Here is a 452,977-nt window from a genome sequence, read left to right as displayed (position 1 = left end):
ATCACTTTTTTCAAACCATTCTCCCCTCCGTTAACTCTGTGTACTCTGTGGTTCGTTTCACTTAAACTTAACTTTGCGGCTGTTCAGCTTCTGCAGCAGGCCTGGCCGGCCGCTTGGCACGACAATTTCGCGCATGATTTCATCAAAGGACAGCCCCAGGGACTCGCCGGCCAAAACCTCATCGCCGGAAATCGGGCTGATCTTCTCCGCATAGTTGGCGACAATCAGGCCCAGCAGCGCACCGATCAGCGGCACGCCCAGCCAGGGCAGATAAGGAATTCCCCCGCCGCTCAGCTTAAACATCGCCGTCAGCAGTACCGCGCCAACCAGCATTCCGTATTGCCGCTCAGGAGCTGTAAAGGTAACGGCAATCCGCGACACAAGGCCCCGCCAGCCGCTCACCTTTACTTTGCCCTGTTGCGCCAACCGTCTGCGCCGGACAACTGTCATTACCGCCGTATGATCCAATACTAAAAACAGGATCGTAATGATCATTGCGGCCATGCCGGCCAGAATTGCCTTAACTTCATTCAGCAATTGATATACCTCGCCCCGGGTGTTAGGCTCAATTACGCCTAAGGAGCTTGAGTATAAAGAACTGTTGGCATGACCAACCTGCTGCTGAACAATAGGAGCAATCGCCTCAGTACTGATTGTACTGCTGGTCAGAATCTGAATCCGCTGACTGGGGATAACTTGTCCGTCAATAAATTTATCCAGCAGTTTAACCGAACTGTTGATATCCTCATCCTTTAGGTTAGGCGCCGCCGCCGCCAGATATTGCAATTGGGCAGTAATCAGCGGCGCATCAAGATCCTCCAGTTTGGACAGGCGCTCATTTGCAGCAAGCAAATTCGCTTTTGCCCCGTCAATATCGAACGACCGTAAGACTGCCAGGGTGGCGCTGCCGTTTGCGACTACCTCATCAATCGTGCTTTTTGCCTGCCGGGCATCAACGGCGACCCCTTCCAGCGAATTGAGATTGTCCTTTAAACGGTCCAGGCTGCGCTGCGTTCCGGCAACATTGTCAATCGCGCCGGCCGCATCGGGGCTGACCAGCTTTACCACCTGCAGCGTATTCAGCAGATTGCCCATCGCCCGGGACGACGTATCGAGCTGGCTTTGCACCGCACTGGTATCCATATCGGCTAAGCCGCCGGCAGCGGCCTGAATGGCATCGCCGGCCGACTGCATATTCAGCATGGTCTCTTCAATCGCGCTTAAACTGCTGCCATAACTGTCAAGCGTAGTTAAAGCAATCCGGCTCATACTTTTCGTTTCCTGGGCAAAGCCCGGTATCTGTTCGGCCAGTTGGGCCGTTCCGGTTAAAGCCGACTCTAATTGCTGCCGCGGATTGCGGGAGCTGGCAACCCCGGCGTAATCGCCAATGATGTTATTGGTTACTTTATAACCCTGATTGTCAGTCAAAAGCGCGGCATCTCCCTGGGTAATTACCCCTTCCGCACTTCCGTCAGTCCGCACGCCGGTAATTTCCACCAGAATATTCCCCTGCTCCGGACTGCCGCCCTGAGCCGGCCGGCTTGCCGCATTCCCCTGAAAGGCCACAACATCCCCTTTCAGCAATTGGCTGCCTTCAGACGGCTGAATAACAATTTGCGAAGCATAGGCGAGCAAAAAGCGTTTCAATTCCATCATGGTACTAACCATGGAAGTCATATCATCATTTTGCCCGTCAACCGATGCATTTTGCGCATATTCCACATTATACCTGGTTTTGATATCAGCGGCGATTTCCTCGCCCAGCTGAATCGGGTTGGCCGGTTCAGCGCCGGCCGGAAAACTGATTTCCACCACCTGATATTCATTCAGCATGGCTTTAATTTGTTCATTTACGGCTGCCGTTTTATCCAAGGCCGTCATAATAACGCCAACAGACCCGCCGTCCCTAAAAGCAAACAGCACGCCGTCCAGCTTCAGAATACGCTCAATCAGCATATTCTTGGCGCCGTCCGGCACACCGCGAATGGTCAGGCGCGGTTCGGTCATAACGCCCGCGCTCGCCCCGCCGGGAATACTGCCGAAGATCCGGCCTAAATCCTCATACACTTGTTTTGTTTTATATTGTGCAGGCAGCGCAATAAAGAAATTGGTCTTACCGGTCAAGGTCGGACCTTCCTTCAGTTGAGCGCCTTGTAAACTGTCATCAATAATCTTCTGAATTTGCAGTGCTGCATCCGCTTTCTTTTCTTCCCTGACCTGAATCAACAGGTCGTACTCGCCATACTCACCGACAAGACTTGCCAGAGTCTTGGAAAAGTAGGCATTCGCACCATAGGATATTGCCCCGGCCACAATGGAGCCAACGATTACGCTGACTACAAGTAAAGCCAGAATATCCCGGTTAAAAGAATTTTTAATTACACTTCTACTGATTGCTTTCCTCAAGTCAGCTAAGTACTTCATCATTGTCACCTCTTTTCTCAAGGTGTTATTATATCATATAAGTGTATTTTTGTATATACTTTTATAGTAATTTATATATACTTTTACAAGGCTGTCGCAGCAAAGCTCTCGGAAGCCGCCTGTTTTTAGAGCCGTCCCGGCGGCAAAGCAAAGACAAAGAAGCGTGCAGCATAGGGATTGCCCCTATGCTGCCACGCTTCTTTAGAGAGGAATGTTCAATTTTCAGGGCGTTGTTTTCCAACGGTTGTGCAGCCAGAACCACTCGGCCGGCTGGACTCTGATATGCCGTTCAATAATGTGCGTCAGCTGCTGAGTGGTAGCCAGAATGTCCTGCTCACGCTGCCCGGTCACCCGGGGCCAGATGGGTTGCTGTAAAATAACGGTATGAGTGCTATCGGCGTTTTCGGTAATAAACGCCGGAATAATCGGCGCTTCCTTCAAGCGGGCCAGATAAGCAGGCCCGCGCGGCGTCGAGGCCTCCCGGTTAAAGAAGTCAACGAAAACGCCGTCACGGCCTGCGTCCTGATCCATCAGCATACCGATAATTTTTCCTTCCGACAACATTTTAATCATTTCCCGTACGCCTTTCTTATAGGTGACATGCATGCCCACCAGCGCCCGGTAATCGTTGATCAGTCGGTCCATTCCAGCATTGGTCTGCTTTTGCGCCACAGCGCACAGCGGAAAATGATTAAGCGCCAAGGCTGCCCCCAGTAACTCCCAGTTCCCGCTGTGCGCTGTCGCCAGGATTACGCCCCGGCCATAAGAAAGCGCTTCGGTCAGATGGTCTGTGCCAATAAAGTGGATATACCGGTGGACCTCCCGCTTGATTGCCGGAAAGGCCAGCACTTCCAGCAGCATCCGGCCAAACCGCACCGTGCTCTGTTTAACAATAACCCGAGCTTCGCCTGACGAAACCAACAGGCCCTGCCTGACATTTTCGACAGCCATCCTTTTACGTTTGGCCGGCACCAACAGCCAGCAAAGCTCGCCCAGCAGCGTGCCCAGCAGCCTTCTAATCCGCTTTGGCAGTATACAAACAATCGCGCTGCATAATCTGGCAATCCCATATAACATGATTCTACCCCCCTGCACGCTTTACAGCCAATACTCTGCAACCTGCACTGTATCTGACCGTACCGGCAAGGAGTTTAGTAAGTAAAGGTCGCGCCAACATATGTTTTGTCGTGCCGCCAGCCTGCATCAACCTTTAGGCCTGATACCAGGGTCAGCCTGGCCCCGAAGTTCATATCGTGTCCGTCATATTCAGCAATCAGCGATGTTGTCGGGAAAACGCTATTCCCGGTGACAACGCTCACCGGATTAAGAACCTTCTCGATTCCGGCAAAGAAACCGTCATAGCGGCCATTTCCCACCCCGGCGTGGATTCTAAAGCCTAAGGGCAAGCCCTTGCTGGCTACCGCATAAAAAGAACGATCCGTTTCATCTGCCATATCCTCTATCCCTATGGCCAGGCCGGGGGTCATCACCGATTCCGGCAATACCCCGAATTTGGCATTCAGATAGGTTTCATTGGAACGGCGGTCATAGTCAAAAGCGGCAACGCTAAGCTCCAGCTTTGGCGCAATGCCGATGCCAAAGCTGCCGGCATTGCCTTCGTGGAGATTATAGTAGCCCAGGGAAAACTGGCCTTCACGCAATACGTCGGCCGAAGGAGTATTGATTAACCCCGTTGAACCGTTAACTGCAGGGGCGGCGGCAACAGGAGCGGTTACTATAAAAGTCGCGCACACCGCAGCAAGCATAATTTTTTTCATTTATAAAATCCTCCTGTGAAAAGTAAGTCTAACGCAAATCCGCACAATGTTGTTATATTCAGCATGTCTGGCCTGATATCCTGCCGGCGGGCATAGGTAATATCTGTGTAAAAATAACTGAAATGACGAACCGCAGAGTACCTAAACCACGAAAAGAAGGAACGGCCCGCGCCCCCGCTAAAAGGAATTGGGCAACCTTTCGTGCGCCTTGCGTACTTGGCAGTTTTTTGCCTCTTATTGGTTGTTTTTTTCTTCTACCTGCTCCAGGCGTTTTTCCAGGTCGCGGAATTTTTTTAATAAACCTGGTAACTTATGAAGGGCAGCTTCGCCCCGCAGCCATTCCTTGTGCGGCCTGGCTGGAAACCCGGCGTAGAAAGAGCCTGCCGGAACATCGCTGATAATTCCAGACTTGGCTGCAAACACGCAATTATCGCCAATGAGAAGATGCCCGGCGCTGCCGCATTGACCGGCAAAGGTTACATTATTGCCAATCTGAACACTGCCGGCAATACCCGTTTGGGCAACCAAAAAACAGTTCTCCCCAATCACGACATTATGAGCCAAATGCACCAGATTATCAATTTTTGTACCTGCTCTTACAATCGTACTGCCGGTTGTCGCCCGGTCAATGGTGACATTAGCGCCAATTTCGGCGTCATCCTCAATCACCACATTACCTACCTGGGGCACCTTATGATGGCGGCCCTGCATGGTAATGAAACCAAAGCCATCACTGCCGATCACTGCGCCGCTCTGCACGACTACCCGGCTGCCAATCCGGCAGAATTCCCGGATAGCGACATTGGAATGAATCAGCGTGTCAGACCCGACCACCACACCCTGACCGATATAGGTATGAGGATAAATGACCGTGTTGTCGCCGATGACCACATCATCAGCCAAGACGGCATAAGGCAAAATGGCAACATTCTCGCCCAGCTTAACATGATTGCCTACTATAACGCTCTCGTGCACTTCGCGTTTTACCGTTAACGGCGGCGTAAAAAGCTCCAGCAATTTGGTAAAAGCCATCCGGGGATGATCAACCCGGATGGCTGGTTTGGCAAACTTAGTGACGTTGGACGGGATAATGACAGCCGCGGCCCGAGAAGCCAGCGCTTTCTCCAAATGCGGCGCAACGGCGAAAGTAATATCATTGGGGCCGGCATCCTCAATATTGGTCACGCCGGTGATCATCAGATTTTCTTCTCCGCTTATTGTCCCGTCAACCAGCTCAGCAATTTCTTTTAGTGTCTTTTTCAACGGACAACCTCCCGATAACTATTGCAATTTCTGAATGACTTCATCAGTAATATCGGTTCCGCCCTGGGCTACACCATTTTTGTAAAGAATGACACCCATCTTTTTCTCCTGAGCAACCTGATCCAGAACCTGCTTAATGCTGGAATCGATCTGTCCTTCCAGCTCCTGCTTGGTTTTCAAAAATTCACCATAAGCAGTTTCCTGCCGCTTTTGAAATTCCTCAGCACTTAGGCTGGCTTTGTCTTTTTCCAGTTGATCGCTCAGTTCTTTTCCCTTGGTGTTTAACTGATCCTGAAACTGCTTTATTTTGGGACTGTCGGACATTACCTTATTTACATCAAGCACACCGACATTCTGGGTGTTGCTGCTGCAGCCACTGATAAAGATAACGGCGACAAAGGCTACCAGGAAAAGTAAAATCTGCTTTTTACTCAGTTTCATAATTCAATCCCCCAATTCATTTCCAAAATTTAACTATCGTCCAAGTGACCGCACCAGGCAGTCTCCTCATATTATGCACGACTCGGTTATTTCTTAAACTCGGCAATGACGGCCTCAGTAATATCCATTGCACTGACATTGACCTGGACATTGGCGATTACACTGTCAAGCTGACGCTCAGCGGCAATTTTCGCGGCTTTATCACGCACATCCTGCAGGATAAATTCCTCCAGAACCTGAATCTCCTGCCGTTTCATGCCAGCCTGCTGCGCCAACTGGCCAGTCACAGCACCGGGATCCGGAGCCAGGCTATCCAGGGAAGCCTGATTGCGGGCGGCTATTTCAGCACTCGCCGCTGCCGCCTTTTGCGCGAGTTCGGCCTGAAGCTCCTTGGCATAAGCCGCTAATTGCTGCTCAGCCGCGGCCTGCTCCGGAGCCAGCGAGGCGTTCATGCGCTCAGACAGTTCTTTTTCTTTGATCGCAAGTTTTTCGCTGCGTATTTGCTGCAGCTTCTGGACTTCAGCCTGCAGAGCCGTCAGTTCTTCCTGACTTAATTGGACCGTTTTTAGTTTTAACTGCAAATTAAAAATCTGTGGCTGATATTCTTGATCAACCTCACTGCTATATTCTTTCAGCTCAGTTTCCAGCTTACTATGCAAGTCGCCAGCTTTCGCCGCCAGCGTTTGCTGCAGTTCAGCCTGTTTAGCCGCCATTTTCTCTTTAAATTCCTGCTCCAGCGCCGTATTCAGCGCTGCACCGTCCGGCGGCAGCAGCCCGCCGGCCTGCGGTTTGGCCTTGGCGGCGGCTTGCTGCTGCTCAACCTCGGCCTGAGCCACAATGGTATTGAGCTCTTTTTTCAAGGTCAGCAGCTGCTGATATTTCGGATGGACTTCAACCGCCTTATTCAGGTCAATAACGCCAATACCGGCAGGAGCTGCGGTGTCTTGTTGGGCCGTTTTGTTGAAGCAGCCGGTGGCTGCAACCAATACCAGCAAAACCATTAGTGGTATAACAGTGCGTTTAATGGACACCAGACCACCCTTTCTAATAAAGAGCCGAGCCCGGTAACCCCTGACTCGGCTGCCAAAATGTTATTTAGCTGACCTGCTAATAAAATTATTTTCCTGAGAATTTCTTGACCACTTCATCGGTAATATCCTGACCGCCATAGACAACATTGCCCTTGTCCAGGACAATGCTAAGACCTTTGGAATCAGCCACAGCTTTGATGGCTGCGTCAACCTTGTCAAAGACCGGTGCAATCAGTTCCTGTTGCTTTAAGTTTAAACGCTGCTGCAGCTGCAGGTAATAGTCCTGCTGTTCTTTATCATTCATATTGGCCGATTTTTCATCAAAATCTTTTTTGGCCTGAGCAACTTCAGCCTGCATGGCTTCCTGGGCCTTAGCCATGTCCGGGTGCTGCGATACCAGCATCTGGTGATTCACCACACCGACTTTGGAAGTATTGGCCGCAGCCGATGCCTGGGAGGTACCGTACTGGCCAATCGCCACGCCTACTGTACCTAAAATGAATACGGCGGCAACCGCCAGGGTAATCAGTTTTATTTGCTTTTTTTCCAGTTTCAACATCAGTTGATCTCCTTCTCTCTGCCTTAAGCGGCACTCAATTTTATTCTGCTTCATTATATCAAAAGCATTGCTGTTATTCAACAAAGGACTATAAATTGCCTACCAGTCTGAACCAGTTCTCCTTGTCAGTAAACACGTATTCTGCACTGAGAAACTCATGAATCTTATAGCGTACGCCAAACTCACTGTAGTTTTCGGACGGCGTTTGTTCCAGACGCAGCTGCCAGTTGTCGCCAAGCTGCTGATTGAGCCACAAAATCTCCTGTTTATGGTTAAGCTCATACTTAATCCCCACTGTAGTAACCTGACTTAAGCGGCGGCCCCAGCCGGGCATAAACCGCCAGCTGACCGACCGCGGTACAAACTCGGCCTCAAAGAAAGCTTCATCCTTGGAGGATGTATACCGGCCCAAATGGAGCTTGGCGGAAGAACTGTCATGATCCCGCCCGAAATCCAGATAGCCTTCCAGCGCGATATTATATTTCGTTGTTTCCACAGCGACATTGATTTCGGTACTGGTGGCGGCATTGATGGCAGGAACGGCGGTCAGGCTATATCGTTTGACAACAGCCTGACTGGTCACCATATCCTGAACGCGGGCAGTGAAGTAGTCCTTATGCCGCTCGACAAAAGCTACCGGCAAACCGGTCAGAGTATTAGCCGCTTCGCTGATCTTCGGGCGCGCCTGCAGCAGCAGCAGATTGGGTATCGATTGGGATTTGAGCACTACCCGGACATCCTGAACGATCATCCCCTGAGGGATGAGAGCCAGCTTCACCACCGTCCGGGTTCCCGGAATCACTTCCAGGTTGGCTCTAAACTCCGGCAGCTGTGCTGCCAGCAGTTCGCGCACCATCGACTTGGATACACTGCCGGCCCAGTCAACGGCATCAACCGGCAGACCAATTAACACTTCATTGATCCGTTCCTCGATATTCCCGATATCCTGACGAATAATTCCGGCTACCGCCGGCGATACGGGGCCAAAATCAACTTCCAGCGCCACGTCGCTGACCACTTCCCCCCAGGGAGTGACAGTAACGCTGATTGCAGTGGTTTCCCCGGGCGCAATCACTACCTGCTGTACCGAATAGCCTACCAGTATCCGGCCGAAAACCTCCCGGATCAGGTTCTCATAAGAATCCCTTCTGGCTGCGACCTCGGCAATTTTACGACCGGTCAGTACGCTTTCACCAATTGTGCTCACACTGGCCGACATTCGTTTGGCAATCCGCACCGGCGGAGGCTGCGCAGTATTACTGGCGGTTACCTGCACTGTAATGTGATCAATGGTATCATCCGCTGCTGCCGCTGTACCGGGAACAAATAAGAATATTGCCAGCAATAAGCAAGCAAATTGCATGCTTTTTTTTATAATAGCCTGCACCTCCATTCTGCGGTACGCACCGGCGCATGACTTGCCGGCCGGCAAATGAAACACGGGCGAACGCCAGGTACAAAACAGATGCAAAAAACGTTGACACTGCAGCGGGCTATTGGGGGCCCCACTTTATGTCCTTCGCCTGCTTTGCGGGTATCCCAGTCCGGTATTTTTACAGCAAGAGCCAGGCTTCAGCCTGGCTCTGTGGTTCATGATTAGAATTGTCCGCCAAAGCTAAAATGCGTTTTTCCGCCTTCTGAACCCTGCGCGTAATCAATCCTGATCGGGCCAATTGGCGTCGTTACCCTGACGCCGACCCCGGCGCTTGCTTCCAGGTCATCCAATTTATAGCCTTCGCCCTCCCAGGCTTTGCCGATATCAGAGAAAACCACGCCCTGAATCTTCTTGGCAATAGGGAAGCGATATTCAACCGAAGCCGCCAGCATTTTGTTGCCTTTGTACTGGTCATCTTCAAAGCCGCGCAGCGTATCAGCGCCGCCGACCGAGAACTTGCCGCTGTCCGGCATATTGCCGTCGGCATAACCGAGGGTTGCCCGAACCGCTACGACGTGGTCCCGGCCTACCTTAAAGTACTGCCGGTCCTCCAGCGTATATTTATTAAAGTCAAACTCACCGCCGAAGGCCCGTCCGGCAAATTCAGCCGTTACCGATAACCGTTCGCCCTCGGTCGGATTAAAGACATTATCCCTGGTATCCATCACCCGCGCCAGGCTGACGCTGTTGGTGGTGCCGAAATTATCCTCCAGGTACTGGGCATTATAATTCTCATCATAGTTGTCGGCATCCTCATCGGTCTGCGCATAGTCAATCCCGTCGCCGGCCCATTCGACATAGCGGTCGGTACGGTGCTTGAAGGTCACGTAATGACTGATATAGTCGTTCTGGGGACGTCCCAGCGTGACATCCCAGCCGCGGCGCTGCTTATCATAGGTTGAACGCAGCTTGCCGCCCTCATAATAATCACTGTATTCATTGGTCATGTCATAGAGGCTAAAGCTCAGCGAGGTTTGCTTGGCATCCAGCCAGGGGCGGGTATAAGTGAATTCATAATTCTTGTCGCTGGCATCGCCGCCGAATTCCCAGTGAATCTTGACTTTGTCGCCAGTACCTTTGAAATTATTATCACCTAATTCAATGATTCCGACCATCCCGTCGGATTTACTGTAGCCGCCGCCGATGGAGAAGGTGCCGGTTTTTTGCTCCACCACACTGGCCTCCAGCACAACCGCATTGGGTTCCTGCCCGGGATTAAGCTTCATATTGACATCTTCAAAGTATCCCAGGTTGTACACTTTTTGCATACTGCGGCGCGCATCCTTAACGTTAAAGGGCTCGCCGGCCTTAAGCTTCATTTCGCGGGTAATGACTCTTTCCTTCGTTTTTTCATTGCCCTTAATCACAATGCCTTCCAAAACGCCCTCATTGACCGTCAGTGTCAGCACACCGCCGGGGCTCATCGACACATCGCTGACTTTCGCCAGAATAAACCCCTGGTCATGGTAATACTGCTCAATCGCCCGGGCATTTTCATTCAGTGTTTTGGTATTCAGCACTGTCCCCTTGGCAACTCCCAACAGACTTAACAGTTTGTCTGTCGGTACTTTCGTATTGCCTTTGATCACGATATCCTGCAGCGCCGGGTTTTCCATCACGGTATAAACTACTTTTACGCCTTCGGGAACTTCAGTAAAATTAGCTACAACATCAAAGAAATAACCCAGCTCATAAATTGCCTGCATGTCCTGCTTAACGGCATCTGCCGCCAGGGCATCCCCCGGCGTTGTTTTGACAACTGCCATAATATCGCTTTCAGCCACTGTGGCGTTGCCGGTAATATTTACTGCGGTAACGGTTTTACCGCTGAGGTCAGCGGCTAACGCAGGGGCAGCAGCAGATAAAATGGTACAAATACTGAAAATAGCCGCAAGCAACAGATGCCCATAGCGTTGTCGAGTAGTCATGCATTACCTCCTTTATCGATTTATTGACCGCGCAAAGATTTTCCGGCAGCACGCATAAGTTTTTGCATTTCATCAGGCGGCAGCTCCAGCGAGTGATCCACCTTGTCTACAGTCTTACGTTGCTCTTGTTTCGGACCCTGACGGTCGGTTGTTTTTATGCTTGTAGGTTGTACCTGCGTTGTGGCCGGCGCTGGACTTATCACTGCCGGTGCAGGTTCAAGCGGTTCCTGCGCCGGCGGGGTTGCAGCCTTGTCGGACGCACGCCTCACTTCGGCCGTAACGGCCGGAGGAGCAGCTTGCCCATCAGCCATTGGCGGCGACGCCTGCCTGCCCTGAAGAAGATAAAAAGTCCCTCCCAGGCCGCCTGCGGCAACCAGCATCGCCAATCCCAAAGCAATACCGTGACGCATCATCAGATATTTATAGCGCCACTCACCAGCCCGTTTGGCTTCCTGCGCATGCTGAAGTTCAGCTTGCGCCAGCATTAAGTCAAGTTCGGCACGAATATTGCTTTCTTTGTCAAATGATTCTTCCGCCCGCGTAAGCCACTGACGGGCCGAACGCAGATGTCTGGACATACGCTGTTTAAAGTCAGCCATTTTCACCACCCCTACATTATAACCACAATATACACTCATGGGAAGAGGCCAGATTTTGGTCATTCGAATTTAGCCGAATTCAGGCTATTTTAAGCAGTTAAGCGCTGTTTATAACAAATTGCTCCCTAATTGAACTGTTTTTCAGCAAATTTCGCTATCAGCGTACTAAGATAGTACTCCTGCCATAAAATGACGGACGCGATGCGCATCGCGTCCGCCGGCATTGCACTGAATGCCTCGCCGCCAGTTACCAGTTCTGCATGAAGTGGGCCAGCATGCCGCGTATGCGCCGGATACCCTGTTTCTGCAGGCGATAAACATGGGAAATGCTCAAATCCATCGTTTCAGCAAGCTGTTTGGGTTCCTGATCCTCCAGAAACACCCCGTTTAAGACCAGCTTCTCTTTGTCCGGCAGACGGCCCAGAGCGTTTTTTACCTGCTCAACCAGAAAGTTGTGCTCGGCCTGCTGCGCCACCGGCAGAGCATTGTCAATCAGCAAATCGCTTAATGTGCCGCCGGCGCCCTCCTCCGTTGTCAGCGGGCTGTCAATATAGGCCAGATTCCGTTTGCCTTCCCGGTTCAGATAGTTAATCATCCGGCCGCGAATCCGGTGTGACGCATATAAGCAAAACGCTACTCCCCTGGCCGGATCATAGTTTTCCACAGCCTCAATTAAACCGACCGTTCCTTCCTGGATGATATCCATTAAGGTCGCCTCATCCGTCTGCCAGCAAATCGCTGTTTTGAACACCAGGGGTTGATAGCTTTCAATGAGACGGCGGCGGCACTCCAGGCTATCGGTTTGTTTATATTCAAGCCATAGCCGCTGTTCCTCGGCGGGCTCCAGCAGCCGGACTTTATTCAGTTCACTGAGATATTGTTTTAACTGCATATGCATCATCCTTAATTAAAACTTAAACCGGGTTTCAACCCCAATCATCTCACCATCTAATTTATCATAGGAGCCAATCAGGCTCATCCGTCTGGTAAGCTCATACCGGAAACCAATCTTGTTGTTATCGTCATAACCAACACCCATGGTGTAGTTTAGCATAAACCGGTCGGTGAGATATTTGCCTATTTCTATATTGTACACTTCACGGTCACGGACCGTTTCACTGCTGTCCGCATCCAGTGTATCGCGCACCAGCCTGAATTCATCAAGGCCAAAGGCCTTACGGAAAGCGCTCTCCAGTTCAGCGACAAACCGTATTTGCAGTCCGGCGTCCAGCAGGGTCAAAAGCTCATCCCGGCCCAGCCCGGAATCGTCGCCATCCTGTTTATCGAAATAGCGGCTGCGCAGCGTTAAGAGGGAAAGGATTTCCTGTTGGCTCATCGCCGGCTCGGCAGTCAGGCGAAAATCCATTTCGCCAACCGGACCGTTGATGTCCAGAAAAATTCTGGTCCGGTCAAGGCGCGTCTCGGCATTCAGTCTAATAACCGGAGCGAACGAGCCCAACTGGGTAAATTCGGCGCTGGCTTCTTTAATGTTAAAGGGAGTTCTAAGATAACTGACCGTCCCCCTGCTGGCGGTAAGACGTCCGGAAACATCCGGCCGCCTGGTTGTGCCGCCAAATTTGACCCGGCCATCAGCCCATATATCATACATGTAGGGATTATACAGACGGACTTTTTTGCCGGCAATAACCTCCACATCCAGGGCAATATCGGGACTGTCGGCCGTCATCTCCGGCAGGTAGGGGATATCGGCGGTAGCATTCTCAAACACCAGCCGGCCGGCCAGCTTTGGCCGTCTGGGGCCACTGTCAAATGTCAGTTCTCCGTTTAACGGCCCTTTGAAGTATTTGTGCTTTACGCCAAGTTTATCTAATTTGAGGTTAAAATGATAATCATCCAACGTCAGGCCGCTCCATTTGGCGGAGCCGGTAAGACTATACGAGCCGCCCCCCATCAAGCCTTCAAACGTCTTTAAATTCATTTTATCACCGGCAAATTGAATATCAAGACCCACTTTTTGGATTGGATCAGCCAGTGACGTTAACTTCATCACGCCGTCTTTGACCAGAATACTGCCGGTCACCGTAGGTTGAACCAGCGTTCCCCCAATCGCCAATTCACCTTGCGTCCGGCCGACCGCCCAGGCGACTTCTTTGGTTAAGAGCGGCATAATGCTGAGATCGGCTTCATCCAGCCGCACCTTAAGATCCATCTGATCTTTCACCGCACCCTGTTGCCGCCCCTGGGCGGTAAGCGCCGCCACCGGAATAACGCCGTAAGCGCTGGCCCGGTAATTCCCTTTGGACAGCATCAGCTGATTGACGTTAATATTGCCCTGATCCAGCACCAGCAGCCCGTACAGGGAATCGAAGGTGGCGTTTGCCACTCCGCCGCCGGTGATTTCAAGGGATACATTAGCACTGGGGCTGTGGACAGTACCGGTCACCTGCGCGGCAAAATCGAGCTTGCCTTTTGTTTCTATACTGGAATCAAACCAATTGGTAATCAGCCCGGCATCAATATCCCGGCCGCCCACCTCCAGGTTCAGCGGCCCATCCAGGTCGGCGGTGCCGTAGACGGCCAGGATTCCCTGACCCTGCTGCGCCGTAAACTGCTTGACTGTGACAATATTATTGCTTAGCGCAACATCAATTTCAATATGATCCAGCGGATACTTTTTCAGTTGCCCATTGTTCAGCTGCCCGGTCAGGGCGACATTCGGCCTTGCCATATTCCCGCTAATGACAATTTTACCGTTAAGCCGGCCGTCGACGCCCTCCAGCGGGGTGTTAAGAATAGCCAGCAGGGCGGCCAGCTGACCGTTATCCACCTCAACATTGCCATAAATTTCTTCAGAAGAAAGATTTAAGCCCCCGGAGAAGGTAAAGCTTCCATCCCCCTGCCGGAAACCAAACGAAGTAATATCAATCTGATCACCGACAATATTAAGATTGCCGGCTACCTGCTCCAGCGGCTGGGCATTGAACGATAAACGCTCGGCCGACAGCCGGCCGGTAAACACCGGGCTGGTTGGCGTACCGCGCAATTTACCGGTAAAAGTAGCCTGACCGCCTATGGGGTAAGGGGAACGGAGATGCAGCTTGGCAATATCGACATCCTGAGCGGTAATATCCAAATCAAGCTGCTGATCGGGGTCAATCACGCCGCCAATTTTGACTTGCGTATTCAGCGAGTGGATGACAAAATCGCTAATGGTCGTCTGTCCGTTGCTCAGCGCATAGCCGCCTGAACCCCTGGCAATCAGAAAGCCGCGAAAACTGCCTTCAGACAGAACAATATGGCCGCTGGCCGAAATATTATTCAAAGGGCCGGTCAATCTGATATCGTTATCAACATTGCCGGTCAGCTGTTCCCCCGGTATCAGCAGCTTTACCAAATTCTCGGCCCGCGCCTGGCGGGACGAAACCGTCAGATCGACCACCTGAGCCCCGGCAAGGCCGATCGAACCGTCAATCGTATGCCTGGCCGCGCCATCGGTCAGCGCTACATTCTGCAGCACCAGCCGATCGTCAGACAAGCGGACTTTACCGCTGGCTGCGGTAAACGGCTGAGCCAAAACCTGCCCGTTGACTGCGGTAAATTCAGCCTGCAGATCAGGGTGCTCTGCCGTTCCGGCAACCGTACCGCTAAAGGCGGCTGTACCGTCAAGCTGCAGCTCCGGCTGGCGCGCAGCCAATACCTGTAAAGGCAGGCCATTGCCGCGGACGCTAAAGTTCAGGCGTCGATTGACCATGACGCCGCTGGCGGTGGCTGTGCCCTGGCCCAAACCGACATTAACGTAATCAATCGCCAGATCCGGACCATTTTTATAGAAGCTGCCGTTCAGCCCGTTAAAGGCGATTCCCTGATACCGCCCGGCATTCATTGAGGCCGTACCGAAGATAACGGCCCGGTCGATATCCTGATCGCCTACGGCAATAATATCAATATCGGCATAACCGCTCAAGCCGGGAACAAAATCGGCCAGCGCCGCACTGTCCAGCTGGCTGCCCCGGATATGCAGATTAAACTGCTGCGTCTGCAGTTCAACAGTACCCTGCGCGGCGACGCTTCCGCCCAGGAGCTTGCCCCGGAAATCCTCCAGCTGCAACAGTTGATCCGCATAACTTAAATCAATCTCGGCATCTTGTACTGTTTGCTCATACACCCGGGCCTGTTTTAAACTAAAATGACCGCTTACCTTGGGATTGGCAGCCAGGCCGGTAATATCGGCATCAAACGCAATCACGCCCTGGACAGGGAAATCAGCCTTTACCGCGGCCGGATCAAAGGCCGGCGAAGAGGCGGACAGGTTGAGAACCGGTTCAGTCGTAAAGGTGGTAATTTTCCCCCGCAATTTCAGCGGCTGTTCAAATACCTTGACAGTGTTAAACAAATTCAGGTCGTTTTCCGTAAACGTGATCAGACCCTGGATCTCCCGTAACGGAATATCATCAATCCGGATAGCGCCGTCATGAATGCGGGCTTCCCCTGCATAACTGATCCTGCCGTTATTTTGGCTTACTATCGCCTCAATTGCCGTGGCCGTACCCTCACTGAGCTGTATTGAACCATCCGCCGGCAACAGCGCTTGATAGTCCGCCAATGCCAGATGATCGGCTTTAATGGTTAAAGAGCCGTGCTTACCGCCCCAAAAACCACGGATATCGGCAGTAGCGGCTTGATGGGCAAAAGAGAGCTTAATCCCGGTTGCCGACTGCTGTTCCAGATTCAATGACCCGTTAATATTCTGCAGCCGCCATTGTCCGGCAGTGCTGTTGATCGTTGCAGTCCCCTCAATCAGACTGAGTTTAAGCCGCAGGGCTAAATCGCCGCTGGTTGTTGAATCCAGCAGGTCTTCGATATTCCATTGTCCGTCTGGCCGCTGGCTTAAGGTCATTACCGGCCTGACAACGGTGATCGCATTGATTGCGGCAATTGAGGTCTGCCCTTGCAGAATTCGCCACAGACTAATGGCTACATTTACTTCTTCCGCCGATAACAATAACTGATCCTTATGGTCATAGATGGAAATGCCATCAATTATAATTGAATTCAAAGCGCCAATTTTCATGGATCCCACTTGTACATTGGTGCCAATTGCTCCCGCAAGTTCAGAAGATAAGGCACTTGCGGCAGTAGCCATCAACTCTTGGCTTTTGTTCTGCCAGACAGCAGTTAGAGTCGCGGCCAATATTAAGACTGCTGCCATCAGCACTTTGGCCTTATACTTCATCATACGCCTCCCATAGATTTAAGTCTCGCTTATACTTCGACATGGGACCTGCGCCTTCCTGTGAGTATAATTTGGAATATAAGTCTACAGCATGTGCGGAAAAAACTGGTATCCTGGCGAATCAGAAAAAAACCCGCTGCTGCGGGTTGAAAGATTTTGCCGCAATACACATTGTACAACTATCCAGTCTGCCCGATGGTGCAGCGGTTAAAATCAAAACTTAGTTCACTGCTACACCCATCGCTTTATCCAAATCGGCCTTACTGGTATTATAGTCATACATTGCCTGAATATAATTGGTTTTCGCCGTAGCCAGAGCCAGCTGCGCATCCAGGACGTCCAGATTGGTACCCACACCGGCTGCATAGCGGACCTGAGCTATTTTAAAGTCTTCCTCAGCCTTATCAACTGCCACCTGGCTGGTTTCAATCCGTTTTTCCGCCTCTTTCAGGTTCAGAAAAGCCTGACGCACTTCAAGCTGAATGCTGTCCAGCGTCTGCCGAACCTGTTCAGTCGCCTTATTGACGCTGGAATCGGCCTGTTTCACTTTTGCTTTGGTCAGACCGGAATCAAACACACTCCAGCTGGCAGTTACGCCGACCGCCCAGGTGTTATTCTCATCACCGGGGAAACTGCTGTCGCTCCAGCCGGAATTAGCCCCAGCGCTGACGGTGGGACGGTTGCCGCTTTTCGCAATACGGATTTCCTGCTGGGCGCTTTTGACCGCCAGCTGGGCTTGTTCAGCCTCCGGACGGTTGGTTAGGGCATAATCAATGCTATTCGCCAAAGTCAGATCATATTGCTGATATTTCAAATCGTCTTTAATGGACAATTCACTATTCAGCGGCAGGCCGATGACGTTATTTAGACTGGATACCGCCAGATCATAGGTATTCTGAGCCTTAATCAGGTTCTGCTGTTCATTGGCCAATTCAACTTCTGAACGCAGCACATCAGATTTAGCCACCGTACCGACCGCATACTGGGCCTGGACATTTTTCAGGTGGGCGGTCAGATTATCCACCGATTGACGGTTGACCTCAAGCAAATTGCGGGCCTGCAAAACGGCAAAATAACCGTTTGTGGCATCCAGCTTCAACTGCTGCCTGGTTTTTTCCACTTCCAGATCAGACGACTGAAAGCCTAATTTGGCCTGCTCAATCTGCCCTTCCAGATTGCCGCTGGTATAAATAGGCATGCTAAGCGAAACACCGTTGCTGAAGCTGTTGCCAACCCCAATTCCGGCTCCGCTATCCCGGCGCTGGCTGCTATGACTTAAATCGACAGACGGCAGCTTAGCGCTTTTCGCCTGATTGACTGCCCAGGCGGCTGTTTCTTTTTCAGCCTGCACTATTTTTATTGCCGGATTATTATTCAAAGCCATGGCAATGCTGTCCTCCAGCGATAATTCAACCGGGGCAGCAAATACTGCAGTTGTGCTCAATACAAAATAACCACCTGCCAGTAAACTGGCAATACGCTTGTTCCAGACTCTCTTTCCTGCCATTGTATTTCCTCCTCGATGAATGCAAATGAAACTTTGTTGACTATGTAGTCACTTCCATTTCATTATAGTATTTGCTTTTTCCAGTGTCAATAAAAAGCGTGTCGGATTTATGGTATTTAGCTTACTTAAAAATTGCGCCTGATGCCAATATAGGTATTGTTGTCCTCGTCTTTATTCATATTATTGGCCTGAGCCACCACAAATAGATCGGGCGCTAACCGATACTGTGTACGCAGCTTAACCCTTACATCATTAGGGTCATAAACATCCAAAGACAGTTTCAGCTGTTTCCCCAGGCTCGAATCAATGCCAACGCCGGCCTTACTGTCAATGATTCCGGCCCGGCCGGCCAGTTTATCGGTGCCTGTGCCAAACTGAAGATTGGTTTTAGAATCCTGGCCAATATCATTTACGCCGATGACGGCAAAATCCCGCGGTGAAGTATGAAGTCGCACCTCAGCGTTGGTGCTGTAATTGCCGGAGTCGGAATCATATAACATTTCAACGCCGGTCTCGGCCTTGATATCAGTCACTTTCGTCAACATCCGGTCGGCCTTGGCCGAAACTGAACGGGCGTTCTTCAGCGTTTCCTTAATGTTTTCGGCAGTAGCCGGATCGCTTACAATGCCCTCCAGCGCTGCAGCCATGTTTTCCACCCGGACGCTGGTGCTGTGAAGATTGCCAATGGTTTCCCGCAAGTCTCTGGCCGTCTGCCCATTGTTGTCCACCCCGTCAATCATCTTATCCACCCTGGCGGCCACAGACCGGAGACTGGCGGACATTACCTCCAGATTGCTTACCATTGCCTGGATATCGGCCTCATTATTTACCGCCATTCTGGCCATCGCTGCGCTCATAGCATTGAGATTAGCGGTAATTGCCCTGGTGTTGACCACACTTTCTTTGAGTGAAGCCTTAAACGTTTCATCGCCAAAAACTTCATTCAGCGAATTGACCAGCTTCTGCACATCATGCAGTACCTGATCGGCGGTCGCCACCATCTGATCCAGCCCCTGAATATTTTCGCCCCGCACGGTTGCGCCGGGCGCCAGCACGCCTGAAGGCTCCCGGGGCGGTGCAATATCAATATACTTTTCCCCCAGCAACCCATCAGTTCCAATGCTGAATCTGGCTGTTTCCGGAATTTTCGTTCCCGTATGAATCAGCATTGTCACCTGAACGCCGGACGGAATCATCTGTACTGCGTTTACTTTGCCGATATCAACGCCGGCATAACGTACAAGATTTCCTTCCTTCAGACCGTTGACCTGGTTAAATACAGCATGAACCGGATAGCCTTGATCGCGAAAAGCAAAGCCCCCCAAATGAATAATCATATAGGTCAGCAACGCTATTGCCACGATCGTAATTGAGCCAACTTTGGCCTCAGTGCTTAACATCCTGCTTTTAACCTCCTTCGCGCTATTAGACCTGGTTTTTTTTCGCCATGAATAAATTGCTGGACAATAGGATTGTCGGAACCTTTTATCTCTTCAACTGTGCCGATTGCAATTATTTGGCCGCCATAAATCATGGCGATCCGGTCGGCGATGTTAAAAGCGCTGGACATGTGATGGGTAACAACAACCGAGGTAACCCCCATAATCCGTTTGGTGCTGGTAATTAACCGGTCAATCTTGCCGGACATAATGGGGTCGAGTCCGGCTGTCGGCTCATCATACAGCACAATCTGGGGGTTGGCGGCAATCGCCCGGGCTAAGCTTACCCGTTTTTTCATGCCGCCCGACAACTCATTGGGCATGACGTTTTCCTTGCCAAACAAGCCTACCATCCGCAGTTTCCGATTGACCACTCTGGCAATTTCAGCTTCAGTCATAGTGGTGTGCTGACGCAAGCCAAAAGCAACGTTATCGCCGACACTCATTGAGTCGAATAAAGCGGAGTATTGGAACACCATTCCCATCCGCAGTCTGATCCGGTTAAGCTCGTCTTCAGACAAGCCGGCGGTTGCCTGCCCGTCAATCCAAATCTCCCCGCCGGTTGGTTTAATCAGACCGACAATCAGCCTGAGCAGCGTACTTTTGCCTGAACCGCTGGGTCCAATAATGACCATTGTCTCGCCGGCGGCGATCTCCAGATTGATGTTTTCCAAAATTTGTTTCCCCTGATAATTCATGCTGATATTAGAAAGTCTGATCATAGCCCACCTCTTAACGGTATAACAACAGTGATAAAAAGTAATTAGCGGCAAAAATAAGCATGATTGAACTGACAACCGAACCGGTCGTGGCCTTGCCTACACCTTCGGCCCCGCCCGGTGCATTGAGGCCTTTATAACAGCCGACAATTGCAATAATGCCGCCAAACACGGCGGCCTTGACCAAACCGCCGGTAACATCGTTGACTACCGCGAACACCTTAATTGACTGCAGAAAGGTAAACGAGCCAATGCCGGAATATACAGTGGCTACGAGATAGCCGCCAATTGTCCCGATCACATCGGCAAAGACCACCAGCAAAGGCAGCATGACCATACAGGCAATCAGGCGGGGAACAACCAGATAGGCAATCGGGCTGATTGCCATTACCCGCAGGGCGTCGATCTGCTCGGTAACCTTCATTGAACCTATTTCAGCGGTTATCGCCGCTCCCACCCGGCCGGCCACGACCACTCCGGTGAGCACCGGAGCCAATTCGCGGCCCATAGCAATGGCAATGATGCCGCCAACGGACGATTGTGCGCCATATTTGATAAATTCCTGGGCAATTTGCACTGTCATTACCATGCCGGTGAATAAAATGGTCAGCATGACAATCGGCAGGGAATCAGCCCCCAAATGAGACATCTGATGCAAGACATGCCGGGCGTTGGGCCGTCGCCGCCAGAGCGCCGGATCATTCAATAACAGAACGACTCTGCCGCATTTTTCCAGGCCGTGAATGACCCAGCGGCCAACTTTTTCCAGATAAGCTGCAAGCATTGTCCATCTCCTACTCATTATTTTATGAAAGCGGTGTAAATTTAAGATATTCAATATTTTCAGCCTGTTCCCTGCTTTATGGCCGGATTTTATCCTGCCATTATCTGCAAGCAGCGTCTAACCGTCAAATTCACCGAGGCAAAAATTCAGCCCCGGCCGCCGTAAGACCGGGGCTGGGGCTGGTTGGCGCTATACGCACAGTTTAAGGTTGACGATCTACTCGTTCAATTTTTGGATATTCAGTATCACCTGTGTATCGTTATCCACAATGTAATCCGTCGCAAAGCAGGTTTTGGCTTTCTCCTTCGCCAACGCCTGGGCTGCCGGGCTTTCCTCAGCCATAGGCAGCTGCTCCGGCTTAAGCTGCGAACCGGTCAAATTAGATTCGGGGCCGGCTGCTGCAGCGCCAGCCTGCTGTTGTACCTCGCCGGGATTGAATTCCATGATTTCCACAACAAGGTCATTGTTGCGGTCATGCTCCTGGAACTCCTTGAGAACATCGGCGAACGGTTTATTCCGGTCCTGGCCCTGCGTTAAATCAATGCCTTGCTGCTTTAGCAACAGCTGCGTCACCGGAACCAGTCCCCCGCCGCGCACGACCAGCATCAACGGGCCTTCAGGCTGATTCGGCGGCACCACAAAAGGAACCATCCTGGTCGTCGGCTCGCCGCGATAAGGTTTAAGTTTAACTGCCAAGGTGACCGTATCGCCAGGCTTGGCGGATGGGGTTACCGGATGGGCTTCAATAATGGATGCCGTCCGGCGTTCCTCGCTAACCACAATATTTACCTTGACATCCATAATTTCCACCGGATTGTAATTATTGTTGGACAGCAAACTCATGGCCTCAAAAAATTCAGCAACCGTAATCTCGCCAATGCTGGCGGGACTATAAAACATATTCTCTCTTTTGATTACTTCGCCCGGCATATCCCGGGCCATAATTTCGAAGCTGACTTTGGCGGTGCCGGCGCCGGCCCGGTCCATCGTTCTGTCAACGGCATTGAAAACCGCCGAAGCCGATAATGCCGGAGCCAATTGCTCATCATCCACGATCTGTACGGCAAAATCCTTGGTCTGGCCCAGCTGTTCATCGGTTACCTTAATCCGTACCGGCACAACGCTGGGATACTTGTTCAGCTGTCCAGCAATGCCGGCGCTGCGATCCTGATTAATTAACCCCAGTGCCTCACCGGTAGCGCCGACTTTAAAGCCGCTCTCCAAGGCGTCAACTGCGGTAAAAATATACGCATTTGTCAAAAAGTAGCTGGTATTGCCTTTACGTAAAAACGGATGGCCAAAAGCCAGCACTTTGTCATTTTCAACATAGGTAACCGTCCCCAGGGCGCTCAGGCTAAGATCGCCGCGAATTAATTCCAGGCCAACAGCGCTGCCTGGTTCAAGCGGCCCGAAGTCCGTTCCGTCCGGCATACCGCCAACGGCGTAAGGCACCATATTTAATGGTTTAAGTTTATCTGCCAGCATTTTTAAGGCCGGTTCGGTAAAACCAGCCGCCATTACCGGCGTGGCCATGGCCTCAAAATCGGCGCTGATATCGACCTGCTTAAACACCCGGTTGTTTTTGGGATCAGGCGCTTCCCAAAGCTTCAACATATCGCCAATTGGCGTAACCATGCCGATACGATGATCACTGAGCGGCCAGCCGTAAGCAATAGCGCCTGCCAGCTTGCCGTCAATATAGACCGGACTGCCGCTCATTCCCTGGACAATCCCGCCGGTGCGGTCAATTACATCGCCATATGTACGGACAAGAATCAAGTCTCCGGATGGTCCCTTGTTATTCATTATCCCTAATACCTCAACGCCAAATTCTTCAATTTTAGCGCCTGCAATCACAGTCTTGGCAATGCCCTGCATGCCGGGCTTAATCTGATTCACCGGTATAAAACCGGCGGCGGCCGCATTGCCGGCAGCAGCCGGAAACACCAGGAACACGATGAGCAGCGCCAGGAACTGCTTTACTAACTTTGACAAACAGACCATCCTCTCCCTCATTTACGCGTTGTTTCAATTCTTACTACAACAGCGCCGCTGCGAATGCTGTCGCCATTTTTAACCAAAACTTCTTTCACTATACCATCATTGGTAGCCCGCGCCGCCGGCTGACCACCGGTGATTGTGTCAATGCGAACCAGTATGTCGCCTTCCCGTACGGTTGCGCCGGCCGGCACTACCGATGTGACTTTACCTGACAATACTGCTTTCTGGTCAATGAGCGCATTGGCGGAAACCGTCCAAATGCCCAAAGCCGCAACCAGTACAAGTGTGATTACCAATATTGTTTTGCGATGAAGCATAATTAACACCCCCTGCTACCTTTAATTATACAGGATAAATGTCAATTGGCAAGTTTAATCGGCGATTCCGGCATTACGGTCAAGGCGCTGCCAACCCGCCGTTCACGCCGGTCGGAGGGCTTGTTGACAATCTTCCCATTAACTACCATCTCGCTGGAGCCGCCGCCGTCCAGGTTCATAGCCTGGACGGCACCGGCTTCCTGCATAAACAGGGCCAGCTCCAATAAGGAAAAGCCCATACTGCCATATTGGCGGCCATCAACAACCGCCAGCAAGATATGTCCGTCCTCGGTTATGCCCACTGCCGTCCGGGGCGCTCTGCCCCCGGCGACATCAGCGCCGAATTTTTCAATTTTCGTCGACAGATATACACTGTTATTTTTAACCAGCGCAGGCCCCGCGCCCACCACATGCAGGGTTTTATCCCAGACCGGCCCCAGTGTCTGAAAGACCCTGACCGTATCGCCAACCTGCAGCTTCGCCAGCTGATCAGCGGCTGCGCCGTGCGCCGACAGTACAATGCCGTCAGGTTCCAGGGGCGTGTTATTTACATGAATCGAAACGACTTTATCCTGTTTCACCACATACTCCGCCCCATATTGATTGGTATCCGTGGCCGGGCCATAATAGCTATTGTACACGACCAGACTGTCCTGGCCGCGTCTCTGATTGATACCGGCAACAGGAAAATTGGCGCCGTCAGGCAGTACTACGGTTCCCTCGTATTCAACCGGGCCAATGATCGCCTGACCATCCGGCATAATGCCCAAAGCCGTTCTGGCCAAGTCCCCGGTACTTACGATTGTGTGATTGATTTTGGTCAGACCCAGCAGTTCGCCATGTAAGCTGAAATAAGAAGCATTCACCGCGGCGACTGCCTTCGTGCGGTCAGCCATTGATTTTACTGTTTCCAGATTCACGATGGCATCGTTGGATAAAACCGGCTGGATAACCCAGCCGGATTTCGGCTCAATCTCCAGAAGATAAGCGGCAATCGGCCCTTCCGGCCGGCCGCGCAGCAGCGTGGTAAGCTTCACTCCGGGTGCAACCTCTTCCTGGACCTTCTGCTCATACTCCTTCATGACGTCGACAACCAGACGATTGGGTCCGGTTAAAGTAAACGCCTTATACAGTACCGCTCTATTCAGTTCGACAGCAATCTTAAGCCCGTCCGGCGAAGTACCGCCAAAAGTCAGGCGCTTGACCGCGGGATCGGAAAAAGTCATTGCCGGCAACACAGCCTGATCCACTTTGCCGGCAAATTCGATGACCAAAGCCGCCGGGTTCTCCGTCAGCGAAATTTTATAATCAGGCAGCTGATCCAGGTCAAATACCAAACGGACCGTCTGTGCTGTCTGGCTATAGCGGACCTGCTTGACCAGGGCCGCCGGCGCCGCCTCTGTTGCGGACACGGCAATAAGGAAAGTTACAAACAGCGCGAGCAAAATCTTTTTCATTATTTATATCCTCCGTTAAGGCCAAATTGGAAACAGCCTGCACCGCGACCGGCCGGCTGCCTGCGTGTTCCGCCCTATAAAGGCGAAAGCCAGGCTTTAGCGAGCCTGGCTTTTATTTTGCGCTCCGCTGGCTGCCGTTAGCTGACGGTAAAGCATATCAGCCAACCCCATTCCACCAGCTTGAGACATATTCTTAGTGGTTTCACTGTCCAGCATTGACTGCATGATGGCTTCACCTGAAGAATTGCCCGTCAGCCCCGACTTGGGTACAGTATCCCGCATTTTTGAGAGCAACAGATTAAGAAAGACGGCTTCCATATCCCGGCAGACCGCTTTCAGCTTGGCTGTATCCTGATCATCGCCTGCCGCGGCGGCAGCTTTAAGCTGAACGGCAAAATCACCGTCTGCCTGGCCTTGCCCCGAATTGAATTGATTCATCAAAAACTTTGTCCCAATAGAGTTTATTTGCATATGTTCATCACCTGCCGTCAGATAATCTGCAGATCGGCGTGCAGCGCCCCGGCTGCCTTAATCGCCTGCAGGATAGAAATAATATCGCGCGGGGTAGCGCCAACCGCATTCAACGAGTTGACCACATCGCTGACGTTGGCCGTCGCCGGCAATACAATGAGGCTGCCGGCCTCCTCTTCAACATCAAGCTCAGTATTGGTCGTCGTTTCGGTATTGCCGTAAGAGAACGGCGGCGGCTGAGATACGTCTGTTGTTTTGGTTATTTTAATATTCAGCCCGCCCTGAGCCACTGCAACTTCATCAATCGCCACATTGCCGCCCATCACAACCGTACCGGTCCGTTCGTTCACGATTACCCTGGCAATATTGTCGGGAGCCACGGCCAGTTCCTCCACCGCAGCAACAAAACCAACCACATTATTGCGGTACGCTCCCGGTATGCTGATTTCCACCGTACCGGGATCGCGGGCAATGGAAATACCGCCGAAACGATCGTCAATCGCATTACTGATCCTGCTGGCAGTGGTAAAATCAGGTTGATTTAATGACAGCCGGATGGTTCCTTCATTACTGAATTCCATCGGCACATCCTGTTCAACAATAGCGCCGTTCGGCGTAGTGCCTACGGTCGGAAAGTTTTTCTGCTGGCTGCCGCTGCGGCCGCCGGCAGCAAACCCGCCGGTGGACACCGCCCCCTGGGCTACCGCATAAACCTGCCCGTTGGCAGCCCGGAGCGGCGTCTGAATCAAAGTTCCGCCCTGCAGGCTTTTGGCATCACCGATCGAGGATACCGTGATATCAATGGTATCGCCCGGTTTGGCAAACGGCGGCAGTTGAGCGGTAACCACCGCCGCCGCGACATTTTTCATTTTCAGATCAGATATATCCCCAGCGGTTAATACAATACCAAAGGTTTTCAGCATATTGGCAATAGACTGAATGGTTTCCTGTATTTTATTGGAATCCCCGGTTCCAGCCAACCCCACAACCAAGCCATAGCCGACCAGCTGGTTGGAACGAACTCCCTGGACTTTGGCGACATCCTTGACCCGGCTAACGGCGAACGGCGCGGCGGCAACCGGCGCCAGCATGCCGCTGAGCAGCATAAGCACGGTAAAAAGGGCAACTAGATTACGCATAATAGCCTCCACTAAAACAAGAAATTGAATATTTGGGTCAGAATACCCTGACGTTGTTTATTGGCAAGCGGTCCTTTACCGTCAATTCTGAGCTGCGCATCAGCCACATAATTGGATAACACCGTATTGTCGGACATAATATCATACGGACGGACACTGCCGGTTATCGTAATTTTCTGTTCTTCACCATTCTGCTTGATGCTTTGCGTGCCGGAAACAATCAGATCGCCGTTTGGCTTGACCTCAGTAACCTGAACCGTAATTCTGCCGGTTACTTTATTCGTATTGTTAATTGACCCCTGCGCTTTAAAACTGTCACTGCTGCCGGCGCTGGCCTCAGCCAGGAATTTAAAAATTCCCACGCCGGCGTCGGCCCCCACATTCGCCGATTTATTGTTGCTGGCGTTGCCGGTGCGGCTGGCATTGGAAGTTTCATTGATAATAATGGTCAGCGAATCGCCAACCCCCTTGGCTTTAATATCACTGAACAAGCCGGCGGTCGCTGCAGTATCGGTCCAAAGGGAAGCGGCCAGTGCACCGGAAACCGGTCCGGCCATCATCAGCAGCACCAGCATGACGGCCAGTGCGGTTTTTCCCAACTGATTCATTTTGGCATCACTCTCCGTTATATATTATCCACCTGGACGGTTATTGCATCCAGCACTCTGGCGGAAAGAATTTTTTTTGATACAAAATTCTGAACGCGGATCATATCGCCGGCGCCGCCATCCTGCATCGCCTGTCCGGCGGTCTGGACTTCAATCCCGCCCACCCGGGCCAAAATCGTCACATGATTGCCGCGTTTCACCAATACCGGCTTTTCCAGACTGCGGTTGTTTACTATGGCCCCCGGCGTCAAAGAACGCCGGACCATTAAGCCCGCAACCCTGCCGATATCGGTAAAGTAGCCGGGGGACAATTTACTGGTATCCATCCGTTCATAACGTAAATCCTGCGGCAGCAGGATCTGATTCTTGTCAATCAGCTTGTCCGCTACCACCACCGACTGAAAGTACTTAACGTCAAAACTGACGTTCCGCCGGTTGTACAACTGATGATCAAGCATAATATTGATCCTGGCCACCGTCGGCGTAGTGTAACGAACCCCATAAGGCAGATCCACCGTCAGAAAGACGTCGCCCTGCGGCAGCGTGAGATCCGGGGCCGGAACCGCCAGGACAATCGATAAATCCGCCTCATTGAGGGACTGGCCGATCTTGTCTTTAATCGCCTCTATCGCAGCTGCTGTCAGCATGGCGCCGCTAAGCTTCTGCGACCCGGTAGTCACCTTGATTTTCGCCGGAACCTGCCAGACAATATCGCCGTACCTGGCGTCGGCCGAAGCCAGGCGCATTGTTAATAGTTTATCGGTCAGCACTAAGCTGCCGCCGGGCGGCGGGGCGCTGCCCAGAGTAAGCTGCGCCATACGCAGCACTTTATCCGAATCGGCTCCGGAGATTTCAGCAAGCTCGCCCAGAGTAATCAGCGGCCCCCGTACGACGGCTTCCTCGGCAACCGTTACGGTAATCGCCCCGGCCTGCGCCGCCATCGGGAATAGGTATAAACACAGCAGTAAAAAACAACAAAACAGTGCTTTTTTAACCATAGCTCCGCCTAGCGTTTTAAATTATTGGCCTGACTCAGCATGTCATCCGAAGTGGTAATCGCTTTGGAATTGGTCTCATAAGCTCTTTGCGCCACAATCATATTGACCATCTCTTCAACAACCTGAACATTGGACATTTCCAGATATTTCTGCACGAGCGTCCCTGCGCCGTCAGTTCCCGGATTAACAACCACCGGCGCACCGGAAGCCGCGGTTTCCCTGACCAGGTTCCGGCCGATATTCTCCAAACCGGCCGGGTTAATAAAGCGGGCCAGCTCAATCTGGCCGATTTCCTCAGGATCCTGGCCGGGCAGGCTTACCGACACCACACCTTCAGCCGATATGGTAAGATCCAGCGCTTCTTCGGGAACGGCAATCTCAGGATCCAGCGCATAACCTTCCGAAGTGACAAGCCGTCCGTTCTCATCTTTTTTAAAGGAACCGTCCCTGGTATAAGCAATCGTGCCGTCCGGCATGGCAATTTGAAAGAAACCGTCGCCTTCTATCGCAATATCATAAGAATTGCCGGTGCTTTGGAAACTGCCCTGGGTATAGATCTTTTGCGTCGCCACAAGCCGGGTGCCATGACCGATCTGAACGCCTGTCGGCAATTGGTTGTCAGGACCGGTGGTCGTGCCGGCCTGCCGTATGGTCTGATACATTAAGTCCTGAAAATCAGAACGGCTTTTTTTGAAGCCGGTAGTATTCACGTTTGCCAGATTATTGGAAACCACATCAAGATTAGACTGCTGAGCTGTCATGCCTGACGCCGCTGTCCAGAGTGAGCGCATCATAAATTTAGTACCTCCCGAATTTATGGTATTCAACTGTTTCCGTCATTCAACAGTTTAAGGCCTCCTGAGCGGTCCAGCCTTCTATCTATACATCGTACAAAAAGCGAAAAATATTAAGTTAATTTTTAGCGGTTTTTCTAAACCCTGCCAACCTCGTTAACCGCTTTGTCCAAAATTTGATCCTGAGACTGCACCGTCTTGGCATTGGCCTCATAAGTCCGGTAACTGTTGATCAAATTTACCATTTCAGCTACCACGTTTACATTGGCACCTTCTATGTGCCCCTGCAATACCCGCCCGGCCGCAGGCTGTGGCTGAAGGTCAGGCGCAGCGGCATACAGGCTTGAACCTTCCTTGGTCAGTTGCTGTTCGTCGGCAAAGCCCACGAGCTGCAGCTGATCGGCCGGCAGGTCATCAACCAGAATCTGGCCGGTTTCGGTCACTGTCATTGTATTGCCGTTAATCCGGACAGGCCCGTTCTGCCCCAGAACCCGGTTGCCGTCCTGGGTAACGAGATCGCCAACAACGTTTTTGGCAAAAGTGCCGTTGCGCGTATAACGGACTCCGGCCGGAGTTTCAACAGCAAAAAAACCCGGCCCCTCAATCGCCAGATCAAAGTCATTGCCAGTCTGGCGGGTTACACCCTGCGCCTGGATTGTGGCGATTTCATCAATCTGCGTGCCCCGTCCCAGGCTGCCGACAGCCTGGGTGTTGTTGCCGTCGTTGACCCGGTACAGCAGCATTTCGCCAAATTCGGTGTTGACCGCCACATCCTTTTTATAACCCGCAGTATTGACATTTGCCAGATTATTGGCGGTAGCATCCGTCCGGATGGTTTCGGCGATCATGCCGGAAGCTCCGGTATACAGTCCACGAATCATAGTAGGCCTCCTAAAAATTATAGTCGTTGCAGCCCTGCCCCGTGAGGCTCAGGCAATGCTGCTTTTTTTCAAGGTTGTCAGGCTGTCCTCAATATTTTCCAGGGAATCCAGGGCTTTTCCCGTTCCTAAAGCCACACAGGAAAGCGGATCGTCCGCCAGATAGGTGGGAATGCCGGTCTCTTCCTTAATCAGCCGGTCCAGGCCATGCAGCAGGGAACCGCCGCCGGTCATAACAATGCCGCGATCCATAATGTCGGACGACAATTCAGGCGGTGTGTTTTCCAACACCGCTTTAACGCAATGCACGATCAGCGACACCGTCTCATGCAAGGCTTCTCTTGTTTCAGCTGAAGTAATTCGAACAGTTTTCGGCAAACCGGATAACAAATCGCGGCCGCGGATTTCCAGCTTTTCGTCACGGCCGTTCGGATAGGCCGTGCCGATTTTCACTTTAATTTCCTCAGCCGTCCGCTCACCAATCATCATATTGTATTCCTTTTTCACAAACCGGACCAGAGCTTCATCAAATTTGTCGCCGCCAATTCTCAGTGACTCGCTGACAACGATGCCGCCCAGACTGAGCACCGCCACATCAGTGGTGCCGCCGCCAATATCAACAACCATTGCGCCGCAGGGCTCGGAAATTTCCAAGCCGGCGCCCAATGCCGCGGCCAGAGGTTCCTCGATCAGATAAGTTTTTCTGGCGCCGGCCTGAACCGCCGCTTCCAGTACCGCTCTTTTCTCCACGGTAGTCACGCCTGACGGTATGCAAATCATAATCCGCGGCTTAAAAAAGAAACTCTTGCCGGCCACCTTTTCAATAAAGTGGCGCAGCATGCTTTCCGTTGTGTCGTAATCGGCAATTACGCCTTCCCTTAGCGGTCTGATGGCAATAATATTGCCAGGCGTACGTCCCAGCATCCGGCGCGCTTCCTCGCCGATTGCCAGTACCCGGTTGGTATCCCGGTCAATGGCCACAACCGACGGCTCACTCAGCACAATCCCCTTACCTTTTATATAGACCAGAACATTGGCGGTACCTAAATCCACCCCGATATCCATTGACATCCCAAACATCCAGAATCCCCTCTCCCCAACTTCCCCTGCCCTGATTGTCCCATTTTTCAACCCTAAAAAAACGGCTGTCGCCGCTTTTTCGGGTAAGTCCCCAAATCCTATGCAGCTCACTCATAACGTTAAACTTCTTTGCAAAAGCCCATAACAATATTTGGAGTAAAGATTCTACATTTTACAATAAAATCCTTTATTATTCATCATTTTCTTTTGGCTCTTTGTATTTTTTCCGCGTGGCCTCCCCGCCCCGGATATGGCGTTCAGCTTTGTTTTGCTCCAGTACCGTCCTAACCTTTGTTGCCAAACGTTTATTTATCAGCGGCAGCCGCTCAATCATGTCTTTGTGTACGGTGCTTTTACTAACGCCGAAAACTGCAGCCGCCTGCCGTACGGTGTCCTTGCTTTCTAAAATATGATTGCAAATGTCCAATACCCTTTTGCGGATATAATCTTTCATTTTTTTGCTTCCCCCTCGCCCCCGTTTGCTAACATGTATATGCGGACAACAGAGAAAGCATACCATTTAGATTGTCTGGCAAAAGCAGTGGAACTTCAGTGTACGGGCAGGCGGCAATGGCGTTATGCTCCCTTTAGACAATGAAAGCAGGGCCGTTCAGCGATAAACTGACCGGCCCTGCCGCCAATTTTATATGTTTTTACCGGCCTGTTCGCGGCTCAGCTGCTTACTCATATTTCAGCGCATCAATCGGATGCAAGCAAGATGCCTTATGGGCGGGATAGTAGCCAAACCCGATTCCGACGGCCGCCGAGAAGACGAAGGCCAGCAGAATGGAGGCAGCGGTAAATACCGGCGGAGCTTCGGTAAAGGAGGCCAGCATATAGCCGGAAAATACGCCCAGGATAATTCCGAGCAAGCCGCCAAGCATGGACAAGACCGTCGCCTCCAGCAAAAACTGCAGCCGGATGTCTCTCGCCTGAGCGCCGACAGCCATCCGTATTCCGATCTCCCGGGTACGCTCCGATACAGATACCAGCATGATATTCATAATGCCGATACCGCCCACCACGAGGGATATAAACGCGATTGAGCCAAGCAGCATCGACATGATGGCCGTTGTCTTACGCCGCGCCTCCAGAAACTGACTGATATTTCTTACCGCAAAATCATCGGTTTCCCCGGCTTTAATTCTATGCCGTTCGCGCAACAGGGACTCGGTCTCGTTCTGGATAAACTGGAGTGAATTCATGGAAAGGCCTTTGATAAAAATCATGTGGATCCGTCCCGGCGTGTTCCAGCGAACAAGACGGCTTTGGGCGGCAGTTACCGGAACCAGGACGAAATCGTCCCGGTCCTCGCCCATGTTGCTTTGCCCCTTGGCGTCGAACACCCCGGCAACCGTAAACGGCACTCGATTAATCCGGATCATTTTGCCCAGCGGATCTTCATTAAAGAAGATCTTATCAGCAACCGTCTGCCCAATCATCACCACTTTGGCCGCCTGCCGCACATCACTGTCATTTAAGTTCCGGCCCTTGGCAATTGTCCTGTCCTGCACAGTGGCATAGGCCGAACTGCTGCCGGTCAGGCGGGTGCTCCAGTTGGCGTTGCCATAAATCAGCGTAACAGTGGTCTCAATCACAGGAGCGACCGCTTCAATGCCCGATACTTCACGCTCTATCGCATCCGCATCGGCCAAGGTAAGATGACGGGTGTTGCCTCGGGAAGACATGGCCGAACGATCAGGAAATACAATAATAAAATTACTGCCAAATGACGCAATCTGCTCATCAATGCTTTTATTCGCGCCCTGCCCGACGGCAAATGCCGCAATCACGGCCGCTACGCCGATGATGATGCCGAGCGCCGTCAGCATAGACCTCAGCTTGTTTCTATACAGGGCCCGTATAGCGGTTCTGACTATCTCCAGTGTAGAAATCATGGCTGGTTTGACCTTTCATCATTCATAATTCTGCCATCCCTAAAATGAACAAGCCGGTTTGCATAGGCCGCCACATCCAGTTCATGGGTAACCAAAATAATGGTGATGCCCATTTCCCGGTTTAATTTGACAAATAAATTCATAATTTCGTCGCTGGTCTTGGAATCCAGATTTCCCGTCGGTTCATCAGCCATCAGCAGCGGAGCTTTATTCACAATGCCGCGGGCAATCGCTACCCGCTGCTGCTGACCGCCCGACAACTGCGCCGGCTCATGATACAACCGGTTTGACAACCCCATCAGGGCAAGCGCTTCAATCGCTCTTTCGCGCCGTTCCTTTTGCGGTACGCCCGCATATAAGAGCGGCAGTTCCACGTTCTCCAGCGCGCTGGTCTTAGGCAGCAGGTTGAAGCCCTGAAACACAAAGCCGATTTTCCGATTGCGGATTCCGGCCAGCGCCTCGGGAGCGAGGCTGGCTGTGTCTTGTCCATCAAGCCAGTACTCCCCCGAACTCGGTTTATCGAGACACCCCAGCAAATTCATCGTTGTGGACTTTCCTGAGCCTGAAGGACCCATCATCGCCAGGAACTCGCCTTTGGCAACAGACAGGTTAATGCCGTGAAGAATTTCCACCTCTTCCTCATCCAGCTTAAAGCTCTTGCGGATATCTTTCAGCACAACTAATGACATATTACTTACCTTCTTTTTCCACAAGAATGCCTGTAATCACCGCTTCGCCCTCACTCAGGCCTGACAGAATTTCCGTATACTGGCCATCGGTAATCCCTCTCTCCACTTCTTTCTTCACAATATCCTTCTTTTCCAGCGTATAGAGCGCAGGCCCAGACACTGCCGCCACCGTAGGCTGCCCGAAAGAGCGCTGGTCAACTGGAGCCGCCGCATTAAGATCAACCGGTTTAAACCGGAATGCGGCGTTCGGCACCATCAGGATGTTTTCTTTTTGCTGAACAATCAAAGATACGTTGGCCGTCATACCGGGAAGCAATATCCCTTCGTCATTGGCTACGGTGACAATCACCGCATAGCTGACCACATTGTCCTTCGTTTCAGGGGCAAGACGAATCTGCGTTACCTCGCCAAAGAACTTTTCATTTGTGTACGCATCAACGGTAAATTCCGCCTTCTGCCCCTGCTTAATCCCGCCGATATCCGCTTCGTCCACATTGACTTCAACCCTCATCTGCTTTAAATCTCTGGCAATTTTTGCAATGCTGGGCGTTGCGTAGCTTGCCGCAACAGTTTGTCCCTGCTCGACCAGCTTAGCAACAACAACACCGTCAACCGGCGAATAAATCCTGGTATACCCCAGATTAATCTTGGCCCGCGCCAGTGCAGCCTCCGATTGCTTTATCCGCGCTTGGGCAGACGCTACCTGCGCTTGGGCGGTAAGATAAATGCTTTCGTCCAGATCGACTTCGGTTTTTGCAATCATCTCCTGAGCCGCCAGTTTTCTCGTCCGTTCAAGATCTTTACCGGCTTTGGCCAGCAGTGCCCGATAGTTCATCAAATCAGCTTTAGCGGCAAGCAGATTGGCCTCAGCCTGCTCCACCTCGGTTTCGTGCGTGGCTGAGTCAATTTCCGCAATCAGTTGACCCTGTTTTACACTGCTGTTATAATCAATGTAAATTTTTGTAACCGTACCGGAGATTTGTGTTCCCACATCAACTGTCTCGACAGCATCCAGCGACCCGGTCGCCTGGATGACGGAACGGATACTGCCGCGGTGGGCTTCCGCCGTTTTATAGTGTATTTCCTCCCCGCCGCTTCCCGTTGTCAGAACATAGCCGATACCAGCCAAAACGACTGCCAGCCCCAGTACGGTCCGTTTATATCGCAATACTGTTTTAACATCAAAAGTCATTCATCAATCCCCCATCGCTTACTCCTGGCTCAACAATCCGGCAAAGGCCTTAATCAGCTGCCGCTTTGCTCAAAATGAAAGGCAGCAACATTCTCCCGTTGCTCCCTGACAAACGAAACGCGAATAATTTCCCCGCTTGTCAATTGCATAGTATATTACAGATTGATGTAAAAATCAACCAAAATTCTCTAATCAAAATGCTAGTACTAGTACCCTATCAGGTACCAGGCGCATAAAAAAAGTGAGCCGCGGCTCACTTGAGAGGAATTATTTCAGTAAATTCCGGGGATCGATATATTGCTCATCCGCTTTAACCGTAAGGTGCAGATGAGTGTATGGTTCTGCAGCGCAGGCCCCCACAGTGCCAAGCTGGTCACCCTGATTGACGTAACTGCCTTTTTTTAAGCTAACATTCATTGTATCCAGCGATCCGTAGCTGATGGTATATTCCCCGCTGGCAATCACGATGGTCAGCCCGGTTTTATTGTCGGTGTAAATATCGGCAATACGCCCGCCGAGCATGGCCTGGACAAAGGTACCGTCAGCGGCGCTGATATCCAGTCCGGGATGATAACGCCAGTCATGAAAGACCGGATGAAGCTGCCAGCCAAATTCGCGGCTGATCTCCCCCTTGACCGGCCATTGGGGTTTCCGGGGTTTAGCTGCGGCAGGCACTGGCTGTTGCCGCCGGTCGGCCTGCGCTGTTGACTCAACTGGCGGTCTTATCGAATCAGTCCCGGCCGCCGCAGGGTCGGCAATCGGACTGGCAAGGCTTTCCGCTCCCGGCTGCTCTAAGCCGTCCGCATACCCGGCGGGCTGCTCGACAGCCGTTTGCTGTAAGCTGATAACCACCGAAGATAATAACGTCCCGGCGATGATTAATAAACCACAAGCCAGATAAACCGGTTTTGGCTTCACCCATCCGGGAGCTAAGAGTTCCTGAATCTTTTTACGCAAAAAAATAATCGGCCTAAGGTTGCCAGGCATTTTCATCACCTCGCTACCATTATGCCCATTATTACACAGGGTCAGTCATTCGTGTCTTGCGCCGCCTAAACATCCGGTCAAGAACCTGAAATATTTTTAATCGTCACACCGGTATAGTAGTAATGAATGATATCCCGGTAATTCCGGCCCTCTTTGGCCATACCATTAGCGCCATACTGACACATGCCGACGCCATGACCATAACCGGTGGTTTTAACCACAAGCTGATCGCCTTTCAGTTCCGCCGAAAAGTTCGCAGAGCGCAGCTCCAGCTTATCCCGCAGCGCCAAACCGCTGAAGGTTTTGTTGCCGACCCGGATCTGGTCAACCCGGCCCGAGTCCGTATAGCTTAAAATCCGGATACTGCTGTTGTCGCCGCTTTGCCCGGCGGCTACCACACCGGCGTCGGCGCCCAGCCGCTGTTCAATCTCGCTTAAGGCAAACGCTTTGGTTTCGCTATACCTTGGCGAGGCCTGATCCCAGCGGCAGGCCACACTCTGCAGGTAGGGATACTCAAACCCCCAGACTTCTTTAGCGCTCGCCGTCTTCTCCCCGCTGGTTGAATGAAACAAGGAATTGATTGGCTCATCATGATACGTAATGATCTCGCCTCTGGTTGCTTCAACCGCCTGGGTAATTTTCTTCCAATATTGCTCATAAAGGAAAGGGCCCCAGCGCTCTCTCAGTTTATGCTGATCCTGCCAGGCCTGGCTTTGTTTATGATCCGAGCTAACGTCAGCTCCCGGCTTATCCGGTAAGCCGCTGCCGCCAAAGGCAATCATGTTTTTTATCGCGTATGTCCGGGCGGCCAACGCCTGCGCTTTGAGCGCCTCAGGCGCAAATTCAGCCGGCATCTCGGCGGCAACCACGCCTTTTACATATTCCTCCAGACTCATGCTGACAATCCGGTCCTGTTCATGCAGGTAAACATGAATGGCTATGTCCTCTTTTTTCATGCCCTGATTGCTGCTCCTTTCCTTGCCTGTACCGGAAATATCAATACCGACTATCATGATCGGCAGAACTATTACCATGATAATAACCAGCGACACGGCAACCGCCAGTAGTTTCTTCACAACCGCCCCTCCCTATCCTCCGGCTCAGCCATTACCATAATATGCGAAGGAAGGAAAAAGTATGATTATCATAAAACAGGCGGCCTGACGGCCGCCTGTTTAGTGCTAGTACCGTATCAGGCACTAGCTTATTCTGCTGATGTCAGCACCGATACTGCATAATTTATCTACAAGTCCTTCGTACCCACGGTCAATATGATGAATATAGCCAATCTGAGTTTCCCCTTCGGCAACCAGACCGGCCAGCACCATTGCCGCTCCAGCCCGCAAATCGGTTGCTTTAACCGGACACCCCGTAAGGCGGGCTACACCCTCCACCACTGCGCTGCGTCCTTCAATCTTGATATTTGCGCCCATTCGTTTTAGTTCGTCAACATGCATAAACCGGTTTTCAAAAACCGTCTCACTGACGATGCTGGTTCCCTGCGCAATGGTCAGCATCGCCATAAACTGAGCCTGCATATCGGTCGGAAAACCCGGGTAAGGCAAGGTCTTGATATCAACAGCCCGGATTGCGCCATTGCCTTTTACCCGCACGCCATTGATATCCTCCTCAATGTACACACCGGCCTCTTTAAGTTTAGCCGCAACCGGCTTTAAATGTTCAATAAGTGCATTTTCAATATAAACATCGCCATTGGTCATTGCCGCCGCCACCATATACGTACCGGCTTCCACCCGGTCAGGAATAATGGTGTAATCAGAGCCTTTAAGCTCGCGGACCCCTTCAATTTTAATGACGTTTGTTCCTGCACCGCGAATATTCGCGCCCATAACGTTAAGGTAATTCGCCAAATCGACTATTTCCGGTTCATGCGCAGGATTTTCCAGAATCGTTTGACCTTGGGCCATCGACGCAGCCATCATAATATTTTCCGTCGCCCCCACACTGGGAAAATCAAGATAAATCCGGGCGCCGGTTAAACCCTGCGGGGCTTTGGCCTCAATATAACCGTGCCCGATATCAATTTGCGCCCCCAGGGCTTCAAACCCTTTGAGATGTAAATCAATGGGGCGGGTGCCGATCGCACAGCCGCCCGGCAAAGAAATTTTGGCCAGGCCGCGCCTTGCCAGCAACGGCCCCATAATTAAAAATGAGGCTCTCATTTTACGGACAAGCTCATACGGCGCTTCACAGGTACTGATCTGCGTACTGTCAATACTTAGTGTATTCGGGCTATTGGTTGCCACCGGCACTCCCAGATGCTGCAATACTTCAGAAATTGTGCGTACATCTTCCAGATCCGGCACTTCCTCTAAAGTACTGGGGGTTTGTCCCAGCAGAGCGGCGGCAATGATTGGCAGTACTGCATTTTTGGCGCCGCTGATCTTGATTGTTCCGTTTAGTTGTCTGCCGCCATTGATTACTAGCTTTTCCATAAGATCCTCCCAAAACTACTGGCATGTTAACAAAGCTCCAAAAAGCGCTGCAATAAAAACAGACGCCAGACCAGCAAGGCACTAGTGCCTTGGCACAGTTAGATGTTAGTTTTAGACGACATAGATTTTTTCGTCCTGCGAGGCGAAGGAGCCGCACAGATCGAGAATCTGTAAGGCGACGATAAAGAAAACACGGTTTGTACCGAGCGCAGCTCAGCGAAGGCAGAAACCGTTGTTGCCCTTATGCCGTTACGGCCAACGAAGCAGGGCGAAAAAAAGGCGGGTTGTCTAACCTAATATTTGACTGGGTCAAGGTACTAGTGCTACCAACCCTGAATTCTACAATTCCTGACGGCCGATTTTCCGTAATACTGCGTTGTAAGTCAATCGGCATACGCCCGGTATGCCTCATTCCGCCGCCTTGGCTTTCAAAAAATCGTCTCGCCACTTGCAGGCTGGCGCAGTACTAGACAAAAAACGTTTCTTATAAGCTTATTATGTGCAAATACTGCTTGGTTTTAATACTCAATTGTAATCACCGGCGAACCAATTATTACATATGTCCGGTTGTCATAGGGACTGTAACGCATGGCCGCATTCACATTGATCCGGCGGTCGCCAATGTTCAACCCTTTGTCTAGCATGGGACTAAAGCCGGTGAAACTGCTGTACTGAGCACTGGAAGTTGAACTAATCAAATCGGCATTAAGTACCGCAAAAGCATCCCCAAGCCGCTTGTCCCAATCATCCTTCACTAGTTTACCATCAAGCCATCCCACCAGGCAAGTGCTAATCTGCGGGCTTCCAGCAAAAGCAGTGATTATTTTGCTGATTTTAGCGCTTGATTCTGTAGCGGCCTGTGCATCCTGAGTCTTCAGCTCAATATTTACCGCCAAATACACCTCGGCCGGCCGGCCATCGCCAGCCGGCCGCAGCTGTTCGGCAATAACCGCAACCTGGCGGTCACTTGCAACGGCGACCGCCCGGACCGCCTGCTGGCGGCGGCTGACAGCAACGGTCAGTTCATACTCCTCCCCGGTAAAGCCCAATTCCAGCATCGCCTGTTTTGTTATCCCTATCAACTCAGTCTCACCGGTTTGCGCTGCCGGTAATTTGGCCCAGCCGTTCACACTGATTTCACCCAGTTCAGCGCCAGTGGCCTGCATTGCAGCCGCCAGCGGCTGCGTTATTGTCACCGGTACGTTTTCAGCGCGGCCAAGGTTAACGGCCATTAACAGCACCGTGATTAACAATAATTTTTTACCTAAATAGTTCATGATTTACGCCCCTTAATAATGACTGCTCTATTTTCATTCTTGCCATTTTCTAGGGGTGCTATACAATGAAATTTGTGGGTAAATGCTTAACCGGCAAAATACACGATAGACGCAAAAGAGACAAAAAAACAGCGCGAAATTATCGCGCTGAACCATGATTTCGTGAACCCTGCACTGCGGTTCCATCCGTTACGTTTCACTGGCTGCTTTGACGGGACACAGTCAGCCGGAGCATCGCCCGCTGAAGAGCGGCTTCCGCCCGGGCTGCATCAATTTTATGCTTGGCATCTGTTGATCCTTTCAGCCGCGCCTCAGCCCGGGCCTTGGCTTCCTTAGCCCGGTTGATGTCTATTTCCTCCGGCAGTTCGGCGCACGCCGCCAGTACCGTGACTTTTTCCGGCTGGACTTCAATAAAGCCGCTGCTAACGGCGATCGGCAACTCGCCCTCATCATTCAGCAGGCGCAGCGGCCAAATCTGGAGTCCGGCGACTAAAGGCGCATGGCCTGGCAGAATGCCGATATCCCCGGTGGTAGTCCGGGCAATGACCATATCGACATCGGCCGAGTAGACCAGTCGTTCAGGGGAAACAATGTCAAGCCTTATCTTTTTAGCCACTTGTTATTCCCCCTTCATTTTGCGCGCCTTTTCCACCACTTCATCAATTGTTCCGGCCATAAAGAAAGCTGACTCAGGCAGTTCATCATGCTTACCGCTTAAAATCTCTTTAAATCCGCGAATGGTTTCTTTCAACGGCACATACTTGCCGGGGGTTCCGGTAAAAGCCTCGGCGACGAAAAACGGTTGACTTAAAAACCGTTGTATCTTCCGGGCCCTGGTTACAACAATCCGATCCTCATCCGACAGTTCCTCCATGCCCAGGATAGCAATGATATCCTGTAACTCCTTATAGCGCTGCAACACTTCCTGTACGCCGCGCGCCACTTGATAATGCTCCTCGCCAATAATGTTGGGGTCAACAATTCTGGAGGTCGAATCCAGCGGATCAACCGCGGGATAAATACCCAGTTCGGCAATCTGCCGCGACAATACTGTTGTTGCATCCAGATGGGCAAAGGTTGCGGCTGGCGCCGGGTCAGTCAAATCATCGGCCGGAACGTAAACCGCCTGAACTGATGTAATGGAACCTTTTTTGGTTGAAGTGATGCGCTCCTGCAGCGCCCCGACATCGGTCGACAGGGTGGGCTGGTAACCAACAGCCGACGGCATCCGCCCGAGCAGCGCCGAAACTTCCGATCCTGCCTGAATAAAACGGAAGATATTGTCAACAAATAACAAAACATCCTGTCCGCCCACATCACGGAAATATTCCGCCATGGTCAGCCCCGTCAGAGCGACCCGCATCCGCGCGCCTGGCGGTTCGTTCATCTGTCCGTAAACCAGCGCTGTCTTCTCGATAACGCCTGACTCCTTCATTTCCGTCCACAGGTCATTACCCTCGCGCGTCCGCTCGCCAACACCGGCGAAAACCGAAAAGCCGCCATGCTCAGTGGCTATATTGCGGATAAGCTCCATAATCAATACGGTTTTACCAACACCGGCTCCGCCAAACAAACCGATTTTACCGCCCCGCGAATAAGGAGCAATTAAATCAACAACCTTGATCCCGGTTTCCAGGATTTCGGTAGACGTATCCTGATCTTCAAAACTGGGCGCCGGACGATGTATCGGCCAATAATCCTCCCCGTTAACCGGAGTTGCGTTATTGTCCACCGTCTGGCCTAAAACATTAAATATTCGCCCCAGGGTTTCCCGCCCTACCGGAACTTTGATTGGCGAACCGGTATCTGTCGCCTGCATGCCTCTGGTCAGGCCGTCGGTAGAAGACATCGCCACGCACCGGACATTATTATCACCCAAATGCTGCATGACCTCAACTGTCAGCTGAATGGATACTTCTCCTGACTGGCCCTCAATCCGAATGGCATTATAAATGGCCGGAAGCTGTTCCGGGGGGAATTCAATATCTACAACAGGTCCGATAACCTGAACTACTTTGCCTAAGTTCATTTGGTCCCCTCCTTACTTCAAGGCCTCAGCACCGCCCACAATCTCGGTAATTTCACGAGTAATGGTCGCCTGACGCACTTTATTATAGTTCAAAATAAGTTTGGCAATTAACTCTTCGGCATTATCGGTAGCCGCCCCCATAGCCGTCATTCTTGATCCCAGCTCACTGGCCGCAGCCTGCAGCAAAGCCCCATATACCATAGTTTCCAGGTACTTAGGAAGCAACAGGCCTAATACCGCCTCCGGCGATGGCTCAAACAGATAATCGGTCACAGCCGGATCTGTTGACTGACCGATATCCAGCGGGAGAAGTCTGGTGACAGCAGGCTTTAGATGAATGGGCGAAAAGAATTGCGTATACACCAGATAAATTTCGTCGCAATCGCCATTCTGAAAGCGCTGCGCCAAATCGCGGGCAATCACTCTGGCGTTATCATAGGCCGGCTTTTCGCTAAAGCCGGTGTACTCGGCATCAATGGCATAACCCCGGCGCCTGAAATAATCCCTGGTTTTACGGCCAACGGCCATAATGCCGGTTGTATTTTTATCGGTAATCCTTGGTGTCAGCTCTTTAAAGACATTGCTGGCATAAGCCCCGGCCAGGCCCTTGTCCGAACTCAGCACCAAATATACCGTCCGCTTGACCGCGCGCACTTCCAGCAAAGGATGAGCGATCTCTGCGGTATGAGCGGCAACACTGGCCAATACCTGCTGGACTTTTTCCGTATAGGGCTTGCTGGCTGTAGCCTTTTCCTGCGCCCGGCGCAGCCGGGCGGCGGCGACCATTTTCATGGCTTTGGTAATTTGTTGAATACTCTTAACACTTTTAATCCGGCGGCGAATGTCCTGTGCACTAGGCATTTACATCACCTCTCAGCCGCTGATGCTTGATTGTCATAGGAAAGGAAAGTATCTTTAAATTCTTTGATTGCTTTTTTCAGCGCAGCTTCGGTTTCACTGTCCAGCACTTTCTTTTCCCGAATGCTTTTGCCGATTTCGGCATAGTTAGACCGGATAAATTTCAAGTAATCCTGGCCAAATTTTACAATTCGGCCGACTTCAACATCGTCCAGATAGCCGTTGGCGGCAGTATACAAGATCATGACCTGATCTTCAACCGCAATTGGCGAATACTGGGGCTGCTTTAACACCTCAACCGTCCGTTCACCACGATCCAGCAAGGCTTTGGTATCTTTATCCAGATCCGAACCAAACTGGGCAAAAGCCGCCAGTTCGCGATACTGGGCCAAGTCCAGCCGCAGCCGGCCGGCCACTTGTTTCATGGCTTTAATTTGCGCTGAACCACCGACCCGGGACACGGAGAGACCGGCGTTAATGGCCGGGCGAACTCCGGCATAAAAGGCCTCGCTTTCGAGAATGATCTGGCCATCCGTAATCGATATGACGTTGGTGGGAATATAGGCCGAAACATCACCGGCCAGCGTCTCGATAATCGGCAAAGCCGTAATTGATCCGCCGCCCAGCTCGGCCGACAGTTTGGCGGCCCGCTCCAGCAAACGTGAATGCAAGTAAAATACATCCCCGGGATAAGCTTCACGGCCTGGGGGCCGTCTTAACAGCAGCGACATTGCCCGGTAAGCCATCGCATGTTTGGATAAATCGTCATACACACATAAGGCATGACCGCCTTTATACATAAAGTACTCGGCAAGCGCCACACCGGCATAAGGAGCCAAATATTGCAGCGGCGCACTGTCGGAAGCCGAGGCGGCGACAATGATGGTATAATCCATCGCACCGTGGGCTTCCAGGGTTTTAACCACCCGGGCCACAGTTGACGCCTTTTGTCCGATGGCCACATACACGCAAACAACGCCCTGGCCTTTTTGATTGATAATCGTATCAATTGCAATAGCCGTTTTGCCTGTACCCCTGTCGCCGATAATCAGTTCACGCTGGCCGCGGCCGATCGGCACCAGGGCATCAATTGCCTGCAGACCGGTTTGCAGCGGTTCAGCGACCAACTGCCGGTCGGCAATTCCCGGCGCATTATATTCAACAGGGCGGGTTTCACTGGTATCGATCGGGCCTTTGCCGTCAATCGGCTGTCCCATTGCATTGACTACCCGGCCAACCATGGCTTCACCCACCGGCACCTGCATAATGCGGCCGGTCCGCCGGACAGTATCGCCTTCTTTAATCTCAATTTCGCCGCCCAGCAAAACGGCGCCAACATTGTCTTTGTCTAAATTGAGCACCAAACCGAAAACATCATGGGGAAACTCCAGTAATTCACCGGACATTGCTTTTTCCAGTCCATGAATACGGGCAATACCATCGCCAACTTCAATAACAGTGCCAATCTCATCGACATTAAGCTCAATCTTATAATTTTCAATTTGCTGTTTGATAATCGACGTTATTTCCTCTGGCCTGATTTTCATATGTAGCATTTCACCCCACTCTTAGTACCAAACCTTTTTCCCCGGCGGCAGGTAAGCATCAAACTGCCGTCTGTTCCCGCGCCGCCAGGACTGTTTTTAGTGATTGCAGTTGGCGTACCAAACTGGCATCGATTAATTTTCCACCCAATTTGACGATAACGCCACCCAGTATTTGCTCGTCAATAGCCGGTTTCAACACAATCCTGCTGCCGGTAACCTGGCTGAGCTTGTCGGCCAGCAGCCTGCTCTGCTCCGGCGTTAGCGGTTTAACGGTAATCACTTCAGCCACAGTGATGTTACGGGCCTTGTTGGCGATATCCACGTATTGCCGGACAATGGCCGGCAATATGGTTTCCCGGCCCTTATCGATCAGCAAAAGTAAAAAGTTGCTGACAAAGTCAGTCAACTCACCTGCGAATATTTTGGTCATTGTATCCTTCTTGGCCTGCGGTGGAACGAGCGGGTGCTCAAGGAACCCCCGCAGGTCAGGATGAGCGGCAACCGCAGTAGTTACCAGCTCCAGCTGGGCTTGAACCGCATCAAGCATCTTTCGTTGTACGGCCAGCTCATAGATGGCCTGGGCGTAAGTTTGCGCGAGCTGACTTAGCATGGCAGACCACCTATCTTCTCGCTGTCAAGCTCATTAATAAACTCATTTACCAACTTGGCGTTGGCTTTTTCGTCCAGGTTCTGGGCAATAATTTTGGCGGCTGCGGCCACCGCCAGGGAAGCCAGCTCGCCCTTAAATTCCAGCATTGCCTGTTCCCGCTCACGGCCAATTTCTTCCTGCGCTTTTTGCAGCAAACGGCTGCTTTCAGCCTGAGCCTCCCGTAAAATTTCCTCTTTGGTTTGCTCGGCCAGCGTGGTGGCTTTTTCCACAATTGCCTGCGCCTGGGCGCGGGCAGTTGCCAATTGGTTCAGATAGTCCTGTTTTAATTGTTCGGCAGCCAACCGGTCCTGTTCGGCAGTATCCAGACTTGTCTGGATTTTCGACTGACGTTCAGCTAAAATCTTCATTAACGGCTTATAAGCAAACTTGCCTAGAATTGCCACCAGCAGCAGGAAATTTATAATTTGCGCAAAAAGTGTCGCATTTAAATCAATCAAACGAGGCCCCTCCTCTTTCGGCGCGTATCAGGGAAGCGGCTGGCTTGCGGTAAACCGGCGGCCAGTCGCTCAATTACGCAGCATTTACTTAAATGAACGGGTTAGCAAATACCAAAACAATAGCAATAACGGCAGCGATAATCGGAATAGCCTCAATCAAACCGACCGAGATCAGCATGTGCACCAAAATAGTTCCTTTGGCTTCCGGCTGTCTGGCGATCCCTTCAATGGCTTTGGAAGTTACGTTACCGTTGGCGATACTGGCTCCGATGGCAGCCAACCCAATCGCTAACGCTGCACTAATGGCCGATGCTGCAATAATAATTGCTTGTTCCACAATAAAATCCCCCTTTTTTTCTAGAACCAAAAGTTCATAATAACCTATTATCTCCAGTTGCTGGTGATGGGCATCTGTTAATGCTGATCATCCTGCAACGAACTGGAAAGATAAGACATGGAAAGCACCAGAAAAATAAATGCTTGTACAATGCCGACGAATACGCTGAACGCCAGCCAAATCGTCGGTACAAAATAAGGCACCAGCATGCCCAGAATAACCAGCAGAATCTCGCCGGCCAGAATATTGCCGAATAACCGGAAAGACAATGTTACCGGTTTGGCCAGTTCCTCTACAACATTGATAAACACAAATGGAAAATAGGGTTGAAAGTAATGCTTGACATAGTTTACCAGACCTTTATTGGCGATCGACAAACCGTGCGTCAGCAGCACCACCATTAGAGCCAGGCCAAGCGTCGTGTTGAGATCGGCGGTTGGCGAGGTAAATCCCGGAACCAGCCCCAATTCGTTGCTTACCAGGATAAATAAGAATAAGGTAATCAGCAGCGGCGCTAATTTTCGTCCCTTAGGGCCGATCGTTGACTCAATTTGATCAAGCAGCTCAACAACGACCATTTCCATAAAATTCTGCCACCCGCTCGGCACCAGGCTTAACCGGCGGGTTGCGACAACAGCCAGAACAATGATAATTGCCATTGTCAGCCAAGTCATATACAACGTGTCCATATGAAAGGTAAGCCCGGCAAACTCGACGGCCTTATGTACTCCAATGGCATGACCTTCACCATGTCCCATCTGCGCATCCACTCCTTTTTTCCGATATTTCCCCGCCCGGGAGCTTTTTTATGTTCTCAGGCTTTTTACTACAACAATGATATTCTGCGCCAGCATGATAATTTGAAAAGAGAATAGGCCGAGCATCGCCGCCAGGAAATCAATTCCCGGCATTTTCAACACTACAATCACAACCATAACCAGGAAACTTAGCCGAATGAGCCAGCCGGCCCGCATATAGGCAATGATTTTTTCCGGCTGCAGCGCCGCGCTTTGCCTCACTCTAAAACTCAGCAGGGCATAATATCCCAAACTCGCACTCAACCCCAGCAAAAAACCCGGTATCAGGGACTGCCGTCCGGCCAGGCACAACACAGCAATCGCCAGTGCTCCCCAGATGGCCATGCTCAGCATAGTTCGCTTAACTTCGCCCCGGTATTCAGTTAATTCCTGCTGTCTATCCTGTCCCATAACTGTCAGGCTCCCCATTCCGCAGACCAGGCTGGCAAAAAGTCAGGAATACTCCTGCATGATTCTCTTATAGACAGACCACAGGCCGGCTAACATGCCCAGCACAATACCACCCACCGTAAACCAGGGAAATGTAGCAAAATAGCGGTCAAGCCACCGGCCCCCAAATAACCCTACTGCTACTGTCGCCACGATATTCAGGCCGATTGATGCCGCCAGGCCGAAAGCGGCAAAAACCGGATTTTTGTTGTTCCTGCCCATCAGGGTCACCCCGGCCAAGTGAATTTTACGGTAAAATTCCCAGCAATCGCCTGCCCTATCCTCTGCCAGGCCTCGCAGCATAAGGCGGCAATCTTTACCGTCATAAGCATTACGCTAAACTTTAGAATAATTGTAATATTCTAGCATAAATTAACAAGTCCTGCCGTAATGCAGGAACTTATTCAATAACTTTTGTTACAATAATTTAATAATTCCAGCCGCAATTTAATCATTCCGTCCGCTGAAGAAAACATACTGCCGCACAGTAGAGATACTGACAGGGAATATTCCCTTGCCACTATACTCACAGTTTTAAGATTGACGATCTATTAGCAATAAGCCAACAGCAGCAGTCTGAGGTCATTCGCGGCAAAAAGAGCCGGGCCTGCCGGCGCTGAGTCCCTTCCGCCAGAGAATGGCCTGCACAATACGCCTGGATGCACATCCGTCACCGTAAGGATTACAGGCGTTTGCCATTTGTTCATATTCAGCCTGTCCGGTCAACAGCAGCCGGGTCTCGGTGTACACCCGGTCCCGGTCGGTGCCGATCAGTTTCACCGTACCGGCTTCAATTGCTTCAGGCCGTTCTGTTGTGTCCCGTAAAACCAAAACCGGCTTGCCCAAAGCCGGGGCTTCCTCCTGAATTCCGCCGGAATCGGTCAAAACCAAATAAGAACGGGCCAGTAAATTGGCAAAGGGCTGATACTCCAGCGGGTCAATTAGATGAACGCGTTCCAAGCCACCCAGTTCGCTATTCACTACGTCCCGGACCAAAGGATTGCGATGCACCGGAAAAACAACCTCCACATCGGCAAACTCACGGACAATATCACGCAGGGCCTGGTATACATGCCGCATTGGCTCACCCAGATTCTCCCGGCGATGCGTGGTAACCAATATCACTTTACGGTCAGTGTAATTAATACCGGCCAGCAGCGGACAGGTAAACCGGTACTGAGGATCAACCGTCGCCAGCAGAGCATCGATTACGGTATTGCCGGTAACAAAGATATCGGCTGGATCAACGCCCTCCTGCAGCAGATTAGCCTGTGCCGTGCCGGTCGGGGCAAAATGCAGGTCAGTCAGCGAGCCGGTCAGTTTACGGTTCATCTCCTCGGGGTAGGGTGAATACCTATTATGCGTGCGCAGGCCGGCTTCAACGTGACCAACCGCAATCTGGTGATAAAACGCGGTCAAAGCGCCGGCAAACGTCGTTGTTGTATCGCCATGCACCAGCACCATGTCCGGCTTCTCCTGCGCCAGTACGGCATTTAGGCCCTGCATCGCCCGGCAGGTAATATCAAACAGGGTTTGCCCTGTGGCCATTATATCCAGATCATGATCGGGTTTAATCGCAAACAGCTTCAGCACCTGATCCAGCATCTCCCGGTGCTGGGCCGTCACGGCTACAACCGGTTCGATCATGTCCGGATATTTTGCCAGTTGCAGCACTACCGGCGCCATTTTTATCGCTTCAGGACGCGTACCGAAAATGGTCATTATTTTTAGCCGCGACATCGTCATTACCCCTTCCGCCAAAGCACGATGATACTTGATGTTGCTTAACCACAGAGTACACAGAGGGAACGGAATAAGGGATATATCTGCGCGATGGCATCGCGCCTTCCTCCGTGTACTCTGTGTCCTCTGTGGTTAATATTTTACATAAAAATAGGCAGGCGGAGCCTGCCCGGTACACTCAGTGACTTTGCGCTGATTTTGCGGCTTTCAGAACGCCAATTTTGCGGGCGCCAAAGAAAGCAACCGCCACAATAGCCAGAATAATCAGGACGCCCAGTCCTTTGTTCACTTCAGTAAGAGCAATCGCGCTCAGGCCCAGACAGCCGCTGATCACATACATCAGCAAAACCGCCTGCTTTTGGCTGAGGCCCATTTCCAGCAGCCGGTGATGTAAATGTCCCCGGTCAGGCTTAAAAATCGGCTTGCCGCTCATATAACGGCGAATAATTGCAAAGGCAGTATCCATAATTGGCAGGCCCAGCGCAACAATTGGCACAATCAGGGCAATCGTCGCCGCGCTTTTTACCGCGCCAATCACCGATATCGCCGCCAGCATATAGCCGAGAAACATGCTCCCCGTATCGCCCATAAAAATTTTGGCCGGATTAAAGTTATGCTGTAAGAACCCCAGCGCACTGCCGGCCAGAGCGGCTGTTAAGATTGCCACAATCCAAAAATCCTGCTGCAAGGCCACAAGTAAAATAGTCACCGAAGCAATGGTTGATACCCCGGCGGCTAAGCCGTCCAAACCGTCAATAAGATTAACCGTATTCGTTAGCCCCACGACCCACAGGATAGTCAGGGGGATAGATAAGAAGTCAACATATACCATATCGCCAAACGGATTGGTAATCCAGTCAATCCGGATATCAAATAAGATCAAAACAGCGGCGGCGGCAATTTGCCCCAGCAGTTTTACCTTGGCTGACAATTGTTTAAGATCATCAATAATACCCACAATCAGAATTACCGTTCCACCTAATAACAGCCCGAGAATCTCATGATTGACATGCATACTTGCCAGCACCGCCAAAACAAAGCCGGCATAAATTGCCAGACCGCCCATCCTGGGAATGGGTTTGGTATGCACCTTACGGGCATCAGGAGCGTCCATAGCTCCGGTTTTCACGGCTACTGCAATGATTTTGGGGGTCAAGAAATAAGCAACAGCCAAAGCCACCGTAAACGCCACAATATATGTCTGCATAAATTCAGCACCTCACTTCAATGCAACACACCTATTTTACCGCAGTCCGGCCATACTGTCAATCAATGTCAAGCCGGAGGCAGGCCGGGTATCGTGCGGTACTAGGCGCAATAGCCCCTGCTGCGCAGTTTGGCAATATGCTGCTGCGTCAGCATCTTTATATCAACCTGATATTTTTCCGCCAAAATGTACATCATCGTAAAGCAGCACTGCGCAACATCCAGTAATTCCCTGGCGCAGCCGACGAAGGCTGTATCACCCGGCAATGCCTGTTTTTCACCCGATGCACCCGTTTTTTTACCAAGATATTGCGTTATTTCACCAATTTCTTCCTGAATTTTGCACACCGTTGTCAACAAAGTGACGCCATTCAGCTTGAGGCGCGGCAAGGCCAGATATTTAAAATTTCCCGCCGTTTCGATCCGGTAGACCTGGGCTTTATCAAACCAATAGCCTTTATGCTCAAGCTTGGCTAAATGGCCGCTAATGAGTGCATCGGCCTGAATACCGTAAGAATCCTCCATGACAAAGATCATTGTAACGCAGGTTTGGGCCACATCAAGCAGTTCTCCGGAAACCTCACTCAGCAGACTAGGAAAGGCTTGCGCCTCCGGACTGTCTTCATAGGGTAAGAACTGCAGCACTGCTCTGGCCAATTCCCCGGCCTCTTCCATGATCTTCAGCAAAGTGGACGGCAAGGTTGGTGAAAGATTATTCAGTTTTGGCAAATAGATAGCTTCAAACATTAAGATTACCCCGCAATAAAATCATACTGAATAAAGTTTATCATACCATGCCGGTTATTTTCAATTTGCAAATTTAGAGCTTTTCTTACAAATTTATGCTGTTTGTGTAACTATAGAATAAGATCAAACCTTTATAGTAAGAATTCTCATTTATTGATCATTTATACCAAACAGTTGATCAGCATAAAAACAAACATGAGACGGTGGTTGCCACTGGCCGGAAACTGCAGCGGACAGGAATAAAGAAAAAACGTCCCCGGCAAGGGGGACATCATGATAGCGGAAAAAAACGGGTCGCAATTGCCGGCACAATACTAACCAAGCATCGTTAGTTTGTTAAAATTCCGCCAGGAGCTCTCATTGTTGAGCTCCGCTAACAGCGCCTCCACCACCGCGGGATCAAACTGGCTGCCGGTGCAGCGGATAATTTCCGTTAAGACTTCGGGCGGGCTGAAGGATTTCCGGTAAATGCGCGGCGCAATCATAGCGTCAAAAGCATCGGCAACCGCTACAATTCTGGCCCCTAACGGTATGTTCGTCCCGGCCAGACCGTCAGGATAGCCTTTGCCGTCAAACCGCTCGTGATGGTGCCGCACAATACCGGAAATACCGCCAAACCAACTAACTTTACTTACAATATGATACCCAATGACCGGATGCTGCTTGATCATAGAAAACTGTTCATCAGTCAGGCGGCCCGGCTTATTCAGCACCTCATCCGGCACGCCGATTTTACCGATATCATGCAGGTGAGCGCCAATATGGATCAGTTGCTGATCCATTTCAGTAAGACCAATACGCCGGGCAAGCAACAATGCGAGATCGGCTACCCGCTCCGAGTGACCAAGGGTATAAGAACTTTTCGCATCCAAAGCTGCCGCCAATGCGTCTACTAGCTGGTGTAAATCGTCTAACAAAAAGGATTGCGATGACATAGCCCATTTCCTCCCCGTTCTTTGCTGCGATCCAAACGGCATACAGCAGCCGCTTGCGGATCATACACGCAAATAGCATCCCTGCCGCTGTCTTTGGACTGATATAATGCCTGATCCGCGAAATTATAAAATGAGTCCAGTGTGGGAAATGGCGGTCGGGCCAGGCTGCACATTCCAATGGAAACGGTAATTTTAATCTGTTGACGGTCAGTTAAGGCAAAAGCGGCTCCGGCAATGGCCTGCTGAATCTTCCGGGCAGTCCGTTGAGCGCCGTTACCGTCAGTACCGGGCAGCAGCACGGCAAATTCCTCACCGCCAATCCGCGCCACCAAGTCAATTGTTCTCACCACCCGTCGGACAATTGCAGCCAAGTCAACCAATACCCGGTCGCCATTTTGATGACCATACTGATCATTAACCCTTTTAAAATGATCAATATCCAGGATCAAAAGCGAAAGCGGTTCACGGTTTTGCGTCAATGCGAAGAATTCTCGTTCCAGTTCGTGAAAGAACCAGCGGCGATTGGCAATTTTAGTCAAAGGATCGGTCATTGCCATTACCTGCATGTTCTGGCAAGCCTGCTCTAATTCCGTAGTCCGCTGCTTCAGGGAAATCTGGGTTTCAATCAGCTCGTTATTGGCCTGTTCCAGCACTGATTTTTGCCGGGATATCTGTTGCCGGGACTGGTTCAGCTCAGCAATACTCTGTTGCAATTCCTGTTCGCGGCTGGCAATCTGCCGGGCCATCCAATTCATGTCCCGCATCAGCGCAATTATTTCATTTTCATCGTCCCAGTCACTTTGTTCATTCGGCACCGGCAGCACATGCCGGTAATTGCCGTTTTTCACCCTGGCGCAGAACGCCCTTACCATATTCAGTTGATTGCATAATAACCAGCCGCCGGTAAACCAGGGACTGGCTAGACCAAGCAAAATGGCGACGGCTACCGCCGCCGCCATTGCCTGACTATAATATTTGTCATAATAGACAGGCGAATCCCTTGTCATTCCAAAGACCAGGGCCAGCGGAATTAAAGCAATGCAGAGATATGCGATACGCAACTTCGTTTCCAGTTTCATACTGCTTCCCTCCAGCAATCTCTATCAACTGTCTTGCTTCTCCTCTTCCTTGGAACCGCCGTGATCCTTGCCTTTGCCGCAGCAATCGCCGGAAGAGCACTGGCAGCCTTTATCTTTAAAGATCGTTCCCCAGATCAGCCAGCCTAAATAGGCTGCTGCCGCCAAAACAATTGCCGCCAGAACAAAGTTTTCCATAGTTAACCTCCGTTGTGTTAGTAGCCTAACAGAGTGCCAATCTGGTAAATTGCCAGTGAAACGATATAGGCCAGGGCAGTTCCGTAAGCACTGCTGAATATCGCCCATTTCCAGGAGTTTGTTTCGCGTTTGACTACCGCCAGTACCGCCAGGCAAGGTGCGTACAGCAGTACAAAAGCCATCAAAGAGTAGGCAATCAGTGGGCTGAAGTGCGGGTCAGCCATGATGGCATCCTTTAAACTAACCGAAGTTTCGTCTGTTTCACCAAGGCTATAAATCGTCCCCAGTGTGCTCACCAGCACTTCTTTGGCCGTAAATGCCGCAAATAAGCCTACGCCAATCTTCCAGTCAAAGCCTAATGGTCTGATTACCGGCTCAATCCAGTGACCAAATTGTCCGGCATAACTGCCGGCCAGTTTTTCACTGGACTGTTCCCCTTCCAGTGCAGCCAGCTCCTCGTCTTTTTCAGTTTCAAATTCCAGATACTGCTGGGCAAAGGGATAAAGCGCCGCTCCGGTTGCTTCAAATTCCTTCAGCTTGCTTTCTTTATCAGCTTCCAGCGTCGCCAGCAAAACTTCATCCTCGCCGGCTTCTTCCGCCTGCGCGGCGAAATCCTCTTCAACCGCTTTTATATCGTCAATCATTGCCGACAGTTCAGTATTGTCCTCTAGGCTGGCAATGCCCAGCGGAGCCAGAATATCCCTGGCCACATGACCTTCAAAGTGTTCTGCAGCCTGCGCCGAAAGCTGCTCGAAATCCTTGCTGTATTCCACCTCGGCCGGATAATTGGTCAAAAACCATACCACAATGGACACCGCCAGAATGATCGTACCGGCTTTCTTCAAATAGAGATAACCACGTTCCCACATATGGGACAGTATGCTGCGCAGGGTCGGCGTATGGTAAGGCGGCAGTTCCATAACAAACGGCTCAGCCTCGCCTTTAAACAGCGTTTTGCGGAGCGCATAGGCCATAATGACCGCCAATGCTATGCCCAGGACATAAATAGAAAACAATACTGTTCCCGCCGATTCAGCCGGAAAAAAAGCTGCAATCAACAGCGTATACACCGGCAAACGGGCGCCACAGCTCATCAATTGCACAACCAGCAGCGTAACCATCCGGTCATTCTTGTTTTCCAGCGTCCGGGTTCCCATGACGGCAGGCACAGTACAGCCAAAACCGATTAATAACGGAATAAAGGATTTGCCATGCAGGCCGACTGCCCGCATTACCCGATCCATGACAAAAGCCGCTCTGGCCATATAACCGGAGTCTTCCAAAATGGCTATGCCCAAAAACAGCAGCAAAACAAGCGGGAAAAAGGAAAGAACGCCGCCCACGCCGCCAATGATACCATCAACAACCAGCGAACGCAGGTCGCCTTCAGGCATAGTTTGTCCCACCCAGTCGCCGAATGCGCCGATACCGGCTTCCAGCCATTCCTGAGGATAGACGCCAAGCTCAAATACTACATTAAATAATAGCCACATAAGTGCAAAAAATATTGGCAGGCCCAATACTCTGTTAGTGAGAACAGCGTCAATTTTATCGGAAGTGCTGGCAGCTTCGCCCCGTCCGGCAACCACTGCGCTATTGAATACCGCTGCCACGTAGCCATACCGGCGGTTGGCAATCGCCAATTCCGGCTCTTGCTGCGTTGTTTCGGTTAGCTCGCGCCGCAAAACCTCAACTTGTGCAATAACACTCTGACACCCTTCCCGGGCGCCGATACTTTCAATTACATTCCGGTCATTTTCCAGCATCTTAACAGCCAGCCAGCGTTTCGGATATGCCAGGCCCGGTACTGCGGCCAGACTGTCCACAACCTTGGCTACAGCCTGCTCAATTTCAGGCCCGTAATCAACCATAAAGGCGCCGTCATGCTTTTTCTCTCCTAAAGCTACCGCCGCCCTGAGAAGCTCTTCCATCCCCTGCTGCTTATTGCCGACAGTTCGCACTACCGGACAGCCGAGTTTAACGCCAAGAGCCTTATCGTCGATTTTCAGTCCGGCTTTGTCGGCCATATCCGCCATGTTCAGCGCCAGCACCAAAGGTCTTTCCAATTCCAGCAGTTGTACCGCCAGATACAGATTGCGCTCCAGATTGGCGGCATCCAGAATATTTACAATAATATCCGGTTTTTCCTCAATAATAAAATGACGGGCTACAAGCTCATCCAACGCATACGCTGTCAAGCTGTAAGTACCAGGCAAATCGACAATCGTCAGATTCCGTCCCTGATAACGACAGAATCCCTCGCGCCTTTCCACTGTTACGCCTGGATAATTGCCGACATGCTGCCGGGCGCCAGTAAGATTGTTAAAGATCGTTGTCTTGCCTGAATTGGGATTGCCGGCCAAAGCAATAATTAAATTGGGTTCTGACACTATCCTTCACTCTCCCTGCGGTTTTACTACGCCGGCTCAACTTCAATTAAATCGGCTTCAGTTTTACGCAATGACATATTAAACCCTTTTAGTTTAACCTCTATCGGATCACCCAGCGGTGCAAACTTTTGTACATTAATACGGGTTCCACTAATTACACCCATGTCGATAATTCGTCTGGTTATCGCTCCACTGCCGTGAACTTTCTTTACAATACCGTATTCTCCCGGTAATAACTGGCTTAACTTTTTGGACACAAATGAACTCCTCCTCACTTAAAATGATAACTGTTTTCATTGTTTGTATTATAAATGACAGGTTTTCCTCTGTCAAGGTATTCCAGTACATTTCGGGGAAGAACACCCCCTGTTTTTTACATATTTCCCATATCCCCCCTGTGACTTCGCCAGCGCTGTCGTAACCGCAATATTTCAGCGAAAAACCGTTTTTATTGGAGCCTCCCTTAATATATATCTCAATCCGATTGATAAGGAATTTCCTTATCAATCGGATTGCAAAATATCCTAATCAACCAGAGTCCGTTAATGGCAAAGCTTCCATTGATTGGTCATTCACCTTGTCCGCCAACCCCGGTGTAGTGATAATCCGTCCGTCTACGGTGACAAAGATAGCCTCAACACCGGGAAAGCGGCGTAAAACGGCCAGCCCCTGTTCCACGCCGAGAACCTGAAAGGCCGAACTGGGTACCAAACCGGTGCGCCCGTATTTATACACCAGCGTCACACTCGCCACTTCCTGTGGCTGCCGCCCGGTCCTGGGATCCAGAATATGAGCATAGCGTACTCCGTCTTTAATGAAATAGCGCTGATAATCGCCCGAGGTCCCCATGGTATCCCCTTCGGTCAGATCAATTCTGGCAATCAGTCTGTCGCTGTTGCGCGGATCCTGTACGCCAATCCGCCAGGGCGCGCCGCCGGGTTTTTGCCCAATCACCCGGATATCGCCGCCGGCATTGATCAAGGCCGAGCGAATGCCCCGTGCCTGGAGGATGTCTACAGCCTGATTGATGGCATATCCCTTGGCAATACCGCCCAAATCCAGCCGCATACCGGCCTGTGGCAAAAACACCGTATTCTCTGTCCTGTCCACCACCACCCGGCGATAGTCAACCAGTGGCAGAACCTGGTCAATTTCCGCCGTTGTCGGGATGTAGTCGCCTTTATGGCCAATGCCCCACAACCCGGTAAGAGGACCGACCGTAACATCAAAAGCACCGCCGGTCTGCAGGGCTACTTCACCGGCCCGGCTCAGCATGTCCAGCAGAGCCGGATCCACCATGACTTTATCAACTCCGGCCAGCCGGTTGATTTCCGCCGTCTGACTGCCGGGATTAAAATGATCGCTGATGGCCTGCAACCGCTCAAATTCAGCAAAGGCTGCCTGAACTGCTGACTCGGGCTCCGGCCCGTAGACGGTAATTTCAATGACGGTATCCATCAGGAAACGGGTTTCACGATACGGCTGCAGTTGCCCGTTATGTCCGGTAAACCAGCCGAAGCTCAAACTACCTGCCATAACCAGTACAACTGCAAGCAGCCACAGATATTGTTTACGCATAGGTACGCCGCCTCTCATTCCTCCGCCTGCCGGGCCGCGGAATGGACAGCGCGTCCAGGGCGGTTTACAGGCCAGACAAGTTCTTATACAATGATTATGACAAATATATTCCCAAGGAGTCGATCATGGTAAACTCAGGTCTTACCCGCGGTGACAAAGGACTGATTGCGTTTCTGCTGCTGGCTTCACTCAGTTTTATTGTCTATCAGTGGATCTTCCGGCCCCAGCCGCCGGCCAGGCTGGCTGAGGTGCGCATCAACGGCCAGCTTGTTCAGACGCTGCCGCTGCGCGCCGGTTATACCCGTGAATTACGCATCGGTGGTCAAACAGAATATGCGATCATCGAAGCCCGGGATGGCAGGGTGCGCATCCGTCAGGATGATTCACTCCGGCAGATTGGCGTCAAAACCGGCTGGATCAGCCGGCCGCCGCAACAAATTGTTAATCTGCCCTACCGTATTATCGTCACTGTGGTGTCGACAGAACCACCGGAAGTAGACGGCATTGCCCGCTAGTACCTTTTTCGCGCAGTTCCGCCTGTAACTCCTGCTACCGTTCTTCCACCGCCCCTTTGACCGCCGGAGCTCAGTCCGTCAGCCTGAACGCTGAACCGCACGATGGCAGGCGGCTGATAACCAGTGCCGCAGCATATCCCAGCCCAGTCCCGGCCAGCGTCCCGGCCAGCACCAGATACGGCAGGTATCCGTACACCCCTGTGCTGCCCACCAGCAGGGCGGCGACTGTAATTTGCGTAAAGTTATGCATGAGCGCGCCAGCCACGCTGACGCCGACAATCGACAGTACCGGCTGCCAGTGACGGTACGCGTAGAGCATAACCACAGCGCTCGTTAGCCCGGCGCTGAGGCTCATGGCAAAAGCGGGACCAAATCCGCCCCCCAACAACCCTGCCAGACAGGTGCGGGCGATCACTATCGCCAGCACGCCGCGGGCATTAAATACGTCCAGGGCCAGCAAGGTCGCCAGATTCGCCAGGCCCAGCTTCAAGCCGGGCAATACCGGCCAAAACGGCAATCGCAATTCGATCAGCCCCAGAATCAAAGCCACAGTGGTAAACAGCCCCAGCCGCATTAGCTGATGGACATTAGTGGTCATACCATCACTTCCCTTGCCGCCGGCCGCACCGGACAGTCTAGTACCAGCCATTAAACTTACCGCTGGTGCAAGATACCCACGCGGTGGTTTTACTTAAATACTTTTTGTATCCGGTCCAGCGCGAGTTGCTTCAGCGATATGCTGGCGCCGGATTTGGCGTCCACCGGCGAAGCCTGACCGAGCGCTTTATTTACAGCTTCGCGGAACTGCTGGTAGGAAACGGTGGCTCCCGCGATTGCATCAATGGCGTCCACGTCCTGTGTTTCCAGCAGTTTGACGGGATAACTCCCCGAAGCTTTCACTGCCTGCTGGGCTTTTTTATAAAATTCCTGGTTTTCAATTTTTCCGTTGGTTTTGCCATAATCTTCATCTTTCGGCGTACCATCCTTTTTCAGGCTCCGGTAATCAGCCTTGACGATCCGTCCGTTTTCAACAACCAGTGTGACTTCTCCCACTGAGCCCCGCTCATCGGGACCGCTCCTGGCCGTATAGGTTCCGTCCTTATAGCTTATTTCCCCCGCCTGCTTTTTGCTTCCGCCGCAACCGGCCAGCAGGCCGGCAACCAGCAGAACAGAAATCAGGCCGGTTATCCAGTTACGCATGCACAGTCCTCCTTTGTTCAAACAGGCATCCCTGCTGCAAATGCAGGTTTATATCCGCTCTGGCTGCCAGACCGGGATCATGGGTCACCAAAATAAGCCCCGCGCCACTCCCGCAGGTTTCCAGCAAACAGTCCGCTACTTCGGCCGCGATAGCCGGGTCCAGATCATTGGTTGGTTCATCCGCCAGAATCACTTTCGGCTTGAGCAGCAGGGCTCTGGCCAGCGCTACCCGCCGCAGCTGTCCGATGCTTAGTTCCTGCGGCCGGTAATGAAGACGCTCTTCCAGGCCAAAACGGCCCAGTAGTTCCCGCGCCCGCACTTCGGCCGCCTTCCCGGCCCGGGTCAGCCAGGCCGGAACCAGAACATTTTCCAGGGCGGTAAGGGAATGAATCAATCGTGCCCGTTGAAAAACAAAACCAAAACAGGCGGACCGCAACGCTGCCTGACGGCTGGGTTCCAACCCGCCGGCATCACATCCGTCAACGATCACTGCGCCCGAAGTGGCCTGTTGCAGCAGGCCGATAATCGATAATAGTGTGGTTTTACCGCCGCCTGACTGCCCGGTAATCGCCAGAGACTTACCCGGCTCCAGCACCAGCGAAACAGCATCTAAAATCCGCTCCTCACCATAGCTTTTACTGACCTCCCGCACTTCCAGCAAATATTTCACAGCAGCTCCCCCCCTAGCGCAGCTCCCTATTCTTAATCACATTCGCCGCGGGTCATAATCGTACTCGGATCCATCCGGCTGCCTTCATACGCCGGCAGCCACGCGGCCAACGCGCTTAACCCGGTAAAAACTGCGGTTAGCGTTAAACCTAATAACCCCAGTCCCGCCCAGGAAGCCGGAACAAAAGGAAACGCCTGATAAGCGTCTAGCACCGTCAAGCCAATATGATATAGAATCCCGCCAAGCGTTAATCCCGCCGCCGAACCGGCCAAGGCAACCATTACCGCTTCGCCGGTAATCAGCAGCGCAATACTGCGTCCTGACGCGCCAAGCGCCAAATACAGGCCCCACTCAGCCTGCCGTTCCCAGGTCAGCGTGTAAAACCGGGCAAAAAGTTGAAATAGCGATACCAGTCCGGCCAGAACCCCCGCGCCTCCCAGTAATACCCCCAGCACGGCAAACTGATCCTGAATACGTGATTTAACTTCCGCCGCCACAATGGTCTTTACATAGCCAAGCTGCTGAATGCGATCGACAATCCGGTCGATATCGGCGCCCGGCTCAACCTGAGCCAGCACGGCCGATATCCACTGATCCGGCGCGCCATGTTTCTGCCAGGATGATTGCAGGCGCGGATTGGCTGCAGCCACCCGCCGCGCTTCGCCCATACTGACAAACAGGGAATAATCCAGCGTGGTTCCTGTTTCCTCGGCAATGGCGATAATGTCATACCATTTGCCGAGAATGGAAATCTTGTTTTGGGTCCAAGTCGGGATCTTCGCACCGAGTATGACTTCATGATCGTTCATCATTTCCCGCTTAGTTGCTTTGTTCAGCCAGGGTCCGACAATCCAGTCACTGTCCGGCGCATAGCCGATCATCCGGTTTCGGGTACCGATATCATGACAGTCGGCGGACAGTTTCTGGGTAAAAAATTGCGGTGTGGCCCGGACAATACCCGGAACAGCGCGAACAGCATCCAGTGTATCGGCCGGTATGTAGGAATTATCCGCCACCCCGCCAAACAAATAAAAACTGGGATCCAGCCTGGCGCCCCCGTAAATGACGACAAGGTCAGCGCCCATCCGCTGCCGGGAAAGCTCCATGCCCTTATCCACGCCATAATAAATGGCGGACATGCAAAAAAGAATGGCAACTCCGGCGGCAATGGAAAAAATCAGCGCCGCATTCTGTAGTTTCCGATGACAAAGGCTCTTCCAGATAAGGGCAGTCATTTAGTCTTCCTCACGGTATCGCCGGTAATTCAGCCAGACAATCACCGCGCCGCTGACCGCCAGAAAAACCGTTCCCGCCAAGGTAAAAAAGGCGGTTTTCCCGCAGCCGCCGTTGGCGCAAATTCCACTGACCCAAGGTTCCGGCAACAGAGCAAGCACAACGGCTGTCAAGGCCAGCGTGAATCCGGTCATCATCCGGGCCTCCGCCGTTTTCAACACCAGCAAAGCCCCGGCTAGGATAATAGCAATTAAAGTCAGCAGAAACTCAGCCTGATAGGTATAATGACAACGCATCGGGGCGCCGCTGGCGGTAAGGCCGGTGCAAATAGGAATAAACCGGGGCAGTATGAGCAGAAAAAATCCGGTAATTACAGCAACCCAGCTTATTATTTTATGATATTTCATCTGTTTTCTCCCTTCCGGCGCAGCATTCTTTGCCATCGTCCGCAGGGCAGGCAGCCGCCGCAACGACCGGCGACAGCCGTTGCCCGTGCAGGTGGTGGTCCATTCCCGGCATTTGCCGGAAAGGAGCCCGGTTTATTCCCGCAAAAACCGCCACTAATCCTATCAGAAAAAAAACGATTGCAATAAGCATGTATCTTTCCAACCGCATCCGACATCTTCCTCCCTTTTTGTCAATACCCGGCCTGTTTAACGCTCACCGGTAATCCGGCCATGCCCCAGCACGATACAGCGCTCGGCCTGGGCTGCCACTTCCGGGTCGTGAGTCACGGTAATAATCGTATGTCCCTCCCGGTGCAGCGCCTGAAAAATTTCCAATACCAGGTTCTGATTGGCTTCATCCAGGTTGCCGGTCGGTTCGTCAGCCAGAATAAGCGCCGGATAATTGATTAAGGCCCGGGCAATGCATACCCGCTGCTGTTCCCCCCCGGAAAGCTGGCTGGGTAAATGCCGGGCCCGTTCCTGGAGTCCGACCCGGGCCAGCGCCGCCAGCGCCTCGGCTTCATCAGGCATACTGTGGTAGTATTGAGCCACCATTACATTTTCCAGCGCCGTCAAATACGGAATCAAATGAAATTGCTGGAATACCAGCCCGATTTTGTCCCGGCGTATCGCGGTCAGGTCTTTGCCTGCCAGGGTGGACAGGTCCATCCCGTCCAGAACGACGGTCCCGCCGGAGGGCTTGTCCATGCAACCGATAATATTCATCAGCGTGCTCTTCCCCGAGCCGGACGGCCCCATAATTGCCAGCCATTCACCTTGTTTAACCGTTAACTCAATGTTGTCCAAAGCTTTTACTGTTCCGTAATCCATCGTAATACCGCGCAATTCCAATATATTCATGAGATAGTCCTCCTCTTACTCGCCCCGCAGCACAATCGCCGGTTCCACATTGGTCGCCATCCTGACCGGAATAAGACAAGCCACCCCGGCCACCACCACCGCCACTACGAATGTGGCCAGGGCGATCAGCGGATGAAACGCAATGGGCCGGGCAAACACCTGAAGACTTACGGTATGAGCGAAAAAGAACCCGCAGCCGATACCCAGCAGGCCGCCCAGACCGCCAAGCGCCATGCCTTCGCCCATAAATTCCATAACAATACTCCGGTTTTCCGCTCCCAGCGCTTTTTTTAACCCGATTTCCTTACGGCGTTCGGTTACGACCGCCATCATAGTGGTAGCCACGCAAATCAGCGTTAACAGCAGTACAATCAGGGTAACCAGATACACCAGCGCCTGCAGCTTGCCCAGCACCAGTCCTTCCGACTGAATGAGCTGCTTGACCAGGCGCGGCGCAATTCCCGGCACGGTACCGGCTACTTGCTGCAGCCAGGCCGTCAATTCGGCTTCGCCGGCCTGTACGCTAACCTGAGCCACGCTAACCTGACCGGGTTTGTCCAGCCACGTTTGCAGTAACGGCAGTTCCATAAAAATAAATTCCTCTTCACTGCCGCCGGTATGCACAATACCCGCCACCGGCAGGCTCTTTGCTTCGTCAATACCCGCTACGGACACCGTCACCGTCTGACCCGGCTCCAGGCCCAGCTGTTCCGCCACTTCCGCGCCGATAACCGCCCCGCCGGAACCGGGCGCCGGCCACTGGCCCGTAATCTGCCAGTAGGGACTGACCTTTTGCACTGCGGCGAAATCTGTCCCGGCTGCCATTACCGGCTGGGCATTGACCTTCACCCGCTCATACAAATACGGAGCGAGACCGACGATCTTATCCTGCGGCAGCAAGGCAGCAGCAGCCTGGGCAGTCTGCTGCTGCAGCACCTGGCTGTCGCCGTCCGGCAGCAATAAGAGATTGGCCCCGTACGAACGAAATTCACGGCCCATTTGCCGGGGTACGTCATAATACAGCGTTACCAGTCCGGACAATACCGTTGCGCCAATGGCTACCGCCAATAAAGCGACAATCATTCTGGACCGGCGTCGCAGTAATGCGTATAATATCATTTTCGCATACAAAGAATATTTCATCATATTTACATCACCTGCCATGAAGTACTTCGGTTGGCCGCAGCATAAACAGCATTCGCATGGCCGGCAGGCTGCCCGCCAGCGTTACCAGGACGACCAGCACCATAACCAGCGGAATGACCATGGCCTTAGCTGCCACAGCGGAGCCAAACACGCTCCAGCCGATAACCTGGGCAAAGCCCAGACCGGCAAAATAACCGGCAATTCCGCCGGCGGCCCCTGTCAGCAATGTTTCCACCAATACCAGCAGAGCCACCGCCCCGTCAGTCGCGCCCAGTGCTTTGAGAAGCCCGATTTCCTTGCTGCGTTCCATAATACTGGCAGTCAGCAGATTGGAAATCCCCAGCGCCGATCCGGCCAAACTGAGGACGGTAATCAGCACCATCAGCAACTGGGTCTTTTGCAAAATAGCTCCTTCGGATTCCGCTACCTGCCGCACTGGTTTGGCCCGGGCTCCGTTCACCACTTCTTCAATCTGATACGCAATCGAACTGACATAGGCGGTACAATACCAGGTTTCCCAATCCTGAAGCGAGAGGTTTCCCGGGTTTTGCGCCGCCCGGCGGGCCAGTTCATTTTCCGGCGTGGTAATGGCGCTTACTTCCACTTTACCGACTTTCCCCTCCAGGTTCAGCGCCTGCTGGACCTTTTGCAGCGGCATAAAAATCTGCTCATCCTCGGCCCCGCCGCTGCTAAACACACCGGTTACGGTCAGTCGTTCCCGCTGTCCGCCCGGCAGGCGGACGTTCAGCGAATCACCCGGCCGCAGCCCGAGTTTTCCCGCCAGCAGACTGCCGACCATTGCCCCCTGCTCATCGGTATCCTCAACCCAGCTGCCATCTACCTCCCACCAGGGTTTTAAGGCCTTGATGCCGGTATCTGCAACTTCACCGGTCGGCAGAAGCAGCTGCCGGTCAAACCAGGTACCCACAACAGTGACAGGCTGCCCGTCCGGCCCTGCGGCATCGGTAACCAGGCTGGGGGCAAAAGTCACAATATTATGCGCCCAGAAGATCGTTTTTATTTTGCCCAGATCAGCCTCCTGCAGGTACTGACCTGCCGTTCCCGGCGCTGTCTCCACTCCGTACAGATCTTTTACCACCGAGGCTGCACGGGGTGTAACCGTAATATTGGCCCCATACGCCTTAAGCTCCCGGTTGACCTTATCGCCAACATCCAGCATCACGTTGAGCATGGCTGTCGTCAGTGAAACTCCCAGCGCAATGGTCAACGCCACCATTGCCATACGGCGCCGCTGTCGTAAAACCGCGCCTCGCAGCATCTGCCAAAACATATTCTCCACCCCCGTTAGAAGCGATTTTTTTCTTTCTCCAGGGCTTCAACCGCCACAACCACATTGCCGCCAGTCACCTGATAAGCCAAGGGCACAGGATTACAGCCACCGCTAAAACCAATGGTGGCTTTATTCATTACCACATCGCACAGCTTGCAAATCACCTGTCCATCCCGTTCATAATACCCGGTCGGTCCGCAAATGTCACAGGCATCCAACCCAACCCCGTAAGCGGAACCGCTTTTTTTGATTACAATAAACCGTACAATTGTCCCATTGGAGGCCGTATAAGCAAACCGGTGCAAATGGTCATCTCCTACCTGGTCTAAAGGAAGCCTGATTTCATTTTGCACCGCGGTTACCGGCAGCGCCGGCGACAACTCGACCTGTTTGTTAATATAGGCTTTTCCGCCGCTGGTTAACAGCAGAATACACACCAGATTTACTCCCACGACAGCGCCCCAGCGCAATTTATTCCGCCCGGTCGCCTGCAGCTTTCGCCGCTGGGCCGGATTCAGATTCTGATCCGGGGGCTGAGCAGCTGTCCGGTGTAACAGAACAAGCCACACCGGCAATAATAAAACGCTTACTATAAGTGCATAAAAAAACCAGTCCACTCCATTGATGAGCGGTATCATTAACGCCATCAGCCACTTTTTCATCGGCAGTACGCCCCGCACCAGCAATACCTGTACCACGCTCACCGCCTGCTGCGCCATCACTGTCAGCAGACAGGCCGTTGTAATGACCAGCACACTTCCCGCCGGCAATGCTCTCGCCACTCTGACCACCGCCACGGCCGCCAGCGCCGCCAGGCCGATTCCCAGCAGATAACCGGTGATCTGCAGCCATGAATCGCTGCTGGCCCAGGAGGTTGTTGCCAGCCGGATCCCGTCCGCCGGCACCAGCAGCACATCAGGTCCCCGATGCAGGATCAACAACACCGGCACTAAAAACAATAATAAGGCCAACAGATTTCCAGGCATACTTCCCCGGTCCTGCCGCCTGTAAGCCAGCCAGCTAAATAACAGCAATAGCGTTTCCACAACCAGAGCCGTACTCTGGATTGCTGTTTCATATATTTCCCTGTTGATCAGTACTGTACGCCATTCGATAACTGCTACCAAAATGGCCCCCAGACAGCCTAGTGCAATGCCCCGCCAACACCAGTTCGGCCTTGGTCCCGGATGCTGGCCGGCCAGAGCCAGGAGCAACCCCAGAGGAATACAAACTGCTGCCAGGTTTTGCAGAATGGGTATCAGGTATTGAAGCATATTAAGCCTCCTTTTTGCCTTGCTGGTTTAAGAAAAAGGCCCGGGAACAAGTCCCGGACCGCCTGTTTCTCCCTACCATTTTCTTGGAATGAAGTCAAATTCATACTTGACTTCCAACGGTTCTTTCCAAAAACGCCCTTCTAAACCAGTCTCTTTGTCCACATGGAGTAAATGCCCCTGTTTTTCCGGGCTTTCAATAATAAAGGTTAATTCATACTTGCCCGCGCCCAGCATTTTGACATTGGCGCCATAATGAGGGCCATCCGTGGCATTCATTGGCATGAAGTTACCTTCAATGATTTGACCGTCATCCAGTTTTTTCAATTTGTATTTTACACCAAGATTAGGAACCCAGTCACCTACGCCAAACCCGACTTTATTGTCCGGTGTTGCCGAAATATCGGCTTCCATATGTAGGTCAGCCTTATCGGGTGCTAAGCTTGAACCTGCAGGCAGCATTTCCACTGGCTGAAAATATACCGCAGCAATTTTCATACCTTCAATTTCCTGTTCCTCGCCAATCGGGAATTCCTCAAAGCCCGCCGCATCAGCTGGTGCTGCGGCCTTTTCCTCCGTTTTCGGAGCCTCACTTGGTTTAGCTGTCTCACTGCTGCCGCATCCGGCCGTAAAAACCGACAATGCACTTACCAGTACGACCAACAGAATCCAATAGTTTTTCTTTTTCAAAATGTACCTCCCCCATTTTCCCTTTATCATTAATTTTATTTACTGCCGGCAAATCATAATCCGGTTGTCAGTTCAGGCTTATTTTTGCGTCTTTGATAAAATAGTCCGCCAATTGCCAGCAGAATCAGAACAACTTGCGGTATCAGCGTTTCCACTGTGGGATAAATGCCCAGCAGGTCGATTGTTTCAACCCATTCGACCGACGTTACACCAACCACGCCCGCCTCCTGCAGTTCTTTTACCCCGCCGCCGGCAAAACTGATTGCCAGTACGTACATGAGTATGCTAGTCCCCATGAAAAACGGCTTTAACGGTACTTTTACACTGCCGTAGCGAATCAGTGCATAAATAAAAATCAATGCCACGCAGCCAACGCCAAATCCAGCCCAAATCATTGTCTGATAGTCACTGGAATCGCTAAACAGCGCCTGATAAAACAGCACGGTTTCCGCGCCTTCGCGATAAACTGCCAGAAATGCCGCCGCCGCCAGAGACCAGGTGTTGCGACCATTCAGCGATTCCTGTACTTTGCCTTCAATATATTTCTGCCAGGCATGAGCTTCCGCTTTGCCCACCATCCAGTGGCTTACGGAAAACAGTACCACCACCGCCAGCAGCATTGTTGCGCCTTCCAGGATTTCCTGATTTGCACCGCTGATGCTGAAAAGCTGTTGAAAGGCAAATGCCGTCAAAAAACTGAGTAAAATAGCCGCTACTGAGCTGTAATAAACAACCTTTGTCTTTTCCGCATTGCCGGATTTTATTAAATATGCAATAATCGCGCCAATAACCAGAATAGCTTCAAAGCCTTCCCGCACAATAATCAGTAAAGAGGCCAAAAACACCTCGGTAGGGTTTTCTTCCTTTCCGTCCAGCAGAAGGGCATCCTCACGCAACATTACGGTCAATTCTTTGATTTCTTTTTCAACCTGAGCCACAGGGGCCTTATTGGCCATTAATTTACGGATTGTACTGATTTTATATTCTTCTATACTGGCACGTTTTCCGGAAATGTTGGACATGACCGCCCGTTCCATGCCGTCCTTCTCAAATATCCCAAAATAGGCCTCATTGACCAAATCTCTGGCCTTTTCATTGTCGCCCTGTTTATATACCGTCAGGGACTGATTAAGGCCTTTTTCCATATTATCAACAACATGATTCCAGGTTTTAGCCGCTAAAGCCGGGTTATTTGCCATAAAAGAAAAAATCAGTGGTACCAGCAAAACCAGCAACCATTTGCGCATAATTCTCACCTCCCTTCAATATGGCTTAAAGCATAATATAAGCAATAATCATTATCACTCACTAAACTCAAAAAAAACAAAGCCTATTCAAGTTAAAAAAGAGAACTTTGCCCGTCCAAACAGCTTCTAAAGCAAGGTAAATGCTTACCAATCATGAGTTTGTCTAATCTGTCATTTAAAAATATACTCCTTATGAGATTGATTGTCAACACATTTATTGTATAAAATTTTACATAAGAATTAAAGGAATTTTATCCGGGAACTACCAGCTACCGGCCAGGAACCGCCGTCCTTTGGCCTTTTGGGTTTATCCCTGCCGGGTTGTCACTTCAACCAGCAGTTCCTCGGGCCGGCAGGTTACGATACAGCCGTCGGCAGCATAGTAAACAACGCGGGCAAGCCTGGCGTTCCTGATCATCCGGCGGCAAAGCAAACAAGGCTGGCCTGACGCAATCGTGCCGTCCTGGTTAAAACCGGCGATGTAAATCGTGGCTTCCTTCATGCCGGCCGGATCGGCATTAATCAGCGCATTCTGTTCGGCATGTACAGCCACGCACAGTTCATATCGCTCCCCCTTGGGAACCCGGAGCTCCTCCCGCCGGCATACCCCCGTATCGCTGCAGTTGTTTTCTCCGCGCGGCGCACCATTATAGCCGGTGCTGATGATAATATGGTCTTTAACAATAACAGCGCCGTAACAGCGCCGCAAGCAGGTGGACCGCTTGGCCACCACCTGCGCAATTTCTAAGAAATACCTGTCCCAGTCCGGCCGTTCGTGCAATGCTAGGCCCCCCTTTGTCTTAAGCTTTACAATAATAGTATCATATTTGAACAGCAGGCTCCAGCGGCCGCGCCAAGAATACTGCGGTTTTAGTCGCGTACCCGTTTTACCTGCCAGATGCCGATCCCCAGGAACAAGCATAGATATACCAGCATGACGATTAGCGATTCGGCCGGCGCAGGACTGTTGGCGGCGCTGCTGCGCAGGGCCTGGCTGGCATGCGTAAGCGGCAGAAGTTCGATCGCCCAGCGAACCGGCTCCGGCAACTGTTTAGGGGTAAAAAAAGTAGCGCACAAAAACGACATAGGCAACAACACATATGTATTGAAATTCCCCATGTCCTCGTGAGAGTCCAGACTCATTGCCGCAACCAGGGCCAGGGCGGCAAAGAGACTACAGTTTATCAGCAGGATGAGCAAAAAGGCGCCGTTAACACTAAATTGAGCGCCAAAACCATAGGCCAGGACGATGAGCACCGCCGATGATATCAATCCCCGTAACACACCGGACAATACCTTGCCGAACACAAAGGCGGCCGCACCAATAGGCGCAATTAAATATTCCTCCAGCGTTTTATGATACAGCCGGCTCATATTAAGCGGCGTTCCCACGGCATTAAAGCTGATATTCATGGAGTTCAGGGCAACAATACCGGGAACGATAAAATCCAGATAACTGCCCTGCCCCGTCTGAATGTTTTTCCCCAAGCCCCAGCCAAAAGCTACCAGATACAGCACTGGCGATATCATGCGGGACAAAATATAACGGCCTAACCGCCGTTTAAGTACAATCCAGTCCCGCCAAAAGACCGTCCAAATATCGGTAAACATTACTCCGCCACCTTTCGCCCGGTCAACTCAACGAACACATCCTCCAGGCCGGACAACCGGATGGTTGCATTCACCGTCAGGGTGGCCGCAAACCCGGCGGCGGCAGACCGTTCCGGGAAAAAGCGGAAGTTTGTAGCCTCGCCGTCCGGCCATTCCACAACAAAACGCCCCAGTCCCTGACAGAGGGCGGCCGGACTATCCATAGCAATGAGCCGCCCCTGGTCCAAAATAGCCACCCGGCTGCAAAGATTCTCCGCTTCTTCAATATAGTGCGTGGTCAGCAGCACGGTCAAGCCTTCCCCGTTAAGACGGCGTATGAAATCCCATAACCGGCGGCGTACCTGCGGGTCCAGCCCGACCGTCGGCTCATCGAGAAACAAAACCTGCGGCCGGTGCAGCAGCGCCCTGGCAATCATCAAACGGCGCTTCATTCCGCCCGAAAAGGTATTGACCCGGTCCCCGCCCCGTTCAGCAAGTTCTACAAAGCTTAACAGTTCGGCAATTCGCCGGCGCCGCTCCGGTGCAGGCAGGTGATGCAACCGCCCGTGAAGCTCGAGATTCTCCCAGGCGGTTAAATCGCTGTCTAAATTAAAAAATTGAGGAACCACACCAATGATTGCCTTAATCTGCCGCTCACTGTCCGGCAGCGTCAACCCGGCGATCTGTATCCGTCCGGCGGTGGCCCGGGTCAGCATCGTCAAAACCCTGATGGTCGTGGTTTTGCCGGCGCCATTGGGCCCCAGCAAGCCAAAGGTTTCGCCTTTGGCTATCTTTAGGCTAAGTCCGGCCACTGCAGTCCGGCCGGCAAACCTTTTTACCAGTCCTTCAATGATAATCATCTGTTTTCATCAGCCTTTACTTTCGTAACAGCAGCAATCCCGGCGGCCAGGCTGCACTGTACGATTTAATCCTTCCTGGCGGCCGCCAGCCCGGTAACAACAAATACCGGCCGGCCGCCGGCCGCCGGCAGTACGTCGGCTTCAACTCTGAATACCTCGCGCAGCATAGCTGAATTTACCACTTCCTCCGGCGGTCCGGCGGCAAAAACAGTTCCGTCTTTAAGCACTGCGATATGATCGGCATATTGGGCCGCCTGATTAATATCATGCAGCACCATTACCACGGTAATGCCGTTATCGACATTAAGCCTGGCAGCCAGCTGCATGATTTCGAGCTGGTGGCAGATATCAAGATACGTCGTAGGTTCGTCCAGCAGCAAAACCTCAGGCTGCTGGGCCAGAGCCATGGCAATCCAGGTCCGTTGACGCTCGCCGCCGGACAAGGTGCTTACCAGCCGGTCAGCCATAATCCGTACCCCGGTCTGTTCCAGCGCCCAGTTAACAATCGCCTGATCGGCGGCGGCCGTTTTCCACCAGCTGCGGTGCGGAAAACGGCCATGCTCAACCAGATCGCGTACCGTTAAATCCGGCGGCGACTGGGGCGCCTGCGGCAATACCGCCATGCGGCGAGCCAGTTCACGGCTGCCCAGACTGTTCAAATTGCGCCCGCCCAGTAAAACCGTACCTGCCTGCGGCGGCAAAACCCGGGACAACGCTTTAAGCAAAGTGCTTTTCCCCGAACCGTTTGGACCCAGTATGGCGGTAATCCGCCCGGTTGGAACAGCCAGGCTGATATTTTTCAGAATTGCCTTGCCGCCAATACTTACCGCTAAATTGCTGGCGTTAAGAATACTCATTACATTTCCCTCCTTAATAAATAGAGGAAAAACGGCGCCCCGACAAAAGCCATGATAATTCCTACCGGCAGTTCCACCGGCGCCAGCACCGTCCGGGCCAGCATATCACTAAATGTAACCACCCCGATCCCCAGCAAAGCCGCCGCAGGCAGCAGGTACCGGTAATCCGAGCCGATGAGCAGGCGCGCGGCATGCGGCACTACAAGGCCGACAAAACCCAACAGGCCGGCTACACTGACTGCGCTGGCCGCCAGTAAAGCCGCTACCGCCGTAAGCGCCAGCCGGTTCAGCTCTACATTCAGTCCCAGTCCCCTGGCCATGTCGTCGCCCAGCTGCAGGATATTCAGGCGGGCGGCTCCCGCCCAGGCCAGCGTTCCCCCCAGCAGCGAGTAAGGCCAAATAAGATCAAGATGCGGCCAGCTGCGCGCCGATAAGCCGCCAACCATCCACATCAGTGCCCCATGAACCCGGTCACTGTAAAAAATCATCAAGGCGGATATTCCCGACCCCAGAAACGCCGAAACGGCGACTCCCGCCAAAATAATCCGGATCGGCCTGATGCCGCCTTTCCAGGCCAGAAGATAAATAGCGGCAGCCGCAGCCATCGCGCCGGCAAAAGCAATGGGCGTAATCAAATATTCCATTGCCGGAAACAGTATCATCACCGCCACGCCCGTCAGACCGGCGCCGGATGATATACCGATAATGTGCGGATCAGCCAGCGGATTGCGCATCACTGCCTGTAAAACAGCGCCCGCCAGGGCTAAATTAAGTCCGACCAGGGCCCCGACCAGCGTCCGCGGCAAACGAATATTCCAGATCACCTGGCTTTGAGCGTCACCAGCCGTTGACCACATAATACGCCAGACCTGTTCAGGCGCAATCGCCAGGGCCCCTTTGGCCAGGCTTATCACAATGCCGCCAACGGCCATCAGCGCAAACACGGTCAAAACCAACAGCCGCCAGGCTGTCCTGTTTATAGAAATCCCCAGCAAGCGCCGGACGGCGCTGTCCTGTTTACTGTCCATCGGCAAAAGCCTCAGGATAAGCAAGTCTGGCCATATATTCCACAGCCTGAGGATACTTTAGCCCCGGGTTAAGCAAAAACAACTCCTGCGGCAGAAAAAACACCTGTTTATTTTGCACGGCGGCTAAGGCAGACCAGGCCGGGTTACTTTCCACATCAGCTTTCATCCGTTTTTCAATATCCTCAGCCTGGCCCATGGTAACCACAAAAATCATATCAGGATCCGCTTCAACCAGCTTTTCCAAACTGTAAGGAGTAGCGTCGGGATCACTTTCCAACGGACGGCTGCCGGTTGCTACATTGCGCAAACGCAGTTGCTGCGCAATGCTGCCGGCAATACTGTTTTCCAGTTCAACTGTTACGTTTTTGGCGGTAGCATGTAAAATAGCCACTTTAACCGCTCTTTCCGGCACTTTGTCCAGCAACGCCGCCCGCTGCTCCTCAAGCTGGCCGGCAAGCGCCTCCCCCTTGCCGCCGCTTCCGGCAATCCTGCCGAATAATTTTAATTTATCGACAACATCTTGATACGTACGCATTCTTACCATCATAACCGGGATCTGATTACTTTCCAGAATTGGCAGCAGTTTCTCATGAATACCCTGATAAGCAATGACCAGGTCAGGCTGCAAAGCGACTACTTTTTCAATATTAATATTATAAACATAACCGATTTCCTCAGCGCTCTGGGCAGCAGCCGGGATTTCACCGGTCTTGGAGCTGGGCCGGCCAATAACCTTGCCGTCAACCGCAGACAGTAAATCTAAAAATGACGCCGACAACACAATGATTTTTTCCGGTTGCCGCGGTAACGCCACTGCCCGCCCGACATCATCCGTCAGCGAAAGAAAAGGCGGGGAGGCTGTCCTATTGCCGCCCGTTTCCGGCGCCGGACTGCGTCCGCATCCCGTCAATACCGCCGCCAGCGCCAAGCCGACCACCAGCAGTTTGGTAAATTTCGTAACCAGCACTTCAGCCACCTCGATTTTCCGTCATTCCCGCCGCACGGTATTAGTACCTTGTCAGCCTTAAAACGGTAGAATAATGGCGAGGCTATTTTTCGCAAGACAAGGCGGAGGAGGGAGGCATACCGGGAGTATGCCGACCGACGACAACGAAGGCTTGCGGAAAATAGACCGTCAGTATTCACTGCATTAGGCCTGGCTAGATCCGCCGGGCTAGAATAGTGGAGAGATAATTTATTTTTTTATCGCCGGCCGTGTGCAGTTCATGCACCACTTCTTCGCCCGGCAAACCGCACCGGCTGATCATCACCGCGTTGTCGGCCAGTTGGTGACGCTTAAGCTTTGCCACCACATCCTGATAGTTTTTATAAACCTTCATTAATACAACATTATCAGACAGCGCCAAAGCTTTATCCAGCTTATCCTGTTCTATTGTCGCCGGAATAATGCTTAGAATGTTGTTTCCCTCTACCAGCGGATAGCCCAGCTTGCTGCCAATTGCGCAAAAAGCGGTGATACCCGGTATGGTTTCAATCGGATAGCCGGAGTCTCCCAGCAGGCGGAACACATAGATATAGGTACTATAAAACATCGGATCGCCTAAAGTTAAAAAAACCACTTTTTTCCCCGCGGCCAACAGCGTTAAAATCGTCTGTTTGTTGCTTGCCCAGGCTTCGGTTAAAATTTCGGTGTCGGAGACCATCGGGAAAACCTGTGTCAGAATTTCCACATCCGGTTTCAGATAGGGGCTGGCAATCGTTAAAGCCACACTCCCCTCTTTCTTTTCGGTTTTGGGAGCAATAATCACATCTGCCGCTTCAATTGCCTTAATTGCTTTGACTGTTAAAAGTTCCGGATCGCCCGGACCTACACCAACACCATAAAAAACTCCTGACATAAATACCTCCTAATAACAAAGCCGCTGGCGCGAATTTGGTTTTGCTAGCCAAATGGTTAAAAAAACCAAAATTAAGTATACCATATAAAAAGACAAAAAACCCTAGGCAGTCCTGAAAAAATTTCAGGGCTGCCTCAGGCTTAACTGCTGATCAATTATTTTTTCGAACCATGATGAGCCTTTTGGTAATTTCCATACACAGCATCCCGTACATGCTGAACGTAAATATCCTGAAAGGCCGCATTCTCCCCTAAGCCGTGAACATAAACGCTCACTTGATAACCGTCGGCAAGCAGGATATTTTTCCAGGAATCTTCCTCATCCCCGGCCATATCGTTATTGGCATGATCGCCGGCCACCACCATGAGGGGCATTAAAATTACTCTTTTGACGCCTCTCTCTTTCAAACTGGCTTGTACATCTTCAATGGTCGGTCCGGTAGGCTCAACAACCCCGATAACCGCATTGGCCCCGGCAGCGTCAAGCTGTTCCTGCAGGCGGCTGTAAACAGGGTTTACATGATTCGGCGAGCCATGCCCCATAAATACTACCGCGCGGTCAGCCAGCTGCAGTACCGGCAGCTGAGTTTTTAAGGCTTTTGCGGCAATCGCATAATCATTGGGCGTCCCGTGAGCGCCGGTAAAAGTCACCGCCGGACGACCGACGACAAGTTTATCAAACGCATGGGCATACTGATGCACCACCGCAACGATCTTATTGTCATATTCCTCACCGGGAGTGAACAGGGTGGGTTGAACGACAACCTCTTTATAGCCTTCCTGCCGGAGCTTTTCCAACGCCTGCTCAAGGCTGTCAACGTAAATACCGCGTTCAGCCAGACGTTTCATCACAATTTTGGAAGTAAATGCCCGGCGTACTTCATAGTCGGGAAAGCCGGTCTTAATTTTGTTTTCCACGCTTTCAATACTGTCCCTGCGCTGATCGTCAAAGGTTGTCCCGAAACTGGTCACAACAATCGCCTTTTTGGACGCCGCCTCAACTGCAGTTGCGCTGATTGCGCCAAAACCAAATACCACAGCGCAAAGCAAGGCAATACTTAAACTAAATCTCATTAAATTTTTCATTGCTTGTCCTCGTCCTTTCCAAATGAATAGCCTATCCGGTTTAGAAACAATTCCATTTATCGCCGCTGACTGCGCATCTCCTTTCCCGGCCGTTTTATATTAAATTGAGAATTGAAAAAGGGAAGTCCTGTAAGCATACAGGACGGCGTTGCGTTCCCAGGCGCAACCAAAACATTCTACCTTATGAGCAATGAAAACTCTCCACGCAAGATACGCTTAGAGTGTAAAAAAACCTCCCTGACGGGAGGTTTTTTGACCAAAATTGAATATCAATAAAAAACCTGGCTATAAAAAGGCAGCCAGGAAGATGATAAACACAATTGTGCAAAATCCCCTTCCCCATCGCTCGTGAGTATAACGGTGATTGACATATAGGCAGTTCTCCTGGCTCTGGATCATTGCTTCCCCAAACCTTCCCAAGATGATCATCTCAGTGGCATTTATTGGGTTTGCTCTCCATTACAGTGGCGGGACCGCGCCGGCATTACACCGGACTTCCCTATTAAGCCCCTTAGGGCACCTATACCGCGTATTCAGTTAAATGAGGATATTCAGTAAGCTAATCATAGCATTTGTAGTTTGAATAGTCAAACATTTTTTCGCAGCCGCCATTGGGGCGGGCAGGGGAAACATAACCGCCCGCTTATGCGGCGGAAAAGCCTTTTGCGCGCAGCAAAAATTGCCGCCGGCGGTAACACTCGCCAAGGACTCATCATAGCATACAAAAGACAGGTAACATTCGCTAAAACTACAGCTAACCTGGCCAAAGCCCGTTACTATACAACAGCAATTTTTTTTCACGTTATTGTTGCCTGGAGCTAATAGCAATAGGAGGTTCTGCCAAGTGAATGCAAAGCACCCCATTGCCTTATCAGCCCTAACCGCAGGCGAGTCGTGCCGGGTTGCAGCCATAGAGCTTCACGGACTGTTAAGACGAAGAATTCTGGATATGGGCATGGTGCCCGGTACAGCCGTAGAATGTATCCGCCGCAGCCCTTCGGGCGATCCAATCGCGTTTAAGGTGCGGGATTCGGTGATTGCCTTGCGGCATGAAGACGCCACTCAAATTAAGGTATACCTTGTCCAACAGGAGGGATTGCAATGAGCATCTGCCCAGCCAGCCGCCAACGGGTTTTGCGCGAGCATTTCGGAATTCTCCCGGCGGAAGGCCAGTTGGTTGTGGCCTTGGCCGGTAATCCGAATGTCGGCAAAAGCACTGTTTTCAACGCGCTTACCGGCCTGCGCCAGCATACCGGCAACTGGCCGGGTAAAACCGTCGATAACGCCCAGGGAACGTTTACCTACCGGAATCAGGACTTTTTGCTGGTTGACCTGCCGGGAACATACTCGATTCTGGCTCATACGGTGGAAGAAGAAGTAGCCCGGGATTTCATCTGCTTCGGCCAGCCGGATGTAACGCTGGTTATCCTGGATGCCACCTGCCTTGAGCGCAATTTGAATTTAGCTTTGCAGGTGATGGAAATCACGCCAAACGTAGTTGTGTGTGTAAACTTAATTGATGAAGCCAAAAAGAAAAACATTCAGGTCGATATCGCCGCCCTGGAGCAGGAGCTGGGCGTACCGGTAATAGCTGCGGCGGCCCGCAGCAAAGAAGGCTTGGATGATTTACTGGCCGCTCTGTATGAAGTAGCCAGCGGCGCCAGACAGACATCGCCCAGGCAAATCAGCTATTCACCGGAAGTTGAAACAGCGCTGCTGCTGCTGCTGCCAAAAATCGAATGCCTGATCTACAGCAAATTACCCGCCCGGTGGATAGCGCTCCGGCTGTTGGATGGCGACCAGAGCTTTGTTGACAGCATCAGCTGCCATTTGGAACTGAATCGCCGGCCCGCGAACAGGGAGGCCGCCGGATGAAAGTACAGCCAATCACCACCTTGGCCGAGGTCTGCCTCGAGGCGGAATGCATCCGCCTGCGCAATGACAACAAGCTTGGCGACAAAATCGTAACCGATATCTATGCCAACGCCGAAGCCATCGCCGCTAAAACGGTAACTAAACCGCCTGCCGCCAAAGGCTGGGATACCCGGATCGACGATGTGCTGACCTCCCGGTTGTTCGGTTATCCGATTATGCTGGCCCTGTTAGGGACAGTATTTTGGATTACGATTGAAGGAGCCAATGTGTTTTCAGCAATGCTGGCCACCGTCTTATTTGGCCTGCAGGATGTGCTCACCGGCTGCTTTCAGGCGGTAAACGCCCCGGCATGGCTTCACGGCGTGCTGGTACTGGGTTTATATCGCGGCCTGGCCTGGGTTGTTTCTGTCATGCTGCCGCCAATGGCCATATTTTTCCCCTTGTTTACCCTGCTGGAGGACCTTGGCTATCTGCCGCGGGTGGCCTTTAATCTGGACAGCATCTTTAAAAAATGCAAAGCCTGCGGCAAACAGATTCTTACGATGTGCATGGGTTTTGGCTGTAATGCCGCCGGAATCGTTTCCTGCCGGATCATTGACTCGCCGCGGGAACGTTTGATTGCCATCATTACCAACAACTTTGTTCCCTGCAACGGCCGGTTCCCCACACTCATTGCCATTGCCGCCATTTTTGTCGGCGGCACTTTCGCCGAAGAATATACGACGCAAATTACCGCGCTGATGATTACCGGCCTGGTATTGCTGGGTGTGCTGATTACCTTTGCCGTATCCTGGCTGTTGTCGCACACCATACTGAAAGGGCAAGCCTCCTCCATGGTTCTGGAACTGCCGCCTTATCGCCGGCCTCAGTTTGGCGCCGTTTTTTACCGGTCACTGATCGACCGGACCCTGTTCGTACTGAAACGGGCCGTAATCATGGCCGCACCGGCCGGCGCTCTGACCTGGGCGTTAGCCAACATATACATAGGGGACGCCAGCATTCTCCTCCACCTGGCCGGATTTCTGCAGCCTTTGGCTTATGCCATCGGCCTGGACGGTTTTATCCTGCTGGCTTTCATCCTGGGCCTGCCCGCCAACGAGATTGTGGTGCCCATCTTATTGATGAGTTATTTATCGACCGGGTACATAATTGAAGTTGAATCTTTAGCTGAACTGAGAGCAATTTTCATCAGCCATGGCTGGACCTGGCTGACCGCCCTGTGCACCATGCTGTTCTGCCTGCTGCACTGGCCCTGCACCACTGCCCTGCTGTCCGCTTATAAAGAATCCGGCAGCGCCAAATGGACGTTCTTAACCTTCCTGCTGCCTGCGGTTACCGGCCTGACCGTTTGTTTTGTAATCGCCCAAACAGCCCGCCTGCTGGGTTTGGCCTAAAAAGTCAGTATTCTTTATACCTCTGAACGCAAGGGGATGCAAAAATTCCGCGCGATAAACAGCGCTGATTTTCCTGCATCCCCTTGCGTTCGGGCCCTTTTCAGCCTTGTAATGGTTTATACAGACTGTTTTTTGATATTTTCGGCCAATTCCGGGATTGGTCCCTCATTTTTTCTCAGGCTGAATCATCCCCGGTATCATCGGGAACAATGCCCGCCTCGACCGGTGAAGCTTCAGCAGGAGCGGTCGGCGACTCCATAAATTCCAGATAGCGCTTATATACATCAGGATTATTTTGCATAAACAGGCCCAGCGACTTAAACGAATCAATCGTTGAATTGGAAAGATAATGTTCAATCGATTCAGCCTCGGCGGAAATATCGCAATGCACCCGGATAAGCATTAAAAATTCCTGTAAAGTCTGATTGCGTTCAATCAAAAAACTGCCCATTATCCGGCCTTTTTCGGTTACCCCAATCAAACCGTATTTCTGATGGGTAATAAACCCCTTGGCCAGCAAACGCCGCATTGCTTTTGTTACCGACGGGGTCGAAACGCGCAGCTTGCGGCTGATATCGGTAACCCGGACCGTTTCGGTGGTCAAAGACAAACGGTAGATTTCTTCCAGATAATCCTCCAGACTTGGTGACAGCATCAGCGCACCTCCATTTTGCTCAACCGGCAACCAGGTTTTGTCATTTTGTATATACTTATGCTTATGAAAAGAAAAGAGAACTAATAAAATCAGGGTGTCATACAACATAAGCATTGTAGGACACCCCGCGAGGCCAATTTTTGCGGCTATTTGCCGCCATATAATAAACGCATGGAATTTAGCACACACAATATGGATACGCCGGTATCGGCAAATACCGCCATCCACATGGACGCAAAACCGGCCAAGCCCAAAACCATGACCAGGCCCTTTACCGCCAGGGCAACCGTGACATTCTGCCAGGCAATCCGGTTGGTGCTGCGGGAAATTTCCAGCGCTTCAGGAATCGCCTGCACCTGAGAGGTCATAAATACGACATCGGCCGCCTCAATCGCCGCATCCGCGCCGCTGCCCATCGCCGCCCCGACATTGGCGCCGGCCAGTACCGGCGCATCATTGATGCCGTCGCCGACAAACATTACATCGCCGTATTGCGACCGGAGCTGCTCCAGCTGAGCCAGCTTATCCTGCGGCAGCAGTTTCGCCCGCACATCATCAATACCGGTAGCTGCAGCCACTGCCTGGGCCTCGCTCTCGGAATCGCCGGTCAGCATGGCCGTAATAATCCCCAGTTTTTTGATGGCGGCAATGGCCGCCGGTGCATCCTCTTTAATCGTATCGGCGATCAGAATATAGCCGGCAAATTTACCATTTACAGCGACAAACACTTCTGTGCCGAACTGCTTGCCCTGATATTCCGCCAGGGAAACATGAAACATGTCCATCAGCCGGCGGCTGCCGCATAATACTTCGCCTGCCTCGACCGTTGCTTTAACGCCTTTCCCGGCGATCTCCTCCACAGCCGACGGGCGTTCAAGCGCCAGGCCTTTTTCTTTGGCTGCCTCCGTGATACTGACCGCAATGGGATGGTTGGAGGACAATTCGCTGCTGGCGCCTAGCGCTAACAGTAAATCAGCGTCAATATCCGCCGCCGGAACCACGCTTTGCACAATAAAATTCCCCTGGGTAATGGTTCCTGTCTTATCCATCACCACGGCCTTAACCTGCCGCATTGCCTCCAGAGACGCTCCGCCCTTAAATAAAATCCCTTTCTTCGAGCCGGCGCCAATACCGGCGAAAAAGCTAAGCGGCACACTCAGTACCAGTGCGCACGGGCAACTGATGACCAGAAAAGTCAACGCGGTATAAATCCAATAATCCCAGTTGCCGGTGACCAGGGACGGAATAATTGCGGTGGCGGCGGCGCCGGCCACGACAACCGGCGTATAGACGCGGGCGAAGCGGGTAATAAACCGCTCAATCTGCGGCTTGTTGGCGGCGGCGTTTTCCACTGCGTCCAGGATGCGGCTGACCATCGATTCCTCAAGAATTTTTTCCACCCGGATTTTTAAAGCACCGGACGTATTCAGGCAGCCGGAAGTGACATTGTCGCCGAATGTAACGCGCACCGGCACCGGTTCGCCCGTCACCGGCGAAGTATCAATCCGGCTTTCGCCCTCAATCACAACACCATCCAGCGGTATGCGATCCCCTGGCCTTACCAGCAAGATATCTCCCACATGAATTTCTTCGGCATGTTTAATGCGTACTTCCTCGCCGATAAGCAGGTTGACCACTTCCGGACGCATATCGACCGCGTCCATAATCTGCCCGCGGCTCTTGGCCACAGCCTTATGCTCAAAATATTCACCAATACGGTAAAACAGCATAACGCCAACCGCTTCGGGAAATTCTTTAATCGCAAATGCACCTAAAGTTGCTATCGTCATAAGAAAATTTTCATCAAAAATGTGGCCCCGGGTCAGGTTCTTCAATGCCGTTAATACGATCCGCCCGCCCAAAATCACATAAGCCAAAACAAATAACGGTACAAGCGCCGGCTCAGGCACAGCCCCTACGAACTGCGCCAGAATAAACAACCCGGCGCCGGCGCCAATTTCCAGTAAAGCTCGTTTTTCCTCCGAGAATGCCGGTGTTTGTCCCTGCGCCGAAACCGCATCAGCGGCTTCCCCCGGCTTGCCTTTAGGGGCGCGCTCCACAATTCTCACTCCGGCTTCCACGGCTGTGCAGATTTCCTGCATCGCAGCCAGCAGCTCGTCCGGTGATTTGGCAATTACCCGCAGTTGCTTCGTTGCATAAGTTATCGTAGCCTGAGCTACTCCCTCCAGCGCGTTGATTCTTTCTTCCATTTTTGCCGCGCAATTGGCGCAGCCCAGATTTTCCAGCAGATAAGTTTTGGTCTGTAAGCCGGCGGAAACACTTTCCTTGCGCGCCAATACCTTAACATCCGGCTCGATTTCAGAACAAATCGCCTGGATCTGAGGCAGAATGTTTTCATGATCCGCCGCCGATAACCGTAGTTGTTTGGTAACAAAGCTTACCACCGCATATTTTACGCCAGGCAGTTCCCTGATTTTGTATTCCATCTTGGCGGCGCAATTGGCACAGCCCAGATTTTGCAGAAGATAGACCTTCTTGACGCAGTCTTCATCCGGCATCCGGCAGGTACAGTTGCCCAGGCTTTCCCCGCAGATATCACAATAATCGGCATGGGGGTGGCAGATTTCACACTCGCAATTGGCGGGATGGCCCGGCGCATGATTGCCGGATATGCCAGCCTCTTGCCCATGCGCATGGCTGTGCCCGTGCCCGCAGCACCCCGCAGCAGACACCTGCGATTCTTCCTGGCGGGAGTGGTCATGTCCATGCGAATGGCTATGCCCGTGTCCGCAACACCCCTCGTCAGACGCCTGGGATTCTTCTTCATGGCAGTGGTCATGTGCATGGAAATGACCGTGTTCAGGCCCGCAGCAGCCCCTGTCAGCCGCCTGCTCTTTCTCCGCAAAACTTACTGCCCGCCCCGTTCTTTCACTCATCCTGTTATCCTCCTTCCAGACAATTGCGCCGGCCCTCATATCCGGGAAAATAGCACTTCCAACCTACTTGATCGTATGCACTGGTTCTTTTGCCTAAATAATAATTAACGTATGAATATACGTTCATACGTTAATTATGAATCGGCCTTTTCCATTTGTCAATAGTAAACGGCCTGTTTAACGGAACTTTACGCAGCACCAGGTTGCGGACAGGCACGGTTGATCCCCGCAAAAACCGGCTCCGGTTTGGCGCAGCATTCTTTTTGTTATTTTATGCGTGCTTACCTTCATTGTCACAACCGCCGGCGGCTCAACGACTGCCCGCCACCGCACCCGTTCCAGCACGGCCAGTCCCCACAGTTCATCGCCGGTCAGCCCCATCCAGGCCAGTCCGGCGCCGCCGCACTGGATCAGCCCTTCGACCAGAATTGCCCCCGGAACGATGAATCTGCCATCAAGCTCCTGGCGAAATAGAAAGTCCCGCTCATATTTTTTTACGCCGACAATCTGGCTGCAGCTGGCCGCAAGCAGCGCATCAATAAATAAAAACGGCTCACGCTGGGGCAGCAGTGTTTTTATATCGTTCATTCAATCCTCCCGTAAGAAGCCTGCGCGCCGGCATCCCGTATCCCGGTGTTGTTGTCAGCCGGCGCTTGCTGACCGGCCGCCACTCCGTTTGGCTGTTGCCAATCAGACTTGCCGGCCAAACACCCGGCAGAAGGGCGGCTGTCATTTTGGACTGCGCTGATAATTCTCCTTTAATTTCAACCGGTCAGCCTTCCCATTCGCCAAACCTGGAATTGTTTCGACAAAAACAATGATTTGAGGACAGCATTGACGATTGATGCGGCTACGGCAAAAAGCCCGGATATCAGCGGCCTGGATGTCCGGATCCCGCCTGACGATCCACGCGCATACCCTTTGCCCTCTGACCGGATCTTCGACCCCGCCGACAACAGCATCGGCAACACCGGGACATTGGCGCAAAACCGCCTCCACCTGTTCGGGAATGACCTTGACCCCGCCAAAGTTAATTAGCCCCTGCCGCCTGCCGAGCAAGATAAGATATCCATTTTCATCGATTTTCCCTAAATCGTTAACCGTCGCTTTGGGGCGGTAAGCCGGAGCCAGATAGGGGCTTTCCACCCAAATGACCCCATCTTCAATCGTAATCGTTACGCCCGGAAATGCTTTGCCCACAGATTGAGGGCGGGCCAAAAGATCCGCCGCCACCGCGTAGCTTACATGCCCAAGCTCGCTGGCTCCGTAATATTCAACTATCCGGGCCGCGGGAAAACAGCCGGTTAAAGCCCGGACAGCGCCGTCATCCATTTTTGCTCCCGCCGTCACCAGTGATCTTACCGAACCAACCGGTTCCGGCACCAGTTGAAGCAAAGTCCGGTAATGCGCAGGAACCATAAACACGGCGCTAACGTGGTGCGCCGTCATTTCCCTAAACCAGGTGCGGGGATTGCCGGCAAAGACAACCGTTCCTCCTTCAGCCAGCAAATGGAGGCAGGCATTGAGATTGGCCGTATAGCTAAGATTCCCGGCCAGATAAAGAATATCCGCCCCGTCTATTCCAAATACCCTGCTTTGGGCGGCAAAAGCGCTGGTCCAGCTCTGATGATCCCGCCAGATAATTTTCGGCGTTCCCGAGCTTCCTGAACTCAACGCGCCTAAAAAAACAGCGCTCCGGTCAATTGGCGGAAGCGCTGGAGCCACCGCAGCCGCTGGCTGAAAGCCGTCCTGAATATGATGCTGCAGCGTATACCGCTTGATCAACTCCGCACACAAAGCCGCCGGAGACGCGCCATCAATCAAAACGCCAACCCCGCCGGCTTTGACGACAGCGAAAAAATGCAACAGTTGAGCAACAGGATCCGATAACTGGATGAGCACCCGATCCCCGGTCTGAATTTGTGCGGCCAGCCGTTTGGCCAAATACTCCATTTGCCGGTTAAATTCCCGGTAAGTAAAGCGCTTGTTGCCGTTTATAAGACAAATCTTTTCCGGCTGCTTTTGAGCCACAAGCTCAAATGACTGGTAAATCAACATAACTTAACACCTCTCCAGCAGGACGGCGACGCCGATTCCGCCCACCGCCCCAATAGCGGCCGCGCCAAACCGTCCCTCGCCCTGCTCCAGGACGGTCAGCAGATGCAGTAAGATCATCGCCCCCGAAGCGCCGTAAGGATGGCCATAGGCCAAAGCGCCTCCCAGTTGGTTGACCTTTTCCAAGCAAAGCCCCAGTTCACGGCAGCAGGCCAGAATCTTAACGGCAAAGGCTTCATTAATTTCAATCGCATCAAGCTGCTCCGGCCGCAAGCCCTGTTTATCCAATAGCCGGCGAATTGCATTTACAGGTCCCAGGGGAAATACATTCGGGTCACAGCCTGTACTGACCGTTCCGGCAATACAGGCCCCGGGCCTAAGTCCCCGGCGCTGCATTGCGGCCCTGGAAGCAATCAGCACTGCCGCCGCCCCGTCATGCTTTAAACAGGCATTGCCGGCCGTAATCCGGCCGCCTGCCGCAAAAGCGCCCTTCATCCGGGCCAGCAGCCGGCTGCTCATGTTGTCCCGCAGGCATTCATCATCCCGGAGAATAGTCCCCTGCCAGGCCAGCGGCAGGATGATATCCTTCAACACTTTGCGCTCTCTGGCCTGACAGGCCTTTTTATGGCTTAAAAGAGCCAGCTTGTCCATATCTTCCCGCGAAATATCCAGTTGACGGGCCAGAGCTTCAGCAGCCTCCCCCACACCGGGGTTGCCCACCGCCGGCGGCGAAAAAGGCGCCTGCTCGTAAAAGGCAGCTTCACCCGCAAACCGGGGATCGTTAACGTTGAATTGGCGGCGCGGCGCCATACTGGTGCTCTCAACGCCGCCGGCAATGACCAGTTCAGCCTGCCCGGACCTGATTTGCGCAACCGCCAGCTCGACGGCGCTTAGCCCCGACCCGCACTGCGTATCCACCGTCAGCGCCGGGCAGGCATAAGGCCAGCCCGCTTCCAGGACCGCCACTCGCGCAATATTACCGCCCGGTCCTACCGCATTGCCGAGAATAACCTGATCAATGTCTTGCGGGGCCAGGCCGTAACGGCTGATGATTTCCTGCAGCACACCGGCCGCCAGCTGTTCCGGCAGAAAGCCCTTTAAGATTCCATTGGTTTTACCGATTGGCGTTCTTAACCCGCCAATCAGGTAGGCCTCACTCATCGGCTTCCACCAAACTTCTGCCGCTGCCGGTTGACCATTGCCCCAATCACCGTGGCGACTGCAACCTTAAACAAGTCTCCCGGAATAAACGGCAGCGCTCCTGCAATCAATGCTTTTTCCAAACCCATGCCGGTAATAAAACTTAACCAGGACACGCCGAACAGATAAACAAGAACAACCCCGCCGGTCAAATTGGCCAAAGCCAGACGCCAAAGCTGATTATCCCGGCCCTTTAACCAGGCAATAAGGCCAACCCCCAGCAAAAAGCCGAAATAATAGCCGCCCCGCGGCCCCAGCAAAACGCCAATGCCGCCTGTCAGCCCGGAAAAAACCGGCACACCCGCCGCGCCCATCAAAACCAGCGTCAGCACGCTAAACACCGCCTGCCTGACAGTCAAAATCGTACCGGCCAGCATAATGCCCAGGCTTAACCCCGAAATGGGCACCGGACTGATCGGCAACGGTATGGAAATAAACCCCAGAACAGTGGTCAAAGCGGCAAACAGCGCCGCATAAACAAAATCAGTCAACCCCATTTTCTTCTCCATATTCCCCGCCTTGCTTCTTATCTTTTTTTAACTCCCGTTGATGAACACATAGTAAATTATAGAGGAATCACTACCACTAGTCAACCAGCAAATCGGCAAAGGTTAACGATTTGGCGTATCAGTGTCTTGGCAAAGTTGTGAATTAGGATTAGACAGTGTAGATTTTTTTGCAAAAAAGATACGCTGGCTAAGCCCAGGATTTAACTTTGTCAAGGCACTAGTTGCGTCGCTCAAACAGCAGCAGGCGGTAAGTGCCGGTAATGCTGCCGTCATCCAGCTGCAGGGGAGCCTCGACGCCTGCGATATACCGTTGATCACTGCTGACGGCCACGCCGACGCAAGGTCCGTTCATGGGGAAAAAAGAAATCAGCGCCAAGTCCGGTAAGGACAACACATACAGGCCATGTATGCCGGTATCCCGGGTTTTAGTGTTCCGCCCAACGGCCAGAACTGCCTGATCGCCGCCGACACTGAACTGCTCAATCATGCCGCCGGTGGTATACCGGCTTAGCAGCATTCCCTGCCGGTCAAAAACAAACATACTATTGCCGCCGGGATGCTCAACGGGCGTGGGCAATTGCCAGTTGGCCCGGTTATAGGTATTGCCGGTAGTCAAAACAACCCCGAATTCGGTGTATTGCACATTGGAGCCAACGGCATTAATGCTGACCCCGGCGATTGTCCGGGGACGGCTGATACTTCGCTGCCAGATATTCCGGCCATCGCCGTCAAACAAATAGCCCCGCCCGTCGCTGGAAACACCGGCAACATACCTGCCATCGGCCGAAATATCCGGACTGGAGCGCATAGTGGTGTTTTGATACGGAGGCACCGGTTCAATATTCTTACTCCATAAAACTGAGCCGAGACGCCCATCCAGGCAATACATGGTATCGGTAAAACGAACCGAACTGCCGGCATCCCAATTGGCGGTGCCAAAGACCAGCTTATCACCGGCGTCGTCAACGCTAAGCCAGCTGACCCAGGAATCCAGGTTGCTGTCCGCCGGAAACATCGCGGTGATGTTTCCGGCCGGCGACAAACGGTAAATCCGTCCGTAATATTGGCTGCGTCCGTCGGCATATTTGCTATACCGCTGTCCGGCGGCGTAAATATTGCCGGCCTGATCGGCGGTAATACTGACAATGCCGGGAAAGGTCTTTTGCTTAAGGTCAACGCCCAATTGCTCCACAGAGCTTTGCCGCCATAATTCTGCTCCGGTTTCGGCATCCCAGTTAAGCAGGCTGCCCTGCTGGCTGGTTTCACCGATCAGCAGGCTGCGGCTGTCGCGGGCAAAATGCAGCGCACTGATTTTGCCCAGCCCCAGCTGCTTCCGCCACAATTGGCGGCCGTCTGTCCCCATCATGACGATATCGCCATTTTCCGTCCCTACCGCCAGATAGCGGCCGTCCGGAGAAAACTGGACAAATCCATGCGTAAAGCCCATACGCCGGTAGTTGAAAACCTCCACTTTTCCTAAGGGAATATCGGCGACCCTTCGATAAGCGTCATTAACGCTCGCCGGCTGCCCGGGAGAAAATGCCGCCGGCAGCGCCCCGGCATAAAAAATATGCATTCCCAAAAAACTCAGCGTAATCGCCAGCAGCGCCGGCGGCAGCCAGCCTATCAGCTTATCCATCATCACAGCCACACTTTCATTACATCATACAGCACGCGCCAGCCGGCCACATACAGAAGGCCGTTATATTGCAGCAGGTACATGAGTTTTGCGATCATTGCCGCCACCGTACCGGCCAATAAAAAATAAACGGCAATTTTCTGCCGTACCGGCCACGCAGCATCGGCCAAGCAGGGGCTGCCGCGCCCGAAGCCCCTGCTTTGTACAGAAAGGGCCAGGGTTGCGGCCCGCCGGACAGTCCGGGCCAGAATAGGAAACAGGGTCTGCATTGCCGACTGCAAAAAATGTCGGACTGACAGCGTTTTTAACGGCTCAAAGCCCCGCAGCCGCTGAGCGGTCAATACAGTCGCGGTTTCTTCGGCAATCACCGGCAGAAAGCGCAGCCCGGTGATCAGCATAAAGGCAAGCTCGTACGGCATTCTCCAGGCCAGAAAGCCTTTAAGCAATTGATTGGTATTGGTGGTCCAGCAGACGAGCAGTCCCAGAGCGGACATAATGGAGGTTCTGAGAGCCTGAACAGCGCCATGTTCCAGCCCTTCCCGGTAAATATACAAACCGCCGCTCAACTGACCAAATACCGGTATGCCCGCCGGCAGCAGGCAAGCGACGACGGTACGGGGCTCCTGGTTGTAAAACAGCGCCTGACTGGCCATTGAGCCCCAGATGCCAAACAAGATCAATAAACTAAGCAATCGCCATTTAGCGGCCGGCATTTGCGCCCAAAAATGCAAAAGCAGCGTCAAAATCAATAGAATAAACAAGGTAGCGGCACTGTCAATCAGTATTGCCAGAACCGCCATCGTCAGCATAACCGCCAGTTTGGTCCTGGCATCCAGAGCGTAAATCAGGGTTCGGCCGGACTCAGTCCGCCATATTTGCTTGTTGTACATAACGCACCACCTCCTGCACGGTTAAGGCCGTTCCACCGTATAGCCGGGCGGATATAGCCGCCACTGCAGGTATTTTCAGCCCCAAACGGACAATCAGGTCCTCATCGGCAAACACTTTCCGGGGATGGTCGTCAGCAGCGATCCGGCCGCAATCCAATACAATCAGCCGGTCGGCAATTCCGGCCGCCACCTCGGTATCATGCGTGCAAAAGACTACCGTCCCGCCGCACCGCACATACTGCTGCAACAGCCGGACAATATCGTCAATGTGCCCGATATCCTGCCCGGTTGTCGGCTCATCCAGCAATACAACCGCCGGCTGACGGGCCAGCACGGCCGCAATTGCCACCCTCAAACGCTGGCCGCGGCTAAGCGCCAGGGGGAAATCCCGAACCAGCCCGCCTAAGTCAAGCTGCGCAAGCATGGCCGTATCTATCGGCCGGCCGCCATTGCCAAAACCAATTTCAGCGGCAACGGTTTGATTAAACAACATCAAGTCAGGATTTTGCAGCACCATGCCGACCTGCCGCCTCCCTTGCTTTACCGGTTTGCCAAGTATCTTTACCCAGCCGGTCTCAGGCTGCAGCAGGCCGCACATCTGCTGCAGCAGAGTAGATTTCCCGGCGCCGTTATTCCCCATCAGCGCCACAAACTGACCGCAGGGTATGGTTAGCCGGATTTCGTGCAAAACCCGCTCAGCCTGCGGCTGATAAGCAAACGTTACATTCTCCAGTTCGACCGCCGGTTGCCCCGGAACCGGAAAAGCAGCCTCAGCCGTCTGCTTCTTCCTTGGAATGTCCGGATACAACGCTTGAATGGCCTTAACGGCAGCCCCCGCAGCAAACGACCCGGGGTTCACCCCCAGCTCCCGGCATACCGCCACCGGCTGAGGAATGCGCAAATGGTGTGCGGCCAGCACGCCGGTATGCTCCAGCAGTCCGGCGCAGGGTCCCTGCCAGACAATCGCGCCGCCATCCATAATGACCACCCGGCTGCACAATGGCAGTACCTCATGCAGCCGGTGTTCAACAATAATGACGGTAATGCCGTGTCTGTCGTTAAGCCGGGTTAAAATTCCAAGCACTCCGGCCGCTCCCTGAGGATCAAGCTGGCTGATCGGCTCATCCAGCACCAGCACCTTGGGGTTGGCCGCCAAAACGGCGGCAAGGGCCAGCCGCTGTTTTTGGCCGCCTGACAATTGACCGACCTCTGCCCCGGCTTTGCCTGCCAAGCCAACTGCCGCCAGACTCTCCTGCACCCGCCCGGCAACCACCGGGGCCGGCAGCCCCATGTTTTCCAGGACAAAGGCGACTTCCTCAAAGACCGTGGCCGAGAAAATCTGATCGTCCGGACTCTGAAAAACCATCCCTACACTGCGGCTAAGCACAGCAATATCATGCTCCCGCGTATTCTGCCCGTCAATGAAAACCGCTCCCTGTAAGCAGCCGCTGTTTTCATGGGGAATCAGACCATTGAACAGCTGCAGCAGCGTGCTTTTGCCGCAGCCGGTGGAGCCGGTAATCAAAACAAACTCGCCGGCGGCAATCTGCAAATTAATATTGACCAGGCTGGGCGTCAGCCGCTGACGGTAAGTAAATGATACATTGCGCACCTCGACCAAATGCTGCAAGCTAATCCCCTCCCACCCTGGCCAGCCGGCTGCCCAGTACAGTGCCGCAAATTGCGCCCGCCGCAGTATACACGCAGCCATTCATAATCACCAGCAGCAATACGTACCATTCGGCGTAATACATCCGGTATAGAAAGGCGGACGCTTGTAAACCGGTATAGGTAGCCGCACTGTCGGCAATCGCGCAGACGGCGGCCAAAATGAAGGCATTACGCCAAAAATCCGGTTTACCGGGCGCAGCTTCGGCCAGGCCGCTGCGGTAAAATCCGCTGAAATAAAGCAGTGTTTCCAATAACAGCGCACAAACTCCATAGGACATAAGCATGACCGGCGAAAAATGACCGAAGGCCGCCAGGCTGAGCAGCATTCTGACCGTCAGCATCAAAGCGGCTGTCCCGGGACGGGGAATAAGCACAAGCAGGGAAACAACCAGCATATATAAAACTACGCCGCTGAAAAAACCACTGATCAGCACCCCGAACGGTCCGAGCAATACATGAAACAAATCGCTCAAAAAAGCAGCCGGAATATTGACCAGCACAAACGCCGCCGCCCCGAACAAAGCGATGGTGATCAGCCAGCGGACCTTCATCCCCGCAAACAGGCGTTTCAGGCGGCGAACGGCAAAAACAGCGCCCGCCAGGAGGGCCAGGGCGGCCAGCAGCACGCTGAACATTGCTTTATTGTCCTTTTTGACAATCGTTAATCCAAGCTCCCGGCTGAGCGGCGTTCCGCCGCCCGACAGCTCGGTATGCAAAATATACTCACCATTTTTCAGCAGCCGTTCATCAACATATACCGGCACCTGAATTCTTTGGGCGGCCTCGCCGGTTATTGCCGCAAAAACCGTCAGACTGCCTTCCGTGCCGGCCAAAGCTCCCGCATTTTTATCCTCACCGGTAGTCCCCGGCGTAAACAAGCCAGGCACCGGCTGCCGGGTATTTTTGTCCAACAGCCGTGTTGTCACAACCGCCAGCTGCTGCAAGCCGGCAGGATTCTCTATATCAATGCCCAGATGGGTCAGCGGATGCATAGCTTCAATTTCCTGATTGGCCGCACCTTTGCCCCGTAAAAAATTTTTATAATAATCCAGGCTGCGATCACGCAGCGTCAGGGTATTATGACTAAGCCGCTCATCACGCTTACCATCCTTGTCCAAAGGCAGTACCAGACCGGTGATGGCAATTTTTTCTCCGCCGCCGGCGACGTTTTGACCGTCAACAACGAAGGCAAGCATTTGCCGCCGCTCTCCGGCCGCTATTTCCAAACTGTAAGCGCCGGCCGCCAGCCGGCTGTCAATCACGATAGGCACCAAGTCAAACCACTGATCAAAGCCGCCCGCCAGGGCCAGGGACTGTTCAACAAAACGCCGGCCGTCCCGCTCCCCGGCCGTCCAGTTTCCGGCGGCATCCGCCAGACTAAGGCCGGGCGGCAAAAACAGCCGGACGGCTGTCAACTGCCCGGCGCCGGTGCGATTTTCCACGCTGATAAACAAATGGGTCTGCTCGCCGGGCATGACATAGCCGCGGTCTTTTCCCAGATAATAAGGAAACTTTCCCTCCAGCAGGATATTGTCCTTTGCCAGTCCTGCCGGAGGCGGCCAAAAACAGGCCAAAATAATTACTAATATAGCCCACCGGCTTAGCCGTATAATAATTCCGTCACCACCCTGCCGCCTTTTCCCGTACAGAGTATCTGTATTTTGCACTCACCGGGCGCTGCGGTTATTACTCATTAGCTCGAAAACCACCGGTAAAGTGGTATAACTAACAACACTCTTACCGCTGCTTCGGTCTTTCGCCGGTATAAACCGCCATCTTTTCACGGCATCGATTGCCGCCCTGTCCAGCAGCTCATAACCGGATGAAGCTGCAACACTGATACTGCCGGTGCGGCCATTGGTCAAAACTTGAATACGCAGCACAACAGTTCCGGCCTGGCCGGCATTACGGGCTTCGTTGGGATAAGCCGGCTCTACTTGGCTTAAAATGCCCGGCGGGGCCAGGCCCCCACCGCCCGTCCCGCGCCTCCCGCCGCTGCCGCCACTGCCGGCGGCACCGCCGCCGGCAGTGGCTGAGACCGCTCCCCCGGCGCTGTTCCCCATACCGGATGCTGCAGCTTCTTCCGTCGCGATCGCTTCAGGAGAAGCTGGGGCCGGTGAATCCCCGGGGCGTAATTCAGGAAGTTCAGAGGCGGTTTGCCGCTGATCAGAGTGCGGAGGCCTACGCACCGGCTGGCTCTGTTCCCCGGGCGGCGTCCCTGTATCGCCGCCAGCCGGGCCGTCTTGTCCCGCAACCCCCAATTCCAGTTCAATGATTTGCTCGGCAATCACCGGCTGCTGGAAGAATGGCCCGGCCAGCCAGCCCAGTCCCGCCAATACGAACAGGTGAATCAGGCATGATATTGCCGCCGCTTTCGGAAATCTGCTCTCTGCTGTCATCCCTTTCACCTCGTCTTCAGTTCGCCAGTCCTTCAACCCTGCTGCATGTTCAGCCCCGCTGCATACTGCGGCAATCCTTCGTCTGACCCGGCCTGAAGCCTGCCGTCCAGCGCCTGCACCAGCATGTTGCGCCAGGCTGCAATCAGCCCTGGCAGCGCCGGCCTTACCGGCGGGCAAGCCGGCGCCTCGCTTAACCTTGCCGCCAGTTCCAGCAATTGAACGGCGGCGGGCTGCACCTCCCGCGGCCCTAACAGCCCCCAGTCAAGCTGATCCAGCAGGTGCACATATAATGAAGTATAAATAACAAAACCCGATTGTTTATCCAGCTGATAAAGTTCATCCATAAACAGGGCCTTAGCCACCGGGGACTCAGAACCAGCCCGATACTGAAGCCAAAGTTCCTCTTCGTTGACTCCGTATCGTTTCAGCCGTTTCAGTACACTGTACTGCCGTTCAGGCGATAAACCGCTTTGTCTGAACAGCGCCTCTTTTACCGCTCTTGTTACCGCCCGGCCGATCAGTTCACCCAATTGGGACTGATTGCCGGCCTTCTCAACAACCATGGCTGCGACCGGATTAGCCACAATGATCGTCGAATCGGTTCCCGAACCGGTTGCCAGACCGCTTGAATAGTTGCTGCCGACCATCAGTTCCTGCAAGGCGGCCGCCTTGGCTTCGGTACAGTCGACCAGTGCCTGGGTAAGCGCGCCGGGTGTTAAATCTGCGTCAATGTAGAGCAAAATGTTAATTGTACCAGGCTGATCAAGAACAGCCTTCTCTATGGGCTGGTAGTATTCGGCCGGATCGCCGGCCCGCCCGCCGTTGACCTCCACCCCGCCGGTCACCAGGGCGGTAACGGTTAGCTGTCCGAACCGTTCTTCAGCAATCGCAACATTATCCATTGACGCCGCTGTCGCCATCCCGGTTGCCTTAGCCGGGTCAACGCCAAGCTCGGCGGACACAATCCTCAGGTGTCCTTCATAGTCCGGAGCTTTCATTGTACAGGCCATACCGGCGCCGGGATTACAGTCATGGTTAAATACCGCCGCCAGATCTGTCCGGTAACCGCCATTCAGCACTGATGTGCTGAGAACCTTGCGGGGCCTGTTAAACAATATTAGAATGCTTTTATAAAACCGGTAAGCCACATCCCCGGTTGATAACGTATAAAGTTTCATCCGCCGCTCCTATCCCGTCGCCATTTTCCCTACAGTCAACTCAGCCGCGCTCATCCCTGCAGCGATTCCTGTCCGTCATTGCCAGTCCAGCTCCGGATACGCCGCTCTGGCTACTTCGCGAACGCCATCGACAATATAATGAGAGGCGCTGCTTTGAAACCGGTCAGGCACCGGAATCAGCCTGTCGTTCTTTACGGCTTTTACCGACTGCAGCCCCGGATCGCTCCGGACTTTTTCCCGGTATTGCCCGATATTGTTCCGGCCCGTAGAATCCCACATTGGCATGATCAACACATCTGGATTCACCTTGATCATTTGTTCCTTGGACATCAGATCAAATTTGCCGAGCCCCGCAATCGCCCCGCCATTTCTAACCCCGGCGTATTTACAGATATCATCAAACAAGCTGCCGGTTCCGCCGGTGGCGCCAAGCAGCGAGAACTGAAGGACGATCAGGCGCTTATCCGGTGCAACCCGGTCAACCTGCTGACGGACAGCGGCCAATTCACTGTCCATACCGGCAATTAACTGTTGTCCGGCTGCTTCTTCCCCTACCACCCTGGACAGTTCCCCGATCATTTGTTTTATTTGCTCAATGGTATTGGGAGCATGATACACATATACCGGCAAACCGGCCTGTCTGAGCGTATCAATCAGCTCCTGCGGCTGCCAGTCAGGCACCAGCAGCAAATCCGGCTGCAAGGCAATGAGCTGCTCCGGGTTAGCCCTCACCTTGGTTGCGATGCTTTGGGCCTGTGCGGTAATATTGGAAATCCCCGGGTCATCGGCCAGGTACGTTAAAGCGGCGATTCTTTCCGGCGCAACCAGATGCACAAGCACCTCATCCGTACCAATCGACAGCGAGGCAATTCTTTGCGGTTTATGCGGCAGTTTAAGAGTCTTTCCCTGGCCATCCTGCACCTCATGAGCAGACTGCGGCATATCGGCCGGCCCGCCCTGGAACCCGCCGCAGCCGCTCAATGCTGCAATCAGCAGGAAAACCAGCGCCGCATACCCCAATCGTTTCAATTAACCTTCCTCCTTTAATTGCAGCGCTTTCTGCTGCTGCCTGACTTTGGCCGACCATTCATCCATATTCTTGTTGATAAACTCATGAACCACATAGCGGGGCTGCACATAATCAATGATCCGGCGCACCTCCGGAGAACTAAACGGCAAATGCTCGTCAATTTTTGCTATATGGGCGAAGATATCAGCCGGTTCCGCTGATTTCACCGCCTGCCGGCAGTTTTCTTTCACATATTGGCCGGACAGGGAGCGGTGCAAATGAAGGCCTTTGATATAATGCCGGTATAAACCCAGTTTTTCCACTGTCTCCAGAATATAATCCACGCCCTCGGCTTCCGTGGTCAGTTCCAGGTTCGTGTTCATCAAATGACCGGTATCCAGCATAATGCCGCAATTGCCGTGTTTTACGCCGTCCAACAGCATTGCCGTCAGCTCCTTATCCTCCAGTGTGAGACCCGGCCACCACAAATTTTCAAACAGCAATTCCAGATCTTTTGGAATATCCTCGGCCAAAACGTTGATCACCTCAACTGTCGCAGCGATCACTTCCCTGGAACTGTAGCAAAACTGCCCGTCAAACAGCTCGGACATCCGGGCGTTACAAACGTGAAACACCACATATTTTGCTCCGGCAGTATAGGCCATACGGATATTGTCCCGGTATACCTGCAGCCATTCCGCCCGGGTCGGGCCGCCGTAAAGGCTGCTGATTTCGGCCTGGCTGCCAAACTGGCGGAGCAGCTCAGCCTGATTCCCATGCCAGAAATCAAGCCAGCTGGGCCAAAATCGCAAATGAACGCCATGAATCCATTCCTGGCGATGAACCCGGGCGTCCCAAGGCCCGCAAAACATCATTTCAACTCCATCCAGGCGATGATGGTGTAAAAAGGCCTGAAGGACATCGGCGCTATGGTGAATCAGCTCCGCCTCTGAACAATGATTCGATAAATTAACGAGTTGCAGCATAGCCAGCCTTCCTTTCCCCAGGGCGTGCTTTCAAACTGCCCTAGTTTATCGTACCGTTCGTTGCCTAAAAGCAAGGGGAACTTTTGTCCATGCTTCAGGAAAGGAACAGGGTTTCATCGATCCAGCATTTCCTGTAATTGAATAAAGCTGTTCCATAACCGTTCGGTTAAATGACGCATGCCGCGCAAACCGGCCAATGGCCGGGGATTCAGGATTTCAAAAAGCCTGTCCCTTTAAAACGGCGAAAAGCATCCCCGGCGGGGATGCTTTTATTATTGAACATAAAAGCCCGGTATCAATCAATATACCGGGGCGAAATAAGCACAGCAGCACAACTGCCGATCATGCGCAAATCCCCTCCCCATCTCTCGCAGGTTGTAACGGTGATTGTCATATAGGCAGTTCTCCTGGCTCAGATTCATCGCTTGCCAAACCTTCCCAAAACCTCAGTTTCAGTGGCATTTTTTGGGGTTGCTCATCATTACAGTGGCGGGACCGCGCCGGCATTGCACCGGACTTCCCTATTAAGCCCAACCGGGCACCTACACCAACATATGCAATTGTTCTACTCACGTGTAGTATTACATTTTGAGCAGCGCTTTGTCAAGTCTAAATTCCGGGGCTGTTGTCCCGCTCAGGCGCTAGTGAATTATATACAGCAAGGCATTGACAACCGCAGCCGCAATCGGACTTCCCCCCTGATTGCCCTGGACGACGATATAGGGGACTCTTCCGTCCGGCATCTGCTGTTCTTTGGCTTCACTGGCCCCAACAAACCCCGCCGGCACGCCAATAATCAGCGCCGGACGTTGCTGGTTTCCTCCATGATTGCCGCGGTCTTTGCCGTCAGAGCAACATCACCCCCTTCTGTCATTCCGTCCCGGCCTTGTTCAGACGAAGCAGAAATTCAGGCGTAGTCATTACCTCAACCTGCGGCAGGGCAATAAGCCGCCGGTACAGCGCAGTGGCCCGGCCGCCGGTGAAATCTCGCCCGTCAATAGCGGTATCTTCAATCACCGTCAGCCTGGCCGCTTGAAAAGCCGCCGCCAGGTTGTCGATATTCTGCTGGCCATAGCAAAGATTGGTCAATACCACCCAGTCGGCGCAGGCAACCTTATGCCGGTTGAGGGCTGCAAGCCGCTCGTCAATCGCCCCGAATGCCGGCCCGGCCAGATAATCGACCTGAAAAGCCTCCGCCGCATCCGTATCGCTGTCTCCCTGATGAAACACGCCGCCGCTTAAACAACAGCCTTTTTCATATAAGGACCGCATAATGCCGCCGGCCGAGCCGCCGCCGCCAATAATATGAACGCTCTGACCCGAACACGGCCCGGCTCCCGCCACATAGGTATGAATATCAAGATGCCCGGTCACCTTATTGGTAAATACGGCCGAGTGCAAACCATAGGCGGTTTCCAGGTTTTGAGCCGTGACCACCTGCCGGGGCGTCCCGTCAGCCACCACCCTGCCCTGGGCCAGCAAAATCAGACGGGAGCAAAATTTAGCGGCTAATTTTATGTCGTGCGCCACCAACAGGGCAGTTTTACCCTGCCGGCAGATTGTCTGGCAATGCCGGAAAATTTCCTCTTGGTAAACCAGGTCAAGACTGGCGGTTGGTTCATCTAAAAAAATCAACGGCGTCTCCTGGGCCAGCACCTTCGCCAGGAAAATACGCTGCCGTTCCCCGCCGGAAACTTTATCCACCGGTTTTCCGGCCAGATGCCGTACGCCGGTGAACTCCATGTATTTGCCGGCAATTTGGTAATCTTCCTCCCGTTCGTTCTCCCACCACTGCAGGTAAGGGTAACGTCCGGCCAGAACAACTTCCAGTGCGGTAAAACCAAAAGTCACATTCACGTCCTGCTGCAGATAAGCGATCAGCCGGGCTAACTGCTTGTCCCTCAAACTGCTGACAGGACATTCATTGACTTTAACCGCTCCCGCCGCCACCGGCCATAAGCCGCGCAAACTGCGCAGCAAAGTGCTTTTTCCGGCGCCGTTCGGGCCAATAATACCAACAAATTCCCCGGGGCTGACGGTGAAACTGATATCCTGCAGAATATTCCGGTCCCCCAGCCGGACCGAAATATGCTCCGCCGCCAGTACCGGTTGACGGTCCGCCTGCATCAGCCCGCCCCCCTTTGGCTGCGTCTCAGCAAATATAAAAAGTACGGCGCACCTAAAAGAGAGGTTATAATTCCCGCCCCGATTTCAGTCGGGGGAATAAGCAGCCGTCCAAGGGTATCACAGACCAGCAGAAACAGCCCGCCGCAAAGCGCGCAGGCCGGCAGCAAAATTCGATGCTCCGGGCCAATTACCAGCCTTAGCATATGGGGAATTACCAAACCGATAAAGGCGATAATGCCGCTGACGCAAACAGCAGTTGCCGTGGTTACGGCGGAAACAAATAACAGCAGCAAGCGCAACGCCAGAACCGGTAGCCCGACCGCCCTGGCTTCCTGCTCACCCAAAACCAGAACATTTAGCTGCCTGGCCAGAAAACATAAAATAGCAATCCCGCCCAAAATTGGTCCGGCAGCCAGAAAAACATGCTCCCAGCGCCGGTAATCCAGTCCGCCCACCATCCAGAATAAAAATTCACGCAGCCGGTATTCATTGATAAAGGTTAAAATACCGGAAGTTAGCGCGCCAAACAGCATGCTGACCGCTACACCGGATAGGAGCAGCGTGGTTACCGGTATTTTGCCCTTTTGCAGCGCCAGCCCCACCGTAATGCTCAGCGCCAGCAGTGAGCCAAGCAAAGCAAACAACGGCAGGTAATAGATGCCGTTTGCCCCGATTCCCAAAGCAATAGCAATCACCGCCCCGAATGCTGCGCCGCTCGACACGCCGATAATGCCCGGATCAGCCAGGGAATTGCCGAAGACCCCCTGCATGACCGCCCCTGATACGCCTAATCCTGCGCCCACCAGCAAACCAACCAGAATGCGCGGCAGGCGGATATGCCAGATAACCGCCGTCTGCTCCGGCGTCAGGACCATCTGCTGTCCCCCCGGCAGGCCCAGCTGCTGGCCCAGGACTCCCAGCATTGCCGCCACCGGCACATGTACCTGCCCCCAGGCCAGCGAAACCAAAACCGCTATCGCCAATAGCAGGGCCATTCCGGAGAATAAAGCAGCCCGGCTGATTTGCCTGCCTGTTCGTGTTATCAGTCGTCTCACCCCTGTCTGTATCAACTCTCCGCACATACCTATATCGCTATAAATGTTATGTAAATAAAACACGCCGAAAGATAGTAAAGTCCCGCGGCTCACATTAGCGCCGGCTATTTTGCCCATCACATGTAAAGTATTACACGCAAAGAATACCTTGTCAACAAGACTACCGCCCGTATCCGGACGGGGTCCATGTCACTTTATCACGGTCTTTAAAAGGTTTGGGTATACCCGATACGGTAAGAACGCGGCAACGAGTAATAGTAAGAAGTGCTATGGGTATTAATATCGCGCCGGTCAAGCAAATTATCCACAACCAGGCTGACGGTCCTCCGTTCATCCATCGCATAGGCCACAGTAAGAGTTACCGGAAATTGTGGTTTTTCGGTAAACGCTCTGTTGGCAAAATAGTTTGCCAGCAGGTTTGCGGTCCATTTATCCTCTGAATAGCGCAGAGCAGTATTAAATTGCAGCCGGCCATACTGAGAAATCCATTTGCCGTTTGAGTTGCTATTCTTAATCTCAGGATTTCCATAACTGGCACCAACCAGATAGCTGAAAGCTCCATTCAGCCGTTTTTGATAACTAAGCTCTATCCCGCTATTTCTATAAGGGGTATTCTCCGGAATATAATAAGAGTCGGCATCAGGAATGTTGGCATTTTGGTTAATATATTTTATTGACTCATAATCCATATAAAATAAGGCTGCTTTAAACGTACTGCTGTTCCCCTCCCACTTTAGGCCTGTTTCATAATTCCAGCCCTCCTCAGGCTGTAAGTCCGCGTTCGAACCGGTCAGATCGCCTGAAGTATCATACAATTGATTAAATGTTGGCATCTTGAACGATTTCCCGGTGTTAATATACCACGATTTATGCTCATTTAGTTTTTTGAGTAGTTGAAATTGCGGCGAAAACGCTGAAATTGTATCGCTGCCGGTGTCAACATAGTCCTGGCGTATACCCAAAATTACAGTGGTATCATTGCCGATCTCTTTTGAGGCTTGTAAAAACGCTGAATAACTGTCACGCGATTTATCCAAGCGAAGTTTATCGGCAGCCGGCAGCCTGACATTGTTCTTATACTGAGCATGTGAATAGCCCCAGCCGCCCAGAAAATTAACACCGGAAGCATTCCATGTAGTCTGAGCATCAATACCGTATTCGGCAAATTTATATCGTTCGCTATTGCTATGGTTGGCACTGGCTGTATTCAGACTGGTATATTTGTCATAATCACGTTGCTGAAGATTGCTGTAAATCCCTACATCCCAGCGCGCACCGTCATAATGAAGCCGCAAATAATCTTTTGTGTCTTCATATTGAGAGGCCTGCTTCCTGGTATTCCAGTCAAAATTGGGCTTTGACCCGGCATATTGCTCAAAGCTGTATTCGTTTTCAATATGGCCGTGCGTAAAGCTCCATTGCTCATTGAGTTGATACGACCACTGAAAAGAACGCTTTTCGCTGCCGCCGGTGCCATAACCTGATGCCGATAATCTTTTAACCCGGTCCATTTCCTGCATTGCGCCTATAATACTGAATTGATCCGCCTGTAGAGAAATAGAATGATTCTTCTGCCCAAAATTCCCCTGGGAATAGGCAATACTATTGTTCGCGGTTTTTTTCGTGATTACGTTGATCACCCCGCCAAAGGCCTCACTGCCATATAAAACAGAAGCTGCTCCTTTCAATATTTCAACCCGTTCCACATTTTGCAGCGGAATATCCTCCAGGTTATAATTCCCGTCCATATTCATTTTAACGCCGTTAACTAATATTAATGTCCCTTTTTCCGAGCCGCGAATTACTGCCTTTGATGTCATACCGGCCCAGGATTGCCCGCCGGGGCCCATAGAATGATAAATCATTCCTTCCGTAAATTTTATCGCCTCAAGTACGTTGGCGGCTCCCGTGCTTTTCAGCTGCTCCTCTGTATAAATATTGACATAGGCCGGAGTCTCCAAATCTTTTGATTCCACTCTAAGCGCCGTCACGATTACCTCGTCTAAATTAAACTCCGCCGCCTCGCTGGCAAAACTACAGGCTGGTTGACCCAATATTCCTACAACCAGTCCCAGTAAAAATTTTTTCTTCACGTTTAAATTCATCGTCTCTCTCCCTCTGTCACAATACAAAAAATGCTTACCTGCCTGTTACGTCATTCCTGAAAATAAACCCGGTATGTGATCAGCGCATAAAAAAACCTCCCTGTATTAAGGGGAGGTTTGTACACATTGATTTTCGCATAAATAAATCCCGGCGTAAATTTACGCCGGGACGAAATAAGCACAATAAAACTGCACAAATCCCCTCCCCATCGCTCGCGGGTCAAACGGTGATTGCTATACAGGCAGTTCTCCTGGCTCTAGTTCATTGCTCATCCGCACCTTCCCAAGACCCATGGCCTCAGTGGCATATCCGGACTAGCTCCCTATTACAGTGGCGGGACCGCGCCGGCCTTTAACCGGTCTTCCCTATTAAGCCCTCTGCGGGCACCTATACCAAATATAAAATTTTCACTTTATATGAGAATTATGGCATAATAAGGCTGATTTTGCAATATCTATGGCGGAATTTGTCCTCTGCAAACCGCAATTCAAGCTTGCTTTACAGTCCCATTCCCAGCATTACCAGGATAATAACCGGAATAACCATAACCAAAATAGCATTAAGCGATAAGCGAAAATACCAGTGAATCCCGATAATCACAGCGCAGGAAAACAGGGCCAGCAGCTCGGAAGCCACTACAATGCTGCCTGTCAGAATGTATTGATAATAAACATAAACTGTCATGATTGCCGCAACCACCGCTATAACCGATAAATCCGGCCAGTGCTTTATATTCCAGTCAGCTACCCGTAAAAAAATAAAAATGCTTGCCAAACTGATCAAATGAACCACGGCTTCTCTTAACAGCCAGGCCAATTCATTCACACTAAACATAATATCTCCTTTAAGTTAGGGTTCAACCTTATCATTTCTAATCATAATAAAAAGCATTCGCTGCGAATGCTTTTTGGCATAACGTAAAAATCCGGCGTTTTTAAACACGCCGAATCGAAATAAGCATATATTAAAACTATGCAAATCCCCTTCCCATCGCTCGCAGGTCAAACGGTGACTGATGTATAGGCAGTTCTCCCGGCTATGGATCATTGCTCATCCAAACCTTCCCAAGCTAAATCTCAGTGGCATTCTCTTGGACTGCTCTGCCATTACCGTGGCGGGACCGCGCGCCGGCCCTTCGCCGTTTTTCCCTATTAAGCCCTCTGCGGGCGCCTATACCGAAATTTAATTTGTTGTTACGGGTTAATCTTATCCAACAAGGTTTCATTTGTCAAGTGCATCTTGCAGTATTCCAAAAAAGGACACTGTCCCTGTCTACGATACTCCTTAACTAAGAATGCAGCAACTTTTTGAATCGATAAAACAAAAACCCCGACCGGATGACATAATCAATCAGATTTACCAGCCAGGCGCCGGCAATCCCCAGCTCAAAGATAAAGCAAAGCACATATATGCCAATAACGCGAATTAGCCAAATACCGGAAATCGTACTGTACATCGGACTCTTGGTATCGCCGGCGCCCTGCAGCGCGCCGGCGATTACCAGGCTGACTGCAATAAACGGCTGGGCAAAGGCGTCAATTCTCAGTCCGATGGTCACCATGTCAATGACATTTTGATCGTTGGTAAACCAGGCGCCGGCCATGGCCGCAAAAATAAAATAAATAACCCCGATCACTCCCATAAAGACAGCGGCAAGCCCCATGATGACAATGCCATAGCGGTAGGCATCCTGCTTGCGGTCAGCGCCAACATGGTTGCCGACAATCGTTGTCGCCGCAACCGCCAGACCGTATCCCGGCATAAATGAGAACTGAGAAATATTTCCGCCAAAAATAAAGGAGGAGTAGGCATCTGTTCCCAGCCGGACAATGAGTCCGGCATAAAACAGCTGCCCTAACCGCATAATCAAACGTTCGGCAACTGCCGGGCCGGATATCTGCAGCAACGGCCGGGTAAATTGACCAGCCCAGCCCTGAGCTAAGGAAAAAGCCACCTTGGATTTTTGAATATAAGCATAAAGCGCCGCAACACCAGCCAGCCGTGAAATCGTTGTGGCCCAGGCAGCGCCGGCAATTCCCCAGCCCTCCCATTCCCCGCTTCCAAAGATCAGCAGATAGGCCAGCGCAATATGCAGCAAATTAACCCACACGCCAACCTTCATTGGGGATGTCGTATCACTGGCGCTGCGCAGAATATTGCCAAATATCGTCATCAGGGAAATAAGCACCGATGGTATTGCGACAATCTGAAAATACGTTACCCCCGCGGCCATCACATCAGGCTCGGTCCCCATATAGCGCAGCAACGGTTCAGCAAACAATAAGGTGACCACGCCGGCGAACAAGCCTAAAAAAATCGCCAGCCAGGTTGACTGCCTGGCAATAGCGCTGGCCCTGACAATATCCCCCGCCCCGATACAGCGGGCAATGAGCGAAGACGCCCCGATTCCCATCGCCATAAATACTGCAATATAAATAGCTACAATAGCGTTTGTTACGCCAACGGCGGCAACTTCGTGCAAGCCGATTTTCGCGACAAAGAGCGTATCAACAAAGCCGACGACCGTCAGCAGAAAGTTTTCAATTACGGTTGGAACAGCCAGCGCCAATACCACTCTGACTTTCTCTCTCCATGTAGTTCCGGCACCCGCTTCAGGCATGTGCAAATCTCCTGTCAGTTGATCCTCGTTATTTTTCCATCAATTACCGCCATTTCATTATATCCCCCCTCGGGGGATATTTCAAGCAGAAATTAATTGCTTAAGCTTCAAATAACGACAGACATAAACCATTCAGTTATTGACCCATTTCACCGGAATGGCTGCTACGGCCGGCCGGACAGCCGCCAAACGGTATTACTGAAGCCAGCAATTGCCTGGCGTAGTCATTTTTCGCCTCAAATAACCGCGAGCTGGCAAGTTCTTCGACAATCATACCCTGATAAAGAAACAATACACGATTACATAAATTGGTAATTGTCTGCAGGTCATGGGCAATAAACAAATAGGTAAGATTCAGCTCAGCCTTTAACCCCTTAAGCAATTCCAGTATCTGCGCCTGCACAGATACATCCAGAGAGCTTAAGGCCTCATCCAGCACCAGGAAACGCGGCCGGGTGGAAATGGCGCGGGCCAGGCAGACCCGCTGCAATTGGCCGCCGCTAAGTTCGTGAGGATACCGGCCCAGCAGCGCGGCCGGCAAGCCGACCTTATCCAGCAGCGCCGTAACTACGGCCCTCGCAGGCTTATTCAGCATAACCAGCGGCTCAGCAATGATTTCCTCCACCGTAAACCGGGGATTGGCTGAAGTGGTATAATCCTGGAAAACCACACTCATTTGACCGGGATGGCTGCTGCGCCAACTGCGAACGCCTTGGTTTTCAATGGTGATTTCGCCGCTGTCGGGCTGCTCCAGACCAAGAACCAAACGGCTCAATGTACTTTTGCCGCTGCCACTTTCTCCAATCAGGCCGACACACTCTCCCGGCCTGATTGTAAAAGAAATGCCTTGCAGGATTATTTGCCGTTTACGTCCCCAGCCGATCCCGGGCCTGGCATAACTCTTTACGATGTTTTTTACAGTCAGCATGATATTTTGCACCTCCGGATCATTGCATCCCGGAAAGGTTTGGTCAGTGCAATCCGGGTATCAACCAGGTAGCGGGTATATTCATGCTGCGGGTTGTAAAAAACCTGCGCCGCAGCCCCGTATTCCACCCTCTCGCCATTTTGCATGACCAGCACCTGCTGGGCCAGCTTCTCCACAACACCCAGGTCATGAGAAACAAAAATAATTGCCGTCCCGGTAACCGCCTGCAATCGCCGGAACTCATCAACCACTTCCCGCTGATTGATAGAATCCAGCGCAGTTGTCGGTTCGTCGGCAATGACAATATCCGGTCTAACTGCCAGCGCCAGGGCAATCATGCAGCGCTGCAGCATCCCGCCGGATAGTTGGTGAGGATATTTCTGCATTACACCGGCAGGGTCACGGATACACATTTTCTCCAGCGCTTCTAACGCAGCAGACTGAGCCTGCCGTCTATCCCAGGACAGTGTTTCCCGCAAGGTTTCAATCAGTTGATCACCCATTGTATATAACGGGTCAAACGCCGTCATGGCATCCTGCAGAATCATACAGATGCGCTTCGCGCGAATTTGACGCAGTTTCTCAGCCGGTGCGGCCAATAGGCTGCTTCCGGCAAACCGGACATCTCCCGTAGTCTCCAGCCAGGGATTGGTCAAACCAATCAAGGCCTTGCAAGTAACCGACTTCCCGCTGCCGCTTTCACCGACAATTCCCAGGCAAGTATTGGCCTGCAAAGCGAAATCAACATTGTTCACCAGCACCTCACCGTTGCGCAGATCACGCACCGTCAGCCCTCGCACATTCAATAAGCTCATTTGTTCACCGCCTTATGCCGGTTATATTTAGGGTCCAGGGCATCGCGAATACTGTCGCCAAGAAAACTAAACGCCGAAACCACCAATAGAATAGCCAGACCGGGAGCCAGCATTTGCTGCGGATGGGTGATCATGACATTTTTAGCTTCATTGAGCATCATTCCCCACTCCGGCATGGGCGCCTGTACACCCAGCCCCAAAAAGGACAGCGCCGAAATACTTAGAATTACCCAGCCGGTATCCAGTGTGGCCAGAACAACAATATCACTAAGCACGCCGGGCAGTAAGTGCTTGCGCATGATATGGCCCGTACTGCAGCCTGCAACTTTGGCAAAACGGAGGTAATTTCTATCCGTATACTGAATAACCAGCGAACGGATCATCCGGGTATACCAGGCCCATTTTGCGGCAATATTGGCAATGACCACATTGGTCAGGCCCGGTCCCAGCATGCCCACAATCGCCAGAATCATTACCTCGCTGGGAAAAGACAGTAAAACATCACATAGCCGCATAATGCCTTCATCAATCCGTCCGCGGAAAAACCCGGCGGTCAGTCCCAGCAAAGTTCCGATCAACAGGGTGGCAGCCATGGTCACCAGAGATAATCCAACCGTAGTACGGATTCCATACAATAGCCGGGAAAGCACGCAGCGCCCTAATTGATCCGCACCAAACGGATAGTCCGGGCTGACGCCGGCATATTTAACCGCAAGATTGGGAGCAAGGGGATCATGCGGCGCAATGACCGGCGCAAGCACGCCAAGCAAAAAAACGCCGCCCACAATGCCCAGGCAGAGCATTGCCAGTTTATCCTGTTTCAGCCGTTGCCAAAAAACCATTTTATCCCTCCTGCCTAAGGCGCGGATCAATCCACGCGCTAACGATATCCACAAGTAAATTGCAAACAACAAACAGTACCGCCATGAGTAATATATAAGCCTGAATAACAGGATAATCGCGGTTAAAAATAGCGGTGACGCATAGCCGCCCAATACCCGGCCAGGCAAAAATATTCTCGATGATAACAGTCCCTGCAATGAACTTGGGAATAGACATACCAAAGGCGGTAAGCGACGACTGCAGGGAATTTTTTAATATATGTTGGTTAATTAGCTGTTTGCTTAAGCCGCGGGCCCGGGCATACAGCACATAATTTTCCTGCTTATTCTGGATCATATTATTGCGGATCAGACGAATATAAACGGAAATGTAGGTAAGCGCCATAGTAACGGCAGGCAGCACGATGGAAACAGGGCCATTCATGCCGCTGGTAGGAAAAAGATCCAGTTTTACGGCAAACAGCCAGATAAACAGCAGTCCTGCCCAGAAACTGGGCATCGCTGTTCCCCAAAAAACAAACGCCCTGATCAGCCTGTCGCCAAGGCTGCCTTCATAGATTGCACATAAAACCCCGGCAGTCACACTAAGGACAACGGTAATGGTCAAAGCTGCAGCCGAAAGAAGCAGTGTAGCCGGCAGCGCCCGGCTTATTTCCTCAAGGACCGGCTTCTTATTGACAAAGCTCCTGCCAAAATCACCCTGCAGCGAAGCTGTCAGCCAGTCTGCATAGCGGATAAAGAAGGGCCTGTCCAGCCCCAGCTCTGCCCGCATTCCGGCAATCGCCTCCGGCGTCGGGGTAATTTCATTTACCCGCAGCGCCACTTCAGCCGGATCACTGGGGCTAAAATTAATTAAAATAAAGGCCAAAAAGGATATCCCGATGAGTATCGGAATAATCGTAAGCACCCGCCGCAGCAGATAAGTTCTCATCATTACCTCCAGAAGGTCAGCAAAAGGAGTAATGGAAATTTCCATTACTCCTGTATGAAAATACCGATTTACTCAAAATACATTTTTTCAAATGCTATTTCATATTGTGAAGGATTAAAGGTAACGCCTTTCAAGGCCGCAACATGCACGGCTTTAATCCGCGAATAAGTGAGCGGCAGATACACGGACTCCTGGTGAACATAAGTCAATATCTCATCATACAGCTTCTGCCGTTTATCCCTGTCCTGTTCACTGAGGATTGTCCCGACCGTATCATCCAGCCAGGCTTTGCGGGCAATACCTTTTTGGGCCTGGTAATCGCCGTGGGCCGGTAATCGCCAGGAGGATACATAGGTATGGGGATCATAAGGCAGCCCCCAGGACTGGGAATACTGCAAATCAAATTCGCCGGTTTTTTGCCGGTCAAGAAAGGCCTGCTTTTCCTCACCCAAAATATGCAGTTTAACTCCGATTTCCTTTAAATTGCTCTGAATAAATTCACTGATTGTGCGTTCCTGGGCATTGTTGGAGTTAAAAGAAATTGTCACTTCGCACAGTTTCCCGCCTTGATAACGGTATCCATCCGGCCCTGTAATCCAGCCGGCGGCATCCATCAGCCGCTTTGCCTTTTCCCTGTCAAAAGAACGGGCGGGTAAAGGCACGCCGGCATAAGGCACCGTTGGCGACAGCAAGGTATCCGCAATTGTCTCAGTACCATTTAAAATGCCTTCCGCGATCTGTTTCTTATCAATCGCATATTGAAACGCCTCACGCACCTTAAGATCCTTGGTTACCGGCCGGGAAGCATTCAGCAAAATGGCTCTGGAGCCAATGGGCTGACTTAACACCGCCTGATATTTGCCTTCTTTCTGCAACGCATTAAACGAATCAAGATCAATCATATCACCATCAGAGCCAAACAGCAGGTCGATTTCGCCCTTTTGCAGCGCCAGCAGGATCGTTTGATGATCAGGCATTACCTGCCAGCGTACCGTATCCAGTTTGGGCTTAGCTCCCCAATACTCCTTATTGGCGGTAAATACAGCATATTGATTCTCCTTATGCTCGCTCAATATCCACGGTCCTGTACCGACATAGCCATTTACGCCATCCTTGGTCGTGCCGTTCATAAAGGATTTAGGCGAAATAAACCGGAAAGGACGGGTCAGGCCCAGTTCCTCCAGCAGCGGATAATAGGGCTGCTTCAGCACCAGCTTATAAGTAAATTCGTCAATAACTTCACCGTAATCAATTTGCTTCACCATCTCCAGCCACGCATGCCGTTTGCCGTTTGCCAGAACAGTATCAAAATTCAGCTTGACCGCCTCAGCGTTAAAGGGTTCGCCGTCCGTAAATTTAACATCCTTTCTTAGATAGAAAGTATATTCCTTCCCGTCAGCCGACACAGCCCATTTTTCGGCCAGCCACGGTTTAACGCCTTCGGCGGTGTTGATCACCAAGGGCTCAAACACCATATTCTGGGCGGCCAGTTCACCGCCGTACAAATGGGGATTAATATTGCGAATATCCTTGGTGCTTGCATAAACCAGCCCGGTTTTCCCCTGTTTGCCGCCGGTGTCTTTACTGCCGCAGCCCGTGACGGCGACCGCCAGCAGCCCAACCAATAATAAAACCATAATTTTGTTCAAATGCAATTCAGTCCTCCTGTATCTATTCTAAACATTGCCGGTACGATCCAACACCAATGAAGTCAATTTCCGGCAAACCTCCATATGTAATAATAATCATTATCAATATATATTGACCCGGCTGCTGTTGGCTAAACAGTACAACATCCGCTTGGCTAAGACCCACAAAAGTTGCAGAACCTCTGCCGACGTCTCTTTCCAGCGCAGCCAATCAATTATCTTCCTACATAATAACATTCCTATGTAAACGCTGTCAATTTTTTCATCTAGAACAAATGAGGCTGTCGCACTAAAATCGTGTGACAGCCTCATTCCATTCTATGTTAGATATTTATAACCTGTACAGGCAAATATCGCTTTATTCAGATTCAAAGGATTTTTTCCATATGGACAATTTCCAAACTGCCGCCCTGGTCAATGGTGATCGCAAACCCTTGTTTCTGCCAAAAATTAAAGCCGCCCGGCAAAAAGTGGTGAGTATGCAGATACATGGTCCGGTAGCCATGGTCTTTGCAAAATTGCGTCATTGCTTCAACCAGCTTTGAACCGATACCCTGCCGCCTTAGCTTGGCATCAATATAACAACGCCCGACTTCGGCTGTTGTCGGAAGATGATAGCGGCCCTTCAGCAATTCAATTCTGCCATTGTAGGCGCAAATTGCCGCCGTGCCAACGACAGTTCCCTCCGGTGTAAAAACTGCCCACATATTGCAGTTGTCAGGCTCCAGATAGGTTTTACCAAGTCCCCAGACATCATCCGTAATGGCCGCCTGACCGTCCTGGGCGAACAGCTCCTGCAGCTGGGTAAATAAAAAGTCCTGTACCGCGCCAATATCTTCGGCCCGAATAGGCCGAATCACTAAATCCCGCTTATCCAAACAAACAACTCTCCTTTGCACCATAGTCTAGTTTGCCGTAAAAAGTTTCAGCAACTGTTTGGTATAAGAATGACGTTCGACGGCAAAAAGATCTTTTCCTTCACAATGGTCAACCATTTGTCCATATTGCATCACCATCAGCCTATGACTCATAAAGTTGACAGCGCTAAGATCATGGGATATGAACAGATAGGACAAGCCCAACTCTTCCTGCAGATCTTTCAGCAGGTTAAGCACCCGCGCCTGAATAGAGACATCCAGACTGGCCGTCGGCTCATCCAGCACAATCAGGGACGGCTCGACGCTGATGGCTCTGGCAATGGCCGCCCGCTGCTTTTGGCCGCCGCTGAGTTCGGACGGATAGCGGTTCAAATAGCTTGCCGGCAAATGAACCTTCGCCAGCAAAGCTCCGGCTATTGCCCGCTCATTTGCGCCCGGGTTGCCTAAAAAGCCCGGGCAGCCCTTCCGCTGGGCGCGGATTGGTTCCAGCAAGGAATCCAGAATCGTCAGCTTGCTGTTAAAGGAGGCGGCGGGATTTTGAAACACCACCTGCATCTCCCGGCGCGCCTGGCGCAGTTCGGCTGGCTTCAGGTTATGCAGGGGACGCCCGTTCAGCCAGATTTCACCCCGGTCCATCCGTTCCAGGGTCAGCAGGCAGCGGGCCAACGTACTTTTGCCGCTCCCGCTTTCACCCACCAGACCTAAGCATTCGCCCCGCCTGATGGTCAGCGAAATTCCCCTAACCGCCTGGTGTCCGCCGTGATAGGTTTTCCAAACATCCTTTACCCGCAGCACTTCCGGGCTTGCTTCAACTGTTTGCTGTAGCGGCACAAAATATCTCTCCCTCCGGCAATTCATCGCCTAATACAGGCAGGCGGCGCGGAACATTGTGGATTGGCGGCACCGACGCCAGCAAATTGCGGGTATAGGTTTCCCGCGGCTTGTCCAGAACTTCTTTTTTCTCGCCGCTTTCTATAATTAAACCGTTTTGCATAATGGCCACCCGGTCCGCATAACGGCGCACACAACGCAGATCATGAGTAATGAACAGCACGGCACAGCCTTTGTCCTTTTTCAGCCTGGCAATCAGATCCAGCACGGTAGCGGCGCTCATGGCATCAAGAGCAGTAGTGGGTTCGTCGGCAATCAGCAGTTTTGGTTCCATCAGCATGGCCAAAGCAAGCGCTGCCCGTTGAAGCTGTCCGCCGCTCAATTGAAATGGATAGCGCTCGTAAGCCTCCGGTCCTTCCAGCCCGACCTCGGCCAGCGCCCGCAGCGCTCTGCTCCGCCGTTCAGCAGCGCTCCAGCCGGTGTGCGCCTGCATGACCTCGTCCATTTGCTTGCCTAAAGTAAAATAGGGGGTAAAAGCGCTTTGGTAGTCCTGAAACACATAGGCAATATCAGTACCGCGGATATTTCGCAGTTCGTCCTTCGACAGTCCGGTCAGCGCCTGCCCCGACAGCGTGATTTGCCGTACTTCCCGCCGCAGCCCGTTAGGCAGCAAATCGGCCAGGGAAAAAGCACTGATACTTTTGCCGCTGCCGCTTTCACCAATCAGGGCAAACCACTCGCCGGCCTGGATGGAAAAGCTAATGCCATGAACCAGCGAACGGTTATCCGGGCAAAATATTTTCAATTCACGAACATTCAGTAATTCCATTGTCAGCCTCCCCTTGACGGTCTGAGCCAAATTTGGCCACCAACCGGTTGCCTAGCAGGTTCATGACAAACACCACCACAAATATGGACAAGCCGGGCACAATCATCAGATAGGCGTCTCTGGTAAAATAAGCCCGCCCTTCATTTAGCATGGATCCCCATTCAGGATGAGGCGGCTGAACGCCAAGGCCAATATAAGATAAAGCGGCCACAAGCAAAATGACTTTGCCGATGTCCAGCGTGGCCAAAGCCAGTACCGGCCCCAGCACATGCGGAATCAGATGGCGGCGGAGCGTGGTAACGGCGCCGGCGCCGCTGATTTTTGCAACCAGCAGGTAATCCTTGGACTTCTCCTGCAATACCACACTGCGCACCAGCCTGGCATAGCCCACCCATTTAACCACCAAAATCGCAAACATTAAATTTAAAAAACCGGCGCCTAACAACCCGCTGATAACAATGGCGACAATATATTCGGGAAAAGCCATAAAAGCATCGACCAGACGCATCAGCGCCCAGTCTACCCGGCCTCCCCAGTAGCCGGCCAGCAGGCCGACCGGGACGCCGACCAGAATGGCCAGTCCCAGCGCAGCCATACTGATTCCCACTGTGGTCTGCCCTCCGGTCAAAATCCGCGACAGCATATCCCGGCCCAGCTGGTCGGTGCCAAACCAGTGCTCTGCGCCGGGCGGCTGCAAGCGCTTGGAAAGATCGACCAGATTTGGATCATGCGGCGCCAGCCAGGGCCCGAATAAAATCACCAGGAGAAGAAGGGCCGTAAACCAGACGCCCCAGGAAATATTGCGCATCATCGGCGTTCAGCCTCCTTCAGGGATATTGCCGGGTTTAAATAACGGTAAGACAAATCCACCATTAAATTAATGAAAAAAATCAATAGGCCAATAGATAGGACGAAGCCCTGAATTATGGCATAATCCCGCCGGGTCACCGCCTCAATTGCCAGCTTGCCGACGCCGGGCAGACCAAAAATAACTTCCACCACCACCGAACCGCCCAGCAGGCTACCCAGGCTTACGCCCAGAATGGTGACGACCGGAATAAGACTGCCTTTAAGAATATGCCGGCTGAAAATCAGCCGTTCAGAAATCCCTCTGGACCGCGCCGCCCGGATATAATCCTGTCTGGCGCAATCTATTAAGCTATTGCGGAAAATTTTAATGAACGGCGGGGCAATGGCAATGGCTAAGGCCAGAGACGGCAGAACAAGCCCGCCGTTAGCCATACCCACCGCCGGCAGCAGGCCCAGCCGGACCGAAAACAAATCAATCAGCAGCAAGCCCAGCCAAAAAGTAGGAATGGAAGCGCCCATAAGACAAAAAGCCGTACTGAACTTATCAATCCAGCTTCCGGTGTAAAGCGCGGACAGCGACCCAAACACCGCCACCAACAACACGGTCAGCAGCAGCGAAGTAGCGGCAAGCAGAAAGGTCGCCGGAAAGGCCTGGATCAATTCAGCCGCAACCGTTCGCCCGGTCATTACCGACTCGCCCAGATCACCCTGGAACAGGTTAGCCATATAACGGACATATTTCTGATAAAGGGGGTCATTCATCCCCATTTCCTGCCGCAAAGCCTCGACCTGTTCGACCGTTATGGCAATGGTGTCAATCCGGAGGAGCGACAATGTCGCATCCCCCGGAGCCACCTGAACAATCGCAAAACTGACCAGGGAAATGATCCAAAACAGCAGCAGGCCCTCGCCCAGCTTTTTTAGCAGCCACTGTTTATTGCGAAACGATATCCAAATCTTTGGTAACCATTTGGAATTCGAATTCATTGGACGGAGTCACCCAGCCTTTCACGTTTTTCCGGTAAGCGGCAGTTTCATAGGGCGAAGCGATATAGGCGTTATAAGCCCGATCCTCAATCATGGTTGCAATCGCCTTAGCCTTTACATTGCGCTCTTCTTTATCAATTATCTGATTATACTGATCAATCAGAGCAACCAGTTCAGGTACATGCAGCCGGCCATGATTTTGCATGCCTTTCGGCGAAAACGCGGCATTCAGGAAGAAAGAGCCGTCGCCCCGGGTAGTGGTCAGTAGGGAATAGGTGACCAAATCCCAGTTGCCCTGCGGTAAAAACTCGTCGATATTTTCCGCTACATGAATTTCCATTTCAATGCCGACCTGCTTGGCTGACGACTGAACAATCTGGGCAATCTGAGGCAATTCCGGCCGGGCAATGTAAGTCGCCATCCGCAATTTGATCGGCTGGCCGTTTCTCAGCACTTTGCCGTTCTGCACGGTCAGACCGGCGGCCTGAAAATGCTTCAGGGCCTCATCCACGCTATATACGTGTGGTTTTAGCTCCGGCGTAAAAGGATAGTTTCCGGGGAACGGATTATAAGCGACAATCGCCTCTTTCCCCATAACCTTGTCCACGATTTCCTGACGGTTGATCAGGGCATCTATCCCTTTACGGAACTCTTCATTGGCCCACAAATCGTGATTTTGCCCGGAATAATTATAAATCAAGTGATATACGCGCTTGCCGGGCATACTTTCCACTACCAGTTTGTCATTGTTACGCAGTGTGGGCAAAGTCTCTATCGCCGGGCGGTAAATAACATCGGCATCCCCCGACTGCAGCGCCAGCATACGGGCATTGGCATCGTCATTTGCAGTCATGATTACCTTGTCAAGCTTGGCCTGGCCGTTCCAGTACTGCGGGAATTTCACCAGTTGAGCCTCTTTGGAAATATCAAAGGAGGCAAACATAAACGCGCCTGTGCCAATTGGCGGTTTATCCTCCGGCGCGGTAACGTCAATGATGACCGCATTATAGTGAACCAGTTCCGAAGGCAGCGCCGGGTAAGGCAGTTCCGTGACAATGTTTAGAACATCGCCGGCAACCTCAATCGAAGCAATCTTCAGCGCAGCCTTTATCCCCGGGTTAACGGCAATGGAACGTTCCAGACTGGCCTTTACGGCCTCAGGCGTAACATCCTTGCCGTTGTGGAATTTAACGCCTTTACGGATCTTAAATTCCCAGTGCTGTCCGTCGTCGGATTTCCAGCTTTCAGCCAGCCAGGGATACAGTTCGGTTGTTTTGGGATCAAGGCCGATCAGCGTTTCCGTGGTCCCTGAATTCAGAATAAAACTGGTGTGGCAGCGATGCGGATCCATTGTATTCGCCGGCCAGACAGTAATAAATTTAAGCACCTTCTCCTGGCCCTGACTGCTGCTCTGCTTATCGGCAGAGCAGCCGGCAAGCGTCAGCATCAAAACGCCGGTCAATGCGGCAATAATCCATAGATAAGAACGTTTTCTCATGTTTGTCCACCTTTCGTTAGATAAATTTCTATTGCGGACGGCAGTAAGCCATTGCAATCCTGCAGCAGCCTCTCGGTCATGCTACGGCTAAGCGGTCATCTTGCCCATGCGCCGATTAAGTCCCGGCAGGTAAATCCACAGAAACACCGACCGCCCCAGGCTAAAAACCGTAAAGGCCAGCCAGATGCCGTGATTGCCCATTCCGGGAACAGCCAGCCACAGGCAGACAAAATAAGTAGCTAGGGAATAAAGAAGTGAATTGCGGATGGGCGCGGCAAGCGTTGCTCCCACAAAGATCCCGTATAGCTGCAGACCCCAGAAAGCGGCCGGCGGAAACAGGGCAATCCAGAACATGTATTGCAGCGCAACCTGCTGCACCTCAACAATTGTGGTAAACAGTTCGATCAGCGGCCGTTGGAATAATCCTACAATTGCCGTTAGCAGCAAGGCCGTAATACCGCCCCAAAAGGCGGTCAGCCTGACGGTTTTGACATAAAGAGCCTTGTTTTTTTCGCCAATTGCCTGGCCAACCAGTACCGTTCCGGCATTGGCGAAGCCGCTGAGAAAATAAGCCATAACGAAATGCAGCTGCATCAAAACGGCATTGCCTGCAAGAATGGTGTCACCATAACGCAGGCCGTAGGCGGCCAGACAATTATAGACCGTCAGCAGGCAGGCTGTCCGGATAAACAAATCGCGGTTGACCTTCATCATCTGGATAAACGCGGCCGGGTCAATGACCGTTTTTAGCGAAAGGTTATGCACATCGACTGCCCCGGTGCGCAGCAGAATGACGGCGCTGACAATGGCGGCCGCAATTTCCGCAATCAGCGTGGCCGCCGCCACGCCTTCGGCGGTCATGCCAAGACCGGCCACAAACAGCACGGCCAGCAGCATGTTCAGTACATTCATAAAGATCTGCAAGGCCAGAGAAAGCTTTACTTTTGCCCGGCCCATCAGCCAGCCGGCAATCACATAATTGCCAAGGGTAAACGGAGCGCTCCAAATGCGTATGTCATAATAGGCGGCGGCAATCGCGCCAACGGTCCCGCTGGGCGACAGCAACGCAAAAGCAATCTGCTTGATCGGCCACTGCAAGGCGACAATAAGCAATCCGAGACTGACGGCAATGACCATTGGCCGCAGCAGCGCCAGGGTAATCGCCTGTTTATCGCCGGTGCCAACGGCCTGAGCGCTAAACCCGGAGGTACTGACCCGCAAAAAGCCCAAAATCCAATACAGCGTGTTGAAAATCAGTACCGCAATGGAAACCCCGCCAATGTATGCAGCCTGCGGCAGCCGGCCCATAATCGCGGTATCCACCACCCCCAGCAAAGGCGTGGTTAAAGTGGCGATGGTCAGAGGTACGGCCAAAGCCATAAACTTTTTGTGATCAGCCAGGCCAATCACCGTTGTTTTTTCCTGCATGTGTTCTCCTTTAGTCCGATGTATAAAGTAAATGTCCCAATGCAGCCATAACTGTATTGGGACGAAATAAGCACAATAAACTATTGTACAAATCTCCTCCCTATCGCTCGCAGGTAATAACGGTGATTGACATATAGGCAGTTCTCCTGGCTCTGGATCATTGCGCATCCAAACCTTCCCAAAACGGTTGCGTTTCAGTGGCATTTCTTGGAATTGCTCTCCCATTACAGTGGCGGGACCGCGCCGGCATTCAACCGGACTTCCCTATTAAGCCCTCACGGGCACCTATACCGATAATTTAATTGTAGGCACATACTTGCACATAACCTTATGCATACAAAGTATTGCATAAAAAGCCTAAATTTGTCAAGCCTTGTCCGCCCATTTCCCGCCCCCGATCACCGCATCGCAGGCTGCCGGGCAGCGGTCACCGGCAGTCAGACAGCCGCACCATACGACCGAAGCGGTGCAGCATTCATTCATGCCAGCCGGCTCCCTTCCTCCCGTCCGCAGCGGTAATCAGCCAGCTGATCGGAAAAATCCAGCACCGAATAGAGGAGTTTGCGGGAATAGGCCTCTTTTACCTGTCCCAGCTCCGCTATCCGCTCTACCGCTTCAACAATCCGCCCCTCGGCAAAAAATAAGGCCCGGTCGCACAGATAGGCCACAGCCGCCAGATCATGGCTGATAAACAGATAAGACAACTGAAATTCTTTCTTTAAACTGTCCAGCAAATCCATAACCTGAACCTGTACCGACACATCCAGCGAGCTGACCGGTTCATCCAGCAAAATAAATGCCGGATTGGTGGCCAGCGCCCGGGCGATGCAAACCCGCTGGAGCTGCCCGCCGCTTAGCTGATGGGGATAACGCTTAAGATAATCTCCGCCCAGTCCGACCTTTTCCAGCAAATAGACCGCTCGCTCCATCGCCTTGGAACCGCTGGCCAGGCGGTGGGTATACAGCGGCTCGGTAATAATTTTGTCAACGCGGAACCTGGGATTTACCGACGAGGTATAATCCTGAAACACTGCGCTGATTTTGCGCCGCCAGTCCGGCTGTTGTCTCCAGCCCGGGGAACGGTAGATGTTTCTCCCCTCAAACAATACTTCGCCCCAGTCGGGCTTCTCAATGCCAATCAGCATCCGGCCCAGCGTGCTTTTTCCGCTGCCGCTTTCCCCGATCAGTCCCAGGCACTCGCCGCAGGCCAGCTCCAGGGAAACGCCTTTAAGGATGGGTTTCTTTGCTGCGCTAAAAAAGCCGCCCTGGCTAAAATCCTTATAAACCTCCTGTACCTTTAGCAGCACAAGCCGTCAACTCCTTTGCCTCGCCGCCCCGTAAAGCCTGGTGATATTTTTTCATCAGTGCGGCTCTGGTGCCAATCAAATAACGCGTATACTCTTCCTCAGCCCGGCAAAATATGTCTTCTTTACTTCCTTCCTCCACTGCCCGGCCTTTATTCATCACCAGAATCCGGTCGGCAATCCGGCTGATCACTCCAAAATCATGAGAAATAAAGATCATCGCCGTGTGCAGCCGCTCCCGTATCCGGCAGAATTCTTCCATCACTTCAAATTGCGTGACCGAATCCAGCGCTGTGGTTGGTTCATCGGCAATAATCAGGTCAGGCTCAAGCGCCAGGGCAATTCCGATCATTACCCGCTGCAGCATGCCTCCGCTTAACTGGTGCGGATATTTTGCTATGATTTGCTCAGGCTCCCGCAGCTGCATTCGCCCCAATACCTCAATTGCCAGGGTCTCAGCCTGTTTCTCCGTCAGCGCCCGGTGGCTGCGGAAAGTTTCGGTCATTTGCGCGCCAACCCGCCACAGCGGATCAAACGCAGTCATTGGGTTCTGTAAAATCATGCAGCTTTTACTGCCGCGCAGCAGGCGCAGTTCTTCCGGAGCGGCTTGTAATAAATCCCGCCCCTGAAAGACAGCCTGCCCGGTAACGGTAAAACTCTCGTCCAGCAAGCCCAGCATCGACCGGCACAACATGGTCTTGCCGCTGCCGCTTTCCCCTAAAATTCCCAGACAGCTATTTTCAGCCAGCTCAAATGATACATTGCTGACCAGCTCAGTATGGGGATGGCGGTTGAGCCTTACGGTTAGATTGCGTACCTGCAATATTTTATTCATCGGCACTCCTCCTTTGGATCCAGAGCGTCCCGGAGACTATCGCCCAATAAATTAAAGGCCGCCACTAAGATCAATATTGCCAATCCCGGCGCCAGCATCTGCTCAGGATGAATGGTCATTACCTTTTGCGCCTCGCTCAGCATTGCCCCCCATTCGGCGGTTGGCGCCTGTACGCCAAGGCCCAGGAAAGACAGCGCCGACAAGTTCAGGATAACCCAGCCGGTATCCAAAGTGGCCAGAATGATAATTTCCGGCGCGGCGTTCGGCAGCAGATGCTCGGCCAGAATAAACCGTTTACTGCTGCCCGTCGCCCGTGAAAACAGAATATAATTCTTCTCGCTGTATTTGAGCACCAGACTGCGAATCATCCGGGTATACCAGGCCCATTTTACCAGAATATTGGCCAGTACCACATTGCCGATGCCGACCCCCAGCATGCCGACAATGGCCAGAATCATGACCTGGCTGGGAAAAGACAGCATAACATCGCAAAGCCGCATCATCCCCTCATCCACCCAGCCCCGGAAACTGCCGGCCACCAGCCCGAAAAAAACGCCCACGGTGATGGTTGCCCCCATTGTCAGCAAAGATAGAAAAACAGTCGTCCGGACGCCATACAACAGCCGGGAATAAATGCACCGGCCCAATTGGTCCGCGCCCAGCGGATACTCCAGCGACGGGCTGGCATATTTTTGCAGCACATCCACCTGATTGGGATCATGTAAAGCCAGCCAGGGCGCCAGCAGCCCGGCCAGCAAAGTAACGCCAATCACGGCCAGACTGCCTAAGGCCAGATAATCCCTGGACAGACGCCTAATCATATCGGTCATGCTTTATCTTCCCTCCCGCAGACGTGGGTCAAGGCTGTGATGCACAATATCCACGATCAAATTGCACAAAATAAATAATACCGCCATCAACAAAATATAAGCCTGAATCACCGGATAGTCACGGTTAAAAATTGCCGAAATGCAAAGCCGCCCAACACCCGGCCAGGCGAAAATATTCTCAATAATTACGGTGCCGGCCAATAACTGGGGGATACTCATGCCCAAAGCGGTAATACTGGTTTGCAGTGAGTTTTTCAGCACATGCCGCAGCAGAATCCGCTTTTCGCTAAGCCCTCTTACCCGTCCGTACAACACATACGTCTCCCGCATATTCTCCAGCATATTGCTGCGAATGAGCCGGACATAGGTGGAAATATAGGTCAGGGAAAGCGCCGCGGCCGGCAGAAGCAAATGCTGCAAACTGCCGCTGCCGCTGGTTGGCAGCAGATTGAGTTTAATGGAAAAAAACCAGATCAGCAGCAAGCCCACCCAGTAGCCAGGCATGGCCGTGCCAATGAATACCATGATTCTCAGCAGGCGGTCGAACAGGCGGTTGGCGTAAAGCGCCCCCAAAACGCCCACCGGCACGCTGACCGCAATAACCAAGAGCAGCGCCGCGGCCGCCAATTTCAGGGTCGCCGGCAGGCAGCGCAGAATTTCATCAATCACCAGCCGGTCATTAATATAAGACTTGCCAAAATCCAACTGGAGCGCCCTTCCCAGCCACTGAACATAACGAAGCAAAAAAGGCTGGTCCAGGCCCAATTCAGCCCGCATGGCGGCAACTGATTCCGGTGTCGGTATGATCTCATTGACCCTGAGCGCCACTTCCGCCGGATCGGCGGGCACCAACGCAATGAGCGTAAACGACAGAAAGGAAATTGCCACCAGCAGCGGGATTACCGCCAAACATCTTTTGATCACATAGGTCCGCAATTTTATCTTGCTCCTTGTCGTTTTTTCCGGGCATTAAAACAACGGCTGGCTAAACCGCCAGCCGTTTGCCTGTTGCTTATTTCACTGCCAGTCCAATCATTCAAAATACATTTTTTCGAATGGAATTTCAAATTGCGACGGATTAAAGGCAACGCCTTTCAGGCTTTTGACCGCAACAGCCCGGTTCCGTTCATACGTCAGAGGTATATAGACCGCCTCGTCATGCAATGTGGTCAAAATGTAGGTATATAACTGCTGCCGTTTGGTTTCATCCGTCGAAACCAGCACATCGGTAATGGCCTGATCAAGCGCCTTTTTATCCTTCAGGCCCTGCTGGGCGATATAGTCGCCATACACCGGCAGCTTCATCCCGGCCAGCGAGGACTGGGGATCATACGGCGTTCCCCATGAAATATTGAAGATAATATCAAAATTTCCGGCCTTCTGCCGGTCGCGGTAAGATTGCTCCTCTTCACCGGTAATGGCCAGATTTATGCCGAGCGGAGCCACCGCGCTTTGAATGTACTCGGATATGGTTCTTTCCAGCACGCTGTTGCTGTTATAATGCAGCCTGACAACCAGCGGCTGACCGTCCTTTTGACGAAACTGCTGTCCAGCGGCCTTTTTCCAGCCGGCGTCATCGAGCAGTTTTTCCGCCTGCTGCGGATCAAAAGCGTACGGCTTTAAATCAATGTTGCAGTACGGCACTGTTTTGGCCAGCAAGGTATCGGCCACACTTTCGCTGTCATTGAAAATCCCCTCGGAAATGCCCTGTTTATTAATGCTGTGCTCTAAGGCCTGACGCACTCTGAGATCGGCCAGCGCGCCGCTGGTCGTATTCATCAGCAGCATCCGCGTGGACGTGGGCTGGGACATGATTGTCACAAATTTGTCATCCTTGCTGAGTTGCCCAAAAGAGTCGGCGTCAATCATATTTTTACCGTAAATCAAATCAAGCTCGCCTCTTTGCAGCGCCAAAACCCTGGTTTGATTATCCGGGATTACTTTCATCGTAATTTTTTCCAGTTTAGGCTTGGGTCCCCAGTAGTTGGGATTGACGGTAAATACCGCATATTGGTCGGTTTTATGCTCCGACAGTATCCAGGGGCCGGTGCCCACATAAGTAGTCACGCCGTTTTTGGTCTGCCCGTCCTTCATTGATTTAGGGGAAATAAAACGAAAGGGCCGCGTTACGGCAAGTTCAGTCAGCATCGGATAATAAGGGCTGTTCAGAACGATACGCAGCGTATAATCATCCACGACCTCAACTTTTTCAATCACCCGGATCAGCTCCAGCCAGGTATGACGCTCTTTATTGGCCAGAATAGCGTCAATATTCAATTTGGCGGACTGCGCATTAAACTTCTCCCCGTCGGAAAAACTGACATCCTTGCGCAGGTAGAAATTATATACCCGGCCGTCTTCGGAAATATCCCACTTTTCCGCCAGCCAGGGGGCCACGCCCTCCTCGGTATTCATCACCAGCGACTCGTAAAGCATATTCTGCGCCCACATTTCCCCGCTGTAAATATGGGGATTCAGATCCCGGATATCCCGGAAATTAGCAAATACCAGTTCTTTTTTCGCCACTGTTGAATCAACGGCGGAAGAGCACCCACCCAGCACCGCCATCAGGGCAACAACGACCAGTATGCTCAGAAACCTTAAATTCTTCCCTAAAATAACCAACACCTCTTCCTCATCCATTTTGACAATACCAATCTGGAAATAAAATATTTTTTAATTCCAATTGTCGAATAATGATAGTTATTATCATTATCTATCCTATAGTATAGCCGCCTCCTGTCTATTCAGCAATACGTCATCATATACAAAATCCACTTGTATTTTTTATACGTCACATATAGCTGCCTGGCAGACATTGGCTGCTTATGGCCATCCGCCGCACACAAAAAAGCCATCGGCCTCCATTCAGGAAAACACGATGGCTTGTCCGCTAGCCGTCATTCTCTGCGCCAAAAACCTGCCGCAGTTTAAAGGCCATGCTTAAGGTCAGTCTTGTTTCAAAGGAATCCAGTGAAAAACCCAGAATCGTTTCAATCCGCTGCTTGCGGAATACTACTGTTTGCCGGTGTACACCGAACTTTGCCGCCACAATGTTCAAATTGTCGGTTTGCAAAATTTCCTGCAGGGTATCCAGCAATTGCGTTCCTTTGACTTCGTCGTAGGTCAACAGGTTACCCAGCGACCGGTGAATAAAATTCCGGACTTCGTCGATATTGGTCACCGCCGGAAAAAACTGAAAAACGCCTAAGTCGCAATAATGATGCACCGCGCTCCCGGGGTTTAAAATCCGTCCGAGCTGAACTGCATTACGGGCCTGGGCATACACCCGGGCAAGCTGGTTAAAGGTATCGGGCTCAAATTCGGCAATGCCGATCCGCCAACAGGCCGAAGGTTCCTGTTCCTTCAGCCGCCGGTTCAGCTCATTGGCAATTTCAAATTCGCGGCAAGGCGTCCTCTTTTCCGTTGCTGCAGCCGGGCAGAGTACAGCCACCCCTTCCCGGCTTTCCCAGACAACAGCGTCGGCGCTGCCAGCCTGCAGGACATCGGTAAGCCTTTCCAGCATAAACTGCAATTCCTGGCGATGCGCCTGCCAGTAATCATGATCCGCATCCTGCCAGCGCTCGAGGATCAGCAGGAAGCAGGAAAACGGCTGCGCCAGGTTCAGCCTGACCTGCCAGGCGGAATCAAGCACCTGCGTGGTCGGCAGGATGGTTTGCTCAATCAACCCATTTAATAAATCACGCTGCCGCCGCTTTTCATAGGACAATTGCAATAACTTTTTGGTACGGTTTTGATCGGTAATGTCAGTGAGATTGCAGGCCGCGGTAAATTTACCGCCAATCCGGCAGCTCATCGGGGCAATCCTGACGTCAAAAGTCCGCTCCCCCTGCCTGGTGGTCAGCGTGTACTCCCCAAATTGGAGGGTTTGTTTCTGGATTGCCTGCTGAATGGTCAGCAATAAGGATCCGGTCTTCCGGTCCGTTCCCAGCTTATTCAGCCGCCGCTCACTCAGCTTACCGGCCAATAACTGATGTTCATCAAATAATTCCAGAATCAGGCCGTCCTGGTCAACAATCATGCCCAGCCCCGGCATCACTCGGGCAAACTCACGCAGTCGCAGCGCCACCCCGGCATGAAGAGCCTCCAATTCCTTGTGATCATTAATATCGGCGACAGTCCCGATAATCGAAGCAGGCTGATTGTTACAATCGGTCAAAACATTGCCGGTCACCTGCACCACCCGCTGGCCCCCGCCGGCCAGCATCAGCCTGGCTTCCGCCCGGACCGGCGTTTGGTCTTTCAGCAGCTGTCTGAACATCAGCCGCAGCCGTTCAACATCATCCGCCTGCAGGAGGCCCAGCAGTTCCTCATAATCAACCGGCTGCCGTCTGTCCTCCAGGCCGAATAAAGCCAGTAAGCCCTCCGAGCAGCTAAACCGTCCGTCCGGCAAATGGTATTGCCAGCTGCCGGTCCGGCCAATCCGTTCCGCCTCAGCCAATTGCCGCTCCATCGACTTTTGTTCGGTAATATCCATTAAAGCGACAACCATTTTACCGACCTCGCCATTGGCCTGAGCAAAGGGCTGGTAAACGCCATAATAGCTGTTTAATTCACCAGTTCCACCGGTCAGAGGCGGCCGGCATACATCCAGAAAAGGGACGGTTTGCCCCCGCCGGCAGGCGTCCAGCAAAACGGCGTGCTTCGCAGCCACTTCCGGCGGCAGGAAGTCGGCAAAGCGCCGGCCCTGCATATGTTCCGGCGCCAGCCCCATCATTTTTGCGTATTGCCGGTTTACATGAAGCAGACGGCCCTCCCGGTCCAGACAGGCCAAGCAGCAATGAGCGGCATCGATCATTGCCTGCAAAAACTGCTCGCTTTCCTCCAACCGCCGGTATAAAGCCGCCAATTCCTCTTGCTGCACTTTGCGTACACTGCAATCCCGGCTTACCCCAATGACCTCCGCCTTTCCGTCTTCGCGGCGGATAAAGCGGGTTGACAGCTCCGTCCAGATTGTCCCGCCATCTTTGTGCGGCTGCTCAACAATGCCCAGAAAAGTCAATTCCCCCTGATAACAATTGCTCTCCAGCAGCGCCAGCCTGCCCGGCAACTTTTCCAGCAGTTCCCGGCAGGACGACGGTGTGACGAGTTCTTCCAGCGGTTTACCGGTCACTTCTTCGGGAGTATAGCCGCGCAACCGCTCAATTGAAGGACTGACATACATCAGAGTCATGGTTGCAACATCAAAGCGCCAGATTACATCTTCCATATTTTCCGTTAAAATCCGGTAGTTTTCTTCCTGCTCCCGCTTGGTTTGCCCACACACATCTCCGCCCCCTCTAAGGCCTTTCTGACAGACAGGCCGCCCTATATGCAGCCCGCCGCGTAATTTTCCCAACGATATTTACGCCAAGCGGCTACACCGTTTCCTGCGATACCGGCGGCATCTGCACAAACTTTTTCTTCTTAATTATATCATGACTGGTACCGTGATTCACCTAAACCGGATTGACGTTATTCCGCCCTTCTCCGCCTTGTCTTGCGCAAAATAGTCTCGCCATTATCGGCAACCCCGGCCCCGCCGGCCAAGTAAATCAGAAGTAATCCGAAAAATACGGGATCTGACGGCCAATCAGGCTATCCAGCAATGGAACCACGTCCACATTACAGTTGAGCCGCCCGATCTTGGCCAAATAATCGGCCCGTTTATAGCCCAGCAGCATGGTGGTCATTGTCTGAATATCCAGTTCCGCTTCAACCGGCCCTCCGCCCCTGCTCAGACTGGCGGAGCCGTCAGTTGCCACGTGAATGGTAAACAGCCCCTGATTCCAGGATAGCAGCGGATCATTCAGCTTAAAGCGCCACACCCGTTCCACCGCTTGCGGCTTGAAGGGATACTGCGCGATAAACAGTTCCAAATCAACAATCCGGGCCATATAGTATGGAGAAATCGTCTCCTTGATATCGGCGTCCTCCAGCAGAAAGGCCAAAGGCTCATGGGTATAGGTAGTTCCTACTACTTTGGTTACCATCGAAACATGGGCGCTGATAAAATTCCATAAGCCCCGGCGGGCTTCCTCATGCGTAAATACCATTTCCTTAATATGAAATACTTCGTTAGAAATCCAATACAGCACGTAACCGCTGGGACGGCGGCCCTCATCATAATACACGGCGGCAGTCATATCCTCAGGATCCCAGCGCCAGTATTCCTCCCACGCCAGGTCATTGCGGATCATGGCGGCATGACTCTGACGGGCAAACTGATCGTACACTGCCCGGACAGCCGGGCTCTCGATCTGGACCCGCTCTACTTCGCCCGGCATCTTCCTGGATTTGGGCAATTGGAAATCTTTGACCTCAAAGGTCATTTTATCGGAAATAATCTCCCAGCCTTTACGGCGGTAATAGGGGATGGAATACGGATAGAGATAGGAGATGGACTGTTTTCGTTCCCGCATATCAGCCAGCGCCTGTCCCATCAGGCTGTGCATCAGGCCCAGATTGGCATACTCAGGATAAGTGCCCACCCCGGTAAGTCCGCCCATAGCAAAGATTTTCCCAAAGATATTTACCTGAAAGGGATATACCGCAACCTGAGATACCAGCTTATCTCCGTCAAACCACCCCAGCACATCGGCCTGTTCCAGCACCGGCAGCTTAGCCAGGGTAATCTCCCTTTCCTCCCAGCCTACCTGTTGCAAGTCCTGCTTGGTTACTTGAAAAACATACCGCAGCAATTGGTTAAATTGCTGCAAATGCCCAGTCTCCAGCTTTTTCATTTTGAGCCTTTTTTCCCGCTCCATCCAATACCTCCAATTACGCGGACATTTACACAAACTTTCTCTTATTATACCACGGTCAGGTTGGATTTCCCAGAAATTAACGGATGCGCCAGCAGCTTTGCCGGCGCATCCGCAGGCTTGTCTGCCAGGACATTGCTTCATTGGAAATTCCGCTGCTGCGTCGATTCAACCTGCTATTAGAAAGAATATCTAACACCCAGCTGGAAGTTGCGCGAAAGCATTGGATAGTTCCCTTTGACAGCCGACAAATCAGACCTGCCGTTAATTTCATAAGCCTTATCCGCCAGATTATTTGCGTTAAAATAAACGCTGGCCTGATCAGACAGTTTATAATGCGCCGCAAAATTCCAGACCCAATAGCCGCGGTTCACAAAATGGTCCCGGTCGCGTCCGGCGGCGCTTTGTCCATTAAGATTAAGTCTCCATTGCTGGTCTCCATAGCCCAGCTTGATCCGGTACCCGTTCGGCTGGCTGTTTTTTCCGTCATTTTGATAACCGCTTCCCTCATCCAGCTCAGCCTTTACATAAGACTAGCCAGCTTCAATAAAATACTTAGCGGAAAGCCGTCGCCTGCAGCAGCAGCCCGCCGGTTACGATTGCCCACAGCCAGGCCTGGCGTTGCCTTGATCGTTTCGTCTTCTTCACACCCAGTCTCCTCTCCCATGTTGACTACAACCACAGTCAAATCAATGCAGCTTCCTCACCTCCTTGGAAACTCAGCACAAAAAAGCCTCCACCCTGATACGGGGGAGACTGTTTAAGCGGCTATACCGGCAATTAACAATCCCAACGCAGATACTACGCCGGCACGATTTCAGCACATGATCGAACTGCGCAAATCGCCTCCCCATCGCTCGCGGGTGATAACGGTGATTGTTATATAGGCAGTTCTCCTGGCTCCGAATCATCACTCGCCCAGCCTTCCCGGGACAGTTTGTCCCAGTGGCGCTCTTGGGGTTGCTCCTCATTACAGTGGCGGGACCGCGCCGGCATTGCACCGGACTTCCCTATTAAGCCCTGACGGGCACCTATATCATCATTGATCAATTTAACTTACATAAGTATTACACAGGCTGCAATTTATTGTCAATCGCTTTCCTAAAGGTCACAAGGCTTTAGCGGCCTTGCCCGCACTGCTTCGCTGCCGCCTGCTGGACGAAAAATGCCTGCAATCCGCCCGGAATTTTAAGGGTTTACAGAGCACCGGCCGGCCGTCAAAGAAGCTTCCCTGCTGGCAGGGAAGCTTTAAATTAGCGATTATGATGTCTGCTAAAGCATTGGCGGCAGTACACCGGCCGGTCGCCGCTGGGGCGAAACGGAACCTGCGTGTCAATGCCGCAATCGGCGCAAACGGCATCAAACATTTCCCGCTGCACAGCGCCAAGGCTGCCTGATCTTCCGGTATCCTGCCTTTGCTTGCGCGCCGCCCGGCAGGCGGGACACCGGCCCGGATCATTCATAAAGCCTTTACCGGCAAAGAATTCCTGCTCTGAGGCAGTAAACAGAAAGTCAATCCCACACTCTCTGCAGGTTAAAGTTTTGTCTTGAAACATGAAATCTCCTCCTTGGTTTACACAAAAGGCGGCGCGGCATAGTTATTAAATCGCAAGCGGGTTTCAAGGTCATCAGCCTGTTTAGGCAATCAACAGCAATCTTAAATAAGAATGTTATCAATCACTGTATAAACCGGTTATTTTAGTCAATTCCATTATACAAAAAATTTGCAGGATAATAAAGCTTTATTTTTTACAGAAATACCCAGAACGGCATCCCGCCGTCCCGCCCATCCGTCCTACTCCTCCGGTCTTAGCGGCGGCTGCCGCACCAGGCAGGCGAATATTAATTCAAACCAGGCCTGCAGACAGTCCTGCAGCTTGGGGCTTGGGATGACCGGACAGCAAACGCAGCACCTGGCGGCAACGGCTGCAATCAGCTCCTGCCCCGCAGCTTGCACCTGCCCGGCTGGCAGCAGTCCCCACAGCTGCTGGTCCAGCAAATGAATATACAGGGAGGAATAGGCCAGCAATGCCGGGTTTCCGTCCAGACGGTCCCACAACGCTTGAAAGCGGGCTTTTTCGGCCGGCCGGCCGGTCCAGGACGCATATTGCCGCCAGAGAAATTCATCAGTAAAGCCAAATCGTTGAAATCTTTGGCGAAGGCTGCGCTGGCTTTGCGGCGATATGCCGCCCTGTTTAACCAAGGCCTCCTGTACCGCCTGTTTAACCGCCTGACCAATTAACTCTCCCAGCTTGGAATGCTTGCCGGCAGTTTCCAGATACAGGGGTGAAACAGCATTGGCCAAAACCATGGTTTGATCTGCGCCTGTCCCGGTTGCCAGACCGCAGGAATACACGCTGTCGGCCATAAGCTCCTGCAGTGCGGCTGTTTTGGCCTCGCTGCAGGTAACCAGTGCCCTGGCAACGGTTCCCGGCGGCATATCGGCATCCAATAGCAGAATAATGTTCACCGGCCCTGCCTGCCGCCGGCATTGTTCAGCGTTGCGCGGCAGGGAGCCGGCCCGGACGGCGCTTGGCTCTATACCGGCGATGACCATTGCCGTTACAATAAGCGTTTGAAACTGTTTAACCGCAATGGCGGTGTTCTCCATTGACCCGGAGGTGCCCATTGCGGCAGTCCGGCCGGGATCAAGGGCCAGGGCGGCGGCCAAAGACCGTAGCCAGGCCCTGGATTTTTCAGCTTGCCCGGAACCATCGCCGTTCTCTACCAAAGCCTGGTGATAATGAAGCACCCCCTGTAGATCCTCGCGATAACCGCCGTTCAGTTGTGAAGTGCTTAATACCTTGCGCGCCTTATTAAATTTAATGGCAACAGTCTCATAAACTTTGTTCCATACAACACTATCGCCGGTTGATAAAGTATGCAAGGTAACTTCCGCCGCGTCACTCAACCCGATCACCTCACCTGATGCCCACCGGCCTTAACTGCAAGCAGCCTTAAGCCGGCCGGTTAGTGCTTATGGCAGTGTTTGCCGGAAATGGCGTCCCTTAGATGCTGGAGATAAATATCCTGAATGAGCTCATTTTCCCCCAGGCCTTTCAGTAGCACATCCACCTTAAATCCTGCCTGCGCCAGGCGGGACTTGGCCGATTCATCGTCTTCACCGGCCATATCATTTTTAGCATGATCGCCCGCTACCAGCATGAATGGCGCCAGCCGGACATTGCGGATTTTATGTTCTTTAAGCTTTTCAATCACACCTTCCAAAGCCGGAAAGCCCTCGACTGTATACACAAAAGTTCTCTCCAGGCCGGCCTCGGCAAACTTAAGCTGTAAAACAGCATAAGCGGCATTGGCCGGATGAGTTCCGCCATGTCCCATAAATACCAGCGCATCCGCTTCTCCGGCTGGCGGCAGTTGCTTGGCGACAGCCGCCAGCACCGTCAAATAATCATCAGGCTGGTCTTCCTGCCCCATATAGTACAGCAGCGGCCGGCCAATCCTTATTTTTGCAAACGTTTTATTATGGGCATACCTGACCACAAGCCGCCTGATCTTTTCGTATTCTTCCCCGGCTACGACATGCAGCGGCTGAACATATACCTCGGTGTAACCCTCGGCCAGCAATTTTTCCAGCGCCTGCTCTTCCGTATCAACGTGCAGCCCGGCCCGGTCCGCCAGCCTTTTAATCACCATCCGGGAAGTAAACGCCCGCCGGACTTCAAAATCCGGAAAATGCGTCCTGATTTTGTCCTCAATAGCCGCAATGTTTAATTGTAGTGTATCCAGATAAGTAGTTCCAAAACTAACCACCAAAATAGCTTTTTTCATTGTCCTGCAATTGCCTCCTTATCTGCTGTAAGCTGAGGCGAAAACACCCCCGGCCTGCTGTAAATCAAGTTAGAATTTATACTTACGATTGATTGCCTTGTTGCAAAGACTATGCCGTCGTACAGATAAAAATCCCGACGTGAATTCACGCCGGGATGGAAGTAGTACAAAACAGTACGCCTAATCCCCTCCCTATCGCTCGCAGGTCAAACGGTGATTGACATATAGGCAGTTCTCCTGACTCTGGATCATCACATAGTGCAGCCTTCCCAAGACTGAAGTCTCAGTGGCATCTGTTACACCTGCTTCCCATTACAGTGGCGGGACCGCGCCGGTTTTTCACCGGTCTTCCCTATTAAGCCCTGACGGGCACCTATACCAACATATGAAGTTTTTGCTATGTCAAGTATTGCATAACCTGCTGCATTTTGTCAATATTGTAAATTCCCCCTCGTCTGGCGGGCCAAACAAAAAACCCCAGGGCATTGCTGCACACTGGAGTTTGATGTCATATCCGGACAAATCGTATTCCGCCAGCAGTTGTCCTGCGCTTTGCCAAGTTTGGTTCAGCCAGGTTATTTGCTATGGCCGCCCTCTTGCTCAAACGCACGGATAAGCTGCTGTACTGCCATAGTCGCGGAAATCCGTCCCTCTACCACCTGATTTTCAATTCCGGCCTTTAACGCAAGGACATTGGGGTTTTGAAAGAACAAGCCCCGCAGATGTTCTTCGACCATCGTATAGACCCAGGATAAGGTCTGTTTACGGCGTCTGCCGGTGAAAACGCCTGAGCCTTGCGTAGCCTGCCTGAATTTCTCTACAACATCCCAGATATCCGCAATGCCTTCACCGGTCAAGGACGAGCAGGTATACGCATGGGTTGCCCAGCCTTCGGTAGCGGGGCGCAGATAATGCAAAATCCGTTCATAATCAGCTCTGGCAACCAGCGCCCGCTGCTTATTATCTCCATCGGCCTTATTGATCAGAATGGCGTCCGCCAGCTCCATAACGCCCTTTTTCATGCCCTGCAATTCATCGCCGGCCCCGGTAAGAACCATCAGCAGAAAAAAGTCCACCATGGAACGGACAGTCGTTTCGCTCTGTCCGACCCCCACTGTCTCGACCAAAATAACATCAAAGCCGGCCGCTTCGCAAAGCAGCAGGGTTTCCCGGCTCTTGCGGGTAACGCCGCCCAGCGTTCCGCTGGAGGGAGACGGCCGGATAAAGGCTTGCGGCTGCTTGGCTAGAATCTCCATCCGGGTCTTATCGCCCAGAATGCTGCCTTTGGTGACCGTACTGCTCGGATCAACAGCCAATACCGCCACTTTATTGCCCTGCTCGCACAACCGGCAGCCCAATGCCTCGATAAACGTACTTTTGCCTGCCCCCGGCACGCCGGTAATGCCGACCCGAACCGACTTGCCGGTATGAGGCAGCAATTCCTTCAGCACCTGCTGCGCTATTTCAAAATGGGCCGGTGCATTACTCTCAATTAAAGTGATCGCCCGGGATAGAATCATCCGGTTACCGCTCAGTACTCCCTGGACATACTCATCCACTGATAAAATGCGCCTTCTGACTACTGGCGCAGGCTTTCCAGCTGACGCTGTCTTACTATCCGGCATACCATCATGCCCCCCGTCCACTCCGGTCATGACCCGGCAGGCAAAGGCGTCGTCGGACTTTTTTGGCGCCCATTCCGGTTTGTAAGTGCTATGGCTCATGTGTCTATTCCTCGTTAATGCGCACAAACAGCTCGTCTAGAATTCTTTTGGCTGCTACCGGAATAATCGTACCAGGCCCAAAAATCGCTGCTGCGCCATGTTCTCTTAAATAATCGTAATCCTGCGCCGGAATAACGCCGCCGGCTACCACCATAATATCGTCGCGGCCCCGTTTTTTCAGTTCTTCCACCAGCTGCGGCAGCAGCGTTTTATGGCCGGCCGCCAGAGAGCTCATACCGACAATATGCACATCATTATCCACTGCATCCTGGGCGGTTTCCTCCGGTGTCTGGAATAAAGGCCCGATATCCACGTCAAAGCCCATATCGGCAAAGGCTGTGGCAATTACCTTTGCGCCCCGGTCATGACCGTCCTGCCCCATTTTGGCAATCATAATCCGCGGACGGCGCCCTTCCTGCAGTTCAAACTTGTCCGTCAGTTCCCGGACCTCGGCAATAATGGTTTCATCGGCAAACTCACTGCTGTACACCCCGGAAATTGACCGGATGATCGCTTTATGACGGCCGGCCACCTTTTCTACGGCGTCTGAGATTTCGCCAAGGCTGGCGCGGGCGCGGGCCGCTTCCAAAGCAATTTCCAGCAAATTCCCTTCTCCTGTTTCCATCGACTTGGTAATGGCATTCAGCCAGTACTTCACATCATCCTCGTTCCGGATTGCCCGCAGTTTTTCCAGCCGCTGGATCTGCGACAGCCGTACCGCGGTATTGTCAACTTCCAGGATATCCAGCGGATCTTCTTTCTCCAGCCGGTACCGGTTAACCCCGACAATCATTTCCTCGCCGGAATCAATATGCGCCTGCCGGCGGGCTGCAGCTTCCTCAATGCGCATTTTAGGCAGGCCGGTGTCAATGGCTTTGGCCATGCCGCCCAGCCCCTCCACTTCCTGGATGTGCGCCCAGGCCCGGCGAATAAGCTCGTCGGTCAGCGCTTCTACATAATACGAGCCGCCCCAGGGATCAACAACCTTGCAAACTTTGGTTTCATCCTGAATATACAACTGCGTATTCCGGGCAATACGCGCCGAAAAGTCGGTCGGCAGGGCAATCGCCTCATCCAGCGCATTGGTATGCAGCGACTGGGTGTGGCCAAGTGCGGCCGCCATGGCTTCGATGCAGGTACGCCCGACATTATTGAACGGATCCTGCTCGGTCAGGCTCCAGCCGGAGGTCTGCGAATGCGTGCGCAGGGCCATTGATTTTGGATTCTTGGGATCAAACTGCTTCACGATTTTAGCCCACAGCATCCGCCCGGCGCGCATTTTAGCCACTTCCATGAAATAATTCTTGCCGATTGCCCAGAAGAAGGACAGCCGCGGCGCAAACGCGTCAATGCCTAAACCGGCCGCAATCCCGGTACGGATATATTCCAGACCGTCGGCCAGGGTATACCCTAGTTCAATATCGGCGGTAGCGCCCGCCTCCTGCATATGATAGCCGGAAATACTAATACTGTTGAACTTTGGCATATTTTGTGAGGTATAGGCGAAAATATCGCCGATGATCCGCATTGAGGCGGTTGGCGGATAAATATAGGTATTACGCACCATAAACTCTTTTAAAATATCATTTTGAATGGTTCCGGCCAGCACTTCCTTCTTTACACCCTGCTCCTGCGCGGCCAGAATATAGAAAGCCAGTACCGGCAAAACGGCGCCGTTCATGGTCATGGATACCGACATTTTATCCAAAGGTATGCCGGAAAACAATATTTCCATATCCAAAATAGAGTCAACGGCAACGCCGGCCTTGCCGACATCCCCGACTACCCGCGGATGATCGGAGTCATAACCGCGGTGGGTGGCCAGGTCAAACGCAATGGACAAGCCTTTTTGCCCGGCCGCCAGATTCCGGCGGTAAAAAGCGTTGCTTTCCTCAGCCGTCGAAAAACCGGCGTACTGACGAACCGTCCAGGGCTGCGTGACATACATGGTCGGATACGGGCCCCGCAAAAAGGGCGGAACGCCGGCCATAAACCCCAGATGGTTAGCCTGCTTATAGGCTTCCTCCGTATAAAGCGGCTGAACCTCAATTTGTTCCATTGTCCGCCAGTATAACTCTTCAAACGGCAAACCTGTTTCTGTTTCAATTTTTTTACGCCATTCAGCGGCGCTGCTTGCCTCGGCTTTGGCCTCCTGAAAAAGCAGCTTGGAAAAGTCCGGGTTCTTGTTCATCAGCTCATCCCCTTTGCTTGTTGCAACTCAGTCAGAATTTGATAGCAGTTTGCCCTGACGTGAATAAAGTCATCCACTCCGGCCTCGCGGTACGCCTGCTCAAATTCAGCCGCCGGCGCGCCGGCCACAAAAACCTTCATGCCGGGGCAGCCTGTTTTGATCAGACGGGCTAACGGCGGTACCATCTCGGGATAGGTATCATCGGTTGAGCAAATAATTGTCACATCGGCGCCGGAAGCCAGGGCCGCCTGCGCCGCTTCTTCCACGGTCGGGAACCCATCGTTTTTCAATACTTCAAATGCCGCCACTTCCATAAAACCGGTAGAAAAATCAGCTCTGGCCTTATGCTGCGGAATTGGCCCCAGATTGGCCAGGAAAACGCTAAAATTCTCGCCGGTCTTCGCTTGATAGCGGGCCGTACGGTCTCTCATTGCCTCAAACTCTTCCGTCCAGCGGCGCACCCTGATTGGTTCGACACGAAAGGAACCGGTCTGATCTTTATTTAACTGTCCGCGAATCCCGCCGGCGGTTGCACCGGCCTGAAACGCCTCGACAACCAACTCCAGCAGCCTGCCGGTTTGACTTGCGGCGGCCGTACGCATTTGTTCAAGGATGCTCTGGCAATGCTTAGCGTCAATATCCTCCCGGTAATTATTGATTGCCTGGGTACGGGCGCTTTGATCGCCGGCAAAATTTTTATCCGGCACCGCCAGCGGCTGTTCGGTCATATTGGGATACATGTTGGTCCCTACCGCACGGTCGGAGCGATTAGCCAGGTTTTTGAACCTTTGCTTGAGAATTGCGGCGATTTCCGTCTGAATAACGCCTTCCTGCAAAGCCTTAACCATACCGCCCTGTCCGTCAATCTGCTGAATGACCGCCCAGGCTTTCTCAGCCACCTGCTGCGTCAGGGTTTCAATATACCAGGAACCGCCGGCCGGATCGACCGGTTGAATCAGGTTGCATTCATTTTGCAGCATCAGCTGGGTATTGCGGGCAATCCGGCGGGAAAATTCGTCGCCAGGACGGATTGCTTCGTCAAAGCAGCCTACCTGCAGGCTGTCAACCCCGCCGACCACGCCGGAAAAGGACTCGGTCGTGGTACGCAGCAGATTGACATAGGGATCATAGGTGGTTTTGGTAAAATAGGAGGTACGGGCGTGTACATTCATTTTTTGGGCGTCCTTATCACCGCCGAAGGCTTCCGCAATCTGCGCCCAAATCATCCGGGCCGCCCGTATTTTGGCAATCTCCATAAAGAAATTCGAACCCAGTGAAAAGCTGAAACGGATATGCTTGGCAATCACCTGAATATCCAGGCCACGCTCTTTAAGTTCTCTGACATAGGCAATTGCCGCGCTCATGGCATAGCCAATCTCCTGAATGGCATTGGCCCCGCCGTCATGATAAACGTCACCGCGCACCAAAATGGTACGCATATTGGGCATATGCTCGTCAGCCCACACGGTGGAATGAGCCAGTTCCTGATACAACTCCTCCAGGCTGCAAGGCAGCCTGCCCGATCCGGCCAGCGCCCCGATAGGATCAGCGCCGATGCAGCCGCTGATATTTTGATAAGCCTGGCCATTGCTTTTGGACAGGGCTGTAATCAGGCCCAACAGGCTGATATTGGAATATCCGGTATAGATATGCAGATCGTGCTTGGATAAAGGAATCTCGGCCAAAGCCTCCGCAGCATCCTGAAGCGTTGACAGTGATACCCCCTGATCGCCAATACTCTTCGCAGCAGCGTCAGTGGCGTCCAGACCGGACAGAGTTGCCGTGTCAAGCGCAATATTCAGGCTGGTGCTGCCTTTCGCCAGTTCCTGCCTGGCTGTTTCATTAAATTTGGCCGGGAGCGCCTCCGCGCATTGCTGGGCAATCTTCCAGGGCGTAGATACATAACCGCCGGCGTTGACGCCCCGCAGGTAATAATCCCCGCCCGGATAAGAATGGATATGGCTAAGGTTTTGGGTATTGTCCATTGTATAAATAGGCTCAAGCTGAATCCCCTCATAGGTTTTGGTAAACATCCGCTTTTCGAAGACTCCACCTTTTAGGGCAACAATTGTCTGCGCTTTCCACTGTTCATAGCTGGTCGGCGCAAACTCGTCAAAGGTCACTGCCGGCATTGCCGCAGCCGCCTGTTTTTCACCATCCGTTGTCGACATCTTGTCAATCCTTCCTTATCTCATAATTTGAACAATAATCGTGGGCTTATGCTGCTCTTTATCCCTCCCCTTTCCCCGTAACCGGGGATAATATAAAAAACCGTCTCATTAAAAGACGGTTTATTCAAAGAGTCATACAGATTAGCCATCAGTTTCACGCTAAACCGTGCATTACCCTGTCTCCTCCAAAAGTCAGTATCTTCGGAAACAAAAAGTCCTGGCCGTAAAAGCCAGGACGAAAATGCACAATGTTAACACGCTGTATGAGCTGAATTGCACAAATCCCCTCCCCGTCACTCGCAGGTCAATCGGTGATTGATGTACAGGCAGTTCTCCTGGCTCTGGATCATTGCTATCCAACCCTTCCCAGGGCAATACCCCAGTGGCATGTTGGATTTGCTCTCCCATTACAGTGGCGGGACCGCGCCGGCATTGCACCGGACTTCCCTATTAAGCCCAAAACGGGCACCTGTACCAAACAATATTCATTTTTTGATATTTACGCTATTAGTATTACATTTCTGCAAACGATTGTCAAGTTATGCTTATTTAAATTTCGAAATTGACTGCCAGACAGCAAATCCACGCTTATTTTATTTTTAAAATTCAATTCCCTTCTGGGCTTTTACGCCTTGCTGATACGGATGCTTGACCGCTCTCATTTCGGTCACCAAATCAGCGCAGTCAATAAGTTCAGGCCGCGCGTCACGCCCGGTAAACACCAGATGCATTTGGCCGGATTTTAGTCCGATCAGTTCCAGACATTCACTGACCGTTACCAGGCCAAATTTGACGGCATAATTAATTTCATCCAAAATAATCAGATCCCAGCCGCCTGACGCGATTTCCGCCCGGGCAATCGCCAAAGCCGTCTGGGCGGCGCTTTGATGATCGGCATTGGCATTTGCCTTAGCATGCTTGACAAAACCTTCGCCCAGCTGCCTGATAACAAAATCCGGCCCCAGCTTTTCCGCTGCTTTCAGTTCACCATATTTCCAGTTGCCCTTAATAAACTGGACAACCAAAACCCTTAATCCCTGGCCCCAGGCCCGCAGAGCCAGGCCCAGCGCGGCCGTTGTTTTTCCCTTGCCATTGCCGGTATTGACAATAACCAGCCCTTTTGTGTCCGGCATCATATCCTCCCTTTCTGACCAACCTTCTTATTCATCACTGCAGTCAAAGAATACCTTGTTCATTTTTTCTTGTCAAGCCGGACATGCCATAAAGCAGCCTGTGCCGCAACTGATTTTAAATAAAACAACATACTTCCCCTGAATTTGCATATAATTTCTTGCTTTGACCAAACAAGGCAGCCTGAAGAGGGGAGTTGAAAAAGCATTGCAGACAAAATTCAGGCTAACCAGGTTAGCGCTCTCTTTCTGGGCTTCACGCACAGGCTTACAGGCCTGGGGCTTCTCGCTGCTCGTCATCCTGTGCACAGTGATACTGGTCAGCCTTAATTTAATGTTAAATCAATGGCAGGGCGATTTTTACAACCAACTCCAGCAATATAATTTCAGCGGATTTATCGATACCCTGGTTCAGTTTTTATTGATAGCGGGTATTTATATTGTCATCTCCGGTCACCAGGTCTATTTTCGTCTTATTCTCCAGCTCCGGTGGCGTCAGCATCTGACCGGGCAGTATATTCACCGTTGGCTTTACCAGCGGACCTATTATCACCTGAATATCTTAGGGTCAGCCATTGACAATCCCGCCCAGCGAATCAGCGAAGATATCAATTTGTTTGTCGATAACACGTTGGACTTAGTAACCGGCCTGCTGCGCCACACGGTCACGCTGGCCATGTTTTCAGTAGTGCTGTGGCAATTATCGGGCACAATCCGGCTGGAAATAGGCGGCTATGGCCTGACCATCGCCGGTTATCTCGTTTGGGCCGCATTTGTCTACTCGCTGGCCGGCACCTGGATTACCGTCCGGGTCGGCCGTCCGCTGATTATGCAAAGCGTCGTGCAGCAGAGCGCCGAAGCCGAATTTCGCTCACGTCTGGACCGGATCAGGGAACATGATGAATGTATCATTCTTTATGGCGGTGAAACAAAAGAAAAGACCAGCTTAGCCTGCCACTTCCAAAAAATTGCCGCCAATTGCCTGCAAATTGCTAAATCAACCAAAACCCTTACCCTGTTGACCGCCGCCTACGCCCAAATATCGGTTGTATTCGCTTTCCTTATGGCTGCGCCGCGCTATTTTAATCATGAAATCCAGTTAGGACAACTGTTCGAAATTTCCGGCGCCTATTGGTATGTCCACTCGGCCTTATCCTATATTGTTGACAGCTTTCGCAAAATCGCGTTATGGAAAGCGCTCATGCACCGTCTGGACGGCTTCAGCTCAGCGATGGCTGAAGTACAAGCCCGCAAAGTCAAACAGGGTTCCATCGTTGAGCAGCGCAATCCGCTGTTCCGGGTTACCGGCCTTACCATTGTCAGCCTGTCCGGTGAACCCTTAATTAAAAACCTTTCCTTCGCTCTGCAGCACACGGACCGGCTGCTCATCAGCGGGCCGGCCGGCAGCGGCAAAACTACGCTGTTTCGGACCCTAGCCGGCATTTGGCCCAACTTCAGCGGTCAAATTGCCAAACCGGCGGAACAATATGCCATGTTTCTTCCGCAAACCCCCTACTTTCCTATTGATTCGCTGCGCAATGTGTTGCTCTATCCACAAATTACCAATGCCCTGTCTGCTGAACAACTTAATTCGATTCTGACGGTGTGCAATCTTCCTAAACTCACCGGCAAGCTAAACCGGCTGGAAGACTGGAGCAAAGTATTATCGGCAGGCGAACAGCAATGCCTGTCCATCGCCCGGGCCATTTTACATCAGCCGGAATGGTTATTTCTCGATGAAGCCACTTCCAGTCTGGATAAGGCAACCGAACAGCACATCTTTGACCTGCTTCGTAAAACCATGCCCGCCACCGCCCTGATCAGCATCGGCCACCAGGACGCGCTCCGGCCTTATCATACCCTCAATTTAATGATTAGCGGCAACGGCAGCTGGCAGCTCGTTCAGCTAAAAAAATAAAACCACGCAGGCTTTCCCTGTTGGGGAATCACCTGCGTGGTTTTATTTCATCAGCCGTTTAATTTACGGCCCAAGGCTTTACATTCTTCCAATGCGCTGTCATCCGGATTATTCATGACAATCAGCCCTTCGGCGACCAGCGATGCGCCATGCTCAGACATCCGGGCCGACCAGTCCTGCATCCATTCGCCATTGCCCCAGCCATAGGAGCCGAACAGAGCCAGGGATTTGCCTGAAACCAGGGATTCAATCGAAGCGACAAATGGTTCCATTTCAGACTCTTCCAGCACTTCCGCTCCCATCGAAGGACAACCCAGGGCGATTGCATCGGCATTTTTTACTGTATCCGCCGTTGCTTCACTGACTGACAGCAAGGACACTTCGGTCTGGTCATTTTTTGCTCCTTCGGCTACGGCCTTAGCCATTTCTTCGGTATTCCCGGTGCCGCTCCAATAAATTACAGCAACTTTTTTCATAGCTATTCCTCCTAAATATGTAAGTAATATTGGCTCAACACGGCTAAGCAGCTTTTTGTTCGCTTAGACCCCGCTGCGCCTTAATACCGCTCCCTGCGGACAGTACGCCCGGTGTAGTCCGGCAGGATAGGTTGTCTGCCGGACTACACTTACAACGCCAAGCGCTGCATGTGCTCGCAACCCTTAATCTGGGGCTAACGCGTTGGCGTCAATCGGCATACGCTCGGTAGGCCTCATTCCACTGCCTGGCCTTACGAAAAATCGCCTCGCCATTATCTTGCAGATTGGCGAGTATCAGCCGGGCAACCACGCGCAAGCTGTCCTGTTAAGAGCTGCAGAACACTAGAGAGCGGTATTAATACACCAGAACTGCCTAACCGGCAATGCGACCTGCAGCATCTTCAAAGATTAATTCCCCACCCTTTTTATCAACTTGATCGCGAACATACCGGAACATCATTAAGCCATGCTGGTCAAGATCACTGACATTATTCAGATTAACAATAATCTTTTGATAGCCATATTGCAGGCGGTTGAGCAAGTGATTGCGCAAAAATTCAACATGCGCGGCACAAACAGCGCCGCTGATGTTCATGTAGACCTGACAAGCATCGGCTTTGACCCAAATTGACATACGTTCACGCTCCTTTAACCTAATCTACTGCTGTATTCTCCCCGGCTTCGGACTTGTCCGCCATCAACAGCTCATTACGCCCGAATCCATCAATTGCTTTTCGACAGCACCCCAGGAACGTTTGGCAAATACTAAAGGAATTTCCTGTGTTTTCGCTACCGACTTGATCATTTTAGCTGTGTTATGGTTAACATAGTCGGTCAATACCAATACAAATGAAGTATTTTTGGGTAGATTAATCTTGTTCCTGTTGGCTGCTTTGCGCCCGGTGATATGTATCAATTCAGTAACACCCATTGAATATAAGTTTTTCTCAATCCCCCCAAGATAGTCGGCTCCAATGATGACAACGGACATGAAAGCACCCTCCTTTTAACCTGTTATGATAACCATTATCATTATAACCAGAAAAAAAATAACCTAATAAAGGATATTTTTTAAGCTTATTTAGCTATTATGATAATGATTATCATTTATATTTATATGTTAGCTATTTTTCATTGCTTTGTCAAGCGTTTTTGTACTACTTATTTTGACACACTTCGCAGTATTCTGCCTACTGCATAGCTAAAATCAGATTCCGGAGCTTGACCAGAACCTGTCCGGCCGCCTCCCGCACAATCCAATCGGCCTGCTGGTCGTAAGACGTGCTGTCCTGATTGATAATCAGCAGCTTGGCCCTGTTGTCTAGCGCTGCCTGCGGGCAGTAGCTGGCAGGAGCTACCAGCAGGGACGAACCAATGACAATCAGCAAATCGGCCTGGCTGCAGGCAGCAATTGCTGACTGCCAGGCTTGGCTGGGCAGCGGCTCCCCGAACAGCACGACATCCGGCCGAAGCAAGCCCTGGCATTTAGGGCACCGGCACTCCTGGCCATGACGGTACGTACCTTCCTGATAAGCGCGTTCCCATTCGCTTCCTTCCGGCACTAGCGTTCTGCTGTCATAAACGGCCTGGCAGTTCAGACAGCTTACCGTTCGCAGCGTTCCATGCAGTTCAAGCACCTCCCGGCAGCCTGCCCGCTGATGCAGACCATCAACATTTTGCGTAACCACCTGGCTTAGATAGCCGGCTTTTTGCAGTTCAGCCAAAGCCTGGTGCCCGGCATGGGGTTGTATTGACCAAAGTTTGGCAATCCGCCATTGATAAAAGAAATAGAATTCGTCAGGCTGGCCAACAAGCGCCTCCATGGTCGCCAGACTTTCCGGCCGCTGTTTCCACAAGCCCCGGGCTGAGCGAAAATCCGGCAAACCGGACTCGGTGCTCATCCCTGCTCCGGTAAACGCAATAACCCGCCGGGCTTGCCGCCAGCAGTCGGCTACAGCAATCAGTTGTCTCATCGTCGTTGCCTCCTGATCCACCCTAAGAGAATGAACCCGGACGGGAGTCCGGGTTCATTCTCTTAGGGTGTGGATTTGTGTGTGGAATGGAAATTACTGAGCCGGCAACAAAAACGGAAAAGTATTCTTTTTTCGTTCCCAGGCTCATGGATTCAGTTAATTGTTCACGTATAGTATAATCATACCATATTTAGCTGGAAGATCAATCTATTCACCGTAAAAATAGCCAAATTTTTTAAAAATTAAATCAATTTCCTTAAAACAATGAACGTTGTTTTATTTTTATGGAAGCAGAATCCCTGGCTGTGACGACTTCATCGCCGCGGGGATAACCAATCAGCAGCGGAGACTGCGGATCATGCCGCTCCATATTATTCCGGGCGGTTTCTTCGCTTGTTGTGGCATAGCAATAGACGCAGCCGTGCCGGCAACAGTCATAAGTGCCGATATCCACGCTTTCAATGCACCGGCAGGCAGCCCGCTGATTAGAATCCTTTTTGGCCCTGACCGGACTGCCCGCAATGGTTTCAATCATGGTTTGGTCAATACAGGCCGCAGGATGAATATGATACCTGCTGAGCTCCACCGTTTCAGCACAGGCTGCCAGAGTGAAGCCGCGGTTTTTGGCGACTCCGGCGAAGCCCCGGGCAATCCGGTCGATCTCGGCCGGACCGGCTTCGCACTCGGCAAATTCCTTCATTTTCCGGTGTACCTTTGGATATAGATCAATAAAGCTGAAAATACACCGTTCCGTATAGTCAGCCAAAATATCGGCCATTTTGCCAAACCGGTCTAAATGATATTCCACCGAAAATGCCCTGCTTACAATGACCGGGTCATAGCGCCACACGATACGCTTCCTGCCGATCTTGTCACTGAGACGCTTGAAGGTGTCCATAAGTTCTGTTTTGTCCGGCAGCCGCTTTTCTACCGCGCTGCCGTAGGGCGTAATGGTAAACTGAAAATAGTAGGTGTAGCCCATGTTGTCAAGCAATTCCAGACGGTTAAGCATCGGCCGGGGATTTTTGGTCCAGAAAACAATACAGTCGACCTTCTCCGGCCCTAAGTCCACACGGGTCAGACGGCCAAAATTGCGGGGATGCCTGATAAAAGCGGCGCCTGCTTTCAACCGGTGAATGAGCCATTCTGAATAAAAAGCAGGGATATCGGTACGCCTGCTGGCGCTGATAATCACTTCACATCACCCTTACGCTTTGTTTTGCGGTATTCATGCGGCGTCATGCCGATTTGCCGTTTAAAAAAATAATAAAAAGTGGATAAACTGCCAAAGCCGCATGCCAGAGCTATTTGCACGATATTGTCCCTTGATCCGGCAAGCAGGCCGGCTGCTTTGTTCACCCGCAGCTTATTGAGGTATTCTACCGGCGTCTGATGATACTGCCGGCGGAATAAGTTGATTAAATGATTCTGGCTGATGCCCAGTTGTTTCAATTCTCCTGCAAGTCGGCGGCGGTTTGCAAAACAGGTATCAAAAATTGTTTTTGCTTTCTTCCATCAAATCACGGTTCGGCCTGTATTCCGGCAAATCAGGCCGGCACCTTTTGCAGGGGCGCAGCCCCCAGGCATAAGCCTGCTCAATTGAGTCAAAAAATTGGACGTTATTTCTTAAAGGCAGTCTTGAGCGGCAGGAGGGCCGGCAGAAAATCCCGGTTGTGGTAATACCATAAAAAAATACGCCGTCATAGCCAGGATCGGATTGCCTGACCGCCTCCCACTTTTCATCATCTGTCGGCATTGGCTGTACCTCTTTTACTTCTTCAAATTACTGTCCGCAGCAATCTCCCACAGGTAGAAGGAGGCAATGGTACCAAAAGGCGAGTAGCGCCGCCGGTATTTCTCGAACTTAGCCCGGTCCAGCTTCCTGTGCCGGTACAGCAGCATCATCCCGCGCCGGATCGCCAGGTCACCCCAGCTTACAACATCCTTGCGCTGCAGGCAAAAGGTCATCAACATTTCCGCTGTCCACCGGCCTACGCCAGGCAGTGCGGACAGCCGCCGGCATACTTCCTCATCCGGTAATTTTGCCAGGCCGGCAATGTTAAACGCACCGGAGTCCACGGCTTGGGCAATGTTTTTAATATACAGCGCCTTTTTCATCGTAATGCCGCATTGCTGAACTTCCTCAGCCGTTTTTACAACCAAATTTTCCGGAGTAATTTCGGTAAAGCGCTCCTGCATCCGCAGCCAAATAGTATCAGCCGCTTTCATCGAAATTTGCTGCCCGACAATGCTGTTGACAAGCGCGGCAAACAAATCGGGAATGACGGCCCGCTCAACCAAACCAATGCGATCAATGACTTGGCCCAGCTTTTTGTCCTGCTGTTTCAAATAATCCAATTCTGTCTGCCCGTAGTTAAAAAACGCCATGCCGCTTTTCCAGTCCCAGCAGATATTTCTTGATATCGAGGCCCCCCAGATATCCGGTCAGTTGCCCCTTGGCTCCAATGACCCGGTGGCAGGGAATAAAAACGGGCAGGGGATTGCGCCGGTTGGCATTGCCCACTGCTCTGGCCGCCGAGGGCTTGCCAATCCTTTGGGCGACCTCTTGGTAACTCAGGGTTTGACCATAGGGGATTGCGCCTACGGCTTGCCAAACGCGCTGCCTGAATGCCGTTCCGGCCGGCGCCAAAGGGACTGCAAACTGTCTGCGCCGGCCGGCCAGATACTCCAGCAGCTGTCGTCCGGCTTCCCGGAGCAGTTCGGTTTGAGCCTGAACTGCATCCGGCGGTACGGTTGCCGCCCCAAAATACAGTTCGGTAACTGCCTGGCCGTTTTCTGCTATTCCGATATCACCAATGTCTGTTTGATAAAAAAACACTCTTTTCATCCGCTCACCCGCTATCCCGCAAAATATCCCCTGTTGGTAATGCAAGTATAGCAAAACCGCACTCCGCTGTCTTATGGTTTTTCCCCAAGTAATTTTTCACCAAGCTCTGCTGTCTGCCGGCAGGCCAACCTGCTACCGCACCAATCCTATGATTTACCGGTTATCAACCTTCTCCATTGCAAGCAAATCATGGTGTTGCATTCTAAACCAGGCAAGCTCTTGATATTTAGTGCCGGGACGGCCGTAATTGCAATACGGATCAATGGAAATTCCGCCGCGCGGCAGGAACTTCCCCCATACTTCCAGGAAGCGCGGCTGCAATAGCGCAACAAGATCTTTCATGATGATATTGACTACATCTTCGTGAAAACCGCCATGGTTTCTAAAACTAACCAAATATAATTTTAGTGATTTACTTTCCACCATTTTAACATCCGGCAGATAATTGATGTAGATTGCGGCGAAATCCGGCTGCCCGGTGATCGGGCACAGGCTGGTAAACTCCGGACAATTAAATTTTACCCAGTAATCATTTTCCGGATGCCGGTTATTAAAAGCTTCCAGAATACCCGGGCTGTATTCATAAGAGTACCCAACCCCCTGATTGCCCAGCAGGGTAAGTCCTGCTAATTTCTCCTGCTTAGCTTGCGTCACTGCATTCACTCCTTTGTTGCCGTACTTTGCCCGCTCTTAACTCCGGCTTGCGCAGGAAAGTCTTAGATCAGGTTACCCGGCGGATAAATCAGGGGCGGTTTATGGTGGCAACAGCCACAATAAGACCACCCCTTTCCTTAAATCTATTTTGTGCCAAAAATGCGGTCGCCGGCATCGCCTAAGCCCGGGACTATGTAGCCGTGGTCATTCAGGCGCTCATCAACTGCAGCGGTATAGATTTCCACATCCGGATGGGCGTCATTGACTACTTTAACCCCTTCCGGCGCTACTACCAGACACATCAGTTTGATGTTTTTCCCGCCATTGCGTTTTAAGAGGTCGATTGCGGCAACAACTGAACCGCCGGTTGCCAGCATGGGGTCAATGATGACCAGCTCCCGTTCATGAACATCGGTAGGCAGCTTGCAATAGTATTCCACCGGCGTCAGTGTATCGGGGTCGCGATACAGCCCGACATGCCCCACCTTGGCGGCCGGAATCAGCTTGAGCACTCCGTTGACCATCCCCAGCCCGGCCCGCAGAATGGGAATAACGCCAATTTTTTTGCCGCTAAGGCGCTTGCAGCGGCATGGTCCCACCGGCGTGGTTACCTCTGTATCCTCCAGCGGCAGCTCCCGCGTTATTTCATAGGCCATCAGCATGGCGATTTCCTCGAGCAGCTCACGGAACTCTTTCGTCCCCGTTTCTATATCCCGGATAAACGTCAGCTTATGCTGAATCAGCGGGTGGTTAATTACATTGATCTTTAAATCAGTCATCACAATTCTCCTATGCATATAGTGGATATTTCTCGCAAAGTTCAGTTACCAGGTTCCGGGCGCGGGCTTTTACCGCTTCATCCTGCGGGTTATTCAATACCAGCCCGATAATCTCACCCACAACGTCCATATCGGCTTCTTTCAGGCCTCGCGTGGTCAGGGCGGGCGTTCCTATACGAATGCCGCTGGTAACAAAGGGGCTGGTCGGGTCAAAGGGAATGGCATTTTTATTGACCGTAACGCCAATCTCATCCAGCAGCCTTTCCGCTTCCTTGCCGGTCAGGTTTTGCCCGCGTACGTCAACCAGAATTAAATGATTGTCCGTCCCGCCGGAAATCAGGCTGAAACCTGTTTCAGACAGTTTGACGGCCAGGGCGCGGGCATTTTTTACAATTTGTTCCTGATAGAGCTTAAACTCATCCGTCATTGCTTCTTTTAAGGCCACCGCCTTTGCGGCAATCACATGCATCAGCGGACCTCCCTGGATTCCGGGGAAAACCGCTTTATTAATGGCGGCCGCCAGCTGCTGACGGCACAGGATAATGCCGCCGCGCGGGCCGCGCAGTGTTTTATGCGTGGTTGTTGTCACGACATCGGCGTGCGGCACAGGACTGGGGTGCAGTCCCGCAGCCACCAGACCGGCAATGTGGGCCATATCCACCATAAACAGCGCCCCTGCCTCACGGGCAATTTGTCCCAGCAAGGCAAAATCAATGACGCGCGAATAGGCGCTGGCGCCGGCTACCAGCATCCTGGGCTTATGCTCCAAGGCCAGCCTGCGCACTTCATCATAGTCGATACGCTGCTCGTTTTCATCAACGCCATAAGGAATAATCTTAAAGTATTTACCTGAAATATTCACCGGACTGCCATGGGTCAAATGACCGCCATGCGCCAGGTTCATTCCCAGAATGGTATCGCCTGGCTGCAGGCAGGCGAAATACACTGCCGTATTGGCCTGAGCGCCCGAATGAGGCTGCACATTGGCATGTTCAGCTCCAAACAACGCCTTGGCCCGGTCAATGGCCAGCTGTTCAACCACATCCACATGCTCGCAGCCCCCGTAATACCGTTTACCAGGGTAACCTTCAGCATATTTATTGGTCAGCACAGAGCCCTGGGCTTCCATCACCGCCGGGCTGACAAAGTTTTCCGAGGCAATCAGCTCCAGCTTGTTTTGCTGCCGCCTGAGCTCAAGCTCAATGGCCTGAGCTATTTCCGGATCGCTATTTGCAAGTAAATTCACTATTCATTCCCCGCTTCATTAATTATTGGTACTAGCACCGTGCGGTACTAGTACGTACTAGCGTAATGCCTCCGGCGGTAATTCATATACCGCCCGCCCTCCGCCAATCAGTCTCGGCCGGGTACGGGCCGCTGTTACGCCGGCCTGCCCAATCGTTTTGCAGGCTAACCGCACCGGAACCGCGACCCGTTTTAAATGCATGCCAATTAAGGTACTGCCAATGTCCAGTCCCGCATGAGCCTCAATTGACTCTACCACTACCGAATCGCTAAAGGCGCGCATTGCCCTGGCCGCCAGAGCGCCGCCGGCGGTTGGCACCGGTACCACGGCGACCTGCTCCAGGGCATATTTCTCCATTGCCTGCCGCTCAACCACCAGCGCCCGGTTCAAATGTTCGCAGCATTGCACAGCCAAAAAAATATGATATTGGCGGCAGACACGATCAAGCTGCTCAAAAATAATCCGGGCTGTTTCCGGTGAACCGCCTGTGCCGATTTGTGCGCCCAGCACCTCGCTGGTACTGCAGCCGACAACCAAAATCTGTCCGGCGGTCAGACCCGATTTTTGGATTAATTCTCCGGCAGCCTCCCGGACCTGACGGCCAATATCCGAAGTTTCCCCCACTGCTAACGCCTCCTGCACCACAATTTTCGGTCAGCTTTCCAAATCGGCAATTTGACAAACCCGGCGCGCGTGACGCCCGCCGGCAAACTCCGTTGTCAGCCATTTTTCAGCAACCGCCCGGGCCAGCCCGAAACCAATCACCCGCTCGCCCATCGTCAAAACATTGGCATCATTATGCTCGCGTGACATTTGCGCCGAATACACATCATGGCACAGCGCCGCCCTGATGCCCTTAATTTTATTAGCGGCAATCGACACTCCAATGCCTGTTCCGCAAATAATAATCCCCCGGTCGAATTCGCCCCCGGCCACGGCCTGCGCAACATTGCCGGATATCTCCGGATAATCTACCGATTTGGTCGAATAAGTGCCAAAATCATGAAATTGAACATTGAGTTCACTCATCAGCTGCTTTAATTCTTCTTTAAGACGAAATCCCCCATGGTCACTGCCGATTGCTACACGCAAATTTAATCCCACCTAAACCACTAAATTTATTTTCCGTATACTAGCCTTTTTTTCCTGCCAGTGCAGTAATTTTCTCCCAGGCCTGCTCCAGCAATTGTTCAATCTGCGCGGCGCAGGCCTGGTAAATTTCCGCGCTGCCGCCAAACGGGTCAGTCACCTGACCGGCTCCGCCCGCAAATTCCGCCAGAGTATAAAGCTTGTCCCCGGCAGAGGGAACAATATGTAAAACAGCTCCTTTATGGCCTGCCGTCATCGTTAAGACAAGATCGGCCGCCTCAACATCTTTCGGCAGCAGCTGGCGGGAATAATGACTGGTTAAATCAATGCCCTTAGCGCTCATCGCGAGATAAGCGCCTGTGGATGCCGGCGCTTCGGCCCCGGCTGCCACTCCGGCCGAAAATACCCTAATTTTATCCTCCAGTTGATGCTGCCTGACTTTCTCTTTCAAAATGGCTTCAGCCATTGGGCTGCGACAGGTGTTTCCTGTACAGACAAATAAAATTCGCAGCATTTCTCTTACCTCCAACAGTACAGCGCCAACCTTAAAACGGACGGCGGCAGAAAATAGGGCCGGTGTCCGCACGCAAAGGTTGATGTGTACTAGTATATCGCTACCGCCTTCATTTTATCACACCAGATCATGATCCTAAAGATTTTCATGTCAATACCTGCCATAAAACATGGATGCCTAATGCCACCAGCACGGTACCGCCGATCAGTCCTGATTTTCCCCCCAGATAGCGTCCGGCCCTCCGGCCCAGCCCTAAGCCCAGAATGGCAATGATAAAAATTACCGCTCCCAAAATTGTACTAAGCTTGAGCAAATCCACATCCATCATGCCCAGGCTAAACCCTGCAGCCAGAGCGTCAACACTGACGCTGGCGGCCAATACCACCAGCGCCGGCCCTTTCAGCGGATGATGCTTATTGCCGCCAGGCTGCGTCACAGCGGCACTTTCCCTGATCATATGAATTCCCAGGCCAGCCAGCACCAGTGACCCCAGAATGCTGGCCCAGTTCTCCATGAGCAAAACCGGGCAGTCGCTATGATAGCTGCCGAAATGTTCCACTACATGCCCCATCCAGTGCCCCAGATGATACCCGCCAAGAATCATCAGAATATGGAATACGGCGAAAACAACGGCTGCCCGCAAAATAATTCTCAGCCGTACCCTGTTCATGCCTATTGGTATAGCTACCGAAAATAAATCCGTTCCCAGCGCCACGCTTAATACCAGCAACTCTAATCCGCCCACCGGCTTCACCCCCTCTAATGTATATGAGCAGAGTCAGGGGTATATACATTAGAGGACCGCGGGATTGCCTTGCCGCAGCTAAACCTTGATAATATGATAAGCGCTGGCTTTACGCAGCCGGTTCATAATGGCCAGGCCGAGACCTTCTTCCGGCACGCCTTCAGCATAAATAACATCAACAGGAGCAGCGTCGAAGGTTCGCAGGGCGGTATAGAGATTGGCAGCAATTGCGGCAGGGGCTCTGCAGGAGCCGTAGCAGGCAATAACAGCCTCTGCCGGCAGCCTGGCGGCAGTTTCGTCGCTGACCACAGCGCCGGCCTTTTTGCCGGCCGCCAGCGCGCCGGTCAGTTCCGCCCACAGGCGATCCTGAAGAGCTTTACTCTCGCCCTCCAGCAAAATGAGCGGTGCGTTCGGCGCATAATGAGCGTATTTCATGCCCGGTGCTTTAGGCGCAGCCTGTACGCCGCCTAAAGCCGGGGCAAATTCCACTGCGCCGAGTACTGCCGCCAGCATCTCAACCGTTATTCCCCCAGGCCGCAGCAGCGTCGGCACAGGTGTGGTACAGTCCACAATCGTTGACTCCAGGCCGATGTTTGCCGGACCGGCATCAATAATAGCGTCAATTTTGCCGGCCAGGTCGGCCAGCACCGCCTGGGCAGTCGTCGGGCTGGGCCGCCCGGAGGTATTGGCGCTGGGCGCCGCCACCGGCACCCCCGCCAGCCTGATCAGTTCCCGGGCCACGACTGAATCGGGCATTCTGACCGCAACCGTGTTTAAACCGCCGGTTACCTTATCGGGTACAACCGGGCTGCGCTCCAGCACAACCGTCAGCGGACCCGGCCAGAACTTGTTCAGCAAAATCCGGGCATTGGCCGGTACAGTCCGGACCAATTCATTCAAATCGCCCTGGTCGGCAATATGTAAAATCAGAGGGTTGTCGGAGGGCCGTCCTTTGGCCCGGAAAATGGCGCCCACAGCCTGCTCGTCCAGGCCATTGGCGCCCAGTCCGTAAACTGTTTCTGTAGGGAAAGCCACTAATCCTCCCTGTTTTAATATTTCAGCCGCCCGGCGCATACAGGCCGGATCGGGCTTTTCCTTACAAACCTGAAAGTATGTGGTTTCCATCTCACCCCTCCTGGCTTTTTCTTAAAATAACCACACGTTCAACCCCGCCATAATCCTTAATGACGGCCTCCGGCTTAAGCTGCGGCAGAGCATCCGCCAAGGACGCCACCGGGCAGGCCTGATGAATGCCTACCTCCAGAGCGATAAAACCACCTGGTTTTAGAAATTCATCGGCATCCCGGATAAGCCGGCGGTAAAAACTTAAACCATCCTGCCCGCCCGCCAGTGCTACAAGAGGTTCCTGCCGAACCTCGGGAGCCAAACCGGCAATATCGCTGTCCGGTATATAAGGAGGGTTGGATAAAATCGCATGGTACGTCTGGCCGGCAACCGGCTGATACACATCGCCCCGGTGCAGTGTAAGCCTGTCGCCCACTTGATGTTTTGCGGCATTGCCTCCGGCAACAGCCAGCGCTTTGTCCGAAATGTCGACAGCAGCGCCGCAGGCAGCAGGCAAACGGGCCAGCAGCGAAATAATAATAGCCCCGCTGCCTGTTCCGATATCCAGAATGTGCGGCTGCCCGATATTATTTAGCCTTTCCAGGGAAGCCTCAACCAGAATTTCGGTATCCGGACGGGGTATTAGCACCTCCGGCGCAACCGTAAAGTTCAGTCCCATAAACTCCTTGCAGCCGGTAATATAAGCCACCGGTATGCGGGTAGCCCGTTTTTTCACAGCCGCCCGGAACTCAGCCAGTTCATGCTGCTGCAAGGGCTGCTCAAAATGAACATACAGTTGAATCCGTTCCATCCCCAGGATATGGGAAAGCAGCACTTCAGCATCCAGACGTGGATTTTCCACGCCCTTTTCGCCAAAGTACTGCCCCGTCCATTTTAAAATACTGCCAATTGTCCAAATTTCATTTGTCTTTTTCATCTCATTCAACCTGTTTTAATTTTTCGCTCTGATCAGCAGTAACCAAGGCGGCAATCAGCTCTTCGATATCACCGTTCAACACAAAGTCAAGCTTATGCAGAGTCAGGCCGATACGATGATCGGTAACCCGGCCCTGCGGAAAATTGTAAGTACGAATCCGTTCGCTGCGGTCACCGGTGCCAACCTGACTTTTCCGGTTTTCAGCCACTTCAGCCCGCTGCTCTTCCTGCGCCAGTTCCAGTACTTTAGCCCGCAGCACCCGCATCGCTTTATCCCGGTTCTTCAACTGTGACTTCTCATCCTGGCATTGCACCACGATCCCGCTCGGTAAGTGCGTGATCCGTACCGCCGACTCAGTTTTATTGACATGCTGCCCGCCGGCGCCGCTGGCGCAGTAAGTGTCAATTCTGAGTTCGTTGGGATGAATGGCAATTTCCACCTCCTCGGCTTCAGGCAAAACCGCCACCGTTACTGTAGAGGTGTGAATCCGGCCGCTTGATTCGGTCGTCGGCACCCGCTGCACCCGATGGACGCCGCTTTCATATTTCAGCTTGCTGTAAGCACCGTAGCCATCAATGACAAAGACAACCTCTTTAAAACCGCCCAGTTCGGTTGGACTGGCGTCAAGCAGTTCTGTCCTCCAACCCTGAATTTCGGCATAACGGGTGTACATCCGGAACAAATCGCCGGCAAACAGCGCCGCTTCATCCCCGCCGGCGCCGCCGCGAATCTCCACTATAACACTTTTATCATCATTGGGATCTTTAGGCAGCAGCAGGATTGGCAGCTCTTGCTCCAATTTCGCACTCTGTTCCTTCATTTCGGCAAACTCAAGCTCAACCATTTCCCTAAAGTCGTCATCCAGTTTTTCTTTCATCATTTCCCTGGCTTCGCTCAAGGCCTGCTGAACCTTTTTGTAGTCCCTGAATTTAGCCACAATTTCACCAAGTTTAGCATGTTCCCTGGTGTATTTCCGCCACTCCTGCTGATTGGCAATAACCGCCGGGTCGCTGATTAGCGACTCCAGCTCCAAGTATTTATCTTCAACTGCCTGCAGCTTATCGAGCACACTTTCACCTCTTTATCAACTCATCCTGGGCGCCCGGTTAAATCAGCGATATAGTACCGTACTACCGTACCCGGCCTGACTTTACAACAATTAAATGCTGGCCGCCGGCTGCTCCGGCCGCACTTCCTCCAAGGCCCGGATGGCCACTTCAATTTGGTCGTCGCTTGGTTCCCGGGTAGTCAGCTTCTGCAGCCAAAGGCCGGGCAGCATAGCCAGTTTAACAAGCGCGTTATCGCTGCGGCCGGCAAAGCGGATGATTTCATAAGATACTCCGGCGACAACCGGCATCAACGCAATGCGGGACAAGATGCGCAGCCATAAGTCGGGCCAGCCCAGAAAGGCGAACATAATGATGCTGACAACCATGACCACCAGCAGAAAAGCAGTGCCGCACCGCGGATGCAGCGTACTAAACGGTCGAATGTTTTCCACATTTAACGGCAGGCCGGCCTCATAAGCGTGAATGGTTTTATGTTCAGCGCCATGATATTCGAACACCCGCTGGATATCCTTCATCCGGGAAATACCATAAATGTAAACGAAGAATATTGCCATTCTCAGCCCGCCTTCAGCCAGATTAAGCAGCCGTGAATCGGTAATTGCGCTGTGAATATATTTTGCCGCATAGGTTGGTATAATAACAAATAATACAATTGCCAGCCCCAGCGAAAACAACATGGTCATCGCAATTTCCCGGTCAGAAAGCTCTTCTCCCTCATCGCCGGCGGCCTGAGCGGAAAACGACAGGGCCTTTAAACCATGAATGAGCGACTCGCCGAGTGCAACAACACCGCGCAGCATTGGCTTTTTAAGAATAGGATACCGTTCGGAAATTGAGGCCAGTTTTTCTTTTCTGACATTAATACTGCCGGACGGCTCGCGCACTGCTGTGGCAATATGACCAGGGCCGCGCATCATGACCCCTTCAATGACAGCCTGCCCGCCGATATTAACTTTAGTCGCCACGGTATTCCCCTCCTTTGTTATAAACACGGTTACTGTCTGTTATGATCCAGGGTAACGTTAACCGCAAAGTACTGAACGTACTTTGCGGCCGGAAATTTCCCTGTTATTCCTGTAAGATAAATGAAGCAGAGCATTGCTGCTCTGCTGCCCATTTACTTATTTACTGTAACGTTTATTGAATTTCTCAATACGTCCGCCGGCTGTAATATTCCGCTGCTGGCCAGTAAAGAACGGATGACACTTCGAGCATACATCAACCCGCAGTTCCTTTTTAATTGAACCGGTAGTAAAGGTGTTGCCGCAACCGCAGACTACTGTTGCTACATTGTACGCAGGGTGAATTTTTTCTTTCATTTTTTCTTGCACCTCACTTTGTATCCCGAGCGGCAGGATTTTGCTATGGTAAATGCCTGAGCATTGGCGAAAGCCACTTAGGGTAATTACCAGACAATTATAGCACACCGCAGTATGTTGCGCAACAATTATTGCCCATTTTTCAGGACAAAATGGCTAAAGCTGCCAATGGCAATATCAGGGAAGCTTTGCTGCAACAACTGCAAAAAAGGTTTTACGCCCAGCGGCGGTTGCCGCTCCGGCGGCATCATTGCCAAAAAAGCATCAGGATCAACATTAAGATTGCGCAGTTGAATCATATCAACGCCGGTTTCAGCCAGAAAATCTCCCCAGGCCTGTACTTCTTCCGGCCGGTCATTCAGCCCCGGAAAAGACAGCATATTCAGCGAGACGTATATTCCCCGGTCTTTGGCAAAGACGATCGAAGCCTTGACATCGTCCAGTGTATAATTGCTGCGGTAATAAGCCTGATAGGTCTCCGGCAAGGCACTGATGATACTCACCCGCATGGTATCCAGACCGGCTTTGACAATTTCCTTTATTCCGGCGGTATAACCGGCATTTGTATTCATATTAATTTGTCCCCGGCCGGTTTGGGCCCGAATCAGCCTGATTCCGGCGGCAATATTGCCGGCCGCCAGCGCCGGCTCCCCCTCGCAGCCCTGCCCGAAGCTGATGATTGGTTCAGGGGCCGCGCTTAAATGGTAAACGCCTACCGCAGCAATCTCCCGGGGCGTCGGCTTAAAGTCAATCCGGCTCTGCGGCGAGGGACAGCATTCCGCCGGCTGCAGGGAAATACAGCCAAAACAGTTGGCATTGCAGACCGGCGAGGCCGGAATACCGGCTTCCCAGCGCCGGTAAAATAAATTCTGCGCTGTTGCGCAACGCCATTTCAGCGAACAACCTGCCAATTGTTCAACAAGCCTGTTTCCAGGCAGCTCTTTCCTCACTTTAGCGACCAGCTTTCTTAATCGAGCAGTATTGTAATCGCCCGGCCGCCATTTAGCGCTGTCATCGCTGGCTACCGCCGCTACATACAACTCGTCTTGCCACAAGGCCACCGCCGCATAGCCATACAGCGGTAAAACCGGCGCGCCGGCCAGCTTAGCGAAGGCCGGCAAATGGGTACGGGTGTATCCGGCCGGCAAAATAGCCGCAACCGCCAGCGCCTGCCCAGGCAAAGGGGCCAGCCGTCCATCCGCAATGCCCAGAGCGGTACGGCCCGGTAAATACATTAAATCAGCGCCCTCCGGCAGAGCAATCAAATCGTCCGGGAGCAATCCGGCCACTTTGCCGCCGGTCCGCCCTGTGGCCTGGTAGCCGGGCGCATCATATATCTCCCCGTTTTTGTCAGCAAATAACGCTGTCAGCACACACATCAGACCACCTTTAATCAACGTAATACTGCTGTTTATTATACACATTTTGTACGCCTGTGCATACTCCGTCCAGCCAGCAGAGCCTCCGGCACCCCGTCCACGCTCTGTGAAGCAGGGTCTGCCTAAATCGCCCCTGCTAACCGGCCGGCTTCGGTTTATTTCCAAATTTCTTTTAACCTCCGGAGGGGTAAACGCGGTAAATATCGAAATAAAGAAGTATTAAACCGGATCATTTGGCAGGATGCGACTGCTGTGACTGACGACCAATGTTATTGAATCATTTATTTCAGCGGGCAGGGCCGGGGCTTTGGCGTGGTTGCCGCAGAATTCCGCAAGCTGGCCAGTTTGGCCGCTGAATTAAATGTCGATCAGCAATGCGCAGAAGGTTCCTGTAGTTTCTGAAATTCAAGAGGTGAAATTCTAACATAAGAGGTGAAATAATGAACATTGGTATTACCGATATCCTGTGGGTGTTTATTCTGGCAATCACCCTGCTGCCCATGATCCAGCAAAGAAGCATAGCGGAAAAAAGACTAAGCCTGCTCCGCCGCATTGAGACCAGACGGCACTCCCGTGTCATCAGCCTCATTCATCGCCAGGAGGCAATCAGTTTCTTGGGCATTCCTATTTCCCGCTATATCAATGTGGAGGACTCCGAACATATCCTGCGGGCCATTCGCCTGACTCCGGTCGATATGCCGATTGATTTGATCCTGCATACACCGGGCGGGCTGGTTCTGGCATCCGAACAAATTGCCCGCGCTCTGCAGCAGCACCAGGCCAAGGTAACCATATTTGTCCCCCATTATGCAATGTCCGGCGGAACCATGATCTCGCTGGCCGCAGACGAAATCATCCTGGACCCCAACGCCGTATTGGGACCGGTCGATCCGCAGCTTGGCCAGTATCCGGCGGCCTCTATTCTTAAGGTTCTGAAACAAAAGAACATTGACCGTATCGACGATAATACCCTCATCCTGGCCGATATGGCGGAAAAAGCAGTGCGCCAGGTACAGGACTTCGTCACTTCCCTGCTGTTGGATAAAATGCCGCCCGAACAGGCCGGTGAATTAGCCAAAACCCTGGCCGAGGGACGCTGGACGCATGATTATCCCATTACTTGCGATAAATTGCGCGCGATGGGCCTGGCTACCGTTTGCACCGACCTGCCGTTAGAGGTATACGAACTGATGGAGCTTTACCCTCAGCCGGCCCAGCAGCGGCCCTCGGTGCAGTACATTCCGCTGCCCTACGACAACGGAAAAAAACCGCCAGGATAAGCCAGCAGTACCGTATCAGGCACCACTACTGCCCAAACAGGGTTGGCAAAAAACCTTTTTTCAGCATTACATAGGCGATGGACCGGTCAAAATGAAAAATTGGAATCCGGCGAATGGCCAGCCTGTTGCGAAAAGCGGCCAGCCCGGAGCGCGTTGAAAATCCGCCAATATAACCGGCTTCAGCCGCCAGCCTTAACGTTTGGGCGCTAAAGCTGCCGCAGGGATACGCAGTAAAAGCGATTTCCCTGCCCAGCATTTGCTCTAACCACGTTTTAGAATTGTTCAGTTCGGCCGCGGCTTCATTTGGCGTTAATCCCGCCAGCGGCCGGTGAGTTACCGTATGGGACCCAAAACTCATCCCGGCTGCCTGCATTTCACGAACCTGCGCCGCCGACATCCGGTTTACCTGTCCGATCATTCCGGTAATAAGATAAAAACTCGCTTGCAGGCCAAAGTTTTGCAGAATAGGAAAAGCATTGGTGTAATTATCCAAATAACCATCATCAAACGTAATCAGCACCGGTTTTTCCGGCAATTTTATTGCACCTCTGATCTGTTGTCCGACCTGATCCAACGAGATCGTGTGATAGCCCTCTCTGGCAAGATAGGCCATATCCTCCGCAAAGCGTTCCGTACTGACGGTCAGATCGTCAGATTCCGGACCGACCCGGTGATATAACAGCACTGGCAGACTTTGTGAAAATTGGTCGATGATTCCGCTTGCTGAAAAAAAAGACAGCCCGGCTGCAGCACCGAGCACACCTGCACCACTTTTTAAAAACTGACGGCGCGTAAGCATCTTGAATAAGCCTTCTTTCATTGTTGTAACTGCGATTCACTCTTCTACTACCATTGTAGTAGTACACTTGCCGCCATAGAACATCAACCCGCAAACCCCCTTTGAATTGCGGGCAAAAAAGCTGCCCGGCGTTTCAGGACAGCCTACTTGCTAAAACTATTCATCGCCTTAGCCAGCCCGTGGGCGATTACGCATTCGACAGCTTCAGCCGAACGCTCCACGGCGCCCTTGATCAGCGGCTGTTCCTCGCTGTCAAACCGGCTTAGCACGTAATGATTGACCGTCCAGCCGGCCGGCGGCCGGCCAATGCCGACCCGTACACGGTTAAAACAATCAGCGCCCAGTTGGCTGATCAGCGATTCGACGCCGCGGTGGCCGCCTGAGCTGCCCTTGCCGCGCAGCCGGATTCGGCCAACCGCCAGGTCCATATCATCATAGATAACCGTAATATTCTCGGCGGAAACTTTATACCACTTTGCCAAAGCGCCAACGGCATCGCCGCTGAGATTCATATAGGTCTGAGGCTTAACCAGCAGCACCGGCCCGCCGGCGATTGAACGTTCTTCGGCAATTTCCGCTTCAAATTTCCTGCGCCAATGCTGCGCTTCCCACCGCCGGGCAAGTTCATCAATCACCATAAAACCAGCGTTATGACGGGTAGCGCAATATTCCTGACCGGGATTTCCCAGTCCAACAACAATTTTCAACGACTCACACCCTTCATGTTAGCGAGAATATCATCCACAGTAACAAAGCTATACCCTTCTGTTTTTAAATGTTCAATGATCAGCCTGACTGCAGCAACCGTTTGCGCCCGCGACGCCTCTGACCTGATGCCGTCGCCGTCATGCAATAAAACCACCGAACCGTTCGTTATCTTATCCAGCGTCCGGTTGACTATTTTTTCCACCCCGGGATTGGTCCAATCCCGGCTCATGACCGACCATTCAACAACTTTCAGTCCCAACCCGGCCATGACTTCCAAAACCACCGGATCGCGAAAACCGTGGGGCGGCCGTACAATATGCGGCTTAACGCCAGTAATAGACAACAGCACGTCATTGGTTCTTTCCAGCTCCTCAATCACCGTTTGCCGGTTGGCTTTCAGTAAGTCAATATGGTGATAGGTATGGTTGCCGATTTGATGGCCTTCCATAAATATCCGCCGGACAAGATCAGGATGCTGGGCGGCATTTTTGCCGACAATAAAAAAGGTAGCCTTAACATCATCCGCTTTTAATATATCCAAAATCTGCTCCGTATAGGGCGGATAAGGGCCGTCATCAAAAGTCAGGGCAACCACCTTGTTTTTTATATCGCCCTGGCAGAATACCCGGCCGTAAATATTATTCTCCGGCAATACCGCGGTTAACGTCAGTCCTACCCCGCAAAGTATGCCCGCAATAGCTACATACAGCCCCCAGCGCACCGGTCGCCGGGCAATATAGAGATAATCCAGCGCCAACCCGATAATTACAATTCCGGTCAGCAACCCCAGCATACTAATCAGGCGCATGTTGACATCTAACATCATCCCTGCTCCATTTCTTTAAACATGATCAGCCACTGTCCCTGTGAATCGGCAGTATAACCGCCGTTATAAAAACCAAATCTGCTGTAAACTTTAATTGCCGCTGCATTGTCCGGCCTGACCTCCAGCCGGACCCGCTTTACTTTGCGGGAACGAAAATAGCTGATCGCTGCCTCCATCAATGCGCCGCCGCCACCCTGTCCCCGGCAGCTTTTGGCAACTGCAATCGATAAAATACGGGCATTTGCCGATTTGGCCGGTGTAAATGCCGAACGCAAAAAGGTCATTTTGTTTAATACAATCACTTGCAGCGGCTGCAAGCCAAAGCCGTACTGTCCGGTCAGCCAGCGCCAGCCCCATTTGAATACATGCCCGTCAAGCACTGCCTTAACCCATAACCCGGGCAGCTTTGTCGGCGCAAAACAATAGCCCGCCACAGCCCCATCGCTGCTTCTGGCCACCAAAGCAGCCTGCGGTTCCGCTTCATACACCAGTTGAAACACGTCCTGCATCGCTTGCGGCTTTGGCATTTGTCCGCAATGATGTAAAACGCTTTCCTCAAAACTTTCGCTAAAAACAGCGGCAATTCCCGGAATATCTTCCGGTACGGCCCGCCCAATGGTCAACTGACAGAGCATACGCTCACCTCACTGCGATTATATCATAGCAGCCTGGAATTGAAAATTGCTGAATGGATGAACCGAAAAGTACGCGAAGGAATTACGAAAATATTTGGCGCGATAATTATCGCGCCTGAATTTTAGCGTTCCCACTTTATGTACTTTGAGTCCTTTGCGGTTCAACATCATTTCTGAATTCAGTTAGATAAGCACCAATTCCGCGCACATCAATCAAACAGTTTGCTGACCGACAATTCACTGAAAATACGTACAATAGCTTCACCAAACAGCGGCGCAACAGATAAAACTTTAATCTTCGGATTCACTTTTGCTGCCGGCAGCGGAATGGTATTTGTTATAATAAGTTCTTTCATATTGGAAGCCAGAATACGCTCAACCGCCGGGTCACTCAGCACAGCATGCGTACAACAGGCAAAAACCTCTTTGGCGCCAAACCGCTCCAGCGCTTTGGCCCCTTCGGTCAGAGAACCGGCAGTATCGACAATATCGTCAATAATAATTGCAGTTTTCCCTTCAACACTGCCAATCAGGTTCATCACTTCGGCCACGCCAGGCATTGGCCGGCGCTTTTCAATAATGGCAATTGGCGCATGCAGGCGGTCGGCAAACTGTCTGGCTCTGGTAACACCGCCCAGATCAGGCGATACAACCACTAAATCAGTGAGCTTTTTTGACTCGATGTAATCCGCCAGAATCGGCACGCCAATCAGATGGTCCAGTGGTATATCAAAGAATCCCTGAATTTGGCCGGCATGCAAATCCATTGTTACGACCCGGCTAACGCCGGCTGTTGTTAAAAGATTAGCCACCAGTTTGGCCGAAATCGGCTCACGGCCGCGAGTTTTCCGGTCCTGCCGGGCATAGGCGTAATAAGGAATGACCGCCGTAACATGCCGGGCGGAAGCGCGCTTGCAGGCATCAACCATAATCAGCAATTCCATCAGGCTGTCATTAACCGGGTAACAAGTCGGCTGCACAATAAATACCTCTTTGCCGCGCACGCTTTCATCAATGATAACCTGGGTCTCGCCATTATTAAAATGTCCCACAAAAGCATCCCCGACCGTCACTCCAATATGGGTGGCAATTTCGTGCGCTAAAGCCGGGTTGGAATTTCCGGTAAAAATACGCAAACGTTGACTATCCTCTAACACCATTTTGCAAATACCTCCTAAAAAACCCGCTGACGCGGACGATAAAAATATTTAACTTAGCGCCGTTTTCCGGCCCAGCCTTCAATATTGGTTTGGCGGGCCCGGCCCACCCCTAAAGCGGTTGGCGGAACATCTTTCGTAATCGTCGAACCGGCGGCAATGTAAGCGCCCTGGCCGACCGTCACCGGCGCCACCAAGTTGGTATTGCAGCCCACAAACGCCCCATCCTCAATGATGGTCCGGTGCTTATTGACGCCGTCATAATTGACCGTAATCGTGCCGGAACCGATATTGACTTTTTGGCCCATGTCAGTGTCGCCAATATAACTGAGATGGGGAATTTTGCTGCCTGTACCGATCTGTGAATTTTTAACTTCAACAAAATTGCCGATTTTTACGCCTTGCGCCAGCTTAGTGCCCGGACGCAAATGCACATATGGTCCGACCGTAACATTTGCTTCAATTTCGCAGTCATGTGAGTATACAAAATGCAAAACTGTGTTGTCGCCGACCTTAGTATTTTGCAGCCGGGTGCTGGGGCCAATCTCACAACAACGGCCAATCACGGTTGCCCCTTCCAGCCAGGTAAAAGGATAAATGACGGTATCGGCGCCTACCGTCACCGAAGCATCAATAAAAGTACTGTCAGTATCCATGATGGTTACCCCGTTATCCATCAGTTCCTGCAATTTGCGCTTACGCAATATCTTTTCGGCTTCAGCAAGCTGTACCCGCGAATTAATCCCCAGCGTTTCCTGGCAGTCATCAGCGGTAACCGCATAAACTGCCGCCTTCCGCCGGGTCAGAATATCAATGACATCGGTAAGATAGTATTCTCCCTGGGCATTATTGCAGTTAAGTCCGGCCAATGCCTCAAACAAAGCCGCTCTTTCAAAACAATATATACCGGTATTGACCTCATTCACCGCCAATTCAGCCGGGCTGGCGTCCTTATGCTCTACTATTTTCATCACCCGCCCGCTGGAATCGCGAATAACCCGGCCGTAACCGGCCGGGTCAGGCATTTGGGCGGTTAGAACGGTAGCAGCCGCATGGGCTTTACTATGCCCTTCATATAATTTTTCCAGCACCCCGGCCTGTAAAAGCGGAGTATCGCCGCACAGGATCATGACTGTGCCGTCAAACTCCGCCAGTAACCGGCGGGCCTGCAGCACTGCATGGCCTGTGCCTAATTGTTCGGCCTGTACAACATATTCAGCCTGCTCGCCTAGCGCGGCTGCAACACTTTGAGCGCCAAAGCCAATAACAACAATGCTGCGCACCGCGCCAGCCGTTTTAGCCGCATCCAGAACATGCTGAACCATCGGTTTCCCGCCTACACGGTGTAGAACCTTGGGCAGCGCCGATTTCATCCGGGTGCCTTTGCCGGCAGCCAAAATCACCGCCAATAATTGTGACATTACCGTCCCCCATTTCTTTAATTCCACCAAGCTCTATTTGGTTAATCGACAGTACGAAGCTTTACTTTTAGCCAGAACATAGATTTTTTCGACATTATTGGCTGTATTCCTGCAAAAAAAATAATCGCAGAATAGGGTGAGTAGTCAGAAAATACCGCCGGGCCTTGTACAGTATGGTCCTAGATAATCCTGGCAATATAGCCCTGCTGGCGTAAACCGGCCATAATTTCTTCCGTGTGCAAAGCGTCCCTGGTTTCCAGGCTGATTTCAACCACCGCCTGGCCAATAGGAACATTACGCTCCACCCGGTCATGATAAACATGAATTACATTAGCTTTTAATTTGGTAATTACCGCCAGCAGGTTCTGCAGTGTGCCGGGGCGGTCGGCAATTAATGTGGTTATTTTTACCCTCCGGCCGGCTTTTACCAGGCCGCGCTCAATAATTCGCGAAATAAAATTAACATCGATATTGCCACCGGAAATAATACTCGCCACCTTGCCGCCAGCCGGAATTTTACCGTTTAAAATGGCCGCCAGGCCAACGGCTCCGGCGCCTTCCACCATGAGTTTAGCCCGCTCCAAAACCATTAAAATAGTATTGGCGATAGCCTCATCGTTAACCACCACAACATCATCGACATATTGATCGATAATCGAAAAGGTCAGATTACCCGGAACTTTTACGGCAATACCGTCAGCCATCGTTACTGCGTCGGGAGTGGTCTTAATGGTGTGTTCCCGTTTTGACATATATACCGCCGGAGCGCCTTCAGACTGAACCCCGTAAATTTTCACATGAGGGGCCATTTCCTTTACCGCCAATGCCACTCCGGCGATCAGCCCGCCGCCGCCAATCGGCACAACAATGGCCGTTACATCCGCCAGCGCCTCTAAAATCTCCAGGCCAACGGTTCCCTGACCGGCAATCACCGCGTCATCATCAAACGCATGCACAAAGGTTTGCCCGGTCTGCTGTTGAATTTCCTGGGCTTTGAGATAAGCGTCATCATAACCGGCGCCGCTTAACACCACTTCAGCGCCGTAACCCCTTGTTGCGGTAATCTTCGCCAGTGGAGCAGCTTCGGGCATGACAATGGTCGCCTTGACCCGGCCCCTGCGGGCGGCATAAGCCACCCCCTGCGCGTGATTTCCGGCTGAGGCCGCAATCACCCCGCGGGCGCTCTCATCCGGAGTCAGCAAGCGGATTTTATTATAAGAGCCACGAATTTTGAACGAGCCGGTTTTTTGTAAATTCTCCAGTTTTAAATACACATCACAGCCGGCCATAGCACTAAAAGTAGCGCTGCGATCCAGCGGCGTTTGGTGAATAATTCCCCTTAAAGCCTTGCCTGCTTCCTGAACATCACGTGCCGATAACACAGTCCGTTCCCTCCTGTCGGCCGACGGGTGTCTGCTTTTTCTAAAGCGCCGGCCTGATATCTATCGTCTTGGCATATTGATCCACACTATGCAAAATGAGCAGCGCAAAATAGTCCTGAACCAGTTTTTCGGCCGGTTCGGCAGTGGCGACCAATACGCCTGTCCCCACAACCTCTACCCCGACTTCACGGGCCAGATCATTCATGCCTCTGGCCGTACCTCCGGCCTTCATAAAATCATCAATCACCAGCACCTTGGCGCCGGCCTGAATTGCCCGGCGGGGCAAAGACATCGTTTGGATACGCTTGGAAGAACCGGTGACATAATTTATGCTAACCGCCGGGCCTTCCGTCACCTTACTGCCCTGCCTTACAATAACCAGCGGCAAGTCAAACGCCCTGGCTGTCATCAAGGCCGGCGGTATCCCTTTCGTCTCGACCGTCATGATATAGTCAGGCTCCAGCCGGCCCAGCTGCCGGCGAAAAATTTCGCCGACTTGAACCATTAGCGCCGGATTAAACAGGATGTCAGTCATATACAAAAATCCGCCCGGAATAATCCGTTCCGGCTCAGCCAGCCTGGCAGCCAAATCCTGCAGTAAACAGTTCACGGCCCGCTCTGCTCTGACGGGGACAAAGCGTACTCCGCCTGCCGCTCCGGCTACAGTTTCCAAAGTGCCAAGGCCAAATTGCTGCATTGCGGCCTTAATTGCCGCCATATCCTCACTCAAAGTGGATTTTGCCGCACCAAACAATTCACTGAAATAACCAAGAGAAAACAACCGTCCCGGCATATCCACAAGTATTTTAGTTAAAGCGACAATCCGCTCGACTCTCCGCACTTTATTCATTCATAATTCCTCCATTGTCAGGAACAAACCGAATATTATCATTTATCGTATTAATTTTATTCACATTCTCTGCATTCCCGACAAATCCTGCCCATTGCCGATAATAATTTAGAACCAAGCCCTTACCATTTATTATTTCCACTTAACCAATACTATTCCTGTAAAAATCAAATACGCGCAGGACCCAAAAAAGCCAGCGCGATAAACTCGCGCTGGCTGCGGTCAATATTAGCCACCGGCGGCTTTACGTTGGCGGCGGTATTTCAGCAAATCAACAAAGGCCTCCAGGCGGGTCGCAATTCCGGCTTCTCCGGATTGTTCATCATAAGCCAGCGTAAGCACGGGTATATCCAGATCCCGGCTGACCTGGGGCAGAATATTTTTGGCAATTACCTCTGGCATGCAGGTAAACGGATAAGCCTGAATTACGCCGTCATACCCGTTTTGGCCCATCTGCACCGTCCGCGCGATGCTTTTCAGGCCATGCCCCCCCACATAGTGGCCAAGGTAAGGTTTAGCCAAAGCGAATAATACTTTATACAGTTCCTGATATTTGCGGCTGCGCAGCAAATGAGCCTGGACATACTGACTTAAATACATCGTCTTATCAACCTCGACCCCCATTTCGCTAAGCCGCCGCTCTAATTGCTGGTTAATAAACGGTTCCAGCATAACATAGATTTCGCCAACCAGGCCCACTTTCAGCAAATCCACGTCCGGCTTCCGCTCTAAAGCCTCCAACGCCTTTAAGGCAGCCGTCTCAGCGAACTTTATCTCAGCCATCGTCTGCGCCGCATCAATGCCGCCCGCCGCCTGACGCCAGATTTCTTCCGCACATTCGGGCAATGCCGCTCTGGGACGGATGGCATTGAGCTGCTGTTCAATATGATCCAAGGCCGCCATTTTGGCCCCGGCCTGCTGAAAAGACCGGTAAATTTCACGCCAGCCGCGGCCTGCGGCTACCTGCCGCAATTTGCCGATAACATCAAACAGGTCCGGTTCAACGGTAATCAGCCTGAACCGATAACCAAGCTGAGCTAAAATACCTTGCTGCACCTCGGCATAATAGCCCAGACGGCAGGGGCCAACTCCGCCGCAGGTGATAATCGTGTCAGCGCCCTGTTCGAGAGCTTCCATAAAATTTCCTAGGGTCAGTTTAAACGGCAAACATACCGTTTCCGGCGAATATTTAGCGCCCAGCTCCAGCGTCCGTTTAGAAATCGGCGGCGGGGTCATTACCGTACAGCCAAAACCGGTCAGCAATTCCTTCAGCACAATATGCAAATGGCCCATATGAGGGAAGGTGATCAGCATGGCCGCCACCTCCGGGTCAGCATATCAGAAAAAGCTTCCAGCCTCGTAATGAATCCGGCCTCAGCCGTATGTTCATCAATTGATAAATTCATGCAGGGAATATTTAGCGCACTGGCGCGTTGAGCAATCAGTTCACCAATTAAAGCATCCGGGCCGCAGGCGAAACAAGTCATAAAAACCACCCCTTTCACCGGCCTGGACGCCGTCATCAGCGCCAAAGCAGCGCCGGCCAAATGATGGCTGCCGCTCCAGAATATCTTTTTGCCCAAAACAGCTGCCGCCCGGTCGGCCGTTTTCGTATCCACCATTTCCGGCGTCAGCACGGTCAGGCCCATTTGCTGCATTTTAGCCATGATATTCATACTGATTTGCCGGTCATAAATCAGATAAGGGTGGCCAATCAAAGCCACCGGCGTACGGCCATCTCCGGCAGGACTGCAGCCGTTAGCCCCGTCTCTGCTGTGCCAGGCCCGGTACCAGGCGCGCAGGCTGGTCAAAGCATTTTTGCCGACCATCCGGCCCACCGTTGTTACCGCCCGGTACAAATCCCGGCTGCTCTGGCGCAGATTGACACTAACGTCAATAAGCGGCGGCAACTGGCCGATATTCGTTCGCAGCATATCCGGCATGCCGATAATTTTAGGGCAGGTATACTGCTGCTTATGTACACTGATGATCCGCGGGACAAATAAATAGTCGACCTCGCTGTACAAGCTGACCGCATGACCATAATATACTTTAGCCGGCAGACAAACTTCGTCCAGGGCGCTGCCGCAATCCATGGTTTGCCTGCTCGTTTCACCGGAAACCACAACCTCGGCCCCAATTTCGCGAAAAAACCGCTCCCATACCGTCCCATATTGATAATATAATAAGCCTTGCGGCAAACCTATTCTCGCCTGCATATTGATCATCCTTTGATGGATTTCCCGTTCCCGCCAGTCAAGCCACGCTGATACTGCCGCTCCACTTGCCGCACCTGTCGCCCCACCGGCCGATGACAACACCGTCCATTTTGAGTTCAATAACCTCACACATATTGGCGCAGCCGCTGCACTCAAAGCTCCGGGGCGTATAATCTCTGTCCACAACAGCAAAGCCGCGGAAGGCGGTTGGTTTGCCGCCGGCAGTCTCTTCCCTGGCCAGCAGGGCCGCCCCCACTGCGCCCATTACATGGTAATGCGGCGGTACCACAACCTCACAGTTCAGCGCTTCCTCAAATGCGCGCTTCATGCCTTTATTGGCCGCAACGCCGCCCTGAAACAGAACAGGCCCTGTGATTTGTTTGCCTTTACCCACATTATTAAGGTAGTTACGCACCAGGGACTGGCACAAGCCATTAATAATATCAGCCAGTAAATGGCCGGTCTGCTGCTTGTGAATCATATCAGACTCGGCAAAAACAGCGCACCGCCCGGCAATTCGCACCTGCGCCGTTGATTCCAACGCCAGCTCCCCGAACGCTTCAATTGGTATATTCAGTCGGGCCGCCTGCTGGTCTAAAAACGACCCCGTCCCGGCGGCGCATACGGTATTCATCGCAAAATCGGTAACCACGTGATTCCTGATAATGATCAGCTTGGAATCCTGCCCGCCGATTTCCAGCACAGTCTGCACTCCAGGCACTAAATGCATGGCTGCTACTGCATGGGCGGTAATCTCATTTTTAACACTGTCGGCCCCGACAATTACCCCGGTCAGCTGCCGGCCGCTGCCGGTGGCGCCAACGCCCCCAACCTCCAGGCCGGGGTTGCGCAGTTCAATCTCCCGCAAGCCCTCCTGCACAGCCGCGATCGGCCGTCCCTGCGTACGGATATACAAGGCGTCGGCAACCTCGCCCTGCTGATTCAAAACCGTAATATTGGTACTGACAGAGCCTACATCTATCCCCAAATAAGCCTTCACCAAACACCCCTCCCGTATCGTCCTGAATAACAATAGCATTATTATGCCCACAATGCCCGGCTTTTAGTACTGGGGCTTAAAGTTGGATAACCGAACAGGGCTGTCGCAACAGAACGCTTGCCAGCGGCGCAGCACTTAAATGCGCTCCCGCTCCGGGCCTGCCTGACACTCTTTAACCCTTTTGCAACAGCCCCGCGGATAAGCCGGCGAGGAGGCACGGTCAGGCAATCAAAAAACAGTTATCAAACTGACGTTCAGCTTAATAACCGTTCACAATAATAAGGCCAATCAGGGTACTTGCTGTTTAGTTCTTGCTAAGCGAAAATGTAGACCGGACAAGCTCAAGATCGCTTTCTTTGTCAACATCTATGCCTAATTCGGGATAGGTGGACTGAATGACCGCCCCGGTTATGCCCAGTATTTCCGAAACCCTGCTTTCGGCCGCTTTTAGACTTAACCGGCCGATGATAAAACGGAATAAGAACAGCCATCCCATAATGCAGGCCAGTTTCCAGGGATTCTTCCGGTTAGCGATAATTTTGGCCGCAACCTTCATGCACTGCGGTACAATGGCCGGATTGACCAGAAAAATGTTCCCCCCGGTAAATACGCCATCCCTCAGTCTGGCATACGTCCTTTTACTGGCAGGATAATGACGTTTGTTCACTTCTTTGCCCACAACCGGATAATATAAATCGGCGGTTACTTTGCTGCATTGAACCAAAAAGTCATCAACCGCAGCTGTCGTTAATAACGGAATATCCGCTGTCGCAATTAACACCCGGTTCTGGTGCCCTAAAGCCGCAATGCCGATACTGATGGTATCCAGAATTGTCCGGCCGCCTTCCAGGATAGTTGCAGTTGGCGGAAACTCGCATTTTGCCAGTTCTGTCGCCGGACCGATGACGAAAATCCTGTCCACCCGGGAACTTGCAGCCAACGCTTCAGCAACAAACGAAACCATCGGTCTGCCGGCTATTTCTATTAAAGCCTCATACGGCTGAGAATTGAGAGTGCTCAGGCTTTTACTGTTTGTTCCACCGGCCAGGATAATGGCATCATACATTCACCGCAACCTCCTGCACTGAATTTAGTTAAAGCAAACCACATCAACACCGGGCGTTATTCTTTCTTAAGATCATGCATGTCCAGCAGCAATGTTTGTTCGGAGTTTTCCATATGCTCAACCGCCAGCTTCTGAGCCAGCTTAACATTGCGCTGGGCAATTGCTTCCACCATCCGGCTATGTTCCTCCAGCGTTTTCTTCAAACGGCCGGGGTAGGCCATAGAAATGGAACGGAACCGGGTCAATTGCTCCCGCAGGTTATTGATAATACCGACAAGCCGGTCATTCCGGCTGGCCCGGTATAAAAGGTCATGAAACTGCGTATCAATTTCAACGATCTTCTCCATGTCATTTTGTTCAATAAATTCACCAATTTGAACCAGCAGGCGTTCGAGCTGCTCCAGTTCCTCCTCGGTAATCCGCTCAGCCGCAAGGCCCGTCGCCAGTACATCCAGGGCAGTTCTGATTTCAAACACTTCATTAATGTCTTTAATGGAAAGATTGGCGACATAAGTCCCGCGGCGCGGCAGCATGATGACATAGCCTTCCAGCTCCAGCTTGCGGATAGCCTCACGCACCGGAGTCCGGCTGACCCCCAATTCTTCGGCCAATTGAATCTCCATCAACCGCTCCCCGGGCTGTAAAACGCCACTCCGGATTGCTTCCCGCAAAGTTTCACAAACCACCTCGCGCAACGGCTGATAACTGTCCAACTTAATTGGTGATAATCTTCGCTGCATTTTCTCCCCTCATTCCACCCACTGTTTTAGCCACAATAATCTGCGCATTGCTTAAATTCCTTAACTTAGCTGCAATAGACTCGGCCTCTTCCCGGTCAGCGGCAAGACCAAAAACGGTTGGACCGCTGCCGGACATTAAACTTGCCATTGCCCCGCACTGCACCATCCAGGCCTTTAATTGTCCTATTTCCGGATGTCTTGCTATGGTGACGCTTTCCAGAACATTGGCCAGCTTACCGGCGACTCCGGCCAAATCGGCTTGCCGGAGAAAAGCCAGCATTGCAGCCGTATCAGGATGCACCTCAACCGCCCCCGGCCGGTAATTCCGATATACCCAGGCCGTTGAAACACTGGCCGCAGGTTTGGCCAGGACAATATAGCAAGGCGGCATAGCGGCAACCGGAGTCAGCAATTCACCACGCCCTGTCGCCAGCATGGTACCGCCATGCAGGCAAAAAGGCACGTCAGAACCCAGTACAGCGCCTAAATCGCACAGTTCATCCAAGGTAAGGCCCAGCTTCCACCAAGAATTAAGCCCGGTTAAAACCCCGGCGGCATCAGCACTGCCGCCGGCCAGCCCTGCGGACAATGGAATTTCTTTATTTAATTCAATATGTATTCCGGTTTTTATCTGAAAAGTACTTTTAACCAATTCTGCAGCCTGATAAGCCAGATTACGCCGGTCAACAGGCAGACCGGCAACGTTGGTCTGCATGGCAATGCCTGACGGCTGCTCCCTAAAGGTCAGCCGGTCGGCCAAATCAATCGACTGCATGATCATAGCTACCTCGTGGTAGCCGTCAGTACGCTTGGCAAGCACGTCTAACGTCAGGTTTATTTTGGCATTAGCCGTTAAAGTTAAGGTTTTATCCATTGGTTTGTTGAATAGCAAATTCTTCCTGACTGGTAAAAATTTGATCTGCAGCCAGCAAAATCAGTAAACGGTTGTCCATTTTGCCCACACCTTCGATATAACGGGCGTCAAGCACCGAATTGTTAGGCGGCGGTTCCACACTGGCGGCAGCCAGCCGCACTACTTCAGTGACTGCATCTACAATTACGCCTACCGTCTGCCCGCTAAAATCAACTACAATAATTCTGGTGTCATCCGTATATTCTTCCACTGCCAGCTCAAATCGCTTACGCAGATCAATAACAGGAATAATCCGCCCCCGTAAATTGATTACACCTTCCATGAATACCGGTGTCTGAGGAAGTTTGGTAATTGGTGTTAAACGGTTTATTTCCTGAACCTTGGTAATCGGCAGGCCGTATTCTTCATTGGCCAGACGGAAAACAACCAATTGCAGGTCTTCAGTTGTTACAAGTACATCTTCCATTGCGGCAAGCACCCCCACATAATATCTGAATATGTTCTATTCGACATTATGTATAAATTTGCCTGCATTTGTCAAGGCATTTTCAACTATTTTTAGCCCCGGCTACCACAACCTGTTCCATTTTCAGGCTGCTGTGCGCCAGGCCCTGTTCCGAACTAATCCGTTCGGCGAAATCACTAATCACATTCATGACCACTTCATACTCTTCATAAAATATGATAATTAAATCACCGGGTTTGCCATCTTCCAGAGCCTGTGCAACAGCTTCCGGCTCAGCCAGAATGGTGGCAATGCGTTCAGCCGGAAAGCCGGCTTCCAGAGCGCCGCGTTTTAAGAGTTCGGCAGTTTCGCCAAACTTCCGGCCCCGCAAATCACGGTCTTCTTTGATATAAAGATGGTCAAAGCCCCGTCCGGCAATTTTACCAATATTCAGCGTAACATCCTCCCGGCGGTCTCCGGGAGCGGCAATCACTCCTACCAGCCGGGTTACGCCCATCCGGCGGGCGGTGCTGATCAGCGCCTGATAACCGGCCGGATTATGACCATAATCGACGCAGACTCTAAAACTGCCGACAGTAAGCATAGTCAAACGTCCGGGATTTTGGGCGAAGCTGGCCAATCCTTTTCTAATACAGCTCACCGGCACTCTGGAGCAATAACAGGCAGCGGCGGCAATCACCGCATTCTGCAAATTATGCAGGGCGATACCGCTCAAGGTTGCCGGTATGTCCTTGACCTCAATAATCGGCCTGGCCAGGCCGCCGCAGGCGACATATACCGTTCCGTCCTTAACAAACGCCGCCTTGCCGCCGACCCCCAGATGCCTGCGAATGACGATATTGTCAGGTTCAATACTAAAATACATAATTTCAGACTGAACCCTCGCCGCTAAGTCGGCGGCATACGGATCATCGGCATTAATCAGCGCCACGCCGTCTGCATGAACCGTTTCCAGCACCAGTGATTTTATATAAGCCAGATCCTCCAGGCTTTCAATTCCGTCCTGTCCGAGATGGTCTTCCGTAATATTGGTGACAATGCCAACATCACATTTGTCGAAAGCCAGTCCGCCCCGGACGATGCCGCCGCGGGCCGTTTCCAGTACCGCCACGTCAACCCGGGGATCTGATAATATGATTCTGGCGCTGGCCGGCCCGGTAGTATCACCGTTTAAGATCCGCCGGCCATTGATAAAGATGCCGTCAGTTGTGGTCATACCAACATTGTAGCCGGCCTGCTGCCAAATATAACTGATCATGCGGGTTACCGTAGTTTTGCCGTTCGTTCCGGTAATTGCCGTAATTGGTATGCGTCCGCTGCTATTATCCGGGAACAGATACTCCACAATATGCCCGGCGACATTGCGGGCTTTACCGGCGCTGGGAAAGTGATGCATCCTGATGCCGGGCGCGGCGTTTACTTCAATAACAGCGCCGCTTCCGGCCGTTACCGGACTGGCGATATCCACCGCAACCAAATCAATGCCGGCCACATCCAGCCCTACCAGGCGAGCGGTTCGTTCGGCCAGTTGAATGTTATCAGGGTGAACAATACCCGTTACATCGACAGCCGTTCCGCCGGCGCTGATATTTGCACAGTCTCTGATCCGCACCACCTGTTGCAACGCCGGAACAGACTGTGGCGATAAATTCTGTTTGGCCAAAACGGTTATCGCCACAGCGTCAATGATGATTTTGGTCAATGCTTTGGCGTGGCCGTCACCGCGGTCCGGATGGGCATTCACCAGTTCCGCCAATTCAGCAACAGTATGCCGTCCATCACCGATCACATATGCCGGGATACGCTCAGCCGCCGCCGCCAGCTTACCGTTAACCACACACAGGCGATATTGGCGGCCCGGTATATACTCCTCCACCAGCACCGCTTCATCGTATTCGCGGGCGATGTGATAAGCCCGCTCCACTTCAGCCTCTTCCTTAAGATCAATGGTTACCCCGTTGCCGTGATTGCCGGACAGAGGTTTAACAACTACCCGGCCGCCGAGCTGCCGTAAGGCAAGAACAGCCTGCCCGGCCTCCCGTACAATCGTATGACGCGGAACCGGGATGCCGTTAGCGCCCAGCAGCCGCGCGGTAAGATATTTATCAGCCGCCAGATCGGTCGCTAATGCGCTGGTCTGTTCAGTAAGGGTAGCCCAAATCCGCTTACAAAGCCGGCCGTAGCCAAGCAACAGCAAATTTTCATCATCCAGCCGCCGGACGGGAATATTCCGGGCAATTGCCGCTTCATAGATAGCTTTGGTGCTTGGCCCGAGCTGAAACTTTTCACTGGCCGCCCGGATGGCGTCAAGGCCTTCCGCAGGGCTAAACGGCAAATTATCAATGGCGGCCAACAGCAAATGTTCGGCCACAATCGCACTCTGCCGGGCGGCTGCCGGACACCTAAACCCTACAATGACATCATAAACGCCGCGCTGGCTACTGGAGCGCGCCTTGCCGAAACCAACCTTATGTCCAGCCATATTTTGCAATTCCAGGATAACGTGTTCGAAAATATGAGCCAAATAAGTTCCTTCATGTAATCTTTCTACAAAGCCCCCAACCCTTCCCCTGGCGCAGTGATGCTCCTTAAGGCCCGGCAACAGCATCAGCAGACGCTGTACAAAACCTTCGATGGCATTGCTGGGAATATTCTCATATTGACCCAAAGCCAGCTTCAGCCACATTACCGGCTTATAACTATAAATATTAGGTCCTTGCAGAATACGGGTTTGTAAAATCTGCATCAGTACAATCCTCCTAGTCAAAGCAGACTGCCGCCGCCGGAGTTTACTCCAGCGGCAGCTACATCCGGCTCAGCTCTTAATATATGGTTTCCTGCTCCGTAAATCATACCCGAATCCGGGCGGTAAAATATGGAGAATAACATTAGAAATAGCCAGCGGATCGGCGCATTTGGATTCTGAAATGTTAGAATAGCCAATATCCTTGCCGTCAACCACAGTCACGGTTTGCGAGCCGATAATTTCGCACTTTCCATCAGGCGCAACCAGCAAGGCCGTATCTTCATCCACGCCAACCCCCAAAACATGCGGATTTTGTGAAACTGCAGCCAGCAGACGATTAATCCGGCCCCGCTGGGCAAAATGCTGATCAATCACGACTTCATCAATAAGCCCCATACCGTGGGCCATGCTCAGCGCCAGTTTTTTGGGTGTATCACTGGAGTTGCCCTCGACAATCATTGTAGTGCTCATTACCGAGGCTCCTGCGCTTGTCCCGCCAATGACCGTCCCCTGTTTAAAGGCTCGCCGAATAGCACCGTCAACCGGCGAGCCGCCTAAAATGCTCGTCAGGCGCAGTTGATCGCCGCCGGTAAAAAAAATCCCGGCAGCTTGCTCCAGCTCACTCACTTGACGGCGGTCGCTTGCTTCCTCCCGATTGTCAATATTCACCACACTAACAACCTCGGCCCCCAGGTCGGAGAAAATTACCCGGTATTCATCCCCCACCTCACGCGGTAGTTCAGTCGCAGTTGTCATCACAGCTATTCTGGCTTTACGGCCGCCTGCAAGTTCAACAAACTTGCGTAAAACGATGCAATCGCCATACTTGTCCTCATTACCGCCAATAATCAGTAGTTTTCCTGCTGCTTTTTCCCGCATGTTGTCCTCCAGCCTATGTGTCGACTCAGTACAAGTTTTTTTCTTTACTATATTTGCCATTAAATCAGGCTTTTTATACATTTTTATTGGGAAAAACACCAATACACCGCTCTGTTCATATAATGCTTAAGCTATATAATCCAGAGGAGGTCGATTGCAGTGAACCTTCGCACCTTGTATTTGCCCCATCGCTTGTCCGAGATTTTTTGGCGTGAGGATGAAAGTCATCCTCTTGTCGCTGATATTCAGCGCTTATTGGCTAAACACGGTCTGTATACAGCGACGATCCACAGTATCTACGACGCAGTTACCCGCGATGCCGTCAGCCAGTTTCAGGAAGCGGAAGGCCTGCCGCCAACAGGTTCGGTTGACCCTTTAACTTACTGCCGGCTGCACCCGGCCGCGCTAAGCCAAATTGAAACCAGACAGCCAACGCAGCGGGCCAAAACCAGCGTTGCCAGGGCCAATATTCTAATTACCAAATCCAGCCGCACTTTGACTTTATTTAACGGCAACAGTCCGATCCGTCAGTTTCCGGTCGCCATTGGCAAGCCTGCGACGCCAACCCCGGCCGGCAATTACGCCATTGCCAGTAAAATCACCAACCCGGGCGGAGTTCTGGGCACCCGCTGGATGGGGCTCAACTATGACGCCTACGGGATTCACGGCACAAACCGGCCCTGGCTCATTGGAAAAATGGTTTCCAACGGCTGTATCCGGATGCACAATCATCATGCCGAGGATCTATTTGTTCTGATCAATCTTGGCTGCCCGGTCTACATCCGGGATTAATTGCAGCAGCGGAGCGGCAATCCGGTCAATCATATCGCGGCGCTTAATCAAGTAATCGGTCAGCGCCTCCCGCTCGCGCCGCTCAGGCAGCCATTCCTGGGGAATCCGGGCAACCAGGCAGCAGAGCTGATGGTCGGTGATGGCTTTTACGCGGCTGATATAAAAATCAAAATCCGCCTTACTCAGATAATGTTTCAACAGCCAGCCAAACGTACGGCGCTTATTGACCCTGATGCGGCCGGCCAGCTTGGTCAGCGACTCAACCGTCCAGCGGCCCCGGCGGAATAAGTGGGAATTGTCAATGGCATATAAACGGTAAGCATTCGACTCACGCCTGAGAAGTAAATTCTTCCGGTTCCAGGTACGGTCAACATTATGAAATATATGGTCAAACAACATGATGCCCGCCATTTGCGCTTTATTTACCGCCCTGCCTAAATTCCGGCGGTCTACATACTCCACACTGCTTAAATAGCGGCTGGCAAAATGGCAGCCGGCTTGTACCCTGGCGGCTTTCAGCCGCTTATTTTTTTCGATAAAGGGCTTTTCCAGGCAGATGATCCCGCCCTCCGGAAAACATAAATCCAGCAGCCCGGCAAACTGACAAGCCAATAATTCATTTACCAGCACCTTCTGCCCCAGGCGGTTATTTTGAAGTTTCACCACATATACATTGCCGTCATTGGCCCTGAATAACCGGGGCGAAGTAACGCCCACCCCAATGGTCCCCAGATACTCAACTGCAATCAGCATACTGTCAGCCTCCCTACCGAATTGGCACTACCCTGCAATTATTACAGTATATGACCGTACGGCCTGATCATTACTCTAATTGACAGTTGTCCGCAGCCGCGGCGGCCGCGGAACAAAGCAAAACACCGCCGCCTACGCCAAGTAGGAGACGGTGTTAGCTTTTCCTAGCCTTTCGCCCCGGTTGTGCCATTGGTGCTAACCAGCCAACTTGCGATCCAGCCGGTAGTGCCGTCAGCCAACACCAGACTGTACCAGCCAAAGGCCTGTTCCCTAATGGTAACTGCTGTACCCGCGTTAACCTTGGCAACTGACGGATAATTAGTGCCGGGCCCGGTGCGGACATTTACACTATTGCCGGTAACCGTACCTGCAGTTCCGTTAATTGACTGACTTACGCCGGCTGTTGAAGTCAGCGGACCGGAAACCAGGACATTTTCCGGACTTGAGGCGAAGACATCGCCCTCCGCCGTCTGCGTGGCGGAGACAGTTTCGTCGTCAAAGTTGGACGCCGCCGCCATATCATCAGAAGACGTACTGGCTGTTGTATTTTCAAAAGCGCCAACTTCATCAATTGGCGATAAGGCATAAACATCCAAATCCGTAGTAGTAAGCACGCGGGTCCAGAACTTTAAGACAATGGTGACATGAACTTTACGGTCATCATGATGGCAGTGAAAATCATAATCCACATATTCTACCTGGACATCAGCCGTAGCCTTCATGTCAGGGTCGGCGCCATCTACATCAATATCCCGGGTAAATCGAATATGCTTACGCTCGAAGGCATGAACAGGTTCATCCGGCAAGTCGGCCACATACATAACCTTGACTTCTAAATCGCCGCGAATAATGACTTTATTGGGAATAATATCAACGCTCTTGATGCACACATCCTTGACATACACATCAATGACCTGCCTAATATCAGGTTTCGGATCTGGAACAAACATGTCAAGCTCTACCACTTTCTGGCGCATTTCGATTGCCAGAACCTGCTCGACCTCAATCGTCTCCGGGCCGAGCTCAGGGCAACCGCAAACAACGTCAGCACTGTCAACCGTCGTTGTTCCCGCTGTGGAAGTGGTATTGGAAGCCGTACTTGATCCGGAAGCTCTTAATTCATCATCCATCCTTTTCTCCCCCCTTTTAGTGCGTTTTTCCCGCTCAGCCTTTTGGCGTTGTCGGCAAGGTGCTGCCGGCCAGCTGCACTTCACGGTCGGCCATAACCTTAGCGGTAATCTTCAGCACCACCGAGACGTCGAACTCGCGGTTGCAATGCTGGTGATGGTGATGCTTATGATCATCATCACAATCGTCATCGTCGTAATCATCATCGCAATCATCATGGTGATGATGATGAGAATGCCCGTCATCGCAATCATCGTATTTGCCGTATTTATGCCGGTAAGCATGGCTATGCTCATCTACATCGTAATCGACAAATTCCACCAGAACGCTGGCTTCAGCATCCATTCCCCGCCGTGCGCCGGGGAGATCAATATCCTGAGTCCACTTATAATGTCTGATTTCAATTGCATGAACCGGCTGATCAGGCAGGCTGGCCACATAAATGGTTTTGATTTCAAACTCACCGCGCACAATGACTTTGTCGGTAATTACATCAACGCAATTTACATCAACATCTTTAATGAACACATCGACAATTTGCTCAATTGACGGCTTTCTCTCCGGAACAACAACATGAATATCAAGCACTTTTTGCTTTTCTTTTTCCCCGATGATCTGACGTACAATAATCGGACCGGCTTGAACGCCTAAGGTACAAGGATCGCCAGTTGCACGAATATCTTTATCTGCCACACATATTCCCCCCTTTGTGTTTTCTATTTATATATATGCTTGCTTCAAATTTTATGTGATAAAAAACATGGCAATTATTGTTGAACTTTAGATTCTTTTACTTTATAAAATCCCACAATGATACATAACGTTTTTACCTGCTGCTTCATAGTATATAGAAGAAACCCTGACCGGGTTTTAAAAAAACATAAATATGGAGGTCATGACTAAATGTGCGGTAAATGCGGCCACCCTAAAAAAGAGTGCACCTGTAAAAAATATGATTATGATTACTGCGATAAACCAAAATGCCACGATGATTGCGACTGGGATGATTTTGACCCATGTACAGCCCCGCCCCAAATGCATTGCGATGCAAAGAAGGAATGTGTGAAAACGTTTACCTGTTTTTATAAACTATACCGGATCTGCCAGTATCGCCTATATAAAGTCTGCTCACGCTGCAAGCATGAATTTGATTATCACCACCATCGCGGCGCCTGTCCGCGATGTTCCGGCAGGCCATATTAATCAACCAGCTCAGTATCACCCGTCAAACCGAGTAAAGAGGGAGCCTCTGGCTCCCTCTTTACATTTATCAGCATTAAGCGTTGATCGCGCCTGCTTTAAGCCGGCCTCAGCCATACGGCGTTTTTGGCATGCCCAGACGAAACTTGCCGCGCGTCTCCAGTCCGCCAACACCTTCTACGCCGGTGACCGATGCGGTAATGGCGTCGCCGACATCAACCGTTTTATTAATTGGCGTAAACGCCACTTTTTCAGCAATAAATACCGGATCATAGGCATGAATAAAAATCCTGGTCGGAGAACTGGCAAAATTTGCCCCGGAAGCCAGAATTGCTTCAAAATGCGACTGACAGGCGCCGGCGAAAATGACCAGATCATCGCGGGATGGTTCAAAATTCCGGGCTTTTCTCACACCTGCTACAAAATACTTGGAATTGCGGTAGTTCTGAATATCCTTAAAATCCTTTTTACCGCCGCCGATTAAAGCGTCATGGCCGGTCAAAACCAAAATATCCGGCCGATATTCCTCCAGTAAAGCGACAACATGATCTGCCTGCTTGGCTTCGTCAATGCACCGGCCTACGGCTTCAATATTTAATTGATTGTAAGTTTTTAAACACATTTTAAGATATTCTTCATCTCCGTCGAGATGGAGCACCCGGCCGGGTAAATCAAAAAAAGAGTATTTTTTAGGCTCAGCCCGCGTCAATTCCAATTGCTTGCGCTCCATGCCCCGGCGGAGCATTACCCGCTTTAAGCTCTCATTATGCATGCCTTCCATGCGCACAATCTCATCACGCAAATGTTCGGCGTCAATTGGTTCCAAATCAGCGACCGGGGCATCTGCCACCAGCCTTAAGTGCATACCTTTCAGAACACACTTGATACTGTTTGGGTCATCGCGAATAATTTCTGTAACTTTAAATACAATATCGCCGCCGTGCGACTTACGTATGACTAGATCACCAACCGATATGTTAGTCACAGCCGTACTCCCCCCCTCGTTAGTTCATACTATGAGACTGTAAAACCATTTGCAACAATTGGGGTAAAATTTTAATTGTGCTTTGCCGGTAGCAAAAAGCAGCCCCTCCCAATATACTGTAGTGACATTGCTCGCGGTACTAGAACCGACTAGGCCGCAGACATCGCAGTCAATTCAAACGAGGTGAAGGCGCATGATTTCTGTGGTTGTTCCAGCAAAAAACGAAGCCGGCCGTGCAATAACAGTACTGCAAAATCTGGGAACACTGCCCGTCGATCATATCATTTTTATCTCCAATGGCAGCAAGGATTCTACAATGTATGAAGTACTGCAAATGCGACTGCCAAAATTACAAATCATTTACTTCCATGACTGCTTAGGTATTGACATTCCCCGCGCTATCGGCGCAAAAGTCGCTTTGGCGTTAGGCAGTGATGTTGTAGCCTTTGTCGATGGCGACATGGTTGGAACCTTCAATGAAAGTCTGATGGAACTGGTTGACGGGGTTTTATTAAAACATTTAGATATGGCCTTGACCAACTGCTATCCTTCGCCGCCGCGCCACATTGAACGCTATAACCCCACTTTTCAGTGGCGCATGAACCTAAACAAAGAGCTTAGTCTGGACAAAAAAATTGGTCTGGCTACTCCGGCTCACGGCCCTCATGCCGTCTCCCGCCGGTTTCTGGAAACTCTGCCGCTTCAGGAACTGGCCATTCCGCCGGTATCCCTGGCGTTAGCGCGTAAAAACAAATTAAAAATTGATGTGGCTACCACCATTCCCCACTACCGCCTGGGATCGTCGATTAAAGGCCAGCTGCATACTACCAAAATCATCGATACCATTGTTGGCGATTGCCTGGAAGCAATGGCCAGTTTCCGTGATCAGCCCCGTAATCGCCAGTGGCAGAATAAAACTTACATCGGTTATCATAGCGAACGGCGTTTTGATATTCTCAATCATTTTTTTACTTCCAAATCATAAAAAGAGGGGGCTGTCGCAAAACATTTTTAAAAAATGTTTTGCGACAGCCCCCTTTCTTTAGATGTGCCAGGGTGAAGGCCGGAACGGAAGACCATTATGCAACACTGCGCCACTGTCGTTTAACCTCCGCTTATGCATAATGCTCTCCCGCTCCTCGGTAATGTGGAAGTCTTCAAAAACAAGGGACAGGTCCCTTGCAGTTCATCCACAGCCTTTTCTTCCGGCGCTCAATCCGGGTATACACAAATCCCTTGCTCAGACATAAGTTAAATATAGAACGTCTTTTCACTTTATACCCTCGCAGAGATACCTGGTCTTTATAATAGGAAAAGGAAGGGTTATAATGAACGCATTTTTACAGATTGAACGGCAAACGGCCGGTTTCATCCCGGCAGGGAACAACGTTATTTTTGATTCGAGCCTATATTCTGAAGGAGATATCCTGTATACCGCCGCTACCGGCGAGATTGCCCTTAGCCAGGTTGGAACTTTTATCGTCCAATGGTTTGTTGCGGTGCAATCATCCATAGAAGCCGCGTCATCGGTATTTGCGGTATCGGTTGCAGGTGAAGGAAGAGCAATCATTGGCAACTCACCACTCAAAACCGGGGCAACGGCAGGCTATGCCATAGTACGCGTAGACGCGGCCCCGGTTACCATTGCATTGGTTAATCAAAGCGGCAAAGATGTCTGGTATTCCACCGTCACACCAGTAAAATCTTCGCTTATCGTATTTCGCGGGACCGGTCTTGAGCATTTGGTTGATGGAAGTACAGCAGGCTCTCTCGCCGGAATCGGTACTTATTTTGACTATGTCATGGGCGAATATGCGGTGGCATTGGGTTATTTAAGCCGCGCCTCCGGTCTGGCGTCCCACGCGGAGGGCTATAATACAGCAGCAGCCGGAATAGGCGCCCATGCGGAAGGAGCCAATACATCCGCACCTACCGATGGCGCTCACGCCGAAGGCATCGGAGGAGTGGCCTCCGGGCAGTCGTCCCACGCAGAGGGCGACAATACGACGGCCACGGATTTGGGCTCTCATTCGGAAGGAAGATACACCACCGCAGCGGGTCTGGCGTCCCACGCGCAAAACGGTTATACGCAATCCAGCAGCCAATACTCTCATGCCGAAGGCATCTCCACAACAAGCTCCGGTCCCGCCTCGCATGCAGAAGGAGTTCAAACCACCACAGCGGGCTTCCAGGGCGCCCATATTATGGGCACCTATGGCGATGCTGAAATGAATTTTTCCTGGTTTTTGGCAAATGGATCAGGGTCTGCCAGAGGACTTGCCGCAAAAATCCTTACCACCGGAGAAGCTTATATTGATCAAAACTGGAATGGCGGCGGTGCGGATTATGCCGAAATGTTTGAATCGGCCGACGGCGCGGAGATAGAGCCCGGTTACTTTGTCGCCCTGGACGACGGCGAGCATGAAAAAATCAAAGTATTCAATGCTTCGGTGGATGATTACGTACTGGGCGTCACCAGTGCAGCACCCGGTTTTTTGGGCAATGCGGGGGAGCTTCGCTGGGAAGGAAAATATCTGACCGACCAATGGGGCCGAATACAATACCAGGAGACGGAAATCCCCGATTTAATCCACGAGTCGACCGGAACTGTTATCTTGCCGGCCCACACGCAAACCAGGCCGGTGCTCAATCCAGAATTCGATCCCGAAACGCCGTATTTGCCCCGTTCCAGGCGACCGGAGTGGGTTCCTGTCGGGCTTCTGGGAAAGCTTCGCGTCAGAGACGATGGAACCTGCGCGCCCGGAGGATATTGCCGTCCCAATGAAACCGGAGTCGCTACTTCGTCCGCCGACGGATACCGGGTACTAAAAAGAACCGGTACCGGACAGGTGATGATTCTATTCCGATGAAGGCTTTCCAAAACCGGTGATCTGCAAAAGCGACTGTGCGCAGCAGCGCCCGCTCTTATAAAAAACTCCCAATTTTTCCATGATTTTTAAATTAGCCGGCAAAATGTAAACCAGGAACCTATAGAATGGACGCTTGCATTGCGTTATTCTATAGGTTCCTGGTTCGTTCAGTACGACCCTTGCTTTATTTTAGGCAATTGGCAAGTGCGGCAAATTCCTGGAGCGACAGCGTTTCGCCGCGCCGCGCCCCATCAATTCCCGCAGCAGCCAAAGCCGGTTGTATTTGATCAGCGGGAATTCCCGTTTTCAAAGCATTGTTTAACGTTTTACGGCGTTGGGAAAAAGCTGCCTTGACCACCCGGAAAAACAGTTTTTCGTCGGCGACGGCCACCGCCGGCTGATCACGCACAAGGCAGCGGATCACCGCCGAATCGACAGCCGGAGACGGAATGAAAGAAACCGGCGGAACGTCAAACATCATCCGGGGCTGAGTAAAATACTGGACAGCCACCGATAAAGCGCCATAATCCTTAGTACCGGGGCAGGCTACCATCCTGGCCGCCACCTCTTTTTGAATCATGGTCACCAATACGGAAACCGGCAGCCGTGCTTCCAGCAATCCCATAATAATGGGGGTAGTGATATAATAAGGCAGATTGGCAACCACTTTAAATGGAGCGGCAGGCACCTCGGCGGCAATATCCACTTTTAAAATATCACCATGAATGATCCGCACATTATCATAGCCGGCCAAGGTTTCCGCCAGCACATCAATAAGCTTTAAATCAAGCTCCACCGCCACAACCTGAGCCCCGGCCTCGGCCAGCCCCTGCGTCAGTGTGCCGATACCGGGGCCTATTTCCAGCACTGTATCGCCCGGACTGATATCCGCGGCCTGAACAATGCCCCGGACAATCTTCTCATCGACAAGAAAGTTTTGTCCTAACTTTTTACTCATCCGAATGTTAAACGTTTTTAAAATATGTTTTGTTACATCTTTTTGGGCGATTGTCGGCTTAATCATCTCCGGCCTCCTGTTTACCTGACGCGGCCTTTTTTACGGCCGCGCCGAACTCATTGCGAGTGACACCATAATGGTTCAACCGCTGCAAAAAGGTTTTGGCATTGGCATAGCCAATACCAAGCTCTGCTCCGGCAGCAGCCCGCCGGTCCGCAGCCTCCGGCGCACCGCTTAAACCTGCCCTCAGCATATCCGCAACGGTAAATTCCGCAGCCGGTTTCCATTCCAAATACCGGACTTTGGCCAGCGCCGAGCGGATCGCTTCAGGTGAGGCCTGTTCAATCCCAATATCATCGTTGGCAGTTGCTTCTTCCTTTGGTATAAAGGCGTGTTTCGCTTCCGGAAAACGTTTGCTTAAAAATTTACGAATCCGCTCGCCGGCAGTGTCGGGATCGGTCAAAATAATGATCCCCCGTTTTGTATAAGCCTGTTCAATTCTTTCCAGGGTACGGGGGGCTAAATGAAACCCTTCGGTTATAATACATTCGGCGTCCACCGCCCGCCCGACAGCCTGTACATCATGCTTGCCTTCCACAATAATAACTTCTTTAATCACACTACCCCTACTCTTTGATCAATATTCTAGCTCTTAAAAAATAAACAGGGTATAATACCCTGTTTATTTATTCCGCCAACACATAAACTTTGACCATGCGCCGCCCAAAGCGCCAGGCTTCACTTGCATTTTCCATACATAAGTCGATACTATTGCCAATGATTGCGCCGCCGGTATCGGCAGCTAGAGCCGATCCGTATCCTGGGATATACACTCTGCTTCCCAGCGGAATTACCGCCGGATCAACCGCTACGATACCGCGGCGGGCCGGAATTCCGGTAGCCGTAATTCCATGACCTGAACCGTCTGTCGGCAGATAGGCCGTTGCCTCCATTACCTCGACCCGTCTAAAGCGTTGTACGCCGCGCGATGTTTCAACAAAATCGCGGGTACCGACCCTGACAATTTGAGGGGTGGAAGGATCGGAAATTTTTACTGCCAGGATTTCTTCCGCAGACTGTACGTCGTCAGCAAAATGCTGCTTAACTGTGACAATTTTTTTGCCATTTTGCCCGGCCTGAATAAGCTCCTCTACGCCTTTTTCCAAAGTGGCGTCAGGCTGATGAATCACTTGGAAAGGCTCTGGTTCTTCGCGCTCAATGACTTTTTCCGATATTTTTATTACCCGAATTTGCAAGCCGTCCTGAATTGGTTCGTCAGGTCCTGGGATCAGCTTAATGCCTGCATCAATCAGTCCCAGGCTTGCAGCCAGTTCGCCCACCGTCGGTGAGCCGGTCTGTATGGTTGTTGTTTCACCTTGATAAGTAATGGTAACAGGTACTGCTCTATATACTGTTATAATTGAACCGCTAACTAAATTCGACGTTGACAGACGATATTCGTCCTGCGGACCTAACTGTACCCCGGCCCGGGCCAGGACAACAGCAGGCCGGCTGGATAAAGTCCGGACTTCCTGAGTCTTTCCGTCAGCAACAATATTGACTTTTTTATTGGCTCCGACAAAGCCGGCTGCCAACAGCAGGACAATGCAGAACACGGCAATAAGCGCCGGCATTGTCCTTTTAGATTGCGAGTTTTTGGGCTGAGTGTAATGCATAAATCTCCCCCTTTTCAAGCGCCTGAAAATTATACCATACTTAAATTCGTTGTGTCAAATTTACATCATCTTTTTCATATATTTAGTCTTTACCAAAGTTGCCTAAATTATGCACTATTTGTAAAAATTTTACGGCAGACTGCTAAAGCGCCCAAAATTCGTTTTTCCGGTTGCGGTCTTGTCCCTGGAAAACCGACTGACAAAGTAAAAAAACAGGAAATAAAGCTGCATTTATCTTCTCCTTTCTTAAACACAGCTAAACTACTGTATCCTATGATGTTTCTTACCTAAGCGCAACCAAAGGAATCTGTTCGCGGGGATTGTCTTCATAAAAAACAACGAATACTTAATAAGTATTCGTTGTTTTGGTAATTATTACCAATTATTTTATTGCCTCCGCCGGTGCGATCGAAAACAACCGGCATACATTGGCCGTTGTAGCGGCGGCTAATGCTGAAAGCTCCATCCCCCGCAGCTCCGCGACCCGCTCGGCTACCAGTCTTACATAAGCCGGTTCGTTACGCTTTCCCCGGTGGGGGTGTGGCGTCAGATATGGGCAATCGGTCTCAATCAGCAAGCGTTCCAAAGGCGCAGCACCGACAATTTCCGGTAATTTAGCGGCATTTTTGAACGTTACCGGCCCGGCGATGGATAGATAAAACCCTAATTCAAGCAATTCCCGCGCCATTTCCAGACTGCCGGAAAAACAATGCAGCACTCCGGTCAGCCCCCGGCCTTCAGTTTTCAGTATCTGCAGAATATCGCCATGAGCCTCCCGGTCATGGATAATTACCGGACAGCCCATTTGCCTGGCTACATCCAGCTGCCGGATAAAAACCTGCCGCTGAATCTCCCGCGGTGACAAATCATAATGATAATCCAAACCGATTTCGCCAATCGCCACAACCTTAGGCCGTTTGAGCCACTCCGCCAGCTGGTCGTAATCGCCGTTCTGCACCGCTTTAGCATCATGAGGGTGATTGCCGACCGCGGCGAAAATACCGGCATAACGGTCCGCCAACGCAATTGAGCGCTGGGAAGAATCCATATCAGCCCCAATATTGATAATCCCGGTAACGCCATTTTCACGGGCCCTGGCGATTACCTCATCCCGGTCGGCCGCAAACCTTTCATCATCGATATGGGCATGAGAGTCAAATAACATGCTACTTCACCTTGCTCCCGGCCGGCAGCCCCGGAACGGTAACAACGGCCAGTTGATTGTCATGAGAGGCGGCCAGTACCATGCCCCGGGATTCAATGCCGCGAATTTTGGCCGGTTTCAGGTTGACAATCATCACCACATTCTGGCCGACCAGTTCTTCCGGGGTATAATGCTTGGCGATTCCGGAAACAATTGTTCGCTGTTCGACGCCCAGATCAACCGTTAAAGCAAGCAGTTTATCAGCCCCTTTTACCTTTTCGGCCGCCAAAACTTTGACTACCCGCAAATCCATTTTAGCAAATTCGTCGATGGTTACTTCGACGGAGTTTGCTTCCGGCTGAAATTTGGCAGCCGGCTGGGGCGTTCCAGGTTCAGCCGGTTCCGGCTTTTCTTCAATCCGCGGGAAGATCGGCTCCGGTTTGGACACCACAGTCCCTGCCGTCAGCCGCCCCCAGCCCCGGGCATCGTTCAAACTGACAGCCGCTAAATCATTGCCAAGGCCTAGCTGCCGCCAGATCTTAGGCGCAGTATTTGGCAGGAACGGCGAAATGAGAATACAAATAATGCGCAGCGCCTCGGCTAAATTGTACAAAACGGTATTCAGGCGGGCTTTCTTAGCCTCATCTTTGGCCAAAGCCCAGGGCGCGGTTTCATCGATGTATTTGTTGGTACGGCTAATCAGTGTCCATAATTGTTTGATTGTACCGTTAATGTCCATTGCATCCATTAAACGTTCATATTCAGCCGCCGTATTCTGGGCCAGTTTAATTAATTCATCGTCAATCGGCGCCGCTTCGCCCGGCGGTTCAATGACGCCGTGATTAAACCGGCCAATCATATTAAGCGTGCGGTGCAGCAGGTTACCCAAATCATTTGCCAGGTCGGCATTGATCCTGTTAATCAACGCTTCCCGCGAAAAATTCCCATCCATTCCCAGCGTGATTTCCCGCAGTAAAAAATACCTGATGGCATCAGCGCCAAACTCGTCAATCAACTGGAGGGGATCTATAACATTGCCTTTGGATTTGGACATTTTGTCCCCCTCGACGACCAGCCAGCCGTGTCCATACACCATTTTAGGCAGTTCAACACCCATGGCCATTAAAATTACCGGCCAGATAATCGAATGAAAACGGACAATCTCCTTGCCTACAAGATGAATATCCGCCGGCCAAAACCGGCTGAACTTATCCCGGTCATGCAAATAACCGGCGGCGGTAATATAATTGGTTAAAGCGTCAAACCAAACATACACAACATGATTCGTGTCGAACGGCACCGGTATGCCCCAGTCAAACGTAGTACGGGATACACACAGATCTTCCAGCCCGCTTTTAATGAAATTAATCATTTCATTGCGGCGTGAAGCCGGCTGAATAAACCCGGGATTTTCTTCAATATATTTAAGCAGCCGGTCCTGATATTTGGACATACGGAAAAAATAGCTTTCTTCCTGTAATAACTCAACCGCCCGCCCGCAATCCGGGCACTTGCCGTCCGTCAGCTGGCGCTCAATCCAGAAAGTCTCGCAAGGCGTACAATACCAGCCTTCATAAGAAGCCTTGTAAATATCACCCTGGTCATAAATTTTCTGGAAAATGGCCTGTACAACTTCACGGTGCCTGGTTTCGGTCGTCCGGATAAAATCGTCATGGGAAATATTAAGTTTCTCCCATAAGTGCTTAAACGAAGCAACAATTTTGTCAACATATTCAATTGGCGTAACCTGGTTTTCCTGCGCCTTGCGCTGAATTTTTTGACCGTGCTCATCCGAACCCGTTAAGAAAAACACTTCATAGCCCGCCAATCGCTTATACCTGGCTACAGAGTCGGCGATCGTCGTGCAATAAGCATGACCGATATGTAATTTATCACTGGGATAATAAATCGGCGTGGTAATGTAAAATGGTTTTTTGTCCATATTGTGAACCTCCTTCGCTCATAGCGAACAGCTTTTTAGATTACGGCAAAACACCGGCCGGAACGCTCCCCGGCCTGCCAATGCCCGGTACAACGTCAGCCTTAGGACTGCCAGTCCTAAGGCTGACGCTGTACCGGCCCTACTTTATGGCAATTATAGCCAGAATAAGCACCGCTTGTCAACCGCCTAATTTCGACAAGAAAGTATATAGTATGACACAATACACCTTAAATCATCCCTGAAATTGGATCAATTAAGAAAAAAACTACCTTTACTGGGAAAAACAGGATTGACACGTCTTGTAATATTTGGTATTATTTAGTTAGACAGATTTTGTCGAATATTGTTGAAATGAGAGGGGAACGAGAATATGAAATCAACTGGTATTGTTCGAAAAGTGGACGAGTTAGGTCGGGTGGTCATTCCAATTGAACTACGCCGTACTCTTGATATTGAAGAAAAAGACGCCCTAGAAATCTATGTGGATCATGACCGTATTATTCTGCGGAAATATGAACCAGCTTGCTCCTGCGTATTCTGCGGCAATGCGGATGAAGTATCCAACTTCAAAGGTAAAAATGTCTGCAAACACTGTCTGGATGCCATGGTTCAGAAAGTCATCTGATTATTTCCGTCGCCTGGGTCATCAACAAAGGAATGAAAACCGGCGGAGCCCTGGTAGATTACAATAGATTGCAGACAAACTGCTTTTCGCAAGTCTCTTGGCCGGAAATAGCTGCACCCGCTATTGCACCGAAAGGTAACACGAGAATTGGCCTGATTTTTACCGGCAGGCGTTATTCTCAGGTTACCTTTTTTATTGTTTACAATTCCTTGCCGATAACGGCCTGATAGACTTCCCGCCGGGGAACAGCCCTGCTGGCGGCGACCTCACGTATCGCCGTTTTTTTGTCATAGCCGGCGCTGACTAAAGCGGCCACTGCCTGCTCTAGCGGCGGCAATTCAGCATCGGCCAGGGGTTCCGCATTTTCATTATCATTACCATTGATCACTAAAGTAAACTCCCCCCGCGGCTGATTTTCGGAAAAATGCTGTTGTAAGGACTTCAGCGTTCCTCTGATAAATTCTTCAAATTTTTTGGTTAACTCCCGGGCCGCCACTGCCGGCCTGTCTCCCAATTCGTCGAGCAGTTCCGCCAGCGTTGCTTTCAGCCGGTGCGGCGATTCGTATAACACTAAGGTTGTCTGATAATCAGCCAACGCCCTGATGAAGGCCCGGCGCTTTTTGCCTGTCTTAGGCAAAAAACCGGCAAAGGTAAACGCAGTTGTGTCCAGTCCTGCCGCCACCAGCGCGGTCAGGGCGGCATTAGCGCCAGGTACGGGAACAACCGTCAGTCCGGCATCAAGGGCCAGTCGGACCAGATGACTGCCCGGATCGGAAATTCCCGGCAGTCCGGCATCGCTAACCACAGCCACATCCTCGCCGTTAAGCAGCCGTTCAATAAGTTCGGGGCCTCTGGTGTCTTTAATATGCTCATGATAACTGGTGAGCGGGGTATGAATGTCAAAATGCGTCAGCAGCTTGCGGGTATGCCGGGTATCTTCAGCGGCAATGAGCGCCGCCTCTTTCAACAGCCTGACCGCTCTATAGGTCATATCCTCCAGATTGCCGATTGGCGTGGCACATAAATATAGTTTTCCAGCTTGCATTAAATTCACCTACTTATAATATGCCCTGACAGTATCAGTATAGGCGCCGTCATGCTGATAGATAACCAGCGGAGACAGCACATCCAGTCCCGGTTTAGCTCCTTTTACCCCTTCGACCAGCGCCATAACCGCCTTCCGGTCTGCCTTGGGATAAACCAGCTGCAGCCGTTTAGGCTCAAGACCCGCCGCCGCCATTGTCTGTAGAATTTCCGGCAGACGTTCAGGCAGGTGAACCAGTGCAAAACGGCCCCGCACCTTCATCAGGTATTTGGCCGCCGCCACAACATCGCTGAGAGTCGCCTTGACTTCATGTCTGGCGATGGCCAAGCCGCTATTGGGATTGATCCGGCCTGTGCCGGCCGGCCGGTAGGGAGGATTAGCGACCACTAAATCGCACAAACCGGGTGAAAAATTGCCGGCCACTTCCCGCAAATCACCCGGTTTAATCAGCACTTGTTTTGTCAGTCCGTTAAGCTCAACACTGCGCCGGGCCATTGCCGCAACCCGTTCATTAATTTCCACCCCGGTTACCAGAGCGGCTCCGCGCGCAGCCAGCAGCAAACTGACCGCCCCGCCGCCCGCTCCTAAATCAACGGCGGAAATTCCTGGCTTTACTGTCGCAAAATGAGCCAGTAGCACCGCATCCAGCGAAAAGCGGAACTCATCCTCATGCTGAATAATCTTTAGCTCATTGATCATCAGGTCGTCTAACCGTTCACCAGGCAGCAGCATTATTCATCCTCTTTCTCCACTACTTCCTCCCAGGGGATAATCAGGGTTTTGCCGTCATCAAGCAGTACTGTCGCCGTCTTTTTATTGTTGCTTACCGCTATGACTTTGCCCTCGCCGTCAATCGTGATGACCCGGCGTCCGGCGGTCGGCGGTACAATTTTTTTGCAACAGCCGCCGTAACTGTCGCTTTCATATTTCAGGCAGCACATCAGCCGGCCGCAGATACCCGATATTTTGGTTGGATTAAGCGATAAATTCTGTTCTTTGGCCATTCGGATGGAAACCGGTTCAAAATCACCCAGAAAAGTTGAACAGCAGAGTGAACGGCCGCAGCAACCGATGCCGCCCAGCATTTTAGCCTCATCACGAACGCCAATTTGACGCAATTCGATTCTGGTGCGAAAAACTGCCGCCAAATCCTTAACCAGTTCGCGGAAATCAATCCTTCCCTCGGCCGTAAAATAAAAAATAATCTTATTAACATCAAACGTATATTCAACGTCAATGAGTTTCATTGGCAGATTGTGCGCTTTTATCTTCTGCTCACAAATGGAAAAAGCCTCGTCTTCCTTGACCTTGTTTTCCTTTACTTTATCCATATCCAGCAGAGATGCCCTGCGCTGGACGGTTTTCAGCGGCGCTACAATGTCTTCCTCCGCCACCTGACGGGGACCGATCACGACTTGTCCATGTTCAAGGCCCCGGGCGGTTTCCACAATCACGTTTTCTCCTGCTGCCAGCGCCAGCGGACCCGGATCAAAATAATATATTTTCCCGGCTTTTTTAAACCGTATACCTACTACTGTTTGCACCGTTTTATCCTCCTCCGGCTAAATCACACAACTGAATAAGCAGAGCCTCCCCTGCTAAGCGCGGGTTGGCATTCGCCTGAAGCGCCTGCCTGCAGGCCGCAGCGGCCGCCAGAGCTTTCATCAGGCCCGGTTCCGTCCAGTTTCCGGCTTGCCGCGTAAGCTGCTCTTCCAAATCGATATTATATAACAGCCGCCTGTCCCGCCGGCCGGAAATCATGAGTAAATCCCGTAAAATTAGCGTTAAGTATTCCAATAATGACAAAAAATCCTTCCGCTCATGTTTATCCAAAAGTGCTGCCGTCCTCCAGACAAAATTTCTTTCACCCTGAATCAGGGCCGCCGTAATTTCAGCGGCTTGGTTCCGCTGATTAAGCCCGCCAGGCTCCAGCAATTTAAGCGCCTGGCCGAACCTTCCGCCAGAAAGGCGCGCCGCCACCTCCACGGAAAAGCCGGCAAAGCCTTTGTCCATTAACGCCCGGCTCAGTACGCTGCTTGGCAATGGCTGAAAGGCCATTGCCAAGCAGCGGGATATAATAGTAGCCAATAATTGCTGCTTGCTGCTTGCAACCAAAATAAACAAACTGCTGCCCTGAGGCTCTTCCAGAGTTTTCAGGATACTATTGGCGGCCTGTGCAGTCAGCCGTTCGGCATCTTCAATAATGCAAACCCGCCTGCTGCTAAAATACGGAGCCAGGGCAAACGCTGACTGCAATTGACGGATTTGTTCAATCTTGATTGTTGTGCCCTCAGGCCGGATAACCAGCAGATCAGGATGGCTGCCGTCGGTCAGGCTGCGGCAGGCTTTACAGATGCCGCAGGGCCGGCCGGCGCTATCCATACACAGTACTGCGGCGGCTAATACCCGGGCAATGAGCATCTTGCCAATACCCGCCGCCCCGGTGAACAGCAGGGCGTGCGGCATTCGCCCCGAATTCAGCATCTGCTTCAGCCGGTCAATGTTCTCGCTGTGTCCGGCAATATCGCTCCATTGCATAAAACTGCTCACATATATAAGTCCACCAGCATCCCGCGGATGGCATCCTGTTTGGCCATAATATCCAGTTGCCGCTCCTGGCCGTGCCGCACATCCTCAGTCATACTGGTTAACGTCTCGTCAATATTTTTTATTGTCGTATATACTTTCTGCCGCCCCTGCCGGTCCCAGCCGGTCTGAGACTGCAGCGTATACATCCGCGCCACCGCTTCGCCAATGAAGTTGCGGACAAGCTCACGATAAGTCTTAAGTTCGGCATAAGTCGGAACCTGGCCAAGCCTTGAACCTTGCTTAGTAATTTCCTCCAGCAGCGCGTCCAGGCGTTCTTTGGAATAGTCGGCCTGACTGCGCACAAGATCAGACGAAAACAGATGATTGGATTTTCCGGACTTAACGCTGCCTTCAGCATCGTTATGCGGCAACACCTTTGGAGCTCCCATATTGTTTATCTTCACAAGAATCCGCCTTTCACCATATATACAAGTCCTTTTTATGCATAATTCAGCTAGTTTAAATTATAATTGGTTTAACTAAAATAAGCAAATTAGACCTGCAGCTAAGCGAGTACCGGGCGTCATCGCAAGGGTAACTTCGCAGTCTTTTTTTGTCCTGCTTCGTTTTCGTCGCCTTACAGCTTCCCGCTCTTCGCGGCTCCCTCGCCTCACAGGCCGAAAAATTCCGGCAAATTATCCCAGCTTTTAAATGACTCACAGGACTAATACTTCAGCAGCTATTTTGTAAATATCGGCATGAATCCGGTCAATGCTCCGGAGCTGCCCGTCAGCTACACAGGCCACCTGGCGCCAGTGATATTTTTCGGCGACCTGGCGGTAACTGGCATAACAGTCAGCCAAATACCGTTCATTGGCTTCATGAATATCAACCGCGTTTCCCGCCTGCCTGGCCCGGTTTTGAATAAGCCTCAGGCTATATTCGGGCGGCATGTCCAAAAATATCACCGCATCCGGCACCGGCAAGCCGAATTTAACAAACTCAAAGTCCCACAGCCAGTTTAAGTAAGCCTCCCGCTCATCAGGGGCAGGTATTTTGACCGCTTGATGAACCATATTGGAGGTAGTGTAACGGTCGCAAATGACAATTCCGCCCTGTTGGTAAAACTTCTCCCAGTCCCGTTTGAATGAAGCATAGCGGTCAACCGCATAAAACGAGGACGCCGCATAGGGATTAACCGCCTGAGGCTGATGTCCGAACGCCCCGTTCAGATACATTTTGATCAGCGCCGACGATGGACTCTGATAATCAGGAAATTCGATTCTCCTGACATTTTCCCCCTCGCTTTGCAGTCTTGCCGCCAGTTTTTCCGTCTGCGTAGCTTTGCCGCAGCCGTCGCCAGCCTCAATGATAATTAGTTTTCCAGTCATTTAATCCACCACTTTTATTGTTTTAAGCGTATAATCTTCCGGTCCCGAGATATGCAGACCGGCCTGTTGCAGCTGCCGGCAATAGCTGATTACCTCCGGGCTGATGCGCTCACCGGGACATAACAGGGGGATGCCCGGTGGATAGAAGGTTACAATTTCAGCGCAAATATGCCCGGCAGAGGCATGAAACGGAACAGTGCATTGGTTGCCAAACAGAGCTTCCCGCGGCGATATCACCCCTACCGGCGGCTCCAGCACAACGCTGGCCGCCTGATCAACCGCCGAAAAATCATAATTTCCCGCATGCTTGGCGGCAAGCTCCTGTAAAGCCTTAACCAAAGCAACCGCATCCGCCTTACTGTCGCCTAAAGTAATGAGAAACAATACATTATAAATATCGGACAGCTCCACCTGCACTCCATATTCATGGCGCAGAATCCGCTCCGCCTCGGCGCCTTTCAAGCCCAGACCTTTAACGGTAACGGTAATTTTGGTCGGATCCAGACTAAACACGCCCAGACTGCCAATCTTCTCCCCGCCAAAACAATACAGTCCCGGAATCGCGTTGATAGCCTGCCTTGTCCAATGGGCCAGTTCAATCGCTCCGGCGATCAATTCCCGGCCCTCTTGCGCCATCTGCAAACGGGCCACATCCAGCGATGCCAGCAATAAATAATTGGGACTGGTTGACTGAACCAATTGCAGCATGGCTTTAAGTCTAGGCACACTGACCCTGCCGGCCCGGCAGTGAACAATAGAGCATTGCGTCAGGGCGCCGATAATTTTATGAGTGCTTTGGGCGCAAAGATCCGCCCCGGCATCCAGGGCCTGCAGCGGCAATTGATCGTTGAACTTTAAGTGCGGACCGTGAGCCTCGTCAACAATGGCCACCATTTGACCGGCATGAACAATATCGACAATTTTTTTCAAATCAGTGGCAACACCGTAATATGTGGGATTAATGATTAATACCCCTTTGGCGTCCGGATGCTGTTGGATGGCGGCTGCAACTGTTTCCGGAGCAACTCCCATGGCCAGGCCCAGCTCAAAATCAATGGCCGGCTGCATAAACACCGGAACAGCTCCGCTTAAGATGATTCCGCCAATGATTGACCGGTGAGCATTGCGCGGCACCAGAATTTTTTCCCCCGGTCCGGCGATGGCCAGAATCATTGCATAGATCCCGCCGGTGGTGCCATTGATGACAAAAAAGCTATGATCGGCGCCATATAACCGGGCGGCCAAATCCTGCGCTTTCTTGATGCAGCCATGCGGTTCATGAAAATCATCCAGTTCTTCCATTAACGCTAAGTCCAGCTGCAACGCCTGCTCCCCCAGAAGCTTACCCAACAGCGGATGAATACCTTTGCCCTGCTTATGGCCCGGCGTATGAAACGGGACAACGCCGTCCTCAACATACTTGAGCATGGCAGCCAGCAGTGGCGTCTCGGTTTGCCTGCCTCGATACAAAATGACCGCCCCCGTTCCCAACATTTTTTGCCGTTTACTTTAAGGCCGGAATTTCAGCCGGTCTGTTTTAACTAAAACAGTTCATATAAGGGTTAAAATTGGACTTCTTCGCCTATTATAACCTATTTTCTTGTAATAATGATATATAAGCCGGCTAAATTATGCCAAGACACTAGTCGCCAAACTTTTCGAATAGTTTTTTTTCTGTTAGGTAAATACTTATTCCTACTCCCGCAACGAGAAGCAGCAAATTACCGATCCAAAGTATTGCTTGTTGATGATGGCCATAGCTGACTGTTCGTCCCCACAAACCAAACAATACATTGATCGTACCGGCAATAATGCTGTATTTCCCAAATGTCTTATTTGCATATAGCCAGGTTTCTTCGTTAACCATAGCGCGCGGCGTTCGATAGCCGACAAAATCATTCATCTTAATTTGACTATAGTAAGCGAAAAAGCCCAAAAATAGTTGGATCGCTGCAGCAACAGCCATTGCTTCAGGCGGCACAGGATTTCCCCCTTTGCTAAGCATATTTTTCGGGCAGCACGGCGAATGAGGGAGACATACCTGACGTATGCCGGCTGCCTATTATTTATAATTATCCTTTATGCATCGTTCACCTTCCCTCAGCCATCTACCCGTTCAACGATTTGTTACAATATGCAATATTTATCTGATAAAGACAGGGCTGTGAATCACTTATTTCTAAGTTTCACAGCCCCTGTATTCCATATGTGAATGAACCGCAATTTTTAAAACTATTGCTTAAAGCAGCCTGCGCCTGGCGCTTTCAGGCCATTGAGCTGGCGCACGGCAAATGTAAGCACAAAGATGGCCACTGCAGTTAAGACGATGGTTCCGCCGGTAGCCAAATCGGCGGTAAAAGAGATTAGCAGCCCGGCCAGCACTGAGACCTCTGAAAAAATCACGGCATTGATGATGGTGCTGCGAAAGCTGCGCGATAATTGCAGACTGGCTGCTACAGGTATTACCATCAGCGCCGATACCAGTAATATGCCAACAATTCTCATGGATAAGGCAACCGTCAGCGCAGTCAGCACTGCCAGCGCCGTATTGATTTTTCTCACCGGCAGCCCGCTGACCAGGGCGGCCTCCTCATCAAAGGTGATAAAAACCAACTCTTTAAAAATCAACCGCAATACGGCCAGTACCACCAACGTTAAGCCGGCGATCGTCTGCACGTCGCTGGTGCTGACAGTGACGATACTGCCGAATAAATAGCTGATGAGATTGACATTATTGGATTTCATCATACTGCTCAGGACAACGGCCACCGCAATCCCCGTATAAAAGAAAATTGCCAGCGCCATATCGGCAAACGCCGGGCGCTTAGCCCGCAAGGCCTCGATTCCCAATGCCGAAAGCACCGTAACCACAGTTGCGCTCAATACCGGGTAAACGCCGAACATCCAGCCGGCCGCAACTCCGGCGAAAGCGATGTGGCCTAAGCCGTCCCCGATCAGGGACTGGCGGCGCAAAATCAAAAAGACGCCAATCACCGGGCATAACAAGCCTACCAAAACTCCGGCGACCAAAGCCCGCTGCATAAAATCATACTGCAATAAATCAAGCATGACTTATCTGTCCTCCTTCCGCTTCCCCGGCGTAAGGTTCCGGCTGTACGCGACAAAACTGCCGGAACCCGGCCGCATTGCCGTAATAGCCGACGCCGCCCCGGTCAATACCGGCGATGTCATCCGCATAGTGCAAAATTCGCTCAACATCATGGGAAACCATAAGAATTGACGTTCCGGCTGTACGGTTGATGGCTTGCAGCAGACCATAGATATGCTCACGGGTGGCCGTATCCACGCCGGAGGCGGCCTCATCCATCAATAGGACCGCAGGCTGCGCCGCCAAAGCCCTGGCAATGGCCACCCTCTGCTGCTGGCCGCCCGACAACTCGCCAATCAGGCGTTTGCGTAAATCCTGCAGGCCAACCGTATGGATGGCCTCTTCAACGATCTCCTCGTCGGCGGACTTAAGCCTGGCGCCAATTCCCGCAGGCGCAACCCGGCCCAGCCGCACCACTTCCTGGACTGTTACGGGGAAATTGCGGTCCCGCAATGACTGCTGAGCAATATAGGCAATTTGGAACCAGCCCCTAAACTGTTCAATTGGCGTATTAAAAATACTTACCTGACCTTGATCCGGCCTGAGCAGGCCTGCACATAATTTTAATAAAGTCGACTTGCCGGCCCCATTTGGCCCAACCATTGCCAGAAACCGGCCTTTGGCAATAGCCAAATTGATATCTGCAAACACCCTGTGCTCCGGCCGATAGGAAAAAAATACATTTTTCAGTTCAAAAACATTCACGAACAATTCGCCCCTTACCTATCTCTTCATCCCGACGGCTGCCTCAAGCAGCTGCGGATGTTAAATAAGTTGATTTTTAAATAATAACATTATTATTTAAAATTGTAAGGGATCGCGGCTCTTTTCGCAAGTTAAACCAATCCGGTTAACAAAAAATAAAAGAGCTGCCGGGCAATTCTCTATATTCATTAAGGTTTATGCAGCAAAGACTGCATTAACAATTCAACATACTGATAACGGTATTTTTGATCGTAATAGTCAAATTCATGAACCTCCCGGGTCTGCACCCCCAGCAGCAGCGGAAATTCCAGAGCGCTAAACAACTGAACAATTTTCATCAATAACAATTGATCATTAGGCAGTAACCCGCTCTCCTGTAAGAAGCTGCCTAGCTTCCGCCAGCCGGTCGTCTGCATAAACTTAATATAATCAACATGCGACGGATGATCGTTGTAATGCGTAATCACTTGTTTGAGAAAATTTTTAAATACATCAGGATAAGCCAGTGTGGCATCCGCATAACTGTGCAAAAAATTGCGCAGCCGCTCTTGGGGAGGTAAAGCACCATCCTCTAATTGATCAAACGTCCTGCTTAATTTATCCAAAAGCTCTTTTAGGGCTTCATTAATAACATTTTCCTTTGAGCCAAAATAATAATTAACTGCAGCAATATTCACCTGGGCTGCCAGCGTTATTTTCCGAATGGTCACATTTTCCAGGCCTTCATTGTTGATTATCTCAAGAGTAGCATGAAGAATTTTTTCCCGGGTGGTAACCTTATGCTCTAAATCCGGCTCCAAAACACATCACTTCCTTAACGCTTAGGTTATGCCGGGCGCCAATTGACTGCCGCCGGCCGTTTAGACAACCCCCTGACGGCTGCGGCCAACCGGCTCTTCCTCCGGCTGCTGCGCCAGACCGTCAAAAGCCGTTGCCAGCATTAGCTTAATACGATTTAACTGATTCACTTCACTTGCACCCGGATCATAATCAATCGCGGCAATATTTACCTGGGGATATTGCCGTTTAAGTTGTTTCATCATTCCTTTGCCGGTAATATGATTGGGCAGGCAGGCGAAGGGCTGCATGCAAATGATGTTATTGACCTGCTGATGGATTAACTCCACGATTTCCCCGGTCAGAAACCAGCCCTCACCGGTCTGATGGCCTAGCGAAAGAATTCCCTCAGCCCCGGCGGCTATTTCCTGGATGGAATGAACAGGCGTAAACCGCTTGCTGCTGTTGACCGCCTGACGGTACGGCCGGCGGTAAAATTCGACCAGACCAATGATTGCCCGGCCAGCCAGCTGCGCTTTTTTACTGCCGGCTAAATACCGGTAATTAAATTCTCCGTCATAGGCGCAATACAGCAAAAAATCCAGCAGGCTGGAGGCAACCGCCTCGCCGCCCTCGGCTTCAATCATGGAAACAATTTGGTTATTGGCCACCGGATGAAACTTCACATAAATTTCACCAACCAGGCCAACTCTCGGTTTAACGGTTTTTATGATCTCCAGCGCAGCAAATTCACGGACAATATCCTGAATATTACGGATATAGCTGCGGCGGTCAGCCTTCCGCAGAGCCGCCCTGCAAATAGCCGTCCATTTACTGTATAGTTCATTGGCCGAACCGGGGATTTTTTCATAAGGCCGCACCTGATATAAAACTTTCATTAATAAATCACCATAGACCAGCCCCATAATCGCCCGGTGCAACAAACCGGGACTAAGCGAAAATCCGGGCTGCTTTTCCATCCCCTTGCCATTCAGCGACAGAATCGGCACTTGGGGATAACCTGCCTCCTGCAGGGCTTTGCGCAGAAAACCGATATAGTTTGTTGCGCGGCAGCCGCCTCCGGTCTGGGCAATCAGGATTGAAGTCTGATTAACATCGTATTTCCCGGATTGCAAGGCCTCAATTAAACGACCTAAGGCCAGGATCGCCGGATAACAGGCATCGTTATTAATATATTTCAGACCAACTTCCACTGATTTTTTATCGCCAAGCGGCAATACAACCACCTGATAGCCGCATACCCGGAAGGCCTCCTCCAGAAACTGAAAATGCAGCGGCGACATCTCCGGAGCTAAAATAGTATGTCCGGTTTTCATCTGTTTAGTAAAAACATTGCGCCGGCAGACGTAGTCAATGGACCGGCCGGTAAAATCATGCCGCTCCCGTTCCCGGACGGCTGCCTGCAGGGACCGCAGCCGGATGCGCGCTGCACCTAAATTGACGCCTTCATCAATTTTCAGTACCGTATGCATCTTGGAACGGCTGTAAAGTATTTCCTGCACTTGATCAACAGTAACCGAATCCAGCCCGCACCCGAAGGAATTCAGCTGCACCAGCTCCAAATCAGGCCTGGACGCCGCCAGACCGGCCGCAGCATACAGCCGTGAATGATAAGTCCACTGATCAACCACCCGCAATTCCCGGGGTACACGGCCAAGATGAGCTATCGAATCCTCCGTCAGAACAGCCATGCCAAAACCGGTAATGATTTCCGGAATTCCATGATTTATCTCCGGATCCAGATGATAGGGACGGCCGGCCAGAACAATGCCGCGCAGGCCCTGGCTGCTCATACGCGCAAGAACAGCCTCCCCTGCTTTTTGAATATCCTGTTTAAAGCTTTCCTGCTCGTTCCAGGCCTTGGCAACCGCCCGCGCAATCTCGTCTTTGTCAATGCCCCGGAACTTAAATTCTTCATAAAGCCGTTGAATCAGCCGTTGCCTGTCGGCAAGCGGCAAAAAAGGATTCAACAATTTCACCTGTTGAACGGCCAGCTCATCAATATTATTTTTGACGACCTCGGCGTAAGAGGTAACAATGGGACAATGATAATGATTCTGGGCCTCCGCCCGCTCTTTCGGACCATGGGTTATGCAGGGATAGAAAATAAAATCAACCTGTTTCTGTAATAAATTGTTGATATGCCCATGCACCAGCTTTGCCGGATAGCAGACCGAATCCGATGGTATGGTCGACATTGCCTGTTCATATAATCGCTTGGAAGAGCGGTCTGAAAGCTTAACCTGAAAGCCAAGTTCGCTAAAAAAGGTAAACCAAAACGGATAATCCTCATACATATTTAGAACCCGCGGTATCCCGACAGTGCCGCGCTTAGCCTGTGCCGCGCTTAACGGAACATAGCCAAACAGCCGCCGGTACTTATCCTCATATAAATTGGGCATAGCGGCAGCCGGCTCCTCATAAGCTTTGCCGCTGCCCCGTTCACAACGGTTGCCGGAAATAAACTGCCGGCTGTCGTTAAACGCATTAACGGTTAACAGGCAGGCATTGGGGCATTTGCCGCAGCGCTCGATTCGCGAACGCATCGACAATTCCTGCAATTGCTCCAGACCTAACATATTCGACCGCCGGTCCGGCTGATGCCGCTCCCGGGCCAGCAGCGCCGCGCCAAAAGCTCCCATGACGCCGGAAATGTCAGGACGGATAACCGGGCGGCCTAATAAAAGCTCAAACGCCCTTAGCACAGCATCATTATAAAACGTGCCGCCCTGAACAACAATCTTTTGACCGAGCTTGGCCGCATCCTTGCATTTAATTACCTTATACAAAGCATTTTTAATCACCGAATAGGCCAGGCCGGCTGAGATATCGCCCACGGTTGCCCCTTCCTTTTGGGCCTGCTTAACCTTGGAGTTCATAAACACCGTGCAGCGTGATCCCAGATCAACCGGCCGGCCGGCGGCCAGGGCCGCCTGGGCAAATTCCGCCACCGGCAGATTGAGCGATTGGGCGAAAGTCTCCAAAAAAGAACCGCAGCCGGATGAGCAGGCTTCATTGAGAATAATATCCTCAATAATTCCATCTCGGACTTTAAGACATTTCATATCCTGCCCGCCAATATCAAGGATAAAATCAACTCCTGGGCAAAAAAACTCGGCGGCTCTGTAATGGGCCACTGTTTCAATCTCACCGTCATCCAGTTTCAGCGCGTTTTTGAGCAGCGTTTCCCCATAGCCGGTAACCAGTGAGTAAGAAATTACCGCCTGCGGCGGCAGGCGCCGGTATATATCGTTCAGGACAGACTGCACCGCCTGCAGCGGATTACCGTTGTTGCTGCCATAATAAGTGTAGAGAATCGCGCCCTCCTCATCAATCAAAACAACTTTTGTCGTGGTTGACCCGGCGTCAATACCCAAAAAGCAATTACCGGCATGCTCCCTTAAGGATTTTCGCGCAACAGAACCGCCAAAATGCCGGCTGGCAAAATCGGTCCGTTCAGCTTGCGTCAAAAACAGCGGCCGCAGCCGCTCCGCCTGGTCTGAAGCCATCGCTTGGGATTTTGTCAGACTTTCAATAAAAGCGTCAAATATAACCGGCCTTTCGCTCATTGACGCAAGAGCGGCGCCAATGGCAATGTAAACCTGGGCCTGTTTCGGTAAAATCATTTGCCTGTCCGTCAGTTGCAGCACCCTGCCAAATTGCGCCCGCAATTCAGATAGAAAGCATAATGGTCCGCCCAGAAAGGCGACATTCCCCTGAATCGGTTTGCCGCAGGCCAGACCACTAATGGTTTGAACAACAACCGCCTGAAAGACTGAGGCTGCAATATCAGGCTTAGCCGCTCCTTCATTCAGTAAGGCCTGAATGTCGGTTTTGGCAAACACCCCGCAGCGGGCGGCGATGGGGTAAAGTGTATGCGCCGACCGGGCCAGGTCATTTAAGCCGGCCGGGTCTGTCTGAAGCAGCGAAGCCATTTGATCAATAAAAGCGCCCGTTCCGCCCGCGCATATTCCATTCATGCGCTGATCAACGCCACCTGTTAAGTACGTAATCTTAGCGTCTTCCCCGCCCAGTTCAATTACAACATCGGTTTGAGGATAATTGACCTGAATAGCCCGTGTACCGGCCACAACTTCCTGGATAAACAGCACATCAAGATAACCGGCCAGCGAAATACCGCCGGAACCGGTTATTGCAACAGTAATATAATCGTCCTTGAATTTCTGATACGCATACTGAATGAGTTCAATAATTTTTTGCTTGACCTCTGAATAATGGCGGGCGTACTGACTATAAACAATTTCACGCTGATCATTCAAAATTGCGATTTTAACAGTTGTAGATCCAACATCAATACCAAGATGAAATAGTTTTCTCATACCTATTCCCCCTATACTCTAATGCTTTAGTGCCTTGACCCTAATCCAGTGAATACTGACGGTCTATTATCCTACCGCTTTAGCGCTGACAAGGTACTAGGAATTACAGCCTCACATTAAAATCGAACAAGTTTTCAAATTTAAATTCAAACATCGTTTAATTTGATTATAGCTGGTTCTAGATAATACTTCAATTACATTTTATTGTATGCAAAAAATAAGGCAATGACAGAAATAAAACTGCCATCACCTTATTTTATCTGCTGAAATTACGCCTACAAATGAAATCTGGCGACTGCATTCTGCAGGGTTTCCGCCAATTGGGACAACGACTGGCTTGCTGACGCAATCTCCTGCATCGAGGCCGACTGCTCCTCGGTAGCGGCGGAGACCGTCTGCGTTTCCGCTGCGGTTGCCCTTGACACTTCGGCAATATTTTGCATTGCCCCGTCAATTTCCTTGCCATCTTCAGTCAATTGGTGAACTGAATTCAGTACCTCGCTTGTTTGGCTGGATACCTGCTCCACAACGTAAATAATATCATCGAAAGCTTTACCGGCGTTGCCAACGACCTCAGTGCCGATATTCACCTCATGAGTCCCCGCAGTCATTGCCTCAACAGCTTGGCTGGTATCTGTTTGGATTTCCAAAATCATGTCGGAAATTTGTCTGGCCGCTTCTTGCGATTGTTCCGCCAGCTTTCTTACCTCATCGGCAACTACTGCAAAGCCCCGGCCCTGTTCCCCGGCCCTGGCGGCCTCAATGGCTGCATTCAGGGCCAACAAATTCGTCTGTCCGGCAATACCGGCAATTGTGTTGACAATCTGACCAATTTCCTGGGAACGCGTTCCCAGCTTGACGACCACCGCTGCTGAATCCTTCACTGTTTTTTCAATATTTGCCATTTGAGTGATCGCCGACTGGATGGCTTTGCCGCCGTCGCCGGCAACACCGGCGCTCTTTTGCGTGCCGCTGGCAACATCTTTTACCTTGGCGACAATCCGGTCAATATTTTGCGCCATTTGCTCCACCACGGCACTGGCTCCGTCAACAATTTTCACTTGTCTGGCGGCACCGCCGGCAACCTCGGTTGTTGAGCCGGCTACCTGCGAGGATGCTTGCGCCGCCTGATCCGACGTGGCTGTCAGCTGCTCGCTCGCTGCCGCTAACTGGTTGGCGGAATTGGCGGCCTGTTGAATTAAATTGCGTAAATTCAGCTTCATATCATTAAAAGCATTTTCTAAAATGCCGATCTCATCCCGCGAACTCACCGTCAAATCCGGAGCGCTCAAATTGCCCCTGGCGATCTGCTCTACCCTTTCGGCTACCAGAACAATAGGCTGGGCAATTTTTTTACTCATATATAATGCCATAAATACTGCAATCAATAATCCGGTAAAGCCAATAGCGCCAACTATACCAAGATGATAAAGCAGCTCACGCCGGTTTCCGGCTTCCTTGGCGGCAACGATTTGTTCAATATCATCTACCCAGTTTCCCGTTCCGATCACCCACTGATAAGGCTGAAACAATAAACTATAGCTTCTTTTGGGCAGGGGGTTAACCTCATTAGGCTTGGGGAAAAAATAATCACTGAACCCGCCCCCGGACTTGGAGCCGTTGGCAATGATGTCGGCAATATACTTGTTTCCTTTGGCATCTACATCCTGAACACGGCTGGTCCCTTCAACCGGCCGTCCCAATAACACGACATTAATGCCTTTGGTAGTGTCAATCCAGAAGTAATTCCCCTGGTCGAACCTCAAACTGCGTATCAGATCAGCGGCTCTTTTTTTCGCCTCATTTTCCGATAATAAGCCCTGCTGCTGCTGCGTGTGGATTTCCTGTACCAGGCTGTGCGCTGTCTCGACCTGCAGCTTAATGCTCCGGTCAAATTGCTCGTACAAAATCGACCGGTATTCTTTAATGTCGGTCTGATTTTTTTGATAACTGTCAAAAACATTATAGCCGGACAAGATTAAAACACACACCAGACCAACCGTAATTAACGCAGCCATTAACTTATACTTGAGCTTAGTCACATCTTTTCCTCCAGTTTAAATTTAGTCATGTTTGCTTCAAAACTGCTAATTCGCCAGCACATAAAGACCCTTCTGACAAATTCAGACAAATTAGTTTATTTTTTCATTATATAGGTTAAAAATAACACCGTCAATGTTTTAAATACTCTTTTAGATTATTTTTAGCCCCTAAAAGTTAAAATATAGATACTAAAGCGAGGTGTTAGCATGTCCAATTTTAAAACCAGAATTACACAGTTGTGGGAAGAAATGAAAGACCATGATTACCGGACTACGCAGGAAGATTTCGCCGGTTTGTTTGGTGCGACTAAGAACCAGTTAAAAGGCTGGCTGCGCGGCTCGGGAGAACCAAACAGCGAATTAATGAAAACCATTGCCAGAGTCTCCAATGTTTCCGTCGACTGGCTGGTGGGCAATACCGATACTCGTACGCTGGATCAGGCCAACCCGCACTCCTATGATGAAAAAATTAAAAAACTGACACCCGATATTCGACGGGCAATCGACTTAATCATCAAATCCTGCAGTCAGTATCAGAGCAAATAACCCTTTTAAATGACTAAAAATCTGAATTTTACAACTTTTCGCAAGCGATGAGGCACTTGATTTGGCCTAAAATAAATTGACACAATAAGTTGCCTGTTGTTATGATTGGTATATTAATGTAAAGACCCGGCAGGATAGCTGTGACAAAAGTCTCTTTGCTTTATTGCTATTGGTTCTTTTACAACAATAAATGCTTTATTAGAAGGGTTGGAATAGTCGCTTGAATATTCAGTTGTTAATTATTATCCTGTACATTTGCGTATTATTCGGAATTAGTATTTATGTTAAGCGCCGGACAGACAATAGCAGCGGTTTTTTGTTTGCCGGACGCAAGCTGACTACAACGTTAGTTGCGGCGAATATCGCCGGTACGGCGATTGGCGCGGCCTCAACGATAGGCGTTGCGGAAAATGCCTATCAATTTGGCATTGCGGCCGGCTGGTATAATGTCGCCTGGGCGGCGGGAGCAGTATTGATGGCCCTGGTGGCAGCCGGCAAGTACCGCGAGCTCAACTGCACGACCATTCCGGAACTATTTGAACGCTATTATGATAAAAAGGGCCGCGCCATTGCCGTGTTGGGCATGATCACCATCCAGCTTGTCATAACGTCTTTGCAATATATAGCCGGCGGCGCGATTTTGTCGTCACTTTTGCCTGATATATTCTCCTTTGAAGGCGGCATGATCACAAGTGCAATCGTATTTATCGGCACCACGATTCTAGGCGGCCTATGGTCATCCGGCCTATCCAATATTCTGAGTGTCACGCTTATTTATGCCGGAGTCTTAATCAGCACGGTTACTATTGTGTCCGACCAGGGCGGCATTAGTGCGATCGCCGCTTCTTTGCCGCCTGATACCGACTGGTTCGGCCCGCTTGGCGGACTGGGTCTGGCGACCATTGTCGGCTGGTTTGCCGTTATGATGACCCAAACCATCACCGCGCAAGGCCCGGTACAGGTCGCCTGCGCAGCAGTGGACAGCCGGGCGGCCAAAAAAGGCTTTTTATGGGGTGCGCTGTTAATGTTCCCGGTTGGCTTCTCCTGTGCGATTATGGGCGTAGCCGCCCGGGCGGCCCACCCCGGCATGAAGGCCACACTGGCTTTGCCGCAAATGATTATGGGACTGGACCCCTTAATTTCAGGTTTAACCCTGGCGGCGCTCTGGGCCGCCGATGTTGCAACCGCCTGCCACATACTGCTGGCAGCGGGAACGCTTTTTTCCCAGGATATCTATAAACGCTTCATTAATCCTGGCATCAGCGATAAGAATTACACCCTGGTTAACCGTTACGCAATTCTCAGCCTCGGCATGATGACCCTATGGCTGGCCTTTCACGCGGTTGGCATTGTAAAAACAATGTTGATCGGACTGAGCCTTACCACCGCTTTTACTCTGATCTTTTTATTCACCATGTTCGCGCCGGGGCTGTGCCGCCGCAACTCCGCCTTTTATACCACATTAGCCGGCATCGTCACCTTGATCGTATGGCAGTTCGTCCCGGCGGTACAGATCTTCGCCCATCCCATCTATATGGAATGGCTGGTATGCTTTATTACTTTCTTTATCGTAGCGATTGTGGATAAAGAAAAGATTAAACAAGAAATTAGCCGGGGCTGACCCGGCCATAAAAAACCGGGAAAGGAGCGCTTGCCCCTTCCCCGGAAACTCATGCTGACCAGCCGGGCAAACCGCTATTCACCGGCCTCTGCATTAAACCATTTCTGATACAACGCTTCCAATTCGCCGTTTTTCTTCATATCCGCGACTATTTTATTCAGCCTTTCGCCCAGTTCCTTATTCTTGTTGGAAAAAGCAATTGCATAGTCCTCTTGCCGGATGATTTTCATACTTACCGGATGAACAATTGTTTTTTGCGCTACAAAATATTCTAAAATCAGCTTATCAAAAACAATGGCATCAATCCAGCCCTGGTTAAAGGCATGGACCATATCCAAATTAGACTGAAAAGACTGAACTTTCACACTACTGCTGTTGCGGATATAGTCTTCGCCGGTTGATCCCTGCGGCACGCCCACGGTCTTGCCGGCCAGGTCCTTTACATCCCGCACAGCTGCACCCTGCCGGCTCAGCAATGCCAGCCCGCCTTTTTCAATATATGGTCTGGTGAAGTTGACCGTTTTTTGCCGCTCCGGCGTATCGGATAAAGAGCAAATGGCAATATCAACATATTCCCGATTAACCGCTTCAAAAATGTATTCCAGCGAAATCATCCGGTAATTGACTTTTAAGCCGGCTTTGTCCGCGACGGCATTAATCAGCTCTATGTCAAAGCCGCTAAGCTTGCCGGTCGGATCCTCATAGGCAAACGGTGCAAACTGAGGCACAATTCCTACATGAATTTCTTCCCGGTTGTCGGTGACCTGCACAAAGATGGTCAGTAATCCCATGACAAGCAGGGAGCATAAACCAACGATATATTTTGTTTTCAGCCTTGCGAACAGATTTATATTCTTATCGCTCCTGTTTAAATAATAATACAGCGGCAGTCCGGCCAGGGTAAGCCCAATCGAGGTTATGCCGTTAAAAAAGTCATGACTCAGCATCCCATAAATGACATAGATGGCGCCGCCAATCGCAATCAGAGGCACGACCGGAAAGAAAATTACCCGGTAAGGCCGTGGCATATCGGGGTGTGTTTTCCGGGCAACGATGACGGCGATGAACGCCAGCAAATAAAACAGCCAAACCGAAAACATCGCAATATCGGAAAGCTTGTCCGCATCCAGCAGACGGTAATAGACAAAGGCGGCGATGACCAGCATTAATATTGCATTGACCGGTGAGCTGCTGTCCTTATCAATCTTGCTCAAAACAGAAGAACAGAAAATCTGCCCTCTTGTTCCCATGATATAGACGGTGCGGGACAAGGTCATAACATAACCGTTAAGACCGCCCAGGATGGAAATCATGATGCCGACCGCAATGAGATTCCCGCCCATCAGCCCAAACAGTCTTTGGGCTGCGATTGAAGACGTATCATGCCCCAGCGCAACCATTTCACTGACGGGAAATATTTTGAACAGGGCAATATTAATACACAGATAAACGACAATCAGAAACGATATTCCGCCAATAATCGCTTTAGGCAATACCTTGCTGGGATTCTTAATTTCGCCCGCGACAGATGCGACCTGCGCCCAGCCGTCATAGGCGAATAAAGTGGCCAGAATGGCGACGGCAAAGGGAGCCGTTGTCTCTATGCCCCCGCCGCTCGCGCCAAACAGGGCTACCTGCCCATTGCCTTTCCACAGGCCAAAGCCCGCCAATAACCCAATGGGCAGCAGCTTACAAAAGGTTGCCGCCGTCTGCAGATATCCGGCTTCTTTTACGCCAATGGAGTTGATGAAGGCAATAAACCCCAGCGCCCCGGCGCCAACAACGCCGGTATAGGAATCAGGGATATCAAACAACAGACAGAAAACCGAGCTGAAATATCCGGTAAGCGCGCCAACCAGGGCGGGTCCAAAAATAATACTGATCATCCAGCCGTATAAGAAAGCGACCTTAGGGCCATAAATCTCTTCCAGATAGACGAAAATACCTCCGGTACGAGGAAACATAACACCTAATTCACAGAGGGTCAAGCCGCCGGTAATGGAAAAGAGGCCGCCGATCACCCATGCGGCTAAGGCCAGATTAAAATCTCCCGCCGCAGCCAGTACGGCCGGCGGCTTCATAAATGCGCCGGCGCCTAAAACCATCCCCACGACCAAAGATAATGCCGAGATCAACCCCAGATCGGCCCGCAAGCCGTTTTCCGGTGAATCAGGATTGTCTAACTTATTCATAGAATGCCTCCTTGCGCGAATATTCTCATATTTCAGGCGTTTTTTTTGCTGGAATGGCTGGTATCATGGAAGAAACCCGGAAAAGGACCATAAATCAAGTTTCATATTTACGGTCCTCTACCAGTGTTCCCTTAAGCAATTTAGCAGGCATTCTTGCCTGTTTTTGTCTTTCTTGCAATTGCCGGTACGCAGCAATGCATGTTTTCGTACATCATGGATCAACTACATTAGCCGATGAGCGTTTCCAAAGCCGCATAAGGCAGGTTCAAGGAGTCAGCTACAGCTTTGTAGGTAACTTTGCCGTCAAGAACATTAACCCCCTGAGCCAGTCCAGGATTGTCAAGCACAGCTTGTTTCCAGCCTTTATTAGCAATTTGCAGCGCATAGTCCATAGTAGCGTTAGTCAATGCCAGAGTAGCAGTACGGGATGCCGCGCCAGGCATATTCGCCACGGAATAATGAACTACGCCATGTTTGACAAAGGTCGGCTCACTGTGCGTAGTAACCCGGTCAATGGTAGCGACCGAACCGCCCTGGTCAATGGCCACATCCACAATAACCGATCCGGCTTCCATCGATTTAACCATTTCTTCACTTACCAGTTTCGGAGCCTTTGCACCGGGAATGAGAACGGCGCCAACTACAAGGTCGGCTTTTTTAACCCAGCTGGCGATATTATAGCTGTTGGACATGACGGTGACTACTCTGCCGCCGAAAATGTCATCCAGATAAGCCAGACGCGCAGTGGATTTATCAAGAACGGTAACCCGTGCGCCCATGCCGGTTGCGATTTTAGCCGCATTTGTACCAACATTGCCGCCGCCGACAATGACAACCTGCGCAGCTTCCACGCCTGGTACACCGCCTAAGAGAATACCCTTTCCGCCCCAAGGCTTTTCCAAAAGCTGTGCGCCGATTTGCACAGCCATACGGCCTGCAACTTCACTCATCGGCGATAACAGCGGCAAGCTATTGTTAGGTCCTACAATGGTTTCATAAGCGATGCCAATAACTTTCTTTTCCAATAAAGCATGCGCCAGTTTAGGCTCAGGCGCTAAATGCAGATAAGTGTAAAGGATCTGTCCTTCATGAAAAAGTCCATATTCTTCGGCCAAAGGTTCTTTTACTTTGATGATCATTTCAGCCCGGTCAAACAACTCTTTTTTATCAGCAATAATTAATCCGCCGGTTTGTTGATAGCTTTCATCCGCGAACCCGCAGCCAACGCCTGCGCCCTTTTCAATCATTACCGTATGTCCGGCTTTACACAGAACCTCAGTACCTGCCGGCGTCAAGCCGACACGGGTTTCATTGTTCTTAATCTCTTTCGCTACGCCAATAATCATGAATAAAAACCTCCGTCTTAATATAAATTAACAGGTGCCGCCTTAAGCACTTGCTCACTTATTAATGCAATAATCATGCCAAACAGATAATTCAGACTTTATCAACTTCTCACTCTCTATTCTGTAATGTTTTCATTCCAAAATGCGGATTAAAACCGTTCCAGTTGGAACGGTTTTAATCCGCATTTTTCTTTTGTAAACAAATTAATTACATAACTGACATTTTATGCAACAAAAAGTTCTTCATTCTGAAACTTCAGGGTGTTATACTGTTATCAGCATTTTTCTATTCGGAAACTACAACGATAAGAAAAGGAAGTGAAAAAAGATGGCCAATCTTTGTTTGAAAATCTGCAATCAGGATCGGGTGGGACTTGTTCTTGATATTTCGCGTATCCTCGCCAGACAAAATATCAATATTCTCTCCATGGAAGTCCTGCCCGATATCACCTACCTGGAAATTGAATCTCTGTCTTCCAATAAAGAAATTGCCCTCATTGCCCAATTGGGTAAAATCCCGCAGGTCGGCACTGTGGATAAAATATCCCGTATGCCTTATCAGGAACGGGAACAAGAATTAAAAGCCGTAATGGATACCATTGGCGATGCTATATTAGCCATTAATCATCAGGAGATCATCACTCATTTTAATACTGCCGCCGAAAACATGCTGAACTTTAAAAAAGAGGAGGTCATCGGCGCCAAAATTAATGATATTTTTTTGTCGGAAATACCGATAGCGGATATCCTGCACACCGGCCGGCCCTATAATAACCGCGAAATTATCGTTACTACCACCAATGGCAAACACCATTACCTTACCAGCGGGCGGCCGATAAAGGATGACGGCGGCGTCATTATCGGCGCAGTTGCAGTATTGATGGCAATGAAAGATGTAAAAGAATTGGTGTATTCGGTAACGAAACCCGACATTAACAGCTTTGAGCAAATTTTGCATGTCAGCCGGGTAATGGAAAATACGATCAATGTGGCAAGACGGGTTGCCCAGAATGATTCCACCGTGCTTATCCGCGGTGAAAGCGGCACCGGAAAAGAGCTTTTTGCCAGATCCATTCACATGGCAAGCCCGCGACGGGAAAAAGTTTTTGCACCGGTTAATTGCGCCGCGCTGCCGGATGCCCTGCTGGAAAGTGAGCTGTTCGGGTATGAAGAGGGCGCTTTTACCGGAGCAAAAAAGTATGGTAAGACCGGACTTTTTGAATATGCCAATGGCGGGACAATATTTTTAGATGAAATTGGCGAGCTTTCCATCAGTCTGCAGGCAAAATTATTGCGGGTACTGCAGGAAGGAAAAATCAAACGTATTGGCGGCAATCAGGAAATCAGTGTCGATGTCCGGATTATTGCCGCAACGCACAGCAACTTAGAAAAGATGGTTCGCCAAAATAATTTCCGCGAGGATTTATACTACCGGTTGAATGTCATTCCCCTGCACATTCCGCCCCTGCGTGAACGCAGGGAAGATTTACCCCTGCTCATTGAAAGTATGTTGTTTAAGAAAAACCATCGCCTGAAAAAGCAGGTTAAACATATTTTAAAGCCTGCGATGGAAAAATTGCTTCAGCACGACTGGTCTGGAAACGTGCGGGAATTAGAAAATGTAATGGAACGCGCCGTTAGTTTTTCCTCTCACGGCGAAATCACCCCGGATGACATTATCCTGGACCATATCACGCCTGAAAAGCCCGCTGTTCCTTCAGTGCCTTCAGCGCCTGACAAGCCCAGAAAATTGAAAGAAATACTGGATGAAATAGAGTACACTATTCTTCGCGAAACGATCAGTAAGTACGGAACATCCCGCCAGGTTGCTAAAATACTCGGCTTGTCTCACACCGGGGTATTAAACCGGATGAAAAAATATAACATTCCCGTCCGTCAGTCCACCCCCTGAACGATCTGTCATCCGGCTTACGCCGGTTTTCCCGCATGCGGCGCAGGCATTGCAACCAGGCTGTATTTTTGTGCTTATAACGGTTATGCTTATACTGCCAAGAAGTTTTTCTTGTCTTGACGTTTTCCCGCGGCTTGGCCTGTTACCTTATAAATCACAGTAGGTAATGGCTATTGTCGTAAAAGTATAATTGAAGCAATTTTCAACCTAAAGGAGCCGTTGATCATGCAGACATTTAAAGATTTGTACAAGAAAATTCAGAATGCGACCGCTGGTGGCGAACCACGCAGAGACCTGTTCGATGACTTCGATCAAAGTCAGTTGAATTGCCTTTTTCAGCCGGAGATTCACCCGGTCTTCTGGAGCCTGGAGGCCTGCCTGGTCAAAGCCTCTGAAGCCGGCAAGAATATCACCAAAGACGTGCGGGCCTGTATAGAGTCTCTGCACAGCAAAAAGAAACTGGCTTACGCCCTGATTGCGCCCGCCTTTATCGGTCAATTCAGCGAAGAAGTCACGCCAGGCATGCTGCGCAATGTGTTTAAACAAATGGGCTTCGACGGCATGGTCGAGATTGCCGTTTTTGCCGATATCCTTACCCTGAAAGAAGCGCTGGAGTTTGACAAAAATATCAATACGGAAAATGACTACCAGCTGACAAGCTGCTGCTGCCCGATGTGGATCGCGATGATCCGCAAAATATACAGCGAGCTGATGCCCCATGTCCCAGCTACCGTGTCGCCAATGATCGCGGCGGGCCGTACGGTAAAAATTCTTCAGCCTGATGCTCTGACCGTGTTTATAGGTCCTTGCGTCGCCAAGAAAGCGGAGGCGAAAGAACCGGATTTGCAGGGAGCCATTGACCATGTGCTGACCTTCCAGGAAACCCAGGAGCTATTTGCTCTCCTGAATGTAGACTTAACACTGTTTGCCGCCAATGAAAAAGAAAACTCCTCCCGGGCCGGACGGATTTACGCCCGGGTAGGCGGCGTCAGCGAGGCTGTAAAAAATACAGTCGAACGTCTTAATCCGGACCGGAAAATTGCGATTAAAACGCGTCAGGCCGATGGAGTGGTCAATTGCAAGGCTATGATCAATGAATTGGTGTCCGGAAGGATCAGCGCCAATTTTTTCGAAGGCATGGGCTGCATTGGGGGCTGCGTGGGCGGGCCAAAGTCCATTATTAACAAGGATGAGGCCCGGGATCAGGTCAACGCTTATGGCGAAAAGGCCCTTTATCCCACGCCGATTGACAACCCCTATGTCATTGAGCTGCTGCACCGGCTGGGCTTCGACACCCCGGAAAGCCTGATAGAGGATAATCAATTTTTCACCCGCAAATTTTGATGCCTGACTTTCGTACCAGTCCACCAGCAAACGGGGCTGTCGCAGCAATACGCCTGCCAGCAATCCAAAGACGGCAGCTCGGCAATAGCTAAAGCCTTATTCAAACCGAGAGGGATCGATCCCTTGTTTGCTTTTCTTAAGTCTTAAGTTCACCGAGGAGCGGGAGATCGTTATGCGGCAGCCCGGTTTCTCATTTCAGTTCTGTTTAAACTTCATTTGACATATTCCAATAGAGCTTAATCGCCTTTACCGCCTGTTGCGTATTGCTCTCGGGAAACAGTTCATAACCAATCCGCCCGGTATACTGCAGCGCCTTCAGCTTCCTGAATACATTCATATAATTAATTTCTCCCGTACCGGGTTCATGACGTCCGGGAGCATCGGCTACATGAATATGGCCGATCTGGTCATAATATTTATCCAGTGTATCGCAGATACTGCCTTCATTTAATTGCATGTGATAAATATCATATAAAATTTTGAGTTTTGGCGATTGAATCAAGCCTGTCATCTCTGCCGCCATTTGCGTATGCTGCAAAAAATTGCCGACATGATCCGTAGTGGTATTCAGCGCCTCCAAATGTATATTGATATTATGCTCCTCCGCCAATCTGGCGCAGGCCCGTAATGTATCATACATCGAGCAGAGTTTAACCGTCTCCGACAACTCAGGATAGTTGTGGAGAACCTCGCCGTTGGAACCAAGCGCATTGGAATGAATGGTAACACTTTCAGCGCCGACTTTTTTTGCCGCAGCAATCGACTGCTGCAAAAAAGCAACATACGGTTGCTTATGCCTGGGATCGATTAGCGAAAAATCAGCATCCCCGTTGAAGCCGCTGATTTTTATTTCAGCCTGCTCTGCCGAAGCTCGGATTAAATCAAGATCGCGGCTGCGCCAGTCCCAAAACTCCACCGCTTCAAAGCCATCCTGCTTTGCCGCCCGAAAACGCTCTTCCCACGGCAATTCCGTATATAGCGTATCAATGCACGCACAAGGCCTCATCATTCCACCTCCGCAATTTTAACAGCCGCCTTTTTATCGAAAGCTCCTGAACAAATCAAGAAATATTTCTAAACGAACTTTTCCAATACACCCAACGCCAATAATACCAATTTCCATTATTTCTCTTCTCGTTCGATTTGTCAATACCGGATGCAAACCAGCCGCTACTCAGTGCTTCTTATGAACTTTTGCCTAAGCCCGACCGCAGGACTTCCTTATTTTGAAAGTCGCGGAAAAACCTTTCAAGTTCTTCCAGTGAGTAGTCTTTGGTTTCCGGAACAAAGAATTTTACAAATAAAATGGAACCAATGCCAATGACCACAAAAATCAGAAATGTAAAGTGCAAACCCAAGGTACTCATTAAGACCGGAAAGGTAAGCCCCACGAAAAAATTAGTAATCCAGTGGAACAATATGCAGATCCCCATTCCCAGCCCCCGCAGCCGCAGGGGAATAATTTCAGCAAGAATCAACCATAAGGTCGGCCCTATACATCCTTGCATAAAAGCCAGGAAAAGCACTGTCAGCCCAAGAACAATATAAGGAAGCAATGGTGATCCAGCAAACCAATAGGATGCAATACTAATGAGCAACAGCGACATGCTGGTCCCGGCCAAGCCTGTCATCAGCATGGGGCGCCGTTTGACTTTGCCAATCAGTACGATGCCGACGCAAACGGCTACAACCGAAGTCAGCCCGTTCAATGTATTGCCAATCAGAGCTGCCTGCGTGCTGAAACCGGCTTCCTTTAAAATTTGCGTGCCATAATACATAATCGTATTGACGCCGGTCAACTGCGTTGTTGTCGCAATGCCAATTCCTACTAATATAATACGGCGAATCCAGGGTATGCGCAAATCTTTGAAGGTTACCCGGCCGGAATCTTTTTCCGCCGCAATATTGTCCATAATCTCGTTTAACTCTGCAACAGCAAGCTCTTCAGACGTACGCACCTTTTTCAATATGCCCAGTGCTGCGTCGACCTGTCCTTTTAACGCTAACCAGCGCGGGCTTTCCGGCATCCGCAGCATGCCAAAAAACAGCACAATAGCCGGTAAGGCGGCTACCAACAGCATATAACGCCAGACATGGCCGCTGTCCCCCAGCGTAACGCCAAGAACCGCATTACAGATAAAGGCCAAAAACTGGCCGCTGACAATCATGAGTTCATTTTGGGTAACAATACGCCCTCTTTGCTCCAATGGTGAAACTTCTGCCAGATAAGTCGGCACCGTGACCGACGCGCCCCCAACGGCCAAGCCAAGAGCAAAGCGAAAAACAATCATCGCTTCGGCATTGGGCGAAAAACCACAGCCCAGTGTGGCGGCAAAAAACAATATGGCCAGCTGAATAATATTTTTTCTGCGCCCCTGATGGTCAGACATCCGTCCGCCGATAACAGAGCCGAAGGCTGCGCCCAGCAGCAAGGAACTGGCGACAATTCCTTCTGTTAACGGCGTTAAATTCAGCTGATCCGGCGTCGACATATACGGTAAGGCTCCGTTAATAACACCGGTGTCATAGCCAAATAACAGACCGCCGAAAGTGGCAATAATCATAATTGTCCGTAGATATGCCTGTGAATGATTCGCATTTGCGGAAAATACCTGTTGCTTAGCTTCCAAAGATAATCCCCCCTTATCATTGAGTCTTCATCAGCCTGACCAAGGACCATTACGCTCTGCAGCAGGGTTCTCACGTTCGTCCATGGGGCGGAACCAGGCGTCTCTTTCTGTCATAGCTGATTTCTACTTCATTATATAAATGAATTTATTTACAAAAAACTTCGTATTTTTTGTAAAATGTGTATAATCTAAATATTCGCTTAATTATGAACTAAAAAAACGACACCTTTTCAAAAACAGGTGTCGTTTTTTTAGTTCCATCTTCCCCGGCAAGTTAATGAAAAGTTGCCGTATTATTCTCTTTGACCATAGACTGCCGGTAATTACGAGGCGTTTTACCGGTAAGCATTTTAAATAATTTGCAAAAATGACGGTAATCGTAAAAACCGGACTGCCGGGCAATATCCTTCAACCGGCGGCTCGTGGTAAATAATAATCTTTTTACTTTATTCATGCGGCACTGCAATAGATATTCTGAAAAAGTTATACCGGTATCCTTTTTGAACAAAGAACTAAAATAGGCCGGATTTAGCTGGACAAAAACCGCTGCATCTTGCAAAGACAAGGGTCGTGTATAATTTTTTTGAATGAATGCAATTGCCTGCCGGACAGCCGGATGGGTTCCTTCCCTGTAGTTTTCCGATAAAACCGCTGCCTTTTGCCAATAGGGTTGATGACATTGGGCAATATCCGTAATTTTCTCTATCGCCTGGTAAAACTGGTCTGGTTGTTCAATGCCGGCTTGTTCATTTACTGCCTTCAGCCATTTTCTTACCAGGCCGGGATACACCCGTCTGGCCCGTAATAAGTCCAGAACACCGGCGAAATCCTGCTCCAGTTCCTCAACCGGCCCCTTAATGATCTGTCTGTCCGCCTGCAGGAGAAACTCTTCTGCAGGCCTGGGCAGTTGATAAGTAAATGGCGAGAGGGCATCAAACAGGAAAATGGGCCCTTCGTCATAAAAACGATGCTGCAAGGCCTCTTGCGCCTGATGATAGGCCTGAGGGAGCAATGCAATTCCGCTTTGTATGGTACTGGAGCCCTCCAGCAGATCCAGGTTAAAATAACGCTCGCCAAACCGGCACAAGTTCTCTGCCGTCATATGCAGGGTCTGGTGTTTTCGTGCAGTACTGACTTCTGCGCTAAAATCCAGCAGCACCACATATTCCGCTTCTGACAGCTGAAAACAATAAGAAAACTGCTTTGCCGGATAACGGGCTCCCTCCAGGGCCGTTTGACACATTTGAAGAAATGACCGTTGAAAAACCACCCGCTCACCTTCGTTTAAAGCCTCTTTTCTTTTTTTCCAGTCACCAATTTTAAGGATTAAAAAAGCATAGGAGGCTAAAGGTGATGAAACGCCCGCCTCTTTAGCCATTGCTTTGATTTTTTCTTCCGGCGGATTCCCTTCGCTTAAAGAAACAACAAAATCACAGCCCAATTTTTCCAAACCAATTTCAGCCAACTGATGAATGCGTTTCTTTGTCATCCCGCAGTTGTGACGCCGAAAAATTTGATTACCGACTTTATTCAATACCTCGATCAAATAGTTCGCATCCAAATCATTTTTCATTAAGTATTCATCGGCGCCTAATTGCATGGCTTCTTTCACAAAAGCAAAGTCATCGTGACAGCTTAATACAATAATTCCAGCCGGATGCCCGCTTGCTTTTAATTCCCGAATCAATCCAACACCATCCATGACCGGCATGCAGACATCCGTAATGATCAGGTCAGGCGCTTGTGCGCTCGCCAACTGCAAGGCTTCATGGCCATCCTTTGCAGCGCCGAGCAAATAGAAGCCTTCGCGCTCCCAGTCAATCAATTGCTTTAAATAGGTTCGGACCAAAAAGTCATCATCTACCAGTAATACCTTTATCATTTTCTCCTCCCCGAAACCATAACATTACTGATTTGAAGGCGCTAAATACTGGGCTGCATTGTCTTTTGTAATCAAATTGTTTTCAATATAAGCCGTCCGATTCAGCGTTTGATTGTCTAAACCCTCCACAATCGAGCGAATCGTCAAATAGCCGATTTCATATCCGTTTTGCGAAACCAGTGCAGCAATTCGCCCCTGTATCATGGCCAAAATTGCGTCATTTTGCGTATCTACCCCAACAACATAAATCTTCGCCTTTTTCATTACCCGTTCAGACTCAATCGCACCTAAAGCCATGCGGGCGCTGGTCACAAAAATTCCGTCAATATCAGAAAAATTGGCCAGCATTTCCTCAGCCTGGATGGATGCCTGCCTTAAATCACTATCCGCCTGCCGGGAGTCTACAATTCTGATCTGCGTATGCTGCGCAAGATAGTCTTCAAGACCCGCCACCCGCTCAAGATGGGCATTTTGCCGCCGATTTCCCATAATAATTCCTATTTTTCCGTCTCCGCTCATCTGCTCGGCTAAATAAGCCCCGGCCATTTGTCCAATACGGTAATTATTGGAGCCAATATAAGGAATGCCTTCTACCCTTTCATCAATCATAAATACGGGAATGTTTTTACTCTTTGCATATTCCAGATAGTCTTCGCTCTGGGTTAAATCGCAGGAGGCAACAGCCAATACATCAATTTGATTGCCTAATATATCCCAAATCATTTGTTTTTGCTCGGCAACGGCAGATTCGTTTGAGGCATATAAAACAATCACATTGACGTGATACTCTTGCGCAGCCCGCAGCATTCCTGACCGCACAGCCAGCCAGTGCTCGCTGTCTAAGGATTTTAAAACCGCTCCAATGGTATATCTCGGCTGTTCAATTGAGTCCCTTTCTTCCTGAATACCGCATCCGCTTATGTTTAGCAAGGTTGTAATAATCAGTACGTATAGAAAAAACTTTTCCATAGTTCTCCCCTACAGTTCATATTTCCGCGGATCTTTAGACGCCGGAATATGGATAATGGCCCTGGTAAACGTCCGGCCATCACTTACATATTCCAGTTTTCCTTTGTCTCCATAATAAAGTCTTAATCGCTCCCGAATATTAAATATTCCAATATGGGTGTATTCACCTTTTTCAATTGAATTTTCTGAGTATACTGCGGCAATTTCTTCCCGGGTCATTCCCTTGCCGTCGTCTTCAACATACAAAACCAAACAGCCCTGTTCAAGCTCAGCGCCTATTGTGACATGGCAGATTGGCTTGTTCCCGCTTGGACCATGCACTATGCTGTTTTCGACCAGTGGCTGCAAAATAAGCCGGGGTGCGCAGTAGTCCAGTACCGCTTCATCTACCCGGTAAGCGACGGTGAAACTATCCATACGCCGGAATTGCTGCAAAGCAATGTATTTTTTCAATGTATCCAGTTCATCCCGCAGGGAGGCAAAACTTCCCTTGCGATTGCTGCTGACCTGCAGCAGGTCAATAAACTTTCCCAAGAGACTGCCAATATTCTTTTGTCCCTGCATAATGGCCACAAATCGGATAGAGTTTAATGTGTTATAAATAAAATGCGGCCTGATCTGGTATTGCAATGCGTTTAATTCAGCCTGTTTTTTTAGTGTCCGCTCAGTCACCAAATCTTCAACCAATTGCCGGATATGGGAGACCATATCATTAAACCCGGCGCTCAAACTGCCAATTTCGTCATGGCCGTAAACCGTTGCTTTTGCCGTCAAGTCGCCGTAACTTATCCGTTCCATTGCCTGCTTTAAATTTTCTATTGGCTTATTCACCCGCTTGGCCATGTAATACGCCGGGATTAAAGATAAAAACAGCACTGCAACAGCCAGGGAAACAATGCTGTATTGCAGTAGCAGCAGACGTCCAATAATATTATCCCGCTTTGCCAGCAATACCGTATAATAACCGGAAAACGGCGATTTATTATAAACACCTAAATATTCGGTGCCATCCTGTTGATAAACAGCCTTTCCGACAAAAGGTTCTGTCACTGAATCCATGAAAGCGGCAGGTAAAAAGCTATCCTTTTGCATCTGACGGTTACTGCTGGAGACAATTTCCCTGTCCTGATTGACCAGATAGACATTGATGTCATGTTCTCTCGCAATACTGTCCAAATGGTTATAATAGATCCTGCGTTCATCCATAAGAACTGCCAGCCAAGCCTTCTGTTCAGCATTTATTTCTATCGGCTTCAGATACATAAAAACCGGCTTAGGAACAACGCTGAATGTATCAGTAATATAAACAGGGGCCAATGTTTGTTTCAACCCGGTGGGTTGAAACAAGGCCGTCCAGTCCGGCGTTAAATTTGCAGAAATCCTTTGGATGGGCTTATATTCCGACGATTTAATAAGTACATCGCTGTTTGGTAAGAAAAGATAAATTAAATCAATCCGGTGATTCTCCGACTTATATTTTTGTAACGTCTCAGCCGCTGTCAAAAGAAAACGGTCTTGACCAAACCTTTGAAAATTATCCAAAGCCTGCTTAATCTCCGGATCTAGAGAAGCAATGACCGCCGAATGGTAAACAGTCTGAAAGTCTTGATCTAAATTTTTGGCGCCTATAAAGGAGTATTCAATCAAGGCTTTTGCATATTCCTGCTCGAGAAATTGCGCGGAGCTTTTGTAGAATATAACAGCTATCGCGATTATTGCAATAAGATTAATACCAATAATCGCTAAAAACAGTTTTACGCGCAAGGTAAAAAAAAATCTCAAAGCTTAACCCTCTCAATCATTCAACATAACCGTCTAAACTGTTATGAAGCCTGCAGGTCTATAGAATAGTAAAAATCATCAATTAAAGCAGTAATTGTCATAGATATAATCAATTCATAAGCAACTCATTATCAAAATACTACAATTTCTAAATTTTGTCAATTTATCCTCCTCTGAAATAAGGCGGCACTGTTGGCGGTCAATGCCGCCTATTGCCTCGGCTCAGAAGCTATAAGGAAAGTTTACAAGGATTTTCACGGATACGAGCAAGTCCGAAAAAATCCTTGTAAAGCTAAACATGCTTTAATTAGCCCGTCCCTTGTCCGGAATTTCATGCTTAAGGCGAGACAACCGCAGCACAAGAAAGCACTGGCGTACCATTACTGGGCGGAACCGCCAGGGATGGTACGCCATAGGGAGTACTGGATTAGGATAATACCGGCTTATTTATCGGTACTTTAATGCAAACCTTACTGCCTTTGCCGATTTCAGAAATGATATCCACCTGACCCTGCAGTAAATTAATCCGTTCACGCATGCCCAGCAAGCCGAAGCTTGCACTATCAACGTTCTCACTGGTATCAAAGCCTTTGCCATTATCCTCAATCACAGCCTGCACAAAATCGTCCCGGAACTCCAGCACCACCTTGACCAGCGTTGCATTGGCATGTTTCTCAACATTATTCAGCGCTTCCTGGATAATTCTAAACAAACCAACTTCCACATAGGAATCCAGACGTTGCTCATCGCCGAGAATCCTGATTTCGGCAATAGCGCCGCAGCGCCCTTTAAATGTGTCCAGAAATCTTTTAACGGTAGGAACAAGTCCTAAATCGTCCAGCGTCATTGGCCGTAAATCGAAAATAATTTTTCTGGTTTCTTTTAAACAATCGCGAACCTGGCCCCTGAGGTCCTTCAATTCCTGTTTGGCCCGGTTGATGTCAATATCAATCAGCCGCTCGCATACTTCAGCCCGGAATACAACATTGGCCATGAGCTGGGCCGGCCCGTCATGAATCTCCCTGGCTACACGCCGCCGTTCCTCTTCCTGGGCTTTGATGATTTTGGCGCCAAACAGCTGACTTTGCTGCAGTGACTCAATTTTGTTAACCACCCCGTTCATCTCATTGCCCAGATACCCCAAAACCACCCCAACCTGAGACACCAGACCTTCCGCTTTCTCGACGGTATCTTTCAGTTGCTTCAACCGCACTTCCAGCTCATCCCGCTGCCGGCGGTAGCTTTGTTCCTGCTCTCTGGCGACAGCCAGGCTTACCTGAAGATTTTTAGCTTCATCGTAGCAATGTTTAATGTCATCCTCACTATAGACATTAAAATTACGGCTTACCTCCATTAAGCGCAACCGCGCCCTGCGCTCTTTTTTCTCCAAATCATCGACGTGAAAAATAATGTCGATTGCCTCTTGCTTGATTCGCTCGACATCTTTGTTTACCCGTTCCATTTCAGCCCGTGCAGCCTCATATATTTCAAATATTTGTGTTTTGCTTTGCTCCACGGCCAACAAGGTGTTTTTTACAATTTTATCCAGTTGTTTAAAGTCCAAATTATTCATGTTTCCATCCCCAACCGTCGTATTGCCCCAAGCTGCTCCATCATTCCAAAGTCCGGCCCTACATTACAGGAAAAGCTTACCCGTGTCGTTCACAATATGTGCCGCTAATTTAAAAATGCCCTGCGCTATTGGAGTTTCAGGATTGCTAATCACAAAGGGAATACCTTTATTCACCGAAGACACCACCGTTCTGCCCTCGCTCGGCAGCATCGCCGTAAAAGCGCATTGCAGGCTTTCTTCCACTTCACCCGGCACCATGCCGCCTTCTGAATTTGCCCTGTTAAGAATGAGCTTGATCTTATCGTGCGGATAATGGAAATTATCCAGAATTTCTAAACATAACTTTAGATTTTTTATTGCCGGCAAGTCCATCGACGATACGATCAGGAGCTGTTCGGCATCCTTTAGGGCTGCCCGGGTGATATTGTTAAGGGCGGAAGCGGTATCTACAATGACATATGTAAACTGTTGCCGCATTAATTGCAAAATAGCGCTAAAATGATCCCCGGTAATAAGCTCTGCCTGCTCAAATCTAAAGGGCGCCGGCAAGACTGCGACAGAATGGTCACACTCGCAAAGATACTCGTCAAGCCTGATTAGACCAGGGTCGGCAATCTTCAAAACTAAGTCGGCGATCGTTTTACGCGGCAGCAAATCCAGAAATAAAGCTACATCACCAAATTGCAGGTTGCCATCAACGATAGCAACCTTTTGTCCGGTCGTTCGGGCAAGAGCAACCGCCAAATTAGTGGCCAGCATCGTTTTACCCATTCCGCCTTTACTGCTGAATACGGTAATCACCCGGCCTAACTGGGCTTCAGAGCTTTTATTGAAGCAAACACTTTCAACTGCAGCCAGCAATTCATCGCTGGTGAACGGTTTGGTCAAATAACCCGCAGCCCCGGCTAACAGAGCCTTATTGATATACTCATCCTCACCTTGGACACTCATCAGGACAATACCGACAGCCGGCAGCTTTTGTTTAATCAACCCCGCCGCTGTAATGCCGTCCATGCCAGGCATATTAACATCCATCAAAATAACATCCGGTTCGATTTGCTGCGCTAATGTAATCGCCTCTTCGGCTGTGGCGGCCTGGCCAGCCGCCACCATAGCGGGCTGAAACTCCATTAATTTATAGATATTATCCCTGGTAGCTGTGATATCGTCAGCGATCAGCACCCTTATTTTCTTCGCCATCGTAGCTCCTCCAGTAATTCTCCAAAATCATTTGCTTAACCTCTATCAGGGTAATGGACTTACGCTTAACTTGATCCGGGAAAAATTGCTTCATAATACTCTTCATTCTTTAATACTATCATAACATCTTATTTGACCGCCTGTACAAAAATAAAAAAATTAATCCCCAGGAAAACCCGATTTTATCCACACCCTTTTTTCCCTCAACGCAGGAGCAAGGCATTTTTAACCCCAAGTTATCAACAGCTTTTTGGCTATTGTTAATAATTTTGTGGATAACTTGCAGGCATCCTTATGCGGAACAAGCAGTAAACCATTTGTACCGGCGGGTCATTTTAGCCGCCTCCGGGGAATTTAAATCGAAAAAGAAGCTGGCTCAATAATATTGAGCCAGCTCTTGCCGCACTAGGCAATACTTTTATTGGTCGAATCTTTAACCGTCTTTTCAATGTCTTGTTTTACATCTTCCCATACTACCCGCGCGGTCTTGGCAAAGCCGTTAAATACGGTTGCTGAGGCCGAAGTATAAGAACCGCAGTTTGGCACTAAAATCAGATCATCCATATTCAACGGTACAGTAAGTTTATCTCTAAACATAACATCAAGGGAATCGCAACTTGGCCCGGCAAAAGTAGCGGCAATTGGATCGCCGGATTTAAAAGAAATCAATTCAAAATCCCAGTGATCAAAAATCACCCCGGAAAAGGTGCCGTATAAGCCATCATCCAGGAAATACCACTGTTGATTATTGCGCTGCTGCGTGCCGATTACTCTGGTGATCAGGTTTACGGCAGTCGCGCAGATAAAGCGGCCCGGTTCCGCCCAAATTTCCGTAGCGGGAAAATATTTACTGAGGCTCCGGCTGATGGTTTGGGTAATTTGGAGGATATCAAATTCAGTATCAATCGTCGGTACAGGAAAACCGCCGCCAATATCCAAAATCCGCAGGTTGAAGCCGGCCTGGGCTGCTTCATCAAATAACCGGCGGCAAATACGAATTGCATCCACATAGGCATCGGCAGTTACCGACTGGCTGCCGACATGAAAACATAAGCCGGCAACATCCAGCCCTTGTTCCCTGGCTATTGTCAATAAACGCAGCACGTCGTCCGGATGAGTTCCGAACTTTTTATTTAAATCAACCAAAGCCTTGGGATTGTCTACCCGTACCCTAAGCAGCACGGCCCCGCCAGGAACCGCTTTGGCCATTTTATATATTTCACTTTCACTATCAAAGGTAAATTTATATACACCGGTACGCTTAGCCACAGCCAGCCCGTTATGGGTTTTAAAAGGGTTGGCGTAAACCATCCTGTCCGGGGCTATTCCCAACTCTGTCAGTGACAGAATTTCACCATCAGACGCAACGTCAAAACAGGAGCCCAAGCCGGCCAGCGTACGAACAATTTGCTCGTCAGGATTGGCTTTTACCGCATAGTGCAGCTTAACCCCAGGCAAATTTTCCGCCAGAAATTTATAATTATACTCAATTTGCGCCAGTGACAGCACCAGTAACGGCGTACCATAAATTTCCGCCAGGGTTTCCACCGCAGGTTGTGTGAGTTTAAAGATCTTGTTCATATCCCTCTCCCTTCTTTCGTGTGCCTTTTTAGACATGATATGATTGTAGCATAATTGACTAAAACTGCAAGAAAAAAATCGTAAAAATTCATTAAATTTTTTCTTTGCCCCGGCATACTTAATGAATCACCGCATATCAGGCACTGATACGCGCAGCTTACCAATAGACAGTCATTGCGTACATAACACAAGGACATTTTTACTATTCTAGCCGACTGGCAATTTTCTGACGCCGGTTACAATAAATAGCCAATGCCGCCAGCAATGCCTCTTTAGTATTTTCTAGATGCCCGGCTTGAATACGTTCTAAAAATTTTTTTTGCAATTCGCCAACCTGTGGCCCTGCGCCCAGACTGCTGGCGATATCCCCGCCGGATATCGCCAGCTGCACCGGATAAAAAGGCAGCGCCGCCAAACAATCGGTCACCGCCTGCTCCATCTCAGTAAACCTGCGGTTTAATTTGTGGCGGGTTGCCAAACCGTCGGCCCGGTACAGCTCAAACAACTGCCTGATGGCCTGCGCTAATTGTTCCGGGCTGTAAAATTCCTTCGCGCGCTTGCGCAGCCATTTTACCACCGATTTCAAATTCTCCTGAGGTCCGTGCATATGATTTGCAACAAGCCAGACAACCCGCCCGGCCACTTCCCGGTCAACCTTTAACCGTTTGAGAATAACTCCGGCCATAGCCGCTCCGGCCTTATCATGTCCGTAATCCGTCGGCTGACCGGCTTCGTTGCAGCCCCTGATTCCGGGACAGCCTTTGCCAATATCATGCAGCAACGCCGCCCAGCGTAAAGTAAGGTTGGCAGGAATATGTTCCACTGCGCTGACCGTATGCCGCCAACCATCTAAATGATGATAGCGGGAGTTCTGCGGCAGCCGGTATAAATGGCAAAGTTCCGGTAGAATTGGCGTATAGCTGTCACGCTGCGCCTGTCGCTGCCGGCATTCCTGATTCAAGAGTCCCGAAGTAAGCATAAAGGTTAGCCCGCGCCCGGCATATTTTGCTAATAACGTTCTTTCAATTTCGTTGCGAACCCGCTCCACCGATAAGCCGCGGACCCTTTGCAAATGAGCGGCAACTGCCGGATAAATGCTCCTGTCCAGGGCGAAACCCAGTTGCGCTGCAAACCGCGCCGCGCGAAACATTCGCAAAGCGTCCTCAGCAAACCTGACGCAGGGGTCGCCAACCGCTCTAATAATAGAATGCCTAAGATCCTGAAGCCCGCCAAATAAATCAATTATATCGCCATTACCATCAATACATAAGGTATTGATGGTAAAATCACGTCTGGACAAATCGTCTTCCAGTCTGACGCCCCACTCTACTTTACTTGGCCGATGGCTGTCCAGGCCATATTCCTCACGGCGAAAAGTAGTGACATCATAAGGTTGGCCATTAACAATTACCATAATGCTGCCAAAAGCAGCCCCCACCGCCTCAGTATTCCACCCGTGCCGGGCCGCGACCGCCATAATTTCTTCCGGTTTGGCGCTTGTGCATATATCAACATCGGTAGGCGTTATTCCCAGCAGCAAATCGCGTACTGCCCCGCCCACAATATAGGCCTGAAAGCCGCTGGCGGAAAATGCCCGGAGTATCATGCGCGCTTGTTTAATGTCCCTCACCCCTTTGTCTATGAGCCATCCCAAGTTCATAGTAATATTTCCCAGGCATAATTGCAAATGATATTGAGATAATAAGTAGTGTAAAGGGTTCGTAATGGTTGAGCCAAGATTGGTGTCGGATCTTTGTCGGTTCGGCATAAATCGGCCAAAGATTAGTATCGGATCAGTAGGTTCGGTATTGGTCGGCGGGAAGATGGTTATAGGTCTTGTATGGCTGTACGGCAGCCGCTCAGGTTGTTGTCGTATGGTCAAAAAGGATTTATAGCTGTCGAGCTAAGACTGTCAGGGGTGCTGGAGACCTTGCCCGGTCAGCCGGGTAAGATGGGTCTGTTGCAGTCGGGAGATTGCAGCAGGTTCGGCAGGTATTTCTGGCAGTCGAGCAAAGGTCAGTGCCGGTTGTGTAATGCTTGTGAGCAGTCGAAAGATTGCTTATAGGTATGTAATGATCGGTATTGGCTGGAGCGAAGATCATTACGGGCTCTTTGTATAAACTTAGTATTTACCACTGCCAGCCGTCCTTAATCAGACGGTTTTTTATACGGTCAGTTACGCGCTCCGGAGCTTGACGGAGCAACGCCTTAACCCCCGGAAAGATATAAATCCCGGCAATCAGCCGGGATTTTTCATTCCCTGCCGGCCTGGATTAAAAAAGATCATAGAGTAAAACAGTGAGCCTTCTCCTCTCCGTTCAGGACTCGCAGTGTTCCCGCCGCCATTGCTTGCATCTCAAACTCGCCTGGCATTAATTCTACCGGCGCAATAAAGCTTATCCGCTTAGAAATCAGGTCGGTCAGCATCTTTGAATTGGCAGCGCCGCCCGTAAGAATTATTCTGTCTATATCCCCGGCAACCACAGCTGCCATTGCGCCAACGTCTTTAGCAGTAGTGTAAGCTAGAGCCTCATAATACAATTTTGCGTTGTCGTCGCCGTTTTTAATGATTGTTTCTATCTTGCATAGATTGCTCGTACCCAGATAGGCCTTCAATCCACCATTGCCCCGGATTTTGTTCAGCATTTCCGCCTCCGTGTATTGGCCTGAAAAGCACAGCTGAATCAAGGGTACAGCGGCCACATTACCTGACCGCTCAAGCGAAATACAGCCATCATCATCACTATTGGCGTCAATGGTAATACCATTCTTTATTAACCGAACCGAGGTACCGCTACCAAGATGCACAACTATGAACGTACACTCAGAAAAATGCTTGCCCAGCCGCTCTTGGGCACACTTTCTCGCCATAGCGCGCGTATTCAATGCGTGTCCGCGGCAGACTCGCCGCAATTCAGGCATACCGCTGATCCGGGCAACTGGCTGTAATTCATCAACGCTGACCGGATCGTATATATACGCAGGTATGTTGAGCGCCTCAGCCATATCATAAGCAATTACACAGCCAATATTGGCCACATGGGCGGCTTTTTTCACCGAGTATATATAGTCAACCATGGTTTTATTAATTTCAAATGCCCCTGCTGGGCACAAGGGTATCATTCCGCCGCGGGCGCATATTGCAGTGAGTGTTGTCATACAGAACATGTTTTCTTTTAACGCATGCACTATTAATTCTCGCCGATAATTCACTTGTTCCATTACCCAGTTGAAATTGTTGATTTCATTTGTATGTTGTATTGTTTCTGCTAAGACTTGTTTTTCATCCTGAAATACAGCTATTTTCGTCGAGGTAGAACCTGGATTTAATATTAAGATTCGCGCAGGCAAATAATCCCTCCGATCATATACTTGCTGCTACGGCAATAGAGTTATATTTTTCCTCTGCAGTGGAACTACGTGATGTTACTACAATAGGCACCCTGGCCCCCAGCACCAGTCCTGCCATTTTGCTTCCCGCACTATAGACCAGACACTTACCAAGAATATTGCCTGTCAACATATTAGGGGCCAGCAAAATGTCAAAATCACCCGGGCAAGAACAGGCAAACCCTTTAATGCGGGCAGATTCGGAGCTCATTGCAAGGTCGTAAGATATCGGTCCTTCCACATAACATCCCGGCAATTCATTTAGAAGCGACTTACGCTTTAATTCAGAAGCATCATTCGTTTCAGGCATTTTAGGATTTAAGTCTTCTACCGAACACAATGCCGCCGCTTTACAATGCTCGTACCCCAGCAAATGCATAAACTGGATTGTATTTAACAGTATTTGCTTTTTCTGATCAAGATCCGGATTCAAACACATACCGCAGTCTGTTAAAAAAACCAACTTATGGTAATTGGGAATTTCCATTATGGCGAGATGCGACATTTGTCCGGACTTTCGCAATCCACTCTCCTCTGCGAGAATCCCTTTCAGTAAATCGCCTGTCTTTATGTTCCCTTTCATTATAATATCGCCCTTTCCAGCCTGGACAAGACCCGCTGCCGTTACCGACGGATGTTCATCTTCAGGTACCTGGACCATGTCGAAGTCGGCTGGATTCTGGCCAAGCAAGCGCAATATATCAGCAATCTTAGCGGTATTTCCGACTAGTACGGCCTTTATCATGTCAGCGGCGTGAATTATCGCTTCAAGTGCATGCACATCATCGGCTTGTACGACAATAACGGTCTTCGGAGGTCTGTTTTTTACCCTCTTTATCAGTTCGGAATAATTTTTTATAACCATATCATTCCCCCCTTTCTAAATTACGGAACACTCACTGTACAGTGCCAAAAAGCGTCATACCTTTCCTCAAAGCGGCAAGACTGCTATCTAAAAATTGAGGTCTCACGTTTTCGCTTATCATTCTGGCCCAGTCAATACTGTCAAGTCCCACCGCCTTTATTGAAGCGCCTAACATTATAATGTTCATTGCCTTTGGCACACCCATCTGTAAAGCAATATCTGCAGCATTTATAATGACCGCATCCGTTTTTTGCCGTATTTCTTCTTTTAGACCTTCAGGATAATCCGATTGGCCACTAAGAATAGGCGCAGATAATAGTCTGTAGTCATTTAGAATTACCTTTCCCTGCGGTTTTAAGAATCGCAGCCAACGATAAGTTTCCATTTCTTCGAAAGAAACTAATATGTCAGCTTCCCCTTCTGATATAATTGGTGAATAAACCTTCCGGCCGTATCGGACCTGTGCAGAAACACTGCCGCCCCGCTGACTCATCCCGTGAATTTCAGACATCTTTACATCAAAACCATTGCTTAACAAGCCCTGAGTCAAAATCTTGCTCGCAAGAATAGTTCCTTGTCCGCCCACTCCGGCTAAAAAGATACTCTTAACATCTGCCATAAGGGACCTGCTTTCATTTTTATTTATTTTAGCTTACAATTGCTTCTATCGGGCATATTTGAGCGCAAATCCCGCACCCAGCACACATTGTTGCATTAATGAACGCTTGCTTTTTCTGCTTGTCAAAACGCAAGGCCGGACACCCAATCCTCACACATTTTTTACACCCAGTACAAACCGCCTGATCAACAATACATTTAGTGAAGCACCCGTCAAATTCTTCCTTGTCCTTTGCCGACAATTTTTTTAGGGCGCATGGCCATCTTGCAATAATGACGGAAGGCGCTTCAAAAGCCAGCGCCCACTCCAGCGCGGCCTGCATTTGCTTCAGATTGAGAGGATTTATTGCTCGCACCTGCTCAATTCCCAGGGCTCTTACAATTTGTTCAATATTAGCTTCTTTGGCAGGCTTTCCCTGCGCCGTAAAGCCTGTTCCCGGATGATCCTGATGTCCTGTCATCCCAGTAATGCGGTTATCCAGAATAATAGTAATCGTCTGGCTGGCGTTATAGACGACGTTTAACAAGCCAGTCATTCCAGAGTGAAAAAAGGTTGAATCGCCGATAACGCACACTGATCTTTTTTCAATGTTGTATTCTTTAAAGGCCTTCGCAACCCCATGCCCGCTACTAATGCTGGCCCCCATACATAAACAGGTATCCATAGCATTAAGAGGAGGCAAGGCACCCAGCCCATAACAGCCAATATCCCCTGAAATAAAAATATCGTTACGTTTTCCTAATACATAAAATACTCCTCTATGCGGACAGCCTGCACACAGCATGGGCGGACGATGAACAAGCTTAGACGAGTCGGTAGGGATAAGTTCACGCTTGATGCCCTTAAACGCTTTTCTTAAAATATGGGGAGACAGTTCACCGATATTTGGAACTTTGTCTTTTCCTATACAATGAATACCTGCAGCTTTAATCTGTTCCTCCAGATACGGCTCCAGTTCCTCAATTAGATACAAATTGTCCACTGCTGAGGCGAATTCTGTTATCATTTCCATTGGCAGAGGATTTGTAAAGCCAAGGCATAAATAGGATGCCTCTTTTTTAAACACTTCTTTAGCATATTCACAAGCAATGCCGCTTGCAATAATGCCAATTTTTTTATCATTCCACTCAATTTTATTGAATGGTGAGTCATTGGATTCTTTGTGCAGATCAATCAGCTTCTTCTCCAGCTCTTTCCGTAATAGCTGAGAGACGGCGGGGATAGTAGTATATTGCCAAATATTTTTCTTATATTCCGCCAAATTTGCCTTTACAGGTTCGTTCCTTTCAACAATGCTTTTACTATGGCATACTCTGGTTGTCATTCGAATCAAAACAGGAACACGATATCGTTCGCTAAGCTGAATTCCCGCTACTACCATATCTTTTGCCTGCTGACTGTCCGCCGGCTCCAGCATAGGCACTTTAGCTATTTTGGCATAATACCGGTTGTCCTGCTCTGTTTGGGACGAGTGTATACCTGGTTCATCTGCCGTTACAATTACAATGCCACCGGTGCCGCCCGTATAGGCAAAAGAAAATAGCGGATCTGCAGCCACATTTAGGCCAACCTGTTTCATTGAAGCAAATGCCCTGCCGCCAGCATAAGAAAAACCAATTGCAGACTCCAGTGCAACCTTTTCGTTTGGAGCCCATTCAGCTACAATATCATCTTTGTATAAAGCAATATTCTCCAAAATCTCTGTACTGGGAGTTCCCGGATAGGCTGCGGCAAAACGGATACCTGCTTCATAGGCGCCTCGGGCGATTGCCTCGTTTCCAGTCATTAACTGCTTCATCGCCATTTCCTTCCTTATCAAAATTTGTAACATTTACCATATTTCTCCAAAATAAACGAAATTCCTTTAATCATATCAGAGTTCTGTAATAATTTCGCAAAACACAGGCGTGGCAAACCGCAACGAGACTTATTGCTGTTGGAATTGATGCGAGGGAAATTTAAGTTGCGGATGCGGGCCAGTCAAAATAAGCCCTGTATCTACCTCCAGCGTAGACACAGGGCTGTCTCTCTTTCATTATCAACGCCGCCGCCATAATCGCAGCAGCCAAATTCGGCCAGTACCGCCATTATACCTTTTGACTTGGCATGAACAAAGTTACAAAAAAGGCAGCGATAACTATAACCGCAATAAAAATGTAAGCATCATTTATACCCAGTACAGTAGCTTGCCCAATCATTTGAGACTGGGATAAACGATCGCCGGATTGAAACAATTCGTCGACATGACTTTGCGTTCTTATTGTCATGATGGTAACAGGAAGTGCAGTTCCGATCGAGCCGGCTACTTGCCGAACCGTATTGCTAACTGCTGTACCGTCGGCATTGAGATGCTGGGGAAGCGCATTTAATCCCCCGGTATTCACAGGCATCATAATGAGGGACATGCCAATACGCAAAAGGATCGTCCTTATCATCAGATAATTATATCCGGTCGTTTCACTCAGGTCAGTCACTCCTGCTATCGCCACGAAGGTAAAAAGCAAACCTGCGACAGCCAACGGTTTTGCGCCAAATGTATCGAATAAGCGGCCGGATACCGGCGACATTAAGGCACTTAATAATGCGCCCGGCAGCAGCAATAATCCTGTGTCAAGAACCGTATATCCCCTGCTTTCCTGTAAATAAATAGGCAGTAAAATAATATCCGCATACATAACAATCGTGCTCAAAATAAGAATAATTGTCGTCATAGTGAACATTCGGCTCTTGAATACTTGTAAATTCATCAAAGGATTCGTCGAGGTAAGCTGACGCCGGCAAAAGAGGATAAGACAAACCGTACCGACCATTAAACAGCTCAGCACTACCGTACTTCCCCATCCTTTGTCGCCTGCGCTGCTAAATCCATAAAGAAGTCCGCCGAACCCCATTGTGGATAGAAGGATACTGAGGATATCTATTTTGGGCTTAGAGGGCTTCGATACATTTACCAGATAGCGAAGTGATAAGACAATGACCACGACGACAAGCGGCAACATGCCAATAAACAACCATCGCCACGAGAAATGTTCGATAATGAATCCGGCCAAAGTTGGCGCAATTGCCGGCGCGAAAATGATTACAAGTCCAATCATTCCCATCGCGGTGCCCCGGCCGTCCTCAGGGAATACCGCAAGTACGACCACCATTAATAGCGGCATGATGATACCGGCGCCTGCAGCCTGAATCAGCCGTCCTGTCAATAAAAAAGCAAAACTCGGTGCAACGGCGTTAATCAAAGTTCCCACGAATAACAACAGCATTGAGCTGACAAACAGTTGCCGGGTAGTAAATCGTTTCATGAAAAAGGCTGTCGCCGGAACTATAATACCATTCACCAGCATAAAGCCGGTTGATAACCATTGAATGGTTGTTGTCGAAACATTAAATTGTTTCATCAATTCGGGTAAAGCGACATTTAGTATTGTCTGATTCAAAAGCGATAGGAACGCCCCTAAAATTAAAATGCATAGAAGCATCCCTTTTTTTATTGGTTGATTTGGTAGATTCGCTTGATTCATGATCACTTCGCCCAGTCCCTTTCACAGTTCAATGTAATAATGTCACTACAACAGATGTTCATTTTATATCTTTTCCCAAACCGATCGGTATGACTCAATGGTGTTAAATTCCTGAGCAGGCCGCAATGTCCTTTCGGTAAATCGTGCGCGCTGCAACCTGATTAGCTAATTCAGTCCCAAGTCCGCTCTGTCCAATTAACCTTGTTCGACGGAGGAAAAAAGCGCTCCTGCCAAGAGCAAAAAACCGTCAAGACCCGCGCAAAGGCGAATAATTGACGGATTTCAGCAATTGCTATTTTATAAAATCAGCCGACAGGAAACTCTATTAGATTCGGTATACAGCATCAATCCCCCGCTGGTTGCAAGTGTGGTATCAATGAGACAAAAGACATACGCAATTTGCCCTTACTTTTTCTGCTCCGCTATTTTTTCAGCAATACCCGATCCTTTAACTACTTTCGTAAGTTTTCTTGTTTCGTTAAGCCATTTTTGAACAAAATCCTCATGTCCCAAATAGTTGACTTCCATGCCTAACTTTCTCATATTTTCTATGTACTCAGGATCATTCACGGTTTTTTCAAGTCCAGCTAACAGCTTAGCTTTTATTTCCGGCGGCAGACCTTTGTGAGCGCCGACTCCCCAAAAAAAACTAAATATTACATCTGCCCCTTGTTCCCGAAAGGTAGGAACGTTGCTGTAAAGAGGATCATTGATTCGCTTTGTTGCGGCAACGCCAATGACTTTTACTGTCCCGCTTTTTACATGTTCCTGCATTCTTGGGGCGACAGCAAACATTAACTGGATATGTCCTCCTAATAGAGCAGCCAATGATTCCGAGGTACCTTTGAAAGGTACTTGATCCAAGGTAATTCCGGTATTTTGCGCGACCATTTCTCCGATAAGATGAGTTCCGTTGCCTAACCCGCTATGTCCGAATTTGACCGCATGGGGATGCTGCTTAGCATAATCCACTAGCTCGCTTAGACTGTTCCACGGGGAATCGGAGCGAACAACCGCAATAACCGGCAGATCTATAATTTGTACTAATGGGTCCAAGGCCGAAGGATAGTGATATCCGGCTGCCTCGTACAATGGCTGCAATAATGCACTATTATCCACCATCCCCAGGGTATAGCCGTCGTCCTTCGATTCCACTAATTCATTCCAGCCTAAAATACCTCCGGCGCCAAGCACATTCTTTATAATGACATTCTGCCCCAGATGTTTGTAAGCCGACTCCCCCAACGCTCTCGCAATCATATCGCTAGCGCCGCCAGGCGCAAACGGAACGATTAATGTAAGCGGCTTATCCGGATACTTCTCAGCGGCAGTTGCCAGCGCTTCTCTCGTTCCGCAACCACTAATCAGGCCTATCAAACATAACAGCATTAAGGACAAGCCAATCGTTTTTCTCATTTTCACAGCCTATCTCTCCTTAATTCGTTTTAATTCGATTTTATACCCGCTTACATAACAAATAATGTCATATTTTGGCAGGAGAAAAAATAAACCCGGCCAGCGTTAGCTACCGGGTTTATATATCAAGTCTGCAATTTTAGATGCTATTCATAATCTTCACGTTGGCATCATCCATTGCCTGGTTTAAAGCTTTCGTTATTGGATCTTTATATCCGACATCACCAAATACAGTTTTATTTTCTGATACTCCAGTTACCTGAAATGTAGTTACTTTTTCTTGTCCAGCGTTAAGAAACTTATAACGCAGCTTTGCCTTTGTCACTACCTTTGATTGGAAAAAGCTCATATGTCTAGTAGTGATAAGCTGCGATATCTCCATAGCAATAACATAATCAGCATTGGTTTCTTTGGCGACAGTAGTCAAAGTATCTTTATCCGGCAGCTCCAAATTAGAAGCGTCATAACCTGCGCTATTCAACGCTTTTTGTATATCTACCAATGGTATCATTTGAAAATCCTTGTTGGAATACTGTTCGGTATATTTACTATCAATAACTTCTTGTATATAGCCTTTAGTTTCTTCAGTTGAGTTAATATACGGTACAATAGCTACTTTATAAGACCCTTCCTGTGGTTTAACAGCTTCCTCAGCAGAAACACCGCCAGCGATTGACACTACGAACAAACACAACACTGTAATAATAGCTAATCTTCTCATAACTCCACTCCATTCGACATATTAATACCCTGTTAAGTATAACGCTTTTAATAAGTCAAATTTTGTCGAATTATAGTTGAAGACATAAATATATATCACTAGGTTTCCTTCCCCGCGCCGCCCAATTCGCAACTGCATTACAATAAATGAATCCAAACAAGTCGGGCCATAGGTATTGGGCCGAACGCAAATATCAGCCATACTGTCCGGGTGGTAACTAAACCAACCCCGTCCGAAACCCATACCATACTCAATTTGTCTTACTTTTTCTGCTCCGCTATTTTTTCAACAATGCCGGATTCTTTTACTACTTTCGCAAGTCTTCTTGTTTCTTTAAGCCACTTTTGAAAAAATTCTTCATGTCCTAAATAGTTAACTTCCATGCCTAACTTTCTCATAGTTTCTATGTACTCAGGATCATTCACTGTTTTTTCAAGTGCATCTAACAATTTGGCTTTTACCTCTTTTGGCATCCCTTTGTGGGCGGCAATTCCCAAAAAGAAACCAAATACCACATCTACTCCCTGTTCCTGAAAAGTAGGAACGTTGCTGTAAAGAGGATCGCTCATTCTCTTTGTTGCGGCAATACCGATTACTTTTACTGTCCCGCTTTTTACATGTTCCTGAATGGCAGGAACAGCAGAAAACATTAATTCGACATGCCCTCCCAAAACAGCCGCCAATGATTCTGAGACACCCTTAAAAGGTACTTGATCCAAAGTAATTTCGGCATTCTGTGCGAGCATTTCTCCAACAACATGATTTGTGTTGCCTAACCCGCTATGTCCGAATTTAACCGCATGGGGATGCTGCTTAGCATAATCCACTAGCTCGCTTAGACTGTTCCAAGGGGAATCGGAACGAACAACCGCAACAAATGGCTGTTCCATAATCTGCACTAATGGATCCAAAGCTGAGGGATAGTGATACGGGGTTGTCCCATACAGCGGTTGTAATAATGCACCTGTATCCACTGTCCCTAGCGCATAGCCGTCCTCCCCCGATTTAACCAACTCATTCCAGCCTAAAATCCCGCCCGCGCCTGGAACATTTTTTATGACTATATTCTGCCCCAGATGCTTATAAGCTACTTTCCCTATTGCTCTAGCTAGCATATCAGAAGAACCACCCGCCGCATAAGGCACAATCAACGTAATTGCTTTATCCGGATATTGCTCCGCCGCAGTTGCCGGCGTCTCTTTCGTTCCGCAGCCGGCAACCAGCCCCATCGAACATAACAGCATTAAGGATAGCGCAATTGATCTTCTCATTTTCATAGCAAATCTCCCCTTAATTTGTTTTAATTCGATTTTATACCCGGTTACATAAAAAACATTGTCATATTTTGTCAGGAGAAAAAATAAAGCCGATCAGCAAGAATGCCAACCGGAACATTTCACTCTATAAACCACTTACCTTCCTCGTCAAATAAATACACCTGCTTGCCATGTATCCGGCAAGTATACCTTATACCGCAGCCGCCAGCTTTTAATGATGCAGCCTGGCGCACATCCATAATACGGTCTACTGAATATACGCGCCCGTCCCTCCAGCGGATACTGAGCGGCTTTGTTGTGCCGTCCGGATTATGCTGCGCGGTTACTGCGATATATTGTTTAGCCATGTCATTACCTCCAAGAACATTTGTTTGTATTTTAGAACAAACGTTCTATTGTGTAAAGCGGTAATAAAAGGAAACCAGCCTGCTAAACCGACAGACTGGTACCAAGCCATGCTAAAAGACAGACATTAAAATTTAAAAGAGCGGCAGGATTTGCTTGATTTTAGACGAAAACGATTGCAATAACATAATTAGGTACGGACCAAAAATAGCCGAGTAATCGGCTATGAAATTGTGTGGCGAAAAAACTTTAATAAGTTCGGCGCGAAAACGGAAAATCCCCATGGCTGATCTAGGCAATGGGCTAATGCAACTAGACCGGCGGCGGCGCTGAGTTTTTAACGCCTGCTGTTATTTGCACAGACTAATTAATATTTTTTACAACTGGAGAAATAAATGAGATTAAGAAAGGTGTTGTATATGCGAAGGATTTTCTTGTTTTTTGTTGCATGTCTATTGATTACAACGCCAGTATTTGCAGAAGAATCCCCTGTAGTAGATGGTGCATTAGGTTTAAAATGGGGAGATAGTGAAGAACAAATTAAAAATGTCGCTATTGAAAAAGGATATGACTACACAATTTCAGCTAAAACAAATTCAAGATGTTATGAATTAATTTATTCGGGAACCGTTGCGGGGTATTTTTCTGTTATTACGTTTAGTACGATTGACGATCAATTGTTTTCCATTGATCTTTTATTGGACGCCCCTCAAAATCGTTATTTGAAATTCTTAATATTAGAAACGCGACTTGCTGAAAAATATGGTCAGCCTACTCTCAAGAAACATGATAGCGATAACCAAGCGGCCTTTTGGCGATTGGAAGCACCTGATGGCAATTCTGTATTCATTTTGCTTAAGGCAAACGATAAAGCAGGACTAAACCTTTCATACGCCTACGAACCGCTTTTTACAGAATACTTTGCCATACGAGAACAACAAGAACGAGAAATAACCGAAAAAGACCTTTAGAGGACAGGCTTAGCCCGTCCTCTCGACATATGGCAGCCACTTACTTGATTACGTCCGGAACCGATATTAGAACTGTTGCCGGCAAGCTTGGACATGCAAACACCAATACCACTACTATTGTGTACACGCATTTGCTTAAATCCGCTGAAAAAGAAACCGCCGATAAGATGGGCGATTTTTTACGGCTGGCAGTTGAAAAAGAGAAAGAGAAACAAAAAAAGCAGGCCAGGTAGCCTGCTAACTTTTTAAATCATTCTATTTCTTTAGTGATTATTCGCGGTGTTTGAGAAAAGCAAACACTAAACAAACACCACCGTTTACATAAATAAAAACCTCGCGAAGCCGCGAGGCGTTAAATTCACTGGTGACCCACGTAGGAATCGAACCTACAACCTACCGATTAAGAGTCGGTTGCTCTGCCAGTTGAGCTAGTGAGTCGTGATTTGGCTGGGGAGGGAGGATTCGAACCCACGCATGCCTGAGTCAGAGTCAGGTGCCTTAACCAGCTTGGCTACTCCCCAATAACAGCAGCTTATTAGCGCTACGAAATATAGTATACACCATCTACAAGAAAATATCAACCTTAGGGTATCGTTATTATGACAAACACTGACTAAATAATTATGGAAACTTAATGAATATCGCTGAAAAGCTCACGCAGATAAGGCGGCCAAGCTAAACCGGCCTTAGCTCCGGAAGACAGAATCCGGCGCACTTCGCTGCGAATCCTTTGCCACGACTGGCAACGTCGTTCAATTGCCATTAGCGCCTCCGGCTGCCGGGCATACTTTTTTAAGCTCAGCCGAAACCGCTCGCCGGGATTGACAATCCGGTCTTCCTGGATGCTCTTATCGGCAAAAAATACGATTGCCTTCTCATCCAAAGGGCTGCACTCGTTAAAAACCAGATCCATATGAGACTCAATTACAGCAGCCAGCAGGGGATAGCCCCAGCTTTTTAATAATAGCCCGCCCTGCCGGGCATGGTCCTGCTGGCCTTTGGCGATGTCATGCAGCAAGCCGCCGGCTGTAATTAAGCCGATATCCAACGTTAACCCGGCCTGATTCAAATGCCTGGCCAGTTGCCGGGCAACTGCCGCCACTGCCAGACTATGGCGGATTACCTGCGGCGTCTGCCTGCTCCGCAGCAGTAACAACGCCGCCTCCCGCCCAGGCGCAATCAGTTTTCGGTCATACATCGTCGTCATCCGCTGACCGCCGGGCAGCCGCGCCCTTCTGCCGGAGAGCCTGCAGCACCTTTTCCGGTGTTACCGGCAAAGAATAGATACGTACGCCGACAGCATCGTATACAGCATTGGCAATGGCGGCGGCAGTCGGTACCAGTGATGTTTCCCCCAGCCCTTTCGCGCCAAACGGACCGGTACTGACCCGTTCCTCTATAATAATCGAATGTATTTCAGGAATGTCCAGCGCCGTCGGAATCAGGTAAGTGGCAAAAGAAGGGGTTTTAATCCTCCCCTGCTCGACTTTTACCTCTTCATAAATTCCATAGCCTAAGCCCATAATGCTGCCCCCTTCAATCTGGGCTTCCACATGTAAAGGATTGACCGCCTGTCCGACATCATGCGCAGCGTAAATATTGAGTACTTCGATCTGCCCGGTTTCCTCATCGACTTCAATTTCAACAATCTGACTGCCAAAGGCATAGGCCTCATAAGGATTGCCGGCGCCGGTTTCTTCATCCAATGCCGTCGTATCCGGATTGTACCAGCCATGGCCGATGGTCATTTTCCCCTGCTGACGGCAGCGGGCAATGATTTCCCTGGTATTTTTACAACATTCACTTTCCCGTCCGGCAACTGCAATCTGACGATTTCTAACGACAATTAGCTCCTCGGCAACACCGAACAGCTTTGCCGCTTCCTCGATAATTATTTTTTTTACCGTTCGCGCCGCCCGCAATGCCGCATTACCGGAAATATAGGTCTGCCTGCTCGCCGACGTCGCCCCGCCATCCGGCGTCACGCCTGTATCGGCTGAGATAACCTGCACATCAGTAAAGTGAACGCCTAATTCTTCCGCAACAATTTGCGCCAGCACGGTATTTGAGCCTTGGCCAATATCGGCTGCGCCAACCATTAAGTTCACCGTGCCGTCATCAAGAAAATCAATAAACGCGCCCGCCGGATTAGGCTGTCCGGTATTTCCGACACCGTAAAACATGCAGCCAATGCCATAGCCTCTTTTTTTGGCGCCGCCATTCGAAACCGGTAATCCGTCCATCCGGGCTTTCGCCTTTTCATAGGCGCCCTTGAGCGTGCTGTCGATTCCCGCCCCATCTTCTATGATCTGACCAGTTGCCATCTCACTTTTTTCCTTTACCGTGTTCAGCAGACGGACTTCCAGTGGCGTGATGCCGGCTTGTTCAGCCACCATATCCAGCTGCTGTTCATAGGCGAAGGCCGCTTGCGGCACGCCAAATCCCCGCATGGCGCCGCAGGTCGGATTATTGGTATAAATGGTGTAAGCATCAATTTTTACATTAGGAACTTCATAGGGGCCGGTAGCATGAACAGCCAGCCTGGTAATCGGGGCCGGACCATAGGAAGAGTACGCCCCGGTATCGGCAATTACTTCCGCCTGTACCGCCAATAGCCGGCCGGTTTTATCAGCGGCTGTTTTATAGCGGAGAACGCAGGGATGGCGTTTGCCCGAGCAGATGAGCGATTCTTCCCGCGTATAGACCATCCGCACCGGACGCCCGGTCTTTAAGGCCACCAGCCCCAGCCATATTTGCACCGAAATATCCAGCTTCCCGCCGAAGCCGCCCCCGGTCGGGGCTTGAATAATACGAACTTTATTTAACGGAAGATTAAGATTCCGCGCCACTTCCCGGCAGTCAAAGTGAGTATTCTGCGTCGAGACCTTAATCACCACAACATCACTGTCCATATAAGCCAGGCCCGCTTCCGGCTCAATATAGGCATGCTCCTGCATTTGCGTCCGGTATTCCTGTTCCACAATAATATCGGCAGTTAAAAAAGCCTGCGCCACATCCCCTTTGCGGATTTTCCGCAACGACAAAATATTGCTGTCGCCATGAACTTTGGGAGCATCCGGCTGCATAGCTTGTTCAGCATCCAGCACTGCCGGCAACTCTTCTACGTCCACCTTGATTAAAGCCAGGGCCTGTTCGGCAAGCGCCTCGCTATCAGCAGCTACAACCGCCAGCGGATCGCCGATTTTGCGGATTTTATCGCTGATCAAAGCAGGCTCATCCTTGAATATAATTCCATGACTGTTGCTGCCCGGCACATCACGGGCCGTAAGAACGACACACACGCCCGGCAAAGCCTCCGCCGCCGTAACGTCAATACTTTTTAACAGCGCGTGCGGCACCTTGCTGCGCAGCACCCTGGCATATAACATCCCTTCAATCTTCAGATCGGCGCTAAATTTGGTTTTCCCCAGCACTTTATCCAAAGCATCCCGGCGAATAATGGATTGACCGACAACAGCACATTTCTCCATCATTGATCAGCCCCTCTCCAAAGCACTGTTTTGTCGCACAACTTGCTCAATTGCATCGGCAATTTTTTTATAACCCGTGCAGCGGCAGAGGTTGCCCGCTATGGACTGCATAATTTCCTGCCGGTCAGGCCGCGGATTTTTATCCAGCAACGCTTTCGCCGACAACAGCATTCCCGGTGTGCAAAAACCGCACTGCACCGCACCGGCTTCCATAAATGCCGTCTGCAGCGGATGCAGGTTTTTATCATCTCCCATTCCTTCAATGGTCAATAACTCTTTGCCGTCAATCTGAGCAGCCAGCAGCAAACATGAATTGGCGGTTTTCCCGTCAATGATGATTGTGCAAGCGCCGCAATCACCCTCGCCGCAGCCGATTTTCGTCCCGGTAAGTTTCAGGTCTTCCCGCAAAAACTCAATCAGCCGCCGGTCAGGCGACACCTCCCGGGAAAACGCTTGATGGTTCAGCACAAATTTTATCGCAACTTTTCCGTTCATGCCTGCACCTCCTGCAGTTTAAATTGGCTCCATACTGTTTGCAGCGCCCGTTTAACCAAAATTCCCGCCACAGCCTGACGATAGGCCGCCGTCGACCGTATATCATCAATCGGATGGATTACTTTCTCCACAATAGCGCCGGCCTGGGTAATCACGGCAGGGGATAAGACCTGGCCAAGCAGCGCTGTTTCCGCTTCCCGGATCAGAATGGCGGTAGGTGCGACCGAGCCCACGACGATTCTGGCCGACTGTATAATTCGGGAAACCTCGTCTATTTCCACAAAAACACCGGCATTAACGACTGAGATTGATAAAGCCCGGCGTTTTCCCAGTTTTTGAAAGCTGCTCTTTTGATTCACTTGCTGGCACCGGAGGCGAACTGCGGTAATCATTTCACCTGACGCCAGTGCGGTACGCCCGGGTCCTTTAAGCAAGGATTCTAAAGAACATTCCCGTTGTCCGCTTTGACTGCTGACGGTGACTCTGGCCCCATAAGCAACCAGCGCCGGTACAGTATCAGCCGCCGGCGAAGCATTGCCGATATTTCCGCCGATTGTGCCCCGGTTCCGGATCTGCGGTGACCCAACGGCAACCGCTGCCGCCGCCAGCATAGGAGCATATTGTTGAATTAAAGCTGATTCGGCAAGTTCAGCATGGGAAACAGCCGCACCAATGTTAATAAAGCCGTCCTGCCTGTCAATCATCCGGAGTTCCTGCAAATGACCAATATCAATAAGCAGCGCAGGACTGATGCGTTTTTCTTTTAGCTTAACCATCAGGTCGGTACCGCCGGCAATCAAAAAACAATCCGCTGTTTTGTCCATCAATTCTAGCGCCTGTTGCAGCGATTCCGGTTTGACGAAGTTATATTTACTCATTAAATCCACCTCCCGGATGACAATTACACTGATTCCATGTAACATTTATTTATATAAAACACAATTGCTGACAGCCTAAACCCGCTTTACTACTATTTTAGGCCAGACAACAGCGCATAGTTTTCCAAGTCATTTGCCAATAGATCTTGCTTTTGGCGTCCCGGCCGAAGCCTGTGACTGGTACGGCCCCTCTCAGGAGAAAAATCAAGTCTGCTTGGACACTGGTTAATCGACCAGCACAATGCCGAGTTTTTGCGCTACTTCCCGCGCCTGGCCAACCGAAGGCAGCGCTTGCTTCAGGCAAAGCCTGGCCCCGCCGCGATTCAGAGCTTCAACCATCCCCGTACAGCCTGTCGCGTAAACTGTCACCCGCTGCATTTGGGGCTCGGCGGCCTGCTGGATGGTAACCGAAATTTTTCTCGACTCTACCAGGGAAAGAACTTCGGCATACGCTTCACTGTTCTCTGTTCCGGCGCCTAGCACAGCGCCCATCAATATTCCCGGCACGTTAATGCCCCGACGGGCAAACAGCTCTGCGTACAGTTCAATTTTCACGCCTGTAATTTCGCCTGACGCCAGAAAGTGAGCAATTCGCCCCGTATTGGTCGGTGATCCGACCGCCTGGCTGCTGCCGCCGACAACGGCCTCCCCAAACGGCTGCACAATCGAGTTGGCCCGCTCGGCCAGAACATGCGCCTCAGACTCAGCAGCGGCAATCGCCTTTTCCACCGCCGCCTGTTCAGCTTGCCTGACTGTCTGGCTGATAAAAGACTCTACCGCCTGATTGGTTTTAAAAAATGCTTTCATATAACGGTTGACCACCGGTACAATCGTTTCGGCCGATACCTGGTGCACCGCCGCCGCCATAGTCAGCATCACATCAACCGGTACAGTAACCGGAATCGTTGTATGCAGGGCCAGATTGGCCGCTAAATTGCCAATCAGTACGCCGCCGCCAATATGGGTGGCACAAAGGCCGGCAACCATGACCCGGGGCGTACAGGGATTGCCGATGGTGGGTGACAAAGCCAGCACCATCGCCTTCTCCATCATGGCCGGACTGCCTTTACGCCATTCGACTAAAGCGGCTGCGGTAGCGGCCGCTCCGGCGCCAAAGCCTTCCATATTGCATCCGGTGGTTTTTTTCCCCGCCCGGAATAAAGTTCCGACTTTTAGCATAACGGCGGCGATCTCAGCCAGCTGCCCCCGGTCCTGCACCACTTCTTTCAACGCCCGCATTAAACCGGCGTAAGTGCAGGAATCGCCAGTGCCGGCGCAAGGCTGCAGACCGCAGGAGTGATTTCCCACCTGCGCTGCTAAGGTGTAAACCAAAACTTTATTCAGAAAATTATCTTCCACCAGCCGGTGCGAAAAACTGTTTTGCGCCAGCTCCTGCGGAACCTTGCCCAGTAAAAAACTTTGTCCCTGCTCCAGGCCGAGCTGAGTGGCAGCCAGATTATGATCAAAGGCCCTGAGTACAGCCTCTCTGACTTCCCGGATCGTCATTGCCTGCGCCACAGCCGCTTCCGCCAGAATGACCTCGCTCACCCGCCAGTTTAGCTGCGTGGCAATTGCAATCGTTTCCCCCAGCGTTAAACTGCCCGGCTTATAGTCTTTTCCCTTGATATAGTCCAAAAACTCTCTCAAAATGAGTCCCACCTATTCGTTTTTTACCCGTACTTTAACCCGGGCCTGTTCTTCCAGCGGTTTAATGATCGCCGCGATGTCCTCTCGGCCCCAGCCGGCGGTTTGCGCTGCCTGGTAGAACTCCTGAACTACGGGAGCCAGCCGTAATTCCACCGCCGCTTCCCTGGCGGCGGCCAGCGCTAATTCGATATCTTTATGCTGCAGATCAACGGCAAAGCCCGGGACAAAATTGCCCGGAAAGACAAATTTGGTCATTTTGGCCGTGAGGGCATAACTATTGCCGGAACTGGCACTGACAATATCAAATAATATGGCCGGATCTAAGCCCAGCTTTACGCCCAGAACAAACCCTTCAGCCGCGGCCGCCATATTGGCGGCCAACAGAAAATTATTGACAACCTTTACCGCGTCGCCGGCTCCGGCCTGACCGGCATAGTAGATTTTCTTGCCTAAAATCTCCAGCACCGGCCGGCAAGCCTCAACCACCGCCGCTTCACCGCCAGCCATGATGGTCAACGTTCCGCTGGCTGCGCCGGTGACCCCGCCGCTGACCGGCGCATCCATATAATGAACGCCTTGAGCCCTGGCCAGCGCCGCCATTTTCTTTGTACACTCCGGCGCAACACTGGACATATCAACAATATACAACCCGGGCCGGGCCTTGGACAAAATGCCCGCAGCGCCCTGCACAGTTGCTTCGACAATTGCCCCATTGGGCAGCATCATGATAATGATTTCAGCGACAGCGGCCAGTTCTCCCGGATTGTCCGCCGCGGCAGCCCCACTGGCCACAAGTCCGGCGACAGCGTCCCTGTTAATATCACAGACGGTTACAGCATGGCCTGCCTGCAGCAAATTCAATGCCATCGGTTTTCCCATAGCCCCCAGGCCGATAAAGCCGATCTTCATCACATTCTCTCCTTATTCGGTCCGAATTTTTTATTTAAGACAGTAAGAACGGGTCGCCGGCGGCGTATTGCGGCTTTTTGTCACTTTAACCGCTCCGTCTACCATCACCAAAGCAATCCCCGGCAAATCACCGGCATTGATGGCCGCCAGGGCAGTTGCGCCAACCGACCCCAGGGGCGCATCCATAATCACCAGGTCGGCCTCTTTCCCTTCGGCGATCAGACCGGTATTCAACCCGAACGTTCTGGCGGTATTGCCTGTTGCCATCGCAATAGCCTCTTGGGCCGGAATCCCCGACAGCGCAGCAATTTGGCTGATCGTGCGCAAAATGCCCAGCGGAATGATCCCCGAACCGGATGGTGCGTCATTGCCGATAATCACCCGGGACAGCAGCTTTTTTTCCGCCAGACGGCGCACAACCAAATCAGCAATCTTGGGGTTGCCGCATTGTACAATTTCCAGAATAAGATTGGTCTGATCGATTAATTTGTCTACCTCGGCTGGCGCAATAGCCGTTGGTCCGCCATTTACATGCGAGACAACGGTTGGATCTACGGCAATGACATCATCAGCCGTCACTGTCGAACTGCCGGGAATTGAAGTACCGCCTGTATGCATGGCAATCTTCATGCCGAATTTTTTGGCCCAGTCAACCATAACCCTGGCTTCCTCCGGCTTTTTGATGCTGCCTAACCCAACTTCGCCAACCAGCCACACGCCGGCCTTTGCCATTTCCGCAAAATCGGATTCCAGCAGGCCCTTTTCCAGAATAACAGCGCCGGCATGCACTTTTAGACCACTGGACCGCAAATTGGCAAACGCTTTATGGGCTAAAATCGCCAGGGCTTTCGTGCCTGCCGGATCTTTCGGCCGGCCGGGAAGATGGGGTTCGCCGGCCGAAATGAACGTTGTTACCCCGCCGTGTACAGCACTGTCAAGATAGCCCTCGGTTTTCTGCCGCGGCGTATAATCGCCAAGCACCGGATGCACATGCGAATCAATCAGGCCGGGCGTAACGGTCATACCGCCCGCATCAATCACCTGCTCGGGCAAATAAGCCGCCACAAGCCCGGCCGAGCCGATTTTGACAAATTTGCCCTCCTGAATGATAATGGTATCCGCGGTGGAAAGCGGCTGTTCAATGTTCCCTGTTACCAACTGACCAATATTAACAATCGCAATTGTTCCCATAATTTTGTTCCTCCTTATGCTTTTACCTTCAGACCTGATCAGGTGCTAAAGCTGTTTACCCCGCGTTTCAACGCCTAAACCCCAAACGACCATTCCTGCGGCAATAAAGGCAATGGCGATTATGCCGTACACGCCGCCCACCCCCAGAGAATCAAGACTATAACCGACAATCAGCGGAGCCAGCATTGAGCCGAATCGCGAGCAAGTTGCGGCCCAGCTTGTTCCGGTTACCCGGATGCCGGTTGGATAAAGCTCCGGCGTATAGGTATAGGTAATGCCCCAGATGCCGGATACAAAGAACGAAGTAAGCAGTCCCAGAAGCAGCACCTGTCCCATACTGAGGTTACTGCCCAAAGCCAGGCCAAAAATCACCGTAGCCACACCGGCAAATAATAAATTGATCACCAGCGGCCATTTCCGTCCAAATTTATCCATTAAGTAGGCTGAAATAATTTGATTTGGTAAATAAGCGCACTGCAGGAAAAATACATATTCGAAAGATTTGACCATACTATGTCCGGCTTTCACCAATAAGGTCGGCATCCAGGAAAACAGGCCATAATAGCCGAACATCGCCAAAAACCAGAGCAGCCACAGCATGATCGTACGCTTTAAATAAATACCGGCGAAAAGGTCCGCAAAAGAGCTTGCTTTCGGTTCTATGACTTTGGCAATATCGGCTGCGCTGACCGGAGGAATTTTCGCCGTACGCCCCACGATTTGCTCAATGCCGGCAACAATCGTCCGGGCCTCCTCCAGCCGGCCGCGCAAAATAAGCCAGCGCGGCGACTCCGGTACATGCAGCCTGATCATCCAAACATACAAGGCAGGCAGAGCACCGGCGACAAAAGCCCAGCGCCAGCCGACCGCCGGGATCAAAAAGAACGCGACCGCGGCTGCAGCCAGCCAGCCGATGGCCCAAAAACAATTCAGCAGGCCCTGTACCTTGCCGCGATCCCCGGCAGGCACAAACTCACCCAGCAAAGCGGTCACCACCGGGGTTTCCCCGCCCAGTCCCAGGCCGACAAAAAAGCGGAAGACGACAAGCGACCAAAAATTCCAGGCCACCGCGCACAGCAAGGAAAAGAGCGAAAAAATCAGCATTGTCCATTGAAAAACGGCTTTACGGCCAAACCGGTCAGCCAGCGGCCCTGATAAAAAAGCGCCAATAATCATTCCGGCCATCCCTGAACTGAGTAAAATACCAACCTGCTCAGCACTCAACTGCCAGGAGCTTACTAACGCGGTCACCACAAAGGTGACCAATCCCACGTCAAACGCATCAAACGCCCAGGCAAAGCCATTGACTACCAGCATCTTATAATGAAAGCGCGATAAAGGCAGAGTATCCAGACGCGCCATCATCCATTTACCTGCATCGCCTGCATGCTTATCCATAGTGCCTGCCATCTCCATCCCTACCTTCCCGCTTAAATAAAATAAGCCAATGAATCAACGTACTTACCCGTCGATCATTAGGCTCCTTTGCCTTTATCTCCGATTAAAGTTCTTTAAACAAACTGTCCGCTACGACATTCATCTGCTGCACCGCACTGTTTACCTGTCGGGCAACGCCGGCTACTCCGGCCGCAGCCGCAGCTATCTGGCCAATGTTCGCCTTCAGACCGTTCAATTGCCCGCAAAGCTGGTCACTATCGCTTTTCAGCAAAGACAAGGCCGATCCAATGGTTTGGATGGAATTACCGCTGTCGGTCGCCAATTTGCGAATCTCCCCGGCAACAACGCCAAAGCCCCGCCCCTGCTCGCCAACCCTGGCCGCTTCGATCGCCGCATTTAACCCCAATAAGTTGGTCTGACTGGCAATACTGCGGATAAAACCCACTACCTGATCGGTTTGTCCTACCCGGGTCTGTGTAGTGTGCGCTACTTTGGTCAAGCCCTCGCTGACTGTGGCAATCTCCTCGGTCCGGGCCGAAAGCTCTTCAGTGGTACCAGTAAGAACCTCCATGCTTTGGGTCAGCGTTTCAGTCATATCCCGCAATAGATCTTCCAGCTCAACCGACTGGGTAACGGCGATAGATCCCCAAATTGCCCCGGCCGCTGTTTTTATTGGCATTGCCAGCGAAATATAAGGCAAGCCATACAAAGCCTTATCAATATGCGCAGTCACCCGCCGTCCTTCTTCAACGGCCCGGTAAATACCCGTTCCGGCGACCAGCGCATCGCCTGCCCGGCATTTTAAATCAAGATTTTTAGCCGGCAAATACAACAATATTTTGTTGCAGTCGGTTAACGTAAGGCCTATTTTCCCGTTAAACAAACCATGCAGTACCGGCAGCACCAACCGGTAGCCTTCGCATATGCCACTTGACTGCTCCATTTAAGCTACCCCCGGCGCCTTCTCCTCAGCAGTATCTTCCAGCGGTTTATTCATCGTTTCCTCACCCAATACCAAAACATTTAAAGCAATAATGATTAATACACTGGTAAACATCGCAAAAACCAGGGAGAATTTATCAGGCCCGGTAAACATCATCCCCACAACCATTGGCGCCAGCATCCCGCCAATCCGGCCGCAGGCTCCGGCCCAGCCGGTTCCTGATGCCCGCGCTTCTGTCGGATACATTTCCGGAGTATAAGTATACATTAAGCCCCAGGCGCCAAGATTAAAGAAAGACATCAGGCAGCCCCACAGTAAAATTTCATTCCAGGTCGCGGCATGGCCGAAAAGATACGCGGCGCCGGCGCACAAAATCAGAAAAGCCGCCAGGGTTGGCTTACGCCCAATCCTGTCCACCAGAACAGCGGCTGTAAAATAGCCGGGAATCTGGGCTAACGTCATCCAGATAACAAATTCAAACGACTGAACCATACTGTGCCCCGACTTAACCAGTAACGTGGGCAGCCACATAAAAATTCCATAATAGGAAAAGACCAGACCAAACCAGAGCACCCACAGGCAGATTGTTTTCTTCAAATAAATGCCTGAAAACAGCTTGGCAAAGGTAAACGACGATTTCACCGGCTCGCTCCGGTCGGCCGCTGTCGGCGCCGGACCGCAGGGAACGCCCAGGGAGCGTTCGATCTCACAAACAATAGCATGAGCTTCCGCTAATTTGCCCTTTTTCACCAGATAAAGCACCGACTCCGGCACGGTTTTCCATACATACAGCACCCAGACAGCCGGAAAAGCGCCGATAAAGAAAGCAAGCTGCCAGCCATATTGGGGAATGACCAGATAAGAAATTACCGCCGCTGCCAGCCAGCCAAGCGCCCAGGAGCTTTCCAGCAAAACAATCATGCGTCCCCGGTATTTGGTTGGCGAATATTCGCTCATTAGCGTAACGGCAACAGGCACTTGTCCGCCTAAGCCAAACCCGACCAGAAAACGAAAGACCAGCAACGACTCATAATTCCAGGCTAAGCCGCAGCCGCCGGTAGCCAGACCATAAATCAGCATGGTCGCCGCCAGCAGTTTTCTGCGCCCCATTGAGTCAGCCAAAGTCCCGGACAATGCAGCGCCAACCGCCATGCCGATGAGGCCGACACTGCCAATCATGCCGATTTGTGTTGGGCTTAACTGCCATAAGCCCATTAATTTTGGCAAAACGAACGATACAATTCCCGTATCCATGGCATCAAATGCCCAACCTACAGCAATGATTGCCAGTAACCGCCAGTGCCAGCTTCCCAGTGGCAATTCTCCCAAGCGTTGCGTAATTCTCATGTTTACTCCTCCTGTTGTTTTATATTTGACTTACCTGAGCCCGTCCTGTCCGGTAATCTCATCTTTCTGCAGACCACCGATTCTTGGATGAGGGCGGCCGCCGGAAGTGAGTACAATGGCTACCACAATCTCATCCGCTTTTGGAGCGTCAGGCAGGCGCACTTCCATCGCATCATAATGAGTTCTGACGAAAGCCGCGTCCTTATAGTGCAGCGGCACGTCAAGCGTTGTGCCGGGAACCCCGATTTTCTTAGCCGAAGGAATAATGGCCTTTCCGCCGCCGACGGCGTCCCGCATCGGCTTACCCAGCTTCGGATGTAAAATGGCTGCTCCGTGTTCCAGTTCTCCCGCCGAACCGATAATCGCCCCTTTCCCGTAACTTTCCACCTGGTCTTGGGCAACGTCCATTGCGGCTACTGCCTGTTGGGTCAGAATTCCCCCCAAATATTCCCCGGCAGCGGTCAATTGGCTTAAATCCTCTACATATCTGCCGGCAAACGGATTTTTGATGACAGCCAGCGCGGCGCATTTTTTGTACCGGTGTTCCACCGCTTTCTGCCCGTCGCGATAAACCTCCTCAACCACGGTCACTACCTTGCAAATTTCCCAACTCATCCTTTGTCCTCCCTTGCATTTTTTATATTGAAAGCCGCTGATTCACCAAAAGCCAGTCTTCGGGAACAAACGTGCTCCAATCATCAATAAAAACAGCCGCACCGCAAATAATCTGATCAGACAGCAGTTGCGCCGCTTTTATCCTGCCGTTGGCCAAAGCCTGCTGGATAATGCCTGCCGGCAGCAGGCCCGCTTCTTTAACCACATAATGCCCGCGAATATCGGTATTAGGGTCAAGGTCTTCCGCCAACGCCAGGCGGATGCTGGCATGAGGCGTATAAACCGCATTGCCGATACTGGTTGCACAGGCATCCGCCAAGGCCGCCGAACCGGCCGCCGCCACGGCAGCGGTGGCAATTCCTTTGCTAAAGCTGCGGCCGCCCAGACCGCTGGTGGCAATTCCGCCAATGCCGCTTTCCCCGGTGACCAGCAACGTTGGCCCGGCCATGCTATTGCGGCTGGCGGCGACTCCCACCAGGACCGACTGCCCCGCCTGCAGCCGTATCGCAATATCGCCGCCATTATTGGCAATGACCTTCACCGCCCCCTGCTGTACCAAATAATCTGCGGTAAGATCAGCAATCGCTCCGGCAACCGCCGCCATTGGCGTTAATGTCCGGTCCCCGGACTGCCGGACGGCCTCAACCATTCGCCGCAGCACCGGCGGGGCAGTCACCACAGCCGGCAGTTCCGACTGCGGCCGGGCGGCCAGCATTTTATACCGGGCGACCTGCTTGAGCAGCGACATGGCATAGTCGCCTGCGGTTTGCACCAGGCGGTTTGCATCCTGCCCCGGCGCTGCCGCCTGAATGGTCATTTGCATCGGCCCATAATCCACAAAGCCCCGGCCCTGGCCCAGCATTTCCATCATGACGTCGTCCCCTTCTTGACGGCGCTAACCGGACGGACGGCCTCCATATGACCGCCAATGGCGGCGAAGGTTTCCTTGGTCATGGTATACTCTACCGGCGCCACCGTAGCCGGCGTAGGAACCCAGGTAAACGCCTGCGGCGCCACTTTTTCCACATCAACCATAAAGTTGATGCCGCCGCCTGGCAAAAGATAACTGGGCGCACCGCCGATTGTCAGCTTGACAGCGCCATCATGGACAGCCTGCGAAAGTTTGACCGGGTGCTGCGTAACCCCGGCCCGGGCGCTGCCGCCCGTGCCGCCCACATACAGGGCGGAAACGCGGGCCTCCTCACAGTTAGCCGCGATTAAGTCAACGACGGCCTGTACATTGTCGGTCATCGGCACTTCCCTGACAGTTCCATCCGCCTGCACCTCCAGCAAACCGGCTTGCTGAGCAGTGGTTTCGGTAACCAGAATCCGCAGGCCGGGCCGGGCCAATCGCATATCGACCGCTTTAACCGCCTGCGCCGCCGTGCTAATGCTGGTGCCGCCCCAGCCATGGCCGGCTTCGCCAAAATAACGCCCGCGGGTACTGCGCCTGCCGTTTGGCACAATGCCCCGGTAGCTAAGCCCCGCCTCTTCCCCGGCCCGGTGTTCACTTAACAGGCCAATCACGTGATGATCAAGAATGATCGCTTCCTCCACCACCTGACTTAACACTTTGGCAAACATGCCAATCGTGGCGCTGCCACAGCCAATCCGCATCCTGGTCTGCATTTTGCCGTCAATCACCGGCGCCCGGCCGACCTGCAACTCCAGGCGGCTGCCTTTGGCCACCTGCAGGGAAACCTTTTCGCCATTCGCCAGGGCGACCACCGTTCTCGCTGCAATAAAGCCATGTTTACCGCTTAAAACGTTAGCCCCGCCCAGCGAAAGCATCTTGGCGCCATATTCCTCCGTATCCACCAGGCCAATCGCCGCGCCGCCGCACAGCACCGGCGCTCCCTCTTCGCCAATATGGACATTGGCGTCAATTTTCACTTTAATGCCGCTATAGCTAAGCGGCGCTTCGGTGACAACGGTAATGACCTCTACATTATTGACCACCCCTTCCACAATATGCGGCGCCGGGCGACAGCAGGGATAGGAGGTGCCGGCCCCCACCGCCGTAATTAATGGTTTATCCGGCAAAAGAGGCGGATTGGCTGCAGTCAGCATGGTTTCCGTCACCAGGCTCCGGTTGCGGACAAGAACGCCGTTAATATTTGTATAACGCCGGCAAGCGCCTTCAAAGCCCGGTTGAATCCGGCACTCCACCGGACAGGACTGACAACGGACCGCCGCCGCCGGCTCAATCTCCTGCCGGCTTACGGCGGCAAAGGGGCAAACCCTGATACAAACGCCGCAGCCAACACAGGAGCTGTTGATCCGGGCAACTTTATCCCGTATTTCAATTGCCGTTACCGGACAGTTTTTTGCACAAATTCCACAGCCTTTACAAGCCTCAGTCTCAATACCTACCATGTTAGTTCCTCCTCCAGTCACTTCGCTAAAAAACCCCTGGCTTGCGCCTCAGAATTACTGACTTTCCGTTTGACAGGCCGAAATAAGTTTTTCCGCCGGACAAAAAAAGGCCAATATACCAGGAATACCATCCTGTTATATTGGCCTCACTGCCTGAACATCTATTTTTTTATCAACTAACCCGCTGAATCAGTGCTGCTGTTTGGCGTAACCAACACTCTGCTCGCTGGCCCACAGCCATAACGCCAGCAAAAAGGTACCCGCCAAAACAGCGCCAACGAGAATGACCACACCTGTCCAGCCATTCCACAATAGGAATTCTCCGCCGATCGTCCCGATTACACTCGAGCCGATATAATAAAACAGCAAATACAGGGAAGCGGCCTGCGCCTTACCGGTCACAGCACATTTACCAACCCAGCTGCTGGCCACTGAATGACTGCCAAAAAAACCGAAAGTTAAAATTGCCAGCCCCAGAATCTTGAGATATAAATTCACTGCAAGAGTAAGCAACACACCGGCCAGCATGATGCCCACCGCTAAACAAAGGACAGTGGCGCTGCCTTTCTCATCCGCCATTTTCCCCATAAAGGTTGAACTAAAGGTCCCGACTAAATAGATGAGGAAAAGACAGCCGACAATTGTCTGACTCAGATTATAAGGAGGAGCCATCAGCGAATAACCGATATAGTTATAGACTGCGATAAACGATCCCATCACCGCAAAGCCGGTTCCATACAGCGCCAGCATTTTGCCGTGGCTAAGCTCTTCCTGCAGCGAAGCCAGACGGGCGGTGAAGGTCATTTTATTTGTGGTAAAATGTTTGGAGTTGGGTAAATTAAAATAAAACCAGAGACTCAGCGCGATGCAGCCAATGCCCAGTAAACCGAGCGCCACATGCCAGGAAAAAAAGTCGGTCAAAGCACTGACCAGCAGCCGGCCGCCTAAGCCGCCAAGGGAATTGCCGCTTACATAAATGCCAATCACCAGCCCCACTGTCGCCGGGTCAAATTCTTCATTAATATATGCCATGGCAATTGCCGGGAACCCCGCGAGAACCAGTCCCTGCAAAAACCGCAGCAACAGCAGCGGCAGGAAACCGGTGCTGCAGGCAGCTAACACCGTTAATCCGGCTGAACCGAGCAGCGCGATTGTCATGATGCGTTTTCGTCCCACCGCATCAGACAGCCCGGACATGAACAGCATGGAAACCGCCAAACCTCCGGTAGCCAGGGATACGGTCAGGCTGGATAAGGAAGGCGGAACATTAAACTCCTCAGAAAAAACGGGAATCAAAGGCTGCACCGAATAAAGCAAGGCAAAAGTAACAAAGCTTCCCAAAAACAGGGCAATAATCGTTTTCCAATATTGTCGGCTATTGATCTTGATATAGTCGTTCATCATCAGCCTCAAATCATTTAGTAAGAGTTTGATTTCTTCTTATATTACCGCCAATTCCACAAGATTGCCAATGCATTCTAAACATATCCTCATACCTGATTTGCATTAATCAGTCCCGCTCCGGCTCCGCACAAGGAAAAATCCCTTGATTTACCGAATATAGTTTTAGCTTGTACTATTAACAATATTGAAACTCCCCCGAATTCTTGCTTTTTCTGATGACAACACCCTCTCTTCAGCGCCAAACTATACATTAAAGGTGGTTCTACAATGGAATGGCATCAATTAGAATATTTCAAAGCGGTTGCAGCCACCCAAAATTTTACCCAGGCGGCTAAAATCCTCTCGGTCTCTCAGCCGGCCCTCAGCCGCTCAATCGCTAAATTAGAAGCGGAAATTGGCTTTCCGCTCTTTGAACGTAGCGGCAAAGCCATCACTTTGAACACCTATGGACAGATTTTTTTGCAATACGTCGAAATTTCCATACAAAAAATCGAAGAGGGGAAACAAGTGATCCAGGATATGCTCCAGCTGTCTGACGGTGAAATCTCCCTGGCCTTCCTGCTGTCTTTGGGAGCTGATATTGTTCCCAATCTGCTCAGCAGCTTTCGCACCAAAAATCCTCATATCCAATTTAAGCTTTTTCAAAATTATACAAGCGTTTTGCTGGACCAGCTCGAAACCGGGAAAATCGACTTATGCCTGTGCTCTCCCGCCTTTGTTAAAGACAGCATTGAATGGTATCCCCTGTTTGACGAGGAGCTGTTTGTCGCCGTACCGGTCAATCATCCCTTGGCCAAGCGCCGCTCCATTAAACTGGCCGAAATGGCCGGTGATCCGATCATTACCTTTAGAAAGGACTACGGGCTGCGGGTATTGACAGACCGCTACTGCCATGAGGCCGGAATCCAGCCGGTGATTGCCTTTGAAGGGGCCGAAATTCTCTCGGTAGCCGGCTTGGTAGAAGCCAACATGGGGTTTGCGCTCATTCCGCACAGTCCGGCCCTTGATCAGGCCCGCATTAAATTTCTGCGTATTTCCTATCCCAAATGTTATCGCAGCATCGCCGTCATCTGGCATAAGCAGCGCCCGCTGTCGACCGCCGCTGCCAAATTTAAAAATTTTATTATTGAATCTTTCCGCTGAGATCAGTAAGCCGGAACGGCAATCCCGGCCGCCAAACACGACAGGGGGAGGCATTTCTCCTCACGGAGCGCCTCCCCTGCCGCAGCACACAGGTACAGTTGTCATTTACAATGCTTCAGATTGGAAAACACGGTCTGGGATAGCAAAGCCGGCGGGGATTACAACTGAAAAAACGCGGCCGGCAGCTAAACTGGCGGGGAAAACAACCGAAAAACCCCCCGCCTATGCCGATAATGATCGGCCGTTCCTCCGGGCCGCCTGGCCGCGCATCCCCGGCATCTTCCCATACGTCTATCTCGGGCTCAGCCCATTTAGGTTTTTTATACTCAGCCATATAGATCTTCCTCTCAAGCAAATAGTTTCCCATATTCTATATTATGATTACCTGTTATGTATTGCCACCATAAGGCCGTTACCAATGGAAAACACCATTTACAGCAATAAAACTCCCCGCTTCACCAAAAAGGGCGCCGCCTCAATTTTGAGGCGGCGCCCTTTACACTTCAACTAATAACTGCGGTACAACAGCTTGCGCTGCTGCTGGCGGGCATAGCTGGACATCGCATAATTTAAAACAAAATAAATGAACGCGATTGTCGCAAATATAGTGAAAACCTGCGCTGAGGAGCCATATTTGCCCATAATGATCATTCCTTTTCCGGTAAGATCTTCAATCCCAACCGCCCACACAAAAGAAGTGTCCTTAACTACCGTGGTGCATTGGGAAACCAGTGGCGGAATCACATTGCGAAAAGCCTGGGGCAATATGATAAACCGGAGCGTCTGCCAGTAACCAAAGCCCTGGGACTTAGCAGCCTCCCATTGCCCCCGGTGAATGGAATTTAAACCGCCGCGGACAACTTCGGCAATAATCGCCGCTGTAAATACCGTCATCGCCGCAACACCGGCTTGCACCGGCGGCAGCGGCGTCATAAAGCGGGCCGCCAAAATAAACAGCAATAACGGCGTATTACGCACTGCCTCAATATAGACAACTGAAATTTTACCAAAAATAATATGATTGGAAAACCGGGCCACGCCCAGTACTGTACCAAAGATCAGGCTTAAAATAATTGAAGCAACCGCTATATACAGCGTTGTCAGCAAGCCTTCCCCCAAAAAGACAAGCAGTTCGGTCTGAAACAGCTCCTGAATCACAGCGACACCTCCAGCTTGCGCTCAAGACGCCGGGCGTAGGTGGCCAGTGGAAAGCAGATGGCGATATACAGCAGGCCGGTAACCACATAAGCCGGACCATAATATAAGTTGGTGCTGGCCCAGGAGTCGGCATGGTACATTAAATCGCCGCCGGCCACCATGGCCATAACGGAAGTATTTTTAATTAAGCTGACCGCCTGATTGGTCAACGGCGGATAAGACATCCGCTTGGCCTGAGGCAGTACAATATACCGCATGGCTTCCCAGTAGGAAAATCCCTGGGAGTAAGCAGCCTCATGCTGCCCGCGCGGTATCGCCTGAATACCGGCGCGCACAACCTCGGCAATATATGCGCCATGATAAACGCCAACCCCCAGCATGCCGACCGAAAATACCGGCAGCATAATGCCCAGATGCGGTAATCCGTGATATAAAAAGAATACCTGAATGACGAGCGGCGTATTCTGGATAGCTTCAACATAAATCCGGTTGAGCAAGCGAAAAGGCTTCCATTTCGCCGTTCCCAGCACGCCGAACAAAATGCCCAGCAATAAGGCCAAAGCCAGCGCCAGTACTGAGATCGCAATGGTCATCACAAATCCTTCGGCAAAAACGGACCAGTCCCGGAATACCGCCAGCCATTTAAAACCGGCAAAAGGACCTGGCACTATTTAAGACCCCACTTTTGAATCAATTTATCCAGCTCGCCGGAAGACTTCATTTCTCCTACCGTATCATTGGCCAGCTTAGCCAGGCCGGCGTTGGCTTTTTTGGAGGCAATTCCATATAATTGCGGGCTGTAGCGCTCAGCAAGAATAACGGTCGAATCATCCAAATAACCAAACAGAATAGCGGCGTCAACTGAAAAACAATCGACCCGGCCGGAATCAAGCGCTGTTTTAATTTCAGGATAAGTACCAAACTCCAGGAACTGTACTTTCAAGCCTTCTTTTTCCACTTCGTCGATCAAAGCTTTTTTGCTGGTGGCGCTTTGCGCTACCCCAATTTTCTTGCCATTAAGATCCTTCAACGTTTGAATGCCGGAATTTTTCTTCACCATTAACGCAACGCCGTCACTAAAGTAAGGATCGGAAAAATTATAACTTTGCTTACGTTCTTCCGTAATGGTAAAAGTTGCAATGACCAGATCAAGTTCACCATTGTCCAGCAGCGGGCCACGGGTTTTCGCTGTTACCGCCTGTACATCAATTTTATTTTCATCACCTAAGATCTTTTTGGCTAAAGTTCTTGCCAGATCAATTTCCAGCCCGTCTATTTTGCCGGTCTGAGGATCCTTAAAGCCAAATTTCGGTACATCAACTTTTACACCGACTTTCAGGACGCCCCGGTCCTTGATGGCTTTAATTTCGGGAGCTTCTCCGCCTGCCGCCGGCTGGGCAGGAGTGCTGCCACCGCAACCGGCCGCCAATAGTCCGGCGGCCACAATCAAACTAACCATGAATAACATAAGTTTTTTCATTAACATAGCCTCCCTTATTTTTAAATTAAACATGAGCAATCCGACTTAAGAATAATTTCGTACGCTCATGCTGCGGGCTGGTGAAAAAATGCTCCGGTGTCCCTTGTTCGAGAATGATGCCCTCATCCATAAAAATGACCCGGTCGGCGACTTTGCGGGCAAACCCCATTTCATGGGTAACTACCACCATGGTGATGCCCTCACCGGCCAAGCCAATCATAACATCAAGCACCTCCTGAATCATTTCCGGGTCAAGAGCCGAAGTCGGCTCGTCAAACAACATAATTTTAGGCTTCATATTCAGGGCTCTGGCAATAGCAACCCGCTGCTGCTGGCCGCCGGACAACTGCGACGGATATGCCTCAGCTTTTTCTCTTAAGCCAACCCGCTCCAAATAAGCCAGCCCCGATTCGGTAGCTTCGCTTACCGAAACGCCCCTTAGCCTGGTAGGCGCCAGGGTCAGATTTTCAATCACCGTCATATGCGGATAGAGATTGAACTGCTGAAATACCATGCCAATCGATTGGCGGACTTTGGCGACAACCGCATCGGAACCCATTAAATTTACACTGTCAACCTCCACCCGCCCTTCCGTGGGTTTCTCCAGTAAATTTACACAGCGAATAAGGGTGCTCTTGCCCGATCCGCTGGGGCCGATGACCACGACTTTTTCGCCGGATTTAACCGTTAAGTCCACTCCTTTCAGCACATGCAGCTGACCGAAATATTTGTGAATATTCTCTAAGACGATCACAACATCAATCCTTTTTTATCATTATTAGGCCTTTTGCGAACCAAAAAACAAAAAAAAGCCCTACCAACAAATGATTTTATCATTTTTGGAACGGCTTCATTGCCTTATCGTATATTATTTTTTTAGTATCTTACATCCTTGATGTATATTGTAACACGACATATTCTAAATGTCTACCTACAATAAGATCGTTTAATCCGCCAAGAATCCGGCTTGGGCCGGTAGTATTATTGCAGTGTGTTGCAGTGTTAAGAAACTCATTTTCGGGCCAGCCCGGCATTAAACGGGTTATAGAGTCTATTCCCTTTTGTGCAGGCAATAAAAAAGTTCTTAAAGTTCAATATAGCCGGTAGTAGGTTAGGCTTCTTAAGAAAAGCAACGGTAAGCGTTCTAAGCTGGGTTGGTTTAAAACGAATAACCGCAATGTTTTTCAGGAAAATCCTCATAAGTACCCGTGAAGAAAGCATAGCGATGCCCATTCCTTCAGCCACCATCCTTACAACAACATCAGGGTACTGGGTTTCATAGGAAAACTGCGGTATAAAGCCGGAAAGACGGCAGACTTCAACAGTATCCTGATGAACGTCATAAGATTTGGCAAAAGAAATAAATTTCTCTTGTGAAACCTCCCCTAAATTTATGATCTGTCTGGAAGCCAAAGGATGAGCGGAATTTACAATAATAACCAATTCGTCATCAACCAGAGGATAAGCTTCGACCGAAGGCTCATCCTCTGGTTTAAACGCACCAAAAGCAGGCAAAAATGCCACATCAATTTTATCATTGCACAGTAACGAGTATAACTCCAAACATCCGGCTTCGCAAAAATGCAGTGAAATATCCGGGTATTTTTTCTGAAATGAGGCAATAAGGGTACTCATACCGTACGCTTCAAAGAAGGGGCAGTTTCCAACAAAAATCTTTCCGCTTTCCCCAGCAATATATTTTTGCATGATCGCGTTAATTTCAGAGATTTGCGCCACTATTTTTTCAGCGCTTTCAATAAATTCGACGCCCGCCGAAGTCAGGTGCACTGACCGCGTAGTTCTCTCGACTAAGACGACTCCTAATTCATTCTCAAGTTTCTTAATTTGCTGTGATAGAGAGGAGGGTGTTACGCACACTTCATTTGCAGCGCGAGAGAAGTTTAAATGTTTCGCCAGCGTTAGCATATATTTCAGTTGTGCTATCTCCATGTTCCCTATGCTCCTTTTCAGCATCAAAACCTACATACGGCTTTCCCTTCTCAATTAGCACACTTTGCCGGGATTGAGAATATTTTTGGGGTCAAATGCCGCCTTGATACTTTTTAGCACCGACATATAGTCTTCGCCCATCGCTTTTTCCAGGAAAGGCTTCTTTTCAGAGCCAATGCCATGCTCGCCTGAGGTTAATCCGTCCAGTTCAGCCGCCTTGGCATACATCCTGTCAAAAGCTTTTGTTAATTTCGCTTTCCATTCCGCTGCAGGCAGGTCATCGCGCAGTACATAAACGTGCAGATTGCCGTCACCGGCATGACCGAAGCTTTGAATGCGAATATCAATTTCTTTTTGCAGTACATTCGTAAATTTAATAAACTCGGCAACCTTGTTTCTGGGAACAACAACGTCACATTCGTCCAGTTCGCTTGTCGAGGCTTTAATGGCTTCCAGAAAAGCGCCGCGCGTCTTCCAGATGGTTTCCTGACGCTCCTGCGTATTGGAAATGAACACATCAAAAGCTCCGGCCTCCAGGCAAATATGCGCCACTTTCTCGTAGGCGTCTTCTACTTCTTCTTTCTTATTGCCGTCAAAAGTCAGCAACAAATAAGCATCGGAAGACTTGTCAGGAAATTTTTTGCCCAAAAACTCCTCGGCGGCTACAATCGCCGAACGTTCCATGAACTCAATCGCCGTTGGAATTGATTTGGATTTGATAATCTTAGGCACAGTTTCAATTGCCGTCGCCAAATCAGGAAACGGCACCAGTAAACTGTAAGAAACCTTAGGCAGGGGCAGCAGCTTTAAAATAGCTTTTGTAATGAAGCCCAGTGTTCCTTCAGCGCCAATAATCAAGTCCTTGATGCTATAGCCTGAACTGTTTTTTACATTCTTTCCGCCAACTTCAATGACCCGTCCGTCCGGCAGAACGACTTCCAGGCCTCTGACGTAATCTCTGGTTACGCCATACTTTACAGCCTTCATACCTCCGGCATTGGTGGAAATATTGCCGCCGATTGAAGCCGACTTTTCACCTGGATCCGGCGGATAGAACAGGTCATTGCTTTGGACAAACTTGATAATATCCATCAACAAAACGCCTGGTTCAACAGTCAAAGTCAGGTTTTCGTCGTCAAGCTCCAGGATTTTGTTCATGCGCACCGTCGAAATCATAATTCCGCCCTGAAAGGCCACGGACGCTCCCGCCAGGCCAGTTCCCTGACCGCGCGGAGTTACGATAATCTCCTGCTCATAGGCATACTTCATAATCCGGGAAATTTCCTCAGTGCTTTCCGCTTCCACAACGACATCCGGATATTTACCGGCATGCACGATTTCATCACGGCTGTACGTTTCGTGAATCTGATCACCCACAAAGACCTTATCCTTACCTGCAACGGATACTAAAAATTCTATATCTTTACTATCGATTTTCTTGTAAGCCATAGTTTTGTCACCCCTTACGATAAATTTACGGCCAATTAAGCGCCAAGTTGTTCGGCCAGCTTAGGCAATACTTCATAAACGTCGCCGATAATTCCATAATGGGCGACATTAAAGATCTGCGCCTGCTCATCAGTATTAATCGCAATGATGGTATCTGATTTATCCATACCTGCCACGAATTGAATATAACCGGCAACTCCCGCGCAAATGATCAGACGGGGTTTAACCGTTCTGCCGCTTAGCCCGATTTGCAGTCTGGGGTCAGCAATGCCCGCTTCAACCAGTGGTCTGGTTACAGCCAGCATTCCGCCCAATTTTTCGGCAATGCTGCGGCATAATGCAAGACCTTCCTGGGACTTGACCGCTCCGCCGGCCACTACAATAATTTCGGCATCTTCAATGGTTTGAACAGTTTCTTTCTTTTTGACGTCCTTAACCTTAATCCGGGATTGCAGTTTATCCGCAGGCAAATGGCAGACCGTCACTTTACCGCTTTGCTCCTGATTCCGGGCCGGTGCATCAAAAATTTTATAACGCACGGTGGCAAACTGCGGACGGCTATTAGGCGTATAAATATGGGCCATAATATTACCGCCGAAAGCCGGACGAATTTGGGCTAAATCAGTGCTTTCATCCATATCGAGAATTGTACAGTCGGCCGTAAGTCCGGTACGGAATCTGGCGGCGACCCGCGGAGCTAAAGAACGGCCGACATTTGTACCGCCAAACAAAATAGTGGACGGCTTATTGTTATGAATAAAATCTTCCATCACCGCCGTATACGGCTCAATACGGAAATGCTTTAATTCGGGATCATCATAAACAAATACCTCATCCACGCCATAGTGCAAAATTTCAGCAGCCTTAGTCAGGATATCCGAGCCGGCAAAAATGACGTAAACGGGGTGGCTGATTTTCGCAGCCATTTCTCTGGCTTTGCCGATGAGTTCAAACGTAACCGGATGAATATCGCCATCTACATGGTCAACATATACACAGACGCCTCTCCACAGGCTCTTATCAATTGCCTCAACTTTTTCCTCTTCACAGGTAAAGACGCCTGCCGGCCCTTTTTTCACACAAAGCTTGCACATCTTACAGGCGGCATTTATTTGCAGATACTCGTTGTCCCATTCAATCGCATTAAACGGGCAGAGTCTCACTAATTCTTCCGGTTTGGTAACCAATTTTTGATTAATAACAATTCTGGCCATGCTTGTCCCTCCTTACGCAAACTTAAGTTCTTTTAGTTTTTTTACCAGTTTCGCCGTCAGCTCTTCACCGCTGCCTGTCCAGGTTTCACGGTCGGCATTTGCCTCTGGCGAGAATATTCTTAAAACGCGCGTTGGCGAACCGTTTAAGCCGTATTTTTTCTCATCCTTGTCTTCGAAATCATTTAGGCTATAAAATGGAATCTTTTTATTTTTCGTGGCCAGCTTAAGCTTGAACGAAGGCAGTCTCGGAACATTAATGCCTTTTTCAACCGTAATTAAACAGGGATACAGCATTTCAACAACTTCAACACTATGGCCCATGTCCATTTCAAGAACAATCGATTTATCGGTAACTTCAATTATTTCGGTTACGTTGGCGACATGCGGTATGCTCAAAAATTCAGCCAGCTCCGGGCCTACTTGCGCCGTATCGCCATCTGTTGTTTGCTTGCCGCAAATAATAAGGTCAGGAATATTTACTTTTTTGATGCCCTGTGCAATGGTGTAGGAAGTTGCCAGAACATCGGCGCCGGCAAATTTACGGTCAGTAAACAGGGCTGCTTCGTCTGCGCCCATCATGAATGCTTCCTGCAAAATCTCGGACGCCTGCGGCGGGCCCATGGTCGTTACCGTAACCCGCGCACCGGTTTGTTCTTTGATTTTAACGGCTGTTTCCACGCCATATAAATCATACGGGTTCATCTTAGAGTCAATGCCCTCCCGCTTTAGAACCCCCGTTTCTTTGTCAACCTCCACCTCTGAAGTTCCGGGAACCTGCTTAATGCAAACCAAAATCTCCACACAAAAAACCCCCTCTTGGTAAAATAAAAACATTTGGAAAACTATCTTTGTCGTCTAAATCCAGTACTCTGCAGCCTTAAAATTAAGCATGGCTTGGCGAGGTTTTTCGCTCAGCGAGACGCGGTCATAAGAAGGCGGGGACAACGCCGTCAGGCAAAAACACGGGCGCAAGATACAAAAGTTTAGAGGTTACAGAGCACTAGGACGACATTCTAAATATTGAACAACCAGCTTATCCCCGGAACCATTGTAACAAAATCTTTGTAATATGGCAATAATTTGGCATATAGTTCTTTTTTTCACACCTTTTCTAGCAAATGCTCCTTATTGCTCCTTTTTTCACAAATCGATACTCCAGTATGGATCGAATTTGTCCCAGGCCCAAAAGGCGGCCCGAACCAGCCGTTCTTTCTCTAGCCGGTTCTTTGCCAAATCAGGCCTTGTGATTGCCTTTCGACCTGTGTTACTATACATTATAATAATGAAAAAGGAAGCAAAATATGCGACAACAACGAATCTGGGAAATTGACTTGGTCCGGGGAGCGGCCATACTGCTTATGATAATGTTTCATATTATTTTTGACCTGACTGCCTATTATTCATATCAGTTCAACTACCTGAGCGGCTTCTGGTTTTATATCGGCAAGACTGCCGCCCTGATATTCATTCTAATCTGCGGCATCAGCAGCACGCTCGGCTCGGCCCCGTTCCGCCACGGCCTGCTCCTGCTGGGATGGGGCCTGGCGATTACCCTAATGACCTACCTTTACCAGCCAGCGCTGTATATCCGCTTTGGAATCCTGCATTTATTAGGCGTCAGTTTGCTATCCAGCCCGCTGATCCGCAGATTGCCGCCAGCCTTGACCGCCGCCTGCGGCTTCATCGTCCTCCTCGCCGGCAATCTAATGACAAGAATGACTGTAACCACTGACTATTTATTAGTAGTTGGGCTCACCAGCCCTTCTTTCGCCTCGCTGGACTATTACCCGCTGTTCCCCTGGTATGGCGTTTTCTTGCTGGGAACGGCGGCAGGCAGGCTTCTGTATCACGCGCGGCGGGCGCTGGTGCCGGTCCGGTATCAGTTCGCCAATCCCCTCAATTGGCTGGGACGGCATTCCCTGTCCGTTTACCTGATCCACCAGCCGGTCATATTGGCCGGTTTATTTATTCTTACGCCTTGACTTAGGTAAAAAGCGCCTAGGCCATGCCCGCTGGTCAGGCTGCCGCCCAGTTGAAAACAACCCCTAGCTGGCAGTACCTGGTCTTTGCGTTCATGCCATTCATGCTCATACCGCACCTCACGCAGTATCATGCAATGAATATTGCCGGCCACCAGCATGCGGCAGTGATAATAACAATTCAGATCCTGTATTGAAAAGCGATTCACCGCCACAGCCAAACCTGGCTGTGGCAACCAAACGAACCATAACGAAACTTTTTTAATTTATTTAAGTATTTTAAGTAGTCACTGCCCATTGTAACAAACTATTTACAATAGTTCAATGATTTGTTCAAATTTTTAATATAGTTCTTTTTTTCACAGCTTTACTTCTATTTACTCATCATTCCTCCATTTATGTAAGCTCCAGAAATTTCCTGCTAACACAAATATCCCCTCCACCTATCCAATCTTTTACATATTTGGAATTACCCTTGCCTTTTCGGACATGTAGGTTTACAAGGCCATCGAAAGTTAAACAAAAAAGGCCCTTAGCGAACGATACCGTTCCGCTGCGAGCCTCAACAGATAAACCTCTTAATTTTCGTTAGGCGACCGGCAAATATACCGCAAAACTGCTGCCCAGCCCCCGTGTGCTCTCTACCGTCACTTTCCCGCCATGCACATCCGCCAGCTGCTTGACAATTGCCAGTCCGATCCCGGACCCGCCGCTTCTACGGTCGCGGGCCTTGTCCGCCCGGTAAAAATGATTGAAAATAAACGGTAAATCCTCGGCGGAGATGCCGGTTCCGTTATCAGCTACCGTTACCTTTAACCACTGCTGGCCAGCCTCTGTCGTTAATGCTGTTGTAATGCTGATTTGTCCTTGCCGCGGAGTATGCCGTAAGGCATTGGTCAACAAATTATACAGAATCTGATTGATCCGTCCGGCGTCAACCAGCACAGCCGGTACCGGCTGCAGATGATTCGCAAAGACAATCGCCTTCTCTTCAGCCTGCGGCTCCAGCATATGCACCACTTTATCAATCAATTGGTTGATATCGGTCAACTGCCGCTCTAATAACAATTGCCCGGCCTCAGCCAGCGATAAATCCCGCAAATCTTTAATCAGCCGGTTTAAATGGACCGTTTCATCATATAGCGAACTAAGCTGAGTCTGATTAATATCCACAACCCCTTCCAGCATTCCTTCAAGGTTGCCCTGGATTACCGACAGCGGCGTTCTCAGCTCATGGGCCACATCGGCCAGCAGCCGCTGGCGCAAACGGTTGTTTTGATTGAGCGCATCATTCATTCGATTAATTGCCATTGCCAGATGGCCGACTTCATCCTGAGACTCTACAGCGATATGCTGTTCAAAATTACCTTTTTCAATCTGTTCCACCGCAGTTGCCAGCTTGCGCAAAGGTATGGTAATGCTGCGGGCCAGCGCAAAGCTGGCGCCGAAAGCGGCCACAATCAGGGCCAGGCCGACCCAGATCAGCGAACGGTGCACTGAAGCCAGAAACACCTGCTCCGGCAGCCCCATTATAATCCCTTCAGCGCCGGTCAGTCCGCCTGGGCCATAAGCTTCATTGGCGGTTAGATACTCGTGAAACAGACCCGTCATTTGCGCTTCAGCCAGATAGACCAAAATAACCACAGTCAGCCCCACCAGTAAAAACATCAAACCGTTGATACGGTATGTAATACTATTCATTGCCGTCACCACTGCCCATCAATTTATAGCCCACGCCATAGACCGTTTGGATAAGCCGCGGCTCTTTCGGATTATCCTCCAGCTTGCGCCGCAGATTTTTAACATGAGCGTCAATCGTCCGTTCATAACCATCAAAAGCATAATCCTGAATCTTCTCGACAATTTGCAGCCGGCTTAGCACACGTCCGCAGTTGACCGCAAACAATTCCAGAATCTTGAATTCAGTTGGCGTAAGATCGATCAGCCCCTCGTCTTTGCGCACCTCGTGACGGTCTATATCAATCAGTACATTGCCTGCTCTAACCAGCTGACTGGGCGGCTGCTTATAAGTACGCCGCAGAATTACCTTAGCCCTGGCAACAACCTCCCGCGGGCTGAATGGTTTTGTTACATAATCATCAGCGCCAATTTCCAGACCAATCAGGCGGTCGGTTTCTTCATCGCGGGCTGTAAGCATAATAATGGGGACATCATTATTTTTTCTAATCCGCCGGCACACTTCCCAGCCGTCTATTCCCGGCAGCATCAGGTCAAGGACAAGCAGATCGGGCTGGCGCTCATGCACCAATTGCACACCGGTCAGGCCATCATGAGCGACCAGTGTGGCGAAATTATTTTTTTCGAAATAGGTTTGCAGCAATACCGCCAGTTTTTCATCATCTTCAACAATTAACACCAAGTACTGATTCATCGGCCTCACCTTCACATTATATGTTATTTAGCTAGTATCGTGCGTCACTCAAACAATTTGACTTAGCCTGCAGTCTTTCTCCGCCCTGCTTCGTGGCCGTAACGGCATAAGGGCAACAACGGTTTCCGCCTGCGCTGCGCTCGGTACAAACCGCGTTTTCTTTATCGTCACTTTACATATGGCCGATATGCGCGCCTTCTCCGCCTCGCAGGGCCAAAAATCCTCGCATTCTAATCGCAAGATTTAAGCGATGCTAGCGCTTTGTTCTCATTATACACCAAGGACTGCTGTTCTTATTTATCTCCAGAAAATTAAATGGAGCGCCTCAAAATGCAAATCGCATGTAAAAGCGCTCCTTCGGCGATAAGCCGCCTGACTATTACTCGTTATATAAAGAATTAGTGCAAATCAGGAAACCAGGGTTGCCATTCCGTCCTGCCGGCAAGCCAAAACCAGATAAGGTTCGTAGCCGCTATCCAGCCAGCCTGCCACAACCGCCCGGTCGTCATTAAATTTTTTCATTACCTCCAGTGAACACTCGGGATTACCATAAATATGCCAGCAGCCCCGGCAACACAGCGGCTGATCAGATAAACCCATAAACCCCAGTACATCCTTTAGCGGTATCCCCAGCAATAGCCCGAATTCGTGAGGACAAGTTTCGGTAAACTTTCGCTTAAGATGCCTCAGACAAGCATTGAGACCACCTTCAACCGGGTAATTATGCCTGAACAGAAACTCCTTATGTTCCGGCGCATTGATACATTGTTCCAGTATTGCACGCCGGTAAAATAAAATCGCCAGCCGGCTCGGGGTCTCTTTTAAAACAAAATAACAGACCGGGCTTCCCGCCAACAGCCTCGGGCCAAACTGACGCCACAGCGTCAGCAAAGGGCGATTGCTGGTATCCGCAATGGACAGGATTGTTGAGGGCTTGCTGCCAATGATCGTGGCGGCCAGCTCTAATACCAGCCATTTAGATAAAAGCTCCGCATTGCCGCCGGAAATTTGTCTCCCAACCGTTTCTTTAACCATCTTGAACCCTCACTTATCAGAAATGCAAGATAATGATTATCACTTTCATTATAACAGTTGTTAAAATAATCTGTCAATCATTAGCACACCGTGTCAAACATTCCACGTATCCGTGTCAAGGGGACGGGGTTGTTGACACACCTCCTCCCAATACTGTATTGAAAGAGTCAGAACGGCAAGTGTGCCTATAATCATTCTATTCTTCCTGCCGTGTTAGGTACACGAAAGCAAAAAAACGGCCCACTCTATGCTCTTAACACAACCCCTCTATTAATACCCGTAATCCTTTCAATTTGTCTAATTGATAAACAATAGGTTTCTTTCAGCTCTCTCAGATATGTATTTCTTATTACTTTTTCAAGGTGCTGCAACTCCGCAGGATTCTTTATATTACAAGCTTCTCTAATGATTCTCCGGGCCTCCTCATCCATCATCCGAGGCTTTTCCTTATTGTCTGAGTCTAAGCATACTACAGCCTTCACTTCTTGGTTATGTTGTATAAACCTCTTAATTGCCGCCGCTCTGTCGGCATTGAATATTCCGAGAATAAAATCCGTATCCGCTACTTTAGCTGTAGTCGTATATTCGGTAAAACTGCTCCATTGATATTGTCCGACGCGCTTTGCCAGGCCTGCGTCAACTGGATTCTGATGGATATATCTTTGTACGCTTAGCAAATAAATATCATCTTCGACCGGTTCACTTTTGAATCTGTCCTGAAACAAATTGCCCACTCTCTGGTATTTTGTATTGTACCAAAATACATAGCTGCCGCATATCCGTCGCATTACCTGTTCCAGCGGTTCTTGTCCAATTTTCAATAGTAGATGCACATGATTTCCCATTAAGCAATAGGCATACACTTCATATCTGCTTTTCTCTTTATATTTCTGGATGGTCTGCATAAACTTCATACAATCTTCTTCATCTTCAAAGATATTCTGCCTGTTTATTCCGCGCATTACGATATGATAAATCCCGCTTTCGCTTTTCTGCCTGGCTTTTCTCGGCATGGAAATCCCTCCTTCAAGCCTATTTTACATTTATTGTAAAATAGTGTCAACAACTCCGTCCCCTTGACACAAGACGTCCCCTTGACACAAGAGCGCGGTGGGTATCGCGCTCTTGTTCAGGGGTACATAGGTTGCCCGGCATTGATATGTTTGCTGATTGTGCTAAACTGGTTCTGATTTTTTTTAACCAGATCAAGCAGGTATTGTTTACTCTCCGTATCCCTGACTGTATGATGCAGGTACTCCAGCGTTTGAATATGCGTCCGCTGAAAACGCAGATAACTTTCAAGATCGAGCAGCTCCTTGGTTGAAATCACCGGCACACCTCCTTTTGCAAACAAGCTACATTAGTAAAATAACCGGCTCCCGGTCGAAAGATACAAATTTCTTCTTTTCCGGCCGGCTGCTCGACGGTTTCAGGCAAACGAAAAGGCCTGCTGTCTAAGCAGGCCGAATAAAAAAAGACGATGGCGCGACGGCCATCGTCTTTCGATTAATCCTGTTGGAATAAAACTGTCGATAAATACCGCTCACCGGTATCAGGCAGCAGCACGACAATGGTCTTGCCCTTGTTTTCGGGTTTCAGGGCCAGCTGACTTGCTGCAAAAGCAGCGGCGCCGCTGGAAATGCCAACAAGCAAGCCTTCTGTCTTGGCAAGCTCACGGGCTGTGGCGAAAGCTTCATCGTTTTGCACCGGGAAAATCTCGTCAACAACATCTTTATTGAAAACCCCGGGCACGAAACCTGCGCCAATTCCCTGAATTTTATGCGGACCAGGCTTTCCACCGGATAATACCGGGGAATCAGCCGGCTCAACCGCAACAATTTTGACTGCGGGATTTTTGGCTTTCAGTACTTCGCCTACACCGGTGATGGTGCCGCCGGTACCTACACCTGACACGAAAATATCTACCTTACCGTCGGTATCACGCCAAATTTCTTCGGCTGTAGTCTTCCGGTGGTAGTCGGGGTTGGCCGGATTTTCAAACTGCTGCAGGATGATCGAGTTTGGCGTTTCGGCAGCCAATTCCTCGGCTTTCTGAATTGCGCCTTTCATGCCGGCCGGTCCGGGAGTCAGCACAAGTTCGGCGCCCAGGGCTTTTAGCAAATTACGGCGTTCAATACTCATTGTTTCCGGCATTGTCAGGATTAATTTATAACCCTTTGCAGCCGCCACAAACGCCAGGGCCACGCCGGTATTGCCGCTGGTAGGCTCAATAATCACACTGTCTTTATTAATACGTCCTTTGTCCTCAGCGTCCTTGATCATGGAATAGCCGATACGGTCTTTTACGCTGCTGAGCGGATTGAAATACTCAAGTTTGGCAATCACTTTCGCCGGCAGGCCCTTGCTCTCATTAAAATTTCCCAGTTCCAGCAGTGGTGTGTTGCCAATTAAATCAGTTAAATTTTTTGCTACTTTTGCCATTGTTTTATTCCTCCCGAAATATTTATTTTATCTAAAATAGTTTTTACCCGAAGCTGCCGTCAAAACAACTTTATGTATATCCCTGAACGATAACTGACCAACAATAATTCCCATATAAAAAGGCTAAGGACGTTCCAGCGGAACATTTCCTTAGCCTTCAGTCGTCTGATCAGCTAAAACAATAAGTTATTAAGTTTAGTATAGGCCTGTTCCCGGCCATTGTCAATACCTTTTTCTCCATCGAAACAATTTATCTTATTCTTCCTGGCGGCGGTTATATGCCGTCCCCGTAAAGCCCCTCGACTTCAGGGAAACGGCGCTTTTCAGTCTTTTCCAGCTGAACAATTTTTCCGTCCTGAATTTTGATCAGCACCTGACCATATTGCAGGCCGGCTATTTCCGATAAAATCTTTGAACGGACAATTTTTAAGCCTTCGGCGCTTTTTTTACTGCCGGTTGAATTGCCGCCTTTCGCTGTGAGCAATATCTTCTCCGTACGTTCAATCTGAACAACTCTTGCGTCCTGAACAATTAAGGTAAGTGAACCAAAATGAACGTCAATGATTGCCTGCTCAATAACGTCATGGACAATTTTTGGAAATTCGCTCGCTTTTTTCAACGATATCCCCCCAATGCAAGCTTTACTCTGCCGCCTGCCACTCCAAGGCTTGCGCCAAATCGGCAATGATATCCTCAGCCGCTTCAATGCCCACAGATAACCGCAGCAACCGGTCGGTTATCCCCAGACGCTCACGTACCGCAGGCGGCACATCGGCATGCGTTTGAACAGCCGGCAGGGTAATCAGGGTTTCCACCCCGCCCAGACTTTCGGCGAACCGCACCAGTTTGACCTTTTCCAAAACAGCAGCCGCCTCCCGGGCGCCGGCTACGGTAAATGACAGCATTCCGCCATAGCCTGTGGCCTGAGATTCGTGAATACATTTTCCTGGATGGCCGGTTAAGCCGGGGTAATATACCGCCTTGACCGCCGGATGGCCCGCCAGCCACTCTGCCACCGCCAAGGCGTTGGCGTTATGTTTTTCCATCCTTAAGGCCAGTGTTTTCATACTGCGCATTAACAACCAGCTGTCATTGGGACTTAAAATAGCGCCGGTGGAATTCTGTATATATTTTACCTGTTCGGCCAATTCGGCTTCCCTGGCTACCACCAGGCCACAGACTAAATCATTGTGACCGGCCAGATATTTCGTCCCGCTATGGATAACCAAATCCGCCCCCAGGGTGAGCGGACGCTGAAAATACGGCGTCAGAAAAGTATTGTCAACAATACAGTGCGCGTCAGCGGCTTTAGCCAACTCAACCATTGCGCGGATATCAGCAATTTTCATTAAGGGATTGGTTGGAGTCTCCACAATAATTGCCCTGGTGTTATGTTGAACAGCCTGAGCCACTTCCCGGGTATTGCTGCCGTCCACAAAGGTTACCGACAGCCCAAACCGGGCAAACACCTGATCCAGCACCCGGTAAGTGCCGCCATAGCAGTCTTCGACTACAATGACATGGTCGCCCGCGGCGTATAACATCAATACCGCCGTCACCGCGGCCATGCCGGATGAAAAGGCATAGCCGGCCGCCCCCTCTTCCAGTCTGGCGATTCCTTCCTCCAGCACCTTGCGGGTGGGATTCTGACTGCGGGTATAATCATAACCGGTGCTCTGCCCTAAAGCCGGGTGCCGGAAAGTGGCGGACTGATAAATCGGTGTGCTGATTGCACCGGTATCGTCGGTACAAACGCCAATATGAACTGTTTTTGATTCAAATTTCATTAATCCACCCCGCTGCTTTGTAAAATCCCCCCCTTCGGAATGAAGGGGGGATCAGCCTGCTATGTTTAAATTTTTTAGAACGCCGGCACTACCGCGCCCTGATATTTTTCCGTAATAAATTTCTTGACTTCAGGTGAAGTCAGAGCTTTGGCCAGTTTTTGAATTTCCGGCCGATTCTCGTCGCCTTTACGGACAACCAGAATGTTTACATAGGGAGAATCGTTCTGTTCAATCACCAGCGCATCCCTGGTTGGCACCAGCTTAGCTTCCAGGGCATAGTTGGTGTTAATTACGGCGGCCGCTACATCTTCGAGCGCCCGCGGCAGTTGGGGAGCTTCCAGTTCGCGGATTTTTACATTCTTGGCATTTGCGGTAATGTCGCTGACGGTAGCATTGACCCCCGCGCCTTCTTTCAACGTGATTACGCCCGCTTTAGCCAGTAAAGCCAGAGCGCGGCCGCCATTGCTGGGATCGTTGGGAATAGCAATTTCGGCTCCATTGGCCAGTTCACCGATTGTTTTAATTTTATGGGAATAAATACCCATCGGCTCAATGTGTATCGCGGCTATATTCGCCAGTTGCAAATTGCGTTCACCGGCGAATTTGTCAAGATAAGGGATGTGCTGGAAAAAATTCGCATCCAGTTCTTTGTCGGCAACCGCCAGATTTGGTCTTACATAGTCAGTCATCTCAACGATTTGCAAATCAACGCCCTCTTGGTCCAGAGCAGGCTTAATCACTTGCAGAATTTCAGCATGAGGAACAGCAGTAGCCCCGATTTTGACCACAGTTTTACCGGCAGGCGCCGCAGCCTGCTTGGTATTGCCGCAACCGGCCGCCATACCGGCCAAGGCCAATACCACTAACATAAACAACGCAATCTTTTTCACAAGAAGCCCCCCTATTATTTTTTGGGAAACGCCACTATCGTGTTAAGGCTGAAAAAACGGCAGGATAGTCGCATTTCCTATTTTTTGTTCAGCCGGCGCGAAGCATAATCTCCGACCGACTGAACAATTTGAACCTGAGCAATCAGAATAACTACGGTAGCCAGCATGATATCAACCCTGAAGCGCTGATAGCCATACCGGATGGCTAAATCGCCCAAACCGCCGCCGCCAATTGCACCGGCCATTGCCGAATAACCAATCAGGCTAATGACCATAATGGTCAGGCCAAGCACGATAGATGGCAATGCCTCTGGAATGAGCACCTTGACAATAATCTGCCAGGGCGTGGCGCCCATCGCCTGAGCCGCTTCAATGACCCCGTATTCGACTTCTTTTAGCGAGGTTTCCACCAGCCGCCCCACAAACGGAATTGCCGCAATACTAAGCGGCACAATCGCCGCATCGGTGCCGATTGAGGTACCTACCAGCAGGCGGGTCAGGGGAATAATCGCAACCATTAAAATAATAAATGGCGTGGAGCGGGCCGCATTGACAATCGCCCCCAGAATCCGGTTCAGCGGAAGATTTTGCATGATATGGCCCTTGTCGGTGGTAATCAGGACAACCCCCAGCGGAATACCCAGCAGGGCCGCAATCGCCGAGGAGACGGCAACCATATAGGTAGTTTCCCATAAAGCCTTAACCAGCAGCTCGATCATGTCTTGTGACATAGCCAATCACCTCAATTCCCAGCTTGCGGGCCTGTAAATAATTCAAAGCATTTTCAATGCCCTGCGGTTCGCCGGAGATTTCAATGACCAGCGTACCATAAGGCGTGCTCTGAATATGGTCAACATTGCCGTAAATAATGTTGGCGTCAACATTAAACCGTCTGATCAGCCCGGCAATCACCGGTTCTTCCGCCGAATCGCCAATGAACGACAGTCTGATAACCAGCGTACTGTCCGGCAGCGGCGTCGGCGAGAATGCGGTGTCGGCGAAAATAGCCGGAATATCGTGGTTGATAATCGCACTGATAAATTCACGGGTGGTGCTGGACTGAGGTTTGGTGAAAATATCCAACACCGGCCCCTGCTCAATAATGACGCCGTTTTCAATTACCGCCACTTTGTCGCAGATTTCTTTAATGACTTGCATCTCATGCGTGATCAACACAATGGTCAGCTGAAGCTTGCGGTTAATATCCTTGAGCAATTCTAAAATTGATTTGGTGGTCTGCGGGTCCAGGGCCGAGGTAGCCTCATCGCATAATAATACCTTCGGCCTGTTGGCCAGCGCTCTGGCAATACCCACCCGCTGCTTCTGACCGCCGCTTAATTGCGCGGGATACTGATCACGCTTATCGGTCAAACCGACTAAATCCAGGAGCGGCGCAACTTCTTGCTCGATTTCAGCCCGGCTTTTGCCGGCCAGTTCCAGCGGAAAGGCAATATTGTCATAAACCGTACGGGATGACAGCAAATTAAAATGCTGGAAAATCATGCCCATTTGCTTGCGGGCTTCACGCAGCTGGCGTTCGCTCATTATGGTTAAATCCTGACCGTCGACCATTACCCGGCCGCCGGTCGGCCGTTCCAGCATGTTAATGCAACGAATAAGCGTACTTTTGCCGGCGCCGCTTTTCCCGATAACCCCGTAAATTTCGCCGCGCCGGACCGACAGATCAATGCCTTTAATGGCATGAACAGCCGCCCCTGCCCCTTGATACACTTTTTCAATTTGCAAAAGTTCAATCATTGTTTTTCTCCTTCAGACAAATTACCAGGCCGCAACTACCGAACCTTTGAAATGATCGGCCAGGAATTTTTTCACTTCTTCCGAATGGTAAGCCTTAATCAGCTTTTGATACGCCGGATGATCTTTGTCCTGCGTACGGACAGCAATGACATTGGCATAGGGAGAATTGGCATCTTCAATGACCAGGGCGTCACGGGTCGGCACCAGACCGGCCACAACAGCATAGTTGGTGTTGATGGCCGCAAAATCAACATCGTCCAGTGAACGCGGGATTTGCGCCGCCTCCAGTTCTCTTACTTTGATATTTTTAGGATTTTCGGCAATATCGGCGGCGGTGGCGCTCAGACCGGCATTGGGTTTAAGTTTAATGAAACCGGCTTTTTCCAGAACAAACAGCGCGCGGCCGCCATTGGTCGGATCATTGGGAATAGCCACTGTGGCTCCCGGCTGAACATCGGCAATATTGTTGAATTTTTTAGAATAAAGGCCCATAGGGAAAATAACCGTTTTCGCAATCGATTCAATCTGATACCCGCGGTCTTTCACCTGGTTATCCAGGAAAGGCTGGTGCTGATAGCTGTTTAAATCAATATCGCCCTGATTCAGCGCAACATTCGGCTGAATATAATCATTAAATTCCACAACCTCAATTTTCAGTCCGTCCTGCTCGGCGGCTTTCTTAACAACATCCATAATTTCGGCATGAGGCCCGGCAGTAACTCCGATTTTAAGCGGCTTATCCGGAACTGCCGCCTGTTTCTGCCCGCCGCAGCCTGCCAATAGGCTTAAGCTGAGCGCAAGCGTAAGTGTCAAAACAAAAAGTTTGCCGTATTTTTTCATCCTGTTTTTCCTCCTTATTTTTTGATCAAAGCTTTTAATTTAGCAAGCCTGCCGGCGGCTGACTGCAAGGTGTCGAAGTTTTTGCAAAAACAAAATCTGACATAAGTATTGCCGTCAGTCGTCGTACTGCGGTAAAACGTCGAGCCAGGCACCACAGCCACGCCAATTTCCCGGGTTAGAAAATATGTAAATTCTATATCGTCATCATAGCCGAACGGCGTTATGTCGGCCATGATGTAATATGCACCGGCAGGCTTAATGCATTTAAATCCGGCATCTTCCAGGGCGCTGATTAAAAAATCGCGGCGTTCCTGATAAAAATCGCTCAGTTCACGGTAATACGCAGGCTCAAACTTAAAAGCATCTACTACGGCAGTCTGCAATGGAGCGGCAGCGCCCACCGTCAGAAAGTCATGCACTTTCCGGATCGCCTGCGTGATTTCCGGCGAAGCTGTTACGAAACCGATGCGCCAGCCGGTGACACTGTAAGTTTTGGATACGCTGTTGACGGCAATTGTCCGTTCGGCCATCTCCGGCAGTGTCCACATTGGAATATGCGCAGCGCCATCGTAAGTAATATGCTCATAAATCTCATCCGTAATGGCCAAGGCATCAAACTCCCGGCATAAGCCGGCGATAAACTCCAGCTCGTCCCGGCGGAAAACCTTGCCGGTAGGATTATTCGGCGTATTAATAATAATTGCTCTGGTTTTTTCGGTAAAAGCGGCTCTAAGCTCTGCAAAATCAAAACCATAATCCGGCGCATTGAGTTTTATGTATTTGGGGATAGCGCCGCACAGCACCACATCAGCGCCATAGTTTTCATAAAACGGCTCAAAAATTATGACCTCCTCGCCGGGATTTATTGTAGCAAGCAAGGCGGCGATCATTCCCTCGGTCGCACCGCAGCAAACGGTGATTTGCCGTTCAGGGTCAAACTCCACTTGATAATCGCGCCTGATCTTAGCGGCAATCGCATCCCGCAGCTCTTTCGTACCCCAGGTAACGGCATACTGATTATGGTCCGCAAAAACGGCTCTGGCCGCCGCTGCCTTTAATTCCTCCGGCGCTGGAAAATCCGGAAATCCCTGAGCCAGATTAATCGCCTGATATTGCGCCGCCACGCGGGACATTTCACGGATGACTGATTCGGTAAATTGTTGGGCTTTGACTGAAGTAAAATTTCTCATGCGATCCATCCTTTCAAAAACTAAAAAAAACTCTTTTCCGTGAGGAAAAGAGTTCACACCTGCGTGTTACAACTTTCCTCTCATCTCTCAGGATGTAACAATCCTGCTGGATTTGGCACCACTACATTACTGCCGGTTGCCGGGCGTCATCGGGCCAGTCCCTCGACCTCTCTAGATAAGAGCTTAGATTTTTTTGTTACAAAATTGATAATACCACTCCCTATGGATAAAGTCAATACTTCTCTTTCATTGAAATAGCAAATTGCAGCCTGATTTTCGCGTTTACGGCCGTACTCCGGCACCCCAGCAACCCGAATTGTGCAGATACCGCTGCCTATTCACTTGCATTTTCAAGCTTGGCGCGGCACTGGTCTGCCTGCAGATTTTTTCCTGCTTTCTATTTACAAGCAGGTATTCAAGCTTGTATGATATATATGTTAACCAAAATAATTTTAACGGTTAACATATGCACGATTAAACTACCGGACCGAAGGGAGGGTCTGAACCTGAACGCACTGGACATTGTCGATTTAGGGGAAAAAGTTCTGAACGGCCGGTTCATCACCTCTGAAGAAGCGTTGGCGCTGACGGCAACGGTAAACCAGGATATCCCGTTGCTAGCCGCTTACGCCAACAAAATCCGGCAACAGTTCGCCGGAAATACAGTTGATATGTGCGGCATTATCAGCGCCCGTACAGGACGCTGCTCTGAAAACTGTAAGTTTTGCGCCCAGTCTGTTCATCACCAGACAGCCATAGCCGCCCATCCGCTACTGTCAACCGAGGCTATCGTCAATGCCGCCAGGCAGGCCCGGGCGAACGGCGCCAAGCGCACCAGCATTGTAACCAGCGGCAGGGGAATGGATAACCAGTCGCTGTTTTTGGCCATTGTCGCCGCTATTCAGGCAATTCACCGGGAAACAGACCTGTCGGTCTGCGCCAACCTTGGCGCCATTACTCCTGATCAGGCGAAAATACTGGCCGCCGCCGGAGTCCGGCGCTATGCCCATAATCTTGAAACCAGCCGCCGTTTCTATCCCGAAATCTGTACCACCCACTCCTTTGAGGACCGTCTGTCAACAATTCAGGCAGCGCAGTCCGCCGGCCTGGAACTGTGCACCGGAGGCATCATCGGGCTGGGAGAAAGTTGGCAGGACCGTATTGACCTGGCGTTTACCCTGCGGGAAATCGGGGTGCATTCCGTGCCGCTGAATATTCTTAATCCGATCAAAGGCACGGCCCTGGAGCAGTCTGTCCCGCCCACGCCGCTGGAATGTATCAAAACCTTTGCCATTTTCCGGTTTATTCTGCCGGGCGTTGTTATCCGGCCGGCCGGCGGCCGGGAAATCAACCTCCGCGACATGCAGGGAGCTTTAATGCTGTCCGGCGTCAACGGCCTGATTGTCGGCCACTATCTTACTTTCACCGGGCGGGCTGCGCCGGCCGACTTCACCATGGTAACGGATGCCGGTTTATTTCCGGCCTAGTACCTGATAAAAGCTACCGGTATCTGAGTAACAAAGGAGATCATGATAATGAGCTATGATTTAATTTTTGAACTTGGCCGAAAGGTGTTAAGCGGCAAAGAACTCACTTTTGACGAAGCAATGGCCCTTACCGCAATTGAGGAAGCCGATATTCCCATTTTACTGGGGGTTGCCAATAAAGTCCGGGAACAGTTCACCGGCAAGGCTGTCGACACCTGTGAAATTGTGAGCGCCCGTTCGGGCAACTGCTCGGAAAATTGTAAATTCTGCGCCCAGTCGGCTCACCATAACGAAGTACAGTTCACCGCATATCCCCTGATGAGCGAAGATGACATTGTCACTGCCGCCAAGCAGGCCGAACAGGACGGCGCTTCCCGCTTCTGCATTGTAACTGCCGGCTGCGGCGCCGAAGGAGATCCCGACTTTGACAAAATTATCAAAGCCATCAAACGAATCGGCCGTGAAACGGCGCTGAACCGCTGCTGTTCCCTGGGCACCTTACGTGAAGACCACGTAAAAGCGCTGAAGGACGCCGGTATCACGCGGTATCATCATAACCTCGAAACCAGCGAGAGTTTCTTTCAGGAAATCTGCACGACCCACACGTATCAAGACCGTATTGCCACAATTAAACGAATCAAGGCCCAGGGCCTGCAGGTCTGTTCAGGCGGCATTATCGGCATGGGGGAAAGCTGGCGTCAGCGCATTGAACTGGCCTTCACCCTGAAAGAGCTTGATGCCGACTCTGTCCCGGTTAACGTGCTCAACCCCATTAAGGGGACACCGCTGGAAAACAGCGCCCGCCTCAAACCGCTGGAAATTCTCCAGACTTTCGCCATCTTCCGCCTGATCCTGCCGGCCAAAATTATCCGTTATGCCGGCGGCCGCGAACACAGTCTCGGCGAGCTGGTTCCGCTTGGCTATCTATCGGGCATCAACGGCGCCCTGATCGGCAATTACCTGACCACTTCCGGCCGGGGAGCCCGCCGGGACCTGGACACCATTGCCGGCCTGGGCCTGCAGCCGGCCTGCCAGAGCAGCAAGGCATAGCGAACTGTGCTTGATCCGCGCGAAGGGCACAAAGCGGGTTCAGGAAGGATTCGGCGCACTGTAATTTGGATGAACAAAAAAGTTCCGGCGCAGCCAAAGCGACGCCGGAACTTTTTTTGACCTAATTCATTTATAAATTTCCGGGTTTACACAGTTAATGGGCTTTTGGCCTTTGAGGACGGCAATAATATTTCTCGCGGCGATAGCGGCCATTTGATCGCGGGTCTCGACTGTGGCATTGCCCAGATGAGGGCAAAGCACAACATTGTCCAGTGCTTCCAGACCAGCGGTAACCGCAGGCTCAAATTCATAAACATCCAGTCCGGCCCCGGCAATGCTTTTATTCTGAAGGGCAGTTAACAGCGCCTGTTCATCGACAAGCGGGCCGCGGGCGGCATTGATCAAAAACGCCGTGCTTTTCATGCTTGCCAGTTGCTCTGCCCCGATCAAATGGCGCAGCGAAGGATGATAGCTTACATGAAACGTCAGGAAATCGGCCTTGGCAATGACATCCTTCAATTCACAGTATTCGGCATTCAGCTGTTGTTCCTGCTCCGGGCTTAAGCGGGTCCGGGAGTAATAAATAACCGGCATTTCAAATCCCTGCGCCCGGCGGGCCACGGCCTTGCCAATATTGCCCATGCCGATAATGCCCAGTGTTTTTCCCGTTACTTCCGTTCCCAAGTGATACAGCGGCGCCCAGCCGCCAAATTTTCCGGCCCTGGTATTCTTGTCGCCTTCCACAATCCGGCGGGCCACGGCCAGCATCAGCCCCCAGGTTAAGTCCGCCGTGGCATTGGTAGAAACCTGCGGTGTGTTGGTCACCGGTATTTTGCGGGCGCTGGCGGCAGCCACATCAATGTTATTAAAACCGGCCCCGTAATTGGCGATAATTTTTAACCCGGGGTTGGACTGAATAATCTCGGCGTCGATATGATCCGAAAGTAAGGACAGCAAAGCATCCGCGCCGGCCAACCCGGCGATAATTTCAGCCTTGGACAATAGCCGCAGATCAGGGTGCATGGTCACATCAAATTCCTGTGACAGCAATTCATACGCAAGCTGCGGTATCAATCCGGAAATAAAGACTTTTGGTCGCATGGCGTTACCTCCCCAAATTGCCGCTGCGCGAGAGCAGCCGCTTGTTTATCATTATACTTATTTTACACCGTGCGCTGTTATCTGTACAATTCATTTTCTCCGGCAGCCGGCTAAAGACAGGCAGACAATGGCCGCATTATGGTATAATTAAACTAGGCGCAGTTCAACCCCCGGCTTTGGACTTGGCCGATTACCAGACCCTTATTTGGGGATATTGAGCATGAACTCCGGCTTTTAACGGCACAATAATAGCACCAACCAAAAGGAAACTGCCATGCCATTGTTAAAAACCGCGAAAACAAGCTTATTTTATTCTGATGACGGCGACGGCAAGCCGCTGATATTCATTCACGGCCTGGGCGCCAGCGGCAAAATGTTTGAACCGCAAATAACGGAATTCAGCCCGACGCACCGGGTTATCTGCCCCGATTTGCGGGGCAGCGGCCGGTCAGGACGTCTGACCGGCCCTGTCGCCGGCCTGCTTGACCGTCAATGCGATGATATCGCCGATTTAATGGATTGCCTGGGTGTACCCCGTGCTGTAGTCTGCGGTGTTTCCTACGGCGGCGTAGTCACCTGTCATTTTGCTTTACGTTATCCTGAAAAAGTCCGGGCGGTGATTATTGTCGACTCAGCCGGCGATACCGAGCCGGTCAGTGTGAAGGAAAGGCTCATTTTAATTAGCCTTTGCGCCGCTTTCTGGCTGATTTACCTGCCCTTGCCCCTGCTGCTGTCGGCAATCAGGCGCCAATACCGGCGCTGGCCGCTGGCCGCGCGCCATATTGCCCATATCGCTAAAAACCTGCGCAAACGGGAAACGGTATTGCAGCAATTTGCCCTGCTGCGGGCTAACCACACCAGACGGCTTCACCAATTGAACTGCCCGGTCCTCGGCATTGTCGGCAGCGCTTTGGCAATAAGCCTTCGTCTGATGCAGCGCGCCATGCAAAAAATCAGAGACTCCGAACTGTATGTCATCACCAATTCCATAGACCCCACCAACCTTTGCCAGCCGGAACGCTTCGCCGAACTGGTTCGCGGGTTTCTAAACCGGCTTAACTGGTAAGCCGGCAGTGCCCGGATTGCCAGCACAGGAAAGAACCCCGCAGCGTTAATCTATCCCAAAGTTAATGTCTTACAGGATGGAGGGCTATTTGCGATGAATCAGCCAATCGCCACTGCTAAGCTTTGGTCCAAAGACTTCCTATTGGTCATTGCGGTTAATTTCCTGGTATTTACCGCCATGTATATGCTGCTGCCCACGCTGCCGTTATATGCGCAGGACATGAGCGGCAGCCAGTCGATGGCCGGCCTGATCGTCGGAATATTCACGCTGGCGGCAGTGGCCTTCCGGCCGTGGTTTGGCAACCTGCTGGATCATACCGGGCGTAAAAATATCCTGCTGGCGGGCATGGCCATTTTTGCCGTTACAACCGCCGCCTACAGCGGAACCACACTGATTATCGTTCTGCTGGCTATCCGGCTGCTGCAAGGCATCGGCTGGAGCGCCACAACCACCGCCACCGGCACAATTGCTTCTGATGTTATTCCGGCTGCCCGCCGGGCTGAAGGAATGGCCTATTTTGGCATGGCCTCCACGGCGGCCATGTCGGTTGGACCGGCCTGGGGGCTCTATCTTACCGCCCAATCCGGCTATTCCAGCCTGTTTGCTCTGGCGGCTGGCCTGGCAGCGCTGGGTTTGGCAACCGCCTGCTTGATCAAGGGGGAGCACCCGGCTCCGGGGATCGGCAAAACTGCCCGCCGGGGCGTAATGATTGAGAAAACAGCAGTACCGCCCTCACTGGTACTGCTGCTGGTCTCTTTTACCTATGGCGGTATTTTAACCTTCCTGCCGGCCTATGCCGCTTTCCGGGGAGTTGCTGACAGCGGCGTATTTTTTACAACTTTCGCCCTGGCTTTACTGCTCACCAGACCATTGATGGGCAGGTCGGCGGACAAATTTGGCTTCTCCGCTGTTTTACTGCCCGGAATGCTCTTATTGGCGGCGGCTTTACTGGTACTGCTGTTCGCAACCTCGCTGACCGGCTTTTTAATTGCGGCCGTACTGTATGGCCTGGGTTTCGGCTCGGTTCAGCCGATTTTGAACGCAATCGCCATTACTTTAACCCGCCCGGAACGCCGGGGTGCGGCCAATGCGACTTTTATGTCGGCAATGGACACCGGCATCGGCCTGGGGGCGATCATCTGGGGTGTCGTAGCTGAAAAGCTTGGCTTCACCTATATCTACGGCTGCTCGGCAGCGCTGATTTTGCTGGCGCTGGGCTTGTATCTCATCTTATTGCACAAACGGCTGCCGGCTAACGCGAATTAAGCGTGCCGCCATTTTTCATCCGCCACCAGGAGACTGCCCGCAAACAATCGATCTCCTGTTCTAGTTGCGTCCAGCCCGGCGCTGGTCCGGCGGTCCTATCGCCGTGAATTGGCTCAACCGGTCCGTTTTCATCCCTGCCAATATACTCGCCGGTTATCCAGAAACCGTAATTTATCCCCACAGGATTGCCGCCGGTCAGGCTGGCCCCCACCGAGTAATAAGAGAAGCCGGCCGGCGCCACCAGTTCAATTAAAGTGGGAGCAATATTGATATGGCTGCCGGCGGTTTTTTCGGAAAAAACAGCTTTACTGATACCTGGCCCGCAAACAACCAGCGGAATGCCATACCGCTCATACAGCCCGGGACTGGTTTCAATATTCAGCCGGTCCGCATGATCGCCTACAATAAGGAAAAGACTGTCCGGATAACGGCTGCGCGCCCTGGCTACGAATTGGGCCAGCATTTGGTCAGCATACCAGAAATGCCCCAGCTGTTTAATGAATTCCTGATTCGCTTTCAATTTATCCGGCAGCCCGGCCCTTATTTTTTCCGGTTCAAAACCTTCCGCCGCCAGGTCCACCGTATATGGGGCATGATTGGAAACCGTTAAAATAACGTTGAAGGTTGGCGGCTGATCTTTTGTACCGGCCAATACCGCGTCAAACAGGTATTTGTCGTCACTGCCCCATACATTGCCGGCCGCGCTGGGATAATCGCCCCTGCCGTAAAATTCTTCAAACCCCTGGGCCAGAACGAAATCCTTAACCCGCTCCCAGGAGCTTGGACCGGCATACCAAAACCTTGGCTGATAGCCAAGACGTTTCAGTTGCGGTGCAATAGCAGTGGGAAATTGCTCGCGATAGCCTTCCGGAATGCAATTTAAATACAGATTGGCATCGGTAAAGCCGGTCGTTATGCCCAGCACGCCGGAAATCGTGCTCATCCCGTTAGGCAGCATGGCCCGCACATACGCGGCATCCTGCCGGGCAATAATGGCCTTGAGTCCATTGGCAATGTTCAAATCGGCATACTGCGGCAGCAGCGGCCAATTGGCATAACTCTCCGCAATAATCAGGAAGATGTGGGCCGGTTGCTTGACGATCGCCCCCCTGGCCGATTTTTTCAGGTATTCGTCCAAATCCTCTGTTGTTGTTTGCTTACCGGATAAATGCCGCCCATACCCGGCCATCCGGGCCGGGTCAACGGCAAGGCCCGTTGAGCTCAGCATCCGCTCATGCAATTCGTACGCCCGGTACAAGGCCTGAAGATCATCCAGCACAGCTTCATTTAACAACTGATCCCCGGTAATGCCGGAGTTCTCCCAGTCAATATTATCGGCATAAGTCATGCTGCCGCCAAACCGGATAAAAACAGTCAACTGATAGACAAGAAGCAGAAAAGCCGCCCGAACGGCAATGTTTTGATACTTGCGGGAAAAGCGCGGCCAGGGAATGATCCTGTAAAACAGCCAGCCCCGCAGGGCTTGGCGCAGCAGCCAGGCCGTCAGCCCGGCCAGCACAAGCCGGGGCAGCAAATTGTACTGTTCGAGCAGGGTATAGAATAAAGCATAGCCATCCTCCTGAAAGGTATTGAATATCAATTGGTTAAAGCCCATATGAAATTGCTCATAATAAGGCATCCTGGCATAAAACAGCAGGCTGAGCAAGCCTACATAAAAAGTTCCAAGCATCAGGCGGAGCCGGTTGGGGCTGCGTTTAACGGCAAGCTGCCAGCCTAAGCATAGAAAAAACGACAGCAGCGCCAGCAAACCGGCGCTCTTGAGGCTAATCCGCAACCCGTAATAGCAAGCTGTTAAAATATCTGAAAAAACAGTCAATTCTCTCAGATAGTGATGCATAACCAGAATGAAGACTGCCCTAAACAGGCAGATGACCCCAACTAAAAACAGCAAAAGTTTTAAGTCCTGCTGAACGTTTTCGTAAAAATGTTCCCAGTTGAACGGCAAAATAAGACTTCCCTTCACAGCTTTGGCAATTGGCGGCATTGTTTAGAGATCAGCCTGCTTTTCCGGCCGAAAAAAAACTTCCCGCAGTTACTGCAAGCAGTAAACTGTAGGAAGTTTCGACTTTTTAAAACAAAATCCTTGTTATTTTTACAAATTATTCGCAAGATCCAGGGTTTCATTCAAGCTCCCTGTCCGGTAGCCCTGTAAATCAAGCACCACAAAAGTAAAGCCAAGCCGCTTTAATTCAGCGGCAATCGCCTTGGCGGCCGCCGGCTGAGCCAGTACCGCGATATCCGGCTCGGCAACCTCAATACGGGCCAGATTGCCGTGGTGTCGTACCCTGATTTGGCCTGAACAAAATTTACGGATGAAAGCTTCAGCCAGTTCCACCTGTTTGAGTCGTTCGGCGGTTACCGGCAAGCCATAAACAATCCGGGAGGATAAACAGGCTGCGCTAAGCTTATTCCAGGTCGGCAAGCCCCACTGCTCGGAAACCGCTCTAATTTCAGCTTTGGTCAGCCCGGCCTCCAGCAAAGGACTCCTTACCCCGGCCAGCTCGTCCACCGCCTGCATCCCCGGCCGGTAATCGTCAACATCATCAGCATTAGAACCCTCCAGCACCCAGTCATAACCGTACTCGCCGCCCCACCTGGCAATTGACCCCAGGCGCTGCTTTTTGCAGTAATAGCAGCGTTTGGCATCATTGGCCACAAATTCGGCGCTTTCCAGTTCACTAATCGCCACTAACTCGTGTTTTATACCAATCAGGGCGGCAAGCTTGACCGCTTCGCGCTGCTCGCTGGCCGGCAGGGTTTCCGAACAGGCGGTTACGGCAATGGCCCGCTCGCCCAGCGCTCTGACCGCGGCAGCGGCCAGAAACGTACTGTCAACACCGCCGGAAAAGGCCACCGCCGCACTTTTGCAGCCGGCAATGATCTCATTAAGTCTGGCCAGTTTTTTATCTAACCCAGTCACGTTCATCATCTCCACTCATGCTTGGCTTGCATTCATATATGCAGGTATGATTCTCCCTTAAATGGCAAGAATCCTTTATCAATGATGAAGGGGCAGGTTGCATTTTCCGGGCGGCAACAGTGGAGAGAGGCGGCCTTACCTGGCCGCCGCCAAGGCCTGTTTGATATCTGCAATAATATCGGCGCTGTCTTCAATGCCCACCGACAGGCGAATCATATCATCCGGCGCCCCGGCTTTGGCCCGTTGCTCGGAGGTCAGTTGCGAATGCGTGGTGCTGGCGGGATGAATAACCAGCGATTTGGCATCGCCGACATTGGCCAGAATGGAAAATAGCCGCAGGGAATCGATAAATTTCTTACCTGCTTCCAGCCCGCCTTTAATGCCAAACGTTAATATTGCCCCGGCGCCTTTGGGCAGATATTTCTGCGCCAGTTGGTAAGCGCCGTCGGTTTCCAGACCGGGGAAATTGACCCAGCTGACCTGGTCATGCCCGGCCAGGAATTTGGCCACCGCCAAAGCGTTTTGACTGTGCCGCTCCATCCGAAGATGCAGGGTTTCCAGTCCCTGCAAAAACTGGAAACTGTTAAATGGACTGACCGTAGCGCCCAAATCGCGCAGCACCTGAATCCGCAGGCGGACAATATAAGCCAGTTCGCCCAGCGCGGTTGTATAGCTCAGGCCATGATAACTGGGATCAGCTTCAGTTAATAAGGGGAATTTGCCGTTCGTCCAGTCAAATTTGCCGCTGTCTACGACCACGCCGCCCATTGAAGTACCATGGCCGCCAATAAATTTCGTGGCCGAATGCAAAACAATATCCGCCCCATGTTCAAATGGACGGCATAAATAAGGGGTTGCCAGGGTATTGTCGATAATGAGCGGAATGCCCTGCTGGTGGGCCACTTCGGCCACAGCCGCAATATCCAGAATATCGATGCGGGGATTGCCGATGGTTTCGGCAAAAACCGCTTTGGTTTTTGCGGTTATCGCCTGCCGGAAATTTTCAGGGTTGCCGGGATCAACCAGTTTGACCTTAATGCCCAGACGAGGCAGGGTATAAGTAAACATGTTATAGGTTCCGCCGTAAAGTGATGCCGAACTGACAATTTCGTCGCCCGCCTGGGCGATATTCAATATCGAACCGCTGATCGCGGCATGGCCTGAGGCAAACGCCAGCCCCCCAACGCCGCCTTCCAGCGCCGCTATCCGCTTTTCAAAAACATCGCTGGTCGGATTCATGATACGGCTATATATATTGCCAGGTTCTTTTAACGAAAATAAGTTAGCGCCATGTTCACTGTCCCGGAAATTATAGGAGGTTGTCTGGTAAATAGGCACTGCCCGTGCTCCGGTGGCCGGGTCAGGCTCCTGCCCGGCATGCACTGCCAGGGAAGCAAAACTAAGATTTTCAGGTAAAGCCATGATTTCGAACCCCTTTCGTCTTTTCCTCATTGCCAATCCAAAAGAAAAGGCTGAAGAACACCCCGTTGCAGGGGTAATCTCAGCCTTCAGTTCTCCTGATCAGCGATATAATTTTGTTACAATTAAACCACGATTTTAAAACGGTGTCAAGAATAATCCTAACCTTGTTATAAAACACCAATCCACTGCCAATAGGTTGCGCCCATCAGCAGCACCAGTAAATAGGCAATCACCGTCAGCGGAATACCAGTCTTGATAAAATCCTTTACCTCAAACGTATCGGTGCCGTAAGCCACCATATTCTGGGGAGCATTCACCGGCAGAATAAAGCCGAAACTCACCACATACTGTAAAACCATCGTCATCCCCACCACATTAATGCCCGGCGTTGTCACACTCTGCAATACGGAAATAATAATGGGAATCATTGCGGCAGCCAAAGCGGTGGCACTGGCAAAGCCCAGATGGATAATAATTAAAAACGCGGCCAATACGGCCAGGATCGTCAAAGCCGGCATCGTCTGGAGGCCAAACCAGACGACAATAAATTTGGCCAGCCAGGCTGCCGCCTGCGTGGAAAGCAGCGCCGAGCCCAGGCTAATCCCAATACCGAATAAAATCAGCGTTCCCCATGGTATCTGGCTTTGGGCCTCCCGCCAAGTCATGATTCCGACGTTGGGCAGCAGCATGAAAGCAATGGCGGCGATGGTTGTGGATGAGGTGTCAAAGGGATGAAGGATCTTTTCTGTTGACCAGAACAATAATAAGATAACCGAAATTGCCATCAGCTTTTTTTCACTGACAGTCATCGTTCCCAGGTCTTGCAGGGCCTTTTCCACCACCGCTTTGCCGCCGGCAATTTCGTCCATTTCCGGCGGCATAATTTTTAACAGAACATAATACAGCGCCACCGACATAATCACCGCAAACGGTAAAGCTGCCACAAACCATTCCATCCAGGTAATGTATTTACCCAGTTGTTTTTCGATAAACCCCATGGCAATCATATTTTGCGCCGCCGCAGTCTTAATGCCCACGTTCCAGATACTGTCGGCTTGAGCAACCGCAATCATCATGATGCCGGCAAACCGGCTTTTCCTCTCAACGCCGAAAGCCATGATAATGCCCATCACAATGGGTACCATGCAGGAAACCCGGGCTGTCGTACTGGGCACAAAGAAACTCAAAATCAGGCCGACAAGGATTACTCCGGCCAGAAGGCGATTGGTTTTAGTGCCGATTTTGGACATAACCACCAGAGCAATCCGGCGGTCAAGACCGGTCTTGGTCATTGCCGCAGCCAAAAACAATGCGCCCCCGACCAAAGCGAGCGCGGTATTGCTAAAACCGCTAAGCGCTATGGTCAAAGCCTTACTTGTCCCCAGCAGATTTTGCGGATTGGCCGGATCGGGAGACAGGCCCAGCAGAAAGGCCATTAACACCATAATGACCGCCGCGCTGACCGGATAAGAAATGGTATCTGTCATCCAAACAATGACCGAAAACATTAAAATCCCCAGCATCCGCTGTCCCGCCACCGGCAACCCGTCCGGTACAGGCAGGGCGACAATGACTGCCAGCACCGCCAGCGCCAGCACAAGCCCGTACCGCTTTCCCAGGGACTCGCTGCAGGCCTGCCCCGAATCCAAAGTTTTTCTGACCATTGCCATCACCCCTTCCAGGCATTTCGGGAAATATTTTAAACAGTTCAGTTAAAACATTCCATATATGAATAATGCTACATTACAATGTATAATTATACGTATTATAGCAAAACACCGCCTAACGATCAATACGCTGATAATTAATATAGCAAAAAATACCAGCCGGCTAACAGAACTGACCGATCCGCCGGTATGCAAAAAGGGACTGCGGAAAAACTTGTTGCCAAGTTATCCGCAGCCCCTTTTAAGACTTATATTGCTCTACTTCATTTGCTGCACCAAATGGACAGGATCCGCTATGCTCCGGCTGAAACCTTGCCTTCCGCATACCTGAACCACTTCTTGCAAACCGGGCAGCGGCATTTCGCCCGGCTGATCGCCCAGGCCAGCAGTTTACCGCATACCGGACATCTGAAAGGCACTAAACCGGGTGATTGGACGTCCTCTTCAGACATAATAATTCTCCTTCCCTCAACGCCGTAAGTTTTCCGGCAGGCATCGGCGGTTCATTACGTGTGTGCACTGCCCCGGCGCAACCGGTCCCAGCCCCGCCGGCCGCCTTATTTACCTGTATCTTCCATATTGTTCTGGATATTCCTCCCAGTAAAACAATTATTTTCTATAACTGCAGCAAACTCCACTTACCGTCTCCATCCAGACTGAGCTTCATTTTATGATAGCCGGTTAACGTATTGCGGTGGCCAATACTGATAATCGCAGTAGTTGCAAGCTGTTCTTTCAGCTGCCGGTACAACCAGCGCTCAGTACTTTCGTCAAGCGCGGAGGTGGCTTCATCTAAAAACAGCCACTGCGGCTGCTGCAGCATCACCCTGGCAAAAGCAATCCGCTGCTGCTCGCCCAAAGACAGAATATGCGACCAGTTATCAGCCATATCCAGCTTGCCAGTAAATTCACTTAACCGGCATATCGCCATGATTTCCTTAATCCGGCTATCGGATATCAAGCCGCCGCCATACGGATAAAGCAAAGCATCGCGCAGTGTGCCCTGCGGCAAATAGGGCTTTTGCGGCAAAAACAGCATACTTTGTCCGGCCGGCCGGCGGATCGTTCCCTGGCCAAACGGCCAGATGCCGGCCATTGTCCGCATAAGAGTGCTCTTTCCGCAGCCTGACTGTCCGGTAATCAGCAGTGAATCGCCGGCGGCCAGCCTAAGCTCCAGCTGCTTGAGCAGCCGGACGCCATTGGGCAGCGCAACATCCAGCCCGCTGACCTGCAATTCAGAGTCGGCAGTATCAACAATCTTGACCCCTTCGTTCCCCGCCTGGGCATTCACCTGCGCAACATTCGCGTCAAAGCCCAGCAGACGGTTGACCACCGCTTGCCATTCAGCCAAGGAAGTATAACTACTTATAAAGAAAGAGAATCCCTCCCGGACCTTGTCAAAGGCTGTCACCGTCTGCATAAGACCGCCTAAGGCCAGCTGACCGCCAAAGTAGCGGGGAGCTACCACCAGGATTGGAAAAATAATCGCAATCTGACTGTAACCGGAGGTAAACCAGGTCAGTTTCTTCCGGCGCAGCATGATTGTCCAAAAATTGTCAAACACTTTTTTGAACCGCTTAGAAAAATTGATCTCCTCCTGACGTTCACCGCCATAAAAGGCAATGCTTTCGCTGTTTTCCCTAAGCCGTATCAAACTAAACCGGAAATCCGCCTCGTAGCGCTGCTGATGATAATTGAGCGCAATCAGCGGCCGGCCGATTTTGACCGTCAGCCAGGTGCCAAGCACGGCATAAATAAAAGATACCCAGACCAGATAACCGGGGATAGCCACTTGGTGTCCGCCCAACGGCAAAACAAGCTCCCCCGACAGGTTCCAGAGGATGACGGCAAATGACGCCAGCGTGACCGTTGTTCTCAGCAAGCCCACCGATAAGTCGAGGGTTAAGGTGGTAAATAAATTTAAATCCTCACTGATGCGCTGGTCGGGATTGTCGGAGCTGTTGTCCAGCAGCTGCAGCCGGTAGTAGGTCTGATTGTGCAGCCAGGTTCGCAGGTAGCGTCCGGTCAGCCAGCGCCGCCAGTTGATTTCCAGCATCTGCTGCAAATACATCGCGTAAACGGCAATGATAATATACACAGCCGCCAACAGTGAGAACTCACCCACCAGACTCCAGAACCGATCTATGTCATAGTCTTGCAGGGAGTTGTAAAACCGGTTATTCCACTTATTCAGCAATACCAGCATATACACAACCGCGAGGTTCAGCAGCACGATTGCCGTTAGCAAAGACCGGGCCCGCCACTTTTCTTCCGAATGCCAGTAGGTCCTGGTTAAATTCCACATTCCCTTAAAAAAACTACGGTTCAGCGTCGGCCGCATATCGCAATACCTCTCATCGTCAGATTATTTTTCAAAAAAGTTAAACTGGTAATTCGCTGCAATTAGAATAAATCCTGCCGCCTGATTTCTGTGATTGTCAAAAAAATAAAAGGAATGCGCCCGTTGAATCGCTCGCCTGGCCGTTAACGGGTAAAACCGCCGGGATGATGCTGGTGCCATTGCCAGGCTGTTTCAATAATATGCTCAATCTCCCGGTAGCGGGGCTGCCAGCCAAGCTCAGAGCGTATTTTAGCGGCGGCGGCAATGAGCACCGCCGGATCTCCGGCCCGTCGCGCCGCCAGTTCCCGGCGAACCGGCCTGTTTGTTACCTTTTCCGCCGCCGCAATGACCTCTTTCACCGAAAAGCCGCACCCGTTGCCCAAATTATAAGCAGTCGAAGGATGTCCGTCCTTGAGCGCCTGTAAAGCCAGAATATGGGCCTGGGCCAGATCGTTCACATGAATGTAGTCCCGGATACAAGTACCGTCTTTGGTGGGATAATCGCCGCCAAAAATTTTAATGCTGTCCCGCTGGCCCAAACAAGCCTGCAATATCAGGGGAATAAGATGGGTCTCCGGACTGTGGTCTTCGCCAATATCCCCGCCCGGATCGGCGCCGCAAGCGTTAAAATACCGCAGAGCGACATAGTTTAACCCATGGGCGGCGGCATAATCGGCCATAATATTTTCCATCATTAGTTTGGTCCGGCCATAAACATTGGTCGGATTCTTGGCTGCAGCTTCGGTAATCGGCACCTCGTCCGGTTCGCCATAGACCGCCGCAGTCGAAGAAAACACCAGCTTGTTTACGCCATTGTCCAGCATGACGTTAAGCAGGTTCAAGGTTCCCTGAACATTGTTTTGATAATACAGCCGCGGCTGAAGCATTGATTCGCCCACCTGGCTGAAGGCGGCAAAATGAACCACCGCATCGATCCCATGTTGCCTGATGGTTGCCGCCAGTAATTCCGTATCAAAAAGATCTCCCTGAACAAAATTATCAACATCGACCGCCTGGCGATGCCCTTTGACCAGATTATCAAAAACCACCGCCTGCCCCGCCGACTGTTCAAGCATTCTTACTGTATGGGAACCAATATAACCGGCCCCGCCTGTAACAAGTATACGCATAAGCCCTCCCGGAACTGACATTTTATGTTTAATTATAGAAGGTTTAACTGCTGCCGGCAACCCATAGTTTTACTTGATTACGGCCTTGCCTTTTAGCTTCGTATAAGGCCTGATCAGCACGGGATATCAGCATCGACGGCGGCTGCCCCAATTGCGGCGCCACTGCGGCCACCCCCAGACTGATGGTGACTATTTTGTAAACCGAGCGGTGATGTTCCAAGGCCAGCTGCTCTACCGACAACCGTAAATTCTCGGCCAGCAGCATTGCTCCGGCGGTATTGGTTTCAGGCAGAATAATGGCAAATTCTTCCCCGCCATAGCGGGCTGCCAGGTCGGAAGCCCGCCGGACGCCACTTTGCAATATTGCAGCGACTTTTGTTACGCATGCATCACCTGACTGATGCCCGTAAGTATCGTTATAGGCTTTAAAAAAATCGATATCCACCATAATCATGGCCAGCGTTTTTCCGGACCGGACGGCCTTAGCCCATTCCAGTTGCAAATAATTGTCAAAGCTCCGGCGATTGGCAATTCCGGTAAGCGCATCCGATACCGACAACTGCTGTAATTCCCGGTTGAGCGCTTCCAGTTCCAGCGTTCTGGCGCTAACCTTGTTCTCCAGCTGAACTTTGGTCTGCCTCAATTGCTCCTCAATCCGCCGCTTGCTGATCAGCAGCCAAATAATCAGACCGAATGCGCCGACGGCCGCTAAGCTGATGATAGCGACCGTCCAGTAATACTGAGCAAGCCCAATCTGAAACTCAACAAACGGCTGGGTTTGGTCAACCGGTGACAGCAGCTGGTGCCCGAACATTGCGATATAACTGCAAATACGCCGCGTATCTACCAACCGTTCCGCGCATTTAATCAGATTCTCCATATGTCAACACCCTCACTTAATCGCCAATCTCCACCGTTAACAAATACGCGGCAGCGGATCGCCGGTCATCATATCAACAATCCGTCGGCCGCCAGTCAGGGTGCGCATAAATACCCGGCCCGGCGGCTGATTGATAATTCGCCCAATGACCGCTCCGTCTAGGCCGGCAGGATGGCTGCGCATAACAGCAACTATGGCGGCGGCGGCGGCAGCGGGGACAACGGCCAAAAGCTTGCCTTCATTGGCCAGATACAGCGGGTCAAGCCCCAGAACCTCACAGGCGGCGCGAACCTCACGGCCAACCGGCACTTGCTCTTCATACAGTTCAATGCCGACCTGACTTTGTCCGGCAATTTCGTTTAGCGCCGTTGCCGCGCCGCCGCGGGTTGGGTCTCTGAGCACTCTGATGTCAGGACAGGCTTCCAGCATGCTTTGCACTAAGCCGTTTAAGGGCTGGCAATCGCTCCGGACAGCGCTTGACAGCTGTAAGTGATGCCGTTTCAGCAGGATGGCCAGGCCATGATCACCCAATGATCCGCTGGCAATGACGATATCCCCGGGCAAAGCCTTTTTGCCGGAAATATCCGTTTGGGGCGCAACCTCGCCAATACCGGCAGTATGAATAAACAGCTTGTCGGCCGCGCCGCTTTCCACCACTTTGGTATCGCCGGTCACAATGAAAACCCCTGCCTCCCGGGCAGCTTCAGCCATTGCCGCAAGAACCGCCTCCAGGGTTGATGCCGGCAAGCCTGCTTCAATGATCAACCCGCAGCTGAGATAAAGCGGCCTGGCTCCGCTCATCGACAAATCATTCACTGTTCCGCACACAGCCAGTTTACCGATATTCCCGCCGGGGAAAAACAGCGGATTTACCACATAGGAATCGGTCGTAAAAGCCAGCCGGCCGGCCGGGGCGGGTAAGCAGGCCGAATCGTGCGCCTCCAGCAAATATTCATTGTCAAAATACTGATAAACCAAATCCTGGACTAAGCGGGCGGTCAGCAGCCCGCCACTGCCGTGCTCAAGGGAAATTGTCTCCATTTTTCCTCCTAGTGAGTACTAACCATAACGATAATAGGCTGAACAAGCGCCCTCGCCCGAAACCATGCATGCGCCTTGGGGCTGCTCAGGCGTGCACTTTGTTTTGAACAAAACGCATTCCGGTGGAGTTTTCCGGCCGGTAAGGATGTCACTGCAATAACAGCCTGCTGTTTCAGTATCCGTAATCGCCGGCAGGCCAAAAATTTTTCCGGCGTCATAACGGCAATATTCCTTTCGTATTGCCAGTCCCGCTTGCGCAATGCGGCCCAGCCCCCGCCACCAGCTGGCTTCAGGGTAGAATACCCTGCGCAGTACGGCTCGCGCCGCAGCATTGCCTTCTGCTCTGACCACGCGGGGATACTGGTTGATGAGCTCCGGTCTTCCTTGTTCAGCCAGCCGGTCTAAAATAATGAACGCCTGCAAAATATCCAGCAATTCAAAGCCGGCGACCACGGCCGGAAGATTTGCCTGTTCAGCCGCCAGGCGGAAGGGCGCAAGCCCCGTAACAACAGCAATATGGCCGGGACACAGCAGACCCTGCAGCTTTCGTCCGGCGGTCAGTAAATGCAAAACCGGCGTCACCAGCTTGAGCGCTGAAAATACTGAATAATTATTCAGTCCTAACCGCGCGGCTTCCAAAATAGTCAGACCTATCACCGGCGCAGTGGCCTCAAACCCCACGCCCAGAAAGACAATATGCTTGCAGGGATTATCCTGCGCCAGTCTGACAGCATCCAGCGGCGAATATACTATCCTGATATCCCGCCCCGCCGACCTTGCCTGTAACAATGAGCCCTCCGTTCCCGGTATCCTCAGCATATCGCCAAAGGTAGCCACAATGACCGCCTTATTCCTGCTCAAATCAGCAGCCGCATCAATATAGCCCGGCGGGGTTACGCAAACCGGACAGCCGGGTCCGGAAATCAAACGGAACCGGGGCGGCAGGACAGTGCGCAGGCCATAACGGGCGATGGCCATCGTATGCGTACCGCAAAACTCCATTACCGTCAGCGGCTGGCCGGCCAGCCGCTGCAGCCGGGCTGATAAAAGCGCGGCTAATGCCGGAGAGCGGAACTCGTCAACGAATCTCATCACTGATTGCCCTGAACGCTTCCAGCGTTTCCATCGCCGCCGTTTGATCAATGATCTGCAGGGCGCAGCCGGCATGCACCAAAAGATAATCGCCAACCTGCGCACCCGGTACCAGTTGCAAGGCCAGCTTACGCTGCACACCATCCAGTTCGCCGATCCCTTCCTCATTATGCCGTTCAATCAGTTTGAACGGAATGCCTACACACATCGCCAACCCGCCTTTGGGCGGCCGGCGCTGCAGCTTAATCCCGGTGCTGCGGCCGGCCTATTTTCATACATATTATTGAAAAATTTATTCATACTACATAGTATGCAAAAAATTGGTAAAATTATTTCTAATTACCGCAAGACATGAATAAATACTTCATATTTATCATTCCGTTGGTTCTATTCTAATTCAGAGAGCGGGGGACAGCTGTTTGCAACGTTTACATCTCATCATCACCGGTACCGTGCAGGGGGTGGGCTTTCGCCCGTTTATTTTCCGCCTGGCCGGCCGGCTTAGCCTGACCGGCTGGGTTCGTAACCAGCCGGCTGGCGTTGAAATTGAAATTGAAGGCCGCGCCACAGCTGTCGCTGATTTTATTGCCGCCATCCACCGGGAAAAACCGGTCCTGGCGCAAATCAGCAATGTGCGGACCAGGGCAATCCCCCTCCAGCGCACCCCCGGCTTTACCATCCGCCCCAGTCTGATGTCAGTCGTCAGCCCGGCGGCGCCGCCGGCACCGGATATTGCCATATGTCGGCATTGCCGGCAGGATATCGCCGACGGCGCCAACCGGCGCTACCGGCATGCCTTTGCCAATTGCACCAACTGCGGTCCCCGGTACACCATCACCAAAACCCTGCCCTATGACCGTACAGCAACAACGATGGCTGAATTCCCGATGTGCCGGGACTGCCAGACCGAATACCGCAATCCCCTGAACCGGCGCTTTCACGCTCAGCCCACAGCCTGTCCGGCTTGCGGGCCGCAGTACCGGCTGCTGGATCATAACGGTCAGGCGCTTGGCGCCGGCAGTGATGTTTTTCTGCAGACCCGCCGCCTGATCAAAAACGGCAGCCTGATCGCCTTAAAAGGGCTGGGCGGTTACCAGCTGGTCTGCGACGCTTATCGCAATGATTCGGTTGAGCTGCTGCGCCGGCGCAAGCGCCGGAAGGACAAGCCTTTGGCCGTCATGGCGGGCAGCGTGCAAGCGCTGGAAAGGCTGTGCCTGCTCTCAGCGGCCGAAGCCGCCTTATTATCCGGGCCGGCCAGTCCAATCGTGCTGTTAGCAAAACGCCCGGACTGTCCTTTAGCCGCCGCAGTGGCCCCTGAAAGCCCGCAGCTTGGCGTAATGCTGCCCTACACCCCGGCGCATTGCCTGTTGCTTCAGCCTGCCGATATTTTCGTCATGACCAGCGGCAATGACAGCAGCAATCCAATCATTTATCAAGATGACGCCGCACTGCGTGATTTACGGCGCATTGCCGACTATTTCCTGGTTCATAACCGGCCAATTTACCGGCCGGCCGATGACTCAGTCGCCCGGATGGTCGCCGGCCAGCCCTATGTATTGCGACGAAGCCGGGGTTTTACGCCTGAGGCGCAATATTTTCCCCAGCCGCTGCCGCCCATGCTGGCCTGCGGTGGAGAATCCAAAAACACCTTCTGCCTAAGTTCAGGTAACAACGCTTACTTAAGCAGTCATATCGGCGATCTGAAAAACCTGTCGACCTATCAGTATTACACCGCTTCAATTGAAGATTTGAAGCGCCTGCTGACAATCGAACCGCAGCTGATCGCCCATGACCTGCATCCTGAATATTTTTCCACAAAATATGCCCGGGAACAAAACCTGCCTCAAATTGCCGTTCAACACCATCACGCGCATATCGCGGCTGTAATGGCTGAGCATAGCCTGAATCAGCCGGTGATCGGCGCAGCCTTCGACGGGCTCGGTCTGGGCGATGACGCCACTTTATGGGGCGGCGAATTTCTGGTAGCCTCTGCCGACAGCTACCGCCGGGCGGCCCACTGCGCTTATCTGCCGCTGCCGGGCGGCGATAAAGCAGTCAGCGAGCCCTGGCGGATGGGCCTGGTTATATTAAACCGGCTGTTCGGTCCGGACCTGAGCAAAGTCAAACTACCGGCAATTGCTGCACTGCCGGACGACTGGCCCTTGATTGTTCAAATGATCGCCGGCGGCCTTAACTGCCCACTTACCTCCAGCGCCGGCCGGCTGTTCGACGCCGCCGCCGCCCTCTTAGGTCTCAGGACGGTCAATCATTACGAAGGCCAGTCGGCAATGTCGCTGGAGTGGCTTGCCGGTCAGACAGCCGGCCGGGTATTGCCGTATACGATCCAGGACAGCCCGGTTAGCGTACTGGATTTTTTGCCAGCCTACCGCCAGATGGTCCAGATGATCGCCAGGGATGAAGCGCTGCCCTTCATTGCCGCTTCGTTCCACGATACCATTGCCGCTGCAAGCGTTAAAATGATCACCCGCATCAGTCAGGATACCGGCTTGACCAGCGTGGTGCTGAGCGGGGGAGTATTTCAAAACATTCGCTTGCTGACCACCATGAGCGACCTGTTGAAACAGAACAAACTAACCGTTTATACCGCCAGCCGCATTCCACCCAACGACGCCGGGCTGGCGCTGGGTCAAACACTTATTGCCTCAGCCAGCTACGGCAGGCTATAATAAGTCTAGGAAAAAGCTGTATGTATTTTTCAACAAGGAGAATTTCAGATGCAATTTAGCAACGCATTTTATCATGAGTTAATCATTTTGCTCTCAATTTTAATCTTGCTCATTCCGGCTATTATGGTCTTCAAGCGGGAAAACCGCTGGAAGATGCTGCTGGCTTTTTTCATCATTGTTCCGGTATTTGTTGCTTACCTGCCAGGGAAAAAAGCGCCGTCCAGCCCGATTGAACACATCGAAACCGACTTTACGCCAGCGCAGCGGCAAGCCGCCTTCCAGCAATGGTTTAAAGAATATCAAGCCGGGTTGGATAACTTTGATAAAAGCTGGCAAAAATTTAATGAAACGGTCGGCGGCCTGGAAGCGGAGGAATTGTCCCGGAGCGAAGCCGCCGCCGAATTTACCGGTATTCTTAATCAGGCCCAGACCTATCATCAGGCGCTCGCCAATCTCCTGCCTCCGCCTGAACTGGCGGTAACTGAGCAGGAACTGATTTCCGGCCTCCTGGAAGAAACGCAGTCGGTCTCAGCAGCCCAGCTGTTAATTATCGAAAAAACCATCAACCTGCTGGAGGATGAAACTACTACACAAGCCAAGCAAGCCGAGCTTGCCAATGAAATCAAAAAGCTGGCCTTGCTCCATCGCCCGGTCTATCTTGATATCATGCCGAAAATAACCCGGCTAAAGACCAGCCTTAAATTATAGCCTCAAATGATGGCGAAGCTATACCGAAAATTCTTATGCAGGGCTAGTGCTCTGTCGCCCTTAAAATACAGCGAACAAACCCGAAAAAGGGTACAGAGCCTAGGCGGGTAGACATTCATGGAAGTTCTTCTTCTGTTCAGGGCTTTATTGCTATCAGGCTTCATTTGCGCAAGCCTATACTGGAGCGACTGGCCGAATTGGCGGATCTATTATCCCAGTATGCTATTTGTAATGATCATCAATCTTTTGGCCAGTTATTTATCCTATCATCATACGCTCTGGTTTTTTCAGCCTGACGCCTTAATCACCACCCACACCGCACTAAATCTGCTAAGCACCTTCTCGATCTTACCACTGACCGCCTTACTGTTTCTGTCACGCTTTCCGGCCGGCCGGCTAAAGCACCGGCTATGCTATATCACCGGCTGGATTGTCGTTTATGCCGCAATTGAGCTGGCCGACGGACAGCTAGGCGGAATTTCCTATCGCAATGGCTGGTCTTTATGGCATTCAATTTCTCTGGACTGTGTCATGTTCCCCCTTGTGGCGCTCCATCATCACCGTCCGCTTCCGGCCTGGCTGCTCACAGTGCTTACAGCCGCCGGGATCATGATCGGATTTGGCTTCACGAACGCTCCCATGAAATAAGTGATTTGGGAAATTCCGGGTTACACCAAAGACGGCGTGTCCTGAACCTGCTTTTGGCAGGTTCAGGACACGCCGTCTTTTTAGTGAACACTGCCGCCAGGGCAAATTATCCAAATACTCTGACCTTTAGGAAAGCAATTGACATTTACTGCAAGGGAGTGTATGCTAATGGTAATGTCAATACGAAAATAGTTTTCAGGGTTTGCCGGACATCATCCCACTGGCTGATGCCCGGTTTCGCTTATGGGAGGGTTGTTATTGCGAAACAGAATACTATGTGAAGCGATGAAAGAAATGAACGAACGCGGCATTAAGTTCACCATGGATGATTTAGCCCGGCGCCTGGGTGTCAGCAAACGAACGTTGTATGAAAACTTCGCTTCAAAAGAAGAAATCATTGCCTTTATTTTTAAAAATGCCCTGGCCGAGCTCAAAGAAAAACGAGAGTTGATCATCAATGACGAACAACTGGATATCCGGGAAAAATTCAAACAGATTATGGCGGTCAGGCCTACCCTTTGCGCAGAGACCACCGACCGAATAGCAATTGAAGTAAAAAAGTTCATGCCGAAGCAATGGAAAAAAGTCGAAGACGATATGGAGGAGTTATGGGAAAGCGTGGAAAGCTTAATCCGCGAAGGCGAGAGAACCGGTTGTTTCCGGCCTGTGTTCTTTCCGGCGATACGGGTAATGTTCAAAGGCGCCTTCCATGAATTTGCCAACCATAACTTTTTGCTGCAGAATAAAGTTACGATCAAAGAAATGATTGAACTTATGACCGATATTTTATTATTTGGCCTGGTGCCCAAAGACAGTCGGGACCAGCAGTCTTGACCCTTTAGTTCATTATTCAATAGACAGATAAGTGTGAGGAGGAAGTTACGGTGAACAAAAAAAGCATGATATTGCTAACTGCATTATTCCTAATTTTGGCAACAGGATGCAGCAAACAGCAAGCCGCCCGTCCACCGCAGGAAGTCGCGGTCAAGGCGATGCAGGTAATCCAGAAGGATACGCCCGTTACATACGAGTTTGTAGGAGAAGTTGTAGCAAAAGACGAGGTGCCGATCAAAGCGAGGGTTTCCGGCAATATTGCTCGGAAATTAGTCAAAGGCGGCGATCAGGTTCAGATCGGGCAAGCGCTGTTTGAAATTGACCGGCGCCAGTATTTGACCACCGTAGCCGACGCCCAGGCCCAAGTCGCTCAGTCTCAGGCGGTGCTCAGCAATATCCGTCGCGACGTAAACCGCTATCAGCAACTGGCCGATCAGGGCGGTATTGCCATCCAATCCCTGGATACTTCGATTTCCCAGGCTGAGCAGGCCCAGGCCCAGGTAAACGCCTATCAGGCCAAGCTGGATCAGGCCCAAAATGACTTAACCGATACCCTGATCGTATCGCCGGTCAACGGCCGGATTGGGGTCGGCGAGTTAAGCGTTGGCGAGTACGTTGTCGCCGGCAGTACCGAGCTGGCTACTGTATCGACCGTCGATCCGGTACAAGTCCGCTTTAGCATGAGTGAAAATGAATATCTTAAATTCGCTAAAATGGGGAGTTCCCCGGACGCCTGGGGCCAAAACCTGAGGCTCATCCTCAGCGATGGCAGTGAATATCCTGAAACCGGGCAGCTGGAGCAAATTGACCGGGGACTGGCTAACCAAACCGGCACCCTGGCAATGAAAGCAGCCTTCAGCAATCCGCAGCAATTACTGGTACCGGGCATGTTCGCCCGCATTATCGCCATTGGTGAAAACCGTACAGGAGCTCTGCTCGTTCCCCAGCGGGCCGTGCAGGAGATGTTGGGAAAAACCTTTGTTACTGTTGTTGACGCCGAAAATAAAGCGGCGACCAGACCTGTAACCGTAGGGCCAAAAGTCGGCAGCTTCCAGGTTGTGGAAGAGGGGCTTACCGCTCAAGACGTTGTCGTTGTTGAAGGCTTTGCGAAAGTTCAGCCGGGGACACCGCTCGCCGTTACGCTAATCGGACCGGATGACCTTAATATTCCGGTTGTGAAGTAAGGAGGTGGGTTCATGGCTAAGTTTTTTATCAACCGGCCGATTTTCGCGATCGTAATCGCAATTCTCATTACTCTGGCCGGCGGCATCGCGGCCCTCAACCTGCCCATTGCGCAGTACCCGCAGATTACGCCTCCGCAGGTCAGCGTATCGACAACCTACACCGGCGCGAATGCCGATGTTGTCGAAAAAACTGTCGCCCAGGTGATTGAACAGCAGGTAAACGGCGTCGAAGGCGCTGTTTCCATGAGCTCGACCAGTTCGGATACCGGCAGTTACAACTTAAATGTCAAGTTTGAACTGGGCCAGGACCCCGATATGGTGACCATGTACACGCAAAACAGGGTGGTTCAGGCCACGGCCGGCCTGCCGCAGGAGGTTCAGCTGGCCGGGGTAACAACCCGCAAGGTTTCGCCGGACACAGTGCTGTACTTCAGCCTCGTTTCACCTGACGGCACTTATGACAGCGTGTTCCTCAAAAATTACGGCAGCATCAATATCATTGATGATATTCGCCGGGTTAAAGGAGTCGGCGATGTCGGCGAGTATGGCGCCAACTTCAGTATGCGCATTTGGCTCAAACCGGATAAGTTAGCCCAGCTCGGGATTACCGCCGCCGATGTTGCCACTGTCATTAAAGAACAGAACGTTCAAGCGCCGGCCGGTACCATTGGTCAGCTTCCTTCGGTGCCTGAGCAGGAATTTCAGTATACGGCCAGCGTTCAAGGCCGTCTGATCACCGAGGAAGAATTCGAAAAGATCATTATCCGCTCCCAGCCGGACGGCTCGGCCATTTACCTGGGTGATGTCGCCACCGTTGAACTGGGGCCGAGGGACAACGCCGTTAAAAGCAGCTTTAACAACCAGGATGCCGTGGTATTTGCCGTTCAGCTAACTACTGAGGCCAACGCCCTGGAAACAGTGGCCGGCGTACGCCAGGTCATTGAAGATGCCGCTAAACGCTTTCCGCCCGGCATGGAATATAAAATTCTCACCGACAATACCAAATACATCTCGGAATCTCTGGAAAAAGTGTTTCATACTTTCCTGGAAGCCCTGGCTTTGGTATTGATCATCGTCTATCTGTTCCTGCAAAACTGGCGGGCAACACTAATTCCGATGCTGGCGGTGCCGGTCTCATTAATCGGAACGTTTGGCGCCTTTATCCTTTTAGACTTTTCCATTAACACCCTCACCCTGTTTGCGATGGTGCTGGCCATTGGACTTGTTGTCGATGACGCCATTATCGTGGTTGAGGCGGTTGAGCATCATATGCGCAATTCCGGTCTTAGCCCCAAAGAAGCAACCATTCGGGCGATGGAAGAAGTATCCGGACCGGTAGTTGCCATCGCTTTCGTGCTGGCGTCTGTTTTTATCCCGGTGGCCTTCTTCGGCGGAACAACCGGCGTATTATACAAGCAGTTTGCCCTGACAATTGCTATCTCCATGGCCTTATCGGCCATTGTGGCGCTATCGCTGACACCGGCGCTGTGCAGCCTGCTGCTCAAGCCTTACAGCGATGAAGCCCACGCTCCAGCCGGTATGCTGGGCAGGTTCTTCGCCCGGTTTAATCTCTGGTTTGAGCGTCTTACCGAAAAATATTCGGAAGGCGTCCGGCATTCCATTCGCAAGGCCCGTCTGTGGGGCGTTGGGCTGGTCGTCATCCTGGTCCTGTGCGTCGCCATGCTGCGTATTCTCCCTTCAACCTTTGTTCCGAGTGAAGATCAGGGCTTTATGCTCTCTGTGGTCAGTCTGCCGGAAGCAGCCAGTATGAACCGCACCAGGGCTGTTGCCAATCAGGTCAGTGAAATTTACCGCGCCATTCCCGGGGTGGAAAATTCAATAGAAATTGTCGGTTTCGACATGCTGGCCGGCGGTCAGAAGTCCAATGGCGCAATGGTACTGGCCTCGCTGTACCCATGGTCGGAGCGCACAACGCCTGAAACACAGCTCAACGCGATCATTGGGCAGTCCATGGCCAAAGTCAGTGGAATACCTGAAGCCACCGTGTTCGCCTTTAATCCGCCGGCCTTGCCGGGAATAGGAACCCTCGGCGGTCTCACCTTAATGATTCAGGACCGGGGCGGTTCCAGCCTGGAAGAAATGAACAATGCCTCGCAGGCGCTCATTGCCGCCGCCCAGCAACGGCCGGAGTTCAGCATGGTGCAATCCAGCTTCCGGGCCAATACGCCGTCTTACCAATATGAGGTCAACCGGGAAAAAGCCAAAGCGCTGGGCGTCCCGGTGCAGGATATATTTACGGCCCTGCAAACCTTCATGGGCGGCGTTCAGGTCAACGACTTTAACCGTTTTGGCCGCACCTACAAAGTTGTACTGCAGGCTGAACCGGAGTTCCGCGCCGATGTCGACGCCACCCGCTTCTTTTATGTACGCAATTCAGCAGGCACGATGGTGCCGCTTAACACACTGGTTACACCGGTCCAGTCCAGTGGCCAGACATTGATTAAACGGTTTAACGGCTATCCGGCGATGCAGATCAATGCCACTGCCGCCCCCGGCTACAGCTCCGGCCAGGCCATGGATGCCCTGGAAGAAGTGGCGACCCAGGTATTGCCTTCAACCTTTACTTACGAGTGGGCCGACTTAAGCCGCGAAGAAAAACTGTCCAGCGGCGACACCACCGTAATCTTCGCTTTAGCTCTGCTGTTTGTGTTCCTGTGCCTGGCGGCGCTGTACGAAAGCTGGAATATCCCCTTTGCGGTACTGCTCTCAGTCCCGACCGGCATTTTAGGTTCAACGCTGTTCCAATATGCCCGGGGCTTTGAAAACAGCGTATATATGCAAATAGGCTTGGTCATGCTCATCGGCCTTTCGGCTAAAAATGCTATTCTGATTGTTGAATATGCCAAAGCGAGAACCGATCGAGGCATGGAACCGGTACAGGCGGCTATCGAAGCGTCCAAACTCCGGCTGCGGCCGATTCTCATGACATCGTTCGCTTTCATCCTGGGTTGCGTCCCGCTGGCGCTGTCAACCGGCGCCGGCGCTGCGGCCCGGACAGCGCTTGGTACAACCGTCGTCGGCGGTATGGTGGTAGCCACCGCCCTTGGCATATTCCTTGTACCGGTACTGTTTGTAGCGATCGAGTACATGGCCGCCAAAGTTAATTCTTTCCGAAACAAAAACAACAGCCATACCGGCTGATCCGGCATCAAAAAAAAGGCTGTCTCTCCGTCATTTGAACAAATGCGGAGAGACAGCCTTATCTTGTTGCCGGCCGCTCAATGATATGCCGGAAGGACCGAACCAGCGCCGGATCGAATTGCGTGCCGGAGCACCGTTCCAATTCGGCAATGGCCTCGCCCTGCGACAGGGCCTGACGATAAGGCCGGTCATTGGTCATCGCGTCATAGGCATCGGCAATAGCCAGAATCCGGCAGGCAACAGGTATACTCTCGCCTTCTAAGCCCAGCGGATATCCCTGTCCGTTCCACCACTCCTGATGTTTTAATATCCAGTCGGCAATAGGCGCCAGTTCGGCCGACGCCTGGGCAATCCGGTAGCCGATTTCACAATGGCGCTTGATAATTTCAAATTCTTCGTCAGTCAACCGGCCGGGCTTAAATAAAATATGGTCAGGAATACCGACTTTGCCAATATCATGAAAACGGGCCAGCAGTCTTAGATCAGATACTTTGCTTTCCGCAACGCCAATCGCCAGGGCCAGATCGACCACAACCTGCTGCAGGCGGTCAGCATGGCCATCGGTAATAAAATCCCGTACTTCCATGGCCTTGGCCAGTGTTTGGACAATAGCGCTGCGGGTACTATGACTGCTATGCAGTTTCTCCCGGTACATGTTGTCGTCAGCCGCCTTGAATACTTCACGCATATTCTGCTCCGGACTTGACCGGATACCCAGCCCGATCGAAATGCTGATGGGAATCTGCGTGTTGGCCTCCCGGAATTGTTTTACCCTGGACCGGAGATCGTGACAAGTTTTCTCCAGAGCCTGCTCATCCCGGTCAAACACAATAACAGCAAACTCGTCGCCGCCTACCCGGGCCACCAGCTCCTGCGGGCCAAATCCCCCCTGAATAAGCCTGGCCGCATTCAGCAGCAGCCGATCACCGGCCTGATGCCCCAGAGTGTCATTGATCAACTTTAGTCCGTCTATATCACAAACAATAATTCCGGCCGGAAAACGGCGGTTATCATTCAGCTGATCAAGCTTGTCCTCAAAGCTGGCGCGATTAAATAAGCCGGTAATCCGGTCATGTAAGCCCAGGTATTTAAGCTTATTCTTTAATTCCACCCGCCCGGTGATATCTCTGATGACGGCCACGGCATCGGTTGCGCCGCATACCATAATTCTGGCCTCCCGCCACTGGATTTTTCCGTTAATCTCAATATCATATTCAAAATACTGCGTTTTTTGGGTGCCAAAAGCCTGCTCCAGATTTTCCTGATATTGCAGCGCTTTATCGGCAGGCAGAAGTTCAGCCAAATTTCGTCCGATTTTGTCAGTAAAATCAAATAACGGTACGGCGAAATCACTGCCGGGATTAAGCTCCAGTAAATTGCCCTGTCGGTCAAACCGCAAGAGTAAATCCGGCAAAGCGTCGATTATTGCCTGACTTCTGCACTGGCTGTTGCTCAGCGCCTCATGTAAACGGGCGTTTTCCAGCGCAATAGAAGCCAGTTCGGCAAAGCTGACCAGCATCTGCCGTTCTTCCTCGTCCACAGTATGCTCTGTGGTATAGTTCATACTGAAAATCCCGGCAACTTTGCCGCCCGTTTTTAACGGTACGCCGATACCGGACTTCAGCCGTTCATAGGCCTGCCCTTGGAGCCGCCCTGTCCATTGTTGATAGTTTGGGATGAAAACAATATCGCCTTCAGCCCACACCCGCCCAATCAGGCCTTCCCCCCTGCAAACCGTCTGCTGCACCCATTCGGGGGGAAAACCGGCCACTACCCGGGGTTGCATAAACCGGCCGGTCTCATCCAGCAGGTATATATGGCCAAACTGGGCGCCGCTGATTGCCATCATCTTGGCTACCACCGTCTGCAGCAAAGTATCCACCGCCCGCGCCTGCATCATTGTCAGTGCGGCTTCGTGCAAAGCAGCCAGACACTCGTTGCGGCGGTTAATAATTGTTTCCCGGCACAATAATTCATCAAACTGATGTCTTAACTCCTCTTCGGCTGCATACAATTCTTCAGAGGTAGCGGCAATTTCCTCATTCTGCTTACGCAGGCTCTCCTCCCGCGCCGCCAGCGCCTGAACGTTTAGGCTTACCAGTCGAAATAATACGGCGGCAGTAATTGCAATAAACAGCCAGCCTTTCACCACCTCAAGCTGATTACGCAAAATCCGGTCGCTCACAAAATAGCCAACCATAAAGTCGGATACGACGATCCAGAGCGCACCGGCAACGGCATAGGCGGCTGCAATTCTCACCGCACTTGACCTGTCTGGCTTCATACAGCAATCCCCCAGCTTTAAATTATAATTTTACTCATTTTTCGACTAAGTAAGAAGTATTCCCTGCCGGGTAAGGCTTTCCGAACTACAAATAAAACTGCTGCCATAAGGCAGCAGTCATTTGGGGTAATGCCAATGAACCAGTTTAAGTAAGTCTAGAAAGCGCAGGTATCATTATCATCGCCGCAGAAGCAAAACAGTAAAATGATGATGATAATGATAATCCACACCCAACTGTCGCGACCGCCATAACCGCCAAAACCCATAAGAATTCCTCCTTATTTAATCCATTTAGTAAATTTGAACTTTGCTATATATCCTATGTAGCAGGCCGGAGCAGTGACACTTGTCAACTGCGAATTTTCCCGATTGACGGATAAACAAAACACCACTGCAGAACAGCGGTGTTTTTGTCCAGGGCGGGCAATATGTAGTTGTCAGCAGGTTGAAGTATCATCGTCACAGCAAAAGAAGAACAGCAGGAGAATTATGATAATGATTATAATCCCACTGCCATTATGTCCACCATGATTTCCAAATCCACCGAATCCCATAGAAACTCCTCCTTTTTTATCATGTTTCCGGTTATCTGTGTAACCTAGGATATTCTATGATCGGTTTGATTCTTTTGCTACTGAAAAGGAAAAGGAATATAGCTTCGCTTTTTATCGACGACACGCCCCTGCTTCCGCCAGCGGACGTTAAAGCGCTACATCCTCTCATCATCCGTTTCTGTTTTGGTGTTAAGCCTTAAGCATGTACAATTCTTTCCTTTAGCTCAGACCTTTTCGCGTCATTAAAATTGTGCTGCTCACTCAAATAACCGGTAATCCGCCGGATACGCTTAATCGGTGATTTTTCAACGGCCCGGATAACCACCTCGTCACCTTCAAGCTGAATATTGACCTGACCTAAAACTTTACCTTTGGCTTTCCATAGCGCCAGTTCTTCCTTTACATATACCTCCGCTTCCTCCCGGGAAACACATTCAGGCAGTTCAACACTGACATTGTCAACCATTACCATGCTAACACCCTCCTTAAGGACAAAATTCAGTTTCCAGATGGCTTCCACTTCCTGCCTAGTCAATCGTCAAATGCCGCCAGGGCTATTGGCAAAGACTGAATAACTGTATTGCCGGCGGCAGGCAGGCCAACCAAAATCGCACTAATAATTTCTTCCCGGCTTGCCCCTAATGCTTTGGCCTGCTTAACATGAAAGGAAATTCCTCCCTCCAGCCGCATTGCAGCCAAAACAGCCAGATAGGCCAGTTCGGCCGTCTTCTGCTCTAATGCGCCGGCTGCATCCAATTGCCGGACAGCCCCCAGCCAGGCCTGAGAATGCCCGGGAGCTTCCTCAATAAACGTACTAAATGCATGACTGATATTTTTTTTATCCATTTACGCCCACCTGCCAATTCCCTTTTTTTCCCTTTTCTCGTTGCAAATCCAAATTTCCTGCTTATGCCAAAATTTACCTGTTTCCTTCATTCCCGAACTGAACAATTATCATAAAAGCCTGCTTTTACTGTATCACACTTCCTTTAAATAATGAATATTATGTAACGAGGATGGTGATTAGATGAGCATTGAAGAAGATCGTAAAAAGAAAAAAGGCGCCAGCAATACTACGCCGCAGCGGGACAGCCGAAACCATAACCATACGTTTTTAGCCCCGACGGACATAGCCAGAAGCCACCAGCACATCATTGTCGGCACAACCAGCCCGGCCATTGAAACTGGTGACAGCCACGTACACAGAATATACGTCAGAACCTCCTATGACCCCAAAGATGATGACGGTCACTGGCATATGGTTGATGTAACAACCGGAGCGGCCATTGAAGTACCAGGCGATGAGCATACCCATTATTTTGACGGAGAAACAAGTTACGACCTGGGACACCGGCATTGCTTTGACAATATCACAGCATCCATCACCAATGATGCTGAAGATTGTTAGTACTACCGGTAGCACTGCAAGCTGCGTAGTAAAGGCTCAAACTGCGGAAAACCTCTTAGGTCCACTCCTAAGAGGTTTTCTAATAAAGCAGAGCAAAGACCCTGGTACCTTGCGTCACTTAAATTTTGAGATTAAAATGCGAAATTTTTTTGCCCTGCGAGCGGAGAAGCCGCGCATCGCAAGGTACTAGTTCATTGCCACTCATATTCTAAGGTTAGCAGCAGCCCGTTATTGTCCGGCTTTATACTGTAATAGGAAGAATAAGAAAGGAGCTTGTGAAAAGACCGGAACTGCTTTGGCGATTCACCGACAATCTCCGGCACTTTCATCGTCACCAGCGCTTTATTATTAAAGTTCTCGACAACGCTTACGTTATTGGAAACCAACTTGATTGCAGCTAAGATGCGGATAAAGGTTGCCCTCTTCATAGTAAACACGGCCCCTTTCTTTATACTAATTATAGCATAAACCGGCGGCTGTTTGCCACTTAAATCTTGGACGCAAGGTACTGTACTAGTACCTTGTCAGCCCTGATTCAGTGAATACTGACGGTCTATTTTCCGCAAGCCTTCGTTGTCGTCGGTCAGTATACTCCCGGTATGCCGCCTTCCTCCGCCCTGCATTGCAAAAAAAGCTACACTGTCTAAATCCTAATTCACAACTTTGCCAAAACACTAGTCAATCTTCACGCTGATTAAGGTGAATTCGGCGCTGTCCGCCAGTGCGTCCGTTACTGCACTTAATCTTATTCTGTCCGGTGCGGCGGGGTTGGTCAAATGCAGGAAAAAGTTCAAAATAACATTGGTATTGGCCTCCTGCTCCCGGTCATAAGTAACCAATGGCGATTCTATCTCAATCCCGGCAGCCAGTTCCGTCAAATTACTTTGTACGGCAGCCAATGCGTCCTCTGTATCCTGCGGATCAGCCAATCGCATCTTAACGGCAAACACACGTACTAATTTATCCTGCTTAATATACATACGCTTTCCCCCTGCATTCCTTTTTAATATGTTATTCGGCTTAACCGGCAAATGAGACAATGACAAAGCTGACGCTGTAAAGAAAAATGCCCAGCAAACAAAAAGGCTGCCGCCTGAGCAATAAACATTGCCTGGTGACAGCCCTTTCGCGCCTGCCTGTATTTTCTTTGATTACCATAAAGCCTGAGCGGCAATATGGGCCAAAGCCGCCAAAGGAGCGGGATAAATACCGATAAACAAAGTCGCAACGACACTGACCACAGCCGCTAACTGCAGGGAACCGCTGACCATTAGCCGTTGTTGCTGCCTGGGCGGATTCATATACATCGCTCTCACCACCAGCAAATAGTAATATACGGAAATCATCGACATACCAAAGCCCAGCGCTGCCAATTCCCAATAACCTTGTTCCATAGCCGCCATAAAAATATAGAACTTACCGGCAAAGCCGGCCATTGGCGGAATACCGGCCATTGACAACAATGCCACCGTCATGGTCAGAGCCAAAAACGGCGCCCGCCGGGCCAGTCCGGAAAAATCGTCAATGTCTTCAGCCCCCCGTTGATTGCAGACGGCAACGACAACGGCAAAGACGCCGACATTGGCAAACACGTACAGCATCGCATAAAACAGTATTCCCTTGACGCCTGCGGCATTGGCGGCCACCAGCCCGGTCAGCAGATAACCGGCTTGCGCCACTGAAGAATAACCCAGCAGCCGTTTGATGTTCGTTTGCCGCATAGCCGCAATTGTGCCGCCGATCATACTAAGCGCAGCCAGTACGGCCGCCACCGGCAGCCAATAAACCTGCAAGCCGGCGAAAGCCACCAGAAAAATCCGGAGCAATACGGCCAAACTGGCCGCTTTTGAACCCATGGCCAGCATAGCCGTTACCGGCGTTGGCGCGCCTTCATAAATATCCGGCGCCCACATATGAAACGGGACAATTGCCAGTTTAAAGCACAGCCCGGTCAGCAACAGCGCACTACCCAGCAGCACAGCCGGGCTGGCGGCGGCCTGGGCGGCAATTTCCGTCAGCACGACACTGCCGGTAAAGCCATAAATCCAACTGATGCCATACAATAAAGCAGCGCTGGATGCCGATCCCAAAATCAGGTATTTTACGCCGGCTTCACTGGATTTTACACTGCTGAAATTAAAGGCGGTCAGAATATAAAAAACAACGGCCATCAATTCCAAACCCAGAAACATCGTAACCAGATCATTGGCGGAAGCCATCACCATCATCCCCGCCAGCGCCAGCAACAGCAGGGAGTAGAATTCACCCCGGCAGTCCAGGCGTTCCACATAATCAACCGAAAACAATAACGTCAGCAGAACTGCCAGTAAACACAGCTGTTTGAAAAATACGGCAAAGTTATCCACCACAAACAACCCCTGATAGACGGCCGCCGCCGGGCCGTATTGCGTAAAGCTATACATCAATATCGCCAGCACGCCCCCGCTGGCGGCATACCCCAAACTGCGCCGCGAGGCCGTCCGGGGCAGCAGCAAATCAGCGAGCAGCAGCAGCCCGGCCAGCAATACCACCGCAATTTCACCGCTTAAGAGCATAATCCTCATTTAAAAATTCCTCCCAATAAAGACGCTCCGGCGGATAGCTCCGCTAAGACCGGCAGGATTGGCTGGATGCCACTGTCAACCATGCCCATTAAAAGTTGCGGGAAAATACCAAAAGCAATGAGTACCGAACCCAGTAAGACCAGCGGCGCCAGTTCAACGCCCCGGGCATCCCGGCAATCGTCAAATTCAGTCCGGCGCGGCCCGAACAAAATGTTGGACAGGACCCGCAAAATATATAAAGCGGTAAATACAATACCGGCGATTGCCAATACGGCGTACAGTGGATATTGCCGGAACGCGCCGACAAAAATAGTGAACTCCGGAATAAAGCCGATTAATCCCGGCAGTCCCAGCGATGCCAGGCCTGCCAGCATAAACCCGGTGGCCACCCTGGGCATTTGGTGAGCCAGCCCGCCCAGGTCCGGGATATGGCGGGTATGCGTTTTTTCATATACCTGGCCGATCATGGCAAAAAACAAGGCGCTCATTACGCCATGGGCAAACATATTGGCCACCGCGCCATTGATACTGACCACATCCAAAGCGGCAAAGCCAATGAGCACATACCCCATGTGGGATACAGAAGAATAGCCGATCACATATTTGAGGTCCTTCTGCGCTAAGGCCACAAAAGCGGCATACAGCACATTGACCACCGCCAGCGCCGCAATCAGCGGCGCCCAGAATTTAGCGCCGAGCGGCAATATCACTAAGCCTAAGCGAATTAGGCCATAGCCGCCAATCTTTTTTAACACTCCGGCGTGAATCATCGACACTGCCGTCGGCGCTCCGGCGTAACCGTCCGGCGACCAGCTGTGGAACGGCCACATGGACAGTAGTGTGCCAAAACCAATGAGCAGCAGCAGGAAGGCAACGATCTGAAACGGCTCGGACAGCTGACCGAGCTGATGCGCCCGGGCCAATGCCTCCATGCTGAACGTCCGCATTCCCGGCGGATAAGCTGTCAGGTACACCGCAATAACGCCCACCAGCATGACCGCCGATCCCAACAACAAATAAATGGTCAGCTTCATGCCGGCGTATTCCTTGCTTACCCGCTTGGTAGAACCCCAGATAACCACCATAATATAAATAGGAATAACCACCAGTTCATAAAACAATAGAAAAATAAATAAATCACGGGTAATAAAGGTTCCGGTCACCCCGGTCAGCAAAAGCATTAACAGGATAAAAAATTCTTTCGTTCGCGGCTTTATCCGCCAGGAAGCAAAAACCGCCGAAAGGCCAATCAGGGCGGTAAGCAGCAGCAACGGCAGGGAAATGCCGTCCACCCCCAAAGAGTACGTTACCCCGAGATCCGGAATCCAGGGAATGCTCTCCGTAAATTGCATGCCGCCGGCAGTAAAATCATAGGCCCAGTAGGCATAGCCGGACAGGCCCAGCACAATTGCCATTGCCCCGGCGGCGACCAGCCTGATTGCGTCTTCAGCCGGGCGGGGCAGACAGGCCATTACGAAGATCCCGCCCAGCGGGGTTAGCAGAATTGCCGTCAGCAACGGAAAATCAGCCATTTACTACACCTCCCAGCCAGACATTACCGCCGGTAACACCGGTCATCATCAGCCAGACCGCCACCAGCAGGATTGCGCCAAACAAAACCAGCCCATATTGCTGTACCTGCCCGGTCTGCAGCTTGCGCCAGCTTTCACTCAGGCGCAGCGTCAAGCTTGCCAGGCCATTGATGATTCCATCGACAATATAAATATCAACCCAGTACAAAACTTTAGCCAGCCCCTGAACTAAGGTATTGTTCAGCCACTGATACATTTCATCAATGTAATATTTGTGATAACTCAGTTGATATAACACCGGGAAACGCCAGGCCAGGCGGTCTGGCGAAACCCGGCCGGCGCCATAGATCAGCCAGGCTAAACCCATTGCAGCCAGGGCCAATGCCGTCGAAACAACGGCAATGTTCCAATCCAGACCGCTATGCTGAACCGCCCCAAACCGTACCCAATACCCAAAATCATGGCGATAGGAAAAATATCCCGCCATAATAGCCAATACGCTAAGCAAAACCAGGGGAATACGCATGGACAACGGTGCTTCATGCGGATGGTTCTCCGGTTTTTGCGGCCCAAAAAACACCACAAACAGCAGTCTGGCCATATAAAAAGCCGTCAAGCAGGAAGCTGCCAGCGCCAGCAGGTAAAGCGGCGTACTGACTTGCGCCACTGCCAGCAGAATTTCATCTTTGGAAAAAAACCCGGCCAAAGGCGGAATTCCGGCAATTGCCAACACCCCGACCGTCATAGCGGCAAAGGTAACCGGCATCCGGTGACGCAATCCGCCCATGGCAAAAATATTACTCTGATCGGCCAAACCATGAATGACCGCGCCTGCCGCCAAAAACAGCAATGCTTTAAAAAAGGCGTGCGTCATCAGGTGAAACATCGCGGCGGTAACACTGCCCACTCCCAGGGCCAGCATCATTAAACCCAGCTGACTGATGGTGGAGTAGGCCAGAATTCTTTTGATTTCCCGCTGGGTAACGGCAATACTGGCGCCAAAGCAGGCGGTCACAGCGCCGGTCCAGGCGATGAGTTCCAGCGCCCAGGGCAAGGCATCAAAGAGAAAATATACGCGTGCAATCAGATAGATCCCGGCTACCACCATGGTGGCGGCATGAATCAGCGCCGATACGGGCGTTGGTCCCTCCATCGCATCCGGCAGCCAAACATGCAGGGGAAACTGACCCGATTTGGCGACCGGCCCTAAAAAAACCAGTATGGCCGCCACTGTCAGCAGACCAGTGCCATAGCGGCCGGCATAGGCCGGAATTGTCCGGCCTAACTGCTCAAAATCCAAGGTGCCAAATACAACCTGCAGCAGCAGAATGCCCAGCAGTAAGCCGAAATCGCCAATCCTGGTAGTAATAAATGCTTTTTTAGCAGCTTCACAGGCCGAAGGCTTGGTAAAATAATAGCCTATCAGTAAATAGGAGGCCAAACCGACCAATTCCCAGAAAACAAACAGCTGGACAAAGTTAACAGCGATTACCAGCCCCAGCATAGCTGCGGCAAATAACGACAGGTAAGCAAAAAACCGCCCAAAGCCGGGGTCGTCCCGCATATAGCCAAGCGAGTAAATTTGCACCATTAAAGCGACGAAAGTTACCACCACGAGCATCATGGCTGACACAGGATCAATATATACCCCCATATCAATTGCCAGGCCCTCGATCGTTACCCAGGGTATCCGCACAATCAGCGGGTTGTCGACAGTGATATGCTGAAAGACCACACCATAGCCCACCCCCAGGGACAAAGCAAAACTCAAAAAACTCATGCCAATTGCCGTCACTGCCGCCAGGAACCGCTTATGCCGCAAAAAGAACCCGATGGCAACGAAGGCCAGCGCCGGAAGCAGCGGAATCAGCCAGGCCTGCCGCAATATAAATTCGCTAAACATTTTCTTCACCTGCTCTTTCGTCGCCTCATTACCAGCGTAAGCCGTTCAGCCGCTCGGCCAGTACGGTATCGCGGTCATCATATACCCTAAATACCAGCGCCAGCCCAACGGCAACCTCTGCTGCCGCCACCGCAATGGTGAATATTGCAAAAATCTGTCCTGTCGCAGCTTCCGGAGTAATAAACCGGGAAAACGCAATTAAATTGATATTCACTGCATTGAGCATTAGCTCAATACTCATTAGCATGGCCACAATATTGCGTTTGGTCAGAATTCCATACAAGCCGATCACAAACAATATAGCCGCGACAATCAAGTAATGTTCCAAGCCGATCATTCTTCCTCAACTCCTTTGGCCAAGACAATGGCTCCGACCATAGCCGCCAGCAGCAGCAACGCCGCTACTTCAAAAGCCACCATATAATCGGTCAGTAAAGCGCGGGCAATCACCGGAGCAGCATGATCCAGAGCGCCCGCCGCCGAATGCTGCCACGGCGTCAGTGCAATTGCGCCCACTAAAACAGCCAGCAAAGCAGTGCCTAAAGCAGCCGCCCGGAACGACCGCTCATTATTCTGATTGGACTCGTTCATACTCCGGCGGCGGGTCAGCATAACGCCCAGCACTAAAATGACGGCAATCGCCCCGCTGTAGACCAGCAATTGGACAGCAGCTAAAAACTCGGCATTCAGCATAACATACAAGCCGCTCACCCCAATAAAACACACCACCAGCAGCAGCGCGCTGTGCACCAGATTCTGTTTCAGCACTACGCCTAAAGCCGAGGCTACCGTAACAGCCGCTAAAAGGTAAAAAGCCGCTATAAAAACCAGCTCGCTCATTTGGATCCCTCCTCCTTGCCCGTATCGGCCCGGCCGGCAGCCGCTGCGTCGGCGGCGGCTGCCGGCGGCCGCTGCAACGACAGGGCCAGACAGTCGATCTCCAGCTGATTCCGGAAATAACTGCTTCGCTCATATTGCTGATTCCAGCAAATAGCGGCTGTGGGACAGGCTTCAATACAATAGTCGCAATACAAACAGCGCCCGGAGTGGTAAATATAAGAAGTTAACTGGCGCTTTTTTTGTTCATTGGTGCGGGTTGTCAGTTCAATCACCTGGTTAGGGCAGGCTGAAGCGCACAAACCGCAGGCAATGCATTTTTGATGCGACAATTGAAGCTCGCCGCCCCTGAACAGCGGCCCCAGGGCTATTTTCTCCTCAGGGTATTGTACGGTTACTTTCTTGGCAAAAAAACGGGTTAAGGTAATATAAAGCCCGGTTAACAACCCCCTGCCCTGCATAGCCTCATCCTCCTGACTTAACCTTGATTAATATAAATGCCGATGCCGGTAATCACTACATTCGCCAGGGACAGCGGCAATAGTATTTTCCAGCCAAAAGCCATCAATTGATCTACCCTTGGCCGGGGAAATGTCCAGCGCAGCCACATGAAAACCAGAATCATTGCCGCAGTTTTCAGCAGGAACCACAGCCAGCCCGGCAGCAGCGGACCATTCCAGCCGCCGAGAAACAAGGTTGTCGCAATCGCCGCAGCCGCAAAGAGACTGGCGTATTCGGCCAGAAAAAACAACGCCCACCGCATGCCGCTGTATTCGGTAAATGGCCCGGCCACCAGTTCCGATTCACTCTCGACCAGATCAAACGGGGCCCGGTTTGTTTCAGCGGTCGCCGCGATTACAAAAATGATAAACGCCAGTGGCTGTACAGCCACAAACCACAGCTGACTCTGGGCGGCCACAATATCACTCATCCGCATTGAGCCAACCAGCATGACCACCCCTAAAATGGCGAAAACCAGGGGAATTTCGTAACTCAGCATCTGGGCTACCGTACGCATCCCCCCCAGCAGGGCGTATTTGCTGTTTGACGCCCAGCCGGCCATTAAGAACGGCAGAGTGGCCTGGGAAGATATTGCAATAAAATAAAAAATACCAATATTCACATCAGCAAAGATTGCCTGATCGTCAAAAGGAATGACGACATAAACGGCAGCGGCCGGAATAAACAGCAGCATTGGCGCGAGCACCCACAGCCAGCGGTCGGCGCCGGCCGGTCTGATATCCTCCTTGGACATTAATTTCAGCATATCCGCCACCGACTGCAGCGTGCCCCAGGGCCCCACCCGGTTAGGGCCGATCCGCATCTGGATGAAGGCGCTGACCTTACGCTCAGCATACACCAGGACAACAGCCGATAAAGAAATGACCGTAAAAATGGCGCCGCTGTTAATCAGTGTCATTATGACATCCACCCACTGAGGATTGGGCAAGTAAAGACTCAAAAAATTACGTAATAGCTGCGCAATCCCAAACAGACCTGTTACTTCTTGCATGTCTTATGACTCCTTTATCTTATTGGCGGTGCGGGCTTCCTTAGAATCTTCCCTGCCGTACTAACAGTCCACTTCCCCCATGAGTGGATCAAGCGTGGCCAGCACGGCAACCACATCGGCAATCAGTAAGCCCCGGCACAGCTCATTCAGCGATTGCAGATTGATAAACGAAGGACGTCGTACATGAATACGGTAAGGCTTGGGAGAACCATCGCTGACAATATAAAATCCCAGTTCGCCGCGGGGGTTTTCAATCCGGTGATACACATCACCGGCCGGCGGCTTTAAAACTTTAGGCAGCTTGGCCAGCACCGGACCCTCCGGCATTTGATCCAACGCCTGCGCAACCATCGCCGCGCTCTGTTCCATTTCCGCCATTCTGACAATATAGCGGTCCCAGTTATCGCCGGTTGTTCCCAGCGGAACACTGAAGCTCAGACGGTCATAAAAGCCATAAGGCTCAACCCTGCGAATGTCATAATCGATACCTGAGGCTCTTAGCGCCGGGCCGGTCAGTCCCAGCTCCAAAGCTCTTGCGCCATCGATGACCGCACTGTTTTTCAGGCGATGACCCAGGATTTCATTGCCGGTAAGCAAACCATGATACTCGGCCAGCATTGCCGGAAAATCCACCAGAAACTGCCTTGCCGCCGCTGTGAATTCAGCTGTAACATCCGCTCTTACCCCGCCGATGCGAATATAACTGTAGGTCAGCCTGGCTCCGCAGGCCATATGAAATAAATCCAAAATCCGCTCACGATCGCGAAATCCAAACATCATGCCGGTGGTAGCGCCAAGATCAATGGCCAGCGAAGCCATAAACAGCAAATGGCTGGCAATACGGTTAAGTTCCGCCATGATGATGCGCAGATACTCCGCCCGCTCGGGAACTTCTACCTCCAGCAGCTTTTCCACTGTCTGGCAGTAGCCTAAATTATTGCCCATGGCCGCCGCATAATCCAGCCGGTCGGTATAAGGAATAAACTGGCTGTAGGTACGGCTTTCCGCCAGTTTTTCAATGCCGCGGTGCAAATAGCCCAGTTCAGGCGCGGCCTTGACAATCCGCTCACCGTCCAGTTCCAGTATGACTTGCAAAACACCATGGGTACTGGGATGCTGAGGGCCCATATTCAAAGTGTAGGTCTCAGTTCTTGGCATAGCCTATCCCCCTTTTGCCCGCCGGGTCAACTGATACGCTTTACGCAGCGGATGCTCATTAAACCCCTCAGGCGTCAAAATACGCCGCAAATGCGGATGACCGGTAAATCTGACTCCCAGCAGATCATAAATCTCCCGTTCCTGAAAATCGGCCGACAACCATACCGGCACCACCGAATCAATTTCCGGACATTCCGCCGGGCAGCGGCTTTTCACGGTTAACGACTGCCGCAGAGGCAGGGAATATAAATGGTAAACCAGCTCGAAATAGTTCAAATAATCTACCGCTGTCAAATTACTTAACAGATTAAACCGGTAATCCGCACCCGTTTTAAGCTCCTGCATCAGCTCCAGTAAAGCTTGGGCATCTACCAGCAGGGCCTGCCGGCAGCCTTCCCCGGCAATCTGCAGCGCCTGCGGATACCGGCTCTGCAATTGCTGCAGCAAATCCAGGCTCATTGCTTGTTTACTCATCGTTGGCCCGCCTCGCAGTTCCCGGATGCTGAATTTTGCGTTTTAATTCCACCATTCCCTGAATTAACGCTTCAGGGCGGGGCGGACAGCCCGGAATATAAATATCGACCGGCAAAATATTGTCCACACCGGGAACAACGGAATAAGAATCGGCAAACGGTCCGCCGGCATTGGCGCAGCTTCCCATGGCAATTACATATTTGGGTTCAGGCATTTGGTCGTATAAACGCTTAAGCGGCCCGGCCATTTTCCAGGTAAGCGTGCCGGCGACAATCAACACATCAGCCTGGCGCGGCGACGGCCGGAACACTTCATAACCAAACCGGGCTAAATCAAATCGGGCGGCGGCGGCGGCCATCATTTCCATCGAACAGCAGGCAAGTCCTGAGGACAAAGGCCACAGGGAATTACCGCGGGCCCACTTCAACACTGTATCCAGCGTCGTCAAAATAATATTCTTGGGCAGCAATTCATCGCCGGGCTGCTTAGGTACACCTTTTACTTCCATTCCAACGCCCCCTTTTTCCAGGCATATGCCAATCCTAAGGTTAAAATGCCTATGAAGATAAACATTTCAATAAAAGCAAACCTGCCCAATTGCTGAAACACCACTGCCCACAAGTATAAAAAAATTGTTTCAATATCAAATACCACAAAGACTAAAGCATATAAAAAATAACTGGCCCGAAACTGAACCCAGGTGCTGCCCACTGTATCGACACCGCATTCATAAGGCAGCGACTTAGCGGCGCTGGGCCGGCGGGGATGAATAAAGGCCGAGGCGCCTAAAGCCAACAGGGGAAATACCACCGCAATCACCAGAAATATTGCGATATTACCATAATCCTGCAACATACGATCAGCTCCTTACCGCTAAATAAAACCCTTGATCCTTGTCATAACGCTAAATTCAACTTATTTAGTAAACTAATGTAATTAAAATAAATTAAATAAATATTAACATAGATTTGGCATACTGACAATATATGTATTCATTTTTTTATTACTTTGGTAATTTCACAATGAACATAATGTAATACTGTTATTTCTTTTTTCGACAAATTCAGCGTTCATGTAAACATAATGAAGCAAGACAAACATAAATAAAAAAAGTCAGCTGTCCATTCAGACAGCTGACGCTCTTACCCCTTCTTAACCCTAATTGTTATTCAAGATGATCGCCAATATACCGACACCTAAAATCGTTCGCATGACCTCTTCATGATGGTCCTTTTCCCGTTGCCGCCGTTCGTTGTATTCCCGGTCGCTTTCATTCTGGCGCCGCTTCATTTCCCGTTCATGGCGGGCCTTTTCTTCCTGGACCCGCCGCTCGCGTTCTTTCTCCTTCTGTTCATAACGGCGGTTATCCTGCCTATGGTCATTCCGGGAGGACGCCTCAATAGCCGATGCGCCTATCCCGAATTGCATTAATCCGATCATTGAAAATACAACCACTTTTTTTGCTATACTATTCATATCACTCTCTCCTTATTTTCCCGGATAGATTCCATTTGAAAGCCTAAACTGACTAATCAGTCAATCCTGAGTATAAAAAACTACCTCCATCCCTCCCCGGCGACAGGATAATCAGTAAACAATCACATCTGCCAAGAGCGTTACTGCAATGGATCTTAGGTAATTTGATAAATTAAGTATATCTGCCATCTTTTAGAATTTTTTTAGAAAAACCTGCCTAAATGTCAACCAGCCCTTTACAATTTTTGCAAAGGCTGGCACCTGCTAAGATATTCGTTGTTAGATACAATTATGCCGCGAAATGTTGCAAATAATACATTCCATTTTAACATTTATGGCTTCTGCTCTCTGCCACGATTTTCTAAATGTATTCTAAAAATCGAACTTTATACTAAAAGTAAGAGATGGCTTACATCAACAAAATAGCGCTGTCAGAGGAAAACAACAGTTTTCCCTTTTATATACCCCAACACCTGGTGTTGGGGATTTGTGCTGTACCCGCATTTAACGACGGCTTTCGGCTACTGCCGATTGCCGTCTTAGGGTTGCCTGCGGGCGTTCCATTTATTTTGCGGAAATCACATCAACGCCCATATAGCGGCGGAGAACTTCCGGCACAACCACCGAGCCGTCTTCCTGCTGATAATTTTCCAATATTGCGGCCACAGTCCGGCCGACCGCCAAGCCTGAACCGTTTAAAGTGTGTACAAATTCCGGTTTGGCCTTAGGTTCGCGCCGGAACTTGATATCAGCCCGCCGGGCCTGAAAATCCTCAAAATTAGAACAGGACGAAATCTCCCGGTATTTAGCAAAACTAGGCAGCCAAACCTCAATATCGTACGTTTTAGCCGACGCAAAGCCCATGTCGCCGGTGCATAACGCAATGACCCGATACGGCAGTCCCAGCAGCTTCAGCACCTGCTCGGCATTGTTCGTAAGCTTCTCTAATTCCTGATAGGATTGCTCAGGCAGGCAAAACTTCACCAGCTCGACTTTATTAAATTGGTGCAGGCGAATCAATCCCCGCGTATCACGGCCTGCCGCACCGGCTTCGGCCCGGAAACAGGCGCTGTAGGCTGCATAATAAAAAGGCAGCCCTTTGCCGTCAATAATTTCAGCACGATGCAGATTGGTAATCGGAACTTCGGCTGTTGGGATTAAATAATACTCCAAGCCTTCCAGCTTAAACATATCCTCACTGAATTTAGGCAGCTGCCCGGTACCGGTCATACTGTCTTTATTGGCGATAAACGGCGGCAAATACTCGGTATAGCCATGCTCGCCGGTATGTAAATCAAGCATAAAATTAATCAGTGCTCTTTCCAGTCTGGCCCCTAACCCGCGATAGAAAGTAAAGCGCGCCCCGGTAACCTTACCGCCCCGCTCGAAATCCAAAATCCCCAAATTTTCGCCGATTTCCCAATGAGGCAGCGGTTTTTGACTAAAGCGGCGGGGTTCGCCCCAGCGGCGGATTTCCAGGTTGTCATCCTCGTTGCGTCCGACCGGCACAGTTTCACTGGGAATGTTGGGAATGCCCAGAAGAATCTCCGTCAGTCCGGCTTCAGCTTCCTTGATCTTTGCATCAAGCCGGCTGATTTTGTCGCCAACGTCGCGCATTTGAGCAACAAGCGCATCGGCATTTTCCTTATTCCGTTTCATGACACTGATCTGCTGTGAAACGGTATTACGTTGATTTTTCAAAACTTCCACTTCACTTACTAACTCACGGCGCTCTTTTTCCAAAGCCAAAAAACCGGCTAAATCAAGCGTACTGCCGCGATTTGCCAAAGCCTGCTGTACCTTTTCCGGGTTATCCCGGACAAATTTGATATCAAGCATAAATCAAACCCCCAAAAAAACTACCGCCTGAAGTGGCGGGTATCTACGAAACGACCTCTCTATTGCCTACAGCCTGTTATTATTATAAACGGCTGAGAAAATGGTATACTATTCTATTCAATTATATCCAGTTGGCAAACCACTGTCAAACGCCTGTATGAACCAAACTCCTTCCGGTCTGGCAAGGAGTTTTCCTCAACGCTGATGCTGATATTTCATTAATTGAATAAAATTCCCACTGATTACCGGGTCAAACTGCTGCCCGGCGCAACGCTTAATCTCGTTCAGGGCTTGTGCGGCCGTATATGGATCACGATAACACCGCTTGCTGGTCATGGCGTCATAAGCGTCGCAAATGGACAGCATCCGGCTTAAAAAGGGAATATCCTCGCCAGCCACACCTTCCGGATAACCCCGCCCGTCATAGCGTTCATGGTGATGGCGCACGACCCTGGTAATTGCTCCTAATCCGTCGATTTCCGCCAGAATTTCCGCTCCTTTTACCGGGTGACACTTAATCACTTTAAATTCTTCTTCCGATAACCGTCCCGGTTTAGCCAAAACTTTTTCCGGCACACCGATCTTACCTACATCATGCACGATACCTGCCAGATAAGCTTTGGTCACTTCTTCCGGCGATAAATTCATGAACTCGGCCAATTCCACCATTAAATAAGCAACAGACTCGCTATGCTGCTTGGTATAAGCATCCCTTACCCCAATTGCCTTGCAGAAAGCCTTGATGATGTCCAGATTAATACTGTCAAGGCGCCTTTCGATTACCTTGAATTTATCAATAGGCAAATACGTCCCCACAGCATATTCAATATCGCCCCGGTCGTCACGCAGCAAATACGTATTGGCCAAACACCAGATATTTGTTTCATGATAAACATTCGACACGCAAACTTCCATCAGGGCAATTTCGTGGCCCGTATCCATTGTTTCGATAAGCGGCTCAACATACCTGCCCCGCTTATCTTTTTTACGTCCGTGATAAAACAAATCCAAAATATATTTGCCGATTACCTCTTGGGCTTTAACCTTCCATAGCTGGCAATAAGCATCATTGGCATGCGCCACATTAAAATCGCGATCAATGACCAGCCAGCCCTGCACTGGACTAGATTGGATTACGGCTGCAATACGGGCTAATGTACTGTAGTCCATATGGCTGGCCCCCCTTTCATCAATAAACATCCTTTCGCCAAGCCTTAATTCAATTCCGGCATTAACCCTGATTGCAAGCATCTATTTACATCCCGGTAAAAAACGTGGCTAAACAGATTACCGCACTATAGTATTTCTGACATCCAAAAAAATCTACACTGTCTAATCCTAATTCACAACTTTGCCAAGACACTAGTAAAATTTTGTCTTTTTCATTAAATTTCCAATCGCTTGAATATGCTTTACATATTCTACTCATTCCGGAAAAAATCCTCTCAATTATTTTGCTTATAATTGAAAGGACTTTTATATTTTTGCCATTGGCAATGGTCATAGGTATTCCAAAAAAATCCAGGGAAGAATTTGATGATTGCCGTCATACATTTAATAAACCAAAGTTAATTCCTGCTTTTCAAATTAGCTGTGCTAATGACGCCTGGATCTACATACATAAATAAGGAGTGATAAAATGGGCCGCCGTACCGCTTTGGCTATCGCCAGGGTCGCCGCCACATTTGCCGGCACGATTATTGGCGCCGGCTTTGCCTCCGGTCAGGAGCTGCTGCAGTTTTTTGTGGTATACGGCAACATTGGCCTGGCCGGCATTGTGCTTGCCGGCGTTTTATTTGCCTGGCTGGGCAACCGAATGCTGGATTTGGGTTATCAGTTACAGGCAGCCAGCTATCATCAACTGCTCTATCATTTATGCGGCAAAAGGATCGCCCTGTTGCTGGACATCATCATCGCCGCTTTCCTGTTTAGCGTGCTGACCATCATGCTGGCCGGCTCCGGCACCATATTCCGGGACAATTTTGCGCTGCCTTTCGGACTCGGGATCGGGCTGCTGGCCTTAATGGTAACAACCATTACGCTGCGCGGCATCAGCGGAATTGCCGCCGCCAATATGATTGCCGCTCCTGTTTTAGCTGTTTCCATCATCAGCATCAGCCTTTATTCTCTGTATTATCATGACTTTACGCTGGAGTTTCTCAATATAACGGCCGATCATTCCGCTTACCCTGCTCCGCACTGGCTGCTAGCCAGCCTGCTGTATGTTTCCTACAATCTGGTGATGGGCACAACCGTCCTGGCTCCACTGGGCGCGGCCACACCCAGCCGCATCTGCCGTCGGCTGGGCAGTATGATCGGCGGAATCGTATTGGCTGTACTGGCTTGCCTGGTGGCGATTACAGTGATGCTGCATTACCCTGGTATTATGGGCAAAGAAATCCCGATGCTGTACATATCCAGCATTCAACACTGCGTCAACGGTACTGTGTATTCGGTAATGCTGCTTACCGCTATGTTTACCACCGCTTTAGCCAGCCTCTACGGCTGCGCCACCACGCTCACCGCCGCCAGCGGCCTGAAATTCCCTTTTTGCGTCGCCATTGTCATTAGCTGCAGCGTTATCTTCAGCCAGGTAGGTTTTGCCAACTTAATTACCGTTCTGTTCCCGGTTTTTGGTTATGCCACCCTTTGGTTTTTAATCAAGCTCATTTTTCGCCGGGCCTAGTACCTTGCTTTTCAGCTGATCCAGATAATGAATGGCGCTCAAAACGGCTACCAGCCCTTCACCCGTAGCCTTGGCTATCTGCCAGGGCTTGCCGGTGCAGTCACCGGCGGCGAAAACCCCGGGAATGCTGGTCGACATATCGCGGTTAACCTTAATGACCTCGCCGTCCAGCTCCAAGCCCGGCAGCAGGTTCTCTACCGGATCGGACTGGCGGATAATAAAGATCCCGTGTACCTTGATCTCGCCCTGGTCGGTAACCAGCTTTTCCACCTGACTGTCGCCCTGAATACTGCGCGGCCGGACTTTAAGCACCTCAACATCGGACCGCATCAAGCCGAGGCTGGTATTATACTGCGGCAGGTAATAAACATTCCGGCACAATTCGCCTAGGTAGTTGGCCTCATGTTCGCCCTCACTGCCATAAGCGATCACCGCAACATCTTTATCCTTATAAAACATGCCGTCACACGTTGCACAATAACTTACGCCACGGCCCAGCAGTTCCTTTTCCCCCTGAAACAGGGTTGTCGCAACAACGCCGGTTGCCAGGATGACTGTCCTGGCCTGATAAATATCCTGCGGCGTTGCTATGGTAAAAGTCTCCTCGCCGGGGAAAATATTCACTACTTTCGCTTTTATTTGTTTGGGTTCGTGGGCCAGGCAATGCGCTGACATCTGCTGCATCAGCCCTTTGCCGGTTACCTGCGGCAACCCCGGGTAGTTATCTACCAGATGCGCCTTCTGTAATTTTAAACTGAAATCCAGATGTTCAAATAATGCGATATTCTTATTTCTGATTCTACCGGTTAAAGCTGCCGATAAACCGGCCGGACCACCGCCAATGACGGCAATATCAAAGATTGTGTCAGTCATGTTTTTCCTCCTTGTAAATTTATTTTTAACAGACTGTCAATAGCAAAGGAGTGAGGTTTATGTATAACTACACGATCACCCGCCTGGCTTACCTGCCTGTCTTCGCCATCCTGTTTGCCGGCGGCGCATGTGTCGGCGGTCTGGGCGGGGTGATGATCGGTATCATGGGAAAAGAAATTACGGGAGTTCTCGGGGGAGCTTTTTTCGGTTTTATGTTCGGCCTGCTGTCAGGTGTTGCCGGATTGCTCTACACCTTTGTGTTTAATATCCTGGCTCCGCTGACCGGCGGCCTGAAAGTACGGCTTGACCAGGCTGACCCCTTGCCGGCTGCCCCCGCTCCTCCTGAACCGCCGGCTTCAACTACTCCCTAGTACGATAAAGCCACGTTGATTCTGGCCCGCTATCCTATTTTGTGCGATCCCGGCAGCCTTATCCCTGCGGGTGCTCTGCCAGCTTGAATACTTGTATATTTATGGCAGCGACAGCCCAATTCCTGCTCAATACAATCCATTCCAAATAATCTTTCAAATATTTATTAATCAATAAAGAGTAGCCGTACGGCTACTCTTTATTGCGGTGCAGATATTCAGCCAGAGGCGTTAAATGGACAACCATTGCATCCCGCAGCTTCGGTTCAAACCAGGTAGACTTAGGCGGCATGATTTGCCCGGCATCGGCAATTGCCATTAATTGCTCAATTGAGGTGGGATAAAGCGCGAATGCCAGGGCATATTTGCCGCTGTCGACCAATCGCTCAAGTTCCGCCATTCCGCGTATCCCGCCGACAAAATGAATCCTTTGATCCGTCCTGGGGTCTTCAATGCCCAGGACTGGATGTAACAGATTGTTCTGCAGAATGCTGACATCGAGACACTCAACCGGATGATCGGCGGCAAACGTCCCGGGTTTGGCCGCCAGTTCATACCAGCCATGATTAAGATAGAGCCCAAAGGCATGTGGTTTCCCTGGTTTTACCGCGCCGCCGCAACTGGGAACAAGCGTGAATTTCTCCGCTGCCCGCTCTAAAAACTCGGCTGGCGACAAACCGTTCAAATCGGTTACCACACGGTTATAATCCATAATATACATCATATCGTGCGGAAATACCACGGTCAGAAAAGTATTGTACTCTTCCTGGCCGGTATGGTTCGGATTATTGCCTTTACAAGCATCGGCCACTCTTCCGGCCGCCGCCGAACGATGATGTCCATCCGCTATATAAAGGAAGTTAATTTGGGCAAAAGCCTCCTCAATCGCCTGGATTTTAGCCGGATCGGACACTACATACAGGGTATGGCCAATTCCGTCCTCCGTGGTAAAATCATAAACCGGTTCAGCCTTCATCCCATCGGCAATCAGCCGATTTATCCGCCGGTCGGCGTGATATGTCAGAAAAACAGCGCCGGTTTGGGCTTCCGTTGCCGTAATATGGTCCACCCGGTCCTGTTCTTTATCCGGTCTGGTTAATTCATGCTTTTTGATAATATTTTGCTGATATTCGGCCACCGATGCCGCGGCTACCAAGCCAACCTGGCAATGATCGCCCATCTGCTGCTTATAGATATAGAAGCAAGGTTGTTCATCCTGCAGCAGAATCCCGTCACGCATCAACTGTTGCAACGTTTGGCGGGCCTGCCGGTATACCTGCGGCGAATGCACATCAATATCGGACGGTAAATCCACCTCTGCTTTGGTCACTCGCAAAAAACTATAGCGGTTTTTGGCTGTTAGCTGCCGGGCCTCCTCTGAATCCAAAACATCATAGGGCGGGGAAACGACCTGCTGAGCCAGCTCCGCAACAGGTCTTAACCCCCGAAAGGGTTTTAATATCGCCATAGAAATCCTCCTTAGATGGTATTAAAATTAATCAGCTTAGCGCCAAAAATGCCGTCAATTGCCGTTACCTTTTCTAAAACAGCCGCCGGAATGTCATTGTCAACAGTCAATACCATAATATTGGTGCCCGACACGTCTGTTTTACCGACCTGCATGCCGGAAATATTGATACCGGCTTCCCCCAGCAGTGTTCCTACCGTTCCGATTACCCCCGGCCGGTTAATGTGCGGGCAAATGACAATGCGCGCCCGCGGATCAACGTCGACCCGATGGCCGTCAATATTTACAATCCGTTCTTCCTCGCCGAATAAAGTGCCTTGCACCAAATGCCCGCCCTGGGCGGTAGTCACTTTCACGGTCAGTAAATTGGCAAAATTGGCGGCCTCCTTATTTTTCACTTCTTTTACCCGGATATTGCGGGCTTTGGCCAGACCGGGCGCATTTACATAATTGACGGCTTCCTGTAAAATCGGATTTAATAACCCCTTAAGCACGGCCGTTGTCAGCATTTTTGTATCAACTTCGGTAATATCGCCATGATATTCGACATCAATCCCGGTAATTGGTCCGTCTGCCAGATTAACGGCTGTACACCCCATTCGTTCAGCCAGGTTAAAGTACGGTTTGATTAATTTAAGCACATGCGGCGCAACCGGAGCCATATTTACCGCGGTCGTCACCGGCTCACCCCGCAAGGCGGCAATAATTCCATAGGCCACATCCACCGCTACGCCGACCTGGGCTTCAGCCGTTGACGCTCCCAGATGAGGCGTAAGCACAATATTGTCCAGGCCCAGCAGCGGGCTGCCCGGATCAACCGGCTCCTGTTCAAATACATCAATGGCAGCGCCGGCCACCGCGCCATTTTGCAGCGCTTCGGCCAGGGCAAGTTCATCAATAATTCCCCCGCGGGCGCAATTGATCAACCTGACGCCCGGCTTCATTTTGGCAAGGGCTTCTTTATTAACCAGATATTTGGTTTGCGCTGTTAACGGCATATGGAAAGTGATAAAATCAGCCTGCGCCAGGATATCATCGACGGAAGCCAGTTCAATACCAAGATTTTTGGCATGTTCGGCATTGATATAGGGATCATAGGCGATGACTTTCATCTCCAGCGCCACCGCCCGTTTGGCGACGCCGCTGCCGATCCGGCCAAGCCCGACTACGCCAAGCGTTTTCCCCCGCATTTCCACGCCCACATATTTGCTGCGTTGCCACTCGCGATTTTTCATCGAGGCATGTGCAGCGGGAATATTCCGGGCCAGCGAAAGCATCATCGCCACCGTATGTTCGGTTGCCGCAATGGTATTGCCTTCGGGGGCATTAAGTACAATGACGCCCTTTTGCGTCGCAGCCTCGACGTCAATGTTATCAACACCTACGCCGGCCCGCCCGATTACCTTGAGCCTTTCGGCCGCCTGCAGAACGGCTTTGGTAACTTTAGTTTCGCTGCGCACAACTAAGGCGTCATACGCAGGAATAATCGCCAGTAATTCCTCGGGACTAAGCTTTTTTTTAACCTCCACGGCAAACTCTTTGCTTAACATCGCCACGCCCTGTTCTGATACACCGTCACAAACTAAAACCTTCACCCATAACACTCCCCTTGTAATGATCGATACGCAACGCATTTCGCCGTCCTTTGCGGGTGCTTTGCGCACCTTGCGGTAAAATAAACGCCGCATGAATCCTGGCCAAACATAAAAAAGCCCCGCCCCAATATTGGGGCGAGACGTTCAATCCCGCGTTGCCACCCAGTTTATGCCTTACGGCCAACTCCAGACCGCTGTATCGGGCGGAACCCGGCAAAATTCATCATTAGCCACTCCAGGGCGGAATTATCTGCTTTGTTCTCCGGCTCGCACCGCCCGCCGGCTCTCTGAGGAACATAAGCAAAAAACTTCCCTCTCATCATGTCAGCAGTTCGAAGCAATTAACACTTCGAGCCGCTATTATTCCATTGACTTGATTTTGATTATATTTTATCCCTATTCAAAAGTCAAGTGTGTCTTTGGCAAAAACATTGCTGAAAAATAAAGATAGCACTCCAATAAGTTTCCTGTTGCTTAATCCGAAAACTGCGGTTAGAATAAAACAAAAGTCTTAATTTTTACATATCCGGGAGGTATTACCTTGACAACGCGTATTCATAACTTTAACGCCGGTCCGGCCGCACTGCCCCTTGACGTATTGCAACAAGCCCAGGCTGAACTACTAAATTTTAACAATACAGGCATGTCCATTCTCGAAATCAGCCATCGCTCCAAACCTTATGAGCAGGTAAACGCCGAAGCCGAAGCCAATTTAAAAGAGCTGCTGGGGCTGGGTGAAAACTACCGGGTCTTATTCCTGCAAGGCGGCGCCAGTCTACAGTTTGCAATGGTTCCGCTCAATTTCCTGCCGCAAGGGCAGACTGCCGACTATATTTTAAGCGGTTCCTGGTCGGAAAAAGCGTTGAAGGAAGCGCAGCTCATTGGGCAGACGCATGTTGCGGCAACCACTGCCGGAGAAAATTACCGGCGCGTGCCCGGCCTGGCCGAAATAAAACCAAGCGCCAGCCCCGCCTATATTCACCTTACCTCCAACAATACAATTTTCGGTACGCAGTGGGCTGAATTTCCCTCCTTTGGCGATATTCCACTGATCGCCGATATGTCCTCCGATATTCTCTGTAAGCCTTTTGACGCCTCAAAATTCGCTTTGATTTACGCCGGCGCGCAAAAAAATCTTGGTCCGGCCGGCGTTACCATTGTCATTATCCGCCAGGATTTACTGGAAAACAGCCCCGGCGCCATCCCGACCATGCTGCGCTACAGCACCCATGCCAAAAACGATTCCCTGTACAATACCCCGCCAACCTTCGGCGTGTATATGATTCATCTTGTCCTGCGCTGGATCAAGGCGCAAGGCGGACTTGCCGGCATCGAAAAACAAAACCGGGCCAAAGCAGGCTTAATCTACGATGCGATCGACCAAAGCGGCGGCTATTACCGCGGCCACGCCGAGCCAGACAGCCGTTCACTGATGAACATTACCTTCAGGCTGCCTAATGAGGAACTTGAGCAAACCTTTGTGGCCCAGGCCGCCCAAGCCGGCTTGGGCGGCTTGAAAGGGCACCGTTCGGTGGGCGGCCTCCGGGCCTCTGTTTATAACGCCGTAACCCGGAAAAGCTGCCAGGCCCTGCGTGACTTTATGCTCGGCTTTCAGCAAAACAACAGTTAAAAACCGGAGCAAAGCGCCCCTGTGCGGGCTTTTTTGCCGCGCTTAAGAAAGATGCAAAATCAGGCCTGATCGGCTATACTAGTATTGTGCTGATTTTGAAACTGCAGAGGAATGAGGCCTGCCGAGCGTATGCCAATTGACGACAACGCAGGATTACGGAAAAACCGTCCGTCAGCAGCTGCAGAATTCAGGGTCGGTGCAGTATTGTCTTATAATTACTTGAATCCATCAGGGAGGTTATGGCAATGATTAAGGAAATCAGTTACAACCAGTATGCCGAACAGGCAATTGAAGGGGTAAGCAAAGGCGCGTTTTTGACCACTGCCGTAGACGGGCGGGTAAATACGATGACCATTGCCTGGGGTTCCATCGGCTCAATTTGGGCTAAACCGATCTTTACGGTGCTGGTGCGTCCTTCCCGTTATACCTATCAGCTTATTGAGCAAAGCGATGAATTTACCGTCAGCATTCCGCTGAAGGGAATGAAGGAAGCCCTGGCGCTGTGCGGGACAAAATCCGGCCGCGATTTGGATAAAATTGCCGCCGCCGGCCTTGCCACCCTGCCTGGGCGGAAAGGCAAAACTCCGCTAATCGCCGGCTGCAGCCTGCACTATGAATGCAAAATCGTCTATAAGCAAACGATGACCAATCAACATCTGTCGCCGGAAATTGACGCCGTTAAATATAGCGTTGAAGGGTACCATACCATGTATTTCGGCGAAATTGCCGCCGCTTATACGGAAGAATAAGCGAAAGGGGCTGCCCGGCGGACCGCTTGCCGGCAATGCCTGAAAGCGGTATTCAAACAGGGGAGACAGGTCCCTCGTTTGCAAAAGCAAACAAGGGACCTGTCTCTCCTTGTCTTTGTAAGCCTTAAGTTCCCCCGGGGAGCGGGAGATCGTGCTCTGCCGCTCCGGCCCCTTTTACCTGCACTCTTAAAAACGTGTTGTGACAGCCTTCTAACCCCTAAGGCTTTATATGCTGATTTTTGCCCCCAGCAGCTCTACAAACGCCCGCAGCCATTCCGGATGATTTGGCCAGGCCTGGGCCGTAACCAGATTTTTGCTGACCACGACAGGGCTGTCCCGCCACTCGGCTCCGGCAATCCGGCATTCGGCTGCGCAGGCCGGATAGGAAGTTACCGTATAGCCGGCCAGAACATTAGCCGGAGCCAAGAGCTGCGGTCCGTGGCAAACTGCCGCAACCGGCTTGTCCGCGGCGAAAAAATTCCGGACAATGCTGATGGCTTCATCATACATCCGGATATACTCCGGCGCCCGTCCCCCCGGTATGACCAGACCCGCATACTCGCCGGCTTTAACCTCGGCCGCCGGGATGTCCACCGCAATACGATGACCGGTAAGCTCAATATAAGTATCAAGGTTAGTAAAATCATGGACGACCAGTTGCAAAAAATCGCCGGCTTTTTTATTCGGCGCAGCCACATCAACCTGGTAACCCAGCATGGCCAGCGCCTGCTGAGGAACTTTAACCTCATAATCTTCAGCACAATCTCCGGTTAACAACAAAATCTTCCTGCTCATGGAAATTACCCCCTTTGTTATTCTTAACACTATATTCGCTATTTTCCGGAAATTCCCTATTCATCACTCCGGCTAACGATCAATTTTTTATCCGGACAGGCCTGAAAGCATTCCTACATTGTACGGCATCATGGTTAAGAGGGCTGCCGCGAAAACGTGCAGCTCTTTTTGTCCCGTAGTGAAGGCTGTCCGCTTGGAGTCCGGCAAATCAGGTCTTTTTCCCGAAGCCTGCAATCCGGCGGCTTCGTTTTACGGAACTGGCTTTCAAAGCCTGTCAAAAATTAAGGCTTGAAAAAATTTCGGACAGGATTTATAATTTAAAGACATTTAAACAATTGAGGTGTACTATGGCCAGACCTGCACAAGATCCGCAGATCCGAATTAAGGAGATTTTGGATACAGCTGAACATTTATTTACCGTTAAAGGATATTTGGGAACAACCGTTAGTGACATTGCTAAAAAAATGGGCGTTACGCAGGGAATGTTCTACTACTACTTTAAGTCCAAAGAGGAAATCCTCGAAGCGCTGCTCAACCGTCAGGTCACTAGCTTCCTTTCCGAGGTTAAAGTCATGGCTTCTTCCAATGCTCCCCCGGCGGAGAAGCTGGGATTTATGATCAGTACCGTAATTAAAAATGTCCAAGCTCATGGCGAGGTACTGCTAAACACCGTATACCATGAGCAGAATTTACATATTAAAAACAAACTGGTTCACGGCGTCAAACTCCTGCTCACACCTTTGGGGCTGACGATCATTGAAGAAGGCAGGGTCCGTAATGACTTTAATGTACCCGACCCCCAAACCGCACTGAGTTTTATCCTGCTGATTATGGATTTTCTCATTGACGCCCTTTATGAGAAACTCCCCGCAGAGCTCCTGTCTCTGCGGCTGCAAATGGCGGAAGCGCTAGTCGCAAAGGCAGTAGGCGTGCGGGAAGGGACGGTCCGCATAATTCTGCAAACGCCCAGGTAAACTGCAGCAAACACATCACCTTTAAAGTAAACAAGCCTCCTGTTATCAAGATAACATGAGGCTTGTTCGTGCTTAAGTTTTTACGAAACAGGTACTGTGTCCGCAAAAAAGCGCAGCCTGCTACCGGCCGGCTAAACGGGCCTTGGCAATTTCGGCGAGAAACTGCCGGGCCGTTGCGGTAATTGCGGCATAATCGCCGGTCTTAGCGCCAGCCGTCAGGCTGCCGCCGGCGCCAACCGCTACACAGCCGGCCTTAATCCAGTCCTGAACATTGCCGGCATTAACCCCGCCGGTCGGCATAATCGGAGCTTGCGGCAAAGGTCCTTTGACGGCCTTAACCATGGCCGGGCCAAATAACTCACCAGGGAATAATTTAATCACATCGGCGCCCGCCTCCATGCATTCCACTATTTCCTTAATGGTCATAGCGCCGGCCATAACCGGTACCTGATAACGGTTGCCCAGCCTTACCGTTTCGGCATTCAAGCAGGGTGAGACAATATACTGCGCTCCACTGAGTACTGAAATGCGGGCGGTCTCGGGATCAAGCACCGTACCTGCCCCAATAATTAATTCCTCGGCCGAATAAGCCTTGGCCAATTCTTCTATAATATGATGCGCGCCAGGCACCGTGTAAGTCACTTCAATTGCCTGCAGACCGCCGGCCAGGCAAGCCTCTGCAATCCGCTTGGCCTGATCGCCGGTTTCCGCTCTTACTACCGCAACTAAGCCCGACTCGCAAATCCGTTCAAGTACTTGCTGTTTGCCCAATTTCAATTCCTCTTTTCCCGGCGGTTATCATCGGCGACAATAACCGCGCGTTCGTTTGCTTGCCCAGCCAGCTTTTCAGGGCAGCGTAACTTGCACCCTTTGTCAACAAATCGCATGCAAAGGCTTTCGCCCTGCCAGTACTCTCAGCACTTCTTCAGCCGCCGCCGCCGAAGTGCGTTCAACCGACTCGGCGGTATAAGCGCCGCTATGCGGAGTCATAATCACATTATCCAGGTGAAAAAACCGCTGATCAGTAAACGGCTCATGCGTAAAAGCATCCAATCCGGCTCCGGCCAGTCGTCCGCTTTCCAAAGCCGCCAGCAATGCCGCCTCGTCAATGAGCTCTCCTCTCGCCGTATTAATGATTGTTGCTTCCTTTTTCATCAGCGCAATCGCGCCGGCGTTAATCATCCTGTCCGTCTGCGCCGTGGACGGCAGGTGCAGCGAGAGATAATCAGCCTCCCGGTAAATGGTCTCCAGATTGGTATAAGTAACGGCGTAATTGCGGCTAAGTTCCTCGTTAGGAAATAAATCATAAGCCAGCACCTTCATGCCGAAAGCCCGGCACCGTTTGATCAGTTCGCTGCCAATGGCGCCGGTGCCCAGCACGCCCAGCGTTTTTTCAAACAGTTCACTTCCCGGAACCCTCAGCCATTGCCCTTGGCGGATATTGCCGTCCATCAAATGCGCTTTGCGGGCTAAAGCCATCATCAGGGCAAAAGCCAGCTCGCAGACGGAAATGCTGTTAGCCCCCGGCGTTACAGTAACAAGCACTCCGTATCTACGGGCAGCCTCCGTATCAATATTATTATAGCCGGCGCCATTGCGGGCAATTACTTTCAGTGTGGGCGCACCGGCCTTAATTACCTCGCTGTTGATTTCGTCAAGTCCGGCAATGAGGGCGTCGACCCCTTGGATTACCGGAAGCAATTCATTTGCGGTATAAGGCTTGGCCGCTGTTTGCACCCGCACCTCGTGTCCGGCCTGTTGCAGTAAATCCCGGGCCCTTTTACAACCGGCAAAAGAGCGCGGGGTAGTTAAAATAACCGCCATTTACCTTTGCTCCTTCCCCGTTTCACTGCGTTGATAATCAGCAACCAGTTGGAATTGGTCCTGCAGATTCCAATAAATTTGTTCATACAGCTCATACAGCTTTTCATAAGTAGCCTGATTGCTCTGCTCCGGAACAAAGGTTTTGCGAATGCCGGCCATATCGGCGGCGACGTCAATTCCGGACAGCAGGCCCAAAGAGTAAAAACCCAGAATTGCCGCACCGAACGCCGCCCCTTCTTCCACATTGGGCAGTAAAATTTCCCGTCCCAGAACATCGGCCAGAATCTGCAGCCACACCTCGGAACGCGTAAAGCTGCCGCTTACCCGAATTTCCTCAGCCTTGCCGGTAATTTCCTCCAGCGACAACAGTACACTTTTCATCCGGTAGCAAATGCCTTCCAGCACAGCGCGAATCATATGGCGTTTATCATGATTCAGCGTCAAGCCAAACAGAACCCCCCGGGCATTCGCATTCCAGTTCGGCGCCCGCTCGCCGGTGAAAAACGGCAACAGAATCAGTCCGTTAGCGCCGGCCGGCACTTTTTGGGCATAGTCAGCCAATAAACGATAAGAATCCAGCCCCAGCTTTTCAGCAACCCGCTGTTCAGTCTCGGCAAACTTGTCTCTGATCCAGCGAAAGGAAATGCCGCCGTTATTGATCGCTCCGCCCAGCATCCACCGGCCTTCCGCCAGATTATAACACCAGGTCCGGCCTTTTTCATCCGTCCTGGGCTGGTCCGCCGCCATTCTGATTGCGCCGCTGGTACCAATGGTAATATTAATCTGACCGGCTTTCACCGCTCCCACGCCTACATTAGCCAGCATACCGTCGCCTGCGCCGATCACTACCGGCAAACCGCCCGGCAAGCCCAGCCGCTCCGCCTGCGCCGGAGCCAAACCATGTCTGGTGGTTGTGGCAGCAACGGTTGGCATCTTGTCTTCCGGGATGCCCAGTAAAGCCAGAATTTCCTCATCCCATTTCAGTGAGAATAAATCATATAAGCCGCTGCCGCTGGCAATTGAACGGTCCACCACCCGTTTGCCGGTCAGGCGGTGAAACGCATAATCCTTGACTGAACCGAACCAGGCCGCTTGGTTGAACAGTTCCGGCCGCTTTTGCCTGAGCCAGTAGATTTTCAGCAAGGGATACATGGGATGCAAAGGACAGCCGGTTCGCCGGTAAACGGCTGCAGCGTCAAGGTTCCGCTTAAGTTCCGCCAAATAAATCTGGCCCCGCGTATCGGCCCAGGTCATTAAACGGGTCAGCGGCCGGCCGTCAGCGGCAATTGCCAAAAGACTGTGCAATGCTGAACTAAGCGCCAGTCCCCGCACTTGTTTTAATTCCCCGCCAAGCAAATTCACCGTTCGGGTAATTACCGCTTCCATTGCCATCATAACGGCATCAGCTTCTTGTTCGGCGACGCCGGTCTGATCAGTAAACAGCGGATATTCTTCTGTGGCTGTGGCTGTAGAACTGCCGTCCAGCCGGTATGCTACCGAGCGAACTCCTGTTGTACCAATATCTACCCCGATCATGATTGGCTGCATCATCATTCCACCACCTATGAACTGATTTTTCCGCCCACTCATATTGACGGAACATTCCCAAAATTGATACGATGCTATCACCTTGCATCCAAAACCTGATGTCTTATTGCAATTTTATTCTAGTCGATTCAACTAAAAAATTCAATAATTTTTGATAGTATTTTTTCATTTTTTATTAAAAATAAGATAGTTTTTTATCAATAAGATCTGCCGGTCCTCTGTTCAGCTTGATTTACCAACATAACAGCAGAATGACAAAAAGGGCTGTGGAAAACGTTACGTTTTCCACAGCCCCTGACTTACACCGGCAATCCGCTCGTCCGGTTACTGCTCAGTTGCTTCGCCAACCGCTGCATTTTTTTTCGACTCGCGGATTTCCTGCCACACCTGCCGGGCCAGATTGTAGATATTACGTTCCGCTACTTTGGCCTGCTGGTTTGAGACAATCTTATTTAAATAGGCAACCGCCTGATCAATATTGCCGGTTCGCCGGAATAAATCGCCCACCAAATACCCCAGGGTGGTTTCCGTCATATTGCCGGCCGGCAGCCGCTCACGCAGCAAAGCCTGCTCATAATGCTTGACGGCATTCTCCAAAGCGAGCTGTTCGTGACCCGTTTCACCGGCCTCGCGATACAGCCAGGCCATTTTAAGGTACAGGCCGCCCAGCCTGCTATCGGCGGCGTCCAGCAGCTGACTATAAAAAACAGCCAGCTTATACGTGGCGACTGCCTGCTCACGTGTTCTGACGCCGCAAAAATTCACACCCACCTGCCGTCCGGTTAAAAATTTAATCAGTTTTTCCCTCGCCACCGGGCTGATATCATCAAACTGGGTATCCGGCGCAGCATACCCGCAATGCGGGCAAACCCAGATGGAATAATAATAAGGGTTGATGTCTTTATAATAAGTGCAAAAATCAGTATCCTGTTTCATTTTGATCAAGCGCGATTTCATTTTGGTTACGGTAAAGGATTTACTGCATAACGGGCATTCCTTATCCACTTCATATGTATATTCGGCCATTCGCTCGCCTCCCATAGTAATACCTTACCACAAAATCACCGGAGGTCAAGGTAAATAATGTAAACTGTTACTGTAAATTGTACAGCCGGTAAAACAAGCCTTTGCCGGCTATCAGCTCTGAAAACCTGCCCCGTTCAGCCACCCGGCCCGCTTCGAGCACTAAAATCTCATCCATTGTTTCCAGGCCGGTCAGCCGGTGGGTAATCAACAGGGTTGCCCGGTCCCGGCCTAACCCGGCCAGCGTTGCCATGATTTGCTTTTCTGTCACTGCATCCAGCCCGGTAGTCGGTTCGTCCAGCAATACCACCGGCGCAGCTTTCAATAAAGCCCGGGCGATGGCAATCCGCTGCCGCTGACCGCCGGACAAAGCCTGGCCGTTATGGCCGACAGCCGTATCCAGCCCCTGCGGCAGAGCGGCGATGAACGCAGTCAAGGCAGCGCCCTGCACGGCGGCCTTAAGCTCCTCCTCACCGGCCGACGGCCGGGCAATTAAAATGTTGTCCCGGATACTGGCATTAAAAATATGCGTTTGCTGAGAAACAACATTGAACACCGACCGGATTTCCTCCGGCGGCAAGGTGCGGTAATCTGTCCCGCCCAGTGTAATCCGCCCGCTGTCATACTCCCAGAATCTGAGCAGCAAATGAACGATTGTGCTTTTTCCCGCGCCGCTCGGCCCAACAATAGCCAGCCGTTTGCCGGGCGGCAAATCAAACGAAACATCGTGCAAAACCTGCCCCCAGGCATCATATTCAAACGAAACATTGCGGACAATAAGCCCGCTGGAAGCCGGTAAGCAGGCAGCGGCAGCCGGCGGCCGGACGGCGGGCGCCGTATCGGCAATAGCGAACAGCCGCCTGGCGGCAGCGAGACTTTCCGCCAGGTGATGAACCGCCATTGGCAGTACCAGCACAGCCTCAAAGCTGCTTTGAACAGCCAGGGCCAGCACCGGCAGATATACCCCCGCGACCTGGCCGCTGTGAACCAGGGGAATGGTAATGCAAAGCGTCCACCATAACGCCGAATTCATGGTCAGATTGCCCGAGGCCTCCGTCAGGGCGCTCACGGCGGCAACCTTTCCCTGCAGTGCCGTCAGCCGCTCCTGGATACGGCCGATCCCTGCCAGCTGGCTTTCTTTGCGGTCAAAAGCCGCCAGTTCGGCAATACCATTGACCGTATCAGCCAAATAAGCATTCAGCTCCGCCCGGACAGCCACCAGTTCAGCGCCGCTGCCGCGGTTCAAACAGCGGACCAGGAGCGGCATAAGGATACCGGCAAAAACAAACGCGCCAGCTAAGAGCAGCGCCAGGCCAGACGAAAACTGCTGCAAAAACACAACCATACCCAGCAAAATCAATACAGCAATCAGCGGCGGAGCCAGAACCCGCAAATAAAAGTCTTTCAGCGTTTCCACATCGCCGACAATGGCGCTAAACAGCTCCCCGCTTTGCCACGCCTGCAGCCTGGCCGGGGCCAGCGGCTCCAGCCGGGTAAAAAACCAGCTTCTGATTCGGCCAAGCAGCTTAAAGGTGGCATCATGGGCGATATACCGTTCAAGGTAGCGAAAAATTGCTCTGGACACCCCAAAAAACCGGACGCCCACAATAGCCACCGACAGTTCGGCCACCGACGGATGGAGAGCGGCAGTGGCAATGAGCAGGGCGGAAGTTGCCATCAGGCCGATATTGGCGGCAATAGTCAGCCAGCCAAAGCCCGCCGCCGCCAGCATTACCGGCCAGACCGGCAGCATAATCCTGATTAGACGCAGTGCAGTTCTCATAATTCACCTCGGAATGCAGTTACCAACTGATAGTACAACCCCTGCCGGTCCAGTAATTCCTTATGGCGGCCTTGCTCCGCAGCCTGCCCCCGGCTGACCACAACAATCTTATCCGCCTTGTATACCGTACTCAACCGGTGAGCAATCATCAACACCGTACGGCCGCTGATCAAGCGGTCCAGCGCCAATTGGATCTCCTGCTCGTGACGGGCATCCAAACCTGCGGTAGCTTCATCCAAAATTAAAAACGGGGCATCTTTTAAAAAGGCTCTGGCAATGGCCAGACGGCGTTTCTCACCGCCGCTTAAGCCCTGCCCCCCTTCCCCGACAATGGTATTGTAGCCCTGCGGCAAACCGGTAATAAACGCATGAGCTCCGGCGGCAGCCGCCGCTGCCTCCACTTCCGCCTGGGAGGCCTCCGCCCGGCTCAGCCGGATATTATCGGCCACAGTCCCATAAAACAAATGAGCGGACTGCGGCACATAAGCAAGGTGTTTCAGCCACGCCGACAGCTCCAGCCGGGTAATATCGGCGCCGTTAACCATTATGGCCCCGGCCTGTGGTTCAATAAAGCCCAGCAGCAGATTGGCCACCGTACTTTTTCCGGCTCCGCTGGGGCCGACCAGAGCCACGTGCTCCCCCGGCGTCAGCGTTAGGTCAAAGCCGCTCAAAGCCGGCCGTTCGCCATTTTGATAAGCGAAAGTAACCCCCTTAAATTCCACTGCCAGCTTAGCCGGATCGGCCAGCTCAACAGTACCCCGCCGGCTTGAACGCACCGGCCGGTTAAGCAGCTGATAAATCCGGTCGGCTGCGGCAGTCCCGGCCATACCGGCATGAAAGCTGCCGCCCAGCTGCCGCATCGGCAGGTAAAATTCCGGCGCCAGCAGCAGTAAAAAGAAAGCCTGACTAAATGTCAGCTTAACATACAGCAGCCGCAGCCCAACCGTAACCGCCACCAGCGCCGTACTGATCGTAGCGGCCAGTTCCAACACCAGAGCCGATAAAAACGCCACCTTCAACACACTAAGTGTAATATCGCGAAAGTCATTGCTCAGCCGGGCAATGACCCGGGCCTGTTCGGTACTGCGCCCGAAAATTTTCAAAGTGGTCAACCCTTGCAGTACATCCAGAAAGTGCGCGCTAAGCTTGGAAAGCGTAGCCCACTGCCGCTTATTCAGTTCATTCGCCGCCCGGCCAATCAGTACCATAAACAAGGGAATCAGCGGTGCCGTAACCAGTAAAATCAGGGCCGTGGTAGTATCCAGCGGCGTGACAACGCCCAGGACCAGTAACGGAATGACTGCGGCCACCACCAGTTGCGGCAGAAACCTGGCAAAATAAGGCTCAATGTTTTCTACCCCCTCAACCAGCAAGTTGACCATTTCTCCGGACTGCTCGCCATGCACCTGCGTCGGCCCCAGAGTCAGAAGCTGCCGGGCCAGCCGTTCCCGTACACTGCTTTTGATGGTTGCCGCCAGCCGGTGAGCGCAGATCTCATTCAGCCAGATAAGCACTGCCCTGAACAGCATGATTCCCAGCAGCGCGAGCAGCCAGGGCCAGACCGCAGCCAGATCCAGGCCGCCCAAAAACACGCCGTCAATGATTTTTGTGAGATAATCGGCCTGTAAAATAACCAGCACGCCGCTGCCTGCACTTAAGCCGATCAGCATAAAAAACCGCTGACGGCATTTCTTCATTTCCTCCATAAGACGCCGGTCTATCATCCTCCCGCCGGCCTTTCTAACCTAAATGCCGCTCATAGGCGACACCGGCTGGCGTCAATTTGACGCCGGTCAGATCCACAGCATACGGCATCCCGTTTTCATCGCTTTCCAGTACCGCACCGCTGATCAAGCCCTGATTTTGCAGCTTTTTTACGGCCAGCATAAACAGCTTTTCCTCCAGCTGTACCAGTTCAGGAGTAACCCTGCTCATGTCGGGGTTAGCCTGCCGCTGCTCCTTGTACAGTTCTATCAGCACATAATCATGAGGTCCGGTAAGCTCTACTTGTTTAAAATGCTCCTTATCCTGCTCATTATATTTTCCGGTCAGCTTCAGCAATAACTCCGAACGCATTCCTCCATCACCTTTCTCTGACATAATAACTATATTGTAATATATTTAAGGCCGGATTACTCCGGCCTTAAATATATTTTTATAAAATTATCTGGCGCATTGATCCACAAGATAGGCAATCGACTGATAACTCAGGCCCGCGGTATTGGCCAGGCCGATTTCACAGGTCCGGCTGTTGGAGTAACCGCATTTGCAGTCAGCCGGCAAAGCTTCCTTGAGATGCTCCAGCGCAGACTCGTTTAGCTCAGGCACTTCGAAGCCCTTATCGCCGGCAAAGCCGCAGCATCTCACCTTTTCCGGCACGATTACCTTGGCCGCGCAAGCCTGGGCAATAGTCCTGAACTTATCGGCCAGTCCCATCTTGGTGGCGCTGCAGGTGACATGAATGGCCACCGTTTCCGGCGACTTAACCAGCTCCAGCTTGGGCAGCAGCTTGTCATGAATAAAATCAACGGTATCAAATATCGTTAAACGTTTATCCATGACCCGCTTCATCCGGTATACACAGGGGCTGGTATCACAGAGTACCGGATACTCGCCATTGTTGCTGCAGGCCAGCAGCGCAGCTTCCAGCTCCCTGCTTAATTGATCGGCGGCTTCAAAATATCCTTTGCTTTCAAACGGCATGCCGCAGCACAATTTATCCATTGCCGCCGGATAGATCACCTGATAACCGGCTTTATCCAGCAGGGATAACATCACGGCGCTAAGCTGCCGCTGATCAGGATCTTCCTTGGCCGGCCCCATCATCCTGGTTAAGCAGCTGGGAAAATACACCGCCTTCAACCGGCTTTCCCGGTTACGGCCGGACGCTACCGGCGCCGCGCCGCCCCGCGGCAGCCACTTATTCCATTGGGGAATCCGGTTGCCGCTTAACGTGCGGATACCGGAGGCAAGGCCTGTCATACCGCAGGTGCCAAGCACCGAATGGGCCAAATGTACACCGCCCAGGCCCAGTTTGGCCATTGTCGTAATACCGGCGAAGTTTGCCGCCAAAAATTTGGCAATCTTTTTGGCCTGCGGCGTAACCCGGACGGACCGTTTAGCTTTCGTAAACGTTCCGGTATTAATGCCCACCGGACAGGTGGTCTCACATAAACCGTCCGTTGCGCAGGTCTCGTCGCCAAAATAGGCATAATCCTCGATAAAGCGCTGCAGCCGGACAGGATCCTCGCCCGATTTTTCCAGTCTGGCGATCTCCCGCTGAACGGCAATCCGCTGCCGCGGCGTACTGGTCAGATTGTGCGACGGACAGTTCAGCTCACAGTAGCCGCACTCAATACACTTATCAATCACCTCATGCGTCTTGGGCATCGGCTTGAGGTTTTCCATAAACAGATTGGGATTATCGGTAATAATCACCTCGGGATTAATTAATTTTGCCGGATCAAAGGCCTGTTTTAAGCGCTGCATAAAGGAATAGGCTTTTTTCCCCCATTCCAGCTCGACAAACGGCGCCATATTGCGGCCAGTGCCGTGCTCGGCCTTCAGTGAACCGTCATACTGATTGACCACCATTGCGCAGACTTCTTCCAGGAACAACTGGTAACGGTCATACTCGGCCTGGGTATTAAACGCCTGGGTAAAGACAAAGTGAACATTGCCGTCAAGAGCATGTCCGTAAATGATCCCGCTCTCATAACCATGCTTGTTCATGCATTCTCGCAGGGCCAGTACGGCCTCAGCCAGCTTTTCCTTAGGAAAGGCCACATCCTCAATAATGACCGATGTACCGATCTCCCGGATGCCGCCAACCGCCGGAAATACGCCGGCCCTGATCTTCCAAAGCTTTTCATACTCGGCCTTGATATCGGTAAACTCAATCGGAAACACGGTTGTTATGTCGGCCAGCAGCCCTTTTACCTCTTCGATTTGCCGAAGCAGAGCCGCCCGCTCTTCGGTCCTTATTTCCACCAGCAGGGCTGTCGCGCCGGCGTCAAGCGTTTTTAAATACGCAGGCATCCCCGGCTTATCTTCAACCGAGGTCAGCGAAACCCGGTCAATCAGCTCCGCCGCAGCCACCAGCGGCCGCGTCAGCCGCATGACCGCCCGGCAGGCGCTGTCCATATCGGGAAAAATCATGAGCGCCGAGGCCTTATGGGCATGGTCAACAACTGTTTGATACGTGATCTCGGCAATAAAGCCCAGCGTTCCCTCCGAGCCGATCATTAAATGGCTGATAATATCAAACGGGTCCTGATAATCAACAAAAGCGTTGAGACTATAGCCGGTGGTGTTTTTAATTTTATATTTATGGGTGATCATGGCCCGCAGCTCTTCATCGGCGTTAATTTCATCGCGGATGGCCGCAATGGAGTTCATAAGCGCCGGATGCGCGGCAGCCCATTGCTCGCGGGAGCTTATATCCGCCGTATCCAGTAAGGAGCCGTCGGCAAAGACAAGCTTCATGCTTTCGACGGTTTTATAACTGTTATCCGCTGTACCGCAGCACATGCCGCTGGCGTTATTGGCAGCCATTCCGCCAATCATGGCATAATTGATCGATGCCGGGTCAGGGCCTATTTTACGGGCAAACGGCTTCAAATAGGCGTTTGCTTCCGCGCCGATAATGCCCGGCTCCAGTGAAATGGTATTGCCGGCCTGACCGACGTGGTAATTGCTCCAGCCGCCGGCTAAAACCAGCAGCACCGAATCGCTCAGCGCCTGGCCGGATAAGCTTGTGCCGGCAGCCCGGAACGTGACCGGAACGGCCAGTTTACCGGCATTTTTTAAAATAGCCGAGACCTCAGCTATCGTTCTGACCTTTACCACCAGCCGGGGATTGATCCGGTACAAGCTGGCGTCAACGCCATAAGCGTAGGTTCTGATTGGATCGGCGAAAACTCTGTTGTACGGAATAAAGACGGTTATTTCATTAAAAAAGTCCTGATACCTGGCAGGCAGATTTGTTATATCATGCGGTCTTGATTTCATTCCCATGCCAATTAACCACCTTTCCCTTCGTCAATAGATAACAACATTCGACTATAGTGGAAAAATTCCTACTATTTATTAACTTTTTAAAGTAAATATTTTAAACAAAAAGAGCGGCCTTTAATGATAAGCCGCTCTTTCAAGCCGTCGTACAGCATCAGCGAATCCTAAGCATACTGCACACAGCTTTCAGGTCTAGCACTTGTACTAGTATTCTAAATGTTTAGCAGTTACCCGCTTGCGAAAAACCCAGTAGGTCCAAATCTGATAAGCCAGCACCAGCGGAACCAGGGTAAGCGCGGCAAAGGTCATGATCTTTAAGGTATAGGGCGTGGACGAAGCATTATGAATGGTAAGGCTCCAGGCCGGGTTGAGGCTCGATACCATCAGACGTGGAAATAATCCGGCAAAGAAAGCCGCGGTGGTGAGCGCAATGGCCAGGCCGCTCATGGCAAAACCCCAGCCATACTTTTTTAGCCAGGTAAAAGCGTAACCGGCCACAAACACCGCCACCGCTCCCCACAGGGCAGCCGAGCCCAGCGGACTGTCAAATAAATCGGTATTGGTATAGGTCAGCCCGACGCAAGCCAGAAAAGCGGCCGCCGCCAGCGCGCCGCCGCTTAAGGCGACTGCCCTGGCCCGTTCAATCATTTCCCCTTCGACCTTGAGAGTAATAAACAGCGCCCCGTGAAACAAAAATACCAGCAGAAAAGCAACGCCGCCAACCAGGGTGTACGGGCTGAGCAGATCAAAAAAGTTCCCGGCGTAAATCATCTTTTCATTAATCGGCACGCCTTGAATCAGATTGGTAATAGCGACCCCCCACAACAGCGCCGGTACCGCACTGCCGGCAAACAGCAGCCAGTCCCAGGTGCTGCGCCAAACCGGGCTGTCATCCTTACTGCGGAATTCAAAAGCCACCCCGCGGACAATCAGGGCCATCAGCAGCAAAAACAGCGCCATATAAAACCCGCTGAACATTGTTGCATAAAAATGGGGGAATGCGGCGAACATTGCGCCGCCGGCGGTAATCATCCATACCTCGTTGCCATCCCAGACCGGCCCGATCGTATTGATAATCACCCGCCGTTCAACATCATTCCGCCCCAGAAACGGCAGCAGCATTCCAACCCCGTAATCAAAGCCTTCAAGAAAAAAGAACCCGGTAAACAAAACGCCAATCAGGATAAACCACAAAACATCTAACTCCATAGTGTCGCCCCCTTTGCCGGCGCAGGCGCGCTGGGCTGCTGATCCACCGGTCCCTGTTTGACAAACTTAACGGCCAAATACACGGCCGCCACAGCCAATATACCATAAATCAAAGTAAAGCCGGTCATTGACAGCCAGATCTCGGCTGCCGTAACATTCGGCGAGGCCGCCTGGGCAACTTTCTGCAAGCCGATCACCATCCAGGGCTGGCGGCCAGCCTCGGTAACAAACCAGCCGGCCGAATTGGCAATATAGGGCAGCGGCAGCATCCACAGCATTGCTTTTAAAGCCAGCGGGTAACTTTCCAGTTTTCCTCTAAACCATAACCAGCCGCACACCAGCGTAACCGCTGCCATCACCATGCCTGCGGCGATCATCGTCCGGAAACTCCAGAACAGGGCGGTAACATCGGGAATATAGTTTCCCGGCCCGTACTTAGCGGCGGCGGCGGCCTGCAGTTCTTTGATGCCCTTAATCTCGCCCCGGAAAGAATCATGGGCCAGTAAGGTCAGCGCACCCGGCACGCCAATTTCAAAACTGTTTTTTTGATTTTTTTCATCAATCACCGCAGCAATGGCAAATGGCGCCGGATCAGCCGATTCCCACAGCGCCTCGCTGGCCGCCAGTTTCATCGGCTGGGCTTTAGCCACAAACTGCGTTTGTAAATGGCCGCTGCCCATTACGGCAAAAACACCGGCAATGGCCCACACCAGTCCAAATTTAAATGAAGTCCGGAACACCTCCAGATGGGTACCCTTAAGCAAATGATAAGCGCTGACCGCCAGCACGAAAATACCGGCTGTGACCACGCCCGACAGTATGGTATGCGGCAATTGATATAATACGTAAGGATTGGAAATCAGGGCAAAAAAGTCAGTCATCTCAGCCCGGCCGTTATTGATGGCATAGCCAACCGGATGCTGCATGAAAGAATTGGCTACGAGAATCCAGTAAGCCGATAAATTGCTGGCAAAGGCCACAATCCAAATACAGGCGGCATGCAGCCTCTTGGACAATCTGTCCCAGCCGAAAATCCAGATTCCCAGAAAAGTCGACTCCAGAAAAAAGGCCGTAAGCGCCTCCATGGCCAGGGGAGCGCCAAATATATCGCCCATAAAGCGGGAATATTCCGACCAGTTCATGCCGAAATGAAACTCCTGCACGATACCGGTTACAACTCCCATCGAGAAATTGAGCAGAAACAGCTTGCCCCAGAACTTGGTCATCTTCTTATACAGCTCATTATTGGTCCGCACATACATAGTTTCCATAATGGCGATCATTAAGGATAATCCTAAGGTCAGCGGAATAAATAAAAAGTGGTATACCGAGGTAATACCGAACTGCCACCTGGCTAACAATACTTCACTCATATCCTACTCTCCACCTCTCCTTCTTGCTCTTGCACCAAGTCGGCAAAATTGACCTGATGCAGCGACGCCAAAAACTGTTGTTGAATCCGGCCCAACGCTCTGTGTACAGTACAGACCCTGGGGCAGCAGCGAGTGCAGGCATTTTGATCGGCCAGACAGCGGTTCAGCGAAACAGCCCCTTCCATCGCCTCAATCACATCAAGCAATGTAATGGCCGCCGCCGCCCGGGCCAGCTCATACCCGCCTTCAGCGCCACGATGCGACTTAACCAGACCGGCCTTGGTCAAGGATCTCATAATTTTTTGTAAAAACTGCGGGGGGATATTCTGCTGCTCGGCAATGGTCTGGCCGCTTACAATATGCTCCGGTACAGCGGCCAGATGCAGCAGCACCCGAAAAGCATAGTCAGTCGCCTGATTAAGTTGCACATTACACCCCCTCTCTATAATTAATACCGTACCAGTCCGGTATTAATTATATTGTAATACCAGACCAATTTATTCGTCAATCTTATTGCAAAAATATTTATGCGGAACCCGACCATAGGCAAAAACAGACCCAGGCCGAATGACCTGCGTCTGTTTTTGCCGCCGCTCCGGACCTAAGCCTGATCTTCATTAAAGCGGTCCAGCATACTGATGGTATCAATCAGATGATTATTGAAAATATGTTTTGCCACGGTTAACAGCTCGATCAGCATTGGATCACGCAGCGAATAGGTTACCTTATTACCGTCTTTTGTGCCGAAAACAATGTTTTTACTGCGCAAAACGGCCAGTTGCTGGGAAACGGCAGAGCCTTCGCTCCCAATCAGGGTTTGCAGTTCATTGACATTTTTGTCGCCTTCCGACAACAATTCAAGAATGCGAATGCGAAGGGGATGAGACAGGGCTTTAAAGAAGTCAGCTTTAAACCGCTGTAATTCTAAATTCAAATTCTTACCTCCGTTCCAAACACTTTTCACTTGACCGGCAGCCCCGCCCTGCGCAGCCGCCAAAGCCCATTGGCGCGAATGGCTTCAGACCCGGTTGAGCGCCAGCAAAATTCCTTCAAGTAAAGCGGCAGGCCGGGGCGGGCAGCCGGGGATATAGACATCCACCGGCACGATTTTATCAACACCGCCGGCATTGGCATACGATTGCCCGGCAATGCCGCCGCTGCAGGCGCAGGAGCCGACGGCCACCACCAGCTTGGGCGCGGCGGCAGCCTGATAGGTCTTTTTTAACGCTTCCGCCAAATGCCGGGTTACGCCCCCGGTAACCAGCAGCATATCGGCATGACGCGGCGAAGCCACAAATTCAATGCCAAAGCGCTGCACGTCATAAACCGGGTTGCAAAGGGCCATCATTTCAAAGTCGCAGCCATTGCATGAACCGGCGTCAACATGGCGAATATGCAGCGAACAGCCCAGCAGCTTTTTCAGCCTGGCCTGCCAATCAGCCGGCGGCAGTGACGCTTGATCATCTTCCATTATAGCACATTCCCCTTTTCTCGAAAAATCAGCGAAATTTCTGATCCTGCCCCTCGCCGGTCTCCACTAACTGCCGCTTATCTTTCACCGCAAGATAGCCCTGATTGGTAATCCGCAAAGCCTGCACCGGACAAACCTGGGCGCAATTGCCGCAAAATACGCATTTGCCGTGATCAAGGGCCAAAACTTCCCGCCCGTTTACTGTCAACAGACGCAGCGCTCCGCCGGGGCAAATCCCGACGCAGTCCTGGCAGCAGGTGCATTTGGTCCGGTCCACGGCTATTTTACCCCGGAATTTAACGGCGGCGGCAGTCAGCGGCTGCCGTGTTGTGACCGTACCTGTACGCCAGATTTTTCTTAATATCTCAAACATAGTAAATCTCCTTTTCCCCCTGACTGATCAACGGTCACAGCAGGAATAGCACAACTCAAAGCTTTTATTGATCAGCGGAAAATCCGGCACAATATTGCCCGGCACGGTAAGCGCCACCGCCGGCCAGTTGCTGTAGGCCGCCGAGCGTACCCGGTAACGGTATACCGTCTGGTCAGGCCCGGTCATCAGCCAGTGGCAGACTTCCCCGCGCGGCGATTCCGCCCACCCCATGGCCCTGGTATACGGCTTTATCGGCCCAATGGCTGCTTTGACTGTTCCCGCAGGCAGCTGGTCAATCACTTGCCTGATGATGCCCAGCGAAGCCTTAACCTCATCCGCCCGCACCTTAAACCGGGCCAGCACGTCGCCTGCGGTATACAGCGGCACACCAAACTTCACGCGGTCATAGGCGGCGTAAGGCAGCTCCCGGCGAATATCGATATTGCGTCCTGAGGCCCTGGCGGCCACCCCCACCACTGCTAAATCCACCGCCTGCTCCAGCCGCAATACCCCGGTTGCCGTCATCCGGTCCAGCGCGATATCATGCGTCAGGATAATATCCAGCAGTTCATCAAAATCGGCTTCCACCTCGCCTAATACCGTCGCAACAGTTCTGAGCTCCGCCGGTGTGACATCAAGCCGCAAGCCGCCCAAATCAATAATCCCCCGCAAATAACGGTGACCGGTAATCTGCTCATTCAGCTGCAGCAGTTGCTCCCGCAGCCTGCCGCCATGACTGACGCCCGTGGCAAAGCCAAAGCCGGCGCATAAATTGCCGATATCCCCGACATGATTATACAGCCGTTCCAATTCCAGAAACAGCGTACGCAAGAACCGGGCCCGCTCCGGAACAGCAGTCCGGGCTGCCGTCTCCACTGCCTGGGCAAAGGCTGCGGCATGGGATAGAGTACAGACGCCGCAAATCCGTTCGGCCGTAAATAACGCCTTGCTCAGCGGCAATCCCTCACAGCGTTTTTCCAGGCCGCGATGGGTATAAAACAAACGCGCGTCCAAATGCAGCACTGTATCACCGACAGCGCCAAAGCTAAAATGGCCTGGTTCAATAATACCGGCGTGAATTGGCCCAACCGGAATCCGGGTGATATCGCCGCTGTCATATTGCAGGAAGGTTTGCCGGTCCGGCTGGCGTTCAACCAGGGCATCAGCCGGAAAATCCTTGCGCAGGGGGTACTGATCTTCCGGCCAGTCGCCATGCAGAATAAGGGGGCGGCGGTCGGGATGCCCCAGCGCTCTTAGCCCCAGCAAATCTTTGACCTCCCGTTCGTACCAGTTGGCGGCAGGCATCTCCACAGCGGTGGAGGGAAAGGTGGGGTCGGCTTCCTCAATCAGCGTTCTTACTGTAATAAACTGCCCGATATCATCAAAACAAAAAACATAATATAATACAAAGAAGCCATTGGTCTGCCGTTCGTCACTGCCCACCATGGTAAACAGGCGGCCCTGCTTCTCATTGCATAAATAATTGCAGGCCAAAGGCAAATCCGCTTTATTTACCGTTATCTCCGTCTCATTCGCCCGGACCGCCCTGCTTTCCGCAATTTTCCTGCCCAGCCCCTGCAACAGACGGATGACCGCTTGCTTGACAGTCAGTTGCATCATTTACCTGCCTCCTGTAATACACCGGCCGCTTGACTAAGCGTGTCGTCAAGCACCGGCGGAATATACCAGCCGCACAGTACAACCAGCGCCAGCGGAATAATGAGCGCTATGGTTGACCAGCGGCTGACCGCTAATTTTGGCAGCTTCGCCGGCGCTTCGCCAAACACCATTTTAATCATGTAATACATCATACCGGCGAAAATCAGGGAAATTAGGGCCACCAGCAGCGCCGATACCCAGACCTGATCGGCCTGAAATCCGGCCATCATAATCGTCAGCTCGCTTAAGAAGATATTAAACGGCGGCGCGCCGGTGATGGCCACAGCAGCCAGCAAAAAAATTCCGCCGGTTACCGGCATGGCCTTTAAGAGTCCGGTAATCCGGTGCATTTGCTTGGAATGATACCGCTGACAAATGGTGCCTGCGGCAAAAAACAATAGGGATTTGGCCATTGAGTGATTAAACATATGGAGAAAAGCCCCGTATAAACCGAGCGCTCCGCCAATTCCCACACTGAGCGTGATAATTCCCATATGTTCGACACTGGAGTAAGCCAGCATGCGCTTTAAATCATGTTGTACCATAATAAACGGCACCGTAAAGGCAATGGATAATAGACCGAAAAAGATTAAATATTGAGCCGCCTGGCCCTCCAGCGTTACGTTGGCAATGGCATAGACCCGGAACAAGCCATACAGCGCGGTATTCAGCAATACCCCGGACAGCACTGCGCTAATGGGGGACGGCGCCTGGCTGTGCGCGTCAGGCAGCCAAAAATGCATGGGCGCCAGACCGGCCTTCGTACCAAAGCCGATTAAAATAAAGATAAAGCCTGTTTTGACCCAGCCGGCGTTCAACTCGCCGGCGACCTGGACCAAAGCCGTCCAGTTGAGCGCCGAGGAATGCTGCCCCAGCGTATGAATGCCCGATAAGTAAAGAAAAATAATGCCCAGCAGGGCGAACGCAATGCCCACACTGCCCATAATTAAATATTTCCAGGCCGCTTCCAGCGCATTTTGCTTGCCGTAAAAGGCCACCAATACCGCTGAAATTAAAGTCGTCAATTCAATGCCCACCCATAGTAAGCCCAGACTGTTGACCGCACTGACCGCCAGCATGGTCAGAATAAAAAAATGAAAGAACAGATAATAAAAACGAATCTGTCTGACACTAAGTGTCAGTTCCGCCACATCATGGCGCAGATAGCCTACCGAGTAAACTGCGGCAATAAAGCCGACCAGAGCAATAAGTAAAATATTAAAAGCGCCCAGGGCATCAATATAGATGACATTCTGCCAAAGGGAAAGCGGCTGCCCGGTCATTACCTGCGCGGCGGTCAGGCCGGCGCTGACCAGAGTCAGGCCGGCTCCGGCCGCCTGGCGCAGTTCACACTGGCGCTGATTTTTAGTCAGCCCGGCCAGCAGGCCTGTCAATAACGGCATCAGAAACATTGCTGCCACCCAAACCATTTCCTTCACCCCTTCAAATTCTGCATCTTCCCGGTATCCAGACTGGCAAACGTCGAGTGGATGCGGAAAGCCAGGCCGGCAATAATCGCCGCTGATACCAGCAAATCGAATAATATCCCTAATTCCACAATTAACGGCATTCCATAGCTGATGGACTGGGTAATTAAAAACAATCCGTTTTCAATGACAATCAGCCCAATGGCCTGGGTAATGGCCTCTTTATGCTCAATCATAGTGAAGGTCCCCAGCAAAATGAGGCTAATCGAAGTAGACAGATAGTATTCGCCATAAACCGTTCCCGGCAATTTAAGCTCTCCGGCGGCATAATAGCCCGCCACAACCAACACCGTCGCCCACAGCAGCGATACATGCGCCGAGGAATTACGCTCCACCACCTGCCTGGAGTCCGTTTTTTTCAGCGTATAATATAAAATGGCCGGAATTAAGACCGTTTTCACGGTAAACGTCAGGCCGGCCGCCACCAGCAGGTGGGTAATGCCTGTTCGATGCCACATAATAACCGCCACCAACGCCAATAGCGCCGACTGAAAAGCAATAATGCCTACAGAGTCGCTGATTTTCCGTATTTTAAATAATAACAGCGTGCTGACCAACAGGCCGGCGGAAACAAGCCAATCCATAAATATCCTCCTTTTCCGGCCGGTCAGCCGGCAATTCCCGCAATAATCGCCAGCAAAGATAAAGCCATCGACGATGCCAGCAGCTTGGGTACCTGAAACAAGCGTATTTTAGCATAAGCTGTCTCAATCAGCGCCAAAACGCCCCCTAACAGCAATAATTTCAGCAGGTAAGCGCCGGCCGCCGCCGCCAGCTCAGCCGGCGCAGCAGTCATGGCGATTCCCCAGGGAAAAAACAAATCAATAAACAGGGTCAGCACCAGCAGCTGCTTAATTTGCGCCGTCCATACCATCAACCCCAGATACCGGCCCGAATATTCCAGCAGCATGCCTTCATGGATCATTGTCAGTTCTAAATGAGTGTCCGGATTATCGACCGGAATCCGGCCGGTTTCGGCAATCACGACAATCAGCATGGCCAGGCCGGCGAGACCGTACGCCGGGTTCAGCCAGCTTAAATTCTGGCTGACAATGCCGGCAATGGCCGGCGCCAGTTTGGTGGTCCCGCTGTCCAGCAGTACCGCCAGCGCCGCCAGAAACAAAGCCGGCTCGGCAATGGCCGATAACGCCATTTCCCGGCTGGCTCCCATCCCGCCAAAGGCGCTGCCGGCATCCAGAGCGGTAAGCGCCGTAAAAAACCGGATTAAAGCAAACAAATAAACAATAATAACCATATCGCCCGCCCCGGACAAGGGGGCGTTAATCCACACCATGGGCAGCAGCAGGCCGGCCGCCAGCACTGTAAAAAAGCTGAGATACGGCGTAAATCTGGTCAGCCAGCAAGCATGTTCGGAGATAACGGCATCTTTGCCAAAATACTTATAGATATCATAATACGGCTGCAAAACACCGGCCCCTATTCTGTTTTGCAGCCGGGCCTTGACCTTTTTAATCACGCCCTGCACCAGGGGGGCCAGCAATAATAACAACCCCAGTTGAAGGATCGCCGCCAGCATTTGTTCCATCATTTGCACCTACCTCGTCCAAATTAGAGCGATTACCAGCGCTCCAACCATATAAGCCAGATAATTTTGCAAATTGCCATTCTGAACCGTCCGCAGGCGTTGCGACAGATACAGCAGGCCGGCAATCAGCGGCCGGTACAGCAGCGTCTCGATATTGGCGTTAACTGCTAAAGAATGTTTGATCTTCTGCGGATAGTAGCGGTATTTTTCTTCCACCTCAACCCGGCGGCTTAGTCCCATCACCCTTTGGAAAATAACCAGCACCGGATGCGAAAACCCTGTGCCTGTATAGGCCATATCCGGATAAAGACGGCCGCCGCAATTCCAGGTTTCATCGACCGTAACGCGGCTGGGGCCAAACCTGCGCTTCAGCAGCAGCAAACCCGCCGCCAGCAGCGCAGCACCGGCAAAACCGATAACGGCTACTGTCAGCCCAGCGCCGTCCGGCCCGTTAAACGGGGCAACCGACCATATCGGCCCGCCAATCTGTTCGGCGAAATAAACTTCCGTAATCCGGTTGGTTAAGCTTAAAACCGCGCCCGGCAATATCCCCCCTAAAAGGAGCGGTACTGCCGCCAGACCCATGCCAAGCCGCAGCGGCAGCGGCACTTCGGCCGCTTCAGCCGCGGCCTGGCTGCGGGGCATTGCCAAAAAAGCGGTGCCAAAATGCTTGATGATCCCGCCGGCGGCAAAAGCTCCGGTCAGAGCCAGCAGCGCCACCGCCGCCGCCCCGCCGGCCTGGAGCCATAAGCTGTCCAGGGCAAAGGCCAAATGAAACATGGATTGTAACACCAGCCATTCGCTAACCACGCCGCTCAAAGGCGGCAAGGCGGCCAGCGACAGCCCGCCCAGCAAAAATAAGCCGGCAGTCCAGGGCATGCGCCTGATCAGACCGCCCAGTTCATTAATATTTTTGGTATGCGCGGCGAATAAAACCGCACCCGCCCCCATAAACAGCAGGCTCTTAAACCAGGAATGACTTAAGATATGAAATAAAGCCGCCGTAAGCGCCGTTGCCGCCAATACAGGCTGATGATAAGCCTGAAATAACAGCGCCGCCCCAAAAGCCGCTAAGATAATCCCCATGTTTTCCGTACTGCTGTAAGCCAGAAAGCGTTTCAAATCATTTTCAGCGATTGCCATCAAAATCCCCAGAATTGCTGAAATCAGCCCCAAAACCAGCAGCAAACCGCCCCACCAGGCTGGCCCGCCGCCAAAAAAATCACAGACGATGCGCAGCAAGCCGTAAATTGCCGTTTTCAGCATTACCGCCGACATTAACGCCGAGATATTGCTGGGAGCGACCGGATGAGCCCTGGGCAGCCACACATGCAGGGGAATAAGGCCGGCTTTGGCCCCAAACCCGACCAGGCACAGCAAGAAGATCAGGTTTTTCAAATACCCGGGTATAGCCAGAAGCTGCTGTTTATAGCCGCTGAAATCAACACTGCCCGTATAACCAAACAGAATTAAAAACGCTAAGGTAATAAACGCAGTGGCAATATGGGTCATCACCAGATAAATATAACCCGCCGTCCGGACCGGCGCTTTTTCGTGCTCAAACATCACCAGTAAAAAGGATACCAGCGACATGACTTCCCAGGCGATCAGAAAAGTCACCGAACTTGTCACCGTTACCACCGCAACCATTGATAAAGCAAAGGCATTGAACAAACCGCCAAGATAAGCAATGTTTTTTTTGCCATAATACTTAGTGACATAACCCAGAGAAAAAACGGCAACCACTGCCACCAGGAAAGAAATAACCAATAAGAAAAAAGCCGACAATTCGTCCACTTGTAAGCGCCAGCTTAAACCCGGCAGGATCTCCCAGGCCGCAATATCGATTTTTGCCGGCCCCAGTAAAACCAGCAGCGCCGCCAGAGCGGCGCACAGCCCTCCCCCGCAGGCGCTGCCGTGCGCCAGCCAGTTGGCGGTCCGCTGCCGCCCACTCGCCAGTAACGGAGCGACACTGCCAAACAACAAGCAACTCAAACCGGCGATAAACGCTGCCGCCGCCCACTCAGCCACTACCATTGCCATAACCTCCGACGATGATTATTACTAAATATCTGATTATTCAAATATACTAAGACAGTTAGCGAATTGCAAAGCCGGTATAAGCGGAAATAAGCGCTAAAAAGCCCTTTATCCTGCCCCCGGACCGGTCAGGTAAGCCGCGCGCCTTTTATTACCAGTTCAGTACTCCGGCAAAAAAAGAAGGGGACAGATTCGTTGTTTTCCCAACAACGATACCTGTCCCTGCAATTCTACATTAATTTAGCGGCGACCGGTCCGCGGGACAGGGCGATTTTCCCCGTCCGGGCGATTTCAATCACCTCATAATCTCTCAGAACCTCGCATAGCGCGTCAATTTTCCGCTGCTCGCCCGTAAGCTCAATGACCATTGTCTCACGATTGACATCCACAATTTTGGCGCGAAAAATATCGACAATATTGACAATATCGGACCGGGTAACCGGGTTGGCCCGAACCTTGATCAAAACCAGTTCACGCTGAATAGGATTAACATGCGTCAGGTTGACTATTTTTATAACATCAATCAATTTGGACAACTGGTTTACCACCTGCTCCAGTTCGATTTCATCATCCACTTCCACATCAATGGTAATTCTGGTGGTATCAGCCTCTTCCGTATGACCGGCGGCGATGCTTTCAATATTAAACGCCCGGCGGCTGATCAGTCCGGAGATATGCGTAAGCACTCCGGGGCGGTTTTCAACCAGGACGGCTAAGGTATACTTCATATTTATCAACCTCCAAGAATCATTTGATCCAGCCGGCCCCCCGCCGGAACCATCGGCAGCACATCCTCAGCCTCCGGCAGCTGTACATCGACCAGTACCGGCCCGGCGGCAGCCAAGGCCCGCGCCAGGATGGACTCCAGATCTGCCGGTTTGGTTATTCTGAATCCGGTTACCCCCATTGCCTCCGCCAATTTGACCAGATCAGTCCGGCCCTGCAGCTGGGACTGTGAATATCGTTTGTTATAGAACATCCGCTGCCACTGGGTAACCATCCCCAGCACCTGATTATTCATCACAATGGTCTTAACGGCAAAACCATTATTGGCAGCCGTGGCCAATTCCTGGCAGTTCATCATAATACTGCCGTCGCCGCTAATCAGGATGACCTTCTTATCCGGCTTGCCCACTTGAACGCCAATAGCGGCGGGCAAGCCGTAACCCATCGTACCCAGCCCGCCGGAGGTCATAAAACTGCGCGGCGAACGAAAGGAATAGAACTGCGCCGTCCACATCTGATGCTGGCCGACATCTGTCACAATGATATCCTCCGGGCCGGCCAGCCTGCTGACCGTCTCAATGACCTGCTGCGGCATAATCCGGTCGGTACTCTGCCGGTACACCAGCGGGTTGTCGCGCTTCCAGTTGAGCACCTGTTCCTGCCAGGGGGTTAAATCATTGTTCCAGCCCGCAGTCTGCCGGCATAATAACGGCAGCGACCATTTCAAATCGCCCACCACCCTTAAATCCACCCGGACGTTCTTATTGATCTCAGCCGGATCAACATCAAAATGGATGACCCTCGCTTTGGGCGCAAACTCGGCCACCAGGCCGGTTACCCTGTCGTCAAACCGCACCCCGATACCGGCCAGCACATCACACTCGGTTGTGGCCATATTGGCGGCGTAAGTACCGTGCATGCCCACCATCCCCAGATTCAGCCGGTCATCGGACGGCATACAGCCCAGTCCCATTAAGCTGGTAATTACCGGAATGCCGGTAATGTTAATAAACTGTCGCAGATACTCTGACGTATCCGAAATATTGACCCCTCCGCCAATAAAAAGCAGCGGCTTTTGCGCCGACTGCAAAGCAGCCATCGCCGCAGCAACGTCCGCCTCCTTCCCCCGGCAGTCGCCGGAGTAGCCTCTCAGCATCACCGCCGCCGGGTACTGAAAGTCCAGGACGGCATTAAATACATCTTTCGAAATATCCACAACAACCGGACCGGGCCGGCCCGTTCTGGCAATATAAAATGCTTCTTTTAATATCCGGGGCAAATCCTGCGCCTTTTTTACCAAATAATTATGCTTGGTAACCGGCGTTGTTATCCCGCAAATATCGGCTTCCTGAAATGAGTCTTTACCAATCAGCGCTACGCCTACCTGCCCGGTAATGGCCACCAGCGGTACTGAGTCCATATACGCGGTCGCAATTCCGGTAACCAAATTTGTCCCGCCCGGTCCTGAAGTTGCAAAGCAAACACCCACTTTTCCGGTAGCCCGGGCATACCCGTCGGCTGCGTGCACCGCCCCCTGCTCATGGCGGGCCAGCACGTGAGGGAAATCCGATTTATATAAAGCGTCGTACAGCGTTAAAACTGCTCCGCCGGGATAACCGAAAACCACTTCGACCCCTTCATGTTTCAGGCTCTCAATGACAGCCTGAGCTCCAATCATCTCCACCACAGGTCCTCCTTAGGCCAGCCTTTTCTCAGTATTATAATATACCCGCACCGCAAATGTCACCTGTTGTTTGTTAAATACTCAAAAATGGTTTCTGCCACTGTACAAATTACGGTCTGGCCTTGCAGTCAAACAAAAAGTCCCTGGTTTTCCCACCGGGAAAACCAGGGACTTGAATCGTTTGCTCGAACAACAGCTGAATTTGTCCTGTCCGCTTAACGCGCAGCCGCAGGCTTCGGCATGCGCAGCACCGTAACTAAATGCAAAATCGCGATAAGCGTGCAGGTGGCGCCAAGGATAAAAAACCAAGGCCGCGCAAAGTACTCTGGATCAGCAGTTGTATACATTCCCAGACCTTCCGGCAAAAAGGTGGCGATTGTACCCAGCAGAATAAAGCAGGCAAGACCGGCCGAGCCGCGAACCCGTTTCCGGCGCTGCTGCATCAGCAGGGCAGGGCCAATCGCCATGATGACGTTTGTTGAGATAAATACGCAGAACATGAGCTTGTCATTCATGAATGAACGCACTGTCGACAGAATGATAAAACTTACAATGACCATCACCGCGAGACGTTTCGTTGCCTGCCACACAGTTACCGGACCATCATAATACTTGCCAAACGACTCTTGACGATCGTACTTGATCTCCAGATATAGAGCGTGTAGCTCAAAGAAGTTAAAAGCCACCATACCCAACCACACGACCTGAAAGGGCAGGGACTTATATTCCACAAACCACTGGTGGAACAAGGTTACAAAAAGAAAGTCATGCGCCAAATAGAAGGCATGCATGTAGGCCGGAAACGGCGATTTTTTATCTCTCATTGTCATAAAAAAGCAAAATATGTACTGAACAAAGCCAAAGCCCATGGCCAGCACCATCAGTGGCAGCATTTGCATAGGGTGTTCCGCGAACTTATTCATAATCATAGTGGCGTCATATGCATATGCAGGCATGAGTAATCTCCTTCTTAAAACCGCCCTGTTTTACCTTACTATCCTGAGATTTTACAGCGCCAGATCGGCGGCTTGCGCCCTGTTTGGCGCTGATGGTCAAGGGGCGGCGGCAATCTCCTTCGGCCGGTCTGCCCCCTGCTTTCGCCGCTGCCTGCTGATTAAACAATGGAGAAGGCATCAACAAGCGTGCACCGGCGCTGACGGGTAAAGCTTCTGGGCGCGGTCAGGCCTTCACCGGTCGGACCGGCAATGGTAAAAGTCGCATAGCCTTCGCCGCCTACGCCGATGCCGGCATAAGAGGGAGCATTTTTGACAAAAATGGTTGTTTCAATGGCTTTGGCCAGACGGGTCAGGTGATCGACATTCTTGGAATGCATAATGGCTGTGTGACGGTTGCCATGCTCCACTTTTACCGCCAGGTCAATGGCCGCATCAATATCTTTGACCTGAACAACCGGCAAGACCGGCATCATCAGTTCTTCAACGACAAACGGGTGATCCGGGCCGGTTTCACAAATAATTAATTTCGTGCCGGCCGGTGCGTTTATTCCCAGCTTGCCCAGAATAAACGCGGCATCTTTGCCCACATAATCTTTGTTGATGCCATAAACCTTTTTGGGTTTATCGGTGCAGCCCGGTGCAATTTTCTCCTCCTGGGCGGTCATGATGATTTGAATTAAATCATCAACCTGACGGCCGGAAATAAGATATGCGCCATATTTTTGCATATAGGCAATGAGCTTATCCGCAATACTGCCAACGGCGATGACTTCTTTTTCCGCAATGCACGGCAGGTTGTTATCAAAAGAAGCGCCGCTGACAATGTCCCGGGCCGCCTTTTCAATATCCGCCGTTTCATCAACAACTGCCGGAGGATTCCCCGCACCCGCGCCAATTGCCTTTTTCCCCGAAGACAACACGGTTTTTACCACGCCGGGCCCGCCGGTGGCCACCAGCATATTGATCTTGGGGTGTTTCATCATCTCATTGGCGGCTTCAATTGTGGGATTGGCCAAACTTGTCAATAGATTTGGCGGACCGCCGGCCTTGACAATTGCGTCGTTTAATAACCGGATGGTTTTTAGCGAGGTATTCCTGGCTTTGGGATGCGGGCTGAAAAAGACCGCATTGCCGGCGGCAATCATGCCAATACCGTTGCAAATTACCGTAGCCGCCGGATTGGTTGTGGGGGTAATTGAACCTATTACCCCATATGGTCCCATTTCGACTAGAGTCAAACCATGGTCGCCGCTCCAGGCATGAGTGACCAGATCTTCCGTTCCCGGCGTTTTATCGGCAGTCAGTTTATTTTTAATTACTTTATCCTGTACATTGCCCATGCCTGACTCTTCCACAGCCATCTCGGCCAGCAGCCTGGCATTTTCGCGGGCAGCCTCACGCATTGCCGTGATCAGCTTTTCCCGCTGTTCAATCGATAAGGCGGCCAGCTGCTTTTGTGCCGTACGGGCCGCAGCTACAGCCTCGTCCACCGTGGCAAAGACGCCGTCCCTGGGCGCACTGGCTGCCGGCCCCTGCATCTTAGCCAGTACCTCTGCTGTAATTCGTTCAATTAATGTTTGATCAATAGCCATTAAGCTCTTTCCTCCTATCGCAGTGAAGTTATTGCCAGGCAGCCAGTCCGGCCCGGGCAACAATCATATCTTCGTCGACCGTCCCGCCGCTTACGCCAATGCCGCCAATCAATTCGCCCTTACTCAGCAGCGGGAAGCCGCCGCCGAAAACGACAAACCGGCCGGTCCCAGCCGTATTTAAGCCATAAAGCGGCTGTCCCGGCACAGCCAGCGAAGCAGCCGTATCTGTTGACATGTTGAGAGCGGCTGCAGTATAAGCTTTATCCAGGGCCAGTGAAATACTGCCCAGCAGAGCGCCGTCCATCCGGTTCTGGGCTACTAAATTACCGCCGGCATCAACTACGGCTATCACCATTGGCACGCCGATCTCCCTTGCTTTCTGCTCGGCCGCGGCCATTACTTTCCTGGCTGTATCTAAAATGCTCACTGAAGAACCGGCGCCCTGACGGGCGGCAGCGACAATTTTTTCCGCCTGGGCCATAACATCGGCGGCTTCAACGCCGCGCCCGGCTGGTTTTTCCGCTAAAATCCGATTTACCCTGGCTGCGACTGTCTGAATGAGTTCTTCCTGTTCAACACAGCGGGCCAAAACATACAGCAAATCAGACAGACGGTTTAAATACAGCGGTACCTGGGGCGATACCGATTGGGTTCGCTTCAGCGTAACCACCAGCCGCTCGGCCCGGCGGACAATCGTACGGGCTAAATCCAAAGCCGCGCTGACTACGGTATCCCCGGGCGTAATGAAATACGGCTGAGGAATACGCTTTAACTCCAGTGAGTCAATCATATTTTCAAGTCTGGTCACATGTCCGGCCTTAATCCTCAATTCACTGTCGGCGGTTATGGCGTCAGTGGCCAAATCAGCGTTTAGCAAAATAAGTTCGGCCTGGATGTTTTGAATCATTTCCACTGCCCAGTCTTTGTTGCACAAAGCCCTGGCCAGACCCATCGCCGCACTGGCCTCGTCCACCGTTCCATAGGCATTCACCCGGTCATGATCCTTATCAACCCGCTGCTTGGATAACAAGCTGGTTTGACCGCCATCGCCAGTTTTTGTATAAACTTTCATGGCATCTACTCCTCGAGCAAATCGTTATTTATTTCAATATTGTCGATGATGCCGACAATCGCCGCATCAACTGCGGACTGCGGCCGGCCTGTTGCATGCCGGGCCGAACTGCCTTCCACCACCAGCACGTTTTCGCCGGTGCCCGCGCCAATCGTGTCCACCGCAACAACCGGAGATGTCTGCCCTTTTTGCCCGAAGCTTGACGGCTGAACAATCAGCAGCTTGCAGCCGGTCAGACTGTCATCCTTCGGCGTGGCCACCAGTGTGCCGATAACCGTTCCCACCCACATGAAACATCCTTCCTTCCGTGCGTCGCTACCGGGTAAAGTATATCAATTCAATCGCGTACTCGCTGGCGATATCCCTGGCCAGGGGGGTAACCAGCGTCCCCGGCGGCAATGTTAAAGACTTCGCTCCGCTCACCGCGGCGTTTTTTACCGCCGCCGCCGCCAGCACTGTTTTTTTCCCCGGGACGGCCGGCGTCTTTGGCGGAGCGGCCGCCGGAGCCAGAGGCTTGCCGGTCGCAGCCGCCAGACAGCCCACGTCTGCCATTCTAACGCCATAGTCGGCAACCTCCTGCTTTTCCTCCCCGGCCAAAGTTACCAGCTGACCATTGCTCAGCCCCAGCGCGTTGGCTTCGTCGGTGTCAATGTGAAACTCTCTCCGGAAACCGGGGCGTACCCGCACCAGCACATTGTGCAAAACAGCGCCCCGTTCCCCGTTCACAGCCACTTTGACCCGGCTGCCGTCAGAAACCTTAAGCTGTCCGGCATCGGTATCGCTGATATGAATGTGCCGGGCAGCGCAGATAACTCCCTCCTCGAGCGTTATTGCGCCTTTCGCGCCGACCACAACAACCCCCGCCGAACCGGCGATATTACCGGAATCGCGAACCGGCGGTTTAATGCCCAGGCTAAAACCGTCCGTCCGTGATATCTCAATTTGCGTTGAAGCCCGGATAGGCCCCAGCACCCGGACGCCGCGAATGATTCCTTTGGGTCCAACCAAGGTAACCGTTTCCTTCGCGGCAAATTCGCCGGTTTGCTTCAGATCCCGGTCATAGGTTAATTCATGCCCACAGCCAAACAGCACTGCTGCATGTTCGGCCGAGAGGTGGATATGGCGGTTTGAAACACCCACGGGAATACCCGAATCCGCTTCAGCCGCCTCAAGTGTTTTGCTGGAAATTGCTGCTAAAACTTTGGCCACGATTTCCTCGATCATTGCTTTCTCCATCATCTCACCACCTTTTGGCTATTGACTGTCAGACTTAGGGTTCTTTCCTTGCCGCTAAGTCCCGGTGCATAAACCGGTGTGGTCCAATAGATCCAATCTCCAACGCCCAATATTAGCCGTCAATCTTGGGCAGGATTTTTTCAATATCGGTATGAGGGCGGGGAATGACATGCACAGACAACAATTCGCCAACCCGCTGGGCCGCAGCCGCGCCGCTGTCGGTCGCCGCCTTTACCGCGCCGACATCGCCGCGCACCATTACCGTTACAAAGCCTGCCCCAATTTTTTCATACCCAACCAGCGTTACATTGGCCGCCTTCACCATGGCATCGGCTGCTTCTATTGCACCCACCAAGCCTTTGGTTTCTACCATTCCTAATGCCTCTCCACGCATACTATTCGTCCTCCTTGTTATGTTTATCGTAATGAATGCAGGTTACTTTGGGATCGCCCTTTTTCCGGCTGCACTCCGGGTCACCGCATAAATTGCAGATTTCATCTTTTTTTTTAGCTGTATCCGGCTCAGCTCCGCTATTCTCTTCCTGCCGACCCGGAACTGCCCCGGCAGCTAACGTCAGTTCCGGCTGAAGCTTTGCTGCCGGCTCCGCCGGTGCGGCAGGGACGGCCTTGGCGGCTTTAGACGGTTTTGGCAAACCAACCGTGTCCTTGGTCGCAACAATGCCGGCAAGATCATTGTGCGGTCTGGCGATAACGTGAGCGGAAACGATCCTGCTAATTTTCCGGGCAGCGGCCGTACCCGCCTCAACGGCGGCTTTAACCGCGCCGACATCGCCATGCAGCTTGATGACAACCATGCCCCCGCCTTTGGTAAGTTCATACCCCAGCAGCCTGACATTGGCCGCTTTTACTGCGGCATCAGCCGCTTCCAGCGCCCCGGCCAAACCGACAACCTCAATTAAACCCAGCGAATTTTTGATCATGTATTCACCTCCCCAGGGTCTGCGCATGATCCTGAAGTACTTTAGTCACAATTTCGCGAACCAGTCGATACAAATCAGCTTCGGCGTTCCGGTACGGAACGGAGCTCGCCGCCTGCCGGTCTTTAAACGGCAGGCCCTTGACCAGCCGGGCCGCATTGTAACCGCAGCGGCGCCACTCATCCGGCGTATTGACCCGGCCGCTGCTAAACAACGGCTCACCGGCCGGCAGCTTAACATAATGAACGCAAATATCCTCAAGGCCAATCCCTACGCCAACGCCCAGCTGGGACTGACCGGCCGCCAGGAAAGCCAAGCGGTCGGCGTTCTGCTCTTCTGCACTGGAAATTGCATAAGGCACGCCTTCTTCCTCAATCCCGGCCTGCACCTCACGCAGCTTGCCGGCCAGAGCCGGATGCGGGGCTGCCTGGATAATGATGCTTGGTTTATGGGAATTTTTACTTACCTGCATCGTTCACACCTCTTTGCGCTGATAGGACAGTACCAAGCCGGTAGCCACGGCATTGCGCGGCCCTTCCAGGCCCCGGATATTGCCGCGGCCGCAGACAATGCCATATTCAGCCAGAGCATCGGTCACCATGTCGGCAATTTCAAAATCCAGTGCCGACCCGCCTACCATGACGACAAATTCTATATGACGGATATTGCCGGTCGGCGCTACTCTGGCCAGTGACCGCAAGGAATTGGTGACAAATACCCGCTTTTTCGCCTCACGGCGTACATGCCGGATCTTATCAAGCGGATGCTCGGCCGGAATAGGCAGCATACCATCCTCTTTCAGAATGACCACCCGCGCAAAAACCTCAGACGGCAAATGCTGGTCATAGAATTGCACAGTACCGTCTTCAAGCCGCACATGGTAAAGACTTTCCACCTTGGCCAGCGGATACTTTTTAATATCCTCAGCCAGATCAAAATCGTTCAGGCCGAGCTCCGAATTGATCAGCATTGTCACCATATCCCCGGCTCCGGCCAGATGAATGGCAAACACCTGCTCATCTTTGGTAATGACGGCTGCATCGGTCGAACCGCCGCCCATATCCAGAATGGCTAGAGGCTTGTCGGTGCCCGGGGTAGTCAGAGCGCCGCGAATGGCCATATTGGCCTCCACTCCGGCGATGACCACCTTTACCTTGAGTCGTTCGGTAAGTAAATCAGCGATTTGCTGCATCGGCAGCCGGCTGGTTTTTACCATTGCCGCCAGGGCCACCGCATTTTCCAGGGCAAACTCACCGGCTAATCCCCCCTGAACCTGCAGCGGGACAAAGGTGTCGACAGCCAGCACATCCTGAATCTTCATTTCGGCTAACGGCTGAACGGTAAGCTCACTCATTACCTGGCGGACCCTTTCCAGCATGCCGTTCACATTGGTGCCGGGTTCGCCCTGAACATCAAGGACCGGCTGAACCCGTTCCACCGCCTCCATAATTTTCACGGCGCCAGCCTCAACATCAATATCGGTTTTGCCTCTCTGCCCCGTAATCGTAATAAAACCGGCGGGAATAGAGCGGGCTTTGACATCGCCCTGCGGTGTTTTGACAACAACGGCCGACCGGTTGCCGATCAGGGCCCTGGCAATCGGCACCACCAGTTTGGTCTCCTCGGCTGAAAGGCCGAATACGGTGGCAATGCCATACGGATTGGACAGGGTTTTGACCGTTTGGCCGGCTTCGGCGACCTCGATTGCGGCCAGCATGCCCAAAGGGACCTTTTCAATGAGCGTCACCTCGTCAACAACCGGAATGCGGCGCTTTAACCGGTTGACAATCAGCACTGCATCATCCTGACGGACGATTGCGCCCTGAATGTCAATACCCCGTTCGGCCGCCTGGTTGAGCGTCCGGGCCGCATCTTCAAAGTCAATGCCCTGCGGTATAACGCAAAGTATCTTTTCACCCGCAGCAGCGCGATCCAAATCGGAATAGGCCGCCGTTACGCCCGCACCTAACCCGATTCCGCCAGGCGTTGACGGGTTGTGTCCAATCATGGTCGACTCGGTGATAATCGTTTCGGTAATGGTCTCCATGGCTAAATCGCCAATCACCGGAGTGGCTTCATTAATGCGTATTTCGGACAACTGCTGTAAGCTGAGGCCGGCTTTTTGCAAAGCTTCTTCCAAAGCGATGACAATTCCGGGCACATTGGCTGCCGTTCCCTTAATGCCGGTTGTTTTAACCACACTGCTTGCCAGATATTCATTCGCCCGCCCGGCTTCGAGTCTGGCCAGGCAAATTTCCGTCGTAGAATTACCAATATCAACACCAGCGATTATCGGCATTGTCTTCCCACCTTAGTCTGCTCTTAAACGGTTACGGCGTTCGTAAACCCCCGCAGCCTCCCGCACAAAAGCTGCATTAATTTTAGCGCCATAGCGAGCGTCCAATTCGTCGGCAATGGCCAATAACTCAGCTTTGGTTGAACGGTACGGGCGCAAAGCATTATAAATTTCCAGAATACGTTCGTCTGGAATGGCTGTTAATTCAGCCGCCCGGCGCATATTATTGGCCAGTTGCGTCCGGCCGACGCCATCGGCGATCTCGGCTTGCAGCCTGAGAGTGTCTGGACTGATCCGGACATCCTCAGCTTTAACATCGCCATGCAGAACCTTATCCATCGTAATCTCGGCCAGACTTTTACCGGTTGGACTTTTTACCAGTTCCGGCCGTTTAGCCGCCAGCGGATAGTCGCTGGCCGGGTTTAATCCTTTTGCGCCCGCAGCAGCGGCCGGAGCACCGGCAACCGGAACTGCCTGCGGCGGTTTATGCATGGTTTTCAGTACTTCGCGAATGATATCTTCCACTAATTGTTGTTGACTCATACTTTCTTCACCTCCGTTTTTAAAATTCAACGCTCAATTCTACCGGCTTACTTCCCGGAACGACATGTTCGGTTTCTTTGATATGCAGAACAGCCGCTTTGGCCTGAAATTTAGGCCTGGCCATCTGGTCATTGCGGGTCGGCACCGGTACCGGCGAACCGCCTTTGGCGTATTGGGCGGCATTACGGCCAATCGCCCGGTAAGTTTCCAGGTCCAGGAGCGGCGACTGGGGAAACAGCTCCAGATTGCTCAGCGGCGGCAAGTCTTTTTGATGAATGATCGTAGTTCCCCGGGACTGAATGCCGATGGCGATTCCCGAGCCGCTGATTTTGGCGGCGTCATGCGCGACAAATGCCACATCCGAACTGCGCAGCACCCGCACAACCCTGGCGGTCAGCCCTTCTTCCTCAATCCCGGCAATCATTTCCCGCAATACATCGCTGTGCGGAATATCAACGATCGTTTTATTCTGGTATTTGCCAAAAGCCGGCGCCAGGGCAACGATTACCTCATCGGCTTTGGAGCCCGGACGCGCTTCCCCTTTTTCCACTAACTTGACAGCACGGCCAACAGTTGCTGATTTGACAGGCTGCCGGGATGGCTGTTCCACGCTTTGCAGAACCTGCAGTACTATTTCGCGAATCATTTGCTCATTCATTTGCATCACATTACCCCCCTTGTCCTAAGTCAAACATCAAAATCGGCTGGATTAACCGCCTGTTTTATGGCCTTAATTTCATTCCAGCGCTCTTCGCTCATCTGATAACCTGTGCCTGGGCCGCGGTAATCATTGCGGCTGTTGACAGCGCTGATTACATTGAATTCTTTATCCAGAATAGCGGCGGTATGTAGATAATCGCCGGAAATCCGTTGTTTGAGCAGATTAAGCACCGAGGTTGCCAAATCATTAAAGCCATGCTTGGCCAAAGCCTTGACAACATCAATTCCGGTAATGCCGCGGTTCATCATTTCCTGGGCCGCCTTGATGTCCTCAACCACATTCCGGGCCGGAACATCTTTACTGCCATGCGCATAAGTGGCCGCTTCAACCTCAGCGTCGGTAATTTCCGGGAACCCGAATTCTTTAAATACAGCCTGGATGGCCTTGGCCGCCTGATTGCGTACGGCGATGACTTCCTGCTCCGAAGCAGGACGCAGACCGCCGTCTACTTTTAAATCCCGCTGGATAATATTCCAGTCGTCATAATCGTCAACATCCCAGTTGGAACCGGCGAACATATTGTCATAGTTCGGCACGCCGCTGTAACCGGAGCAGATAAAGTCAGTGCCCGGCAGGAATTGCATCAAGGTCCGGGCAGTCCGGCGCAGATCGGAATGGGTAAAGGTCTGATCGTTGCTGGAAGCAACCTCCAGGTCAAGCATGGCGGCGCATAAGTTTTCCGCCAAGATCGCCCTGATGCCGGACGGTACTGCCGCCGGTACCCCGACGCAGCTTACCGAGCCGTTTTGCAGCCCCTGCACGCCTGCGCCCCGGGCCACCATAATGCAGCGGATTTCCAGGTACAGCATTGATTTTCCCTCGGCGTAGCCCATCTGGACTTCGGCCCCGGTTCCGGATGTAAAGCGCATTTTCAGACCCCTTGAAGCATAAGCCGAAGCCAGAAATCCTTTGGACCAGGGGGTATCATCACCGTCAACAAATACGTTTTCCGTACCATAGACCGAAATGGTTTCGGCATAGGCGGTAATTCCACGCATCCCCAGTTGCAGCTCGGTTGCCTCTTCCAACGAGCATTGGATGAGCGTGCCGCCCCGGCCGGCCTGTGAACCGATCAGCAGCGCCAGCGCATTAAACGGCGCATAACGTACAACAGCAACGGTTGTTTCCATCTCGTCAAAGCCGCGTAAAGACGCTTCCGCACCGTCAGCGGCAATCAGCACCGGGTTATCGTTAATATTGGTAATGTGGCATTGGTTGGAAGGAATTTTACGGGCCCGCATTTTTTGCATCGCCATCATCATTTCCACAACATTCATTGTATTAAAAACCGCCGCCAGTTTAGCGGGTGTCAAACCACCGACAAGCTTAACGATTTCCTCCCGGGGCACATTAACGTCAACCAGCATTTTGGCAATCGCCGCAGCGTCCATGGCCATCGCCTTTTGCGTCACGGCAATGTCAATGGCATAATCGGCAATAAACTGCTCGATAAAGTCAAAGTTTTCTCTTGACACTCCGTCCATTTCAACAATTTTGCCATTTTCCACTTTAATGCTGGGCACCGGATCATTCGGACTGCCCATTGCAATCAACCCAACCTCCGGCCACTCGACTACATAGCCATCCTGATTTACAGGACGGTCCGCCAGTACTTCAAATCTTTTTTGTCTTTTCATTGCTTTACCTCCCGCCTGTTAGATGTACGGTGTAGTGCTTGATGGAGCCGGGCCTGCCATAGCTTCCAATAATTTTTTGCCAACCTCCCGGGCGGCAGTCACCGACTGGCGAACTGCGCCGGAATCGCCGGTCACCATGAGAATCACTTCATTGGAAAAGCTGGTGCCGTTGGCCGGACTGGAATAGGCGACCAGTTCCACATTGGCGGTCTTGACCGCCACATCGGACATTAAAACGCCAATCGCGGCCGGAGCGCCGACAATCAGGCCAAAAGCCTTGCCGAGGGGCGCGCCGAAGGCCTTATTTACGGCATAACTGGCCCGCGCCGTGTATTGCAGTTCAATATGACCGGCATCATTGCCGTAAACATCACCAAAGGTGCGGTTTAATTCTTTCAGCGCAACTTCAATTGCCCGGCGGGCATCAGAAACCTCTTCAGCCCCAAAGATAATCAGGCTGCCATGGCCTGCGCCGCCTTTGGTATCGCGGGCCAGTTCCACAGCCACAATCTCGGTGTTGGTGGCTTTAACCGCCTCATCAGCCGCCATGATATGAGGTCCGGCTCCTGTTCTTGCGCCCAGAATGCCGATTGAGCGGTACTTGGGATCAAGTTTCATCTTTTGGTGCAGCATAGGATCAACATTGGCAATAACCAAACCAATCGTATCGCCAATTGCCGTACCGACAAACTCGGTAATTCCGGGATTAGAACCGCTTTTCGACGCCGGCTGGGCAGCCACGGCCGAACCGGACTGGCCTTCCATGCGCTTTTTGATTTCTTCCATTACTTTATCGATCAACTGTTCTTGCATAAGTACTCCACCTCCAAATGATTGCTTACTTCAGTTTAGGAAGGATTTGCTCCACATCGGTATGTGGACGGGGAATCACATGAACAGAAACCACTTCGCCGACTTTTTGCGCGGCGGCGGCGCCGGCATCGGTAGCAGCCTTAATTGCGCCAACATCGCCGCGAACCATAACGGTAATCAGCCCTGAGCCGATTTTTTCATAACCTATCAAAATGACATTGGCGGCTTTAACCATAGCATCAGCAGCTTCAATAGCGCCAATCAGGCCTTTGGTTTCAATTAATCCTAACGCTTCACTCACCTTTACACCCCCCTTCAGCAAGATAATCGGCAAGCTCCTTCAGCCCCTCGCCGGTGAGCGCCGAAACAAAAAACACCGGCTGTTTAACGCCTGCCTCCCGTAAACAAGCCACTGCTTTATCCCTGTTGGCCGACGGCAGATCCGTTTTGGTTACAACCCCGATGACCGGACGGGTAAACATTCCGGCAAATCCCGGCGGCAAAACCGCTCTGCTTTGCGTCGCATCCTGCACCACAATGACCATTTCCGACTCGACCGCCGTTACCAGCAAAGCCGAATAAAAACGCGGAATCTGCGCATACTCGCCTGGGGTGTCGATTGCCCCGTCATGAAAGTAAATACTACTGGTTTTATCCGCCTGCGACTCGTTGTTATTCAGCGCATGAATCAGCGAAGTTTTGCCCGCTCCTACCGCTCCGACCAGCATTACTTTTTTCATCTTTAGGACCTGGTCAGCTTGGGACCGCTAAAACCAAGCCCGCTGGTCAGTACATTGGTCACCTGGCTTAAGGCTGCTTCCACCGCCGATACCGGTCCGGTGACCACCAGCGAACCGGTGAACCGGTCCATAAAGCCAATTTGGACATTGGCGGTTTTGGTTGCCACATCCGCCGCGATGATAGCCGCTTCGCACGGCGTTATGGTCAGGATTCCAATAGCGGAGCTGGTCGTAAGTCCTAGCTTTTCGCATAATTCCTTTTTGGGATTGGCAATCAGATGCGCCAGGGTTACCTGCTTGCCTGGCACGTACTCCTGTACCACTCTGGGCTTATCGGTCGTCATGACGTTACCTCACAGTCTTTTTGCAAATCTTTCGAAAATGATGTAAATCTTCTGCACTAATTAAATATGCTTGTTTTACGCCAATACCTTGAGTGAATATTGCGTACTAGCTGTACTTATTTGCGCCGCCTGAAACCGGCTGTTGACAATAAAATTCCGACCGCCGGAGATGCTGAATATTATTGCCGGAATACATGATATTTATGTTTTTAAACGCAAAAAAGGATTGCTCTAAAGCAATCCTTTACTATAGGTTAGACCGGTCGCCGAAAAACCTCTGTTATTTATCCACACCGCCGGCAAAAGGTGATATATTGCTCGTTTTTGGGATTTTGCCGCCGGCGCCGCTTTTTGCAGCCTGTCATCGTTTGCCCCGCCGCAATTCATTGCGGTACTGGTTGGGCGTCATACCAACCTCCTGACGGAATACCCGGCAAAAATAACTGGCATCGTGGTAACCCGAATCGGCGGCAATTCTGACAATGGTATAATCAAAGTTTTGCAGCAATAGTTTGGCCTTGTCCACTCTGGCCTTGGTCAGAAAATCCACAAAATTGCAGCCTTTATCCTGCTTAAACAGACGGCTAAAGTAAAACGGGCTTAAATGAACAAATTGAGAAACCTCTTCCAGCGAGATATTGCGGTGACAATTTTTTACGATAAACTCACAGGCCTTGTTGATGACCCGGGTGTTCATCCCGCTGCGGTTTTCCAGCATGTTATCTAAAAAACTGTCCAGCGAATCAAACATCCAGCGATGCACTTGATCTTTATTGGCGCACTGCATCAATTTATTGATATGATCGAAATTCAACAGCGTAAGCTGCTCCAGGCTTGCGCCGCCCTCGATGGCGGCCCGGGACAGGACAATCAGCAGCTCCAGCACCGAGGCTTTAATGATGTCAACACTGCCGCTTTTGGCGAATATTTCTTCAAGCAGGGCGGCCAGAGCTTCCCTGGCCTGCTTGCGGTCGCCGCAGCGGACCCGCTCCAGAACGGCCCGTTCATTTTGGAACGGATAATGAAAGGGCTGCCCGCTCAAATGGGGAATATCCTCAATATGAATAATCTGGTTGTCCCCGAGATAAAACCGCTGCCGCTGGGCATTAACTGCCTCTACATAAGACTTATGCATATCCCGCGGATCACGGTAATGCCGGCCGATGCCAATGGTAATGCTGATCCCCATGATGCCGACAATCGCCTTGCGAATTTTTTCAGCCAGTTCAATAGCCTCGGCTTTTACCGCCTCAGGCTGATCTAAAGCTGATTGCCCTGAAATAATAATAATATGATCGCTGCTAAAGGGGGTAACCAGCACATTGGAGCCGGCGGCATCGGCAGTTATCCGGTACAGCTGCTGCTTAACCAGTTGTTTTTTCAGTTCAGGTTCATTACGGGTTAATTGCTTAAAATTGTCGATATCCAGTACCATCACCACGCCGGTGGTAACCTCCATGCCTAAAAAACCGGCCCGCTCGTGAAATTGGTGCAGCTCTGTAATATTGCCGGCGATTAAATCCTGCACAAACGACATTTTGATATAAGGCGCCGCCTCTTTCAGGCTCTGCCGGATCTGCAAGTCCTCGCGAACCTTGCGTTTGGCCAGTCCCACTTGCTCGGTAACAGCAGCCAGGGCTTTCACCAAATCGTCCGGACGCAGCGGTTTAAGCAAATACTCCACCGCACCGATTTTCAAGGCCTGCTTGGCGTATTCAAACTCATCGAAAGCCGTCAACATCACGATTCTAACCTCAGGCAGAATTGCCCTGATAGCCTTGGCAGCTTCCAGTCCGTTCATTTCCGGCATTCTGATATCAAGCAGAACAATGTCCGGCTGCTGCTGCGCCGCTTCGCGGACCGCACTCGTTCCGTCGCCCGCCTCGCCAACGATGTTAACCTCCGGACACTGCTGAGTGATAATATATCGCAAGGCCTGCCGCTCAAGCGCTTCATCTTCCGCTATCAGTAATGTATACATCCTCTTGCTGCTCCTTCTTTTAAACTAAGACTGACAATAGGGCAGACGAATGTAGATATTGGTCCCCTGACCAACCTCACTCTCCATCTTAATTCCATAGTCATTGCCAAAATAATGCTGAATGCGCTTATGCACGTTAACAATTCCCAGGCCGGTGGTCTGGCCTTTGGTTGCCTTCCTTCTCTCAGCCCGGAAAATTACGTTTATTCTGTCCTGCGTTACCCCGATGCCGGTGTCGCTGACAACCAAAATTAAAGTCCCATCTTCAACAAAGCCGCTTATCGTTACCTGCCCGCCGTCTTTTTTCGGCTCAATGCCATGAATGATCGCGTTTTCGACCAGGGGCTGTAAAGTCAGCGCCGGAACACGGGTGTCCAGAAGGTGCGTTTCCACATGAATGTTTGCTTTAATCCTGTCGCCAAACCGCACTCTCTGAATGGTCAGATAATCGGTAATTGATTTAACTTCTTCCTCCAAAGTCCGCAGCTCCTCAATATCCCGCAAGTTATTACGCAATAAATCAGACAATGCATAGACAATCTCCTGGGTACGGCCGGCCCCTTCCAGCAAAGCCAGCCGGGCAATGGTATTGAGGGTATTAAATAAAAAATGCGGATTGACCTGTGATTGCAGAGCCCTCAGTTCGGTAGCCCGCAGCAGTGTCTCCAGATCAGCCTTGGACTGAATCTCCTCCATCAACTGGCGCTGCATAATATTGGCAACACCGATCTCCACAATATAATTGGACATAATATATACTAAATCGGCGGCGGCCTTGAGCCTGCTTTCCTGAATGATCTCCACTTTGTCAAACAGCTCGCCAAGCTTTGCCGCATCGCGCGGCAGCGGCGACGTCAGCTTGAACATTTCGGCCCTGGTGTCGCGGTCTTGCTGCGGCGACACCACTTGCCCCGCCAGAAAAGCGCCCACATATTGGTTCTTGACAATAATCGGCGCAGCCAGATCAGTCAGCCCGGCATGACAATGGTAAACGCACGGGCGCCGGTTTTGCACAGCTTTACGGCCGCCCCGGTCATCACAAGCCATACACAGCGCCAGCCCCTCGGCATCTGATCTGATATATTGACAAAATTCAGTAAAGTTGCTCGGTTTGGTCACAGGAATACCGTCTGCATCGACAATTACAGCACCTATACCGGTAGCCTCGGAGAACTTATCCTGAATATCCTGCAAGACTTGGGTGTTGACAATTTCCCCCAAAGTAAAACGATTGCAATCCTGCACAAAGCTCCCCCCCATGAATTGCTAATTCAAATTGTAGGAATTTTCATTCACAGGGGGAATATTGGCTAAAAATGATCTTTATTCCTGCGCACAGCAACAAATTCATATCTAACAGCAAATTTGTCGTAATTGTTATCCTGATATTGCCACCTGAGGCGATTTGTCATCCGTATCACCGGCGGCAAAATCCGCCAGCCGGGCCATATGAAAGAAGGCGAAGGCGGTACTTTTTAAAATGGATACCATTAGCACCGCTCCCGTACCCTCACCCAGGGCCATATTGCCCCGGATGATGACATCATCGGCCAGTATATTGCCCAGCAGCAGGGCGTAAGCCATGCCTGGCTCTTTGGAAATATGCGAAGGTATGGCATATTTTTCAATATCACTGTTCAGTCTGGCGGCGCACGCGTAGGCCACAGCGGTAATAAAGCCGTCAATCACAAACGGGGTTTTCAGCCGGGCGCACGCCGACATCCCGGCGCAGATGGCCACAATATCAAACCCGCCCACACAGCGGAGAATGTCAGGTACTGTTTGCATTGCAGCCTTATGCCGGGCCACGCCGTTACCGACCACCAAGCGTTTTCTTTTTAAGAAATCATTATTGACCGGGCTTGCGCCATAGCCTACCAAGAATTCAGGAAACATACCGGTTAAAGCATGCAGTACCGCCGCTGAAGTGGTGGTGTTGCCGATTCCCATTTCACCAAAGGACAGTAAATTAACCCCCTGCCCGCCAATCAGTTCCGCTGCCGTTTCCTCGCCTGCCCGCCAGGCTTCTTCAAACTCAGCCTTAGTCATAGCCTCGGTTTTCATAAAGTTTTTGGTTCCCCTGGCTACTTTACGGTCAAGGCCCACGGCGCTTTCATTGTCCACGCCGACATCAACTACCGAATAAGGAATCGCATTGCTTTTGCAAAAGCAACTGATCGTGGCGCCGCCGGCGACCATATTTTTCCCCTGCAGATAAGTGATGGACGACGGAAAAGCGGCAATTCCTTCTTCTACCACACCATTATCGGCGGCAAACACCACATGATGCGGACGCAGTTCGTCATGCATCGTTTCCCAGGCCAACAGAACTTTACGAAAATATTTCTCCAGCAATCCCAAACTATTTGGAGGCTTGGCCGCCCCTTCAATCAGCTCATTTACCGCTGCCTCATAATCCATACAATCTCCTCCTTATTGTCGGGATAAATAAAAATACCTAGCCCAAAAAGGCTAGGTCTAAAACTCCTATCCTTCTGGCAATACCTCTTGCGCGGAGGCAGATGTCAGCCGATACAGGCAGGTCTCCTGGCTTACGGATCAGCGGCCTCTGCGCCTTCCCGGCTGCGCCGGTGGCATTTGGCAGAGGTCCTCCCCGATTACAGTGGCGCGACCGCAGCGTTTAAGGATTAGACTAACCCTTCCGCCTTCCCTATTCTCCTCTCCCCTGGAGAGGCACCTGTTTGGTGGCAATAATTATTTAACTGTTTCATTCGTCTACTTCTACTTCATTATAACATTTCCTACCGAAAATTACAGGTTCGCAAAATGTTGAAGCGTAAAGTAAATATTTTGCTATCATTACAGGCAAAACGCAACCAGCACGGCAACTTCGCTCAGTTCCAGAACTGCGCCGTAAACATCACCGGTCATACCGCCCAGACGGTTGGCTACATACCGGGCTGCAAGCAGCCCGAAAGTAAAGCCGGCGACCGCCGGCCACAGGCCGGTAAGTCCAAAGGGCGCGACCAGCACCAGCGTCAATAAGCCGGCAATCCAAACCGTATAGCTGCCGGTTCCTCCTGCGAAACTCTTTCCCAGCCCCTCCGCCCGGGCATAAGGAAAGAGAGCAATGGCTGCAACAACGGTCATGCGAGCCGTAACAGGCATGACAAACAAGGCCGGAATTAAGCGTCCAGACGGTAGATCGACCAACAGAGAATACTTCAGCAGTACCAGCAGGAAAAAGCTAATGGCGCCAAAAGCGCCAATCCGGCTGTCCTTCATAATTTCCAGCATCCGTTCTCTCGACCGGCCTGAAAATATTCCGTCAGCCGTATCCATTAAACCATCGCAATGCAAAGCCCCGGTAATCATAATTTCAACAATAATCAAAACTGCTGCCAGCACATGCACCGGAGCGTTCCCCGGTGCATAAAAATGGGCGCCATAAGCAATTGCCGCCAGAATAAGGCCAATAATCCCGCCAATTAAGGGAAAAAATTTAACACTGCGTCCAAAAGCCCCAGGCGCCCAGGCCGGAGGATTTTGGACCTGAATGCGTGTTAGAAACTGAAAAGCAGTAATAAAATCGCTATAAAGATTTTTCAGCATATCAGACACCGTCCTAGCGTAAGCTTCCAATACTATTTTGATTATGGCCGGCCGCTATCCTTCTGGAAATTGCGATTCGGCAATATTATCCTGCAATTGGCTATTAAAATTCAGGCGCAGCGATTTGCATCCGCCTGCCAAAACCATCCTGCACCAAAAAACAGCTCCCGGCTATGCTTGTGCTTTGGAGGGCTTGGGGATTGCAGCGGCCCGCTGGCCTGGGGCAGGCGTTAATAGTCATTGATGTTTAACTTCAGCATCCTTCGGCGCAAAGTCATGCGATGGATGCCCAGCAGTTTGGCTGCTGCGGAATAGTTTCCTTTCGTTTGCGCCAGGGCAGCCTTAATCTCTCTTTCCACGCGGCTTTCTCTGGCGGCCGCAGGCGGGGAAGCGCCCCTTCTTGTTTTGAGTATCCTGGTTAAGAAAGTCCTGTCAATGACAGCAGTTTTGGCGGTTGCCGTAATGCGCTGCATCAGATTGCTGAGCTCACGGATATTTCCCGGCCAGGAATATTCCGCAAAAAACTCCAGGGCATCGGCGGTAAAAGTGAAGTTGCGAACGGCGCCGTCGGAAAACTCGTGCAGAAAGGTTTTGGCGTACAAGCGGATATCCTCACTGCGGATACGCAACGGCGGCAGTTCAAGGCTAAGCACATTCAGCCGGTAGTATAAATCGTCCCGGAATTTATTATCAGTGATAAAACTTTCTAAATCCTTGTTCGTGGCGGCAATAATCCGCACGTCAATCGGCAATACCCTGTGGCTGCCAAGACGGACTACGGTTTTTTCCTGCAGAACGCGGAGTAAACGCCCTTGATTTACATAATCCATCTCAGCAATTTCATCCAGAAAAATCGTGCCGCCGTGGGCAATCTCGAAAAGGCCCGGTTTTCCTTCCTTATTGGCGCCGGTGAAAGCGCCGCCGACATATCCGAACAGTTCACTTTCCAGAATATGCGCCGGCAATGCCGCGCAGTTGATGGCGACAAAAGGGCCGCGGCAGCGCTTGCTCCCATTATGAATGCTTTGGGCAAAAACTTCCTTGCCGGTACCGGTTTCGCCCAGGATCAAAATGCTGAAATTGGTTGCGGCAAAATCCTTGGCTGTTTCGATAGCGTCGGTAATTGCCCCGCTCCGGCCAATGATATCATCGAAGGTAAAGCGGGCAATATGGCCGCGGGCATAGATTTCCTGGCGGATGATGGCCTCCATCTGCTGAATCTTGCTGATATCCTGAAAGGTCGCCACTGCACCGAAGGATTTACCGTTTACCACGATCGGCACTTTATTGCACATGATTCTGGCGCCATTGACGTCTATCATGCGATGGACGTCATCCTGCCGCCGGGCGGCTACTCTTTCCAAATGAAGTTGAGGAATAATTTTTTCAACCGGCTGCCCCAGGGCTTTGGTTTTATTAATTTTAATGATTTTTTGGGCGGCCGGGTTAAAGGCGGTAATCGTGTGCTCCTGATCAATTGTGACAATGCCGTCATAGGCATAATCCATGATTGTACTGAAAAACCCGCGCTTGGCCGCCTCAATTTCCAGAGCCTGCTGGATTTGCTTGGCTTCCCTGGCCGCCTGCAGCAGACTTTCCTTGCCAATCTTAATCAATGCACAGGGCAATTGGTGGCGATTGGCTGCCTCGACCACTCTCCCGCCGCCTAAAATCACTTCCGCGCCGTTGCGGCAGGCGGCCAATACCGCTTCTTCAAAACTTTGTCCATATTGCAATACGTATTGACGGATGGTTACGTCTAAGATTTCCGTCAGCGAGTCAATCCCCAGAATCATATTGGAATAAGTAACAATGGCGATGTTTTTCCCCTGTAAACGGCCCTCAGTGATGACCCGAATAATGTCAAAACTGGTAATGGGAATTTCCACAACCGCAATGTTGAGCTGAGCCTGTTTAATGGCCAGGGCGGTTCCGGCCCTGGCCGCTACAATTTCCAAGCCCTGGGCAATACGGTTGGGCAAAAGCTCAACGGCTTTTAAAAAAAACGCTACTTCCAGCTCGATATCAGAGTGACCGGGAGCCAGCACCTGCCGCGTATAATGAACCATCGCATCATCGGAAAGTAAAAACAAAATATTGGACACAGCAATCACTCCGCAGCAAAATATAGCAACATGAAGCATGCTGCTATATTAGTGTATCAGAATACAGCAAATAAACACAATAGTTAAAAAATTTTCAATTGACCGTAAAAAAAGATTATGTCCTTTAAAACCAATGTCTGCAGGCACTAATAACGCTTTTGTTTTTTCTTCAGGCAAAGTTGGCACACAATATGCTTATTACTTAAGATGAAAGTTCGGTTTAATTCAAACCAAGGACAACCCCCATGACGGAGGTGAAAAAATTGGGGGCAGGTCGTGTTTGTAAGATTGCTTTAAGGAGGGTTTTTCATGTTTACATTGGCTATCGTGGGTTTTGTCATGATTTTCGTGTTCATGTATGTGGTGATGACGAAAAAAAGCACCGCGTTGGTGGGACTTGTGCTTATTCCGCTCTGCTTTGCGATTGCTTTGGGCTTTGGCGCCGATCTGGGGCCAATGATTTTGGATGGTCTTAAAAAGATTGCCCCCATTGCGATCATGAATATCTTTGCTATTATGTTTTTTGGCGTCATGATTGACGCCGGTTTATTTGACCGTTTGGTTGAAACCATCCAGAAGGCCACAAAAGGGGATCCGGTACGTATCCTTATGGGCACCAGCATTTTGGCCTTTTGTGTTTCACTGGACGGCGACGGCACCACTACTTATATGGTAACCTGTACCGCGATGCTGCCCATCATCCGGCATTTTAAAATCAACCCGCTGATGGCGGCGACTGTCGCGCTGATGCCGGCCAGCGTAACCAATCTGCTGCCCTGGGGAGGCCCTACGGCGCGGGTGATGAGTATCCTGCATCTGGAGCCGGGCGATATCTTCCTGCCGTTAATTCCGGCGATGGCGGCGGCGGTCATTTGGTCGTTATTTGTGGCCTACTATTTTGGCCGCAAAGAGCGCAGCCGGCTGGGCTACTCTTTGACGGCGGCGGTGTCCGCCCATGAACTTGCCGGCAAGATATCCATGGGGGATGAAAAATTGAAACGGCCCCGGTTATTTTGGTTTAATGCGGCGCTCACCCTCTTGCTGCTGATCGGCCTGATCACGGATGTGATGCCGCTGGCCGTGTTGTTTCTGATTGGAACGGCGGTAGGTTTGGCCGTCAATTATCCGGATGTCAAAGAACAGCAGGCCTGCATCAGTTCCCGCGGCCAGGACATCATTTCGGTCGTCGCCATGCTGCTCGCGGCCGGCACGCTGACCGGCATTATGGCCGGCACCAAAATGATTGATAACATGGCCCAGTTGTTGATTGCCATTATCCCGCCGGAAATCGGCTCACACCTGGGGGTTGTATCCGCCCTGGCCAGCCTGCCGCTGACTTTTTTCTTAACCAATGACGCTGTTTATTTCGGAATTATGCCGGTCATCGTCAAAACGGCCGCCGTTTACGGCATCACTCCGGCGGAGATCGGGCGGGCGCTCTTGGTCGGGCAGCCGGCGCATCTTCTCAGTCCGATGGTGGCTTCGACATATTTGCTGGTCAATCTGACAGGGGTTAATTATGGTGAATTTCAAAAGTTTGCGCTGTTATGGGCCAACGGTTCGTCACTTGTCATGTTGCTTGTGGTGTTATTGATGGGCTTGGTGCCGCTGTGAGAAGCAAAGCCCAAGCGTTGTTTTTGCAGGCGCGTCCTGCACGGTATTTACATTCTTAAATTGTACTGCGGAGGTCTCCTAGATGGAAAAAGTTGCATTAGTAGGACCGTATGATCCTGCGATCAAGGAACGGTTGTTACAAACCATTCCCAATGAGTTTGTCATTAAAGAAATTACAGCCGAGAGCGAGTATGATCAACTTGCTGATGTCCACTATATTATTTTACGGACGCTCCACCTAAAAGAAGCGGCGATTCAGTTCATTCCCGGTCTGAAGCTTATTCAGCGCTGGGGCGTTGGGTATGATTCGGTGGACATTAAGGCGGCGGGAGCCAGGAATATTCCTGTGGCCGTTACGTCCGGCATGAATGCGCCCTCGGTTTCTGAGCTGGCGGTGCTGCTCATGCTGGCGGTTTATCGTAAATTACCTTTACTGCACAATAATGTTCTGGCCGGAAAATGGCGGGGCGAGAGCGGGATTGCCAGTTCTTCCTATGTTATAGAAGGAAAAACGGTCGGACTGATTGGTCTGGGGGCTATTGGCAGGCAGGTGGTACAAAAAGTCAACGCTTTTGGCGCTACCGTACAGTATTATGATCCGTTTCGCTTATCCGCGGACGAGGAAGCTAAATGGAAGGTCCGCTATGCGACACTTGAAGAATTGCTGAAAACATCGGACATTATCAGCCTGCACCTGCCGTTAACCGAAAAAACCAGACATCTCATCTGCAGGCAGACGATTGAGCTGATGAAACCGACGGCCATCATTGTCAATACGGCAAGAGGCGAAATTATTAAAGAAGCTGATTTGGTCACAGCGCTGCAGGACGGGCGCATTCTGGGGGCGGGGCTTGACGTCGTGGAGCGGGAACCGCTGGCAGCCGGCAATCCGCTGCTGGGCCTGAACAATGTCGTGCTCACGCCGCATATGGGCGGAAGTACGTTTGATATCAATGTCAGCATGGTGCAGCGCTGCATTGAAAATATTGTTAAAATCAGCCGGGGGGAAAGCCTGCGGCCCGGTGATTTTGTGAATGCCCGCTACTTTTCCAAGCATAAATAATATGGCTCTGTCGCAGGGCCAATAAAAGGAGAGAGGAACATGTCAAACGTAGGATTTAGGATTTTTAAAAAGGTCAACCGACCCGGCAGGGAATTAATAGACGCTTTTGCAGGATTGCCGGTAGCCAATATCGCGGATGAGATGAATCGCTTTAGTTGTGTGGCTGCCCGGATTAAGGCGGTCAACAAGGCGCTGCTTTTAGGTCCGGCTTTCACGGTAAAAGCGCGTATCGGCGATAACATGCTGTTTCATAAGGCCCTGGATTTAGCCGAGCCGGGCGACATCATTGTCGTTGATGTACAGGGAGATACTGTAAATTCGGTTACCGGTGAAATTATGATGCGCCAGGCGTTGAAGAAAGGGCTGGGGGGCATTGTCATCGACGGCGCTGTTCGTGATATTGGCGCGCTGCGGGAAATGTCAATGCCGATTTATGCCGCCGCCGTAACCCCGCAAGGCCCCTATAAGGACGGGCCCGGTGAGATTAATGTGCCGGTCAGCATCGGCGGAGTCGTTGTCAATCCGGGCGATATCCTCGCCGGCGATGCGGACGGCATCGTGGTGATCCGGCCGCAGGATGCGGCGGTAATTGCCGCGAAGGCCAAGGCCAAGCAACAGAAGGAAGCGGAAACCTTCAAAGCGATTGAGGCTGGAACCCTGGACCGGTCGGCTTATTCGGACGAAGCTTTCATTAAAAAAGGCTGCCAGATTATTGACGATTTCTACAGATAGAGCAACAACAGCAGAATTTGCAGTTATTCCGATGGTACACATTGTCAAAGTACAGTGTGTGCCATCGCTTTTTTAGGTGTGCGCCATCCACGGATTTCTTCGTTGCGCGGCAGGAATTTGCAGGAAGAACAGGGTATATTTAGTAACGTTGATTCTCTAAAGCTAGTTTTTATCAGAAAAATTTACATAAAATCCCAGTCGCTCCATTGCTCTGCTTTGGCATTCCTTTTCGCCTGACGTTGCGCGCAAAAAGGCCTGTGGACGCTGTAAACATAAAAAAAGATATTACAGGAAAGGATGATATGTTTGAAATTAAGAGCTAAGCTGACACTGATCATTTCGTTGCTGACGCTTGTTGCTCTGGCCGCGGCCACAATAACCGGCTATACCTTTGCTAGACAGCAGCTGCAGTCCGGTATTCAGCAGGAATTGACTGCAATTCTCAATTCCCATGTCAACACACTGGATGGCTGGCTTATAACCAAGGCCAAAATGTTGGAAATTACGCTTGGCACAATTCAAAGTACAGACAGCACTCATCAAATTACCAAGCCAGCGCTGGCTGGCTACCAGTTTGTCGATAAAGACTTTTCGGAAATGTATTTTGGTTCAGCCGCCGGTCGGATGATTGCCGGCAAATGGGATGCCCCGGCCGATTATGATCCCCGGACCCGCCCCTGGTATAAAGCGGCCGAAACCCAAAACAGGCTGATTTTCACCAACCCCTACCAGGATTCCATAACACAGCAGATGGCGCTGACGATCGCAATGCCGGTTAAAGACGCAGCCGGCCAGTTTCAGGGCGCTATTGGCGGAGATATTTTGCTGCAAACACTGCTGGACGATATCAAAACCATCAACCTGCATGGTTCAGGTTACGCCTATTTGCTGGATTCCACCGGCGCCATCCTGGCTCATCCTGATCAGGAGCTGCTCGCCAAAAATGTTTTCGAGGCCGACAAGCTGAAAGCTCTGGCTCCGGTACTCAAGCAAATACTCAGTGAAGATCAGGGTTTTACCGGTTATACGGATCAGCACCAGGACTCCCTGATCGTCTATCAAAAAGTTCCTTCAACAGGGTGGACTCTGGCTCTGACCGTCCCTGCGGACGTTGTCTATCAGCCGCTGTCCAAGCTAAAATTACTATTTGCTGGAATTATCCTCCTATCCATTGTTGTGGTAATATCGGTCACTACCCTGCTGGTAAAAAGAATAACCAAACCGGTTGAAACCCTGCTGGATCAGGTCAACCAGGTAGCTGCCGGGGATCTTACCGTACAGGCCACGGTCAGCGGTCAGGACGAAATTGCCGGACTGGCTGCAGGGTTCAACTCAATGGTGGCCAGTCTACGCAGCTTAATCCTGCAGGTACATACCAGCGCCGAGCAGCTCGCCGCTTCCACCGAGCAATTAACGGCCAGTTCGCATGAATCGGCCCAGGCCGCCAATCAGGTGGCCGGCTCAATCACCGAAATAGCCCAGGGAGCCGAGGTGCAGCTGCGGACTGTGGAGCAAACGGCAAACAGCATCGACAATATCTCGGTCAATATTAACCGGGTAACCGCCTATGCCCACAACGCCGTAGCCAAATCCGGAGAATCTGCCGAAAAAGCCAAAGACAGCAATCTGTCGATTGCCCAGGCTGTTCATCAGATGGAACTGATTGAGCAGACGGTCAATACCTCCGCTCAGCTAATTTCCGTGCTTGGCGAAAGATCAAAAGAGATCGGCCAGATTGTCGACACCATCTCCGGAATTGCCGGACAGACAAACCTGTTGGCGTTAAATGCCGCCATTGAGGCGGCACGGGCGGGCGAACAGGGGCGCGGCTTTGCCGTGGTGGCCGACGAAGTCCGCAAATTAGCCGAGCAGTCCCAGACAGCCGCCAAACAAATCGCCGAGCTGGTCGGGCAAATCCAGCAAGACACGACAACAGCGATTTCGGCGATGGACAACGGTACGCACGAGGTCAGCTTAGGCGCTAAAGTGGTCACTGCCGCCGGTGATTCCTACCGGCAAATTGCCGGGCTAATCGCCGAGATTTCCGAACAAGTCGCCGGAATTTCCACCGCCATGGAACAGGTAAATAAGGAAAGTCAGGAAATCGTCACTTCAATGAAAACGATTGATCAATTAAGCACCCATACGGCAGCCGAGGCTGAAACGGTTTCCGCCGCCACCCAGGAGCAGTCGGCGTCAATGGAGGAAGTCGCCTCAGCCAGCCAAAACCTGGCGGAGATGGCGCAAAAACTACAGGCAATGGTCCAACAGTTTCGCCTGCAATAAACTAGTCCATGCTAAAAGGGGTATCTGCCAATGCCCGGGCATTGGCAGATACCCCCATTTTAATCATCATGGACGGCTAGCCGGTTTTTATTTAAGAATTCAGCCTTTATATAGGGCAACATTGCCCTGTTGGCGGCTGCCCGTTGTCGCCGCTGCATAAACCTGTTAGGATAAGATATATTATTAACTAAGAGGTGAGAATATTGGAGCGGCGTGTACATGAATTTTTCATGACTCCTATTAGCTTAATCGGAACCGGCTGTTTAGCCAAATTAGCCGAATACATAAAACCAATGCGTTTTAGAAAAGCGCTGATTGTTACTGATCATTTTCTCAGCAATAGCCCGCTCATTATGCATTTAACCAGTGTTTTGGACAGCCTCGGCCTTTTTTACATCTTTCATGACGAAGTCAAGCCAAACCCAACCACCCAAAACGTCCGGCAGGGCTTGAAAATCTACCGGGATAACGGCTGCGACTTCTTAATTTCCTTTGGCGGCGGCTCCCCTCACGACTGCGCTAAGGCCATTGCCCTGTTGGCCTCCAATGGCGGCCATATTCAGGATTATGAAGGCCTGAATAAAATGAGCAAGCCTTCCGCCACCCTTATTGCCGTCAATACAACTGCCGGAACCGGCAGTGAACTCACCCGGTATTGTGTTATCACCGACGAGGAACGAAAAATTAAAATGACCATATCCGATTGGCATATTACGCCCTGCATTGCCGTGAATGACGCCGCCCTGATGCTGGACTTGCCCCCGGCGATGACGGCGACTACCGGCATGGATGCGCTTACCCATGCCATCGAAGCTTATGTTTCAACCGATGCAACACCGGTAACCGACTGCAAAGCCTTGAAAGCGGTCGAACTGATTGCCAGGCATCTGCGTCAGGCAGTAAGCAGCGGAAAAGACATTGCCGCCAGAGAAGGAATGATTTATGCCGCTTATCTTGCCGGCATTGCCTTTAACAATGCCAATCTGGGTTATGTTCATTCAACGGCCCACCAGTTGGGCGGGTATTATAACCTGCCGCATGGTCTGTGCAATGCCCTGATGCTGCCCGCGGTATCGGCCTTCAATGCTGAAACAGTCCCCCAAAAGTTTGTTGACATCGCCCAGGCCTTTGGCATTGAAACGTTTAAACAGCAGCAGTCCCAATCCATCCAGGCTCTGCTGACCCAAATCACCGCCCTCTCCCGGGATATCGGCATCCCCGCAGGTCTGAGGGAAATCAAAGGGTTTGACGTGCAAGACATTCCGGCATTGGCAGCCAATGCTTTGCGGGACGTCTGCAGTCTCAGCAACCCCCGCAAAGCCAGTCAGCCGGAAATGGAAAATCTCTTCCGGGCAGCCCTGTAAAGCCTGAATAAACATAGACTCGAAGAAAAAAATGCACTTTACGCAAAGCGTAAGGTGCATTTTTCAGCCTATTCATTCATATTCAGCCATAAAAATCCCCTGGTTTTCCGGCCAATTCAGCTCTTTCACAGCTTGCATCAGGCCGGCTTATTCTTTATCCGGGATGTACTCTACAATATCCTGTATTTTACAATTTAATATTCGACATAAATCCTCAATCGTTCGCAGGCTCAAATACTCACCCTTCCGCATACGGGTCAAGGTATTCGGACTGATATTATGCTTCTCGCGCAGCATGTACGTTGTTACCCCTTCACGGTGTAACGTGCGCCAAAAAACTTCATAACTTATCATACAACAAACCCCTTGCTTAATGATAAGTTACGAATTATCATTAATACATATATTATAAATAGTACATGTACTATTTATTGTCCTTACAAAAACAGTTATTCAATGTTCATCCGAGAGTTTGATTTCTCCATGATCTTTTTCATAAGCGGCAATATGGGACGTAATGAGTTTTTCTAGTTCTTTGTTTACAGTACGGAAATTATCATCGGCAATATGTTGAAATTTCCTATAAAGGATTTTATTCAAGCGTAAAGTATATCTTATATCATCCATATGGTGCTTATCCTCCTATAAAATAGTAGTAGTTTTTATCATAACTTTAAATGCCTAAAAAAATTGTTTTGACGCATTAATTAGTATTTTATACGTCAAAAATAGTGTTAATTTGCTAAAAAATAAATATTATTTATACTTTTTAATACTTATGGCTACAAAATAATACCAACTACAAAATAATGGTGATAAAATGTGTAATAAGGAGGGATTAACTTGCTGACATTTAAGATAAACGACGAAATAGTAAACTGCATTGAACTGCCGGGTTTTGAATTAAAGATGCTATATGATGGCGAAAAACACAGATATTTTTTATTACTTAACGGCATTGGCACACCAGAGTACTATATAGCCGACATTGACAGCACAGGTTACTTTACGTTTACCCGCCTGGAGCATATAAACATAGCAGAATGAAAAACGCAGCCCTCCTTTTTTAATGAAGGGCTGCACTCTTGATCCGTCACCCACACTGCAGGCATGATTTCGTATGCGGCCAGCCGTAATCTTTCGCAAACCGGTTCGTAAAATTGCAATTAAACGTCAAGCTTTCAATTTTCCCAGTAGTTTTTGGGCTGTATCAAAACCCATTCCGCTTTTTGCCAGTTTATTTGCTTCCGCCATGGCGGCAAGCATTTCGGCGTTATACTGCGGCAGCTTCAATTCAAATGGCAGGCCGCCGGTGATAATGGATTGGCGTAAGAACATGGTCACCGCGTCGGTTAGCGTAATCCCAAACGCCGAAAAAAGCTGTTCCGCGCTCCGCTTGGTTTCAGGGTCAATCCGGATATTCAGACTTGCAGTTCTGGCCAACATAATCACCTCACTATTCGTATGATTATAATATCATACTGTATTCAAACCGTAAAGCAAATGTATATATAATGGCAACACATTAAATATACATTTGCTGTTTATAGTCTAAAGCATCCTAATTAGCTCAACCATCCATTCCTCTGCAAATCAGCAAGTTCTCTTATGATTCTTCTTTCCATAAAACAAACAAAAAAAGACGGTCGTTGAAGACAGTCTCCGGTCTGCAAGGGGAATTGGTCCGGCGGCATTTACTCACCATGCCGCTCGTCATCCCAGGGCGGCCCAACGAGGTCGCCCGTATAAACATAAGGGTCAGACAGAGGTTCGATATTCCTTACTTTAGTTGCCTGCAGCAGGGGTACAGCAACACCCCCATAGCGCCCTTGCCGGATTGTCCCTTGCACTTCTACCCAGGTGTCATTTTTATACAGCAAGGCTGTCAGGCGCTTCGACAATTAAGCCGCTAGGCATTGCATCGGCGGCGCAGCAGAAAATTTCAAACCGCACCACCATGAATTGATTGGCCTGGAGACCATCAGGCCGAAACACAAAGCCTTTTAAGCTGACTTCACTGTCAATAAACCGGTCTGTGTCCTCGTATATGGCGGTAATCAGCCGGATATGGTTTGTATCATTGATATTGACAACTGCAGGCCGCTTTGGGGCGTTCTCCCCGGCCGGTATGAGAAAACAAATGGCAAGGGCGCCAATAAAAATATAATAGAAACAGCCTGCGAAAACGTGTTTTTGAGCATTACAGCCAGGCGTTGCCATATCATCCACCAGCCGGATTGTTTGCACAATAACCAGCAGGACAAAAATCAGCCAGCCAAGCTTGGCGTTATAGGTAAATTGCGGATGGATCAATTGCAGTAAATCGCCTTTGGTTATCACCCGGTAAAATAAGTGCGCGAAAGCAGCACTTAAATGCGCTCCCGCACCGGGCCTTCTGCCTGACATTCTTAAAAAACGTTTTGCGACAGGCCCTTTAGCTTGCACTTAAAACGCAGACGTCAAGTAAGCTTGTGGCTAAAACCAGCAGCGGATTATCTTTTGTGCCGCCCGGCTAAAGCAGCCAGGCGGGCAGCCAGCCCGGGCGTTAAATATTCCTTGCGGCAGCGCCATTGCCAGTTGCCGCCAACCGTTCCCGGTATATTCATGCGGGCGTCACTGTCCAGGCACAGCGCATCCTGCAGCGGGATAATTACCGTGTTGGCGTTGCTGGCATAAGCGAAATCAATCATATTCCAGCAAATTTCTTCCGGGCCGGTGTTTTCTAAATGCAGCATTTGATTGATACACGCAGCGTAATCGGCATCCGCGCCGACCTCCGTTTTATACCAGCCCAAAGTCGTATCATTATCGTGCGTGCCGGTATAGACAACACTGTTTTTTTCACAAATAAACGGCGCACAGCACCCGCTCTCATCACAGACAAGCGCAAAATGCAGCACTTTCATTCCCGGATAATGAAACTCATTTTTCAAATCTTCCACTTCCGGCGTAATTAGGCCCAAATCTTCAGCAATAATCGGCAGCTTGCCCAATTGCTGCTCCAGGCTGGCAAAAAAATTGCTGCCCGGCCCTTTGACCCAGCGGCCGTTCACCGCCGTTTGTTCACCAGCCGGGATTTCCCAGTAAGCTTCAAAACCCCGGAAGTGATCCACGCGAATAATGTCAACAAGCTGCAGCAGCACCGTAAAGCGGTCCCGCCACCAACGGTAGTTTTCTCTGGCCATTTCCGGCCAATGGTACTGGGGATTGCCCCACAGCTGGCCGGTCTCGCTGAAATAGTCCGGCGGCACACCGGCGACCATTTGCGGCAGGCCGGTTCGATCCAGCTGGAATAAGTGCTGGTTTGCCCATACGTCGGCACTGTCATGGGCGACAAAGATCGGCATATCGCCAATGATTTGTATGCCCCATTGGTTGGCATAGCGTTTTAACGCCAGCCACTGTTTAAAGAAAACATATTGAATAAACAGCTGATAAGCTATTTCCTCCTGCAATAATTGCCGGTATTCCATCAAGGCCTCCGGCCGCCTGGCGGCAATTTCCGCCGGCCACTCTGTCCAGGGCAGCCCCCCCAGCTGCTGTTTGATGGCCATAAACAAGGCGTAATCATCCAGCCAGCTGGCTTGACCGGCAGCGAAATCCCGGTAATCACCGGGTATGCTTTGCTGTTTGAAGTTAGCGAAAGCGCGGCGCAGGCACTGTTCTTTAAACGCAGCTACAGCCGCAAACTCCACCTTATCCTCAGCAAAAACCTGCGGCGTCTTAACATCAGCCGCACTCAATAAGCCTTCGGCCACAAGCTTGCCCAGCGAAATTAATAAATGATTGCCGGCAAACGCCGACAGCCCCTGATAGGGTGACTCCCCATACCCTACAGGATTTAGCGGCAGTACCTGCCACAGCTTTTGTTTACTTTTATATAAAAAATTAACAAATTCGTAAGCCTCTTTACCCATGTCGCCGATACCATATTTGGAAGGCAGGGAGGTTGGGTGGCACAACAGACCGCACTGCCGGGGCAGCGTACTTTGTTCCACCTGCAACAACAGCTTAGCCTCCAGTGGCGCCAGCTCGACGGCAAGGCTGCCCTGCCGTACGGTGATCTCCCGGCCGCTGAGCAAGTCCCGCAGCAGGCCCCGGCATACCCCGCGGACATTCAGGATTAGCTCCGCTCCCACCTCTTTATTGCGGTTGATAAGGATCAGGGCCGTATTGTCTGCGCGTTCCTCCCCAAAGCAGTCCCGGCCATTGATAATCTGCCGGACATACCCGTAAATATCGCCTTCAGCATATAACGGCAGCCATTCGCCGGTCTTAAATACCGGATAACGGTGGCGCAGCGCAATTAAGCGCTGATGCCACTCCAGCAGTTCCCGGTCTTCCCCGCCCCACGGATAAGTACGGCGGTTGAACGGATCTTTGTAACCTTCCAGCCCGGCCTCGTCGCCGTAATATACGCAGGGAACCCCGGGGAAAGTCATTTGCCAGACCACCAGCAATTTCAGTCTTTTCACCGCCAGAATGCGCTGCGCCTCAGTCAGCCGGCTCCTGGCCTGTTGAGTGATGGACAGGCTCTCGGAGGCGGGCGCTTCACCCAGCAAAGTAAGCACCCGCTCAACATCATGGCTGCCCAAAAGGTTCATCAGGGCATAAAAGTGCTGCCGGGGATAGTTTTCGTAAAGGCTCATCAGCAACCGCTGCGTCATCCGGGCATCCGTCCTGCCCAGCATGAAATCAAGCAGGATCTGCCGGAAAGGATAATTCATTACCGAATCCAGCTCATCGCCGCATAAATATTTTCTCAGTACCCCATAGCTCACTTTATGGGAAGCGTCTTCCCATACCTCGCCGATAAGCACTGCATCCGGATCAGCCGCCTTCATGGCTTTAGCGAAACCCTGGACAAACTTCTCCGGCAGTTCGTCAACAACATCCAGCCGCCAGCCTTTGATGCCCCGCTTCAGCCAGTAGTGCAATACGCTATTTTCATCATTGATGATAAAGTCGGTATAGGACGGCTCATTCTCCTCGACGTTCGGTAAAGTATCAATGCCCCACCAGCTTTCATATTTATCCGGAAACTCGGTAAACCGGTACCAGGGATAAAACGGCGATTGGACCGACTGATATGCGCCCGGGCCGGGGTAATTGCCATACTTGTTAAAGTAGCGGCTGTCACTGCCGGTATGGCTGAATACGCCATCCAAAAGGACGGCGATTCCCAGTTTCCCGGCACTGGCGCAAAGCTCGGCAAACAATTCATTATCGCCAAGCAGGGGATCAATTTTATGATAATCACCGGTATCGTAGCGGTGATTGCTGGCTGCTTCAAATACCGGATTGAGATAAATAACGTTGATTCCCAGTTCCGCTAAATACGGAAGCTTAGCTATAATTCCGGCTAAGTTGCCGCCGAAAAAGTCATACGCAACAATTTCCTTGGTATCGACATCCCGGATATAATAAGGCGTATTACTCCAGTGGGAGTGGACCACACTTTCCTTTTTCAAGGCCGGCGGCTGCTGGCCGGTCAGGCCGTTGCAAAACCGGTCGGGAAAAATTTGATACATCACCGCCTCTTTAAACCAGGCCGGCGTAACCGTGCCCTGCCTGTAAACGGTAATTTGAAACGAAGGCGGCGGATAATGATAGATTTCTCCCGCCCCGCCCAGCTGAGCGCGATTGTTGCCATAATAGAAAGTTTGACCGCCAACGACGACAATAAAGTAATACCACAGGATTCCGCCTGACCGGGGTGCGGTAATTTTCGTCTGATATACTGTATTCGGCAGACCGGCTGACGCCGGTCTCATCACGACTTTCTGCTCCCCTGCATCATCTTCCCATAGCCTTAGTGTGACCGATTCCGGACGGCCGGGGGCCAATACCTGCAGTTTAAGCCTGATTTGACTGTCACAGCAAACCGCGCCAAACGGACTGCGAAAATCCAGTGAATGGGAATTGTGAAACAACCAGCTTTGATTCATTGCGCACCTCCCTGGCATTCAGCCCCTAGTACCGTGATTAGAATGCGAGCCCTAGCCCCCGTTACTGCGCAGCCGGCGGTAAATGGAATGATACTGCTGAGCCGACTGCCGCCAGCTGTAATCTGTCTGCATGGCGTTTTGAACAATTTTCATCCAAACCGGTTTGTCATAATATAGGCCTAAAGCCTTTTTCACGGTAAACAGCAAGTCATGCGCGTTATAATTGGTAAAGGAAAAGCCGTTGCCAAGCCCGGTATACTTGTTGTAAGGCTGAACAGTGTCCTTAAGCCCGCCGGTTTCCCGGACGACTGGCAGCGCACCGTAGCGCAGAGCAATGAGCTGGCCGATACCGCATGGTTCATATTGCGACGGCATCAGAAAAATATCGGCTGCGGCGTATAATTGATGCGCCAGCGCTTCGCTAAAATGAATATTGGCCGAAACCTTGTGAGGATATTTCCAGGCCGCCTGTTGAAACATGCTTTCATAGCGGGCTTCTCCGGTACCCAGCACCACCAGTTGAATATCCTCGCCGGTGATTAGTTCGTCTAAAATGTGGGCAATGAGATCAAGCCCTTTAGGCGCCACCAACCGCGAAATAATGGCCAGCAGCGGCGTCCCGCGCTTTACCGGCAGTCCAAGCTGCTCCTGCAGCTTTACCTTATTTTCATATTTTTGGTTCACTGAACCGGCGTCATACCTGGCCGCAAGATGGCTGTCCGTGGCCGGATTGTACACATCATAATCAATGCCGTTAACAATGCCCACAAGATCGGCCCGGCGCTTACGGAGCAGTCCTTCCAGCTTTTCGCCGAAATATTCATACTGTACTTCCTCAGCATAAGTCTTGCTGACTGTTGTAATCACGTCCGAAAACACAATACCGCCCTTCATAAAGCTGACCTGATCGTAAAACTCCAGGCAGTCCGTGTTAAAATATTCCCAGTCCAGGCCTAATAAATCCGGCAGTATTTCTTTGGCGAAGACCCCCTGGTAACGCAGATTATGAATGGTGAAGATGGTGCGGACATGTTGATATTGAGGGTCATGCCGGTAGTGGGCATTTAACAATACGCTGACCATTCCGGTATGCCAGTCGTTGCAATGGATGACATCGGGTATAAAATCCAGGTGGGGCAATACCTCCAGCACCGCCCGGCAAAAATAGGCGAACCGTTCAGCGTCGTCATAGTAACCATACAGCCCGGAACGTTTAAAATAAGCTTCATTGTCAATGAAATAAATCGGGACGCCCTCATGCTCCAGTGCCTCAACTCCGCAGTACTGCTGACGCCAGCCCACCGTCACAGTTGTTCTGTGCTTCAGCGTCAGCTGCTCCCTGTACTGGGCGGGTATGCTGCTGTACTTGGGCATAATTACCCTGACATCAGCCCCTTGATTTCTTAGTTGCTTGGGCAGTGAACCGGCAACATCGGCCAATCCCCCGGTCTTCGCAAAGGGAACGGCTTCGGCGGCAACAAACAGTACCTTAACCATCTTTAGATCACCATACCTTTCTTTATTATCATGGGATAATTCGGCGCTCCGCTTAAACTGCGCCCGGCCATCACCTGTACATCCTTGTCGCAAATCACATTATTCAACACTGAGCCTGCCCCAATTTGGCCTTTCTGCATAATCACACAGTTTTGGAGCTTTACGCCTGACGCGACCTTAACTCCCCGGAATAAAATACTATTTTCGACCGTTCCTTCTATATAGCATCCATTGGCCACCAGGGAGTTGACTACCCTTGCGCCCGCCTTATATTTAGCCGGCGGTTCGTCTTTAATCTTGGTATATATTAAGCCTGGCTGAAAAAACAGTTCCTTCCATACCTCAGGCTTTAATAAATCCATGCTGCACGTAAAATAGCTTTGTACCGAATTGATCATCGCCTTGTAACCATAATGCCGGTAACCGCAAATCTTCAGGCTGGTTAAATTTTTAATCAGGCAATGTTTAAGGAAATCATACTTGCCGCGCGCCGCTCCATTCTCAATTAGATCAACCAGCAACTGCCGTTCCAGGATATATATCCCGGTTGCCAGCTGACCTGCCTGCCAGCGGCTGCTTATTCGCATATCAGTAATCCTGCTGTTATTATCGAGCGTCAGCAGCGTTCGGTATCCGTCACCGAAGTTTTCATCCTGTTCACAATATACTGCCGTAATATCGGCCCGGCTGGCTTGATGAGCCGCCAGCACCGCTTTCAAATCGATATTGCAGACCATACCGGTTTCAGCCAATACGGTATATTTATGATTGCTGCGCAAAATATAATCCAAATTTGTCTTAAAATTGTCAATATCGCCTAGCTGCCGATCGCCGGGCTGATTGGCATAAGCCGGCGGCAGGATAGTCAGCCCATCGCGCTTGCGGGCCAAATCCCACTCTTTGCCTGAGCGCAGATGATCCATGAGCGACCGGTATTTGTGCTGTACCAAAATACCAATACCGCCAATACCGGCATTGACCATATTGGACAAGGTAAAATCAATCAGCCGGTACCGGCCGGCAAAGGGCACAGCCGCCAGCGGACGGTTCTGGGTCAGGTCAAGCAGTGGCTCCTGGACAGCGTATAAATTAATCAATCCAATGGCATCCATAAGCTTATGACCCCTTTCCGCATAACCGTTGAGGCGGGGAAACCGCACTTTGCTCTCCGGCTACGACGGCAATGCCTTGCCGCCCGTCTCCCATACTGCCGGTAATCCGGCTGTCCGCCTTAATGATTGCATTGGAACCGATAATGGCTTTATCGATGATCACGCCGCCTTCAATCCGCGCATTAGGCATGACCACCGAATTGGCAACCCTGCTTCCTGTTCCTATGTATACGCCGGGAAACACCACCGAATGCTCAACTTCACCAAAAATTTGGCAACCCTCGCTGATCACTGAATTTTGCACCTGAGCCGTAGCTGCCAGGTAATGTGGCGGCTGAACAGGATTAACCGAATAAATGCGCCAGCTGGCATCATATAAATCCAGCCCCGGCGGCTCGGTTAACAAATCCATATTGGCCTCCCAAAAGCTTTCAATTGTCCCAACATCTTTCCAGTAACCGCTGAAAGGGTACGCCAGCAGGGTTTGGCCTTCATTCAGCATACCAGGAATAATATCTTTGCCAAAATCGTGACTGGAGGTACAGTCATAACCATCGGCGATCAGGTATTGCCGCAATACCGGCCAGTTGAAAACATAAATACCCATTGACGCCAGATTGCTCTTAGGCTGGCTGGGCTTCTCGGCAAAATCGGTAATGCGGTTGTCGCCATCGGTATTCATAATTCCAAACCGGCCTGCCTCCTCCCAGGGTACGGCAATTACGGCAATGGTGGCATCAGCCTGCCGCGCCTTATGGTACTCCAGCATCAAAGAGTAATCCATCTTATAAATATGATCCCCGGACAACATTAGCACCTGTTCCGGATCGAACAAATCAATAAAATTAATATTTTGGAAAATGGCGTCAGCAGTGCCTTTGTACCACTCCCCCCCATGCTCATGCACATAAGGAGGCAATACATACACCCCTCCGTCATTGCGATCAAGGTCCCAGGCGCTGCCGATGCCAATATAACTATTTAAAGCCAGCGGTTTATATTGAGTAAGCACGCCTACCGTATCAATGCCTGAATTGTGACAATTGCTTAAAGCGAAATCGATAATCCGGTACTTCCCGCCAAACGGAACGGCAGGTTTGGCTACATCCTTGGTCAACAGTCCCAGCCGGCTGCCCTGGCCGCCGGCCAGCAGCATAGCTATACATTCCTTTTTCCGCATATTTATCCCCTTTTTTACAATTTATCCTGGTGTTTCTCGCCAATGAATCCTGTATCGTCCATCGCGACCGGCTGTAAACAAATGACGGCAAGCGGCGGTATGATAATCCTTAACGAATATTGCTGCTGATGCCAGGCGATTTTTTCCGGCGTTAACAACGCCCGGTTGCTCTGGCCTGAGCCGCCAAATTCCTCATCATCGCTGTTAAACACCTCGCGATAACCGCAGCTGTCAGGAATACCAATCCGGTATCCTTGATGCAGCTGAGGGGTGAAATTACAAATGACAATCAGGTAATCGTCGCTCCGGCGGCCTTGACGGATAAAAGCAATGATGCTTTGCTTATCGTCCTGGCAATCAATCCAGCGAAATCCCTGCCAGTCGCAGTCGATTTCCCATAAAGCAGGCTGCCGGCGGTAAAAGTCGTTCAAGACCTTCACATAACCATGCAGTTTCCGATGCATCGGATATTCCAGCAGATGCCAGTCTAAGCTGTCATCATATTTCCATTCAATAAATTGGCCGAATTCACCGCCCATAAATAATAGCTTTTTGCCCGGATGCGCCAGCCAATAAGCGTAAAACGCCCGTAAATTGGCAAATTTCTGCCAATAATCACCCGGCATTTTGTCCAGCAAAGACCGTTTGCCATGCACGACTTCGTCATGAGACAAGGGCAGGATAAAGTTTTCCGAAAATGCATACATAAACGAAAATGTAAGCAGATTGTGCCGCCACTTGCGGTGAAGAGGGTCGGTCTCCATATAGCGCAGCATATCATTCATCCAGCCCATGTTCCACTTAAAATTAAAGCCCAGGCCGCCCAAATACGTAGGTTTCGATACCAGCGGCCAGGAAGTAGACTCCTCAGCAATCATCAAAGCCGACGGATAATTGGCAAAAACCGCTTCGTTCAGCTTTCGCAATAATTCCATGCCCGCCAGATTGCCGTTGCCGCCGTACTCATTAGGCCGCCATTCACCTGGATTACGGCAATAATCAAGATACAGAATATTGGCGACGGCATCCACCCTCAGACCATCAATATGAAAGACGTCAAACCAGAACAAGGCATTGGAAATCAGAAAACTTCTGACTTCCGGCCGGCCATAATCAAAATTTGTCGTACCCCAGCCCGCATTCTCAGCTTTCAGCGGATCAGCGGATTCAAATAACGCGCTGCCGTCAAATTGCCTTAGTCCATGATCATCTTTGCAAAAATGCCCGGGAACCCAGTCCAGTATTACACCAAGCCCCCGTTGATGACAACGGTTGATAAAATACATGAAATCCTGCGGTGTGCCATAACGGCTGGTTACGGCAAAAAAACCGGTAGCCTGATAACCCCAAGAGCCATCAAACGGATGCTCGACAACCGGCATAAGCTCAATATGGGTAAAGCCCATACCGGCCGCATATTCAACCAGCTGATCGGCCAGTTCCCGATAGCTTAGCGGCTGCCTCTCAGCATTGAAACGCCAGGACCCCGGATGGACTTCATAAATTAGCACTGGCTGTGCATAAGCCTGCTGCTCCCGGCGGGCCAGCCAGGCCCCGTCCTGCCAGGCAAAACCGCTGAGTTCATATACCTGTGAAGCTGTGGCCGGCCGCAGTTCCGCAGCAAAAGCATAAGGATCGCACTTTAGCAGCCGGGCTCCGGCAGCGGTAATAATTTCATACTTGTAGTTGGCGCCCACGGTTAAACCGCTGATAAACAGCTGCCAGACACCGGAGAATCCGCTCCGCTGCATCGCATGAGCATCGCCCTGCCAGCCGTTGAAATCGCCCACTACCCGGACGGCTTGCGCCTGGGGAGCCCAGACGGCAAACCGGACGCCTTTCTTCCCCTGATGGACAATAAGGTGCGCTCCCAGCATTTGATAACTGCGGAAATGAGTTCCTTCATGAAATAAATACAAGTCGTGCTCGCTAAGTAGTACATCGGCCACAATTGCCACCTCCGGAATGATGTTGGTGCAACTTGTCTGCTAACCGGGGATAATGACCGGCCGGATTTTCCAGATGTCGTCGGCATATTCCCGAATGCTGCGGTCGCTTGAGAAAATTCCGGCTTTGGCGATATTATGAATGCTTGAGCCCAGCCAGCCGGCCTGATCCCGGAAGGCGTTGTCCAGCAACGTCTGCGCATCGACATACGCGGAGAAATCTTTCAGTACAAAATATTCATCATTATTATATAGTAAAGAATCATAAAGTGACCGGAATTCCTCCTGCGCCCCCCGAACGCTGCCGTTAATCAGCTGATTAAGAATTGTTTTGAGCCGCTCGTCTTTATTATAGACATCCCACACCGAATAACCGCCCTGCCGGTAAAAGGTCATTACTTCCTCGGCCGTAAGGCCAAAAATAAAAATATTTTCAGCGCCGACGGCATTTTTAATCTCCACATTGGCGCCATCCAGCGTGCCAATGGTAAGCGCTCCGTTCATCATAAACTTCATATTTCCGGTACCGGAAGCTTCCTTGCTGGCAGTGGAAATCTGTTCACTGACATCCGCCGCCGGAAAAACCAGTTCACCCAGCGACACACTGTAATTTTCCAGAAAAACCACTTTGATTTTTTCTCTGATGACCGGATCGCGATTGATTTGCTCTGCCAGCATGTTGATTAACTTAATCACTTGTTTGGCGATATAGTAGCCAGGTGCGGCTTTACCGGCAAAAATGAATGTTCGCGGCACAATATCGCAGGCCGGGTCTTGCCTCAGCCGGTTGTACAAGTCCATGATATGAAATATATTAAGCAATTGGCGCTTATATGCATGAATCCGCTTGATTTGCACATCAAAAATAGCGCAGGGATCAATCGTCAGCCCATATTTGTTTTTAATATAGCTCGCCAATAGCGCCTTATTGTGTTGTTTTACCGCCGCGATTTGTTGTTTAAACGCCGGGTCATCGCGGTATTGCAATACATTGATCAGATCGCCGGGATGTTTGATCCAGCATTCGCCGATTGTGTCATTGAGCAGCCTGGCCAGCCCGGGGTTGGCTTTAATAAGCCAGCGCCGGTGAGTTATCCCATTGGTTTTATTGTTAAACTTGCCGGGATGCAATTGATAAAAAGGCTGTAGCAGATGCTTCTTCAAAATCTCGGTATGAATTGCTGCAACGCCGTTTACGCTGTGGCTGCCCACAACCGCCAGATGGGCCATATTTATATTGCCCCCGGCGATAATCGCTATACCGGCAAGCTGTTCCTGCCGGCAGAAGCATTTGGTCAAAACCTCGTTGCAATAACGCTTGTTGATTTCCTCGACAATCAGATAAATTCTTGGCAGCTGCGCCTTGAACATGACTTCCGGCCATTTCTCCAAGGCCTCCGGCATAATGGTATGATTGGTGTAGGATACCGTCCTGGTAGTAATATCCCAGGCCGCATCCCAGCTCAGCCCCTCCTCATCCAGCAGTATCCGCATCAGTTCAGGAATAGCCACCGCCGGATGGGTGTCGTTAATATGTATCGCTACTTTGTCCGCCAGCTGCCGGATGGGGAGCCCGGTCTTCTTAAACCGGCGGATAATGCTTTGCACGCCTGCCGAAACGAAAAAATATTGCTGGCGCAGCCGGAGCGACCGGCCTTCATCATAGTTGTCGTCAGGATAGAGGATCATGGAAACGCGTTCAACCCAATGCTTATATTCGACCGCTTTAAGATACTCCCCGCGATTAAAGCAGGCCAGATCAAATTCGGCCTGAATGGGTTCAGCATTCCACAGGCGCAGGGTATTGACGGTATTGTTGCCATAACCAATAATGGGTACGTCATAGGGCACAGCCCGTACAGCCTCAAACCCGGAATGTTCAAACGTCAGCCGTCCGTTGATCCGGCGCATTTGAACAGTGCCGCCAAATTTCACCGTAACCGCCTTATCAGCCTTCCGGTATTCCCAGATATAGCCGTCTTTCAGCCAGTTATCAGGCAGCTCCACCTGCTGCTGATCAACAATCCGCTGTTCAAACAAGCCATACTTATACCTGATGCCTGTTCCATGCCCCGGCAGGCCCAGCGCCGCCATTGAGTCCAGAAAGCAAGCCGCCAGGCGTCCTAAGCCGCCATTGCCCAGTCCGGCGTCAGGCTCCTGCTGTTCAAGTCCGGCCAGGTCGATGCCCAGCTCGGCCAGTGCCGTCTGACAAGTATCCAGTAAGCCGGTATTGATCAGATTGGTATTTAGAATTCGCCCCAGCAGGAATTCCATGGAAAAATAGTATACCTGTTTCTCACTGGTTTCCGTGTAAACTTTATTGGTTTTAATCCACCGCGCGCTAATATAATCCCGAATCACTTCGCCCAGGGCACTGTACAGATCGCCGGCGGCAGCTTCGTCCAGACTCTTGCCATGCCTGGACTGAAGTTTTTGAATAAACGCTTCCTTAAACCGTTTCTTATCTTTTAAAATAAGACTGCACCTGCCCTTCTCAACATCTGGCTTACAATTGATCTTATAGGGCCAATTCTGCTTGCTGGCGCAAAAACCTGCTAAAACCAGGCAAAATATTTAAAATTCTGATAAAGCTGGGCACACCAGACCGCCGAAGAGCCGGAAAAATGGTGCAAACCACCGGCTGCGGTAAATCTTCCCACTGCATAACAAAAGCAGGCAGCAGGGCTGACTCTTATCCGCCGGTCAGCCTTGTTGCCTGCCACAGTCCGCCAATGCTTTAAGCTGTGACTCCGCCGTTATGTCGGAGGACCGGACTGACCGTCACCGCCCTTAAGCTGATTAAGCGCACTATGAGAACGCCCGTAGCAAAAATAGACAGCAGTGCCGATCAATGTCCAGACGACAAACCTGAGCCAGGTGCCTAAAGCTAAATTATACATAATATACAGACAGAAGATCATTGCCGCCACGGCCACAAAATGAAGCGAGGGGCAGCGAAACGGGCGGACGGCGTCAGGTTTGGTTTTCCGCAGTACCATCACCCCGGCCATGGCGATAATAAACGCAAACAACGTACCGGCGCTGCACATTTCCGCCACAATATGAATCGGAGTAAAACCGGAAATAAAAGCTACGCCTAAGCCGACAATCACCGTAATAATATGGGGAGTGCCATATTGGGCATGTACTTTGCAAATTCTGTCCGGCAGCAGCCCATCCCGGGACATGGCAAAAAAAGCGCGGGTTTGGGCATACATCATGACCAGCAGGACGGTGGAAAGACCGCAAACAGCGCCGGTCCCGACCAGAGCCGAACCAAAATTATAGCCGATGCGGCGCAGAACATAGGTAACCGGTTCGGCGGTATTGAGCTGATGGTAAGGGACGACCCCGGTCATAATTGCGGAAACGGCAATATATAAAATTGTGCATACCGCCAGTGACCCGATAATCCCAATAGGCATATCACGGCTGGGATCACGCGTTTCTTCCGCCGAGGTGGCAATAGAATCAACGCCCAGATAGGCAAAAAAGATTACTGCGGCGCCGGCCGAAACACCGGCCCAGCCAAACGGCAGAAACGGCTCCCAGTTGGCGGCGTTAATTTGGGGGCCGGCCAGCAAAATAAAGATGAAGATAGCACCAAGTTTAATGGCCACAAGAATGCGGTTGACATTGGCGCTTTCCCGCACCCCGCGCACCAGCAGGCAGGTCAGAAACAGCGTAATCAGGACTGCCGGCAGGTTAACAAGCCCGCCGTCCGCCGGCACTGATGTCAGGGCTTTTGGCAGTTCAACGCCGGCGCTTCTTAAGAGGCCGGCCATATAGGCCGACCAGCCTCCGGCCACAGCGCTGGCCCCAACCGAGTATTCCAGAATAAGATTCCAGCCGACAAGCCAGGCGATAAATTCGCCCAGCGAAGTATAGGTATAGGTGTAGGCGCTGCCGGCGATCGGCACCATTGCCGCAAGCTCGGAATAAGCCAGACAAACGAAAGCGCAGGTAATGCCGGCCAGGACAAAGGACAGCATTAGGCCGGGACCGGCATATTTTGCCGCCGCCACACCTGTCAGTACAAAAATTCCCGTACCGATAATCACGCCAATGCCCAGCAGAATAATATCCATTGCAGTGAGTGATTTACGCAACGGGTGAGTGCTGGCTTCCAATTTAAGCAGTTCAATACTTTTGGTCCGGAAAATACTCATATTCATTCCCCCTGATGAAGTCAGCCGCCCGGCGGCTTGTAGCCTGTAAACCGTTACCGCCCGGATTTCCAGCCTGCCCGCCGAAGCTCGATTGCAGTCTGGTTTTTGCGGGGAAGACCGCTAAGATTACTGCGCAAGCGGGCGGAACCGGGCGGTAAAAAACCGGAGAACCGGAGGCTCATACACCATTTCCAGCCCTTTGATTAAATGCCGCTGCTCGAACAAAGCAATTACCGCTTCCGCAACAACATCCATATGGGCGTAGGTATACACCCGTCGGGGGATGGTCAGGCGGACAAGCTCAAGCTTGGGTAAATAATGCTTGCCGTTTTTATCGCGTCCGGCGGAAACAATACCGCGCTCCATGCTGCGTACACCCGACTCAATATACAGTTGGGCAGCCAGCGTTTGCGCGGGAAACTGCTCCTGCGGAATATGCGGCAGAAACTGCCTGGCATCCAGGAAAACAGCATGCCCGCCAACCGGTTCGACAATCGGCACACCGGCTTTGGCCAGTTCCCCCCCCAAATACCGGACTTGCTCAATACGGTGCTGAATATAATAATAATCAACAGACTCATAAATGCCCCGCGCCATGGCTTCCATATCGCGGCCGGCCAGCCCCCCGTAGCTGGGCATTCCTTCAAACAGTACCACCAACTGCGTGGCCTTCTGATACAACTCAGCGTCATTTAAAGCCAGGAAGCCGCCAATATTAACCAGGCAGTCTTTCTTGCCGCTCATCGTAGCGCCATCGCCATAACTAAACATTTCTTTGAGAATTTCGGCAATTGGCTTGTTCTGATACCCATCTTCCCGCTCCCGGATAAAATAAGCGTTTTCCACGCAGCGGGTAGCGTCAAACATGACCTTAATTCCGTGGTTTCGGGCCATAGCGCTTACTTCCCGCAGATTTTCCATGCTTACCGGCTGACCGCCCGCCAGATTTACCGTTACGGCAACACAGATGTAGGGGATTTTGCCGGCGCCGACCCGGTCAATCAGCTCCTGGAATTTATTCAAATCTACATTGCCCTTAAACGGATGAGCCGCCTGCGGATCATGAGCTTCATCAATAATAACGTCTGCAAAATTGGCGCCGGCCAGCTCCTGATGGGCGCGGGTGGTCGTAAAGTACATGTTGCCGGGCACCCAGTCTCCCGGTTTAATCGCAATACGGGACAGAATGTTTTCCGCCCCCCGTCCCTGGTGAGTTGGAACCACGTAGTTAAAACCGTAAATTTCGCGTACCGCCGTTTCCAGGTGGTGAAAATTCGCACTGCCGGCATAGGCCTCATCCCCCAGCATCATGCCGGCCCATTGATTGTCGCTCATTGCGCTTGTGCCGCTGTCGGTCAGAAGATCAATATATACATCCCGCGAATTGAGTAAAAATGTGTTGTATCCGGCAGCTTCCATAGCGTGCTCCCGCTGACTGCGGCTGGTCATTGTAATGGGCTCTACCACCTTAATTTTAAACGGCTCGGCAATCAGTTTTCTTTCCATAGCAAATTCCTCCTTAGACGCATTGTAATGATTTTGCCAGTGCCCATTCGCGCTTATCATCCGCGCAAACGTGCTGCTTTTCCCTCATTTTTTTTAAACAGCAAAATTCATGCCAATGCGCAAAAGAAGGTTTTAGCAACTGCCTTAACGCTCAGCGGAAACTATAGTTGCCGTAAAAGTTTACAGTGTTGCCGCCAGTTTACGGCTTGTCCGGCCACAAGCCGTATTTTCGCAGTTTTTTCAGCACAGAGGTGTGGGAAATCCCCAATACAGCGCCGGCCCGCCGCGCCGACGGAAAGCGCTCCATGGTCTCCTGCAAAATATCCTGTTCAACTTCCGCCAAACGCTCTTGCAATGTCTGGTAAGTCTCAAACCGGACCTGCGGGCGGACGGCAGCTGGTTTTGGCCGGCCGAGATAAATATGCTCGGCCGTCATTTCCGGGCCATCCACTAAATTGACAGCCCGCTCAATAACATTCTCCAATTCGCGGACATTGCCCGGCCATGCGTATTGCTGCAGTTTGACCATTGCCTCGCGTGAAAAGCTGCGGGCAGGCGTGTTCAGCCTATCGGCGAACCGCCTGAGAAACTGTTCGGCCAACAGCGGAATATCCTCAGTCCGCTCCCGCAGAGGAGGCAGATACAACGGAATAACATTAAGACGGTAATAAAGATCCTCGCGAAATAACCGGAGTCTAACCATGTCCTCCAGTTCGCGGTTAGTTGCAGCTACAATCCGGACATTGACCGGCAATTCCCGTGAACTGCCCAGCCGGCGGACTCTTTTGTCCTGAAGCGCCCGCAGCAGTTTGGCTTGAAGATGGACGGAAATTTCGCCGATTTCATCCAGAAACAAGGTCCCGCCATTGGCCAGTTCAAACAAGCCCGGCTTGCCGCCCTTAGCAGCTCCCGTAAAAGCGCCCTCTTCATAGCCGAACAGCTCGCTTTCCAGCAGGGTGTCAGGAATAGCGGCGCAATTTACCGGCACAAAAATGGCTTTGCTCCGGGGGGACCCACTGTGCAGCGCCCTGGCAAAAAGTTCTTTCCCTGTCCCGGTCTCTCCCCGGATAAGAACCGTCGAATCGCTGGAAGCATAACGCCTGGCCTGCTTCAATACCTTTTCCATGGCCGGGCTGGCAAACGAAATATCGGCAAAAGAAACCGGCCGGCCGGCCGTCACCTTTTGCACCAGCGCCCGTACATCGCGGATGTCGCGAACCATCGCCACTACCCCGGCTGCTTCGGCCTGCTCATTATACAAAGGGCGGGTGCTTACAACGCAATAACTGCCGATACTTTCAATAAACACCTCACAATCGCCAAAAGAACGCCCCTCCCGCAAGGTCCTGTTGATCAACAAACTGTCGGCTAAAGCCTGCGGCAGCGCTTGATCAATTGCTTCGGCCGAAAGCTGTAAAATTCGGGCAGCGGCCGTGTTGCACTGCTTGAGAACTCCCGCGGCATTCACAGCGAGAATTCCGTCGCGAACCGATGCCAAAACGGCTTGCAGCTGCTCAGCCCGCTCTTTATAAGGCATCGCCGGAACCAGAGCCACACGATGGATACCGCGCACCCTGCGAAAAGCCAGGATAAGCTCCTGTGCATCAGCTTCTGAAACTGACTGGCATTCTAAATAGACCGCGCCGTTATCCATTTCAATTGCAATAATGCTGACGCCCCGCTCGACCAAAACACCAGCCAGGTCCCGCACGAGGCCAAGACGATCATCACAAGGCATATGTAATCTCACCGCAGCCACTCCTTAAAAAATAATAGTACCAAATTAAATGAAAAACATACTATGTGAATTTTCTGTCTTTTTTCAAAAAAGCCTGCTAAGCCTGAAAAGAAAATAGTCCCTGTAGCGCAGCCGGTTGCCGGAAAGCAGGGAATACCGCAGGATTTGTCAAAATCCTGCGGTATTCCCCAATTGGGCGGTTGCCGCCAGCCGACTATTTAAGCCGAAGTTCCTCACCATTGAGAATTTTCTTCATATTCCGCATCGGGCACATTTCCCCGCACATCGTACAAGTATCCTCGCTTTCCGGCGCGGAGGTTTCGCGGTAGCGCTTGGCTTTTTCCGGATCCATCGCCAGTTCGATCATCCGGGGGAAATTGACATCGGCGCGGGCGGTGCTCATAGCATTGTCCCAATCCCTCGCCCCGGGAATGCCTTTGGCAATATCAGCGGCATGCGCGGCGATCCGGGCGGCGATAATACCTTCCTTCATATCATCCAGATCAGGCAGACGAAGATGCTCAGCCGGAGTGACATAACAGAGGAAATCAGCCCCGTTGGCGGCGGCAATTGCTCCCCCAATCGCGCTGGTGATATGATCATAGCCAGGCGCCACATCAGTCACAATCGGTCCCAATACATAGAAGGGGGCGCCATGACACAGCCGCTTTTCCAGCATCATGTTGCCGGCTATTTCATGAATCGCCATATGTCCAGGCCCTTCAATCATCACCTGGACATTTTTCTCCCAGGCCAATTTGGTAAGTTCGCCCAGAACCACCAGTTCTTCAATCTGCGCCGCGTCGGTTGAATCATGGATTGACCCGGGCCGGCAGGCATCCCCAAGGCTGATGGTAACATCATAGGCCTGGCAAATATCAAGCAAACGGTCATATTGTTCATAAAATGGATTCTCACAATGATTCAGTTCCATCCAGGCAAAGAGAATTGAGCCGCCCCTGGAAACAATATTCGTCAAACGTTTATTATTTTTGACTTTTGCCGCTGTCGCCCTGTTAATTCCGCAATGTACCGTCATAAAATCCACACCGTCGGCGGCGTGCCGTTCAACAACCTGAAAGAACTCATCTGCGGTAATATCCTTGAGGTCCTTGTCCAGCATGCCAATGGCATCATACATCGGCACTGTACCGATCATCGCCGGTGAGAAATCAATGAGTTTGCGGCGGAAAGCCTGTGTCTTGCCGTAACAGCTCAGATCCATAATGGCCTCAGCCTTAAGTTCAATTGCCCGTTTGGCCTTTTCAAGCTCCAAATCGAGATTACAGCAATCTTTGGACACCCCCAGGTTAACATTGATTTTGGTGCGCAGTCCGGCGCCAACGCCTTCCGGATCAAGGCTCGGATGATTCTTGTTGGCCGGAATGACCACCTTGCCTTCAGCCACCAGCTCGCGCAAGCGCTCGACCGCCATTTTTTCCTTGGCTGCCACCACCTGCATTGCTGTAGTCACAATTCCTTTTTTCGCAGCATCCATCTGCGTTGTATAGCTTATCATTGCGCTCCCCCCTAAATAAAAATACAGACACCGCGCGTAGCGAGCCTGTAAAATATAAATTCAGCTTTCCTACGGTGGTGTTAACCACATCAGGTTCAAGGGTCGGACAAAGTCCTCTCAGCCCTAAGGCCCCCCTAGCTTTACCGTATTGATTTGTAATCAAATCATACTGCATTCCGCCTATTTTGTAAACAACTATATCCAAAGGCTGCTGTTTTTTCGCCGTTCAGGCAGGGGATTGCCGGCCCTGCGGGGAATATCAGGAAAACTGGTTTTGCACCAGGCCTTTGGCAGAAGCGGCGAAAAGCGCCTTTTTCTAACCCATAAACATTCGTGCAGCCGGCATTTTTAAACTACTATACGAGGAGCGTTTATCATGAGCGAACAAAGTGCTTTTGCGGCAGTCCTGCTGTTAATGCCTGATCATGAAGCGGCACAGGCCTTGCTGCTGCTGACAAGAGCTGAACAACTGACTTTATTGCAGGAAATAAAAACCATAAGCAACAGCTTTTTACCGTCGGAGGTTGCCGCTGCCGGCCTGCCTTCACTGCAGCCGCTGCAGCAATTCGAAAGTAAGGCCGGCGGTATTATGATGTCAGTCGCCCAACTGGCCGGCGTCCGTTATGCCTCCGATCTGCTCAATGCCTGGACTGGAGACGACCCGGTTCTGCTGCAATCGCTAAGAAAGCATATATTTTTCTTTGAAGAAATAGTCTGCCTGCCTGACCGTACTGTACAGCGCGCCCTGCAGGAAATAAAGCTTAGCCCTTTGCTGTTGCTGGACGCCGATGACCGTATCGTACAAAAACTCCTGACAAACGTGTCCCGGCGGGTAGCAAAACAAGTTACGGACGAACTGCACCAGTATGGGCAAAGGGAAGCAGCAGCAGCCGAGGCCCAGCTTGCCAAAGGGCGGTTTGCCCGTCTAATCGCAACTTTATTGAAAACAGAAGAGCCGGCTGGTAGTGAATTCTGCCTGCCGGAAATTCCGGCGCCTGTTGGCGGTACAGAAGCCAGGTAAACATAAAATTCGCGCCATGACGCACAGCAATGCTGGCATTGTGGCGCTTTTTTCCAGCCTGTTCCGCGGCTGCCGGGCAGGAATTCATAGAGGATCCCAGCTTAGTTTTAATCCGAGATTCCTTCACGGACAACGCCATTATGAACGGCGCAAACGAGGGACTATCTTACTTTAATTTATAAATACCGCCATACGGGATTGTTTAACACAATTATTGTATAAAAAATATTGTATACAAAATGCAGGAATTTTATATCGATTGTCTAACTAAATAATGAGCCAGCGAATGGTCAATAAAACCACCAAAAGATATGTAGGCCTGCTGATGATGTATGATCTGGGTTCCGCCTCTACCTGACAGAGTAAGTAAACCCGGAGGCCTGACATTTTCCGGCCTTTTTCACTGATTGCCGGCATGCCCGCCGGCGATCAATATAACTACAGGAGGAAACACTGATGCGTTATGAACACGATTTTTTAGGAGAAATGAGCCTGCCTGACAATGTATATTATGGCGTGCAAACCCTCCGGGCCATGGAGAACTTTAAAATTACCCGGCAAAAATTAGATCCGGTATTTATCCAAGCCTTAGCCATGGTGAAAAAAGCTGCCGCCAAGGCCAATATTGCCACAGGACGATTGGATAAAACCGTTGGCCGGACCATTGTTGCAGCGGCCGATGAAGTCATTGACGGCAAACTGCATGATCAGTTTTGCGTGGACCCAATCCAGGGAGGCGCCGGCACTTCCTTTAACATGAATATGAATGAAGTCCTAGCCAACCGTGCTTTAGAACTTATTGGCGACGTCAAAGGCAACTATGAACGCATCTCGCCAAACAATCATGTAAATATGGCTCAGTCAACCAATGATGCTTTCCCAACAGCCGTCAAAGTATGCGCTATCCGCAAAGGGGGCCTTCTCATAACCGCACTGTCCAATCTGTCGGCCGCGCTTGATAAAAAATCCCGGGAGTTTAACAGCATTTTAAAAATGGGACGGACCCACCTGCAGGATGCCGTCCCCATCACGCTGGGCCAGGAGTTTGCCGCTTACGCCGCTTCCGTCCGCCGGGGCGCCGGACGCATTGATCATGCCCTGCTAAGCCTGCGCAAGGTAAACATGGGAGCTACTGCCGTCGGCACAGGCTTAAATGCGGAACCTGAGTATATCAGGGAGGTGGTTAAACAATTATCGCAAATAGCCGGCGCACCATTGACAACAGCGGAAAACCTGGTTGATGCAACCAACAGCACCGATGCCTTTGCCGATATATCCGGCGCTATGAAAATAACGGCGCTGTCTTTAATAAAAATAGCCAATGACTTCCGTCTGATGGCCTCCGGCCCCCGCTGCGGAATCAATGAATTGCTGCTGCCGGCCCGTCAGCCCGGTTCATCCATTATGCCCGGTAAAGTCAATCCGGTTATTCCGGAAGTTCTAAATCAAACTTGTTATCAAGTAATTGGCAACGATTTGGCGGTTACCCTTGGCGTCGAAAATGGTCAGTTTGAATTAAATGTTATGGAACCCGTAATGGCTTTTAATATCTTTAATTCGATGACCTATTTGACCAATGCTGTTGATACCTTCAACAAATTATGCGTACAAAATGTGCAGGCCAATACCGCTCAGTGCCAAGACTGGCTGGAAGGCAGCGTTGGCATTGTTACTGCCCTGCTGCCTCATATCGGTTACGAAAATGCTTCCCTGATTGCCAAAGAGGCCTATAACACCGGCAAGCCGGTTCGGCAAATCATATTGAGCCAGGGGCTGCTGACCAAGGAAGACCTGGATGTTATTCTATCGCCGGAGGAAATGACCCAGCCGGGAATTGCCGGTAAATCATTGCTCCAGGAAAAAGGCCCGCTTGCCCAATTGGCCTGATTCTGGCGGAATGATAAAATACCGGAGGCATCCTCATGGGGATCTAAAGTTGCGCAAAACATTGTTATTGGCAGCCAGGCTCTGTTACGAAAGCGGCGGAACAGCCCGGCTTTTCCCCAGGGCTTTGCCTTAGGGAATAATTACCGGTTTTATACTCCAGATGCCTTGGGCATATTCACTAATTGTGCGGTCACTGGAAAACTTGCCGGAATGAGCAATATTGGCAATGCTCATCTTCCACCATTCCCGCTGATCATTGTATTTACTTTCCAGCCGTACATGCGCGGCAGCGTAGTCTGAAAAATCCTTAAGCACAAAAAACTCATCATTGTTTAGCAGTAAATAATCGTACAGCAGCCGGAACTCTTCTTTCTCCCCGGAAAAAAATCCGTCGACCAGCTGTTCCAGCACCCTTTTTACCCGGCCGTCACTATTGTAAATATCCCAGGCGTTGTAACCGCCGTAGCGGTAATAATCAAGCACTTGCTCCGCCCGCAGACCAAAGATGACGATATTATCATCGCCAACTGCCGCTCTGATTTCAACATTAGCGCCATCCAGCGTACCCACGGTAACAGCGCCGTTCATCATAAACTTCATATTGCCGGTCCCCGAGGCTTCCTTGCTGGCGGTAGAAATCTGTTCGCTGACATCGGCCGCCGGAAATAACAGCTCGCCCAGTGATACACTGTAGTTTTCCAAAAACACTACTTTCAGCTTATCCCGGATGGTTTTATCGCCGTTAATCAACTCCGACAAACGATTAATCAGCTTGATTGTCTGCTTCGCAATAAAATAACCAGGCGCCGCTTTACCGGCGAAAATAAAGGTGCGGGGCGTTATCGGCAAATCGGGGTCCTGCTTCAACCGGTGATAGAAATCCATAATATGCAGCGCATTCAGGATCTGACGTTTATATGAATGAATACGCTTAATTTGTATATCAAATATGGAATCAAGGTTAATCTTTATTCCATATTTCCCGGTAATAAAATGGGCAAGGCTGTTTTTTTTGGTTCGTTTTATTTCAGCCACCTGGTCCTGAAACCCTGAATCGGCGGCATAACGCATCAAATTAGACAGTTCCTGAGGGTTTGCGATCCAGCCTGGCGAAATAGCCTGGGAAATAAGGTCCGCCAATTCGGGATTGGCTTTCAACAGCCAGCGGCGGTGCGTAATTCCGTTGGTTTTATTGTTGAATTTATGTGGCGAAAAGTTATAAAAACTACCCATGACATGCTTGCGCAAAATGTCGGAGTGGATTTGGGCAACTCCGTTAACACTATAGCTTCCCACCACGGCCAGGCGCGCCATATGCACTTGTTCATCCAGAATAATTGACATCTCGCGGACTTTATCCCAGTCAGCATAGCGGTTCCAGACATGCTCACAAAACCGCCGGTTGATTTCTTCCACAATCATATAAATGCGCGGCAATAATGTTCGAAACATTTCCACCGGCCACTTTTCCAGAGCCTCCGGCATAATTGTATGATTGGTATAAGAAATGGTTTCCGTCGTGATCTGCCAGGCCGCCTCCCAGCCCAGACCTTCCTCATCCAGCAAAAGCCGCATTAATTCCGGCACAGCCAGCGCCGGATGCGTATCGTTAATATGCACCGCCACTTTGCTCGGCAAGGCATGAATACTGATCTTACGCCGCTTAAAGCGCCGCAAAATACTTTGCAGGCCGGCTGAAACAAAAAAGTATTGCTGCTTTAACCTAAGCAGCCGACCTTCATAAAAACTATCATCCGGATATAAAATTTTACAAATGCGTTCAACTGCTTGTTTATATTGCACAGCTTTCAGGTAGTCGCCGTGATTAAATGAGGACAAATCAAAATCAACCTGCAGGGGCTCGGCGTTCCAAAGCCGCAGCGTATTGACGGTATTATTGCCATAGCCAATGACCGGAATATCATACGGCACAGCTTTAATACTCTCATAGTCTTCCTGACTAAACGCCAATTTGCCGTTGCCTTGCTTACAGCAGTGTACGGTGCCGCCAAATCGTACTTCAACCGCTTTATCAGCTTTTCTGAATTCCCAGATATAGCCGTCTCTCAACCAGTGATCAGGCAATTCAACCTGATGGTGATTGACGATCTTTTGCTCAAACAGCCCATACCTGTACCGGATGCCGCAGCCATGACCGGGCAGAGACAGCGCCGCCATTGAATCCAAAAAACAGGCGGCCAGCCGTCCCAGTCCGCCATTGCCCAAGCCGGCGTCAGGCTCCTCGGCCAATACTTCTTCGAGATCAAAGCCCAGCTCATGCAAGCCTTCACGGCATATCTGCCGCAGCCCGGTATGAATGAGATGACAGTCAAGCAGCTTTCCCAGTAAAAATTCAATGGAAAAATAATAAACCTGCTTTTCACCCTGATCCCGGTATTGCTTATTGGTCTGAATCCAGTTGCGGCTGATACAGTCGCGCACCAGGCTGGCCAGGCCAATATAACAATCATGAATGCCCGCTTCATCCAGTCCCTTGCCGCACATGGTTTGCAGCTTATTGATAAAGGCATCTTTAAATTCTGCTTTATTTGTGAACAAAAAATCACCTCCTGAATATATCTGCGGTCTGCAAAGCATTGTTAGCGTCGGTATAGCAATGTTATGCTGCAAGCATTATATATTATTCGGCTGGGTGATTTTTGGTTAATCTATTTGGCTGGTACTGCAGCACCAATCCTAAATCTGTGGATACTGACGGATGGCTTTCCGTCATACTGCGTTGCCTGGGAGTTTACGGATTACTGGGGGCCAGTACTGGGTCAAGGGACTAGACTAGAACCCGCCGATACAGCTCTTTATATTGTCCGGCAGGCTGTTGCCAGCTAAAATCCTGTTTCATTGCCGACCTGATTAATTTGTTCCACGCTTTGGGGATGTTATATACTTCGATTGCCTGTTGTATTGCCGCTATTAAGCCGGACGGCGTATATTCCGTAAAGCTGAACCCCGTTCCTTCCCCAGTCATGCTGTCATAAGGCTGCACAGTATCCTTCAGGCCGCCGGTAGCGTGCACTACCGGAATACTGCCATAGCGCAGGGCATTGAGCTGACTCAAACCGCAGGGCTCATAGCGCGACGGCATTAAGAACAGGTCCGACCCGGCATAAATGCGATGAGCCAGCCTGGTGTCAAAACCAATATTGACTGCGATGCGGCCCGGATAGCGCAGGGCAGCTTCTTCCCAAAACTGCTGATAACGCTTTTCGCCTGTTCCCAGCACTGTCAGTTGAGTATTTAAGGCCATAATATCGGGCAATGCCGCTATCATTAGGTCAATTCCCTTGGCATCGACCAGCCGGGCCACAAGACCCATCAGCGGTATGTTTAAATGTTGTTCCAATTGCAAATCCTGCTGCAATTGCCGCTTGTTTTCACTGCGCCGGCGCAGTGAACGGGCATCAAACGAGGTGTAAATCATGGTATTTTTCCGGGGATTATACTGCTGATAATCGATACCGTTGTTTATGCCAACAAGCTGGCCGGAACGCTTTCTGAGCAGCCCGTCCATATTTCGCCCATGTTCCGGCGCTAAAATTTCCTTGGCATAACTTGTACTGACAGTGGTAAGATAATCGGCCGAATTCAAGGCCCCCTTTAAAAAGCTAACCTGGCCTGCGGCTTCCACCCTGTCCGGCGTAAAATATTCCCAGCCTAAATCAAGCATATCTCCCAAAATATCGGGCGCAAAATTGCCCTGGTATTCAAGATTATGAATCGTAAAGACAGTTTTTATGCCGGAATAAAAATTCAGCTTAGCATAATGAGCCCTGAGCAGCACACTGACCATACCCGTATGCCAGTCGTGACAATGCAGAATATCAGGCTGAAATTCCACTTTCGGCAAAGCCTCAAGCACAGCCCGGCAAAAAAATGCGAATCTTTCAGCATTGTCAGGATGGTCATAGACGCCGCTGCGGTTAAAATAATAGTCGTTGCCAACAAAATAGAAAGTAACTCCTTCATGCTTAAGCTGAGCAATGTCGCAAGGCTGACGGCGCCAGCCCACAGGCACCACCAGCCTGTGGACAACCGTCAGTTGATCCAGGTATTCCTCGGCAATATCCCGATAGAGCGGCAACATCACCCGTACATCCAGGCCCTGTTTGACCAGTTCTTTCGGCAAAGAGCCAATTACATCACCCAAGCCGCCGGTCTTAATAAACGGTACAGCTTCGGCTGCAGCAAACAACACTTTTATCATGTTAAATCACTGTCCCTTTCTCAATTACGAGCGGATAATTTTGATCACCCTTTAGCCATTTACCGGTTGTAATAACGACGTCCTTATCGCAGATTACATTCTCAATCTGTGCGTTTTCGCCAATTTGACATTTCTGCATAATAATGCTGTTTCGAATACACGCGCCTTTATGTACCCTGACATCTCTGAACAGCACGCTATTTTCGACACTTCCTTCAATAACACAACCATTGGCGATCATCACATTGCTTACCTGAGCCTGCTCTTGATATTTGGCCGGAGCGGCATCTTTTACCTTAGTATAAATCAGTCCTGATTTAACAAAAAGCTCCTGCCATTTGTCCGGTCTGAGCAGCTCCATGTTATGGCGGTAATAACTGCCTACCGAATTGATCCGGGCTACAAACCCGCAGTACGGATAACCATAAACGTTTAAATGAGCCAGATTTTTTATTATTCCGTCTTTAAGAAGATCAACACCACCCCTGGCATAGCACCCGCTGATTAAATCAATCAACAGCTCTTTTCTCAACAAATACATCGCGAGCGAAACTTTCGAACTGCTGTAACGGACCGGATTAACCGCCAAATCAGCAACCCGTCCGTCACTGGCTGTTTCAAGCACGGTGCAGCCGCTAAAATCATCATTGGCAGGGTCTAGTTCTTTATAGACAATAGTAATATCCGCCCCGGTGTTTTCATGAAACTGCAACACCTTGCGATAGTTCATGTTGCAGACAAAATGGCTGCCGCTGACCAGAGCATACTGTTGCCGGCTGCTTTCGATATAATCTAAATGATGTTGAAAGCTTTCAACATCGCCCTGGCCTTTTCCTGCTCCGGCTGAAGCGCCGTCGGAAGGTAAAATAAACAGGCCGTCGCGCTTGCGGGCTAAATCCCACTCTTTGCCTGAACGTAAATGATCCATCAGCGACCGTGATTTGCTTTTTAGTAAAATGCCTACATTCTGAATGCCGGAGTTGACCATGCTGGATAAAATAAAATCAATCAGCCGGTACCGGCCGGCGAAAGGCACCGCCGCCAGCGGCCTGTGCCCGGTAATTTCCTGAATGGCGGCTTCACTTTCATAAAGATTGATTATCCCCATTACTCTTTTCATATAGCACCTCACTGCTTTGCGCTGGTTAGCAGGCACGCTACGCCGTACTAGCCAACCTGTTGTTGCGGGACTAACCCGCCAATTTTAGTATCACGTTCAATGACATCGCCTTCGGAAATAACAATAACATCCTGCTGCTCCAAACCAATGCGGACATTATCGTCAATAACGCAGCGCCGCCCAATCAGCGCCCGGTCAATTTCTACATTTTCGCCAATCCGGGTATAGGACATAATCACTGAATTTCTCACACTGGTCCCTGCGCCGATTTGAACGCCGGGAAAAATAACCGAATGTTCAACATTGCCATAAATGACGGCGCCTTCACTAATTAGCGAGCATCTGACACTGGCGCCGGCGGCAAGATAATGCGGCGGTCTGGTTGGGTTAACCGAATAAATCGGCCAGGCGGGGTCATGCAAATTAAGCGCCGGATGATCTGCCAGCAAATCCATGTTCGCTTCCCACAAGCTTTCGACTGTGCCAACATCTTTCCAGTAACCCGCGTAAGGATAGGCGAATAATTTATGTCCCCCTGCCAGCATTTTCGGGATAAGGGTTCTGCCAAAATCATGGCTGGATGCCAGATCCTTGGCATCCTCTTCCAGAATCCGCTTGAGAAACTTCCAGTTAAACATGTAAATACCCATGGAAGCCCGGTTACTCATCGGCTGAACCGGCTTTTCCTGAAATTGTGTAATTCGCCCGTTATCGGCCGCCGCCATAATACCGAAACGCGGTGCTTCCGTCCAGGGAACTTCTATAACGCCGATTGTGGCCTCAGCCTTTTGGGTTTTGTGATAATCCAGCAGCACTGAATAATCCATAGTATAAATATGATCGCCTGACAATACTAATACAAAGCTGGGATTAATCATCTCAATAAAATTGATATTTTGATAAATAGCATCCGCCGTGCCTTTATACCACTCGGCGCCTTTTTCGCCGGCATAAGGCGGCAGCACAAAAACTCCGCCGTCTTTCCTATCGAGATTCCAGGCTCCGCCGGCCCCAATATAACTGTGCAACGCCAACGGCTGATACTGAGTCAGAATTCCGACTGTATTTAACCCCGAGTTATAACAATTGCTAAGAGGGAAATCAATAATCCGGTATTTACCGCCAAATGGTACCGCCGGCTTAGCCAGTTTCTTCGTTAATGTTCCGAGCCTGCTGCCCTGACCGCCTGCCAGTATCATTGCCAAACACTCTGTTTTTCTCATAAGATATTCCCCCTCCGCTTTTGCCTGTATTGTGCACAGCCATTCACTATGCACACTTTCTCAGCTTATGCCGGCCTGATAGCAAAATATTACGATTCGTGTCTTATTATTATTTTACATTTTTTGGATTTCACCTGCTATTTATATAAAACAATATGTTAATTTCAACCTAAAAATGCCTCGCCAAAAAACAAATAAAAACTTATCCTGCTTTTTTATCACCGTTTTTTGCTGTAAATTGGGACTAAACGATATTTTATTAGATTACGCAGCATTTTTACCTGAAAATACTTGAATTAGCCAGGCAAAAGAAGTGGAAACTATACTTATTATTACCTCGCAAAGGAGCAAAATCATGAAGCCTAAACGTTTTTATCCTCATAAAGATAAAAAATACCGCCGGGTGGCAGCAGCCTTTGCCGGGGCAGCGTTAATGTCGGCGGCCTTATTTACTCCGTTGGCCTCGGCCGCTAAACCTCCGGTTGAACCTGTCGCCGCTAAGCCTGCCAAACAAAACGGCCTGGCCAAACAAGTTAAAGTCGGCAAAAAAGCCGAACAGGATCTAAAAGCCGTACAGGCCGTCAACCGATCTGACAAAACGCCGGGCCAAGCCAAGCAGACTAAGGCCGTTGAAAACAGCCAGGCTTGGTCTGACGCCAAACAAACCCTGAACGCAACAGCCACTGCCTATGCCCCAGGCCCGCATGACAATGAGCAGTGGGGTAACAAAACGTATCTGGGTACCCAGATCCGGCCCGGCGTTATTGCTGTTGATCCCGACGTTATTCCGCTAGGCTCTAAGGTCTATATTGAATTGCCGAACGGCGACAGTATGTATGCCGTCGCTGAAGATACCGGCGGCGCAATCAAAGGCAACCGTATTGACATCGCCAAATGGTCGGTAGCTGAAGCCGAAGACTTTGGAATGAAGGATGTCAAAGTCCATATACTATCCCGGGGTACCGCCAAGTAGAGCATCAACCTTAAAACTGCGAGTATAGTGACAGTATCTACAGGATTAGGGTTGCTGCTCTACCAGTCCAGAGTAAAACGCCGTTCTTTCCTCCCAGACAGTATAAACCGGTAAGCGCTAAGCGCTTACCGGTTTATACTGTTATTTTTTTATTTTATTTTGGTCAAGCAATTGTTTGGGCTGCCAGTTGCGCAGCGTGTCAATATGAAGATTAGCCAGTTCCTGGACGCTCATGCTTTGCGCTGCCGCGTCTTCGGGCGTTACGGTAATGATTTTCCGGTCATCATAATAAACGGTAAAGTTTGTACCGTCGGTATCCAGAATATACTTGTCGCTGGAATAATCGGACAGTTCCCTAAGCCTGTATAAATTTCCGGCGACAAAATAAGCCCGCAACAGCGGCTTATAGCCGTTTAAAGTTGCATAAATAGGCGGCAGCTGCCACTCGCCGTCAACCACCCGGGCCGTTTTGCCGTCTTCATCCAGCACGACCAGCGGTTCAATGCCGGCCTCACGAAGCTGCTTTTGGACCAGGGCAATTCTGGCCTTTCCTTCGGGATGGTCTGAAAACAAATCATAATGGTACTTCTGGTCGAGTTCGGATAATTTATACAGCCCCAGCAGCATGCTATAGGGATTATACCCGGCCTTGAACGAGTGCGTAAATCCCAGATAATCGGCTTCACGCTCATCAGACCGGCTATGGCCGGCCATAATCGCATTATACGCCAGGTTTTGCAGCATGACGCCGCGATCGCCAAACACCACGCCAAACAGAAGACTAAGCCCCAGGCTTTTTTCCATCTGGCGGACAGTATGCCGTTTAACGACATGCCCGATTTCATGGCCAATAACCCCGGCCAGTTCGTCATCTGACTGCATATAATCCACTAATCCCTGGAATATGTATATATATCCGCCTGGCGCAGCCATAGCATTAATCTCTTTGGAATTAAGCACTTTAAAACTATAAGGTAAATTGCTGCGGTCAGATACGGCCACCATATTCATTCCAATGCGCGTCACCCGTTCCTGCAGGGCAGGATCGTCAACCACGCCATATTTTTCCTCAAGTTGCTTGCCGACACTGCGGCCAATGGAAATTTCATCTTTGGTGCTGATCAACCCGGCGCTTGCCGCCGGCATAAAAAAGGCACTGGTTGTCAGCAACAGCAACAGCAAGCCGGTTACACGGCGCAACAGCAAAATAACAACCACCCCCTTCTACGGGCCGGCAGTACGCCGATTGGCGACAAGGCCGGATTGCGGAAATGATACGCTTGGCCCCGGACCGGCATCAGCCTGGCACGATGATGATAGTACCTTATCAGCCATTATTCTACCGTTTTTAAGGCTGACAAGAACCTAGTGCTGTCAAGTATATATTCCGGCAAAGGCGAATAAATCCCTTCAATTTAGGGTTAGAAAATAAAGGATATTCCAAGAAAGCAGCAATAAATTGCCTTTACTTGACCCTATTTACTTATATTTTACTCTTTACAAGTATTTAATAATGAAATATAGTATAATTATTCCCGAATTTCATTAAATAGCGTATACTAATTAACGGAGGCAGGTGAATTGATATCGAACTATCACCGAGACAAATAATCATTTTAGAAATGGTTAAACAGTTTGGCCCGATTACCGGAACCCGGATTGCCGAAAAATTATCCCTCAGCCGGGCCGCCCTCCGTTCTGATTTGGCCATTCTGACCATGTCCGGACTGCTGGGAGCCAGGCCCAGGGTTGGTTATTATCATACCGGCAAAAAGCCTACCGAACTTATCGCCGGCATTATCGGCAATATCCGCGTCGCTGATGTTCAATCCCGGCCTATTGTCATCCGGGAAACCTGTTCGGTTTATGACGCCATCGTGGCAATATTCACTGAAGACGTCGGCACCATTGTCGTCGTCTCCGACGGCGGCTTCATCGAAGGCATTATTTCACGTAAAGACCTCTTAAAAGCGGCCATGGGGGGCAAAAACATCAATGAGCTTCCGGTTACCCTGGCAATGACCAGAATGCCCAATATCATTCTGGCGGCAGCTGATGAGCCAATATTGAGAGCAGCCAAGAAACTCATCAGCCATCAAGTCGATTCCCTGCCGGTTGTCGAAATGGCAACCGTTGATCAGATAGAAAAATTCAAAGTAGTCGGCCGGATTACCAAAACCAATATAACCCAGTTATTCGTCAATCTGGCGGATAGCTAAACAATATCATAGAGGAGGTAGTCTCCATTAATTTGAAACTAGACCAGATAAAAGCCCCGATTGTTTATATTTTATCCGACTCAATCGGCGAAACCGGTGAAGTTGTGGTAAAAGCCGCCGCCAGCCAGTTTGCCACTAGCCATGTGGATTTTCGCCGCGTTCCCTTTCTAGAAACAACCAGACAGATTGAAGAAGCACTCATTGAAGCAGCCGATGCCGGCGGCGTTGTCATTTACACTTTGGTCCGCCCTGATCTGAAAGCCTATCTCGAACAAAAAGCTCATCAACTTAACCTGGCGGCGGTTGACGTCATGGGGCCAATTATTGAAGCCTTAAAACAAGTCACCGACTTGCAGCCCAAAAATGAACCGGGAGTAATCCGCAAGATCGACGAGGCCTATTTCAGTAAAGTGGCGGCAATTGAATTCGCCGTGAAATATGATGACGGCAAAGAGCCTCGCGGCTTGTTAAAGGCCGATATTGTCATTATCGGCATATCAAGAGCATCCAAAACGCCGCTATGCATGTATCTGGCGCATAAGGGCATTAAAGCCGCAAATTTGCCGCTGGTGCCGGAAATACCGCCGCCGGCTGAATTATACCAGGTTCCGGCGCAGAGAGTGGTTGGTCTTACCATCAGGCCGGCATTGCTGTTTGAAATCCGTAAAGAACGCCTAAAATCCATGGGCTTGTCGCCGGCTGCCGATTACGCAAGCTTTGAACGCATTCTACATGAACTGGAATATGCCGATGCCATTATGTGCAAAATCGGCTGCCCGATCATTGACGTCACCAATAAAGCAACTGAAGAGACTGCGGCCAAAGTACTGGAATTTTACTATAGAGGAGCTGGTAAAAATGGCTAAGTTTGTTTATCTTTTTAATGAAGGCCGGGCCGACATGCGTTCACTGCTCGGCGGCAAAGGAGCCAATCTGGCGGAAATGACCAATATCGGCCTGCCCGTTCCGCCCGGCATGACCATTACCACAGAAGCCTGCCGCGAATATTACCGCCTGGAACGCAAGCTGCCGGACGGCCTGGAGGCTGAAGTCCGGGCAAACCTTGCAGCAGTCGAAACTGCTGTCGGTAAAAAGTTTGGCGATACCGACAACCCTTTACTCGTATCCGTTCGCTCCGGCGCAGTATTTTCCATGCCGGGAATGATGGATACCATTCTAAATTTGGGCCTGAATGAGGAAACAACGCAGGGTTTGGCGGCAAATACCAACAACTTGCGGTTCGCCTATGATGCCTATCGCCGCTTTATTCAAATGTTTTCCGATGTCGTATTGGAAATTCCCAAGCATTCGTTTGAACATCTGTTGACAAACCAAAAAACAGCCCAGGGAGTTGCTTTCGATCAAGAGCTTACGCCGGAATCACTGCGAAGCCTGATTGACAACTACAAGAAGCTTGTCCTGAAAGAAACCGGACGACCCTTTCCGGAAAACCCGCTGGAACAATTATTTATGGCGGTGGAAGCCGTTTTCCGCTCCTGGAACAATGACCGCGCCATCATTTACCGTAATTTGAATAAAATTGATCACGAACTGGGTACCGCCGTCAATATTCAATCCATGGTGTTCGGCAATATGGGCAATGATTGCGGCACAGGCGTTGCCTTTACCAGAAATCCCTCCACCGGCGAACGCGTTTTGTACGGAGAGTATTTAACCAATGCGCAGGGCGAGGATGTAGTTGCAGGCATCAGGACGCCACAACCCATTGCCAAGCTTCAGGCTGAAATGCCCATTATATTCGACCAGTTTTCCCAAACTGCCCAAACACTGGAAAAGCATTACCGGAACATGCAGGATATCGAATTTACCATTGAAAAAGGCAAGCTGTATATGCTGCAAACCCGTAATGGCAAACGAACCGCTCAGGCTGCGATCAAAATCGCCCATGACATGTTTACTGAAGGACTCATTGACAAAAAGGCGGCTATTCTTATGGTGGAACCCGGCCAGCTTGATCAACTGCTGCACCGGCAGATCGACAGCTCAGCCAGTCTCAGCATTCTAGCGAAAGGACTGCCGGCATCGCCCGGCGCAGCATCCGGCTTGGTTGTATTTAGCGCTGATGACGCCGAGCGGCTGAGTAAAACGGGTCAAAAAATCATGCTGGTACGGATGGAAACCACGCCGGATGATATCCACGGTATTATTGCCGCCCAGGGCATCCTAACCAGTCGCGGCGGCATGACCAGTCATGCCGCCGTAGTGGCCCGCGGGATGGGTAAACCTTGTGTATGCGGCTGCGAGTCGATTAAGGTAGACTATCATAAAAAACAATTCACCGTTGATCAAACGATCATCAAAGAGGGCGATCATATTTCCATAGACGGCGCGACCGGCCGGGTGATTTTAGGCGATGTGCCAATGAAAGATCCTGAACTGTCGCCGGAATATCTGGCAGTGCTCGGCTGGGCGGATGAGCTAAGGCAGCTTGACGTCCGGGCAAATGCCGATACGCCGGAAGATGCCCTTAAAGCCCGTGAATTCGGCGCAACCGGGATCGGCTTGACCCGGACCGAGCATATGTTTATGGCGCAGGACAGACTGCCCTATGTCCAGCAGATGATTCTGGCGGAAACGCTGGAAGAGCGTCAACAGGCGCTGGGCCACCTCCTCCCCATGCAGGAAGGTGATTTTTATGGTATTCTGAAAGCCATGGACGGTTATCCGGTGTGTATCCGACTGCTGGACCCCCCACTGCATGAATTTTTGCCCGGAATGGAAGAACTGTTGATTGAAACCGCTGTTCTCAGCACCCGCGGCGACAATCCCCCGTTACTGGCGCAAAAAGAAGTCCTGCTCAAACAGGTTCGCAAACTCCATGAGTTTAATCCAATGCTGGGACACCGGGGCTGCCGGCTTGGGATTACCTACCCGGAAGTGTATGAAATGCAAATTCAGGCTATTTTTAACGCTTGCGCCCGTCTTAGCCGTGAAGGCTATACCGTATTGCCGGAAGTGGAAATTCCGCTTACCCTTAGCAAAGCCGAAATGGATTTCTTCAAAGAACGCATTGACCGGATTGCCGGCGAGGTGATGAAGCAGGCCGGAACAACCTTCCACTATACTTCCGGCACAATGATTGAATTGCCCCGCGCCGCACTGCTGGCCGACGAACTGGCCGAATCAGCCGAATTTTTCAGCTTTGGCACCAATGACCTGACGCAAACCTGCCTCGGTTTCAGCCGGGATGACGCCGAAGGAAAATTCCTCCCCCACTATCTGGATGCCAAAATTCTGCCGGAAAATCCTTTTGCCGTTCTTGACCGCAAGGGGGTAGGCAAACTTATGCAGCTGGCAGTCGAAGGCGGCCGCAGAACCCGCCCCGGTATGCTCATCGGCATTTGCGGTGAACATGGCGGCGATCCCAGCTCAATTGAATTTTGCCACCAAATCGGACTTGATTTTGTCAGCTGCTCGCCATACCGGGTGCCGATTGCCCGCCTGGCCGCCGCTCAAGCGGCAATCAGCGAGGGAGAAATTTTCGGTACACGCTAGTACCGGATTGGAAGTTAGGTTATACAACGCATCTTTTCCACCCGATTCCTGCGCTTACTCTTCCTTGCCGGGCAAAAAAATCTCTCGTTTGGGCCGGCATGTTCATTAAATCAGCGCTTCCTAGCAAACAGGGGGAGGTGTCCAAAACGCTTTTAGCAGATTTGGACACCTCCCGTCTTTCTTCCATACCTTCGTATTATAAATCAAGCGCAATTGCCCAAACGGTCAATAGCAGCGGAATCGTCTTTTTGCTATCAATCGTTCCCGCTTGTTCCAAAACAGCCCGCCAGTCCGCCAGCCGGGGCTTTAGACCATCATAAGCGGCAATACCGGCGATCAATTGCTGTAAATCGCTGATATCCAGCAATTGTTGCTCTTGCTGCTGTTCCGCCGGGTTATGCCAGAGCGCCGCCTGTGCAGCCAGCAACCTGTGCACCCGGTTAATGACAGGCCCGGCTGCGGGCTGGTCAGCCCAGGCTGCAAGCCCGGCCAGCGCCAGCCCCCGGGCAAACTTACTGCGTGGTTCCAGCAGCAGCGAAAACTGTTCCGCCAGTTTAGCCCCGGTCAATAACAGCACAGTTGGCGTTCCGGCCTTTAACTCCAGCTCTATTTCCAAAATAGGCGACCGCTGATGGCCCGCGATGATCTCACCTTTATCGACCGCCACTTCAATTGTACTGCCGTCAATGACCACCAGAGCAGTTTCCCGTTCAAAACGGGTGAGCATGACAGTCTTCAGCTTACTCGCACCTGCCGCCGACCGCAGCTTTTTACCGGCCGGAGTACCCGAAAATACCGCTAAATCAGGTTCAGGACCAGCCACAGCAATATTATATTCCAGCCGTTTATGCAGTCCGCCGGCCGCCTGACCGCCGCCCTTGACTGTAGCAACCCACGCTCCGGCCTCGCACCTGACCCGGTATGCCCAGCCGGCCATGCGCAAACTGCCGTCCGCCGTATCGTAATAACGCGCCTCCAAACAGTCCTTGCGCCGTGTACCGGCTTGCATTGCCGCCGTTAAGACAGGCGCTTCCAAAATTTTATCCCCGTCGGCAGACGTTGTTATCTGTAACTTTAACTCAGTTTCATACTCAGCCATATCGCTCACCTTTCCGCATTATATGCTTTGCAGCAGATATATGGCGCAGCCCCACATAATCAACGCCGATACCCGGTTGATCCCAGTCAATATTTGCCCTGACTTGGCGGAATACCTGACAAATTTTCCAACCCCGGCCAAGAGACAAAACCACACCCAGGATACGATGACGCAAGCTGCCACAAAGGCTATTTTTGCTGATCCGGTATAAGAAAGCGAGCTGGTGCCAATAACGCCAATCGTATCCAAAATGGCATGAGGATTCAACAAAGATACCGACACTGCGAATAATACCTGACGCTTAACCGGCCACCGTTCTTCTCCCTGGCGGTCCTGCAGCTCTGAGGTTACGGTATTCCAGGTAATCCAGCCGGCGTAAACCAGAAAAACCACGCCAACACTGGCAAGCGCCGTTTTTACCCAGGCAACTGACAATACAAGCACCGATACGCCGCCCACAGCCAGCAATATAAGCAGAGTATCACAAAGCGCGGCGGTAAATACCGCCGGCATTATTCTAACAGCCGTAGGCTGGAGGGCGCCCTGGTTAAAGATAAAAACATTCTGCACACCTAACGGCAATATCAATCCCAAAGCCAGAATCATGCCATGAATAAAAGCAACTATCACTTTTCGTTAACTCCCATCGTATTTGGCAACAAAAAGATCCCCTGTGTTGCCAAAACACTAGTACCATGCGTCACTTGAATTTTGAGGCAGCCGTTGTTAGGCTTTTGCAATTTTATGCCGGTCTAATCGATCGCCTTTCATGGTATCGGCGGTCTGCGTATAAATAAATCCGCTGTTTAATGCGGTTACAAAGCCGCTCAGCCATTTACGGTAACAGCCTTTCATGATTGCGGCCTTAACGCCGGCCCGTTTCCAATTTACCGCCTGCAGGCATTCGCCGCCTTCCCAGACAACTTCATCCTCAGTGTTCACAATAACCGTATCAACCTGGTCGCAGGGCATTCCATTCAGGTAATAATCCTGCAGCGCCTGATAAATTCCCTTTGCGCTGTCAGTACTATATTTTCCCTGCCCGCCGGCTTGCTTGCCGCATAGCTCGCCATGCTCGGCAAAGGCGGCTTCAGCCAGTTCAATCCCCGCGGACGAGCAGGTATCGCCAAGCTCTTTAATAAAAGCAGCTTCCCTGCTTTCAGCAATATTGATCTGGCGTTGCAGCCAGCCGTGAATATTAGACTGATCAATCACATCAATTAAGTCCACATCCACCAAAGGCTGACCATAGCTTTGCCATACCTGGGACCGCAGTTCTTCCGCCGTACTGCCGCACATAGCCTCTGCTTTATCATACAGCAGATGTTCACGCTCAATCACCCGGCGAATTTTATGATATAGCCAATAATGAATATGTCCTAGGAATGCGCTCATCTTATTACCTCCTTAAACCACTTTATTTAATGCCGACAATAATTCGGGAACATTCAAACCATGAATTTCAGCAGCCTTGGTTACCGGTTCATCTGTTGATGAGGGGCAGCCAAGACAGCCCATCCCAAAAGAGCGGAAAACCGGAACAGTTTGCGGGTATACTCTGATAATGTCACTGATTACACTGTCGGCCTCGATCTTATCGCCGGCCACCAGCGTTCCCTCTGTCAGGGCTCCTGGAACCGGCTTCAGTTTTTCGCCGCTCGCCGGAGTCTCAGCTTGCCCACGCCGGCTTTCTTCACCGTAAAATTCGGCTAAAATGTCCGCCTGGAACTTTTTAAAGCCGATACGGTCTATAAATTGACCAACCCGTTCAATGTCAGCATTTTTTTCGTAATAGCGCAGAATGATAGCCACAATCCTCAGGGCCTCATCATCTATAAGACTTTCCACCAGCTTTTCAGCCAGCCGCGGATGAGCGCCCGCCGTCCCGCCCACATAAACATCCCAGCCCTGATCGGTTGCCAGCAGGCCAACATCTTTCACATAGATTTCGGCACAGGAATTGGGGCAGCCGGCTACCCCCAGTTTAATGCGGGAAGGCATTTCCTTTTTATGATACAATTTATCCAGTTCCATACCCAGCTTGATGCTATCGCGTTTGCCGCGCTTACAAAATAAGCTGCCTGGACAGATTTTTACACTGCGGACGCAATTGGCAAATCCCAAAGCAGGCTGCATGCCTAAATCCTGCCAGACATTTTCAATGTCCTCTGCTTTAAGTCCGGTAATCATAATACGCTGAGCCGAAGTCAGCTTCAATACACCGTGATACTTATCGGCAACATCCGCATACTTCCGCATGGTATCCGGTTTGATAAACCCGCCCGGTAAATGCGGCGTAATTGCGTAAGTTTTTTTCCCATCCCGGATTTTTTGTAAATTCGCACCTTTTGGCAACATGGTACACACCTCCTGAATACTTGAGCTTATCATACCCCTTTTTGCCTGCTCACACTGTGATTTAAATCAATTTTTAATATTTTAATGATTCCAATAACTGTTCTGTTTCCATTGGCAATTTAATATAAGTAATTTTAATAGGTATATTAGCACCACTTATTTCCCCTCATAAGGTCAGTGTGCTAAACTCCTAAGTATTATGTACACGAGTGTACAAAGGCATAGGAGGGGCATATGGAATTACTCAAACAAAAAATTCTCCTGGAGGGAACGGTTTTAAACGAGAAAGTGCTTAAAGTCGATTCCTTTCTCAACCATCAGCTGGACCCTGTACTGACAATGCAGATAGGCGCTGAATTTGCCCGCCGGTTTGAAGACTGCACGGTCGACAAAATACTGACTATTGAGTCATCCGGCATTGCAGTAGCTTTAGCCACAGCCGTAAAGCTTAATGTCCCGCTGGTTTTCGCCCGCAAAAAGAGATCCCTTCTCATGAGCGAAGAGGCTTACACTACTGAAGTATATTCTTACACCAAACAGGAAACCAACCATATTACCGTATTAAAAAAATTCCTGCCGGCTGGCGAGAAAGTATTAATTATTGATGATTTTTTAGCAAGCGGCGCGGCCGCTTCAGGATTGGCCGTTCTGGCCCGTCAGGCCGGCTGTGAAATTACCGGCATTGGCATTGTTATTGAAAAGAGTTTTCAGGGAGGCGCCGCTAAACTGCGCCAGGCCGGCTACCGTGTAGAATCTCTTGTGCGCATTGGCTCACTAAAGGACGGCAAAGTAACCTTTTTATAAGCAACTGCTTTTCTCTTACCCCACAGGCCCCGCTGACAGTCAGACTTAGGAAAAATAATGATTTGATTGTTACCGTCCGGTTGGCGCATAATAGTAAATAAAGATACACTCAAGATACAGCTTTTGACCTAATCTAATCCTTAAGCAAGGTGGCTATTTATGATCAGCAATCCCCGTATTCTAATTGTCAGACTAAGCTCAATAGGTGATGTTTTACACTGTACGCCGGTAGCCCGCACGCTCAAAGAAGCTCTGCCCGCCTGCCACATTACCTGGATTGTCGGCAAAGTATCGGCAGATATGCTCCGTTACAATCCATATATTGACGAATTATATGTATGGCCCCGCGAACAATGGGAGCAGGCCATGCGTTCGGGGAAACTCAAACAGGCCTGGCGGATCTGGCAACAATTGCGCTGTTACTTTCACGGCAAGCACTATGATATTGCCCTTGACATTCATGGGTTATTCATCAGCGGCATGGTAACAGCGGCCAGCCAGTCGGTCCGCCGGATCGGCCTTAGCCAAACCAAGGAGCTGAATAGTTTATTCATGACCGAAACAGCTCCGGTGCAGCCCGCTGAAAGACATGTCATTCAGCGCTATCTCAGCATCCTGAAACCGCTTAATATCGCTGCCGCGGACTACCGGATGACGTTAATCACCCCGCCTGCCGCCAATGACTTTGCCAATGACTTTTTGCTTGAGCACGGCATTGGCCCTGAAGATCGGGTCGTCGCGGTAAACCCGGTGACCACCTGGGCCGCGAAAAACTGGCCGCCCGATTATTTTGCCCAGGTGATCAGGGAAATCAGCAGCTATGCCAAAATACTCTTATGCGGCGGGCCAGCCGATCAGGCGGCCGCCGCTGAAATTATAAAGCTGGCAAAGGTTCCGGTAGTTAATGCCGTAGCTAAAACCAGCCTGCTGGAGCTTGCGGCTTTGCTCAAACGTTCCGCCGTATTGGTCGTTGGCGATACCGGGCCGCTCCATATGGCAATTGCCGTAGGAACGCCCAGTGTCAGTATTTTTGGCGCTACCGACCCGCTAAAATTCGGCCCGCTTGAGGCGGGACACATTGCACTTGCCGGCAATACGCCCTGCGCCCCCTGCCACAAAACAGTTTGTCCGCGCAACGACCTGCGCTGCCTGCACAGTACTGACCCGGCAACTGTCATCAGGCATACTCTGGCCTTATTATGTAAGCCCCCTGCTTAATGCTGAAAACCGCGCAGCCGTCTTTTCCGGTACAAAAATGCCGCCGCCGCCAGCAGCACCAGAATGAATACCGCCTTGCCCATACCATAGCCGACCGCATCAACCTCCCGCCAGCTTTCCCCCAGCAATTGCCCCATATAAACCAGTACTACCACCCAAATAACCGAACTAAAGCCTGTACATAAGAAAAAAAGCCAAAAATCAATTCGGATAAAACCAGCCGGCAAAGCAATCAATCCCCGCGCAACCGGCAGCAGCCGGCCAAAAAAAATTGTCGCGGCGCCATATTTGTTCAGCCAATGCCGGCGGCGCTCGAGTGTAGCGAAAGATAGTCCCAATAGACGTCCGTATTTTACCAGAAAGGCTGTTCCGCCATAATAGCCCAGCCCATAAGCCAGACAAGCGCCTAATACCTCGCCAATAATCCCCGAAACAATGACCGGCGCAAATTCAAGCTGTCCGCCAAATACCAGAAAGCCGGCAAACCCCAGAGTAATCTCACTGGGCACCGGTACACCGATATTGGCCAGCATTAATGCCAGCACCAGCGCCGGATACCCCCATGCGGCAATATACGCAATCATTAGCTTGCTGAATTCTTCCATTGACATCTCCCCTGAGGTTGCACGACATCCATAACAATACTATACCCAATTTGGGGCTGTGGTATAGCTCGGCTTACTCTGGAGCGGATTCACTTGCAGCGTTATTTGTTTAAAGCAAAGTATTCGTGTTCCAATATGCCCAGAATGATCAAAGACTCATAAGAATCGCCATTTTTAATGCATTCCCGAATATGCCCTTCCTCGACAAAACCTTCAGATTTATACAAATAACGAGCCCGGTCATTGTAATCCTTAACATCCAGCCAGGCCCGGTGAGCCCCCAGTTCTTTAAATGCCCAGCTCTGCAATAACCGTACTGTCTGGCGGCCATAGCCCCGTCCCTTTTCAGCCATGATGATCCGTAAGAACTCGATTTCCTGAAATGGATTTTTTAAACCGGATACGATGACAAACCCCGCGTTTTTCCCGCCGTCAGCCGTTTCCACAATAAAATGTTTCGTGTTATCCGTATTCAGCAATTTGGCATGTTCCTCCCGGGGCCAGGGAATGACATATTTGGCATTCTCTTCGGCATGTTCGGTTTCCACAATATAATCAAGATCACCGAGAGCCGCCTGCCGAAAGCGCACTGCCGACGATTGTGTAATAATTCCTTCCGTGACTTCACTCATTGGCATTGTCTCCTAACTCTAAATTAAAACTCCATAATGTATTTATTATTGTACTTCATCTGTGGCTATGATTCAAATTTATTCGTGCATACTTCATTGACCTTAAAAACCACCTGTTTGCCTCGCACCGAAAATCCTCTTGCATTTTATCCTCTGCCATGGTACTATTTGATCAATTGATATCTGTTTACCGGCTGGTTGGTCAGGCAATCAAAGGCCGGGAGTAATTATAATTACTCCCGGCCTTTTTATTTTTACACGAAGTTGCAGGCATTGTCTTAGCTATTAAATAAGCAGGAGGTGATTTAAAATTACACTACAAAAATTAATTACCAGGCTACTTACAATAGGGTACCGCTTAGTTGCGATAGCCGCTTTTCTGCTGATCTGGGAAACAGCTCCCCGGATCGGCTTAGCCGATCCGGTATTTCTGCCGCCTTTTTCCAAAGTGGTAGCGGCCTTTTGGGATTTACTGCGCTCAGGGGAGCTAATTACGCATATTGCCCAAAGCGTGCGCCGTTCGGTACTTGGTTTTAGTTTAGGCCTGCTGGTCTCTGTTCCCTTAGGACTGCTCATTGGCTGGTTCCCGCGGTTTGAAGAGCTTGTTGATCCTTTGCTGCAGACCTTTCGCCAGACATCCACGCTGGCGCTGTTTCCGGTTTTTATTCTTTTTTTCGGGATTGGTGAAGTCTCCAAAGTGGCTATCATCTTTTGGGGGGTGCAATGGGCGATCCTGCTTAACACCATTGCCGGTGTAAAAAATGTTGATCCCTTGCTGATCAAGGCTGCCCGCTCGATGGGAACATCCTCTCTGGAGATATTCATAAAGGTCATTGTTCCGGCAGCTGTTCCTTCAATATTTACCGGTGTCAGACTCAGCGCGACAACATCTATTCTAATCCTCATTGCCGCTGAAATGATGGGAGCAAACTCCGGTCTTGGCTTTTTATTATACGATTCGGAGGTAAAGTATAAGATACCGACAATGTATGCGGCGATTATGTCAATGTCCCTGTTGGGATTGATTTTAAACTATACTTTGGTTGGCATTGAAAAAAGAATAACCCATTGGAAATAGTATTAAATACTGCAAATCCACCGTTCCAGCGATAATGAGTCCCTCGTGAAAGGAAGATTGCGAATGAAACGGAAAGCAAGAATTTTTTTTATAATTTCATTGGCTGTTCTTGCAGCAATGGTTTTTAACGGCTGTTCAAAAGAACCGGCTGGCGCCGAATATCAATTTAGAGACGGCAAACTGACGAAGGAATTCCAACTCAAAGTAGTAAAAGGCGGCGCCTTTGATTATGCAATGGCCGACGTCAACGGTTTCTTCAAGGATGTCGGTATTATTACCGATTATCTAGGGCCCATCAAAGGAGGAACATTGGTTCAGGCTGCCGTAAAAGGCGATGTTGATCTCATGAATTCCGGTCATGTGATTAATGTTGCAATGGCCAGGCAGGCCGGAATGAAAATAAAAATTGTTATGCAAGGCCTGGTTGACCATCCCGATCATGATAAAGGACACATGTACTGGCTGGTCCGGACCGCTGGGAAAATCAATGCTCCCCAGGACCTGATTGGTAAAAAAATTGCTGTTGCCAATATGGGCGGCTGCGCCGAACTTTTAACCTACGAATACCTTCGTCAAAATGGTATCGCCAAAGACCAGGTAACACTGGTAACAATGCCTGATCTGCAGCAAGAACAGGCCCTGCGGCAGGGTTTAATTGACGTTGCTTTTCTCCATTCCCAGTTTTCTCTTGCAGCCCAACAGCGCCCAGGCCTTAAAGTGCTGGCTTCAAGTTATCAAGTCGGGGTTGCAGCCGGCGACGGCGAGGCTGTAGGCTTAGGCGTGCGTGCCTTTAGCGAAGAATTCATTCAAAAATACCCAGGGGTGGTTAAAGCCTACATTGTAGGCAATTACCGCGGTCAACAGTGGGGCAATCAGCACTTTGAAGAGGCCAAACAGGTATGGGCCGACTACAATAAGACCCCACTATCCGGCGGCAACTGGCATGCGCAGGACAAATGGGTTGATGAGAGAAAGGTTCAGTTCTGGATTGACATGATGGAACGAAACGGCCTTGCAAAGCCTGGTGAAATTAAAGCCGCTGATCTCTATACCAACGAAGTTAATCCCTTTTACACCGGTGAACTTAAAGAATAAGGAGCTTTTGCACTGAACAGCGCCCTGTTCTTATTCAATTTACAGATTCTTTTCCTTCCTCTTTGCAAAAAGCGGAGCGCTTGACGTTTTTTTAAAAAACGCTTGCACCCCGACTTTCAATTATTCCTTGCCAGCCTTGGCCAAAATAGCCCTGACAGCCTCCAATTGCTGCTCGGTAATCGCCGCCGCAGGCGCTTTGACAGCCGTACTGATTGGAACGCCGCTAAGTTTAACGGCTCCTTTTATCCCGGCAATAAACGGATTGGTAACCTCATACAGATTCATCAAAATTGCGATTTTGGCCTGCGCTGCAGCCACTTTGGCAAAATCCTGCGCCCGGTATGCTTTTAGCAATCCGTCGAATAAGTCTGGCGCAATATTCGTCAAACCGCAAAGTACGCCGTCGCCGCCAGCCATTAAATTAGGAATCAGATATTCGTCAAACCCGGATAAAACCGTAAACTCCGGCCGATGCTCCTTGACTGTCTGAATCAGCTTGCGGGTATGACTGATATTATCAACAGTGTCTTTGATGGCGACAATATTGCTAAATTCTGTAGCCAGGCGCAAAACAAGCGCAGGCGTCAAATCAGAGCCTGTCCTGTCAGGAAAGTTATACAGCATGATCGGCAGCGATGTACTGCGGGCCAGGCTGGCGTAATAGTGATAAATTGTTTCGGCATTAAGACTGAAATAGTAAGGCGAAACCACCACAACGCCATCAGCGCCGGCCTGCTCGGCAAATTGTGTAAGAGCAGCAACCTCTTCCGGTACTGTACCTCCCGCGCCAATTAACACCGGCGTCCTTTTGTCTACGGTTTGCACCGCAAAATGAATAAACTCTTTTTTTTCTTCCATTGTCAGGGCAAAAAATTCTCCAATGCTGCCCAAAAACAGCAGTCCATGCATCCCGTGTTCGATTAAACGGTTAATAACAGCTGTGTTGCCTTCAAAGTCAAACTTGCCTCGGTCATCAAAGACGGTAATTACCGGCGTAAGAATACCTTTAAACATTAACAATTGACCTCCTTATTTTTTATTGTCCGGCATCTGCCGGCTGCAAGGCTTACTTCATATAAGCGCCGGCCATGGCTGATACCGCGTTTTGCGAATATCTTTTTAAAATGCCCTTTTTCGGTTTTAACACCGGCAGCCGCCATACTGCCTTCCTGGTGTTAAGAATATCGCTGATCTCCTGCGGGCCGGCTGGAACGCCGGCAATGCCGACAATATTAATCTTTCTCGCCGGAATGTCAAGTTCAATTAAATCGCCGTCTTCAATCAAAGCAATCGGGCCGCCCTCAACAGCCTCCGGCGAAACGTGTCCGATGCACGGTCCGCGGGTTGCCCCTGAAAATCTGCCGTCGGTTACGATCGCGACAGTTCCGTTCAGTGTTTCATCAAACACAATAGCATCTGTTGTCATGAACATTTCCGGCATGCCGGCGCCTTTAGGACCTTCATAACGGATAACGACTACCGCACCCGGATTAATATTTCCCGCAATGATTGCAGCCTGGGCATTTTCCTCACTGTCAAATACCATTGCCGGGCCGGTATGCCTTTGCATTGCCGGAACAATTGCCGAATATTTGACAACTGCCCCGTCAGGTGCAACATTTCCTTTCAGCACGGCAATCGAGCCATACTTATCGGACTGCTCCGGCCGTCTGATAATTTCCTCAGCCTCAATGCCATATGTCTTAAGATAATTCAAACAGCGGGTAAAAAATCCGTCAGCCCACAGTTTCTGTAGATTTTCACCTAAAGTCCGGCCGGTAACAGTCATTACATTAAGATCCAGCTGATCTCTGATTAACCATTGAATCATTGGCACTCCGCCTGCAAACCAGAACATTTCCGTAACATATTTTCCGCTGGGTTGAATATTGGTTAAGTATTTAATTTGTTGGCCTGTTTGATCAAAAATCTGCGGGTCCAGTTCCAGCTCCAGTTCATGAGCAATTGCCGGGAGATGAATGAGCGCATTCGTACTGCCGCCAATGGCTGCATGCACCTTAATGGCGTTTTCAAAAGCAGCCTTGGTCATAATCTGCGCTGCCGTAATATCCCGGCAGGCCAGCGCCACAATCTGCTTGCCGGCAATTCGGGACAGACGGCGGATATCCGCAAAGGTAGCCGGCATCAGCGCAGTCCCTGGCAGCGCCAGGCCCAGGGCTTCGGCCATACACTGCATGGTACTGGCAGTGCCCATAAACTGACAAGCTCCGCAGGACGGACAGCCGGTTAGCTTGTAGTTGCGCATCTCATCAGGTTTGACTAAACCCTTTTTCGCTTTGGCCGACAAAGGACCGGCCAGTCCGGAGGTAGATATATCCGGTCCTGAGCGCATTGAACCACTGGGAATATGAATCGTGGGTATATTCATTCGCGCAGCAGCCATCAAATGGGCCGGCACCGATTTATCACACCCGGATAATAAAATCATCCCATCCCAGGGGATAACCGAGGCATGAATTTGAACCATATCGGCAATAATTTCCCGGGAGGCTAAAATATAATTCATCCCGTCATGGCCTTGCGCCCAGCCGTCACAAATGTCGGTAACATGGAACTTGGCCGGCTTACCCCCGGCTTCATAAACCCCGGTACAAGCCTCATCACTTAAAACATCCAGATGAAAGCTGCCTGGATGACTGTCTCCCTGCACATCATCAATTAGAATATGGGGTTTTTCCACATCCTCCTCCGACCAATTCATGCCCAGCATCAAAGCATCCACCTGCGCCCATGAATCCCTAACTCCCTGACACCGTTGTTTGGACATCGCGTCTCGCTCCTTTAACGATTTATTTATTGAAATTTGCCGCATCAAGTCCTTCCCGGCCTATACAAGCCGGCCCAATGCGCACAAAATCGACACAATTCATGTATATGAACTTAATTCATTTATATGAATAAAAAAATTACAGCCTCTCATGGCAGTAGTAGGTTCAGGCTCATTGCCTGAGTCAGTTACAATCATCAAATTCTTCCTTGTATGCTAAGTATTACGCTTAGCATACAAGTTTTCCTGCATTGGCATAAATATTTCTGTACGCCTTATAGTTTTCCTAAGCGCCTTGATACGGTATCGGCAACCTGTTTTACCTGACGTATGCATTCCTCCAAAAATGATTCCGTTGCCCGGACTGCAGGCATTGTTACGCTGATCGCCACAATCATTTTATTATTTTGATCATAAACCGGCGCAGCCACACATACACCGCCAGAAATAATTTCCTGCTGATCAATGGCATAACCTTCAACAGCCGCCTGCCGGATGGCTGCCATCAATTGGTCAGGGGCAGTCAGGGTATTATCGGTGTAACGTTCTAAAGCCGTATTCCCCAGCCGGTGCTCCAGCTCCGCTTCATTTAACGAGGATAAAAGCATTTTCCCGATAGCTGTGGCATGGGCCGGCACCCTAAAGCCGACCGTTGTCACAATACTGACATCTTTTGTACCCTGACATTTTGCAATGTAAACAATAAACCGGCCATCTAAAACAGCCGCATGAGTAGTTTCTCCCAGATCTTCGCTCAGCTTCTTAATCCCCTGCCATATTTCCTTAGAGAGATTGGTGTTGTTGATGCAGGAAGCACTCATTTGCACCAATCTGAGTCCGGGCGAATATACTCTCCGGTCAGCATCAAACTGGATGTAATCCTGGCTCAATAATTCTTGCAGCAGATAGGATAATGAACTCTTGGGAATATCCATGTGTTCTTGAAGAACAGTAAAGGTCGGCGCTTTTGGGCACTGTACAATAAATTCCAATATCGCCAGCGTGCGGGCTGCTGATTTCACTATGGAAGGATTTCCGGCCACTGTGCAACTTCCTCCATCTATTTCATCTTTATTTAGTGATAATTCGATAGCTTTTCCCAGTCTCCTGCTTTTATCAGCCCATTACACCGGGCGGAATAAAAGGCCGCCTGGCATCGGGCCGACAGCTTTTTGCCTATTCTTTGATCATTTTTATAAAATACTCATGAATACGCAGGTCTCTGGTTAGCTCCGGATGAAAAGCAGTGACCAGCAGCTTGTCCTGACGGGCAATGACTATTTTGTCATTGACTTTAGCCATTATTTGGACCGCCGGTCCGGCCGCCTCAATGTAGGGCGCGCGAATAAAGACTGCCCGCACCGGCTCGACGCCAAATTCATTGACAGATAAATCGGCTTCAAAACTCTCACACTGCCGGCCAAAGGCATTGCGCCTCACAGTTATATCCATTAATCCCAACCGGGGCTGCTCACTGTCAATAATTTCCTTAGCCAGTAAAATCATTCCGGCGCAAGTTCCATAGACCGCCATCCCCCGGGCGGCTCGTGCCCTGACCGTTCCCATCAATCCCCAGTCGTTCAGCATCTTGCCAATTGCGGTACTTTCACCGCCTGGCAAAATCAGTCCTTCAATGTCTTCTAATTCAACTGCTTTTCTAATCTCCACCGCCTGAAGCCCTAACTCCGCCAGCATCCGGCAATGTTCGCGAAACGCCCCCTGCAAAGCCAATACGCCAATTCTCATGCCTGCTCCCTCCTGGCCGCCATACAGGCCTACCAGCCTCGCTCCTGCATCCGCTCATGCTGAGGTATGGTATCAATTTCAATCCCAACCATAGCCTCGCCTAAGTCCTTGGAGATCTCCGCCAGCACCTTCGGATCATTATAGTAAGTAGTTGCTGAAACGATTGCTTTGGCTCGTTTGGCCGGATCGCCTGATTTAAAAATACCGGAGCCGACGAAGATTCCGTCACAGCCTAATTGCATCATCAAAGCGGCGTCAGCCGGGGTGGCAATACCGCCGGCAGCAAAGTTAACCACCGGAAGCCGCCCTAACTGCTTAGTTTCCAGCACCAATTCAACCGGTGCGGCGATATTCTTGGCAAATGCGGCAATTTCCTCTTCCGGCAGGTTTTGCAACAGCCGTATTTCGCCCATCACCATCCGAATATGCTTTACTGCTTCGACAACATTGCCGGTACCGGGCTCGCCCTTGGTACGGATCATCGCCGCGCCTTCACCGATCCGGCGCAGTGCTTCACCAAGATTTTTCGCCCCGCACACAAACGGTACCTTGAACTGATTTTTATTGATATGAAATTTATCATCAGCAGGCGTCAGTACCTCGCTTTCATCAATATAGTCGGCGCCCAGAGCTTCCAGGATCTGCGCCTCAATAAAATGTCCTATTCTTGCTTTAGCCATTACCGGAATCGTAACCGCATCCATAATCCGCTCGACAATCGTAGGGTCCGCCATTCTGGCCACCCCGCCGGCGGCCCGGATGTCAGCCGGCACCCGCTCCAGCGCCATAACGGCGCAAGCCCCCGCCTGCTCAGCTATCTTTGCCTGCTCAGGGGTAGTAACGTCCATAATTACGCCGCCTTTAAGCATCTCGGCCAGACCGGCCTTAACCCGGAAAGTTCCTTGCTGCATTGTTTCATTACCTCCTCATCATTCTACTCGACCAGCTAGTATATATTGTATTATAAAGCAAATTTGGCCCCTTTAAAATATCCAGAATTTATAATTTCAATGGATACAGTTTTACTATAGGTCATTACAGATGCAGCCGGTAAGCTTAGTTATTCCACTTAAGGTTTAAGGAGTCAACAACCTTTTGCGCAAACGGTCCTAAATCATTATTCGCATAGGCTTTAAGAATGCCGGCGGCGACTTGCCTGATGGCGCTTTTTATCATATCTTCATTGCTTACGCCCTGAAAGCGGAGCGTTTTTTCAATCTGCACCGCCGCCGTTAAGGCCGCTTCTGCTGCCGCGCCATTTATGACACTTACCATATCAGACCGGCCAAACATTACCGTTCCTACCGGACGGAATAAATTCGCCGCCAATTCCGCCAATTCCGCCGGCTTTTCCTCAACAACAATGACCGGTTCGAGCCCCAAAGCCATTTCGCCGGCATGGCCGATAAACTTTACCCCAATGCCTCTAACCGGCAGTTCGGCCGTCTCATTCAGCGCCTGCTGTGAAACATTTGTCGCAACATTAATCACCACTAAGGACTGTTTAAGCTGGTTGAAATATTGAATGCAGCGCAATACTTCCTGCTCTGGCAAGGCCAGTATAACCACATCCTGTTCCACAATATCAGCCAGACAGTCAGCGGCGGAAATATTCAATTCGTCCGCCAGACGCCGCGCCCGGCCAAAACCCCGGTCAAACACGCATAGCTTGCCCCTTCCGGCGAGCTTTCTGGCTAAAACCTGTCCCATACGCCCTAAGCCAACCAAGCCTACGTTCATTTTATCCTCTCCATTTTACTTTAATAAATCATGCTATTAATGTCTTGACAAAGTAAAAGCCCAGCTTAGACAGTGTAGATTTTTTTCGCACTGCAAAAAAATCTACACTGTCTAATTCACAACTTTGCCAAGACATTAATATGTTTTTCAGCTCAAAACTATACCCGTGCAAACATAAATAATCCGGATCAGGGCATTACTAAACTACAAGCCATTTTGTCGCCATTCCAACAATTTAGTCGTAACGCAGATGAGGAGGAATAAGAAATGCGTTTTTTACAAATGGGATCCCGTATGCTCAGCCGCACCTCGCCGCTTGGCCTTATCGCCGGCGGTACGGTCGCCGCACTGGCTGTACCGGCTGTGCGGAAAGGACTGCGGCGGGCCGCAGTTGTAACCTTAAGCGGAATTTTATCGCTGACCGATGAAGCCAAACAGCACTCGGCCGCCTCCCGCCAAAAAATTCAGGAATTGATCGATGAAGCCAAAAGCACCGACCATAAGCTGGCTTACAAAAAACTGAAAGACAACTTAAAAGAACAGCCTCGCCGTATGGCTGTAGCCGCTACCGCCGGAGTGCTGGCCGCCTCCGATAAAGCCAAGGGGCTGGCTCATAATGCCTCTCACGGGCTGAAGACCGTCGTAGCGGATGCCAGGGAATTGCGCAACCAAAATTCTGCGGGCAACACGCAGACTACGGAAATCAATGATGGGCTGGAAGGGGAATTCACCGATTTGCCGGAACATTAACGCCAGCTCCGCCCCCTGCCGCAATCCGTCCCCTTATTGTCCTCTTGCCGGCCGGCTTAACCGCCGCAGCTAGCAAGAGGACCTTTTGCGTTTATCAGTCTTTTCCTGCTCAGGCCTTCAGCGCCATTTGTCCGGCGAAATATCAACCGCCCGGAATCCTCAGTAAGCTGTCTTGCTCATGACCCGGCCTGCGGCGGCGTCCAGCGCCGCTGTTCCGGCTGACGCCGCTCCTACCAGCAGCCAGTCGGCGGCGCTCAAACCGGAAGTGCAAAAAATTCTCTGCAGCGGCGGCAGATAAATAACCGCCACCGTCATCGCTATCGATACAGCGACCGACCCAATCAAAGGCCAGTTGCTGAACATACCGACTTTGCCCGCCTGCTCTTCTGTGCGGCAGTCAAATATATGGATAAACTGGCTGATGACAATCTGAGCGAGCACGAACGTCCGCGCCAGCCTGAGGCTAGCGCCGGTGAACAGCTTCCAGGCGTACAGCGCCAAGGCGCTTCCCCCGATAATCAGCCCCCTGCTGATAATTTTAGGCCCCAGTCCCCCGTAAAATACACTTTCTTTGGCCCCGCGCGGCGGCTGCTGCATGATGCCTTGGCCCGGAGGATCATTGACCAGCGCAATAACCGGCAATCCGTCCCCGATCAGATTAATCCACAGCAGCTGAATGGGCAAAAGCGGCAGCGGCAAAGCCAGCAAGGTCGCAAAAAACATCAGCACCACTTCACCGAAATTGGTAGCCAGCCCATAGCGGATTGCCTTGCGGATATTAGCGTAAATCGACCGCCCTTCCTGCATCGCCTTTACAATTGTGGCAAAATTATCATCCGCTAAAGTCAGGCAGGCCGCCTCCTTGGTTACATCGGCTCCCGTCAGGCCCATCGCAATGCCAATATTGGCCGCCTTAATCGCCGGGGCATCGTTGGCTCCGTCCCCGGTCATGGCAACGATAAAGCCTTTTTGCTTGAGCGCCCTGATAATCCGCAATTTATGCTGCGGAGCCGTCCGGGCATAGACCCTGACTGTTTCGACCGCCTCCGTCAATTGCCTGTCAGACATTTGATTAAGCTCCCGGCCGGTCAGCACCCGCCCGTTTTGTTCCAATAACCCCAGTTCCCGTGCTATCGCCCGGGCGGTATTCGGGTGGTCGCCGGTAATCATCACAACCTGCACCCCTGCTTGTTTGCACCTGGCGATTGCCGGTGGAACCTCAGGTCGTGGCGGATCAATCATGCCCACTAAGCCGCAGAAAATCAGCTCCCTTTCCAATGGCTCCTCCGCTTCGTCGCTGTCCAGCTTGCGATAGGCTGCGGCAAGAACGCGCAAGGCTTCATTCGCCATCTGTACCACGGCGGCCTGCAATTCCCGGCGCACATCGCCGGTCAGCGGCAGAACTTTTCCGCCGGCCAGGTAATGGGTGCATAGCTCCATAATGCTGTCCGGCGCTCCTTTACAATAAAGGGTTTCGGCTTTATCGTGACCGCTGCAAATCACGGACATCATCCGGCGCTCTGATTCAAAAGGCAATTCCTGCTTACGGATATAAGAGAGAGCCAGCTGATCTTCCCATAGCCCGGCTTTCGCGGCGGCCACCAATAAGGCGCCTTCCGTCGGGTCGCCGTCAATAAACCAGCCTTTACCGGCGTCAGTTCCCGGCAGCCGCTCCCGGGAGTTTTCCCTCAGTTTGGCATTGTTGCATAAGGCTCCGGCCAGCAGCGTTTGCATCAAAGCTCCGTCAACCGCGGGTTCCGTGTTGCTCCCATTAAGGAAAAAGCCGCCCTGGACCGAATACCCTTCACCGCTTACCCTCCACCTGCGGCCGGCTGTAAAAATTTTTCTTACCGTCATTTCATTTTTGGTCAGCGTTCCGGTTTTATCAGAACAGATAACGGTTGCACCGCCCAACGTTTCAATTGACGCCATATTACGGACCAGAATATTTTCTTTTGCCATCCTTCTCACGCCCAGGGCCAAAGCGACAACGACAATTGCCGATAGCCCTTCCGGAATGGCCGCAACTGCAATAGTCGCCGCCGACCGGATCATCGGCAGTGCGCGTTGTCCCCTCAGGACCCCTATGGCGAAAACAATTCCGGCAATTGTCAGACAGGCAAGGGCAATGGTTTTGCTCAATTCCTCCAAACGCCGTTGCAGCGGAGTCGGTTCAGGCTTATGCCCCTGCAGCAGCTGCGCAATTTTCCCCAGTTCCGTCCCCATGCCGGTAGCTACTACGACCGCCCGGGCCCGCCCTCTGGTTACCGTTGTCCCCATAAAGACCATATTTTTACGATCGCCCGGCACGGTATGATGAAGCTCTAACTGATGACAATTTTTGGGGGCCGGCAAAGTTTCTCCGGTCAGGGAAGCCTCCTCAACTTCAAACTGATTGCAGGTGCTGATACGGGCGTCCGCCGGAATGCGGTCGCCGGCTTCCAATACAATTAAATCGCCAGGCACCAAAGACTCAGCCTTGACACACCGGACCCGTCCTCCCCGCACAACCTTGGCCAGCGGGGCAGCCATCTGCTTCATGGCATCCAGCGATTGCTCGGCCCGGCTTTCCTGATACGCGCCCAGCAGAGCATTGGCAACCACAATGGCTGCCGTCAGCAAGGCGTCCTGCACCTCGCCTAACACAAACGATAAGCCGGTTACGCCTAACAGCACCCGGACCATAAAATCCTTAAACTGATCGCCAAACAGACGCCAGAATGAAGCGCGGGGCGCCTCAGCCAGGCAATTCAGCCCATGCCGCGTTAAACGCCGCCTGGCCTCCTGCTCACTTAAACCGAAAGGCAGAGAACTATCCAGCCGGGCGCAAACCGCCGCCGCCGGTAAGCAGTGCCAGTTCCCGCCCTGTTCGGCCAGCCCTGCTCCTGCCGGCCTAAACTGCGGCAGCATAACGACATTGTTCTGGACGGCCACAGCTTTGACTGCCGGGGTTAGTTGAGCGAACTGTTGCAAATTCAGCCCGATTTCGGGCCGTTTTGCTGGTCCTGACTTAAGCAGCCGGGCTGAGTTCAATACCACGCCCAGCATGCTAACATTCAGCAATAGCGCCGCCGACCAGGGAGAAAGCAGTTTGGCTGCGGCTAAAGCAATTCCTGCAATGCTGCCGCCGGTCGAAAAAATTAAATTTTGCCGGAGAACTTGCGATGTTTTACGGCTTAACTCCACCACTGCCGGCACTTTACGCAAATCGTCGCCACAGATCACCAGATCGGCAGCCTGGACAACTTCCGCCGCTCCAGCCGAGCCCAAGGCAAAGCCAAGGTCGGCCGACGCCATTGCCGGCAGGCTGCCGCGGCCGGCGGCAACCAGCCCTACCCGCTGTCCGGACTGCTGCAACTGCGTAACGATCCGCCGGGCATCGTCCGGCCGCCGGCCGCTCGCACTTGCCGTTATGCCCAATTCCCTGATACCGGGGTTAGCATTGTCCGGCCGCTTGTCTGTCAGCACCCTGATATCGGTTATTCCCGCCGCCCGAATTCCTTCCACAGCCTGCCGGCTTTCCGGCCGCACTTCCTCCCTTACGCCGATCAGTCCGGCTATCCGCCGGTTGACGGCAACGTAGATTACCTGACAGCCCAGATGGTTCAGACGCAGCGCCCGGGCTTTAGCCTTATCAATGGCAGTCCCCTGACTGTCCATCAATTGTCCGTTGCCAACCATTACCTCGCTTTCTCCGACTAGACCTTTCACTCCCTGGGCCAGCACTTCCCGTTTGTCGGCAGCCGCCGGCGCCATTCCCTGCCGGCCGGCCTCCCGCCAGACCATCCGGGCCAGCGGATGATCCACCGTCTGTTCCACAGCAGCTGCCAATGCCAGGATCTGCTTTGGCTCAAACTCATCAGACAAACTGACGATATCCGCGATTTCCGGCTGCTGCGTAGTAAAAAGCTTATCGTTTTCAAAGACAATGGTGTCAATTTGGCCGACCGCCTCCAGACTGCCGGGCTCTTTGAGCATTACTCCCTGACGGGCCGCCTGCGCCGCCGCCATTCCGTAAGCCGTACTGCCGGATAAAGCGATGGCAGTCGGACAGCCGGCCAATAGCACTGCCAGGCTGCGCCGGTAATCACGAGTGAAAAGAAAAACCGCTGCAGCTATTCCCAGCGTCCATGGGGCCAGCCTGCTGAAATAAGCCTTGCCGGACGGAGACGGCTGGCAAGGCGCCCTTTCTGACGCGTTCGGGGCATTGCCGGCCTGCAGGCAGTCATTGCCTGCTTTACAGTCTACCAGATCAGTGATCGCCTGCCGGGAGCGCATCCGCATCAAATAGAGAAACAAATTGCTCAGTTGCACCAGCCAGAGCACGGACAGACCGGTTACACTTTCCCGCATGGTCAGCAAAACCAGCGAGGCGGCAGACAATAGCAAATCATTGCTTAACCGTTTATCCCGGATTAAAGTGTCAATGCCCCGGCGTAAAAGCGGATAGCCTGCAATGATCGTAGTGACTGCCGCAACATTAAATATTTGTTCGGAATTAGCTCTTGACGACCGGCCGGCGATCAGACGCTTGAGGACAAGCCCGCCCAAAATAGCGCCCGTTGCCGCCGTATGAATCAGCTGCAGCCTGAAGCCCGGTTCAGCCGGCGGATACGGCCAGGTCTGCAGCCCGGTACAGGCCGTTTGCCCCGCCGTCCCGGCTAAGCGTTTTTTTTCTGCCTCCGCCTGGATAAACACTTGTCGAAGGCCCTGAATCTGCTGTTGAATTTCCGCCACTGAAATCACGCCGCAAGTATAAAAAATTAACGCCCGTCCGCTCAGGGGGTTTGCTGAAACATTGGTTATACCTGCTGTTCGTTGCAGTTTATTCGTTAAATAAACGGCAAACTCCTTATTTCTTTTCATCCCGGCTACGGTAATTCGCAACCGCCCCGGTATTATTCGCAACGTCGCCTGTGACAATGAACTGCCTCCTCTGTAACTAAATAAAGCAGCGAGATTGCTTATTCCTCGCTGCTTCAGGCCAACCGCTTTCCTGCTAAAAAAAGCGCATACGGGTTAAGGATATGCCGGACAAAAGATTGTCTTTGCTTTCTTTGCTTTTTTGCTTGATATAGCCGAAGAGTCCACTTAATAATTCTTCCCATAACGAAATTGTCGCCGGCTTATTTTGCTGTGACTGGCTGCGTACCCGCACCGTCAAATCAACGGCAAATCTAAGGTCGCTTGATATCCGCCGCAACAAAACAGTCAATTCCTCCAGCTGATCCAATTGCAATTCGGCCCCGTCTGAACCTTTTGGCACCTTATTTTCCGCTCCTTACCTAGCTTATTCTGGCTTGCGTCATTAGACCGGCTCATGAGGAGTCTCCCCTTCAGCCACTTCATGATCAATTGCCTGCTTCAACTTTTCAAATTCGGCTTCTGCAACCATATCTTCCATATCTTCCTTAACGCTGCTAATCAACCCCTGCGCCTGCTCGGACAATTCGTTAACACCGCTCATGACCTTGCCCACCAGGGGTTTCAACGCATCTTTAACGCCGGGAATCAGCATTGCAGCCAGTACAATGGCCCCTAAGCCATAAAGAGCATTTTTTCCGTCGCCGGTTTTAAGCCGATGGGTCATCCGGCGCGTGGCTTTGGTAAACCCGCCCATATTCGGACTGTCTTCCACTATATCAATAAGTTCCGCCAGATTCAGCAATTGCCGCCGTTCGGCCTGAATCATCTTTTGCAGTGTTTGCCTGGCATAAGGATCCGCCACTCTCGCCAGCCGCTGTTCATAGGCGCGTACTGCGTTAAGCTTGGCCTCAAAAACCTCGTCCAGCGAGGTAACCGTTTCCTCATTCATTGCAGCTAAAGCCTGCTGGCGGCGGTGCGAACTTTTCGCACTGTTTCGTTCAATGTCCCGGCACTCCCGGCCTGTTTTACTTTGGCTTTCTACAGACACTAGTGTATCCTTCCTTTCCGACTGCTATACTAATCTAAATCAACGTTATTATAGCCAAAATTAACCATCAATATACTTGCCGAAAAACAAACAAGCCGGATAATCATCAAGATCATCCGGCTTGTTTGGTACAACTAGGAGAGGGGTAAGGTAATTTATTTGCCTGCAGGCGCTCCAGCAGCCTTGCTCGCCGCTGGAGAATAGGCCTGGCAAATACATCGTCAAACAGCTGATAAAAGATTTGTGCAGACCGCATGCTTAGATCGGCAAGCAACCGCGAGCAATCGTTGTCAATCATACCGGCCACCCTGTCTGCCAATTGCCGCTGATCAGTAAGCCGCCGCTGTTGCGGCAGACAGTCCAGCTCTTTCAAAAAAATGGCCGTTAGATTAATTTTGCCTAGTAAATCGCCTACCGGCTTGGGAAAGCCACTATGCGCCATCCCCTTTTCCCAGACCGCATTGCCGAGCTTCAGCGTGGCCCTGGCCAGCCAGACAGTCCGGCGGCTTTCCGCCAACGCTCCGGCCAGGCGCCTTAAGCCGGCTTTATCAGCCGGATAATCAGGAACGGCTGCGACATTTACTGACTTAATTTCGTATAAATGGTTAAGCTGCTGCTGAATCATCTGCTTAACCTCAATTTCTAAAGCCAAAAACTGCTGCTGATCCATCAATTGAGCCAAAATAGCTTCACAACTGCTATTCGCCTTTAACAAAGATGGCAATTGCCGGCGAGCCTCGCGCTTACGGCGGCAGCCAAACCAATCTATCCGCTCCCTAAGCTCCGCCAGACAACGCTCGACTGCGGCGGCTACCTGCGACTCCCGCCGCGCTAATTTCCGTTCAAGCAGCATTAACTTTAATTTGGTCCGGTTCAAGCGTACGCCTCTTCCCCCAGCCTGCGTCCGTGGCAACGAACAGATCGGTTTACCAAAATGCCCGGTTTTTAATTTAGAGCCGCCGTTTAGTTTATGCAGCATAATGATCTCCCTTTCTTGTTCGCGATTTAGGCTATGCACATCGCACCATCGGGGGGGTTCTTAATCTGAAACGTTGTATTCTTAGTATACCTGACAAGCATACGAAGAGAATTAATGTTTTGTTAAGCTTATGTAAAATAATCGCGATAATGATTATCACTTTCTTTGCAATTATACTACGGAACAATCGCTGTTGACAAGCCAGTTTATGAAGAAATACCGGCAAGGCTGTCGCCTTGCCGGTATTTCTTCATAAACTGGCTTCCCTTGCCGTTGAAACCTGCGCCGGTTACTCCGGCGTCATACATTCTTTGGACTGGTTTTCTTTCTTCCCGCAGTTCTTTCCTGCCGCGTACACGGCTGGAATAACCACACTATGCAGCAAAAGCCAGGAGCCCCAGCCTATAGCCGGACGAATCAGCCAGTGCATATTGCGCCCACCTCCAATGTTTATTAAAAATACTTTCCTCCTTATAGTATCGGCAAACAGTAACTGAACTATTTATTCATTCATCCGGATCAGAAACTATAAACGACAATTCATTTTCAATAAACCCGAAAGGAGCCTGCTCATAGAATAATAAATAAAGTAACGCCTGATCAAGCTGATCTTATGGCGCAGGCATCGCCACAGTTGAAGTATTAATTATCGGTACTCCGCGCCGGTAATGCAAATGCCTGGTGTTTTTAACTCGCCAAGTTACGGATGGCTGGTATGACATACGGTACATATAAATTGTGCAGGAACATATACAGCATCAGTGCGACAATCCCGCCGACAATCGAGCCATTAATCCTGATCCACTGCAGATCCTGGCCGGCCTTAGCCTCAACAAACCGACTAAGGTCGCGGTTGGTAAAGTTTCCCAAAACCGACTTTACCACCAGGCCAATCAAATGATGCTCCTTTTTTACCAACCGGTATACGGCATATTTAATTCTTGCCTCGAACCAGCCCTGTAAAGCCTTGTCTTCTCTAAACACGGTCCAGTAAATATGCACCTGCTTCGCCAGCCATTTACTGACCGGCTGATAAGATCCGTCGGCAGTCTTGGTTACCACGCGCTCCAGCGCCGCTGTTAACTGAAGCTGCTTAACCAGAGCCAGCTTCCAGCTTTCCATTGCGTCCAGCCACAAGCGGTTGCCGGCAACATTTGCTGCGATGGCCGTTAATTTAACAGTTATCCACTGGCGAACCAAATGATCTTTATCGGTTAGCTCCTGTAACAAAACCACTAACTCGTCACATAAGGCGTTAGACGCTTCTTCCACATTAATGCTGTCCGTTTGCTCACCCAGCCACACCACCGCTTTTTCCAGCAGGGAGCGGGCTTTTTTATGCTTTAACTCTTGCATATAGCGAAATACCGCCTGTCGGAATGATGGTTTTTGAACAAGCCCAATCAGTTCCTCCAGAATAAAATCGACCAGTTTTTCCCCTTTGCCGCGTTCCAGCGCCTGATTGAGTAAAGGATGAAACAAGTTTGCCATATCGACCTCATTGGCATTACGCCGCAGTAAGCTTTCCAAATAACCGACAATTGCCTGAAAATCCTTGTCGTCCCAAACCGCTTTGCCATGACGGGCAAAAACTCCGGCTAAATACTCCTGTCCGCCCTGCTCATCCACCCAGTCAATAAAGGCTTCGACAAAAGCGATTCCGGCCAGCCGCTTGCGAATCGCCGACACGCTGAGCAAATCCTTTTCCACCACCTCAGTTAAAGCCTGGACAATCCGCTCCCTGTTGCGGGGTATTAATTCAGTATGCCAGGTAATGCCCAATGGCCGCCCGAATAAAGCGGTGACCGCAAACCAGTCGGCAATTCCGCCGATCAAAGCCCCTTCCAGACAAACATACACCAAAGTGACTGCTGTGTTGCCGGGATAATGATATTTTAACATTGCGACGGCCATAAACAGCAAAAAAACCGTCGCCAGCATTTGATTGGCTATTTTTCTAAAACTCATTTCAGCACCTTGCCTTCTACCACCAAAAAGTCAATAAATAGATGCACATTCCCGCCAAACCGCCAACAACCGACCCATTAATTCGAATCATCTGCAAATCATTGCCAACCCGGGTTTCAATGAATTCCACCAGCATATCGTCTGTCATTTTTTTGAGGCTGTTTTTAACCAGACTGCCAATTTCAGCCTGATTACTGTCCAGCCATTTACCAATTAACTGTTTAACCTGGTGGTCAAAATTCAGCCTTCTGGTTTTACTGGCGGCAAACTCATCAATAAATTGGTTGAGCTGATTTGACAATTCTCCCAGCCACGCTGCCTGCTCTTTGTTTTGCACTGCTTTCATCCGCCACTCAGCGATAAAACTGGTGCTGTATTGGACAAAATCAATTTTATTGCTCAACTGGCTGGTTTTCCAGTCCTCGATTTGCTGCTGCAAGGCCTCATCGCTCCGCAAATTAACGATTAACCGGACCAGCCTGTCCTTCAGGCGGCTGCGGAGAGGATGTCCGCTACTTTTTACTTCGTCAAGAAAATCCAGCAAAGCTTTCTGGGCATCTTTGGCCAGCTGCTGCTGAGACAACTGGAACAAATCATTAAATATCCGGCGGCGCTCGCTGTCCCGTTCATACGATTTGCGCGCCTCCAGCACCAAATCGCCCAGCAAATGCCGGAATGGTTGTTGCTCCCCAATACTTTCCAGCTGAGCAATGAAAAAATCTATGATTTGGTCATCATACTTGTTCTCAATCAGCCATTCACTTGATTCAATAATGAGTGGCGCAAGCCTGGCGTCCCGGGCGTATTTTTTTAATATCCCGCCAATGATAACACCCAGTTCATCCGGCTCCACCTGTTCAATAAACTTATAAGCAAATTGATAAACAATTTCTTTAAGGTATTTACGGCCATCATGCTCATTCAGAAAATGCAGGGCAACGGCTGATAAATCATAATTTACCAGCGTTTTGGCGATATTCTCTTTTGACAATAACTCCACTTGCACCATTTCAGCAATCGCTTGAAAAATCTTTTTGCGGTTCCGTGGTACAATTGCTGTTCTGAACGGTATACCGAGCGGTTTACGGAATAAAGCCGTTACTGCAAACCAATCGGCCAACCCGCCCACTACGGCAGCCTGACAGGCGCTCGTCAGCAAGCCTCCCCAAAAATGGTGACTATAGGGAAAGCCGGCCAGCAAGCCAACCGAAGCTGCTCCCAGCGTAAGTGCAGCTTTATACTTATTGGCTATCATTGTACCCTCACAATCCATTGACGAACCACCGCCGTCACCCCCGCTTAATAATTCTCTCCCTGAAATCCAACAATATTAATCGTTTCATCATGAGTATTATTAACCGTTATCTTCACAACATCACCGGGCTTTACCAGCGGCAGTTTCGGAGCAGTATTGATAGTGCCGATAAAGATGCGCGGATCGCCTTCCAGCATGAGATAAAAATACGACTCCCCGCCCTTTACAACCTGGGATAGACGGCTGATCTTACCGGTTAGCTCGGCTCTGGCAACCTCATTTCCGGGGATAAACATATTGCCGCGATTGGCAAGACTTTGCTGGTAAGCCCGCAACGAGCTTTCAATATCCGGTCCTACCCCTACCAGATTATAATTTTCAACAGAAATAGATGCAATTGCTTTCAATAAGCCTTCCTTATCCTTGAGCGGCGCTATATAAGTAGGAATGCCATTGATATTATACAAAATCGGATAGCCGGCCCGGTATCCTTTTTCCTGAACCTGACCTTCCGCCGACTTCCGCGCGCCCGCTTCATTCGCCCCGGCTACCTTATACCACTTTGCTTCCTTGGTTCTTGAGTTCACCAAAATAAAGCCAACCGTGCTTTCGTCCCGCCCTAAAGATGTAATTCCGGTATACCAATACACATGGTCGTCATTGCCATAAATTAAATGCAATTCATTATTGGTTGGCCTTAGGGTACCGGTTTTAGCAAATATGCTGTTCCAGTAGCCGTTTACATATTCGCCCCAGTCTCTGATCTGTTTAAACACCAGTTGCTCCGGCTGCACCCGGTCCAGCCAGGCGGGAATATTCTCCAGCGAATACCTGGCAATATCGCCGGTTTGAGCATTTACAGTTACAACGCCTACAGCGTCAGCTCCGCCATAGCCTATTTTATTCTTATATAGAGGCACAACCCAATAAGGCTGTAGTTCATCATCCACTTCAAAGGAAAAATCAGCCATACCGGCAGTAACGATACCCTTAAAATATAAGTAGCGCGGCAAATAGTCAAAAAGAAACCCCCGCAACTGATACTTAATATGTATATCCTGAATTAACCTGACATCCTGGGGATTGGTTGCCGAAACCATTACAAACCCTTCACTGCCCGGCGAGCGGTTGGAAATCCACTGAAAAAGCCCCCGATGCTCTAACGGGGCAATATAATACAGTCCGCCTTTCACGTTTTGTAAAGCCAGTGCCCCCATTTGGACCTGACTGCCCAAAGCCGGAACTTCACCAATTTTTTTCTCAGCCAGTTTCCGGGCGGTTTCCTCATCAACAATTCGTATTTGAGCTAAATTAATTGGCTCAATATCGGAGCTAAAAGAGCTTTCCTTGACATCCCCCAGCAAATTGCGGTAGGCTTTGCTATAAAATAAAGGCAAGCTGGTTAATAGAGGAAGAATCAACAGGTTAACCAACCCTAATACCAGTAACGCCGCTCCACACACTGCTAAAAGTTTATGCCGCTTACTCATATTGCCATTGTGTTGATAATTGGTTATATCAACAACATTGTTGCGCTCTTGAAACACCCAGCCAAAATGCTGTTCCAGCAGTTCACCCAGTACAGTACCCCTAAGATAGGCCCGGAATTTGTTGATCAGCAACACTGCCGGGACGACCAGCAATAGTATGCCCCAAATCATTGCCAGTGGCGACCAGTCTGTAAACCCCCAAGAAAAAACCGGCATTTCAAAAAACAAATAGAAAAAATTAAAGATGACAAAAATCGTCAGTACTACGGCATTCATCAATACACTCCTTATCCTGAAAAAATCCCATGGTAAATTCATTCGTTATCTGCCGCCCACTATCCTGCCTGGCGCAGCAGGCTAAAAAGGTGCGTGCCCTTTCTTCCAACTGTAAAAATAAAGGCAGCTAGGCCGCCTTTATTTTAGTCTATCCGGTTTTTCTATCGGTTTGACTTGCTTCTCGCCTTTAAACTGCGTTGTCGCCTGCTGCTGATTGTCCTTATTGCCATAAGGGCCATGATGCTTAGCTTTAACTGTACCCCAGGGACCATGCTTAGACTGGTCATTGTGATCATAAACCCGGCTCATGATATCACCTCCTGTTGTCACTCTTTCTATTAAACAACCCACGCTTAGTTTCCCCAAAAATAGTTTATCCATGATAAAAAAAGAACAGCTATGACTGTTCTTTTTGCTCTGTAGCTCTTAAATTTCAGTGAGTTGCACATGGGTCTGCCCAGCAAGGCGGAGAAGCCGCGCCTGCAGAACATCGGCAAGCCAGTGCGCGAACGCAAAATCCCGCCAAAACACCGCAAGTTTAGACGGGCAAAGCACTACCTCTTAAACAATTTTTATAATATTATACATCGAATCCCGCTCTGCAGGTATCCGCCCCGCCTGACGAATGGAATTGATTAAAGTTTCCTTGCTTAATGATCGCCCGGCTTTCGCCCCGGCTGCCTGCATGATCCGCTCCTCGCTAACTGTACCGTCAATGTCATTTGCCCCAAACCCCAGGGCTAACTGGGCAATGGGCAAAGTTAACATAATCCAATATGCTTTAATATTTTTAAAGTTATCCAGCATTAAGCGGGAAATAGCCATCATTTTTAAATCATCCCACACGGTAGTACGGATAATCTGGTTTTCCAGCTCTGTATTCACCGGGTGAAAAGGAAAACAAATAAACGTTTGAAAGCCTCCGGTTTCATCCTGAAGCTCTCTAAGCGCCAGTAAATGGTCGATTCTCTCCTCAACCGTCTCAATATGACCGTACAACATACTCGCATTGCTGCGCAAGCCCAGCTTATGCGCGGTACGGGCAACCTCCAGCCATTCGCCGGCGCTGGCCTTTTGGGGACACAACTGCTCGCGAACCCGGTCGGATAAAATTTCAGCGCCGCCGCCGGGCATTGAGTCCATACCGGCGTCAATCAACGCTTTTAGCACTTCTTCAATTGATTTCCCGGAAATTTTAGCAAAGTGGCATATCTCGACAGCGGTAAATGCCTTAAGATGAATATCCGGCAACGCCGACCTGAGAGAATGCAATACATCAAGATAAAATTCAAAAGGCCAGTCGGGATGCAGCCCACTGACGATATGCAGCTCCCGGAGATCGGGATCCTGGGCTGACTGCTTAGCCAGGCTGACTGCCTTTTCTTTGGTCATTGTATAGGCCTGAGCACTATCCGCATCACAGCCGAATGCACAGAACTTACAGCGGGCCGTACATATATTCGTAAGGTTTATGTGTCTGTTTACATTAAAATACACATAATCGCCACTAATTCTCTTCCTGGCGATGTTTGCCAAATAGCCCAGCCAGGCCAAATCCTGTGAGTTAAATAAAGTCAGGCCTTCATCACGGGTTAATCGCACGCCGTCCCGGATTTTATGCTCTATTTCATAAAAAATTGCGTCCAAACAACTTACACTCCTTCCAAGTATATGTTCAGCAGGTAGGCCGGAGCTTCCTGCTGAATATTACACTATTTGCGCAAAATTGAAAAGCCTGTCCACCATGCACGCATTGGCAACAACAACCAGTAAAAACACCTTGGCGCACAGGATAAAAAGGCGGCCGGTGCATAAACTATCTGGTACCTTGCGTCATTTAAAACAAGGAAACAGGAGGCCTGCAACTTATGCTTGCTATTTGCGGAGGAACAGTCTATACAGCAGCAGCTGCCAGTACCAGTCCGCTGCCTGGGGCCACAATTCTTATTCAAAACGGCAAAATACTGGCTGTTAACCAACATATTTCCATCCCTCACGATGCTAAAATAATTGACGCCAGAGACAAGACAATTACCCCTGGCTTTATCGACTGCCACACTCATATCGGCCTGGCGGAAGAAGCCGCCGGAGCAGCTCACCTGGATAAAAACGAAGTAAATGATCCGGTTTGCCCCCACCTGCGGGCCATTGACGGCATTAACCCCGAAGACCCCGGCTTGCGTGACGCCTACAGCTCCGGCACTACAACAATTATCATTACACCGGGCAGCGAAACAGTAATCGGCGGTCAAAGCGTTGCAATAAAAACCTATGGGCATATCATTGATCATATGGTCCTGCGTCAGCCTGCGGGAATTAAAATGGCCTTTGGCGAAAATCCTATCAAAACCTATGTCAATAAAGATCAGCCGCCCTCTACCCGCATGAGTATCGCCGGTATCATTAGAGAAGCCCTGGTGAAAGCCCGCAACTATCAGAAAAATTCCACTTCATCTGATCGCGATTTACGCATGGAGGCTTTGCTGCTGCTGCTTAACGGCACAATCCCCCTGCGGGCGCACGCTCATGCCGCCGACGATATTATGACGGCAATTCGCATTGCCGATGAGTTCAGCCTAAAGCTCAACATCGAGCATGCCACAGCAGCTCATAAAATAGCTGACGAATTAGCTCGCCGCAATGTCACCGCTACCATTGGCCCCTCAATTACCGCACGGGTAAAAGTTGAATTGCGGGAACGGACTTACAGTACACCAGCCCTGCTACATCAAGCCGGCGTAAAAATTGCGCTAATCACCGACCACCCCATTCTCCCAATCAGCAGTCTCCGTTTGGAGGCCGCCTTAGCCATCCGCGAAGGTCTGCCGCGCGACATCGCGCTAAAAGCAATCACGCTGACGGCTGCTGAAATTATCGGCGTAAGTGACCGCGTTGGCAGTATTGAAGCAGGCAAAGAGGCTGATCTTGTCATTTTAGACGGCGACCCCTTTGCTGTTGCAACCAATATTGAACAGGTTTTTGTCAACGGACAACAAGTCTTTAAGCGATAGACAAATACACACAGGACGATTCCCCTATGTATTAAACAAAGGGGCTGTTCTCTTGTTCCCTCACAGCCGTCAGCATGACCTGGGAGTGTGCGGCCATTATGCATAAGCGAAGGCTAAACGGCAGCGGCGCAGCCGTTGTAATAGCCGCACGCTCACAGCCGTCAGCATCACCAAGGAGTGTGCGGCCATTAGGCATAAGCGGAGGTTAAGCGGCAGCGGCGCAGCGTTGCCTAATGGCCGCACACTCCGGGCCTTCTCTACTTCGCACAATAAAAAAACACCCGTCGCAGGACAGGTGCTTTCTCAATCAGCAGCTTTCTAGCCTCCAGGCCGTTCCTACTGTATGCGTAAGCGCATCAGCACTTTCAGCGTATATAGGTTTAACTACTGTGTTCCCTCACAGCCGTCAGCATCACCAAGGAGCATGCGGCCATTAGGCATAAGCGGAGGTTAAGCGGCAGCGGCGCAGCGTTGCCTAATGGCCGCACCCTCCGGCCTTCTCATTCGCACAATAAAAAAACACCCGTCGCAAGACAGGTGTTTCTCAATCAGCAGCTTTCTATCCTCCCAGGCCGTTTCCAACCAAGTACTTTCGACGTATACGAGCTTAACTACTGTGTTCGGTATGGGAACAGGTGGAGCCTCGCAGCTATCGCCACTGAATCGTCAGGTGAATATCCTTGAAAGGTATATTCCCTGAAAACTTCACAGAAGATATTCATTTTAGGATGGTTTTTGCTTCGTTAGATTGTCGCGATATACATTATGGATGTTATCGCTCCGCTCTAACTAAGCGACCGCATCA

General features: G+C 51.0%; 409 protein-coding genes, 2 tRNA genes, 1 rRNA gene, 1 pseudogene and 11 riboswitches. Of the genes and pseudogenes, 52 read left to right on the top strand and 361 right to left on the bottom strand.

The window, feature by feature from the left end; translation table 11 throughout:
- Window positions 1-57: 57 nt before the first annotated feature.
- The 53 genes from BLR06_RS08170 to BLR06_RS07910 form a co-directional block, all read right to left on the bottom strand.
- Window positions 58-2,427, bottom strand: coding sequence for a hypothetical protein (locus BLR06_RS08170; protein WP_245698071.1), 2,370 nt, complete (start codon window positions 2,425-2,427; stop codon window positions 58-60).
- A 219-nt stretch (window positions 2,428-2,646) separates the two neighbouring features.
- Window positions 2,647-3,501 carry a lysophospholipid acyltransferase family protein gene (locus tag BLR06_RS08165; protein ID WP_092071102.1) on the bottom strand — a complete coding sequence of 285 codons (855 nt, stop codon included), beginning with the start codon at window positions 3,499-3,501 and terminating at the stop codon, window positions 2,647-2,649.
- A gap of 74 nt (window positions 3,502-3,575) precedes the next feature.
- Window positions 3,576-4,202 (bottom strand): YjbH domain-containing protein, encoded by a 627-nt coding sequence (locus BLR06_RS08160; protein WP_092071099.1) that lies wholly within the window; start codon window positions 4,200-4,202, stop codon window positions 3,576-3,578.
- Between the two features lie 234 nt (window positions 4,203-4,436).
- Window positions 4,437-5,465, bottom strand: a complete 1,029-nt coding sequence (gene lpxD, locus BLR06_RS08155) for a UDP-3-O-(3-hydroxymyristoyl)glucosamine N-acyltransferase (protein ID WP_092071097.1) — start codon at window positions 5,463-5,465, stop codon at window positions 4,437-4,439.
- Window positions 5,466-5,483: 18 nt separating this feature from the next.
- Window positions 5,484-5,906: an OmpH/Skp family outer membrane protein gene (locus tag BLR06_RS08150; protein WP_092071094.1), complete on the bottom strand. Its 423-nt coding sequence runs from the start codon at window positions 5,904-5,906 to the stop codon at window positions 5,484-5,486.
- Between the two features lie 86 nt (window positions 5,907-5,992).
- Window positions 5,993-6,937, bottom strand: coding sequence for a molecular chaperone Skp (locus BLR06_RS08145; RefSeq protein ID WP_139164465.1), 945 nt, complete (start codon window positions 6,935-6,937; stop codon window positions 5,993-5,995).
- Between the two features lie 85 nt (window positions 6,938-7,022).
- Window positions 7,023-7,496: an OmpH/Skp family outer membrane protein gene (locus BLR06_RS08140; protein WP_092071088.1), complete on the bottom strand. Its 474-nt coding sequence runs from the start codon at window positions 7,494-7,496 to the stop codon at window positions 7,023-7,025.
- A gap of 88 nt (window positions 7,497-7,584) precedes the next feature.
- On the bottom strand, window positions 7,585-8,883 hold the full coding sequence (locus BLR06_RS08135) for a hypothetical protein (protein ID WP_245698070.1): 1,299 nt from the start codon (window positions 8,881-8,883) through the stop codon (window positions 7,585-7,587).
- Window positions 8,884-9,092: 209 nt separating this feature from the next.
- A complete protein-coding gene (locus tag BLR06_RS08130) occupies window positions 9,093-10,859 on the bottom strand; it encodes a BamA/OMP85 family outer membrane protein (protein WP_092071086.1) in 1,767 nt (588 codons plus the stop codon).
- A gap of 20 nt (window positions 10,860-10,879) precedes the next feature.
- Entirely contained in the window at window positions 10,880-11,458 is a 579-nt protein-coding gene (locus BLR06_RS08125; RefSeq protein WP_092071083.1) for a hypothetical protein, read from the bottom strand.
- A 247-nt stretch (window positions 11,459-11,705) separates the two neighbouring features.
- Window positions 11,706-12,350: a sigma-70 family RNA polymerase sigma factor gene (locus BLR06_RS08120; RefSeq protein ID WP_092071080.1), complete on the bottom strand. Its 645-nt coding sequence runs from the start codon at window positions 12,348-12,350 to the stop codon at window positions 11,706-11,708.
- A gap of 15 nt (window positions 12,351-12,365) precedes the next feature.
- Entirely contained in the window at window positions 12,366-16,655 is a 4,290-nt protein-coding gene (locus BLR06_RS08115; RefSeq protein ID WP_092071077.1) for a translocation/assembly module TamB domain-containing protein, read from the bottom strand.
- Between the two features lie 217 nt (window positions 16,656-16,872).
- The gene (locus BLR06_RS08110) at window positions 16,873-18,159 is read right to left on the bottom strand and encodes a TolC family protein (RefSeq protein ID WP_092071074.1); all 1,287 of its coding nucleotides are present in this window, start codon (window positions 18,157-18,159) and stop codon (window positions 16,873-16,875) included.
- A 125-nt stretch (window positions 18,160-18,284) separates the two neighbouring features.
- Window positions 18,285-19,559, bottom strand: coding sequence for an MlaD family protein (locus BLR06_RS08105; protein WP_092071071.1), 1,275 nt, complete (start codon window positions 19,557-19,559; stop codon window positions 18,285-18,287).
- Complete coding sequence (locus tag BLR06_RS08100; RefSeq protein WP_092071068.1) at window positions 19,553-20,320, bottom strand: ABC transporter ATP-binding protein; 768 nt, start codon at window positions 20,318-20,320, stop codon at window positions 19,553-19,555. The genes BLR06_RS08105 and BLR06_RS08100 overlap by 7 nt, the downstream gene beginning before the upstream one ends.
- Before the next feature lie 10 nt (window positions 20,321-20,330).
- Window positions 20,331-21,101: an MlaE family ABC transporter permease gene (locus BLR06_RS08095; RefSeq protein ID WP_092071065.1), complete on the bottom strand. Its 771-nt coding sequence runs from the start codon at window positions 21,099-21,101 to the stop codon at window positions 20,331-20,333.
- 216 nt (window positions 21,102-21,317) lie between these two features.
- On the bottom strand, window positions 21,318-23,105 hold the full coding sequence (locus tag BLR06_RS08085; RefSeq protein WP_092071059.1) for a SpoIVB peptidase S55 domain-containing protein: 1,788 nt from the start codon (window positions 23,103-23,105) through the stop codon (window positions 21,318-21,320).
- Window positions 23,106-23,113: 8 nt separating this feature from the next.
- Window positions 23,114-23,419: a hypothetical protein gene (locus BLR06_RS08080; protein WP_092071056.1), complete on the bottom strand. Its 306-nt coding sequence runs from the start codon at window positions 23,417-23,419 to the stop codon at window positions 23,114-23,116.
- Window positions 23,420-23,460: 41 nt separating this feature from the next.
- Window positions 23,461-24,876: a phosphodiester glycosidase family protein gene (locus BLR06_RS08075; RefSeq protein WP_092071053.1), complete on the bottom strand. Its 1,416-nt coding sequence runs from the start codon at window positions 24,874-24,876 to the stop codon at window positions 23,461-23,463.
- A 96-nt stretch (window positions 24,877-24,972) separates the two neighbouring features.
- The gene (locus BLR06_RS08070) at window positions 24,973-25,347 is read right to left on the bottom strand and encodes a rod-binding protein (RefSeq protein WP_092071050.1); all 375 of its coding nucleotides are present in this window, start codon (window positions 25,345-25,347) and stop codon (window positions 24,973-24,975) included.
- Window positions 25,348-25,364: 17 nt separating this feature from the next.
- Complete coding sequence (locus BLR06_RS08065; RefSeq protein WP_092071047.1) at window positions 25,365-26,486, bottom strand: flagellar basal body P-ring protein FlgI; 1,122 nt, start codon at window positions 26,484-26,486, stop codon at window positions 25,365-25,367.
- An 11-nt stretch (window positions 26,487-26,497) separates the two neighbouring features.
- Window positions 26,498-27,094 carry a flagellar basal body L-ring protein FlgH gene (locus BLR06_RS08060; protein WP_092071044.1) on the bottom strand — a complete coding sequence of 199 codons (597 nt, stop codon included), beginning with the start codon at window positions 27,092-27,094 and terminating at the stop codon, window positions 26,498-26,500.
- A 17-nt stretch (window positions 27,095-27,111) separates the two neighbouring features.
- A complete protein-coding gene (gene flgA / locus BLR06_RS08055) occupies window positions 27,112-28,092 on the bottom strand; it encodes a flagellar basal body P-ring formation chaperone FlgA (RefSeq protein WP_092071041.1) in 981 nt (326 codons plus the stop codon).
- Window positions 28,093-28,100: 8 nt separating this feature from the next.
- Window positions 28,101-28,886 carry a flagellar basal-body rod protein FlgG gene (flgG, locus tag BLR06_RS08050; protein WP_092071038.1) on the bottom strand — a complete coding sequence of 262 codons (786 nt, stop codon included), beginning with the start codon at window positions 28,884-28,886 and terminating at the stop codon, window positions 28,101-28,103.
- A gap of 137 nt (window positions 28,887-29,023) precedes the next feature.
- Window positions 29,024-29,767: a flagellar basal-body rod protein FlgF gene (gene flgF / locus BLR06_RS08045; protein ID WP_092071035.1), complete on the bottom strand. Its 744-nt coding sequence runs from the start codon at window positions 29,765-29,767 to the stop codon at window positions 29,024-29,026.
- A 48-nt stretch (window positions 29,768-29,815) separates the two neighbouring features.
- Window positions 29,816-30,844 (bottom strand): rod shape-determining protein, encoded by a 1,029-nt coding sequence (gene mreB, locus BLR06_RS08040; RefSeq protein WP_092071032.1) that lies wholly within the window; start codon window positions 30,842-30,844, stop codon window positions 29,816-29,818.
- Between the two features lie 190 nt (window positions 30,845-31,034).
- A complete protein-coding gene (gene spoIIID / locus BLR06_RS08035) occupies window positions 31,035-31,298 on the bottom strand; it encodes a sporulation transcriptional regulator SpoIIID (protein WP_092071029.1) in 264 nt (87 codons plus the stop codon).
- 226 nt (window positions 31,299-31,524) lie between these two features.
- Entirely contained in the window at window positions 31,525-32,676 is a 1,152-nt protein-coding gene (locus BLR06_RS08030; protein ID WP_217636860.1) for an ABC transporter permease, read from the bottom strand.
- 62 nt (window positions 32,677-32,738) lie between these two features.
- Entirely contained in the window at window positions 32,739-33,431 is a 693-nt protein-coding gene (locus BLR06_RS08025) for an ABC transporter ATP-binding protein (RefSeq protein WP_092071023.1), read from the bottom strand.
- A gap of 1 nt (window position 33,432) precedes the next feature.
- Window positions 33,433-34,623 (bottom strand): efflux RND transporter periplasmic adaptor subunit, encoded by a 1,191-nt coding sequence (locus BLR06_RS08020; protein WP_092071020.1) that lies wholly within the window; start codon window positions 34,621-34,623, stop codon window positions 33,433-33,435.
- A gap of 267 nt (window positions 34,624-34,890) precedes the next feature.
- Complete coding sequence (locus tag BLR06_RS08015) at window positions 34,891-35,610, bottom strand: M23 family metallopeptidase (RefSeq protein ID WP_173812821.1); 720 nt, start codon at window positions 35,608-35,610, stop codon at window positions 34,891-34,893.
- Window positions 35,611-35,687: 77 nt separating this feature from the next.
- On the bottom strand, window positions 35,688-36,686 hold the full coding sequence (spoIID, locus tag BLR06_RS08010; RefSeq protein ID WP_092071014.1) for a stage II sporulation protein D: 999 nt from the start codon (window positions 36,684-36,686) through the stop codon (window positions 35,688-35,690).
- A 123-nt stretch (window positions 36,687-36,809) separates the two neighbouring features.
- On the bottom strand, window positions 36,810-38,066 hold the full coding sequence (murA, locus tag BLR06_RS08005; protein ID WP_092071011.1) for a UDP-N-acetylglucosamine 1-carboxyvinyltransferase: 1,257 nt from the start codon (window positions 38,064-38,066) through the stop codon (window positions 36,810-36,812).
- Window positions 38,067-38,584: 518 nt separating this feature from the next.
- Window positions 38,585-39,343 (bottom strand): YwmB family TATA-box binding protein, encoded by a 759-nt coding sequence (locus BLR06_RS08000; protein WP_092071009.1) that lies wholly within the window; start codon window positions 39,341-39,343, stop codon window positions 38,585-38,587.
- A gap of 196 nt (window positions 39,344-39,539) precedes the next feature.
- The gene (locus BLR06_RS07995; protein WP_092071005.1) at window positions 39,540-39,959 is read right to left on the bottom strand and encodes a F0F1 ATP synthase subunit epsilon; all 420 of its coding nucleotides are present in this window, start codon (window positions 39,957-39,959) and stop codon (window positions 39,540-39,542) included.
- 3 nt (window positions 39,960-39,962) lie between these two features.
- Window positions 39,963-41,372 (bottom strand): F0F1 ATP synthase subunit beta, encoded by a 1,410-nt coding sequence (atpD, locus tag BLR06_RS07990; RefSeq protein ID WP_092071002.1) that lies wholly within the window; start codon window positions 41,370-41,372, stop codon window positions 39,963-39,965.
- 12 nt (window positions 41,373-41,384) lie between these two features.
- Window positions 41,385-42,233, bottom strand: coding sequence for an ATP synthase F1 subunit gamma (atpG, locus tag BLR06_RS07985; RefSeq protein WP_092070999.1), 849 nt, complete (start codon window positions 42,231-42,233; stop codon window positions 41,385-41,387).
- A 5-nt stretch (window positions 42,234-42,238) separates the two neighbouring features.
- On the bottom strand, window positions 42,239-43,777 hold the full coding sequence (gene atpA, locus BLR06_RS07980; protein WP_092070996.1) for a F0F1 ATP synthase subunit alpha: 1,539 nt from the start codon (window positions 43,775-43,777) through the stop codon (window positions 42,239-42,241).
- Between the two features lie 58 nt (window positions 43,778-43,835).
- Window positions 43,836-44,387: an ATP synthase F1 subunit delta gene (atpH, locus tag BLR06_RS07975; protein ID WP_092070993.1), complete on the bottom strand. Its 552-nt coding sequence runs from the start codon at window positions 44,385-44,387 to the stop codon at window positions 43,836-43,838.
- Window positions 44,381-44,884, bottom strand: coding sequence for a F0F1 ATP synthase subunit B (gene atpF, locus BLR06_RS07970; RefSeq protein ID WP_092070990.1), 504 nt, complete (start codon window positions 44,882-44,884; stop codon window positions 44,381-44,383). The genes atpH and atpF overlap by 7 nt, the downstream gene beginning before the upstream one ends.
- A gap of 88 nt (window positions 44,885-44,972) precedes the next feature.
- On the bottom strand, window positions 44,973-45,221 hold the full coding sequence (gene atpE, locus BLR06_RS07965; RefSeq protein WP_092070987.1) for a F0F1 ATP synthase subunit C: 249 nt from the start codon (window positions 45,219-45,221) through the stop codon (window positions 44,973-44,975).
- A gap of 77 nt (window positions 45,222-45,298) precedes the next feature.
- The gene (gene atpB, locus BLR06_RS07960; RefSeq protein ID WP_092070985.1) at window positions 45,299-45,979 is read right to left on the bottom strand and encodes a F0F1 ATP synthase subunit A; all 681 of its coding nucleotides are present in this window, start codon (window positions 45,977-45,979) and stop codon (window positions 45,299-45,301) included.
- A gap of 48 nt (window positions 45,980-46,027) precedes the next feature.
- Entirely contained in the window at window positions 46,028-46,429 is a 402-nt protein-coding gene (locus tag BLR06_RS07955) for an ATP synthase subunit I (RefSeq protein ID WP_092070980.1), read from the bottom strand.
- Between the two features lie 42 nt (window positions 46,430-46,471).
- The gene (locus BLR06_RS07950; protein WP_245698069.1) at window positions 46,472-46,771 is read right to left on the bottom strand and encodes an AtpZ/AtpI family protein; all 300 of its coding nucleotides are present in this window, start codon (window positions 46,769-46,771) and stop codon (window positions 46,472-46,474) included.
- Between the two features lie 279 nt (window positions 46,772-47,050).
- The gene (gene wecB, locus BLR06_RS07945) at window positions 47,051-48,208 is read right to left on the bottom strand and encodes a non-hydrolyzing UDP-N-acetylglucosamine 2-epimerase (protein WP_092070977.1); all 1,158 of its coding nucleotides are present in this window, start codon (window positions 48,206-48,208) and stop codon (window positions 47,051-47,053) included.
- A 181-nt stretch (window positions 48,209-48,389) separates the two neighbouring features.
- Complete coding sequence (locus BLR06_RS07940; protein WP_092070974.1) at window positions 48,390-49,418, bottom strand: glycosyltransferase family 4 protein; 1,029 nt, start codon at window positions 49,416-49,418, stop codon at window positions 48,390-48,392.
- Window positions 49,419-49,519: 101 nt separating this feature from the next.
- A complete protein-coding gene (locus tag BLR06_RS07935; RefSeq protein WP_092070972.1) occupies window positions 49,520-50,164 on the bottom strand; it encodes a nucleoside triphosphate pyrophosphohydrolase family protein in 645 nt (214 codons plus the stop codon).
- Window positions 50,165-50,478: 314 nt separating this feature from the next.
- Window positions 50,479-51,099: an HD-GYP domain-containing protein gene (locus BLR06_RS07930; RefSeq protein WP_092070969.1), complete on the bottom strand. Its 621-nt coding sequence runs from the start codon at window positions 51,097-51,099 to the stop codon at window positions 50,479-50,481.
- Window positions 51,075-52,178 carry a GGDEF domain-containing protein gene (locus BLR06_RS07925; RefSeq protein WP_092070966.1) on the bottom strand — a complete coding sequence of 368 codons (1,104 nt, stop codon included), beginning with the start codon at window positions 52,176-52,178 and terminating at the stop codon, window positions 51,075-51,077. The genes BLR06_RS07930 and BLR06_RS07925 overlap by 25 nt, the downstream gene beginning before the upstream one ends.
- Window positions 52,179-52,202: 24 nt before the next feature.
- On the bottom strand, window positions 52,203-52,373 hold the full coding sequence (locus BLR06_RS19505; RefSeq protein ID WP_173812819.1) for a hypothetical protein: 171 nt from the start codon (window positions 52,371-52,373) through the stop codon (window positions 52,203-52,205).
- A 17-nt stretch (window positions 52,374-52,390) separates the two neighbouring features.
- Window positions 52,391-54,763, bottom strand: coding sequence for a ferrous iron transport protein B (gene feoB, locus BLR06_RS07920; protein WP_092070963.1), 2,373 nt, complete (start codon window positions 54,761-54,763; stop codon window positions 52,391-52,393).
- Between the two features lie 26 nt (window positions 54,764-54,789).
- Window positions 54,790-55,020 carry a FeoA family protein gene (locus BLR06_RS07915; protein ID WP_092070960.1) on the bottom strand — a complete coding sequence of 77 codons (231 nt, stop codon included), beginning with the start codon at window positions 55,018-55,020 and terminating at the stop codon, window positions 54,790-54,792.
- Window positions 55,021-55,291: 271 nt separating this feature from the next.
- Complete coding sequence (locus BLR06_RS07910; RefSeq protein ID WP_092070958.1) at window positions 55,292-56,341, bottom strand: FAD:protein FMN transferase; 1,050 nt, start codon at window positions 56,339-56,341, stop codon at window positions 55,292-55,294.
- Between the two features lie 125 nt (window positions 56,342-56,466).
- On the opposite strand from BLR06_RS07910, the gene BLR06_RS07905 reads away from it, so the two are divergent.
- Window positions 56,467-56,856: a NusG domain II-containing protein gene (locus BLR06_RS07905; protein WP_092070955.1), complete on the top strand. Its 390-nt coding sequence runs from the start codon at window positions 56,467-56,469 to the stop codon at window positions 56,854-56,856.
- Between the two features lie 70 nt (window positions 56,857-56,926).
- On the opposite strand, the gene BLR06_RS07900 is transcribed toward BLR06_RS07905, so the two are convergent.
- The 20 genes from BLR06_RS07900 to BLR06_RS07805 all read right to left on the bottom strand — a co-directional run bounded on the left by BLR06_RS07900 (window position 56,927) and on the right by BLR06_RS07805 (window position 74,190).
- On the bottom strand, window positions 56,927-57,505 hold the full coding sequence (locus BLR06_RS07900; protein ID WP_092070953.1) for a Gx transporter family protein: 579 nt from the start codon (window positions 57,503-57,505) through the stop codon (window positions 56,927-56,929).
- Between the two features lie 38 nt (window positions 57,506-57,543).
- Entirely contained in the window at window positions 57,544-58,056 is a 513-nt protein-coding gene (locus BLR06_RS07895; protein ID WP_092070949.1) for an FMN-binding protein, read from the bottom strand.
- Entirely contained in the window at window positions 58,049-58,726 is a 678-nt protein-coding gene (locus BLR06_RS07890; protein WP_092070946.1) for an ABC transporter ATP-binding protein, read from the bottom strand. The genes BLR06_RS07895 and BLR06_RS07890 overlap by 8 nt, the downstream gene beginning before the upstream one ends.
- Before the next feature lie 32 nt (window positions 58,727-58,758).
- A complete protein-coding gene (locus BLR06_RS07885) occupies window positions 58,759-59,961 on the bottom strand; it encodes an ABC transporter permease (RefSeq protein WP_092070944.1) in 1,203 nt (400 codons plus the stop codon).
- Window positions 59,962-60,366, bottom strand: coding sequence for a DUF4418 family protein (locus BLR06_RS07880; protein WP_092070941.1), 405 nt, complete (start codon window positions 60,364-60,366; stop codon window positions 59,962-59,964).
- Window positions 60,353-60,574, bottom strand: a complete 222-nt coding sequence (locus BLR06_RS07875; protein WP_092070938.1) for a hypothetical protein — start codon at window positions 60,572-60,574, stop codon at window positions 60,353-60,355. Before BLR06_RS07875 ends, BLR06_RS07880 begins: the two co-directional genes overlap by 14 nt.
- Before the next feature lie 38 nt (window positions 60,575-60,612).
- Window positions 60,613-61,266, bottom strand: a complete 654-nt coding sequence (locus BLR06_RS07870) for an ABC transporter ATP-binding protein (RefSeq protein ID WP_092070935.1) — start codon at window positions 61,264-61,266, stop codon at window positions 60,613-60,615.
- 15 nt (window positions 61,267-61,281) lie between these two features.
- Window positions 61,282-62,412, bottom strand: coding sequence for an ABC transporter permease (locus BLR06_RS07865; RefSeq protein ID WP_092070932.1), 1,131 nt, complete (start codon window positions 62,410-62,412; stop codon window positions 61,282-61,284).
- Between the two features lie 7 nt (window positions 62,413-62,419).
- Window positions 62,420-63,703, bottom strand: a complete 1,284-nt coding sequence (locus BLR06_RS07860; protein ID WP_092070929.1) for an ABC transporter permease — start codon at window positions 63,701-63,703, stop codon at window positions 62,420-62,422.
- A 14-nt stretch (window positions 63,704-63,717) separates the two neighbouring features.
- Window positions 63,718-64,977 carry a Fe-S-containing protein gene (locus BLR06_RS07855; RefSeq protein ID WP_092070926.1) on the bottom strand — a complete coding sequence of 420 codons (1,260 nt, stop codon included), beginning with the start codon at window positions 64,975-64,977 and terminating at the stop codon, window positions 63,718-63,720.
- A gap of 72 nt (window positions 64,978-65,049) precedes the next feature.
- Entirely contained in the window at window positions 65,050-65,664 is a 615-nt protein-coding gene (locus tag BLR06_RS07850) for an iron transporter (RefSeq protein WP_245698068.1), read from the bottom strand.
- 53 nt (window positions 65,665-65,717) lie between these two features.
- The gene (locus tag BLR06_RS07845; RefSeq protein ID WP_092070920.1) at window positions 65,718-66,911 is read right to left on the bottom strand and encodes an FTR1 family iron permease; all 1,194 of its coding nucleotides are present in this window, start codon (window positions 66,909-66,911) and stop codon (window positions 65,718-65,720) included.
- 307 nt (window positions 66,912-67,218) lie between these two features.
- Window positions 67,219-67,692: a deoxycytidylate deaminase gene (locus tag BLR06_RS07840; protein WP_245698067.1), complete on the bottom strand. Its 474-nt coding sequence runs from the start codon at window positions 67,690-67,692 to the stop codon at window positions 67,219-67,221.
- A gap of 89 nt (window positions 67,693-67,781) precedes the next feature.
- Window positions 67,782-68,522 carry an ABC transporter permease gene (locus tag BLR06_RS07835; RefSeq protein ID WP_092070914.1) on the bottom strand — a complete coding sequence of 247 codons (741 nt, stop codon included), beginning with the start codon at window positions 68,520-68,522 and terminating at the stop codon, window positions 67,782-67,784.
- Complete coding sequence (locus BLR06_RS07830) at window positions 68,522-69,361, bottom strand: ABC transporter ATP-binding protein (protein WP_092070910.1); 840 nt, start codon at window positions 69,359-69,361, stop codon at window positions 68,522-68,524. The genes BLR06_RS07835 and BLR06_RS07830 overlap by 1 nt, the downstream gene beginning before the upstream one ends.
- Before the next feature lie 65 nt (window positions 69,362-69,426).
- Window positions 69,427-70,218 carry an ABC transporter ATP-binding protein gene (locus tag BLR06_RS07825; RefSeq protein WP_092070907.1) on the bottom strand — a complete coding sequence of 264 codons (792 nt, stop codon included), beginning with the start codon at window positions 70,216-70,218 and terminating at the stop codon, window positions 69,427-69,429.
- Window positions 70,218-71,150 (bottom strand): FecCD family ABC transporter permease, encoded by a 933-nt coding sequence (locus tag BLR06_RS07820; RefSeq protein ID WP_422699878.1) that lies wholly within the window; start codon window positions 71,148-71,150, stop codon window positions 70,218-70,220. Before BLR06_RS07820 ends, BLR06_RS07825 begins: the two co-directional genes overlap by 1 nt.
- Window positions 71,151-71,235: 85 nt before the next feature.
- The gene (locus tag BLR06_RS07815) at window positions 71,236-72,213 is read right to left on the bottom strand and encodes an ABC transporter substrate-binding protein (RefSeq protein ID WP_245698066.1); all 978 of its coding nucleotides are present in this window, start codon (window positions 72,211-72,213) and stop codon (window positions 71,236-71,238) included.
- Between the two features lie 193 nt (window positions 72,214-72,406).
- Window positions 72,407-73,105 (bottom strand): precorrin-2 C(20)-methyltransferase, encoded by a 699-nt coding sequence (gene cobI, locus BLR06_RS07810; RefSeq protein ID WP_092070901.1) that lies wholly within the window; start codon window positions 73,103-73,105, stop codon window positions 72,407-72,409.
- Window positions 73,106-73,260: 155 nt separating this feature from the next.
- Window positions 73,261-74,190 carry a sirohydrochlorin cobaltochelatase gene (locus BLR06_RS07805; protein WP_092070898.1) on the bottom strand — a complete coding sequence of 310 codons (930 nt, stop codon included), beginning with the start codon at window positions 74,188-74,190 and terminating at the stop codon, window positions 73,261-73,263.
- Window positions 74,191-74,547: 357 nt separating this feature from the next.
- Window positions 74,548-74,729: riboswitch (cobalamin riboswitch) on the bottom strand.
- A gap of 305 nt (window positions 74,730-75,034) precedes the next feature.
- Here BLR06_RS07805 and BLR06_RS07795 point away from each other — a divergent pair.
- The 3 genes from BLR06_RS07795 to BLR06_RS07785 are packed head-to-tail and all read left to right on the top strand — an operon-like array spanning window position 75,035 to window position 77,459.
- The gene (locus BLR06_RS07795) at window positions 75,035-75,295 is read left to right on the top strand and encodes a FeoA family protein (protein WP_092070892.1); all 261 of its coding nucleotides are present in this window, start codon (window positions 75,035-75,037) and stop codon (window positions 75,293-75,295) included.
- Window positions 75,292-76,065, top strand: a complete 774-nt coding sequence (locus tag BLR06_RS07790) for a FeoB small GTPase domain-containing protein (RefSeq protein ID WP_092070889.1) — start codon at window positions 75,292-75,294, stop codon at window positions 76,063-76,065. Before BLR06_RS07795 ends, BLR06_RS07790 begins: the two co-directional genes overlap by 4 nt.
- Window positions 76,062-77,459, top strand: a complete 1,398-nt coding sequence (locus tag BLR06_RS07785) for a nucleoside recognition domain-containing protein (RefSeq protein WP_092070886.1) — start codon at window positions 76,062-76,064, stop codon at window positions 77,457-77,459. Before BLR06_RS07790 ends, BLR06_RS07785 begins: the two co-directional genes overlap by 4 nt.
- Window positions 77,460-77,634: 175 nt before the next feature.
- On the opposite strand, the gene BLR06_RS07780 is transcribed toward BLR06_RS07785, so the two are convergent.
- The 49 genes and pseudogenes from BLR06_RS07780 to cobO all read right to left on the bottom strand — a co-directional run bounded on the left by BLR06_RS07780 (window position 77,635) and on the right by cobO (window position 135,625).
- The gene (locus tag BLR06_RS07780) at window positions 77,635-78,114 is read right to left on the bottom strand and encodes a metal-dependent transcriptional regulator (RefSeq protein WP_092071172.1); all 480 of its coding nucleotides are present in this window, start codon (window positions 78,112-78,114) and stop codon (window positions 77,635-77,637) included.
- A 146-nt stretch (window positions 78,115-78,260) separates the two neighbouring features.
- On the bottom strand, window positions 78,261-81,011 hold the full coding sequence (locus BLR06_RS07775) for a heavy metal translocating P-type ATPase (protein WP_092070883.1): 2,751 nt from the start codon (window positions 81,009-81,011) through the stop codon (window positions 78,261-78,263).
- 177 nt (window positions 81,012-81,188) lie between these two features.
- The gene (locus tag BLR06_RS07770) at window positions 81,189-81,599 is read right to left on the bottom strand and encodes a 3-hydroxyacyl-ACP dehydratase FabZ family protein (RefSeq protein WP_092070880.1); all 411 of its coding nucleotides are present in this window, start codon (window positions 81,597-81,599) and stop codon (window positions 81,189-81,191) included.
- A 141-nt stretch (window positions 81,600-81,740) separates the two neighbouring features.
- Window positions 81,741-83,069, bottom strand: coding sequence for a class I adenylate-forming enzyme family protein (locus BLR06_RS07765; protein WP_092070877.1), 1,329 nt, complete (start codon window positions 83,067-83,069; stop codon window positions 81,741-81,743).
- A 3-nt stretch (window positions 83,070-83,072) separates the two neighbouring features.
- Window positions 83,073-84,227, bottom strand: coding sequence for a thiolase family protein (locus BLR06_RS07760; RefSeq protein WP_092070874.1), 1,155 nt, complete (start codon window positions 84,225-84,227; stop codon window positions 83,073-83,075).
- On the bottom strand, window positions 84,224-84,775 hold the full coding sequence (locus BLR06_RS07755) for a biotin transporter BioY (RefSeq protein ID WP_092070871.1): 552 nt from the start codon (window positions 84,773-84,775) through the stop codon (window positions 84,224-84,226). Before BLR06_RS07755 ends, BLR06_RS07760 begins: the two co-directional genes overlap by 4 nt.
- 217 nt (window positions 84,776-84,992) lie before the next feature.
- Window positions 84,993-86,417: an outer membrane protein assembly factor BamB family protein gene (locus tag BLR06_RS07750; RefSeq protein ID WP_092070868.1), complete on the bottom strand. Its 1,425-nt coding sequence runs from the start codon at window positions 86,415-86,417 to the stop codon at window positions 84,993-84,995.
- Window positions 86,417-87,304: an energy-coupling factor transporter transmembrane component T family protein gene (locus tag BLR06_RS07745; protein ID WP_092070865.1), complete on the bottom strand. Its 888-nt coding sequence runs from the start codon at window positions 87,302-87,304 to the stop codon at window positions 86,417-86,419. Before BLR06_RS07745 ends, BLR06_RS07750 begins: the two co-directional genes overlap by 1 nt.
- Window positions 87,276-88,934: an ABC transporter ATP-binding protein gene (locus tag BLR06_RS07740; protein WP_173812816.1), complete on the bottom strand. Its 1,659-nt coding sequence runs from the start codon at window positions 88,932-88,934 to the stop codon at window positions 87,276-87,278. Before BLR06_RS07740 ends, BLR06_RS07745 begins: the two co-directional genes overlap by 29 nt.
- Window position 88,935: 1 nt before the next feature.
- Window positions 88,936-90,642: a hypothetical protein gene (locus BLR06_RS07735; protein ID WP_092070859.1), complete on the bottom strand. Its 1,707-nt coding sequence runs from the start codon at window positions 90,640-90,642 to the stop codon at window positions 88,936-88,938.
- Window positions 90,643-91,410: an energy transducer TonB gene (locus BLR06_RS07730; RefSeq protein WP_139164460.1), complete on the bottom strand. Its 768-nt coding sequence runs from the start codon at window positions 91,408-91,410 to the stop codon at window positions 90,643-90,645.
- A complete protein-coding gene (locus BLR06_RS07725; RefSeq protein ID WP_092070853.1) occupies window positions 91,407-92,552 on the bottom strand; it encodes an adenosylcobinamide amidohydrolase in 1,146 nt (381 codons plus the stop codon). The genes BLR06_RS07730 and BLR06_RS07725 overlap by 4 nt, the downstream gene beginning before the upstream one ends.
- 75 nt (window positions 92,553-92,627) lie before the next feature.
- Window positions 92,628-93,581: an ABC transporter substrate-binding protein gene (locus tag BLR06_RS07720; protein ID WP_092070850.1), complete on the bottom strand. Its 954-nt coding sequence runs from the start codon at window positions 93,579-93,581 to the stop codon at window positions 92,628-92,630.
- On the bottom strand, window positions 93,582-94,547 hold the full coding sequence (locus BLR06_RS07715) for a sugar phosphate isomerase/epimerase family protein (RefSeq protein ID WP_092070847.1): 966 nt from the start codon (window positions 94,545-94,547) through the stop codon (window positions 93,582-93,584).
- Window positions 94,548-94,927: 380 nt separating this feature from the next.
- A riboswitch (cobalamin riboswitch) is annotated at window positions 94,928-95,108 on the bottom strand.
- Between the two features lie 80 nt (window positions 95,109-95,188).
- Window positions 95,189-95,356 (bottom strand): annotated as a pseudogene (locus BLR06_RS19215) (precorrin-8X methylmutase); the annotation flags it as partial.
- A 61-nt stretch (window positions 95,357-95,417) separates the two neighbouring features.
- Window positions 95,418-96,674 carry an ABC transporter ATP-binding protein gene (locus BLR06_RS07705; RefSeq protein ID WP_092070844.1) on the bottom strand — a complete coding sequence of 419 codons (1,257 nt, stop codon included), beginning with the start codon at window positions 96,672-96,674 and terminating at the stop codon, window positions 95,418-95,420.
- Entirely contained in the window at window positions 96,674-97,669 is a 996-nt protein-coding gene (locus BLR06_RS07700; RefSeq protein WP_092070841.1) for a FecCD family ABC transporter permease, read from the bottom strand. Before BLR06_RS07700 ends, BLR06_RS07705 begins: the two co-directional genes overlap by 1 nt.
- A 266-nt stretch (window positions 97,670-97,935) precedes the next feature.
- Window positions 97,936-99,834, bottom strand: coding sequence for a TonB-dependent receptor plug domain-containing protein (locus BLR06_RS07695; RefSeq protein WP_092070838.1), 1,899 nt, complete (start codon window positions 99,832-99,834; stop codon window positions 97,936-97,938).
- 224 nt (window positions 99,835-100,058) lie between these two features.
- A riboswitch (cobalamin riboswitch) is annotated at window positions 100,059-100,241 on the bottom strand.
- 92 nt (window positions 100,242-100,333) lie between these two features.
- Entirely contained in the window at window positions 100,334-100,669 is a 336-nt protein-coding gene (locus tag BLR06_RS07690; RefSeq protein ID WP_092070835.1) for a hypothetical protein, read from the bottom strand.
- Window positions 100,670-100,840: 171 nt separating this feature from the next.
- Window positions 100,841-101,024, bottom strand: a riboswitch (cobalamin riboswitch).
- A 99-nt stretch (window positions 101,025-101,123) separates the two neighbouring features.
- Window positions 101,124-102,455: an MATE family efflux transporter gene (locus BLR06_RS07685; protein ID WP_092070832.1), complete on the bottom strand. Its 1,332-nt coding sequence runs from the start codon at window positions 102,453-102,455 to the stop codon at window positions 101,124-101,126.
- 136 nt (window positions 102,456-102,591) lie between these two features.
- On the bottom strand, window positions 102,592-103,383 hold the full coding sequence (locus tag BLR06_RS07680; protein ID WP_092070829.1) for an ABC transporter ATP-binding protein: 792 nt from the start codon (window positions 103,381-103,383) through the stop codon (window positions 102,592-102,594).
- Window positions 103,377-104,198 (bottom strand): ABC transporter ATP-binding protein, encoded by an 822-nt coding sequence (locus BLR06_RS07675; protein ID WP_092070826.1) that lies wholly within the window; start codon window positions 104,196-104,198, stop codon window positions 103,377-103,379. Before BLR06_RS07675 ends, BLR06_RS07680 begins: the two co-directional genes overlap by 7 nt.
- Window positions 104,195-105,040, bottom strand: a complete 846-nt coding sequence (gene opp1C / locus BLR06_RS07670; RefSeq protein ID WP_092070823.1) for a nickel/cobalt ABC transporter permease — start codon at window positions 105,038-105,040, stop codon at window positions 104,195-104,197. The genes BLR06_RS07675 and opp1C (BLR06_RS07670) overlap by 4 nt, the downstream gene beginning before the upstream one ends.
- A gap of 1 nt (window position 105,041) precedes the next feature.
- Window positions 105,042-105,974, bottom strand: a complete 933-nt coding sequence (opp1B, locus tag BLR06_RS07665) for a nickel/cobalt ABC transporter permease (protein WP_245698065.1) — start codon at window positions 105,972-105,974, stop codon at window positions 105,042-105,044.
- Between the two features lie 65 nt (window positions 105,975-106,039).
- Complete coding sequence (gene nikA, locus BLR06_RS07660; RefSeq protein ID WP_217636859.1) at window positions 106,040-107,626, bottom strand: nickel ABC transporter substrate-binding protein; 1,587 nt, start codon at window positions 107,624-107,626, stop codon at window positions 106,040-106,042.
- Window positions 107,627-107,642: 16 nt separating this feature from the next.
- Window positions 107,643-107,831, bottom strand: a complete 189-nt coding sequence (locus BLR06_RS07655) for a hypothetical protein (protein WP_092070818.1) — start codon at window positions 107,829-107,831, stop codon at window positions 107,643-107,645.
- 157 nt (window positions 107,832-107,988) lie between these two features.
- Window positions 107,989-108,498, bottom strand: coding sequence for a GNAT family N-acetyltransferase (locus BLR06_RS07650; protein WP_092070815.1), 510 nt, complete (start codon window positions 108,496-108,498; stop codon window positions 107,989-107,991).
- A 27-nt stretch (window positions 108,499-108,525) separates the two neighbouring features.
- Complete coding sequence (locus BLR06_RS07645; RefSeq protein WP_217636858.1) at window positions 108,526-109,329, bottom strand: ABC transporter ATP-binding protein; 804 nt, start codon at window positions 109,327-109,329, stop codon at window positions 108,526-108,528.
- Complete coding sequence (locus tag BLR06_RS07640) at window positions 109,307-110,158, bottom strand: ATP-binding cassette domain-containing protein (RefSeq protein ID WP_092070809.1); 852 nt, start codon at window positions 110,156-110,158, stop codon at window positions 109,307-109,309. The genes BLR06_RS07645 and BLR06_RS07640 overlap by 23 nt, the downstream gene beginning before the upstream one ends.
- Complete coding sequence (gene nikC / locus BLR06_RS07635) at window positions 110,136-110,969, bottom strand: nickel transporter permease (RefSeq protein WP_092070806.1); 834 nt, start codon at window positions 110,967-110,969, stop codon at window positions 110,136-110,138. Before nikC ends, BLR06_RS07640 begins: the two co-directional genes overlap by 23 nt.
- Window positions 110,966-111,955, bottom strand: a complete 990-nt coding sequence (locus BLR06_RS07630; protein ID WP_092070803.1) for an ABC transporter permease — start codon at window positions 111,953-111,955, stop codon at window positions 110,966-110,968. The genes nikC and BLR06_RS07630 overlap by 4 nt, the downstream gene beginning before the upstream one ends.
- The gene (locus tag BLR06_RS07625) at window positions 111,903-113,453 is read right to left on the bottom strand and encodes an ABC transporter substrate-binding protein (protein WP_092070800.1); all 1,551 of its coding nucleotides are present in this window, start codon (window positions 113,451-113,453) and stop codon (window positions 111,903-111,905) included. The genes BLR06_RS07630 and BLR06_RS07625 overlap by 53 nt, the downstream gene beginning before the upstream one ends.
- Before the next feature lie 87 nt (window positions 113,454-113,540).
- A complete protein-coding gene (locus tag BLR06_RS07620) occupies window positions 113,541-114,881 on the bottom strand; it encodes an MATE family efflux transporter (protein ID WP_092070797.1) in 1,341 nt (446 codons plus the stop codon).
- Between the two features lie 119 nt (window positions 114,882-115,000).
- Window positions 115,001-115,185, bottom strand: a riboswitch (cobalamin riboswitch).
- Window positions 115,186-115,360: 175 nt separating this feature from the next.
- The gene (locus BLR06_RS07615) at window positions 115,361-116,188 is read right to left on the bottom strand and encodes an ABC transporter ATP-binding protein (RefSeq protein ID WP_092070794.1); all 828 of its coding nucleotides are present in this window, start codon (window positions 116,186-116,188) and stop codon (window positions 115,361-115,363) included.
- A complete protein-coding gene (locus tag BLR06_RS07610; protein WP_092070791.1) occupies window positions 116,160-117,020 on the bottom strand; it encodes an ABC transporter ATP-binding protein in 861 nt (286 codons plus the stop codon). Before BLR06_RS07610 ends, BLR06_RS07615 begins: the two co-directional genes overlap by 29 nt.
- Window positions 117,017-117,850, bottom strand: coding sequence for a nickel/cobalt ABC transporter permease (opp1C, locus tag BLR06_RS07605; RefSeq protein WP_245698064.1), 834 nt, complete (start codon window positions 117,848-117,850; stop codon window positions 117,017-117,019). The genes BLR06_RS07610 and opp1C (BLR06_RS07605) overlap by 4 nt, the downstream gene beginning before the upstream one ends.
- Window positions 117,851-117,853: 3 nt before the next feature.
- The gene (gene opp1B, locus BLR06_RS07600; protein WP_092070788.1) at window positions 117,854-118,786 is read right to left on the bottom strand and encodes a nickel/cobalt ABC transporter permease; all 933 of its coding nucleotides are present in this window, start codon (window positions 118,784-118,786) and stop codon (window positions 117,854-117,856) included.
- Between the two features lie 96 nt (window positions 118,787-118,882).
- Window positions 118,883-120,478 (bottom strand): nickel ABC transporter substrate-binding protein, encoded by a 1,596-nt coding sequence (gene nikA / locus BLR06_RS07595; RefSeq protein ID WP_217636857.1) that lies wholly within the window; start codon window positions 120,476-120,478, stop codon window positions 118,883-118,885.
- Between the two features lie 265 nt (window positions 120,479-120,743).
- Window positions 120,744-123,137, bottom strand: a complete 2,394-nt coding sequence (locus tag BLR06_RS07590) for a PAS domain S-box protein (protein ID WP_092070781.1) — start codon at window positions 123,135-123,137, stop codon at window positions 120,744-120,746.
- 268 nt (window positions 123,138-123,405) lie between these two features.
- The gene (locus BLR06_RS07585; protein ID WP_092070778.1) at window positions 123,406-124,617 is read right to left on the bottom strand and encodes a GNAT family N-acetyltransferase; all 1,212 of its coding nucleotides are present in this window, start codon (window positions 124,615-124,617) and stop codon (window positions 123,406-123,408) included.
- A gap of 367 nt (window positions 124,618-124,984) precedes the next feature.
- Window positions 124,985-125,125, bottom strand: coding sequence for a hypothetical protein (locus tag BLR06_RS19990; RefSeq protein WP_245698063.1), 141 nt, complete (start codon window positions 125,123-125,125; stop codon window positions 124,985-124,987).
- Between the two features lie 12 nt (window positions 125,126-125,137).
- Window positions 125,138-125,302, bottom strand: a complete 165-nt coding sequence (locus BLR06_RS19495; protein WP_173812814.1) for a hypothetical protein — start codon at window positions 125,300-125,302, stop codon at window positions 125,138-125,140.
- Window positions 125,303-125,483: 181 nt separating this feature from the next.
- Window positions 125,484-125,664, bottom strand: a riboswitch (cobalamin riboswitch).
- A 203-nt stretch (window positions 125,665-125,867) separates the two neighbouring features.
- Window positions 125,868-126,170 carry a zinc-ribbon domain containing protein gene (locus BLR06_RS07575; RefSeq protein ID WP_092070752.1) on the bottom strand — a complete coding sequence of 101 codons (303 nt, stop codon included), beginning with the start codon at window positions 126,168-126,170 and terminating at the stop codon, window positions 125,868-125,870.
- A 239-nt stretch (window positions 126,171-126,409) separates the two neighbouring features.
- On the bottom strand, window positions 126,410-127,525 hold the full coding sequence (locus tag BLR06_RS07570) for an adenosylcobinamide amidohydrolase (protein WP_173812812.1): 1,116 nt from the start codon (window positions 127,523-127,525) through the stop codon (window positions 126,410-126,412).
- A 59-nt stretch (window positions 127,526-127,584) separates the two neighbouring features.
- Window positions 127,585-128,406: a sirohydrochlorin cobaltochelatase gene (locus BLR06_RS07565; protein WP_092070747.1), complete on the bottom strand. Its 822-nt coding sequence runs from the start codon at window positions 128,404-128,406 to the stop codon at window positions 127,585-127,587.
- 210 nt (window positions 128,407-128,616) lie between these two features.
- Window positions 128,617-128,798, bottom strand: a riboswitch (cobalamin riboswitch).
- Between the two features lie 183 nt (window positions 128,799-128,981).
- Window positions 128,982-130,130, bottom strand: coding sequence for a methylmalonyl Co-A mutase-associated GTPase MeaB (gene meaB / locus BLR06_RS07560; RefSeq protein WP_092070744.1), 1,149 nt, complete (start codon window positions 130,128-130,130; stop codon window positions 128,982-128,984).
- Window positions 130,131-130,134: 4 nt separating this feature from the next.
- Entirely contained in the window at window positions 130,135-132,321 is a 2,187-nt protein-coding gene (gene scpA, locus BLR06_RS07555) for a methylmalonyl-CoA mutase (protein ID WP_092070741.1), read from the bottom strand.
- Window positions 132,321-134,492 (bottom strand): methylmalonyl-CoA mutase family protein, encoded by a 2,172-nt coding sequence (locus BLR06_RS07550; RefSeq protein ID WP_092070738.1) that lies wholly within the window; start codon window positions 134,490-134,492, stop codon window positions 132,321-132,323. The genes scpA and BLR06_RS07550 overlap by 1 nt, the downstream gene beginning before the upstream one ends.
- Window positions 134,493-134,800: 308 nt before the next feature.
- Window positions 134,801-134,980, bottom strand: a riboswitch (cobalamin riboswitch).
- Between the two features lie 111 nt (window positions 134,981-135,091).
- Window positions 135,092-135,625, bottom strand: coding sequence for a cob(I)yrinic acid a,c-diamide adenosyltransferase (cobO, locus tag BLR06_RS07545; RefSeq protein WP_092070735.1), 534 nt, complete (start codon window positions 135,623-135,625; stop codon window positions 135,092-135,094).
- A 205-nt stretch (window positions 135,626-135,830) separates the two neighbouring features.
- Here cobO and BLR06_RS07540 point away from each other — a divergent pair, with 205 nt between their 5' ends.
- Entirely contained in the window at window positions 135,831-137,540 is a 1,710-nt protein-coding gene (locus BLR06_RS07540) for an ABC transporter ATP-binding protein/permease (protein ID WP_092070732.1), read from the top strand.
- A 50-nt stretch (window positions 137,541-137,590) separates the two neighbouring features.
- Here BLR06_RS07540 and BLR06_RS07535 read toward each other — a convergent pair whose 3' ends face one another.
- The 22 genes from BLR06_RS07535 to BLR06_RS07435 all read right to left on the bottom strand — a co-directional run bounded on the left by BLR06_RS07535 (window position 137,591) and on the right by BLR06_RS07435 (window position 153,634).
- Entirely contained in the window at window positions 137,591-138,016 is a 426-nt protein-coding gene (locus BLR06_RS07535) for a flavodoxin (protein WP_092070729.1), read from the bottom strand.
- A 373-nt stretch (window positions 138,017-138,389) separates the two neighbouring features.
- Window positions 138,390-138,650 (bottom strand): STAS domain-containing protein, encoded by a 261-nt coding sequence (locus tag BLR06_RS07530; RefSeq protein ID WP_092070726.1) that lies wholly within the window; start codon window positions 138,648-138,650, stop codon window positions 138,390-138,392.
- 63 nt (window positions 138,651-138,713) lie between these two features.
- Window positions 138,714-139,007: a DUF2325 domain-containing protein gene (locus BLR06_RS07525; RefSeq protein ID WP_092070723.1), complete on the bottom strand. Its 294-nt coding sequence runs from the start codon at window positions 139,005-139,007 to the stop codon at window positions 138,714-138,716.
- A 199-nt stretch (window positions 139,008-139,206) separates the two neighbouring features.
- Window positions 139,207-139,989, bottom strand: a complete 783-nt coding sequence (locus tag BLR06_RS07520) for an NAD-dependent deacylase (RefSeq protein WP_092070720.1) — start codon at window positions 139,987-139,989, stop codon at window positions 139,207-139,209.
- Window positions 139,990-140,245: 256 nt separating this feature from the next.
- Window positions 140,246-141,184 (bottom strand): DUF1848 domain-containing protein, encoded by a 939-nt coding sequence (locus BLR06_RS07515; RefSeq protein WP_092070717.1) that lies wholly within the window; start codon window positions 141,182-141,184, stop codon window positions 140,246-140,248.
- Window positions 141,181-141,441 carry a helix-turn-helix transcriptional regulator gene (locus tag BLR06_RS19985; protein ID WP_245698062.1) on the bottom strand — a complete coding sequence of 87 codons (261 nt, stop codon included), beginning with the start codon at window positions 141,439-141,441 and terminating at the stop codon, window positions 141,181-141,183. Before BLR06_RS19985 ends, BLR06_RS07515 begins: the two co-directional genes overlap by 4 nt.
- A 37-nt stretch (window positions 141,442-141,478) precedes the next feature.
- Entirely contained in the window at window positions 141,479-141,745 is a 267-nt protein-coding gene (locus tag BLR06_RS19980) for an Ada metal-binding domain-containing protein (protein ID WP_245698061.1), read from the bottom strand.
- 14 nt (window positions 141,746-141,759) lie between these two features.
- Window positions 141,760-142,347 carry a DNA-3-methyladenine glycosylase family protein gene (locus BLR06_RS07505; protein WP_245698060.1) on the bottom strand — a complete coding sequence of 196 codons (588 nt, stop codon included), beginning with the start codon at window positions 142,345-142,347 and terminating at the stop codon, window positions 141,760-141,762.
- A 16-nt stretch (window positions 142,348-142,363) separates the two neighbouring features.
- Complete coding sequence (locus BLR06_RS07500; RefSeq protein ID WP_092070711.1) at window positions 142,364-142,837, bottom strand: methylated-DNA--[protein]-cysteine S-methyltransferase; 474 nt, start codon at window positions 142,835-142,837, stop codon at window positions 142,364-142,366.
- A gap of 153 nt (window positions 142,838-142,990) precedes the next feature.
- A complete protein-coding gene (queF, locus tag BLR06_RS07495; protein WP_092070708.1) occupies window positions 142,991-143,491 on the bottom strand; it encodes a preQ(1) synthase in 501 nt (166 codons plus the stop codon).
- Between the two features lie 143 nt (window positions 143,492-143,634).
- Complete coding sequence (gene upp / locus BLR06_RS07490) at window positions 143,635-144,270, bottom strand: uracil phosphoribosyltransferase (RefSeq protein WP_092070705.1); 636 nt, start codon at window positions 144,268-144,270, stop codon at window positions 143,635-143,637.
- Between the two features lie 10 nt (window positions 144,271-144,280).
- Entirely contained in the window at window positions 144,281-145,516 is a 1,236-nt protein-coding gene (locus tag BLR06_RS07485; protein WP_092070702.1) for a serine hydroxymethyltransferase, read from the bottom strand.
- A gap of 57 nt (window positions 145,517-145,573) precedes the next feature.
- Window positions 145,574-146,140, bottom strand: a complete 567-nt coding sequence (locus BLR06_RS07480) for a TIGR01440 family protein (RefSeq protein ID WP_217636856.1) — start codon at window positions 146,138-146,140, stop codon at window positions 145,574-145,576.
- A gap of 30 nt (window positions 146,141-146,170) precedes the next feature.
- Window positions 146,171-146,608 (bottom strand): ribose 5-phosphate isomerase B, encoded by a 438-nt coding sequence (rpiB, locus tag BLR06_RS07475; RefSeq protein ID WP_092070699.1) that lies wholly within the window; start codon window positions 146,606-146,608, stop codon window positions 146,171-146,173.
- A gap of 40 nt (window positions 146,609-146,648) precedes the next feature.
- Entirely contained in the window at window positions 146,649-147,119 is a 471-nt protein-coding gene (locus BLR06_RS07470) for a low molecular weight protein arginine phosphatase (protein ID WP_092070696.1), read from the bottom strand.
- A 145-nt stretch (window positions 147,120-147,264) separates the two neighbouring features.
- Window positions 147,265-147,864, bottom strand: a complete 600-nt coding sequence (locus BLR06_RS07465; RefSeq protein WP_092070693.1) for a manganese efflux pump MntP — start codon at window positions 147,862-147,864, stop codon at window positions 147,265-147,267.
- A 78-nt stretch (window positions 147,865-147,942) separates the two neighbouring features.
- On the bottom strand, window positions 147,943-148,989 hold the full coding sequence (locus BLR06_RS07460; protein WP_092070690.1) for an L-threonylcarbamoyladenylate synthase: 1,047 nt from the start codon (window positions 148,987-148,989) through the stop codon (window positions 147,943-147,945).
- A 1-nt stretch (window position 148,990) separates the two neighbouring features.
- Window positions 148,991-149,866 carry a peptide chain release factor N(5)-glutamine methyltransferase gene (gene prmC, locus BLR06_RS07455; RefSeq protein ID WP_092070688.1) on the bottom strand — a complete coding sequence of 292 codons (876 nt, stop codon included), beginning with the start codon at window positions 149,864-149,866 and terminating at the stop codon, window positions 148,991-148,993.
- A 1-nt stretch (window position 149,867) separates the two neighbouring features.
- Complete coding sequence (gene prfA / locus BLR06_RS07450; protein WP_092070685.1) at window positions 149,868-150,935, bottom strand: peptide chain release factor 1; 1,068 nt, start codon at window positions 150,933-150,935, stop codon at window positions 149,868-149,870.
- Between the two features lie 90 nt (window positions 150,936-151,025).
- A complete protein-coding gene (locus BLR06_RS07445) occupies window positions 151,026-151,901 on the bottom strand; it encodes a DUF1385 domain-containing protein (protein ID WP_092070682.1) in 876 nt (291 codons plus the stop codon).
- Window positions 151,902-152,057: 156 nt separating this feature from the next.
- Window positions 152,058-152,255, bottom strand: a complete 198-nt coding sequence (gene rpmE, locus BLR06_RS07440; RefSeq protein WP_092070679.1) for a 50S ribosomal protein L31 — start codon at window positions 152,253-152,255, stop codon at window positions 152,058-152,060.
- 128 nt (window positions 152,256-152,383) lie between these two features.
- On the bottom strand, window positions 152,384-153,634 hold the full coding sequence (locus tag BLR06_RS07435; protein WP_092071155.1) for a radical SAM family protein: 1,251 nt from the start codon (window positions 153,632-153,634) through the stop codon (window positions 152,384-152,386).
- 440 nt (window positions 153,635-154,074) lie between these two features.
- Between BLR06_RS07435 and BLR06_RS07430 the strand changes: the two genes are divergently transcribed.
- Window positions 154,075-154,914 (top strand): SDH family Clp fold serine proteinase, encoded by an 840-nt coding sequence (locus tag BLR06_RS07430; protein WP_092070676.1) that lies wholly within the window; start codon window positions 154,075-154,077, stop codon window positions 154,912-154,914.
- 25 nt (window positions 154,915-154,939) lie between these two features.
- Here the strand turns inward: BLR06_RS07430 and BLR06_RS07425 are convergent, their stop codons facing one another.
- From BLR06_RS07425 to BLR06_RS07345, 17 genes are all read right to left on the bottom strand, one after another.
- A complete protein-coding gene (locus tag BLR06_RS07425) occupies window positions 154,940-155,734 on the bottom strand; it encodes a polysaccharide deacetylase family protein (RefSeq protein ID WP_245698059.1) in 795 nt (264 codons plus the stop codon).
- A 122-nt stretch (window positions 155,735-155,856) separates the two neighbouring features.
- On the bottom strand, window positions 155,857-156,420 hold the full coding sequence (gene pth, locus BLR06_RS07420; RefSeq protein WP_092070673.1) for an aminoacyl-tRNA hydrolase: 564 nt from the start codon (window positions 156,418-156,420) through the stop codon (window positions 155,857-155,859).
- Window positions 156,417-157,247, bottom strand: coding sequence for a polysaccharide deacetylase family protein (locus tag BLR06_RS07415; RefSeq protein ID WP_245698058.1), 831 nt, complete (start codon window positions 157,245-157,247; stop codon window positions 156,417-156,419). Before BLR06_RS07415 ends, pth begins: the two co-directional genes overlap by 4 nt.
- On the bottom strand, window positions 157,244-157,882 hold the full coding sequence (locus BLR06_RS07410; RefSeq protein ID WP_092070667.1) for a GNAT family N-acetyltransferase: 639 nt from the start codon (window positions 157,880-157,882) through the stop codon (window positions 157,244-157,246). Before BLR06_RS07410 ends, BLR06_RS07415 begins: the two co-directional genes overlap by 4 nt.
- 209 nt (window positions 157,883-158,091) lie before the next feature.
- Window positions 158,092-159,042: a ribose-phosphate diphosphokinase gene (locus tag BLR06_RS07405; RefSeq protein WP_092070664.1), complete on the bottom strand. Its 951-nt coding sequence runs from the start codon at window positions 159,040-159,042 to the stop codon at window positions 158,092-158,094.
- A gap of 53 nt (window positions 159,043-159,095) precedes the next feature.
- Window positions 159,096-160,460, bottom strand: a complete 1,365-nt coding sequence (gene glmU / locus BLR06_RS07400) for a bifunctional UDP-N-acetylglucosamine diphosphorylase/glucosamine-1-phosphate N-acetyltransferase GlmU (protein ID WP_092070661.1) — start codon at window positions 160,458-160,460, stop codon at window positions 159,096-159,098.
- 179 nt (window positions 160,461-160,639) lie between these two features.
- The gene (ilvA, locus tag BLR06_RS07395) at window positions 160,640-161,842 is read right to left on the bottom strand and encodes a threonine ammonia-lyase (protein ID WP_092070658.1); all 1,203 of its coding nucleotides are present in this window, start codon (window positions 161,840-161,842) and stop codon (window positions 160,640-160,642) included.
- A 40-nt stretch (window positions 161,843-161,882) separates the two neighbouring features.
- On the bottom strand, window positions 161,883-162,692 hold the full coding sequence (gene purR / locus BLR06_RS07390; protein ID WP_092070655.1) for a pur operon repressor: 810 nt from the start codon (window positions 162,690-162,692) through the stop codon (window positions 161,883-161,885).
- A gap of 228 nt (window positions 162,693-162,920) precedes the next feature.
- Complete coding sequence (locus BLR06_RS07385; RefSeq protein ID WP_092070652.1) at window positions 162,921-164,006, bottom strand: acyl-CoA dehydratase activase-related protein; 1,086 nt, start codon at window positions 164,004-164,006, stop codon at window positions 162,921-162,923.
- Window positions 164,000-164,911 (bottom strand): acyl-CoA dehydratase activase-related protein, encoded by a 912-nt coding sequence (locus BLR06_RS07380; protein WP_092070649.1) that lies wholly within the window; start codon window positions 164,909-164,911, stop codon window positions 164,000-164,002. Before BLR06_RS07380 ends, BLR06_RS07385 begins: the two co-directional genes overlap by 7 nt.
- A gap of 37 nt (window positions 164,912-164,948) precedes the next feature.
- Entirely contained in the window at window positions 164,949-165,911 is a 963-nt protein-coding gene (locus BLR06_RS07375) for an acyl-CoA dehydratase activase (protein WP_092070646.1), read from the bottom strand.
- A 304-nt stretch (window positions 165,912-166,215) separates the two neighbouring features.
- Complete coding sequence (locus BLR06_RS07370; RefSeq protein WP_092070643.1) at window positions 166,216-166,977, bottom strand: nucleotidyltransferase family protein; 762 nt, start codon at window positions 166,975-166,977, stop codon at window positions 166,216-166,218.
- A 56-nt stretch (window positions 166,978-167,033) separates the two neighbouring features.
- A complete protein-coding gene (locus BLR06_RS07365) occupies window positions 167,034-167,717 on the bottom strand; it encodes a GntR family transcriptional regulator (protein ID WP_092070640.1) in 684 nt (227 codons plus the stop codon).
- Window positions 167,692-168,591 carry a 4-(cytidine 5'-diphospho)-2-C-methyl-D-erythritol kinase gene (ispE, locus tag BLR06_RS07360; protein WP_092070637.1) on the bottom strand — a complete coding sequence of 300 codons (900 nt, stop codon included), beginning with the start codon at window positions 168,589-168,591 and terminating at the stop codon, window positions 167,692-167,694. Before ispE ends, BLR06_RS07365 begins: the two co-directional genes overlap by 26 nt.
- On the bottom strand, window positions 168,584-169,057 hold the full coding sequence (locus tag BLR06_RS07355) for a chemotaxis protein CheW (RefSeq protein ID WP_092070634.1): 474 nt from the start codon (window positions 169,055-169,057) through the stop codon (window positions 168,584-168,586). Before BLR06_RS07355 ends, ispE begins: the two co-directional genes overlap by 8 nt.
- An 82-nt stretch (window positions 169,058-169,139) precedes the next feature.
- On the bottom strand, window positions 169,140-171,803 hold the full coding sequence (cphA, locus tag BLR06_RS07350; RefSeq protein ID WP_092070631.1) for a cyanophycin synthetase: 2,664 nt from the start codon (window positions 171,801-171,803) through the stop codon (window positions 169,140-169,142).
- A 69-nt stretch (window positions 171,804-171,872) separates the two neighbouring features.
- Window positions 171,873-172,682 carry a cyanophycinase gene (locus BLR06_RS07345; RefSeq protein ID WP_092070628.1) on the bottom strand — a complete coding sequence of 270 codons (810 nt, stop codon included), beginning with the start codon at window positions 172,680-172,682 and terminating at the stop codon, window positions 171,873-171,875.
- A gap of 159 nt (window positions 172,683-172,841) precedes the next feature.
- Here BLR06_RS07345 and BLR06_RS07340 point away from each other — a divergent pair, with 159 nt between their 5' ends.
- Window positions 172,842-173,474 carry a L,D-transpeptidase family protein gene (locus BLR06_RS07340; protein WP_092070625.1) on the top strand — a complete coding sequence of 211 codons (633 nt, stop codon included), beginning with the start codon at window positions 172,842-172,844 and terminating at the stop codon, window positions 173,472-173,474.
- Here the strand turns inward: BLR06_RS07340 and BLR06_RS07335 are convergent.
- From BLR06_RS07335 to yabG, 4 genes are all read right to left on the bottom strand, one after another.
- The gene (locus BLR06_RS07335; RefSeq protein WP_092070623.1) at window positions 173,427-174,227 is read right to left on the bottom strand and encodes a HipA family kinase; all 801 of its coding nucleotides are present in this window, start codon (window positions 174,225-174,227) and stop codon (window positions 173,427-173,429) included. The two genes, BLR06_RS07340 and BLR06_RS07335, sit on opposite strands and share 48 nt — an antisense overlap.
- 164 nt (window positions 174,228-174,391) lie before the next feature.
- Entirely contained in the window at window positions 174,392-175,357 is a 966-nt protein-coding gene (locus BLR06_RS07330; protein ID WP_092070620.1) for an SPOCS domain-containing protein, read from the bottom strand.
- A gap of 34 nt (window positions 175,358-175,391) precedes the next feature.
- A complete protein-coding gene (locus BLR06_RS07325) occupies window positions 175,392-176,048 on the bottom strand; it encodes a DUF3794 domain-containing protein (RefSeq protein ID WP_092070617.1) in 657 nt (218 codons plus the stop codon).
- 616 nt (window positions 176,049-176,664) lie between these two features.
- A complete protein-coding gene (gene yabG, locus BLR06_RS07320; protein WP_092070614.1) occupies window positions 176,665-177,540 on the bottom strand; it encodes a sporulation peptidase YabG in 876 nt (291 codons plus the stop codon).
- Between the two features lie 193 nt (window positions 177,541-177,733).
- Here yabG and BLR06_RS07315 point away from each other — a divergent pair, with 193 nt between their 5' ends.
- Both BLR06_RS07315 and BLR06_RS07310 read left to right on the top strand, forming a co-directional pair.
- Window positions 177,734-178,525 carry a glycosyltransferase family 2 protein gene (locus BLR06_RS07315; protein ID WP_092070611.1) on the top strand — a complete coding sequence of 264 codons (792 nt, stop codon included), beginning with the start codon at window positions 177,734-177,736 and terminating at the stop codon, window positions 178,523-178,525.
- Between the two features lie 343 nt (window positions 178,526-178,868).
- The gene (locus tag BLR06_RS07310; RefSeq protein WP_092070608.1) at window positions 178,869-180,410 is read left to right on the top strand and encodes a peptidase G2 autoproteolytic cleavage domain-containing protein; all 1,542 of its coding nucleotides are present in this window, start codon (window positions 178,869-178,871) and stop codon (window positions 180,408-180,410) included.
- Between the two features lie 184 nt (window positions 180,411-180,594).
- Here the strand turns inward: BLR06_RS07310 and rsmA are convergent, their stop codons facing one another.
- From rsmA to metG, 5 genes are all read right to left on the bottom strand, one after another.
- Window positions 180,595-181,434 (bottom strand): 16S rRNA (adenine(1518)-N(6)/adenine(1519)-N(6))-dimethyltransferase RsmA, encoded by an 840-nt coding sequence (gene rsmA / locus BLR06_RS07305; RefSeq protein WP_092070605.1) that lies wholly within the window; start codon window positions 181,432-181,434, stop codon window positions 180,595-180,597.
- Window positions 181,427-181,987, bottom strand: coding sequence for a ribonuclease M5 (gene rnmV / locus BLR06_RS07300; RefSeq protein WP_092070602.1), 561 nt, complete (start codon window positions 181,985-181,987; stop codon window positions 181,427-181,429). Before rnmV ends, rsmA begins: the two co-directional genes overlap by 8 nt.
- A 67-nt stretch (window positions 181,988-182,054) precedes the next feature.
- On the bottom strand, window positions 182,055-183,044 hold the full coding sequence (locus BLR06_RS07295) for a 3D domain-containing protein (RefSeq protein ID WP_092070599.1): 990 nt from the start codon (window positions 183,042-183,044) through the stop codon (window positions 182,055-182,057).
- Between the two features lie 382 nt (window positions 183,045-183,426).
- The gene (locus BLR06_RS07290; RefSeq protein ID WP_092070596.1) at window positions 183,427-184,209 is read right to left on the bottom strand and encodes a TatD family hydrolase; all 783 of its coding nucleotides are present in this window, start codon (window positions 184,207-184,209) and stop codon (window positions 183,427-183,429) included.
- 1 nt (window position 184,210) lies between these two features.
- The gene (metG, locus tag BLR06_RS07285) at window positions 184,211-186,130 is read right to left on the bottom strand and encodes a methionine--tRNA ligase (protein WP_092070593.1); all 1,920 of its coding nucleotides are present in this window, start codon (window positions 186,128-186,130) and stop codon (window positions 184,211-184,213) included.
- A 370-nt stretch (window positions 186,131-186,500) separates the two neighbouring features.
- Between metG and BLR06_RS07280 the strand changes: the two genes are divergently transcribed.
- On the top strand, window positions 186,501-186,755 hold the full coding sequence (locus BLR06_RS07280) for an AbrB/MazE/SpoVT family DNA-binding domain-containing protein (protein ID WP_092070590.1): 255 nt from the start codon (window positions 186,501-186,503) through the stop codon (window positions 186,753-186,755).
- Window positions 186,756-186,954: 199 nt separating this feature from the next.
- On the opposite strand, the gene rsmI is transcribed toward BLR06_RS07280, so the two are convergent.
- From rsmI to BLR06_RS07215, 13 genes are all read right to left on the bottom strand, one after another.
- A complete protein-coding gene (gene rsmI / locus BLR06_RS07275) occupies window positions 186,955-187,800 on the bottom strand; it encodes a 16S rRNA (cytidine(1402)-2'-O)-methyltransferase (RefSeq protein ID WP_092070587.1) in 846 nt (281 codons plus the stop codon).
- Window positions 187,801-187,809: 9 nt separating this feature from the next.
- Complete coding sequence (locus BLR06_RS07270) at window positions 187,810-188,532, bottom strand: tRNA1(Val) (adenine(37)-N6)-methyltransferase (protein WP_092070584.1); 723 nt, start codon at window positions 188,530-188,532, stop codon at window positions 187,810-187,812.
- Complete coding sequence (locus BLR06_RS07265; RefSeq protein ID WP_092070581.1) at window positions 188,532-189,344, bottom strand: PSP1 domain-containing protein; 813 nt, start codon at window positions 189,342-189,344, stop codon at window positions 188,532-188,534. The genes BLR06_RS07270 and BLR06_RS07265 overlap by 1 nt, the downstream gene beginning before the upstream one ends.
- A gap of 4 nt (window positions 189,345-189,348) precedes the next feature.
- On the bottom strand, window positions 189,349-190,350 hold the full coding sequence (holB, locus tag BLR06_RS07260) for a DNA polymerase III subunit delta' (RefSeq protein WP_245698057.1): 1,002 nt from the start codon (window positions 190,348-190,350) through the stop codon (window positions 189,349-189,351).
- Window positions 190,347-190,793, bottom strand: a complete 447-nt coding sequence (locus BLR06_RS07255) for a YaaR family protein (RefSeq protein WP_092070578.1) — start codon at window positions 190,791-190,793, stop codon at window positions 190,347-190,349. The genes holB and BLR06_RS07255 overlap by 4 nt, the downstream gene beginning before the upstream one ends.
- Window positions 190,794-191,045: 252 nt before the next feature.
- The gene (locus BLR06_RS07250) at window positions 191,046-191,720 is read right to left on the bottom strand and encodes a dTMP kinase (protein ID WP_092070575.1); all 675 of its coding nucleotides are present in this window, start codon (window positions 191,718-191,720) and stop codon (window positions 191,046-191,048) included.
- Window positions 191,721-193,190 carry an aminotransferase class I/II-fold pyridoxal phosphate-dependent enzyme gene (locus BLR06_RS07245; RefSeq protein ID WP_255319529.1) on the bottom strand — a complete coding sequence of 490 codons (1,470 nt, stop codon included), beginning with the start codon at window positions 193,188-193,190 and terminating at the stop codon, window positions 191,721-191,723. It abuts the gene before it with no gap.
- Window positions 193,191-193,362: 172 nt separating this feature from the next.
- Entirely contained in the window at window positions 193,363-193,701 is a 339-nt protein-coding gene (locus BLR06_RS07240) for an SdpI family protein (protein ID WP_173812809.1), read from the bottom strand.
- A gap of 251 nt (window positions 193,702-193,952) precedes the next feature.
- Window positions 193,953-194,789, bottom strand: a complete 837-nt coding sequence (locus tag BLR06_RS07235; RefSeq protein ID WP_092070570.1) for a metal ABC transporter permease — start codon at window positions 194,787-194,789, stop codon at window positions 193,953-193,955.
- Complete coding sequence (locus tag BLR06_RS07230; RefSeq protein WP_092070567.1) at window positions 194,782-195,534, bottom strand: metal ABC transporter ATP-binding protein; 753 nt, start codon at window positions 195,532-195,534, stop codon at window positions 194,782-194,784. Before BLR06_RS07230 ends, BLR06_RS07235 begins: the two co-directional genes overlap by 8 nt.
- A gap of 188 nt (window positions 195,535-195,722) precedes the next feature.
- Complete coding sequence (locus BLR06_RS07225) at window positions 195,723-196,334, bottom strand: TetR/AcrR family transcriptional regulator (protein ID WP_092070564.1); 612 nt, start codon at window positions 196,332-196,334, stop codon at window positions 195,723-195,725.
- Between the two features lie 60 nt (window positions 196,335-196,394).
- The gene (locus tag BLR06_RS07220; protein WP_092070561.1) at window positions 196,395-200,672 is read right to left on the bottom strand and encodes a 2-hydroxyacyl-CoA dehydratase; all 4,278 of its coding nucleotides are present in this window, start codon (window positions 200,670-200,672) and stop codon (window positions 196,395-196,397) included.
- A 275-nt stretch (window positions 200,673-200,947) separates the two neighbouring features.
- Entirely contained in the window at window positions 200,948-202,714 is a 1,767-nt protein-coding gene (locus tag BLR06_RS07215) for a methyl-accepting chemotaxis protein (RefSeq protein WP_092070558.1), read from the bottom strand.
- 207 nt (window positions 202,715-202,921) lie between these two features.
- On the opposite strand from BLR06_RS07215, the gene BLR06_RS07210 reads away from it, so the two are divergent.
- Entirely contained in the window at window positions 202,922-203,260 is a 339-nt protein-coding gene (locus BLR06_RS07210; RefSeq protein WP_092070555.1) for a helix-turn-helix domain-containing protein, read from the top strand.
- 220 nt (window positions 203,261-203,480) lie between these two features.
- Window positions 203,481-204,881, top strand: a complete 1,401-nt coding sequence (locus BLR06_RS07205; protein WP_092070552.1) for a sodium:solute symporter family protein — start codon at window positions 203,481-203,483, stop codon at window positions 204,879-204,881.
- Window positions 204,882-204,955: 74 nt separating this feature from the next.
- Here the strand turns inward: BLR06_RS07205 and BLR06_RS07200 are convergent, their stop codons facing one another.
- Window positions 204,956-207,073: an amino acid permease gene (locus BLR06_RS07200; protein WP_092070549.1), complete on the bottom strand. Its 2,118-nt coding sequence runs from the start codon at window positions 207,071-207,073 to the stop codon at window positions 204,956-204,958.
- A gap of 227 nt (window positions 207,074-207,300) precedes the next feature.
- Window positions 207,301-208,419, bottom strand: a complete 1,119-nt coding sequence (ald, locus tag BLR06_RS07195) for an alanine dehydrogenase (RefSeq protein ID WP_092070546.1) — start codon at window positions 208,417-208,419, stop codon at window positions 207,301-207,303.
- A 328-nt stretch (window positions 208,420-208,747) separates the two neighbouring features.
- On the opposite strand from ald, the gene BLR06_RS07190 reads away from it, so the two are divergent.
- Complete coding sequence (locus BLR06_RS07190; RefSeq protein WP_092070543.1) at window positions 208,748-210,331, top strand: sigma 54-interacting transcriptional regulator; 1,584 nt, start codon at window positions 208,748-208,750, stop codon at window positions 210,329-210,331.
- Between the two features lie 225 nt (window positions 210,332-210,556).
- The gene (locus BLR06_RS07185; RefSeq protein WP_092070539.1) at window positions 210,557-211,675 is read left to right on the top strand and encodes a [Fe-Fe] hydrogenase large subunit C-terminal domain-containing protein; all 1,119 of its coding nucleotides are present in this window, start codon (window positions 210,557-210,559) and stop codon (window positions 211,673-211,675) included.
- 205 nt (window positions 211,676-211,880) lie between these two features.
- On the opposite strand, the gene BLR06_RS07180 is transcribed toward BLR06_RS07185, so the two are convergent.
- The 18 genes from BLR06_RS07180 to BLR06_RS07090 form a co-directional block, all read right to left on the bottom strand.
- Complete coding sequence (locus BLR06_RS07180) at window positions 211,881-212,684, bottom strand: TIM barrel protein (protein WP_245698056.1); 804 nt, start codon at window positions 212,682-212,684, stop codon at window positions 211,881-211,883.
- A 175-nt stretch (window positions 212,685-212,859) separates the two neighbouring features.
- Window positions 212,860-214,305 carry a sugar porter family MFS transporter gene (locus tag BLR06_RS07175; RefSeq protein WP_092070533.1) on the bottom strand — a complete coding sequence of 482 codons (1,446 nt, stop codon included), beginning with the start codon at window positions 214,303-214,305 and terminating at the stop codon, window positions 212,860-212,862.
- A 274-nt stretch (window positions 214,306-214,579) separates the two neighbouring features.
- Window positions 214,580-216,187 carry a response regulator gene (locus BLR06_RS07170; protein ID WP_092070530.1) on the bottom strand — a complete coding sequence of 536 codons (1,608 nt, stop codon included), beginning with the start codon at window positions 216,185-216,187 and terminating at the stop codon, window positions 214,580-214,582.
- 24 nt (window positions 216,188-216,211) lie between these two features.
- Window positions 216,212-217,156, bottom strand: coding sequence for a substrate-binding domain-containing protein (locus BLR06_RS07165; protein WP_092070527.1), 945 nt, complete (start codon window positions 217,154-217,156; stop codon window positions 216,212-216,214).
- A 9-nt stretch (window positions 217,157-217,165) separates the two neighbouring features.
- Window positions 217,166-218,938 carry a sensor histidine kinase gene (locus BLR06_RS07160; protein WP_092070524.1) on the bottom strand — a complete coding sequence of 591 codons (1,773 nt, stop codon included), beginning with the start codon at window positions 218,936-218,938 and terminating at the stop codon, window positions 217,166-217,168.
- Between the two features lie 427 nt (window positions 218,939-219,365).
- Window positions 219,366-220,511, bottom strand: a complete 1,146-nt coding sequence (locus tag BLR06_RS07155) for a sensor histidine kinase (RefSeq protein WP_092070521.1) — start codon at window positions 220,509-220,511, stop codon at window positions 219,366-219,368.
- Between the two features lie 63 nt (window positions 220,512-220,574).
- Window positions 220,575-221,711 carry a CpaE/TadZ family protein gene (locus BLR06_RS07150; RefSeq protein WP_092070517.1) on the bottom strand — a complete coding sequence of 379 codons (1,137 nt, stop codon included), beginning with the start codon at window positions 221,709-221,711 and terminating at the stop codon, window positions 220,575-220,577.
- A gap of 405 nt (window positions 221,712-222,116) precedes the next feature.
- Window positions 222,117-223,292 carry a type III PLP-dependent enzyme gene (locus BLR06_RS07145; protein WP_092070514.1) on the bottom strand — a complete coding sequence of 392 codons (1,176 nt, stop codon included), beginning with the start codon at window positions 223,290-223,292 and terminating at the stop codon, window positions 222,117-222,119.
- A gap of 202 nt (window positions 223,293-223,494) precedes the next feature.
- Window positions 223,495-224,952 carry a CCA tRNA nucleotidyltransferase gene (locus BLR06_RS07140; RefSeq protein WP_092070511.1) on the bottom strand — a complete coding sequence of 486 codons (1,458 nt, stop codon included), beginning with the start codon at window positions 224,950-224,952 and terminating at the stop codon, window positions 223,495-223,497.
- A 623-nt stretch (window positions 224,953-225,575) separates the two neighbouring features.
- On the bottom strand, window positions 225,576-226,643 hold the full coding sequence (gene buk / locus BLR06_RS07130; RefSeq protein WP_092070508.1) for a butyrate kinase: 1,068 nt from the start codon (window positions 226,641-226,643) through the stop codon (window positions 225,576-225,578).
- Between the two features lie 13 nt (window positions 226,644-226,656).
- The gene (locus BLR06_RS07125) at window positions 226,657-227,547 is read right to left on the bottom strand and encodes a phosphate acyltransferase (RefSeq protein WP_092070505.1); all 891 of its coding nucleotides are present in this window, start codon (window positions 227,545-227,547) and stop codon (window positions 226,657-226,659) included.
- 31 nt (window positions 227,548-227,578) lie between these two features.
- Window positions 227,579-228,166, bottom strand: a complete 588-nt coding sequence (locus BLR06_RS07120; RefSeq protein WP_092070502.1) for an indolepyruvate oxidoreductase subunit beta — start codon at window positions 228,164-228,166, stop codon at window positions 227,579-227,581.
- Between the two features lie 28 nt (window positions 228,167-228,194).
- Window positions 228,195-229,997: an indolepyruvate ferredoxin oxidoreductase subunit alpha gene (gene iorA / locus BLR06_RS07115; protein ID WP_245698055.1), complete on the bottom strand. Its 1,803-nt coding sequence runs from the start codon at window positions 229,995-229,997 to the stop codon at window positions 228,195-228,197.
- 256 nt (window positions 229,998-230,253) lie between these two features.
- On the bottom strand, window positions 230,254-231,645 hold the full coding sequence (locus BLR06_RS07110) for a DHA2 family efflux MFS transporter permease subunit (RefSeq protein WP_255319541.1): 1,392 nt from the start codon (window positions 231,643-231,645) through the stop codon (window positions 230,254-230,256).
- 447 nt (window positions 231,646-232,092) lie between these two features.
- Window positions 232,093-233,103, bottom strand: a complete 1,011-nt coding sequence (locus BLR06_RS07105) for a Bug family tripartite tricarboxylate transporter substrate binding protein (RefSeq protein ID WP_245698073.1) — start codon at window positions 233,101-233,103, stop codon at window positions 232,093-232,095.
- 139 nt (window positions 233,104-233,242) lie between these two features.
- Window positions 233,243-233,824, bottom strand: coding sequence for a hypothetical protein (locus BLR06_RS07100; protein WP_092070496.1), 582 nt, complete (start codon window positions 233,822-233,824; stop codon window positions 233,243-233,245).
- Between the two features lie 260 nt (window positions 233,825-234,084).
- Window positions 234,085-235,101, bottom strand: coding sequence for a Bug family tripartite tricarboxylate transporter substrate binding protein (locus BLR06_RS07095; protein ID WP_245698053.1), 1,017 nt, complete (start codon window positions 235,099-235,101; stop codon window positions 234,085-234,087).
- A gap of 119 nt (window positions 235,102-235,220) precedes the next feature.
- On the bottom strand, window positions 235,221-235,448 hold the full coding sequence (locus tag BLR06_RS07090; RefSeq protein WP_092070493.1) for a hypothetical protein: 228 nt from the start codon (window positions 235,446-235,448) through the stop codon (window positions 235,221-235,223).
- 393 nt (window positions 235,449-235,841) lie between these two features.
- Between BLR06_RS07090 and BLR06_RS07085 the strand changes: the two genes are divergently transcribed.
- Together BLR06_RS07085 and BLR06_RS07080 are read left to right on the top strand one after the other, a co-directional pair.
- Window positions 235,842-236,417, top strand: coding sequence for a hypothetical protein (locus BLR06_RS07085; RefSeq protein ID WP_092070490.1), 576 nt, complete (start codon window positions 235,842-235,844; stop codon window positions 236,415-236,417).
- A complete protein-coding gene (locus BLR06_RS07080) occupies window positions 236,336-236,650 on the top strand; it encodes a tyrosine-type recombinase/integrase (protein ID WP_340148019.1) in 315 nt (104 codons plus the stop codon). Before BLR06_RS07085 ends, BLR06_RS07080 begins: the two co-directional genes overlap by 82 nt.
- 129 nt (window positions 236,651-236,779) lie before the next feature.
- On the opposite strand, the gene BLR06_RS07075 is transcribed toward BLR06_RS07080, so the two are convergent.
- The 16 genes from BLR06_RS07075 to BLR06_RS07005 form a co-directional block, all read right to left on the bottom strand.
- Window positions 236,780-236,855: transfer RNA gene (locus BLR06_RS07075), tRNA-Lys, on the bottom strand.
- A 6-nt stretch (window positions 236,856-236,861) separates the two neighbouring features.
- Window positions 236,862-236,938 (bottom strand) — tRNA-Gln (locus BLR06_RS07070).
- 110 nt (window positions 236,939-237,048) lie between these two features.
- Window positions 237,049-237,624: an HD domain-containing protein gene (locus BLR06_RS07065; RefSeq protein WP_092070484.1), complete on the bottom strand. Its 576-nt coding sequence runs from the start codon at window positions 237,622-237,624 to the stop codon at window positions 237,049-237,051.
- Window positions 237,608-239,911: a xanthine dehydrogenase family protein molybdopterin-binding subunit gene (locus BLR06_RS07060; RefSeq protein WP_217636855.1), complete on the bottom strand. Its 2,304-nt coding sequence runs from the start codon at window positions 239,909-239,911 to the stop codon at window positions 237,608-237,610. Before BLR06_RS07060 ends, BLR06_RS07065 begins: the two co-directional genes overlap by 17 nt.
- A 3-nt stretch (window positions 239,912-239,914) precedes the next feature.
- Window positions 239,915-240,403, bottom strand: coding sequence for a (2Fe-2S)-binding protein (locus tag BLR06_RS19490; protein WP_173812805.1), 489 nt, complete (start codon window positions 240,401-240,403; stop codon window positions 239,915-239,917).
- Window positions 240,400-241,281 carry an FAD binding domain-containing protein gene (locus BLR06_RS07055; RefSeq protein WP_173812803.1) on the bottom strand — a complete coding sequence of 294 codons (882 nt, stop codon included), beginning with the start codon at window positions 241,279-241,281 and terminating at the stop codon, window positions 240,400-240,402. Before BLR06_RS07055 ends, BLR06_RS19490 begins: the two co-directional genes overlap by 4 nt.
- A gap of 225 nt (window positions 241,282-241,506) precedes the next feature.
- Window positions 241,507-242,928, bottom strand: a complete 1,422-nt coding sequence (locus tag BLR06_RS07050; protein ID WP_092070479.1) for a serine dehydratase — start codon at window positions 242,926-242,928, stop codon at window positions 241,507-241,509.
- Between the two features lie 12 nt (window positions 242,929-242,940).
- On the bottom strand, window positions 242,941-243,837 hold the full coding sequence (locus tag BLR06_RS07045; RefSeq protein ID WP_092070477.1) for an NAD(P)-dependent oxidoreductase: 897 nt from the start codon (window positions 243,835-243,837) through the stop codon (window positions 242,941-242,943).
- 30 nt (window positions 243,838-243,867) lie between these two features.
- Window positions 243,868-245,028: an amidohydrolase family protein gene (locus BLR06_RS07040; RefSeq protein WP_092070475.1), complete on the bottom strand. Its 1,161-nt coding sequence runs from the start codon at window positions 245,026-245,028 to the stop codon at window positions 243,868-243,870.
- Between the two features lie 45 nt (window positions 245,029-245,073).
- Window positions 245,074-246,426, bottom strand: coding sequence for an MFS transporter (locus tag BLR06_RS07035; RefSeq protein WP_092071135.1), 1,353 nt, complete (start codon window positions 246,424-246,426; stop codon window positions 245,074-245,076).
- A 103-nt stretch (window positions 246,427-246,529) separates the two neighbouring features.
- Window positions 246,530-247,369 carry a methyl-accepting chemotaxis protein gene (locus BLR06_RS20240; protein WP_092070472.1) on the bottom strand — a complete coding sequence of 280 codons (840 nt, stop codon included), beginning with the start codon at window positions 247,367-247,369 and terminating at the stop codon, window positions 246,530-246,532.
- Window positions 247,370-248,716 (bottom strand): MFS transporter, encoded by a 1,347-nt coding sequence (locus BLR06_RS07025; protein ID WP_092070469.1) that lies wholly within the window; start codon window positions 248,714-248,716, stop codon window positions 247,370-247,372.
- Window positions 248,717-248,746: 30 nt separating this feature from the next.
- Entirely contained in the window at window positions 248,747-249,331 is a 585-nt protein-coding gene (locus tag BLR06_RS07020) for an amino acid synthesis family protein (protein WP_092070466.1), read from the bottom strand.
- A gap of 22 nt (window positions 249,332-249,353) precedes the next feature.
- On the bottom strand, window positions 249,354-250,202 hold the full coding sequence (locus BLR06_RS07015; protein ID WP_092070463.1) for a hypothetical protein: 849 nt from the start codon (window positions 250,200-250,202) through the stop codon (window positions 249,354-249,356).
- Complete coding sequence (locus tag BLR06_RS07010; protein WP_092070460.1) at window positions 250,199-251,707, bottom strand: DUF362 domain-containing protein; 1,509 nt, start codon at window positions 251,705-251,707, stop codon at window positions 250,199-250,201. Before BLR06_RS07010 ends, BLR06_RS07015 begins: the two co-directional genes overlap by 4 nt.
- A gap of 189 nt (window positions 251,708-251,896) precedes the next feature.
- Window positions 251,897-253,111: an MFS transporter gene (locus BLR06_RS07005; protein WP_340148017.1), complete on the bottom strand. Its 1,215-nt coding sequence runs from the start codon at window positions 253,109-253,111 to the stop codon at window positions 251,897-251,899.
- Between the two features lie 267 nt (window positions 253,112-253,378).
- On the opposite strand from BLR06_RS07005, the gene BLR06_RS07000 reads away from it, so the two are divergent.
- On the top strand, window positions 253,379-254,254 hold the full coding sequence (locus tag BLR06_RS07000) for a LysR family transcriptional regulator (protein ID WP_092070455.1): 876 nt from the start codon (window positions 253,379-253,381) through the stop codon (window positions 254,252-254,254).
- Between the two features lie 115 nt (window positions 254,255-254,369).
- On the opposite strand, the gene BLR06_RS06995 is transcribed toward BLR06_RS07000, so the two are convergent.
- The 9 genes from BLR06_RS06995 to BLR06_RS06955 form a co-directional block, all read right to left on the bottom strand.
- Entirely contained in the window at window positions 254,370-254,588 is a 219-nt protein-coding gene (locus BLR06_RS06995) for a hypothetical protein (protein WP_092070452.1), read from the bottom strand.
- Between the two features lie 173 nt (window positions 254,589-254,761).
- A complete protein-coding gene (locus BLR06_RS06990; RefSeq protein ID WP_092070449.1) occupies window positions 254,762-255,412 on the bottom strand; it encodes an amino acid ABC transporter permease in 651 nt (216 codons plus the stop codon).
- Entirely contained in the window at window positions 255,409-256,080 is a 672-nt protein-coding gene (locus BLR06_RS06985) for an amino acid ABC transporter permease (protein WP_092070446.1), read from the bottom strand. The genes BLR06_RS06990 and BLR06_RS06985 overlap by 4 nt, the downstream gene beginning before the upstream one ends.
- Complete coding sequence (locus BLR06_RS06980) at window positions 256,080-256,892, bottom strand: transporter substrate-binding domain-containing protein (RefSeq protein ID WP_092070443.1); 813 nt, start codon at window positions 256,890-256,892, stop codon at window positions 256,080-256,082. Before BLR06_RS06980 ends, BLR06_RS06985 begins: the two co-directional genes overlap by 1 nt.
- A 25-nt stretch (window positions 256,893-256,917) precedes the next feature.
- Entirely contained in the window at window positions 256,918-257,646 is a 729-nt protein-coding gene (locus tag BLR06_RS06975; protein ID WP_092070439.1) for an amino acid ABC transporter ATP-binding protein, read from the bottom strand.
- Between the two features lie 257 nt (window positions 257,647-257,903).
- Entirely contained in the window at window positions 257,904-258,842 is a 939-nt protein-coding gene (locus BLR06_RS06970) for a LysR family transcriptional regulator (protein WP_173812800.1), read from the bottom strand.
- A gap of 54 nt (window positions 258,843-258,896) precedes the next feature.
- Window positions 258,897-260,291, bottom strand: a complete 1,395-nt coding sequence (locus BLR06_RS06965; RefSeq protein ID WP_092070433.1) for an FAD-binding oxidoreductase — start codon at window positions 260,289-260,291, stop codon at window positions 258,897-258,899.
- A 35-nt stretch (window positions 260,292-260,326) separates the two neighbouring features.
- The gene (locus tag BLR06_RS06960; protein WP_092070431.1) at window positions 260,327-261,505 is read right to left on the bottom strand and encodes an electron transfer flavoprotein subunit alpha/FixB family protein; all 1,179 of its coding nucleotides are present in this window, start codon (window positions 261,503-261,505) and stop codon (window positions 260,327-260,329) included.
- A 12-nt stretch (window positions 261,506-261,517) separates the two neighbouring features.
- Window positions 261,518-262,306: an electron transfer flavoprotein subunit beta/FixA family protein gene (locus BLR06_RS06955; RefSeq protein ID WP_092070428.1), complete on the bottom strand. Its 789-nt coding sequence runs from the start codon at window positions 262,304-262,306 to the stop codon at window positions 261,518-261,520.
- Window positions 262,307-262,806: 500 nt separating this feature from the next.
- Here BLR06_RS06955 and BLR06_RS06950 point away from each other — a divergent pair, with 500 nt between their 5' ends.
- On the top strand, window positions 262,807-263,487 hold the full coding sequence (locus BLR06_RS06950; RefSeq protein ID WP_092070425.1) for a heparan-alpha-glucosaminide N-acetyltransferase: 681 nt from the start codon (window positions 262,807-262,809) through the stop codon (window positions 263,485-263,487).
- A 585-nt stretch (window positions 263,488-264,072) separates the two neighbouring features.
- Here the strand turns inward: BLR06_RS06950 and BLR06_RS06945 are convergent.
- The 13 genes from BLR06_RS06945 to BLR06_RS06885 all read right to left on the bottom strand — a co-directional run bounded on the left by BLR06_RS06945 (window position 264,073) and on the right by BLR06_RS06885 (window position 275,818).
- Window positions 264,073-265,185, bottom strand: coding sequence for a sensor histidine kinase (locus tag BLR06_RS06945; RefSeq protein ID WP_092070422.1), 1,113 nt, complete (start codon window positions 265,183-265,185; stop codon window positions 264,073-264,075).
- Entirely contained in the window at window positions 265,178-265,876 is a 699-nt protein-coding gene (locus BLR06_RS06940; protein WP_092070419.1) for a response regulator transcription factor, read from the bottom strand. Before BLR06_RS06940 ends, BLR06_RS06945 begins: the two co-directional genes overlap by 8 nt.
- Window positions 265,877-266,284: 408 nt before the next feature.
- Window positions 266,285-266,911: a DUF3793 family protein gene (locus BLR06_RS06935; protein WP_092070417.1), complete on the bottom strand. Its 627-nt coding sequence runs from the start codon at window positions 266,909-266,911 to the stop codon at window positions 266,285-266,287.
- Window positions 266,912-267,156: 245 nt separating this feature from the next.
- Window positions 267,157-267,924, bottom strand: coding sequence for a transposase (locus BLR06_RS06930; protein WP_092070414.1), 768 nt, complete (start codon window positions 267,922-267,924; stop codon window positions 267,157-267,159).
- Window positions 267,925-268,040: 116 nt separating this feature from the next.
- Window positions 268,041-268,241: a hypothetical protein gene (locus BLR06_RS06925; RefSeq protein ID WP_092070411.1), complete on the bottom strand. Its 201-nt coding sequence runs from the start codon at window positions 268,239-268,241 to the stop codon at window positions 268,041-268,043.
- Between the two features lie 176 nt (window positions 268,242-268,417).
- The gene (gene cysK, locus BLR06_RS06920) at window positions 268,418-269,353 is read right to left on the bottom strand and encodes a cysteine synthase A (RefSeq protein ID WP_092070409.1); all 936 of its coding nucleotides are present in this window, start codon (window positions 269,351-269,353) and stop codon (window positions 268,418-268,420) included.
- A gap of 274 nt (window positions 269,354-269,627) precedes the next feature.
- Window positions 269,628-269,972 carry a YezD family protein gene (locus tag BLR06_RS06915; RefSeq protein WP_092070406.1) on the bottom strand — a complete coding sequence of 115 codons (345 nt, stop codon included), beginning with the start codon at window positions 269,970-269,972 and terminating at the stop codon, window positions 269,628-269,630.
- Window positions 269,973-269,994: 22 nt separating this feature from the next.
- Window positions 269,995-271,140, bottom strand: coding sequence for a trans-sulfuration enzyme family protein (locus BLR06_RS06910; RefSeq protein ID WP_092070403.1), 1,146 nt, complete (start codon window positions 271,138-271,140; stop codon window positions 269,995-269,997).
- A gap of 74 nt (window positions 271,141-271,214) precedes the next feature.
- Complete coding sequence (locus BLR06_RS06905) at window positions 271,215-272,030, bottom strand: MetQ/NlpA family ABC transporter substrate-binding protein (RefSeq protein ID WP_092070400.1); 816 nt, start codon at window positions 272,028-272,030, stop codon at window positions 271,215-271,217.
- A gap of 77 nt (window positions 272,031-272,107) precedes the next feature.
- Complete coding sequence (locus BLR06_RS06900) at window positions 272,108-272,761, bottom strand: methionine ABC transporter permease (RefSeq protein WP_092070397.1); 654 nt, start codon at window positions 272,759-272,761, stop codon at window positions 272,108-272,110.
- Window positions 272,730-273,788 (bottom strand): methionine ABC transporter ATP-binding protein, encoded by a 1,059-nt coding sequence (locus BLR06_RS06895; protein WP_092070394.1) that lies wholly within the window; start codon window positions 273,786-273,788, stop codon window positions 272,730-272,732. Before BLR06_RS06895 ends, BLR06_RS06900 begins: the two co-directional genes overlap by 32 nt.
- Before the next feature lie 21 nt (window positions 273,789-273,809).
- A complete protein-coding gene (locus tag BLR06_RS06890) occupies window positions 273,810-274,628 on the bottom strand; it encodes a MetQ/NlpA family ABC transporter substrate-binding protein (RefSeq protein ID WP_092070390.1) in 819 nt (272 codons plus the stop codon).
- Between the two features lie 14 nt (window positions 274,629-274,642).
- Window positions 274,643-275,818, bottom strand: a complete 1,176-nt coding sequence (locus tag BLR06_RS06885) for a pyridoxal phosphate-dependent aminotransferase (RefSeq protein WP_092070387.1) — start codon at window positions 275,816-275,818, stop codon at window positions 274,643-274,645.
- Between the two features lie 77 nt (window positions 275,819-275,895).
- Window positions 275,896-276,000: riboswitch (SAM riboswitch) on the bottom strand.
- A 324-nt stretch (window positions 276,001-276,324) separates the two neighbouring features.
- Here BLR06_RS06885 and bioB (BLR06_RS06880) point away from each other — a divergent pair.
- Together bioB (BLR06_RS06880) and bioB (BLR06_RS06875) are read left to right on the top strand one after the other, a co-directional pair.
- Window positions 276,325-277,305, top strand: coding sequence for a biotin synthase BioB (bioB, locus tag BLR06_RS06880; protein ID WP_092071132.1), 981 nt, complete (start codon window positions 276,325-276,327; stop codon window positions 277,303-277,305).
- Window positions 277,306-277,350: 45 nt separating this feature from the next.
- Window positions 277,351-278,355 carry a biotin synthase BioB gene (gene bioB / locus BLR06_RS06875; RefSeq protein WP_092071129.1) on the top strand — a complete coding sequence of 335 codons (1,005 nt, stop codon included), beginning with the start codon at window positions 277,351-277,353 and terminating at the stop codon, window positions 278,353-278,355.
- A 126-nt stretch (window positions 278,356-278,481) separates the two neighbouring features.
- On the opposite strand, the gene BLR06_RS06870 is transcribed toward bioB (BLR06_RS06875), so the two are convergent.
- Window positions 278,482-279,456 carry a 2-hydroxyacid dehydrogenase family protein gene (locus tag BLR06_RS06870; protein WP_092070384.1) on the bottom strand — a complete coding sequence of 325 codons (975 nt, stop codon included), beginning with the start codon at window positions 279,454-279,456 and terminating at the stop codon, window positions 278,482-278,484.
- A gap of 274 nt (window positions 279,457-279,730) precedes the next feature.
- Here BLR06_RS06870 and BLR06_RS06865 point away from each other — a divergent pair, with 274 nt between their 5' ends.
- Window positions 279,731-280,522: an alpha/beta fold hydrolase gene (locus tag BLR06_RS06865; protein WP_092070381.1), complete on the top strand. Its 792-nt coding sequence runs from the start codon at window positions 279,731-279,733 to the stop codon at window positions 280,520-280,522.
- Between the two features lie 93 nt (window positions 280,523-280,615).
- On the top strand, window positions 280,616-281,788 hold the full coding sequence (locus BLR06_RS06860) for an MFS transporter (RefSeq protein WP_092070378.1): 1,173 nt from the start codon (window positions 280,616-280,618) through the stop codon (window positions 281,786-281,788).
- Here the strand turns inward: BLR06_RS06860 and BLR06_RS06855 are convergent.
- The 11 genes from BLR06_RS06855 to BLR06_RS06805 form a co-directional block, all read right to left on the bottom strand.
- Complete coding sequence (locus BLR06_RS06855) at window positions 281,775-283,793, bottom strand: LTA synthase family protein (RefSeq protein ID WP_092070375.1); 2,019 nt, start codon at window positions 283,791-283,793, stop codon at window positions 281,775-281,777. The two genes, BLR06_RS06860 and BLR06_RS06855, sit on opposite strands and share 14 nt — an antisense overlap.
- Window positions 283,794-283,901: 108 nt before the next feature.
- Complete coding sequence (larE, locus tag BLR06_RS06850) at window positions 283,902-284,738, bottom strand: ATP-dependent sacrificial sulfur transferase LarE (RefSeq protein ID WP_092070372.1); 837 nt, start codon at window positions 284,736-284,738, stop codon at window positions 283,902-283,904.
- 126 nt (window positions 284,739-284,864) lie between these two features.
- Window positions 284,865-286,151 (bottom strand): homocysteine synthase, encoded by a 1,287-nt coding sequence (locus BLR06_RS06845; RefSeq protein ID WP_092070370.1) that lies wholly within the window; start codon window positions 286,149-286,151, stop codon window positions 284,865-284,867.
- Window positions 286,152-286,318: 167 nt separating this feature from the next.
- Window positions 286,319-287,815: a DASS family sodium-coupled anion symporter gene (locus BLR06_RS06840; protein ID WP_092070367.1), complete on the bottom strand. Its 1,497-nt coding sequence runs from the start codon at window positions 287,813-287,815 to the stop codon at window positions 286,319-286,321.
- Window positions 287,816-288,111: 296 nt separating this feature from the next.
- Window positions 288,112-288,270, bottom strand: a complete 159-nt coding sequence (locus BLR06_RS19485; protein WP_173812795.1) for a hypothetical protein — start codon at window positions 288,268-288,270, stop codon at window positions 288,112-288,114.
- A gap of 164 nt (window positions 288,271-288,434) precedes the next feature.
- Window positions 288,435-290,159: an ABC transporter ATP-binding protein/permease gene (locus BLR06_RS06830; RefSeq protein ID WP_092070361.1), complete on the bottom strand. Its 1,725-nt coding sequence runs from the start codon at window positions 290,157-290,159 to the stop codon at window positions 288,435-288,437.
- A gap of 143 nt (window positions 290,160-290,302) precedes the next feature.
- Window positions 290,303-291,289, bottom strand: a complete 987-nt coding sequence (gene galE / locus BLR06_RS06825) for a UDP-glucose 4-epimerase GalE (RefSeq protein ID WP_092070358.1) — start codon at window positions 291,287-291,289, stop codon at window positions 290,303-290,305.
- Between the two features lie 43 nt (window positions 291,290-291,332).
- Window positions 291,333-292,169 carry a GGDEF domain-containing protein gene (locus tag BLR06_RS06820; RefSeq protein ID WP_092070355.1) on the bottom strand — a complete coding sequence of 279 codons (837 nt, stop codon included), beginning with the start codon at window positions 292,167-292,169 and terminating at the stop codon, window positions 291,333-291,335.
- A 36-nt stretch (window positions 292,170-292,205) separates the two neighbouring features.
- Window positions 292,206-293,210 carry a hydrogenase expression/formation protein HypE gene (gene hypE, locus BLR06_RS06815; RefSeq protein ID WP_092070352.1) on the bottom strand — a complete coding sequence of 335 codons (1,005 nt, stop codon included), beginning with the start codon at window positions 293,208-293,210 and terminating at the stop codon, window positions 292,206-292,208.
- 18 nt (window positions 293,211-293,228) lie between these two features.
- Window positions 293,229-294,302 (bottom strand): hydrogenase formation protein HypD, encoded by a 1,074-nt coding sequence (hypD, locus tag BLR06_RS06810; RefSeq protein ID WP_092070349.1) that lies wholly within the window; start codon window positions 294,300-294,302, stop codon window positions 293,229-293,231.
- On the bottom strand, window positions 294,289-294,510 hold the full coding sequence (locus tag BLR06_RS06805; RefSeq protein ID WP_092070346.1) for a HypC/HybG/HupF family hydrogenase formation chaperone: 222 nt from the start codon (window positions 294,508-294,510) through the stop codon (window positions 294,289-294,291). The genes hypD and BLR06_RS06805 overlap by 14 nt, the downstream gene beginning before the upstream one ends.
- Before the next feature lie 211 nt (window positions 294,511-294,721).
- Between BLR06_RS06805 and hypF the strand changes: the two genes are divergently transcribed.
- The 6 genes from hypF to BLR06_RS06775 all read left to right on the top strand — a co-directional run bounded on the left by hypF (window position 294,722) and on the right by BLR06_RS06775 (window position 303,525).
- Complete coding sequence (hypF, locus tag BLR06_RS06800) at window positions 294,722-296,989, top strand: carbamoyltransferase HypF (protein WP_092070342.1); 2,268 nt, start codon at window positions 294,722-294,724, stop codon at window positions 296,987-296,989.
- 48 nt (window positions 296,990-297,037) lie between these two features.
- Window positions 297,038-297,697 (top strand): hypothetical protein, encoded by a 660-nt coding sequence (locus tag BLR06_RS06795; protein WP_092070339.1) that lies wholly within the window; start codon window positions 297,038-297,040, stop codon window positions 297,695-297,697.
- A 117-nt stretch (window positions 297,698-297,814) separates the two neighbouring features.
- The gene (locus BLR06_RS06790; protein ID WP_092070337.1) at window positions 297,815-298,345 is read left to right on the top strand and encodes a CBO0543 family protein; all 531 of its coding nucleotides are present in this window, start codon (window positions 297,815-297,817) and stop codon (window positions 298,343-298,345) included.
- Window positions 298,346-298,603: 258 nt separating this feature from the next.
- Entirely contained in the window at window positions 298,604-299,179 is a 576-nt protein-coding gene (locus BLR06_RS06785) for a TetR/AcrR family transcriptional regulator (protein ID WP_173812793.1), read from the top strand.
- Window positions 299,180-299,229: 50 nt separating this feature from the next.
- Window positions 299,230-300,363 (top strand): efflux RND transporter periplasmic adaptor subunit, encoded by a 1,134-nt coding sequence (locus BLR06_RS06780; protein WP_245698052.1) that lies wholly within the window; start codon window positions 299,230-299,232, stop codon window positions 300,361-300,363.
- A gap of 12 nt (window positions 300,364-300,375) precedes the next feature.
- Window positions 300,376-303,525: an efflux RND transporter permease subunit gene (locus BLR06_RS06775; protein ID WP_092070331.1), complete on the top strand. Its 3,150-nt coding sequence runs from the start codon at window positions 300,376-300,378 to the stop codon at window positions 303,523-303,525.
- A gap of 58 nt (window positions 303,526-303,583) precedes the next feature.
- On the opposite strand, the gene BLR06_RS06770 is transcribed toward BLR06_RS06775, so the two are convergent.
- The 3 genes from BLR06_RS06770 to BLR06_RS06760 all read right to left on the bottom strand — a co-directional run bounded on the left by BLR06_RS06770 (window position 303,584) and on the right by BLR06_RS06760 (window position 307,209).
- A complete protein-coding gene (locus BLR06_RS06770) occupies window positions 303,584-305,809 on the bottom strand; it encodes a diguanylate cyclase domain-containing protein (RefSeq protein ID WP_092070328.1) in 2,226 nt (741 codons plus the stop codon).
- 750 nt (window positions 305,810-306,559) lie between these two features.
- Window positions 306,560-306,835, bottom strand: coding sequence for an anaerobic ribonucleoside-triphosphate reductase (nrdD, locus tag BLR06_RS06765; RefSeq protein ID WP_092070325.1), 276 nt, complete (start codon window positions 306,833-306,835; stop codon window positions 306,560-306,562).
- Window positions 306,836-306,894: 59 nt separating this feature from the next.
- Window positions 306,895-307,209 (bottom strand): carboxymuconolactone decarboxylase family protein, encoded by a 315-nt coding sequence (locus BLR06_RS06760; protein ID WP_092070322.1) that lies wholly within the window; start codon window positions 307,207-307,209, stop codon window positions 306,895-306,897.
- Window positions 307,210-307,390: 181 nt separating this feature from the next.
- On the opposite strand from BLR06_RS06760, the gene BLR06_RS06755 reads away from it, so the two are divergent.
- Complete coding sequence (locus tag BLR06_RS06755; protein ID WP_092070319.1) at window positions 307,391-307,771, top strand: YmaF family protein; 381 nt, start codon at window positions 307,391-307,393, stop codon at window positions 307,769-307,771.
- Window positions 307,772-307,962: 191 nt separating this feature from the next.
- On the opposite strand, the gene BLR06_RS06750 is transcribed toward BLR06_RS06755, so the two are convergent.
- The 16 genes from BLR06_RS06750 to BLR06_RS06675 all read right to left on the bottom strand — a co-directional run bounded on the left by BLR06_RS06750 (window position 307,963) and on the right by BLR06_RS06675 (window position 322,318).
- Complete coding sequence (locus BLR06_RS06750; RefSeq protein ID WP_092070316.1) at window positions 307,963-308,199, bottom strand: hypothetical protein; 237 nt, start codon at window positions 308,197-308,199, stop codon at window positions 307,963-307,965.
- A gap of 246 nt (window positions 308,200-308,445) precedes the next feature.
- Window positions 308,446-308,751, bottom strand: a complete 306-nt coding sequence (locus BLR06_RS06745; RefSeq protein ID WP_092070313.1) for a hypothetical protein — start codon at window positions 308,749-308,751, stop codon at window positions 308,446-308,448.
- A 171-nt stretch (window positions 308,752-308,922) separates the two neighbouring features.
- Window positions 308,923-310,335: an NADH-quinone oxidoreductase subunit N gene (locus BLR06_RS06740; RefSeq protein WP_092070310.1), complete on the bottom strand. Its 1,413-nt coding sequence runs from the start codon at window positions 310,333-310,335 to the stop codon at window positions 308,923-308,925.
- Entirely contained in the window at window positions 310,332-311,867 is a 1,536-nt protein-coding gene (locus BLR06_RS06735; protein ID WP_092070308.1) for a complex I subunit 4 family protein, read from the bottom strand. Before BLR06_RS06735 ends, BLR06_RS06740 begins: the two co-directional genes overlap by 4 nt.
- On the bottom strand, window positions 311,860-313,770 hold the full coding sequence (nuoL, locus tag BLR06_RS06730; protein WP_092070306.1) for an NADH-quinone oxidoreductase subunit L: 1,911 nt from the start codon (window positions 313,768-313,770) through the stop codon (window positions 311,860-311,862). Before nuoL ends, BLR06_RS06735 begins: the two co-directional genes overlap by 8 nt.
- Window positions 313,771-313,798: 28 nt before the next feature.
- Entirely contained in the window at window positions 313,799-314,107 is a 309-nt protein-coding gene (gene nuoK, locus BLR06_RS06725; RefSeq protein WP_092070304.1) for an NADH-quinone oxidoreductase subunit NuoK, read from the bottom strand.
- A complete protein-coding gene (locus tag BLR06_RS06720; RefSeq protein WP_092070301.1) occupies window positions 314,104-314,610 on the bottom strand; it encodes an NADH-quinone oxidoreductase subunit J family protein in 507 nt (168 codons plus the stop codon). Before BLR06_RS06720 ends, nuoK begins: the two co-directional genes overlap by 4 nt.
- Window positions 314,607-315,068 carry a 4Fe-4S dicluster domain-containing protein gene (locus BLR06_RS06715; RefSeq protein WP_092070299.1) on the bottom strand — a complete coding sequence of 154 codons (462 nt, stop codon included), beginning with the start codon at window positions 315,066-315,068 and terminating at the stop codon, window positions 314,607-314,609. The genes BLR06_RS06720 and BLR06_RS06715 overlap by 4 nt, the downstream gene beginning before the upstream one ends.
- A gap of 17 nt (window positions 315,069-315,085) precedes the next feature.
- Complete coding sequence (nuoH, locus tag BLR06_RS06710; protein ID WP_092070297.1) at window positions 315,086-316,120, bottom strand: NADH-quinone oxidoreductase subunit NuoH; 1,035 nt, start codon at window positions 316,118-316,120, stop codon at window positions 315,086-315,088.
- 60 nt (window positions 316,121-316,180) lie between these two features.
- Window positions 316,181-317,278, bottom strand: a complete 1,098-nt coding sequence (locus BLR06_RS06705; protein WP_092070294.1) for an NADH-quinone oxidoreductase subunit D — start codon at window positions 317,276-317,278, stop codon at window positions 316,181-316,183.
- 3 nt (window positions 317,279-317,281) lie between these two features.
- Window positions 317,282-317,752: an NADH-quinone oxidoreductase subunit C gene (locus BLR06_RS06700; RefSeq protein ID WP_092070291.1), complete on the bottom strand. Its 471-nt coding sequence runs from the start codon at window positions 317,750-317,752 to the stop codon at window positions 317,282-317,284.
- Complete coding sequence (locus BLR06_RS06695) at window positions 317,745-318,260, bottom strand: NADH-quinone oxidoreductase subunit B (RefSeq protein ID WP_092070288.1); 516 nt, start codon at window positions 318,258-318,260, stop codon at window positions 317,745-317,747. The genes BLR06_RS06700 and BLR06_RS06695 overlap by 8 nt, the downstream gene beginning before the upstream one ends.
- Window positions 318,251-318,607 (bottom strand): NADH-quinone oxidoreductase subunit A, encoded by a 357-nt coding sequence (locus BLR06_RS06690; RefSeq protein ID WP_092070286.1) that lies wholly within the window; start codon window positions 318,605-318,607, stop codon window positions 318,251-318,253. Before BLR06_RS06690 ends, BLR06_RS06695 begins: the two co-directional genes overlap by 10 nt.
- Before the next feature lie 303 nt (window positions 318,608-318,910).
- Window positions 318,911-319,228, bottom strand: coding sequence for a hypothetical protein (locus tag BLR06_RS06685; protein WP_092070283.1), 318 nt, complete (start codon window positions 319,226-319,228; stop codon window positions 318,911-318,913).
- Between the two features lie 564 nt (window positions 319,229-319,792).
- Complete coding sequence (gene serS / locus BLR06_RS06680; RefSeq protein WP_092070281.1) at window positions 319,793-321,067, bottom strand: serine--tRNA ligase; 1,275 nt, start codon at window positions 321,065-321,067, stop codon at window positions 319,793-319,795.
- 195 nt (window positions 321,068-321,262) lie between these two features.
- Window positions 321,263-322,318 carry an HD domain-containing phosphohydrolase gene (locus BLR06_RS06675; RefSeq protein ID WP_245698051.1) on the bottom strand — a complete coding sequence of 352 codons (1,056 nt, stop codon included), beginning with the start codon at window positions 322,316-322,318 and terminating at the stop codon, window positions 321,263-321,265.
- Between the two features lie 388 nt (window positions 322,319-322,706).
- Here BLR06_RS06675 and BLR06_RS06670 point away from each other — a divergent pair, with 388 nt between their 5' ends.
- A complete protein-coding gene (locus tag BLR06_RS06670; RefSeq protein WP_092070279.1) occupies window positions 322,707-323,753 on the top strand; it encodes a YkvI family membrane protein in 1,047 nt (348 codons plus the stop codon).
- Here the strand turns inward: BLR06_RS06670 and BLR06_RS06665 are convergent.
- Window positions 323,724-324,626, bottom strand: a complete 903-nt coding sequence (locus BLR06_RS06665) for an NAD(P)/FAD-dependent oxidoreductase (protein WP_092070276.1) — start codon at window positions 324,624-324,626, stop codon at window positions 323,724-323,726. The genes BLR06_RS06670 and BLR06_RS06665 overlap by 30 nt on opposite strands.
- A gap of 59 nt (window positions 324,627-324,685) precedes the next feature.
- Here BLR06_RS06665 and BLR06_RS06660 point away from each other — a divergent pair, with 59 nt between their 5' ends.
- Window positions 324,686-324,997: a hypothetical protein gene (locus BLR06_RS06660; protein ID WP_092070273.1), complete on the top strand. Its 312-nt coding sequence runs from the start codon at window positions 324,686-324,688 to the stop codon at window positions 324,995-324,997.
- A gap of 190 nt (window positions 324,998-325,187) precedes the next feature.
- Here BLR06_RS06660 and BLR06_RS06655 read toward each other — a convergent pair whose 3' ends face one another.
- Window positions 325,188-326,462: a DUF1015 domain-containing protein gene (locus tag BLR06_RS06655; RefSeq protein WP_092070270.1), complete on the bottom strand. Its 1,275-nt coding sequence runs from the start codon at window positions 326,460-326,462 to the stop codon at window positions 325,188-325,190.
- An 11-nt stretch (window positions 326,463-326,473) separates the two neighbouring features.
- A complete protein-coding gene (gene serA / locus BLR06_RS06650) occupies window positions 326,474-328,057 on the bottom strand; it encodes a phosphoglycerate dehydrogenase (RefSeq protein ID WP_092070267.1) in 1,584 nt (527 codons plus the stop codon).
- A 541-nt stretch (window positions 328,058-328,598) separates the two neighbouring features.
- Here serA and serC point away from each other — a divergent pair.
- Both serC and BLR06_RS06640 read left to right on the top strand, forming a co-directional pair.
- The gene (gene serC, locus BLR06_RS06645) at window positions 328,599-329,687 is read left to right on the top strand and encodes a 3-phosphoserine/phosphohydroxythreonine transaminase (RefSeq protein ID WP_092070264.1); all 1,089 of its coding nucleotides are present in this window, start codon (window positions 328,599-328,601) and stop codon (window positions 329,685-329,687) included.
- A 245-nt stretch (window positions 329,688-329,932) separates the two neighbouring features.
- On the top strand, window positions 329,933-330,436 hold the full coding sequence (locus BLR06_RS06640; RefSeq protein ID WP_092070261.1) for a flavin reductase family protein: 504 nt from the start codon (window positions 329,933-329,935) through the stop codon (window positions 330,434-330,436).
- A 225-nt stretch (window positions 330,437-330,661) separates the two neighbouring features.
- Here the strand turns inward: BLR06_RS06640 and BLR06_RS06635 are convergent, their stop codons facing one another.
- Entirely contained in the window at window positions 330,662-331,231 is a 570-nt protein-coding gene (locus tag BLR06_RS06635) for a DJ-1/PfpI family protein (RefSeq protein ID WP_092070258.1), read from the bottom strand.
- Between the two features lie 347 nt (window positions 331,232-331,578).
- Between BLR06_RS06635 and BLR06_RS06630 the strand changes: the two genes are divergently transcribed.
- The gene (locus BLR06_RS06630) at window positions 331,579-332,205 is read left to right on the top strand and encodes a TetR/AcrR family transcriptional regulator (protein WP_092070255.1); all 627 of its coding nucleotides are present in this window, start codon (window positions 331,579-331,581) and stop codon (window positions 332,203-332,205) included.
- Window positions 332,206-332,325: 120 nt separating this feature from the next.
- On the opposite strand, the gene BLR06_RS06625 is transcribed toward BLR06_RS06630, so the two are convergent.
- From BLR06_RS06625 to BLR06_RS06410, 42 genes are all read right to left on the bottom strand, one after another.
- Entirely contained in the window at window positions 332,326-332,976 is a 651-nt protein-coding gene (locus BLR06_RS06625) for a bifunctional 2-keto-4-hydroxyglutarate aldolase/2-keto-3-deoxy-6-phosphogluconate aldolase (protein ID WP_092070252.1), read from the bottom strand.
- Between the two features lie 102 nt (window positions 332,977-333,078).
- The gene (locus BLR06_RS06620; RefSeq protein ID WP_092070250.1) at window positions 333,079-334,029 is read right to left on the bottom strand and encodes a phosphoglycerate dehydrogenase; all 951 of its coding nucleotides are present in this window, start codon (window positions 334,027-334,029) and stop codon (window positions 333,079-333,081) included.
- Window positions 334,030-335,580: a gluconokinase gene (locus BLR06_RS06615; protein ID WP_092070247.1), complete on the bottom strand. Its 1,551-nt coding sequence runs from the start codon at window positions 335,578-335,580 to the stop codon at window positions 334,030-334,032.
- A gap of 321 nt (window positions 335,581-335,901) precedes the next feature.
- Complete coding sequence (locus tag BLR06_RS06610) at window positions 335,902-336,603, bottom strand: DUF2225 domain-containing protein (protein WP_092070244.1); 702 nt, start codon at window positions 336,601-336,603, stop codon at window positions 335,902-335,904.
- Between the two features lie 67 nt (window positions 336,604-336,670).
- Window positions 336,671-338,383, bottom strand: coding sequence for a thiol reductant ABC exporter subunit CydC (gene cydC, locus BLR06_RS06605; RefSeq protein WP_092070241.1), 1,713 nt, complete (start codon window positions 338,381-338,383; stop codon window positions 336,671-336,673).
- Complete coding sequence (gene cydD, locus BLR06_RS06600; protein ID WP_092070238.1) at window positions 338,380-340,107, bottom strand: thiol reductant ABC exporter subunit CydD; 1,728 nt, start codon at window positions 340,105-340,107, stop codon at window positions 338,380-338,382. Before cydD ends, cydC begins: the two co-directional genes overlap by 4 nt.
- A gap of 16 nt (window positions 340,108-340,123) precedes the next feature.
- Window positions 340,124-340,459 (bottom strand): YjcQ family protein, encoded by a 336-nt coding sequence (locus BLR06_RS06595; protein ID WP_092070235.1) that lies wholly within the window; start codon window positions 340,457-340,459, stop codon window positions 340,124-340,126.
- A gap of 87 nt (window positions 340,460-340,546) precedes the next feature.
- The gene (locus tag BLR06_RS06590) at window positions 340,547-343,399 is read right to left on the bottom strand and encodes an FAD-binding and (Fe-S)-binding domain-containing protein (protein WP_092070232.1); all 2,853 of its coding nucleotides are present in this window, start codon (window positions 343,397-343,399) and stop codon (window positions 340,547-340,549) included.
- 201 nt (window positions 343,400-343,600) lie between these two features.
- Entirely contained in the window at window positions 343,601-344,605 is a 1,005-nt protein-coding gene (gene cydB / locus BLR06_RS06585; RefSeq protein WP_092070229.1) for a cytochrome d ubiquinol oxidase subunit II, read from the bottom strand.
- Window positions 344,596-345,978 carry a cytochrome ubiquinol oxidase subunit I gene (locus BLR06_RS06580; RefSeq protein WP_092070226.1) on the bottom strand — a complete coding sequence of 461 codons (1,383 nt, stop codon included), beginning with the start codon at window positions 345,976-345,978 and terminating at the stop codon, window positions 344,596-344,598. Before BLR06_RS06580 ends, cydB begins: the two co-directional genes overlap by 10 nt.
- A complete protein-coding gene (locus BLR06_RS06575) occupies window positions 345,975-346,406 on the bottom strand; it encodes an RrF2 family transcriptional regulator (protein WP_092070223.1) in 432 nt (143 codons plus the stop codon). The genes BLR06_RS06580 and BLR06_RS06575 overlap by 4 nt, the downstream gene beginning before the upstream one ends.
- Before the next feature lie 173 nt (window positions 346,407-346,579).
- Window positions 346,580-346,912, bottom strand: a complete 333-nt coding sequence (locus BLR06_RS06570; protein WP_092070220.1) for an ArsR/SmtB family transcription factor — start codon at window positions 346,910-346,912, stop codon at window positions 346,580-346,582.
- A gap of 84 nt (window positions 346,913-346,996) precedes the next feature.
- Window positions 346,997-347,449, bottom strand: coding sequence for an NADH-quinone oxidoreductase subunit B family protein (locus tag BLR06_RS19480; RefSeq protein ID WP_092070218.1), 453 nt, complete (start codon window positions 347,447-347,449; stop codon window positions 346,997-346,999).
- A 28-nt stretch (window positions 347,450-347,477) separates the two neighbouring features.
- The gene (locus tag BLR06_RS19475; RefSeq protein WP_092070215.1) at window positions 347,478-347,822 is read right to left on the bottom strand and encodes a 4Fe-4S dicluster domain-containing protein; all 345 of its coding nucleotides are present in this window, start codon (window positions 347,820-347,822) and stop codon (window positions 347,478-347,480) included.
- A gap of 27 nt (window positions 347,823-347,849) precedes the next feature.
- Complete coding sequence (locus BLR06_RS06555) at window positions 347,850-349,442, bottom strand: hydrogenase large subunit (RefSeq protein WP_217636854.1); 1,593 nt, start codon at window positions 349,440-349,442, stop codon at window positions 347,850-347,852.
- On the bottom strand, window positions 349,439-350,911 hold the full coding sequence (locus BLR06_RS06550) for a hydrogenase 4 subunit F (RefSeq protein WP_092070212.1): 1,473 nt from the start codon (window positions 350,909-350,911) through the stop codon (window positions 349,439-349,441). The genes BLR06_RS06555 and BLR06_RS06550 overlap by 4 nt, the downstream gene beginning before the upstream one ends.
- 5 nt (window positions 350,912-350,916) lie before the next feature.
- Window positions 350,917-351,552 (bottom strand): hydrogenase, encoded by a 636-nt coding sequence (locus tag BLR06_RS06545; protein WP_092070210.1) that lies wholly within the window; start codon window positions 351,550-351,552, stop codon window positions 350,917-350,919.
- A 23-nt stretch (window positions 351,553-351,575) separates the two neighbouring features.
- Window positions 351,576-352,517 (bottom strand): respiratory chain complex I subunit 1 family protein, encoded by a 942-nt coding sequence (locus BLR06_RS06540; RefSeq protein WP_092070207.1) that lies wholly within the window; start codon window positions 352,515-352,517, stop codon window positions 351,576-351,578.
- 6 nt (window positions 352,518-352,523) lie between these two features.
- The gene (locus BLR06_RS06535; protein ID WP_092070204.1) at window positions 352,524-354,551 is read right to left on the bottom strand and encodes a proton-conducting transporter transmembrane domain-containing protein; all 2,028 of its coding nucleotides are present in this window, start codon (window positions 354,549-354,551) and stop codon (window positions 352,524-352,526) included.
- Between the two features lie 233 nt (window positions 354,552-354,784).
- Window positions 354,785-355,282: an acetolactate synthase small subunit gene (gene ilvN / locus BLR06_RS06530; protein ID WP_092070201.1), complete on the bottom strand. Its 498-nt coding sequence runs from the start codon at window positions 355,280-355,282 to the stop codon at window positions 354,785-354,787.
- A 5-nt stretch (window positions 355,283-355,287) separates the two neighbouring features.
- Complete coding sequence (ilvB, locus tag BLR06_RS06525) at window positions 355,288-356,964, bottom strand: biosynthetic-type acetolactate synthase large subunit (RefSeq protein WP_092070198.1); 1,677 nt, start codon at window positions 356,962-356,964, stop codon at window positions 355,288-355,290.
- A gap of 215 nt (window positions 356,965-357,179) precedes the next feature.
- Entirely contained in the window at window positions 357,180-357,920 is a 741-nt protein-coding gene (locus BLR06_RS06520; protein ID WP_092070195.1) for a hypothetical protein, read from the bottom strand.
- 158 nt (window positions 357,921-358,078) lie between these two features.
- Entirely contained in the window at window positions 358,079-359,512 is a 1,434-nt protein-coding gene (locus BLR06_RS06510; protein WP_092070189.1) for an aldehyde dehydrogenase family protein, read from the bottom strand.
- Window positions 359,513-359,540: 28 nt separating this feature from the next.
- Window positions 359,541-360,584: a cob(I)yrinic acid a,c-diamide adenosyltransferase gene (locus tag BLR06_RS06505; protein ID WP_092070186.1), complete on the bottom strand. Its 1,044-nt coding sequence runs from the start codon at window positions 360,582-360,584 to the stop codon at window positions 359,541-359,543.
- A 5-nt stretch (window positions 360,585-360,589) separates the two neighbouring features.
- Window positions 360,590-360,874, bottom strand: a complete 285-nt coding sequence (locus BLR06_RS06500) for a EutN/CcmL family microcompartment protein (protein ID WP_092070183.1) — start codon at window positions 360,872-360,874, stop codon at window positions 360,590-360,592.
- Between the two features lie 25 nt (window positions 360,875-360,899).
- Window positions 360,900-361,823, bottom strand: a complete 924-nt coding sequence (pduL, locus tag BLR06_RS06495) for a phosphate propanoyltransferase (protein ID WP_092070180.1) — start codon at window positions 361,821-361,823, stop codon at window positions 360,900-360,902.
- Window positions 361,824-361,932: 109 nt separating this feature from the next.
- On the bottom strand, window positions 361,933-362,214 hold the full coding sequence (eutM, locus tag BLR06_RS06490) for an ethanolamine utilization microcompartment protein EutM (protein ID WP_092070177.1): 282 nt from the start codon (window positions 362,212-362,214) through the stop codon (window positions 361,933-361,935).
- 1 nt (window position 362,215) lies between these two features.
- Window positions 362,216-362,761, bottom strand: a complete 546-nt coding sequence (locus BLR06_RS20430; RefSeq protein WP_092070174.1) for a BMC domain-containing protein — start codon at window positions 362,759-362,761, stop codon at window positions 362,216-362,218.
- 4 nt (window positions 362,762-362,765) lie between these two features.
- Entirely contained in the window at window positions 362,766-363,230 is a 465-nt protein-coding gene (locus BLR06_RS06480; protein ID WP_092070171.1) for a glycerol dehydratase reactivase beta/small subunit family protein, read from the bottom strand.
- A gap of 3 nt (window positions 363,231-363,233) precedes the next feature.
- The gene (locus BLR06_RS06475; RefSeq protein WP_092070168.1) at window positions 363,234-365,057 is read right to left on the bottom strand and encodes a diol dehydratase reactivase subunit alpha; all 1,824 of its coding nucleotides are present in this window, start codon (window positions 365,055-365,057) and stop codon (window positions 363,234-363,236) included.
- Between the two features lie 12 nt (window positions 365,058-365,069).
- Complete coding sequence (locus tag BLR06_RS06470; protein WP_092070165.1) at window positions 365,070-365,597, bottom strand: diol dehydratase small subunit; 528 nt, start codon at window positions 365,595-365,597, stop codon at window positions 365,070-365,072.
- A 19-nt stretch (window positions 365,598-365,616) separates the two neighbouring features.
- Window positions 365,617-366,261 carry a propanediol/glycerol family dehydratase medium subunit gene (locus tag BLR06_RS06465; protein ID WP_092070162.1) on the bottom strand — a complete coding sequence of 215 codons (645 nt, stop codon included), beginning with the start codon at window positions 366,259-366,261 and terminating at the stop codon, window positions 365,617-365,619.
- Between the two features lie 23 nt (window positions 366,262-366,284).
- Entirely contained in the window at window positions 366,285-367,955 is a 1,671-nt protein-coding gene (locus BLR06_RS06460) for a propanediol/glycerol family dehydratase large subunit (RefSeq protein WP_092070159.1), read from the bottom strand.
- An 18-nt stretch (window positions 367,956-367,973) separates the two neighbouring features.
- On the bottom strand, window positions 367,974-368,768 hold the full coding sequence (gene pduB / locus BLR06_RS06455) for a propanediol utilization microcompartment protein PduB (protein ID WP_092070156.1): 795 nt from the start codon (window positions 368,766-368,768) through the stop codon (window positions 367,974-367,976).
- A 25-nt stretch (window positions 368,769-368,793) separates the two neighbouring features.
- Window positions 368,794-369,069 (bottom strand): propanediol utilization microcompartment protein PduA, encoded by a 276-nt coding sequence (gene pduA, locus BLR06_RS06450; protein ID WP_092070153.1) that lies wholly within the window; start codon window positions 369,067-369,069, stop codon window positions 368,794-368,796.
- Window positions 369,062-369,508, bottom strand: a complete 447-nt coding sequence (locus BLR06_RS06445) for a EutP/PduV family microcompartment system protein (protein ID WP_092070150.1) — start codon at window positions 369,506-369,508, stop codon at window positions 369,062-369,064. The genes pduA and BLR06_RS06445 overlap by 8 nt, the downstream gene beginning before the upstream one ends.
- 2 nt (window positions 369,509-369,510) lie before the next feature.
- Window positions 369,511-369,852 (bottom strand): ethanolamine utilization microcompartment protein EutS, encoded by a 342-nt coding sequence (gene eutS, locus BLR06_RS06440; protein WP_092070147.1) that lies wholly within the window; start codon window positions 369,850-369,852, stop codon window positions 369,511-369,513.
- A gap of 361 nt (window positions 369,853-370,213) precedes the next feature.
- Window positions 370,214-371,833: a response regulator gene (locus BLR06_RS06435; RefSeq protein ID WP_092070144.1), complete on the bottom strand. Its 1,620-nt coding sequence runs from the start codon at window positions 371,831-371,833 to the stop codon at window positions 370,214-370,216.
- A gap of 24 nt (window positions 371,834-371,857) precedes the next feature.
- Window positions 371,858-373,078 (bottom strand): sensor histidine kinase, encoded by a 1,221-nt coding sequence (locus tag BLR06_RS06430; protein ID WP_092070141.1) that lies wholly within the window; start codon window positions 373,076-373,078, stop codon window positions 371,858-371,860.
- Window positions 373,079-373,210: 132 nt separating this feature from the next.
- Entirely contained in the window at window positions 373,211-374,254 is a 1,044-nt protein-coding gene (locus BLR06_RS06425) for a nicotinate-nucleotide--dimethylbenzimidazole phosphoribosyltransferase (protein WP_092070139.1), read from the bottom strand.
- Window positions 374,255-374,353: 99 nt separating this feature from the next.
- Window positions 374,354-374,550, bottom strand: a riboswitch (cobalamin riboswitch).
- A gap of 103 nt (window positions 374,551-374,653) precedes the next feature.
- A complete protein-coding gene (cobS, locus tag BLR06_RS06420; protein ID WP_092070136.1) occupies window positions 374,654-375,406 on the bottom strand; it encodes an adenosylcobinamide-GDP ribazoletransferase in 753 nt (250 codons plus the stop codon).
- A gap of 230 nt (window positions 375,407-375,636) precedes the next feature.
- Window positions 375,637-377,511, bottom strand: a complete 1,875-nt coding sequence (locus BLR06_RS06410; protein WP_173812790.1) for a sigma 54-interacting transcriptional regulator — start codon at window positions 377,509-377,511, stop codon at window positions 375,637-375,639.
- A gap of 309 nt (window positions 377,512-377,820) precedes the next feature.
- Here BLR06_RS06410 and BLR06_RS06405 point away from each other — a divergent pair, with 309 nt between their 5' ends.
- From BLR06_RS06405 to BLR06_RS06385, 5 genes are all read left to right on the top strand, one after another.
- Complete coding sequence (locus BLR06_RS06405) at window positions 377,821-379,125, top strand: CitMHS family transporter (protein ID WP_092070127.1); 1,305 nt, start codon at window positions 377,821-377,823, stop codon at window positions 379,123-379,125.
- A gap of 82 nt (window positions 379,126-379,207) precedes the next feature.
- A complete protein-coding gene (locus tag BLR06_RS06400) occupies window positions 379,208-380,188 on the top strand; it encodes a 2-hydroxyacid dehydrogenase (protein WP_092070124.1) in 981 nt (326 codons plus the stop codon).
- Between the two features lie 39 nt (window positions 380,189-380,227).
- The gene (locus BLR06_RS06395; RefSeq protein WP_092070121.1) at window positions 380,228-380,920 is read left to right on the top strand and encodes an RraA family protein; all 693 of its coding nucleotides are present in this window, start codon (window positions 380,228-380,230) and stop codon (window positions 380,918-380,920) included.
- 306 nt (window positions 380,921-381,226) lie between these two features.
- Window positions 381,227-383,206, top strand: a complete 1,980-nt coding sequence (locus BLR06_RS06390; RefSeq protein ID WP_173812788.1) for a methyl-accepting chemotaxis protein — start codon at window positions 381,227-381,229, stop codon at window positions 383,204-383,206.
- Between the two features lie 203 nt (window positions 383,207-383,409).
- Window positions 383,410-384,570, top strand: coding sequence for an iron-containing alcohol dehydrogenase (locus tag BLR06_RS06385; protein WP_092070115.1), 1,161 nt, complete (start codon window positions 383,410-383,412; stop codon window positions 384,568-384,570).
- Window positions 384,571-384,717: 147 nt separating this feature from the next.
- Here the strand turns inward: BLR06_RS06385 and BLR06_RS06380 are convergent, their stop codons facing one another.
- Together BLR06_RS06380 and BLR06_RS06375 are read right to left on the bottom strand one after the other, a co-directional pair.
- Window positions 384,718-384,924, bottom strand: coding sequence for a helix-turn-helix domain-containing protein (locus tag BLR06_RS06380; protein ID WP_092070112.1), 207 nt, complete (start codon window positions 384,922-384,924; stop codon window positions 384,718-384,720).
- A gap of 99 nt (window positions 384,925-385,023) precedes the next feature.
- Window positions 385,024-385,197 (bottom strand): TraY domain-containing protein, encoded by a 174-nt coding sequence (locus BLR06_RS06375; RefSeq protein WP_092070109.1) that lies wholly within the window; start codon window positions 385,195-385,197, stop codon window positions 385,024-385,026.
- A 216-nt stretch (window positions 385,198-385,413) separates the two neighbouring features.
- Between BLR06_RS06375 and BLR06_RS06370 the strand changes: the two genes are divergently transcribed.
- Entirely contained in the window at window positions 385,414-385,617 is a 204-nt protein-coding gene (locus BLR06_RS06370; protein WP_092070107.1) for a hypothetical protein, read from the top strand.
- A gap of 126 nt (window positions 385,618-385,743) precedes the next feature.
- Here the strand turns inward: BLR06_RS06370 and BLR06_RS06365 are convergent, their stop codons facing one another.
- The 13 genes from BLR06_RS06365 to thiC all read right to left on the bottom strand — a co-directional run bounded on the left by BLR06_RS06365 (window position 385,744) and on the right by thiC (window position 405,182).
- Window positions 385,744-386,016 (bottom strand): type II toxin-antitoxin system RelB/DinJ family antitoxin, encoded by a 273-nt coding sequence (locus tag BLR06_RS06365; RefSeq protein ID WP_217636853.1) that lies wholly within the window; start codon window positions 386,014-386,016, stop codon window positions 385,744-385,746.
- Window positions 386,017-386,264: 248 nt separating this feature from the next.
- Window positions 386,265-386,420, bottom strand: a complete 156-nt coding sequence (locus tag BLR06_RS20350; protein ID WP_422699877.1) for a hypothetical protein — start codon at window positions 386,418-386,420, stop codon at window positions 386,265-386,267.
- Between the two features lie 19 nt (window positions 386,421-386,439).
- Window positions 386,440-386,976, bottom strand: a complete 537-nt coding sequence (locus BLR06_RS06360) for a TIGR03943 family putative permease subunit (protein WP_092070104.1) — start codon at window positions 386,974-386,976, stop codon at window positions 386,440-386,442.
- Between the two features lie 86 nt (window positions 386,977-387,062).
- Window positions 387,063-390,518 carry a bifunctional glycogen debranching protein GlgX/4-alpha-glucanotransferase gene (locus tag BLR06_RS06355; protein ID WP_092070101.1) on the bottom strand — a complete coding sequence of 1,152 codons (3,456 nt, stop codon included), beginning with the start codon at window positions 390,516-390,518 and terminating at the stop codon, window positions 387,063-387,065.
- A 51-nt stretch (window positions 390,519-390,569) separates the two neighbouring features.
- Window positions 390,570-392,015 (bottom strand): glycogen synthase GlgA, encoded by a 1,446-nt coding sequence (gene glgA, locus BLR06_RS06350; RefSeq protein WP_092070098.1) that lies wholly within the window; start codon window positions 392,013-392,015, stop codon window positions 390,570-390,572.
- Between the two features lie 2 nt (window positions 392,016-392,017).
- Window positions 392,018-393,127, bottom strand: coding sequence for a glucose-1-phosphate adenylyltransferase subunit GlgD (glgD, locus tag BLR06_RS06345; RefSeq protein ID WP_092070095.1), 1,110 nt, complete (start codon window positions 393,125-393,127; stop codon window positions 392,018-392,020).
- A gap of 4 nt (window positions 393,128-393,131) precedes the next feature.
- Entirely contained in the window at window positions 393,132-394,307 is a 1,176-nt protein-coding gene (locus tag BLR06_RS06340; protein ID WP_092070092.1) for a glucose-1-phosphate adenylyltransferase, read from the bottom strand.
- A 14-nt stretch (window positions 394,308-394,321) separates the two neighbouring features.
- On the bottom strand, window positions 394,322-396,256 hold the full coding sequence (gene glgB, locus BLR06_RS06335) for a 1,4-alpha-glucan branching protein GlgB (RefSeq protein ID WP_092070090.1): 1,935 nt from the start codon (window positions 396,254-396,256) through the stop codon (window positions 394,322-394,324).
- Window positions 396,257-396,295: 39 nt separating this feature from the next.
- Complete coding sequence (locus BLR06_RS06330) at window positions 396,296-398,728, bottom strand: glycogen/starch/alpha-glucan phosphorylase (RefSeq protein WP_092070087.1); 2,433 nt, start codon at window positions 398,726-398,728, stop codon at window positions 396,296-396,298.
- Window positions 398,729-399,009: 281 nt separating this feature from the next.
- Window positions 399,010-400,422 carry an amino acid permease gene (locus BLR06_RS06325; RefSeq protein WP_092070084.1) on the bottom strand — a complete coding sequence of 471 codons (1,413 nt, stop codon included), beginning with the start codon at window positions 400,420-400,422 and terminating at the stop codon, window positions 399,010-399,012.
- Between the two features lie 126 nt (window positions 400,423-400,548).
- Window positions 400,549-401,928, bottom strand: coding sequence for a tyrosine phenol-lyase (locus BLR06_RS06320; protein WP_092070081.1), 1,380 nt, complete (start codon window positions 401,926-401,928; stop codon window positions 400,549-400,551).
- Between the two features lie 199 nt (window positions 401,929-402,127).
- Window positions 402,128-403,678: a sigma 54-interacting transcriptional regulator gene (locus tag BLR06_RS06315; protein ID WP_092070078.1), complete on the bottom strand. Its 1,551-nt coding sequence runs from the start codon at window positions 403,676-403,678 to the stop codon at window positions 402,128-402,130.
- A 202-nt stretch (window positions 403,679-403,880) separates the two neighbouring features.
- Complete coding sequence (thiC, locus tag BLR06_RS06310; RefSeq protein WP_092071114.1) at window positions 403,881-405,182, bottom strand: phosphomethylpyrimidine synthase ThiC; 1,302 nt, start codon at window positions 405,180-405,182, stop codon at window positions 403,881-403,883.
- 52 nt (window positions 405,183-405,234) lie between these two features.
- Window positions 405,235-405,331, bottom strand: a riboswitch (TPP riboswitch).
- 230 nt (window positions 405,332-405,561) lie between these two features.
- On the opposite strand from thiC, the gene BLR06_RS06305 reads away from it, so the two are divergent.
- Window positions 405,562-406,206: a FliG C-terminal domain-containing protein gene (locus tag BLR06_RS06305; protein WP_092070075.1), complete on the top strand. Its 645-nt coding sequence runs from the start codon at window positions 405,562-405,564 to the stop codon at window positions 406,204-406,206.
- Window positions 406,207-406,662: 456 nt separating this feature from the next.
- Window positions 406,663-408,093 carry an aspartate ammonia-lyase gene (locus BLR06_RS06300; protein ID WP_092070072.1) on the top strand — a complete coding sequence of 477 codons (1,431 nt, stop codon included), beginning with the start codon at window positions 406,663-406,665 and terminating at the stop codon, window positions 408,091-408,093.
- 129 nt (window positions 408,094-408,222) lie between these two features.
- On the opposite strand, the gene BLR06_RS06295 is transcribed toward BLR06_RS06300, so the two are convergent.
- The 4 genes from BLR06_RS06295 to BLR06_RS06280 all read right to left on the bottom strand — a co-directional run bounded on the left by BLR06_RS06295 (window position 408,223) and on the right by BLR06_RS06280 (window position 414,658).
- Window positions 408,223-410,652: a glycogen/starch/alpha-glucan phosphorylase gene (locus BLR06_RS06295; RefSeq protein ID WP_173812786.1), complete on the bottom strand. Its 2,430-nt coding sequence runs from the start codon at window positions 410,650-410,652 to the stop codon at window positions 408,223-408,225.
- A 229-nt stretch (window positions 410,653-410,881) separates the two neighbouring features.
- Entirely contained in the window at window positions 410,882-412,315 is a 1,434-nt protein-coding gene (glgA, locus tag BLR06_RS06290; RefSeq protein WP_092070066.1) for a glycogen synthase GlgA, read from the bottom strand.
- A gap of 1 nt (window position 412,316) precedes the next feature.
- Window positions 412,317-413,435: a glucose-1-phosphate adenylyltransferase subunit GlgD gene (gene glgD / locus BLR06_RS06285; protein ID WP_092070063.1), complete on the bottom strand. Its 1,119-nt coding sequence runs from the start codon at window positions 413,433-413,435 to the stop codon at window positions 412,317-412,319.
- A gap of 47 nt (window positions 413,436-413,482) precedes the next feature.
- Window positions 413,483-414,658: a glucose-1-phosphate adenylyltransferase gene (locus tag BLR06_RS06280; protein WP_092070060.1), complete on the bottom strand. Its 1,176-nt coding sequence runs from the start codon at window positions 414,656-414,658 to the stop codon at window positions 413,483-413,485.
- 355 nt (window positions 414,659-415,013) lie between these two features.
- On the opposite strand from BLR06_RS06280, the gene BLR06_RS20230 reads away from it, so the two are divergent.
- Window positions 415,014-415,631: a 3D domain-containing protein gene (locus BLR06_RS20230; protein WP_173812784.1), complete on the top strand. Its 618-nt coding sequence runs from the start codon at window positions 415,014-415,016 to the stop codon at window positions 415,629-415,631.
- A 141-nt stretch (window positions 415,632-415,772) separates the two neighbouring features.
- Here the strand turns inward: BLR06_RS20230 and BLR06_RS06270 are convergent, their stop codons facing one another.
- Window positions 415,773-416,837 carry a M48 family metallopeptidase gene (locus BLR06_RS06270; protein ID WP_245698050.1) on the bottom strand — a complete coding sequence of 355 codons (1,065 nt, stop codon included), beginning with the start codon at window positions 416,835-416,837 and terminating at the stop codon, window positions 415,773-415,775.
- A 374-nt stretch (window positions 416,838-417,211) separates the two neighbouring features.
- Here BLR06_RS06270 and ccpN point away from each other — a divergent pair, with 374 nt between their 5' ends.
- The 3 genes from ccpN to ppdK are packed head-to-tail and all read left to right on the top strand — an operon-like array spanning window position 417,212 to window position 421,366.
- Window positions 417,212-417,850, top strand: coding sequence for a transcriptional regulator CcpN (ccpN, locus tag BLR06_RS06265; protein ID WP_340148018.1), 639 nt, complete (start codon window positions 417,212-417,214; stop codon window positions 417,848-417,850).
- Between the two features lie 32 nt (window positions 417,851-417,882).
- Complete coding sequence (locus tag BLR06_RS06260) at window positions 417,883-418,716, top strand: pyruvate, water dikinase regulatory protein (RefSeq protein WP_092070053.1); 834 nt, start codon at window positions 417,883-417,885, stop codon at window positions 418,714-418,716.
- Window positions 418,709-421,366, top strand: a complete 2,658-nt coding sequence (ppdK, locus tag BLR06_RS06255; protein ID WP_092070050.1) for a pyruvate, phosphate dikinase — start codon at window positions 418,709-418,711, stop codon at window positions 421,364-421,366. Before BLR06_RS06260 ends, ppdK begins: the two co-directional genes overlap by 8 nt.
- 196 nt (window positions 421,367-421,562) lie before the next feature.
- Here the strand turns inward: ppdK and BLR06_RS06250 are convergent, their stop codons facing one another.
- From BLR06_RS06250 to BLR06_RS06235, 4 genes are all read right to left on the bottom strand, one after another.
- Window positions 421,563-422,465 carry a CYTH domain-containing protein gene (locus tag BLR06_RS06250; RefSeq protein ID WP_092070047.1) on the bottom strand — a complete coding sequence of 301 codons (903 nt, stop codon included), beginning with the start codon at window positions 422,463-422,465 and terminating at the stop codon, window positions 421,563-421,565.
- 18 nt (window positions 422,466-422,483) lie between these two features.
- Window positions 422,484-423,095, bottom strand: coding sequence for a LysE/ArgO family amino acid transporter (locus tag BLR06_RS06245; RefSeq protein WP_092070044.1), 612 nt, complete (start codon window positions 423,093-423,095; stop codon window positions 422,484-422,486).
- A 96-nt stretch (window positions 423,096-423,191) separates the two neighbouring features.
- Window positions 423,192-423,860 carry a hypothetical protein gene (locus BLR06_RS06240; RefSeq protein ID WP_092070041.1) on the bottom strand — a complete coding sequence of 223 codons (669 nt, stop codon included), beginning with the start codon at window positions 423,858-423,860 and terminating at the stop codon, window positions 423,192-423,194.
- A gap of 12 nt (window positions 423,861-423,872) precedes the next feature.
- The gene (locus tag BLR06_RS06235; protein WP_092070038.1) at window positions 423,873-424,823 is read right to left on the bottom strand and encodes a DUF1858 domain-containing protein; all 951 of its coding nucleotides are present in this window, start codon (window positions 424,821-424,823) and stop codon (window positions 423,873-423,875) included.
- A gap of 234 nt (window positions 424,824-425,057) precedes the next feature.
- Here BLR06_RS06235 and BLR06_RS06230 point away from each other — a divergent pair, with 234 nt between their 5' ends.
- Window positions 425,058-425,627, top strand: a complete 570-nt coding sequence (locus tag BLR06_RS06230) for a xanthine phosphoribosyltransferase (RefSeq protein ID WP_092070034.1) — start codon at window positions 425,058-425,060, stop codon at window positions 425,625-425,627.
- Window positions 425,628-425,786: 159 nt separating this feature from the next.
- Window positions 425,787-426,845, top strand: a complete 1,059-nt coding sequence (locus BLR06_RS06225; protein ID WP_092070031.1) for a glycosyltransferase family 9 protein — start codon at window positions 425,787-425,789, stop codon at window positions 426,843-426,845.
- Here the strand turns inward: BLR06_RS06225 and BLR06_RS06220 are convergent.
- On the bottom strand, window positions 426,842-427,450 hold the full coding sequence (locus tag BLR06_RS06220; RefSeq protein WP_173812782.1) for a DedA family protein: 609 nt from the start codon (window positions 427,448-427,450) through the stop codon (window positions 426,842-426,844). The genes BLR06_RS06225 and BLR06_RS06220 overlap by 4 nt on opposite strands.
- A 101-nt stretch (window positions 427,451-427,551) precedes the next feature.
- On the bottom strand, window positions 427,552-428,082 hold the full coding sequence (locus BLR06_RS06215; protein ID WP_092070026.1) for a GNAT family N-acetyltransferase: 531 nt from the start codon (window positions 428,080-428,082) through the stop codon (window positions 427,552-427,554).
- A gap of 448 nt (window positions 428,083-428,530) precedes the next feature.
- Here BLR06_RS06215 and BLR06_RS06210 point away from each other — a divergent pair, with 448 nt between their 5' ends.
- A complete protein-coding gene (locus BLR06_RS06210) occupies window positions 428,531-429,160 on the top strand; it encodes an ABC transporter permease (RefSeq protein WP_245698049.1) in 630 nt (209 codons plus the stop codon).
- Window positions 429,161-429,223: 63 nt separating this feature from the next.
- Complete coding sequence (locus BLR06_RS06205) at window positions 429,224-430,255, top strand: ABC transporter substrate-binding protein (protein WP_092070020.1); 1,032 nt, start codon at window positions 429,224-429,226, stop codon at window positions 430,253-430,255.
- 120 nt (window positions 430,256-430,375) lie between these two features.
- Here the strand turns inward: BLR06_RS06205 and dapA are convergent, their stop codons facing one another.
- The 6 genes from dapA to BLR06_RS06175 all read right to left on the bottom strand — a co-directional run bounded on the left by dapA (window position 430,376) and on the right by BLR06_RS06175 (window position 436,529).
- Window positions 430,376-431,269, bottom strand: coding sequence for a 4-hydroxy-tetrahydrodipicolinate synthase (dapA, locus tag BLR06_RS06200; RefSeq protein WP_092070017.1), 894 nt, complete (start codon window positions 431,267-431,269; stop codon window positions 430,376-430,378).
- A gap of 52 nt (window positions 431,270-431,321) precedes the next feature.
- Window positions 431,322-433,043, bottom strand: coding sequence for a dihydroxy-acid dehydratase (gene ilvD / locus BLR06_RS06195; RefSeq protein WP_092070013.1), 1,722 nt, complete (start codon window positions 433,041-433,043; stop codon window positions 431,322-431,324).
- A gap of 275 nt (window positions 433,044-433,318) precedes the next feature.
- Window positions 433,319-434,086 carry an IclR family transcriptional regulator gene (locus BLR06_RS06190; protein ID WP_092070010.1) on the bottom strand — a complete coding sequence of 256 codons (768 nt, stop codon included), beginning with the start codon at window positions 434,084-434,086 and terminating at the stop codon, window positions 433,319-433,321.
- 133 nt (window positions 434,087-434,219) lie between these two features.
- A complete protein-coding gene (gene pdxT / locus BLR06_RS06185) occupies window positions 434,220-434,789 on the bottom strand; it encodes a pyridoxal 5'-phosphate synthase glutaminase subunit PdxT (protein WP_092070007.1) in 570 nt (189 codons plus the stop codon).
- A gap of 29 nt (window positions 434,790-434,818) precedes the next feature.
- On the bottom strand, window positions 434,819-435,700 hold the full coding sequence (pdxS, locus tag BLR06_RS06180; protein WP_092070004.1) for a pyridoxal 5'-phosphate synthase lyase subunit PdxS: 882 nt from the start codon (window positions 435,698-435,700) through the stop codon (window positions 434,819-434,821).
- A gap of 145 nt (window positions 435,701-435,845) precedes the next feature.
- Window positions 435,846-436,529, bottom strand: coding sequence for an NAD(P)-binding domain-containing protein (locus BLR06_RS06175; RefSeq protein WP_092070001.1), 684 nt, complete (start codon window positions 436,527-436,529; stop codon window positions 435,846-435,848).
- A 267-nt stretch (window positions 436,530-436,796) separates the two neighbouring features.
- Between BLR06_RS06175 and BLR06_RS06170 the strand changes: the two genes are divergently transcribed.
- The gene (locus BLR06_RS06170; RefSeq protein ID WP_092069998.1) at window positions 436,797-437,279 is read left to right on the top strand and encodes a hypothetical protein; all 483 of its coding nucleotides are present in this window, start codon (window positions 436,797-436,799) and stop codon (window positions 437,277-437,279) included.
- 159 nt (window positions 437,280-437,438) lie between these two features.
- Here the strand turns inward: BLR06_RS06170 and BLR06_RS06165 are convergent, their stop codons facing one another.
- The 10 genes from BLR06_RS06165 to mqnE all read right to left on the bottom strand — a co-directional run bounded on the left by BLR06_RS06165 (window position 437,439) and on the right by mqnE (window position 450,808).
- The gene (locus BLR06_RS06165; protein ID WP_092069995.1) at window positions 437,439-442,202 is read right to left on the bottom strand and encodes an HAD-IC family P-type ATPase; all 4,764 of its coding nucleotides are present in this window, start codon (window positions 442,200-442,202) and stop codon (window positions 437,439-437,441) included.
- Between the two features lie 76 nt (window positions 442,203-442,278).
- Window positions 442,279-442,545 carry a hypothetical protein gene (locus tag BLR06_RS06160; protein ID WP_092069992.1) on the bottom strand — a complete coding sequence of 89 codons (267 nt, stop codon included), beginning with the start codon at window positions 442,543-442,545 and terminating at the stop codon, window positions 442,279-442,281.
- A 42-nt stretch (window positions 442,546-442,587) separates the two neighbouring features.
- Entirely contained in the window at window positions 442,588-443,193 is a 606-nt protein-coding gene (locus BLR06_RS06155; protein ID WP_092069989.1) for a hypothetical protein, read from the bottom strand.
- 112 nt (window positions 443,194-443,305) lie between these two features.
- Window positions 443,306-444,172 carry a hypothetical protein gene (locus BLR06_RS06150; RefSeq protein WP_092069986.1) on the bottom strand — a complete coding sequence of 289 codons (867 nt, stop codon included), beginning with the start codon at window positions 444,170-444,172 and terminating at the stop codon, window positions 443,306-443,308.
- Between the two features lie 289 nt (window positions 444,173-444,461).
- On the bottom strand, window positions 444,462-444,602 hold the full coding sequence (locus BLR06_RS19470; protein WP_173812780.1) for a hypothetical protein: 141 nt from the start codon (window positions 444,600-444,602) through the stop codon (window positions 444,462-444,464).
- A 257-nt stretch (window positions 444,603-444,859) separates the two neighbouring features.
- Window positions 444,860-446,140: a DUF445 domain-containing protein gene (locus BLR06_RS06145; protein ID WP_092069984.1), complete on the bottom strand. Its 1,281-nt coding sequence runs from the start codon at window positions 446,138-446,140 to the stop codon at window positions 444,860-444,862.
- 16 nt (window positions 446,141-446,156) lie between these two features.
- On the bottom strand, window positions 446,157-447,413 hold the full coding sequence (locus BLR06_RS06140; protein ID WP_092069981.1) for a DUF445 domain-containing protein: 1,257 nt from the start codon (window positions 447,411-447,413) through the stop codon (window positions 446,157-446,159).
- A gap of 26 nt (window positions 447,414-447,439) precedes the next feature.
- Window positions 447,440-449,161, bottom strand: a complete 1,722-nt coding sequence (locus tag BLR06_RS06135; RefSeq protein WP_092069960.1) for a hypothetical protein — start codon at window positions 449,159-449,161, stop codon at window positions 447,440-447,442.
- A 138-nt stretch (window positions 449,162-449,299) separates the two neighbouring features.
- Window positions 449,300-449,470: a hypothetical protein gene (locus tag BLR06_RS19465; protein ID WP_173812778.1), complete on the bottom strand. Its 171-nt coding sequence runs from the start codon at window positions 449,468-449,470 to the stop codon at window positions 449,300-449,302.
- 252 nt (window positions 449,471-449,722) lie between these two features.
- A complete protein-coding gene (gene mqnE, locus BLR06_RS06130; protein WP_092069956.1) occupies window positions 449,723-450,808 on the bottom strand; it encodes an aminofutalosine synthase MqnE in 1,086 nt (361 codons plus the stop codon).
- Window positions 450,809-451,029: 221 nt separating this feature from the next.
- On the opposite strand from mqnE, the gene BLR06_RS06125 reads away from it, so the two are divergent.
- Window positions 451,030-452,172, top strand: coding sequence for an amidohydrolase (locus BLR06_RS06125; RefSeq protein ID WP_092069953.1), 1,143 nt, complete (start codon window positions 451,030-451,032; stop codon window positions 452,170-452,172).
- A 546-nt stretch (window positions 452,173-452,718) separates the two neighbouring features.
- Here BLR06_RS06125 and rrf read toward each other — a convergent pair.
- Window positions 452,719-452,835, bottom strand: a 5S ribosomal RNA gene (gene rrf / locus BLR06_RS06120).
- Window positions 452,836-452,977: the final 142 nt, after the last annotated feature.

It is taken from the genome of Dendrosporobacter quercicolus, assembly GCF_900104455.1.
Classification (GTDB): Bacteria; Bacillota; Negativicutes; order DSM-1736; family Dendrosporobacteraceae; genus Dendrosporobacter; species Dendrosporobacter quercicolus.
This window is presented reverse-complemented; position numbering and strand designations above follow the sequence as displayed.

What these genes read in the sequence shown, in the direction of transcription:
- BLR06_RS07310 (WP_092070608.1), top strand. Translation starts at nt 178,869, where the DNA reads ATGAACGCATTTTTACAGATTGAACGGCAAACGGCCGGTTTCATCCCG.
- cydD (WP_092070238.1), bottom strand. Translation starts at nt 340,107, where the DNA reads ATGATAGACCGGCGTCTTATGGAGGAAATGAAGAAATGCCGTCAGCGG.
- BLR06_RS07035 (WP_092071135.1), bottom strand. Translation starts at nt 246,426, where the DNA reads ATGGATAAGCATGCAGGCGATGCAGGTAAATGGATGATGGCGCGTCTG.
- pduB (WP_092070156.1), bottom strand. Translation starts at nt 368,768, where the DNA reads ATGCAAGAACAGTTGATCGATAAAGTAATGGAAGAAATCAAAAAGCGC.
- BLR06_RS06135 (WP_092069960.1), bottom strand. Translation starts at nt 449,161, where the DNA reads ATGAATGCCGTAGTACTGACGATTTTTGTCATCTTTAATTTTTTCTAT.
- BLR06_RS07165 (WP_092070527.1), bottom strand. Translation starts at nt 217,156, where the DNA reads ATGGAAAAGTTTTTTCTATACGTACTGATTATTACAACCTTGCTAAAC.
- BLR06_RS07150 (WP_092070517.1), bottom strand. Translation starts at nt 221,711, where the DNA reads ATGGCGAAGAAAATAAGGGTGCTGATCGCTGACGATATCACAGCTACC.
- BLR06_RS06960 (WP_092070431.1), bottom strand. Translation starts at nt 261,505, where the DNA reads ATGGCCAGAATTGTTATTAATCAAAAATTGGTTACCAAACCGGAAGAA.
- flgF (WP_092071035.1), bottom strand. Translation starts at nt 29,767, where the DNA reads ATGATTCGTGGACTGTATACCGGAGCTTCCGGCATGATCGCCGAAACC.
- BLR06_RS07525 (WP_092070723.1), bottom strand. Translation starts at nt 139,007, where the DNA reads ATGTCCGTTGTCATCATTGGAGCCGACTATCTTGGGGGGATTGAGAAA.
- BLR06_RS08065 (WP_092071047.1), bottom strand. Translation starts at nt 26,486, where the DNA reads ATGCGTAATCTAGTTGCCCTTTTTACCGTGCTTATGCTGCTCAGCGGC.
- BLR06_RS08025 (WP_092071023.1), bottom strand. Translation starts at nt 33,431, where the DNA reads ATGTCATTAGTTGTGCTGAAAGATATCCGCAAGAGCTTTAAGCTGGAT.
- BLR06_RS07005 (WP_340148017.1), bottom strand. Translation starts at nt 253,111, where the DNA reads ATGATGAACGACTATATCAAGATCAATAGCCGACAATATTGGAAAACG.
- BLR06_RS06140 (WP_092069981.1), bottom strand. Translation starts at nt 447,413, where the DNA reads ATGGATTGTGAGGGTACAATGATAGCCAATAAGTATAAAGCTGCACTT.
- BLR06_RS06770 (WP_092070328.1), bottom strand. Translation starts at nt 305,809, where the DNA reads ATGAAGCCAGACAGGTCAAGTGCGGTGAGAATTGCAGCCGCCTATGCC.
- BLR06_RS06950 (WP_092070425.1), top strand. Translation starts at nt 262,807, where the DNA reads ATGCGACAACAACGAATCTGGGAAATTGACTTGGTCCGGGGAGCGGCC.
- BLR06_RS06685 (WP_092070283.1), bottom strand. Translation starts at nt 319,228, where the DNA reads ATGAATAGTATAGCAAAAAAAGTGGTTGTATTTTCAATGATCGGATTA.
- BLR06_RS06745 (WP_092070313.1), bottom strand. Translation starts at nt 308,751, where the DNA reads ATGTATATTAAGCAGGATAAATTAGTACGTGTGTTTGCCGTTAAGATG.
- BLR06_RS07835 (WP_092070914.1), bottom strand. Translation starts at nt 68,522, where the DNA reads ATGTTTACCGATATTTGGACGGTCTTTTGGCGGGACTGGATTGTACTT.
- BLR06_RS06840 (WP_092070367.1), bottom strand. Translation starts at nt 287,815, where the DNA reads ATGGTCAGAAAAACTTTGGATTCGGGGCAGGCCTGCAGCGAGTCCCTG.
- BLR06_RS07280 (WP_092070590.1), top strand. Translation starts at nt 186,501, where the DNA reads ATGAAATCAACTGGTATTGTTCGAAAAGTGGACGAGTTAGGTCGGGTG.
- nikC (WP_092070806.1), bottom strand. Translation starts at nt 110,969, where the DNA reads ATGATGCGCAATATTTCCTGGGGCGTCTGGTTTACGGCCCTTCTTCTC.
- upp (WP_092070705.1), bottom strand. Translation starts at nt 144,270, where the DNA reads ATGACTGATTTAAAGATCAATGTAATTAACCACCCGCTGATTCAGCAT.
- cydC (WP_092070241.1), bottom strand. Translation starts at nt 338,383, where the DNA reads ATGAGAACTGCACTGCGTCTAATCAGGATTATGCTGCCGGTCTGGCCG.
- wecB (WP_092070977.1), bottom strand. Translation starts at nt 48,208, where the DNA reads ATGTCGCGGCTAAAAATAATGACCATTTTCGGTACGCGTCCTGAAGCG.
- pduL (WP_092070180.1), bottom strand. Translation starts at nt 361,823, where the DNA reads ATGATGGAGAAAGCAATGATCGAGGAAATCGTGGCCAAAGTTTTAGCA.
- BLR06_RS06355 (WP_092070101.1), bottom strand. Translation starts at nt 390,518, where the DNA reads ATGAATCAAAGCTGGTTGTTTCACAATTCCCATTCACTGGATTTTCGC.
- BLR06_RS07125 (WP_092070505.1), bottom strand. Translation starts at nt 227,547, where the DNA reads ATGGTTATAAAAAATTATTCCGAACTGATAAAGAGGGTAAAAAACAGA.
- atpG (WP_092070999.1), bottom strand. Translation starts at nt 42,233, where the DNA reads ATGCCTAGTGCACAGGACATTCGCCGCCGGATTAAAAGTGTTAAGAGT.
- BLR06_RS06305 (WP_092070075.1), top strand. Translation starts at nt 405,562, where the DNA reads ATGAGCGAACAAAGTGCTTTTGCGGCAGTCCTGCTGTTAATGCCTGAT.
- BLR06_RS08130 (WP_092071086.1), bottom strand. Translation starts at nt 10,859, where the DNA reads ATGACTACTCGACAACGCTATGGGCATCTGTTGCTTGCGGCTATTTTC.
- BLR06_RS07680 (WP_092070829.1), bottom strand. Translation starts at nt 103,383, where the DNA reads ATGCTGACTGTAAAAAACATCGTAAAGAGTTATGCCAGGCCCGGGATC.
- nuoH (WP_092070297.1), bottom strand. Translation starts at nt 316,120, where the DNA reads ATGCAAGAAGTAACAGGTCTGTTTGGGATTGCGCAGCTATTACGTAAT.
- BLR06_RS07355 (WP_092070634.1), bottom strand. Translation starts at nt 169,057, where the DNA reads ATGGAAGATGTACTTGTAACAACTGAAGACCTGCAATTGGTTGTTTTC.
- rsmA (WP_092070605.1), bottom strand. Translation starts at nt 181,434, where the DNA reads ATGATTAAGCCGACAATCGCCCAAAAAGATGTAACAAAACATATTTTA.
- BLR06_RS07865 (WP_092070932.1), bottom strand. Translation starts at nt 62,412, where the DNA reads ATGATGAAATATTCTTTGTATGCGAAAATGATATTATACGCATTACTG.
- BLR06_RS06865 (WP_092070381.1), top strand. Translation starts at nt 279,731, where the DNA reads ATGCCATTGTTAAAAACCGCGAAAACAAGCTTATTTTATTCTGATGAC.
- BLR06_RS06500 (WP_092070183.1), bottom strand. Translation starts at nt 360,874, where the DNA reads ATGTGGGTGGGAACGGTTATCGGCACACTGGTGGCCACGCCGAAGGAT.
- BLR06_RS07180 (WP_245698056.1), bottom strand. Translation starts at nt 212,684, where the DNA reads ATGATGAGGCCTTGTGCGTGCATTGATACGCTATATACGGAATTGCCG.
- BLR06_RS08170 (WP_245698071.1), bottom strand. Translation starts at nt 2,427, where the DNA reads ATGATGAAGTACTTAGCTGACTTGAGGAAAGCAATCAGTAGAAGTGTA.
- BLR06_RS06620 (WP_092070250.1), bottom strand. Translation starts at nt 334,029, where the DNA reads ATGGCGGTTATTTTAACTACCCCGCGCTCTTTTGCCGGTTGTAAAAGG.
- atpD (WP_092071002.1), bottom strand. Translation starts at nt 41,372, where the DNA reads ATGAACTTAGGCAAAGTAGTTCAGGTTATCGGACCTGTTGTAGATATT.
- BLR06_RS07535 (WP_092070729.1), bottom strand. Translation starts at nt 138,016, where the DNA reads ATGAAAAAAGTTGCTGTAATTTATTGGAGCGGCACCGGGAATACCGAA.
- BLR06_RS07780 (WP_092071172.1), bottom strand. Translation starts at nt 78,114, where the DNA reads ATGCTGTCACCAAGTCTGGAGGATTATCTGGAAGAAATCTACCGTTTG.
- BLR06_RS06325 (WP_092070084.1), bottom strand. Translation starts at nt 400,422, where the DNA reads ATGAGTATTTTCCGGACCAAAAGTATTGAACTGCTTAAATTGGAAGCC.
- BLR06_RS07790 (WP_092070889.1), top strand. Translation starts at nt 75,292, where the DNA reads ATGAGCATCTGCCCAGCCAGCCGCCAACGGGTTTTGCGCGAGCATTTC.
- BLR06_RS19470 (WP_173812780.1), bottom strand. Translation starts at nt 444,602, where the DNA reads ATGCACTGGCTGATTCGTCCGGCTATAGGCTGGGGCTCCTGGCTTTTG.
- BLR06_RS07410 (WP_092070667.1), bottom strand. Translation starts at nt 157,882, where the DNA reads ATGCTCTGTCAGTTGACCATTGGGCGGGCCGTACCGGAAGATATTCCG.
- BLR06_RS07250 (WP_092070575.1), bottom strand. Translation starts at nt 191,720, where the DNA reads ATGACTGGAAAACTAATTATCATTGAGGCTGGCGACGGCTGCGGCAAA.
- BLR06_RS07830 (WP_092070910.1), bottom strand. Translation starts at nt 69,361, where the DNA reads ATGATTATCATTGAAGGACTGGTAAAAAGGTTTGCCGGCCGGACTGCA.
- BLR06_RS07365 (WP_092070640.1), bottom strand. Translation starts at nt 167,717, where the DNA reads ATGCAGCGAAGATTATCACCAATTAAGTTGGACAGTTATCAGCCGTTG.
- BLR06_RS06250 (WP_092070047.1), bottom strand. Translation starts at nt 422,465, where the DNA reads ATGGCTGAGTATGAAACTGAGTTAAAGTTACAGATAACAACGTCTGCC.
- BLR06_RS06555 (WP_217636854.1), bottom strand. Translation starts at nt 349,442, where the DNA reads ATGATGCAACTGACTGTCAAGCAAGCGGTCATCCGTCTGTTGCAGGGG.
- BLR06_RS08015 (WP_173812821.1), bottom strand. Translation starts at nt 35,610, where the DNA reads ATGCCTGGCAACCTTAGGCCGATTATTTTTTTGCGTAAAAAGATTCAG.
- BLR06_RS07055 (WP_173812803.1), bottom strand. Translation starts at nt 241,281, where the DNA reads ATGAGTAAATATAACTTCGTCAAACCGGAATCGCTGCAACAGGCGCTA.
- BLR06_RS19505 (WP_173812819.1), bottom strand. Translation starts at nt 52,373, where the DNA reads ATGGAAAACTTTGTTCTGGCGGCAATTGTTTTGGCGGCAGCAGCCTAT.
- BLR06_RS06940 (WP_092070419.1), bottom strand. Translation starts at nt 265,876, where the DNA reads ATGAATCAGTACTTGGTGTTAATTGTTGAAGATGATGAAAAACTGGCG.
- eutS (WP_092070147.1), bottom strand. Translation starts at nt 369,852, where the DNA reads ATGACGACCGATAAGCCCAGAGTGGTACAGGAGTACGTGCCAGGCAAG.
- BLR06_RS06365 (WP_217636853.1), bottom strand. Translation starts at nt 386,016, where the DNA reads ATGTTGGCCAGAACTGCAAGTCTGAATATCCGGATTGACCCTGAAACC.
- murA (WP_092071011.1), bottom strand. Translation starts at nt 38,066, where the DNA reads ATGGAAAAGCTAGTAATCAATGGCGGCAGACAACTAAACGGAACAATC.
- ald (WP_092070546.1), bottom strand. Translation starts at nt 208,419, where the DNA reads ATGATTATTGGCGTAGCGAAAGAGATTAAGAACAATGAAACCCGTGTC.
- flgG (WP_092071038.1), bottom strand. Translation starts at nt 28,886, where the DNA reads ATGATGCGCTCACTCTGGACAGCGGCGTCAGGCATGACAGCTCAGCAG.
- hypD (WP_092070349.1), bottom strand. Translation starts at nt 294,302, where the DNA reads ATGAGATTCGTTGACGAGTTCCGCTCTCCGGCATTAGCCGCGCTTTTA.
- BLR06_RS06970 (WP_173812800.1), bottom strand. Translation starts at nt 258,842, where the DNA reads ATGGAGATAGCACAACTGAAATATATGCTAACGCTGGCGAAACATTTA.
- BLR06_RS06175 (WP_092070001.1), bottom strand. Translation starts at nt 436,529, where the DNA reads ATGAACGTAGGCTTGGTTGGCTTAGGGCGTATGGGACAGGTTTTAGCC.
- BLR06_RS06125 (WP_092069953.1), top strand. Translation starts at nt 451,030, where the DNA reads ATGCTTGCTATTTGCGGAGGAACAGTCTATACAGCAGCAGCTGCCAGT.
- BLR06_RS07345 (WP_092070628.1), bottom strand. Translation starts at nt 172,682, where the DNA reads ATGCGGGAAAAAGCAGCAGGAAAACTACTGATTATTGGCGGTAATGAG.
- flgA (WP_092071041.1), bottom strand. Translation starts at nt 28,092, where the DNA reads ATGGTTAAAAAAGCACTGTTTTGTTGTTTTTTACTGCTGTGTTTATAC.
- cphA (WP_092070631.1), bottom strand. Translation starts at nt 171,803, where the DNA reads ATGCAGATTTTACAAACCCGTATTCTGCAAGGACCTAATATTTATAGT.
- ilvN (WP_092070201.1), bottom strand. Translation starts at nt 355,282, where the DNA reads ATGAAGTATACCTTAGCCGTCCTGGTTGAAAACCGCCCCGGAGTGCTT.
- BLR06_RS08030 (WP_217636860.1), bottom strand. Translation starts at nt 32,676, where the DNA reads ATGCTGACGGCGCTCGGCATCATCATCGGCGTAGCGGCCGTGATTGCG.
- serS (WP_092070281.1), bottom strand. Translation starts at nt 321,067, where the DNA reads ATGCTTGATATCAAATTTGTCCGGGATAACCCGGAAAAGGTACAGCAG.
- BLR06_RS06760 (WP_092070322.1), bottom strand. Translation starts at nt 307,209, where the DNA reads ATGGATAAAAAAAATATCAGTCATGCATTTAGTACGTTTATTGAGGAA.
- prmC (WP_092070688.1), bottom strand. Translation starts at nt 149,866, where the DNA reads ATGAAAAAGACAAATGAAATTTGGACAATTGGCAGTATTTTAAAATGG.
- BLR06_RS06460 (WP_092070159.1), bottom strand. Translation starts at nt 367,955, where the DNA reads ATGAAAAGACAAAAAAGATTTGAAGTACTGGCGGACCGTCCTGTAAAT.
- BLR06_RS07880 (WP_092070941.1), bottom strand. Translation starts at nt 60,366, where the DNA reads ATGAAATATCATAAAATAATAAGCTGGGTTGCTGTAATTACCGGATTT.
- BLR06_RS06895 (WP_092070394.1), bottom strand. Translation starts at nt 273,788, where the DNA reads ATGATTGAACTTTTGCAAATTGAAAAAGTGTATCAAGGGGCAGGGGCG.
- BLR06_RS06510 (WP_092070189.1), bottom strand. Translation starts at nt 359,512, where the DNA reads ATGGCTATTGATCAAACATTAATTGAACGAATTACAGCAGAGGTACTG.
- BLR06_RS19490 (WP_173812805.1), bottom strand. Translation starts at nt 240,403, where the DNA reads ATGAACGGAAAAGTTGCGATAAAATTTGTGCTGAACCATCAAGCGTTT.
- BLR06_RS07015 (WP_092070463.1), bottom strand. Translation starts at nt 250,202, where the DNA reads ATGATGGAAATGCTGGGCCAGGGCCGGGGCTTTGTGGATTATGGGCCG.
- BLR06_RS06655 (WP_092070270.1), bottom strand. Translation starts at nt 326,462, where the DNA reads ATGGCGATATTAAAACCCTTTCGGGGGTTAAGACCTGTTGCGGAGCTG.
- BLR06_RS07120 (WP_092070502.1), bottom strand. Translation starts at nt 228,166, where the DNA reads ATGGCAGATGTTAAGAGTATCTTTTTAGCCGGAGTGGGCGGACAAGGA.
- BLR06_RS06220 (WP_173812782.1), bottom strand. Translation starts at nt 427,450, where the DNA reads ATGGAAGAATTCAGCAAGCTAATGATTGCGTATATTGCCGCATGGGGG.
- BLR06_RS06435 (WP_092070144.1), bottom strand. Translation starts at nt 371,833, where the DNA reads ATGTATACATTACTGATAGCGGAAGATGAAGCGCTTGAGCGGCAGGCC.
- BLR06_RS06670 (WP_092070279.1), top strand. Translation starts at nt 322,707, where the DNA reads ATGGGCCGCCGTACCGCTTTGGCTATCGCCAGGGTCGCCGCCACATTT.
- BLR06_RS07020 (WP_092070466.1), bottom strand. Translation starts at nt 249,331, where the DNA reads ATGAGTTGGGAAATTTGCAAGGTAGTGACCGTGGTTGAGGAGGTTTAT.
- BLR06_RS07335 (WP_092070623.1), bottom strand. Translation starts at nt 174,227, where the DNA reads ATGCTGATTGCAGTTGAGTATCTGGGGACCATTGGGGTGGGCGTTACT.
- BLR06_RS20430 (WP_092070174.1), bottom strand. Translation starts at nt 362,761, where the DNA reads ATGATCAAAAATTCGCTGGGTTTAATTGAGGTTGTCGGTTTGGCCGGG.
- glgD (WP_092070063.1), bottom strand. Translation starts at nt 413,435, where the DNA reads ATGAAAAGAGTAATGGGGATAATCAATCTTTATGAAAGTGAAGCCGCC.
- BLR06_RS06590 (WP_092070232.1), bottom strand. Translation starts at nt 343,399, where the DNA reads ATGGGAATGAAATCAAGACCGCATGATATAACAAATCTGCCTGCCAGG.
- BLR06_RS08140 (WP_092071088.1), bottom strand. Translation starts at nt 7,496, where the DNA reads ATGTTGAAACTGGAAAAAAAGCAAATAAAACTGATTACCCTGGCGGTT.
- BLR06_RS06280 (WP_092070060.1), bottom strand. Translation starts at nt 414,658, where the DNA reads ATGAGAAAAACAGAGTGTTTGGCAATGATACTGGCAGGCGGTCAGGGC.
- BLR06_RS07690 (WP_092070835.1), bottom strand. Translation starts at nt 100,669, where the DNA reads ATGTTTAGTGTGAATGAATTGGCCTGGCTGTTAAGAGAAGCCGTGGTT.
- glgD (WP_092070095.1), bottom strand. Translation starts at nt 393,127, where the DNA reads ATGGATGCCATTGGATTGATTAATTTATACGCTGTCCAGGAGCCACTG.
- BLR06_RS07640 (WP_092070809.1), bottom strand. Translation starts at nt 110,158, where the DNA reads ATGGAATTACTGAATGTTCGTGAATTGAAAATATTTTGCCCGGATAAC.
- BLR06_RS06860 (WP_092070378.1), top strand. Translation starts at nt 280,616, where the DNA reads ATGAATCAGCCAATCGCCACTGCTAAGCTTTGGTCCAAAGACTTCCTA.
- BLR06_RS07295 (WP_092070599.1), bottom strand. Translation starts at nt 183,044, where the DNA reads ATGCATTACACTCAGCCCAAAAACTCGCAATCTAAAAGGACAATGCCG.
- BLR06_RS07820 (WP_422699878.1), bottom strand. Translation starts at nt 71,150, where the DNA reads ATGGCCGTTGGCGGCATTGTGATAAGCCTGGCCAAAGGGGCCCTGGCG.
- BLR06_RS07290 (WP_092070596.1), bottom strand. Translation starts at nt 184,209, where the DNA reads ATGTTATTTGACTCTCATGCCCATATCGATGATGAAAGGTTTGCGGCC.
- atpA (WP_092070996.1), bottom strand. Translation starts at nt 43,777, where the DNA reads ATGAAAATCAGGCCAGAGGAAATAACGTCGATTATCAAACAGCAAATT.
- cobO (WP_092070735.1), bottom strand. Translation starts at nt 135,625, where the DNA reads ATGCCGGACACAAAAGGGCTGGTTATTGTCAATACCGGCAATGGCAAG.
- BLR06_RS06425 (WP_092070139.1), bottom strand. Translation starts at nt 374,254, where the DNA reads ATGGATTATGAGGCAGCGGTAAATGAGCTGATTGAAGGGGCGGCCAAG.
- BLR06_RS06705 (WP_092070294.1), bottom strand. Translation starts at nt 317,278, where the DNA reads ATGCCAAGAACTGAGACCTACACTTTGAATATGGGCCCTCAGCATCCC.
- BLR06_RS06630 (WP_092070255.1), top strand. Translation starts at nt 331,579, where the DNA reads ATGGCCAGACCTGCACAAGATCCGCAGATCCGAATTAAGGAGATTTTG.
- BLR06_RS07105 (WP_245698073.1), bottom strand. Translation starts at nt 233,103, where the DNA reads ATGAGAAAAACGATTGGCTTGTCCTTAATGCTGTTATGTTTGATAGGC.
- BLR06_RS07760 (WP_092070874.1), bottom strand. Translation starts at nt 84,227, where the DNA reads ATGAGTGAGGCCTACCTGATTGGCGGGTTAAGAACGCCAATCGGTAAA.
- BLR06_RS08115 (WP_092071077.1), bottom strand. Translation starts at nt 16,655, where the DNA reads ATGATGAAGTATAAGGCCAAAGTGCTGATGGCAGCAGTCTTAATATTG.
- meaB (WP_092070744.1), bottom strand. Translation starts at nt 130,130, where the DNA reads ATGAGCCATAGCACTTACAAACCGGAATGGGCGCCAAAAAAGTCCGAC.
- BLR06_RS06750 (WP_092070316.1), bottom strand. Translation starts at nt 308,199, where the DNA reads ATGAAGAGGGCAACCTTTATCCGCATCTTAGCTGCAATCAAGTTGGTT.
- BLR06_RS07185 (WP_092070539.1), top strand. Translation starts at nt 210,557, where the DNA reads ATGCAGACATTTAAAGATTTGTACAAGAAAATTCAGAATGCGACCGCT.
- BLR06_RS06700 (WP_092070291.1), bottom strand. Translation starts at nt 317,752, where the DNA reads ATGAGTAAACAAGCAATGAGCCTGGATTTGCTGCAGCAATTGCAGAGC.
- BLR06_RS06535 (WP_092070204.1), bottom strand. Translation starts at nt 354,551, where the DNA reads ATGGTAGTGGCTGAGTGGGCGGCGGCAGCGTTTATCGCCGGTTTGAGT.
- BLR06_RS07210 (WP_092070555.1), top strand. Translation starts at nt 202,922, where the DNA reads ATGTCCAATTTTAAAACCAGAATTACACAGTTGTGGGAAGAAATGAAA.
- BLR06_RS07060 (WP_217636855.1), bottom strand. Translation starts at nt 239,911, where the DNA reads ATGATGGAGAAATGTGCTGTTGTCGGTCAATCCATTATTCGCCGGGAT.
- opp1C (WP_245698064.1), bottom strand. Translation starts at nt 117,850, where the DNA reads ATGACCGATATGATTAGGCGTCTGTCCAGGGATTATCTGGCCTTAGGC.
- BLR06_RS07805 (WP_092070898.1), bottom strand. Translation starts at nt 74,190, where the DNA reads ATGAAAAATTTAATGAGATTTAGTTTAAGTATTGCCTTGCTTTGCGCT.
- BLR06_RS06595 (WP_092070235.1), bottom strand. Translation starts at nt 340,459, where the DNA reads ATGCGTTCGGAGTTATTGCTGAAGCTGACCGGAAAATATAATGAGCAG.
- BLR06_RS07110 (WP_255319541.1), bottom strand. Translation starts at nt 231,645, where the DNA reads ATGCTTCTATGCATTTTAATTTTAGGGGCGTTCCTATCGCTTTTGAAT.
- BLR06_RS07530 (WP_092070726.1), bottom strand. Translation starts at nt 138,650, where the DNA reads ATGTCAATTTGGGTCAAAGCCGATGCTTGTCAGGTCTACATGAACATC.
- cydB (WP_092070229.1), bottom strand. Translation starts at nt 344,605, where the DNA reads ATGGAGTTAGATGTTTTGTGGTTTATCCTGATTGGCGTTTTGTTTACC.
- BLR06_RS08125 (WP_092071083.1), bottom strand. Translation starts at nt 11,458, where the DNA reads ATGGCTGACTTTAAACAGCGTATGTCCAGACATCTGCGTTCGGCCCGT.
- BLR06_RS06820 (WP_092070355.1), bottom strand. Translation starts at nt 292,169, where the DNA reads ATGGAGAATCTGATTAAATGCGCGGAACGGTTGGTAGATACGCGGCGT.
- metG (WP_092070593.1), bottom strand. Translation starts at nt 186,130, where the DNA reads ATGGACAAAAAACCATTTTACATTACCACGCCGATTTATTATCCCAGT.
- BLR06_RS19485 (WP_173812795.1), bottom strand. Translation starts at nt 288,270, where the DNA reads ATGTCTGAAGAGGACGTCCAATCACCCGGTTTAGTGCCTTTCAGATGT.
- BLR06_RS07170 (WP_092070530.1), bottom strand. Translation starts at nt 216,187, where the DNA reads ATGATAAAGGTATTACTGGTAGATGATGACTTTTTGGTCCGAACCTAT.
- BLR06_RS06980 (WP_092070443.1), bottom strand. Translation starts at nt 256,892, where the DNA reads ATGAAAAAACTTATGTTATTCATGGTTAGTTTGATTGTGGCCGCCGGA.
- BLR06_RS07825 (WP_092070907.1), bottom strand. Translation starts at nt 70,218, where the DNA reads ATGAGTATTCTTAACGCCAGCAATTTAGCGGTAAGTATTGGCGGCAAG.
- BLR06_RS06520 (WP_092070195.1), bottom strand. Translation starts at nt 357,920, where the DNA reads ATGCCTGCATATGCATATGACGCCACTATGATTATGAATAAGTTCGCG.
- opp1B (WP_245698065.1), bottom strand. Translation starts at nt 105,974, where the DNA reads ATGATGAGAACTTATCTGCTGCGGCGGGTGCTTACGATTATTCCGATA.
- BLR06_RS06995 (WP_092070452.1), bottom strand. Translation starts at nt 254,588, where the DNA reads ATGGCTGAGTATAAAAAACCTAAATGGGCTGAGCCCGAGATAGACGTA.
- BLR06_RS07460 (WP_092070690.1), bottom strand. Translation starts at nt 148,989, where the DNA reads ATGGAAACCACATACTTTCAGGTTTGTAAGGAAAAGCCCGATCCGGCC.
- opp1C (WP_092070823.1), bottom strand. Translation starts at nt 105,040, where the DNA reads ATGGTTTTTTGGCAACGGCTGAAACAGGATAAACTGGCAATGCTCTGC.
- BLR06_RS06150 (WP_092069986.1), bottom strand. Translation starts at nt 444,172, where the DNA reads ATGCTGCATAAACTAAACGGCGGCTCTAAATTAAAAACCGGGCATTTT.
- rpmE (WP_092070679.1), bottom strand. Translation starts at nt 152,255, where the DNA reads ATGAAAGAAAAAATTCACCCTGCGTACAATGTAGCAACAGTAGTCTGC.
- cobI (WP_092070901.1), bottom strand. Translation starts at nt 73,105, where the DNA reads ATGTCAGGAGTTTTTTATGGTGTTGGTGTAGGTCCGGGCGATCCGGAA.
- BLR06_RS06720 (WP_092070301.1), bottom strand. Translation starts at nt 314,610, where the DNA reads ATGAGCGAGCTGGTTTTTATAGCGGCTTTTTACCTTTTAGCGGCTGTT.
- glgA (WP_092070066.1), bottom strand. Translation starts at nt 412,315, where the DNA reads ATGATAAAAGTGTTGTTTGCTGCAGCCGAAGCTGTACCGTTTATTAAG.
- BLR06_RS07625 (WP_092070800.1), bottom strand. Translation starts at nt 113,453, where the DNA reads ATGAGAAAACGTTCTTATCTATGGATTATTGCCGCATTGACCGGCGTT.
- BLR06_RS06205 (WP_092070020.1), top strand. Translation starts at nt 429,224, where the DNA reads ATGAAACGGAAAGCAAGAATTTTTTTTATAATTTCATTGGCTGTTCTT.
- scpA (WP_092070741.1), bottom strand. Translation starts at nt 132,321, where the DNA reads ATGAACAAGAACCCGGACTTTTCCAAGCTGCTTTTTCAGGAGGCCAAA.
- BLR06_RS06240 (WP_092070041.1), bottom strand. Translation starts at nt 423,860, where the DNA reads ATGAGCGCATTCCTAGGACATATTCATTATTGGCTATATCATAAAATT.
- BLR06_RS07385 (WP_092070652.1), bottom strand. Translation starts at nt 164,006, where the DNA reads ATGCTGATCACCTTCCCTCATATGGGCCATTTGCATATTGTGCTGAAG.
- BLR06_RS07190 (WP_092070543.1), top strand. Translation starts at nt 208,748, where the DNA reads ATGGCCAATCTTTGTTTGAAAATCTGCAATCAGGATCGGGTGGGACTT.
- eutM (WP_092070177.1), bottom strand. Translation starts at nt 362,214, where the DNA reads ATGCGTGGAGAGGCATTAGGAATGGTAGAAACCAAAGGCTTGGTGGGT.
- BLR06_RS06715 (WP_092070299.1), bottom strand. Translation starts at nt 315,068, where the DNA reads ATGCAGGGCAGGGGGTTGTTAACCGGGCTTTATATTACCTTAACCCGT.
- BLR06_RS07620 (WP_092070797.1), bottom strand. Translation starts at nt 114,881, where the DNA reads ATGCAGGAAAAAACAACGGTGATTGGCCTGGCTGATCACAAAAAGTTT.
- BLR06_RS07585 (WP_092070778.1), bottom strand. Translation starts at nt 124,617, where the DNA reads ATGGAGCGGGAAAAAAGGCTCAAAATGAAAAAGCTGGAGACTGGGCAT.
- BLR06_RS19980 (WP_245698061.1), bottom strand. Translation starts at nt 141,745, where the DNA reads ATGCCGACAGATGATGAAAAGTGGGAGGCGGTCAGGCAATCCGATCCT.
- BLR06_RS07550 (WP_092070738.1), bottom strand. Translation starts at nt 134,492, where the DNA reads ATGTCGACAACGGATGGTGAAAAACAGGCGGCTGCGGCAATGCCGGCA.
- BLR06_RS08085 (WP_092071059.1), bottom strand. Translation starts at nt 23,105, where the DNA reads ATGGTCTGTTTGTCAAAGTTAGTAAAGCAGTTCCTGGCGCTGCTCATC.
- BLR06_RS07845 (WP_092070920.1), bottom strand. Translation starts at nt 66,911, where the DNA reads ATGCGCAAATGGTTGCTGGTTTTGCTGGTACCACTGATTTTTTCTTTT.
- BLR06_RS06615 (WP_092070247.1), bottom strand. Translation starts at nt 335,580, where the DNA reads ATGATGCAGCCAATCATGATCGGGGTAGATATTGGTACAACAGGAGTT.
- BLR06_RS07380 (WP_092070649.1), bottom strand. Translation starts at nt 164,911, where the DNA reads ATGCAGGCGAGAATAGGTTTGCCGCAAGGCTTATTATATTATCAATAT.
- BLR06_RS07330 (WP_092070620.1), bottom strand. Translation starts at nt 175,357, where the DNA reads ATGGATGATGAATTAAGAGCTTCCGGATCAAGTACGGCTTCCAATACC.
- BLR06_RS07565 (WP_092070747.1), bottom strand. Translation starts at nt 128,406, where the DNA reads ATGAAAAAAGCTATTTTGGTGGTTAGTTTTGGAACTACTTATCTGGAT.
- BLR06_RS07010 (WP_092070460.1), bottom strand. Translation starts at nt 251,707, where the DNA reads ATGGTAGGTATTGAGACTGAGGCTTGTAAAGGCTGTGGAATTTGTGCA.
- BLR06_RS07200 (WP_092070549.1), bottom strand. Translation starts at nt 207,073, where the DNA reads ATGAATAAGTTAGACAATCCTGATTCACCGGAAAACGGCTTGCGGGCC.
- BLR06_RS07870 (WP_092070935.1), bottom strand. Translation starts at nt 61,266, where the DNA reads ATGAATATATTGGAATTGCGCGGTATTACGATGGATTACGGAACAGTA.
- cobS (WP_092070136.1), bottom strand. Translation starts at nt 375,406, where the DNA reads ATGCTGAAAAATCTTTATAGCGATTTTATTACTGCTTTTCAGTTTCTA.
- atpB (WP_092070985.1), bottom strand. Translation starts at nt 45,979, where the DNA reads ATGGGACATGGTGAAGGTCATGCCATTGGAGTACATAAGGCCGTCGAG.
- BLR06_RS06795 (WP_092070339.1), top strand. Translation starts at nt 297,038, where the DNA reads ATGCAATTTAGCAACGCATTTTATCATGAGTTAATCATTTTGCTCTCA.
- BLR06_RS07885 (WP_092070944.1), bottom strand. Translation starts at nt 59,961, where the DNA reads ATGACTGCCCTTATCTGGAAGAGCCTTTGTCATCGGAAACTACAGAAT.
- BLR06_RS06900 (WP_092070397.1), bottom strand. Translation starts at nt 272,761, where the DNA reads ATGTCACAAGACATGATCGAGCTGCTGGTTAAGGCTTTATGGGAAACT.
- BLR06_RS07855 (WP_092070926.1), bottom strand. Translation starts at nt 64,977, where the DNA reads ATGCTTCAATACCTGATACCCATTCTGCAAAACCTGGCAGCAGTTTGT.
- BLR06_RS07910 (WP_092070958.1), bottom strand. Translation starts at nt 56,341, where the DNA reads ATGCGTAAACAATATCTGTGGCTGCTTGCAGTTGTACTGGTTATGGCA.
- BLR06_RS07905 (WP_092070955.1), top strand. Translation starts at nt 56,467, where the DNA reads ATGGTAAACTCAGGTCTTACCCGCGGTGACAAAGGACTGATTGCGTTT.
- nuoK (WP_092070304.1), bottom strand. Translation starts at nt 314,107, where the DNA reads ATGATCGGCTTGGAACATTACTTGATTGTCGCGGCTATATTGTTTGTG.
- nrdD (WP_092070325.1), bottom strand. Translation starts at nt 306,835, where the DNA reads ATGGTAATGGTTGACAATGTCAGTGTTGAACTGCCTGAATGTGTTTCC.
- BLR06_RS07520 (WP_092070720.1), bottom strand. Translation starts at nt 139,989, where the DNA reads ATGAGACAACTGATTGCTGTAGCCGACTGCTGGCGGCAAGCCCGGCGG.
- BLR06_RS06580 (WP_092070226.1), bottom strand. Translation starts at nt 345,978, where the DNA reads ATGAGTGAAGTATTGTTAGCCAGGTGGCAGTTCGGTATTACCTCGGTA.
- BLR06_RS07610 (WP_092070791.1), bottom strand. Translation starts at nt 117,020, where the DNA reads ATGAATAAAATATTGCAGGTACGCAATCTAACCGTAAGGCTCAACCGC.
- BLR06_RS06675 (WP_245698051.1), bottom strand. Translation starts at nt 322,318, where the DNA reads ATGCTTGCAATCAGGGTTAATGCCGGAATTGAATTAAGGCTTGGCGAA.
- BLR06_RS06550 (WP_092070212.1), bottom strand. Translation starts at nt 350,911, where the DNA reads ATGGTTTGGGTGGCAGCAATGTTTCTGATGCCGTTATTGACAGGCCTG.
- BLR06_RS06665 (WP_092070276.1), bottom strand. Translation starts at nt 324,626, where the DNA reads ATGACTGACACAATCTTTGATATTGCCGTCATTGGCGGTGGTCCGGCC.
- BLR06_RS07685 (WP_092070832.1), bottom strand. Translation starts at nt 102,455, where the DNA reads ATGCCTGAAGCGGGTGCCGGAACTACATGGAGAGAGAAAGTCAGAGTG.
- BLR06_RS06790 (WP_092070337.1), top strand. Translation starts at nt 297,815, where the DNA reads ATGGAAGTTCTTCTTCTGTTCAGGGCTTTATTGCTATCAGGCTTCATT.
- BLR06_RS07415 (WP_245698058.1), bottom strand. Translation starts at nt 157,247, where the DNA reads ATGATGTTAGATGTCAACATGCGCCTGATTAGTATGCTGGGGTTGCTG.
- BLR06_RS07725 (WP_092070853.1), bottom strand. Translation starts at nt 92,552, where the DNA reads ATGAAACTTTATACGTTATCAACCGGGGATGTGGCTTACCGGTTTTAT.
- BLR06_RS19465 (WP_173812778.1), bottom strand. Translation starts at nt 449,470, where the DNA reads ATGAGCCGGGTTTATGATCACAATGACCAGTCTAAGCATGGTCCCTGG.
- BLR06_RS06235 (WP_092070038.1), bottom strand. Translation starts at nt 424,823, where the DNA reads ATGTTGCCAAAAGGTGCGAATTTACAAAAAATCCGGGATGGGAAAAAA.
- hypE (WP_092070352.1), bottom strand. Translation starts at nt 293,210, where the DNA reads ATGGAGACAATTTCCCTTGAGCACGGCAGTGGCGGGCTGCTGACCGCC.
- purR (WP_092070655.1), bottom strand. Translation starts at nt 162,692, where the DNA reads ATGAATAAAGTGCGGAGAGTCGAGCGGATTGTCGCTTTAACTAAAATA.
- BLR06_RS06395 (WP_092070121.1), top strand. Translation starts at nt 380,228, where the DNA reads ATGTCAAACGTAGGATTTAGGATTTTTAAAAAGGTCAACCGACCCGGC.
- BLR06_RS06640 (WP_092070261.1), top strand. Translation starts at nt 329,933, where the DNA reads ATGATTAAGGAAATCAGTTACAACCAGTATGCCGAACAGGCAATTGAA.
- BLR06_RS08105 (WP_092071071.1), bottom strand. Translation starts at nt 19,559, where the DNA reads ATGTTAAGCACTGAGGCCAAAGTTGGCTCAATTACGATCGTGGCAATA.
- BLR06_RS06170 (WP_092069998.1), top strand. Translation starts at nt 436,797, where the DNA reads ATGCGTTTTTTACAAATGGGATCCCGTATGCTCAGCCGCACCTCGCCG.
- BLR06_RS06930 (WP_092070414.1), bottom strand. Translation starts at nt 267,924, where the DNA reads ATGCCGAGAAAAGCCAGGCAGAAAAGCGAAAGCGGGATTTATCATATC.
- BLR06_RS07000 (WP_092070455.1), top strand. Translation starts at nt 253,379, where the DNA reads ATGGAATGGCATCAATTAGAATATTTCAAAGCGGTTGCAGCCACCCAA.
- BLR06_RS07675 (WP_092070826.1), bottom strand. Translation starts at nt 104,198, where the DNA reads ATGAGCTTATTGAATGTGCGAGGGCTGACGGTGCGTGATCTGCGCAAC.
- BLR06_RS06845 (WP_092070370.1), bottom strand. Translation starts at nt 286,151, where the DNA reads ATGGCTTTACCTGAAAATCTTAGTTTTGCTTCCCTGGCAGTGCATGCC.
- atpH (WP_092070993.1), bottom strand. Translation starts at nt 44,387, where the DNA reads ATGCTAAGTCAGCTCGCGCAAACTTACGCCCAGGCCATCTATGAGCTG.
- spoIIID (WP_092071029.1), bottom strand. Translation starts at nt 31,298, where the DNA reads ATGAAAGATTATATCCGCAAAAGGGTATTGGACATTTGCAATCATATT.
- larE (WP_092070372.1), bottom strand. Translation starts at nt 284,738, where the DNA reads ATGATGAACGTGACTGGGTTAGATAAAAAACTGGCCAGACTTAATGAG.
- BLR06_RS06465 (WP_092070162.1), bottom strand. Translation starts at nt 366,261, where the DNA reads ATGCAAATGAATGAGCAAATGATTCGCGAAATAGTACTGCAGGTTCTG.
- rsmI (WP_092070587.1), bottom strand. Translation starts at nt 187,800, where the DNA reads ATGCAAGCTGGAAAACTATATTTATGTGCCACGCCAATCGGCAATCTG.
- BLR06_RS07085 (WP_092070490.1), top strand. Translation starts at nt 235,842, where the DNA reads ATGAGATTAAGAAAGGTGTTGTATATGCGAAGGATTTTCTTGTTTTTT.
- BLR06_RS07925 (WP_092070966.1), bottom strand. Translation starts at nt 52,178, where the DNA reads ATGAAACTGGAAACGAAGTTGCGTATCGCATATCTCTGCATTGCTTTA.
- BLR06_RS06445 (WP_092070150.1), bottom strand. Translation starts at nt 369,508, where the DNA reads ATGAAAAAAGTAATGCTGGTCGGAGCGGTAGGAGCGGGCAAAACTTCG.
- BLR06_RS06910 (WP_092070403.1), bottom strand. Translation starts at nt 271,140, where the DNA reads ATGAAATTTGAATCAAAAACAGTTCATATTGGCGTTTGTACCGACGAT.
- BLR06_RS07745 (WP_092070865.1), bottom strand. Translation starts at nt 87,304, where the DNA reads ATGTACAACAAGCAAATATGGCGGACTGAGTCCGGCCGAACCCTGATT.
- BLR06_RS06360 (WP_092070104.1), bottom strand. Translation starts at nt 386,976, where the DNA reads ATGTCAGGCAGAAGGCCCGGTGCGGGAGCGCATTTAAGTGCTGCTTTC.
- BLR06_RS06405 (WP_092070127.1), top strand. Translation starts at nt 377,821, where the DNA reads ATGTTTACATTGGCTATCGTGGGTTTTGTCATGATTTTCGTGTTCATG.
- BLR06_RS07220 (WP_092070561.1), bottom strand. Translation starts at nt 200,672, where the DNA reads ATGAGAAAACTATTTCATCTTGGTATTGATGTTGGATCTACAACTGTT.
- BLR06_RS07040 (WP_092070475.1), bottom strand. Translation starts at nt 245,028, where the DNA reads ATGGGAACAATTGCGATTGTTAATATTGGTCAGTTGGTAACAGGGAAC.
- nuoL (WP_092070306.1), bottom strand. Translation starts at nt 313,770, where the DNA reads ATGTTTAGCGAATTTATATTGCGGCAGGCCTGGCTGATTCCGCTGCTT.
- BLR06_RS07785 (WP_092070886.1), top strand. Translation starts at nt 76,062, where the DNA reads ATGAAAGTACAGCCAATCACCACCTTGGCCGAGGTCTGCCTCGAGGCG.
- BLR06_RS06380 (WP_092070112.1), bottom strand. Translation starts at nt 384,924, where the DNA reads ATGATAAGTTATGAAGTTTTTTGGCGCACGTTACACCGTGAAGGGGTA.
- BLR06_RS07895 (WP_092070949.1), bottom strand. Translation starts at nt 58,056, where the DNA reads ATGCGTAACTGGATAACCGGCCTGATTTCTGTTCTGCTGGTTGCCGGC.
- BLR06_RS08110 (WP_092071074.1), bottom strand. Translation starts at nt 18,159, where the DNA reads ATGGCAGGAAAGAGAGTCTGGAACAAGCGTATTGCCAGTTTACTGGCA.
- BLR06_RS06830 (WP_092070361.1), bottom strand. Translation starts at nt 290,159, where the DNA reads ATGCGGCCGACGCTGAACCGTAGTTTTTTTAAGGGAATGTGGAATTTA.
- BLR06_RS07045 (WP_092070477.1), bottom strand. Translation starts at nt 243,837, where the DNA reads ATGAAGATCGGCTTTATCGGCCTGGGGGCTATGGGAAAACCGATGGCA.
- galE (WP_092070358.1), bottom strand. Translation starts at nt 291,289, where the DNA reads ATGCGTATACTTGTTACAGGCGGGGCCGGTTATATTGGTTCCCATACA.
- glmU (WP_092070661.1), bottom strand. Translation starts at nt 160,460, where the DNA reads ATGTCACAATTATTGGCGGTGATTTTGGCTGCCGGCAAAGGCACCCGG.
- BLR06_RS06610 (WP_092070244.1), bottom strand. Translation starts at nt 336,603, where the DNA reads ATGGCCGAATATACATATGAAGTGGATAAGGAATGCCCGTTATGCAGT.
- BLR06_RS07140 (WP_092070511.1), bottom strand. Translation starts at nt 224,952, where the DNA reads ATGAACTTGGGATGGCTCATAGACAAAGGGGTGAGGGACATTAAACAA.
- BLR06_RS19475 (WP_092070215.1), bottom strand. Translation starts at nt 347,822, where the DNA reads ATGTTTGAGATATTAAGAAAAATCTGGCGTACAGGTACGGTCACAACA.
- BLR06_RS08150 (WP_092071094.1), bottom strand. Translation starts at nt 5,906, where the DNA reads ATGAAACTGAGTAAAAAGCAGATTTTACTTTTCCTGGTAGCCTTTGTC.
- BLR06_RS06320 (WP_092070081.1), bottom strand. Translation starts at nt 401,928, where the DNA reads ATGGAAAGAAAACTGATTGCCGAGCCGTTTAAAATTAAGGTGGTAGAG.
- BLR06_RS06145 (WP_092069984.1), bottom strand. Translation starts at nt 446,140, where the DNA reads ATGAGTTTTAGAAAAATAGCCAATCAAATGCTGGCGACGGTTTTTTTG.
- BLR06_RS06740 (WP_092070310.1), bottom strand. Translation starts at nt 310,335, where the DNA reads ATGAGGATTATGCTCTTAAGCGGTGAAATTGCGGTGGTATTGCTGGCC.
- BLR06_RS07155 (WP_092070521.1), bottom strand. Translation starts at nt 220,511, where the DNA reads ATGAATAATTTGGACTTTAAACAACTGGATAAAATTGTAAAAAACACC.
- BLR06_RS06945 (WP_092070422.1), bottom strand. Translation starts at nt 265,185, where the DNA reads ATGAATAGTATTACATACCGTATCAACGGTTTGATGTTTTTACTGGTG.
- BLR06_RS20230 (WP_173812784.1), top strand. Translation starts at nt 415,014, where the DNA reads ATGAAGCCTAAACGTTTTTATCCTCATAAAGATAAAAAATACCGCCGG.
- BLR06_RS06965 (WP_092070433.1), bottom strand. Translation starts at nt 260,291, where the DNA reads ATGGCTTACAAGAAAATCGATAGTAAAGATATAGAATTTTTAGTATCC.
- BLR06_RS08075 (WP_092071053.1), bottom strand. Translation starts at nt 24,876, where the DNA reads ATGAAAAAGATTTTGCTCGCGCTGTTTGTAACTTTCCTTATTGCCGTG.
- BLR06_RS07860 (WP_092070929.1), bottom strand. Translation starts at nt 63,703, where the DNA reads ATGTTTTGGCAGATGCTGCGAGGCGCGGTTTTACGACAGCGGCGCCGT.
- BLR06_RS08120 (WP_092071080.1), bottom strand. Translation starts at nt 12,350, where the DNA reads ATGCAGTTAAAACAATATCTCAGTGAACTGAATAAAGTCCGGCTGCTG.
- BLR06_RS07875 (WP_092070938.1), bottom strand. Translation starts at nt 60,574, where the DNA reads ATGCGGTTGGAAAGATACATGCTTATTGCAATCGTTTTTTTTCTGATA.
- BLR06_RS06855 (WP_092070375.1), bottom strand. Translation starts at nt 283,793, where the DNA reads ATGCCGCCAATTGCCAAAGCTGTGAAGGGAAGTCTTATTTTGCCGTTC.
- BLR06_RS07435 (WP_092071155.1), bottom strand. Translation starts at nt 153,634, where the DNA reads ATGTGTGTGCTGACAGCGTTATTTGCTGACAAAAACGGGGAGATATAT.
- BLR06_RS06690 (WP_092070286.1), bottom strand. Translation starts at nt 318,607, where the DNA reads ATGTTGCAGGATTATGGTAATATCGCAATATTTCTGGTGATTGCGGTG.
- pdxS (WP_092070004.1), bottom strand. Translation starts at nt 435,700, where the DNA reads ATGCAGCAAGGAACTTTCCGGGTTAAGGCCGGTCTGGCCGAGATGCTT.
- ilvD (WP_092070013.1), bottom strand. Translation starts at nt 433,043, where the DNA reads ATGTCCAAACAACGGTGTCAGGGAGTTAGGGATTCATGGGCGCAGGTG.
- cysK (WP_092070409.1), bottom strand. Translation starts at nt 269,353, where the DNA reads ATGGCAAAAGTAGCAAAAAATTTAACTGATTTAATTGGCAACACACCA.
- BLR06_RS08080 (WP_092071056.1), bottom strand. Translation starts at nt 23,419, where the DNA reads ATGCTTCATCGCAAAACAATATTGGTAATCACACTTGTACTGGTTGCG.
- BLR06_RS06340 (WP_092070092.1), bottom strand. Translation starts at nt 394,307, where the DNA reads ATGCGGAAAAAGGAATGTATAGCTATGCTGCTGGCCGGCGGCCAGGGC.
- BLR06_RS07370 (WP_092070643.1), bottom strand. Translation starts at nt 166,977, where the DNA reads ATGTATGATGCCATTATCCTGGCCGGTGGAACAAACAGTAAAAGCCTG.
- BLR06_RS06400 (WP_092070124.1), top strand. Translation starts at nt 379,208, where the DNA reads ATGGAAAAAGTTGCATTAGTAGGACCGTATGATCCTGCGATCAAGGAA.
- BLR06_RS06635 (WP_092070258.1), bottom strand. Translation starts at nt 331,231, where the DNA reads ATGAGCAGGAAGATTTTGTTGTTAACCGGAGATTGTGCTGAAGATTAT.
- BLR06_RS07270 (WP_092070584.1), bottom strand. Translation starts at nt 188,532, where the DNA reads ATGCTGCTGCCTGGTGAACGGTTAGACGACCTGATGATCAATGAGCTA.
- BLR06_RS07765 (WP_092070877.1), bottom strand. Translation starts at nt 83,069, where the DNA reads ATGTTGATTTACCAGTCATTTGAGCTTGTGGCTCAAAAGCAGCCGGAA.
- BLR06_RS07235 (WP_092070570.1), bottom strand. Translation starts at nt 194,789, where the DNA reads ATGCTTGATTTATTGCAGTATGATTTTATGCAGCGGGCTTTGGTCGCC.
- BLR06_RS07775 (WP_092070883.1), bottom strand. Translation starts at nt 81,011, where the DNA reads ATGAGTGAAAGAACGGGGCGGGCAGTAAGTTTTGCGGAGAAAGAGCAG.
- BLR06_RS06775 (WP_092070331.1), top strand. Translation starts at nt 300,376, where the DNA reads ATGGCTAAGTTTTTTATCAACCGGCCGATTTTCGCGATCGTAATCGCA.
- BLR06_RS07145 (WP_092070514.1), bottom strand. Translation starts at nt 223,292, where the DNA reads ATGAACAAGATCTTTAAACTCACACAACCTGCGGTGGAAACCCTGGCG.
- BLR06_RS07630 (WP_092070803.1), bottom strand. Translation starts at nt 111,955, where the DNA reads ATGAATTCGAATTCCAAATGGTTACCAAAGATTTGGATATCGTTTCGC.
- BLR06_RS06505 (WP_092070186.1), bottom strand. Translation starts at nt 360,584, where the DNA reads ATGAAAGTTTATACAAAAACTGGCGATGGCGGTCAAACCAGCTTGTTA.
- BLR06_RS06540 (WP_092070207.1), bottom strand. Translation starts at nt 352,517, where the DNA reads ATGATGGAACAAATGCTGGCGGCGATCCTTCAACTGGGGTTGTTATTA.
- BLR06_RS07425 (WP_245698059.1), bottom strand. Translation starts at nt 155,734, where the DNA reads ATGAAAGAAGGCTTATTCAAGATGCTTACGCGCCGTCAGTTTTTAAAA.
- ppdK (WP_092070050.1), top strand. Translation starts at nt 418,709, where the DNA reads ATGGCTAAGTTTGTTTATCTTTTTAATGAAGGCCGGGCCGACATGCGT.
- BLR06_RS06225 (WP_092070031.1), top strand. Translation starts at nt 425,787, where the DNA reads ATGATCAGCAATCCCCGTATTCTAATTGTCAGACTAAGCTCAATAGGT.
- BLR06_RS07715 (WP_092070847.1), bottom strand. Translation starts at nt 94,547, where the DNA reads ATGCTGCAACTCGTTAATTTATCGAATCATTGTTCAGAGGCGGAGCTG.
- BLR06_RS06735 (WP_092070308.1), bottom strand. Translation starts at nt 311,867, where the DNA reads ATGGCTGATTTTCCGTTGCTGACGGCAATTCTGCTAACCCCGCTGGGC.
- BLR06_RS08160 (WP_092071099.1), bottom strand. Translation starts at nt 4,202, where the DNA reads ATGAAAAAAATTATGCTTGCTGCGGTGTGCGCGACTTTTATAGTAACC.
- BLR06_RS07935 (WP_092070972.1), bottom strand. Translation starts at nt 50,164, where the DNA reads ATGTTTGAAGCTATCTATTTGCCAAAACTGAATAATCTTTCACCAACC.
- BLR06_RS08095 (WP_092071065.1), bottom strand. Translation starts at nt 21,101, where the DNA reads ATGCTTGCAGCTTATCTGGAAAAAGTTGGCCGCTGGGTCATTCACGGC.
- BLR06_RS08165 (WP_092071102.1), bottom strand. Translation starts at nt 3,501, where the DNA reads ATGTTATATGGGATTGCCAGATTATGCAGCGCGATTGTTTGTATACTG.
- BLR06_RS07900 (WP_092070953.1), bottom strand. Translation starts at nt 57,505, where the DNA reads ATGGCTGGTACTAGACTGTCCGGTGCGGCCGGCGGCAAGGGAAGTGAT.
- BLR06_RS06375 (WP_092070109.1), bottom strand. Translation starts at nt 385,197, where the DNA reads ATGGATGATATAAGATATACTTTACGCTTGAATAAAATCCTTTATAGG.
- BLR06_RS06545 (WP_092070210.1), bottom strand. Translation starts at nt 351,552, where the DNA reads ATGGATTGGCTTGTTTCCGCCGGCCTGTTGGTCAGCACGCTGTTATTA.
- BLR06_RS07090 (WP_092070493.1), bottom strand. Translation starts at nt 235,448, where the DNA reads ATGGCTAAACAATATATCGCAGTAACCGCGCAGCATAATCCGGACGGC.
- BLR06_RS07065 (WP_092070484.1), bottom strand. Translation starts at nt 237,624, where the DNA reads ATGACGACGATGTATGACCGAAAACTGATTGCGCCTGGGCGGGAGGCG.
- BLR06_RS08070 (WP_092071050.1), bottom strand. Translation starts at nt 25,347, where the DNA reads ATGCAAATAAACTCTATTGGGACAAAGTTTTTGATGAATCAATTCAAT.
- BLR06_RS08000 (WP_092071009.1), bottom strand. Translation starts at nt 39,343, where the DNA reads ATGAACTATTTAGGTAAAAAATTATTGTTAATCACGGTGCTGTTAATG.
- BLR06_RS06890 (WP_092070390.1), bottom strand. Translation starts at nt 274,628, where the DNA reads ATGAAAAAATACGGCAAACTTTTTGTTTTGACACTTACGCTTGCGCTC.
- dapA (WP_092070017.1), bottom strand. Translation starts at nt 431,269, where the DNA reads ATGTTTAAAGGTATTCTTACGCCGGTAATTACCGTCTTTGATGACCGA.
- BLR06_RS07700 (WP_092070841.1), bottom strand. Translation starts at nt 97,669, where the DNA reads ATGGCCCTGCTATTGGCGATAGCGGTTTTGGTTTCGCTGGCCTGGGGG.
- BLR06_RS07705 (WP_092070844.1), bottom strand. Translation starts at nt 96,674, where the DNA reads ATGCAGGCGGACCGTCAACCGGTACTGGCGGCGGAGCATATTTCGGTC.
- iorA (WP_245698055.1), bottom strand. Translation starts at nt 229,997, where the DNA reads ATGTTACAAATTTTGATAAGGAAGGAAATGGCGATGAAGCAGTTAATG.
- BLR06_RS07500 (WP_092070711.1), bottom strand. Translation starts at nt 142,837, where the DNA reads ATGAAAAGAGTGTTTTTTTATCAAACAGACATTGGTGATATCGGAATA.
- BLR06_RS07025 (WP_092070469.1), bottom strand. Translation starts at nt 248,716, where the DNA reads ATGAGAATTACGCAACGCTTGGGAGAATTGCCACTGGGAAGCTGGCAC.
- BLR06_RS06695 (WP_092070288.1), bottom strand. Translation starts at nt 318,260, where the DNA reads ATGGAAGTAAAAGGTGTACCTAAGCAGCCCGGCGATGAATTGCTGCCC.
- BLR06_RS07470 (WP_092070696.1), bottom strand. Translation starts at nt 147,119, where the DNA reads ATGCTGCGAATTTTATTTGTCTGTACAGGAAACACCTGTCGCAGCCCA.
- BLR06_RS07405 (WP_092070664.1), bottom strand. Translation starts at nt 159,042, where the DNA reads ATGGTGTTAGAGGATAGTCAACGTTTGCGTATTTTTACCGGAAATTCC.
- BLR06_RS08100 (WP_092071068.1), bottom strand. Translation starts at nt 20,320, where the DNA reads ATGATCAGACTTTCTAATATCAGCATGAATTATCAGGGGAAACAAATT.
- ispE (WP_092070637.1), bottom strand. Translation starts at nt 168,591, where the DNA reads ATGGATAAAACCTTAACTTTAACGGCTAATGCCAAAATAAACCTGACG.
- BLR06_RS07950 (WP_245698069.1), bottom strand. Translation starts at nt 46,771, where the DNA reads ATGCTGCGAGGCCTGGCAGAGGATAGGGCAGGCGATTGCTGGGAATTT.
- BLR06_RS06935 (WP_092070417.1), bottom strand. Translation starts at nt 266,911, where the DNA reads ATGGTTAAAGAAACGGTTGGGAGACAAATTTCCGGCGGCAATGCGGAG.
- BLR06_RS06805 (WP_092070346.1), bottom strand. Translation starts at nt 294,510, where the DNA reads ATGTGTGTAGGCATTCCGTTCAAACTGATTGAACGGCATAATGAGGAA.
- BLR06_RS07095 (WP_245698053.1), bottom strand. Translation starts at nt 235,101, where the DNA reads ATGAAAATGAGAAGATCAATTGCGCTATCCTTAATGCTGTTATGTTCG.
- BLR06_RS08020 (WP_092071020.1), bottom strand. Translation starts at nt 34,623, where the DNA reads ATGACTTTTGATGTTAAAACAGTATTGCGATATAAACGGACCGTACTG.
- BLR06_RS07695 (WP_092070838.1), bottom strand. Translation starts at nt 99,834, where the DNA reads ATGAATTTAAACGTGAAGAAAAAATTTTTACTGGGACTGGTTGTAGGA.
- BLR06_RS06475 (WP_092070168.1), bottom strand. Translation starts at nt 365,057, where the DNA reads ATGCCGATAATCGCTGGTGTTGATATTGGTAATTCTACGACGGAAATT.
- BLR06_RS07940 (WP_092070974.1), bottom strand. Translation starts at nt 49,418, where the DNA reads ATGCAGACATATATTGTGGCGTTTACGGTGGCTTTGGCTGTTGCTTAT.
- BLR06_RS07315 (WP_092070611.1), top strand. Translation starts at nt 177,734, where the DNA reads ATGATTTCTGTGGTTGTTCCAGCAAAAAACGAAGCCGGCCGTGCAATA.
- BLR06_RS19480 (WP_092070218.1), bottom strand. Translation starts at nt 347,449, where the DNA reads ATGGAAGATGATCAAGCGTCACTGCCGCCGGCTGATTGGCAGGCCAGG.
- BLR06_RS06230 (WP_092070034.1), top strand. Translation starts at nt 425,058, where the DNA reads ATGGAATTACTCAAACAAAAAATTCTCCTGGAGGGAACGGTTTTAAAC.
- BLR06_RS20240 (WP_092070472.1), bottom strand. Translation starts at nt 247,369, where the DNA reads ATGGAGCAGTCAAGTGGCATATGCGAAGGCTACCGGTTGGTGCTGCCG.
- glgA (WP_092070098.1), bottom strand. Translation starts at nt 392,015, where the DNA reads ATGGTTAAGGTACTGTTTGTTGCCGCCGAAGCCGTTCCCTTTGCGAAG.
- BLR06_RS06300 (WP_092070072.1), top strand. Translation starts at nt 406,663, where the DNA reads ATGCGTTATGAACACGATTTTTTAGGAGAAATGAGCCTGCCTGACAAT.
- BLR06_RS06215 (WP_092070026.1), bottom strand. Translation starts at nt 428,082, where the DNA reads ATGAGTGAAGTCACGGAAGGAATTATTACACAATCGTCGGCAGTGCGC.
- BLR06_RS07750 (WP_092070868.1), bottom strand. Translation starts at nt 86,417, where the DNA reads ATGATGGATAAGCTGATAGGCTGGCTGCCGCCGGCGCTGCTGGCGATT.
- BLR06_RS07100 (WP_092070496.1), bottom strand. Translation starts at nt 233,824, where the DNA reads ATGAGAAGATTAGCTATTATTACAGTGTTGTGTTTGTTCGTAGTGTCA.
- pdxT (WP_092070007.1), bottom strand. Translation starts at nt 434,789, where the DNA reads ATGAGAATTGGCGTATTGGCTTTGCAGGGGGCGTTTCGCGAACATTGC.
- BLR06_RS06870 (WP_092070384.1), bottom strand. Translation starts at nt 279,456, where the DNA reads ATGCGACCAAAAGTCTTTATTTCCGGATTGATACCGCAGCTTGCGTAT.
- BLR06_RS07955 (WP_092070980.1), bottom strand. Translation starts at nt 46,429, where the DNA reads ATGGGACAGGATAGACAGCAGGAATTAACTGAATACCGGGGCGAAGTT.
- BLR06_RS06470 (WP_092070165.1), bottom strand. Translation starts at nt 365,597, where the DNA reads ATGAGTCAACAACAATTAGTGGAAGATATCATTCGCGAAGTACTGAAA.
- BLR06_RS07770 (WP_092070880.1), bottom strand. Translation starts at nt 81,599, where the DNA reads ATGAACGATATAAAAACACTGCTGCCCCAGCGTGAGCCGTTTTTATTT.
- BLR06_RS07930 (WP_092070969.1), bottom strand. Translation starts at nt 51,099, where the DNA reads ATGTCATCGCAATCCTTTTTGTTAGACGATTTACACCAGCTAGTAGAC.
- BLR06_RS19990 (WP_245698063.1), bottom strand. Translation starts at nt 125,125, where the DNA reads ATGAGGGAAGCGGTTATCAAAATGACGGAAAAAACAGCCAGCCGAACG.
- BLR06_RS08060 (WP_092071044.1), bottom strand. Translation starts at nt 27,094, where the DNA reads ATGAATCAGTTGGGAAAAACCGCACTGGCCGTCATGCTGGTGCTGCTG.
- BLR06_RS07430 (WP_092070676.1), top strand. Translation starts at nt 154,075, where the DNA reads ATGAACATTGGTATTACCGATATCCTGTGGGTGTTTATTCTGGCAATC.
- BLR06_RS06660 (WP_092070273.1), top strand. Translation starts at nt 324,686, where the DNA reads ATGTATAACTACACGATCACCCGCCTGGCTTACCTGCCTGTCTTCGCC.
- BLR06_RS07575 (WP_092070752.1), bottom strand. Translation starts at nt 126,170, where the DNA reads ATGTTTCAAGACAAAACTTTAACCTGCAGAGAGTGTGGGATTGACTTT.
- BLR06_RS06480 (WP_092070171.1), bottom strand. Translation starts at nt 363,230, where the DNA reads ATGCAGGTAAGTAAAAATTCCCATAAACCAAGCATCATTATCCAGGCA.
- BLR06_RS07755 (WP_092070871.1), bottom strand. Translation starts at nt 84,775, where the DNA reads ATGGAGAAGAAAATGGGGTTGACTGATTTTGTTTATGCGGCGCTGTTT.
- mreB (WP_092071032.1), bottom strand. Translation starts at nt 30,844, where the DNA reads ATGTTTGGGATGTCAATGGATATCGGGGTGGATTTAGGTACCGCCAAT.
- BLR06_RS06885 (WP_092070387.1), bottom strand. Translation starts at nt 275,818, where the DNA reads ATGAGAAATTTTACTTCAGTCAAAGCCCAACAATTTACCGAATCAGTC.
- BLR06_RS06755 (WP_092070319.1), top strand. Translation starts at nt 307,391, where the DNA reads ATGAGCATTGAAGAAGATCGTAAAAAGAAAAAAGGCGCCAGCAATACT.